The organism is Rathayibacter caricis DSM 15933, from assembly GCF_003044275.1.
Classification (GTDB): domain Bacteria; phylum Actinomycetota; class Actinomycetes; order Actinomycetales; family Microbacteriaceae; genus Rathayibacter; species Rathayibacter caricis.
Genome location: NZ_PZPL01000001.1, coordinates 389995 through 846643, shown reverse-complemented (window position 1 = coordinate 846643; position 456649 = coordinate 389995). Strand labels below are relative to the sequence as shown.

The window sequence follows — 456649 nt, the reverse complement described above, 5'->3', positions numbered from 1 at the left end:
GCCGGTGGTCGCGCCACCGGTCGGCACCCCGGCGCTCGGAGCGGTGGTCGTCGGCGCCGCGCTCGGATCAGTGGCCCCCGGCGTCGCGCTCGGATCCGTGGCATCGGGCACCGGAGCCGCCGTCCCCGCGGCACTGGGAGTCGAGGGGGCTCGCGTCGCCGGCTCGGCGCATCCGGCCAGGGCGAGCAGCACCGCGGCCGTCGCGACTCCGGCGCGCAGAGCGGGGTGGAAGCGGGTCATGGTCGTCTCCTCGCGGGAGACGTTCTCGGCGTGCCCCTGCGTCAGTATCCCGGGCGTCGGCGCACGGAGGGAAGCGGCCGGTCGCCGCGGTCGGCCCTTGTAGGGTTGCCGATCGTGGACGAGAACGAGAGGCCAGCCGAGACCGGCCCCGCGCCCTCCGTCGAGGCGACGACCAACGGTGTGGGCCCGTGGATCGGCGAGCCGCCCGAGGACGAGCGGCTCGATCCGGAGCTGCTCGCGCACGGCGACGCCCGCAACGTGATCGACCGCTTCCGCTACTGGCGGATGGACGCGATCGTCGCCGAGCTCGACCGCTCCCGCCACCCGTTCCACGTGGCCGTCGAGAACTGGCAGCACGACATGAACATCGGCTCGATCGTGCGCAGCGCCAACGCGTTCGGAGCCCGCGGGGTCCACATCGTGGGTCGACGCCGCTGGAACAAGCGCGGCGCGATGGTGACCGACCGCTACCAGCACGTGCAGCACCACGAGACGGTCGCCGAGCTCGTCGAGTGGGCGCGGGCGGAGGGACTGCCGCTGATCGCGATCGACAACGTGCCCGGCTGCGTCCCGATCGAGACCTTCGCGCTGCCCGAGCGCTGCGTCCTGCTCTTCGGTCAGGAGGGGCCGGGCCTGTCGGACGAGGCGATCGCCGCCTCCGAGGCCGTGCTCGAGATCTCGCAGTTCGGCTCGACGCGCTCGATCAACGCGTCGGCGGCCGCGGCGGTCGCGATGCACGCCTGGGTGCTGCAGCACGTCCGCTTCTGAGCGCGAGGAACCGCGGGTCAGACCACGACGTCCGGCGGGAACTCCGACTCGAGGGGCTCGCCCGACAGCAGCTCGTGCACGCCGCTGAGTACCTCGTCGGGGCGGAACGGGTAGCGCTCGATCTCGGCGGCGTCGCTGATCCCGGTCATCACGAGCACCGTGTGCAGGCCCGCCTCGATGCCGGCGACGATGTCGGTGTCCATCCGGTCGCCGATCATGCCGGTGTTCTCGCTGTGCGCGCCGATCTTGTTCATCGCCGAGCGGAACATCATCGGGTTCGGCTTGCCGACGACGTACGGGTCCTTGCCGGTGGCCTTGGTGATCAGCGCGGCGATCGCTCCCGTCGCGGGCATGACGCCCTCGGAGCTCGGCCCCGTGGCGTCCGGGTTCGTCACGATGAACCGGGCCCCGCCGATGATCAGGCGGATCGCCTTCGTGATGGCCTCGAAGCTGTAGTTGCGGGTCTCGCCCACCACGACGTAGTCGGGGGAGGTCTCGGTCATGATGAAGCCGGCCTCGTGGAGCGCGGTCGTGATGCCCGCCTCCCCGATCACGAACGCACTGCCGCCGGGCATCTGCGAGGCGCAGAAGTCGGCGGTGGCGAGCGCGCTCGTCCAGATGCGCTCCTCCGGCACGTGCAGCCCCGAGGCGCGCAGGCGTGCGGCCAGGTCGCGCGGAGTGAAGATCGAGTTGTTGGTGAGCACGAGGAACGGCACGCCCGCGTCGGTCCACTCCTGGATCAGCTCGGGCGCGCCGGGGAGCGCCTTGTTCTCGTGCACGAGCACGCCGTCCATGTCGGTGAGCCAGGCCTCGACCTCGCCGCGATGTGCTGCCATGCCCCCGATGCTATCTCCGGCGCCAGCGTCTGAGACGTCTCGAAGTCACCCGATCAGGGACGGCTGCAGATCGCGCAGGGTGCGGAACCGCGTCATGCGGACCACTCCGATCGCCGCGAGGGCCAGACCGCCGACCAGCCAGCAGAGCAGCACGAGGGAGTCGTGCAGCGCCGCGCCGCCGTCGCCGCCGTACATCAGCTGCCGCACGGCGTCGGTGGCGAAGCCCATCGGCAGCACGTGGTGCAGCGCGGCGAGCGGCCCGGGGAGTGTCTGCCAGGGGAACGTGCCGCCCGCAGTCACGAGCTGCACGACCATCAGCACGAGGCCGAGGAACTGTCCGACGCTGCCCAGCCAGACGTTGAGGGCCAGGATCACCGCGGCGAACGTCAGCGAGGCGAGGGCCATCACTCCGTAGACGCCGAGCGGCGAGGCGACGTCGAAGCCGAGGGCGAGCGAGATGATCGCGAACAGCCCGGCCATCTGGACCACTCCGAGCAGGCCCGGAGTCAGCCAGCCGGCGAGGGTGATCCGGAGGGGCGAGTGCAGCGCGGTGATCGCGCGGCGCGAGACCGGCTTCACGATCAGGAACAGGGCGTAGATGCCGATCCAGCCGGCGAGGCTCGCGAAGAACGGGGCGAGTCCGGCGCCGTACGTGCCGGCCGAGGCGACCTCGGTCTGGTCGACGGCCACCGGATCGGCGATGGCGGAGGCCTGCGCCGCCTGCTGCTCGGCCGAACGGTCGGGGATCGCGACCACGCCGTCCTCGAGGCCGTCACGGAGCGTGGTGGCGCCGGTGGTGAGGTCGCCGAGCCCGGTGATGAGGTCGCCGAGTCCGTCGCGCAGGGCCGTCGAGCCGTCGCGGAGGGAGGAGGCGCCGTCTCGGAGGGTCGCGGCCCCGGCCGCGGCGGACTGCGCCCCGGCGGCGGCGGTGGCGGCTCCGCTCGTCAGCTGCGACGAGCCGTCGGCCGCGCTCGCGATGCCCGCGGTGAGGGCCGGAGTCGCGTCGGCGAGGGCCTGCGCGCCGGTCGCGACCTGCGTCGCTCCTCCGGCGAGCCGGTCGATCAGCGCGACCTGGCCCTGCGCCTGGGCGTTCGCAGCAAGAGTGTCGTCGCCGAGCGGATCCAGCAGAGCGAGCACCTCCGCGATGCGCGCGGGATCCAGTCCAGATTCCTGCAGGCTCGCCTCGATGTCGCCGCGGATCACGGGGACGCTGTCGGCCACCTTCTGGGAGGCGGCGCCCACGGCGTCGGCCTGCGCCGCGAGGGCGGAGTCGCCCGCGGCGACCTGGGCGGCGCCCTCGGCGAGGGTCGCGGTCTGCGCGGGCAGGTCGGCGGTGGCGCCGCGCAGCTGCTGCAGGCCGGTGTCGAGCGTGCCGCTCCCGTCGGCGAGCTGCTGCACTCCGCCGGCGACCTGTGCGGTGCCGTCGGCGAGGGAGGAGGCTCCGTCGGCGAGTCGGGCGGCCCCGTCGGCGAGGGTGCCCGCGCCGTCCTGCGCGGAGGCGGCTCCGCTCGAGAGGGTCGTCGCGCCGTCGACGAGCTGCGAGCCGCCGTCGACCGCCGTCGAGAGATCGCCGCGGATCGTCGCGAGGCCCACGAGGAACTGGGCGGTCGCCTCCTCGTCGACCTTCTCGACGATGGAGGCGCGCAGCGTCTTCGCGGCCTGCTCGCCGATGGTGCTCGCGAGGTAGCTCGTGGCGTCGTTGGTGGTGAGGACGACGCTGGCGCGGTAGGGCGCGTCGCTGCCGCTCGAGGCGAGGGCGGCCGAGAAGTCCGCAGGCAGGGTGACGCTGAAGTCGTAGGTGCCGTCGTCGACTCCGGAGGCGGCCTCGGTCGACGAGACGCGGTGCCAGTCGAACGCGTGGTCCTCGAGGAGCTGGTCGGCGACCTCGTCACCTGTGTTCGTGGCGGTGCCGTCGTCGGCGGTCGTGCCGGCGTCGTCGACGACCAGGGCCACCGGGACGTCGGGCAGCTTCGCGTACGGGTCCTGGTTGGCCCAGAGGTACAGGCCTCCGTAGAGGATCGGCACGAGCATCAGCGCGATCAGCGCGAGGCGGGCCATCGGGGTGGCGGTGAGGCGGCGCAGCTCCGCCTGGATCATCTGGGGGACGCGGATTCTCATGGGCGGATGTCGTCGATCGGGTCGGGGGCGGTCTCGGGGAGGAGCGAGGGGGCGAGGGCGCGGTGGAGAGCGCCGGCGGTCTCCTCCTCGAAGCCGTCCTCGAGGGTCGCGAGGGCGGTGGGCGGTGCGGGGTCGAACTGCGTGCGCAGGAGATCCGTCGCGGCGATGGCCGAAGCGGAGGCGGTGCCCGCGATCACGAGGACGGCCGGCCCGCGCGCGGCGAGCTCCTTGGCGAGCGCCCACCAGGCGGCGGGGTCGCCTCCGTGGCGGTCGGGCGAGACGATCACGAGCGCCTCCACCCCCTCGCGGAGCAGCGCGAGCTCGGCGAGCACGCGGACGCGCTCGAGCGCGGGGAGCTCGGACACCGGTCGGCGAGCGAGATCGGCGACGCCGAGCGCCTCGAGCGCGCGCGAGACCGCGCGCGGGTGCGAGGAGCGCCCGGCGAAGACGAGCTCCTCGGCGGCCACTCCGGCGAGGGTCACGTCGGGGGCGGGCTCGCTGACCACCGGGGCGTCGACCAGGGCGACCGCGGCGCGCATCCGCTTCGGATCCTCGGCGCCGTCGACGGTGATGCGCCCGCTGTCGGGGCGCATCCGCCCGCTCGCGAGGAGGCCGAGGACCGTGGGGCGCTGCTCCGTCTCGGTGAGGGCGAGGGTCGCCGATCCGCTCGAGAACGTCAGCGAGACGGCCGGGAGCGCTCCGCCCTTGGCGACGTCGTGCAGCTCGATCCTCACGAGCGGGCCTCCTCGGCGGCGACCCGCTCGGCGAGCGCGTCGGCGTCGGCCCAGCCGAAGCCCGCGATCGCGAGGACGTCGATCATTATCAGGCGCTCGGCCGCCGCGTCGCCGAGATCCGAGTCAGTGGCCTCGTCGAGCACCGCGATCGCGGCGTCCTCGACGAGCCTCGCCAGGCGGCCGGCGTCGAGATCGGGGCGGAAGCGGCCGGAGGCGATGCCGCGGGACGCGGTCTCGCGCAGCTGCGCGCGCACGGGCTCGAACGTCTCGGAGACCAGCTCGGCGAAGGGGGAGCGCAGGGCGGAGCGGGCGGGGACGCGGATCGACTCGACCTCGCGCCACATCCGCGAGCCGATCAGGGCGAGCTCGGAGGCCGGGTCCTCGTGCCGCACGGGAGCGAGGACCGCGGCGATGCGCGCGGCCCCCTCGCGGAACACGGTGGTGAGGAGCTCCTCGCGAGAGGAGAAGTGGCCGTAGACGGTGCGGCGCGTCACTCCCGCCTCGCTCGCGATCGCCTCGAGCGAGGCGTCGGCGTCGGTGCGGAGGAGGGTCCGCGCGGCGAGGAGGATCGCGGCGCGGTTCTCGGCGGCGTCGCGCCGGGGTGCTCTGCTCGTGGTCACCCGTCCATCGTACGAAGTTGCACACGACTGTGCAAGATCAAGTGGCCTCCACGGTGACGCCCCAGGAGGACGGGGTTAGCCTGAAGACATGAACGGCGAGAACCTGCTGGGCCCCGAACCGACCCTCCTCCCCGAGGACCCCGCGGTCACCGCGGCCCTCGCGAAGCACGCGACCCCGGGAGCCGTCGAATTCGCCGCCCTCGCCGCCGCCCACCCGCGCTCCCCGCTGGCCTGGGCACTCCTCGCCGACAGCGTCTGGGGCATCGACGCGGCCCTGCCGTCCTACGCCTACGCCCGCGTCGGCTACCACCGCGGCCTCGACCTCCTCCGCACCGCCGGCTGGCGCGGACAAGGCCCCATCCCCTGGCGCCACGGCCCCAACCGCGGCTTCCTCCTCGCTCTCTACGCCCTCCGCCGCGCCGCCGAATCGATCGGCGAGACCGACGAGGTTCAGCGCCTCACCACCTTCCTCCAGCAGGCCGACCCGGCCGCCATCCCCGAGATCGAGCGGTACCACGAGGACGCGCTCCCCCCCACCGCCGCCATAGTCATCCTCGGCGAGGACTGAGAGGGCTCCGGTCACGTCCCTTGCGGCGTTGTCGTCGGTCGCCGTAGCTCCGCTACGACTCCCTCCTCCGCCTTGCAATGAACGCAACCGGAGCCCTCTCAGTCACCCTGCTGGTGAGGAAAGTGGCCGTGCCTGCGGCACGAGCGGGATGCGCCGTGCCTGCGGCACGAGCGGGGCCGGACGGCGGGCCACCCTTGCTGGTCGAGTAGCCGCGGAGCGGCGTATCGAGACCCACGTCTTCCGGACGGGATGCTGCAGCCTCGCGAGTAAGGCTCAACGCGACAATGCGGACGGATTCCGGCCGATCGTCGTGCTCAGCCTCAGCTGTGCAGGCCTCGTCCGGGAGACCTGACCGACGCGGGCCCTCAGCGGCGGCGGAGGGACGCGGCGGTGGCCAGGGTCAGGAGGGCGCCGAGAGCGGCGGAGGCGGCGGTGACGGTGAAGCCGGACTGGGGGCCGAGGGACTCGACGGCGAGGCCGCTGAGGGAGGAGCCGGCGGTCACCCCGATCGCGAGGCCGGTGGGGGGCCAGGCGAGGGCCTCGGTGAGGCGGGCGCGGGGGGAGATCGTCTCGACGAGGCTCGAGCCGGTGATGAGGAGCGGGGAGGTCGCGAGGCCCGCGAGGAACGCGAGCACGGCGAGGACGGGCAGGGAGCTCGAGAAGACCAGCACGGGCACGACGACGCCGAACGCGACACCCGCGACGACGAAGCGCGAGAGCGGGCTGCCGGGCAGGTGCGCGGCGCCGACGACGACTCCGGTCAGCACGCTGCCGATGCTGTAGACCGACAGCAGGAGGCCCGACGCGGCATCCGCGCCGGCGGCCTCCGCCGTCGCGATCGCGGCCACGTTGAACGAGCCGAAGACGCCTCCGATCGTCGCGAACACGGCGACCACCCCGATCAGTGCCGCGGGCAGGCGCACGGGCACCGCCCTGCCTCCGGGGGAGCGCACCGCGAGCGGGGGCTGCGTCCGCACCTGCGCGAGCAGCGAGCCGCTCCCGATCACTCCGATCGCGAGGCCCACGAGCACGCCCGCCGCCGGATGCACGAGGGAGGCGAGCAGGGTCACGACCGGCGGAGCGACGACGAACGCCGCCTCGTCGGCCACCGATTCGACCGAGTAGGCGGTGTGCCGCAGCCCGGGGTCCGAGGTCGCGGCGCTCCAGCGCGAGCGCACGGCCGAGCCGATGTCGATCACGGCGAGTCCGGCGAGTACCGCCAGGGCGAACCAGCTCCAGACGGGCGCGCCGAGCAGTACGGCGGCGACGAGTCCGAGCGACGCCGCGACGAGCACCGGGAGCGACAGGGCGAGGGCGCGCCGCTGGCCCCAGCGGTCCATCACCCGCGACCAGACCGGCCCCGCGGCGGCCAGCGAGAGCGTCAGCGTGCCCGAGACGGCTCCGCCGAGCGCGTAGCTGCCCGAGACCTCGGTGACGAGCACCAGCACGCCGATCGCGAGGCTGCCCTTGGGGAACCGTCCGAACCAGCCCGAGGAGGAGAACGCGAGCGATCCGGGCACCGCGAACGCGCGGGAGTACCGTCCGGCGGCGCGTCCGAGCGCCGATCGCGGCGCGGCCGCAGGGCTCGGGGAGGAGGGTGCCGGGGAGTCAGGCATGCGGGTTCCGATTCCGGCCGACCGAAAGCGGAGGCGCTCCGCTGGCTGCTCGATCGACCCGGCGAGTCTACCGACCGGCCCGATCGCGGGATGCGCCCGTGCGTCGCCCGCGGCACACTGGCTCCGTGGATCCCGACGCGCTCGAGCAGCTGCTGACCGACCTCCCCGGCGCGGAGCCCGGCTTCCCGTTCGGCCCCGGCACGCGGGTGTGGAAGGTCGGCGGCAAGGTGTTCGCGCTCGAGTCCGAGCTGCGCGGTCGCGCCTGCATCAGCGTGAAGGCGCTGCCCGAGAACGTGGTGCACCTCGTCGCGGGGGTCGACGGCGTGGATCCGGGGTACCACCTCAACAAGACGCACTGGGTCACGGTCGACCTCGCCCGCGTCGATCCGGGCCTGGCCGCCGAGCTGGTGCAGGAGTCGCACGCGATCATCGTCGCGAAGCTGCCGCGCCGCGTCCGGCTGTCCCTCGACGGCACGTCGAGCGGCTCGCTGTCCGAGGACGGCTGACGCGCTGTTGCGCCGTGTGACGCCCTCGGATGCGGGACGCCGAGTGCGCCGCCTACCGTGGCGGGAACCACCCCACGAGAGGACGCGCCATGCCACCCCGCACCCGCCTGCAGACGACGGTCGACACCGCCTGCGAGCGCGGCGCGATGTGCGTGCACGACCGGGCCGGCCACGGACTCGGCGCACTGCAGCTGCGGCTGGCGCGCGCCACTCCGCAGGGCCGGGTCGACGCGATCGTCGCCTCGGTCGACAACGAGGGCTGGATCGAACTCGTGCTCTGGGAGTCGGGCGCGACCGAGCGCGTCTGGCACCACGCCCCGACGGCGCTCGCCGCGGGTGCTCCGGTGTCGTTCCACGCGCGCTACGGCGTGCTGACGGCGGGCGCGCAGCAGATCAGCGTCGCCCGCGGCTAGGGCCTGGTGAACACGAGATCGCCGTCGCGAGCACGGCCAGATCGTGCGAGCTGCAAGGAGGGAAGCGAAGGCCACTGCGGGCAGTGGTCGAGATTCCCGACGCCGCAGATCGTGCGATCAGGACGAGCGGAGCACGCGAGATCGTGTTCACCGGGCCCTAGCGGAGCGACGGCCCGTCCCGCAGCGCCGGTCAGGCCGGCAGGGTCGCCAGCATCGCCTCGCACGCCGAGGCGCAGTCCTCGCAGGCCATCGCGCACAGACGGCAGGTCTCGCTCATCTCGGCGTGGGAGGAGCACTCCGCCATGCAGGCGCGGCACACGGCGATGCACGCCTCGAGCATCGGACGCAGCACGGCGGCGTCCATGCTCGCCGGCCGCATCATCATGCGCATCATCGCGAGGCAGACGTCGGCGCAGGTGGCGCACATCGATGCGCACCGGCCCATGCCGTCCATCGACGACATCGCGGCGGAGCACATCGTGCAGGCCTGGAGGCAGGCGGAGCACGCGTCGATGCAGGCCTGCATCGCGGTCGTGTCCATCGTCGCGGCGTCGGCCATCGGCATGGCCTTCATCATCTCGTCCGTGCTCATGTCGCTACTCCCTCGGTCGGGGCGGTGCGGAGGCGCGTCCAGCGGGCGTCCGCGGTGGCTGCCTCCGATGCTAGGCCGGTCGGCTTCGCGCGTCACCCCTGCGGAAGCGCCCGCGTGACCCCGGCAGCGGCCCTCGCCCGGACGACGCGAGGCCCCCTGCCGGAGCAGAGGGCCTCGCGGAGCGGTCCGGATGCCGCGGATCAGATGCCGTACGACTCCAGGTACGCGGCGGTGTCGTGCCAGCCCTCGACCGCGAAGCACTCGACGCCCATGGCCTTGACCGGGTAGTCGTTGCCGTCGGGGTCGAGGCGGTCGCCGACGAAGATCATGTCGTCGAGCGGGATGCCGGTGAGCTCGGTGAGCTTGTTCATGCCGTAGGACTTGTCGATGCCCTTGCGGGTGATGTCGACCGAGGTGGAGCCGCCGGAGCGGACCTCGAGGTCGGGGAGCACGGCCTGGACGGCCTCGCGGAGGGTGTTCTTCTTCTCGCCGGTCGGGTCCCAGGCCTGCTTGACGGGCACGGGCGCGGCCTGGCCGAGGGCCGAGAACGTGATCTGCGACTCGCGGTCCTCGAGGATCGGGCCCCAGGTCTCGGACTCCCAGTAGCCGAGCTCCTTCGCCTTCTCCTCGACGGCGGCGAGGGCGCGGGACTTCTCGTCCTCGGTGAGGTTCTCGGCGTAGACCTGCGTCCAGTCGCCGTTCTCGAAGCGGTAGTACTGCGTGCCGCAGGTGGGCATGAGGTGGAGCTTGGCGAGCGCCTCGGGGTCGGCGCCCTCGAGGCGGTCGAGCACCTGCATCCGGAACTGGCCGATCTGCCCGCCCGAGATGATGCAGACCTCGGTCGCCTTCAGCAGGCGGACGAGGAGGTCGGCCATCGCCGGGTCGACGGGGGACTTCGAGGCGGCGAGGGTGTCGTCGAGGTCGAAGGCCATCAGGCGGGGCAGGGTGCTCATGCTTCTCGTTTCACGGTCTGCGGACGGGGCGGTTACGAGGATACGGGGCGGCGCGGGAACGCGCGTCCGACGGTCTGCGGACCCGCTCGCGTGCGCATCCGGCGCGCTGCCGAGCGCAGACTGGGGGCATGCCCGCCTCCTCGTCCTCCTCTCGCGCAGCAGGCCGCTCCGTGCCCCGCACGATCGCCCGGATCCTCCTGGGTCTCGTGCTCGTCACCGCGGGGGTCGGCCACCTGACCTTCGCGCGGCAGTCCTTCCAGGCGCAGGTGCCGCCGTGGCTCCCGTTCGATCCCGACACCGTGGTCGTCGCGTCGGGGGTGGTCGAGATCGCGCTGGGGCTGGCGCTCGTGCTGCTGGCGCGGTGGCGGGTGGTCGTCGGGGTCGTGGTCGCGGCGTTCTTCGTGGCGGTGTTCCCGGGCAACGTCTCGCAGCTCGTCACCCGGACGTCGGCCTTCGGCCTCGAGACGGACGCCGCGCGGGCGATCCGGCTCGTCTTCCAGCCGCTGCTGGTGATCTGGGCGCTCTGGTCGACCGGGGCGTTCGCGGTCTGGCGCTCCCGGCGGCGCCGCGTCTGAGGTCGCGGCGGGGTTCCCTCGCGCGGGGCGGCTCAGCCGCCCGACCTCCGGGCGAGGTACGCCGCCTCGGTGCGGGTGGCCGCGCCGAGCTTGCGGAGGATGTTCGAGACGTGCACGCTCGCCGTCTTGACGCTGATGAAGAGCTCCTCGGCGATGGCGCGGTTGCCGAGCCCCTGCGCCACGAGCGCGAGGACCTGCCGCTCGCGGTCCGTCAACGGCTCGGTGCCGAGCGCACCCGAGCCGGACGCGCCTCCGGAACCCGCCCCCGCGTCACGGCCGAGGCGCCGTTCGAAGCGGTCGACGGCGTCGACGAGGAGCCCCAGGCCGGCCCGCTCGGCCACGGCCCGCGCCTCCTGCGCCTCCCGCTCGGCCTCGTCGCGCCGGCCGACGGCCGCCAGCGCCTCGGCGAGGCGGAGCCGCGAGTAGGGGAGCAGGTGCACCTCCGCCGTGTCGGCCTCGTTCGCCCGGGCGGCGACCGCCCAGGCGCGGGGGTCGTCCCCCGTTCCCGAGGCGCCTCCCAGCTCCGCCTCGATCACGGCGATCAGGGCGGCGCCCGTCGGCCACCGGGCCGCCGTCGCGAGGATCTCGCGCAGCCGCGCCTCGGCGTCGATCCGCTCGCCCTGCGCGTCGAGGAGCACGACGCCCTCGCGGCGCGCGGCGGCCACGATGCGGGCCACGACGACGAGCAGGAAGAGATCGGCGGAGGGGAGCGGCCGGTGCTCGGGCCCGATCGCGTCGCGGACCTCGGCCCACGCGCCCGCGACGTCGCCGTTCTCGAGCGCGATCGCTCCGGCGACCTTCGCCAGGCCCACGAGCGAGAGCCGCTCGGTGCGCAGCTGACGGCTCAGCGGCTGCCGCCAGCGGGCCAGGAGGGACGCCGCCTGCGCCCGGTCTCCGCGCCAGAGGACCGTCCAGATCTTGCGGCGCTGGAGGTGGGCCGCGAACCCCAGCGGAGCGTCGAGCTCGAGCGCGCGGTCGAGCAGCTCCTCGGCGCGGCGCCACTCGCCGGTCGAGGCGAGAGCGTCGGCCGTGTTGGCCATCAGCATCGCGCCGAGCGTGCGCGCGACCCCGTGCCGACGGGCGTGCTCGGCGCCCTGCTCGCCCGCGGCCACCGCCTCGCGGAACCGCCCGAGGAGCGAGAGCGCGTCCGAGAGGTTGAGCCAGTAGCGCAGCCGAGCGGAGTCGTCCTCGCCCGCGAGCGCGCCGGCCAGCTCCAGCTGCTCCAGCCCCTCGTCGATCCGGCCGAGCTCGACGAGCGCCATGCCGCGGATGTTCGCCGCGACGCTCCGGCGCCCCTGCGACCCGACCGCCTCGGCCTCGGCGGCCGCCGCATCGGCGACCGCGACCGCCTCGACGAGATCGGCCTCGAGCATCAGCCGGGCGGCCAGCTCGCCGAGGATCCGTGCGCGCAGGGCACTCGGCTCCCCGCCCTCGAGCAGGGCGAGCGCCTCGCGCAGCAGGGCGACGGAGCCGACCTGGCCGAGGTTCGCGAGGTAGGACGCCTTGTCCCGCAGGAGGGTCGCCCGGCACGGGGAGCCCAGGCCCTCGATCGCCAGCGCCTCGTCGACCAGGGCGACCGCCCGCTCGCTCTCCCCCGCATCGCGGAAGTGGTGCGCGGTCGAGCCGAGGAGCTCGGCCCGGTCGCGCCCGCGGGCCTCGGGCGGCACCTGCTCCCACAGCTCGAGCGCCCGCTCGCCCATGCGGGCGGCGAGCGCGTGGGCGAAGGAGGCGCGCGCGTGCGCCATGGCATCGAGCGAGGAGGCGAACGCCCGCTCGGCGTCGTGAGCGGCCATCCAGTGGTACGAGATCTCGGACGCGGCGGACGGGCCCCGCGACTCGAGCGCCTCGGCGTAGCAGGTGTGCGCCCTGACCCGCTCGCCGGGCAGCAGCTCGTCGTGGATGGCGTCGCGCACGAGGGCGTGCCGGAAGCTGTAGCTGCTGCCGTCGACGACGAGCACCCCGCCGGCGATGGCCTCGCGCGCCGCGGTCTCGACCGAGTCGGCGTCGCCGTGCACCACCGTGATGAGGTCGTGCTCGACGCAGGTGCCGCCCGCCGAGAGCGTGCGCAGGATCTTCTGCGTCGGCTCGCTGAGCCCCTCGTACCGGGCGAGCAGGACGTCGCGCAGCGACTCGGGGTAGCACTCGGGCACCGTCGCCGCCTCGGCGCGCGCGAACTCCTCGACGAAGAAGGGCACCCCCTCCGTCCGCTCGACGACGAGCGCGAGATCGCGCGGAGCGACCGCGGCACCGCGGAGGGACGCGACCATCGCCTCGACGCCGCGACGGTCGAGCCGGGCGAGCTCGCGCCGCTGCACCCGGTCGCTCCGCTCGAGCTCGGGCAGCCAGGCGCGCAGGGGATCGCCGCGGCGCAGCTGATCGCTGCGGAAGGTGAGGACCACGAGGATCCGGCCGGCGGTCGCGACGCGCACGAGGAAGCGCAGCACTCCGAGCGTCGCCGGATCGACCCAGTGCAGGTCCTCCACGACCAGCACGATCGGACGCACGCGCGACGCCGCCTCGAGGGCGACGGTGACCGCTTCGAGGACGGGCGGGGCGGCCGCGGCCGGCTCGCCGCTCCCGGGCAGCTCGGGGAGCAGGATGCGCAGCCCCTCGACCGAGGCGCCCGCCAGCGCGGCGAGCTCCTCCGGCCCCACCACGCGCGCCAGTTCGCGCAGCGGCGCGGTGATCGGCGCGTAGGGAGGCGCGTCGCGGTCGAGATCGACGCACTGCCCACGGAGCACCAGGGCCTCGGACGGCAGCCGCTGCACGAACTCGGCGACGAGCCTGCTCTTGCCGATCCCGGCCTCGCCGCCGACGACCACCGCGCGCGCACCCTGGACGAGCATCCGCTCGTAGGCGCGCCGCAGGGCCGCGAGGTCGTCGTCGCGACCGACGAGGACGGACGGGGAGGGCGGGATCGGCATGGGAGTCATGGTGCCACCGGGCACGGACACCGGAGGGGCTCCGCGACGCGCGATGTCGGTTTCGCGCCGGTGCTCGACCGGAACGCGGCGGAGTCGTTCAGAGGCGGGCGGGACCGCGGCGGAGCGCGGGCAGGAGGCGGCTGATCAGGGGCGGTCGGCAGGTCTCCGCAGCGCGCTCCCGGCGCAGCCGCTCGCATTCGAGGTCCTGCGCGAGGCGGCGCTCGCGCTCCTCGAGCAGCGCGGGGAAGGAGTGGTCGCTCAGCATCATCTCGGTCCTCTCGTCGGGGGTGAGAGGAGGCTCCCGCGGGAGTGCGCGGCGGCGCATCGGGCGATCGCCTCATCCGACGAGCGGAGGAGGAGCGCGGGCGCGGCTGGACGAGTCCCGCCTCGTGGATCCCGGGGCGCTGAGCGGTGCCACCCGGGCGGAACGTGCGTCCGGATCCGCGGAACGGCGGGGATCGGGTGGGATAGGGCGATCGCCCGATGCGGCCGACGGGGTCTTACGCGGATCGTCGTGATCGGCGCAGAGAGCGCCCGAATGCGAAGGAGTTCGCCATGGTCTTCCTCATCGTCCTCGCCGCCCTGATCGTCTGGGCGATCGCCGCGGCCGTCGTCTCCGTCGTCCGCGACGGCTACGGTCCCCTGCCGACGTGGACGGGCACCGAGCGCATCGTCGCCCGCCGCTGAGGCGGCTCGGTACGCCGGCCTCACGTCCGGCCCGCAGAACGACGTCCGGCTCGCGGAATCAGGACGATTCCGCGAGCCGAACGCGATTCCACGAGCCGGAGGTGCTCCCGCGGAGGGAGCCCGCGGGGCGCGGCGCTCGCTACGCCGTGCGGCGGCGCCGAAGGATCGTCAGCGCCGCTCCCGAGAGCAGCAGCAGGAGCGCCGCTCCCGCGAAGCCGGCCGCGTCGGAGCCGGTGTGCGCGAGCGAGCCCGAGTTCCCGCCTCCGGCGACCGGCACCGCCGTGGCCGTGGGCTGCGGCGACGGAGCGGCCGTGGGCTGCTCGGTCGGCGCGGGGGTGCCCGGCTCGGTCGGGGTGGGCGTGACCGGAGCCGCGACCGAGGTCAGCGACCAGTTCGCGTCGAAGAAGTCGGCCTGGTCGATCACTCCGCGCGCGGTCGCCCAGTCGATGAGCAGCTGGCGGATCTCGAGCCGCTCGTCGTAGACCAGCGGAGCCGCGGCGACGGCCGGGTAGGCGCCTCCGCCGCTCTGACGGTAGTTGTTGACCGCCATCACGAACACGTCGTCGTCGGCGACCGGGGTGCCGTCGAGCTGGGCGAGATCACGGATGCGGGATCCGGCGGGCTGCGAGATGTCGATCACGTAGTCCAGGCCCGAGAGCGCGTCGTAGTTGTAATCCGGGATGCCCGTCGGGCGATCCTCGGTGATCGCGTTCGTTCCCGTGGCCGGGTCGAACGGTGCGCCGGGCGCGACCTGGTTGAAGTACCGGGCCGAGAACTCGAGGTACTCGCGCACCTCGGCACCGGTCATCTCCACTCCGCGCAGGGTGTTCTCGTAGATGTAGAGGCCCGCGATGTCGCGGATCGTGACCTGCCCCTTCGGGAAGACCGCGGTGCGCGAGAACGGCGACGCCTGCGAGATCACCGGGACGTCCGCCCACTCCGTACCCTCGAGCGCGGCGTCGACCGTCTCGGCCTGCACGGAGTTGATGAAGTCGATGATCGGGGTGTCCTCGTAGCGGGAGGTCTCGGCCGAGAGCTCCTCGACCGACTCGGCGACGGGGGTGTTCACGTAATCGATGGTCGTCGCGTGCGCCTCGGCGAGCGCGTCGAGCACCGCGGTCGACTCCTCCGGGATGTCGCGCGCGTAGACGGCCTCGGCGACCGGCGCCTCGCCATCCGACCAGTCGACCTGCAGGTCGCCGGCCGCGTCGGGCACGAGGTTCAGCGTGACCTCGGTCAGGCCCTGCGCCCAGTAGTAGGGCTGCGTGACGAGCACCTGCTCGCCGGCGACGTTCGTGTAGAGCGTCTGCGGCACGTCCTGGTGGCTGTGCCCGGCGACGAGCACGTCGATGCCGGGGACCTGCGTCGCGATGTTGTTGACGACGTCCTCGTTGAGGTCGGCCGGGTCGTAGTCGGCGTCGGCGACGGTGCCCTGACCGGTGTGCGCGAGCACGACGACCACGTCGGCCTCGGCCTGCACCTTCGGGACCCACTCCTTCGCGGTCTCGACCATGTCGCGGAACTCGAGCACGCCGTCGACGTACTGCTTGTCCCAGACGCGGACGCCCGGGGTGACGAGGCCGAGGACGCCGACGGTGACGGTCTCGCCGTCGATCTCGCGCTCGATCAGCGTGTAGGGCTCGTGGTACGGCTCGCCGGTGGCGACGTCGACGACGTTCGCACCCAGCAGCGGGGCGTTCAGATCGCCCTCGTAGGCGCTGAGCATGTCGAGGCCGTAGTTGTACTCGTGGTTGCCGACGACCTGCGCGTCGTAGCCGATCGTGTTGAACGCGGCGGCCATCGGATGCGTCGTCCCGCCGGCGAGGACGCCCGCGGCTCCGTCGCCCAGGCCGTAGTAGTAGCTGAGCGGGGTGCCCTGGATCGCGTCGCCGTTGTCGAAGACCAGGACGGACTCGTCGCCCTTCTCGGCGCGCAGGCGGTCGACCTCGGTCGCGACGCGCGTGAGGCCGAGGGTGTCCTCGCCCTCGTAGGGCGCGTTCGCGAAGTAGTCCCAGTTGTAGACGTGTCCGTGGGTGTCGGTCGTCGAGACGAGGGTGAGCTCGAGGCCGTCGTCGACGGTGGCCGCTGCCGCCGAGGGGGCGACGGTGGCCGCTCCGAGGGCGGCGACGACGAGGAGGCTGGCAGCGCGGTATCGGCGCATCGGTGTCCTGTTCGCGTGATGAGTGGAGAGTGAACGTCTTCGAACCTAGGCCGGATGTGTGAACGCCGTGTGTCGGATTCGAGAGCATTGCTCGGCGATGCATCCCCTCCGCCTCCTGAGCGCCCCCGGAGCCGCTCCGCTAGAATCGAGCGGCTGGTCGCGCAGAAGCGGCATCTCGATGTCGGGCCGGCCCGCCGAGGCCCGGTGGACCCGAAACGGGCCGGGCGCCCACTCCCCGTCGAGAAGGACACGCCATGCCAGCAATCGTCATCACCGGCGCCCAGTGGGGCGACGAGGGCAAGGGACGCGCCACCGACCTCCTCGGCAGCCGCGTCGACTACGTCGTCAAGTTCAACGGCGGCAACAACGCCGGCCACACCGTCGTCGTGGGCGACGAGAAGTACGCGCTGCACCTGCTCCCCTCGGGCATCCTGACCCCGGGCGTCGTGCCCGTCATCGCCAACGGAGTCGTCGTCGACATCGAGGTGCTCTTCCACGAGCTCGAGGCGCTCAGCGCCCGCGGCGTCGACGTCTCGAAGCTGCTCGTCAGCGCCAACGCGCACGTCATCACGAGCTACCACCGCACCCTCGACAAGGTGACGGAGCGGTTCCTCGGCAAGCGCCAGATCGGCACCACGGGCCGCGGCATCGGCCCCGCGTACGCCGACAAGATCAACCGCGTCGGCATCCGGATCCAGGACCTCTTCGACGAGAACATCCTCCGTCAGAAGGTCGAGGGCGCCCTCGACCAGAAGAACCACCTGCTGGTGAAGGTCTACAACCGCCGCGCGATCCTCGTCGAGCAGGTCATGGAGGATCTGCTGCAGTACACCGAGCGCCTGCGCCCCATGGTCGCCGACACCTCGCTCGTGCTCGCCCAGGCCCTCGACGCCGGCAAGACCGTGCTCTTCGAGGCCGGCCAGGCCACCATGCTCGACGTCGACCACGGCACCTACCCGTTCGTCACGTCCTCGAACGCGACCTCCGGAGGAGCCGCCACCGGCTCCGGAGTCGCCCCCAACCGCATCGAGCGCGTCATCGCGGTCATCAAGGCGTACACGACCCGCGTCGGCGCGGGCCCCTTCCCGACCGAGCTGTTCGACGAGTGGGGCGAGTACCTCCGCAAGCAGGGCTTCGAGTTCGGCACCACGACCGGCCGCCCGCGCCGCTGCGGCTGGTATGACGCCCCGATCGCCCGCTACTCCGCGCGCATCAACGGCGTCACCGACTTCGTCCTCACCAAGCTCGACGTGCTCTCGGGCCTCGAGACGATCCCCGTCTGCGTCGCCTACGACGTCGACGGCGTGCGCCACGACGAGGTCCCCGTCTCGCAGAGCGACTTCCACCACGCGAAGCCGATCTACGAGGAGTTCCCCGGCTGGCAGGAGGACATCACCGGCTGCCGCACGTTCGCCGACCTCCCGCAGGCCGCACAGGACTACGTCCGCGCCCTCGAGGCGATGAGCGGCGCCCGCTTCTCGGCCATCGGAGTCGGCCCCGAGCGCGAGCAGGTCGTCGTCCTGCACGACCTCCTCGACTGACCCGCACCCGTCGTCGCTCCGCGGCAGACTCGCTCGCGGGCGCCGCGGTGCGGGAACTCTCCGCTGGTCGAGTGGCCCCCTAGGGGCGTATCGAGACCCGCCGTCGGCAGCAGAGCGGCCGCCTGACCGGGTCCTCGGACGCGGGTGGATCTACTGGTCCTTGCTGGTCGAGTAGCCCCGAAGGGGCGTATCGAGACCCACGTCTCCCAGAAGATCCGTCTCGTCCCCGCCCTGCGTCAGCACCGAAGGCGCCCCAGCAAGGGTGCGAACCGCCGCGAAACGGCCCCTGCGCCTCCGCTGGACCCCTTCTCGCGCCCACTCGCCGTCGCCCTGCGCGCCGAGCCGACCCGGAACGGGCCCCGCGGAGTCGGCAGACGCCATCGAGACTGAGCGCCGCCCCCGCTGGTCGAGTAGCGCCGCAGGCGCGTATCGAGTCCCGCCACGTCCGGGACACGCGGATCTCGATACGCCCGCTGCGCGGGCTACTCGATCAGCAGACTGGCGACACCTCGCCTCCCCCAGCGGATCGGCAAGGGGGCGCGTTCCTCGGCCCGGGCCCGGCATGATCGGCGGATGCAGATCTACGCGGACCTCCCCGCCGTGCGTGCGCGGCAGATCACGGCCGACGCCCTGGCGGTCGCCGTCGCCGTGATCGCGATCGCGGCCGGCATCGCAGTGGCGAGCCTGATCGCCGGGCTGGCCGAGATCGGGCGCCGCCTCGAGAGCGCGGGCAGCGGCTTCGGCTCCACCATGTCCGACGCCGGGACGACGCTCGGCGGCATCCCGCTGCTCGGCGACGCCGTGCGCGCGCCCTTCGACGAGGCGAGCGGAGCCGGCTCCGTGCTGGCCGCGGCGGGTCGCGATCAGCAGCAGCTCGCGGGAGCCCTCGCGATCGTGGCGGGCCTGGCCGTCGGCGGGCTGCCGCTCCTGCTCCTGGCCGTTCTCTGGCTGCGTCCGCGACTGCGCTTCGCCCGGCGCACCGCCGAGCTCCGGGCGCTGGGCGCGACGGCCGCGGGCTCCGAGCTCCTGGCGCTGCGTGCGCTGACGGAGGCGTCGCCGCGCGAGATCCTCGCGGCGCACCCGGACGCCGTCCCCGGGTGGCGCACAGGCGACCCCGGGGCGACGCGGGCCCTCGCCGCCCTCGCGCTCCGCCGGGCCGGACTCCGCCCCCGCTGATCCTGGGCCGCCCGTACAGAGGACCACCTCCGGTCCCCCGCTGGGATGACCGGGCGACCACCGTCGGGCGACGCCCGCGACGCGGCCCGCTCCGTAGCGTCGAGGACATGCAGAACCAGACCTCCACCGTTGTGGCGCGCGTCGAGAACGTGCGCAAGCTGTACGGCAGCACGCCCCCCGTCGTCGCCCTCGACGGCGTCACCCTCTCGATCCAGCGCGGCGAGTTCACCGCCGTCATGGGTCCGAGCGGCTCCGGCAAGTCCACCCTCATGCACGTCCTCGCCGGCATGGACACGGCGACCGACGGACGCGTGTTCCTCGGCGACACCGAGATCAGCGGCCTCGGCGACGCCGAGCTGACGATGCTCCGCCGCCGCGAGGTGGGCTTCGTCTTCCAGGCGTTCAACCTGATCCCCACGCTCGACGTGCGCGGCAACATCCGCCTGCCGTTCGAGCTCGACGGCCGCCGTGTCACCGCCGACGAGGAGGCGTGGATCGCGAGCCTCATCGAGTCCCTCGGACTGCGCGAGCGCCTCACCCACCGGCCCTACGAGCTCTCGGGCGGCCAGCAGCAGCGCGTCGCCATCGCCCGCGCCCTCGCGACCCGGCCGCAGCTCATCTTCGCCGACGAGCCCACCGGCAACCTCGACTCGCGCACCGGCCGCGAGGTCCTCACGCTGCTGCGCGCCTCCACCCGCGAGTACGGCCAGTCGATCGCGATGGTGACACACGACCCGATCGCGGCCGCGTACGCCGACCGCATCGTGTTCCTCCGGGACGGCGCCGTCGTCGACGACCGCCGCGGGATGAGCGCCGAGGAGGTCTCGCGCGCGATGCTCGAGATGGAGGCGGCGGCGTGAGCGGCGTGCGCACGGGCTCCCGCCAGGGCGGCGGAGCGATCGTCACGGTCGCAGCCCTCTCTGCGGCGTTCGGCGGAGTGCTCGTCATGGTCGTCGCCGACATGGTCGCCGCGTTCCAGGACGCCGGCCTCGACGGCATCGAGCAGGCCGCGACGACCCTCGGAGTCGTCGGGGCGGTGTTCTTCGGCATCGCCGTGTTCGTCGGCGGCATCGTCACCTCGAACGCCGTGTCGACCGTCATCGCGGGGCGCACCCGCGAGATCTCGCTGCTGCGGCTGCTGGGCGCCTCCGGTCGCTCGCTGCGCGCCGAGGTGGTGCGGAACGGCCTCGTGCAGGGGGTGCTCGGCGCGGTCATCGGCCTCGTCGCCGCCGTCGTGCTCGTCGCGGCCGGCGCCGAGCTCGCCTTCGCCACGGGCACGTTCTCGCGCATCGACTACCCGCTCGTCTCGCCGGGCCTCGTGCTGCCGGCCGCCGCGGTGATCGCGTCGACCGTGATCGCATCGTGGGGCGGATCGCGGCGCGTGCTCTCGGTCTCGCCGGCCGAGGCCGCGGGATCCGCCGCGGAGCCGCGCTACGACGAGCTCCGCGGACGTCGCGGACGCAACGCGCTCGCGATCGCGTTCGTCGTGCTCGGCTTCGTCCTCCTGGGCGCGGGTGTCGTGGCCGGACTGGTGAGCCCGTACGGCGTGCTGCTCGGTCTCGTCGGGGGCATGGTCTCGTTCACGGGCGTCATCCTCGGCGCCCCCGTGCTCCTGCCTCCGCTGACCTCGCTGGTCGGCCGGGCGTTCGGTGGCGGGCCGGTCGCCCGCCTCGCCTCGGCGAACGCCATCAGGAACCCCGCCCGCAGCGCCCGCGCGGTCATCGGGCTGGTGATCGGAGTGACGCTCGTCACGATGTTCGCGGTCGCCGCCGCGACCTTCGCCACGATCATGCGGATGTCCGAGGACATGGAGCCCGAGCTCTTCGCTGCGCTCGACCAGTTCGTGTCGGTCAGCACCGCGATCATGAGCGTCCTGCTCGGCTTCTCGGTGCTCCTGGCCGCCGTCGGCATGGTCAACACCCTCTCGCTCAGCGTGCTGCAGCGGCGCCGCGAGCTGGGGCTGCTCCGCGCCCTCGGATTCACGGGCTCGCAGGTGCGCTGGATGGTCGTGCTCGAGGCGGCGCAGATGGTGCTCGCCGCGGCGCTGCTGGGCCTCGTGCTCGGCGTCGTCTACGGCTGGAGCGGGGCGATCGCGATCTTCGGCTCGATGAAGGGCATCGGCCTCGTGCCGCCGACCATCCCGGTGGGGATCCTCGTCTCGGTGGTGGCCGTCGGCGTGCTGATCACGGTCGTCTCGGCGGTGCTGCCCGCCCGCCGGGCGACGACGGTCTCGCCGGTCGCCGCACTCGCTGTGGCCTGAGCGGGGTCTGCTTCCGCCGGCAGTACGGAGGATGCGGATCTCGATACGGCCGCGAGCGGCCTACTCGATCAGCAGGGCCCCTTCGCTGGTCGAGTAGCCGCGCAGCGGCGTATCGAGACCCGCATCCACCGGCAGTACGGCGGGCGCAGATCTCGATACGGCCGCGAGCGGCCTACTCGATCTGCAGGGTGCTCGCGTGCCCGGGGTCAGACGACCGAGAAGCCGGCCGGGAGCCCGTCGCGGCCGCTGACCGCCATGAGGAACTCCTCCGCCCGCCCGGACCTCGCCGCGAGCGACCCCGCCAGCGCGCAGGCCGCCTCGACAGCGGGGCCGGGCAGCCCGTGGGGCGCTCCCGTCGCGCGCGACAGATCGACGGAGTGCACGACCAGCTCGAGCACGCGGGTGCGGAGGTACTCGTCGAGCGCGAGGGAGTGCGGCCCCACCGCGACGAGCCGGCCGGGCGGCTGCTCGGCGAGACGCGCCGACGCGCGGCGCAGCGCCTCCGCCGCGACCACCGCGGGCCGGTCGCCGAGAGCGGCACCCGCCTGCACCCCGCGCCGGGCGACGGCCGCCGGGTCGCCGATGTTGCCGGCGAGGGCCCCGTAGTACGCGAGCGCGTCCGGCACCGTCGCCTCGGCCGGCTCCGGGGCGCCCAGGTACGCCTCGACGGTGAGGATCGCGCGCGAGGTGTGCCCGGCGAGCCCTCGGACGTCCCACTCGCCGAGGGCGGGCAGCGTCCACTGGTCGTCGCGGATCCGCTCGAGCAGGCGGACGAAGGCGGCGGCGGAGGTCTCGAACAGCGCGGAGTCGGCCATGGACCCCATGCTGGCACGCGGTCTGGACCTCTCGCCGGGGCGGAGGGGACCCAGAATGGCCGGGTGACCGACTCCGCTCCCGTCCCTCCGCGCCGCCCGGGCCCCGTGCGCCTCGTCGGCCGCACCGTCGTGCTCGAGCCGCTCGGCGAGGAGCACCTCGACGGCCTGCACGCCGCGATCGCGCGCCCCGAGGTCTTCGCCGGCGGCTACGGAGGAGGAGCAGCCGGACTCGATCCCGATCCGGCCGCCTTCAGCGCCTTCGTCCGCCGCTACTACCCGTGGGAGGGACTGCCGTGCGCCGTCCTCGTCGACGGGCGGGTGGTCGGGGCGACGGCGCTCGCCGACTTCGACGAGACGCGCGAGGCGGCACACCTCGGCTGGACCGCCTACGCGCCCGAGGTGTGGGGCACCGCGGTGAACCCCGAGACGAAGCGGCTGCTGCTCGGTCTCGCGTTCGACAGCGGCTACTCGCGGGTGAAGCTGCAGGCCGACGCGGCCAACGCGCGGTCGCGGGCCGCGATCCTCCGTCTGGGCGCGACGTTCGAGGGGGTGCTGCGGCACGATCAGCGGCGGGCCGACGGATCGTGGCGCGACACGGCCGTGCACTCGATCCTCCGCGAGGAGTGGCCGGCGGTGCGCGACGGCCTCGACGAGAGACTCGAGGCGCTCCGCTAGCAACGGCGAGGCCGCTCCCGCAACTCCTGCCCCCTGATCCGGGACAGGAGTAGGAAGAGGGCATGGAACGGATCCACTACGCGGGCAGCTCGGTGCTGACCGGCAGCGCCATCGCGCGGTCGCTGGTGCACTACGCCGAGGCGCTCGCGCTGCGGAGGGGATCCGCGGCGGTCGAGATCCCCGTCCGGCGCGAGGACGGCGGGCTCGGCACTGCGGCCCTGCTCATCGGCCCCGCCAGCCAGCTCCTCAGCGAGCCGGAGGAGAGCGACGCCGAGGAGATCGTGGACGAGGAGCTCGTGGCGCGGATGACGCGCGAGGCGGGGCGGCTGGGCGTCTCGCACCCGGTCGCCGAGCCGGCGGACTCCGAGAGCGCGCTGCACCTGCCCGACCTGGACTTCACCGGGTTCGACGACGACGAGGTGCGCTGAGGTGGCCGCACGAGGACGTCTCGGTAGGATCGGCTCCTGCCGCGAGTACCGGAGCGGGAGCGCTGCCCCGGCGTCACCCGGCCCCCGCCGAGCATCGCGGCCCGAACGGAGAGTGCCCTGATGGGCCGACTGATCTACGACTCCACTCTGGAGGCCGACTTCGACGACCGCCTGCTGGCGCACCTGCAGATCGTCATCGGCTCGAAGCTGTCGCGCAACGAGTCCTTCTACTTCTCGTGGAAGGACTCGCAGGCGGTCGGCGACGGGCGCACCTCGATCTGGCTGCACCCCGCGATCCCGCTGCGCTTCAAGTACCACGGGGGCCGCGCGCCCTCGATCAACCCCGACTGGATCCGTCAGCTGCTGGCCGATTCGCACACCGCACACGGTCTGCGCATCAGCGAGGAACCGCACGGCAGCAGTCGCCCGAGCGAGGAGCCCATCCTGTGAAGCGTGTGGAGATCATCTACGGCGGATCGCCGTACAGCCTGACCGATACGAGCGCCGCGGAGGTGCGCGCCGATGTGGAGCGGGCGCTCGACGGCGAGTCGTCACGCTGGCTGATCGTGAATCAGGGCGAGGGTGAGCCGCGCAAGACGGCGATCCTGATCACTCCGGGAGTCGCGTTCTCGGTCGCGGACGTCGCGCTCTGAGCGGTCGCCCTCGCTGATCGAGTAGGGCGCGGCGCGGCCGTATCGAGCGGAGAGGGCGCCTTCGGTGCCAGCGCGGGGCGCGGAAGAGACTGATCTTCTGGGAGACGTGGGTCTCGATACGCCCCTTCGGGGCTACTCGACCAGCAAGAGCTTCTGCTGATCGAGTAGGGCGCGCAGCGGCCGTATCGAGATCCGCGGTGTCTCGGAGTGGATGGCTCAGGCGCGCAGCAGGGGCGGGAACTCGGCGGGGATCTCGCTCGCCAGGTAGCCGGCCGCGCCGATCCGCTCGGTGAGGCGGGAGTCGGCCTCGGTGTGCAGGTGCACCGCCCAAGCCGCCGCGCCGGCGCCGTCGAGGCCCCGCGCGCGGAGTCCCGCGGTCGCGCCGGCGAGCACGTCGCCGCTCCCGGCCGTCGCGAGGCCCGGGTGCTCGCCCTCGGCGTGCACGAGCACGCCGTCCGGGCTCGCGACGACGTTGAACAGGCTCACGACCGCCTCGTAGCGGCGCGCGATCGCGACGGCGGCCGTCTCGACGTCGTCGATCTCCGCTCCGAGCAGCCGCTCGGCTTCGGCGGTGTTCGGAGTCATCAGGAGCCGTCCCGCGAGCGAGCGGGCGACCCGCTTCTGGCCCGGCAGCACGCCGAGCGGGAACGCGTCCAGGTGCACGGCGGGCACGTCCCGCAGCAGCGGAGCGAGGGCCCGCAGCGTCGCGGCGGTCGCCTTCGGGTCGTCCAGGCCCGGTCCGACCAGGGCGACGTCGGCCGAGGCGAGCTCGCCCTCGAGCGCCTCGAGCCCGCGGCCGGTGATCGATCCGGTCCGCGACTCCTGCAGCAGGACGACGCCGCACTCGGGGAGCGCCACCGCGGTGGCCGAGGCGACGGACTCGGCGACGCAGAGCGTGATGCGGCCCGCGCCGACCCGCAGCGCCGAGATCCCCGCGAGCAGGGCGGCGCCGGGGGTCTTCCTGGCGCCGCCGACGACGACCACGTCTCCGCGGGCGTGCTTGGATCCTCCGGGCTCGGGCAGCGGCCAGCGCCCCTCGAGCAGTGCGCGGTCGATGACCTCACTCATGCGGGTCTCCCTCTCCTTCGTCGCGGTCGTCGTGCCGGGTGACCGGCGCGCCGGTCCGCTCCAGGTGCTCGGTGCTCGAGAAGCGCTCGACGCTCCAGCCGTCGTCGCCGCGGATCAGGCGCGTCACCGACGCGTTGGCCACGGGGGTGGAGGCGCCGATGTCGAGGAGCTCGCGCTCGGACAGCCCCTCGCAGACGTAGCGGGTGATGAGCACGACGGCGTCGTGGCAGAACAGCACCGCGGGTCCGGTCGGCGCTGCGGCGTCGAGGTGGTCGAGGAACGAGCGCATCCGGAGCGCCAGGTCGGTCCAGGACTCGCCGCCCGGCGGCCGGTAGTAGAACTTGCCGTGCCACTCCCTCCGCGCCGCCTCGTCGGGGTAGCGGGCGCGGAACCCGGAGGTGGTCAGCCGGTCGGCGATGCCGAGGTCGCGGTCGCGGAGGCGCTCGTCGATCCGGAGCGGCAGGTCGAGGCCAGCCTCGGCGAGGGCCAGGTGCGCGGTCGACGAGGCGCGGAGGAAGGGCGAGCTCCAGGCCGAGACCGGGGCCGCCTCCCCGCCGAGCCAGCGTCCGAGCGCGTGGGCCTGCTCCTGCCCGGCCTCGGACAGCTCGACGTCGGCGTCGCGCCGGTCGACCGCGATCTCGAGAGCACCCTCGGCCTCGGCCGCGCTGGCGGCGACGTTGGCGACGCTCTCGCCGTGGCGCACCAGGAGGAGCTCGGTCGGTCCGGTCGTGCGCGCAGGAGCCATGCCACCAGCATCCGCTCGGTGCCCTCGGACGGGTAGGGGTTTGCGAGCGGGGAGGAGCGCGCGCTACGGGGCCCTCGACTCCTCCCGGCGCGCGGACGAGACTGGGACGACGACCGGAGGAGACCCATGATCCCGACGCTGTCCTCGCGCGCGATGCTCGTCATCGGCCTCGTCGCCGTAGCGCTGCGCATCCTGCTGATCGACGTCGCGCCGTTCGTCTGGGGGCCGTACCAGGGGTCGTCGCCGACGCTGGCGCTGCTGCTCCAGGTGCTCTCGATCACCGCCGGAGTCGCGTCGGGTGTGGGCTACGCGTTCCTCGCCGGCGCCTTCGTCGTGCGGCACCTGGAGGTGCGCGAGGAGGCGGAGCGACGCCGCTCCGTGCACTTCGTGGGGCGGTCGGCGGCGAAGGAGTAGGCGCTCAGGCGCGCTCCTCGGCCGACACCGCGGCGATCACGGCCGCGAGCGTCTCGGGGTTCCCGAGGATCCGGAAGTGACCGCCGGTCTCGATCCGCACATTGACCGCGCCCTCGAGCATGCTGCCCTCGGGGATGTGCGGGTCGAAGACGCCGAAGACCGAGGTGATGCGTGCGTTCGCTCCCGCCCGGCTGGCCAGCAGCAGCGTCGTGGCGTCGCGCGGCGAGAACGAGCGGAGGCTCTTCAGCACGAGGTAGGGCGCGTAGCGCGAGCCGCCGAACGGGGTCGAGACCGCGACCATGCGGTCGACCCGGCCGTCGGGGTCGAGCTCGGTCATGACGTACTTGCCGATCAGCCCGCCCTTGCTGTGGGCGACGATCACCACATCGCGCAGGTCGTGGCGCTCCAGGTAGGCGGCGACGTCCTCCGCCGTGCGGGCGACCGGGCGGCCGTTGCGGCCCAGGTCGTCGAGCACGTGCAGCGGATGACCGCGCCGGTGCAGCGGGTCGATGATCGGGCGGAGGAAGGACCACGTCTCCCAGATCCCGGGCAGGACGAGCACGGGCCGGCGGTCGCCGTCGAGGTAGTCGTCGGGGGCACGGCGGGAGACGACGCCGCGCACCTGCCAGGCCACGGCGTAGGCGTAGTCCTGGATCCACCAGAGGCCGTCGCGCAGGATCCGCTTCACCGCACGGCCTCGACGACGGGGGCCGTCTCGGGGGAGGCCTCGGCGGTCGACTCGCCGGGAGCCGCGGGGGGTGTCCCGATCGCGGCGGCGAAGCGCCCCAGCTCGCGGGCCAGCTCCTCGGGCTCGGTGCGCGGGACCACGTGGCGGGAGCGTCCGAGCTCGATCACCCGGGCGTCCGAGCAGGCGTCGGCGAGCCGCGTGCACCAGTCGCGCGTGCCGATCGGGTCGTCGTGGCCGCGGACGATCAGCACCGGCTGCGCGAGCACGGCCGCCCGCTCGACGATCGGGTGGTGCAGCATCTCGGGGAGCTGCCGGAGGTACCAGCCGATGCCTCCGCGCACGTAGTCGCCGAGGACCAGTGCGTCGACTCCGATCGGCTCGCCGAGGCAGTCGCGGGCGAGCGCGAGGCCCTGCCGGACGGCTCCGGGGCGCTGCGGGTCGACGACGGGGCCGATGAGGACGACTCCCTCGACGACGTCGGGGACGAGTGCGGCCAGCTCGACCGCGACCTGCGTGCCCATCGAGTGGCCGACGGCGATCGCGCGCGTGACGCCCCGATCCTCCAGCACCCGGGCGACGAACCTGGCGTGGTCGGCGATGCCGACGCGCCGCTTCGGCGAGCGGTTGGCGCCGAAGCCCGCGAGGTCGACGGCGACCACCCGACCGTGCCGCCGCAGCGGAGCGACCAGGCGCGAGAACGTGCGGTGCGACATCCCGATGCCGTGCAGGAGCACGAAGGTCCGGGGCGCGTCGAGCGGGCCGACGGCGTAGGAGCGCAGTTGCACGCCGTCGACCTCGTGGTGGACGGCGGGATCGCGGTGGGGCATGCGTCCCAGGCTAGGGAGCGTGCGGATGCTGCGCGCGGGGATGCGCGGGGGCGGTGGGCTGGGCTAGGGGCGGCCGGGCGGCCGCGGGGGCGGGGTCCGGCTCGCCGTCGCCTAGGGCGTGACCGTCGCGCCGGCGGCGCAGGAGGGAGCGGGCTGCTCGGAGTACTCTCCGGTCGCGCACGCGGCGGCGTGGATCCGGATCTCGCGGGACGTCACCCGCAGATCCGCACCCGTGACCTCGATCACGGCTCCGCCGATCGCGTCGAGCAGCCACGTCTCGCGGGCGCCGGTCTCGCCGCTGCAGGCGGCGTACGTCATCGCCGGGCCGGAGAGCGCCGACCAGGAGCCCGAGCCCGCGTCCACGAGAGCGAAATCGAGGAAGTTGCACGCGCCGCTGACCTGGAGACGCGTCTCCGAGTCGCGCGTGACGAGCTCGAGAGTGAGGGCACGGGTCCAGTCGAGCTGCTCCTGCCCCTCCGACGCTCCGGTCACGCCGTAGGTCCCGAGGGCGTCCGCTCCCGTTGTGGACGCGCTCGAGCGGTCGGTCGGGGTGCCGACGTCCGCAGGAGGGGCCGCGGAGCAGCCGGACGCGGCGATCACGCCCGCCACGGCCAGCGCGGACAATGGTCCGCGGAGGAGGGTCTCGCGCATGTCGTCTCCCGTTCCCGTGGTGGACCCGGGAGTGCCGGGTCTCCGACGCCCGTGCGAGCCTCGTGCCGTCGGCGTCGAGTCCGACTCGAGGCATCGAGAACGACTGTAGGAGGCGGACCGGCTGACCGGCACGTTCCGCGCCGGTTCGGCGCTGAGGAGTCGTGTCAGCAGCCGCACCTCGGTGGCCGCCCCGTCGAGACACTGGTCGAGTCGACCGGGCCGGTGGAGACGTGCCGACGACGGCACGGCTACCGAGCCCGATCCCGTCGATCGCGCGATCAGGCGATCGCCAGAGCTCCGATGCACAGACCCGCCGGGACGAGGATGACGACGCCGAGCGCGATCACCCTCCGGTCGGCTCGGTCGCCGGCGTCGTCCGTGTCGTTGCCGGTGGGATCAGCAGGTGACGAGCTTGTCGAACTTGGCCTGGACGGCGGAGCTGTCGCTAAATTTCCGGTCGCCTGCCCAGGTGGTGTTGCATCCGCTGTCGGGGCCGTACTTCCAGATCACTTTGACCCGACGGCGGTCTCCGCAGGTGTTCCAGACGGTGACCTGCGCGGCCCCTATCGCGTCCCGCTGTTTCCGGACGGTGAAGCAGTGCCCGGGTCCACCGTTGCTGTAGACGAGCTCTCCTGCGGCGGCCGGAGGAGCTGTGAGCAGGGTCGCGCCGAGGACCACTGCGGTGGTGGTGAGAGTGGTCACGATCCTGCGGTTGAACATGCTCGTCTCCTTCGAGTAGTCGGGGTACGGGGTGACCGGACGGCCGTCCGTGCCCGCGAGGGTAGACCTGCACCGCTCCCGGACATGCGTCTCGTGCCAGGTGATCAGGACCATCGGGTCGTCGATGGGCGCGCCCGTCAGTGCAGCGCGGCGAAGAGCTCGTCGCGGGTGGAGACGCCGAGCTTGCGGTAGACGCTGCGGAGTTGGGTCTTCACCGTGTTGGGGCTCACGTGCAGGGCGGAGGCGATGTCGGCCGTCGATTCCCCGAGGGCGGCGCGCTGGGCGACGTCCTGTTCCCGGGGGGTCAGCAGCGGGGGAGAGAGGGCTGGGGTCGGCTCGAGGGGGCTCTGGGGGGCGATGAGCGGCTCGTGCTGCGTGAGCAGCGCCGAGACCGTGCTCCGATCGTGCTCGGGGAGCGCGGTGAGGAGCCAGTACAGGCCGTGCTCGGCCGCGAGGGCGGCGATGCGCTCGAGGTCGTCGGGGGAGCGGTCCGGTCCGACGACGAGCGCCAGGAGTTCAGCGCGGGGAGCGAGCCGGGCGGTGCGGAGGCGGGCGAGGAGGTGGCGGGCGTCGGCGGTGCGTCCTTCTCTGGTGTGGACGAAGGCCCTGAGGGCGGTGATGAAGTGGTCGAGGATCGTGCTCATCGACGTCGAGGATCCCAGTGCGTCGACCGCGCGACGGGGCCGAGTATCGGCGGCGTGCAGGAGGTAGCGCGTGATCCGCACGGATCCGTTATCGATCACGGAGAGCGTCGAGAGCGGTCGCGACTTCAGCTGCGTGTCCAGCTCGGCTTCGAGAACGCGTGATCGCTGCTCCCACTCCACGATCGCGCGGACGTGGAAGTAGTGCGCCCAGCGGTGCCTGACGGTGGTCGGATCGATCCCGGCGACGAGTCGGCGAGCCCCCTCGCGGTCGAGGACGTCGAAGCGCAGGAGCGCCCGGGCGAGAGCCGCGGAGGCGCCGCCGCCGAGCGGCTCCTCTTCGCCCCCGCAGAACTCGTCGAGAGAGCGCTGAGCTCGGGCCCGCTCGCCGTGGAGGGCGGCGAGGAGGGCAGCGGCGCCGCCCGCGAGCGACCGCATCCTGCCGGCCGACGGTGCGGACTCCGTCGCGAGGGCGGCGGCCTCGTAGAGGTCGAGCGCGTCGCTCGTCTCGCCGAGGTCCTCGAGAGCGCGAGCCCACTGGTAGAGCCGTTCGGAGCGTTCGCCGGCCGCCTCGACCTGAGAGGTCGCGTTCTCCAGGCTCCGGCACTGCGCGAGGAGCGGAAGCGCCTCCGCGGCTCGACCCGCGCGCCGGAGCTCGACGATCCGGGAGGTGAGGGCCGGGAGCCCGGGGAGATCGTCGTCGTCCGGTGGTGCGGTCGTCGAGCGGCTGCGGACGAAGTCCCGCGCTCGGATCCACCGCGGGCGCTCGTCCAGGACGCTCTCCGGGATCAGCTCGAGGATCCCCAGCAGCTCGGCCTGGCGGACGTGGACCAGACGCGGCCAGTACTCCTCGAGGAGTTCGAGGGTGCGACTCCACTCCTGGGCCTCGGCAGCGCTGAGGAGGGCTGCGAGGTATCGACCCTCGGGCATGGAACGGCCCTCCGAAGCGAGGAGCGTCTGCATCCTCGGGGCCTGGGAGGAGACGCGTCCCGTACGCTCCAGCATGTACGGGACGCCGTCCTGTGAAGTCTATCCGCACCTGCACAGGCGGCATGCGGGTGACGATCGTGGTTCAGAGCAGGGGAACCGACCGCTGGGATGCTTCCGGTCGGATCGCGCAGGTGAGGCATCCGTCGTCGTTCCGAGGCTGATCATCGACACGGCCGTCGTCGTCATCGCCCACCAGGCTTCTCCGTCGTAGTGGTCGGGTGAGCGGCGAGGGCGCGGCGGAGCGCGCCTCGGTCGCGGAATCCGGAGAGCCCTGCGAGCGGCCGCGCAGAGGATTCTGCCGACTCGATCGGCTCAGCGAGCCGCCTACCCGGTCCGGAGTGCCTCGTTCATCGCGCGGACCGTCCGGTAGCCGGAGCGGCGGGCGATCTCGTGGCGCCCGACCCCGCGGTCGCGGGCGTGGAGATCCAGGCGCTCTCGCGCCAGGCTCGCGCGCGCTGCGTGGATCTCGGCGAGCGGAGTCGCGCCGTGAGGGGCGAAAGCGCGGTACAAGTGCCGCCGGGAGACGAGGAGTCGTGCGGCGAGAGTCGTGACGGTGAGGTCCGGGTCCGCGGCCTCCTTCCGGATGAGCTCCAGCGCTCGGCGGTGGAGAGCCTCTTCGGGGGTCGTCGCCTCCGCAACGCCGAGGAGCTCCGGCAGACCGGTCATCAGGCTCTCGACCGCCTGCCGGAACGAGACGAACCCCTGATCGCCGGGATGGATGCTCGAGGAGAGCGCGCTGATCGCGGTCGCGACGAGCACCTCGCGGAAGGCGGTGCTGCCCGCCTCGAGCGTCTCGATCCGGCGGTCGGCGACGTCGGACGGCCAGAGTCCGTACCGGGTTCGCATCTCGATCCGAGCGCTGGCGACGGCTCCGTCCAGGACCCAGGAGCCGTCCGACGGCAGGAGTGCGACGCCGCCGGGACCGAGCGTGCTCGACTGCGACCCGCTGGTGAGAACGACGGCGCCGTCGATCTGCAGGAGGGTCTCGCTCCGGGAGCCGGACCGGCCGTCGGGAGTCCGGCCGAGGCGCGCGGGCGTGTGCCAGACGCGGAGGAGCTCGAACGGCCCGTCGAGGAGCCGATCCGCGAAGAGGTGGAGGGGCCCGCGGGGCTCGCACCAGAACCCGCGGCGGCCCAGCCAGGCGATCGCGTCGCCGTCGCGGAGGGCGAGCCCTCGCTCGGCGAGCTGATCGTGTCGATCGCGGGCAGCGGGGAACGCGGGTGTCGGCTGGTCGGTCACGGCTCCATGACAGCGCACCCGGAGCCGGAGCGGCAGCGATCCCGTCGATTGAGACCGGGTAGCGACGCGATTTGAGACGAAAGCTCACTTCCCCTCCTCGTCCTGCCGCCTCGGGAGACACGCTCGCTTCGCATCACCTCGATGCCTCACCGATCTCGAAGGACTCACATGACCGAGAACACTCCCGGATCCGTCCACCGCCGCACCGTCGTCGCCGGTGCCGCCTGGACCATCCCCGTCGTCGCCACCGCGATCGGCGCACCGCTGGCCGCGGCGTCGGGCGAGACTCCGACGCTCGCCTTCACCAACGGGCCCTACTCCGTCGCCGCGTGCGGCACGCTGAAGGACGTCGTGATCAAGGCGACGACCGATGGCACGACTCCGCCGCCCTCCAACACTCCGGTCACCGTCACTCTCCCGGCAGGTCTCACGTGGTCCAACGGCGAGACGGGCTCGCGGGCTCTGCCCACCGACGGCAACGGCGAGGTCGTGCTCAGCGGCCTCAAGGCGACCGGCACCCCCGGGACCGGGACGATCACCGCAGCGACATCGTCGAACTCGGCTGCGGCTCCCGTCACCGTTTCTGGCGGGGCCTCTCATATCTACATCCTCACCAGCGGCAGCGCCCCGTACAACGGAGTCCTCACCGGTGTGCCTGGTGGCTCGACTCCGATCGGTTCCGGCTTCTGGCTGAAGGACGGGACCATCCGTAGTCAGGACGGTGCTGTGATCGCGACGAACGTCGTGAATTCCGCCGCTGACTTCACGAACTGGGGTTCCGCGAATCAGTCGCGCCTCACCTGGACTGATACTGCCGGTGTCGCTCACCTCTTCATCCAGACCAGCGGCAATGCCCCCTACACCGGAGTCCTCAGCGGCGTGCCGGCCGGGGCGACTCCGGTCGGGACGCTGTTCTGGCTCAAGGACGGCACGATCTACGGCCAGGACGGTGCCGTGATCGCCACGGACGTCGTCGACTCCGCTGCCGATTTCAACAACTGGGGTTCCGCGAACCAGTCGCGACTCACGTGGACCGATTCCGCCGGTGTTGCTCATCTCTACATCCTGACCAGCGGAGGTGCCCCCTACTTCGGCACCCTCACCGGCGTCCCGATCGGCGCGACGCCGGTCGGAACGCTCTTCTGGCTCAAGGACGGCACCATCTACGGTCAGGACGGTGCCGTGATCGCCACGGACGTCGTCGATTCCGCCGCTGACTTCACGAACTGGGGTTCCGCGAATCAGTCGCGCCTCACCTGGACCGACTCGGCCGGTGCGGCTCACCTCTACATCCTGACCAGCGGGGGCGCCCCCTATTCCGGAGTCCTCGGCGGCGTTCCGACGGGGGCGACACCGGTCGGGACGGGCTTCTGGCTCAAGGACGGCACCGTCTACGGTCAGGACGGCGCCGTGATCTCCACCGGAGTCATCAGCTCTGGCGCGAGCTTCAACAACTGGGGCTCGGGCAATCAGTCGGTCCTCGGCTACGCCACCGGAGCGACCTGCTGAAACGTCACGTGGCACCGGCTGGCCCGAGCTGGCCGTAGAGAACTGGACGTCGGACGATCGCCCGGGTTTGTCCTCGGGCGATCGTCCCCTCGGCCGCCGCTGTCGTCGGCGACCGGTTCTTCCTCATGCCGGACGGCACGCTTCTGTACAACAACGGGTCCACGACCGAGATCATCGCGAAGGGCGTGCTCGACGCGAAGTGCCTACGACCACCCCGGTGGCGCCCTCATCGCCAGCTACACGACCGGCGGCTGCTGACCGCGCCGTCGGCGCTGATCCGGTCCCGGTACGAGCGCTCGACCGACCGTCGAGCCGGTACCGGGGCTCCTCCGTGGTTCGACCCCGCGATCGCCGGTCGGGTCCTGGACCCCGTCGGCGAGCTTCCGCCGGCTGGAGTCCGAGCGAGAGCGACTAGTCCTTCCTCGCACGAGCCGCTTCCCGCCGGAACGCGTCCTTCATCATCCGAGTGGACGAGAATCCCGCGCGGCGCGCGACCGAATCGACCTCCTCACTCGTCGGGCTCGTGCCGTCCTCGAGCAATGTGCGAGCGATCGTCACCCTTCTTCGTTCCAGGAAGGTGAGGGGTGTCGTCCCTGCGTTTCGAAAGGCGCGTTGCACGTGCGACTTCGATATCCGCAACTCTTCGGCGACCTCGTCGAGAGTCAGCTCGGGATCGCTTGCGCGAGTGATCAGGATGTCGGCTGCGCGGTGATAGAGATCCCTCCCCCTCGCCTTCTTCTCGACGCCGAGCAGGAGTGCCATGGTCGCGTACTCGATCGATCCCTGCAGATAGGCGAACTCGTTCATCGACGGCTCGATCTCGGAGTTCAACGTGGCGGAGATCTGGCCAGCGAGCATCTCCCGTAACGCGGGAAGCGGTTCGAAAACGGCTCCGTCGCCCCGCTCTGCCGAGATGAAATCACGGGGGACGCCTGCGCTCTCGATCTGCATCAGCGCGAGAGGTGTCGGTGACTCCAGCGACACCTTCGCCCTTCGGTCCCGCCAGATGGCGTACCCGCCGTGAAGGCGACTCTCCTTCCCTCCGATCTCGACTCGCGCATCCCCTTCGATGACGAGGGTGACCTGGGTGATGTCAGGATCGAGCGCCGTCCACCGGCCGGAGATCGTCGATGTCCACTGTCGTCGGATGACGAAGTCGTGCCGGCGGATCTCGTCGGCGTAGAGCTGCTGCGGGCCCGTCTCCTCCGAGAGGCTCCATCCTCGTCGCCGCAGCCATTCCCGGGCGGAAGGCCCCGTCAGCGCGATTCGCCTTTCGGACGAGGAGGCGTTCACGGAACCACCTCGATCGGATTCGGACTGTCGATCCTCGGGGGTCCGCGCGCCAGCACCCCTCGGACATAGGACCACATTCGACCGCTCCGACCGTCACGGCAAAAGGACGGACGTCAGACGCGCAGAGACGAACGTCAGACGCGCATCTCCTCTCGCGAAAGATGATTTCCCGTCTCTCGGTGTCGAAGATCACTCACGTCATCTGTTCTCGTCGACGTTAGGAAATCCGAATGACCAAGAACGACACTTCATCCGCAGTGCAGGCGGGCGCGACCTTCACGGGCTCCGACGGCGTCCAGCGCCGCACGATCGTCGCCGGCGCGGCCTGGACGATCCCGGTCGTCGCGACCGCGATCGGCGCACCGCTCGCAGCGGCATCGGGCGAGGCGCTCACCCTCGCATTCGATCTGCCGCAGTACACCGGCTCCGCGTGCGGCACCATCGACAACGCCCGAGTCGTGGTGAGCAGTGGCGGCGCTGTCGCTCCAGGCGAGTCCGTCACCATCACCCTCTCCGGCGGCTACACCTTCGACGACGGCAGCACGTCGAGGCCCTTCACCTCCGGGGCGGACGGATCGGTGCTCCTCCCTCCGATCACGGTCCCTGCGGGCGGCGGAGACTCGACGATCGTCGCGAGTGCGGGCGCCGCCACGGCGACGGCTGCGCTCTCGGCGCCGCGCGTCGGCGGTGCCTTCCAGATCGGCGTCGGCTCCGGAGTCAGCGCGTTCACCTCCGTGCCGGCAGGGTCCGAGCCGGTCGGTTCCGGATACTTCCTGGCTCCGAACGGTGACCTCTACTACACGAACTCCGTGATGGCCACGGGTATCGACTCCGTCGAGACCTACAGCAACCAGGGAGGCAACTTCGCGAACTTCATCACGGCCGCCGGAGTCGCGGGTCAGGTGGGGGTGTCGGGCGTGCCCACCTACTTCTCGAGCGTCCCGAGCGGATCGACGCCCGTCGGCTCCGGCTTCTTCCTCGCTCCCAACGGTGACCTGTACTACACGAACACGGTCGTCGCCACCGGTGTCGCATCCGCCTCGAGCTACAGCAACGCGGGCCAGAACTTCGCGAACTACGTCACGACCAGCGGCACCGCCTTCCAGGTCGGGAACGCGTCCGGCCCTGATCAGTTCACGTCGGTTCCCCTCGGGTCCACGCCGGTCGGCTCCGGCTACTACCTCACCGACGACGGCGACCTGTACTACACGAACACCCTGGTCGTCTCCGACGTCGCCTCCGTCTCGACGTACAGTGCCCAGCAGGGCAACTATGCCAACTTCGTCACGAACTCGGGGGCGGCGGGTCAGGCGGGAACCGCCGGACCGACGGCCTACTTCCCCAGCGTCCCGGCCGGCTCGACCCCCGTCGGCTCCGGCTACTACCTCGCAGACAACGGCGACCTGTACTACACGAACACCGTCGTCGCCCGGAACGTCAGTGCTGTCTCGACCTACAGCAACGGCGACAACTTCGCGAACTACGTGGTCACCCAGCCCTGCGCGTAGACAGGCGGAAGAACGGCCTCGACCGCTTCTGGCGGTAGGGGCCGTTCTTCGTCGAGCAGAGGCCGTCGGATGCCCGCGCGGGTGGTTCCAGGTCTCGCGAGGACGGGTGGCCTGCTAGGGGAGCGGGTCGTGGTGCTCTCTTGTCTTCAAGGCGCGTCGAAGGGAGTCCACCGAGCCGAATCCCGCCTTCTGCGCCAGCTCGTCCATAGTCAAGCGGATGCCCGCCTTTCGGCTCTCTTCTGTGAATGCGACGGCCGCGCGGCGCCGGATAGCGCGAAGCATATCGCTGGGCGTAGTGGATGTCTCGTCTTTGACTACTCGCCACAGATAGGCGCGGGTGACACCCAATTCCTCGGCGAGTCTATTGACGGTGAAGTTCGGGTCCAATGCTCGCGTCTCGATGCTCGTCAAGGCTCTCCGTGCGAGCGTGTGTGCAGCGGAGTCCGCGACGGCTTCCGAGGTGGTGACAGCGTGCGGGAGGAATGCGCTCCAACACGCCCGAACAGCCGCGACGAAATGAAACGAATCGGTCACGGGGGCGTCCTGATCGAGATTGAGCACGACATTGATGAGCGAGACCAGCGCCGAATGCGACCACCCCTGATCCTGGCGCCTCCAGAGAAGCGCGGGAAAGGCCGCCTCGTCGAGGCCCGATGGCTCTTCTTCCTGCAATTCGATCTCGATGCGCGCGCCTGCCGTGGTCGACTGCATCAGTATCCGCTGTCCGGCTTCGACTGCGAACGAGTCACCAGCGAGAACCTCCACAAGGTCCGATGATCCATGCCCCTCCTGCCACGGCTGGATATCCAGAGAAGAGTCGAGCTGAAGTATGACGAGTAGTGCGTTCTGCGGTGCTTCGAGAATTCCTGATACCGGGCTGTGCCACGTCCTCGTGAGGCGGAGACCGGGCAATGTCCTTTCGTCGACGACCACCTCGGACGGGCCCGTCGGTGTGAGTCCGCGAGACGAGAACCAGGCTGTGCCGGCATCACCGCGAAGAATCATTCGGCGCTCGCTCCGATCGGGCCGCGACGCCGTCTCGCTCCGGGCGGGGAGGATTCTCGACGTTGATCGGCAATCCGAAAATAGCCGTCAGCGACGCTCGTCCACATACGGATGCATTACGTATACAAGCTAGGCCGCAACAGGTATGCAAAACCGCCGCTGCGGTGGACCCGAGCGCGAGGGATCGTCATCATCTGACCGTCCCCATAAAGCGAAAGGTTCTCATGACTCACAATCAGCCCGATTTCGTCCGCGACTCGAATGGAGGCGTTCAGCGCCGCACTCTCGTCGCCGGCGCCGCCTGGACGATCCCGGTCGTCGCCACCGCTGTCGGCGCACCGCTCGCGGCGGCGTCGGGCGAGGCGCCGACGCTCGCCTTCACGAACGGGCCCTACACGGTCGCTGCGTGCGGCACCCTGAAGGACGTCGTCATCAAGGCGACCACCGACGGTACGACCGCGCCGCCCACCGGCACTCTCGTCACCGTCACCCTTCCGGCAGGACTCACCTGGTCGAACGGCGAGACCGGCTCGCGCCCCTTCTCGACCGACGCGAACGGCGAGGTCGTGCTCAGCGGAGTGAAGGCGAGCGGCACCGCCGCAACGGTCACGATCGCCGCGTCGACCTCCAGTGCCACCGCCGCCGCGCCGGTCACGGTGTCGGCTGCGGGTAACGCCTGGGCGTACGTGCACGAGACCAACAGCGCCGCCTCGATGGGAGGCAACCGATCGGGTGTCGTTGGAAACGGCTACTTCCTCGACTCCGAGGGCAACCTCTACTACTACGAGAACCCCAACCCCGTCGCCACCGGCGTGGCATCTGCAGTCGGCTACCTCGACGCGGCCAACAATCACTACGTCGACTACGTCAAGACCGATGGGAGCTCCTTCGCCTACCGCGCCGAGGACAACAACACCGCCTCCTTCGGCGGTGACCGCTCCACCGCTGTCGGCAATGGGTACTTCCTCTCACCCGACGGCGGCCTCTACTACTACGAGAACCCCAATCCGGTCGCGACGGGCGTCACTTCCGCTTTCGGCTACCTCGACACCGCCAACAACCACTACGTCGACTACATCGACTCCACCGGGAACGCCTTCGGCTATCGGGTCGAGGACAACAACACCGCCTCCTTCGGCGGCCCCCGCTCGAAGGCGGTCGGCAACGGGTACTTCCTCTCGCCCGACGGTGGCCTGTACTACTACGAGAACCCCAATCCGGTCGCGACGGGCGTCACCTCCGCGATCGGCTACATGGACTCCGCCAACAACCACTACGTCGACTACGTCGACTCGACCGGCAACAGCTTCACCTACCGCGTCGAGGACAACAGCACCGCGTCCCACGGCGGCGACCGTTCGACCGCAGTCGGTGTCGGCTACTTCCTCTCCCCTGAGGGTGGCCTCTATTACTACAACGAGCCCAACCCCATCGCTACCGGCGTCACCGCGGCGATCGGCTACATCGACGCAGGCAACAACCACTACGTCGACTACGTCACAGCACCGGCCTGCTGACTCTCCCTGCAACAGCAGGCACCTCGAGCCCGGCCCATCGTCTTCGATGGGCCGGGCTCCCGCCTTTCAGGCCCTGATTCCGGCAGCGCGGTCGCTCGGGAGGGATGCGCCTGACGGCGTAGTGAGAGGAGCGGCTCTGTCGCACACCGCCGAGGTCACCAATGGTCGCAGCGACCTGTCAAGCCGCCGCGGCATCCCAACACCACTGCCTAGCCTCGAACCACGGCGGCGCCTGCCGGCCGGGGGAGGACATCGACATGCGGATCGCGATCGTCGGAGCGACGGGCAATCTGGGGACGGCGCTGCTGCGGCGGCTCGAGCGGGAGGAGTCGGTCGAGGTCGTCGGCATCGCGCGCCGGGCGCCCCGCCCCGACTCCTCCGAGTACCGGGGAGTGACGTGGAAGGAGATCGACGTCGCCTCGAGTGCGGCGCAGCGGCTCCTGCGCGAGGCCTTCGCGGGCGTCGACGCGGTCGTGCACCTGGCGTGGGCGCTCCAGCCCAGCCACGATCCGGCGTTCCAGCGCCTCGTCGAAGTCGGAGGCACGGCGAAGGTGCTCGAGGCGGCGGCCGCGAGCGGGGTCGGGCAGGTGGCGGTGGCCTCCTCCGTCGGCGCCTACAGCGCGGCTCCGAAGTCGCAGCGGGTCGACGAGAGCTGGCCCACGGGCGGGCTGCACACCTCGACCTACAGCGTGCACAAGGCGGCGAACGAGCGGGCGCTCGACGTGTTCGAGGCGGCGTATCCGGAGATCGTCGTCACGCGGCTGCGGCCCGGGCTGGTGTTCCAGAAGGCGGCGGCGACCGAGATCGCGGGGCTCTTCGCGGGGCCGCGCTACCCGACGCGGTGGCTCGGAGGGATCCGGCCGCCGGTGCTGCCGCTGCCGAGCACGATGATCTTCCAGGCGGTGCACGCGGACGACGTCGCCGACGCGTTCTGGCGGGCGATCGACCGTCGGGCGGGCGGCGCGTTCAACATCGCGGCCGAGCCGGTGCTCACACCGCAGCGGATCGCGGACCTCGTCGGCGCGCGCTGGATCCCGGCGCCGACCGGTCTGATCCGCTCGCTCGTCACCGCGACGTGGCACCTGCGGATCCAGCGGACGGACGCGGGGTGGATCGACATCGCGACGAACGTGCCGGTGATGTCGACCGAGCGGGCGCGCGAGGTGCTCGGGTGGGAACCGACGCGGACGGCCGAGGACGCGTTCCGGGAATTGCTCGCCGGACTCGCCGAGCGGACCACGAAGGCGGGATCGGCTCCGCTGCGGGGCTGAGAGAACGAAGAAGGGCGGCGGATCCGGGGATCCACCGCCCTTCTCGTAGGTGAGGGGAGAGGCTACGCCTGTCCGTTCTCCTGCACCGCGTGCTTGGCCTCGCGGGCCGAGTCCTTGACGTCCTCGGTCGCGGACGTGCCGGCGTCCTTGACGTTCGCGGCGGCGTCGGTCGCGGTCTCCTTGACGGACGCGAAGGCCTGCTGCGCGGGCTCCTGGAGCTCGCTCGCCGCCTCCTTCGCCGCGTCGGTGACCTTGTCGACGACCGGCTGGGCCGAGTCCTTGACCTTCGACGCCGCCTGCTTCTCGGCGCTGGACGCCGGGATGAGGGAGGCGACGAGCAGGCCCGCGCCGAGCGCGATCAGGCCGACCGCGAGCGGGTTGCCCTCGGCCTTGCCCTTGACCGAGCCGGCGGCGCCCTTGACGGAGTCGCCCGCTCCGGAGACCGAGCCCGAGACCGAGTCGGTCGCGTCGTGCACGGTGCCCATCACCCGGTCGCGGACCGAGCCGACGGCGTTCTTGACCTTGTCGGTCTGGCGCTGAGCGATGGCGTGCGGGCTGACCTTCTCGGCCAGCGCGTCCACATCCGTGCCCAGCTCGCCGCGGGTGCGCTCGATGTCGGCGCGGATCTCGTCCGCGGTCTTGTTCTGTGCTGCGTCGTACGTCATCGTCCTGCCCCGTTCGGCTTGAGTGATTCGGGAATCTTCTTGAGGGAGTCGACCGTCTCGGGTGCGCCCTCCACCTGCTTGAGGCTCTTGCGCCCGACGGAGTAGAGGATCGCGGCGATGACGCCCCAGATCACGGCGACGACGACGGCCGACCAGCCGTTGTCGATCAGGTGACCCAGGCCCCACCAGAGGGCGATCGAGAGGAACAGCACGGCCATCAGCGCGGCGTAACCGGCGCCTCCGAGCAGTCCTGCACCCTTGCCCGCCTTACCGGCGGACTCCTTGATCTCGGCCTTGGCGAGCGCCATCTCCTGGCGGATCAGCGTGGAGAGGTCGCGGGACACCTCGCCGAGCAGCTCGCCCAGCGACGTGGTGGCGGCGCGTTCGTCTGGGGTCGGCTCGCCGAACCCGGCGCGATGCGCTCCGGTGGAGTCGGTCATGGCCGCCCTCCATCGCGGTAAGTACCGTCGCCCGGGAAGGTGTCGTAGCCCGTCGAGGTCGGCGGCGTGCTCAGCGGGTCGGCGACCGGCTCGGTAGGCAGGTGGTCGCGCTCGAGCGAGCTGCTGCCGGTGGTGCCCGTGTAGGTGTCGTCGACGAAGGGGCTGTCGACGTACGCGGTGTCGACGCTGGACGCGGCGGGGGCGCTGTACTCGGGGCCCGAGGTGGAGGCGGTGGCCTCCTTCTCGTCCTTGGCCTCGGCGGTGAGCGCGCGGAGGAGGCGTCCGCCGACGAGGCCGGTGGCCGCGGCGATCAGGATGAACGCACCCGGACGGCGGCGGGCGAAGGACTTGACGTCCTCCAGCAGCTCGGCGGGCTCGCGGTCCTCGAGCCACGACGCCACGCCCTGGGCGCGATCGGCGAGCTGCGAGACGAGGTTCGTGGCGGCGTTGCTCCCGCCCTCGCCCTTGGCGAGCGAGGTGAGGTCGTCGCTGAAGGCGCGGACGCCCTTGGCGGCGTTGTCCTTCTGGGCGTGCGCCTGCTCGGTCAGCTGGCCGCGGCTCTGGTCGAGGAGGTCCTTGACCTGCACCTTGGCCTCGTGGGCGACGTTCGCCGCCTCCTGCTTGCCGGTGGAGAGCACGTCACCGGCGGCCTGCTTGGCGTCGCCGGCGACGGAGCCGGCCTGCTCCTTCGCGGTGCCGACAGCCTCCTTCGCGGTGTCGACCTTGCCGGAGGTCCCGGAAGTGCCGGTGGTCCCGGTGGTCGTCGTGGTGTCGTAGCTCGCCTCGGTCGCGCCGTAGTTGGCCGCGCCGTTGCCGAACGGAGGTGAATCGGGATCGATGGTGGACATCGTCAGTCCCTTCCAGGATCGAGTCGGGGGAATAGGTGTGCGTGCCGACGGGCCGCTCCGAGGGAATCGGTGCGCCGGCAGTGGCCAGTCTGGGCAGCGCTCCCAGGAAGCGGGAAGGGCGTAGCGCTGAGGCGGCGGACAGGTCTACCATCGCGCCCCCGCGATGCCCGGATCGGGTGCGACGGGGGGCTGCCGTCGAGCGCCTCGGAGCACACTGCGGAGTCGCCGGGAAAGCGCTCTCAACTCGTCGGTCCCGCGGCGGGAACGCTCCGCAGTCAAGCCCCTTCTGGCCCGCGAACAGGGCTGCCTACGGTCGAGAGGACACGGGGTCGCACCCGCCCATATCTGTGAGGAAAGGGATCCATCAGCATGTTCTTCCACAAGCAGGAATTGCAGTTCACGGCGTCGCCCTCCAAGCCCGACGCGGTCTTCGCGAGGAGGTTCCAGGAGGTGCTCGGCGGGCAGTACGGAGAGATCTCCGTCGCCATGCAGTACGGCTTCCAGGCGTGGAACTCGCACGAGCCCGGCAAGTACCGCGACCTGCTGTTCGGCATCGGTGCCGAGGAGTTCGGCCACGTGGAGATGATCGCGGTGATGATCGCCCAGCTGCTCGAGAAGGCTCCGATCGAGCAGTCCGAGGATGCGATGAAGAAGGACCCGGTCCTCGCGGCGGTCATCGGAGGCACCGACATCCAGCACGCGATCGTCGCCGGCGCCGGCGCCCGCCCCGTCGACAGCATGGGCAACCCCTGGCAGGGCTCGTACATCACCGCGAGCGGCAACCTTCTCGCCGACTTCACCGCGAACGCGAACGCCGAGATGCAGGGCCGCCTCCAGGTGGCGCGGCTGTACCACATGACCGACGACCACGGCGTGCGCGACCTCATGTCGTTCCTCCTGGCCCGCGACACCATGCACCAGAACCAGTGGATGGCGGCCGCCGCCGAGCTGCGCGCGGAGGGCAAGGAGGACCTGCCGGTGCCCTCGAACTTCCCGCTCGCGAACGAGGAGCGCTCGGTCTCGTACCAATACCTCAACTTCTCGGACGGGCAGGCCGCCAAGGAGGGCACCTGGGCGTCGGGCCCCACCCCCGACGGCAAGGGCGAGTTCAGCTACCACGACGGGCCGACCACCAGCGCCCCGATGCCGCCGGCCACCCAGCCGGACCCGCGCTTCTACGGCACCGACCCCAAGCCGAACATCGTCGAGAAGGTCACCGGAGCGGTCAAGGACGCGGTGAGCAAGAAGTGACCGCCCGACGGATCCTCGGGGCGCTCGGCGCCTCCGCCCTGATGGTCGGCCTGCTGGCAGGCTGCACGGGCGACGCGCAGACGCCGAACCAGTCGGGCAGCGCGGTGCCGACCAGCGCCGACGACGGATCGACCCAGACGCCCACGAATCCGCCGTCGGACACTCCGGCGTCCGAGACGGCGACTCCCGCGACCTGAGGGGCGGAGCTTGGCCCTCCCCGGGCCGGGACGCAACCCCCTGCCCCTGTTCAGGTGGTAGCGAGCTTCGATGCCTAACGTCGTGCTCAACGATCAGTGAAGGAGGCACCACCTATGGGGCTCGATGACAAGATCAAGAACGCCGCTCAGGACATCGCCGGCAAGGCGAAGGAAGCCGTCGGCGACCACAAGAACGACCAGGACCTGAAGGCCGAAGGCCAGAAGGACCAGGCTGCCGCCTCGACCAAGAAGGTCGGCGAGGACGTCAAGGACGTCTTCAAGTAGGCAGTCACTCACGTCGGCGGCGCTCCCCTCGCGGGGGCGCCGCCTTCGTGCGTTAACCAGCCTCGGAGCCGTGGCCGAGCAGAACGTCGGCCAGGAGTGCTTGTCAGCCACGATGGTGGCTGAGCCCTACTCCTGGCCGACGTTCTGATCGCGGAAGGGGAGCCCTACGGCTGCAGGACGACCTTGATGCAGCCGTCCTCCTTCTTCTGGAACGTCTCGTAGAGGCCCGGTGCATCCTCGAGCGGCGCGTGGTGCGTGACGAGGTCCATGACGCCCAGCGGATCGCTCGGGTCCTCGACGAGCGGCAGCAGCTCGTCGATCCAGCGCTTCACGTTGCACTGGCCCATCTTGAGCGTGACCTGCTTGTCGAACATCGACTTCAACGGCAGCGGGTCCGCCTCGCCGCCGTACACGCCGCTCAGCGACACGGTCCCGCCGCGGCGCACCAGCTCGAGTCCGCCCTGGATCGCGGCGAGCCGGTCCACTCCGACCGTGTCCATCGCCTTCCGCGCGAGCGGATCGGGCAGCAGCCCGGCCATCGACTGCGCGAGCGACCCGACGGGTGAGCCGTGCGCCTCCATGCCGACCGCGTCCACGACGGAGTCGGGGCCGCGCCCCTCGGTCAGGTCGCGCAGCTCGGCGACCACGTCGTCCGTGAGATCGAACACCTCGACGCCGTGACGCGCCGCCATGGCGCGGCGCTCGGCGACCGGGTCGATCGCGAGCACCCGGAAGCCCTTGTGCACGCCGATGCGGGCGGCGAACTGACCGACCGGGCCGAGCCCGTAGACGGCCAGCGTGCCTCCCTCCGGGACCTGCGCGTAGTCGACGCCCTGCCAGGCGGTCGGCACGATGTCGCTGAGGAAGAGGTAGCGGTCGTCGGGCAGGTCGGTGCCGACCTTGACGGTGTTGTAGTCGGCGAGCGGCACGCGGAGGAACTCCGCCTGCCCGCCCGGGACCTGGCCGTACATCTTCGTGTAGCCGAAGAGCGCGGCGCCCGACTGGTACTCGGTGACCTGCGTCGTCTCGCACTGCGACTGCAGTCCGCGACGGCACATGAAGCACTCGCCGCAGGCGATGTTGAAGGGGACGACGACGCGATCGCCGACCGACAGCGAGGTCACTCCGGCGCCCACCTCCTCGACGACGCCCATCGGCTCGTGGCCGAGGATGTCGCCCTTGTCGAGGTACGGCCCGAGGAGGCGGTACAGGTGCAGGTCCGATCCGCAGATCGCGGTCGATGTGATGCGGACGATCGCGTCCGTGGGCTGCTGGATGCGGGGGTCGGGGACGGTCTCGACCGAGACCTTCTCGACGCCCTGCCACGTGAGTGCGCGCATGCTTGCTCCGTTCTGACCGGCGCTCGCCGGTCGTGCCCCTCCAGGCCACACCGAGCGGGGAGGGGCTGTCAGGGGGTTGACGCCGTGGCGCCGGGATCGTCGGCGGATACTCGGCCTGCCGGGGATTCTCGGGCCGCGGGCAGCGCGCACTGGGAGGACGTGCATCCGGCGTTCACCTCGCACACGGGCGACGAGTGGTGTGATGGGGGGATGGAAGCTCTCTACACCGCTATCGCCCACGCCTCCGGTGGAGGACGCGACGGTCACGTCCGCACCGAGGACGACCGCCTCGACCTCGACACCCGCCCGCCCCAGGAGCTCGGCGGCTCCGGGGACGGCACCAACCCCGAGCAGCTGTTCGCGGCCGGCTACTCCGCCTGCTTCCTCGGCGCCCTGCACGGCGCCGGCCGGGAGCTGAAGATCGACACGACCGATGCGGCCGTGTCGGCGAGCGTCTCGATCGGCAAGAACGACGACGGCGGATTCGGCCTCGCGGTCGAACTCGACATCCACGTTCCGAACGCGAGCCCGGAGCAGGCGCAGCAGGTCGCCGAGAAGGCGCACACGCTGTGCCCGTACTCGAACGCGACCCGCGGGAACATCCCCGTGGAGCTGACGATCGTCTCCTGACGACGCGCCCTTCGACGGCCCCTGCTCCTCGCGGAGCGGGGGCCTTCGTCGTCGACGGGGTCCGTTAGGGTCGGACGCATGACCGAGAACCCGTCGCTCGAGGAGTCGGAGGCCCGGGCCGAGCTCGAGCAGATCCGGCAGAGCATCGACAACATCGACGCCGCCCTGATCCACCTGCTCGCGGAGCGCTTCAAGTTCACGCAGAAGGTCGGGCGGCTGAAGGCGGCGCACGGACTTCCGGCCGCCGACCTCGACCGCGAGGCGCGCCAGATCGCGCGGCTGCGGTCGCTGGCGGAGGAGTCGCACCTGGATCCGGCGTTCGCCGAGAAGTTCCTGGGCTTCATCGTCGCCGAGGTCATCCACCACCACGAGCAGATCGCGAACGGCGCGGAGGCCTGAGTCCCTGAGCGCCGCCTGCGCGATCTGCAGGTGCTCGTGAGATCTGCAGGTGTTCGTGCGATCTGCAGGGGATCCGGGCTGATCCGCGTCCTGCGATGTGGAGGGAAGCGCGTTCCCGGGCGGAATGCCTGCAGACGGTACGAGGGCTGCTCGGCTGCGTGCCGCCTCCGAAGCGGTCCTCGTGCGATCTGCAGGTGTTCGTGCGATCTGCAGGGGATCCGGCTCCGATGCCTGCTGGTCGTGCGGGGGGATGCGCGTTCCCGGGCGGGATGCCTGCAGATGGTACGAGGAGTGACCGGGAGGGCGCGCCTCCGGAGTGGTGCTCGTACGATCTGCAGGTGATGAGGGCGGATCCGCGTCCTGCGACGCGGGGGGAAGCGCGTTCCCCCGCGGATCCCCTGCAGATCGTACGTCGAGCCCGCCCGGCCTACGCCTCCGCGGGGCGGCCCAGGGCACGCACCGAGGTGACGCGGTGGCGGGCGATCGCCGCGACCGTCAGCAGCAGGCCGAACAGCAGCCAGAGCACGAGGCCGACGACCGCGCCGCCGACGCCTCCGGTGCTCTCCACCACGCCCGACAGCGCGTTCTGCGCGGCCGACAGCGGCAGGAACCCGAGGGCGTCCTCGAACACTCCGGGCACCGTCGAGATGATGCCTGCGCCCAGCCCGATGACCGCGGCGAGCATCGCGAGGAAGCGCCCCACTCCGCCCAGCAGCGCGACGAGGCCCTGGTTGACGGAGGCGAACGACGCGCCCACCAGCATCGACAGCAGGGCGAAGCCGACGAACGAGCCGGCGTCGAGATCGGCGACGAACTGCATGACGATCGCGACGGCGAGGCCCTGCACGAGCCCGATCCCGAGCGCCGGGGCGTAGGAGGAGAGGGCGAGCGCCGCGGAGGACCGGGTCGAGGTCAGTGCGCGGTGCGAGAACGCGGCGAGCACCAGGAACGACGCCAGCGCGCCGAGCCAGAGGGCGATCGTGGTGAAGAACGGCACCGAGGACGCCCCGAACAGCGACGTGGAGCTGCTCGCGTTCTCGACGGGATCCGCGACCACGTCGGCCAGGTTCTGCGACTCCGCCTCGGTGTAGGTCGGCAGCTGCGCGACGGCCGAGTCCAGGCCGGTGGCCAGGGTCCGCGTGCCGTCGGCGAGCTGCAGGGCTCCGTCCGAGACTCCGACGGCGCCCTCGGCGAGCTGATCGGCTCCGTCGGCGGCCGAGGAGGCGCCGGTGGCGAGCTCGGCGGCTCCGTCGGCGGCCGAGGTCGCGCCGGTCGCCAGCTGGGCGGCTCCGGTCGCGGCGGCCGTGGCTCCGGTCGAGAGCTGGGTCGCTCCGGCGGCGGTCTGGTCGGCTCCGTCGGCGAGCTGTCCGAGGCCGGTCGAGAGCGAGGTCACCCCGGTCGCGACCTGGCGGGCGCCGCCCGCGGCCTGCTGCGTGCCCGCGACGAGTGAGGGCACCTCGGGGGTGCCGACGCGGATCCCCGCATCGAGCGCCTGCGTCGCTCCCGCCGCCGTCGCGGTCAGTGCGACCGGACCGTCGGCGGCGGTGAGGGCGTTCGCGACGATGCCGCTCGCGGCCAGGCACTGCGGGTCGGCGCAGCCCTCGAGGGCCTGCTGCAGCGCCGCGAAGGTTCCCGCGGTCGACTGCGCGGCGCCGCCCGAGAGCTGCGCGATCTGCTGGGTGCTCTCGCCGATCGTGACGGTGCTCGCGCTCAACTGGTCGAGCCCGTCGGCGACCGCGGTCGCTCCGGTGCCCAGCTGCGCGGCGCCCGTCGCCGAGTCGCGCGCGCCGGTGGCGAGCTGCGCGACTCCGCCCGACAGCGCGGACGCGCCGGTGCCGAGCTGCGCCACTCCGCCCGACAGGTCGGTCGCCCCGGTACCCAGCTGCGCCACTCCGTCGGACAGCGCCGATGCGCCGGTCGACAGCTCGTCGATGCCGTCGGCCAGCGAGCTGGTGCCGTCGGCGAGCGTCGAGGCGCCCGTGCCGAGCTCGGTCGCTCCGTCGGCGAGCGTGCCCGCGCCCTCGGCCGCCTGCCCGATCTGCTCGTTCAGCGTGTTGAAGCCGACGTAGACGTTCTCGAGGTACGCGGTGGTGAGCTGCGTGTTCAGGAGGGACGTGGCGGTGCTCGTGACGGTCGCCGAGATCGCGTCGTCGACGAGCTTCGCCTTGTCGCTCGTGGCGATGTCGATGGTGGCCTTGGTCGCCGCCGCCGCGTCGCCCGCGTAGGAGGTCGCCGCCGCCGAGAAGTTCGAGGGGATGGTGACGACAGTGGCGTAGGAGCCGTCGGCGAGTCCCTCCGCGGCGTCGTCCTTGTCGGTGAGGACCCAGGTGAAGTTCGAGGTCGAGTCCGAGCCCGAGACGTTCGGCGCGGGAGTGGCGGACGCGGAGGGCGCGGGCGTGGACTCCTCCGTGCCCCCCGTCACGAGGCCGGCCGCGAGCTGGCGCCCGAGCGGCACGGTCTGCCCGTTGAGGTCGACCGGGGTGTCCTCGTTGACGACCGCGGCCGTCACCTGGTCGAGGCGCTGGGTCGGGTCCCACAGCGCCCAGACGAGCAGCCCGCCGATGGCGAGGGGGACCAGGACGATCCCGAGGAGGGTGAACCAGGACACCTTCTTGGCGCCGCGGGGGCGCTCGAGGGAGAAGAGAGCCATCTGTCAGAGGACCTTTGCGATCGCGCGGCCGGCGGCCGCAGTCGAGACCGCGCGCACGTCGCGGTCGGAGGGGAGGAGGTCGTCGAGCGCGTCGGGCTCGACGGCGGAGGCGACGACGGTGAACGGGCGCTCGTGCTCGAGCGCGTGCGCCCGGGCGCCGTCGAGCTCGGCCCGCAGGTCGTCGCGCAGCTGCGGATCGGTGACCGTGTCGACGTCGTCGAGCACGAGGAGCGCCGGGTGCGTCGAGAGCGCCGCGCGCACCTCCTCGATCGGATCGGCGGCTCCGGCCAGGCGCACGAGCCCGACCCGGCCGCGCACCGCGGAGGAGCGGATCGGCACCACGAGCCCGTCGACCTTGAGGCGACCGGAGTCGGGGGCCAGCCGGCCCGCCAGCGTCAGCAGCAGGGCGGTGCGTCCCGAGCGGTGCGGTCCGTGCACGACGAGCGCGGCTCCGGCCGGCAGCCGCACGGCGACGTCGCGGTAGAGCGGGCCGTCGGGTCCGTCGAGCGAGAGGCCGTCCGCGGCGATCGCGTCGGTCGCTCCGGGCTCGGGCCAGTCGGCGAGCGCGAGCTCCTTCGTCAGGCCCTCGCCCTCCACGTCGAAGGAGGGGAGGATCCGGTCGAGCCAGCGCGGCATGTGCCACGCGCGGTCGCCGAGCAGGTGCAGGACCGCCGGGACCAGCGTCATCCGCACGATGAACGCGTCGACGAACACGCCCACGGCGAGGCCCAGCGCGATCGGCTTGATGTTCGTGTCGCCCTCGGGCACGAACGCCGCGAAGACCGAGAACATGATGACCGCGGCCGCCGTGACGACCTTCGCCGAGCCGACGAAGCCCGACTCGACCGCGGCGCGCGCGGACCGTCCGTGGACGTAGTCCTCGCGCATCCGCGAGACGAGGAACACCTCGTAGTCCATGGCGAGGCCGAACAGCACGCCCATCAGGATGATCGGCATGAAGCTGATGATCGGGCCCGTCTTGTCGACGTGCAGGGCGTCGGCGAACCAGCCCCACTCGAAGACCGCGGCGACGGCGCCGAACGACGCGCCGACCGACAGCAGGTAGCCCAGCGTCGCCTTCAGCGGCACCCACAGCGAGCGGAACACCATGGTCAGCAGGACCAGGGAGAGGCCGACGACCAGGATGCCGAACGGCAGCAGGGCGTTCGCGAGCGTGTCCGAGATGTCGATGCCGACCGCCGTCTGGCCGGTCACTGCGAGGTCGACGCCGTACTCCTCCTGGAAGTAGTCGTGCTTGTCGCGGATCTCGGCGACCAGCGCCTTGGTCGCCTCCGAGTCCGGTCCGCCCTCGGGGATCACCTGGATGATGCCGGTGTCGGCGGTCTCGTTGGGGGTGGCCAGCGGCACGGAGGCGACGCCGTCGAGTCCCTCGATCTCGGTCTTGAGGTCGGCCATGAGACCCAGCGGGTCGGTCGAGCCGATGATGGTGCCCGTCACGATGAGGGGGCCGTTGTAGCCGGCGCCGAAGTTCTCGGCGAGCAGGTCGTAGGTGTCGCGGGCGGGTGTGCCCTCGGCCTGGTAGCCGGCGTCGGGCAGCGCGAGGCGCAGGCTCAGCGCCGGGATGCTCGCGACTCCGAGCACGCCGATCACGGCGATGATCGTGACGATCGGGAACCGGGTGACGGCGCGGACCCAGCCGCGGAAGAAGCCTCGCGGCACCTCGGCGTGGACGTGGGTGCCCGGAGAGGCGGGGAGCGAGTCGGGCTCGACCTCGGGGTCGGCGTGGGCTCCGGCGACCTGCTTCGCGGCCGCCGCCTTCTTCTTCGCGCGGCGCTCCTTCGGGCGCAGGCGCTCGCCGGCGAACCCGAGCAGCGCCGGAGTGAGGGTGAGCGCGATGACCACCGCGATCGCGACTCCGCCCGCCGCGGCGACGCCCATGGTCGTCAGGAACGGGATGTTCGCGACCGACAGGCCGACCAGCGCGATGATCACCGTGAGGCCGGCGAAGACCACCGCGGAGCCGGCGGTCGCGACCGAGCGGGCGGTCGACTCCTCCGGGTGCATGCCCTGCTTCAGCTGGTCCTGGTGGCGGCTGATGATGAAGAGGGCGTAGTCGATGCCGACCGCGAGCCCGAGCATCAGGGCGAGCAGCGGAGTCGTCGACGAGATCGACGCGAAGCGGGTCGCGACGAAGATGGCCGACATCGAGAGCGCGACGCCGAGGAGAGCGGTGACGAGCGGCATGCCGGCGGCCAGGAACGAGCCGAAGGTCAGCACCAGGACCACGAGCGCGACGATCAGGCCGATCGCCTCGGTGATCGTCACTCCGGGCAGGTTCTGCGAGAAGAGGTCGCCGCCGAGCGAGACGACGGAGCCGGCGGGCAGCGCGTCCTCGAGGGTCGTCGCCTCGGCCTGGAGGGCGTCGCGGGACTCCTCGGAGGTGGTGGTCGCGGAGCCCTCCATCTGCGCGGTGATGACGAGGGCGTTCCCCTCGTCCGAGATCGTGCCCTCGACGGTGTCGGAGTAGGGATCGGTGACCGCGGCCACGCCCTCGACGTCGGTGAGCGCGGCGACGGCGTCGCCGACGGGCCCGGTGATGTCCGCGTCCTCGACGCTGCCGCCGTCCGGAGCGACGACGACGTAGCGAGCGGACGTGCCGCTGACCTGCGGGAACGTGCGCTCGAGCTGGTCGAGCGCGGTCTGCGACTCGGTGCCCGGGATCGAGAAGCTGTTGTCGGTGCCCTGGTTCAGCAGCACGGCGCCGCCTCCCGCGAGCACGACGACGGCCAGCCAGAGGACGGCGACGAGACGGTGGGCCTGGTAGACCCATCGCCCGAGTCGGTAGAGCAGCGACGACACGCGGTCTCCTGATGATCGAGGGGAGGAGGACGATACGACGGTGTACCCGATACACGAATGTATCCGATACAGGAACGTATCCGATACAGTGATTCCGCTCAACGCCCCGTGACAGCTCTCGGAGAGGATCCAGGAATGACCGTGGTCGACGCTCCCGAGCAGTCCTCCCGCCGCAGCCGCACCCGCGAGCGGCTCCTCGACGCGGCCTACGACGTCTTCGCCGAGACCGGCGTGCACTCGGCCTCGGTCGAGCAGGTGTCGGAGCGGGCCGGCTTCACCCGCGGGGCCTTCTACTCGAACTTCACCAGCAAGGAGGAGCTGTTCTTCGCCCTGATGGAGCGCGAGAACGGCGCCCGCCTCGCCGGGCTCGTCGAGCAGATGGGCCGCACGCTGCCCAAGCTCGCCGGCACCGCGGAGCCGCTGACCGCCGAGGCGCTCGGCGCGGTGGTGCTCGACTTCCTGCACGGCCCCTTCGACGACGACCGCCGCTGGTGCCTGGTGCAGGCCGAGTTCGAGCTGCTGGCTCTGCGCGACCCGGCGATCGCGCCGCGCTACAGCGGGTTCCGGGCGCGCTTCGACGCCTCCCTCGTCGACATCATCGGCTCGGCGCTGCAGCAGGTCGGCCGGACGTTCGCGCTGGAGCCGACCGTCGCGGTCCGTCTCGTGCTGGCGAGCTACGAGGGCGCGGTGAAGCAGTCCCTCCTCGACGGCGACTCCGACGACCAGAGCCTCGAGCGGCTGCGCTCGTCCCTCACAGGAGTCGTGATCGCGGTCTCGGCCCCGGTCTGAGCCCGCGGTCCCCGCCGGCCCCCGCGCGCGGCGAAGATGGACCCATGGAACTGCGTCAGCTCGAACACTTCCTCGCCGTGGCGAAGGAGCAGCACTTCACCCGCGCCGCGAGCGCGCTGCAGATCTCGCAGTCGGGCCTGTCGGCCTCCATCCGCGCGCTCGAGAGCGAGCTCGGCAGTCCGCTGTTCACCCGCAGCACCCGGCGCGTGGAGCTGACGCCCGCCGGCCGGGCGATGCTCGAGGAGTCGGAGCGGTCGGTGGCGAGCGCCCTCGCCGCGCGCGACGCGGTGCGGGCGGTGCAGGGCGTGCTGCGCGGGAGCCTCGCGGTCGGCACGGAGGAGTGCCTGGGCGGCGTGCACCTGCCGCGCGAGCTCGCGACGTTCCGCGGCGAGCATCCGGGAGTCGCGCTGCGGCTGACGCACGACGGGTCCGGCGCGCTGCTCGACGCGGTGGCCGCCGGCCGTCTCGATCTCGCGCTGGTCGCCGACATCGGAGCGACGCCCGCGGGCGTGCGGACCCTGCCGCTCGCGAGCGAGGGCTTCGCGGTCCTGGCGCACCCCGATCATCCGCTCGCCGACCGCGCGGTGTGCCGCGTGCACGATCTCGTCGGCGAGACGATCGTGGGGCTGCAGGGGCACTGGGGCGCGAGCCACCTGGCCGCGCAGGCGTTCGCCGAGCACGGTCTGGCGTTCGAGATCGAGCTCGAGGTGAACGACGTGCACACGCTGCTCGACCTGGTCGGCTACGGCATGGGCGTCGCGGTGGTGCCGGCGCACTTCGCCGAGAAGCGGCCCGAGGCGCTGACCGCGGTGCCGCTCGAGGATCCGCTGCTCGTCTGGCGCACGATGGTGGCGGTTCCGGAACGGCCGACCGCGGCGGCCCGCGCCTTCGTGTCGGCGCTGCCGTCACCGTCCGCGGTGTCGCAGAACCTCAGCTGAGAGGGGGGTCTGACGGCTGACAGCCGCCCGACCCCCCTCGGCACTGATGTTGCGTCGGCTCCCTGCTTGTCGAGTAGCCCCGAAGGGGCGTATCGAGACCCGCGCGTCCGGCGGTGGGGGATCTCGATACGCCCGCTGCGCGGGCTACTCGATCAGCGGGGAGTTGCTGCTGGTCGAGTAGCCCCGGAGGGGCGTATCGAGACCCGCCACTCACTCGAGCGAGGCGAGCTCCTCCGGGGTCAGCTCCAGGTCGGCCGCCGTGGCCGAGTCGCGGATGCTCTCGGGACGCGACGAGCCCGGGATCGGCAGCACGATCGGCGCCTTCGCCAGTTCCCACGCCAGGCAGACCACCTGTGGCGAGACTCCGTGCGCCTCGGCGACGGTCGCGAACGCCGAGTAGCGCGAGCCCAGCTCGGCCGCCGACGAGATGCCGCCGAGCGGGCTCCACGGCAGGAACGCGATTCCCAGCTCCGCGCAGAGCTCGAGCTCCGGCTCGCTGGAGCGGAACGACGGCGAGAACTGGTTCTGCACCGAGACGAGGCGCCCGCCGAGGATCCCGTGCGCCTCCCGGATCTGCGCCGGGTCGGCGTTCGAGATGCCGGCGCGCACGATGACGCCCTCGTCGAGCAGCTCGACGAGCGCTCCGATCGAGTCCGCGTACGGCACCGACGGGTCGGGCCGGTGGTACTGGTACAGCCCGATCGCCTCGACTCCGAGGCGCTGCGCGGACGCGCGCGCCGCCTCCTTCAGGTGCTCGGGACGCCCGTCCTGCGTCCACACGCCGGGCTCGGGGCGCAGGTGCCCGCCCTTCGTGGCGACGAGCACTCCGGAGGTGTCGCCGCCGTAGCCGCGCAGCGCCTCGGCGATCAGCAGCTCGTTGTGTCCGAGGTCGTCCTCGCCGCCCAGGTGGTAGGCGTCGGCGGTGTCGATCAGGGTGACGCCGGCGTCGAGCGCCGCGTGGATCGTGGCGATCGACCGGTCGCGGTCGGGGCGGCCCTCGATCGACATCGGCATGCCGCCGAGGCCGATCGCGCCGACGGTGATGTCGCCGAGTGCGCGCTGCTTCATGAGTCCTCTTCGTTCGTGGGGAGTGGGTGGGTGAGTGGCGGCGTCACCAGGCGTAGTCCTCGGGCGCCGTGCGGTGCCCGGGGAAGATCTCGTCGAGGCGCGCCAGGTCGTCGGAGTCGAGCGCCACGTCGACCGACGCGACCGCGCTCTCGAGCTGCTCCATGGTCCGCGGGCCCGTGATCGGCCCGGTGACGCCGGGCTGGTGCAGGAGCCACGCGAGCGCGAGCTCTCCGGGCGCGACGCCGCGCTCGCGGGCGAACGCCTCGTACTGCTCGAGCGCCGGGCGGTTCTTCTCGATCGCCTCGGCGGAGCGGCCCGCGTTGCGGCGGCTGCCCGACTCCGTCTTCTCGATCACTCCGCCCAGCAGCCCGCCCTGCAGCGGCGACCACGGGATCACGCCGAGCCCGTAGTGGAGCGCGGCCGGCAGCACCTCGCGCTCGATGTCGCGGGTGAGCAGGTTGTAGATCGACTGCTCCGAGGCGAGGCCGGTGAAGTGCCGCGATCGGGCCGCCTCCTGCGCCTGCGCGATGTGCCAGCCGGCGAAGTTGCTCGAGCCGACGTAGAGGACCTTGCCCTGCTGCACGGCGACGTCCATCGCCTGCCAGATCTCGTCCCACGGCGTCGAGCGGTCGACGTGGTGGAACTGGTAGAGGTCGATGTGGTCGGTCTGCAGGCGGCGCAGGCTGTCGTCGAGAGCGCGGCGGATGCTGAGGGCCGACAGGCGTCCGCCGTTGGGCCAGGAGTCGCGGCCGCGCTCGGCGCCGGGCGCCGCGTACTGCTCCATGTCGCCGTAGACCTTGGTCGCCAGCACGGTGCGCTCGCGGCGCTCGCCGCCCTGCGCGAACCAGCGGCCGACGATCTCCTCAGTGCCGCCGCGGTTCCCGTCGCCGCCGTAGACGTTGGCGGTGTCGAAGAAGTTGACGCCCAGCTCCTGCGCCCGGTCCATGATCGCGAACGAGTCGGGCTCGCTGGTCTCGGGTCCGAAGTTCATGGTGCCGAGGACGGCGCGGGAGACGGACAGGCCGGTGCGGCCGAGATTCGTGTACTGCATGCTCCCATCCCACGCCGCCCGGGCCCGCGTGTCCAACAGGGGCTCGTCATGGCATTCAGCGGCTGCGGAGGTCAATCGAGAGGGCGAGCGGGAGACCGGCGTCAGGTCACCAGATCGAGCTCGATGAGCCACGCCGTGGCGATCGGACCGAAGGCATCGCGATCGCCCTCCGGCAGGGCAGGCCGTACTCGTCTCCCCAGAGCCTCCACGACTCCCAGCAGCGTCGAGCCGTCGGCCGAGTGACCGTCGAGAACGATCTCGGCCACGTCCACCCGCCACTCCGCGAGAGTCGTCTCGTCAGCCACAGCGGGTGCGTCGACGCTCCAGAGGCGGGCGGCGACGCCCGCCGCTTCCGTCAGGCGGCGCAACCCCGTCATGGTGATGTTCAGATCCGCGGCCGTCTTCTCGTCGGCCGCGACTGCGGCGAGGGCGAGCGGAGTCATGAAGCCGGCTCGGCGGCAGGCCGCGCGGTGCGGGGCGAACAGCTCCAGGTCCCACAGCCCGACGGGCGACCTGCTGCCCACCATCCTGGCTACGGCTGCCCGGCCCCGATTCCGCACGACGTCGGGATCTCGACGGATCCATCGGCGCAGCTCCAGCAGAGTCAGCGCGGGCCGGACGAGGAACTCAGCGAGCGCGTCGTCGCCTGTCTGCAGCGCCACGAGGGCTGAGTTGTAAGCGCCGTGCGGATCGAGGCGAGAGTAGAGTCCCGCGGTGTCGCCGGGACCGGGCAGAGGTTCCTCCCCTACGCCCTCGTACTCGGTCTCGACTGCCGTCGTGAGGACCGCGTACCGCTGCCGAGTCGCGAGCAGGAGCGGATCCTGCTCGGTGAGGCGGTCCAACCGCTCCGTCTGCGCGAGCAGCTCCGACATCTGGGCGTGGCGCTGCGCGAGGTCATGGGGACGGAGGGTGTCGCTCGCGGCGGCGTGCAGGTTCACGAGTACGGCGAAGTACGTGATCATCACTCGTTGCGCCAGAAGGGTGTGGCCGTCCTCACGGAGACGGTCGGCAGTCGCAGCGAGACTGTCTCGATAGGCCCTCAGCTCGGCCGCGTCCGTCGCGCCCCGATGCAGCAGGTTCTGCAACGCGACGTCCGCGGCTCGATTCCCCGGGTCGATCTTCAGGGCGCGGCCGAGCAGGAGCTCCGCGGTCCGGTGGTCGTCGGCGAAGGTGGTCGTCGCGACGTACTGAAGGCCTACGCTCCGCCCGTCCGTGGCGCCGGCCAGACCCTCGAAGCCCGGGTGGGCGCGGCTGAGTGCGACGATCACGACGCCGGCGGCGAGTGGGCAGAGCATCGAGCGTTTCTGCTCGGTCTCGTCCGCGCCGTAGAGCGGCTCTGCGCCTGCGCCGGCCGACGTCGAGAGGACGGCCGTCTGCACGGTCCGTCCGTTCCGGCTGACGACGACTGCGGCCGTGTCGTCGTCCAGGTAGTCGAGCACGACCTTCCAGGGCGTGCTGCCGATGAGGGCGGCCAGGACCCCGAGGACGGCCTTGGCGAGGGCGTTCGCCGGAGCCGGAAGCAACATCGAGTCTCCGAGCGATGTCACATCGCTCCCTCGAGGGATCTCGACACCGGCAGGCGGACTGCCTCCCACTCGACCGAGGAGCGCGATCAACTGGGTCGTCCTCTGCTGGGATCGGTCGGCGTCCCCCTCCTTGTCGGTCGCCTGGAGGGAGACGCGGAGCCGGCCGAGGAGATGAAGGGCGGTGAGGACCGCAGCCACGGCGAGGAGCGCCGCCGGGGCGAGCCAGAACGCCGACGGCGCCTGGGTGATCGCCTCGCCGGCAGCGCCGCTCTCCTCGAGCCGCAGTCCGCGTCCGCGTTGACTGAGGAGACCGGCGAGCATGCCGAGGGCGAAGACGATGCTCCCGGTGGCACCCGCAGCGAGCGCCGCTTGCGAGCCGCGCCCGCTGCGACGGGACTGCGCCCAGGGAAGAGCGGTGAGCGCACGGACCGCGACGATGAAGACGAGCGCTGTCCACCCGAGCGCGATGAGCAGGCCCCCGAGAAGGGGCGCTATCCACTGCCCGACGACGGATTCCCAGGCGCGATCGGCATCGCCCGTCGGGCCCTGCGGCCCGGTCGTGTCGGCCATCAGGGCGGCTCTTCTCTCGTCGGCGCACAGCTGCGCCCCGTCGTCGCCTCGTGCCGTGCGCTCGGCGTCGATCAGAGCCAGTGCCGCGGTCGGCCGGTTCTGGTCGAGGAGGGTCGTCGCAGCGGTGCACACCGGGTCCACCGCGGTCACTGGCGGCTCGACGGACGGGATGGACGTCGAGGTGCGGGTCGTGGTGGTGGTCGTGCCCGGAGCGGGTGTCGTCACCGTCTCCTCGACGATGACCACCGGACCGCTCGAACCGGCGTCGGTCGCCACGGCGGAGGTGGCGGTGACGACGGCCCAGCTGGAGAGGAGGAGCGCGATCATCACCGCTCGCCTTCGAGCGCGGAAGCTCCCACCCGCTCGTGGACGGTTCGTCACGGTGTACGGATCGGCGTCCCCCTGGCCGATCGTCGAGCAGTGCGGATCCGGCATCATCGCCTTCTGCGGGACAGTGTGATCCTCAGCGTGCTGGGAGGCAATACTCGACCGTCGTGCAGTTCCCGGACGACCACTTCCCGTTGACGGCCGGTGCGGGGCGGCGCCGTCGGGCGGAGGCCGCGTTAGAGTCGCCGGGTGGCACGGCAGACGACGACCCAGCGAATCCTGATCGCCCTCTCCTCGACGCTCCTGCTGGCGGGCTGCACGTCGCCGGCCCCGAGCCCGAGCGCTCCGGCCGAGACGCCGGCCGCGACGACGGAGCCCGCCGCCGCTCCGCGTCCCGTGCCGAGCGAGGTGCTCGCGCCGGTTCCGCTGGCGGGCGCCTCCGGTTCCACGCCGTCGACGGGCTCCTGCGCCTCGGTTGCCGCCGCTCCCTCGGGCTCGATCGGCGACGTCGATCTCGAGTCCGTCCGCGACAGCGGTCCGACGACCGGCGCGACGGGCACCGTCACGACCGCGACCGACGGCAGCCCCGCCTCCTACCTCGTGGCCGGAGGCGACATCAGCGCCGAGATCGCCGAGCGGTTCTGCGTCAGCCCCGAGTTCCTCGACGCGCTCAACTCGGTGCGCCGCGACGGAGTGGGCATCGACTCGCTCTACGCCGGCGACACGCTCAACCTGAGCCCGTCGACCGTGCTGAGCGTCGGCGACCAGAACGGCCGCGTGCTCGACAACGACGCCCCGGACCCGCTGCCCGAGCAGGAGGACTGACCGCGCGTCAGGCCGCGACGAGTCCGACGAGCACCGCCGTCACCGCGACGGACGCCGCGAGCCCCACCCCGCGCCGGCCGGCCTTCTCGCCCTCGGCGAGCCAGGGCAGCGACTCCCAGCGCAGGGCGGCTCCGGCGACGGCGGCCGCGGTGACCGCGACCAGTGCGAACCACGGAGCGAGCGTCACGGCGGTCCAGTCGGCGAAGACCCGGACGAGCGCGAGCACGAGCACCGCGTCGACCAGGTGCGAGAGCAGGCGGAGGCGGTCGCCGGCGAGGAGCTTCGGGAACCGGCGCAGCGGCACCGCTGCCAGGGCGGTGCGTCCGACGACGTAGACGCCGATGACGAGTGCGACGAGCGTGGCGAGGATCACGACTGCTCCTCCAGGACGTGGGCGAGCAGGTCCAGGCCGACGTCGTCGACCGAGGTGGCGGTGCTGCCGCTGAGGAAGACGGCGACTCCGCGCTCGCGGTCCATCGCGAGCATCGTCGAGTAGCCGGACGTGCCTCCGTTGTGCCACGTCGTCAGGCCACCGCCGGCCGCCTCGGAGGTGAACCACGCGAGGCCGACGCGACCCGACCCGCCGGCGTCGTGCCGCGGTGCGAGCACCTCGTCGGCCGCGACTCCGAGCGCCGGATCGTCGGTGAGCAGCGCCTGCGCGTAGCGGGCCATGTCGGCCGCGGTCGAGCGCACGCCTCCCGCGGGGGCGTAGCCGCCCATCGCCCAGGCGTCGACGGAGCGGCCGCTCGCGGCGTACCCGGTCGGCGCGTCCGGCCCGAGGGCGTCGGCGGTCGTCGGGATGCGGCTGCCGGTCATGCCGAGCGGGGCGAAGACGCGCTCCTGCACGAGATCGGCGTAGTCGACCCCCTCCGCCCGGGCGAGGGTCTGGCCGAGCACCGCGGCGCCCAGGTTCGAGTAGAGGAACGGCTCGTCGATACGCGACGCGTCGGCCGCGTGGCGCAGGACGTCGTCGGCGGAGTAGCCCGCATAGGGATCGGTTCCGCGCAGCTGCGCGAGCAGCGACCGCCCGATCGTGCCGAGTCCGCTCGACAGCCGCGGCAGTCCGGAGGTGTGCGTCGCGAGCTCCTCGAGGGTGCCGCCGAAGTCACCGACGTCGGCGTGATCGGCGGCCCGATCCTCGAGCGCGACGGTGCCCGCCGCGGCGCTCTGCGCGAGCAGGAGCGCGGTGATCGTCTTGGTGACCGAGCCGATCTCGACCTCGGTCGTCTCGTCCGCGCCGAAGCCGGCGAAGCGCACGCCGTCCGGAGTGACGACCGCGGCGACGATCTCGTCGCGCACGCCGTCGCCGAGGTTGTCGCCGATCCAGCTCGCGAGCTCGGCGTCGCCGGTCGTCTCGGGGGAGAGGGACGGGGTCGGCGGGCGGAGGAGGACACCGGCGGCGAGGACCGCGACGGCGGCGGTGGCGGCGGCCACGAGACGGGTGCGGCGGGTCATCGGGGACCTCCGGAGGCGAGCAGGATCACGAGCAGCGGGACGAGGCGCTCCGGAGGGACGCCGTAGCGTCCGCGTCCGCGCGCCTCGAGCCAGCCGGCCGCGACGAGCTGGTTGACGTGGTGGTAGATCTGACCCGTCGTGCCGGCGCCCTCGCTCTCGGCGAGCTGCGCGACCGTCTCGACTCCGCCGGCGACGGCCTGGAGGAAGCGCAGGCGCACCGGACTGCCGAGGGCCGCGAGCGCGGCGGGGCCCGGGCTGGCGCCCCAGTCGCGCTCGAAGAACGCGTCGGTGGTGAGCCCGTACTGCCACTCGACGGGGCCTGCCGGAGTGCCGACCGTGCCCGCGAAGACGACGCCGCCGGGAGGAGGGAGCCGGTCGCGGAGGGCCGTGAGGGCCCAGAGCGGGTCGTCGTGCGGGGCGTCGGGCGCGGTGGCGACGACTCCGCCCGCTTCGAGCCGGTCGAGGCGCGCGCGGAGCTCGTCGAGCTCGGCGGCGAGGTCGCGAGAGGTCATACCTCCACTCTTACGACAATTCCGTAATAACGAAACCCTCGGATCCGCCTCTTCTCCAGAAGTTGTGGGAAGCGTGCGCGGTCACCGCAATTTCTGAGGAAGCGAGCAGGCGGGAGCCCGCGCGTCCCGCTGCGGCGCTCGAGTCCTCCGAAATCGTCGTACTCGAGCCCCGGTACGACGACTTCTGGACAGTGGACGGCGCGACGGCCACGGAGACGTGCCCACTCTCCAGAAGTTGCGGGAAGCGTGAGCAGTCACCGCGACTTCTGCGGAACCGAGCCCGCAGGAGCCCGCACGGCGATCCTCCCGAAGTCGGCGGAACCGCGCGCCGTCACCGCAACTTCTGCGGAACCGCGACGCCCCTCAGGCGAAGTGCTTCGGCAGCACCGCGCTGTTCACCGTGCGCAGCTCCGCGAGCGGCAGCGTGAACAGCCCCTGCACCTCGACGGCCGGAGTCGCCGCATCCGTCACGCCGATGCGCAGCACGGGGTACCCGCGCCCCTCGCAGAGCCCGCGGAACTTCACGTCGTCCTCGCGCGGCACCGACACCAGCACGCGGCCGGTCGACTCCGAGAAGAGGGCGGCCGTCGCGTCGACCCCGTCGCGCTCCATCAGCTCGTCGAGCCAGATCCGCACGCCGACGCCGAAGCGCAGCGCCGATTCGGCGACCGCGACGACGAGCCCGCCGTCGGCGAGGTCGTGGGCGGAGGCGATCAGCGACTCCCGCGCGCCCGCCGCGATCAGCTCGGCGAGGGCCTTCTCCTGGCCGAGGTCGAGCTCGGGCGGCAGGCCGCCGAGGTGGTCGTGCACGGTGCCGGCCCAGGCCGACCCGTCGAGCTCGTCGCGGGTCGTGCCCAGGAGGTAGACGTTGTCGCCCTCGTCCTGCCAGCCCGAGGGGATGCGGCGCGCGACGTCGTCGATCACGCCGAGCACGCCGACGACCGGGGTCGGGAAGATCGGCACGTCGCCGGTCTGGTTGTAGAACGAGACGTTGCCGCCCGTGACGGGGATCTCGAGCTCGAGGCAGGCGTCGGCGAGGGCGGTGACCGCCTCGCGGAACTGCCACATGACCTCGGGGTTCTCCGGGCTGCCGAAGTTGAGGCAGTCCGAGACGGCGACGGGGGAGGCGCCGGTGACGGCGACGTTGCGGTACGCCTCCGCCAGCGCGAGGCGGGCGCCCTGCGCCGGGTCGAGCTGGCACCAGCGGCCGTTGGCGTCGGTCGCGACGGCGAAGCCGAGACCCGACTCCTCGTCCACGCGGACCATGCCGCCGTCGTCGGGGTAGCTGAGGGCCGTGTTGCCGAGCACGTAGCGGTCGTACTGCGAGGTGATCCAGCTCTTGTCGGCGAGGTTCGCCGAGCCCAGCAGGGCGAGGGTCTCGGCGCGCAGGCCGTCGCCGGACGTCTTCCGCGGCAGGCGCGAGGACGAGTCGGCCTGCAGCGCGTCGAGCCAGGCCGGGTACTCGAGGGGGCGCTCGTAGACCGGTCCGTCGACCGCGACGGTCCGCGGGTCGACGTTGACGATCTCCTCGCCGTGCCAGTTGATGATCAGGCGGCCGGAGTCGGTGACCTCGCCGAGCACGCTGGTCTCGACGTCCCACTTGCCGACGACCTCGAGGAACGCGTCGAGCTTCTCGGGCGTCACGACCGCCATCATGCGCTCCTGCGACTCCGACATGAGGATCTCCTCGGCCGTGAGCGAGGGGTCGCGCAGCAGCACCGAGTCGAGCTCGATGAACATGCCGCCGTCGCCGTTGGAGGCGAGCTCGGAGGTCGCGCACGAGATGCCGGCCGCGCCGAGGTCCTGGATGCCCTCGACGAGGTCGCCGCGGAACAGCTCGAGGCAGCACTCGATGAGCACCTTCTCGGCGAACGGGTCGCCGACCTGGACGGCCGGGCGCTTGGTCGGTCCGCCGTCGGCGAAGGTGTCGGAGGCGAGGATCGACGCGCCGCCGATGCCGTCGCCGCCCGTGCGCGCCCCGAAGAGCACGACCTTGTTGCCGACTCCGCGGGCGTTCGCGAGGTGCAGGTCCTCGTGGCGCAGCACTCCGACCGCGAGGGCGTTCACGAGCGGGTTGCCCTGGTAGACGGAGTCGAAGTAGGTCTCGCCGCCGATGTTCGGCAGGCCGAGGCAGTTGCCGTAGAAGGAGATGCCGGCGACCACGCCGTGCACGACGCGCGCCGTGTCGGGGTCGTCGATCGCTCCGAAGCGCAGCGCGTCCATGACCGCGACGGGCCGCGCGCCCATCGAGATGATGTCGCGGACGATGCCGCCCACTCCGGTCGCCGCGCCCTGGAACGGCTCGATGTAGCTCGGGTGGTTGTGGCTCTCGATCTTGAACGTGACGGCCCAGCCCTCGCCGACGTCGACCACTCCGGCGTTCTCGCCCATGCCGACCATGAGGTTCTTCTTCATGGCGGGGGAGACCTTCTGCCCGAACTGGCGGAGGTACATCTTCGACGACTTGTAGGAGCAGTGCTCGCTCCACATGACCGAGTACATCGCCAGCTCGCCGCTCGTGGGGCGCCGACCGAGGATCTCGCGGATGCTCGCGTACTCGTCGGGCTTGAGGCCGAGGGCCGCGTACGGCTGCTCCTTCTCGGGAGTCGCCTCCGCGTTCGCGGTGGTGTCGGGGACGGCGATGCGGCTCTGTGCCATGTGCTCGAGGCTCCTGGAGAGGGGGCGGGGGATGCGGGTCGATCCTACCGGCCGCCGCCCGCGCGGCCCCGGCCGCGGGACGACACCGCGGGGGGCCTCCCGCGGCAGCACCGGGACCGCACTGAGCGCATAGGATCGCCGGATGAAATGGGCGGCTCTCCTCGTGACCGTCCTCTGGGGTCTCGTGCAGTGCTTCGGCAACCTGACCGCCGCGAACGTGAACTCGGACGAGCCCGTCTACCTCTCCGCAGGCTGGGACTACCTGCACGGCGACGTGAGCGCGAACCTCGAGCACCCGCCGACCGCCAAGTACGTGCTCGGCCTCGCGCAGCTCCTCCTGGGCGAGGGGCTGTTCGCCGGCCGCCTCGCCGCCGCGGCCGCGACGTTCCTCACCGGCGCGATCCTCTGGTTCTGGCTGAAGCGCGAGCTCGGCTTCGTGCTCGCCCTGATCCCGGCCGGTCTCTTCCTCCTGCTTCCCCGCTCGAGCGCGGGCGGCCCGGGGCGGATCGACCGGTTCGCGATCCTCGAGCCGTTCATGATCCTGTTCGCCGTCGCCGCGATGGCGGCCGCGTGGGCGTGGGCCCGGCGAGAGGGTGCGCGCGCCTGGCTGATGCCGCTCGCGGGCGCGCTCCTCGCCCTCTCGGTCACGTCGAAGCTCACGACGGCGGTCCTCGCGCCGGTCGTGCTGATCCCGCTGCTGATGGTCGGCCGGCGGAGTCGCCGGCGCGCGTGGATCGGCGCCGCGGGCTTCTCCGCTTTCCTCGTCGCCGCCGTGCTCGCCTACCTGCCCGTGCATCCGGTGCAGGCGATCCGGTACCTGGTCGAGTTCCAGTCCGAGCACAACGCCGACGGGCACCTGATCGACGTGGCCGGCGCCGCCTACGCCTTCCCGCCGTGGTGGGCGAACCTCTGGTTCACGGCGGTGGGCCTCGGAGTCCCGGCGCTCGCCGTGCTGATCGCCGGGGTGCTCCTCGCGCTGATCGCACCGCGGCAGCGCGCGCTCGTGCTCTACCTCGGCTCGGCGACGGCGCTGCTGCTCGTCTTCCACCTGGCGATCAGCTCGGTCGCGCTGCCGCACTACTACGCGGTCTGGGCGTGGCTGCTCTGCGCGCTCGCCGGAGTGGGCATCGCGGAGGCGCTGCGCGGGCGCGTCTCCCTGCCGCCCCGGATCGCCCGCGGGGTCGGGGCGGTCCTGCTGGCCGCCTCCGTCGTCATCGGGGCGACCTCGACGGTCGGGGTCCTGCAGGAGCGGCCGACCGGAGTGGCGCGCGTCGCCGACGCCCTCCGCGAGCGCGGTCTCGACGAGGGGCTGGTGCTCGTGCAGGGCATGTCCTCGGGCGTCTACGTCCCGTACCTCGGCGACCGGTACACGACCGATCCGGCGTCGGAGGGGATCGTCGCGATCGCGGTCCAGGAGTCGGCCCGCTTCCCGGTCGACCCCGCCGTGACGGCCTACCTCGAGGGCCCCGGCGCCTCGGACGAGGTGCTGCGGCTCGACGGACTGGACCTCGTGCTCACCCGCGGTCCCCTCGGCTGACTCTCAGCGCGAGACGCACGCTCCCGGATCGACGGCCGCGCTCAGCGACGGCGCCTGCGCCGCCACCGGCGACAGCACCGACAGCGGGATCGCGTAGCCCACGTTGTCCACCGACGCCGCCTTGCCGAACACGACCCCCGAGACCGTGCCCTCGAGCGAGAGCAGCGGGCCGCCGGAGTTGCCCTGGTTGACGACCGCCGCGAGCGTCAGCACCTCGCGCGAGGTGGGGGTGCCGTCGACCATCAGCGACACGGTGGCATCGGAGGAGACCTGCGCCGATCCGAGCGTCAGCGGCCCGCCGAAGGGGTAGCCCGCGACCACCGCGTCGTCGCCCGCGGCGACCGCGTCGTCGAGCGCGAGCGGAGCGGCGGACAGTCCGTCGACCGCGACGACCGCCAGATCGGCGGCGGTGTCGACGTAGACCACGCGGCCGGTGCGCGGCGGCTCGCCCGGTGCCTCGACGACGGGCTCCGACACTCCGGCGACGACGTGGGCGTTGGTGACGACGCGGTCGTCCGACACGACGAAGCCGCTGCCCGTCACTCCGACGTCGCAGGCCCAGGCCGTGCCCGAGACCCGCACGACGGAGTCGGCGGCGGTCGCCACCTCGGGGTCGTCGGTCGCGACGTCGGCGATGCTCGGCGCCTGCGTCGGGGCGTCGATCGCTTCGACGATCCACGACGTGCCCTCGTCGACGACCGTCGACTGGAGCTGCGCGAGGAAGCCGCGCACCGGATCCGGGGTCAGATCGTCGATGGTGCGGATGACGGTGGAACCCGCGACCGAGGTGGTCACGAGCGGCACGCCCAGGAGCGAGACGGCCGAGGTGATCGCGATCCAGACGAGACCCGAGATCGCGACGCCCGCGACTCCTCCGGCGAGCCGATCGAGCACGCCGAGCTTCACCTTGTCGGCCCCGCGGCCGAACGCGGCGCCGATGGAGGCGCCGATCGCGTAGCCGATGCCGAGGCAGAGCACCGCGGTGCCGATCACGGCCAGCAGGCGCCACTCGCTCCCCGCGGCCCAGGCCGAGACGGCGGGCACCGCGAAGGAGGCGCCGATCGCGCCGGCGACGATGCCCGCGAGTCCGCCGGCGGTGCGGAGGAACCCGCGGCGCAGGCCGTCGACCAGCGCGCCGATCAGGCTCAGCACGACGATGACGTCGACGATCACGGATGCACCCACGCGGACCTCCAGGTTGGGGGGTCCTCCAGCATGACCGACGCCGCATGCGGGGACGCCCGGAGGAGCCTGCGAGTCGCGAGGCCTGCAGAAGTAAGGCTCAGCGTTCCGACTGGGGCGAATGCCGCTGGAGCCCGGCTCTGAGCCTTATGTGTGCGGCTCCGAGCGCCCTACCGGATCAGAAGAACGAGATGCAGTACGGCTCCGCGACCGGTGCGAAGAAGCGGTCGACCCGCTCGCGGTCCTCCGGAGCCAGCACCACGGCGCCCGCGCGGGCGAGCGTCGACGGGCGTGCCGATCCGAGCAGCAGCGTGCCGAGGTCGGCGACGTCGAGCTCGAGCACCGCGGCCGCGTCGGTGCGCTCGACGCGCCCCTCCCCGCCGTCGACCGTGATCCGGTAGCCGCCGTCGACGAGCCCGAGGGCGTCCCTCACCGCGATCACCAGCTCGCCGTCGCTCGTCCACGGACGCGCGCCGAACGCCGCCGCGACATCGAGGACTCGGGTCCAGATCAGGTCGGAGACCGTGGTCACCTGCACCACGCGCGCGTCGCGCAGCGCCCAGGTGAGCGGGTCGTCGAGCGGAGCCATGTCCCACGTGACGGTCGACGCGAGGTCGACGGCGCCGAGGAAGCCCCAGAGGCCGAGGTACGCGTCCTCCGTCGCGGCGACGAGGTCGACGACCGCGAGGGTGCGGTCGTCGTCGTCCGGCCCGGTGGCGCGGTAGGTGACGTATCCGTCGAGCACGCCCTCGGAGTCCAGGTGCACGGCCGAGCGGACGGAGGGTCCCGACACGGTCTCGCCCGTCTCCATGCCGACCGCGTTGCCCGCGGCCCGCGACTGGCGCGTGATGGACCCCGGGGTGCGCGCGTGGAACGCCGCGAAGACCTCCTCGACCCGCGACTGCAGCCACGGGGTCGAGACGACCTCGACGCGTCCGGCCGGCTCGACCTGCAGGGCGAAGCGCGGACCGGTGTCGACGCGGATCGAGCGGGTGAAGGCGGAGCGGCCGAAGCCGAAGCGGCGGTAGATGGAGGCCTCGCTGGCGGTCAGCAGCGCGACGGCGGCGCCGGCCTCGCGGGCGCGGTCGAGGTCGTCGGTGATCATGGCGCGCAGGATCCCGCGGCGCCGGTGGGTGGCCCGCACGGTCACCTGCGAGACGAGGTGCGCGTCGAGGGTCCTGCCGCGGCCGACCTGCAGCGTGCCGGGGAAAGCGGCGTACGTGGCGACGGGGACCGCCGCGCCGTCCAGGCCCTCGGGGGCGTCGGAGTCGTGCACCGCGGTCAGGAAGCGCTGGTCGGCGACCATGTGCTCGGCCCAGTCGCGCCACTGCTCGGCCGAGTACTCCTTCTCGTGGAACCCCGCGTTGATCGCGGTGCCCCAGGCGCGGGTGGCGGCGTCGGGACCGCCCTCGGCGGTCAGTGCGGCGGGGAAGTGGCGGAAGTCGAGACCGGGGAGGGACATCCGACCAGCCTATTCACCGGCCCGTGCTCGCGGGGGCCGCACCTCACAGCACGCCCCAGCGCTTCTCCAGCGCCGCGTCCACCGCGACCGCGAGCTCCTCGACCCGCGCCGACGGGTCCGACGCCCGGAGTCGCTCCGCGAGGGCCGCGATCGCCGCGCGCCGCCGGGGCAGCGTCGCCGTGAACGCGCAGTCCCGCAGCACCAGCAGCAGCGCCTCCGCCGGCGCCTCCACGCGGGACAGCACGGTCAGTCGCCGCTCGAACGGCGACTCCGGAGCGATCACCCGCAGGAACCCCTCCGGATCCTGGTACGCCGCCGGCGGGTCCGGCACCCGGGCGAGCAGCGCCAGTGCCGACGCCAGCCCGTCCAGGTCCGCCGCCGCCGCGAGCGCGTCCAGCCGCGAGTCCACATCCGCCCCCGGCCCCGCCCCGAGCACGACCGCGGCGAGCGCCTGCGCGTCGATCCGCCGCTCCTGGGCCTCGTCGGGCACCGTCTCATCGGCCGACCACCACGAGAGCAGCGGAGTCGCGGCCACCGCGAAAGAGCCTGCCCGCCGCTCCAGCGCTACGAACAGGTCCTCCCGCGCCGCGAGCGCGACGAGCGCGTCGACGTCGATCGCGAGCACCGTCCCCGAGGTCTCGGGCAGCACGAGATGCCGACCCGACGGAGGAGTGAGCTCGGCGCGGGTCCGCGCGCCCGGCCCGCGCGTGCTCGCCTGCAGGATCGCGTCCTCGAGAGTCGGCTCCGCGCGTCGTCGTCCGCTTCCCAGCACCATGCCGTCACGCTACCGTCGCGGCATGACCCGCTACCTGGCGCTGCTGCGCGGAGTGAACGTCAACGGACGCACGGTCCGCAGCGCCGACCTCGCGGCGGTCGTCGAGAGCATCGGCGGCGCGGGAGTCCGCACGGTCCTCGCGAGCGGCAACGCGGCCTTCGACTCCGACCGCGACCCCGCCGAGCTGAAGCCCGCCCTCGAGGCCGCGCTGGAGGAGCGCTTCGGCTACGACGCCTGGATCGTCCTCGTCGAGCAGGAGGCGCTCGCCGCGGTCGCCCGCGCGTACCCGTTCGAGCGGATCGACGACGTCGCGCATCCGTACGTCGTCTTCGGCTCGAGCGACGCCGCACTCGACGACGCCCTCGCCGCGATCGGCACGAACGACGTCGACCTCCTGCAGAGGGGCGCGGGAGTCCTCTACTGGCGCTGCCCGCGCGGGTCGTCCACGGACACTCCGGCGGCGAAGGTCCTGGCCCGCGCCGCCTACCGCGCCACCACGACCACCCGGAACCTCCGCACGGTCGAGAAGCTCGCCGCAGCCTGAAGAATCCCTCACATATTGGTTAGGCTATCCTTACTCTCGGTCCACTCGACCGACACTCCTGGAACCGCCTTCCGAAAGGGAACGATGCCCCGCGTCACCAAGCCGCTCGCACTGCTCGCGACCGCACTGCTCACCGCCGGTCTCGCCGGCTGCTCGTCCGCCGCGACCGGATCGGAGGGGGCGGACAGCGATTTCACCCCCATCACCATCGAGCACGCGCTGGGCACGACGACCATCGAGTCCCAGCCCGAGCGCGTCGCGACCGTCAACTGGGCGAACCACGAGGTCCCGCTCGCGCTGGGCGTCGTCCCCGTGGGCATGGCCGCCGCCAACTTCGGCGACGACGACGGCGACGGACTCCTGCCCTGGGTCTCCGCGAAGCTCGAGGAGCTCGGCGGCGAGACCCCCGTCCTCTTCGACGAGACCGACGGCATCGACTTCGAGGCCGTCGCCGACACGCAGCCCGACGTGATCCTCGCCGCCTACTCCGGCCTGACGCAGGAGGACTACGACACCCTGAGCGAGATCGCTCCCGTCGTCGCCTACCCCGACACCGCGTGGGGCACCTCCTGGCGCGACACCATCACCTTCAACAGCGAGGCCATGGGCATGGCCGCCGAGGGCGAGGAGCTCGTCACCGAGCTCGAGGGCGAGATCCAGGAGGCGGCCGCCGCCTACCCGCAGCTCGAGGGCACCTCCGCCATGTTCCTCACCCATGTCGACCCGACCGACCTCAGCCAGGTCAGCTTCTACACGACGCACGACACCCGTCCGGCCTTCTTCGCCGACCTCGGCCTGACCACCCCCGGCAGCATCGAGACCGCCTCGGCGACCACCGACGCGTTCTCGCTCACGCAGAGCGCCGAGCAGGCCGACGCGTTCGACGACGTCGACGTGATCGTGACCTACGGCGACGACGAGCTCGTGAACACGCTCAAGGCCGACCCGCTGCTCTCGCAGATCCCGGCCGTCGCGAACGACGCCATCGTCCGCCTCCCGTCCACCCCGCTGGGCACCGCCGCGAACCCGACCCCGCTGTCGATCTCGTACGTCCTCGACGACTACCTGGGCCTCCTGGCCGAGGCCGCCGACAAGGCGAAGTGACCCTCACCGCCCCGCCTGCCGCCGCGGGCGTCGCCGCTGTGCGACGTCCGCGGCGTCTGCGTGCGCTCTGGCTGCTCGTCGCGGTCGCAGTACTCGTCGGCGTGGGCGTGCTCTCGGTCATGATCGGCTCGCGCGAGGTCGCCTGGAGCGATGTGGTCGCGGCCTTCGGAGGCTCGACCGACGGCTTCGGGCAGGCCGCGGTCGCCAAGCGCCTCCCGCGCACGGTCCTCGCGATGACCGCCGGCGCCGCCCTCGGGGTGGCCGGCGTGCTGATGCAGGGCGTCACCCGCAATCCGCTCGCCGATCCGGGGATCCTCGGAGTGAACACCGGGGCCTCGCTCGCCGTCGTCACCGGCATCGTCTTCTTCGGTCTCAGCACCGCCACCGGCTTCATCTGGGTCGCGATCGGAGGCGCCGCCGTCGCGGCCGTCTTCGTCTACGTCGTCGGATCCCTCGGCCGCGGGGGAGCGACTCCGCTCAAGCTCGCGCTCGCCGGCGCCGCCACCTCGGCCGCCCTCGTCTCGGTGATCAGCGCGATCGTCCTGCCCCGCGCCGACCTCTCGGGCGGCATCCGCTCGTGGCAGATCGGCGGAGTGGGCGGCGGCACCTTCGCGAGCATCGGCCAGGTCCTGCCGTTCCTCGCGGTCGGCTTCGCGATCTGCGTGCTCTCGGCCAAGAGCCTCAACACCCTGGCGCTCGGCGACGAGCTCGCCGCGGGTCTCGGCGAGCGCGTCGCCGTCGCCCGGGGCGCCGCGGCACTGGGCGCGGTGGTCCTCTGCGGAGCGACGACCGCGATCACCGGACCGATCGGCTTCGTCGGACTCGTCGTCCCGCACGCCTGCCGCCTGATCGTCGGAGTCGACCACCGCTGGCTGCTGCCGTTCTCGGCCGTCGCCGGCGCGATCCTCCTCACCGGCGCCGATGTCGTGGGTCGCATCGTCGCGCGCCCCAGCGAGATCGACGTCGGCATCATCACCGCGCTGATCGGCGCTCCCGTCTTCATCGCGATCGTCCGCCGCCAGAAGGTGCGCGAGCTGTGACCGGGGTGCTCGAGCGGAGCCACTCCGCCACCGCCGTCGCGGTCGCCGCCGGTCGTCGCCGTCGAGGCGCCCGCCGCCGCTCGGTCGTCGCGGTGCTCGCCGTCGCGGTCGTCGTCGCCTTCGCGCTCTCGCTCGTCTACGGCCAGACCGTCTACACCCCCGACGAGGTGCTCCGGGTGATCCTCGGCGAGCAGGTGCCGGGCGCCTCCTTCACCGTCGGCCGCCTCCGCCTCCCGCGCGCCGTGCTCGCGGTGCTCGTGGGCCTCTGCTTCGGCCTCGGCGGCGTCAGCTTCCAGACCATGCTGCGGAACCCGCTCGCGAGCCCCGACATCATCGGCATCAGCGCGGGCGCCTCCGCCGCCGCGGCCTTCGCCATCGTGACGCTGTCGCTCGGATCCACGCAGGTCTCGATCCTCGCGATCACCGCCGGTCTGGCGGTCGCCCTGGTGGTCTACGCCCTCGCCTACCGCAGCGGAGTCGCGGGCACGCGGCTGATCCTCATCGGCATCGGCGTCGCCGCCATGCTCGACAGCGTCACCGCGTACATCCTGTCCCGCGCCGCCGCCTTCGACTTCCAGGAGGCGAGCCGCTGGCTCACCGGCAGCCTGAACGGGGCGCGCTGGGAGGAGGTCGTCCCGGTCCTCGTGGCCGTCGTCGTGCTGACCCCGGTTCTGCTGCTCAGCTCCCGCGACCTCGCCGGCACGCAGCTCGGCGACGACACCGCCTCGGCCCTCGGCATCCGGGTGAACCGCACGCGCCTCGTCGTGATCGTCGCGGCCGTCGGCCTCATCGCGTTCGCCACGGCCGCCGCCGGACCGATCGCCTTCGTCGCGTTCCTGTCCGGACCCATCGCGGCGCGCCTCATCGGCCCGGGCGCCTCCCTCCTGGTGCCGTCGGCCCTCGTCGGCGCGCTGCTCGTGCTCGTCGCCGACCTCGTCGGGCAGTACGCGCTGGGGCTGCGCTACCCGGTCGGAGTCGTGACCGGGGTCCTCGGCGCCCCCTACCTGATCTACCTCATCATCCGCAGCAACCGATCGGGAGGGTCCCTGTGACCGCCGAGCACACCCTCACCGTCGAGAGCCTCACCCTCGGCTACGGCGACCGCACCGTCGTCGACGGCCTCGACCTCGTCGTCCCGCCCGGCCGGATCACCGCGATCGTCGGCGCGAACGCCTGCGGCAAGTCGACCCTCCTGCGCTCGATGTCGCGCCTGCTCGCCCCGCGCGCCGGCACCGTCCTGCTCGACGGCAAGGCCGTGCACCGGATGCCCGCGAAGCAGCTGGCGCGCACGCTCGGCCTCCTCCCGCAGTCGCCGATCGCTCCGGAGGGGATCACCGTCGCCGATCTCGTCGGCCGCGGACGCCATCCGCACCAGGGCATCCTGAGCCGCTGGAACGCGCACGACGACGAGGCTGTGGCGACGGCGCTGGACGCCACCGACACCGCCGCCCTCGCCGACCGCGCGGTCGACGAGCTCTCGGGCGGGCAGCGCCAGCGCGTCTGGATCGCCATGGCCCTCGCGCAGGAGACCGATCTGCTGCTGCTGGACGAGCCGACCACGTTCCTCGACGTCAGCCACCAGGTCGAGGTGCTCGATCTCCTCGTCGATCTCAACCGCTCGCGCGGCACGACCGTCGTGATGGTGCTGCACGACCTCAACCTCGCGGCCCGCTACGCCGACCACCTCGTCGCCCTGGCCGACGGCACCGTGCACGCCGCCGGCACCCCCGCCGCGGTGCTCACCGAGGACGTGGTCCGCGCGGTCTTCGGTCTCGACAGCCGCATCATCACCGACCCCACCTCCGGTACGCCGCTGATGCTCCCGCTCGGACGTCACCGGCTCGCTCCGCCCGTCGAGGACGCCTCCGCGCCGCAGAACTGAGGCTCACAGGCGGCGATCACCGGGGCTACCGCCCCGCCTCGACTCTGCGGATGTCGGCTCGCACCGCGGGCGGCCGCGCCTCAGCGGGCGGTCGTCCATCGGGTTCGACGACCTCCCTCCACAGCGCCGGCGATCCGAGACCCTCCACCACTTCCATCCCACCCTGACACTCGACGTCAAGGGAGGGCTGGAATAGGGTGATGACCAAGCCGCAGAAGTACCGGGACGTCGCGAGGTTCCTCCGCTCGCGCGGCTGGCAGCGCACTCGCCAGAGGGGAGCCACGAGGTGTGGAGTCGGACCGGCGGAGGAACGACGTTCACGCTCGCTCAGCACCGGGGCGAGGTCTCGCCCGGCCTGATCCGGCAGCTGCAGGCGGCCTTCGACGACACCCCGAGCGAATGGAACTGAGCACGATGAGCGAACCCCGGGTCCTTGCAGCGCGCGCCTTCCGAGACGGCGGCGGATGGTGGACGATCGAGATCCCCGAACTCGCCTCGACCGCCGCGAACGGAGCCGTCGTCGTGGCGACGGGCGGCGCGATCTCCACGCGTCGCATACCGACTGCCGCACGCGAACTCGCCGCGGTGTTCCTCGACGTCGGCCTCGACGAGGTCGACGTGAGGGTGACCGTCGAAGCGCCGGCCGAGGTCCTCGCGAAGTGGAACGAGGGCGCCCGGGCCGAGGCGGAGGCGCGCGCGGCACTGCGGCGCGCCGGCGATCTCCGACGCGAGGCCGTCCGCGAGCTCCGCGACGGGGGCTACACCGTCGAAGCCGTCGCGGCAGCGCTGCAGATCAGCCCTGCCCGCGTCTCCCAGCTCGCCGACGCGCGGATCGAACTCGACAGGAGCGCGTGACGGAGGCGTCGGGCCCGCCTCCTGCGCCGGGCGCGGCGTCGAGAGGCACGCCGCGAGGCGCGCACATGACGGACGTGTAAACGGTTCCAGACACCACCCCGGGCGGCGTATACGATTCTTCACAGTCCGTGGCGGGCGGCCGTCGCCGGCGGACACCGCCGCATCCTGCCCCCGACCAGAGGTTCCCCCGCCGTGTCTGTTCCCTCCGCGCGCCCCGACGCCTCCGCTCTCCGCGGGCTCCGAGCGCTCCTGTTCGATCTCGACGGCGTCCTGACGCCGACCGCCGACGTGCACATGCACGCATGGTCGCGGCTCTTCACGTCGTACCTCGAGTCGAAGGGGATCGCCGAGGGCTACTCCGACGCCGACTACTTCCGCTACGTCGACGGGCGCCCGCGCTACGACGGCGTCCGGGCGCTCCTCGCCTCCCGCGGCATCGTGCTGCCCGAGGGCGAGCCGTCCGACGACCCCGCGCTCGAGACGGTCTGCGGGCTGGGCAACCGCAAGAACGCGGCGTTCAACGCCGTGCTCGAGGCGGAGGGGGTCGCCCCCTACCCCGGCTCGCTCGCGTTCCTCGACGCCGCGATCGCCGCGGGGGTCGAGGTCGCCGTCGTGACCTCCTCCCGCAACGGCGTGCCCGTGCTCGTCGCCGCCGGCCTGCGCGACCGCTTCGAGGTGGTCGTCGACGGCCTGCTCGCCGCCGAGCGCTCCATCGCGGGCAAGCCCGCTCCCGACACCTACCTCTACGCCGCCGAGATGCTCGGACTCACCGCCGCCGAGTGCGCCGTCGTCGAGGACGCTCACTCCGGAGTGGCCGCCGGCCGCGCGGGCGCCTTCGGACTCGTCATCGGGGTCGACCGCGGAGTCGGCGCCGAGACCCTGCTCGAGCACGGCGCCGACCTCGTCGTGGACGACCTGGCCGAGCTCCTCCCCTTCCTCCCCGTCTCCACCCCCGAGGACGCCGCATGAACCCCATCACCTCCGACCCGCTCGACCGCAACCGCTTCCCGGTCGACGAGTGGGCCCTGCTCGAGACCGAGTTCGCGAGCGAGCTGCAGGGGCGCACCGAGACGCTCTTCGCGACCGGCAACGGCTACCTCGGCCTCCGCGGCAACGTCGAGGAGGGTCGCGACGGCTACGCCTACGGCTCCTTCATCAACGGCTTCCACGAGACCTGGCCCATCCGCCACGCGGAGGAGGCGTTCGGCTTCGCCCGCGTCGGCCAGACCATCGTGAACGTGCCGGACGCCAAGATCGTCCGCCTGTACGTCGACGACGAGCCGTTCGTGCTCAGCGAGGCCGACATCCTCTCGTACTCGCGCCGCCTCGACTTCGCGAACGGCGTGCTGCACCGCGAGCTCGAGTGGCGCACCCCGTCGGGCAAGCGCGTGCTCATCCGCTCGCGCCGTCTGGTGTCCTTCACCGACCGCCACCTGGCGATCCTCGACTACGAGGTGGAGCTCCTCGACGGCGACGCGTCGGTGCTCATCTCGAGCCAGATCCTCAACCGCCAGGACGGAGTGGACGAGTACCACGCGCCCTCGGGCAGCGAGGCGGCGGGCTTCGACCCGCGCAAGGCCGAGTCCTTCGAGGACCGCGTGCTCCAGCCGCGTCTGAAGCGGGTCAACGGAACGCGCTACCTGCTCGGCTACCGCACCACGAACTCGCAGATGACGATCGCGTGCGGCGCCGAGCACGTCCTCGAGACCGAGAACGAGTGGGACCAGACCTCCCAGATCGACGACGACCTCGCCAAGCACGTCTACCGCGTCAAGGCGAAGGCGGGCAACCCGATCCGCCTGGTCAAGACGCTGACGTACCACACCTCCCGCGGCGTGCCGGTGCGCGAGCTCGCCGACCGCTGCGACCGCACCCTCGACCGCGCCCGCGAGACGCCGGTCGAGGAGCAGTTCGTCAAGCAGCGCGAGTGGCTCGACGACTTCTGGGCCCGCTCCGACGTGCAGATCGACGGTCAGCCCGCGATCCAGCAGGCCACCCGCTGGAACCTCTTCCAGCTCGCCCAGTCGACCGCGCGCACCGACGGCGGCGGAGTCGCGGCCAAGGGCGTGTCGGGGTCGGGATACGGCGGCCACTACTTCTGGGACACCGAGGTCTACGTCCTCCCGTTCCTCAGCTACACCGCGCCGCTCGTCGCCCGGAACGCGCTGCGCTTCCGCCAGAACATGCTCGAGGCGGCGCGCGCCCGCGCGGCCGAGCTCAACCAGCGCGGAGCGCTCTTCCCCTGGCGCACCATCAACGGCCAGGAGTCGTCGGCCTACTACGCCGCCGGCACCGCGCAGTACCACATCGACGCCGACATCTCGTATGCGCTGATGCAGTACGTGGCGGCGACGGGCGATGACGACTTCCTCGCGCGCGGAGCGATCGACATCCTCGTCGAGACCGCGCGCATGTGGGCCGACCTGGGCTTCTGGCGCAGCAACGGCGACGACCACTTCCACATCCACGGAGTGACGGGCCCGGACGAGTACACGACCGTCGTCAACGACAACCTGTACACGAACGTCATGGCGCGCTCGAACCTCCGCGCCGCCGCGCGCGCCGTCGAGCTGCTGAAGGCGGTCGAGCCCGCCGCGTACGAGCGGATGGCCGTCCGCCTCACGCTCGACGAGGACGAGGTCCTCGAGTGGGCCCGCGCGGCCGACAAGATGCACATCCCCTTCGACCAGCGCGCCGGCATCCACCCGCAGGACGCCGCGTTCCTCGAGAAGGAGCTGTGGGACCTCGAGAACACCCCCGCGAGCAAGCGCCCGCTGCTGCTGCACTTCCACCCGCTGGTCATCTACCGCTTCCAGGTGCTCAAGCAGGCCGACGTCGTGCTGGCGCTCCTCCTGCAGGGCAACGAGTTCACCGCCGAGCAGAAGCGCGCCGACTTCGAGTACTACGACGCGCTGACGACCGGCGACTCGACCCTCTCGGCGGTCGTGCAGTCGATCATCGCGGCCGAGGTCGGCTACCACGAGCTCTCGAAGCACTACTTCCTCTCGGCGCTCTTCGTCGACCTCGCCGATCTGCACCGCAACACCGCCGACGGCATCCACGTCGCCTCGACCGGCGGCGTCTGGAGCGCCCTCGTCTACGGCTTCGGCGGCATGCGCGACCACGGCGGACGGATCACGCTCGACCCGCGCCTGCCCGGCGACTGGGAGCGGCTGACCTTCCGCATCACGCTGCACGGCACGCGAGTGCGCGTCGAGGTCACCCAGGACGCGGTGCTGCTGACGGTCGAGACGGGCGACGCCGCGGCGATCACCGTGCGCGACGAGCGCGTGCACGTCGAGGCCGGCAACCCCGTCCGCGTGGGCCTCGGCCACCAGGGCCCGCGCCTCATCGGCGCGCCGACCACGTCCGACATCGAGGGCACCCGCCGCTCCGACGGCACCGTCATCACCGCCTCCATCCCCACGATCTCGATGACCCCCGAGCCCGAGGTCCTCACCGGCCCGTAGCGCCTCCCCTGATCGAGCAGCCCGCTCCGCGGACGTCTCGAGACGCCCGTCCCGGCGACGTCGGGTCTCGATACGCCCCTCCGGGGCTACTCGACCAGCGGGCAGAGCGTCCCGACCCGTCCTCCTGCTGATCGAGTAGCCCGCGCAGCGGGCGTATCGAGATCCCCGTGTCCTGCGAGGCCGGGTCTCGATTCGCCCCTCCGGGGCTACTCGACCAGCGGCGATCGGGTTGCGCCTCCCTTGCTGATCGAGTAGCCCGCGCAGCGGGCGTCTCGAGATCCCCGTCCACCGGCAGCGCAGCCCCGGGGAACGACGAACGGCCGGAACCCCGAAGGGTCCCGGCCGTTCCGACGGTCGAGCGCTACGCCGCAGCGACCAGCGCGCGCACCGCCGACGTGAAGAACGTCAGCCCGTCCACGCCCGAGCGCATCGCGGCGCGGGTGTCCGGGCCGAAGCCGGGCTCCACCGCGTGCTCCGGGTGCGGCATGAGCCCCACCACGTTGCCGCGGGCGTTGCTGATGCCGGCGATGTTGTTCATCGAGCCGTTGGGGTTCTCGCCGAGGTAGCGGACGACGACGCGCCCCTCCGCCTCGAGCCGCAGCAGCGTGTCGGCCGACGCGATGTAGCCGCCCTCGCCGTTCTTCAGCGGGATCGTGATCTCCTGGCCCGGCTCGAAGCCGTTGGTCCAGGCGGTGGCGGTGCTCGCGACCATCAGGCGCTGGTCGCGGCAGACGAAGGATCCGGCGTCGTTGCGGATGAGGCCGCCGGGCAGCAGGTGCGCCTCGGTCAGCATCTGGAAGCCGTTGCAGATGCCCAGGACCGGCATGCCGGCGTTCGCCGCGGCGATGACCTCGCGCATGATCGGCGAGTGCGAGGCGATCGCTCCGCAGCGCAGGTAGTCGCCGTAGGAGAAGCCGCCGGGCAGCACGATCGCGTCGACGCCCTGCAGGTCGTGGTCGCCGTGCCAGAGCGCGACGGGCTCGGCGTCGGCGAACCGGATCGCGCGCTGCGCGTCGCGGTCGTCGAGCGAGCCGGGGAAGGTGATGACGCCGATCCGCATGTCGGTCAGACCTCCGGGTAGTGGATGCCGACGACGTCCTCGATGACCGAGTTCGAGAGCATCTCGTCGGCGATGCGGGCGATCGAGGCGCGCACCTCGTCGGTGACCTCGTCGACCGTGATCTCGAAGCGCTTGCCGACGCGGACGCCGCTCACGGCGGAGTGGCCGAGGCGCGAGAGGGCGCCGGCGACGGCCTTCCCCTGGGGGTCGAGCAGCTCTGCCTTGGGCATGACCTCAACGACGATCGTGGGCATCGTGTCTCTCCGGAGTGTCGGGGGAGTGTGCGGGAGTCCGCGCGCCCATGGTACCGCCCGCGGAATCCCGGAGGAGGTGCGCTCAGCGACCCGCGGCCGTCACCCGGATCGCGTTCGCCCAGGGGTCCTCGAACCCGAGCGTCCGTCCGTCGTCCTGCGTCGCGATCGACGCGTGGCGCAGCCGCTCCTCGAGGGCGCCGAGGTCGTCGGCGCCGGGCACGACGATCTCGACCTGCCCGAGTCCGAGGGCGAGCTGCCGCCGTCCGGCGCCGAGCGAGTTCCAGGTGTTCATGGCCATGTGGTGGTGGTAGCCGCCTGCCGAGACGAAGAGCGCCTGGCCGCCGTACGCGATCGTGGTCTCGAAGCCGAGCCGGTCGACGTAGAACTCCTTCGCCGTCGCCACGTCGCCGACGCTGAGGTGCACGTGCCCGACGGAGGCGCCGCCGAGGCGGGGCTGCGCGATCGACTCCTCGGTGAGGTGCTCCTGGAGGAACGTGTTCGGGTCGAGGAACAGGGTGCCCATCTCGATCCGCCCGTGCGTCCACGACCACTGGGTGCGGTCGCGGTCCCAGTAGAGCTCGACGCCGTTGTGCTCGGGGTCGTCGAAGTAGAAGGCCTTGCTGACCAGGTGGTCGGAGCTGCCGGTGAAGGAGCCCGGGTGCCGGGTCGCGACACTGTAGACGGCCGCGGCGAGCGCCGCCTCCGACTCGCACAGGATCGCCGTGTGGAAGAGCCCGGCCGCGCGGGGGCCGGCGTGGCGCAGCTCCGGGGCGTGCTGCAGGATCACGGCGGCGACGCCTCCGCGGCCCAGCACGGCGACGGAGCCGTCCTGCGAGAGGACGTCGAGGGTGACGGCGTCGCGGTAGTACGCGACCATCCCGTCGAGGTCGGCGACGCGCAGGGTGACCGCGCCCATCGTCGTGTCGGGCGCGAGCAGGTCGGGGGCAGTGGCGTTCATCGTGTTCACGCTAGACCCAACTCAGTTGTAGCCACAACTATTTCCTCGGCCACTCGCCGACCTTCATAGAGTCCTCATCGGATTCGCCCAGCGCGCCGCGAAGGCGCGGTCGTTCACTGAAGTCCTGTCGCGACGACCGCGACCCGGCTGGAGGACGAACCATGAACGAGACGCACGAATCGGACGGATCGGAGCGACTGCCCGACCCCGCCGCCGCGCCCGAGGAGCGTCTCGCGCTCCGCACCGACGACCGCCGCCGTCGACGCCGCGCGCTGATCGCGGGTGGCGCCGGGCTCGCCGTGCTGATCGGCGTCGCGGCGGGCGGAGTCTCGTACGCGGGCACCACCGAGGCCGCGTCGTCGTCCTCCTCGAACACCGCGACGATCGTCTACCCCGGCGGCTCGCACGGGTCCTTCGGCGGCGGCTTCGCGATCTCCCCGTACGGCAGCGGGTCCGGGTACGGCAGCGGCTCCGGTTACAGCGGCGGGTCCGGCTCCTCGTCGAGCACGAGCACGCCCACCGACGTCGTCCCCGCCTCGACCGCGCAGACCACCGGAGTCGTCACGATCGTCTCCGACCTGACCTACCAGGGGGCGCGCTCCGCCGGCACCGGCGTGATCCTCACCTCCGACGGCATGATCCTGACCAACAACCACGTGGTCGAGGGCGCGACGGGCATCGCCGTCACCGTCGAGTCGACCGGCGAGACCTACACGGCCCGCGTCGTCGGCACCGACGCGACGAACGACATCGCCGTGCTCCAGCTCGAGGACGCCTCCGGCCTCACCCCCGCGACGCTCGACACCGACGGCGTCGCGGTCGGCGACTCCGTGACCGCCGTGGGCAACGCCGAGGGCACCGGCGACCTGGTCGCCGCGGCCGGCACCGTCACCGCGCTCGAGCAGAGCATCACCACGCAGTCCGAGACGGGTGTCGCCGGAGAGACGCTGCGGGGTCTCATCCAGGTCGACGCCGACATCGTCTCGGGCGACTCGGGCGGACCCCTGGTCGACGCCTCCGGCGCGGTGGTCGGGATCGACACCGCGGCGTCGAGCGGATCCGCCGACATCACGGGCTTCGCGATCCCGATCGCGACCGCACTCGACATCGTCACGCAGATCGAGGCGGGCGCCGACACCGCCACCATCGAGATCGGCTACCCGGCGTTCCTGGGCGTCTCGCTCTCCTCGGGCGCGAGCCCGTACGCGTCCGGCGCAGGGGGCGCGGGTGCTGCGGGTGCCGTCGTCGGCGGAGTGATCGATGGCACCCCGGCCGCGACGGTCGGCCTCGCCGCCGGCGACGTGGTCACGGCCGTCGACGGCGCTCCGGTCGCCTCTGCCGACGCGCTCTCGGCGGCGCTCGCCGACCGCGAGCCCGGCGAGTCCGTCACCCTCTCCTGGACCGACGCCTCCGGAATCGCCCACTCCGCCCCCGTCACCCTCACCGAGGGCCCCGTCGCCTGATCTCACGCGGAGTGACGCCCCTGCCCGCGGCTCCGTCGCCGCCCGCAGTCGGCCGCCCTCTCGACCGCCACCCGCCCACTCCGCTGGTACCCGCACGATCTGCAGGCACCCGCGCGATCTGCCGTTACCCGCACGATCTGCAGGCACCCGCCCGATCCGCAGGTACCCGCACGATCTGCAGGTGTCTGCACGATCTGCAGGCACTTGTGCGGTCTGCAGGCGATCCGGCCGGGAATGCCCTTCCCGTCGCAAGCCGGAGTCGCATGCCCGCCGCATCCCCTGCAGATCGCACAGGCGCCCCCTCCGACTCGCCGCGTTGTTTTGACTCACTCAACACAACTGCGGTAGCGTCACCGGCATGACGACACAGGACGACCGCCTCCGAGCCTCCGGGCTCAAGGCCACCGCCACGCGGCGCGCCGTCCTGCACGCACTCGAGGAGCACCCGCACTCCGGAGTCGACGAGGTCCTGGCGCGCGTGCGCGTCGAGCTCCCCGACACCTCCGCGCAAGCGGTCTACGGAGTGCTCTCCGCGTTCACCGACGCCGGCCTCACCCGCCGCATCGAGCCGGAGGGTCACCCCCGCCGCTTCGAGCTGCGGGTGGGCGACAACCACCACCACGTCGTCTGCCGGCAGTGCGGCGCCGTGGCCGACGTCGACTGCGTCGTCGGAGCGGCCCCGTGCCTGCACCCGTCCACGTCGAGCGGCTTCGCCGTCGACACGGCCGAGGTCACGTTCTGGGGCACCTGCCCCGACTGCCTCCGGGCGTCCGCGAACTGACCCGACCCCATCACCGCAGTGGTGCGCCGCACGGGCGCGCCGCCGACAGGAGGAACATGACCGAGGAACGATTCACGACGACGAACTCCGGAGCGCCGGTCGCGAGCGACCAGCACTCGCTGAGCGTCGGGGCCGACGGCCCCCTCGCGCTCCACGACCACTACCTCCTCGAGAAGCTCGCGCAGTTCAACCGCGAGCGCATCCCGGAGCGAGTCGTCCACGCCAAGGGCGGCGGAGCGTTCGGTCGCTTCGTCACCACCGGCGACGTGAGCGCCTACACCCGCGCCGCGCTCTTCCAGCCCGGCGTCGAGACCGAGATGCTCGCGCGCTTCTCGACCGTCGCCGGCGAGCAGGGCTCGCCCGACACCTGGCGCGACCCGCGCGGCTTCGCGTTGAAGTTCTACACGAGCGAGGGCAACTACGACCTCGTCGGCAACAACACCCCGGTGTTCTTCCTGCGCGACGGAATCAAGTTCCCCGACTTCATCCGCTCGCAGAAGCGCCTCCCCGGCTCGCACCTGCGCGACCACGACATGCAGTGGGACTTCTGGACCCTGTCCCCGGAGTCGGCCCACCAGGTCACCTGGCTCATGGGCGACCGCGGTCTGCCGAGCTCGTGGCGCCACATGGACGGCTTCGGATCGCACACCTACCAGTGGATCAACGCGGCCGGCGAGCGCTTCTGGGTCAAGTACCACTTCAAGACCGACCAGGGCGTCGAGATCCTCAGCCAGGAGCAGGCCGACCAGATCGCCGGAGAGGACGCCGACTTCCACATCCGCGACCTGTCCACCGCGATCGACCGCGGCGACTACCCGACCTGGACCCTCTCGGTGCAGGTCATGCCCTACGAGGACGCGAAGTCGTACCGGTTCAACCCGTTCGATCTCACCAAGGTCTGGCCGCACGCGGACTACCCGCTGATCGAGGTCGGCACGATGATCCTCGACCGCAACCCCGAGAACTACTTCGCGCAGATCGAGCAGGCCGCGTTCGCTCCGTCGAACTTCGTGCCGGGCATCGCCGCGAGCCCCGACAAGATGCTCCTCGCGCGCATCTTCAGCTACGCCGACGCGCACCGCTACCGCGTGGGCGCCAACCACGCGCAGCTCCCGGTCAACGCGCCGAAGTCGCCCGTGCACTCGTACTCGAAGGACGGCGCCATGCGCTTCGACTTCCAGAAGTCCGAGGTCCCGGTCTACGCGCCCAACACGATGGGCGGCGCGCACGCCGACCCCGCTCGCGCGGCGGAGTCGACCGGCTGGGAGAGCGACGGCGAGCTGACGCGCGCCGCGGCGACCCTGCACCCGGAGGACGACGACTTCGGCCAGGCGGGCACGCTCTACCGCGAGGTCCTCGACGACGCCGCCCGGGCTCGACTCGTGGCGAACATCGCCGGGCACGTGTCGAAGGTCACGCGTCCCGAGCTGCGCCAGCGGGTGCTGCAGTACTGGGCGAACGTCGACAGCTCGCTGTCGCAGCGCGTCGCCGAGGCGCTCGAGCCCTCCGCGCCGGGTGCCGACGTGGCCCCGGAGGAAGTGGGCATCGGAGCCTGACCCCACCGCCCGAACGAGTGCGCGGTGCCGGGCTGGACCCCGGCACCGCGCGAGTCCGATGTATCCCCGACTTCGAGAGACGAGAGAGATGACCACCGAACGATCTTCAGAGTACGTGCCTTCCCCCCTGTGGGGCTCCTACGTGTCGAGCGGAGCGGCGCCCGCGCCGTTCGTCGGCCGCTACACCGATGTCGAGCCCGCTCGGCCCCGTCGCTCCCGCGAGTACGCGGCCGCCGTGACCGGAGCCGTCGCGCTGCCGTCGACCTGACCTCCGCCTCCGCGGACCACGATCAGCGGACGGTGCGGGCTGTCGCGTGCGGCCCCGCATCGTCCGCTTCCCTCTGCCCCGGCGCCTCGTCGTCGGTCAGCGCGTCCCGGCATCCTCGAGCGGGACGGCATGGATGCGTCTCCCGACATCGGTCCGGCGCACGCCCGGCCACCAGAAGGCGTCGCCCGTGAGGAACACGAGCGCCGGCACCAGCACCGTCCGCACCACGAGTGTGTCGAGCAGGACCCCGATGCAGACGATCACGCCGATCTGCGTGAGGGCGACGACGGGGAGGACTCCCAGCACGGCGAAGACCGCGGCGAGCAGGATCCCGGCGCTCGTGATGACGCCTCCGGTCGAGGCGAGCGCCCGCACCATGCCCTCGCGCGTGCCGTGCGCCGCCCGCTCCTCGCGGGCCCGGGTGACGAGGAAGATGTTGTAGTCGACGCCCAGCGCCACGAGGAACAGGAACGCGAAGAGCACCACGTTCGCGTCGAAGGCCGGGAATCCGAGCAGTCCGCGGAACAGGAGGTTCGCCGCTCCGAGGCTGGCGAAGAAGGTCGCGAGCACGCTCGCGATCAGCAGCACCGGAGCGACGAGCGAGCGCAGGAGCAGCGCGAGGATCAGGAACACGATCGCCAGGATGATCGGGATGATCAGCGCCTGGTCCCGCTCCGATGCCGACTGCGTGTCGAGCGCTGTCGCGTCGCTCCCTCCGACGAGGCTCTCGGAGGCGTCGCCGTCGGCCGCCGAGTACGCGTCGCGGAGCGCGCCGATCGTCTCGAAGGCCGCAGCGCTCTCGGGCTCGCCGGCGAGCGTGAGGCTGAGGGCGGTCCTCCCGTTCGCGCTCTCGCCGGGGCGCACGGAGTCGACGCCGTCGGTCCCCTCGGCGATCGCGACCGCGTCTTCGACCGCGTCGTCCGGAGCGAGGACCGTCGTCTGCGCGGTGAGCCCCGCCCCGAAGGACTCGTCGATGACCGCCTGCGCCTGCACCGATTCGGGATCCCCGAGCAGCTGATCGGTCTGCGAGAGCCCGACCTGCGCTCCGATCAGTCCGAGCGAGAGCAGCGCGACGCCCAGGACGGCAGCGACGGCGACCTGCGCCGGCCGGCGGGAGACGCTGCGGCCGAGCCGGGTCCAGAGTCCCGGTCGCTCCGCGGTGCTGCCGGTTCCCGGTCGCGGCACGAACGGCCAGAAGAGCCCGCGCCCGCAGAGCACGAGAGCGGAGGGGAGCACTGCGAGGGCGAAGAGGATCGCGATCGCGACGCCGATCGCGCAGGCGAATCCGAGCGCCCGGTTCCCGGCGAGCTCGGCGAGCAGCAGGGTCAGCAGGCTCAGCGCGACGGTGCCTCCGCTGGCCGCGATCGCGGGTCCGGCGCTGCGGACCGCGGTGGACATCGCCCGGTACCGGTCGGGCTCGCGCAGAAGCTCCTCCCGATAGCGGGCGACGAGCAGCAGTGCGTAGTTGGTGCCCGCTCCGAACACGAGGACCGACAGGATCCCGCTGACGGAGGCGTCGAGCGCGATCCCCGCCGCCTCGGCCAGCGCTCCCGCGACGATCCGCGCGAGTCCGTCCGCGACGCCGACCACCACGAGAGGCACGATCCAGAGAACGGGGCTCCGGTAGGTGGCGATGAGCAGCACCGCGACCACCAGGACGGTGACGAGCAGCAGGCGGAGATCCGCGCCCGCGAACGCGTTCGAGATGTCGGCCTGGAACCCGACGGCCCCGGTCAGGAAGCTGTCCAGACCCGCCGGCAGCCCCTCCGATCCCGCGGAGCGAAGCTCGGACGCGACCCCCTCGACGTCGGCCTCCACCGAGGACTCCGTCAGCGGCACCGCGACGAGGGCCGCTTCGCCGTCCTCGCTGAACTGCGGCCGCACCGCCTCCGGGGTGGTCGACAGGAGTGCGAGTGCCTCCGCGCGCTCGGCGATCGCCGAACGGTCCTCGTCCGTCAGGCCGCCCGGGCGGTTCCACAGCAGGACGCCCGCCGTCGTGTCCGCCGACGGGAACTCCTCGAGCAGGGCGGCAGCTCGCGCCGACTCCGCGGAGTCGGGCAGACCCGACTGCGGGAAGCCCGACTCGCCGCCCGAGGGCAGCAGGGCGAACAGCGCCCCGACCGCGAGCAGGGCGGACAGCACGGTGAGCCAGGCGCGGCGACGGGTGCGGACGAGGAGGACGAGCGGTGTCATGGGTCACTTCCGACGGGATCGAGGAATTAGTCAGCCTACTGACTAATTCTGTCGAGCGCCGGAGAAGTACCCGGGGAAGCCGAGTCGGCGCTTCGCGTCGGCGAGCCGCTCCCCGCTGACGTCGAAGAGCTCCGCTCCGCGGTGGGGGGAGTCGATCTCAGTGCTCGTCACCCTCACGCCGTCGGCCGACACGTCGATGACCGACGCTCCGGACGCGGCCACCGACCTCTCGTGCCGCGGACCGGCGAGCACGTCGGTCCGGTTCGCCGCACCCGGAGCGACCACGACGGGAGCAGGGCCCGTCGTATCCACGAACGCGTGGTGCCAGTGTCCGGCGAGGACCGCGAGGACGGTGCCTCCCGATGCCGCCTCCCACAGGTCGTGCGGATTCACGAGGCCCATCACCGTGTGCAGCGGAGCCACTGCCTCGATCGGCGGGTGGTGCAGCACGATCACGACGGGCGCGTCGGGGTCCTCGGCGATCCGCTCCCGGAGCCACGCCAGTGTCGGTTCCGTGAGCAGTCCCCACGAGGCGCCGCCCGGCACCGAGGAATCGAGGGTCAGGATGCGCACGCCTCGGACAGTGGTCGCGGTGTTCCGAGGATCGGAGGATCCGAAGCCCTCCCGGTCGTCGTGATTGCCCAGCGCCAGCACGAGTTCGGCACCGCGCGCGGCGCACCAGGCCGCGAGGATGCCCCGGAGTGCGGAGTAGGACGCGGGGGCGCCGTCGTCCGCGAGGTCCCCCGAGACGACGACCGCGTCGATCCCCTCGACGGCGTCGTGGGCGGCGAGCAGCTGTTCCAGGCCGGCCCGCGTGTCCAAGATCCGGTTGTACCGCCCGGCGGGGTCCGCGAGCAGATGCGTGTCCGAGAGGTGGAGCAGTCGGAGCGGACGCTCCGACGCCTGCTCGAGGACGACGTCGGCGAACCGCGCCGCGGCCTCGATCCGCCGGGCGTTCCTCTCATCGGGCCCGTCCGTCCAGGCGATCGCCTCGTCGAGCGTCTTGCCGAAGCGGAGGTGCCGCGCCACCAGGCGCGCTCGTCTCGTGGTCTCCGGCACCCGCAGGTGGATCCGCAGATCGAGCAGTGCGCTCACGTCCTCCCAGCCCTCGTCGCGGAGCAGCAGGTAGTTGCCCTCGACCAGGACGACCGTCCCGTCCTCGACGGGGAGACTCAGGGCGCCGGGAACGGGCTCCTCGATCGCGCGGTCGAAGGAGGAGGCGCTCACCGTGGATCCGGCGGGCGCCGACCTCAGTGTCCGGAGGGCCGTCACGAACCCCTGCGCGTCGAACGTGTCGGGGGCGCCCATGCGGTCGCCCCGGCCGAGTTCGCGGAGCCGCTCCTGGGGGAGGTGGTAGCCGTCGAGCGGGAGGACGACGGATCCGGGGGTCCGCCGTCGCAGGTGCTCGGCGAGCGTGGATTTCCCGGATCCCGGCGAACCGGTCACGCCGACGAGGAGGAGGGGGCGCTCCTGCCGGGCCGCCTCGATCAGGGTGAGGGCCTCGGCGAGGGAGCTGACCGTTCGGGGGCTGCTCTCGGGGAGCTGGGGGACGTGGGAGCGGGTCATGCGCCCATTCTCGTGACCGTCCCCTGCGGTTCCGAGCGGCGAGACGGTGTCCCGTGGAGGGATCTGCCTCCGCTCCCCTGTGAAGGACGGCCGAGAGCGACACGCCCGGGATGCGCGATTTCTGCCCGTCGTTTGACACGGTGCGGATCGCTGCGTAACTTATTCCGAGTCGCCACAAAGGCCGCAGGGAAACGGAAAGAGCAGGGCTCGGAAGAGCCTCTCCTACGTCCCGGCCTCAATCGGGACCATCCACTCGCAAGGCAGCTTCTCGGAGCACGCCTCGTGTGCAGGATGTAAAGCCTTCGCAGGATCCTTCGGATCCAGCATCTTCGCCGCTCGGCGATGGACTTCGGTCCGGCCCGGGCAACGTCGGAGCGCCTTCGAGCGTGAGGACATCGCGAAGAAGCCGGATTTGACACGGCCTGCGGATGTGCTAAGTTATACAAGTTGCCACGGCGGCGGAGAGAATAACTTCTCTACAGCTTAGCCGGTCACACAGTGACAAGCAACACGGATTTACGAATACTTCGATCACTCTCGTTGTGAAGCTCCTTTGTGGGGTGGAGGCGGGGTGTGTCCGATTCTTGAGAACTCAACAGCGTGCACTATGTTCAATGCCAATTTTATAACCTCGGCCGGGTTTTGTGATCCGGTTGAGATTCCTTTGGAAATTGATGTCAGTAATGATGTCTTATTTGCTAGAGGTCAAACTTGACTTCCTTCTCTTCGGGGTTGGAGTCGTAATTTTTTTACGGAGAGTTTGATCCTGGCTCAGGACGAACGCTGGCGGCGTGCTTAACACATGCAAGTCGAACGATGAAGCCCAGCTTGCTGGGTGGATTAGTGGCGAACGGGTGAGTAACACGTGAGTAACCTGCCCTTGACTCTGGGATAAGCGCTGGAAACGGCGTCTAATACCGGATACGACCTGCCCCGGCATCGGGTGCGGGTGGAAAGTTTTTCGGTCAAGGATGGACTCGCGGCCTATCAGCTTGTTGGTGAGGTAATGGCTCACCAAGGCGACGACGGGTAGCCGGCCTGAGAGGGTGACCGGCCACACTGGGACTGAGACACGGCCCAGACTCCTACGGGAGGCAGCAGTGGGGAATATTGCACAATGGGCGAAAGCCTGATGCAGCAACGCCGCGTGGGGGATGACGGCCTTCGGGTTGTAAACCTCTTTTAGTAGGGAAGAAGGACTTCGGTTTGACGGTACCTGCAGAAAAAGCACCGGCTAACTACGTGCCAGCAGCCGCGGTAATACGTAGGGTGCAAGCGTTGTCCGGAATTATTGGGCGTAAAGAGCTCGTAGGCGGTTTGTCGCGTCTGCTGTGAAAACCCGAGGCTCAACCTCGGGCCTGCAGTGGGTACGGGCAGACTAGAGTGCGGTAGGGGAGAATGGAATTCCTGGTGTAGCGGTGGAATGCGCAGATATCAGGAGGAACACCGATGGCGAAGGCAGTTCTCTGGGCCGTTACTGACGCTGAGGAGCGAAAGCGTGGGGAGCGAACAGGATTAGATACCCTGGTAGTCCACGCCGTAAACGTTGGGAACTAGATGTGGGGACCTTTCCACGGTCTCCGTGTCGCAGCTAACGCATTAAGTTCCCCGCCTGGGGAGTACGGCCGCAAGGCTAAAACTCAAAGGAATTGACGGGGGCCCGCACAAGCGGCGGAGCATGCGGATTAATTCGATGCAACGCGAAGAACCTTACCAAGGCTTGACATATACCGGAAACTTCCAGAAATGGTTGCCCCGCAAGGTCGGTATACAGGTGGTGCATGGTTGTCGTCAGCTCGTGTCGTGAGATGTTGGGTTAAGTCCCGCAACGAGCGCAACCCTCGTTCTATGTTGCCAGCACGTCATGGTGGGAACTCATAGGAGACTGCCGGGGTCAACTCGGAGGAAGGTGGGGATGACGTCAAATCATCATGCCCCTTATGTCTTGGGCTTCACGCATGCTACAATGGCCGGTACAAAGGGCTGCGATACCGTAAGGTGGAGCGAATCCCAAAAAGCCGGTCTCAGTTCGGATTGAGGTCTGCAACTCGACCTCATGAAGTCGGAGTCGCTAGTAATCGCAGATCAGCAACGCTGCGGTGAATACGTTCCCGGGCCTTGTACACACCGCCCGTCAAGTCATGAAAGTCGGTAACACCCGAAGCCGGTGGCCTAACCCCTTGTGGGAGGGAGCCGTCGAAGGTGGGATCGGTGATTAGGACTAAGTCGTAACAAGGTAGCCGTACCGGAAGGTGCGGCTGGATCACCTCCTTTCTAAGGAGCATCTGGGCACCGCAGGGTGTCCCAGGCGCCAGATCGAAGCGAATGTCTTCGCTGGTAGCTCATGGGTGGAACATTGAACTAGGTGCAGGTCGAGTTCGTCTCGTGTCAGTACAGCCTTCGGGTTGGGAACGCACGGTGCGGAGGGTGGCTTGCACATGCACGCTGTTGGGTCCTGAGGGACCGGGCCGGCTGTCTTCGGATGGTTCGGGTCGACCTTCTGGATCCTTTCTTCACGCCTGGGTGTGTGGGGGAGGGGTACCGCCCGTATTTTGAGAACTACACAGTGGACGCGAGCATCTTAGATTCAGGACTTTCGAGTCTTGGATCGACAGAGGCGCAGGGATGCCTTCGGGTGTTCCTGCAAATCATTGAAATCTGCAATCTTCGAATTGTAGTTTCTTAACTCATGTGATTTTCAAGTTTTTAAGAGCAAACGGTGGATGCCTTGGCATCTGGAGCCGAAGAAGGACGTCGTAATCTGCGATAAGCCTCGGGGAGCTGATAAACGAGCTGTGATCCGAGGATTTCCGAATGGGGAAACCCCGCCAGGCCCTTTGTGGTGACCTGGTGACTCCCGCCTGAATATATAGGGCGGGTAGAGGGAACGTGGGGAAGTGAAACATCTCAGTACCCACAGGAAGAGAAAACAACAGTGATTCCGTTAGTAGTGGCGAGCGAACGCGGAAGAGGCTAAACCGAGCCATGTGTGATACCCGGCAGGGGTTGCATGGTCGGGGTTGTGGGACTTTTCGTCGTGTTCTGCCGAGCACGGAACGTTACAGCGCATCATAGACGAACAGGTTTGAATGCCTGGCCAGAGCGGGTGCGAGCCCCGTAGTCGAAATGGTGTTATGGCGTGAAGAGTATCCCAAGTAGCACGGGGCCCGAGAAATCCCGTGTGAATCTGTCAGGACCACCTGATAAGCCTAAATACTCCCAGATGACCGATAGCGGACAAGTACCGTGAGGGAAAGGTGAAAAGTACCCCGGGAGGGGAGTGAAATAGTACCTGAAACCGTTTGCTTACAAACCGTCGGAGCCTCCTTGTAGGGGTGACGGCGTGCCTTTTGAAGAATGAGCCTGCGAGTTAGTGCTCTGTGGCGAGGTTAACCCGTGTGGGGCAGCCGTAGCGAAAGCGAGTCCGAATAGGGCGATTCAGTCGCAGGGTCTAGACCCGAAGCGAAGTGATCTATCCATGGCCAGGTTGAAGCGACGGTAAGACGTCGTGGAGGACCGAACCCACTTCAGTTGAAAATGGAGGGGATGAGCTGTGGATAGGGGTGAAAGGCCAATCAAACTTCGTGATAGCTGGTTCTCTCCGAAATGCATTTAGGTGCAGCGTTGCGTGTTTCTTGCCGGAGGTAGAGCTACTGGATGGCCGATGGGGCCCAAAAGCTTACTGACGTCAGCCAAACTCCGAATGCCGGTAAGTGAGAGCGCAGCAGTGAGACTGTGGGGGATAAGCTTCATAGTCGAGAGGGAAACAACCCAGACCACCAACTAAGGTCCCTAAGCGCGTGCTAAGTGGGAAAGGATGTGGAGTTGCACAGACAACCAGGAGGTTGGCTTAGAAGCAGCCACCCTTGAAAGAGTGCGTAATAGCTCACTGGTCAAGTGATTCCGCGCCGACAATGTAACGGGGCTCAAGCACGCCACCGAAGTTGTGGCATTGACATTTTGTGGTAGGCCTTCGTGGTCCAGCCGTGTTGATGGGTAGGAGAGCGTCGTGTGGCGAGTGAAGCGGCGGTGTGAACCAGCCGTGGACGCCACACGAGTGAGAATGCAGGCATGAGTAGCGAAAGACGGGTGAGAAACCCGTCCTCCGGAAGACCAAGGGTTCCAGGGTCAAGCTAATCTTCCCTGGGTAAGTCGGGACCTAAGGCGAGGCCGACAGGCGTAGTCGATGGACAACGGGTTGATATTCCCGTACCGGCGAAGAACCGCCCAAGACAATCCAGTAGTGCTAAGTATCTGAATCCCTGTGATGGATCCCTTCGGGGTGAAGCGTTGGGCCTAGCGTACGACCCCGTGCTGGTGCGTTTAGCGTATTAACAGGTGTGACGCAGGAAGGTAGCCGAGCCGGGCGATGGTTGTCCCGGTCTAAGGATGTAGGGCGAACGATAGGCAAATCCGTCGTTCATATAGCCTGAGATCTGATGGGTAGACGCAAGTCGAAATCGGTGATCCTATGCTGCCAAGAAAAGCATCGACGCGAGGTTCTAGCTGCCCGTACCCCAAACCGACTCAGGTGGTCAGGTAGAGAATACCAAGGAGATCGAGAGAATCGTGGTTAAGGAACTCGGCAAAATGCCCCCGTAACTTCGGGAGAAGGGGGGCCTGAGGCGTGAACGGACTTGCTCCGGGAGCGTTCGATGGCCGCAGAGACCAGTGGGAAGCGACTGTTTACTAAAAACACAGGTCCGTGCTAAGTCGCAAGACGATGTATACGGACTGACGCCTGCCCGGTGCTGGAAGGTTAAGAGGAACGGTTAGCCGCAAGGCGAAGCTGAGAATTTAAGCCCCAGTAAACGGCGGTGGTAACTATAACCATCCTAAGGTAGCGAAATTCCTTGTCGGGTAAGTTCCGACCTGCACGAATGGCGTAACGACTTCCCAGCTGTCTCAACCGCGAACTCGGCGAAATTGCATTACGAGTAAAGATGCTCGTTACGCGCAGCAGGACGGAAAGACCCCGTGACCTTTACTATAGTTTGGTATTGGTGTTCGGTGTGGCTTGTGTAGGATAGGTGGGAGACTGTGAAGCGGGCACGCTAGTGATCGTGGAGTCATTGTTGAAATACCACTCTGGTCACTCTGGATATCTAACTTCGAACCCTAATCGGGTTCAGGGACAGTGCCTGATGGGTAGTTTAACTGGGGCGGTTGCCTCCTAAAAAGTAACGGAGGCGCCCAAAGGTTCCCTCAACCTGGTTGGCAATCAGGTGGCGAGTGTAAGTGCACAAGGGAGCTTGACTGTGAGACTGACAAGTCGAGCAGGGACGAAAGTCGGGACTAGTGATCCGGCAGTGGCTTGTGGAAGCGCTGTCGCTCAACGGATAAAAGGTACCTCGGGGATAACAGGCTGATCTTGCCCAAGAGTCCATATCGACGGCATGGTTTGGCACCTCGATGTCGGCTCGTCGCATCCTGGGGCTGGAGTAGGTCCCAAGGGTTGGGCTGTTCGCCCATTAAAGCGGTACGCGAGCTGGGTTTAGAACGTCGTGAGACAGTTCGGTCCCTATCCGCTGCGCGCGTAGGAAATTTGAGAAGATCTATCCCTAGTACGAGAGGACCGGGATGGACGAACCTCTGGTGTGTCAGTTGTTCCGCCAGGAGCACCGCTGATTAGCTACGTTCGGAACGGATAACCGCTGAAAGCATCTAAGCGGGAAGCCGGCTTCGAGATGAGATTTCCATCCCTTCGGGGGAGAGGCTCCCAGCCAGATTACTGGGTTGATAGGCCGGATGTGGAAGACAGGACTAAAGACTGTCGGAGCTGACCGGTACTAATAAGCCGATAACTTGATAATCACTACACTCATACCGTTGTAAAGGCTGGTAGGAGTGGTCAGAGATTGCTTGCGTCCACTTTGTGGTTCCCAGAATACGGGCACCGCGCCACCGAGAGGTGGTGCACATAATTGAATACACGCTTGACGTGTAACCCAGATTTGACCCCCACCAGCACCGTGTGTGCGGTGGGTGTGTCGCAAGGGTTACGGCGGCTATAGCGAGAGGGAAACGCCCGGTCACATTCCGAACCCGGAAGCTAAGACTCTCAGCGCCGATGGTACTGCAGGGGGGACCCTGTGGGAGAGTAGGACACCGCCGGACACCATTCACGATGGCCACCCAGAAATGGGTGGCCATCGCTGTTTAACCCACCACCCGCACCACCAGGCCCTGCACACGCAGAAGAGCCGGGGTTAGGGTGGACGGGATGACGGCTTCGTGCCGTCCGCCGCTTCGAGCGGTTCAACTCCACAGCGCACGATCACGACAGGCGAGGAACGCATGGACGACAGAGCACCCGACGGCGACGACCGGGGAGCCGGCAAGCGCGACCAGCGGTCGGATCGTGCGGGAGGAGCGGATCGCTCCTCCGCACCGCGCAGCAGCGGGCGCGATGACCGTCCGCGCGGTAACGGGGAGTCCCGACCGCGGCGCGAGGGCGACTTCCGCCCACGGACGGATGGTCCGTCGCGCCCCCGCGCGGACGGTGGTGCTCGTCCTTCGCGGGACGGCGACTCCCGTCCGCGTCGCGAGGGCGACTCCCGTCCGCGCTCCGACGGGGAGTCGCGTCCTCGTCGGGATGGGGATTCGCGTCCTCGTAGCGATGGTGATTCGCGTCGTCGTCGTGAGGGCGACTCCCGTCCGCGCTCCGATGGGGATTCGCGTCCGCGACGGGATGGGGATTCGCGTCCGCGTCGTGAGGGCGACTTCCGTCCGCGTACTGATGGTGACTCTCGTCCGCGTCGGGAGGGCGACTCCGGTCCGCGTCGTGAGGGTGGGTTCCGTCCTCGCACCGACGGTGACTCGCGTCCTCGTCGCGATGGGGACTCGCGTCCTCGTCGTGAGGGCGACTTCCGTCCGCGCACTGATGGGGATTCGCGTCCTCGGCGTGAGGGGGACTCCGGTCCGCGTCGTGAGGGTGGGTTCCGTCCTCGTACCGACGGTGACTCGCGTCCGCGTCGTGACGGGGACTCGCGGGGAGGACGCGACGGCGGTCGCTCGTTCTCGAACGACCGGCGGGGTGGTGGCGATCGTCAGGGCGTCCGCGGGTTCGCCGGCCGCGGGGCTCCGCGTGAGGAGCCGGAGATCACGGAGGAGGAGCGGGAGCGCCGCTCCCTCCAATCGGTCCGGCCGCGCCACGACGATCCCGAGCTGCCCGACGACGTGCAGGCGAAGGATCTCGACAAGGTCGCCCGCAACGAGCTCAAGACGCTGACCAAGGAGAACGCCGACTGGGTCGCGATGCACCTGGTGATGGCGGGCCGGCTCCTCGAGGAGGATCCGGAGCTTGCGCACCGGCACGTGCTCTCGGCTGCTCGACGCGCGGGTCGGATCGCCGTCGTGCGCGAGTCCCTCGCGATCTCGGCGTACGCGATCGGGGACTTCGCTCTGGCGCTGCGGGAGCTGCGCACCTACCGCCGCATCTCCGGCTCGGACGAGCAGGTCCCTCTGATGGTCGACAGCGAACGCGGTGTCGGGCGCCCCGACAAAGCGCTCGAGCTCGGACGCTCGATCGACCGCAGTGCACTGACGGTCGGGGCTCAGGTCTCGCTCGCGATCGCGATGTCGGGAGCGCGCCTCGACCTCGGTCAGTCCGAGCTGGCGCTGATGGAGCTCGAGATCCCGCAGCTCGATCCGAACAAGGCGTTCTCGTACAGCCCGGACCTCTTCGCCGCCTATGCGGCCGTGCTCGAGGAGCTCGGGCGCACCGAGGAGGCCGCTCAGTGGCAGCGTCGCGCGGATGTCGCCGCACGAGCGGTCTTCGCGGCCGAGGGCGGTGGCGACGACGAGACGATCGAGGTGGTCGAGGAGGGGGGCGAGGCCTTCGCGGTCCTTCCGGGCGACGACGCTCCCTCCGCAGCCGTCGACGACGAGTCGGAGAGTGCTGACTCGTCGGACGACTCCGATGGAGACGACGAGGACGACCTGGACGAGCCGAGCGAAGCGGACGAGCAGATCGAACTCGACGACCCCGCCGATCCGGACGCCGCTCTCGATCAGACCGTCACCGACGTCGAGCTCGACGGCCCCGCACTCGACCCGGTCCACTCCGACTCCGGTCACACCGAAGCCGCGACCGATACCGCTTCCGACGCCGAGCTGACCGACGTCGCCGCCTCCGACACGACCGACACCGACGAGGAGCCCCGTGTTCAGAACCCCGAAGACTGACCCGTCCCCGCTCGAGGGCCGCGACGCGGTCCTCGCCGACCTCGACGGAGTCGTCTACAAGGGCGCCGACGCGATCCCCTTCGCCGTCGACAGTCTGAACAAAGCCGGCGAGACGCTCCGTGTCGGGTACATCACGAACAACGCGTCCCGCACCGACGCCTCCGTCGCGGCGCACCTGTCCGACCTCGGGCTCGTCGTCGCACCGGAGGACGTCGTCACGTCGCCGCAGGCGGCGGTCGTGCTGCTGGCGGGCCTGGTGCCGGCGGGCTCGACGATCCTCGTCGTCGGCGGGGAGGGTCTGACGACGGAGGTGGAGCGGGCCGGGTTCCGGCTCACCCGCAGCGCCGACGACTCCCCGGCCGCGGTGATCCAGGGCTTCGCGCCCACGGTCGGGTGGGAGCAGCTCGCGGAGGCCTCGTTCGCCCTGCACGCCGGGATCCCGTGGGTCGCGACGAACACCGACTGGACGATCCCCGTCGCGCGGGGCATCGCTCCGGGCAACGGCACGCTCGTCTCAGCGGTGCACACCGCGGTCGGCCGGCTGCCCGTGGTCGCCGGCAAGCCCGAGCGCGCCATCTTCGATGCGGCGACGGCGCGGTTCGGCTCGTCGAATCCGCTGTTCCTCGGCGACCGGCTCGACACCGACATCAAGGGTGCCAACGCCGCCGGGATGGAGAGCGCGCACGTGCTCACCGGGATCGACCGGGCGAAGCAGCTCCTCGCGGCCGACGCGACGCTGCGCCCGACCTACATCCTGGGCGACCTGCGCGAGCTGCACCTCCCGTACCCGGCGACGACGATCGCGCGGAACGGGACCCATTCGGTGCGCTCCGCCAAGGTGCGCCTCGAGGGCGACTCCGTTGTGATCATCGATGCGGGCGACGACGAGCTGGACCTCCTCCGGGCCGCGTGCTCCGTCATCTGGAGCTCGGGCCGGGCGATCTACGGGCTCGAGGTCCCGGAGTCGCTCTACAGCTGATCGCCGGCGGTGGACTCCTCGGCACGGAGGAGTCCACCGAGGCGGATCGCGAGCAGCACTGCGAGCAGGGCGATGACGGCTCCGTAGGCGAACGTCGCCGTGAAAACGACCGAGCCCGCGCCGATGAGGCCGGTCGCGGCGGCGGCGAGGAGGCCGGTCAGCGCGAGCGAGACGGACGCTCCTCCTGAATCGGAGATCTGCAGGGCCGAGCTGTTGAAGCCTTCGCGTCCGGGTGCGGATCGGGCGAGCGTCAGCGTCCCCATCCGGGGGAACATCGTGCCCATGCCGCCCCCCGCGGCGAACCAGCCGACGGCGGCGAGGTACGGCGGGAGCGCGAGCGCCGACGTGAGCAGCACGATCAGCACGCCGACCAGCAGGAGCGACGTGCCCCGACGCATGGCGCCCGCGTGGGTGAGCCGTGTTCCGGGCCGCCCCTGCAGGTTCGAGCCGAGCGCCCACGAGACGGCGCCGGCGGTGAGGACCGCCCCGGCCAGCCACGGCGGCAGGCCGTACTGCTCCGACAGCAGCAGCGGCAGATAGACCTCGGTGCCGAAGAAGGCGGCCGCGACGGCTCCGCGCAGGAGGATCGTGGACGGCAGGACGCCCCGTGCGCGCAGGGTGCCCGGGGGCAGGAGCGCGCGCACGGCGAGGACGACGACCACGATCGCCGCGACGGCGAGCACGCCGGCCGCGTCGGGAGCGATCTCGGCGCTCGTGCTCAGCACCACCACTCCGCCCGCCACGATCACCGCGCGGACGATGCGGACCACGGCCCCGCGATCGAACGGCCGCCGCTCCTGTCGCTCGAGCGCGCGCAGGGTCGGCGCCACGATCGCACTCGCGACGGCCACCAGCAGGACCACCCCGAGGAACACCCAGTGCCAGCTCGCGAGCTCGGCGACGACGCCGGCCGCGAACGGCCCGATGAGCGACGGCACCACCCAGGCCGCGGCGAAGGCGCCGAAGATCCGCGGATGCAGCTCCGGCGGGAAGACCCGCGCGACCAGGACGTAGAGGGTGACGGTGATGCCTCCGCTGCCGAGCCCCTGCAGCAGGCGCGCGGCCACGAACACCTCCATCGAGCCGGCGAGACCGGCGGCCACGAGCCCGAGGGTGAAGAGCAGGATCGCCGTGACCAGCGCCGGGGTCGGTCCGCGTCGATCCGCCGAGGACCCCGCGGTGACCATGCCGACGATGCTCGCGGCGAGCGTCGCGGCGAAGGCCAGCGGGTAGAGATCGCGTCCATCGAGGTCGGCGCTGACGATCGGCATGATCGTCGTCACGGCCAGCGCCTCGAAGGCGCAGAGGAAGACCAGGCTCGTCGTGCCGACCGTGGTCAGGAGGTAGGGCGCGGAGGTGATGCCGCGGCGATCGACTGCACGCACCCGCTCCACACTACGCCGGGCGCGGGCGCTCAGCGGTAGACGGCCCAGTCGTCCTTGGCGAGGACGGTGGGGGTGCCGTCGACCTCGACGAGCCAGCCGGCGTCGTCGCGCTCGAGGTAGCGGCCCTGCAGGATCTCGGGGGCCCAGCCGCCGTCGCGCGACGAGACCCAGCGGACGAAGCGCACCGTTCCTCCGCGGCGGAAGAGTGTGCCGTTGTGGTCGCTCATGTCTGCACTGCTCTCGCTCGGGACGGGTCGAGCTCCGTGGTCGGCTCGGTGACGAGGTGGAGTCCGCGGCGCCCGTTGGCGGCGGCCGAGAGCTCGCGCAGCCAGTGCGCGTTGACCTCGGGTCCGACGGGAGCGTCGTACTCGTACTGCAGCGGGATCGCGGGATGCAGCCACAACTCGCTGTGCCTGCCGTCGGCGTCCGCGTCGATCGACAGTACGAAGGCCTCGCTGCGGCGGAGTTTCGCGGTGATCACGAGCTGCAGGTGAGCGAGCGCGCGGTCGTCGAACGGATGCGCGCTCGGCGGCGTTCCGTACAGCAGACGACCCATCACGCTGCCTTCCTCATCCGGGCGCACGGGGAGGGATCCCGCAGCGTCTCTGCAGGACTCTAGGTACTTGCTAAGTCGGTTAGCTAATCAATACTGGTCCCAGTGCGCTTTCGGTACAGAAGCCCCGGAGGAGTGCTCGAGGTGGTTCGATGGAGCCCGCGAGTACCCGCCCGGGGCGCCTGCCTCGTCCCAGGAAGGCGCACACCCATGGACGTCCGTCCCGATCTCTTCGCCCTGCTCACCCGGCTCCGCTCGGCCGAGCGCGAGTACGACGGACGCGTCGAGTCGAGGCTGGGCATCGGCACCACGGACCTCGCGGCTCTGCGCCTGATCGGGATCGGCGCCGATCGCGACGAGGTGGTCCGCGCGGTCGACCTCGCCGCCGCGATCCGCATCACCACCGCCGCGGTCTCGCTGATGATCGACCGTCTCGTGCGCGCCGGCTACGTCGACCGCGTGGCGGACCCCTCCGACGGCCGTGGCCGGATCCTGTGCCTGACCGAGAGCGCGCAGGCGGCGATCCGCGGCACCGACGAGCCGACCTACGGTGCGATCCGCTCGCTCTCGGCCGGCATCCCCGACGCCGAGGCGGTGCGGTTCGCCGCGCTGCTCACCGGTGTCAGCGACATCCTCGAGGGCCACCCGCCGCCCCTGGCCGCCGCCTGATCCGTCCGCCGCGGTCTCAGCGCTGCAGCGTGGCGCTGGGGTACTCGCCGAAGCGCGCGAGGTAGGCCGAGCTGAAGCGGCCGGGATTGCCGAAGCCCCAGGAGTGGGCGATCGCGGTGACGCTCGCCACGCGCGGATCCGCCGCCGCCAGCTCGGCGTGCGCGGCATCGAGCCGCACCGAGCGGATGTAGGCGATGGGCCGCACCCCGAGCACCCGCTGGAACGCGGACTGCAGGCCGCGCACGCTCAGCCCGGCGACGACGGCGACCTCGGTGGGGCCGATCGGCTCCGACGCGTGCGCGTGGATGAACTCGACCGCCCGACGCAGGCGGGCGTTGCGCGGGAGCAGCAGCTCGGGCGGCGCGACGGCGGCCTCCGGCGGATAGAGCTCGAGCAGCGCCGTGATGGTGCCGCGCGTCAGCTCGTCCCAGAGGAGGTGGCTGACGCGCTCGCTGCGCAGAGCCTGCGCCGAGGCCGACACCGCGGAGCGCCAGTGCTGGACCGCCTGCTCGGTCGGGACGGCGCGGTGATCGAAGCGGAGCGGCCCCAGGAGGCCCTGCTCGGCGGCGACGTTCTCGACCGATGTGCGGCCGAGGTGCACGAGCTTCTGCTCGTAGTCGACGTACTCGAAGCCGAACGCGCGGCCGACGGGGAACAGCTGCGGCCGGCCGGGCACCATCGCGAGCGGCTCCGAGCCGTCGTCGACCGTGGCGCGCCCGCCGACGATCCACTGCACGACGACCTCGTCCGTCACTCCGACCGCGCCGCGGAGCTCGCCGGTCATGCGCGAGGTGCGCAGCGTCATGGCGGCGTCGCCGAGGGCGGCGTACCGGTACGAGAAGGCGCTCTCGCTCGGCAGCGCCGACCACTCGTCGCCGTTGTAGAGGGTGGCGAGGCGGTGGCGGGCCTCGTCGGGGTCGCCGCCGCCGGTGTCCAGCCGGACGCGGGTGCGCTCGTCGTTCACGGGTCGTTCCGAACGGTCGTCAGTGGGTCAGGCGCTCGATGAGCTCGCGGTAGCGGGCAGCGGTCCGCTCGACGATCTCGTGGGGGAGTCTCGGCGGGAGGCCCTGGCCGTCCCAGTTGTCGCTCAGCCAGTCGCGCACGATCTGCTTGTCGAAGGACTGGCCGCGGATCCCGGCGTCGTAGGCGTCGGCGTCCCAGTAGCGGGAGGAGTCGCTCGTCAGGACCTCGTCGCCCAGCGTCACGATGCCGTCGCCGTCGACGCCGAACTCGAACTTGGTGTCGGCCAGGATCACTCCGCGCGCCAGGGCGATCGTCGCCGCCTCCTGGTACACGTGCAGCGAGAGGGTGCGCAGCGCCTCCGCCGCCTCCTCGCCGACGATCTCGACGGTGCGCTCGAAGGTGATGTTCTCGTCGTGCTGACCCTGCGGGGCCTTCCAGGCGGGCGTGTAGATCGGCTCGGGCAGGGCGTCGCCGTCGGACAGGCCCTCGGGGAGCTCCACTCCGCAGACGGTGCCGCTCGCGCGGTACTCCTTCCACCCGCTGCCCGAGAGGTAGCCGCGCACGACGCACTCGATCGGGAACATGTCGAGAGTGGTGACGAGCATGGCGCGGCGGGCGACCGGCTCGGGGATCTCGCCGCGGACGAGGTGGTTCGGGACGTCCTTCAACTGGTGGAACCACCAGAGGGAGAGCTCGGTGAGCAGCTCGCCCTTGCCCGGGATGCCCGGCTCGAGGACGTGGTCGTAGGCGCTGACGCGGTCGCTCGCCACGACCAGCATGCGGTCGGCTCCGAGCACCGGGTCGGCGTCGACCGGGGTGTAGAGGTCGCGGACCTTGCCCGAGTAGGCGTGCTGCCAGCCGGGCAGGGGGATCGAGGAGTCGAAGGAGACGGTCACCGCACCATTCTCCCGGTTTCCGGCGGCGGAGAGGAGCGCTCTCTCGGAACGGATGCGCTGTCAACCACCGGCGCTCGACGGGGGTGCGCGCCTACCGTCGAAGACATGACTTCCGAGAGCACCGCAGACCAGTACACGTTCCAGGACCCGACGAAGATGTACTCCGAGATCGACACGGAGGAGCAGTACCAGGAGGGGGCCGGCCTGGACTCGAAGATGGACGACCTCGCCGACCGCGGCGAGTCGACCTACCGCGGCTCCGGTCGCCTGACCGGCCGCAGGGCGCTCGTCACCGGAGGCGACTCCGGCATCGGCGCAGCCGTCGCGATCGCCTATGCCCGCGAGGGCGCCGACGTCGCGATCGTCTACCTCCCCGAGGAGGAGAGCGACGCGAAGAAGGTCGTCGCGCTGATCGAGGAGGCGGGCCGGAAGGCCGTCGCGATCCCCGGCGACATCACCGACCACGACTTCGCCGTCGGCGCAGTGGCCACGGCGGTCGAGGGCCTCGGCGGCCTCGACATCCTCGTCAACAACGCGGGCAAGCAGCAGTTCGTCGAGGACTTCCTCGAGCTCTCGGACGAGCAGTTCGACGAGACCTTCAAGACGAACGTCTACGCCATGTTCTGGATGACGAAGGCGGCCCTGCCGCACCTCGCTCCCGGCTCCGCGATCATCAGCACCTCGTCGATCCAGGCGTACCAGCCGTCGCCGACGCTGGTCGACTACGCCAGCACCAAGGCCACGATCAACACGTTCTCGAAGGCGCTCTCGCAGCAGCTCGCACCCAAGGGCATCCGCGTGAACGTCGTCGCGCCGGGCCCGATCTGGACGCCGCTGCAGACCGCGGGCGGCCAGCCGCCCGAGAAGCTGCCCGAGGTCGGCTCGCAGACGCCGCTCGGACGCTGGGGCCAGCCGGCGGAGCTCGCTCCCGCCTACGTGTTCCTCGCGTCGGCGGAGTCGAGCTACGTGGTCGGCGAGACGCTGCACGTCAACGGCGGCATGCCCACCCCGTGATCGCGCTGTAACACTCGACAGCGCTGAAGGCCCGGCGGGCACTCGGGGACCACGGTCCTCCGGGTGCTTGCTGGGTCTTCGCTTTTGGTTGTCGTAACAATCGCTCCGCCGAAGGCGAACTGCGCAAGGCTTTCCCCATGACCGATTCCCTGCCGATCCTCGACCTCTCCCGCCTCGACCAGGGCGAGGAGGAGGCCGCCGCCTTCCGCCGCGACCTGCGCGAGACCACCCACGACGTGGGCTTCTTCTACCTCGTCGGTCACGGCGTGCCGCAGGAGCTCCTCGACGACGTCGTCGCCGTCTCCCGTCGCTTCTTCGATCTGCCGGAGGAGGACAAGCTCGCGATCGAGAACACGGCCAGCCCGCAGTTCCGCGGCTACACCCGCTTCGGAGCCGAGCTCACCAACGGCGACGTCGACTACCGCGAGCAGGTCGACATCGGCATCGAGCGCGAGGTCGTCCCGGCCGGACCGGACGTGCCCGACTACCAGCGCCTCGAGGGCCCGAACCTGTGGCCCGAGGCCCTGCCCGAGTTCCGCACCCTTTTCGAGCGCTGGCACGCGGAGCTCGCCGCCGTCGCGATCCGCCTGCTGCGCACCTGGGCCGTCGCCCTCGACGCCCCGGCCGACGTCTTCGACGAGGCCTTCGCCGAGAAGGCGTTCCCCCTGGTCAAGGTCGTCCGCTACCCAGGCACCTCCGACCCTGAGCCCAAGCAGGGCGTCGGCGCGCACCGCGACGGCGGCGTGCTGACCCTGCTGCTGGTCGAGCCCGGCAAGGGCGGCCTGCAGGTCGAGCACGACGGCGAGTGGATCGAGGCGCCCGCGCTGCCCGGCGCGTTCGTCGTCAACATCGGCGAGATGCTGGAGCTCGCGACCGGCGGCTACCTCAAGGCCACGCTGCACCGCGTGATCTCGCCGCTGATCGGCACCGACCGCATCTCGATCCCGTACTTCTTCAACCCCTCGCTCGACTCGACCATGCCGTCGCTGCCGCTGCCCGAGGAGCTCAAGTCGGGCCTGTCGGTCGACCCGACCAACAGCCCGATCCTCGAGACCTACGGCGAGAACGCGCTGCGCTACCGCCTGCGCGCGCACCCGAACGTGGCCGAGGTGCACCACGCCGATCTGCTGGCGCCGACGAGCTGACGCTCGGCACTCTCCGGGACGGGGCGTCCCTCCTCCGCTGCGTGCGGGGCGAGGGGCGCCCCGTTCGTCGTCTCCGAGTGACACGAGGGAAAATGTAGCAACTGCACTGGTTTTGGGTTACCGTCTCCTTCGACCCCTGGAACGGACCGTGCGAAGGAGCATCCCCATGACAGCAGCCACTCAGGCGACCGATCTCGAGCAGGAGGCGGCGCCGCCGAAGCTCGGACGGCTCGGACCGCTCCTCTTCCTCGCCCACGCCGGCTGGATGCTGCCGTTCAGCGCTGCGAACGCGCTCATCCCCGCACTGATGACCGAGATCGATCCCGAGCGCAAGATCGCACTCTTCGCGACGCTCGCTGCAGCGGGTTCGGTGGCGAGCATGATCGCCACGGTCGTCTTCGGCGCTCTGTCGGACCGCACCCGCTCGCGCTACGGCCGTCGCAATCCGTGGATCGTCAGCGGAGGAGTCCTCCTGGGCGCCGCCGCGACGACCATGTCGTTCACGAGCGACTTCGGACTGCTCGTGGTTCTCTGGGTCGTCTTCCAGGTCGGCCTCGCCGTCGTCCTCGCTCCGCTGTTCGCCGTGCTCCCCGAGCGTGTCGGCTCGCAGAACCTGGGCAAGGCGTCCACCCTGATCGGGCTGGGGCAGCTGCTCGCGCAGAGTCTCGGTGCGATCGTCGGAGGCGCCTACATCACGATGCCGCGGGACGGCCTGCGCTGGCTGCCCTGGCTGATCGCGATCGCGATGGTCGTCTTCGTCCTGTTCTCGCGGGAGCCGGACAACCGCGAGGAGCCGCGCGAGGCGTTCTCCGTCGGGGCGCTGCTGAGGAGCTTCGTGCCGCCGAAGGACCGCGACTTCCTGCTGGCGCTCGTCGGGCGGTTCCTCCTGCTGCTGTCGTTCATGATGGTTCTGCTGTACCAGCTGTTCGTCCTCACCGACTACATCGGCCTCGGCCTCGCGGAGGCCGGCGCCGTCATCGGCCTGGGCGGGGTCGTGATGGCGGTCTCCTCCGGCGTCGCCACTCTGGTCTCGGGACCTCTCTCGGACGCGCTGCAGCGCCGCAAGCCGATCGTGATCGCGGCGTCGCTCGTGTTCGCCGTCGGCGAGTTGCCGTTGATCTTCGTCGCGGAGGTCTGGGCGTTCTATGCATTCCTCGCCGTCGGAGGCTTCGCGTACGGCATGTACATCGCGGTCGACCAGGCGCTCCTCGCCGAGGTGCTGCCCAGCGCCGAGAACCGCGGGAAGGACATGGGGATCCTCAACATCGCCAATACGGGCCCGCAGATCATCGCGCCGATCGTCGCCGGGGTCATCGTCTCGACCGCCGGATTCTCGACGGTCTTCACGATCGCGGTCGTCCTGGCGGTGCTCGCCGGCCTCGCGCTGATCCCCATCCGCCGGGTGCGGTGACGTCGGAACCGTCCGCCGCCGGAACGCCGAGGGGGTCGTACGCGAAGAGCGTCGCGCGCCGCCGTGCGATCGTCGAGTCCGCCGCCGCCGAGTTCGGTGAGCGAGGCTACGCCGGGAGCTCGTTGATCCGCATCGGCGAGCCGCTCTCGATGAGCGCGGCGGGGGTGCTGCACCACTTCCCACGGAAGGAGCTGCTCCTCCACGAGGTGCTCGAGTGCCTCGCGCAGTCCCTCCCGCAGGTGCTCGATGTCGACTGCGACGTGCCGGTCGTGATGGTCGCGCTCGCCGCCGGTGCTCTGGAGCAGCCTGAGCATCTCCGGCTCTTGACGAAGCTGGAGCTCGAGGCTGCGGATCCCGCGCATCCCGCGCACGCTTGGTTCCGCGATCGCGACCGGATGCTGCGGGATCGACTCACCGCGGTGGTGCGGCGGTGTCTGAAGCGGGATCGCCTCGCGCTGTCAGATCCCGACCTCGTGGCGGCCGCTCTCGCTGCACTGTGGCGGGGGCTCCGCCTCGAGCTGCTCGGCGACCCGACGACCGACGTCCTGCCTGTCCTCCGCAGGTGCTCCGAGGCGCTCGCACCGACCCGTGTGTCGAGCTGCCCGGGCCGTGATCATGTTGAAATGTAGCAACTGTTCGCTTTTTAGTTCGCAGTCGGTTAGTGTCCTGATCACTGCCGGTCCCCGCCTCCGCGAGGACTGTGCCCCTTCCGAGAACGACCCGATGACGTCGTGGTTCCTGCGTCGTCGAGGCGTCCCTCCGTCCGTCCGACCAGAAGGCCCAGACCTATGACGTCCCTGTCGCTCCCCGTCCTCCCGCTCGCCGGGACCGACGGCACCTCCGCGTCCGACCTCCCTCGCCTCGAGCGGGTCGGTGAGGCCGTCCGCCTGATCGTCGACGGCGCCCCCTACCTCGCCCTCGGCGGGGAGCTCCACAACTCGACCTCGTCCGATCCCGCCTACCTCGACCGGGCCTGCGCTCGTCTGGCGGAGTCGGGCGTCACCACGATCGTGGCGACGACGAGCTGGGACGAGGTCGAGACCACGGAGGGCGCCTTCGACTTCTCGTCCGTGTCCGCCACTCTCGACGTCGCACGCCGGCACGGTCTACGCATCGTGCTGATCTGGTTCGGCGCGTACAAGAACGCCCGGTCCACCTACGCGCCGACCTGGGTCCGCGCCGACCTCGACCGATTCCCCCGGGCGCGTGTCGTCCCCTCCGAGACCGCCGCCCCCTTCAGCTACGTCGGCGCCATGTCCAAGCCCGAGCTGTCCGTCTTCTCACGCGAGCTGCGGGCTGCCGACGCCGCCGCCTACGCCGCCCTGCTGGAGCACCTGCGAGTCGAGGACGCCGAGCACACGGTGATCATGGTGCAGATCGAGAACGAGGTGGGTCTGCTGGGCGGCGGACGCGACATCAGCCCGACTGCTCAGGCGGCGTGGGAGAGCGACGTCCCGGCGGACGTCATCGAGACGGTCCTCCTGCATGAGGAGTTCGCCGGCAGCTGGCTCGCCGAGCGGCTCACGCAGTCCACCGGGAGCTGGGCGGAGGTCTTCGGCGAGGACAACCGCTCGGACGAGCTCTTCATGAGCTGGGGCTTCGCGAGCTACATCGAGGAGCTCGCCGCCCTCGGCAAGGCCGTGCTGCCGCTCCCGACGCTCGTGAACGCCTGGCTCGGACCGCAGCCCGGGCAGACACAGGCGGGCCAGTACCCCAGCGGCGGACCGACCTCGGCGATGATCCCGGTCTGGGAGTCTCTCGCCCCGTCGATCGACATCATCGCGCCGGACATCTACGTTCAGGACTCGGAGCCGGTCATGCGCGAGTACTCGCGCGGAGGCCGTGCGCTCCTCATCCCCGAGGCACGGTTCCGCGTCGCCGACCTCTTCCTCGCGCTGGCGCGGTACAACGGAGTGGGCTACTGCGCATTCGGCGTCGAGGACGGCCGTCCGGGCAACCAGTTCTTCACGGCCTCCAGCCTCCTGACCAGCCAGACGGAGGCGGTCGTCCACGCTCAGGCCGCGGGCCGCATCCGCGCAGTCCTGCTCGAGGGGGAGGAGCCGCAGACCTTCTCGTTCGGCGAGTACACCGTCACGGTGCACGACACCGCCGCGTTGTTCACGCGGGTGCTGCTCGACGCCGGAGTGGCGCGACCGGTCTCGCGCCCCGAGCTCGAGCTCGAGAGCTCCGCCGGCCCCTTCGGCCCCGATCCGGCGGACGACCGGGCGTTCGGCGCGATCCTCCAGGTGGCGGACGACGAGTTCCTCCTCCTCGGGACCGGCTTCACCGTCGACTTCGCCCACTCGCTCGACGTCGTCGAACTCGACCGGGTCCGCGAGCTCCGGCAGGAGGACGGCGACTGGATCGAGGGTCGGCTCCTGAACGGCGACGAGCACATGAGGCTCGTGCCCACAGGGGAGATCGGCGGCTCGCGCGTCCGTCTTCTCCGCCACCGGGCGCAGTAGCGGCCCGCCCCCATCGTCCGCCCCGCACCGGGGCGGCACCACCCGTCTCCGGGCCCGCTTCGCTGCGGGCACCGGCCGACGTCCGCCGTGCCCGCGTGAGGACCGCGCACGGTTCCCCGACGAGGTCCTCGCTCGACATCCCCCACCAAGGAGTACATCAATGACGATCCGTACACGCACCCTCCGACTCGGAGCGGCCGCAGCGGTCGCTGCGCTCGCGATGACCGGATGCGCCCCCGGTGGGGGCGGCGGAGCCGCCTCCACCGACCTCACCCTGGCGACGTCCTTCGACTTCCAGTCGTTCGATCCGGGCGAGCTCACCACCGGCGGCGAGGCACCCCAGTACTGGATGCCGGTCTACGACACCCTGCTGACCTCGGAGCCGGACGGCTCCCTGAGCCCGGGACTCGCGACCAGCTGGTCCTACGACGAGACGAACACCGCGCTCACGCTCGAGCTGCGTGACGATGTCACGTTCTCGGACGGGGCGGCGTTCGACGCCGAGGCGGTCAAGGCGAACATCGAGCACGCGGCGGCCGGTTCCGGCGCTGACAAGTGGCGCTCCGCGTCGATCGCCGAGGTCGAGGTGATCAGCCCGACCGAGGTCGAGTTCACCCTCGCGCAGCCGGACCCGTTCCTGCTCACCAATCTCGCGTTCAGCGCCGGCGCCATGGGTTCTCCCGATGCTCTCGAGAACGCCGACCTCGCCCTGAACCCCGTCGGGTCCGGTCCCTACGTCCTCGACACCGCAGCCACCACCGTGGGCTCGACCTTCGTCTACACGAAGAACCCGGACTACTGGGACGCCGAGGCGTGGCCGTACGAGAAGATCAGCCTGAAGGTGATCGCCGACGTGACCGCCCGGGTCAACGCGGTCAAGTCCGGGCAGGCCGACGGCGCCTGGATCGACCAGGCCACCTCGACCGGCTTCGACGCGTCCGACTTCACGCTCTACTCCGACCCCGTCGACTGGGTGGGCGTCAACATCGCCGACCGCGACGGAGCCACCCAGCCGGCGCTGAAGGACGTGCGCGTCCGCCAGGCCATCGCGATGGCGTTCGACCGCGAAGCGATCCTCGACAGCATCGACGGCGGCGCAGGGACCGTCACGGAGCAGATGTGGAGCGAGGGCACGTCCGCGTACGACCCCGCTCTCGAGGGGACCTATCCGTACGACCCCGCGCGGGCGAGGGAGCTGCTCGCCGAAGCGGGCTACCCCGACGGCTTCTCCGTCGAGATGGCGGATTTCACGTTCCGTGCGAAGTACCAGCCGATCCTGCAGAAGTACCTCGCCGACATCGGCATCACCGTGACCTACGTGCCGATCAACCCGGCGAACCTCTTCCAGGAGTTCGCGAACCCGCGGTTCAGCCTGCAGATAGCGAGCATCGGCGGCGGAGCCGACTCGTGGGACACCCTCACCTCGGTCCTGCCCGACGGCTTCTTCAACCCGTTCCACACGACCACGCCGGAGCTCGAGGGCATCGTCGAGCAGATCCGCAGCACGAGCGGCGAGGAGCAGGCGAGCGCCTACCAGGCGGCCAACCGCTACGTGACCGAGAACGCGTGGGTCGCACCCTGGTACAAGGTCGACAGCTTCTACGTCACCTCCGCCGACACCACCACCGAGCGCCTCTTCGGCTCGGTCGCGCCGCTGATCAGCAGCTTCGCACCCGCATCCTGACACTGCGTTCCCGCAGGGGCCGGTCGTCCGGCCCCTGCGGGAACGCGAACCTAACAGAGGCACACAGTGGTCGCATTCATCGCGCGCCGGCTGATCGCAGGGATCCTCCTCATCCTGTCGGTCTCCGTCGTGACGTTCTTCCTGGTCTACTCCAGCGGGGCCGACATCGCCCGCAACATCCTCGGCCAGACAGCCACCGAGGAGGCTGTCCGACAGCGCGCCGAGGAACTCGGACTCACGCAGCCGATCTGGCAGCAGTACCTGGACTGGCTCGGCGGCGCCCTCACCGGGAATCTGGGCAGCTCCTTCTACAACAACCAGCCGGTGACCGACGCGCTCGCCAACCGCGTGCCCGTCACCCTGTCGGTCGTCATCGGAGCGGTCCTGGTCGTCGCCGTGTTCTCGGCGCTTCTCGGCGTGCTCGCAGCGGTGCGCCGGGGATGGATCGACCGCGTCGTCCAGGTCTTCAACGTGGTCGCGAACGCGATCCCGAACTTCTGGCTCGCGCTCGTCCTCGTGATCGCCTTCGCGATCACGATCCCGCTGTTCCCCGCGACCGGCTACACCCGGTTCCAGGACGACCCGGCCGCGTGGCTGATGGGCCTCGTCCTCCCGATCGCCTCCCTCGCCTTCGGCGGCCTGTCGGTCGCCTCCATCGTGCGCAGCTCGATGATCGACGTCCTCCGGCAGGACTACATCCGGACTCTGCGGTCCCGCGGCCTGTCGGGCCGCGAGATCCTCTACGTCCACGCCCTCCGCAACGCGGCGGCCCCCTGGCTGACCCTCCTCGGGCTGCAGTTCATCGGCCTGATCGGGGGAGCCGTGGTCATCGAGAAGGTCTTCGCCCTGCCCGGTCTGGGCAGCCTCACCGTCTCGGCGGCGCTCCAGGGCGACGTGCCGATCATCATGGGCGTCGTCCTCGTCGTCGTGGTGCTGGTCGTCCTGATCTACCTCCTCATCGACCTGGCCAACGCCTGGCTCAACCCGAAGGTGCGTGCACGATGACCGCAGTGATCGACCCCCGCTCGGCCGTCGACGGACGTCCACCCGCGCGACGAGGAGCTCTTCGGCGCTTCGTCTCGAATCCGCTCGGCCTGGTCTCGGCGGGGATCCTCGCGGTGATCGTGCTCTCGGCGCTCCTCGCTCCGTGGATCACGCCGAACGATCCTGCGTTCGCGGATCTCACCCAGGTGAACTCCTCGCCGAACGCCGACTACCTCCTCGGCGGTGACGGGTCGGGTCGCGACATCCTGAGCAGGCTCCTCGCGGGAGCGCGGCTCACGCTGCTCGCCGGACTGATCGTCGCGGTGGTCGCCCTCACCCTCGGCCTCGCGGGCGGCCTGCTCGCCGGCTACGTCGGACGCTGGGTCGACTCGTCTCTGAACTTCATCACCGACGTGATCATGGCCTTGCCCGCGATGATCCTGCTGGTCGCCCTCTTCGCGGTCTTCGGGCCGAACGTCAGCATCGCCATGACCGCGTTCGGGATCCTGGTGTCGCCCTTCATCTACCGCCTGGTGCGCACGGTCGTCCGCGGCGTGCGCAACGAGCTCTACGTCGACGCGGCGCGGGTCTCCGGCCTGAGCGACACCCGCATCGTGACGCGCCACGTCCTCGCCGCCGTGCGGGCACCGCTGATCATCGTCGGCGCCAACACCGTCGGCGCCGGTATCGCGATCCAGGCGGGCCTGGAGTTCCTCGGCCTCGGCGACCCCTCCGCTCCGACCTGGGGCGGGATGCTCAACGACGCGTTCCTCAACATCTACAGCGCGCCGGTCAACGTCGTCTGGCCCGGCCTCGCCATCGGACTGACCATCGGCTCGCTCAGCCTCCTGGCCAACGCTCTCCGAGACGCGCTCGAGGACACCGCGCCCGTCAGGACCCGCGCCCAGGAGAGACTGACGACCGAGGCGATCCGCACCGGCCGCATCCCCGCGGTCGATGCGGTCGAGCCCGACGGCGAGCTCCTGGTGTCGGTGCGCGACCTGCGCATCGGCTACCCGGACGGGCAGGGCGCCGAGAAGGTCGTCGTCAGCGGCGTCGACCTCAGCATCGCCCGGGGCGAGATCGTGGGCCTCGTCGGCGAGTCAGGATCCGGCAAGTCGCAGACGGCCTTCGCGATCCTCGGACTCCTCCCGCCCACAGCCCGCATCCTCGGAGGCTCCGTGCGCGTCGCCGGGCACGAGATGGCCGAGATCGACGACCGCGACCTGCGGGCCCTCCGAGGAACGACGATCGCCTACGTGCCGCAGGAGCCGATGTCGAACCTCGATCCGTCGTTCACCGTCGGGCATCAGCTCGTCGTGCCGATGCGCCGCCGGCTCGGACTGGGAAGACAGGAGGCGAAGGCCCGCGCACTCGATCTGCTCGACCGCGTGGGGATCGCCGACCCCCGTCGCACCTTCACCTCGTACGCCCACCAGATCTCGGGCGGGATGGCCCAGCGCGTGCTGATCGCGGGGGCGATCTCGTGCGACCCCGAGCTCCTCGTCGCCGACGAGCCCACCACGGCGCTCGACGTCACCGTGCAGGCGGAGGTCCTCGACCTCCTCCGCGACCTTCAGAAGGAGAGGACGATGGGGATGCTCCTCGTCACGCACAACTTCGGCGTCGTCGCCGACATCTGCGACCGCGTCGCCGTGATGCAGCAGGGCCGGATCGTCGAGACGGGCGCCGTGGACGAGAGCTTCGCGCATCCGCGCCACCCGTACAGCCGTTCGCTTCTCGGCTCGACCCTCGAGAGCCGCCCGCCCCGTCGTGAGCGGGACGCCCTGGATGGAGTGGCGCGATGACCGCGCTGGTCGAGACGCGGGACCTGGCCGTCAGCTACCCAGGGCGCACCGCTCTCGCCAAGCCCGTGCCGGTCCTGTCGGGCGTCTCGATCGCGATCGAGCCCGGGCGCACGCTCGGCCTCGTCGGCGAATCCGGCTCCGGGAAGACGACTCTGGGCCGCGCGATCCTCGGGCTCGCCCCGGTCACAGCCGGCTCGATCCTGTTCGAGGGCAGGGACGTCTCGCACCTGCACCGTCGCGGTCGGCGTGCGCTCGCGGCCGACATCCAGGTCGTGTTCCAGGATCCGTACACGTCGCTGAACCCGAGCATGACGATCGAGCAGATCCTCGCCGAGCCGCTGTGGGCGTCCGGTACGGGCAAGGCCGAGGCGCGGAGGAAGGTGCGATCGCTCCTGTCCGACGTGGGCCTCCCCGCGGACTCGGCCGACCGGCTGCCGCGCGAGTTCAGCGGCGGCCAACGGCAGCGCATCGCCATCGCCCGTGCGCTCGCCCTGCAGCCGAAGCTCATCGTCTGCGACGAGCCCGTCTCGGCCCTCGACCTGACCACCCAGGCCCGGGTGCTCGACCTGTTCATCGACATCCAGGCGAGCACGGGAGTCTCATACCTCTTCGTCACGCACGACCTCGCCGTGGTGCGCTACATCGCTCACGAGGTCGCGGTGATGCAGGGCGGAACGATCGTGGAGCAGGGCGATGCCGCGGCGGTGACCGAGCATCCCCGGCATCCGTACACGCAGCAGCTGCTGCTCGCGGCGCCGATCCCGGATCCCGCGGCCCAGCGGGAGCGGCGGGCTCAGCGCCAGCAGCTCGCGTCGACGCTCCCGTGACCGCCGGCGGAGGGGCGCCGCGCTCCTCCGCTCTCGGAGCGACGCGCGCTCGGGCGGCTAGGTTGGTCTGATGGAGCAGACCGAGCGTGCCCGCCCGCGCGGCCCCTACGCGAAGACGGCTCAGCGCCGGCAGGAGATCATCGAAGCGGCGACGACGGTGTTCGCGGCGCGGGGGTATCACGGCGGGTCGCTCCGTGACATCGCGCGCCAGCTGGACCTCAGCCTCACCAGCGTCGTCCACCACTTCGGATCGAAGTACATCCTGCTGGAGGCCGTGCTCGAGCGGGCGAACGAGACGGGACTGGTGTCGTTCGAGAGCGACTGCCGCGAGCTCGGTGTCGTGATCGCGTCGATGCGTCTCGTCCGGTTCAACCTTCAGCGACCGGAGCTGCTGCGCATCCTCGCGATGCTGGCCGCGGAAGCGTCCTCGACCGACCATCCGGCTCACCAGTGGTTCGTCGACCGGTACCGCTCGACGGTCGGGGCGTACCGCGACGCCCTCCGGGTGGATCAGGCGGCGGGGCGGATCGATCCGTCGAGGGACGTCGGGCGCCTCGCCGAGATCCTGGTCGGCACCTGGGACGGACTGCAGCTGCAGTGGCTGATCGACCCCACCCGCGACATGGAAGCCGCGATGCGGGCCTACTTCGCCGCGATGCTCCCCGAAGCTCCGGTCGAGGATCCGGTCGCGCCGTCCGTCTGAGAGGGCTCAGAGCCAGAGCACGACGTGCCGGCCGGCGATCGGCTCGACCGCGACCGGGGTGTCGTAGAGCGCCTCGAGATGCGGCGCCGTCAGCACCTCGGCCACCGGGCCGTGGTGCACCACCCGGCCGTCGCGGATCGCGACGATGTCGTCCGCGAACTGCGCGGCGACGTTGATGTCGTGCAGGACGACGACCACGGTCATCCGCTTCTCGTCGGCGAGTCGGCGCAGGAGCTTCATCAGCACGACGCCGTGGCGCGGGTCGAGGTTGTTGAGCGGCTCGTCGAGGAGGAGGTGGTCGGTGTCCTGCGCGAGGGCCATCGCGACGAACGCGCGCTGGCGCTGGCCTCCTGAGAGCTCGTCGAGGTAGCGCTCGCGGACGGCGCCGAGGTCGAGGGCCTCGATCGCGGCATCGACGAGGGCGCGGTCCTCGGGGGTGCGGCCCGTTCCTCCGTGCGGGAAGCGGCCGTAGGCGACGAGGTCGTCGACGCTCAAGCGGATCGCGAAGTGGTTGTCCTGGCGGAGGATCGCCAGACGCTTCGCGATGTCGCGGGAGCGGGTGGTCGCGACGTCCAGGTCGTCGACGGCGACGGATCCGCTCTCGGCCTTGAGCAGGCGGCCGATGGTGGAGAGGAGCGTCGACTTGCCGGAGCCGTTGGGCCCGATGATCGCGGTGAGGCCGGTGCCGAGCTCGAGCGAGACGTCGTCGACCGCGAGGGTGCGGCCGTGGCGGGTGGTGACGGAGGTGGTGCGGATCATGTCAGCGAGCCCTTCCGGTGAGCACGAGCAGGATGAAGAGGACGCCGCCGACGAACTCGATGACGACGGGCAGCTCGGTGCCGAAACCGAGCACCCGGTCGAGGACGAGCTGCCCGCCGACCAGCGCGACGACTCCGATCGCCACCGCAGCGGGGATGCTGCGCGCGTGCCGGTGGCCGACCGCTCCGTAGGCGACGTTCGCGACGATCAGCCCGAAGAAGGTGACCGGACCGACGAGCGCGGTCGACGCGGCGACCATGAGGGCGATCGCGACGATCGTGTGCAGCACGACCCGGCGGTGCTCGACTCCGAGCGACACCGCGGTCGCCTCGCCGAGGGCGAGCACGTCGAGGGAGCGGCGGATCGGCCACAGCGACGCGATCGCGGCGACGACCACGAGGCCGGTCGGCAGGAGCAGCTCGCGGTCGACCGAGGTGAAGCTCGCGAAGGTCAGGTCCTGCACGATCGCGAAGGTGTCCGGATCGAGGAGCCGCTGGAGGAACGACGTGACCGACCGCAGCAGCACCCCGAGCACCAGGCCTGCGAGCACGATCACGTGCAGGTCGAGCCTGCGGCGCACGAACAGCCAGGAGTAGAGGGCGACGACGACGCCGGCCATCAGCAGGAGCTCCACCAGCCACGAGGCGAGAGGCGGAGCGGCGACGAGGATCGTGGGGCCGATCACGAACGCGCTCACGACCTGGATCATCAGGAAGACGGCGTCGAAGCCCATGATGCCGGGGGTCAGGATGCGGTTGGCCGTGACGGTCTGGAACAGGACGGTCGCGACTCCGATCGCCGCCGCCGCGATGACCATGCCGAGCACGGTGCGGCCGCGGAGGCCCAGCGCGTACTCCCACTTCCCGGGCAGGTCGGTGAGCAGGTAGAGCGCGACCGCGAGGGCGGCGGCGCCCGTCAGCAGGGCGAGGCGGACGGAGGGAGAGCGCAGCGCGGTCACGGGGCGACGCTCCGTCTGCGGCGGCGCGCGGTGTCGGCCGGGCCGATGAGCAGGCGGAGGAACACGACTCCGCCGACCACGCCCATCACGAGCGAGATCGGCAGCTCGAAGGGGAAGCGGACGGTGCGGCCGATGAGGTCGCAGACCAGGACCAGCGCGGCCCCGAGCAGAGCGACGAGCGGGACGGAGCGGCGCATGCTGTCGCCGACCATCCGGCTGACGAGGTTGGGGACGATGAGGCCGAGGAACGGGAGGGCTCCCGTGACCACGATCATCACTCCGGTGACCGCGGCGATGATGACGACTCCGGTGAGCATGACCGCGCGGGTGTCGAGGCCGAGACCGCGGGCGGTGTCCTCGCCGAGGGCGGCGACGGTGAAGCGGTCCGCCGCGATCCAGGCGACCGCCGCGGCGGCCGCGGCGACCCAGAGCATCTCGTAGCGGCCGCGGAGGATGCCCGAGAAGTCGCCGATGCCCCAGTTGAGCAGCTCCTGCAGCGTGTCGGTGCGGTAGGCGATGAACGCGGCGACGGCGCCGATCACTCCGCCGTAGAGGATGCCGACGACCGGCACGAGCACGCTCGAGCGCGACGGGATGCGGCGCGCCAACGCGAGGAAGCCGAGGACACCGGCGAGGGCGCCGAGTGCGGCCAGCGCGGCCTTCGCCCCGACGGGCAGCTCGGGGGCGAGGAGGAGGACCGCGAGCAGGGCGAGGGTCGCGGCGTCCGTCGCCCCGGTCGTGCCCGGCTCGACGAGGCGGTTGCGGGTGAGCAGCTGCATGATCAGGCCGGTGACGGCGAAGGCCGAGCCGGCGAGCACGAGCGCGAGGGTGCGGGGGAGGCGGCTCTCGACGAGCACGAACGCGTCGAGCTCGGCGACGCCGAGGAACAGCGAGATCGTCGCGAGGACGGCCACGAGGACCGTCCCCGCGACGATCAGCGCGCGGGGGGAGGGGCGGGTCACGCTCGGGAGCGGCTCCGGTCAGCTCTGCATCGCGTCGTGCACGGTCTCGAGCACGTTCTGCACGGCGGTCAGGCCGTTGATGACGATGTAGAGCTCGCTCGCGGGCAGCAGCACGACGTGGTCGTCCTGCGCGGCGGGCGTCTGGGCGACGAGCGCGTTGTCGAGCGTCTGCTCGGCGGTGCTGCCCTCACCGGTCGCGGCACCGCGGTCGAACGCGAAGATCCACTCCGGAGCGGCGCTGAGGATGAACTCGTTGGTCACGGTGTCGCCGTGCGGCGATCCCTCAGCGCCGGGCAGCTCGGCCGCGGCGACCGCGGGGGTGAAGCCGAGGCCGTCGAAGAAGTAGCCGAAGCGCGAGCCCTCGCCGAAGGCGCCGTACTCGCCGCCCGAGACCGAGAGGACGAGGGCGGTGCCCGAGGCGTCTGCCGTGATGGAGTCGACGAGCTCCTCGGTCGCGGCGGCCTGCTCGGCGACCTCGTCCTCGCGCTCGAAGATCTCGCCGAGCTGAGCGGCGCGCTCGAGGGCGGCCGCGGGGTCGAAGGTGCCGGCGTAGCTGCCGGTCAGGTCGATCGTGGTGGCGATCTCGGACAGCTCGTCGTACTGGCCGGTGCTGCGGGCCGCCGTGACGATGAGGTCGGGCTCGAGCTCGGCGACCGCCTCGAAGTCGGGCTCGAAGAGCGTGCCCACCTTGGGCAGGTCGGCGTACTCCGAGAGGTAGTCGGGGAGGGTGACGTCGGGGATCGCGACGACCGCGTCTCCGGCGCCGATCGCGTGGAGCGTATCGAGCGTGGCGATGTCGAAGGTGACGACGGCCTCGGGGGACACGGGCACCTCGACCGACGTGCGGGCGGTCTCGCGGTCCTCCTGGTACGACTGCTCACCGTCCTCGTCGACGAGGACGAGGGTGGGCTTCGCGTTCTCGACGACGATCGTCTCGGCGGTCGCCGGGGCGGCTTCGGAGGCGCCGGAGGAGCACGCCGAGAGGGCGAGCGCGGCGACGGCGAGGCCGGCGAGGGGCAGGGCGGAACGGAGTCTCGGTGAGGGGTGCATGAGGGTAGGCTACCCTAAGTGTGAGAGCGGCTCTCAGGGAGCGGCACGGGATGTGCGCTCAGGAGCCGAGATCGCGAGCCCGCTCGAAGGCCCGGCGGAGCTCGTCGCGCTTGCCCGGCTGCTTGAGCGCCAACGGCGCGGGGCAGCGCGGGGGCGGCTCGATATGCCCTCTGCCGCCGTCGGAAGGATCTCGATACGCCCTGCGGGCTACTCGATCAGCAGAAGATACGCCCTGCGGGCTACTCGATCAGCAGACGTACGCCCTGCGGGCTACTCGATCAGCAGAAGGGGCGGGGTGTGACGCCCACCCGCCCGCCGTTGGTCACTTTCCGCTGGTCCGAGTGCGTCGGAGCCGCAGAAAGTGACCAACCGGGATCGGCCTGAACGGGGGACGCCGCGGCGACCGCCGACGCGCCAGACTCAGGTGCCGCCGCTCGGCGCCCCCGCAAGAGGAGACCGCCATGACCGCGACCGGCCAGCGCCCGACCGACGACGGCATGGCCGAGTTCGGCTACCGGCCGTCGCTGCGGCGCGGCATCGGGCGTTTCGGCAGCTTCGCGGCCGGAGTCAGCTACATCTCGATCCTGACCGGCACGTTCCAGCTCTTCTACTTCGGTTTCGGACTCGGCGGCCCCGCGTACTGGTGGTCGTGGCCGATCGTGTTCGCGGGGCAGCTGACCGTGGCGCTCTGCTTCGCCGAGCTGGCCGGCCGCTACCCGGTCGCCGGCTCCGTCTACAACTGGAGCAAGCGGATCGCGGGTCCGACGGTCGGCTGGCTCGCGGGCTGGATGATGGCCACGGCCTCGGTCGTCACGCTCGCGGCCGTGGTGCTCGCGTACCAGGCCACGCTGCCGCGCATCTGGAGCGGCTTCCAGCTCGTCGGCGACGGCACGGGCACGAGCTTCGGAGTCAGCGCGGTGATCTGGGGCGCGATCCTCATCCTGTTCACGACCGTCGTGAACGCGGTCGGCGTGACGCTGATGGCCCGGATCAACAGCACCGGCGTGCTGGTCGAGCTGATCGCGGCCGTGCTGCTGGTGATCGTCCTCGCGGCGAGCATCGTGAATCCGCCGACGGTGCTGATCGACACAGCGGGCTACGGAGACGCGGGCGGCTACGCGGGCGCGTTCCTGATCGCGGCAATCGCCTCCGCCTACGTGATGTACGGCTTCGACACCGCCGGCTCCCTCGCGGAGGAGACCGTCGATCCGCGCAGGACCGGCCCGGCCGCGATCCTCCGCGCCGTGATCGCGTCGTTCGTGCTGGGCGGGCTGATCCTGCTGCTCGGGATCCTCGCGGCGCCCGATCTCGCCGACCCGGCGCTCGGCGAGGCCTCGGGCGGACTGCAGCTGATCGTGCTGCAGGCCCTCGGCGGGCCGCTCGGCACGGTGTTCCTGCTCTGCATCGTGGTCGCGATCACGGTCTGCGCGCTCGCGGTGCACACGGCGGGCATCCGACTGGTCTTCGCGATGGCGCGCGACAACGCCCTGCCGGGCAGTGCGGTGCTCGCCCGCATCGATCCGCGACGGAGGACCCCGATCGCCCCCGCGATCGTGATCGGCGTGCTCGCGGTGCTGATCCTCGCGGTGAACATCGGCACGCCCGAGATCTTCACGGCGGTCACGAGCGTGGCGGTGGTGCTGATCTACCTGGCCTACCTGCTGGTCACGGTGCCGCTGCTCGTGCGGCGCCTCCGCGGAGAGTGGCCGCGCGTCACGGGTTCGTTCTCGCTCGGGCGGCTGGGGCTGCCGGTGAACGTCGTCGCCGTGCTGTGGGGCGCGGCGATGACGGTCAACCTGGCGTGGCCGCGCGTCGAGGTCTACGGCGACGCGGGGGCGCTGCAGTACATCGCGCTGATCGCGGTCGCGGTGGTCGTCGTGGTCGGGCTGGGCTGGTACCTGCTGCGCGGGCGCCACCGGCTGGGCACGCTGCCCGAGCACGCGCGCGAGGAGTGACTCGCGATCGCTGCGCTGCGCCGGACGTCGCGCCTCAGTCCTGCAGCTCTTCGTTCGGATCGAGCAGCCGCTACGCGGTGACCGACACCGTGGACCCGTCGACCACGTCCGTCCGCACCGGCCAGGATCCCCGCTCGGCCGACGGGTAGGGCGCGGCGAAGAGGGTGCTGCCCACCAGCGCGCCCGCGGTCGAGTTCGCTTTCCAGCCGAGGAACGCGACCGCGGATCCCTGCGGGGGGATCTCGATCCGCTGGACGCCCGGATCCGTGGTCATCGTCGTGCTGCCGGGTTCGAAGACGACCGGCAGCTCGGACCCGTTCTGATCGGCGAACGCGAGGTCGAGGTAGCCCTCGATCGTGCAGGGGGTGTCGGAGAAGTTGAGCAGAGTGATCGAGAGGCTGCGGCTTCCGGCGGCGGCGTCCTGTCCGCCGAGCAGGAGCGTCGAGACGTCGCTCGTGCAGAGCGTCGGATCGGCAGGAGGCTCGCCGGGCGCGGCCATGGGTGGCGGCGTGCCCTCGGCGTAGGGGTCGGGGAGGGCTCCGTCCGCCTCGTCGAAGCCGCCGGCGATCGCCTCCGCCTGCACTGCTGCGATCATCGCACCGCGATGCCCTCCGACTCCGACCGCGACGACCGCGACGAGAGCGAGGACGGCGAGGGTGGGCACGAGAAACCTCCTCGTCGGCGTCTCCGCGGGAGCCGACCCGAGGCGTTTCGCGAGCACCGCGGGCAGCCAACCGAGCACGAGCCCCCAGTACGCGCCCAGGCCCGCCTGCGTGCCGAGCCCGTTCAGCAACCACTGCAGCCGCGGGGCGGGGAGCGAGACCAGGATCGTCACGAGATCCGCGGCCAGGCCGACGACGGCTCCCGCGACGATCGCGGCGAACCACCCGCCCACGACCGTGGTGCCGGCGCGATCCACTGCACGTGTGGTCGCGAGGTGCGCGAGGGCCACGGCGCCGGCTCCGATCGCCGCGGCGACGAGAGGCCAGGGGAGCGGTTGCGCCCACACGGTCGTCGGGATCGTGGCGGGGAGCACCGCCCCGATCGAGCCGCTGAGATACCCGTTCCAGGTCATTCCGCCGTTCACGGCTCCGCTCGCGATCCAGAGCACCCCGGCCGCGACCGCACCGATCCGGTTGCTGTTCCTCATGCGCACCTCCGCCCGCAGGCTAGACGACCCGTCCCGCGCGTCGACCGCCGTGCGTCAGCGCGGACCGGCGCCGAGTTGCCCGGAACGGTCGTCGGACGCGGCGTGTCGGGGACCGTTCCGGGCGACTCGGCGGAGGGGGACGCTCGAGCAAGGCGCGTCACTCCGCGCGGACCTCGCTCGCGGACTTGTCGGCGCGCCAGCCGCGCCAGACGGGCTGGCGCAGGGTGCCGGAGGAGGTGCGCTCGCGGTAGCGGACCTCGCCGACCAGCACCGGCTCGAGCCAGTGCACGCCGCGGGCGTCGACCGGCGGCACCGACACGGCGGGCTCCTCCGTCTCGTGCTCGCCGAGGCGGGCGACGAGGCCGCGGCGCTCGCGGTCGCTGAAGCCGGTGCCGACGCGGCCGGAGTAGGCGAGGCGGCCGTCCTCGGCGGGGATCGCGGTGAGGAGCGAGCCGACCGAACCCTGCAGACCGCCCTCACCCGGGCGCCAGCCGACGATCACGACCTCCTGCACGCGGTGGTGGGTCAGCTTGATCCAGTCGCCCGAGCGCGCGCCGACCCGGTAGCGGGAGTCGCGGCGCTTCGCGACGACGCCCTCGAGGCCGAGGGTGAGGCTCGTCGCCATCGCCTCCTCGAGGTCGCCGTCGAAGACGTCGGGCACGTGCACGCGCTCGTTCTCGGTGACGAGCTCGACCAGGGCCTCGCGGCGAGCGGAGTAAGGGGAGCCGGTGAGGTCCTCGCCGGCGCGCTCGAGCAGGTCGAACACCATCAGGTGCACGGGGGTGGAGCGGGCGGCGACCTCGATCTCGCGCGCCTTCGTCAGGCCGCCGCGGGTCTGCAGTGCGCCGAAGTCGGGGCGTCCGCGGGCGTCGAGGGCGACGATCTCGCCGTCGAGGACGGCGTCGTCGGCGGCCTCCGCGAGCGGGGCGTGCAGGTCCGGGAAGGCGGGGGTGAGGTCGTTGCCGTTCCGGCTGGTCAGGGTCACGGTTCCGTTCTGCACGCGGACGATCGCGCGGTAGCCGTCCCACTTCATCTCGATCGCGGAGTCGTCGCCGATGTCGAGCGGGCGGCCCTTGGTCGCGAGCATGGGGCGGTACTCGCGGCGCGGCTCCGATGCCTCGTCGTTCACGGGAGACTCGTCGGGCGCAGTTCTCGGCGTCTTCGGGCCCACCGCGGCCCGCGCCTTCCCCGCCGCCGGCCGCCCGTGAGTCCCGTGCCCCCCGTGCGCCCCGGCGCCATCAGGTGCAGCAGCCAGTTCTTCTCGTCTCCGCGACCGCCCTTCGCTCCCGTGTGCAGCAGCGCGTACCGCCGCGGCTCGCCGCCGAGCCCGCCGTCGGGCCGCCCCGTCAGCACCGCGATGACCTCCTCGCCCTCGCGCCACTTCTCGAGCGCGAAGGTGCCCTCGTCCCAGATCCGCACCTCTCCGCCGCCGTACTCGCCCGCGGGGATCGTGCCCTCGAAGGTCGCGTACTCGAGCGGATGGTCCTCCGTCTGCACGGCGAGCCGGTTCGGATCGCCCTCGAGCGGCGGCCCCTTCGGCACCGCCCAGCTCACGAGCACCCCGTCGTGCTCGAGCCGGAAGTCGTAGTGCAGCCGCCGTGCGTGGTGCTCCTGGATCACGAACGAGTCGCCCGACGAGGTCGCTCCCGTGCCCGGTTCGGGGACGGGCTCGGGCGTCTTCGCGGCGTCGCGCATGCTGCGGTAGGCGGCGAGGCGGTCGGCGGAGGCGTCGGTCGCCGCGAATCCGGCGAGCCGCTCCGGACTCGGCTCGAGCCCCGCCTCGCGCGCGGCGAGCACCGGCCGCAGCAGGTCGCCGCTCTCGCGCAGGCGCTCGACGACCTCCTCCGGCGCGAGATGGCGCAGTCCCTCCGCCCCGATCTCCTCCCACGTGCGCGGTGCCGCGGCGAACGGCCGCAGGCGGCCCCGGAGGGAGTAGGGCGCGATCGTGGTCTTCGCCGCGTTGTTCTGACTCCAGTCGACGAGCACCTTGCCCTCGCGCAGGGTCTTCTTCATGTCCGAGACGACGAGGTCGCGGTGGTCGGCCTCGAGCGCCTTCGCGAGCTCGTGTGCGACGGCCGAGATCTGGTCGCTCGAGGCGGAGGCGTCGAGCGGGCAGTAGAGGTGGAGTCCCTTGCTGCCGCTGGTCACGGGGTAGGGCTCGAGCCCCATCCCCTCGAGCAGGTCGCGGGCGAGGAACGCGACCTCGGCGCACTCCGCGAGCCCCGCGCCCTCGCCGGGGTCGAGGTCGAGCACGAGGCGGTCGGGCGGGCGGCGCTCGCCGCCGGATCCGACCCGCCACTGCGGCACGTGCAGCTCGAGTGCTGCCTGCTGCGCGAGCCAGGTGAGGCCCGCGACGTCGTCGACGAGCGGGTACTCGACGTCGCGCGAGCTGTGCGCGAGGCGCGTGCGGCTCAGCCAGTACGGGGCGGAGGAGGGCAGGTTCTTCTCGAAGAAGACCTCGCCCGGATGCTCGGCCGTGCCCACTCCGTCGACCCAGCGCTTGCGGGTGACGGGCCGGCGGGCGAGGTGCGGCAGCAGGGCGTCGGCGACGGACGCGTAGTACGCGAGGACGTCGGCCTTGGTGAAGCCCGCCTCCGGGTACACGATCTTGTCGAGGTTGGTCAGCTTCAGCCGCCGCCCGCCGACCGAGACGAGCTGCTGCGGGGATGCCATCCCCTCATGGTGGAGTCCCGCGTCCAGCGAGGGAACCCCGGAGCGTCGAGGGAGCCCCGGCCTGCGGGTTCCCTCGACGGTTCGGGGTTCCCTCGGCGACGGCGGGTAGCGTCGAGCCACCACTTCGAAGGAGACCCCGTGCTCACCGACATCCCCCTGACCACCATCGACGGAGCCGCGTCGACCCTCGCCGACTACGCGCCCGTCAAGCTCATCGTCAACGTCGCCTCCCGCTGCGGCCTCGCTCCGCAGTACGAGAAGCTCGAGGCGCTGCAGAAGACCTACGGCGACCGCGGATTCACGGTCCTCGGCTTCCCGAGCAACCAGTTCCTGCAGGAGCTCAGCGACGAGGACAAGATCAAGCAGTACTGCTCGACGACCTGGGGCGTGACGTTCCCGATGTTCGAGAAGGTCAAGGTGAACGGCAAGTCCGCTCACCCCCTCTACGCGGAGCTGACGAAGGCCGAGGACGAGGCGGGCAAGGCCGGCAAGGTGAAGTGGAACTTCGAGAAGTTCCTGGTCACGGCCGACGGCACCGTGCACCGCTTCCGCCCGACGGTCGAGCCGGACGACCCGCGCATCGTCGAGCTGATCGAGGCGTCGCTGCCCGCGCAGTAGGCGGAGCGGTGCAGAACGTCCGTTGAGAAGGGGGGATGTCGGCTGACAGCCGCTACGTTCCCTTCTCAGCTGATGTTCTGCAGCGCGCGGATGCGGGAGCGCCTCAGCTCGCCCGCAGTCCCGCTTCGACCCGCGCCACCGACGGCTCGATGCCCTCCGGGCACACGATGTCGGTTACCTCGAACGGCGTCCGCCGCGTGATCGGGATCATCTCGATCCCGTCGACATGGCGCAGCAGCACGAGTCCGCCGTCGCCCGCCCGCAGGCTCCGGCGCACTTGGCGCAGGAAGATGCCCGCCATGTCGAGCTCCACGACGAAGCTGCGCCCGTTGATCGTGATCCGCGAGCCGATGACCGGCTGCGACGAGGTCGAGACCGAGTCCGGGAGCCGACGCACGTCCGACGCGTCCTTCCGCGAGAACGGTGCGGGAGCGGTCAGGGTGCTGCGTCCGGTCGCCCGTGCGGTGTCGGTCATCGTCGTCTCCGTCCGTGACGCGCCCGGTGCGGATCTCGACGGGCGCTGTCACCTCAGGCTAGGATCCGGCCCTCCGCGGCGGGATGGGCTTGACGGATGCGCCGGCGCGAGGCAGCGGGGGTCAGCCCCGCGGCTCCTGCGGCTCGGGAGTGACGGCCAGCTCGCCGTGCATGCTCGCGGCGCTGAGCATCTGCTCGATCCACGCGCGGTTCAGCTTCTGCTGGTGCGTCTCGCGGAACCGGAAGTGCAGCGGCACCGCGGGGTGCAGCCAGACGGAGCTGCGGCCGTGGCCGGTCGAGGCGTCCTCGGCCCAGGACAGCGAGAAGGCCTCGTTGCGCCGGAGCTTCGAGAGCACGGCGACCTTCAGGTGGGCGAGGACGCGCTCCTCGAACTCGATCTCGAGGTTCTGCGGTCCGTAGATGAGAGTGGCCACGGGCCCCCTTCGTGTCTGCGGGCGGCCCGGCGCGGACGGCTCCGCAGGGAAACTAACGTCTCGAGCGCCCGGGGCGGGAATCGGCGCAGAGACACGCCGTAGCCCCATTGACACCCCGCGGGGGATGCTGCAGTCAGCCCTCGTCCCACCCCGTCTGCGGAGTGGCACAGGTGCCGCGGAACACGTACTGCGACGGCGCCTTGCGCTGGTGCGAGGACCAGTCGATGGCCGGGCGCCGCTGCTCCGGAGGCAGGTAGCCGAGCCGGTAGACCGCCATCAGCTCCAGGTCATCCGGCACCGCCAGGAGCGACTCGATCCTCGCCCAGGCGCCCGGCACCTCCATCGGGAACGAGACGAACTGGATGCCCATGCCGAGCTCGACCGTGCTCAGCCAGACGTTCTCCATCGCCGCGCCCATGCTGAAGACGGAGTAGAAGGACGACAGCTCGCCCGGGCGGTACTCGGAGCGGTCGAGCATCACGCCGAGCAGGAGCGGCGATCCGGCGACGAGCTTCCGGTTCTCCTCGCCGAGGGTCTGCGGCACGCGGAGCGAATTCATCAGGAACTGCCCGCGCTTGGTGAACACCTGCTTGGTGAACGGGCGCAGCGGAGCCGGCAGCTTGTCGAACAGCATGCCGTCGCGGCGCTGCTCCATCTCCTCCTGGCTGAAGCGGAAGTAGGGCTTGTAGCGCTCGAAGAAGGTGCCGTTCGACAGGGCGGTGGTCATGCTCGAGCCGCTGATCTCGGCGATCCGGTCGATGGTGTCCCGCTCCTCGATCAGCACGAAGCGCCACGGCTGGCTGTTCAGCTGCGAGGGAGCGCGTCCGGCGACCTCCATCAGGAGGCGCTGGTGCTCCTCGGAGACGGGATCGGGCAGGAAGGGGCCGTTGGTGGTCTTGCGGCGGCGCACGACGTCGAGGAACTCCATGCCCTCATCCTGCCCACCCGTCCCGGGAGGGGGCAGGGGGTCGGACCGGGTACGATTTCGGAGCCCGCGCCTCGGCGGGCCGACAGGAGCGGTGCCCGATGAAGAACTCCCGAGTGGTCTTCTACCTCATCGGAGGCGTCCTCATCCTCGGCTCCGGCATCTCGTCGGCGATGCGGGGCGACGTGTCCGTCCCCGACATCATCACGATCGTGTGCGGACTGGCGATCCTGGCGCTCGCCGCGTGGGAGTACTTCCGCTCCCAGAAGCGCGGGTCGGGCTCGGACGAGCCGAAGGTCGGGCCTCCGCGCTGAGCGGCGTCCGGCGCTGATCTCCGCCTTCCTCCGCGAGTCAGCGCCTCGAGAGCACGACCCCGGCGATGACGAACGGAGCCGCGGCCAGCGCGATCGCGGGATGCCGGCGTCCGTGCGTCCCCGCGAACGGGATGACCGCGAGCGGCACCACCGCGGGAGCGAGCGCCGCGGCCGCGCGCGCATCCGACCGCAGCAGAGCGGCGAGGGCCGCGCCGGTCAGCGCCGACGTCGCGATGTACAGCGCGTGGTGGACCCAGTGCCAGCGCCCCGTCCGCACGACACCGGTCGCGACCGCGGTCCCGAGCGCGCAGTTGGCGGAGTAGCTGACGGCGGCCGCGCTCATCCAGCCGCGGGCGGCGCTCACTCCGCGGGGCCCCGCGTCAGCAGCAGCCGGTACGGAGCCGCCCGCTCCACCCGCCAGCCCTCGGGCGCGACGGCGCGCAGCTCCGACGCGGTGTAGCTGCGGCGCACCGAGAGCGAGCCGTCGTAGTGCAGGAACGAGCCTGCGGCGAGCGGGCGCGTGGCGACGGAGTAGGCCGTGTAGGCCAGGCGCGAGCGCTCGATGTCGTTGTGCAGCGCGCGGGGAGCGAGCCGAGCGCTGTCCTCGAGGAGCGACGCGAGCGCCTGGGGAGTCAGGTGGTGCAGCAGGTGGTTCGACACGACCAGGTCGAACTCCTCGCCCTCGTCGACCAGGTCGGCGCTGCTCGCCCGGCGGAACTCGACGCCCGGGGTGCCCGGCCGAGCGGTCGCGAAGGCGAAGGCGCGCTCGTCCGGATCGACGGCGGTGATCGCGAGTCGGAGCCCGTCCTCGCGCGCCCAGCCCGCGAGGGCGAGAGCGACGTCGCCGCCGCCCGAGCCGATGTCGAGCAGCCTCGTGGGCTCGTGCTCGTCGAGCAGCGGGCGGATGCGGGAGCGGTACAGCCCGCGCCAGCCGGAGACGAGGCGGTTCACGGCGCCGAAGCGCGCGTACGTCGCGTCCAGGAGGGCCCGGTCGCACGCCGGGTCGTCCATCAGCTCCTGCGCCTCGAGCTCGCGGTGGCGGAGGTCCGGGGCGAGCGGCGCCCTCACTCCCCGCCCCGCTTCGTGAGCAGGCCCATCTCGACGGTGAGGCCCGGCCCGAACGCCATGGCGCCGATCCGCTCGCCGTCGGCCGACTCGCCGTGCAGCAGGCGGCGCAGGATGAACAGCACCGTCGCGCTCGACATGTTGCCGGCCGTGCGCAGCACCTCGCGCGACGGGTGCATCTGCTCGTCGTCGAGCCCGAGCGCGGTCTGCACCCGGTCGAGGATGCTGCGCCCGCCCGGGTGGACGGCCCAGCGCTGCACGCCCCGCGGTCCGGCCTCGCCGAGCAGCGGGGCCAGGGCGCCCGTGATGTTCTGGCCGATGATCGCCGGCACGTAGGTGCTCAGGCGCATCGTGAAGCCGTGGTCGCCGATCGTCCAGGCCATCTCGTCCTCGCCCTCGGGGGTGAGTGTCGTGTCGAGCGCGTCGATCTCGAGGACCGGGGTGCCCAGCTCCGGAGGGCGCGCGGTGACGACGGCCGCCGCGCCTCCGTCGGCGAACACCGAGGTGGCGACGATCTGCTCGGGATCGTTGGAGGACGTCAGGTGGATCGTGCAGATCTCGACGGCGACGACGAGAACGACCGCGTCCGGATCCGCGTCGCAGAACGCCTTCGCGGCGCGGAGCCCGGGGAAGGCGCCGTAGCAGCCCATGAAGCCGAGGTGGAACCGCTGCGTCGACGGCGACAGGCCGAGGGCGCGGACCAGCTGGTAGTCGGGGCCCGGCGCGTAGAAGCCCGTGCACGAGACCGTGACGACGTGGGTCACGTCGTCGGCGGTCAGCGAGGCCGCCTCGAGCGCGCGTCGAGCGGAGTCGGCGAACAGCTCGGGCGCACGGGCGGCGTAGAGCGCGTTGCGCGCCGCGGTGCCCGGATTCAGCACGGCGTTCGAGCGGGCGTCGTAGAAGACGCTCGCCCCCTCCCGCACCTCGCGGTCGAGCTCGTCGACCACGGTGTGCCGGGTCTCGATCGCGGACGCGTCGAACGCGGCGCCGAGGAGCCTCGAGCCGAGCCGACTGATGCCCTCCTGTGCGGCGAAGAGGTCGCGCACGTCCCCCTGGCGCAGCACCGTCGCCGGTACGGCCGTCTCGATGCTGCGGATGTGCACGCTCACCCGCAGGAACCTATCCCAGGAACCTGCGGGTGAGCGCTCCTCGGCGGAATCAGAGGATCGGCTTCCCGCCGGTGACGGCGATCGTCGCCCCGCTCATGTAGCTGCCCTCGTCGGACGCGAGCAGGACGTAGGCGTGCGCGACCTCGGCCGGCTGGCCGGGTCGGCCCAGCGGCACGTTCTCGCCGAAGGAGGCGACCGCCTCCGGAGGCATCGTCGACGGGATCAGCGGGGTCCAGATCGGGCCCGGAGCGACCGCGTTCGCGCGGATGCCCTTCTCGCCGAGCGCCTGCGCGAACGAGGCGGTCATGCTCAGCATCCCCGACTTCGTGGCGGCGTAGGGGAGCAGCTGGTACGACGGCTGGTCGGACTGCACCGAGCTGGTCGCGATGATCGACGCGCCGGGCCGGAGGTGCGGGATCGCCGCCTTCACCAGGTGGAAGTAGGCGCTGAGGTTGGTCGCGATCGTCCGGTCCCACTCCTCGTCGGGGATGTCGGTGATCTCCTCGTGGCTCATCTGGAAGGCCGCGTTGCTGACGAGGACCTCGAGGTGGCCGAGGGTCTCGACGGTCTGCGACACGGCGGCGCGGCACTGGGCGGGGTCGCGCAGGTCCCCGGGGAGCAGGAGCGCCTCCCGGCCCGCCTCGCGAACCCACTTCGCGGTGTCCTCGGCGTCCTCGTGCTCGTCGAGGTAGGCGATGGCGACGTCGGCGCCCTCCCGCGCGAACGCGATCGCGACCGCCTTGCCGATGCCGCTGTCGGCGCCGGTGACCAGGGCGACCTTCCCGCTGAGACGGCCGGTGCCGCGATAGCTCTCCTCGCCGTGGTCGGCCTTCGGGGTCAGCTCGGCCTCGGTGCCGGGCGGGGTCTGCTCAGGGGATTCCGGAGTCATGACTCTCCCTCTCGTGTCGGTGGGTGGGTCGTTCCATGGAAGCCGACAGCGGAGGGGGAGCGCAGGGGGTTGACGCTCCTCCGGGCTCGCACGAGCGTGCGGAGACGGACCGGAACGCTGCCGTTCCTCGTCAAGCCCGCGACACCGGGGCCCTGCAGGGCCTTGACTGTGCACACCGCCGAACCCCGTCGGCGGTACCCCAGGAGGTCGTCATGAGCATCCCCACCGACTCCGGTCGCGACAGCAGCGACCCGCGACGCGACGACACGACGGCGCACGCCGCCGGAGAGACGCGTCGGTTCGAGACCGCCCCGCAGAGCGGGAGCGCGTCGAGCACCACGTCGTCGAGCACGTCGGACCGGTCCGACTCGTCGAGCGCCCCCGAGCACCGCGCGCCCGTCGATCCCGACTCGGCCGAGGCCAAGCAGGCCCGCGCCGCCACCCGCAAGGACATCCACGACCGCGAGCGCGAGCGCTTCGGCGGGCTGAAGATCGGCTGCGCCTTCTTCGGCTGGCTCGCCGCGACCGGCCTCGCGGTGATCCTCACCGCCCTGGTCACCGCGATCGGAGCGGCCGTCGTCGGCACGCAGGACGTCACCGCCGACCTCGCCGCCGACCCGGTCGCGTTCGGCTGGGCGGGCGCGATCGCGCTGCTGGTCATCCTCTTCGTCGCGTACTACTGCGGCGGCTACGTCGCCGGCCGCATGGCCCGCTTCAGCGGAGCGAAGCAGGGAGTGGCGGTGTGGGCGTGGGCCGTCGTGGTCACGATCCTCGTGGGCATCGCCTCGGCGGTCACCGGAGGCACGCAGGTGCTCTCGGCCGTCAGCAGCTTCCCGCGCATCCCGCTCGACGGCAGCGACGCGACCATCGCCGCGGTCCTGACGGCGCTCGCCGCGCTGGTCGTCGCGCTGATCGCCGCAGTGCTCGGCGGGCTCGCCGGCATGCGCTTCCACCGCCGCGTCGACCGCGAGGGACTGGCCGGCCTCACCGTCTGACCCCTTCCGCGAGATGCCACTCCAGTACGGCCCGCTCGGCGTGCCGCGTACCGGAGTGGCATCTCGCCTACGCTCGCGGAGTGGTCCCCCGCGCCGCTGCTCTCGCCCTCGACCTGCAGGAGTGGGCGGCCCCTGCTCCGCTCCTCGGCCTCCGCGACGAGTACCTCGCGTTCCTCGCCGAGCACGGTGAGGGAGCTCTCGAGCGCAGCCTCGGGCCCGAGCACATCACCGCGAGCTGCTTCGTGCTCTCGCCGGAGCTCGACCGCGTCCTGCTCTGCTTCCACGGCAAGGGCCGCTTCTGGGTGCAGCTCGGCGGGCACATCGAGCCCGGCGACGCCTCCGTGGCGGACGCGGCTCTGCGCGAGGCGCGCGAGGAGAGCGGAGTCGCGTCGCTCGCTCCGCTCGGATCGCTGCCCCTCGACCTCGACCGGCACGGGTTGGGCGGCGGCTTCGGACGCTGCTCCCGGCACTGGGACATCGGCTACGGCGCGATCGCGGACCCGTCGGCACTCGTCGTGGTGAGCGACGAGAGCGAGGACGTGGCCTGGTTCCCCGTCGACGCCCTGCCCGAGGAGGTTCCGCCCGGGTTCGCGGGGCGGCTGGCCGGTGCGGTGCGGGCCGCTCGCGCCGTGGCGCGTTCGTAACCGAGGACGGATCGCGCCGGATCGTCACCAGAGCGGGACTCAGGCACTCTCGCCCTCGGTTGCGCACCGGTCGCGTGGCGCCTTGCGGCACGATGGGGCGATGAGCACCCCGCAGCGCCCCGTCGTCGTCCTCGCGGGAGCGAGCGGCTTCCTCGGCACCGACCTCTCCCGCCGCTTCGAGCGGGCGGGCTGGACCGTGCGCCGCATCGGCCGGTCGGGTCCGGATGCGCGCTGGGGCGACTCCGCCGGGCTCGTCCGCGCCGTCGACGGCGCGCGTCTGCTCGTGAACCTCGCGGGGAAGAGCGTCGACTGCCGGTACACGGCTGCGAACCGCGCCGAGATCCTCCGCTCGCGCGTCGAGACCACCGACGAGCTGCACCGTGCGGTCGCGGCGGCCGCGACTCCGCCGCCCGTGTGGATGAACTCGAGCACCGCGACGATCTACCGGCACGAGGAGGAGCGCGCGAACACCGAGGCGGAGGGCGTGATCGGCGAGGGCTTCTCGGTCGATGTCGCGACAGCGTGGGAGCGCGGGTTCTTCTCGGGCGAGACGCCCGGCACGCGCCGCGTCGCGCTCCGGATGGCGATCGTGCTGGGCGACGGACCCGCGACCGGCATGCTGCTGCGCCTCGCGCGCCTCGGCCTTGGCGGACCGCAGTACGACGGCCGCTGGCCCGCGACGCGCGGTCGCCGGGCGGCGGGGGTGCACCACGAGTACCGGGCCACGCACGGCCGCCAGCACTTCAGCTGGATCCACGTCGAGGACGTGTTCCGCTCGATCCTGTTCCTGGAGGAGTCGTCGCTCGAAGGCCCGGTGAACCTCGCGTCCCCGAATCCCAGCGACAACACGGAGCTGTCGCGCCTGCTGCGCTCCGCCGTCGGTCGCCGCCTCGGCCTGCCCGCCCCGCGCTTCGTCCTCGAGCCCGCGATGCTGCTGCTGCGCACCGAGCCCGAACTCCTCCTCAAGAGCCGCTGGGTCGTCCCGGGGCGCCTCGAGGACGCGGGCTTCGCCTTCGCCCACCCGGACCTCGGCGAGGCCCTCCGCGACGTCGCCGCCACCGCCTGACCCGTCGTCTCTCGACGAGAGCCTGCACAACGAAGGCTCACCGCTCCGATCCGAGCACTTCCCCCGGTCTCGAGCCGCCCAGCCTTACTTCTGCACCTCCGCCGGTCACGAGAGGCATCGGTCCCGTGTGCCGGCAGCCTGAGCAGCCACCAATTCCGGGAATCAGGAGTTCCGGGAGGCTCGAGTCCCGGGAGGCGCGCCCTCCCGAATCCCCGCACCGCGACGAGGCGAAGCCGAGAACGCGTGCCAGCGTTGTCGGCGAGCCGGACGCAGGACGCTCCTAGGAACGCAACCGTCTCTGCAAGCCGACTGCGACCGAGCCGCACAGGGGGCGGCTCGGAACGAGCGCCGCGCGCGTGCCGAGCGTTGTCGGCGAGCCGTCCGCAGGACGCTCTTAAGAACGCAACCACTTCGAGAAGCCGACCGCGCCACGCCGCACAAGGGGCGGCGTGGACGACATCGCGCCCCGCGACGCGCTACTGCGCGACGCGAAGCGCGATGTCGCGACGGTACTGCCCGCCGTCGAGGTGGATCAGGTCGAGGGCCTTATATGCGCGCTCCCGGGCCTCCGTGAAGTCGGCGCCCCGCGCAACCACGTTGAGCACGCGTCCGCCCGTGGCCACGAAGCGCCCGTCGACCAGCTGCGTTGCGGCGTGCGCGATGGTGACGCCGGGGACGGCCTCGGCCGCCTCCAGCCCGCTGATGCCGCGGCCGGTGACGGCGTTCTCGGGGTAGCCCTCGCTGGCGAGCACGACGGTCACGGCGACCTCGTCGGTGAAGGCGGGCCAGGGCACGGAGGCGAGCGAGCCCGTCGACGCGGCGAGGAGCAGCGCCGAGAGCGGCGAGGCGAGGCGGGGCAGCACGACCTGTGTCTCGGGGTCGCCGAAGCGAGCGTTGAACTCGATCACGCGGATGCCGGCCTCGGTGACGATCAGGCCGCAGTAGAGGAGTCCGACGAAGGGGGTGCGCTCCCGCTCGAGCTGGCGGATCGTCGGAATGGCGACGGTGTCGATGACCTCGTCGACGAAGGCGCGCTCGCTCGCCCAGCGGTCGGCGAGCCAGGGGAGGGGGGAGTAGGCGCCCATGCCGCCCGTGTTCGGGCCCTCGTCGCCGTCGCCGAGGCGCTTGTAGTCCTGGGCGGGCGACAGCGGGACGACGTCGTGGCCGTCGGAGAGGAGGAAGAGCGAGACCTCCTGGCCGTCGAGGAACTCCTCGATGAGGACGTCGCCCGACTGCAGCCAGAACTCGGCGTGCGCGACGGCCGCGCTGCGCGACTCCGTCACGAGGACGCCCTTGCCGGCGGCGAGGCCGTCGGCCTTGACGACGTAGGGGGCGCCGAAGCCGTCGATGACGCGGGTCGCGTCGACCAGGGTCGAGACGCGGGTGGCGCGGCCGGTGGGGACGCGCGCCATGTCCATGACGCGCTTCGCGAAGGTCTTGGAGCCCTCGAGGGCGGCGGCGGCCTTGTCGGGACCGAAGGTGGGGATGCGGCGCTGGCGGAGGGCGTCGGCCACTCCGGCGACCAGCGGCGCCTCCGGGCCGATCACGACGAGCTCGATGCCCTGCTCGAGCGCGAAGTCGGTGACGAGGCGGGGGCTGTTGGTGTCGAAGTGGATGACCTCGACGTCGCGCGCGATGCCCGCGTTGCCGGGCGCGGCGATGATCTCGTGCTGCTCCTCCTCTGCGAGGAGAGCCGTGATGATGGCGTGCTCACGGGCACCCGAACCGAGGACGAGGATCTTCACCTGAACAGGATAGGCCCGGGCCGTCCCGGGCCGGTCGCACTCCGTCACGCCTGCTCGGCGCAGGGATCGCGCGTCCGCGGGATGCCGTTCCGGTACGCCTCCTGCGGCGTGTTCCGGGCTCGAGCGGCCTCTCGCGGAGCGGCGTTCCCGGCCGCTGGGCACGGCAGGATGGACGCATGGCCAAGGGGAAGATCGACGAGGCGTCCGGTCAGGGCGCGGTGCGCGCGGCGCTCGCCGGAGCGACGGACCGCACCACCACCGCGACCGCCGTGCGGTTCCTCCTGCAGATCATCGAGACGCGGGTGCCGGGCCGCAGCGTCGAGGTGCGCGTTCCTCCGTTCGGCGCCGCGCAGTGCGTCGAGGGCCCCGGGCACACCCGCGGGACCCCGCCCAACGTCATCGAGATGGACGCGGCGACCTGGCTGCGCCTCGCGACCGGCGACCTGCCGTGGGCGGAGGGCCTCGCGAGCGGTCGGATCCACGCGTCCGGGGTGCGAGCGGATCTCACGCCGTTCCTCCCCCTCCTCCGCGTCGGCTGACCGCGCCGGCCGCCTCGCTCCGCGTCGGCTGGGAGAACCCCGGCAGTCGTCGGATTAACTTCTCGTAAACGACGCCCGCGACCGGCGGGCAGGCGTTTGACCTGCGGCCCACCCTCGGCTTGGCTGGGAAAGTTCCCCTCATGCGGCCGGAGACTCCTCCGAATCGCCGCTCGACGCTTGGAGATCTCGACCAGATGCGAAGCACTACCCCCGGCCGTCGACGCGGCCTCATCAGAACACTCTCGGTGACGGCAGTCGGTGCCGTCGCCGGCGCCGCGATGCTCGGAGCCGCTCCCGCGATGGCCGCCGAGGGCGACATCGCGATCGACGTCCTGTCGATCAACGACTTCCACGGCCGGATCGAGGCCAACGGCACGGTCGCCGGCGCGGCGGTCCTCGCCGGCGCGGTCGACTCCTACCGGGCCGCCAACCCCAACACCCTCTTCGTCTCGGCCGGCGACAACATCGGCGCCTCGACCTTCACCTCCAAGGTGCAGGACGACCAGCCGACGCTCGACGTCCTGAACGAGATGGGCCTGGACGTCAGCACGCTGGGCAACCACGAGTTCGACAAGGGCCGCTCGGACGTCGACGGCCGCGTGAGCGACGAGTCCGACTTCCCGTACGTCAACGCGAACCTCTTCGACACCGCGACGGGCGAGCGCGCGTACGACCCCTACTTCCTCGCCGAGCAGGAGGGCGTCTCGGTCGCCTTCATCGGAGCGATGACCGAGGACCTCGGCACGCTCGTCAGCCCCGGCGGCATCTCGACCCTCTCGATCGAGCCGATCGTCGAGAACGTCAACGAGGTCGCTACTGCGCTCCAGGACGGCGACGACGCCAACGGCGAGGCCGACGTGATCGTCCTGCTGCTCCACGAGGGCGCCGACGCCGGTGCGGCCGACGCGGGCACCCCCGCCGCCGACCCCAAGTTCGGCGCCATCGTCAACGGAGTCGCCGCGAACGTCGACGCGATCGTCTCGGGTCACAGCCACCAGGAGTACAACGCGACCGTCGACGGCGGACGTGCGTTCCCGACGATCGTGTCGCAGACCGGCAGCTACGCCGAGAACATCGGCCACATGGCGCTGACCGTGGACCCGACGACCAAGGAGCTCACCTCGCTCACCAGCGAGGTCGTGCCGCTGACCGTCGAGGTCGACGACCCCGAGTCCGAGGACGCCGCTGACACGATCTCCGTCGGAGCCTTCGACGCCGATCCCGCCGTCACCTCGATCGTCGAGGCCGCTCAGGCCGTCGCCGTCGAAGAGGGCAGCGTGAAGGTCGGCACCATCACCGACGACATCTCCCGCGCCTACCGCGAGGACGGCCAGAGCAACCGCGGCTCCGAGTCGACGCTGGGCAACCTCGTCGCCGACGCGCAGCTCTGGGCCACCAGTGAGCTGGGCACCGAGATCGCCTTCACCAACGCCGGCGGACTCCGCGATGACCTGCTCTTCGCGGGCGACTCCACCGTGCCCGGTGACGCCGACGGCGTCGTGACCTACGCCGAGGCGTCGAACGCCCAGCCGTTCGCCAACACGCTCGTCACGCTGCAGCTGACCGGCGCGCAGATCAAGGCTCTGCTCGAGGAGCAGTGGGTCGGGAGCGCCGCGCACCCGCAGCTCAAGCTCGCCACCTCGGCCGCGCTGACCTACGTCTTCGACCCGGCCGCCCCGCAGGGCGAGCACATCTCGGAGGTCTTCTTCGAGAACGTGCCCGTCGACCCGGCGCAGACCTTCACGGTCGTGACGAACAACTTCCTCTCGACCGGTGGCGACGGATTCAGCACCTTCACCGAGGGCACCGGCACCGCCGACTCCGGCCGCATCGACCTCGACGCGTTCGTCGCCTACATCCAGGACCTCGGCACCGTGAGCCCGGACCCCGTCCAGCGCTCGATCGGCCTCACCGAGAACATCCCGGACTCGGGTGAGTACGCCGTCGGAGACACGATGACGGTCGACCTCTCCTCGCTCCTGTTCAGCACGGGTGCGCCGACCGACACCACGGTCACCGCGAGCGTCGACGGCACCGAGGTCGGCACCGCGCCGATCGACCCGACCCGGGCCGTCACCGACGACTCGACCGGCCGCGCGTCGTTCAGCGTCCCGATCGCCGAGAGCCTGGCGGGCGGCACGCACACCGCGTCCTTCGCCCTCGAGGAGACCGGCGTCACCGTGAGCGTCGACTTCGCGGTCGCCGACGCGGCCGTCGCGCCGACTCCCGTCCCGGAGCCGACCGAGACCACGGTCCCGACGACTCCCGCCGCCCCGACGAAGCCCGTCGCCGGCGGCCCGACCGGCGGTGGCGCGCACCAGCTCGCCGCGACCGGATTCGACACGACCCCGGCCCTGCTGGCCGGTGCCGTCGCCCTCCTGCTCGGAGCGGCGATGAGCGTGGCGCACCTGCGCCGCCGCACCGTCTCGAAGTAGCACCGCACTGCACGACGAAGGGCCCTCGACTCCGGTCGGGGGCCCTTCGTCGTCCCGGGAACGCGGAAACGCCGCCTCCCCGAGGGGAAAGCGGCGTTCGGACGCGAGTGCTGTCGCGGAGCGCGGGGCTCAGTGCTGGGTCGGGACCTGACGGTAGCCGTCGCGGCGGGTGACGAGCACGGTCGCGACGGCGCCCCAGGCGGAGACTCCGGCGAGGAGGGCGACGATTGCGATGCTCATGACTGTTCTGCCTTTCGTTGTGGCGGAACGGGATTCATCCGCCGGGATGCTGTGTACAACGTCCACTCTGGCCACTCCTGTTCCTTAGGACAATCGACGTGTTCTTGCCCTGACGTGTAGCGTTGCTTCATGGACGTGCGGCGACTGGAACTGCTCAGGGAGCTCTCGATGCGGCGCTCGATCACCGCGGTCGCGGAGGCGACGCACCGCACCCCCTCCGCCGTCTCGCAGCAGCTCAAGGTGCTCGAGCGCGAGGCGGGCGTGCCCCTGATCGAGCGGTCGGGCCGCGGAGTGGTCCTCACGGGAGCCGGCCGCGAGCTCGCCCGGAGCGCCACCGAGATCGCCATCGCGCTCGAGCGCGCGGACGCCGTCTGGCAGACCTTCAAGAACAACCCGATCGGCGAGGTGACGATCGCCACCTTCCCGACCGCGGGGCAGATGCTCCTGCCCGACGCGCTCGTGGCGCTGCGGAGCGTGGAGGGACTCGTCGTGCAGTGCGAGGACGTGGATCCGGGCACCGACGAGTTCGCCGACCTCACCGCCGACTTCGACATCGTGCTCGGCCACTCGCCGACCGGCCGCAGCGCCTGGGCGGGCCGGGGTCTCGCGATGGCGGAGCTGATGGTCGAGCCGCTGGACATCGCTCTTCCGATCGGCCACCGGCTCGCGGAGCGGGCCACGGTGACGGCCGCGGACCTGGTCGGCGAGACCTGGATCGGCGTGCCGGACGGCTTCCCGTTCGAGAGCGTCATGCAGGAGATCGAGACGGCGTCGGGCGAGGCCGTGCGCGTCGAGCAGCGCTTCGCGTCGACCCGCGTGACGGAGGCGTTCGTCGCGGCAGGACTCGGCATCGCGGTGCTGCCGCGCTACACCGCGGGTGCTCCCGGCATCGTCGTGAAGCCGCTCCGCGGGGTCAGCTCGGTGCGGCACATCGTGGCGCTCATGCGGCCCGATCGCGCCGAGCGGTTGTCGGTCCGGACGGTCGTGCGCGAGCTGCGCGCGCAGGCGGGGCGCCTGGTCCACGCGATGTGAGCCGCTCCTCCGCTGGTCGGCCGTTGTGGAGCGACCGGCGGACGCGCTGGCGGGGTGGGCGACCGAGTGGTTGCGGAACGGGGTCTGCACCTGCGATGGACCCCGCCCTGTGCCGACTCGCTGAGCCGGGCGGTTCTGAGTGGTCTCGAAACGGGGCCTGCGTCGGCGACGGACCCCATTCGGCGCCCAGTCGCAGAGTCGGGCGGTGCCGAGACGTCGCGGAACGGGTCCTGCACCGTCGACGGAGCCCGTCGGGCGTCCACTCGCGGAGCCGGGCGGTGGCCGAGGGCACCCGGGTGCGGCCGCGGCACACCGCGCTGTTCGCCCGCACCGGACACGGTCCGCTCCGAGGCCGGCACAGGGGAGAATGGAGGCATGACCGATCCGCTCGACACTCCGCAGCACTCCGACGACGTCGAGGTGACCCGCGAAGAGGTCGAGGTGCGCCGGAGCCCGCGCATCTGGCGCATCCTGGCGCTCGGCGCCGGACTCGGCGCGATCACCGCGTTCGTGCTCACCTTCGCCCTGCCCGAGACGCAGGGCTTCTCGCAGGGCCAGGTCTTCGGCTTCAGCCTGCTGCTGTTCGTGACGCTCTTCGGCGCCCTCGCGGGGCTGATCGTCGTGATCCTCGACCGCGTCGTCGGACGCAAGGTGGTCCGCCGGACCGCCGAGCGCACGGTCGCCCGCGAGGGCGTCTCCGACGACCCGGAGGCGGACGGCGGCTCCGCGCAGGAGCCGGGCACCGCCGTCCGCTGACGGATCGGCTCAGCGGCCCTTGCGCGCGGTCCTGCGCGCGGCGTTCTGCATCGTGCGCTTCGCCTTCTGCGACTTCGTCAGCTTGCGTGCGATGAACATCAGCACGTAGGGGATCAGGCGGTAGATCACGGGAGGCTCCTCGTCTGCGCGCCCGGGTGGCGCACGCAGACGAGTCTGGACGCCGCGGCGGCGCCCGGGCACCCGGTTGCGGAGGCTCGGAGCGTGTGCTGGTGGCGAGCGCGCTCGGCGGCCTCGACGCGCGGGATCAGCTGAGCTGCGTGCGCTCGACCCAGTCCAGGTACTCCGGAGTCACGGTGCCGGTGATGTACTCGCCCGTGAAGCAGCTGGTCTCGAGATCGGTGACGTCGGACCCCTCGAGGATCGCCGCCTTCATGTCGGCGACCTCCTGGTAGATCAGGTAGTCGGCGCCGATCGCCTCCGAGATCTCGGGGATCCGGCGGTTGTGGGCGACGAGCTCCTGCCGCGAGGGCATGTTGATGCCGTACACGTGCGGGTAGCGCACGGGCGGGGCGGCGGAGGCGAACGTGACCGTGTTCGCTCCGGCGGTGCGCGCCATGTCGACGATCTCCTTCGAGGTCGTGCCCCGGACGATCGAGTCGTCCACGATCAGCACGTTCTTGCCCTTGAACTCGCTCGACATCGCGTTGAGCTTCTGGCGCACCGACTTCTTGCGCACCGCCTGCCCGGGCATGATGAACGTCCGGCCGACGTAGCGGTTCTTGTAGAAGCCCTCGCGGTACTCGATGCCGAGCTTCTGCGCGACCTGCATCGCGGCGGGGCGGGACGAGTCCGGGATGGGCATGACGACGTCGATCGCTCCGCCCGGCGTGTAGGCGGCGATCGTGTCGGCGAGGCGGTCGCCCAGGCGCAGGCGCGCCTCGTAGACGGAGATGCCCGACATCACGGAGTCGGGGCGCGCGAGGTAGACGTACTCGAACGAGCACGGGATGAGGCGGGGGTCCTTCGCGCACTGGCGGCTCGCCATGCGGCCGTCCGGAGTGATGAAGATCGCCTCGCCGGGAGCGACGTCGCGCACGATCTCGAAGCCCTGCGCCTCGAGCACGAGCGATTCGGAGGCGACGACCCAGTCGTCGGTCGCCCCGACGTTCGAGCGGCGGCCGACGATGAGCGGGCGGATGCCGAACGGGTCGCGGAACGCGAGCAGCCCCTTGCCGGCGATCAGCGCGATCGTGGCGTACGAGCCCTCGACGCGCTCGTGCACGCGGGCGACCGCGTCGAACACCTCGTCGGCGTCGAGGTCGCGGCCCGAGATCGACGCCTGCAGCTCGTTGGCGAGGACGTTGACCAGCAGCTCCGTGTCGGAGGTGGTGTTGAGGTGGCGGCGGTCGACGGTGAAGAGCTCGTCGGTGAGCTCGCGCGTGTTCGTCAGGTTGCCGTTGTGGACGAGGATGATGCCGTACGGCGCGTTCACGTAGAACGGCTGCGCCTCCTCCTCGCGCTCCGCGTTGCCCTTCGTGGCGTAGCGAACGTGTCCGAGGCCCATGGTTCCGAGCAGCGACCGCATGTCGCGCGTGCGGAACGCCTCACGGACCTGCCCCGCCGCCTTCTTGATGTGGAGGGTGCTGCCGTCGGCCGTCGCGATGCCGGTCGAATCCTGACCGCGGTGCTGCAGGAGCGACAGGCTGTCGTAGATGGACTGGTTGACGGGTCCCGAGGAGACGATTCCTACGATTCCGCACATGCCGGATGGGCTCCCAATCGGGTAGCAGGGGGGATGACGGTCCATCCTGACACGTGGCGGACGCATCCCCTAATGGTTCGCCCTGGGCGGATCGGCCGGTGCGGGGCGGTGCGGTGGCACCCTGTCGGGCGGATCCGCCGACCCTCCGGCGGTGCGGAGAAGGCCTCTCGCGGACTCTCGGCGGGGCGGGCCAGTCGGTAGGGTCGTCGCGTGAGTGATGAGACGAGCAGCTACGCCCGCGCCGGAGTCGACACCGCGGCGGGTGATCTCGCGGTCGAGCTGATGAAGTCGGCCGTGTCGGCGACGCACGACCGCCACGTGCTCGGCGGAGTCGGCGGGTTCGCCGGCCTCTACGACGTGTCGTTCCTCAAGGACTTCCGAGCGCCGCTGCTCGCGACCTCGACCGACGGCGTCGGCACCAAGGTCGCGCTCGCGCAGGCGATCGACAAGCACGACACGATCGGCCAGGACCTCGTGGGCATGGTCGTCGACGACATCGTCGTGGTCGGCGCCCGCCCCCTCTTCATGACCGACTACATCGCCTGCGGCAAGGTCGTCCCGGCGCGCATCGCCGACATCGTGGCCGGCATCGCGCTGGCCTGCTCGGCCACCGGCACGGCGCTCGTCGGCGGCGAGACGGCCGAGCACCCGGGGCTCCTCGGACCCGACGACTACGACGTGGCCGGAGCGGCGACCGGAGTGGTCGAGGCGGACGCGGTGCGCGGCGCCGACCGCGTGCAGGACGGCGACGTCGTCATCGCGATGGCCTCCTCCGGACTGCACTCGAACGGGTACTCGCTCGTGCGCCACATCCTCGCCGAGCGCGGCATCGGCTTCACCGACCGCTCGGCCGAGCTCGGCGGAGTCGTGGGCGAGGTGCTGCTCGAGCCCACCCGCCTCTACACGCGGCCGTTGCTCGACGTCCTCGAGCACGAGACGCTCGGGTCGGCCGTGCACTCGATCAGCCACGTGACCGGAGGCGGCATCGCCGCGAACCTCGCTCGCGTGCTCCCGCGGGGCTCGTGGGTCGAGGTCGAGCGGTCGACCTGGAGCCCGTCGGACGTGTTCCGTGCGCTCGCCGGGATGTCGGGCGCGACGCTCGAGAGCACCGAGGGCACCTGGAACCTCGGGATCGGGATGTTCGCGATGGTCGACGCGGAAGCGGCTCCGGCGGTCATCGCCTCGCTCGAGGCGTCGGGAGTGCCGTCGTGGATCGCGGGGCGCGTGTCGATGAGCGCCCGCTCGTTCGAGGGCTTCGAGCAGGGCGCCAAGGGCGTCGACGGCGGCGCGGTGCGCCTGGTCGGGGCGTACGCGGGCTGACGCCGGGGCAGTTCTTGCTGGTCGAGTAGCCGCCGCAGGCGGCGTATCGAGACCGGCGTCTCCGGGAGGGTGGATCTCGATACGCCCGCTAGGCGGGCTACTCGATCAGCAAGGACGGGCGGGCGTCAGGCCGGGCGGTGGTGCTGCGAGCGGGCGTGCGCGCGCTCCCAGGCGTGCTCGTGGCGGGTCAGCAGCCAGGAGCCCCAGGCGCAGAGGGCGAAGGCGGCGGCCGTCGCCAGCAGCACCGTGATCCAGGTCGGAGCGTCCCGGCTGACCAGGAGATTCGCCGCCGCGATGAGGACGCCCAGGGCCGAGCCCGAGCTCGTGCCGAGCACGAACGCGGAGTCGCTGCGGTTCACGGCGCGGACGGACACCATGCCCGCCACGGCGCCGACGCCGCCGCAGAGGCCGATGCCCGCTCCCGAGAGGACGCCCATCAGCATCCCGAAGCTCACGAGCGCCGACGGGTCGAGCGGACCGGACGCGAGCGCGGCCGGCAGGTAGAGCACCAGGGCGACGGCGGCGCCGACAGCGCCTCCGACGAGGACCGCACCCACCAGGAGGGCGGCGGTGACGTAGCTGAGCCGCGCGACAGGGTGCACGGATCCTTCGGGTTCGAACATCGCGGCTCCATCGACGCGAGCGCGCGGACCGTTCCGCGCGCCGTCCTCGGACACTACGCCGGGCGGAGTCGGCGCGGAACGGGCTTGCGGCGGCGCGCGACCTCTAGCCGCAGGTGGTGAGCGAACGCACGGTGTAGTTCCGGGACGTGGATGTGAACGCTCCGCCCTCGATACAGCCGCTGCCGGAGGCGTAGTCGAGGACCGGAGACGGGCCGCGGGGTGCGGTGATCCCGATCGAGCGGTCGAGCATCGAGGTGAACGTGATCGGCTGCGACACCGTGCCCACTGCTGCGATCTGACCGCGGAACCCGACGCTCTGGCCGATCCTGACCACCACTCCCGGCTGCACGACCAGCGTGCCGTCGACGTGCCAGTACTCGGGCCAATCGGTGACCAGGTCGTAGACCCATCCCGCACCGAGGGTCAGGGAGTCGGTCGCGAGCGTGCCGTCGAGAAGCATGTGGGGATTGGTGATGCCGGGAGCGGTGTTGCCCGCGACCGCTGTGGTCGTCTCGAGAAGTGCCTCATGGATCTCGATCGGCGTGGTCGTGAGACCCGGGAGCCCGGTGAAGACGTTGTTGCGGACGATGACGGGGTGCTCCGGCGGCAACCAGTCGTCCATCCGGGGCGTTCGGGTCGGGACGGACACGTGCACCCGCCCCCGGACGAACTCGTTGTCCTGCAGATCGACCGATGTGCCCCACACCCGTACGCCGCCCCAGATCTGCGAGTGCGAGATCCGGATGAGGCTCTCGTCCTCAGAGCAGAAGACTCCCGTCTCGGCGTACTTCACGACGAGGTACTGCGCATCCATGCGGCATCTCCTCGATTCGTACGGGTATTCGTCGTAGATGTAGTGCTGCTCGAAGACGTCGATCCCCTTCCACGGAGTCGCGGTGGCGGGCAGGGCCGCCGAAGGACCGTCCGTGTCGCCGCCGACGGTGTCGTCGTGGATCGATGTGACGACGACGGGCGAGGTGGAGGTGCCGGACGCCTTGAGCGGAAGATTCGCGGCGATGCCGTCGTGGACCTTGACGATCGTGCCCGCGTCGGCGGTCCACCTCACCGGCTCCTCCCCCTCTCTGGTGTCCTGGAGATCGAGAGTGCGGGAGATCGTGTAGACCCGCGCCCCTCGCGGCGAAAGGGCGTGCGCGGCGCGGTAGTCGATGGTCGAGAGATCGAAGACGTCACGCGGTCGGATCGCCGTCGTCGCCGCGCTCTCCCTCACCACGGGGGCGTAGCCCGCCAGTGTCCCCGTCACCCGGACCGTGACCCGCGCGCCGGACTGCGCGACATCGGCCATGAGCGTCGGCCCCTCCGCCCACCAGCCGCCGCTGTCCTTGATCGGGATCCCGTTCGCGTACCACTGGTAGTCCAAGCGCGTGCCGGGGGTCCACTCGCCGGCGTCCGCCGTGAGGGTCGAGTACACGGTGGGCGTGCCCGAGACGGTGGGCGTCGGAGCCACGAGGACCTTCGGCGCCAGGGTGACGGAGCGCGCGGTGGTCGGCCCGCTCCCGACCGCGTTCACCGGAGTGACCGTGAGGCTGTAGGTACCGCCGGGAACCAGGCTGATGTGCGTCACCGACCGCTTCTCCGGACCGTAGAGGTGCGACCACGCGCCCTGACCGGTCGAGTCGACGCCGTCCCGGGTGAGCCGGTAGCCGGTGATCGCCGAGCCGCCGGTCGTGGCCGGCGGCTGCCAGGAGATCGTCGCGGTCGCCGCCGCATCGTCGACCACGGCGACGGCACTCGTCGCCGCGCCAGGAGGACCGGGCTTGATCGTGGCGGTCGGAGCGGAGGTCTTCGGGGTGGTCGTGTAGCCGGTCCTGCTGCCCGTGACGGTGACGGTGAGCGTCCGTCCGGAGTCGGCGGTGACGGCCTTGTAGGTGGCGGCGGTGGCGCCGGTGATCGCTGTTCCCGAGCGCTTCCACTGGTAGGCGTACGAGGTGGGCACGGGGCTCCAGGTGCCGGTCTTCGCGGTCAGCACGGAGCCGACTCTCGTGGTGCCCGTCACCGTCGGGGCCGGCGCCGTGGTGAAGGCGCGCGGGGTGGTGATCGTGGCGGTCGGAGCGGAGGTGCGGGGAGTGGTCGTGTAGCCGGTCCTGCTGCCGGTGACCGTGACGGTGAGCGTTCGTCCGGAGTCGGCGGTGACGGCCTTGTAGGTGGAGGCCGTCGCGCCGGTGATCGCTGTTCCGGAGCGCTTCCACTGGTAGGCGTACGAGGTGGGCACGGGGTTCCAGGTGCCGGTCTTCGCGGTCAGCACGGAGCCGACGGCTGCGGTTCCCGAGATCGTGGGCGTCGGCGCGGTCGTGAACGCTGTCGCGGCCGATGCCGGAGCTGCGGGGAGTATCGCCAGGAGCAGCGCGGCGACGACGATCACGGCGAGGCGCGCGAGGCGCGGAGTTCTGGGGGGCACGAGGAACCGATCGGTCGGGTGGCGGGTGTCGGTACGTCGCTGAGGAGTTCCGGAGACGAGGGACTGGAGCTCGAGGGACGAAGTCGCTCATTATCAGCACGGCATCGGAAGACGCACTATCCCCGGGGCGGGGACACAGGATCGGCGTCCTCCGCAGGGGTGATCGGTGGTCCGCCGAATCGGTGCGATAGGTATTTCTCCGTCCTGCACGAGTCGTTCGTGACGACCGGTCCGCAGCGGCGCTCGGAGCGGTTCCGGCGCCCCTCATCGCCGGCGCGGCCTGGAGAGACGTGCCGTCCTGACAGCGCGACGCCGGCCGCACGAGCGGTCGGCCTTCTCTGACCGACGTCGATCGGCCTCCGGTGTCACGGCGGGAACGACAACCCAGAGAGCGCTCACAGGAACGGCCGAAAGGGGGGTCAATCGTCCTCGCTTCCCGCCGATAAGTTGTGCCTCGCGCGATCGGAACGCTCGCCTCTCTCCTCGAGGTCCGTACTCCGATATCCGCGTCCCCACCCTCTCGCCTCCCGCTGATCACCCGATCGCAGCGGACGGCGCTCACCCGATGACTCGACGGCGCGCAGAGATGCGCCGCTCGTCGCGCACGCCGATTTGGAGACGAACCCATGGAGCGGAAGCCCCTCATCCCGCGATGGCTCACCGCCGTCGCCGCCGCCGCCGCGCTCGCGCTGGCGGCGCCCTCCGCGGCGGTCGCCGCCGAGGTGGAGCCGACCACGCTCAGCACCGCCGCCGTCACGGCTCCGACCGAGGCGGCCACGTCGGCGGCCCGTGCCGGAACGCCGTGGGAGCCGCTGAACGTCTACGCCACGGCCGACGGCTCAGCGCGCTCTGCGACGCTGTACTGGGATGAGCCGGAGTACGACGGCGGTTCCGCCATCACGGGTTACCGAGTGTCGCGCAACGGGACGGATGCCTCCGGCGCCGGACCGTGGTCGACCATCGTTCCGGCATCCGCCCGATCGCAGAAGTTCACCAACCTCCAGTCTGGTTGGGAGTACTCGTTCACGGTCGCAGCGATCAATGCCTACGGCACCGGTTACTCATCGTGGACCGGCACCTTCGTTCCGAACGTGACCGCGCCCGATACTCCTGCGAACGTCACCGCGATCAAGAACGACGCCGAGCGCACCGCCATGCTGACGTGGAACGCCCCCGAGTACGACGGCGGCGGAGCCATCACCGGCTACGAGGTGTCCCGCAACGGCGTCGACGCGTCGGGCAACGGACCGTGGTCGATCATCGTCTCGGCGTCCACCCGCTCGCGCACGTTCTCGAACCTCGCGCTCGGCTCCACCTACACGCTCTCGGTCCGCGCCATCAACTCGGCCGGCTCCAGCATCGCCTCCTCCAGCTCGGTCCGGATGGGGAGCGCCGCTCTCACGGCCGCCACCCCGACCATCACCGGCACCGCGAAGGTCGGATCGACCCTCACCGCGAACCCGGGCGCCTGGGGTCCGGCTCCCGTCACCTACGCGTACCAGTGGAAGGCCGACGGCACGGCGCTGAGCGGCGCCACCGCCTCCACCTACAAGCCGACCAGCGCGACGCTCGGGAAGCGGATCACCGTCACCGTCACCGGCAGCAAGACCGGCTACACCGCCTCGACCCGCACGTCCGCCGCGACCGCCGCGGTCGCCTCCGGCACCCTCACCGCCGTGAAGCCGACGATCACCGGCACCGCGAAGGTCGGCTCGACCCTCACCGCGAACCCCGGCGCCTGGGGCCCCGCTCCGGTCTCGCTCGTCTACCAGTGGATGTCGAACGGCACGGCGATCAGCGGCGCGACCGCATCGACGTACAAGCCCACGAGCGCCGTGCTCGGCAAGACGATCACCGTCACGGTCACCGGCAGCAAGCCCGGGTACACCCGGGTGACCCGCACGTCCGATGCGTCGGCCGCGGTCGTCGCCGGCACGCTCGTCGCCCCGACGCCCACCGTCTCCGGCACCGCCAAAGTCGGGTTCACCCTCACGGCGAACCCCGGAGCATGGGGTCCCGCTCCCGTCACCCTGACGTACCAGTGGAAGGCGAACGGCGTCGCGATCAGCGGAGCGACCTCGTCGACCTTCAAGCCGACCAGCAGCACCGTCGGCAAGAAGGTCACCGTCACCGTGACGGGCAAGAAGACCGCCTACACGACGGTCTCGCGCACCTCCGCGGCGACCGCCACCGTCGTCAGGTAGCCGTTCCGGGCCCGCGGTCCTCCTCCCGTCCCCGCGGAGGAGGACCGCGGGCCCGCGTGCGCCGCACGACCCCGCTCCGTTCCACTCCGATCTCGATGCGCCGGCCCGTGCGGCCGACGTGGAGGCACCCGTGCGCTCGCTCCCCTTCCTCCGCCGCGGACTCGCCGCGCTCGCCGCGGTCGTCCTCGTCGCGACTCTCGCTCCGGCCGCGCCGGGAGCCGTTCCCGCGAGCGCAGCCGTCTCCGCGAGCACCTCTGCCCCCACGGCCGCCTCCGAGAGCAGCGCCGTCGCCGCGGACGTCTCCGCGAGCGCCGTGATCCCGGCGAAGTTCACCGACACCCTGGTCGCCGACGTCCCGTCTCCGACGGCGCTCGCCTTCGCCCTCGACGGGCGGGCGCTCGTCGCCTCCCGCGGCGGTCCCATCCGCATCGTCGAGAACGGGGTGCTGCTCCCCACTCCGGCGATCGACCTGCGCGCCAAGATCTGCGCCAACGGCGAGCGCGGCGTGCTCGGGCTCGCGGTCGACCCCGACCCCACGACCCGCGCAGTCTTCGTCTTCTACACGGCACGCGGATCCGATGCGGCATGCCCCACGAACGCGAACGGCACGAAGATGCCGACCGGAGCCCCGCGCAACCGCGTCTCGCGGTTCGTCCTCGGCGACGACGACCGGATCGACCCCGCCTCCGAGACGATCCTCCTCGACGGCATCTACTCCCCGGCCGGGTACCACAACGCCGGCGACCTCGCCGTCGGCAAGGACGGCCTGCTCTACGTCAGCATCGGCGACGGCGGCTGCGACTACCGCGGCGGCGTCGGCTCGACCGGCGGCAGCGGCTGCGGCGGCAAGAACGACGCGGCGCGCGACCGCAACATCCTGAACGGCAAGATCGCGCGGATCACCACGTCCGGCGGCGTTCCCGCGAGCAACCCGTTCCTCGGAACCGGGACCGCGTCGTGCCGCCTCGCCCCGGCCGCGAGCGGCACGGTCTGCCGCGAGATCTTCGCGCAGGGCCTGCGCAACCCGTTCCGCATGGCGTTCGATCCCAACGCGACCGGCACCGTGTTCCGCATCAACGACGTCGGCCAGGACGCGTGGGAGGAGATCGACGCCGGCATCAAGGGCGCCGACTACGGCTGGAACACCCGCGAGGGGCACTGCGCGCAGACCGGCTCGCCGACCAACTGCGGAGCGGCGAAGCCCGCCGCGTACACCGATCCCGTCTTCGACTACTCCCACGCCGACGGCTGCGCCTCGATCACCGGAGGCGCGTTCGTGCCGAACGGCGTCTGGCCCGCCGCGTACACGGGCGCGTACCTCTTCGGCGACTACGTCTGCGGCAAGATCCGGACGCTCAGCCCGGGCGGCACCGCGACCGACCTGGTCAGCGGTCTCGGCACCAGCAGCGCGGTCGCCCTGGCGTTCGGACCCTCGCGGGGCACGCAGGACCTCTTCTACACGACCTACGCGAACGGCGGCCAGCTGCGCCGGCTCGCCTACACCGGCACCGCGAACCGCGCACCGACCGCCGTCCTGACCGCCTCGCCGGCGTCCGGATCCGCGCCGCTCGCGGTGACGTTGAAGGGCGCGGGGAGCAGCGACCCGGACGGTGGCGCGCTCGCCTACCTCTGGTCGTTCGGCGACGGAACCGCCTCGAAGACCACGACGGCGTCCAGCTCCACCCACACCTATGCCCGGGGCGACTGGACGGCGACGCTGAGGGTCCGCGACTCCGCGGGCGCCCTGTCCGCTCCGGTGACGCAGCGGATCTCCTCCGGGAACCGCGCCCCGACCGTCTCGATCACGTCGCCGGCCGCCGGAGCGACCTTCACCTCGGGCACCACCTACCGGCTGCGGGCCACCGCGACGGACCCGGAGGACGGCACGCTGCCCGCGTCGTCGCTGTCGTGGACCGTGCAGCGCCGGCACGCCGAGCACACGCATCCGTTCTTCGGGCCCGTGACCGGGAACGACGTCCCGTTCACCGCGCCGGGCCCCGAGGATCTGGCGGCGGCCGGGAACAGCGATCTGCTCGTCACCGTGACGGCGACGGACTCGAAGGGCCTCGTGCAGACGTCGACCCGAGTGTTCGCGCCGAAGAAGGTGTCGGTCACGATCGCGACGAGCCCCGCCGGTCGCACCGTGCTCGTGAACGGCACGCCGTTCACCGGGCCCGCCACCGTCGTCTCGTGGGCGGGGTCGCCGCTCCAGCTCGAGGTGCCGGCCCAGTCGACCGCGTCGGGCACGCCCTACGTCTTCTCCCGCTGGTCGGACGGCGGCGCCGCGGCGCACAGCATCACGACACCGGGCGCGGCCGTCACGTACACGGCGACGCTGCGGCCGGCCGTGCTCGCGGGCCCGCCGACCGCGGTGACCGCGACGGCCTCGGCATCGGGGACGGCCGTGCTGTCGTGGGCGCCGCCCTCGGGCGGGCCGACCGTGACGGGGTACCGGGTGTCGCGCGACGGGGTCGACGGGAGCGGCGCGGGACCGTGGGCGGCGGTGGTCGCCTCGACCAAGCGCTCGCAGACCTTCACGAACCTCGTCCCCGGGCGGACCTACCGGCTGTCGGTGCAGGCGGTCACGGCCGACGGCGCTGGGGCAGTGGCCGGCGCGACGGTGCTCGCGAAGTAGCGGGCGTCAGCGGCGCAGCGTCTGCCGGGGCAGCTCGCCGAAGCGCTGCGCGTAGTGCTGGGCGAAGCGGCCGGCGCCGACGAACCCCCAGCGGGCGGCCACGTCTCCGACGACGAGCTCTCCGGGGGAGGCGGCGCCCAGCTCGTCACGGGCGCGGTCGAGGCGCACTCCGCGCAGGTAGTGGCGCGGAGTGGTGCCGAAGGAGCGCTGGAAGGCGAGCTGCAGTCCGCGGATCGTGAGGCCGGCGGCCTCGGCGATGTCGGCCACTCCGAGGGGCAGATCGGCGTTCGCGTGCACGAACTCGACCGCGCGGCGCAGGCGCCGGGCGCTCACCGACGGCGGGGTGAGGGGCATCGGCACGATGCGGTGGGCGAAGGTGCGCAGAGCGGCCTCGGCCGCGAACCTCGACGCGGAGTCGCGCTGCAGCTCGGAGGGGGCGGCTGAGACGGCGAGGGTGTCGCGGAGTCCGCGCACCGCGGCCCACCAGGGAGCCGGATCGTCCGCCACGGGAGAGAAGCGGATCGGGCCGGGCTCGCAGCCGTGGAGCTCGGCCGCGGCGCGCTCGAGGTAGGCGGCGTCGAAGTGCACGAGCGCATCGCGGTACTCGAGCGCCTCGAAGCCGAAGGGCCGCCCGGTCGGGAACATCGCGGGCCGCCCGACGACCAGTCGGTTCTCGTCGCGCCCGAGGTCGACAGACGCGCGGCCGGCGGTCAGCCACAGGACGACGTAGACGCCGGCCGGATCGACCGAGCCGCGCACGTGCCCGAGGAACGACGCGGAGTGGAGGCTGACCGGTCCGCCGCCCGTCGAGGCGTAGCGGTACTCGAACGGGGTCGTCGTGCGCTCGGCGCGGAAGCCCGAGCCGTTGTACCCGCGCTGGTAGAAGTCGCGGGCCTCGTCGAGATCGGCGCCGCGCCGCTCGCTGCGCCAGACCGGGAGGCGCGCCCCGCGAGAGCCGCCGGAGGGGGCGCTCGGAACGGCGACGGGACTCATCGATCCAGCGTGGCAGAGACCACCGACATCGACCGTCCGGAGCGAGTGACGGCTCCGGAATCGGGGCGGATGTGCAGCTCGGGAGCCGATCCCGGCGCCGATCCGCTCACGGGACCAGGCCGCGGTCCATCCAGAAGAGCCCGAGTGCCGCGACCGCGGCCGTCTCGATCATCGCGCCGCCGCGGATCAACTCGGCGACCTCGTGGTCCGCGAACCACCGCTGCACCATGTCGGACTCGGTGGCCTCACGGGCGTGCTCGCCGTGCTCGAGCTCCTCGGCGAGGAAGACGTCGACGGACTGGGCGACGAAGCCGTACGCCTCGCTCAACCGGCCGAGGTGCCGGAGCCGTCCCGCCCGCAGACCCGTCTCCTCGCGGAGCTCGGCGCGTGCCAGCGCGAGGGCGTCGCCGCCTGCGGAGCCGTGCGGCCAGCCGCCCGCCGGGAACTCCCAGGCGCGACGACCGATCGGGTAGCGGAACTGCTCGACCAGCCAGAATCCGTCACCCTCGCGGGGGAGGACCAGGGCGTAGTCGTCGCGCTCGACGACCGAGTAGACGCCCGTGCTCCCGCCGGGCCAGAGCACCTCGTCCTCGCGGACGCGGATCCACGGCGTCTCGTAGGCGACGCGTGTGGACAGCTGCTCGACCACTCCGGAAACGACGTCGGGGCCGCCCGAACCGGACGACCCCGACGACGACGATGCGTCACGCACGCTTCTGGTGCTGCTCCTCGACGAAGTCGGTGTCGTCGCCGTCGTCCTCGGCGTCGATCCACTTCGAGTAGTCCGGCTCGTCCGGGTGGCTGAGCTCTCGCTCCAGCGCGCTGTAATCGACCGCCGGGCTGAACGACTTCAGCTCACGGGCGATCTTGGTGTTCTTCGCCTTCTGACGGCCGCGCCCCATGGGTGACCCCCTCACGATGACAGGCCAGACGGGCGATGAAGCCGGCTGGGGAAGTGGTTATCAACGACGTGGTTACGAACGATGAACTGAGAACAGTGAAATCTACCCGGTAGTTTAGCAGACGGGGCACACGCCACTCCGGGCCCTGGGCATCCGGATCGAGGCGGCCCCTCGACGACGGGGGGAGCAGCGTGGACCGTGCCTCCGCGCAGCGCTCCGTCGTGGTGATCGGCGCCGGTCAGGCCGGTCTCGCCGTGGCCTACTACCTGCGGCGCCTGGGGCTCGAATCCGGCCGTGACCTGGTGGTCCTCGACCGCGGGCCCGAGCCCGGAGGTGCGTGGCAGTTCCGCTGGGAGGCGCTGCGGCTGGGGTCGGCGCACCGCGTGCACGATCTGCCCGGCATGGACCGGATGGGCCTCTCGTTCTCGACCGCCGATCGGCGCCGTCCGGCGCGCGACGTGGTCACGGAGTACTACGGCGCCTACGAGCGGGCCTACGAGCTGCCCGTCCGGCGTCCCGAGGCGGTGCGGAGCGTCACGAGTGCGATACCGGGCGACCGTTCCTCCGCTCTGGTGATCGAGACGGACCGCGCCGTCGAGCACGCCCGCCTCGTCGTGAACGCGACCGGGACCTGGGGCTCGCCGTTCGTGCCCTACTACCCGGGCCGCGACCGCTTCAGGGGCGTGCAGATCGACACCACGGAGTACGTGCGGGCCGAGGACTTCGCGGGCAAGCAGGTCGTCGTCGTGGGCGGCGGCACCTCGGCGATCGGCTTCCTGCTCGAACTCGAGCGGGTCGCGCGCTCGGTCACCTGGGCGACGCGGCGCCCGGTCGAGTTCCGCGACGGCGAGCAGCTCGCCTTCGAGTCGGCGGTGGAGGCGGTGGCCGAGCAGGACCGCGCGGCGCGGGCCGGCCGTGCCCTGCCGAGCATCGTCGGCGGCACCGGTGTGCAGCGCACCCGGAGGGTCGTGGCCGGGATCGAGCGCGGGGTGCTCCGCGAGCGGGGCGTGTTCCGCTCGATCGAGGAGGACGGCGTGCGCTGGCCCGACGGGAGCTTCACGCGCGCCGACGCGATCATCTGGGCGACGGGATTCCGACCGGAGCTGCGCCACCTGGCGCCGCTCGGACTGCGCGAGCGCGAGGGCGGAGTCGCCGTCGCGAACGGCGCGTCCCTCACCGACCCGCGGGTGTTCTTCGCGGGCTACGGACCGACGGCCTCGACCATCGGAGCGAACCGTTCGGGGCGCACCATCGCGCGCGCGGTGGTGGCGCGGCTGCCCTGACGACGGCTGCCCTGACGGCCGAGGCTCAGACGCGCCCGTCCCAGTCCACCGCCACGACGGACCCGCGGTGGCGGATCCCGTCGACCCGGATCGGCCCGGCGAGGGCGGGCGAGATCGGAGCGACGACGAGCGTCTCCCCGCCCGGCGCGAGCCCCAGCGCCGCCGACAGCACTCCCACGGCCGCGGCCGCCGACCAGGCCTGCGGACGGCAGGCGGCGGGGTAGGGCACCGGCGCGGGCGCCTCGGCGGCGGAATCGCCCGAGTGCAGCTCGGGCATCCGGTAGTCGAAGCCCTCGGCGGCGGCGAGCAGGCCCCGCGCGAGCGTCGTCGCCTCGGCCCCGAAGCCGTCGCGAGCCAGCCCCGTGACGGCGATGGCGGTGTCGTGGGCCCAGACCGTTCCTCCGTGGTACGAGAGCGGCCAGTAGCCGTCGGAGTCGGTCGACATGGTGCGCAGGCCGTAGCCGGAGGAGAGCTCGGGCGAGACCAGCAGCTCGGCCACGCGCGCGGCGCGGTCGGGCGGCAGGATCCCGGTGCCCAGAAGGTGACCGATGTTGCTCGTGACCGTGTCGACGGGGCGCTTCCGCGCATCGAGGGCGATCGCCGGGTAGCCGCCGTCGGCCGTGTCGATCCAGAACGACCGGGCGAACCGCTCCTTCAGGTCCGCCGCCCACTCGCGCCACGCGGCTCCGTCGCGGCCGAACCGCTCGAGCAGCGCCGCGCCTCCGATCGCCGCCTCGTAGGCGTAGGCCTGCACCTCGCAGAGCGCGATGGGGCCCTCGGCCAGGGTGCCGTCGCGCCACTGGATCGAGTCGCCCGAGTCCTTCCAGCCCTGGTTGGCGAGGCCGTGCCCGGTTGTGTCGACGTACTCGAGCAGGCCGTCGCCGTCGGAGTCGCCGTCGTCGCGGAGCCAGCGCAGCGCCGCCTCGAGCGCGGGCAGCAGGGCCTCGACCTCGGAGTCGGGGAGCCCCCAGCGCCAGGCGTCGTGCAGCAGGCAGACCCAGAGCGCCGTGGCGTCGACGGTGCCGAAGTAGAGAGGGGGGAGCGAGACGCCCTCGCCCGGGATCTCGAGCGTCGTCGAGCGCAGCTCGTGCATGATCTTGCCGGGCTGCTCGGCGGTGCCGGCCACGTGCTCGGTGCCCTGGAGCCCCGCGAGCACGCGCAGGGTCGAGCCGGCGATCCCGGTGCCCAGCGGGAGGAGCATCCGCGCCGCCCAGATCGAGTCGCGGCCGAAGAGGGTGAAGAACCAGGGCGCGCCGGCGGCCAGGAACGGCTCGTCCGGACGGTCGACGGTGACCATCCGCAGGGCGTCGAGGTCGTCGAGGGCGACGCGGCACCAGGACGCGAGGCGGGAGTCGCCCGCGTCGACCGTCGTACCGCTCCACTCCGCGGGGCCGGGGGCTCCGGCGACGACCGCGGCGGAGTCCTCCATCGCGATGCTCCACTCGACCTCGACGGTGCCGCGGGCCGGGACCACGACGTCCCAGGAGAGCGTGGTGCTCGCTCCTGTCGCGATCGCGGCGCCCGGGGCGCGCACCTCGGCGCGGGCGCTGCCCGAGGTCCACACGACGGATCCGTCGCCCGCCTCGGTGCGGACGTCGACGTCGTCGCGCAGGCCGGCCTTCACGACGTGCACGAGGGAGAAGTCGGGCTCGAGCGCGAGGTCGAGTCGCGTGGCGACCTCCTCGGCCAGGGCCGACTCGAGGCGGATGCTCTCGCGGAGCGATCCCGCCGAGACGGCGCGCGTGCGGACGACGCGGAACCGGGGATCCGCCGACGCGTCGTCGAGGCGGCGGGCCAGGCCGGTGAAGCGGGCGGAGGAGGCCCCGTCGCGTCCGGCCGCGATCGGCTCGAGGGGGAGCCCGCCGACGAGAAGGGACGCTGCGGCGAGCACGCGGACGTCGCCGTGGTAGAGCCCGTGGATCGGCTGCGCGCCGAGCTCGCCCGTCTCGTCGCACCACAGCTGCGAGGGGGCGCGGAGGAGGACGACGGCCTCGTGGAGGAGGGGCTGGAGGGGCGTGCTGCTGCGGTCGTCGCGCTCGGTCGTCACGGTCGACTCCTCACTGAATCGTCGGTGCGGGCCGCGTCGTGCAGCGCCTACGGGATCGGGCCGTCGGTGGCTGCCGGTTGACAGCACCGCGGTCGGAGGTAATGTAGCACTCGCATTTGATCGATCAAATCGGCGCTCGCCGCCGTGTTGGAACGATCGAACCGCACCCGGACCCGTCGAGGAGGACGCATGGCACTGCCGACCGTCGAAGACGTGGCCCGCGCCGCCGGAGTCTCGCGCCAGACCGTCTCGAACGTGCTCAACAGCCCGTCGATCGTGCGTCCCGGCACCCGCGAGCGCGTCGAGAAGGCCATCGCCGACCTCAAGTACCGGCCGCACGCCTCCGCCCGCCGCCTGCGCACCCGCAAGTCGGGCACCATCGGCGTGCGGATGGACCGCGTGCTCGACGGTATCTCCGGCAGCCTGCTCGACCGGTTCCTCCACGCCGTGACCGAGCAGGCGGATGCCCGCGGCATGCGGATCCTGCTCTACACGGCGAGCACCCCCGAGGACGAGATCGCGCAGATCGGACGGCTCCGCGACGGGGCCGACGTGGACGCCTTCGTCCTCACCTCGACCTTCTACGGCGACCCGCGCACCGCGTGGCTCCGCGAGCAGGGCGTGCCCTTCGTGACGTTCGGCCGCCCCTGGGGGCTGGACGACCAGGGCGATCCGCAGCACCTCTGGGTCGACGTCGACGGCGCCTCCGGAGTCGCGCAGGCCAGCCGGCACCTCGCCGACGAGGGGTGCGCGACCGTCGCGTTCTTCGGCTGGCCGAGCGGATCCGCGACCGGCGACGACCGCCGCAACGGCTGGGAGCGGGTCATGGGGGAGCGGTTCCCCGGAGTCGCACTGCTGCGGGCCGAGGCGGAGGACGACGTGCAGCAGGCCCGGTCCGCCGCGATCGCGTTCCTCGAGGCGAACCCCGCGGTCGACGGTCTGGTCTGCGTCTCGGACTCCCTCGCGCTCGGCGCCTCGATGGCCGCCGTCGCCGTCGGCCGCCCCGACCTCTCGATCGTCGGCTTCGACAACACCCCGGTCGCCGCCGCCGTCGGCCTCTCGAGCGTCGAGCAGGACCTCGGCGCGGTCGCGGCCGGCGCCCTCGAGCTGCTCCTCGGCGAGCGCGGCGACGACATCGTGCACCGCGAGCTCGCCTCCGGAGAGGCCCACCGCCTCGTCGAGCCGCACCTCGTCGTGCGGACTCCCCTCCACCTCTGACTCCCACAGCCCCGAGCACCTCCCGGTGCACCTCCCGATCACGAAAGGTCAGGCCATGACATCCACCTCCACCGCGGCACGCTGGGGTGCCGCGATCCTCGCGAGCGGCCTCGCGGTCACTCTCGCCGCCTGCTCGAGCGGCGGCTCCTCCTCCGACTCGTCGTCCGACGCCGGACTCACGGTGATGATCGGCTCGTCCGGTGACGCCGAGACCACCGCGGTCACCGACGCCGTGAACGCCTGGGGCGAGGAGAACGGCACCACCGTCGAGGTCGTCGCCGCCAGCGACCTGACGCAGCAGCTCGGCCAGGGCTTCTCGGGAGGCAACCCGCCCGACCTCTTCTACATGAGCTGGGACCAGTTCCAGACCTACGCGAGCAACCGCTACCTCGAGCCCTACGCGCAGGACGCCGGGAACGCCGACGCGTTCTACCCGGCGCTGCGCGAGGCGTTCACCTACGACGACCAGTTCTACTGCGAGCCGAAGGACTTCTCGACGCTGGGTCTCGTCATCAACACCGACCTCTGGGCGGCCGCCGGTCTCACCGACGCCGACATCCCGACCGACTGGGCGGGCCTCGAGTCGGCTGCGGCGAAGCTCACCGCGAGCGGAGTGACCGGACTCTCCTTCGGCGCCGAGTACGCGCGCATCGGCACCTTCATGAACCAGGCCGGCGGCTCGCTGCTGTCCGAGGACGGCGAGACCGTCACCGCGGACACTCCCGAGAACGTGGCCGGGCTCACCGAGGTGAAGAAGCTGCTGACCGACGGGACGCTGAAGTTCCCGGCCGACCTCGACTCCGGCTGGTCCGGGGAGGCGTTCGGCAAGGGCGCCGCCGCGATGGTCATCGAGGGCCCGTGGATCAACGGCGCGCTCGAGGCCGACTACCCCGACGTGAATTACACCGTCGCCGAGCTCCCCGCGGGCCCCGGTGGCAAGTCGACCTTCACCTTCAGCAACTGCTGGGGCATCCCGGTCGGCAGCGAGACCGCGGAGCAGGCGCAGTCGCTCGTCGAGTCCCTCACCGCCGACGAGCAACAGCTCGCGTTCTCGGACGCGTTCGGAGTGATCCCCTCGACCGAGACGGGCGCCGCGGAGTACGCGACGAAGTACCCCGAGAACGCCGCCTTCGTGTCGGGCAACGACTACGCCGTCAGCCCGGTCGCCTTCGCGGGCGCCGCCACCGTGATCACCGACTTCAACTCCGCCCTTGAGGGCCTGGCGTCGGGCGACCCGGAGGCGATCCTCGCCGACCTGCAGACGAACCTGCAGGACGCGCTCGACACCGCGAACGCGAAGTAGCCGCGCGCCGGAGGCGGCGGGACCCGACCTGTCGCCTCCGGTCGCCTGCACGATCTGCAGGCCCCCGTCCGATTTGCAGGCATTCGCACCGTCTGCAGGCACCTGTCCGATCTGAAGGCATCTGCACGATCTGCAGGCGCTCGCACGATCTACAGGCATCTGCACGATCTGCAGGGGATCCGCGAGATTCCGACTCCTGCGAGCGGAGGAACGCGCTCTCCCGCGAGGATCCCCTGCAGATCGCACGTCGATCCCCTGCAGACGGCGCGAAGTCCTGCAGATCGGCACCCCTGCAGATCGAACCGTTACCTGCAGAGCGAACCCCGCGCCCCGCCCCAGCTCAGCCCGACACGTCGAAGGAGACGCATCGATGACCGCCCCCGCACCCGCCCGCAGGCGCCGCTCCGGCATCCGCGGGCACGAGGCCCGCTACGGCTGGCTCTTCACCCTCCCCGCGATCCTCGTCATCGGCGTCTTCCTCGTGCTGCCCATCGGCCTCGCGCTGTGGGTCAGCGTCAGCAACTGGAACGGCCTCGGCTCGCCGCTGGGTCCGACCGCGCAGTTCGTCGGCGCCGACAACTACCAGGCGGTGCTCACCGAGCCGGGCCTGGCGCAGAAGGACTTCGGCACCTCGATCCGCAACAACCTCTACTACGTGCTGCTCGTGGTGCCGCTGCAGACGGCTCTCGCGCTGTTCCTCGCGGTGCAGGTGAACCGGCGCATCCTGCGCGGGCGCGGGTTCTTCCGCACCGCCTTCTACTTCCCCTCCGTCACCTCGTCGATCGCGATCACCGTGATCTTCCTGTTCCTCTTCAGCGCCTCGGGCGTCGTGAACGCGGTGCTCGGCTGGTTCGGCGCCGACGGTCCGACCTGGATGGCGGACCCCTCCGGGATCCTGCACAGCGCCCTCGGCGCGGTCGGACTCGACGGCTCCGGCCCGCTCGCCGCCGCCGCTCCGCTCGGCCTCACCTGGTGGGACTGGCTGTCGGGCCCCTCCGTCGCCATGTGCGTGCTGATCACGATGGCGATCTTCACCACGTCGGGCACCTTCATGCTGCTGTTCCTCGCGGCTCTGCAGAACATCGGAGCCGAGATCGACGAGGCGGCACTGATGGACGGCGCGGGGCCGCTCCGCAAGTTCTTCTCGGTGACCCTGCCGATGCTCAAGCCCACGCTGTTCACGGTGCTCACCCTCGGCCTCATCGGCACCTGGCAGGTCTTCGACCAGATCTACCTGACCGGAGGCGGCTCTCCCGGCAAGACGCTGCTCACGCCCGCGTTCCTCGCATACGAGTCCTCGTTCACGGACCTCCGCTGGGGTCAGGGCGCGGCCATCGCGTTCATCCTCTTCTTCATCATCGTGGTGCTCACGCTGCTGCAGCGGGCACTGCTGCGCGACAAGGGCGAGCCCCGCAGCCGCCGACGTCGTGCGGCCCGCGCCGACGCCGCCACGACCCTCACCACGGGAGGTGTGCGATGAGCACCCTGATCGACTCCGGCACCCGGGCCGTCGACGAGACGCCCGCCGCACCGCTCCCGCGCCGCCGCGTGCACCTCGGTGCCCGCGGACGCGCCTCGCTGATCGGCGGCTACCTGCTGCTGATCGCGCTCGCGCTGGTCTACATCTACCCGTTCCTGATCTCGGTGGCGTCGTCTTTCAAGACCGATGCGGATGCGACGTCGAACCCGCTGTCGCTGCTCCCCGCGACCTGGTCGTTCGCCTCGTACGAGCGGCTCTTCACCGATGTGCCGCTGCCGCTGTGGACCCTGAACTCGGTGATCGTGACGGTGTTCGTGACCATCGGGCGCGTCTTCTTCGACTCGCTCGCCGGCTATGCGCTGTCGCGGCTGAACTTCCGCGGGCGGGGCTTCCTGTTCGCGCTGTTCATCGGAGTGATGAGCGTGCCGGCGGTCGTCCTGCTGATCCCGCGGTTCCTGATCCTCAAGCAGCTCGGGCTCTACGACAGCTACGCGGGGATGATCGTGCCGCTGATCGTGGACGCGGCGGGCATCTTCATCATGAAGCAGTTCTTCGACTCGATCCCGCTGTCGATCGAGGAGGCCGCGCGGATCGACGGGGCCGGCGTGTTCCGCACGTTCCGCTCGATCGTGGTGCCGATGGCGCGGCCGGCGATCGTGACGCTGTTCATCCTGTCGTTCCAGGGCTCGTGGAACGAGTTCTCGCACTTCGTGGTCTCGCGGCAGTCGCCGGAGCTGAACACGCTGACGACGGGAGTCGCCTCGCTCGTCTCGGGGCAGCTGGGCACGGGCAACCAGTACCCGCTGCAGCTGGCGGCGGCGGTGCTGATGTCGATCCCGGTGGCGGTGCTGTTCTTCGTCTTCCAGAAGCGGATCATGAACACGACGGAGGGCGCCGAGAAGGGCTGACGCCGCTACTGCGGGCGCTGGCGGATCTCGATACGGCCGCTGCGCGGCCTCCTCGATCAGCAAGGGTGCGGCCGGGCCCGCCGCTCCCACGGAAAGCGCAGGCAGCCTTGCTGGTCGAGTAGCCCCGGAGGGGCGTATCGAGACCCACGGGCTCCGGGAGCGGTGGATCTCGATACGGCCGCTGCGCGCCCTACTCGATCAGCAAGGGTGCGGCCGGGCCCGCCGCTCCCACGGAAAGCGCAGGCAGCCTTGCTGGTCGAGTAGCCCCGGAGGGCCGTATCGAGACCCACGGGCACCGGGCGGTGGTGGATCTCGATAAGGCCGCTGCGCGGCCTACTCGATCAGCAAGAGGGGGGAGAGCGCCGCGCTGCTCGATCAGCGGGGAGGGGACCGGCGCTACTTCGCGAGGAACTCGAGGACGCGGGCGTTCCACTCCTCCGCGTGGCTGACGTTGACGCCGTGGGGGCCGCCCTCGACGACGTGCAGCTCGGAGCCGGGGATCGCGGCGTGCGTGCGCGCGCCCGAGCCTTCGAACGGCACCGTCGCGTCGCTGTCGCCGTGGATGACGAGCGTGGGGACGGTGACGAGCGGCAGGTCCTCGCGGAAGTCCGTGGTCGCGAACGCCGTCATGCAGGCGAGCGCGGCGACCTTCGACGACTGCTTCGCGAGGGCGAGCGCGTCCTGGCGCTGCTCCTCCGAGACGACGAGCGTGCCCTTCGCCGAGAAGAACTGCGTGGTGAAGTCGTCGTAGAACGCGTCCTGGTCCTTGGTGAGACCGGCCGTCATCTCGGCGGCCTGCGACTTCTCGAGCGGGCCGTCCGGGTTGTCGGAGCCCTTCATCAGGTACGGCGGCACCGCGGAGGCGAACACGACGCTGCGCAGGCGCTCGGTGCCGTACTTCGAGAAGTAGCGGGCGACCTCTCCGCCGCCCATCGAGAAGCCGACCAGCGTGACGTCCTGCAGGTCGAGCTCGGTGAGGAGCGCGTGCAGGTCCTCGGTCAGCGTGTCGTAGGTGTAGCCGGTGAGCGGCTTGTCGCTGCGGCCGAATCCGCGGCGGTCGTAGGTGACGACGCGGTAGCCGGCGGCGGTGAGCGCCGGGACCTGCTCCGACCAGGACTCGCCCGAGAGCGGCCAGCCGTGGATCAGGACGATCGGGCGGCCCGAGCCGCCGGTGTCGTCGACGTGGAGGTTCGTGTCCTTGAAGAGGCCGTGGTGCGCGGTGATCTCGGTCATGCGGGTTCTCCTTCCGGCGCCGTCCGTCGGCGTCGATGGTGGTTCGAAGGAGACTAGGCAGCCGGATGGGGAGAGCGCCCGGACGGCGGGGAGGCTTGACAACGGCCTCCCCGCTCCGTCGGGGATCAGGCCAGGTCGTCGACCGCGGCGAGGATCTCGTCGGTCTCGGTGCGGGTCGTGTAGTCGACGTGCACGTCGGCGAAGCGCACGACGCGGCCCGCGTCGACCACGAGCACGGTCGGGAACGGGATCGCGGGGGTGTCGTCCGCGTTGGAGTCCTTCACCGCGAAGCCGAGGGACGTGTGCGCGTCGATCGCCGCGTCGCTCGGAGCCGTCACGATGCCCAGGCGCCCGGCGAGGGTGTTGCCCGGGTCCGAGACGACGGTGAAGCCGAGCTCGCCGTCGCCCGTCGACCGCGAGCCGTCGGCGGTCTGGGGGCTGATCGCCACGAACGCGACCCCGCGCTCGCGCAGGGCCGGCGCGAGGGTGGCGTCGTAGTGGCGGAGCGTGAGGTTGCAGTAGGGGCACCAGGCGCCGCGGTAGAAGACGAGCACGGCCGCGCTGTCGCCCAGCACGGAGGACAGCGCGACGGAGTCGCCGTCGACGGTGAGGACCGTCGCGTCCGGCAGTTCGTCGCCGGCGGACACGGCGTGGTCGGGCACTCCGGCCGAGACGAGGTCGGCCTGCTCGCCGGCGAAGACCGCCGCGAGGTCGTCGCCGATGGCGGCCGTGAATCCGGTGGTGAACTCGGTGGACTGCTGGCCGATCGTGGGGGTCGCGTTCGTGGTGGGCATCGTCGTCTCCGTCCGGCGCCCGCTGCTCGGCCGCTCCAGCGGCGATCGTAGGAGGGGCACCTCGACACCCGCAGGGGGGACGTCATGGTTCGTCACAGGCGGGGCGGCCGGGAATGACGGACGCCGCCCCGGCCGAAGCCGGGACGGCGTCCCTGAGGGGTCGTGCCTACTGGAATCCGCCGCCGCGGTCCTCGTGGTCCTCGATGGGGTCGGAGTCGGGGGCGTCGAGGGTGAAGGTCACGTGGACCGACTCGCCGACCTCCTTCGCGGCGACGGCGGTGTAGACGAGGTGGGTCTCCTGGCCGTCCACGGCCGCGTAGACGTCCACCTCCTTCTCGTAGCCGCCGTCGGTGCTGACGCGGGTCTCGGTCTGCCCGTCGAAGGGGCCGCCCTGGAAGAAGGCGAGGTAGCTCTCGCCCTCGGCGAGTTCGCGGATGTCGTTGCTCATGGTCCAGGTCTACCACTCGCGGTCGGGCGTCCGCCGGGCCTTGCGGTGGCGACGGAGGAGCGGGCAAGAGTGCGCGAGGCTCACGGGCGGGCCGAGGGCGGCGCTCGGAGGCGAGAACGTAGGATGTCGGGGATGACGATCGGACGCCGCACCTTCCTCTCGGGAGCCGCCACGGGGGTCGGCCTCCTGGTCCTCGCGGGCTGCACGCCGCCGCGTCCGACGCCCACCCGCTCGGTGACGAAGGCGCCCGTGCCCACGCCGAGCACCACCGCCGTTCCGACGCCCTCGGCGTTCGTGCGCTCCGCCTGGGGCACCGATCCCTTCGCGCTCGGCAGCACCTCCTACCTGCCCGTCGGAGCGACTCCCGAGCACCGCGACGACCTCGCGCAGAACGTGCTCGACCGCGTCTTCTTCGCCGGGGAGGCGACCGACTCGTCCGAGCCGGGCACCCTGCAGGGCGCCTGGAACTCGGGCGTCCGCGCTGCCGGCGAGATCGCGGCGGTCGCGGGCGACGGAGAGCGCATCGCGATCGTCGGAGCGGGGCTCGCGGGGGCGATCGCGGCGCGCCGCCTGGTCGACGCGGGCTACGACGTCACCCTCGTCGAGGCGCGCGAGCGCACCGGGGGCCGCATCGCGACCACGCAGCCCGACGGCTGGCCCGTCGCGGTCGACAGCGGAGCGTGGGCGCTGGCCGGCGCCGGCCCGGCCCTGCGCGAGAGCGTCCTGGACGCGGGAGTGGGCACCACTCCGATCGACCTCGCGGCGATCCGCTCGGTCGCGCCCGACGGCTCCGTCCTCGACGTCGGCACGACCGGCGCCGACGCTCTGACCCGGGCGCTGGAGTGGGGGGCCGAGCAGTCCGAGGACGTGCCGCTCGCCGAGGCCTTCGCCGGGTCCGGTGCCGCCGACCCGGCCGAGGCGGAGGCGGGCAGCGGCGACGGCGAGCCCGAGCGGGTCGCCGCCTTCCTCGCGGGAGGGGCGGCGCTCACGACCGGAGCCGCCCCCGCGGAGCTCTCGTCCTGGTACGGGCTCGGCGACGCCTCAGCGGCGACCACGGCCCAGGAGCTCGACGACGACTCCGAGCGCGCGGACGCCGTCCTCACCGACGGCCTCGCTCCGCTCGTCGCGTCGCTGCTCGAGGACGTCGAGGTCTCGCTGCGCGCCGTCGTCAGCGGCATCGGCTACGACGAGGAGGGCGCCAGCGTCCGCCTCGCCACGGGGGAGTCGTTCTCGGCCGACCGCGTGCTGGTCACGGTGCCGATCGGCGTGCTCAAGACCGACGCGATCGTGTTCGATCCGCCCCTGCCGTTCGCGCACCGCACCGCGATCGCGGCGATCGGCTCCGGTGTCGTCGAGACGCTGTGGCTCCGCTTCGACGAGTCCTTCTGGGATGCGGACGCCGACGCGGTGTCGGCCGTCCGGTGGTCGCTCGTGGGCTCGGAGGCGGGCATCACGGAGTGGGTGAACCTGCAGCCGGTCACCGGAGAGACGGTGCTGATCGGCCTCGTCGGCGCCGATCAGGCGCTGTCGCTGCAGGCGCTCAGCGACGACGAGCTGCTCACGGTCGCGGTGACGGCGCTGGAGCCGTTCGCCGTCGTCCCCGGCTGACCAGCTCGCGCAGCCTCGCGAACGGGCCGCGCCACTCCGCGGTGTGCGACTCGCCCAGCGGGCGGACTCGACTGAGCGCGACGACGAACGCCGCGATGCCCGAGATGAGCCCGAGCACGATCACGTCGTAGACGACGTACATCACCGGGCCGTCGACCTGGTCGGGGTCGAGGAAGAAGTACGGGTACCAGCCGATGAGGGCGCCGCGGACCAGCGTGATCACGCCCCAGACCACCGGGAAGCCGAGCACGGTGAGGGTCGAGCGCCACGGCACGGGGCGCCGGCCGGGGCCGAGGATCCAGTCGAGCATCGCCAGCGTCGGGATCACGAAGTGCAGCAGCGCGCTCGACCACGGCACGTCGACGCGGACGCCGCGATTGCCTGCCTCCACGGCGATGAGGCCGAAGACGATGCCCGAGACCACCATGTACGTCAGCACGAGGGCCCGCACGGTGCTGAGCCAGCGGGGCTCGCGGGTGCGGGCGAGGGCGACGAGCCCCGAGAGGCCGAGCAGGACGACTCCGGCCATGTTCGACTGCGTGGTGAAGTAGGCGAAGAAGTTGTCGATCTGGAACGCGCGGAAGCCGAGCGTGTAGAAGAAGTCGGCGACCAGGCCCACGACGCCCAGACCCGCGAGCGCGAGTCGGAGGATCGCGAACGCCTTCCGCACACCCGCTCCGATCCGTCGTCACCTGAGTCCGGCGGGCCGGACGTCCGTGCGATTCTACGGTCGCGCTCCTCCGAGCTCCCCCCGCGCGGGTGGTCCGGCGCGGGACCGGCTGTCGCTTCCCGACGCCCGCCGTCGCCGTCGGGATACCGTGGAGCATGCCGTTCACTCCGAGCCACGCCGTCGTCGCTCTGGCCTTCAGGAACGGCCGCATCCCCGCGAGCGCCGTCGCCTCCGGCGCGGTCATGCCCGACATCGGGATGTACCTGCCGTGGGAGGGTGCGCGCACCGCGACCCACTCGCTCCTGGGCGTCGTCACGGTCGACCTGGCGCTCGGCGCCGTCGGGCTCGCCCTCTGGTTCGTGCTGCTCGAGCCCGCCTGGCGCGACCTCGCGCCGCGGATCGTGCGGATGCGCTTCCGTCCGCGTCGACCGTCGCCCCGGGGTGCGCGCGCGTGGGTCACGGCGCTGCTCCTGACGGCGGCCGGCATCGTGATCGGAGCCGCCACGCACGTGGTCTGGGACGCGTTCACCCACCTGTCCGGCGCGGGGGTCGTGGCGATCCCCGCGCTCGAGCGTGAACTCGGGCCGTTCCCGGTCTACAAGTGGCTGCAGTACGGCAGCGGGGTGCTGGGGCTCGTGGGCCTGGGCATCGGTGCGCTGGTCTGGTACGTCGCGCACCGGCCCCGCCCCCTCGCTCCCGACGGGCGCACCGCAGTCCGCCTCGCGGCCTGGTCGGTCGTGCTCGCGGCGGCCGTCGTGCCCGTCGGGATCGTCCTCGCGGTCGCGGGCTTCGATCCGCTGGCCCCCGAGTACCGCTCCTCGGTCGTCGACGCGGCGATCCTCACCGTGATCTGCACGGGAGGCGCGGCCCTCGCCATCGCGCTCCTGCACCGGCTCGTCGTGTCCCCGGCCCCCCACCTCACGGCGGGTGGGGATCCGTCGTGAGGAGGATGCGCAGGTCCATAGCCCGCCGATAGCGTCGAGATCGGCCCGTTGGGGCGGGCCGCCTTCGGGGGAAGGCACAAGGGGAAATCGAGGGCTCGCGGCCGATGGCCGCGGGCCCTCTATCCGTTCACGGGGCGGCGCCCGCAGAGCCTCAGCGGCGTCGTGCCGCAGAACCTCAGCCAGGAGACCCGCTCGGCCACGATCGTGGCCGACGCCCCGTCTCGGCAGAGGTTCTGCGCCGGATCAGCGGCGCTTGCCGCCCTTCTTGGTGCGGACGGCTGCTGCGGTGCGGGAGTGGCTGCGCGGCGCGCCTTCACCGGCAGCGCCCTTGGGCAGCACGGACGCCGGAGGGATCGGCCGACGGGTCACGGGTCGCACCGGCTCCCCACGGCGGGCCTGGCCCGGGATCGGCCGCGAGCGGCGGCCGTAGATCAGCTCGGACGAGTCGAGCAGCCACGGCACCAGCGCCACGGTCACCCCGTGCACGAGCAGCAGCTTCTGGCGGATCCGGCGCGACTTGTGGTTGTGGAGGAACGACTCCCACCAGTGGCCGACGATGTACTGCGGCATGTACACGGTGGTGATCTCGGATCCGTGCTCGAGGCGGTGCGCCTTGATGTACTTGATCAGCGGGTACGAGATGTCGCGGTAGGGCGAGGCGACGCAGCGCAGCGGCACCTGGATGTCCATCCGGTCCCAGTCGGCCTTCAACTGGGCCGTCTGGGCGTCGTCGATGGAGGAGTGGACGGCCTCGAGCGTCTCGTGCCGAGCGGCGATCGCGTAGTCGAGCGCCTTCAGCGTCGGCTTGTTCATGCGGCCCACGAGCACGATCGCGTGGTCGCCGTTCGCTCCGAAGGTCGTGGTCGGATCGACCTCGATCTCCTTCTCGACGTCGCGGTAGTAGCGGTAGACGCCGGCCATCAGGACGCCCAGGATCGGCATCACCAGGTAGACGAGCCAGGCGCCGTGCGTGAACTTGGTGATCGTGACGATCACGAGGACGACGAAGGTCAGGGCCGCTCCGAAGAGGTTGATGCCCAGGCTCGTGTAGACGGTGCGGGAGCCCTCGCCCTGCTTGATGAGCCGGATCCAGTGCTTCACCATGCCGGTCTGCCCGAGGGTGAACGAGACGAAGACGCCGATGATGTACAGCTGCACCAGGCTCGTCAGCGAGGCCTGGTAGACGAGCAGGATGATCGCGGCGACGAGCGCGAGGATGATCACTCCGTTGGAGTAGATCAGGCGGTCGCCGCGGGCGTTCAGCGACTTCGGGGCGAAGCCATCGCGGGCGAGCACGGAGCCCAGCAGCGGGAAGCCGTTGAAGGCGGTGTTCGCCGCGAGCAGGAGGACCGCCGCGGTCGCCGCCTGGATCACGAAGAAGAGGATCGAGCCGTTGCCGAAGGTCGCGGCGGCGACCTGCGCGATCACGGAGCGCTGCGGAGTGTCCTCGCAGCCCGCGAAGCCGACGAGGTGGCAGGCGTCCTCGGCGTAGTGCACGTCCGAGACGAGGGCGAGCGCGGTGAGTCCCACGAAGAGCACGATGGCGATGGAGCCCATCGCCACGAGGGTGCGCTGCGCGTTCTTCACCTTGGGGGCCCGGAACGCGGGCACGCCGTTCGAGATCGCCTCGACGCCGGTGAGGGCCGCGCATCCGCTGGCGAACGAGCGCAGCAGGAGGAGCACCACGGCGGCCTGGGTGAGCTCCTCGGCGCGGACGGTGTAGCCGGCCGACTCCGCGACGGGCGCGTCGCCCAGCAGGGTGCGGACGAGGCCGACGACGACCATGACGAAGACGCTGACGACGAAGAGGTACGTCGGGATCGCGAACGCCCTGCTCGACTCCGAGACGCCGCGGAGGTTCACCGCGGCCAGCAGCACCACGAAGAGGATCGCGAGCTCGACCCGGAGCGGCGCGAGCTCGGGGACCGCGGAGATGATGTTGTCGACTCCCGAGGCGACCGAGACCGCCACGGTGAGCACGTAGTCGACCAGGAGGGCGGAGGCGACGGTGAGGCCGGCCGTCTCGCCGAGGTTGGTGCGGGCGACTTCGTAGTCGCCGCCGCCCGAGGGGTAGGCGCGGATCAGCTGCCGGTAGCTCAGCACCACGACGAGCAGCAGGACGACCACGCAGGCCGCGACCCACGGAGCGAAGGTGAGGAACGAGAGCCCGCCGAGCAGCAGGATCATCAGCAGCTCCTGCGGCGCGTAGGCCACGGAGGAGAGCGGGTCGCTGGCGAAGATCGGGAGCGCGAGCCGCTTCTTGAGGAGCTGGCCCTCGAGCTTGTCGCTCGAGAGGGGCTCCCCGATGAAGAAGTGCTTCGCCGTCCGCAGTTCGCCGGCGTCGGAGGCGGAGGCCAGCGCGTCGGACCCGGGGCCCTCTTTAGTCACGAGCGACGACATTACTCCGTGCGCAAGGCGAGTCAAGCCGTCGGGAGTGCAGCCGTGAGCGGGCTGATCCGTCGCTGTGACCGGGGATTTTCCGACAGTCGTCGGCCAGGGGCCAGGCGGGCGTCGGCCAGGCCTCAGGGGCGGGACGCCGCTCCGATGAGGCGGGTGAGGGAGTCGCGGATCGCGACGAGGTCGTCGAGGGGCAGATCGAGGCGCTCGACGATCTGCGGAGGCACCTGCAGTGCCTCCTCGCGCAGCGCCGCCCCGGACGGGGTGAGCGCGACGTCGAGGCGGCGCTCGTCCTCCGTGCTGCGGGTCCGGGTGACGTGGCCGTTCGCCTCCAGCCGCTTCACCAGGGGGCTGAGGGTGGCGGGCTCGAGGTGCAGCGCGTCGCCGAGGTCGCCGAGCGAGCGGGGGCTGCGCTCCCAGAGGGCGAGCAGGACGAGGTACTGCGGATGCGTGAGGCCCATCGGCTCCAGGACCGGGCGGTAGAGGCCGATGACGGTGCGCGCGGCGACGGCGAGCGAGAAGCACACCTGGTTCTGCAGGGCGAGCGGGTCCGGTTCCACCCGCTCATCCTGCCACTCGTCGCAGCACGAATGATTCGTGCCCTCACGGATTCGCGCGGCCCATCCGGGTGGCCACGAGGCGCACGTCCCCGTTCGGGGGTCACCGGTTCTCGTGCGGGGAGGAACAGGATGAGCCCATGAACCGTCTCCGCTCCGACTCCGCCCGTGTGGTCCAGTACTCCCGCTTCGGCGGTACCGACGTGCTCGAGGTCGCGGAGGTCGAGAGGCCGGTGCCCGGCCGGGGCGAGGTGCTCGTCGAGGTGCTCGCCGCGGGCGTGAACCACATGGAGGCGTTCATCCGCGAGGGCCGCTTCGACTCCGACCACTCCGCGGTCTTCCCCATGCGCCAGGGCACCGATCTCGCCGGCGTCGTCGTGGGCCTGGGCGAGGGGGTCACCGACCTCAAGCTCAAGAGCGACGTGGTCGGTCACGCGCTCGTGGGCTCGCACGCCACCCACGTGGTCGTGCCGCGCGAGAACCTCGTGCCCAAGCCCGCCTCGGTCAGCTGGGAGGTCGGCGGCGCGCTGTTCCTCGCCGGCGTGACCGCCTGGCGCGCGCTCGAGGCGGTGCACGTCGCCGCGGGCGACACCGTGGTCGTCTCGGCCGCGGCGGGCGGGGTCGGCAGTCTCGAGATCCAGCTCGCGAAGCTGCGCGGGGCGACCGTCATCGGCACGTGCGGCGAGCGCAACTTCGACTACCTCCGCCAGATCGGAGTGAAGCCGATCGTGTACGGCGACGGCATCGCCGAGCGCATCCGCGAGGCCGCCCCGGGAGGCGTCACGGCGTTCCTGGACAACTTCGGCGGCAACGACGAGCTCGCCGCGTCGCTGGGCATCGAGGGCAGCCGGTACCACTCGAGCGACGACCGCAAGGAGATCGAGCTCCGCGCCGTCTGGCCCGACGCCGAGACGGCGGCGCAGGACACCGAGATCCTCGGCGAGCTGGTCGGCCTCGTCGCCGCGCAGAAGCTGCGCGTGCTCGTCTCGGGCTTCTACCCCTACGGCTTCGTGCAGGACGCGTTCGACGACCTCGAGAAGCGGCACTCGCGCGGCAAGATCGTGCTCGGCATGAACCCGGTCGACTCGGCGCGGGTGATGAAGGCGCGCGACGTGCACGACGCGCAGCGCTGAGGCGGCTCGGCTGATCCTCGGGCGCTCCTCCGCGGGTCCGCTCCGCGCGCCATGATGGTGCCCGGAGGCGCGCCGTCCGCGCCCCGGGGAGGGGCCCTGTGGAGGAGCCGGTCGTCGCGATCGTCTGGATCGTCTCGTTCGTCGTCGTCACCGTCCTGGTGACCGGGCTCTCGGGCCGGGTCAACTGGTCGGCGCCCGTCGCCCTCGTGGCGGTGGGCGCGCTCGCCTCGTTCGTGCCCGGGATCCCCGAGGTCGTGGTCGAGCCCGACGTGGTGCTGTTCGGGATCCTGCCGCCGCTGCTCTACGCGGCGGCGATCCGCACCTCCGTGCTCGACGTCCGGGCGCGCGGCGACAGCATCCTGCTGCTCTCGGTCGGCCTGGTCGTCTTCACGGTGCTCGTGGTGGGGGCGGTGGCCTGGGCGGTCGTGCCCGCGATCTCGATCGCCGCGGCCCTCGCGTTCGGGGCGATCGTCGCTCCGACCGACGCGGTGGCGGTCACCGCGATCGCCGGACGGCTCCGCCTGCCGCGCCGGATGCTCACGGTGCTGGAGGGCGAGAGCCTGCTCAACGACGCGACCGCGCTCGTGGCGCTGAATGCGTCGATCCTGGCGCTGGCCAGCACCGTCACTCCGGGCGGCGTCGCCCTCGACTTCGTGCTCGCCGTGGTCGTCGGCGGAGGCGTGGGCATCGTCGTCGCCGTGGTGCTGGGGGCCGTGCGCAAGCAGGTGCAGTCCTCGGTGCTCGACACCAGCCTGTCGCTCGTGACTCCGTACCTCGCCTTCATCCCGGCGCAGCTGCTGCACGGCTCGGGGGTGCTCGCGGTCGTGGTCGCCGGGCTCTACCTGGGCTTCCGGGCGCCGGTGATCCAGTCGGCGCAGGCGCGCATCGCGGAGTCGCTGAACTGGCGCACGATCCAGTTCCTGCTCGAGAACGCGGTGTTCCTCTTCATCGGGCTGAGTCTCGCGTCGGTCGTCGAGGCGACCGCCGACTCCGGGATCGGGCTCTGGCAGACCGTGGGCATCAGCGCGGCCCTGCTCGCGACGCTGATGGGCAGCCGCGTGCTGTGGATGATCATGACGACCGTGCTCTACCGGCACGGTCCCCGGCGGCTGCAGCAGCGCGGCTGGACCTGGCCGACGGCGATCGGCGTCTCGTTCGCGGGGATCCGCGGCGTCGTCACGCTGGCCGCCGCGTTCCTCCTGCCCGAGGAGACGCCGCAGCGGGAGTTCCTGCAGTTCCTCGCCTTCGTGGTGGTGGCCGGCACGCTCGTCGAGGGGCTCGCGCTGCCGAGCCTCATCCGCGTGCTGAAGCTGCCGCCGCCCAACGACATGCAGGAGCACGTCGAGAAGCAGATGCTGCTCGCCGAGGCGCAGACGGCCGGCCTGGCCCGGCTCGACGAGGAGCCGCAGGACGGAGTGGAGGAGCGGGTGCTCGACCGGCTGCGGCGGAACGCCACGTTCCTCGCGGACGCGCTCGAGAACCCGCCGGCGGCCGAGGACTCGGAGCCGCTGACCCACTCGTACAACCGGCTCCGGCGCGTGATGATCGCCGCCGAGCGGGAGGCGGTGCTGCGGGCGCGCGCCGAGGGGCGCTACCAGGAGCCCGCCGTGGTGAGCGCGCTCGCGTTCCTCGACGTCGAGGAGGAGGCGCTGGCGGTGGGGCGGGAGTAGGCGCGCCTTTTGGCGCGTTCGAGGGCGGAGAATGGGGTGTCCCGCGCGTGCGGACGCGGAGGAGGAGCATGACGGGCCCGGAGGCACTGCCCGAGACGACCGCGGTCGTCGTGCCGACCCCCGCCGACCGCCTGCGCTCGGCGGTCGGCGACACCTACGAGCGCGGTGTCCTGCTCATCGGGCTCGGCGTGCCGATCAGCATCCTGGTCGTCCTGGGCAAGATCGCCCTCACGGTCGCCGCCCCGTCGCTGTTCCTCTTCGCGAACGTGCTCGTCACGGCCGCGGTCGCCGTCTCGCGGGTGCTCGTCTTCCGGGCGCACCACTCCCGGCGCGGCGTGCGGGTCGACTTCGCCGTGCAGCGACGGCTCTACCGGGTGATCGGGCGGATGATCGCGATCAGCGCTGTCCTCTACACGTCGGCCTCCGCGTGGGAGTTCGTCGACGACTCGCCCGAGGCGACGTTCCCGCAGCCGATCGCGCTCGCCCTGGCGGTCATCGCGCTGACCGAGCTGACGTTCGCGATCGTCGGGACGATCACGGCCCGGCGGCAGCGGGCCCTGCTGCTCGAGGCCGCGCGCCTGGCGAACATCGCGGCCGCCCTCGTGCTGCTGGTGCTCGCGCAGACGGCGCTGCTGAGCCTGGTGCACGCGGAATCGCAGGGGCGGATCGACGCCGTGAGCGGCATCGTGATGGGCTCGGCGGCCGCGCTGATCGGCCTCGGGATGCTCGTGCGCTCGCGGATCCCGCGCGGACGCTTCTCGCCGGATCCGCTCGAGCGGGCGCGGCTCGACGACTGAGACGTGCTGAAGGGCGGGGATCCCTCACGGGTTCCCCGCCCTTCAGCGGTGTCTTGCGGGTCGTCCCGGTGTCAGTTCAGGGTCGAGCGGACGGAGGCGCGGGCCTGCTCGAGGGCCGACCGCAGCGCGTCCACGCTGGCCGGCGTGACGGAGCCCTGCGAGGCGGCGGTGCGGAGCTCGGCCCGCAGCTCGTCGCGGAACTCGGTGAGCAGCACCTCCGCGTCGCGCAGGGCGAGGCGGGAGGCGGTGCGCGCGTCGGTCGGCGCGGGGGTCGACTCCTGAGCGGGCGCGGCGGCGGGCTCGTCCTGCGTGCGCGGGGGCTGCTCGGCCGAGTGCTCGGGGGTGCGGTCGCCGCGATCCCCGCGTGCGTCGCGGGCCGCGCTGGCGAGGTCGGCGCGGAGGCTCTTCATCGCCTCCGCGACGCCCAGGCGGACCTCGTCGGCGAGGCGGCGGACCGAATCCGTCAGCTCGTCCTCGATGTCGCCCAGATCGGTGGCGCGGTTCGCGAGCTCGGCGCGGCCCTCGTCGGTGATCGAGTAGACGGTCTTGCGGCCGTCGGCCTCCTTGGTGACGAGCCCCTCCTCCTCGAGCTTCGCGAGGCGCGGGTAGACCGTGCCGGCGCTCGGAGCGTAGGTGCCGCCGAAGCGGTCGCTGAGGGCCTGGATTAGCTCGTAGCCGTGCTTGGGCGCCTCGGCGAGGAGGCTGAGCAGGTAGAGGCGCAGGCGTCCATGCGCGAAGACGGGGCTCACAGCGCGCCTCCGTCCATCGGGCGCTGGTCGTCGGTCGACGAACCGGCGTCGGGCGAGCCCCAGCCGGCGCTCTCGCCGACGGAGGCGGGGGCGGATGCTCCCGCGGTGCTGCGGCGCACGACGACGACGTCGCCGGTCACCGAGTTGGCGGCGATGTCGACCCACTTCGAGTCGAGGGATCCGGTGGTCGAGGTGTAGCCGCGGCCGAACGTGCCGCGCACGACCGAGCCGTCGAGCTGCAGGGTGCCCGAGACGGTGTTGATGCGGTAGCGCGCGCCGAGGCCCTCGTCGATGCGGACGGTGAGGTCGCCGCTGACGGTGTTGGCCTGGATCTCGTCGGGGGTTCCCTCGGCGTCGACGAAGACGCTGCCCGAGACGCCGTCCACCGTGAAGCGGGTGAGGGCGCCGGCGGCGGTGACGTCGCCCGAGACGGTGTGCGCGGCGACTCGGCCGGTGTGGTTGCGCACCGAGAGCTCGCCGTGGACGGTGTTCACGTCGATGTCGCCGTGCAGGCCGTCGATCACGACGTCGCCGCCGACGGTCGAGACGCGGGCGTCGCTGTGCAGGCCCGAGACGAGGCCGTCGGCCGAGACGGTGTCGAACTTGAGCGCGACACCGCGGGGGACCAGGAGGCTCACATCGGCGCGGTCGCCGCGGCGGCCGAGGCCCTTCACGACCTCCACGATCGAGTCCCAGCGCAGCTGGATGTGGTCGATCTCGAGGCGGTCGCCGTCCATCGAGACCTTGAGCGGGCGTCCGCCGACGCTGTGGACCTCGACGCGGGCGGTCGGCTCGTCGTGCGCGATGACGTCGATCTGACCTCCGACCAGGGCGATCTTGACGGAGCGGACGACATCGAGGTCGATGACCTTCGATTCGCCCGCCTGCACGAGCCATTTCTCGAGCGACATGCTGTCCTCCTTCTTCTTCTCGCCCCGGAGTGGAGCGGATGCGTGTGACGCGATATATCGCGAGTGGTGAGAGTCACGATATATCGCGTTTTGCGCACGCGGCAAGAGTGCTCAGCGATTCCGAAGGCTCGTCGCTCCCGGCTCGGCCGAATGCGGGCCTTGCGGTTGACGCAGCGTCAAGCCGTACGGTCGCTCCTGTCGACGGATCGCGGTGAGGGAGGAGGGCGTCGTGGAGCAGGAGTGGTCGGTGCAGGAGGTGGCGCGGCTCGCGGGGACGACGAGCCGGACGCTGCGGCACTACGGGGCCGTGGGCCTGCTCGCGCCCAGCCGGGTGGGGGCCGGCGGCACCCGCTACTACGACGCCGCGGCGCTCGTGACGCTGCAGCGGATCCTGCTGCTGCGCGACCTCGGCCTGGGGCTCGCTGAGATCGGGCGGATCCTGCGCCGAGACACCGAGCCGATCACCGCCCTCGAACGGCACGTTGACGTGCTCGAGGACGAGCAGCGGCGCCTGCGCCGTCGTATCGCGGCCGTCCGCCGCACCATCACGACGATGAGAGAAGGGAACGGGCCGATGGCCGAGGAGATGTTCGACGGTTTCGACCACGCGGAGTACCGCGAGGAGGTGGAGCGCCGCTGGGGTGCGCCGGCGTACGCCGAGGGCGACCGCTGGTGGCGGTCGATGAGCGCGGAGGAGAAGGAGCGGTGGACGCTCGCGCAGCAGGACCTCGCGGCCGACTGGATCGCCGCCGCCTCGAGCGGAGCGGATCCCTCCGGCGCCCGGGCGCTCGCCCTCGCCGAGCGGCACCGCGCGTGGCTGGCGGGGATCCCCGGCACTCCGCGCGGCGCCGACGGCGGGCCGAGCGACGAGTACCTGCTCGGGCTCGGCGGGATGTACGTCGCCGACGAGCGCTTCGCGGTGCACTACGGAGGCGTCGAGGGCGCCCGGTTCGTGCGCGACGCCCTGCAGGCGCTCGTGGAGCGGAGGGGGTGAGCGGCGGCTCCGGTCTCTGGTAGACCGGGGTCATGGATCCGATCGCGGCGCTGCAGGAGATCGCGACACTGCTCGAGCGCGAGCGCGCGTCGAAGTACCGCGCGAAGGCGTTCCGCAAGGCGATCGCGGTGCTCGAGGGCTTGCCTGCGGCGGAGCGCGAGGACCTCGGTGCCGTGCGTCGCGCCGCGGGCATCGGCGACACGACCTTCACCGTGATCAGCCAGGCCCGCGACGGGCGGGTGCCGGACTACCTGGCCGACCTGCGCGGCAGCAGCCCCCTGCCGACCAGCGCTCTCCGCGCCCGGCTGCGCGGCGATCTGCACAGCCACAGCGAGTGGTCGGACGGAGCGACTCCGATCGCCGCGATGGCGGACGCCGCTCTCGCGCTGGGTCACGAGTATCTCGCTCTCACCGACCACTCGCCGCGCCTGCGCGTCGCGCACGGTCTGAGTGCGGAGCGGCTCGAGGAGCAGCTCGCGCACCTGGCGACCCTCGAGACGGGCTCGCTCCGGCTGCTCAGCGGGATCGAGGTGGACGTGCTCGAGGACGGCTCGCTCGATCAGACGCCGGAGCTCCTCGACCGCCTCGACGTGGTCGTGGCGAGCGCCCACTCGAAGCTGCGGACCCCGCGACGCGAGATGACCGCGCGACTGGTCGCCGCCGCCTCCGATCCGCGGACGGACGTGCTGGGACACGTGACCGGGCGGCTGGTGAGCGGGGAGCGCGGCACGCGGCCGCCGTCGGAGTTCGATGCGGGGGCCGTCTTCCGGGCCTGCGCCGATCACGGGACCGCCGTCGAGATCAACTCCCGCCCCGAGCGGGAGGATCCGCCGGACGAGCTCATCGCCCTGGCGATCGAGGCGGGCTGCCTGTTCTCGATCGACAGCGACGCGCACGCTCCGGGGCAGCTCGGGCTCCTCGACTACGGGGCCGAGCGCGCCGAGCGGCTCGGCGTCCCCGAGGAGAGCATCGTGACGACGTGGCCGCTCGGGCGACTGCTGGAGTGGACCTCGCGCTCCTGAGCAGGCTCGCGCGCGTGGAGGATGCGGATCGGAGCCGGTACCCCCTTGACAGTGCGCACATCGTGGGGGTCTGCGCAAGTGGTGAAATCCCAGGACCCGGCGCGGCATGCTCGTACTCGGTCCGCCGACGCCGCGATCCCGGGAGCCCGACGGCTCCGAAGGACTCCCGGAGTGGGCGCGCTGCTCCATCCGTACCGACGAGACCAGGTGAACCGTGGCCACCCAGACCGTTCTCGATGCCGTGCGCGGCGCACCGACGCTGCTCGAGGCCGTCCGCGCCGCTGACGAGCTCACCATCGCGGCCGTGAGCGACGGAGGCGGACGCGCCGTGCGCCTGCTCACCCGCGCCGCCCTCGATCCGTCGGACCAGCTGACCGCCATCGCCGCCGTGCACTCCCTGGCGCAGGTCTTCGACGAGGAGGCGGACCTCGCCCTCCTCCGCCTGCTCGCCGACGAGCGGGCCTTCATCCGCGAGCATGCCGCCTGGGCGTTCGGCGGTCGGCTGCCGAGGCCGAGCGCGATCGGCCCGCTCCTGCGGATGGTCGGGGCGGGCGGCTTCGTCGGGATGCTCGCGCAGCGCACGCTGCTGCTCTGGGGCTCCTCGACTCCGGAGCCGCTCTCGCTCGCCCTCGAGGGCGCACTGATCGGCGAGCGCGATCCCGGTGCCCGCTCCCGGTTCGTCGAGACGCTCGGCCTGGTGCCGGGCCCGATCGCCGAGCGCACCCTGCTCGAGCTCGCCGCCGACGAGGCGGAGGGGTTCGACGCCCGGGCCGCCGCGATCGACGCTCTGGGCGAGCGCCGCTCGGACGACGCCGAGCTGCTGCTCTCGCGCCTCATCGCCGTGGAGGGACCGCTGGGCTCGATCGCCCGCGTCGCCCTGCTCGACCACGCACCGGCTCCGGTCGCCGACGCCGGCCCCACGATCGCGCAGCTCTTCCTGCACGCCGACATCGACGGCACCCTGACCCGGGTCGGCGCCGGCGACAACGGAGGCATCGCCACGCTGCTCGTCCGCCTCGGCGACGCCCTCGGGGGAGAGGACGGGATCGAGCGCGTCCTGACCCTCTCGCGCGGCACTCCCGCGGAGGCGGAGCGCGCTCTCGCCGACCTGCCCTCGGCCGGGCACGGCTTCGCTCCGGTGCCCTTCGCGGGCCCGGCCGTCCCGATGCCCGAGGCCTGGCCCCGCCGGATCGCCGCCGAGCGCGGCATCCGCCGCATTTTGCGCGCGGCGGGCCGGGTCGACGTGCTGCACCTGCGCATGGCCGACGTCGGGTCGCTCGCCGCCGCCGCGGTCGCCCGCGAGCTCGAGATCCCGGTGGTCTTCACCGTCGCTCCCGACCCGCACGCCCTCATCGCCGGCCTCGACGCCGCGGGGACCCTCTCGCGCGCCGACTTCGGCGACCGCGACTCCGCCGAGCACTTCTGGTTCCGCGTGCGGCTCGTGCAGCGCCTCGCCGCCGACGCCGCGCACACCGTGCTCTTCCCCCGCGCCGACCTGGCGCAGAGCATGCGCGAGCTGATCGGGATCGACATCACCGCGCATCCGGAGCGGCACACGATCGTCCCGGAGGGAATCGACGTGCGCCTGGTGGAGCGCGGCGAGCAGGCCGCCCGCGCCTCCGCGGCGGGCGAGGACGTCGCGATCGACGTCGGCGACGACCTCTCGGCCCTGGACGACCTGCTCGCGGCCCTGCCCCGCGACCGGCGCGAGCTGCCCCTGCTGCTCAGCGTCGGCCGACTGCACCGGGTGAAGGGCATGGCGGCGCTCGCCGAGGCCTGGGCGGGCGACTCCGCCCTGAGGAGCCGCGCGAACCTCGTGCTCGTGGGCGGCGACCTCGCCGACCCGAGCCCCGACGAGCGCGAGCAGCTCGACCGCATCCTCGCCGCCGGAGGGGCGGAGGACGGACTGCTGCTCGCCGGTCACCGCCCGAACGGCACCGTGGCCCGCTGGCTCGGCGCGGTCCGGCACGGCCGCCCCGGGCTCGCCGCTCCTGGAGGCGCGTACGTCTGCGCGAGCGTCAAGGAGGAGTTCGGCATCGCCCTGCTCGAAGCGCTCGCCGCGGGCCTCGTCGTCGTCGCTCCCGCGACCGGCGGCCCGGTGACCTACGTCGAGGACGGCGTGACCGGCTTCCTCATCGACACCGCCGACGCGACGGCGCTCGCCGGAGCCGCGACGTCGGCCCTCGAGCTCGCCGCGGGCCCGCTCGCCGAGCACGCCGCCGAGCGCGGCCGAGCGATGGTCGCCGAGCGGTACACGATCGAGGCCATGGCGCGCGCCCTCGCCGGCGTCTACGCGCACGCGACGGCCGACCAGGAGCGGCCGCTGCGCTCGGACCTCGTGCTCGGAGCGTCATGACCCTGCTGATCGTCAGTCCCGACTACGCCTCCCACCTGCTCCCGCTCGCGACGCTCGGCACCGCTTGGCGCGCGGCCGGCGAGCGCGTGGTGGTCGCGACGGGCGACGCGACCCGCGCGATCGTCGACGACTTCGGCTTCGAGCACACCTCGCTCCGACTCGGACGCGGCTCGAACCCCGGCACGATCCGAGCCGAGGAGCAGGCTCCCGACGAGGGGGAGTCGCTCCGCGGCTTCTTCGCGGCGACCCGGCGGGGCATGGTCCCGACCCTCGCCTACCAGGCGCGCGAGCGGCTGACCGACCTGCTGTGGGACCCGGCCGGAGTCGCGGCCCGGCTGCGCGAGATCCTCGACGAGGTGCAGCCCGACGCGATCGTCGTGGACCACCTCGCCTTCACCGCCCGCGTCGCGCTGCGCGCGCTCGGCGTGCCCTACGGCGACGTCGTGCTCGGGCATCCGAGCGCCCTGACGGTGCCCGGCGAGGTCTACGGGTTCCCGCCCGTCTGGCCAGACGCCTTCGCGCCGGACCCGGACGACCTCACCGCCCTGCGCGCCCTCTGCGACGAGGTCCGCGACTCGTTCACCGCCGAGTGGAACGCCGCCCTCGCCTCGCTCGACTCCGCCGCCCCCGCCAGCCAGGACGCGTTCGCCGAGTCGGGTGACGTGCTGCTGCTGAACTACCCCGGCGAGCTGCACGACCCGGCCCGCACCGCCCAGCTGCCTCCGCACGCGTTCCTCGGCTCGGCGGTCCGCTCCGAGCCCGTCGACGCGGAGGTCGAGGAGTGGCTGGCCGCCTCGGACGACCCGGTCGTCTACGTCAGCTTCGGCAGCTTCCTCTCGGTGCGCGACGACGTGCTCGCCCGCGTCGCCGCCGCCCTCGCCACGGTCTCGGTCGACGGCCGCCCGGTGCGGGTCGCCCTCGCCTCCGGAGCGACGGACCGCGCGGCCCTCGGCGACGTCCCGTCGTCGTGGCTCGTCCGCGGGTTCCTCCCGCAGGTCACGCTGCTGGGACGCGCCGCGCTGGCCGTCACCCACGGCGGGAACAACAGCGTCACGGAGTCGATGACCGCGGGGGTGCCGCTGGTGGTCCTGCCGTTCTCGACGGATCAGTTCGCCGGGGCTGCGGCGCTGGAGGATGCGGGGGTCGCGGAGGTGCTCGACCCCAACGTGGCACCTGCGTCGGCTCTTGCCGAGGCGGCCGCGCGGATGCTCGCGCTGGGCGGACCGGCGAGGGAGCGACTCGACGCGCTGGCGGAGGAGCTCACCGGCACGACCGGTCCGGAGAGGGCATTCGCCGCCCTATCGGGGCTGGTGTCGCGGCGCTGAGCCGGGGCTGGACGTGGGGAGCGACGGACGTGACTGACGAGGACGACGAGCGCTGGCTGGTCGTCGGCGGGCGCCGCTGGCGGCGCACGGATCCGATCCTGCCCGCTGATCTCGTCGCTGCGCTGACCTCGCATCTGGGGAGGGGGCGCTCGGGAGTGCGGTCGGGGAAGCGTGCCGGAGATGAGGACGCGGTCGCGGCTGCGCGCGTTCGGGTGGGATTGGCGAAGCACGGGCTCGGCGAGCGCGGGCCGGCGTGGTGGGACGAGCCGGAGGAGGCGCGGGTGGCGCGCGCGCGGGGGGCGCTGCGGGAGCTGTCCGCGCTGGACGAGGACTGATTTCTCGTCGGGCGCTGCTCGTGGAGCCTGCGAGCCCCCGGGGTTCTGCCTCTGGGCCGCAGGCTGACGATCAGCGAAGCCGTAACGATGAGTACGTGTAGATCGTCCTCGACCGACTACGCGGTGATCGATCGACCGCAGAGGAGGGGCCGGACTCGGATCCACCGCCGACGCTCGTGCAGGAGGGTCTCCGGCACTGCCCCGAGCATCGTCGGCGTCTCAGCCTGACGGATGCGCACGAGAGGCCGTAGGTGCACCAAGCGGAGCTCGACGGTGGCATCCCGCTCCCTCGGCTCGACCGCGCTGCGGCGCCCAAGGCTCGATTGACATAATCTCGATTACAAGACATCGACGAGCCCGGATTCCGGGTGTCCCGGGCTCGTCTGCTGCTGAGTGTCTACGGGCGGATGAGCACCTTGAGGGCTTCGCGGGAGTCCATCAGCCGGTAGGCCTCGGCGATGTCGGCTAGCGGTAGTTCGCGGTCGAAGACCTTGCCGGGCTCGATGGTTCCGTCCAGGACCTGGGGGAGGACCGCCTCGAGGTAGGCGCGGACCGTGGCTGGGCCGCCGGTGAGTGTGGCGTTCTTGCCGAACAGCGAGGCGAAGCCGACGGCGGCGTCCTCGTACTGAGGGACGCCGACGCGACTGATCGTGCCTCCGGGACGGACGATGCCGTATGCCTGCTCGTAGGCCGGCATGTGGCCGACGGCTTCGAGGACGATGTGTGCGCCTTCACCGTTAGTGATTTCCATCACCTTCGCTACTCCTTCATCACCTCGTTCCGCGACGACATGAGTGGCGCCGAAGGTGCGGCCGAGGTCGGTGCGGTCGGTGTGCCGGCCCATGAGGATGATCGTCTCGGCGCCGAGCTGTTGTGCGGCGAGGACTGCGGAGAGGCCGACGGCGCCGTCGCCGATGACGGCGACGGTCTTTCCGGCTTCGACGCCACCGCGCACGGCGGCGTGGTAGCCGGTGAGGTAGACGTCGGACAGGGTCAGCAGGGATGGCATGAGAGCCTCGTCGGTGCCCGGCGGGATGACGACTGCGGTGCCGTCAGCGTAGGGGACGAGGAGTTTCTCGGCTTGGGTGGCGGAGGGGGCGCCGTCGAAGAAGCCGCCGTGGACGCAGGAGGTTGTGATGCCGTCGCGGCAGAATGCGCAGGTCCCGTCGGACCAGGCGAACGGGATGATGACGGTGTCGCCGATGGTCAGAGTGGTGACGTCGTCGCCGATCTGCTCGATGATGCCGATGGCTTCGTGGCCCATTCGGCGTCCGCCGGGGGTGTCCGGAAGGTCGTGGTACGGGTGGAGGTCGGAGCCGCAGACGCAGGCGTAGGTGACGCGGATGATCGCGTCGGTGGGGTTCTGGATGACAGGGTCGGGAACGTTCTCGACACGGACGTCGCCGGCTCCGTACATGAGAGTTGCCTTCATGGGTGGTCCTTTCTTGCACTCCCTCGGGGGGGTGTGCTTCTTTTCTGTGGTTGGCCGTCAGGCGACAGGAGTGATGCGGATGGTGGCGCTGGCCGGCCGTCCTGCAGCATGGGTGGGAGGTAGGGGCTGCTGGCGTATTTGCGCTCGTAGGCGGCGCTGACGGGTGTCCTCATTGAGGGGTTCGCTTGCTCGAATCGCACCTCGTGTTCGGTGCCTGCAGCGCGGATCCGGCCGGCCTGTTGAGTGACGGCGGCTCGGTACCACCGTGAACGGCGCCCGTTCCAGGGGCGGACGTAGAGGCTGCCGTCGATGACGACCGACCAGATCCACGTCGGGGTGCCGTGTGTGATGCCGTCGTCCCGGAGAGGCGACACATGGAGGTCGTCGCTCTCGGCGATCGCGGCCAGGACCGCCGACGGCCAGTTCGATGGCGCCGTCGTCTCGGTCATGCGCCGTCGTAGTGAGCGTCGGTGATGTGCTCGAACCAGGTGGTGGTGGAGGACGCGTCGTCTCCGTTCTCGGTCATGGCGATGTGCTCCATGAACGCGCCGGGAGCGGCGGCGTGCCAGTGCTGCTGCCCGGGTGGTGTGTAGAGCGTCTGCCCGGGGTGCACCTCGATGATCTGTCCGTCTCGCGTGCCGAAGCGTCCGATGCCCTGAGTGACGCGGAGGTACTGGCCTCGTTCGTGCGAGTGCCAGGCAGTTCGGGCGCCGGGGGCGAAGCGGACGAGTCCGACGGTCATGTGCTGGGAGTCCTCGTGGGGGATGGCGATCATGTCGAGCCGCACGTCACCAGCGAACTGCTCCGGGGGGGGTTCTTGATGGTGGGAGGGGACGGTTCGATGTTCACTTTTGTTCCTCCGTCTGTGGAGCGAGAACTTCCTTAGCGACGGTCATGGCGCCCATTCCCTTCGGCCAGCCCGCGTAGAACGTCACGTGGGTGATCGCTTCGATCAGCTCGTCGGAGGTGACGCCGTTCTCGATGGCGCGGCCGAGGTGGAAGCGCAGCTGGTCGAGGTCACCGCCGGCGGTGAGGACGGCGACGGTGATGAGGCTTCGGTCTCGAGCGGATAGCTCTCGCCTGTTCCAGAGATCGTCGAAGAGGACGTCGTCGGTGAGGGCGGCGAGTTTGGGCGAGAAGTCGCCGAGGGTGCGGCGGCCGCCGCCGACCTGTCGTGGTTGTTCGGTCACGAGATGCTCTTTCCGGTCGGGGTGCGCGGTGCAGACGGGGGCTTGATCCTGCGGGGATGGTCGATGTGCTGTGCCGTCACCGGACGGGTTCCTTTGTCGCTGGGAGGTGCGTTCTGGTCGTGGTGTGCGTGCGGGTTCGGAGAGCGAGAACCGTGAGTGGAAGGAACATCAGCACGCCGGCGGCGATGCCGACGCTGACGGGCCCTGACGGACCAAGAGGGCCGCTCAGGGAAGTTGCGGCGATGCCAGTGCCGATTGCGGTTCCGAGGTTGAAGGTGGACGTCGGCATGGCTGTGGTGAGGTTCGGGGCGTCTCCGCCGAGGTTGGTTGCGAGGGCGACGAGGATCGGGTTCGCAGAGAGTCCGACCAGGCCCAGCACTCCGAAGCAGAGGAGGACGCTGACGGCACTGGTCGAGGTGAGGGCGATGGCGATTGTTGCGGCGAGGGTGAGGACTCCGACGGCGAAGGCGGTGCTGAGGGGTCGGTGGTCGCCGAGGCGGCCTCCGACGAGACTGCCGATGACGGAACCGACGCCGAAGACGACGAGCGCGATCGGGATGGCCGCCTCCGGCAGACCGGCTCTCTCGGTGAGTAGCGGGCTGATGTACCCGTAGGTGGAGAGGACGCCTGCGGTGATGCACGCACACGTTGCGAGGACGAGCCACAGCTGCGCGGATCGGAGGCCCCGAAGCTCTGCCCTCAGGGACACCTGTGCTGTCTCGGCCGTCGGTTCCACGGACCGCCAGACCGGGACGACGAGGAGCACTGCGGCGGCGGCGAGAGCCCAGAAGACGACCTGCCAGCCGACCAGGAATCCCGCGACGGCTCCGAGGGGTACTCCCAGGACGGTGGCGATGTTGCCTCCACCCATGACGATGCCGAGTGCTCTTGCGGCGCTTGAGGGCCCTGCGGCGCGTGCAGCGACGACGGATGCGACGGCCCAGAAGGCACCGGTGGCGAGGGCGGTCACGAAGCGTGCGACGAGGAACACGCCGAACCAGGGTGTCGTCGCGGCGAGAACCTGTCCGAGAGCGAAGACCAGTAACGCCGAGATGAGTACTGTCCGGCGGGAGACACGCAAGGTCGCGAGGGTGATGACGGGCGGGCCGATGACCATTCCGATAGCGAAGGCGGTGATCGCCAGGCCCGCGTGTCCGACTGGGATGCCGAAGGTGCGTGCCAAGTCGGGGAGCAGACCCGCGATGACGAACTCGGTGGTCCCCATGAGGAACGTCCCCGCAGTGAGCGGGTAGGTCAGCCGGGGGAGCGGCACTGTGAATTCCTGAAGGATAAGAGGGGGGGGTGGGGACGACCGGTAATCCACTCAACGGCACCCTGGCGCTGGAAGGGAGTCCCTCCTGGAACGTGCCCTGAGAGGGCACGGATAGCAGTTGCACGGCAGACCTACGCTGGCGGCATGGATAACAGGGCGGAAGTGCGCGAGTTCCTGATCACCCGGCGGGCGCGGCTCACGCCGGAGCAGGCCGGGCTTCCTGGCGGCGGCCGCCGCCGAGTAGCCGGACTTCGGCGCAGTGAAGTCGCGACCCTCGCCGGTCTCAGCGTGGAGTACTACGGACGCATCGAACGCGGCCAGATCGCCGGGGCGTCCTCGGCCGTGCTGGAGGCGATCGCGAGAGCGCTCCAGTTCACCGAGCCGGAGCGCAGCCACCTGTTCGACCTCGCCCGCGCCGCGGACGGGAACACCCTCGCCGCCCGCCCGCGAGGCCGCCGCTCATCCCGAGCCTTGCAGCGGCAGAGCCTTCGCCAGGTGCTCGGCGTCATCCACGACGGCATCGCCGTCGTCCGCGACCAGCGTCAGAACCTCCTCGCCGCCAACGAACTCGCGAAAGCGTTCTACACGCCGGTGCTCGGCGACGGCACGGGAACCGCGAACCTTGCCCGATTCCAGTTCCTCGACCCGGCGTCCCGGGACTTCTACCCCGACTGGGATCTCTTCTCCGAGATGTGCGTCGCGGTGATGCGCGCCGAGGCAGGTCGCGACCCGCACGACCCCGAGATGCAGGAACTCGTCGGCGAGCTCTCCACCCGCAGCGACGTGTTCCGGCGGCTGTGGAGCGCACACGACGTCCGACAGCACGGCTCCGGAACCAAGCGCTTCCACCATCCGGAGGTCGGCGAGCTGATGCTCTCCTACGAGGAGCTGATGATCACCGCCGACCCCGGCACCGTGCTCATGGTCTACACCGCAGAACCGGGCACGGTCACCGCTGAACGGCTCGCGCTGCTGGCCTCGTGGGCGGCGGCTCCCGGAGTGGTCCCCGCGGATCTGGAGTGATCAGCGTCGCGGTAAGTGCACACCCGTCGCCGCGCTCAGCGTGCGCAACAACTCGGCCTGGAACCCCGAGTCGGTCGCCGACGGGTGCGGAGCCTGCTGGTGTCGATGGAACCAGTACCCGCCGCTGACCGTAGTGTCGGGGTCGGTGACGAGCCATTCCTGGGTCTGGTGGCCGAGCGTGAAGTCGTCGGGCGCGCCCGCGCCGCCCATCTTCGTCGCCACCCAGCCCGGGTCCACCGCGTTCGACCGCACCTGGGGCCATTGCGCCGCGAGAGCGCAGGAGAGAGCGGTGACGAAGAGCTTGCTGTCGGAGTAGCTGCTCGAGGACGTCCGGCCCGACCAATCGACGGCGCCCAGGCCTGGGGAGCCGCTACGGTGCATGCTGCTGCTGAGGAATACGTGCCGCACTGGGCGGCTCAGCAGCGCCGCGAAGAGGTACGGCGCCACCACGTTCACCGGGATCACCGAAGCACCCGAGATGACGCCGGCGTTGTGCACGACCGCATCGATGGGGGACCCGCCCTCGAGCTGCTGAGCCGCGGCGATGACCTGATCGTGAACTGCGAGGTCGGCGATGATCAACCCCGCGCCCTGATCGACGAGATCGGCCACCGACTCCGCACGCCGAGACGAGCGGGCGTGAACGATCACGTCGTGTCCGTTGCGGAGCAGACTCTCGGCGGTCGCCCGCCCCAACCCGTCAGTGGAACCTGTGACCAGAATGCGTGACATGAGCCCATGCTTCCGCCGGCCACCGTTCCTATCGGTGCCCTGAGAGGGCATCGCTTCTTCGCCAGCGCTGCCGTTAGCGTCGCAGCACGAACGAGCCCGGCGCAGGTCCATCGGATCGCGATGGCTCAGCACCCAGGGGCCGCAGTGAGCCCGGAAAGCGAGCGCTCGATGAGGTATTCCGTTCTTGGGCGAACCGGGATCAAGGTCTCCCGGATCTGCCTCGGCACTGCCACCTTCGGCGTCGCCCCCCTTGCCGATGCGGTCGATGACATCGTCGGCGCCGCGCGGGACCTCGGAGTCAACTTCATCGACACCGCCGACGTCTACGGCAACATGCCTGTCTTCGATCGGCCCGGCGCACCCGCCGCCTCGGACCGGGAGCCCGCCGAGCAGATTCTCGGGCGTGCGTTGCGCGGGCGCCGCGACGAGATGGTCATCGCCACCAAGTCCAACGGCATCGTCGGACACGACATCAATCAGCGAGGCCTGTCGCGGCGACACATCGTCCGGCAGGTCGAGACCAGCCTCCGACGCCTCGAGACCGACTACATCGATCTCTATTACGCCCACGACCCCGACCCCGACACTCCCCTCGAGGAGACGCTCGCCGTCTACGACGATCTGATCCGTCAGGGCAAGATCCGCTCCTTCGGCCTGTCGAACCACCCCGCCTGGCAGCTCGTACACGCGCTGTGGATCGCGCACGATCGACGCTTCCACGGTCCCGTCTCCGCGGAGGTCAAGTACAACCTCATCGACCGTGCCGCAGAACGCGAACTCTCCGCCGCGTGCGAGCGTTTCGGGGTCTCCCTCGTTCCGTACGCGCCATTGCACGGCGGGCTTCTCGCTGACCTGGCCATCCTCGACCGCAACATCTCCGGCGACGAACGGTTCGGGCAGGCCGGTTTCACCGATTCGGAGATAGCGATCGCCCGCGAGGTCGATCGACTCGGCCGCTCCTGGGGACTGCAGCCCTACCAGGCGTCCCTCGCTTGGCTGCTGTCTCGGCCCGCCGTCGCCTCGGTCATCATCGGTCCCGAGAGTTCCGGCGAACTCCGCGCGAATGCCACCGCAGCAGACATCGAACTCGACACCGACCAGCTCGACGCACTCACGGCCCTCGCCGACCAGGCCCCCGCATTCCTGCATCGCGCCGGCGGCGGTCCCGCCTGAGCGACTCGACCACCATCGCCCATCACCGACCCTGAGGACGACCCGCCATGCCCCGCGCCGGCCAGCACACCATCGACTTGCTCACCGATTACTTCGCTGCCATGGAAGCGAAGGACAGCGCCCGCTTCGGCGCTTACTACGCCGAGGACATCACCTTGACCTTCGCCAACGCACCCGTCGTCACTGGCCGCGCCGCGGTCCAGCAGCAGATGACTGACACCCTCGACCTGGTCGACTCGCTCGCACACCCGCTGATCAACGTCTGGCAGGAGGAGGACGGCGTCGTCATCTTCGAGGTCGACAGCGTGTGGCGGTTTCACGACGGCACCGAGAAGATCGTCACCGCGTGCTCGATCTTCACCATACGAGACGACAAGTTCACCGACCAGCGCATCTACGTCGACAACAGTCCCCTCGCACGGCACCTGAGCTGACCGGGCCGAGGACGCGCGCGAGAGCCTCCCCTCGTCAGGAGCGCGCAACCGCACCCGGCGCACGGACAACTCTCCGCGCCAGGTAGGCATCGGTCTCTTCGCGGACGACCGCAACCGTTCGGCCGCTCCATCGAGCGATTGCCTCGTCGATGTGATGACGGACGACTCCCTCAAGATCGATCCCCGAGTCCGTCAGCCAGCCGAGCTCAACGCCGTCGAGGACGCCGATCATCAGTCTGACCTCGCGCTCGATGAGCTCGGGCGGCAGGGGAGCGATGGTGCCGTCGTCTACGACTCGCTGGAGCTCGCGCAGCATGATGCGGTGCGTTCGCTGCTGACGCGCCCGGATGAACGATCGCGCCGGGTGGTCTTCCTGAGTTGCCTCGGTGGACATCGTGAGGAAGAGCTGAATCAGGCCGGGGTGTGCGACGTGGTAGCGCATGAGCGGGATGTTGGCGCGGAAGTAATCGAGCCCCTGCTCACCCTCGGACTGCGAGCTGACGACGTTCCAATGCTCGAGGACGGCGACCAGCAGCAGTTCCTTGCTGGTGAAGTAGCTGACCAGGGTCGCTGGCGTCGTCCCGACCATCTCTGCGATGGTCCGCAGTGAACCGCCGTGGTAGCCGTACTGGCCGAAGACGACGGTGGCGGCCTCGACGATCTCGCGCCGACGTTTGAGCCCGTTCTTGTAAGGACCCCTCGGCTTCGTTGCTCGATCCTCGTGCACTGTCATCCGCTGCCTCCAACGTGATTCTATCTGGCCGTTGCTTAAACCTGAACGCGCGTGTATGTTTCAGGGAAATACGACCGGCCGGTCACGTTTGGCGCGGTCACTCGATGATGAGGAGAACTGATGCTGAGCCCCACCACCGTGCCGGGATCGCCGAGCACACTGCTCGCTCGTCTCCGACGCGGATCTTTCCGTCGGACGCTCGCATGATCGGGGTCGGCATCCTTGGAGCCGGCCCAGTGACGCAGGCCATCCATTTGCCCGCGCTCGCTCGGCTCACTGACACGTTCAAGGTCGTCCGGATCATGGATGTGAGCCCCGAGGTCGCTCAGTCCGTCGCGGCACGGGTCGGTGCGGCGTGGACAACTGACGTGGAGCAGCTCCTGACTGATCCCGCGGTCGAGGTCGTCGCCATCTGCTCCCCGCACCGCTTCCACGCGGAGCAGGTCATCGCCGCCTGCCGCGCCGGCAAGAAGGCCGTCTTGTGCGAGAAGCCGTTCGCGATGACCACCGAAGAAGCCGAGCAGATCGCAGCCGTGAGCGCCGAGACGGGTGTGCCGATCCTGGTCGGTGCCATGCATGCTTACGATCCCGCTTGGCTCGCCATTTCCGATCGTGTCGCCGCCGGCGACGTCCACACGATCCGCTCCTCGATCGTCCTGCCGCCCAACCCCCGCTTCGAAGACTTCGCCACCGAGGTGGAGGGACGCCCCGCGGAAGGGGAGCGGCCTCCCATCGGCAGCCTCGAGGAAGCGGCCGAAGCGGTGATCGGCGGGGTGATGGGTCTCGCGATCCACGACCTCCCTCTGATCCGTGCGCTGATCGGACCGGGATGGGACCAGATCCAGGTCCATTCGGCAGAGATGCTCGAGCCGTTCGGCTACCTCATCGTGCTGTCGGCTGGATCGGTTCAGATCGAGCTGCACGCCCTGATGGGTGAGAACTGGGCTCCGAACTGGCGTCTCACCGCGATCGGCAACGACAAGATCGCCGACATCGAATTCACTCCCTCCTACGTTCAGGCAGGTTCGGGGACGGCGTCCCTCACCTGGGGCGGTGTCGTTCAGACATTCCTTCCGGCCGACTACAACGGCTACGAGGGGGAGTGGCGCGAGATCGCGCTCGCTGTCGACGGGTCCGCGCCTCGGATCTCATCGAAGGTGCTGATCGACGACCTCCGCTTCGCCTTGGAGATCGCCCGCCATTCGGGGGATCGTGTGCGCGCGAGCGAGGGAGTTCTCGCATGAGCGCCCTGAGCCTCGCTACCACCGGTGTTGCACGCCAGGCGGGAGCGGTCGATGCGATCGTCTCCTCGCTTCCCGTCTCGCTGACGTTCGGCCGGGGATTCGTCGACCTCATCGCAGTGGATGGCGCACCCGGTTGGAACGACGAGGTGCTTCGCGCTCGCGACGCCGGCGCCCGAGGAGTACTCGTCGTCGGACCTCTCGCGCCTGAATTCCGCGGGCTCTCGAACTTCGATCTGCCTGTCGTCCTCGATCGCTCTTTCGCGGGAAATCCGGGACTCGACAACGTCAAGGCCGAGCTCACCGGCTTCGACGCGCGCGCGCTACTCGAAGTACGGGTTGTCGTACCGACCGGTGCTGATCTTCAGGAGACTCTGCTCGATCAGCTCGCGCTCGTCCGTGCTGTCGACTCGGCTGTCGACTCGGCAGCTCTCGTTCTCCGCTCGACCCACGGGTACACGGTGCGTGGACGGCTGCACAGCGGCCGTGCCGTCCTCCTCACCGCGACCGTGACCGACGCCTTACCGCGGTCGGCGTCCCTGCGTGCCGTGGGCTCGGACTCGATCATCGATGCCCTGATCCCTTCTCCAGTAGCTGCTAGGCCGCTGCGGATGACAGTCACCACAGCATCGGGGGAGACCCTCCTCCCGACCCGCTTCGAGACGTCGCACCGACACAACTGGCGACGCCTGATCGATCTCGTGAATTCCGAGAGGTCCTCCTCTGACCTCGAAGATTTCGAGCGCGACATCGGCATCGTCGCCTCCCTCGCTCCGCTTCATCACTGACCCGACCTGCTCCACAGCTTCCTTCCCTCACCTCATTAAGGAGACATTGCAATGACGCAAACACACATCTTCCAGAGCTCGGCCTTCTCTCGCCGCGGCTTCCTCGGCGTCGCTGGTGGCGCTGCAGCGCTGGCGACCCTCGCCGCGTGCTCCTCCGGTGGCGGCGGCTCGTCCTCCGGCGCCCTCAAGTTCTGGGACATGCCCTGGGGTCCGGCCGAGTACAGCACGGCCGCCCAGAAGCTGACCGAGGCCTACAAGCCGAGCAGCTCCCTGCCGGCCGCCGAGTACCAGGTCATCCAGTGGTCGAACTTCTCCCAGACCTTCTCCTCGGCCATCGCCTCCAAGACCGGCCCGGCGGTGTCCACGGGAGGCGGCTTCCAGGCGTTCCAGTTCGCCGAGCAGGGCGCCATCGCGTACGCCGATGACCTCCTCGAGAAGTTCAAGGCTGACGGCACCTACGACGACTTCCTCCCCGGCACCGTGGAGAGCCTGAAGACTCCCGAGGGTTACGCGGCGATCCCCTCCGCGCTCGACATGCGCGTGTGGTGGTACAACAAGCGCATCTTCGACGAGAACGGCCTGACCGTCCCGACGACGTGGGACGAGTACTTCACCGTCGCCCGGGCGCTCAAGGCGAAGGGGCTCTTCGCCTTCGGCAGCGGAGCCGGCGCGAACAACAACATCGGCCTGCACAGCATGCTCGTGATGATGATCAACAACGGCGGCGGCCTCTACAACCCCGACGGCGAGCTCGACGTCGTCAACGAGCGCAACATCGAGGCGATGGAGTTCGTCCGCCAGCTCGCGCAGGAGGGCATCATCGACCCCGCCTCGCCGAGCTACTCGACCGACAACCTGACGGCGCAGTGGGCCAACGGGACGATCGCGATGGGCATCAACACCCCGGGGCTCAACGCGACCCTCGGCGACACCAACGCCGACGTCTTCGTCGCCGAGCCGATGGCCTCGCCCAGCGGCGAGCAGGGCACGCTGCAGTTCGTGAACAACCTGATGATGTACAAGAACACGCCCTCTCAGGAGGGATCGGAGGAGTTCCTCACCTACTGGATCAAGAACATGACCCCCCTGTTCCAGCAGAACCTCCAGTCCAACCTGCCCATCCTCAAGTCGCTCACCGCGCTGCCGGAGTTCCAGGCCGACACCGAGAAGACGAAGATCATCAACACCTGGCAGCCGGTCGCCAAGACCTACGCCGCCCGGTCCTCGTTCGTCGACGCGCGACTCGCCTCCATCGACGGCGGTCAGGGTCTGCGCGCCTTCGCGCAGACCATGCTCGCCGGCCAGACCGACCCCAAGGTCGCCCTCGAAGCGCTGGGTACCTCGCTCGGCGAGCTGTAGGCGATCTCGATGACATCCACCAGCGTCACGTCGTCGCTCAAACGAGCGGCGACCGGCGTCGGCGCGAGCGGGCGAGGGGCCTCCCAGCCCCTCCGCCCGCGGCGCCGCCGCTCCCGCGGAGCACTCACCCTGGTGCTCCTGGTTGCACCCTCGGTGTTCCTGCTCCTGCTGATCAACGCCTACCCCGTCATCTACGCCGGAGTCCAGTCCGTGCACAACGGATCCCTGATCGCCACGGGTGACTTCGTCGGCCTCAGCAACTTCACCGACGTCCTCCAGGCGCCGACGTTCTGGAAGGCGGCCGGCTTCACTGTCGTCTTCACCGTGGTCGGGGTCTTCGGATCATGGATCATCGGGCTCGCGCTCGCTCTGCTGCTGCGCAGCAAGGTCCCTGCCGCCGGCACCTTCAAGGTCCTGCTCCTGCTCCCGTGGATCATCCCGGTGGTCGTCTCGACGACGGCCTGGAACTACCTGGTCGCGACCCCCGACTCCCCGGTCCCCGCCATGTTCGAGTCGCTCGGCTGGGGCACGCCTCTCTTCCTCGCCGATCCCACTCTGGCGGCGGTCATGGTGTGCGTCTTCAAGGTGTGGGTGTCGTTCCCGTTCATGATGCTGATGACCTCCGCGTCGCTGGCGGCCGTGGACGAGAACGTCTATGAGGCGTCCGGCATGGACGGGGCTTCAAAGTGGCAGCAGTTCCGGCTGATGACGCTTCCGCTGATTGCGCGGTCGACCTACATCTCGTGGATTCTCATGACGATCTTCTGCGTCAACGACTTCCCGAGCATCTACCTGCTCACCGGCGGCGGTCCGGTCGACGCGACGACCTCGCTCGTCGTGCTCGCCTACCGGCGGGTCTTCCAGGACTTCCAGACGGGACCCGGAGTCGCGATCGCCTTCCTGATGACGATCACCCTCGTCATCGTGTCCGTGGTCCTCTACCGCCAGATCAGAAAGTCGGCCATCGAATGAGCACGTCGATCCTGCACGAGAACGTGCGAGCAGCGCCGACGCCCGCGCCTCGACAGAAGGCTGCCGTCGCGCAGGGAGAACGCGGGAAGTGGGGACGGTTCGCACTGCTGGTCGTGGTCACGGCGATCGTCCTCATCCCGATCCTCGTGACTTTGGTTCTCTCCGTCCGACCGGGTACCTACTCCAGTGGAACCGAGTTCACGCTCGAGAACTTCAGCTACATCTTCACCACGACCGCCACCCTCACCTGGCTGGGCAACTCGGTCGCTGTGACGCTGGCGTCGGTGCTGATCTCGGTCGCGGTCGCAGCTCCGGCCGGCTACGTGCTCTCGCGCGGCCGCAACAAGCTCGTCTCGGGATACTCGCTGCTGCTGTTCGTCGTGCAGTCACTGCCGGTCATCACCTCCGTGGTGCCGCTGTTCATCCTGTTCGCGAACTTCGGCCTCGTCGACAACCTCGTCGGCATCACGATCATCTACGTCGGCTCGGCCATGTCGGTCGCCACGTGGATGATGGCGGCCTACTTCGACACCATCCCCATGTCACTCGAAGAGGCGGCGTGGATCGATGGCGCCTCCGTCTTCGGCGGCTTCATCCGCGTCGTCCTCCGCAACTCCCTGCCCGGGATCCTTTCGACCGCGATCTTCACGTTCCTGCTCGCCTGGAACGACTACCTCGTCGCGATCGTCTTCCTGCGCTCGACCGACACCTTCACCCTGCCGATGGGCGTGCAGTCGTTCTTCCAGCAGAACGCGACCGACTGGGGTTCCGTCATGGCGGTCGCCGTCGTCATGATGCTCCCGCCGGTCATCATGTTCGCCTTCCTGAACAGGTACTTCTCCGTCGGCGGGATCGGCGGCTCGCTCGCGGGCCGCTGATCCACTCGCAGCGCACCCGCCGGTCGCGCTGCACGTCACGACGACCACCTCAGGACGAGGGGATCGAGCAGAACCGCTCGATCCCCTCGTCCTGTTGCCGTCTGGGCCTTCGACACCCTCGCGCGGTGGAAGGCCTCTTCTTCGAGTCTTATCGATGCTGCTCGCGGACGTTCTGGCCGCCTGTCTGGAGCTCCGTCGCGCCTCCGACGCGAATGCTCGCGACATCTTTTTTCTTCTGCCGTTTGCCTCTTGCCGAAGAACGAACGACCGTTTATGTTTGGCGAAACCGAACCGCTCGGTTAACTTTCGAGGCGACGTGTACAACTCTCAGCGATGAGGGCCGCCGGCCGTCTGTGCTGGTGCACCGCCCGCCACAGCGTCAGAACGCTGTAGGTGATTCGAAAGGCAAGGTCAGTGCCGACCGAAAGTGAGTCATCAGTCCGATGAAATCGCCCACCACCCCACAGATCCGCGGAAGACGCCGCGGTCTCGCCGTCGTGGCTGTCGCTGTCGCCGCAGCCTTCGCCGTCACACCGCTCTCGCCGGCTCAGGCCGCGCCTTCGTCGGTGAGCGGCGTCCTCGCGGCCCGCCTCGCGGCGCTGCGCGACGCCGCCTACCAGAGGCCCCTCGGCGACATCGGAGGCACTCCCTGCAGCCCCCAGGACTGGCAGCTGTGCGCGGGAGACACCACCGCCCCCAACACCTCGCCCTACCAGCTGGGCAACCCGATCGCGCAGAACGGCCTCGGGATCCCGCTCGGCGGGCTCGGAGCCGGCTCGTTCATGATCAATCAGGCCGGCACCTTCGGTCCCTGGAACATGGGCGGCTCCTCCAACACGAACTACGAGAACCGCATCCTCTCCCAGGCCGCCATCCATGTCCGGGAGCAGCAGTCGGGCCAGGCCCCGACCACGAAGACCCTCGCCGTGAACACCGACGAGTTCGGCTCCGTCCTCCCCGCCTGGTCGACCCTCGAGGAAGGCAGCGGCACCTACAGCGCGCTGTACCCCTTCGGACGGATGGACTACGACGACCCGGTGCCCTCCACCAAGGTGTCGACGACGTTCTGGACGCCGATCGTGGCCGGTGACGACGAGTCCTCGTCGCAGCCGGTGGCCTACTTCGACGTCGAGCTCACGAACGAGACGAGCAAGAGCACGAAGGTGTCGACGATGTTCACCTTCCCCAACGCTCCCGCCCACGTCGCCAGCACCGTCCAGAACACCCCGAGCGGCGTGCCGAGCGTGCGCACCGGCTTCACGAGTGAGAAGTCGGAGGATCGCAGCAACAAGGTCACCGGCATCACCCTCGGCGCCTCCAGCCCCGAGAACACCGCAGACTCTCAGAACAGCGAGTGGACCACCGCCGTCCGCGCCGAGCCCGGCCAGAACGTCAGCTACGCGACGTCCTGGAACGCCGACGGCGACGGCTCCGACATCTACGCACCGTTCAGCGACACCGGACGCCTGCCCGACAGCGCCCTCGACAGCAGCAACTCCGCCAGCGCCCTCGCGGTCGACATGAACCTGCGCGCCCACGAGAAGAAGGTCGTCCGCTACATCCTCGCCTGGGACTTCCCGCAGATCACGTTCGGCACCGAGAGCGACACCTCCTGGATGCGCCGCTACACCTCCTTCTACGGAGGACGCGAGGACGAGCAGAACAACTACATCGCGGGCAGCTACCCCGGCAACCAGGGGTTCGAGATCGCAACGCGCAACCTCACGCGAGCTAACAAGGCCGCCCTGAACGTCGCCCGCTGGTGGGCGCCCGTGGCGACCGATCCTTCGATCTCGCCCTCCATCCGCATGGCCGCGCTGAACGAACTCGGCCAGCTCCCCTTCAACGGCTCCTTCTGGGAGTCGGGACTCGTCTCCAGTCCCTACAAGACGGATCAGCCCAGACCAGGTTCGAAGCCCGGCACGCACCTGTTCCACAGCCTCACCGGAGGCGGCTGGGCTGACGCCGGAGAGACCGACGTTCAGGGCCAGATGGCGATCGCGCTCCGCGAGCTGTTCCCCTCGACCGAAGCCTCCTGGGTCCGCGCCACCTCCGACATGATCAACCAGGACCCGAACGGATTGGTGCCCGGCAGCCCCGGGTTCAACCCGCCTGTCGAGGGCTACATCTGGTGGCAGCTCGAAGCGCCGTGGCTCCTCTGGGAGAAGTCCGCTGCTCCCGCCGCTCCCGAATCGACGTTCTTCGACCGCCCCATCAAGTACCTCATCCGTGCGTACGCCACCTACCAGAGCACCGGGGACAAGTCCCTGCTGCGGGACGCCTACCCGGCGATGCTGCGCCTCTGGCAGAACGACGTCCAGCCGCGGATCCCCGCAGGTGACACCCTCCCGACCGAGGCCGCCGTCTTCGCCAGCACGTACGACATCATGGGGCAGTCCGGGGGAGTGCACGGCGTCTACAACTCGGGCCTCTACATCCTCGGCACCGAGATCATGGCGGCCGCGACGAAGGACGCCCAGCGCCTCGGGATCCCCGAAGCAGCTGGTGTCGACGTCGGCGCCCTCAAGCAGACAGCAGTCGCATCACGGGCCGCCTACGACAAGGCGTTCTGGACCGGGAGCTACTACTCCTTCACCGACGCCGGAGAGCGAGCCACCGACGTCTTCGTCGACGCCCTCTGGCCCCAGCACGTCGCCGAGCAGCTCAAGCTCCCCGACGTGAACCCCCGCGACCGAGTGGGCACGCACCTCACCACCGCCTTCGACCAGCTCGCGCAGGTCAAGGACTCCTCCGGGCAGCTGCTCGGCGCGCCGAACCTCGTGCCGATCGGAGGAAAGCCCTACGGATACATCCCCAACCGTCCGCGAGAAGCCGGCTTCCAGGCAGCGGAAGTCTGGACTGGAACGAACTTCGAATTCGCCGGAACACTCATCCGCGAGGGCCGACGGCTCGGACTCCCCGACCTGGTCACCAAGGGCAACACGCTCGCAGACGGCGTCGTCCACCAGATCTACAGCCCCGACGCGGCCGCGGAAGGTGCTTTCGCCTTCAACACCCCCGAGGCGTGGAACGGCTACGACACCACCACCTACCGAGCGGCCTACTACTCCCGAGCCCTCGCCGCGTGGGACATGTACGCCTCAGCCCGCCGCCAGTGACACAGCACCACTGACCAGCACATAGCCGTCGAGGACGCAGGCGCCCACAAGGTGCCTGCGTCCTCGGCGCGGTCAGCACTTCGACCACTTGCAACTACCCGCCCGCACTTGAACCGACGTCAGGCCGGTTTCGATGACGAGGGGGATGCACTACCCGCCCTACGCCAATTCAAGGAGCACTCCGGTGGCCTCACCCACAGACCTCTCTGTCCAGCTCTACTCGGTCCGCGAGCCCCTCGCCGCCGACCTGCCCGCCACTCTCGACCGCCTCGCCGGCATCGGCTTCGCGAAGGTCGAGCTGTTCGACTTCGTGACCCTCGCCGAGGACTACCGCGCGGCGCTTTCCGCGAGCGGGCTGACAGCTCCCAGCGCCCACGCGCGGCTGCTTGGCCCGCAAGAGGGCACCTCCGTCGACGAGATCCTCGACATCGCCGCCTCGCTCGGCGTGCAGACCGTCATCGACCCCCACGTCGACGCTGCCCGCTGGACCAGTGCCGACGACGTCAAGGCGATCGCCGACGAGCTGAACGCCCTGGTCGACTCCGCCGAGACACGCGGACTGACGCTCGGGTACCACAACCATTGGTTCGAGTTCGAGAACCGCGTCAACAGGCTGAGCGCCTACGAGCACCTTGCAAGCCTGCTCGACCCGCGCATGCTGCTCGAGCTCGACACCTACTGGGCCGCCGTCGGCGGCGACGACCCCATCGAGGTACTCGGCCGGCTCGGCGAGAAGGTCCGCTTCCTTCACGTCAAGGACGGACCCGTCTCCAGGGACACCCTGGCGCAGCAGCCAGTCGGGTCAGGTGCGATGAACATTCCTGCAGTGCTCGCCGCAGCACCGCAAGCTCTCCCAGTGGTCGAATTCGATGCCTACGCCGGCGACATCTTCGAAGGGCTCACCGCCTCCTACGCCTACCTCACCGGCAACAACGCATGACCGGTCACGGCCACGCCGAGCCCTCTCACGCCCGGTCGACGACCACTGAACCGATCAGCGCTGGCCAACCGGCGCCACTGCGCGTTGGCGTGCTCGGCGGCGGGTTCATGGCCGCCGTGCACAGCCGGGCGGCCCGGAGCGCCGGCGCGGTCCTGGCCGGCGTCGCCTCCTCCAGCCCCGAGAAGGGCGAGAAGGCGGCGGGCGAGCTCGGCTTCGAGCGCGCCTACGCCGACGCGCGGGCGCTGATCGAGGACGACGACATCGACGTGATCCACGTCTGCACGCCCAACGCGTCGCACGCCGAGCTCGCCCTGGCTGCGATCGCAGCGGGGAAGCACGTGGTCTGCGAGAAGCCGCTGGCCGCGACGGTGGCCGAGGCGGAGTCGCTCGCCAGCGCCGCGTCCGCCGCGGGGATCGTCGCGACGGTGCCGTTCGCCTACCGGTTCCACCCGATGGTGCGCGAGGCGCGCGCCCGGGTCGTTGCAGGAGAGACCGGTCGACTGGTCACGGTGCGCGGCAGCTACCTGCAGGACTGGCTGCTGGGCGCGTCCGAGGACAATTGGCGCGTGGATCCGGCCGCCGGCGGGCGCTCGCGCGCCTTCGGCGACATCGGCTCGCACCTGGTCGACCTGCTCGAGTTCGTGACGGGCGAGCGGATCGAGGCTCTCGCGGCGATCACGAGCACGATCCACGCCGAGCGGGGCGGCCGCGCGGTCGAGACCGAGGACGTGGCCGGGGCGATCGTCCGTCTGGCGGGTGGCGCCGTCGGCACCCTGCTCGTCTCGCAGGTCACCGCCGGGCACCGGAACGAGCTCGTGCTGGAGGTGTCGGGACTCGAGGAGTCGCTGCGCTTCGAGCAGGAGCTGCCCGAGACACTCTGGGTCGGGCGCCGCGACAGCGCGGTGCTCGTGCCGCGCGACGGCGCGATCCTCGCTCCCGACGCGGCCCGCCTCTCGATCGTGCCCAGCGGGCATCCGATGGGCTATCAGGACGCGTTCACCGCGTTCGCCCGCGACACCTACGCTGCGATCGCCGGAGCCGAGGTCGAGGGTCTGCCGACGTTCGACGACGGACTCCGCGCCGCCCGCATCACCCAGGCCGTGCTCGACGCGGCCGACTCCGGCGCCTGGGTCACCGTGCCCGACGCGCTCTGACACCCAGTCGAGGAGACACCACCATGAGTGAGAAGACCTACGCCGCCACCCACCCGGTGACCCTGTTCACCGGCCAGTGGGCCGACCTGCCCTTCGAGGAGGTGGCGCGCCTGGCCTCCGAGTGGGGCTACGACGGCCTCGAGATCGCCGCCTCCGGCGACCACCTCGACCTCCGGCGCGCCGACGAGGACGACTCGTACGTCGCGTCGCGGCTCGAGATCCTGGACCGCCACGGACTCGAGGTCTTCGCGATCTCGAACCACCTCACCGGACAGGCCGTCTGCGACGACCCGATCGACTTCCGCCACAAGGCCCTCGTCCGGGACTACACGTGGGGCGACGGCGACCCTGAGGGCGTGCGGCAGCGGGCGGCGGAGGACATGAAGCGCTCGGCCCGCGTCGCCCGCAAGCTCGGCGTCGACGTGGTCGTGGGGTTCACGGGATCCAAGATCTGGCCGTACGTGGCGCAGTTCCCGCCGGTGCCCGCCTCGGTGATCGAGGAGGGCTACGAGGACTTCGCGACGCGCTGGAATCCGATCCTGGACGAGTTCGACGCGCAGGGCGTGGTCTACGCGCACGAGGTGCACCCGTCCGAGATCGCCTACGACTACTGGTCGAGCGTGCGGACGCTCGAGGCGATCGACCACCGGAAGTCGTTCGGCTTCAACTGGGATCCGTCGCACATGATGTGGCAGAACATCGACCCGGTCGGGTTCCTCTGGGACTTCAAGGACCGGATCTACCACGTCGACTGCAAGGACACGCGGATGCGTCCGCAGAACGGCCGCGCGGGCGTGCTCGGCTCGCACCTGCCGTGGGGCGACCCGCGGCGCGGCTGGGACTTCGTGTCGACCGGGCACGGCGACGTGCCGTGGGAGGACGCGTTCCGGGCGCTCGAGGCGATCGGCTACTCCGGCCCGATCTCGATCGAGTGGGAGGACGCGGGCATGGACCGCCTGCACGGAGCGGCCGAGGCCGTGGGCTACATCCGCTCCCTGCTCTGGACGAAGCCGACCGCGGCGTTCGACGCAGCGTTCTCGAACCAATAGAGCGCTGCAGTCGGTTCCCCACGAACGCCGGATACCACGATCACGGCGACAGTCCACGACGACCGCGCGGCCGGGACGAATGCACCCAGACCATCAGAGAGGGAACTAAGTGACCAGCCCAGCCGTGCCCGAATCGATGTTCTTCGAAACCAGTGACGGAGTGAAGATCGCCTACCGGCGGTGGGGGGACCGCGGCGGGCCGGTCACCGTGCTGCATCACGGCCTCACCTCGGACAGCCTCGCGGAGTGGAAGACCCCACTCGTGCTGGGAGTGCTGATCGACGCAGGACACCATGTGCTCACCCTCGACGCACGCGGCCACGGCGCTTCCGATACGCCGCATGAAATTTCTTCCTATGGACTGTCACGCATGGTCGCTGATCTCGTCGAACTCCTCGACGAGGTGGCGGCGGATGTCGAGATCCGCCTGGTCGGATACTCGCTGGGTGCGGTCGTCGTTCTCCATGCCTGCGCAGAACTCGGCCAGCGCGTCAGTCGGCTCGTGCTTGGCGGAGTGGGAAGCGGCATTGTGGAGATGGATGGGCTGGACACCCGAGTCCTCAACCTGGCTGGTTTGGCCGAGGCCTTCAGTGCAGATGATGCGTCAGAAATCGACGATCCAGAACTCGCCGCATGGCGTACTCAGGCATATTCCGCCGGCGCAGATCTCAAGGCGATCAGCGCAGTAGCAGCGGCGCTGCGGCCCGAACCCGCTCCGCTCGCAGAAATCACAGTGCCGACGCTCGTCATCGCGGGCCTTGACGATGTTCTCGCGCAACGCCCTGAGGTCCTCTCCTCGGCACTCCGCCGAGCAGAGTTGGTTCTCGTGGGCGGTAGTCACAGCGGGGCCCGATTCGATCCGGACTTCGCAGAAGCGATACGCCACTTCCTCACTCGATCTGCAGAGTGAACGCTGAGCGAGCCACAACGACGGTCGCATCGTCCACTGTCACTCGGCAAGCCGACCTGGCCCTTTCCGGAGGATCCGCCAGAACGTCTTGGGGTGCACCCGGGTCGACGGCTTAAACACCGTCCCTTCAGCTCAAACTGACATAATATCGATCATCGGAGGAATCCTCGGGTGCAGGGGAGGGTGCGCTGGCTTGTTCCGATGGGCATGAAGAGGTCGTTGCTAGCTGACTGACAGACCGTTGGACAACTGCTTCAACCCTTGCGCTACCCCTCGGCGCTTTGCCCTTGCTCCAACGAACTGCACAGGGCTCCAACGAACGACCAATCGGGCACGCCTTCCCTCTCGCGCAACGAGACATCTCCCATAATTGAGATTATGTCAGTTTGCCGATCGATACAAATGCGCCATGCTGCCCGGGTCACGTGCTCGGCGGTGAGCGAGGCGCACGAGGGTGACGCCGTACCTGCTTGCGCGGATGGTTCCGTGCGGGCGGTCGTTGTTCCGGCACCTCCTGGAACGATCAGATAGAGGGAGGGACGCGGCTTCGCGTCCCGCGTCCCTTCCCGTCTTTGAGTGCGCAGCGCTCTGGTCTTGTCACCTCCAGTTGCGGAGGGACTGAACCAGCGTTGTCGTCGGCCGGGCTATCAGCCGGGCGAGGTCGCCGGTGGTTGAGGCCTGGGTGCCCTCGCGCAGGCCGGTGTTCAGCATTCCGATGAAGCTGACGGTCTGCTCGTCGAGGCCCGCTTCGGTCAGCATCTCTCGCTCCTGCTCTGGAGTGAGAGCGTCGTAGCGGACTGGCGCACCGAGTACCTCCTTCGCTGCCTCAGCGAACTCGGTGTAATCCCACGCGACGTCACCCGACAGCTCGTATGTCAAACCTTCCTGACCCGGGGTGGTCAGCACGACGGCGATTGCTTCTGCCATGTCGCGGCGTGGCGCGGTCGCGAGGCGCCCGGCGCCGATGCTATTTGCAATGACTTCGCTAGCGCGGGCGCTCTCGAAGTCCTGCTGCAGATTCTCTGTGTACCAGCCGACGCGGACGAATGTCGGCGGGATACCGGAGGCGATTACGACCTCCTCCGTGGCAGCGTGTTCGGAGGCGAGAACGAAGGTCGTGGTCGAGGCCTGTAGCGCGGAGGTGTAAACCAGGTGCTTGACTCCTGCTACCTTGGCGGCATTCACGGCAGCAGTGCGCAGGGCGAGGCCTTCACCCGGAGCTCCGATGGAAATCAGAAGAAGCGTGTCGACTCCGGTGAGGGCGGTCACGGCGACCGTCTCCTCGGAGATGTCGATGGCGGCGGTCCTCAGACCGCGGCTTTGGAGTTCGTCGAGGCGGTTGCTGTTTCGACCTAGGGCGAGCAGTTCAGGGGGATCGACTCCGCGTGCGAGGAGGGCGTTGATGATGTCGCCGCCGAAGCTGCCGGTGGCGCCGATGATCGCAATTGTCATGAGTTGTTCCTTCCGAGAGGTGGGAGCGCGATGGTGGTGGCGTGGCGGATATCGGGGTTAGCCGGTGACGGCGTGGCGGATGGCAGGTGCGACGATGTCGCCGAAGCGGGCGATCGAGTCGGAGACCATCTGCTGGGGTATGCCGCCGAGGTCGACTTGTCCGAGGAAGCGGTCTGCGCCGAGCTCGCTGCGAAGGTCGAGGATCTTCCTCGCGATCTGCTCCGGACCGCCGACCATGAGAGCGCCGCGGCGGGCGGCGACCTGAGTCATCTGGGCGCGGTCCACGTACCAACCTCGACCGCCGTTCGTGTCGGGTGATAAGTAGCGGTGGTAGTAGGGATGGAAATCTTCGAGCGCTTGCTCCTGGGTCGCTCCGACGTAGAAGTGACTGCTGATGCCGACCTTGAGGGTTTCGGCGGAGTGGCCTGCATCCTGGCCAGCGGAGCGGTACAGATCGACGAGGCGCTTCGCGTGGTCCAGAGTCCCGCCGATCAGGCCGAGGATCATCGGGAGGCCGAGGCGTCCGGCGCGGAGCACGGAGGACGGTGTGCCGCCGACTGCGATCCAGATCGGCAGGGGACCGACGGGTTGCGGGTTGGCCTCAGCATCGTGCAGAGGGGCGCGGAAGTGGCCCTGCCAGGTGACGGTGTCCTCGTCCCTCAGGCGCAGAAGGAGATCGAGCTTCTCAGCGAATAGCGCGTCGTACTGAGCGATGTCCTGGCCGAAGAGCGTGAAGGGCTCAATGAATGCGCTGCGGCCGGCGCTGATTTCGGCGCGGCCGTCGCTGATGAGGTCGAGAGTTGCGAAGTCCTGGTACAGACGCACCGGATCCAGCACGGGCAGCAGCGTCGAAGTCGTTGTCAGCGTGATCCGGCTCGTGGCTCGAGCGATCGCTGCATGCACGACCGCGGGTGACGAGACGGCGAATGCCCGGGTGTGATGCTCGCCGATGCCGAACACGTCGAGCCCGTGCTGCTCGGCGAGGATGCCGTAAGAGATGATGTCCCTCGTTCGGCTGGCCGCCGTGTCGGGACCGTTCGAGTAGATGTCGGAGAGCGAGAAGACGCCGAGTTCCATGAGGGTGCCTTTCGAGCAGTCGCGGGGGCCGTTCAGCCCCCGTGACGAGTGCGTTCTAGTCGATGGCGATGACGAGTTTGCCAAGAGTGCCGGAGGCGAAGTCGCCGAACGCCCGACCGGCCTGGTCGAGCTCATAGACACGCTGGACGGTGACCGTGGTGTGCTCCTCCGCGTGGCGCTGGGCAATGCGGCTGAGAGTGTCGGCTGTCGGTGAGGCGTAGATCGAGACGACCTCTACGCCCGGTGCAGGGACGTCCGCTGGGTTCTGAACCATGGTGGAGATGAACTTCCCGCCGCGCTTGACCAGCGGAGCTAGTGCGAGCGGGTCGCCGGCGAAGTGGAGAACGACGTTCACTCCCCCGAGGTGGAGGGTCGCGAGTTGCGTTTCGAGGTCTCCCGTTGCTTCCGAGTTGTACAGGATTGCGCTCGCACCCAGTCTGGTGATGAGATCGACGCCCTCGGCAGATGACGCCGTTCCGATGACCTCGGCACCGGCCGTGACCGCGAGCTGAATTGCCTGCTGACCGACGCCTCCGGTTGCGCCGACGACAAGAACGGTCGTTCCCTTGAGATCTCCGGCGGCGCTGATAGCGTCGAACGCTGCCGTGCCGGCGAGTCCGAGAGCAGCGGCTTCGGTGAACCCGATGCCCTCGGGGAGCTTCGCGATGCCCATTGCGGCAGGAACCGTCACGTACTCACCGATCGAGCCGTCGCCCAGCACTGCCTTCGAGACCACTCCGAAGACGCGGTCGCCGACGGCGAATCCGTCGACGCCGCTCCCGAGCGCGTCGATCACTCCGGCGAAGTCCTTCCCCAGGACCACGGGGAACCGATGCTCCATCGCTCCTCGGAGATACCCGGCCGCTACGGCGAGATCGAAACCGTTGACCGACGCCGCGTGAACGCGAACACGAACCTCGCCTTCGAGAGGCTCGGGGAGAGCGACCTCGATGACCTCCGGGGCCTGGTCAAAATCCTGCAGGGCGTAAACCTTCATCACTCATCATCCTTCGTCGACACAACCGGAGCGTCTGCTCCACTTGAGGGTAACCGTTAAGTGGAGGATCTATTCCACATTGGTAGGATCATTTCATGGACACGTCCCCCAGACCCCTGCGTGCCGACGCGGAACGCAATCGGCAGGCGATCCTCTGTGCTGCCGGGACGCTCTTCGCCGAGGAGGGCGTAGGGGTCACCCTCGAGCGCATTGCGGCTGCCGCCGGAGTCGGTGTGGGCACCATCTACCGCCGCTACGCGACTGTCGACGCGCTCATCGCAGTGGTGTTGGAAGAGAAGATGCGCCGATACGCGGATCGCACGGAAGAGGCCGCCGTTCAGGCTCTCGAGGATCCATGGGAGGCGTTCCGCGACTGGGTGCTCTTCATCGTCGAGCAGCAGGCGACGGACCTCGCATTCGGCGATGTGACGCTCTCGGGCGAGGGCAGCGCCCTCTTCCGCTCAGAAACGCGCCGCGCCCTTCGCGCCTCCCTCACACTCGTCGCACGGGCACGCGCAGCGGGCGCCATCCGGCCCGACTTCCACCACACAGACCTAATACTGCTCCAGCACGCGAATGCTGGACTCGTGCGGACGACCCACCACGAAGCCCCAGAGGCGTGGCGGCGATTCGCCGATTACATGCTGCAATCGTTCCGCGTCTCCGGCGGGCCGCTCGCGGATCCGCCCGCCGTCTGGATGCGCCCGCGCACAACCTGATCCTCAGATGCGGCCCGCCTGCTACCGAGAAGTCAAGAGCGCGACGAGATCCGTCGCGATGCGGTGCTCCACTTTCGGTGGAACGGGCTGCACAACGGCGTCGAGCGGGTCGGTGATGACAGCGGCATGGCTGCGCACTTGGAGGGTGAGTCCGAGGTCCATTGCCTGGATGGGATTGCCGCTGGCGGCAGTGAGATTGATCATTCGGCCGCGCTCTAAGCGGATGATCTGCTTGCCGTTCTTCAGGCGGATGCCCTGCCGACGGCCCTCGGCGGCGAACTCGGTCACCGATTCGGTGGCGGCCGTCAGCGCCTCCTCGTCGATCTCCCATGGGAAGTGGCCTACTCCGGCTATGACCGCGCCATCGGCGAACGCTTCGATTTCGGCCGCTCCGATTACTCCTGGTGCCCCGGTCGCAGTGAAAACGAACTGGGCGTCGGAGAGAACGTCTTCGATGGACCCGACGCGGTGCCCGCGGAGGATGGCTTGCAGGGACCGGATCGGGTCCACGTCCGCGATGGAGACTCGTGCTCCGAGCTGAGCGAGGGTGTCAGCCACGCCTCGGCCGCACGGTCCGTAGCCGATGACGGCCGCTCGGGTGCCGGGAATCATCAGGTTGGTCGCGTTCATGAAGCCTTGGATCACGCTCTGGCCAACGCCGTACTCATTCTCGACGATCAGCTTGAGGGGCGAATCGTTGATGACGATCACGGGTCGACCAAGCGACCTGTCGTGCTCTCGGAGGCGGATGCCGCCGGTCGTCGTCTCCTCGGTGCCGCCGAGGTACTGCTCCGGCGTACCTGCATTGATCAGCCGCAGGGTCAGGTCCCCACCGTTGTCGAGCGTGAGATCCGGGTCATGTTCGAGGACCTTCTCAAGGTTGCGTGCATGCTGCGCTTCGTCATCGCTCTGCCTCGTGTGCACCGTGACGCCGATGCGGCGGAGATCGTCGGCGACCTCGTCCTTCGTCGTTCCAGGGGACCCGGTGAGGGCGATATCCATGCCGGCGTTGACAAGTAGCGAGACCAGAGCGGCGGTCTTCGGCTCGACATGAAGGCACATAGCCAGCTTCTTCCCGCGCAGGACTGGAGCGACCTCGCGTACAGCCTGCGCTGTCAACGGCATGTGTTCCAGGGCCCAACGGCTGGCTGGGTCGGCGAGGAGTTGCGTGATGGGCATGAGACGGTCTCCTGAAGTCGATAATCATGGGAAGTGCGCTGGAAAGAGGGAGCGTGTTCAGCGCGTCACGCCTTCGACACGCCGATCCTGGACATCGCCTTCTCGAGATCTGCCGAGGAGGGGGCTGGGGGCAGTGGCGGGAGCGGCGCATCGGGCGTGGCGAACGCCCTCAGCATGTGACCGACGAGACGCCTCCATGCGGCATCGGTGACGTCGGCGGTCGCCGCGACGACAGCCGCGTTTGCAAGGAGGATGACAAAGAGGTCCTCTGAGACGAAATCTGCTCGGAGATGCCCCGTGGACCGAGCGCGTTCGATCACCTCCAAGAACCCTTTGTAGGCCTGCACTCGAAGCTCCTCGAGTAGGTCCGCACCGTTGAATGACGTCGTCAAGACGTCGGCGAAGCCGCGGTCGGCAGCCTGCATCGAGCAGACCCCCTCGATGTAATGAACGAAGCCCAGCCAGGGGTCGGATTCTGCAAGGGCGAGCTCGGTCGCTCGAACGTAGGCGCGCATTCTGTCCTCGAACACCGCTGCGATCAGATCGCCCTGGGTGGCGAAGCGGCGCGCAAGGGTCGCCTTTCCCACTCCGGCTGCCCGGGCGACCGACGCCATGGAGACATCGAGCCCCTGCGTTGCAAAGAGATGACGTGCAGCATCAGTGATCCGACCCCGGTTCCGTTCCGCATCGGCACGCAATCTCGAATCGATCTCAACGTTCATGCGCCGATCCTACTAAGTGGATCGCTCGGCCCAGATGTGCGCTGCGAGCGGCCACTCCTGCCCTCCCTGGAAGGTTGCCGCGAAGTGGAACGCCCTACCCGGTTAGTGCTACGGTCTAAGTGAGTCGCCCGTTCCACTTGTACCGTCTGCCTCTGAAAGGTCTTCCATGCTCGACCACCAGAACCGAAAACGCTCAGAAGCGCCGCCCGAGCAGGCGCGCCACAGTGAGTCGCAGCCTCCCTTCACGTCCGGGGACCTGATCCTGCTCAGTCCCGAGCTGACCGCGCGGCAGCAGCCGAGCTGGGCAACTGTCGACCTCGTGCGATGGGTTCTCGCCGAGGAGATTCTGCGCGGTGACGCCCAAGCGCTGCCCTGGAAGCTCGGCTACCGCCTTGCTGCGCTCCGAAACGACGGTGTCGTCGTAGAAGCCGAGCAACTCGGCGTCGTCTACGTCGACGACGACGGTACGAACCCGAACGGCCTCGTACTAGCTGTAGATCGCTCTTCCCATCGCTGACCACCCGAACCAACCCCACCCTCAAGGAAAGGCACCCGCCATGACTACTGACACCGCACAGACCCGCTACCTGGAGCAGACGCCGCACGGCTTCTCGAACGTGGTCGAGGTGACCGGCGGGCGGCTCGTCTTCATCACCGGGCAGATGGCCGTCGACGAGACGGGTACGCTCGTCGGTCCCGGCGACCTCCGCGCTCAGCTGGTCCAGGTGTTCGAGAACCTGAAGACTCAGCTCGCCGTCGTCGGCGCCACATTCGATCACGTGGTGAAGATCTCAACCCTCGCCGAAGTCGGCTTCGAGGAGAACGCGCAGATCTTTGGCGAAGTCCGTGACCAGTACGTGAACCTGCAGAAGCCGCCGGCCAGCGCAATCATCCTCGCACCGAAGCTCATTCACCCGGGCGCCCTGGTCGACATCGCCGTCATCGCTCATCTCCCCCAGGCCTAGGAGCGATCGAGGCGGTGTCGCTTGAAGCCGACTAGCTTCGAGCGACGCCGCTTCGTTGGTGTTTGCCGACGTCGAGTTCGTTCGGTCTGCTGACCTGAGAGGCATCGCGACCTTCGGTAGCGAAGTGGCGGCTGCGTTCACTCCGGGAAGCGCTCGGCAAGTGCTACCTGGCCAGCGCAGGCGGGGTGGTCTATGAGGGCCTCCCGGCACAGAAGTGTTCAGGCGGAGGCTGGGGCTGACCGATGTCCGGTCCACGTCGCGGCGTACGCAAAGGAAGACGATGCCTCACTCCTCATACTTCATCCGGCCCCTGCCGATCCTCCGCGAACACCGGAAGCGAGTGTCGTCCTCGACTCCGGTCAGGAGGAGCAGATGACGACGAGCATCGAGCGCCTTCTTGCTGAGGCGGACATCACCCGCCTGATGCACACCTACGCTCACCGGCTGGACGGAGCCGATTTCGCCGGGGTCGGCGCACTTTTCGACCAGGGTGTCTGGCATATCGCCCCCGACCGCAGCTGCCACGGTTCCGCGGAAGTAGAGGCCTGGCTGGTGGAGAACCTCGCCGTGCATGGAGACAAGCTCGGCACCAGGCACATCATCAGCAACGTCCTCATCGACGTCGCGGACGACGGCTTGTCGGCCACAGCCCTGTCGTACGGAGTCGTCACCCAGGTGACGGAAGACTTCCCCATTCAGGTGATCTCCCAGTGCCGGTACGAGGACATCTTCGCCTGTACCGCCAGCGAGTGGCACTTCCTCGAGCGTCGGGCCCTCATTGACGGATTCGGTGACACGCGCGCCCACATCCGCCCGACCGGACACTGAGCCGACCCTCCCGAAAGGATCCCCATGCAGTACAGAACTCTCGGCCGATCGGGCCTGAAAGTCTCCACGGTCACCTTCGGCACGATGACCTTCGGCGGAAAGGGGGTGTTCGCAGCCACCGGCTCGACCGGAGTGGATGAAGCACGCCGACTCCTCGATGTCGCCTTGGACCGAGGAGTGAACCTGCTCGATACGGCCAACGTGTACTCGAACGGAGTCTCCGAAGAGGTTCTCGGGGAGGCGCTGAAGGGCCGCCGCGATCGCACGCTGATCGCCTCAAAGGTCCGCGGGCCGATGGGTGACGGGCCCAATGATGCAGGGCTTTCGCGTCACCACATCATCGCTCAGTGCGAGGGAAGCCTCCGCCGCCTCGGTACGGACCACCTCGACCTGTATCAGGTGCATGAGTGGGACGGGCAGACTCCACTCGAGGAGACCCTCTCAGCGCTCGATTCGCTGTTGCAGGCAGGAAAGATCCGCTACGTCGGAAGCTCCAACTACGCCGGATGGCAGCTCTCGAAAGCGCTTGGTGTCTCGAAAGACAACGGCTGGTCCCCGTTCATCTCCCAGCAGATCCACTACACACTCCAGGCCCGTGAGGCCGAGTACGAGCTGCTCCCCCTCGCCCAGGACGCAGGAGTCGGAGTGCTGGTGTGGAGTCCCCTCGCGGGCGGATTGCTCTCCGGCAAGCACCGTCGCAATCAAGCGGCGCCGGAGGACTCCCGAATGCTCGCCGGATGGGACGAACCTCCCATTCGCGACGAGGACGCGCTCTACGACATCGTCGACGTGCTCGTGCGCATCGGCGAGACCCACGGTGTCTCAGCTGCACAGGTGGCACTCGCCTGGCTCCTCACCCGGCCGGCGGTGTCCTCCCTCGTCGTCGGCGCCCGCACGGAAGCTCAGCTCACCGACAACCTGGCCGCCGCGGAACTCGAGCTCACCTCGCAGGACCTGCTCGACCTGGATGCCGTCTCCGCACCGCCGCTGATCTACCCCTACTGGCACCACGCCAAATCTGCCGCCGATCGACTCGGACCGTTCGACCTCGTCGCGAACGAGGCGCTGGCACGCCACCGGCCATAGTCGTCATCGCCCATGCGGGGCCTTCGTGACAACTACGGGTGGCCCCGCATGTGTCAGCACCGGCATGCCGGGGTCGTTGATCACCAGGACGCGGGCATGAGTCTAGGAATGCTGCTCTCCCAGCCCCCGTGTGTGTAGCCGAATAGGCTTGGGGCATGAGCGAAGCGAGACCCCGGGGAAGGTACGCCAAGGGGATCCGCCGACGCCAGGAGATCCTCGACCGAGCGCTCGAGGTCTTCGCCGAGCGCGGCGCCGCAGGCACCTCCCTCCGCGCCATCGCCGCACAAATCGGCTTCGAGCACTCGGCGATCAAGAACTACTTCTCCTCCCTCGAAGACCTCAAGCTCGCCGTCGTGCTCGAACGCGACGCACGCGCCGCCGAAGCTCTCGCTCACGACGAACGCCCCACCATCCGCGATCAGTTCCAGGCGACCGCGGAGAAGAACCTGCAAGTCCCAGGCCTCATCGCGCTCTACACCAGCCTCCTCGCGGCCGCAGTCGAACCCACCAACGAGCTCGCCCGCGAACACATCGCACAACGATTCGCCAACGGGCGCGCGATCCTCGTCGAAGCAATCGAAGAAGGCCGACGAACCGGAGCCACTCCCCCAGGCGGCCCCGCGGAAGCGATCGCCACACTCGTGCTCGCCGCCTTCGACGGTATTCAAGTGCAGTGGCTCCTCGACCCGTCAATAGACCTGCCGGCCGTACTCGCCCTCCTCGACCCCCTCCTCGGCGCTGCTCCCTCGCCCCTCGCCGCACCACAAGAGGCCCAGCAGGCATCCACCCCAGCGCTCTAGTTCGCCTCGGTGCTTCTGCGTCGCCATGCCGGCGCATTTCGCGATCAGGACGCCCCCTGAGCGGAGCTTTTCCGCGCCTGCACATACGTGGCAGAGATCCACGACCTGAAATATTCCATTCGGAGATTTTCGCTGGTACTGTCGCGGCGTGGGCAGCTGGGCCCACCCCGGGCATCGACGCCTGCGACATGAAGGACAGTCAACGTGGACGATCACACTCCTGACGGCACTCGGCCAACTCCCTCCACCCAAGGGCCGATCGGGGACACCCCTGCCTTCCCCCTCTCCTCGATGCCCCCGACCACGGGTGTCGGCACCTCGGACGGTTCGCCGCTCCAGGCGAAGTACCCGATGTTCGCCATCCCGATCGCGATGTTCGGCCTCATCGTGGCCCTCCTGCCCCCTCTTCTTGTGACGATCGCACTGCGACTGAGGGAGCTGGACGCGGACGGGGCGGCCGGCAACCTGTCTCTCGTGCTCGGCGCGGGAGCGTTCTTCGCCTTCGCGTCCAACCCGATCGGTGGTCGTCTTTCGGATCGCACCATGAGCCGGTTCGGGATGCGCAAGCCGTGGATCGTCGCCGGCTCCCTGGTCGGCTATGCCGGCATCGCCCTGGTGGCTCTCGCCCCGAACGTGGCCGTGATCGTCGGCGGATGGTCGCTCGCTCAGATCGGGTTCAACTTCGCTCTCGCGGCCCTCATCGCCATGCTGCCCGACCAGATCCGTCCGAGCCGTCGAGGCCGGGTCGCGTCCTTCGTCAGCCTTGCGCAGAACATCAGCCCTGTCGCGGCGACGTTCCTCGTGCAGCTGTTCCCGCTCGGACTCGCACAGAACTTCGTGCCCAGCCTCATCGGGCTGCTCCTGCTCTTCGGCTTCGTCCTGCCGATCAAGGACCGAGTTCGCGAGGAACGACCCACCGAGTCCCTCGGTGTCGGCCAGATCTTCGGATCCTTCGTCTTCAATCCGCGCAAGTACCCCGACCTCGGCTGGGCCTGGCTGACGCGCTTCTGCCTTGTCACCGCGCAGTTCACTGCGACGACCTACCTTGCCTACTTCCTCATCACGAACCTTGGCATCACCGATGAGCAGGCGCCCTCGATGGTCTTCCAGGCCACGCTCGCCAACGCCATCGGAATTCTCCTCACGACAGCGTTCCTGGGATGGCTGTCCGATCGCCTCGGTCGGCGCAAGCCCTTCGTGGTTCTCTCGGCTCTCATCGCAGTCGTCGGTCTGACGATCCTCGCGTTCTCGTCGACGTTCGAGACTGTTCTTCTCGGTCAGCTGGTCCTCGGCGCTGGCATCGGTGCGTTCCTCGCCGTCGAACTCGCCCTGATCTCAGACGTCCTTCCCAGCGATGCGACCGCCGGGAAGGACCTCGGTGTGGTGAACATCGCGCAGGCCCTGCCGCAGTCGCTCGTCCCCGTGGCCGCCCCCGGAGTGGTCGGACTGTTCGGCTACCCCGGTCTGTTCCTCGGCGGAGCACTCGTGGGAATCCTCGGGGCGCTCAGCGTCCTCCGCGTGAAGTCGGTCAAGTAGACCCGCTGAGCAGCTCGGGGACCTCCGATTCGACGACTACAGAGAGAAAAACGATCAGCATGAACGACCCTTCATCCGCCCGAGCAGGTTCTGAGGAGATCGAGGCCGCCCTCGCCCTTCTCACGCTGCACGAGAAGGTGACGCTGCTCACCGGCCGCGACTTCTGGAGCACTGCAGCAATCGACCGCATCGGTCTGCGCTCCATGGTCCTCTCCGATGGCCCCTCCGGTGTCCGGGGTCCGCTCTGGGACGAACGCGATCCCTCCCTGAATCTGCCCTCCGCGACCGCCTTGTCCGCCACCTTCGATCCAGCGCTCGCGAGACGATACGGGGCAGCAGCGGCAGCGGAAGCCCGACGCAAGAACGTCGACGTCGTCCTCGGCCCGACCATCAACCTGCACCGCTCTCCCTTTGGCGGCCGTCACTTCGAATCGTTCAGCGAGGATCCTGTCCTCACCGCCGAACTCGCGTCGGCATATGTCACGGGCGTGCAGGAACACGGTGTCGCCGCCACCTTGAAGCACTACATCGCGAACGATTCGGAGACGGACCGCTTCACCGTCGACGTGCAAGTCGATGAGCGCACACTCCGAGAGCTCTATCTCCTCCCCTTCGAAGACGCCATCGTCAAGGGTGGAGCCTGGGCGATCATGAGCTCCTACAACTCGGTGAACGGTGTGACGGTGACAGAGAACGAACTCCTCGAAACGCCGCTCTCCACCGAGTGGGGATTCGACGGTGTCGTGATCAGCGACTGGACCGCCGTCCGGTCGCTCACCTCCGCGCAGGCCCGTCAGGACCTGGTGATGCCAGGACCGGACGGCCCATGGGGGGCCGCCCTTGTGACAGCGGTCGAAGAAGGGAGGATCCCCGAGGCTGCTGTCGACGAGAAGGTGCGCCGGATCCTCCTTCTCGCCCAGCGGGTGGGAGCGTTCGGCTCAGCAAACCCCTCACCCTCCCCTGAGGTGGAGAACGGGCCTTCGTTCGCCCGTAGCGCCGCTTCTGCCGGAATGGTGCTTCTCGAGAACCGGGACGAACTGCCCTGGGATGCTTCTCAGCTCTCCTCGGTCGCAGTCATCGGAAACAACGCCTCTGCCGCGCGGACGCAGGGCGGAGGAAGCGCCACCGTCATTCCCGAGTACACAGTCTCTCCGCTGGACGGATTGCGCGCCGCGCTACCCGGCGTCGACGTTCGATACTCCCTCGGTGCGACGACGCAGATCGGGCTTGTCGGGCTCCCGCGACAAGAGATGATCAACCCGGTCACCGGAGGTGAGGGGGCGCACCTGACCTTCCGCGACGGGGACGGCACAGCGATCTTCGAGGAAGACCGATTCTCGACCGAGCTCTTCTGGTTCGAGGGTGACGTCCCCGTCGCCGCGACCCGACGCATCGACATGGAGTTCGAATTCTCGCCCCTGCGGAACGAAGCCGTAGAGTTCGGGCTTGCCGCTGCCGGACACGGCCGGATCTGGATAGACGGCGACCTCGCCCTTGACGAGGAGATGGGCGCCGACGGCCAGGACCTCGGCGCATCACTGTCCACTCCGGCAGTTCGCACCGTAGTTCCTGATCTGCAGGAAGGTCGCTCCTTCACCGTGCGCATCGAATACGAGCCCGCTCTGAGAGCAGACGGTCTCGGTAATGCGCTCTCGATGAACGTCGGTACCCAACCGCTTCCCTCCGACGAGGACGAGCTCATCGCTGCTGCCGCTGAAGCCGCTCGCACCAGCGATGTCGCTCTCGTCGTCGTCGGAACGAACGCTCGAGTGGAATCCGAGGGATTCGACCGGGCCTCCCTCGCGCTACCCGGACGTCAGGACGATCTGGTCCGCGCAGTCGCCGCAGCGAATCCTCGAACCGTGGTCCTGGTGAACGCAGGAGCGCCAGTCACGATGCCCTGGCGCACCGATGTCGCAGCCGTGCTCGTCGGCTGGTTCGGAGGACAGGAACTCGGCAACGCCCTCGCCGACGTCCTACTCGGCACCGCCGAACCCAGCGGCCGCCTACCCACCACGTGGCCCGAAGCGGAGGATGACCTCCCTGTTTGGAACACGACGCCGATCGACGGTGCGCTCCCCTACTCCGAAGGAATCCATGTCGGCTACCGGGCGTGGCTGCGCAGCGAAACACCGCCCGCGTACTGGTTCGGACATGGACTCGGCTATAGCACCGCCGAACTCGTCTCAGTAACCGCTCCCCCGGCCATACATGCGGGAGAGGAACTCGCCCTCGATATCCAGATTCGAGGGACCGGCAGCCGCAACGGTCGGCACGTCGTCCTCGCATTCGCCGAGAAGCGAGATTCGCAGCTCGACCGACCAGTGCGTTGGCTCGTCGGCTTCACCGCCATCGACACCATCGCCGGCGAAACGACGACCGCGAGGATCTGCTTCTCCAGCAGCCGTCTGAGCCACTGGGCTGAGGGCTGGAAGTACGAGTCGGGCGAGTACGTGCTCCGAGTGGGCACCACAGCCGATGAACTCCCTCTCGAGGCTGTCACCGTTCTCACGCCGGCCGAATGAGGTGGCTGGGTCGTCCTGTCAGGACGGGGCGACCCAGCTCGCCAGCAGACCAAGTCTTTCGGCATCCGGCGTTCCCGGTTCCGTGCTGTACGTCACTATTGAGAGGCCCGGCTCGCCGGGCATCTCGAATGCGTCGAAGGTCAGCTGGAGCGAACCCGCGACGGGATGATGGAACGTCTTCTGCCCCGTCCTGTGCTCGTGGACGTCAAAAGTGGCCCACTCCTGACGGAAGTGGGGACTCCGGGTGGAGAGCTCACCGATGAGCGACGTCAGCTCCTCATTCAGAGGGTCGCGGCCCGCCTCGAGGCGCAGCATCGCGGCAGTCATCCGTCGAGCGAGCGGCCAGTCGTCATAGAACGTTGGCGCGCGCGAGTCGAGGAAGATGAAGCGGGCCATATTGGGATGCTGCGACTCGAAGTGCGGTGAGTACAGCGCGCGCCCTAGGGCGTTCGCAGCGACCATGTCTTGTCGTGAGTTCGTGACGACGGCGGGTACCGCCATGTTGTCGAGGACCCTCTGCACGGAACTTCTCACCGTCGTCTCAGCAGGTCGTCCGTGGGTCGCCGTCGGCAGCGGTTCACCCTGCGCGAGATGAAAGAGATGCTCGCGCTCCGCATCGTCCAACTGCAGCGCCCGAGCGATCCCGTTCAAGACACCTTCGGATGCGCCCCGAAGATTCCCCCGCTCGAGACGGTTGTAGTAATCCAGACTCACCCCGGCCAGCATTGCCACCTCTTCGCGTCGCAAGCCCGGCACACGACGGTCTCCACCGAGATCAGGAAGGCCCGCTTGGGCAGCGGTGACTCGTCCACGCCGCGATGTCAGAAAATCGCGAACCTCGTTCTTCGTATCCATACCGCCATCCTCCTCCGCGTCCCTCGGCGATGGGGTGTCCTAGGAGGCCCTCTCACCAACGCTGCAGGGCGTCGCACAGTGGAAGGGCATCAGCACGACCGATGCATTTCTGACCCCTGAGGAGACCACCCCTATGCTCACCGTCAACGCCTACGCCGCCGTCTCAGCGACCGAGCCGCTCGTCCCGACGACCATCGAGCGCCGCGACCTCGGACCGCACGACGTCCTGATCGACATCGCCTATGCCGGCATCTGCCACTCCGACATCCACACCGTCCGCGGGCACTGGGGCGACATCGCCTACCCCCAGGTCGTCGGCCACGAAATCGTCGGATTCGTCCGCGAGGTCGGTGCGGACGTCACCAAGCACAAGGTCGGAGACCGCGTCGGCGTCGGCTGCGAGTCGAACTCCTGCGGGCACTGCACACAGTGCCAGAAGGGCGAAGAGGTCTACTGCCTCAACACCGCGGTGCAGACCTACGCCGGCGAGGACGTCGACGGCACCATCACGCAGGGCGGATATTCCCAGGCCACCGTCGTCAACGAGAACTTCGTTCTGCGCGTGCCCGAATCGCTCGAGCTCGACAAGGTCGCTCCGCTGCTGTGCGCGGGCGTCACCCTCTACTCGCCCCTGACGCACTGGAACGCCGGGCCCGGCACGAAGGTTGCGATCGTCGGGATGGGCGGACTCGGCCACGTCGGCGTCAAGCTCGCTCACGCCCTCGGCGCCGAAGTGACCGTCCTCTCCCAGACCCTCTCCAAGAAGGAGGACGGAGAGCGCTTCGGAGCAGACCACTACTACGCGACCAGCGACCCCCAGACCTTCGAGAAGCTCGCCGGCGAGTTCGACCTCATCCTCAACACGGTGTCGGCCAAGCTCGACATCGCCCAGTACGTGAACCTCCTGGCGGTCGATGGGACCATGGTGCTCCTCGGAGCTCCGTCCGAGGACATCTCCCTCCCTGCGATGCCCCTTATCGCGGGCCGGCGCTCGATCGCAGGCTCCGCCAACGGTGGCATCCCTGTCACGCAGGAGATGCTCGACTTCTGCGCGGAGCACAACGTGCTCCCCGAAACCGAACTTATTGCAGCCTCAGACATCAACGACGCTTACGAGCGCGTCCTCGCTTCAGACGTCCGCTACCGCTTCGTCATTGATGCGGCGACCTTCTAAGCGACAGACATGACAGGGCCGGGACCACATCATGTGGTCCCGGCCCTACTTTGTGCGCTCAAGACCATGCGGGATCGGCCGGAGGGAAGAAGCCGGGCGGTGGGGGTGTGTAGGGCAGCGGGTCTCCGGGCTTGTTCTCGTCTTGGGAGGTCGCGAACGGGCCGGCGGAGGAGAGGAGGACGGCCATGTGCCGGTCGAACTGGTTGAGCCACCAGTCGCCCATTTTGATGGGGTCTTGGCGTGCGTTCTCCCATCCGCGCCAGAGCGTTTTGAGGCGACTGAGCGCTTCTTCGCTCTCCCACCATGCCGCTTTCCATCGCAGATCGGCGCGACCCGCGCGTCCGACGAGGCGGCGGTACTTGAACCGCACGTGTTCGCGTACGAAGTCATCGAGCGTCGGGTAGAACAGCTCTGGTTCGGGCTCGGCCGCGATCGCGTCGGAGGGGTCCTCGGGCTGATCGAAACCGAAGGCGTCATCCACGGCTAGGTGCCTTTCGTACTGCCGGGCTGGTGCGCGGCGATGGATGCCTTGATCGCCTCGACGGTCGCTTTCGGGCCGTTGTACCAGGGGACCGTTTTGAGCATTACGGCGCGGTTGCCGGAGGAGAGCATGATCGCGCGGCCGCGGGGGAGGTCCGCGAGTTCCTGCACTTCGAGGATCTTTTCTCGCTTCAGCGAGGTGGTGGTGGAGCGGACGCCTTTGTTCATGCTGACGGAGGTGGTTTCGCGGTCGAAGGTGCCGATGAGGTCGGAGAGCATGCCGAGGAATTCGGGGTCGGAGACGCCGCCTGCGTACAGTTTCGTGTTCGCCGCGGACCACAGCTTCTTCATCCCCTCCTGCCCGTACACGGCCACGCCCTGCGACCAGGACTGGTAGACGGACATGATCGGGATTCCTCGGGAACCGAAGTGGGAGTAGAGGTCGGGCAGGTCCGACCAGCGGCACACGTTCGCGGCCTCATCCAGCAGCCCCAGCAGCGGCGTCTTTAACCGGCCACCGGGTGAGGCGGTCGCCAGCTCTTCCGCCGCTTCAATCGTCGCGGCCGTCAGCGCGGTGACGAGTGCGGTCGCGTTCCCGGCGCCTTCCATCGACAGGGAGTAGAGGGTGCCGGAGCCTTTCACGAACTCGTGCGGGTTGAACTGTCGGCGCGGGTCTACCGCCTTGGGCCGCACGGCGGTCGCCGTGGTTCCGCCGTCCTCCGCGTCCGCAGTGTTCACCTGAGCCGATGCCTCCCCGGCGCCCTCCGCGGCCATCAGGTGGCCGGCAGCGGCCGTGTTGGGTTCGATCGGGCGCGGGTTCACCCATGGTTCGATCGTGGTGTTGTTTAGGCGCGCGGCCATCCGCTCGGCCGAGGAGTAGATGCTGTCGCGCGGCTTCTCCGCGCCGCGCTGCACGGAGCGAATCTGGTCCGCCTGGCGGGCGTACGTCTTCGAGGTAGTCGAGCGCGTCTGTGCGGGCGACGTTCGTCAGCCAGTCGTACACGTCCGTGATCGGCCGGTTCCCGATCGCTGCGGCGAGGAAGAACGCGGCGAGGAGGTTCTGTCCCTTGCCCTCGAAGTAGGCGTCCGTCTTTGCTCCTGCCGAGGTCACCGAGGACGCGAAGTGTTGGGCGAGCTTCGCGGGCCTTGGTGTCGTCGGTGACGTAGGTGAGCGGGTTCCACCACCAGGTGGGCTCCTCCAATGCGACCTTCTGGGGGTCGAACACCCACACGTCCCCGACCTGCGCGCGCAGGTCTCGCGTCGGGTCGAGCACGTCGCGTTTGTTCGAGGTGGTGACGACAGCGCCGGGCGCGGCCGTCAGCGCCGGGATCACCAGAGAGGTCGACTTACCCACGCGAGGGCCGGCGATCAGAATGCCCATGTCCTCGAACGAGGAGTAGAGGGTCTTCTTCGTGGCCAGGACCATCGCCCCGGTCGGGATGCCGGGGTTGCCGGTCACGCCCAGGCGCGCGGACGTCGAGGTCGCGGCTTTGAGCTGCATCCCCTGCATCTCCTTCACCGACGCCATGTGCCGGCCGGCGTAGTCCGAGCGCAGACATCAAGTCCTTTGCGGCTTGTCCGCCGAAAGGCTGTGGCTGGCCCGCGGTCAACCACAGACATAACGTTCATGATCGGAGCTAGTTGTTGCTAGGGAAGGTGTGCTCGAGGCGCCCCCCGCTGTCGCGCGACCAGAACTCTGCTGCTCCCGACGTGGAGTTGCACATGGCTGCGCCGCCTCAACCTCCGCGATATGGCTCGCTGTTCGTTTGCCGTTTCTCAGCCGCACCGCGCGAACCGTGGTCGAGGCGATTGACGACCTCGACCGTCCGCAGCCGCACCGAGCACCGGACGCTACGCCCGGAACGTCACCACGAACCCATCGGCCGGCTCCGTCGGGAACGAGCGGAGGCTGATCGAGAAGTCCTGGCCCGGGGCCACGTCGTACGGGTGCCCGGTCGTGAGCAGCTCGAGTGCCTCCGCCAGGAGGTCGACGGTCGCGGGCTCGCCCGGGCAGCGGTGGCCGTCGCCGTAGTGGCCGCCGCCCTGGGCGATGAAGCCGTTGCGGTCGACGGGGGCGAGGAAGCGCGACGGGTCGAAGGTCTCGGGGGCGTCCCAGTGGGCGACCGCGTGGTCCGTCGCGTACAGGTCCAGGAGGAACCACTGGCCCGCGGGCAGCGTCTCGCCCTGGAAGGGCAGTCCCGTCCGCGCGCGCCCGCCGACCAGCGGGAAGAAGGGGTAGAAGCGGCGGACCTCGTTCGCGAAGGCGGCGCGCTCCTCGGGCTGCTCGAGACGGTCGCGCCACTCCGGGTGATCGTGCAGCGCCAGCGCGGCGAAGACGATGAATCGGCCGACGGCGACCGTGGGACGGAGCAGGTTGAGCAGCTCCACCGCGGCGACCTCGGTCGGCAGCACGGCGCCGTCCTCCTCGGCGTGCGCGATCCGGTCGACGATCGACGCGGCGCCCTCCTCGGGCGGCAGGCCGGCGGCGCGGCTCGCCTCGATCAGGCTCTGCGCCCAGTGCTCGGTGCGCCGACGGCGCAGGCGCGCGGCCCAGTTCGGCGGGCCGAAGCGCCCGGCGTTGTCGACCATGCTGCGGAGCTCGTCGGAGCGCTGTTGCGCCTCCTCCTCGCCCAGCGCGATGCCGGCCCAGGCGAGGACCGCCCGCCCGAGCACCTCCGCCGCCACGTCCTGCAGCGGCACGGGGGTCCCGGCGAAGCGCGCCGCCGAGCGCTGCCACTCGAGGGCGAAGGCGCTGACGAGGCGCGAGCGCTCGTCGGCGGTCTCGACGAGGGAGAGGAAGAGCCGCTTGCGGCGGTGGTGCTGCTCGTCCTCGAGGGTCTGCACGCTGCCCTCGTCCTGCAGGAGGTGCAGGACGGAGCCGGGCAGGGCGCCCGCCCGGTCGAAGCGGCCGCCCTCGTAGAAGAAGCGGGCCGCCTCGATGCCCCGGGCCACCACGACGGGTCTGCCGAGGATCCGGGTGCGGAACGCGTCGGCGTCGACCCGCGCGAAGCGCCTGGTGCCGAAGAGGTAGCCGTCGGCGAGGACGGCCGCCGTGCTGTCGAGGCCGCCGAGCGCGGGGATCATGCTCAGTCCGTCGGCTCGCTGACGCCGGCGTCGAGGTCGTCGTCGTCGACGGCGGTCGTCACGTCCTCGGCGGTCGTCTGCGCCTCTTCGGATTGCGCGTCGCCGGTCTGCGCGTCGCCGGTCTGCGCGTCGCCGCCCTGTCCGTTGCCGATCTGCGCGTCGTCGCCCTCGGCCTGCGAGGGCTTGTCCACTCCGGCGTCGTCGACCGTGTCGTGGTTCTGCGGGTTGTCCTGGGGTCCGTCGGTCGCGCTCATGCTGGGTCTCCTCTCGGGCGGCCGGATGCCGCACCCTCACGCTAGGGAGCGGGGCCGCTCGCGCTGAAGCCGGTTGACGGCGACCGCGACCGGCTGGCATCCTCGCGCGGCAGCGGCAGGGATCACCTGCCGCACCGTCAGCGTCAGCCGCGCGCCCGCCTCCGCAGGATCACCGGCGCACTCGTCCACACCGCCGCGATGATCAGCAGCACCGCCCCGCCCGCGATCAGCCCGGCCGTCGGAGTCAGCACGAAGTCGAACACGAACGTCACGACGCCCACGAACAGGAGCGACCCCGCCGCGAGGCAGGTCAGCACGATCCGGTTGCCGAACCGCACCAGCTCGGCCTTGCGGCCGCGCGCGAACAGCAGCCGGTGCACGACCACCGGCGCCAGCGCCAGCACCGTCACCGTGGCCGCCAGGAACACGAGCACGAGGTACAGCGCCACGTCCATCGGCGCGAGCTCGGTGAAGCGCTGCTGGAAGCAGAGCGTCAGCAGGAAGCCGCCGAGGATCTGGGTGCCGGTCTGCACGACCCGCAGCTCCTGCAGGATCTCGTTCCAGTTGCGGTCCGAGCGCTCCTCGGGGGTCTCGTCGCGGCCTGTGCCCGGCTCCGTGCGCTCGTCGGCGTCCTGTCCTGTCATGGACAGGAGGGTAGCGCCGCCGTTCACCGGAACGCGCCATACTCGTCGGGCCGATCCCCACCCCCCCCCGAGGAGACCCCCGTGAGCGACACCCCCGCCGTCCTGTTCGTCTGCATCCACAACGCCGGCCGCTCGCAGATGGCCGCCGGCTATCTGACCAGCCTGTCCGGGGGCCGCGTCCAGGTCCGCTCGGGCGGATCCGAGCCGGGCGCGAGCATCAACGCCGTCGCGGTCGCTGCGATGGCGGAGGAGGGGATCGACATCTCGCAGGAGGTCCCGCAGCTGATGACGACGGAGCAGGTCCGCGAGTCGGACGTCGTCATCACCATGGGCTGCGGCGACGTCTGCCCGATCTTCCCCGGCAAGCGCTACGAGGACTGGGAGCTCGCCGACCCGGCCGGACTCCCGCTCGAGCAGGTGCGGCCGATCCGCGACGACATCCGCGGCCGCGTGGAGCGCCTGGTCGCCGAGCTGCTCGGCTGACGACTCAGAGCGATGCTCGGCTGACGCCTCAGAGCAGCGACTGCGCGAGCGACACCGCTCCGCGCACGCCCGACTCATCGCCCAGACCGGGTCGCACGATCCGGATGCGCCCCGCCGCCGTCCCCGTCGCGCCCGGTGCGCCCATCAGCCGCTCCACCTCCGACTCGACCGCCGCGAGGAGGCCCGGCGTCTTCGAGACGCCGCCGCCGAGGATCGCGAGGCGCACTCCCGCCACGTACGCGAGCGTCGCGACGAGCTGGGCGAGGTAGAAGGAGCTGAAGCGGAGGTTCGTGGCGGCGTCCTCCGGGCCCAGGCTCGAGCCGTCGACGCCCCAGCGGGCGCTGATGGCGGGCCCGGCGACGAGGCCCTCGAGGCAGTCGCCGTGGAACGGGCAGGTCCCGGCGAACGTGTCCTCCGGATGGCGGCGGGGGAGGAGGTGCGCGACCTCGGGCCAACCGCTGCCCGCGAGCAGGCGACCGCCGGCGAGCAGTCCGCCGCCGACTCCGGTGCCGACCGTGAGGTAGACGACGTCGCTCTCGCCGACGGCGGCACCCCACCGTGACTCGCCGAGGGCGGCGCCGTTCACGTCGGTGACGAGAGCGGTCCGCGCGCCCGGGGCCGCGGCTCCGATCGGGCCGAGCACGTCGACGCCCTCCCAGCCGAGCTTGGGCGTCGAGGTCAGGTGCCCGTAGGTGGGCGACTGCGGATCGACGTCGAGCGGCCCGAACGAGGCGACGCCGACCGCCGTGACGGTGCCGTCGACTCCGTGGCCGCGGACGAACGCGGCGATGTCGGCGAGCGTCTCGACCGGGCCGCGGGTGGGCAGCGTGGTCGTCGCGAGGAGGCGCTCCGGCTCGTCGACCGCGGCGACGGCGGCGACGACCTTGGTGCCCCCGGTCTCGATCCCGACGAGGAGAGGGCGTGCGCTGAGGGTGCTCATGGAGTCTCCGGGAGTGTGTGTCCGACGTCGGCCCTCCGACAGTAGTGGGCCGACGCGGGACGACGGAACGCCCCGCCCGACCGCGCGGAGGCGGAGGGACGGGGCGTTCGCGAGGGACGGATCAGCAGGCGGATCAGCAGACGGCGAGGGAGTCGATCGCCGGCTGGAGCGTGGTCGGGCCGCCGAGCAGCAGCACGTAGTCGAGCTCGTTCGCCTGCAGAGCGACGCGGGTCGCGTACGGCACGCAGTTCGGCTCGCTGAGGTACAGCGGGGCGCCGTAGGCCGCGGCGACGGCGCCGATCGAGAGCGCGTCGGCGAAGCCGGTGGCGGTCGCGAGGAACGCGGTGTCATTGAGCTCGTTCGAGGGGTACCGGTCGTTGAGCTGGCGGCTCGTGTCGTGGCGGTCGACTCCGGCGACGCGGCCGACCTCGGTCACGAGACCCGAGGTGGCGAGGTCTCCCTCCACACCGGCCGAGATCGACGGGGTTCCGCCGAGCAGCTCGCCGAGGTCGGGCTGCAGGCGGTCGATCGCGGTGCGGGTCGGCGCGTCGAGCGCGGACTTCGCGCCGTCGACGAGCAGCACCGGCTGGCCGAGGCGGCCCGCGATCGGAGCGACGGACAGGGCGTCCGGGAAGTTGGATCCGGTGGCGAGGAACACGATGCCGTAGGAGTCGTCGCCGAACGCGTCCGCGACGATCCTGCGGCTCGTGTCGTAGCGGTCGGTGCCGGCGATGCGCTCGACATCGGCTCCGGAGGTGCGCTGGAGCGTCTGGAAGACCTGGTCGCTGACCGAGAGCGAGCTGCCGACCACGACGATCCGCTCGGGGTTCAGACGCTCGATCTCGGCCGAGATCACCGCGGGAACGCGGTTCGGGTCGGTGAGCAGGAGTGCTCCGCCCTGGACGGAGGCCGCCGGTCCGGCGCTGAGCGCATCCGGCCACTTCTCGCCGCTGGCGATGTAGAGCACCGGGAGGGTGCCGTCGTCGCCGAAGGCCAGCTGCGTCGTCGCGGCCGAGGTCGCGTAGCGGTCGGAGCCGAAGACGCGGTCGGTCTCGGTCGCGAAGCCGGTCGGGCGGAAGTCGACGCCGGAGAGTCCGGCAGCAGGCAGCGTCGTGATCGCCTTCGGCTGCACGTAGGGGAGGTTCGAGAAGTACTGGTCGTCGAAGGCGGGGTAGCCCGGCTGGGTGACGCGGAACACGTACTCGCCGAGGGGGAGCGCGTCCTCGCCCGACAGGGACCAGTCGGCCCAGGTGTTCGGAGCGCTGCTCGTGGCCGTCTCGTCGAACGGGTACAGCGTTCCGGCGTCCTCCTCGAACCAGTAGGCCTGGACGACCCACGAGGTGGGGTCGGCCGCGCCGGCGGGAGTGAAGACTCCGCCGCTCGCCGCGGCCGTGCGGGGCAGGGTGATCACGAGGTCGTCGCGGTCCTTCGCGAGCGCGTCGGCCTCGACTCCGATCGGAGTGTCGCCGAACCAGGTGGGGTACCAGGCGGTGCTGCCGGGCACCGACGCCTGGAGGTAGTAGTTCGTGCCGGCGGGCAGCGAGACGCTGAAGTCGGCGGCGGTCGTGACCTCGGCCACGATGCCGCCGCGGTCGTCCTCGATGCGCAGGAAGTAGGCGTCGCCGGTCGGCGCGGGGTTCGCGTCGTCGGCGCCGGACAGGACGATGCGGCCCGAGAGCACGACCTCGTCGGCGGTCGCGGTGGCGTCGACCGTCTGACGCTGCGTCTTCACGGGGGAGAGCGGAACGGCGCCCTCGCGCTCGGCGGAGCCGGCGACGAGGGAGGCGAGGTCGCGGGAGCTGTCGGCCGGGGCCGCGGGCGACACGGGCGCGAGCGGATCCGCCGCCGCGGGTCCGGCGGCGAGGCCGGCGAGCAGCACGGCGGCGACGCCGACGCAGGAGAGGGGGAGCAGGCGGCGGCGAGGTGTGTGCACGGCGAGTCTTTCGAGAGGATCCGCGGAGGACCGCGACGGATGCGATGACTGAAGACTAGTGATCGGGTCGGTACCGGAGGGGGCGTCGGGAGGTCGTCGCCTTCCCCCGAAAGGGAGGGGTGGCGGGCCGGAGGGGGTCGCGCCGGTAGGTGCCCTGTGCGCAACGATCGTGCTTAGGCCGGCGGCTTTCCGCCGAAACCGTGCGCCCAGTGGAGGACATCGCAGGATCCGCGCGTGCGAGACTGGGGCCGAGCGTGCGCCACTCCGCGATGATCCTCCGCGGGACCCGGCGCCACTGGACCCGGTCCGCTCATCCGCAGCCTTTCGCAGGAGGACTCGAATGACCGACACCGCCGTGCTTCCCACCGACACGACCGACACCGCCGCACGACCCGACGCGACGACCCGCACCCCCGTCGCCAAGACGGTCCTGATGTGCCGCCCCGAGCACTTCACCGTCGTGTACCGCATCAACCCGTGGATGGACCCGCAGGTCCCGACCGACACCGCGCTGGCCGTCCGCCAGTGGCAGACCCTCCACGACACCTACGTCGGCCTCGGCTTCGACGTGCAGCTGATCGACTCCGAGCCGGGCCTGCCCGACATGGTCTATGCCGCGAACGGCGGCTTCGTGATCGACGGCATCGCCTACGGCGCCTCCTTCACCTACCCGGAGCGCCAGCCCGAGGGCCCCGCCTACATGGACTGGTTCCGCGGCGCCGGCTTCGACGTGCGCGTCCCCGAGGAGGTCAACGAGGGCGAGGGCGACTTCCTCCTGGTCGGCGAGCGCATCCTCGCGGGCACCGGTTTCCGCTCCGCCTCGGACTCGCACGCCGAGGTCGCCCGCGTCTTCGGCCGCGAGGTCGTGACCCTCGAGCTCGTGAATCCGTCGTTCTACCACCTCGACACGGCGATCGCCGTGCTCGACGACTCCACCATCGCCTACCTGCCCAGCGCGTTCAGCGACGAGGGCAATCGCACGCTGCAGCGCCTCTACCCCGACGCGATCCTGGTGTCGGAGGAGGACGCCTCCGTGCTGGGCCTCAATTCGTTCTCGGACGGACTGCACGTGGTCATCGCCTCGCGCGCCACCGGCTTCGAGCGCCAGCTGCGCGAGCGCGGCTACGAGCCGATCGGCGTCGACCTGTCCGAGCTGCTGCTCGGCGGCGGCGGCGTGAAGTGCTGCACCCTCGAGCTGCGCCGCTGATCCGCGATCACGAGAGGACCGACATGAGCATCCTGGACACGACCACCGCCTCCGCCGCCCTGATCGCCGAGGAGGAGGCGCACGCCGCCCACAACTACCACCCGCTGCCCGTCGTCGCCGCGACCGGCGAGGGCGCGTGGATCACCGACGTCGAGGGCCGCCGCTACCTCGACTGCCTGGCCGCCTACTCCGCCGTGAACTTCGGCCACTCGCACCCGGTGCTGCTCGCCGCGGCCCGCGAGCAGCTCGATCGCGTCACCCTCACCAGCCGCGCGTTCCACAACGACCGGCTCGGCCCGTTCGTCACCGCGCTCGCGGCGCTCGCCGACAAGGACATGGTGCTGCCGATGAACACGGGCGCCGAGGCCGTGGAATCGGGCATCAAGGTCGCGCGCGCCTGGGGCTACCGGGTGAAAGGAGTGACGCCGGGACGCGCGAACATCATCGTCGCCGCGGGCAACTTCCACGGGCGCACGACCACGATCATCTCGTTCAGCGACGACGCGGAGGCGCGCGACGGCTTCGCGCCGTTCACGCCCGGGTTCCGCACGGTGCCGTTCGGCGACGCGGCCGCGCTCGAGGCCGCGATCGACGAGGACACCGTCGCCGTGCTGATCGAGCCGATCCAGGGCGAGGCGGGCATCGTCGTGCCGCCGGCCGACTACCTCCCCGCGGTGCGCGAGATCACCTCGCGCCGCAACGTCCTCTTCATCGCCGACGAGATCCAGTCGGGCCTGGGCCGCACCGGCGCGACGTTCGCCTGCGACCTGGTCGGCGTCGTGCCCGACGTGTACCTGCTGGGCAAGGCGCTCGGCGGCGGCATCGTGCCCGTCTCGGCCGTGGTCGCGAACGCCGACGTGCTGGGGGTGCTGCGGCCGGGTCAGCACGGCTCGACCTTCGGAGGCAACCCGCTCGCCGCCGCCGTCGGCCTCGCGGTCGTCGGGATGCTCGCCACGGGCGAGTACCAGGCGCTCGCCGTCGCCCGCGGCGCGCAGCTCCACGCGCGCCTGACCGCGCTTATCGGCCGCGGCGTCGTCGCGGTGCGCGGCGCGGGACTCTGGGCCGGTATCGACATCGACCCGGCGCTCGCCTCGGGCCGGGCGGTCTGCGAGGCGCTGATGGCACGCGGCGTGCTGGCGAAGGACACGCACGGATCCACGATCCGGCTCGCTCCTCCGCTGGTCGTCACCGAGGACGAGATCGACTTCGCGGTCGACGAGCTGGAGGCGGTGCTGGACGGGCTGCGCTGACCGAGGCCCGCAGGAGCGCTGTCAACCCACTCCCAGGAGGGGGCGCTGGCGGGGAGCCTTGGACGATGGATGACAGGGTGCCGACGACGACCACGTCGAGTCCGCACCCGGTGCGACGGCGGGGACGGGAGTCCCCGCTCGAGCCGGCGCCGCGGCGTCGACCCTCTCTCCACTCGCGCCGTGCCCCGAATCCCGGCGCGAGACCCACCACCGGATCGGCAGTGGTCGACGTGAACGAACCCGAACAGCTCCCCGTCCCTCCTGAGCGCGTGCTCCGCGACCTCCTCGACGCGTTCGAGCCGCCGGGCGCAGCCGATGCGGGGTTCGCCGCGCACGTGCTCGGCCATGTGCGCGAGGCGCTCGCGCTGACCGAGCGGCAGCGGATGCCCACCGTCATCTGGCCGCGGACCGCGGTCGACGAGGTGCCGGACGCGCCGCCGGTGCCGCCCGGGGCGCTCTGAGCCGCGGAACCTCTGCTGAGGAGGGGGCCTGTCGGCTGTCAGGCGTTATGCCCTGCTCCTGGCTGATGTTGTGCGCGTGACCCTGCCCGAGGGGCCGGATGTGGCGGGCGAGTGCCCTGGGCCTGCTCGAGGTGGAGCGGATGCGGAACCTCTGCTGAGGAGGGGGTCTGTCGGCTGTCAGGGGTTAGACCCTGCTCCTGGCTGATGTTGTGCGCGTGACCCTCCGCGAGGGAAGTCCGGTTCGGCGGATCAGCGCCGCTGCTCCTCGGCGCGCGCGTGGTGCAGAACGTCGGTCAGGAGTGCCCGCCGGCCACGATCGCGGCTGAGCGGCACTCCCGGCCGACGTTCTGCACGTCAGTCGCCGTCGCGGACCGTCGACAGCGGCTCGGTGATGCTCTCGAGGCTGCGGCGCTCGGCGTCGACGCCGAAGACCAGCGCCACGACCCCGCCGACGATCATCACGGCCGCACCGACGAAGTAGCCGATCGTGAGCGGGCCTCGGTCGCTGCCGTCGCCGATCAGCACGCCGTAGAGCGTGGGGGCGATCGCACCGGCGATCTGGCCGAGGGTGAAGAAGTACGAGATCGCCTGGCTGCGCAGCTCGAGCGGGAAGATCTCGCTCACGGTGAGGTAGGCGCTCGAGGCGCCCGCGGAGGCGAAGAAGAAGGAGACGCACCAGAGGATCGTCTGCGTCGTCGCGGTCAGCACGTCCATGCTGAACAGCACGGCCGACAGGGCGAGGACCGCTCCCGACACCCCGTAGGTGAGGAAGATCATCTTCCGCCGGCCCCACACGTCGAACAGGTGGCCGAGCACCAGCGGGCCGATCAGGTTGCCGATCGCGAACGGGAAGAAGAAGTACGAGACGGCGCTCTGCTCCACGCCGTAGAAGTTCTCGAGCACCAGCGCGTAGGTGAAGAAGATGGCGTTGTAGAGGAAGGACTGGGTGACCATCATCGTGGCGCCCACCAGCGTCCGCTTCGGGTACTGCCGGATGAGCACCCGTGCGATGGTGCGGAACGGGATGCTCTCGGTGGCCTTCACGGTGATCGCCTTCGCGTCGTCCACCGGCTCGAGGACACCGCCCTCGTTCTGCACGCGGCGCTCGATCTCGTCGACCGTGCGCTCCGCCTCCTCCTCGCGGCCGTGCGTCATCAGCCAGCGCGGGCTCTCGGGGATGTGGCGGCGGAGGTAGATGATCGCGAGTCCGAGGATCGGGCCGAGGAAGAAGCCGAGCCGCCAGCCGACGTTCTCGGCGAAGATCTCGTCGTTGAGGAAGAACAGGTTGGCGGCGGAGCCCAGCGCGGCACCGCCCCAGTAGGTGCCGTTGATGGCGATGTCGACGCGTCCTCGGTACTTGGAGGGGATGAGCTCGTCGATCGCGGAGTTGATCGCCGCGTACTCGCCGCCGATGCCCATGCCCGCGAAGAAGCGGAACACCGCGAGGAACGCGTAGTTCGGCGAGAGGCCGGCGATGCCGCTCGCGAGCAGGTAGATGACGAGGGTGAGGATGAAGAGCTTGCGGCGTCCGAGCTTGTCGCTGAGGCGGCCGAAGATCAGGGCGCCCGCGATCTGGCCGACGAGGTAGACGGTGCCCAGCACGCCGACCTGCGCGGCCGAGAGGTCGAACTCCTTCGCGAAGCCGGCGCTCGCGACGATCTGGATCTCGAGTCCGTCGAGGACCCAGGAGAAGCCGAGGCCGACGACGATCGACCAGTGGAACCGCGTCCACGGGAGCCGGTCGATCCGGGCGGGGACGAGGCTCCGGACGGGGCCCCGAGGGGTGTCGGTGGTCGACATGGCGCACGCCTTCCTGTCGCCCCGGTTCGTTCTGCGGGAGGCCCCTCCGGTCGCGGCGAGACACGACGATAGACCCGCGCGGGAATTCGTATCGTCGGGCTATCGGAGTGGGGTGCGGAGGGTGTAGAACTGTCCGTTTCGGGTCGCGGTCGCGCTCGAGTCGGCTCCTCCACAGCCGGGGTTCCACCGCGTTCTCCCCGGCGGCGTCCACCCCCGGGACGGTGCCCGGGCGCCTTGGCTAGGTTGAGTCCATGATCGACGCGACGCCCGCGGGCACCCCCTCCAACGTCCTCAGCGAAGGCCCCGTCTGGGACGCCTCGACCGGCCGCCTCACCTGGGTCGACATCGAGGCGGGGGCGGTGCTGTCCGCTCCGCTCGTTCCCGAGGGGCTCGGCGCGGTCTCGCGGTCGGACGTCGGCGAGCAGGTGGGCTGCGCGCTGCCGATCGGCGACGGGAGGGTGCTCGTCGCCCTGACTCGACGGCTCGCGATCCTCGAGGTCGACGGGTCGCTGACGACCGGCTCGGAGCTGCTGCCCGAGGGGCACCGCTTCAACGACGGCTCCATCGACCCGCAGGGACGGCTCGTGGTCGGCTCGCTCACCCTCGGCGAGTCCGTGGGCGACGACGTGCTGCTCCGCCTCGAGCACGACGGCTCGGTGACCGTGCTCGACCACGACCTGCGGCTCTCGAACGGGCTCGGCTGGTCTCCCGACGGTGCGGTGATGTACTCGATCGACACCGAGTCGGGCGTCATCTTCCGACGGCCCTACTTCGACGGGTCGCACGGCGCGCGCGAGACGTTCGTGGAACTCGAGGAGGGGGTCTTCGCCGACGGGATGACCGTCGACGCCGACGGTCGTCTGTGGGTCTCGATCTGGGGCGGCTCCGGCGTGCGCGTCTACGACTCCGAGGGGCGCCTCGTCGAGGGCGAGGGCGTGCGGATCGACGCGCCGCACTGCTCGAGCATCGCCTTCGCGGGCGAGGGGCTCGACGTGGCGGTGATCACGTCGGCGTCGCGCGACCTCTCGGCCGACGAGCGGGCGGCGCATCCGTTCGCGGGCGGGCTGTGGGTCGCGCGGCCGGGAGCGCGGGGGCTTCCGGCGACGCGGTGGGTGGAGACGCGGCTGCCGTGAGACGCGCGGGACGACCGCCCGGGTCGCCGCCGTTGCCGGGGAGCCGGGGCTAGACGGACGGCTCGGCCGGCTCCGCGGGGCTCGACGAGGCCGGCTGCGGGGTGAGGGTCACGCGCGAGATGCGGTAGCGATCCGTCTCGGCGACGCGGAGGACGTACTCGCCGACGACGATCGAGTCGCCGACCACGGCCACCCGGCCGATGCGGTCGAGGATGTATCCGCCCACGGTCTCGTACGGGCCGTCGGGCAGCTCCACTCCGAGCAGCTCCTCGAGGTCCTCGAGGATCATGCCGCCGTCGACGTCCTGCAGCTGCTCGGCCGCCTTCGCGTCGACGTCCTGCCGGGCGCCGTCGTACTCGTCGTAGATCTCGCCGACCAGCTCCTCGAGCAGGTCCTCGAGCGTGATGATGCCGTCGGTTCCGCCGTACTCGTCGACGACGACGGCGATCTGGTGGCCGTCCTGCCGCATCGTGCGGAGCGCGGCGAGCACCTTCGTCGAGCCGGGCACGGCGAGGATCGGGCGGGTGATGTCCGAGACGCTGCTCGCGGTGCCGGGCTCGCCCGCCTCCGGGAACGCCGCCATGAGGTCGCGCACGTGCACGAAGCCGAGCACGTCGTCGCGGTTCTCGCCCACGACGGGGTAGCGCGAGTGCGGCTGGTCGAGGACCGCGCGGTACCCCTCCTCGAGCGGCAGCTCCCCGCGGAGGAAGTCGACGTCCGGGCGCGGACGCATCACCTCGGCGACGCGGCGGTCGTCGGCGCGGAAGATGTCGGTGAGCAGGCGCCGGCTGTCCTCGTGGATCTCGGTGTTGCTCGAGATCATGTCGCGCACCTCGTCGGCCGAGACGCTCTCGCCCTTCTCGCGCGGGTCGGCGCCGAGCAGGCGCACGACTCCGTCGGTCGAGACCGAGAGCAGCCAGATCACGGGGCGCATCAGGCGCGCGAACCCGTTGAGCGGCGGTGCCAGGACCTTGGTGAAGGCGACCGACTTCTGCATGGCGAGTCGCTTGGGCACCAGCTCGCCGAGCACGAGCGAGAGGTAGGCGATGACCAGCGTGAGGCCGATGAACGCGACCGTCGAGGCGACTCCGGCCGACAGGCCCAGCGCCTCGAGCGGAGGGGCGAGGTCGGGCGCGATCGTCGACGCTCCGTAGGCGGAGGAGAAGAAGCCGGCGAGCGTGACGCCGATCTGGACGGCCGAGAGGAACGTGTTGGGGTTCCGCACGAGGGTCGCGATGCGGGCCCCGCGCTCGCCCTGCGCCTCGATGGCGCGGACCTGGCTCTCGCGGAGGCTGACGATCGCCATCTCGGTGCCGGCGAACACTCCTCCGATCAGCACGAACAGGACGACGAGGCCGATGTTGAGGAGGGTGTCGAGATCCACGGAGCAACAGTAGGGACGTCTCCCGTGAGAACGCCTCGCGGACTCTCAGGCGGATGCGGGGCGGTCGGACCCCCGCGTCTGCAGGACTCCCTTCGAGTCCGCAGAAGTTGTCGTACTGGATGTTCGAGTACGACGACTTCTGCGGAGTCGCCGGCCGGGTGGGTTCAGGCGCGCCGAGCACCGCGCCGAGTACGCGGAAGTCGTCGTACTGGGCCTCGAGTACGACAACTCCTGCGGAGTCGCGCCCGGGTGGCTTCCGACGCGGCGAGCACCGCCGCCGAGTGCGCAGGAGTCGTCGTACGGGGGCACGAGTACGACGACTCTCGCGGAGTCGGCGCTCGGAGCGCGGCGACCGCGTCAGACGAGGCGGCGGGAGCCGGACGACAGCAGGCGGAACCAGCGGCCGCCGTAGCCGTCGATCGGGATCGACACCGCGCCGTCGTCGCCGACCGGGTACTCCTCCGAGCTCAGCGAGTCGACGAGGCGCGCGCCCGGCTCCACGTCGGGCACGGTCAGCGCCGCAGTCCGCGGGCTCGAGGCGAAGTTGTGCACAGCCACGGTCGTCCCGGTCGACGCCGACATGCGGTGCGCGAAGACGCACGACTCGTCGGCGGGGAGGTGCGTGTACTCGCCCCAGCCGATCTCGGGGGAGCGGCGGTAGAGCCACGCGAGGCCCTTCAGGTGCGCGAGCAGCGACTCCGGGGACTTGAGCTGGTCGGCGGCATTCACGTGCTCGGGGCTGAAGCCGTCCCCCGTGACGGGCGCGATCAGTGCGGACGCGTCCGCGCGCGAGAAGCCGCCGTTCGCGGCCGAGCTCCACTGCATCGGCGTCCGCACGGCGCCGCGTCCCGGGATCGACGGGTTCTCGCCCATGCCGATCTCCTCGCCGTAGTAGAGCACCGGGGCGCCGGGGAGCGAGAACAGCAGGCTGTAGACCATGTGGAGGCGGCGGGGATCGCCGCCCAGCATCGGCGGCAGGCGGCGGACGATGCCGCGTCCGTGGATCCGCTGCGCCTCGTCCGGAGCGAACGCCGCGAAGACCTCGTCGCGCTCGGAGTCCTCGAGCTGGTCGAGGGTCAGCTCGTCGTGGTTGCGGGCGAAGTTGGCCCACTGGCTGCCGATCGAGATCTCGGGACGGCTCGCGATCGCCTCCGCCAGCGGTGTCGAGTCGCCGCGGGCGAGCGCCAGGTAGAGGCGCTGGTTGCCGATGAAGTCGAACTGCATCGAGAGCTCGTCGGCGTCGGCCCCGCCGAAGAAGGCGAGCTGCTGGTCGCGGCTCACATTGACCTCTCCGAGCATCATCGCCTCGCCCGAGCGGCGCGAGACGAAGCGGCGCAGCAGCCGCAGCCACTCGTGCTCGTCGTGCGCGCCCGGCTCGATCAGGAACGGGACCGCGTCGACGCGGAAGCCGTCGACTCCGAGCTGCAGCCAGAATCCGACCAGCTTCGCGATCTCGTCGCGCACCGCAGGATTGTCAGTGTTGAGGTCGGGCTGGTGCCGGTAGAAGTTGTGCAGGTAGTACTGGCCGGCCTCGCCGTCGAAGGACCAGACGCCGTCCTCCACGTCGGGGAACACGTTCGCGGGCTGGTCGGCCGGCACCTCGTCGCGCCAGACGTAGTAGTCGCGGTACGGGCTGTCGGGGGAGGAGCGCGCGGCCTGGAACCACGGGTGCTGGTCGGACGTGTGGTTCACGACCAGGTCGATGATCACGCGCATGCCGCGGTCGTGGGCAGTCCGGATCACCTCGACCACGTCGCCGTGGTGGCCGTAGCGCTCGTCCACTCCGAAGAAGTCGCTGATGTCGTAGCCGTTGTCCTTGCCGGGCGAGCGGTAGAACGGGGCGAGCCAGAGGCAGCTGACGCCGAGCTCGGCGAGGTAGTCGATCCGGTGCGCGAGGCCCTCGAGGTCGCCGACGCCGTCGTCGTTCCAGTCCATGAAGGTCTTCACGTCGAGGTTGTAGTAGACGGCGGAGCGCCACCACAGGTCGCTGGTGTCGGTCAGCCTCATGCGGAGTGCTCCTGGATGTCGTCGGAGCGGCGGGCGAGGGCGGGTGCGGAGCGGAGGACGCGCGGCTCGTGCGCGAGTCCGGTGGGCGTTGCGGGCATGGGGCGGCTCCGGGGATCGGGGGCGAGGGTCGTCCTGTCTCGACGGTAGGTGCGGGGCGGATCGGCGTCTGCTCGTTGATTTCTCAGGGTTGCGGGGGCGGTGCGGGGCGAGCGCGGGCGGAGCCGCCGTGCTTCCGCGGAAGTTGCGGTAACGGCTCGCCCTTCCCGCAACTACCGGCAGAGCGGGAGGGTAGGAGCTCGAGTCCGCAGGAATGGTCGTACTCGGGGTCGAGTACGACGACTTCCGAGGAGTCGGCGGCAGCGCCGGCACGGCACGGGATCGGAGGGGTTCGAGTCCGCAGGAGTTGTCGTACTCGGGCTCGAGTACGACGAGTTTCGAGGAGTGGGCAGCGAGGAGCCGCCGCCGTCCACCCCCGGAAGAGGCGCCACCGCGACCGTAGGGTGAGGGCATGCATCCCCTCGACGCCCGGGACCCGCTCGCGCAGTACCCCGAGCTCTTCGTCCGCACCCCCGAGGTGCGCTCCTACCTCGACGGCAACTCGCTCGGGCGGCCGCTGCGCGCCAGCATCGAGCGGCTCCAGCGCTTCGCCGAGGAGGAGTGGGGCGGTCGCCTGATCCGCGGCTGGTCCGAGAGCTGGCTCGAGATGCCGCTCGCCGTCGGCGACGCGCTCGGCGCCGCGGCGCTCGGAGCGGCGGCCGGGCAGACCGTCGTCGCCGACTCCACCACCGTGCTGCTCTACAAGCTCGCTCGCGCCGCGCTCGCGCACCAGCTGCCCCTCGGCCGCGACGAGGTCGTGGTCGACACCGACAACTTCCCGACCGACCGCTATGTGCTCGAGGGCATCGCGGCCGAGACCGGAGCGACGCTGCGCTGGGTCTCGGCCGATCCGCAGGCGGGCGTACGGCCCGAGGACCTCGAGCCGGTCCTCGGCGACCGCACCGCGCTCGTGCTGCTCAGCCACGTCGCCTACCGCTCGGGTTTCCTCGCGGACGCCGCTGCGATCACCGCGCAGGCGCACGACGCCGGCGCGCTCGTGCTGTGGGACGCCTCCCACTCGGTCGGCTCCGTGCCGATGGAGCTCGACGCGTGGGGCGCCGACCTCGCCGTGGGCTGCTCCTACAAGTACCTCAACGGCGGGCCCGGCGCGCCGGCCTGGGCGTACGTCGCCGAGCGGCACCAGGAGTCGTTGACGCAGCCGATCCAGGGCTGGATGGGCGTCGCCGACATGTTCGAGATGGGGCCCGGCTACCGTCCGGCCGAGGGGATGAGGCGCTTCCTCAGCGGCACGCCTCCGATCACCGGGATGCTCGCGATGCAGGACATGATCGCGCTGATCGCCGAGGTGGGGATGCCGGCGATCCGCGCGAAGTCGGAGGCGATGACGGCGTACGCGCTGGAGCTCGTCGACGAGTGGCTCGTGCCGCTCGGCGTGCGGGTGGCGACTCCGCGCGACCCCGCCGCCCGGGGCTCGCACGTCACGATCGACCACGAGTCGTTCGCGGAGCTGGTGCCGCGGCTGCAGGCGAGCGGCGTGATCCCGGACTTCCGGAACCCGGACGGCATCCGGATCGGTCTGTCGCCGCTGTCGACGACGTTCGCCGAGCTGGAGCTCGGGCTGACGGCGGTGCGGGACTCGCTGCGCTGAGCGCGCCACCGGGCGCGGCCCGCTGCCTCGCTCCTCCGCGAGCTGTCAAGCGGCCCCCGCTCCGCGCCCCGCGTGCCTAGCGTCGGAGGGGAGGTCGCGAGCCGCGCGGCCGACGCGAGGAGGGCATCCGATGGGTTTCTGGGGACAGCACGACGCCGGGCGCGAGACCAGACCGGTCGACGAGCCGGTCGGCGAGCTCGAGCTGGTGCACGCGTTCGAGAGCGGGCCGATGCCCACCGGGGTCAGCGTCTCGCACACCGGGCGGATCTTCGTGAACTTCCCGAAGTGGGGCGACGAGGTGCCGGCGACGGTCGTCGAGCTGCGCGACGGAGTGGCGGTGCCGTTCCCGAGCGAGGAGTGGAACAGCCCCGCGAGCGACCACGACGAGAACGCGCTCGTCTCGGTGCAGAGCATCGTCGTCGATCCGGCCGACCGGCTGTGGATCCTCGACACCGGCAGCCCGCTGTTCCAGCCGACGGAGCGCGGTGGACCGAAGCTCGTCTGCGTCGACCTCGCCACCGACACGGTCGAGAAGGTGATCGTGTTCGAGCCCGATGTGGCACTGCCGACGACCTACCTCAACGACGTGCGCTTCGATCTGCGCCGGGGAGTCGCGTACATCACCGACTCCGCGGACTCCGGGCCCAACGGGCTGATCGTGGTGGACCTCGAGTCGGGCGAGGCGTGGCGCCGGCTGCACGAGCACCCGTCGACGAAGGCGCTCACGCCGCCAAAGATGGTGCCGGTGGCGGAGGGGCGCGTGCTGATGAAGCGGCCGGAGGACGGCGATCCGCAGCCCGTGACCATGGGCGCCGACGGCATCGCGATCTCGGCCGACGGCGAGCGGCTCTGGTACTGCCCGCTCGTCTCCCGGCGCTGGTGGAGCGTGTCGACGGCGGCGCTCGTGGACCGCGCGCTTCCGGACGAGGAGGTCGCGGCCACGGTCGTCGACGAGGGCGACAAGGGCGGCGGATCGGACGGGCTCGAGACCGACGCGCTCGGGCGCTTCTACGCCACCGACTACGAGCACAACGCGATCCTGCGCCGCCGCACCGACGGCGTGCTCGAGACGCTGGTCCACGACGAGCGGATGCTGTGGCCCGACACGATGTCGGTCGCGACGGACGAGCACCTCTACTTCACGGCGAACCAGCTGCACCGGCAGGCCGACTACCAGGGCGGAGTGGACCTGCGCGCCTACCCGTACGCGCTGTTCCGCGTCGCGATCGGGGCGGGGCCGGTGCTGCTGCGGTGACGGGCGGGGCGTATCGGGATCCGGCCTTCTGGTGACGGGGGTCTCGATACGCCGCCTGCGGCGGCTACTCGACCAGCAGGGGATGCGGAGCGGGCGTATCGAGATCCCCGTGTCCGGGCGGTGTCGGGTCTCGATACGCCGCTGCGCGGCTACTCGACCAGCAGGGGGTCAGCGGGCCTTGCGGGTCTGGCGGGCGTTCTCCTTCTGCAGGGCCTCGACGAGCTCGTCCTTCGTCATGCGCGAGCGGCCCGAGATCTCGAGGCGCTTGGCGAGGTCGAGCAGGTGCGCCTTCGAGGCGTTCGCGTCGACTCCGCCCGCCGTCTCGCCGCCGCCGTCGGTGCCGCGCTCGGCGGCGCGCGAGTCGGACGGGCCGTTCTCGTCCTTGCGCTCCCAGTGGTCGCCGACCTTCTCGTACTCGTGCTTGAGCGCGGCGAAGGCGGTGCGGTGCGCGCGCTCGCCTTCTCCGTAGCTCTCGACGGCGGAGTCGTGCGCCGCCGACCAGAGGTCCTGCGCGTGCTTCTCGGAGCGTTCGATGGTCGACGGGATCTCGTCGCGTGCCGGCATGGGTGCCTCCCTCTCGTCCCCTTCGACGCTACGACCCCACCCGAGGCGGGATCACCCCGTTGACGAGCCCGCGAGATGCCACTCCGGTACGCCTTCGTCGGCGTGTCGCGTACCGGAGTGGCATCTCGCGCCGGCGTCAGCCCAGCAGGCGCTCGCGCACGAAGTCGCTCGCGAAGCGGCCGGAGGGATCCCACTCCGCCACCAGCGCACGCCACTCGGGCAGGTGCGGGTAGAGCGGGGCGATCTCGTCCGCTCCGGCCAGGAAGTGCTTGCCCCAGTGCGGCCGGGCGCCCAGCGGCAGCAGCGCGCCCTCGACGGCGGGCAGCACGGCGTCGACTCCCGCGCGGTTCTTCGCGAAGGTGAAGTGGATGCCGACGCTGTCGCGCTCGGACGCCGGCGAGAGCCACTGGTCGTCGCCCGCCATGGTGCGCAGCTCCGTGATCAGCAGGACCTCGTCGATCCGGTCGCCGATCGCGCGCAGCGCGACGATCGCCTCGCGGATCCTCGAGCGCGGCACCATGTACTCGCTCTGGATCTCGTCGCCGGCACTCGGCTCGCGATCGAGACGGAAGTGCGGCAGTCGCTCGGACCACGGCCCGACCGACCCGCCGAACGGGTTCAGGTTCGAGTCCACTCCCTCCGACACGGCGAACAGGCTCGCGGAGGCCGCGATCGCGCCCAGGTGCGTCGCGTCGACGTCGGCGACGCTCCCCTTCTCGACCTTGGTCTTCAGCCACAGCTGCTCGACCGTGGGGCTCGACCAGTGCGTCATGAGGCTGACGCTGTAGGCGGAGGAGGTGATCGCGTCGAAGTCGTCGAGCACGCGGTCCCAGGGCAGGTCGACGAACGCGTCCTGCCGCACGTCGAACGTCGGCTGGACGTCGAGGGTGACGCGGGTCACGATGCCGAAGGCGCCGAGTCCGACGACCAGGCCCTCGAAGCCGGGCTCGCCGCGGCGGACCGTGCGGAGCGATCCATCGGCGGTGACGAGCTCGAGCGCCGAGACGGCGGAGGAGAGGTTGGCGTTGCGGTCGCCGGACCCGTGGGTGCCGGTCGAGATCGCGCCGGCGACGGAGATGTGGGGGAGCGAGCCCATGTTGTGCAGGGCGTAGCCGGCCGCGTGCAGGTGCTGGGCGACGATGCCGTAGCGCGTCGCTCCTCCGACCGTCACGGTGCTCGCGTCGGCGTCGATCACCGGGTCGGGCGAGAGGCGGCCCAGGTGCAGCAGGGTGCCGGGGGTGTCGGGGAGGGCGTTGAAGGAGTGGCGGGTCCCGAGGGCGCGGATCCGGTCGCTCGAGCGGACCAGGGACTGCACCTCCTCGATCGACTCGGGTTCGAGGATGTCGGCGGCGCGGTACTCGTAGGTGCCCGCCCAGTTGCTCCGGTGCGTCATGGCCCCATTCTGCCGCGTGCGGTTCCGGATTTGTTGTGCGGACCAACGAAACCCGTGTCACCGGAACGGTGGCGCGGACGGGGCAGACCGTCATGCCGTCGAAACGACCCGGAGACACGGCCTCCCTACTGTGGGCGCAGCGGTGCCCCGCGCACGGCGGGCCGTCCGCCGCGACGAAGGGAACAGACCCGATGAGTGGCAACACCGTCCGCCTCCAGGCCATCCGCGACGTGGAGGCCTACGTTCCTCCGGCGCACAGCTTCGACGAGTCGGAGGCGCCCGGCGAGGTCTTCGGCGCCAACGTCTTCAGCACCGCGGTGATGCGCAAGCGCCTGCCGAAGTCGGTCTACAAGTCCGTGATCTCGACGATCGAGCGCGGCACGACCCTGGATCCGCTGGTCGCCGACGCGGTCGCGAGCGCGATGAAGGACTGGGCGCTCGAGAAGGGCGCCACCCACTACGCCCACGTGTTCTACCCGCTCACCGGCGTGACCGCCGAGAAGCACGACAGCTTCTTCGAGCCCACGGGCGACGGAGCGGCGCTCGCCGAGTTCGCCGGCAAGACCCTCGTGCAGGGCGAGCCCGACGCGTCGAGCTTCCCGAACGGAGGGCTGCGCAACACGTTCGAGGCGCGCGGCTACACCGGCTGGGACGTGACGAGCCCGGCCTACGTGCTCGAGAACCCCAACGGCAACACCCTCTGCATCCCCACCGTCTTCGTCTCGATGACCGGCGAGGCGCTGGACCACAAGACGCCGCTCCTGCGCTCGCAGCAGGCGATGGGCGAGCACGCCGAGCGCGTCCTGGCACTCTTCGGCCACGCCGACGACGAGAAGATCGTCTCGTTCTGCGGCCCTGAGCAGGAGTACTTCCTGGTGGACCGGCACTTCTTCCTCGCCCGTCCCGATCTGATGAACGCGGGCCGCACCCTCTTCGGCAGCACCCCGCCCAAGGGCCAGGAGTTCGACGACCACTACTTCGGGGCGATCCCCGAGCGCGTGCTCGGCTTCATGATGGACACCGAGCGCGAGCTGTTCAAGCTCGGCATCCCCGCGAAGACGCGGCACAACGAGGTCGCACCCGGCCAGTTCGAGATCGCGCCGATGTTCGAGCGCGGCAACGTCGCGGCGGACCACCAGCAGCTGCTGATGACGACCTTCAAGACCATCTCGAAGAAGCACGGGATGGAGATCCTGTTCCACGAGAAGCCGTTCCAGGGCGTCAACGGCTCGGGCAAGCACGTGAACTTCTCGCTCGGCAACTCCTCGCTCGGCTCGCTGCTGGTGCCGGGCGACACCCCGCACGACAACGCGCAGTTCCTGGTGTTCTGCGCGGCCGTGATCCGCGCGGTGCACCGCTACTCCGGGCTCCTGCGGGCCTCCGTCGCCTCTGCGACGAACGACCACCGCCTCGGGGCCAACGAGGCGCCTCCGGCGATCATCTCGATCTTCCTCGGCGACCAGCTCGCCGACGTGTTCGAGCAGATCGCGTCGGGCCCGGCCACCTCGTCGAAGGGCCGGGGTCACATGACCATCGGAGTCGACACGCTGCCGGTGCTGCCGACCGATCCCGGCGACCGCAACCGCACGAGCCCGTTCGCGTTCACCGGCAACCGCTTCGAGTTCCGCGCTCCCGGGTCGATGCAGTCGGTCGCGGGGCCCATGGTCACGATCAACACGATCATGGCGGAGTCGCTCGACTGGATCGCCACGCGGCTCGAGAAGGACGTGGCCGACGGGGTCGACTTCGACGAGGCCGTGCAGGCGCTGTTGACCGGGATCATCACCGAGCACGGCGCGATCGTCTTCAACGGCGACGGCTACGCGGACGCCTGGCCGATCGAGGCCGAGAAGCGCGGGCTCGCGAACCTGCGGACGACCCTCGACGCCCTGCCCGAGCTGATCACCGAGCCGGCGCTGGCGCTGTTCGAGAAGTACCGCGTGTTCAACCACCGCGAGATGCACTCGCGCTACGAGATCGGGCTCGAGCAGTACGCGCTCACCATCGGGGTGGAGGCGCGCCTCACGCTCGAGATGGGGACCACGACCGTGCTGCCCGCGGCCGTGCGGCACCAGACCGAGCTGGCCTCGAACGTGGCCGCGATGAAGGCGGCCGGAGTGGGCACGTCGCTCGACCCGCTGCTGGAGGTCTCGGAGCAGGTCGACGCGCTGCGGTCGGCACTGGCGGAGCTCAAGGCGGCCCTCGCGGTCGAGCCGGGGCACACGGCCGAGGCCGAGGCGAAGCACGCCGCGGCGGCGCTGCTGCCGGCCATGGCGCTCGTCCGCACGGCGGCCGACGCGCTCGAGGACGTGGTGGCGGACGACCTGTGGCCGCTGCCGACCTACCAGGAGATGCTCTACGTGCTGTAGGGCTGCGCGCTCGTCTGCGCGCGGAGGGGGAGGCGGGCGCCCGTGGCCTCCGCGCTCCGGGGCTTCTGCGGAGCAGCCGCCCGCAGCGTGACTCGGAAGCGCGCGCCTCCGTCCCGCGGCAGGCAGACGAGGTCGCCGCCCTGGGCCCGGGCGAGGCCGCGGGCGATCGGCAGGCCGAGCCCCGCCCCTCCGTCGGCACGGTTCCGGGCGTCGTCCAGGCGCACGAGCCGGTCGAACACCCGCTCGCGCTCCGAATCCGCGACGCCGGGCCCGTCGTCGTCGACCGTCAGCGACACTCCGCTCGGCGTCGCCGCGACCACGACGTCGACGCGCGAGCGGGCGAAGCGCCCCGCGTTCTCGACGAGGTTGGCGACGATCTGCTCGAGCCGGTCGGGGTCGCCGTCGGCGGGCGGCACCGCCGCGTCGCTCCGCAGTGCGAGCACGATCCCCGGCCTGCGGAGGCGCTGGCGCTCGAGCACCGCGCCGGCGATCGACGAGACGTCGACCGGCTCCGAGCGCACCGCCAGACCCTCGTCGAGGCGCGCCATCAGGAGCATGTCCTGGATCAGCCGACCCGCGCGCAGCGACTCCTGCACCACGAGAACGGCCAGCCGCTCGCGCTCCTCGCTCGAGCCGTCGGCGCGGACCAGGGCGTCCGCCGCCGCCCGGATGCCCGCGACCGGGGTGCGCAGTTCGTGCGCCGCGTCGGACACGAAGGCGCGCATCCGCTGCTCGGCCGCGAGGGCAGCGGATTCGGCCGTCTCGAGGTCGTCGAGCATCTCGTCGAACGCGGTCGCGGTGCGGCCCAGCTCAGTGGAGGGGCGCGAGGGGCGCAGCCGCCGGCCGCGGTCGCCGCGGGCGATGGAACGGGCGACCGTCGTCATCCGCTCGAGGGGGCGGAGCGTCGCGCGCACCACCACGACGAGAGCGCCGGCCGCGAGGAGGAGGAACGCGGCCGAGGCGCCGAGCAGGATCGCGTTCAGCGATGCGAGGGTCGTGCCGACCGAGCTCGCGTCGGCGGTCAGCACCAGCTCGGTGCCGTCGCTGAGCGTCGAGGCGAGGGTGACGAGGTCGTCGTCGGCGGTGACGGAGGAGGAGGTCACGGTGACCGCGGAGGCGGGCGCGTCGGTCGTGCCGGCCGTGGACGGCGGCGCGGCGGGAGCGGGACCGGGGCCGGCGGGGAGGCCGCTCCCCGGTCCGCGGCGCAGCTCCTCCGGGCTCGGACCCGCGACGACCGCCTCGCCCTCGGGGCTCGTGATCAGCACCGAGACGCCCTGCGCCGAGAGGCGGGAGGCGAGGTCGTCGTCGTCGACCGTGCCGACCAGGGCGGCCGCGGCCGCGGCGCGATCGGCCAGCCGCTCCTCGATCTGCGAGCGGAGGCGGTCGCCGAGGACGACCTGCACCGTCACCGAGAGTGCCAGCAGCAGCACCGCGAGCAGGGCCAGCACGGCGACGACGGTCCGCAGGCGGAGCGATCCGGTGCGCAGCGGTGCGGTGCTCACGCGTCGACCCGGTAGCCCAGGCCGCGGACCGTGTGGACGAGGCGGTCGCCGTGCGCCTCCATCTTCTTGCGCAGCGAGCTGAGGTGCACCTCGACGAGGTTGGGGTCGACGTGGTCGTAGCCCCAGACCTGGGTGAGGATCTGCGTCTTGGTGAGCGTGCGGCCCCGGCTCGCCGCGAGGAACGCGAGCAGGCGGAACTCCGTCGCGGTGAGGTCCAGCGCCGTGCCGGCGCGGCGGGCTCGACCCGCCTCCGGATCGACGACCAGGTCGCCGATCTCGATGATCGACGGGATGCGCCCGCGGCGCCGCAGAACGGCGGTCACCCGGGCGACCAGCTCGGCGAGCGAGAACGGCTTCACGACGTAGTCGTCCACTCCCTCGCCGAACGCCCGCAGCCGGTCGTCGACCGCGTCGCGGGCGGTCAGCATGATGACCGCGGCGTCGCTGCTGCGGCGGAGGCGCTCGGCGAGCACGATGCCGCTGGGCCCGGGGAGCATCCAGTCGAGGACGACGAGGTCTGGCGCGAACGAGGCGACCTCGAGCGCGAGGTCCTCACCGCTGGCCAGGGCGCGCACGGTGAAGCGCTCGCTGCGCAGAGCGGTGTCGACGGAGGAGCGGAGGGCGTCGTCGTCCTCGACGAGGAGGACGCGGGCGGCGGAGGGCATCCGCCGAGCGTAGGAGCGCCCGTTATCGGCCGGCCCTGCGCCACCTGTGCGGACGCTGTTCTTAAGCGGGGCTTCAGAACCGCTTCGGAGTCTGATGAGGAACCGGCGGCGAGCCGGGCCCGACCGGGTCCGCCGCAGCGCCGGACGGAGGAGAATCATCATGGACGAGACCACCACCGACCAGCCCCGCGGACCGCGCCGCCCCCGCACTCGACTGGTCGTCGGCATCGCAGCGGGAGCGCTCGGGCTCGCGGCACTGGGATCGACGGCGGCCTTCGCGGCGGGGCCGTCGGCGACGGGCACCGCGACTCCCACGGCCACCGCCTCGCCGAACGGGTCCGTCGTGCCGGGACCGGGGGCGAGTGCGACACCGGATGCGCCGACGCCGGGATCGACGGATGCTCCGGGCGAGGGGTCGGCGCCGACGCCTCCTGCGCCGGGCGAGTGCGGACCCGCGGGGCCCCCGCCGGCGGGCTGCCGTCGGCGGACGGGGAGCGGCCGACCCCGCCGACGCCGCCTGCGGACGGGGAGCGGCCGACCCCGCCGACGCCGCCTGCGGACGGGGAGCGGCCGACCCCGCCGACGGACGGCGAGCGCCCGACGCCTCCGGCGGACGGCGAGCACCCGACCCCGCCGGCGGACGGTGAGCACCCGACCCCTCCGGCCGACGGCGAGCACCCGACGCCTCCGGCGGACGGCGAGCACCCGACCCCGCCCGCTGAGGGCGACCAGCCGGACGTCCCCACCGACACCCCGTCTCTCGGCAGCTGACCGGCCCGGCCGGCCGCGCACCGGCTGCAGAACATCAGCCACGAAGGGGGTCTGTCCGCTGTCAGCCGACAGACCCCCTCGCCAGCTGATGTTCTGCAGGCTGCTGCGCTCCGAGGAGGGGCGGGAGCGGCCCGCGTTCAGGTCGAGCTGCGGGCGACCGGGTGCTGTTCCTCGGATCGTGCAGATAGAACGTGAAAAGAGCGCGAGTCGCTCCACTAGCAGCGGAGTTGAAACCCGCAGTGGCAGGCTGGAAACCTGACCGCAACACGGTTTCCCCGTGCATCGAGGAGCGGGCGGTGCGCGGCCGGGGAAATCCTCCGTGCGACGAGGCGGTCGGCCGCCCGACTGCGGTCGACTGGAACCCGCCTTCCCCCGGGCCCGCCCCATCCCCCATCCGACGCCTCATTGGAGCCCGCATGCCCCTCACCGTCCTCACCCGCTCGCGTCGCCGCGCCGTGCTCGGCGCGCTCGCCGTGGCCCTGGCCACCACGACCGCCCTCACCGCCTGCTCGAGCGGCTCCGACGCGAGCGCCTCCGGCTCGGGCGAGGAGGGCTCGTTCGGCGAGGCCGCGATGCAGCTCTCCTGGGTCCCCCACGTCGAGTTCGCGGGCGAGTACCTCGCCGACGCGAACGGCTACTTCGCCGACGCAGGCTTCGACTCCGTCACCCTGACCCCCGGCGGCACCGGCGCGACCGGAGCCGAGACCGCCATCGCGAGCGGATCCGCGTTCGCCGGCGTCTCCTCCCCGCTGATCACCGGCCCCGCGATCTCGGAGGGCGCCGAGATGAAGATCGTCGGAGCGACCTACCAGAAGAACCCGTTCGCGATCGTCTCGCTGACCGACGCCCCGATCGAGACCCCCGAGGACATGGTCGGCAAGACCATCGGAGTGAGCGACAGCAACGACCTCGTCTGGCGCGCGTTCCTCGCCGCCAACGACATCGACGAGTCCGACGTGAATCGCGTGCCCCTCACCGATTCGACGCTGCTGACCACCGGCCAGGTCGACGGCTACATCGGCTACGCGACCGCCGGAGCCAACACGCTCAACCAGCGCGGATTCTCGGCGCAGCAGTTCCTGCTCGCCGACACCGGCCTGCCGATGGTGGGCGAGACGATCGTGGTCGCACAGGCGAGCATCGACGACGAGCGCGAGAAGGTGAAGGCGCTGCTGCTCGCCCTCGTGCAGGGCTGGCAGGACGCCGTCGCCGACCCCGAGGCGACCGCCGAGACCGTGGTCGCCGACTACGCCGCCGACCAGAACTACAAGGTGGAGGAGCAGGCGCAGGTCATGGTCACCCAGACCGAGCTGATCAGCACTCCCGAGACCGACGAGAACGGCCTGCTCACCATCAGCGACGAGCTGCAGGAGCAGTCGGTCGCCTCCCTCGCGCTGACCGGCATCGAGCTCGACGCCGACGAGCTCTTCGACACCACGCTGATCGACGAGGTCTACGAGGAGCACCCGGAGCTGCTCGAGGGCTGACCCCCGAGCACTCCCTGACGACCCGCGCGAGAGGACGAGACGTTGACCACCATCGAGAACGGCACCGAGGGCATCCGCCTGTCGGGCCTGAGCAAGCGCTTCGACCTGGGCTCCCGGTCGGTGCAGGCGCTCGCCGAGGTCGACCTCGTCACTCCGCGCGGGTCGTTCCTGTCGCTGCTGGGCCCCTCCGGCTGCGGCAAATCGACGATCCTGCGGATGCTGGCCGGGCTCGAGAAGCCGACCACCGGCTCCGTCTCGATCCACGGCACTCCCGTCGTCGGCACGAAGCGGAAGGCCGAGCTGGGCATCGCATTCCAGGACTCGGCTCTGCTGCCCTGGCGCTCGGTGCGCTCCAACGTGCGGCTGCCGCTCGAGCTGACGCGGCAGGCGTCCAAGCGCGACAGCATCCCGGACCTGCTCGACCTCGTCGGTCTGACCGGCTTCGAGGACGCCTACCCGTCGCAGCTCTCGGGCGGCATGCGCCAGCGCGCCTCGATCGCCCGCGCGCTCGTGGTGCAGCCCGATCTGCTCCTGCTCGACGAGCCGTTCGGCGCGCTCGACGACATGACGCGCCAGCGGCTCAACCTCGAGCTGCAGCGCATCTGGACCGCGCGGCCGGCGACCACCCTGATGGTGACGCACGGCATCGCCGAGGCGATCCTCCTCTCGGACACGGTGGCCGTGATGTCGCCCCGGCCCGGGCGCATCGTCGAGGTCATCGACATCGACCTGCCGCGTCCGCGCACGGTCGAGATGCTCCGCAGTCCCGAGTTCCACGCGATCGAGGACCGCATCACCGACCTGCTGTTCTCTCAGCACGGCGTGGCGATGGAGGACGAGGGGTGACCTGGCTGCGCACGAACTGGCGCGTCCTCGCCGGACTCGCGGTGTTCGTCGCGGTCTGGTGGATCCTCGCCGAGACCGTCTACCGCGAGAGCCGCGCGGTGCCGAGCCCGGGCGCGATCGTCGCCGCGTTCCTCCGCGACGGTCCCCTCTTCTACCTCCGCAACGTCGGCGACACCGTGCTTGCCGCCGGCTGCGGCTACCTTTGGGGCACGATCGCGGCACTGGCGCTCGCCGTCGTCGCGCTGCTGCTGCCGTGGACCCACCGGGTGATCGAGCAGATCGGCGTGATCAGCCACTGCCTCCCGCTGACGGCGGTCGGACCGGTGATCCTCGTGACCTTCGGCGGCCGGACCACCTCGATCTTCCTCGCCGCGCTCCTGGTCTTCTTCACCACCCTGATCGGCGCGCTGCTGGGCGTCCGCTCGGCACCGCGCACCGCGCTCGACCTCGTCTCGGCGTACCGCGGCAGCCGCTGGGCGCAGATCGTGAAGGTGCAGGCCGTCGCGGCCGTGCCCGCGACGCTCACGGCGCTCCAGGTCGGCATGCCAGCGGCGATCCTCGGCGCCGTGCTCGGCGAGTACCTCGGCGGAGTGACGACGGGCCTCGGAGTCGCGCTTGCGGTCGCGCAGCGCCAGATGGACGTCGAGCGCGCCTGGGCCTTCGCGGTGCTGAGCGGAGTGGTCACGATCCTCGGCTACGCGCTGATCGCGGCCGTCGGGCGCTGGGTCATGCCGCGTGTGACCGGCACGCCGCGCGCCACCCGCCGCTCGGTCCTGCGCCGCACGGGAGGAGTCGTATGAGCGCCACGCGCACTCCCGCTCGCCGCGCCCGCGACCGCGACCTCACGCCGCGCCTCGCGCTCCGCATCGTCCGTGCCGAGCTCGTCCCGCTCGCGATCGCCGCGGTGCTCGCGATCGCGTTCTGGTACGCGTTCCTCGCGATCGCCGACATCTCGCCCCTCCTGGGCAAGACGCCGACCGACGTCGCGACCTACCTCTTCGTCGAGGCCGACGCCGCCGAGAACCGCGCGGTCGTCTTCGGCAACCTCGGCGTCACCGCGCTCGACGCCCTGATCGGCTACGCGGCGGGCATGCTCGTCGCCCTCGCGATCGCGGTGCTCTTCGTGCTCGTCCGCTCGCTCGAGGCCACGGTGATGCCGATCGCGATGCTGCTCAAGTCGATGCCGCTGATCGTGGTCACTCCGCTGATCACGCTCGCGATCGGCAACGGGCTCGCGGCGGTCGCCGTGGTGGGAGCGGTCGCCGTCTTCTTCCCGGCGCTCGTGACCGTGGTGTTCGGGCTGCGCTCGCTCTCGCGCGAGTCGTTCGAGCTGGTGACGGTCTACGGAGGCTCGCCGCTGGACGTGCTGCTCAAGGTCGCCCTGCCCACCGCGGTGCCGGCGATCTTCGCGGCGGCCAAGGTGGCTGTCCCCTCCGCTCTGAGCGGCGCGATGCTGGCCGAGTGGCTGGCCACGGGCAAGGGCTTGGGCGGAGCGGTGCAGCGCGCCTCGGCGGGCTTCCGCTACGACGAGCTGTGGGCGTCGCTCGCGGTGATCACGGCGCTGGGAGTCGCGGCCTACGCCGTCGTGGCGATCGGCGAGAGACTGGCGGCCGTCCGCTTCGGCGGACAGGACTAGAGGAGCGGCATGAGCGGCAACACCATCACCGGCACGATCTGGGACGGGCGGCGCGCCCTCGGCACGGCGGCCCTCGCGTGGCACGGCGACGAGATCGTCTCCGTCGACCCCGTCGAGGCGCACGGCGGAGAGGAGGCCCTCTCGATCATCCCCGGCCTCGTCGACACCCATGTGCACCTCGGCGCCTACTCGGGCGCGGGCACCGCCGACTTCGCCTCCTGGCCGCTGATCACCCCGCGCGAGGAGCGGGTGTTCCACATCGCGAACAACGCGCGCAAGGCGGCCCGCGCCGGAGTCACGACCCTGCGCGATCTCGGCGCCGACGAGCTGCAGATGACCGTGGCGCGGATGTTCGAGCAGGGCATCGCCGACGGGCCGCGGCTCGTCACGCACGGCGCGGTCGGCATGACGGCCGGTCACGGCGACCTGTTCGTGCCTCCGCACTACCCGCACCGCGACCGCGTCGCCGACAGCCCCGACGAGTGCCGGCGGCTGGTCCGCACCTGGGCGCGGGCGGGAGCCGACGGCATCAAGATCTACACGAGCGGCGGAGTGCTCTCGATGGGCGACCGGGTCGGCTGGCGCAACCAGACCGACGCCGAGATCGCCGCGACGATCGACGAGGCGCACGCGCTGGGCATGCCCGTCGCCGCGCACACGCACTCCGTCGAGGGCCTCGACCGCGCGCTCGCGCTCGGCGTCGACTCGATCGAGCACGGCACCGCCATCGGTCCGCAGCACTGGGCGACGCTCGTCGAGCGGAACCTGCCGGTCGCTCCCACCCTCTTCATCAACGACGTGATCGCCGCCGGGCGTGCGCCGTCGTCCCCGGAGGCGTCGCTCAAGGCGCAGGACGTCGTCGCCACCCGCGACGCCGGGTTCCTCGCGGCGGGCGAGGCCGGGGTGCGCTTCGTGCTCGGCACCGACGCGAACGGCGTCTACGTCGACTGGGGCGAGCAGCTCGACGAGGTGCGGCGGATGCGCATGGCGTTCGGCTGGAGCTCGGAGCGCGCGCTGATCGCGGCGACGTCCGACGCGGCCGCCGTGGTCGGACTCGGCGCGCGCGTCGGGCGGCTCGCGGCCGGCTTCGGCGCCGACTTCGTCGTGCTGCACGGGCGCCCGTGGGAGAGCATCGACGACCTGCGGGCCGAGAGCATCGTGGCCGTCGTGTCCCGCGGCCGGGTCGTGTCGGGCGCGCTGCCGGAATCGCTCCGATGACCGCCGCACCCCGCCGGTTCGTCTCGGCCGAGGCGCTCGGTGCGCCGCGCGGGGCCTACAGCCACGCGGTCGAGGCGCACGGAGTGGTCTACGGATCCGCCATCGGACCGTTCGCGCCGGGTGACGGCTCGGTCCCCGAGGGCGTCGCGGCGCAGACCGCCGCCGCGCTCGACAACATCGAACGGCTGCTCGGCACCGAGTTCGGCCTGGATCTGGGCGACGTGGTGCGGATCACGATGATCCTCACCGACTTCGAGCGCGACTTCGCCGCCTCCTCCGCCGTCTACGCCGAGCGCTTCCCCGTCGATCCGCCCGCGCGCACCGTGCTCGGCGCGGCGCTGCCCGGACCCCTCGTCGCGATGGACTTCATCGCGACGGCCCGCTGAACAGGAAGGCCCCCGTGACCCTCGACTCCTTCGTCCGCGGCCTGCCCAAGGCCGAGCTGCACATGCACCTCGAGGGCACCCTCGAGCCGGATCTGCGCGTGCGCCTCGCCGAGCGCAACGGCCTGCCGGTGCCCGCCGCGCTCTCGTACGACTTCGACTCGCTCGCCTCGTTCCTCGCCGTCTACTACCCGGCGATGGACGTGCTCCGCGAGGAGCAGGACTTCTACGACCTGGCGACGGAGTACTTCCGCCGCGCCGCCGCCGACGGGGTCGTGCGCGCCGAGGTGTTCTTCGACCCGCAGGCGCACACCTCGCGGGGCGTGCCGTTCGAGTCGGTGATCGGCGGCTACCACCGCGCCGCCGTCGACGCGGCCGCGCTCGGGATCGACGCGGGGCTCATCCTCTGCTTCCTGCGCGACCTGTCGGCCGAGAGCGCCCGCGAGACGCTCGAGCGCGCGCTGCCGTTCGCCGACCGCCTGATCGGCGTGGGGCTCGACTCCGACGAGCGCGGCAACCCGCCGGCGAAGTTCCGCGAGGTGTTCGCGCTCGCCCGCGAGGCGGGGCTCCGGCTGACGATGCACTGCGACGTCGACCAGCCCAACAGCGTCGAGCACCTGCGCCAGGTGCTCGAGGAGATCGGCGTCGACCGGATCGACCACGGCACGAACATCGTCGAGGCTCCCGAGCTCGTCGAGCGCGTGCTCGAGCGCGGACTCGCGCTGACCTGCTGCCCGCTGTCGAACTCGTTCGTCTCGAGCGACATGAAGGCGGTGGAGCTGCGCGCGCTGCTCGAGCGCGGCGTGCGGGTGACGGTGAACTCCGACGACCCGGCGTACTTCGGCGGGTACGTCGCCGACAACTACCTCGCGCTGGCGTCCCGCGCGGGCTTCACCCGCGACGAGCTGGTGCAGCTCGCGCGCAACTCGGTGCTCGGCTCGTGGGCGTCGCCCGAGGTCCAGGAGGAGCTGCTCGCGCGGATCGACGCGCACGCGGCGTCGGCGTAGGGGCTCCGGCTGTTCCGAACCCGCAGCGCCCCCTGGCGGGTCCCGTCGTGCGGGTGGCGGGGCATGTGAGAATCGCCCGGTCGGTCCCTCGCGGTGGATCCGGAAGTGAACCCCGGGAGATCCCGCACGACGGGGCCCGGGGTTCCGCGCTGCGTGGAGAGTCCTCGGGCGGTTCGCCTCCCGCTCAGAGGTAGCGCAGTGCCAGGTGCAGGTCGACGCGGTCGGACATCGAGCCGAGGTCGCGGCCCGTCAGCGCCTCGATGCGCTGCACGCGGTAGCGCAGGGTGCTGGCGTGCAGGTGCAGGAGGTCCGCGGCCCGGCGCCACGCGCCTCCGCTCTCGAGGAACACGCGCAGGGTCTCGACCATGTCGGAGCGGTGCTCGTCGTCGTAGCGGACCAGCTCGCCGAGCACCTCCCGGGCGAAGGCGGCGCGGGTGCGCGGCGAGATCAGCTCGAGCAGGGCGCCGCTCGAGACCGGCACCGTGTGCGCGAGCACCGTGACGGGGTCTGCGGAGGATCCGGCGGCCGCGGTCGCCCGGGCGCGGGCGGCGAGCAGCGAGGCTCCGAGCTGCCCGACGGAGCGGGAGCCGTCACCGACGCCGATCGACACCCGGCGTCCGCGCAGGAGCCACGGCTCGGCCTCGACGGCGGCGCGGAGGGCGGGCCCCGGCTGCCTCTCCTCGTCGTGCGGATCGCCCAGGAGCAGCACCGCGCCTCCGTCGAGCACACCGCCGAGGGCCAGAGCGTGCTCGCGCTCGCCCGCCTCGCGCAGCGGCCGCAGCAGCGCCTCGGGAGGGAGCGACGGATCGTCCGAGCGGGCCACCACCACCCGCAGAGGCGCTCCCAGCCGCGCCCCGAGCAGGCGCAGCCGCACCGAGACCTCGCCGTCCGGCAGCTCGTCGTTCTCGACGGCGCGGAGCAGATCGAGCAGCGGACCCGCCGCCTCCTGCTCCCGGCGGCGGGCGAGCGCGAGGCGACCGGCCACGGTGCTCGCGAGCAGATCGGCGGCGTCGGCCGACTCCTCCGACCAGCCCCTCTGATCGCCGGTCACCACGAGCACGCCGAGCCGTTCACCGGAGGAGGAGAACAGGGCCTTGCGGGACAGGGTGCGGCTGCCGGGCGCGACGTCCCATCGGTCGTCGGAGGAGGCGAGCGAGGCGTCCCACGCCGATCCGGACTCGGCGGGGGACGGCATGCCGCCCGCCGACGCGACGAGGACGCCGGAGCGGTCGATCACCCAGCTGCCGTGCGCGAACTCCTCGAAGAAGGCGCGGAGGGCGGCGTGCACGCCCTCGTCCGCGGCGAGGTCCTGGAGCAGGCGCCGGGCGAAGCGGGCGTCGCGGCCGAGAGTCGGCAGGTCGGCCTGCGCGAGCACCCCCGCGACGGTCTGGCCGATCGTCTTGAAGGAGACCTCGGGCGAGACCGTCAGCAGCGCGACTCCGTGCCGCCGACAGACCTCGGCCATGCCGGCGGGAAGCGTGCCGACGGCGATGAGGCCGACGACGATCGCCACGACCCCGCGATCGGCGACCTGGCCGACGAACCGCTCGACGCTCTCGCGGCCGGAGGTCCACAGCGCGCTCGTGAGCACGACGTCGCCGGGGGAGAGGAAGCGGCCCGGATCGGGGAGGTCGATCGTGTAGGTGCCCGAGATCGCGCGCGAGAGCTGCACCTCGTCGCCGGTCACCAGGGTCAGCTGGAGCTCGGGATGGGTGAGGAGCTCGCGGACGTTCACGCTGGGGCGGCCTCTTCGATCGTCGGACCCGCGACCGGGCGGGGACTCCAGACTACGGGCGCGGCGGCGGCGTGCTGCGGAACGTCGGCTGCGCCAGGGGTCTGTCCGCTGTCAGGCGACAGACCCCCTTCTCGGCTGATGTTCTGCGCGGGGCCGGCCGGAATCGGCGCCTCGACGACGGAGGAGCCGACTCCCGAGGACGCGCAGGGCGTCTCGCGGGAGCCGGCTCCTCGGCTCAGTGCAGTCAGCGCGCGGTGCGGCGGCGTCCGAGTCCGAGCGCGACGGCGCCGGCGGCCAGCAGGCCGAGGGCCGCGGCGGCGAGCCAGCCGCCCTCGACGCCGGTGCTGGCGAGTCCGCCGGTCGGCTTCGCCGGGGTGCGCGGCGGGACGGCCGCGGCCGGGGTGGTGGCGTGCGGAGCCGGCGCGGCGGTGGGGGCCGCGGTCGGGGCCGTGGTGGGCTGCGCGGTCGGCGCGACCGTCGGCTCCGTGGTGGGCTCGGCCGTGGGTGCCGTGGTCGGCTCGCCCGTCGGCACCGGCGTCGGCTCCGGCGAGACCGCCGTGCCGAAGACCGACTCCGCCGAGCCGAGCGACGCGAGCACGGTCTCGCCGTTCGCGTCGTCGACCGCGTCGTTGTCCGTGACCACGAAGACCTCGCCCGAGCCCGTGATGCCGAGCCCCTCGAGCTTCTCCTGGGTCCAGCCGGCGCCCGCCTCGAGCGCCGGCAGTACGTCGGCGGCGAGCGTCTTCTCGAGCATCGGCAGCTCCTCGCCGACCGCGGCACCCGCGCCCGTGGGGAGCGGGACCGTGTAGACGGCCTTGAGGGACGCATCCGGACCGTTGCGCTTGTCGCGCTCGATCACGGCGAGCGTGCCCGCCGGGGTCAGGGTGATCTCGGAGAGGCCGTTCCAGTCGCCCTCGACTCCGGACGGAGCCTCGAGGGGGTAGCCGAAGAAGCTCCAGGTGTCGGCGGCGACGTCGTAGCGGCCGAGGCGCACCACTCCGTCCGCGTCGATCGAGGCCTCGCGCTGCAGCGCGGTCCAGACGATCTCGCCCTCGGCACCGGTCTCGATCGTGACGCCCTCGAAGCCCTGCGAGCCGAGCGCCTCGGCGACCTCGGCGGGGAGCGCGATGCGCTCGAGCACCGCGGCGGACGCGTCGAGGCGCAGCAGGGCGTTCTCGGGTCCGGTCGCGCCCTCGGTCACGGCCCAGAAACCGCCGCCGGTGCGCGCCGCGATGCCCTCGAGGTCGAGGGCGGCCGGCTCACCCGCCTCGGTGACGGTCGTCGTCGCGTCCAGCACCGCGGGGGTGACGGAGGTGTCGATCGAGTGGATCGTGCTCGGCGCGTAGGCGCTGTCGCTCACCGCGTAGAGGCGGTCGGCGTCGGCCGGGTCGGTCGAGAGCCCCGAGAGAGCGCCCCAGGGCAGCGGCGATCCGTCGGCCTCGGTCGAGACGAGCGTGGGGAACGCGGGGGCGGAGGCGCCGAGCGCGTAGAGCTGCACGGTCGCGCGCAGCGCCGCCTCGGCGTCGTCGGTCTCGCTCGAGACGACGAGGAGGTCGCGCTCGGGCAGGGCGAGCAGCCCCTCCGGACCGGGCGTCGACGGCAGCGCCTGCACGAGGCGCGGCGCAGTCGGGTCGGAGACGTCGTAGACCGCGACGAAGTTGGCGCGCTCGGCGCCGACGAAGACGTAGGGCACGCCGTCGAAGGTCGCCGAGAGCAGGCCCTCGGGCTCGGAGCCCTTCGCGTCGGAGCGCTTGTCGGGGTAAAGGCCGAGGCTCACGGCGAGGTGGTCGAAGGTGTTCCCCGCGTCCCACTGCACCGCTCCGGTGGCCGCGTCGAGGATCGACCAGCCGCGCGTGCCGCCCTTCCAGTCGCCCTCGTTCGCGATCGCGACGTGCGCATCGCCGACCCAGCCGATGGCGTCGGGCTCGCGCGGGACGTCGGTGATCGATCCGGTGAGCGAGATCGTGTCGTCGTCGAGCGTGTCGATGCCGTCGACCGAGACGGTGCCCGCGGAGTAGGAGGTGAGGACCTCGCGCGAGGCCAGGTCGACGATCGCGACGGCGTTGTTCTCCTGCAGGGTCACGGCGACGGCCGTGTCGGCGGGGTTGATCGAGACGTACTCGGGCTCGGGGTCCTCGGGGGTGTCGAGGCCCGCGAGTCCGGTGAGGGAGACGTGCTCGGCGACCCAGGTCGAGGGGTCCCCGGCCAGGTCCATGATGACGAGCTCGCCGGCGGGCGCCTGCGGCAGGTCGCCCTCCTCGGCGCCCTCGGGGGTGGACTCCTCGTCGCGCTGGTTCTCGATCGCGATGACCGCGGTGTCGCCGGCGGTGGTGACGTCGATCGAGTCGGGCTGTCCGCCGAGCTCGATCGTCGCGACAGGCGCGAGATCGGAGGCGTGCAGCACGCTCACGTGACCGGAGGGGTTCGCGAAGTCGCCGTCGCTCGTGTCGACGACCGCGAGGACGTACTCGCCGGTCGCGTAGACCGAGGTCGGCTCTCCGCCGACGTCAACGCCGCCGAGCGGCTCGGGCGACTCGGGGTCGCTGATGTCGAGCACGTTGATGCGCTGGCCGGCCGAGTCGGTCGAGTAGACGAGGCGGCCGTCGGGCGACGCGCTCGAGATCTCGGCGACGGCGGAGTCGACGGCCGGGTCGGCGGCGTTGAGGTACGCGGGCACGGTGGCGATGCGGGTGAAGAAGGAGTCGCCGCTCGCCGCGGCGGGCAGGGCGGCTCCGAGCGTGCAGCTCGCGAGGGTGAGGACGATCGCGGCGCCGGCGGCGCGGCGGGGGGCATGAGGACGGGGCACGGGTCTCCTGAGCGGGTTCGAAAGGAACCCGTCCACGCTGGTCCGCCCGGGTGAACGCGCGGTCGCCGCGACGTGAACGCGCGGTGCCTGCGCGGGGGTGGGCGGGGTCTCGATGCTCCGCGGCGCCGCTACTCGACCAGCGGAGGGCGTCGGAACCAAGGCTGGGAACGGGCATCCGGATGATCGCGGGCGGATCGGTCTCCTCAGCCTTACTTGTGAGGGCGAGGGGGCTCTGATGCGCGCTGATCGAGTAGCCCGCGGAGTGGGCGTATCGAGATCCCCGTGCTCCAGGTGGGTGGGTCTCGATACGCCGCGGCGCGGCTACTCGACCAGCAGGGGAGGGGCCGCCGTGAGTCCCGCGGCCGCCGTCCCCCACGCCGCCAGCGCGGAGCGCACGCGCTCGTCGCGCGCCAGCCCCAGCGCCTCGGCGTACGCGCCCTCCAGCACGTCGTCGATCCGCACGCGCGCGCCCGACTCGGAGGAGTGCACCGCCGCCTCCACCATCGCCAGGCTCCGCACGTTCGCGTGCACCTCGCCCGAGGGCGTGCGCCCGGTGCGCAGCGCGGAGACGAACTCGGCGAGCGAGCCGCGGATCTCCTCCGGCACCGGCTCGAGCACTCCGGTCCGCGCGAAATCGGACTCCCGCTCCTGCAGCTCCGGCGCCCCGTCCCCGTCCCAGCGCGCCGTGCCGCCCGCGCCGTTCACGCGCCAGCTGCCGTTCCACGACGTCTCGAACCCGTCGGCGCACCAGCTGCCCGTGTAAGTGAAGCGCACCCCTCCGGCGAACTCGAACACCGCGGTCGCCGCCGCGCCGTCGGCGTACCAGCTCCACTCCGGGTTGTACTCCTCGCAGTACACCGACACCGGGTCGCGGTCGAGCACGTACCGCGCCGCGTCGAACGCGTGGATCGCCATGTCGACGAGCAGCACGTGCGGCATCTCCTCGCGGAACCCGCCGAAGTGCGGCGCCTTCGCGAACTCGACGGAGGCGCTGCCGAGGGTCCCGAGCTCGGCGACCTGCGCACGGAACGCGGCGATCGCGGCGTAGTAGCGGCGCGACTGGCTGGTCATCAGCAGCCGCCCCGAGGCCTCCGCGGTCGCCGCGAGCACGAGCGCCTCGGCGACGGTCGGCGCGATCGGCTTCTCGCAGAGCACCGGCAGCCCGGCGAACAGCGCCTCCGTGCTCACGGGCAGGTGCGCGCGAGGCACCGTCACGTTGACCACGGCGTCGGCGCCCGAGCGCGTGGCGACCTCGGCGACGGAGGTGCCGATCGCGACCGGAGCGACCCCCTCCTCCGCCGCGGCCCGCTCGGCCAGGTCGGTGTCGAGGTCGACCAGGCCGACCAGCTCGACGTCGGCCGAGTCGCGCAGTGCGTGCAGCCAGGCGCGCCCCATCGCCCCCGCGCCGACCTGGACGATGCGCACGGGAGCGGTCATCGGACGAGCGCCCCCTCGTAGTCGTGACCGTTGTGGAAGTCCTCGGTCTCGTACCGCTGCAGCACCGGCAGGGTGCGCTCGGGGCGGAGGGTGCGCGCCCACTCCACTCCGTTCGCGATCACGCGCCGCACGTCGGGGTGGTGGTAGACGGGGTAGTCCTGGTCGCCGGGCGAGAAGAAGAACACCTTGCCGTGCCCCCGCTTCCAGGTCATCCCCGAGCGGAACACCTCGCCGCCCGAGAACGTCGAGAGGAAGATCAGCTCGTCGGGCGCGGGCACGTCGAAGAACTCCCCGTACATCTCCTGCTGGGGGATCACGAACGGGTGGGGCACGCCCTGGGCGATCGGATGCGTCGGGTCGACGGTCCAGACCAGCTCGCGGTCCTGCTCCGATCGCCAGCGCAGCGTGCAGGTCGTGCCCATGAGCTTGCCGAAGATCTTCGACCAGTGGCCGGAGTGGAGCACCACCAGTCCCATGCCCGAGAGCACGTGGCGGTGCACGCGCTCGACGACCTCGTCGGCGACCTCGCTGTGCGCGGCGTGCCCCCACCAGACGAGCACGTCGGTGGCGGCGAGGACGTCTTCGGTGAGTCCGTGCTCGGGTTCGTCGAGCGTCGTGGTCGACACCTGCGCGCGCTCGCCGAGGTTCTCGGAGATGCCCGCGGCGATCGTCGTGTGCATGCCGTCCGGGTAGATCGCGCGCACCTCCTCCTCGATCTGCTCGTGGCGGTTCTCGCCCCAGACGAGGACGCGGACGGGAGAGGAGGGAGTGGTCACGGGAGGGTCCTTCACTGGTCGGCACTGACGTGGTCGCGAACGGTTAACCGCTTTACCGCGATGTCCAGGATGATGGACGTCACCGCCGCTCGTCAACCGCGAGGGGCGACGAGCGGAGGAGCACCATGGCGACCATGCGCGACGTCGCCGAGCGCGCCGGCGTCTCGATCGCTACCGTCTCGTTCGTCGTCAACGACTCCAAGCCGGTGACCGCCGAGACGCGGCAGCGCGTCGTCGATGCGATGGCCGCGCTCGACTACCGCCCGCACGCCCTCGCCCGGGCGCTCGCCCGCCGCCGCTCGATGATCCTCGCGGTCGTGTTCCCGCTGGTGCGCCCGCGCCTGCTCAACACGGCCACCCTCTTCTTCGCGGGAGCGGCCGAGGCCGCGGCCGAGCGCGGCTACTCGATCGTGCTCTGGCCCTCGCTCGACTCCTCCCAGCGCCTCGCCGGACTCCGCGCCGACGGGCTGGTCGACGGCGTGGTGCTGATGGAGGTGGCCCTCGACGACGACCGGGTCGACGTGCTGCGCGACTCCGGCACGCCCTTCGCGCTCATCGGCCGCACGCGCGATCCCTCCGCTCTCGACTGGGTCGACATCGACATCGAGGGCATGGTCGAGCAGTCGCTCGCGCGCCTGGCATCGCTCGGTCACGAGCGCGTCGCCCTGGTGCTCGGCGGTCCGGAGCGGGTGGAGGGCTTCGGAGCGAACGCCCGCGCCCGCGAGACGTTCCGGCGCGTGTCGGGGGTGCGGGGTCTCTCCGGAGTGCTGCTCGAGGCTGAGGAGTCGGCTCGCGGCGGACGGGCGCTCGCCGCGGAGCTCGGCGACGTGACAGCGGTGCTCGTGTTCGACGGAGGCATCGCCCTCGGACTCGCGCACGAGCTTCGCCACCGCGGAGTGGGCGTGCCGGAGGACGTGTCGATCGTGCTGCTCGCCTCGACGCCCGACGTCGCCGACTTCGGCGATCCCGAGCTCGACGTGCTCGTCTCGCCCGCGCACGAACTCGGGCGGCGGGGAGTGGAGGCGCTGCTCGCGCGGCTCGAGGATCCGGCGGCGCCACTCGTGCAGGAGCGCATCGGCGGGGAGTGGCGCACCGGCGGATCGGTCGCGCCGGCCGGGCGGGGGAGCGGACCGGACCGGCCTCGGATCGACCGCGGGTAGCGCTCGGTCCGGTCGCGCCTCCGGATCGGAGCGCGCGTGGCAGGCGGCTGAACGGCGACGCCGACGAGGAGCCCGAGCGCCCTGCGGTGCCCTGCCGCATGCGCGGCGAGGCGCGAGCCCTCGTGGACGACAGGAGTGGTGACATCGTCATCGTCACGACAGGATGACGCGATGCGCATCACCTACGATCCCACTGCCGACGCGGCGTACATCATGATGACGGACCGGATCGCGGACGGTTCGGCCGTCCAGCAGCTCGATTCGATCGCGACTCCCGGCGGCCTGGGCGAGGTCATCCTCGACTTCGATGCGGACGGCCGGCTTCTCGGCGTGGAGATCCTCAACGCGCGAGACGTCCTGCCCAGCTCTGTGATCGATGCGGCTCTGAGGGACTCGTCGAGCGACCTTCAGCGCACTGCCGAGGACTGACGCGGCTGTCCTCGTCCCTCCCGCGTCGAGACGGCCGTCACGGCACGATCGCGTCGATGTACCCGCCGTCGACCCGCACCGCCGCGCCCGTGGTCGCCGAGGCGAGCGGCGACGCGAGGTACACGACCATGTTCGCGATCTCCTCCGGTTCGATCAGCCGCTGCAGGAGCGAGTTCGGCCGGTGCAGCCGCATGAACTCGCGCTGCGCCTCGTCCCAGGGGAGGGAGGCGTCGACCAGCTCGTGCACGAAGTCCTCGACCCCGCCCGTGTGCGTCGGGCCCGCGAGCACGCTGTTCACCGTGACTCCGCTGCCCGCCGCGGCCTTCGCGAAGCCGCGCGACACTCCGAGCAGCGCCGTCTTCGACACCCCGTAGTGGATCATCTCGGCCGGCGTCGCGACGGCGGAGTCGCTGCCGATGTACTGCACGCGCCCCCAGCCCCGCTCGATCATGCCGGGCAGGTAGGCGCGGGTCAGGCGCACGCCGGTCAGCACGTTGACCTCGAAGTAGCGGCGCCACTCGTCGTCGCTGATCGTGAGCGGATCGGCGCTGCCGAAGATCCCGAGGTTGTTGACGAGGACGTCGACTGTCGGAACCGCCTCGAGCAGCGCCGCGGTGCCCTCGTCGGTCGCGAGGTCGGCGGCGACTCCGCGGACGGACGCCTCCGGAACCTGCCGCAGCACCTCCGCGACGGCCGTGTCGATCGAGCCCTGCGAGCGGGCGTTGACGACGACGTCCGCCCCGGCCCTCGCGAGCCCGACGGCGATCGCCAGCCCGATGCCCTGCCCGGATCCGGTGACCAGTGCGGTCCTCCCGGTGAGATCGATCGCGATCATGCTGCTCCGTTCTACGGCGCGCGCGGTGCGGGCCGTGCCTCCGATGGTGGCGGGCCGGATCGCGAGACGGAACCTCGGACGACGTCGCCGAGGGGCCCCGGTGGCGCCTCCGCTCCCGGACGCGCGGATCACCGCGTCTCTGCCCGGCGGTCCACCACGCCGGCGCCGACCTTCACTCTCAAGCGAACGCCAGTGCGATCCCGACGACGACGACCAGCAGGAGCGCCGCCGACCCGAACCCGATCAGCAGGGCGAACGTCATCGGGTGCGTCTCCCGGAGGCTCATCGTCCCGGGGATCAGCTCGTTGATCTCCCCGGGGCTCAGCGTCCTCTCGGCGGCGGGGGGAGCAGCGGCCTCCCGACGAGCGGCGTCGGCCCTCTCGCGGCCCCTCCTGCCACTGGCGCGGAGCCCGCGGGCCGCGGGAGGGATCGGCGTCTCCACCGCGGCGACCACCGCCCGCAGGTCCTCGATCTCCCAGTCCGCCCCGCGGAGCCGGAGAGACCGGGTCCCGTCCGACAGGAACAGGACGAGCGAGGGAGGCAGGCGGATCCCCTCGCTGTTCGGGCCGGCGGACACCCGGGTGAGCAGCGCCGCCAACGACGGATCGGCGCGGTCGAACGGGACGACCCGACCTCGCGCGTCCGTGTACTCGATCGCCCGATCCGAGATCCGGAGTGACGCGGTGGCGAGGAACCGCCGGTTGCGGACCCGCAGCACCCCGACGATCAGCACGGCCACGGCCGCCGAGAACCCGAACAGCCCGAGGTAGACGACGAGCGCGGCAGCGGGATCGTCGGCGGCCGCGACTCCCCAGGCGCTCCCCGCCAGCATGACCAGCGCGGGGAGCACCGCGACCGGCCTCAGCCGTCGCGACTCCTGCGTCTGCCGGGCTCTCGAGGGCCGGAACTCGCGAGGAGGCCGGGGTTCGGGCAGGACCGTGCGCCGCCACCACATCAGCGTCGCCACTCCATCAGACGGAAGAGGTCGCCGGGGAGCCGGTGCGGTCGCGGTTCCGGAGACGGTCGTCGAGGAGGCGGCGCATGGCGACAGGGTAGCGGTGCTCCGGGCTGCACGGTCTTGCGCCCTACCGCGCCCCGCGCGTACCGTGCTGGGGTACCTCGTCGCGAGCCGCGACGTCGGTGCGGCCACCTCACCGGCCGACCGGACGGCTCGCGGACACGGGGGCTCCCCGCACGGAAGACGGTCCTTTGCGCATCAGCACCGGTACTGCGTCCACGACGCAGACGCTGACCTCGCACTGACGACCCCCGTGCCCGCCCGCTGAGGGCGAGGCTCCCGCACGCCGGGAGCCCGGTGGTCGTCGCGCGCCGACACACCATCACCGGGAGCACCGTGCCCTCCACCATCACACCCTCCGTCGTCCTCACCGACTGCTCGTTCGCCTGGCCCGACGGCGACGTCGTCCTCGACCGGGTCAGCACCGCGTTCGGCCGCGGCCGCACCGGGCTCGTCGGAGCCAACGGCGCCGGCAAGTCCACGCTCGTCCGGCTCGTCACCGGCGACCTCGCCCCGACGCACGGCACCGTCTCGACGACGGGGCCGGTCGACCTTCTGCCGCAGCGGCTCCGGCGTGGACCCGACGACACCGTCGCCGATCTGCTCGGGATCCGCGGGAAGCTCGACGCCCTGCACGCGATCCTCGGCGGGGACGCCGATCCACGGCACTTCGAGGTGCTCGACGACGACTGGGACCTCGACGCCCGGGCGGTCGCCGCGCTCGGGGAGGCGGGGCTTCCGGAAGACCTGCGCCGGCCCGTCGCGACCCTGTCGGGCGGGCAGGCCGTCCTCGCCGCCGTCACGGGCGTCCGCCTCCGCAACAGGCCGATCGCGGTGCTCGACGAGCCGACCAACGACCTCGACCGGCGGTCGCGCGGTCTGCTGCTCGACCTCGTCGACCGGTGGCGCGGCACGCTGATCGTGGTCAGCCACGACCGCGAGCTGCTCGAGCACGTCGACGAGATCGCCGAGCTGCGGGGCGGCGCGCTCCGCACCTCCGGAGGCACCTACTCGGACTTCGAGGAGCGGCTCGCCCTCGAGCGCGCCGCGGCCGAGCGCGATCTGCGCGACGCCGACCAGCTGCTCCGCGCCGAGAAGCGGCAGCGGATCGAGGCCGAGACGACCATCACGCGACGGGCGAAGGCGGGTGCCCGATCGGCGGAGTCGATGCCGAAGATCCTTGCGAACGCCCGGAAGAACAGGGCCGAGGGCACCGCCGGGCGCCTCCGCTCCGGTCACGGCGAGGCGGAAGCGCGCGCCCGCGAGCAGGTCGACGCGGCATCGCGCGCGGTGCGGGACGACGACGCGGTGCGCATCGAGTTGCCGCCGGATCCGGGGGTGCCGGCGGGGCGGCGGCTCGCCGAGATCACGGTGCGGGGGCGCACGACGGTGCTGCAGGGGAGCGAGCGGATCGCCGTGGTCGGCGCGAACGGCACGGGCAAGACGACGCTGCTCGAGCAGCTCGTGCGGGCGGAGGCTCGTCCGCATCCGATCGCCGACACGCACGCCATCGTGCTCACGGACCGCGTCGGCTGGCTCCCGCAGCGTCGGGAGGGGCTGCTCGACGACGACCGCACGGTGCTCGAGCACGTCGCGCGCGCGGCCCCCGCCGTGCCGACCGGCGAGCTGCGCAACGCGCTCGCGCGGCTGCTCCTCCGGGGCGCGATCGTCGACCGGACGGCATCGACCCTGTCGGGCGGCGAGCGATTCCGCGCCGCCCTCGCAGGGCTCGTACTCGCGCAGCCGGCTCCGCAGCTGCTCGTGCTCGACGAGCCGACGAACGATCTCGACCTGGCCACGACCGACCACCTCGTCGACGTGCTCGCCGCCTGGCGGGGCGGGTTGGTCGTGCTGAGTCACGACGAGGCGTTCCTGGAGCGGCTGGGGCTCGACGGGCGGCTCGTGCTGGACGCGCCGGTGGGGCTCGTCAGCGCCGGCGACTCCGGATGATCAGCGCGGCTCGAGCTGCACGTGCGCCGGCATCCTTGCGGATCGAGTAGCGCGCGGAGCGCGCGTCTCGAGATCCCCGACGTCCAGCAGCTCGGGTCAGAGGCCCGACCCGCGGACCGGGGCGGGTCTCTGAGGAGAAGTCATCTCATCTGTGTGATGCCCTGCCTGCTGATCGAGTAGCCCGCGGAGCGGGCGTATCGAGATCCACCACCTCCAGACAGCCTGATGAGCAGTCCGATCTGTTGAGGCCGGTGGGTCTCGATACGCCCCTGCGGGGCTACTCGACCAGCAGAGGGGGCGGGCGGCCTCTCTTCCCCTCTCCACCGAGATTCACCGCGGCTTCGCCGCTCGATACGCCCCTGCGGGGCTACTCGACCAGCAGAGACGGCGACGGGCATCCCGGTGGAGGGGCGGTCCCGCGGGTTCGTCATCGCGGGACAGGCACGACGGGAACGAGGAATCCGCCCGGCTCGTCGAGCGTCGGCTCGTGGTACTCGGCCGGCAGCGTGTAGCGGTCGGTGCCGTAGCCGGTCACCTCGAAGACCTCGTCCTCGATCGTGCCGACGAGGAAGGCGGAGTGGATGAGGGTCCCGTCGGGTGCGCGTCGGGGATCCCGCGGTGACGTCCCCTCCCACCGGCGGTCGTCGGTGCTGTCGACGACGACGAAGCCGCCGGGCGCCTCCACGAGCCCGGCGGGGTCGATCCCGGTCGTCTCGATGCCGTCGAAGCACAGCTCGGCAGGACCGTCGAAGCCCGGGTCCACGTCGAACGCGCAGAACTCCATCGATCCGTCGGGAGCGACGTGCAGATCGCCGTACGCGCCCACCAGCTCGGGCTCCGGAGCGGCGGTGCAGGCGGCGAGGCCGCCCAGGAGCGCGAGCGCGGCGACGATGCGCAGCACCCGCCTCACGACGGCACCGCCAGCGTGCACCGGTAGCGCGGGCGGTCGGGCCAGCGCGGGTCGACGGGGGCGGGTGCGTCGGTGAATCCGAGGCGCCGGTAGAAGCCGATCGCGTCGTCGTCGGTCCGGGCGATGACCACGGCTCCCGGATGCGTCCGCTGCAGCTCGCGGACGAGGGCCGACCCCCGCCCGCGCACCAGCGAGGCGAGGTACTCGATCTCGAGGCCTTCCTCGACGGGTCGCGCGGCGGCGAACGCGTCCAGCCGGCCGTCCTCGACGACTCCGATGACCTCGAGCGCCGGCAGCTCCTCGTCCCGGATGCGCGCGAGTTCCTCCTCGGTCAGCTCGGCGGCCAGCCGCAGCAGCTCGAGGAACGGCGGCGACGCGAGGTCGGCGGGGGTGAGGTCGCGGATCGGCACGCCTCCGATCCTGACCGATCGGGGCTCGGGAGGGAACGCGGGGTGCGTCCGGCGGCGCTCGGTGAACGGTCGGTACGGGCAGGCCCGTGCCCTGGCGCACCTCTCGGGTTCGAGTGGACGCGAAGCGGGCGCTGACGTCTCCTGAGGCCCCGTCCCGCGTCCACCCGGGTCGCCCCGCACCCTCGAGTGGACGCGGGACGGGCGCTGGGTTCCGCCCGTGCCCCGTTCCGCGACCACTCGCGTCCCTCCGCGCCGGGATGCTGTGCCGCCAGTGCCCGCAGGCGCGTCGAGTCCTCGGAATTCGTCGTAGTCGCGCTCGAGTACGACGACTTCCGAGGAGTGGAGGGGTGAACGCGGGCCCCGACGCTCGGACATCGAGGTCGACGAGCGGCCGCGGGTCGGCTGGGTGGTCACGAGGGGGGGGGGGGCTTGGGCATCCGGTCCGATGAAGCACCAGGACTGCGGGGGATCGCTCTCCTGGGAGACGATCCTGCGCGAGACGTCGGTCCTGGTCGGATGCCGTGCGTCTGCTCCGCTCGCCCTGGAATCCGCGAGCCGGACGATGTTAACGTCAACATAGACCGGGTCCAGAAAGCACTAGTCGATGAAGACGCAGAACTGGAGAACACCATGCAACGACGCAACCGACGCTCGCTCCGCTCGCTCGCCCTCGCCGGTGCGGCCGCCGCCGCTCTCGCGCTCACCGCACTGGGGGGCGCCGTCCCCGCGCAGGCCGCCGAAGGGGAGATCACCTACACGCTCCACCGCTCCGCTGATCCGACCGCGGATGAGCAGGACGCCTACGCCCGGATCACGGATGCGATGGACCGCGCGGTGGCCCGCTACAACGCGAACTCCGACATCACGAAGGTCCTGAACGTCTACTACGCCCCCGGCGTTCCGACGGCCGAGGCCAGCAACAACGGCGATCTCCGCTTCGGCTCGGATCGCGGGTTCATGGTGGAGGGGACCGCCCTGCACGAGATCTCGCACACGGTCGGAGTCGGGCAGAACGGCGGCTGGTACGCGCACTGCGTCAACGGCGTCTGGGACGGCTCGGCCGCGACGGACCTCGTGAAGTCGCTCGACGGGCCCGACGCTCAGCTGAACTGCGGCGGCTCGCACATCTGGCCCTACGGCCTGAACTACTCGGGCGAGTTCTCCGAGGCGGCGTTCACCCGCCACGTCGACGTGGTCGAGGCGATGCTCGCCGACGGCATGTAGGAACCCACCCTCCCGGTGCAGCGGCTCCCGGTCGGCCTCGACGAGGTGGCCGGGAGCCGCTCTGCGTGCCGCGCGGACCTCTCCGGTGTCGACTCCGCGGAAGTCGTCGTACTCGAGCGCGAGTACGACGACTTCCGAGGAGCGGGGGCAACCTCAGCCCGCGTGGTGCCGCCCGATCGGCAGCACCAGCGGGGTGCGCGAGACCGGGTCCTCGATGATCCGCGACTCCATCCCGAACACCGCGCGCACGACCTCCGAGGTCACGACCTCGGCCGGAGTCCCCGAGGCGTACAGCGCGCCGGCGCGCACCGCGAACAGGTGGTCCGCGTAGCGCGCCGCGAGGTTCAGGTCGTGCAGAACGATCACGATCGTCGTGCCGCGGGTGCGGTTGAGATCGGTGAGCAGGTCGAGCACCTCGATCTGGTGGGAGACGTCGAGGTAGGTGGTCGGCTCGTCCAGCAGCAGCACATCGGTGCGCTGCGCGAGGGCCAGGGCGATCCAGACGCGCTGGCGCTGGCCGCCCGAGAGCTCGTCGACCGGGCGGTCGGCGATCTCGAGGGTGCCGGTGGCGCGCAGGGCGTCCTCGACGATCGCGTCGTCGTCGGCGGAGGAGCCCCGGCCGAACCAGCCGCGGTGCGGGTAGCGGCCGCGGGCGACCAGATCCGACACCGCGATGCCCTCGGGGGCGATCGGGGTCTGCGGCAGCAGCCCCACCTGCGTCGCGACCTGCTTGGTCGGCAGCGTGTGGATCGCCTGCCCGTCGAGCAGGACGGCTCCGGTCCGCGGAGTGATCAGCCGCGCCATCGCGCGCAGGAGCGTCGACTTGCCGCAGGCGTTCGCTCCGACGATCACGCTGATCGCGCCGGTCGGCACGTCGAGCGAGAGGCCGTCGACGACGACGCGCTCGTCGTAGGCGAGCGTCACGGCGTCGACCGCGAGCGTGCGGTGCGCCGAGACGGAGCCCGCCGAGTCGGAGGAGGCTCCCGCGGCGGACGGGGCGGGCGTGGTCGATGCGGTCACAGAGTGCCTCCGGTGCGGTTGCGGCGGGCGAGGAGCCAGAGCAGGAACGGCGCGCCCAGGGCGCCCGTCACCACTCCGACGGGGAAGCGGGCGCCCGAGAAGGCGAGCCCCGCGACGTGCTGGGCGACGAGGTCGGCGGCGAGCACCACGACCACCCCGACGAGAGCGGAGGGGACGAGCAGGGACCGCGCATCCGGCACGAGACGCCGCGCGATCGGCCCCGACACGAAGGCCACGAAGGCGATCGGACCGGTGGCGGCGGTCGCGACGGCGACGAGCCCGACGGCCACGGCCAGCAGCGCGGCGCGGTCGCGGCCGACGGCGACGCCCAGGGCGGTGGCGGAGTCGTCGCCGAGCTGCAGCATCCGCAGCCGGCCCGAGAGCAGCAGCGCCAGCGGCACCAGCACGAGCATCGCCAGCGCGAGCGGCGGCACGCCCGGCCACAGCGCCTGGTTGAGGCTGCCGGTCAGCCAGCGCAGCGACTCCTGCACGTCCTCGAAGTCGGCACGCGTCTGCACGTACGCGATCACGCTCTGGAACATCGCACCCACACCGATGCCGATCAGGATCAGCCGTGCGCCCGCGACTCCGCCGCTGCCCGCCAGCCCGGCGATGACGAGCGCGGTCAGCAGGCCCGCGGTGACGGCGATCACCGAGACGGCGACTCCCGACAGCCCGAGGAACGCTATCGCGACGACGGCCGCGGCGCTCGCCCCGGACGTGATGCCGATGATGTCGGGGCTGGCGAGCGCGTTGCGCAGCAGCGTCTGGAAGATCACGCCGCCCATCCCGAAGCCCGTGCCGACCAGCACGGCCGTGATCGTGCGCGGCAGGCGCAGCGTGCCGACCGTGAAGGACGCTCCGGGAACGGTGTCGCCGAGGATCACCCGGACGACGTCGACGGGGGAGTAGACGGTGGTGCCGACGCTGAGCGACACGAGCACGAGCGCCAGGGCGAGGGCGGCGAGGACCGCGCAGCCGATCGCGGTGCGGCGGGCGCGCCGGCTCCGCCCGGCCACGATGCCGGGCGCGTCTCCGGGGGCGTTCCCGGACGAGCGGAGTGGCGTGGCCGCGCTCACAGGGCCCTCACCTTCGAGCGGCGCACGATCGCGATCAGCACGGGCGCTCCGATCAGGGCGGTGACGATGCCGACCTCGACGTCGCTGGGCCGCGCGACGACACGCCCGACGACGTCGGCGGTGAGCAGAAGCAGGGCGCCGAGCAGGGCCGAGGCGGGGAGGAGCCACGCGTGCGCGGGCCCGGTCAGGCGGCGCGCGAGGTGCGGGACCACAAGGCCGATGAATCCGATGGGTCCCGCGACGGCGGTGGCGGCGCCGCACAGCAGCACGGCGGCGATGCCGGCGACCAGGCGGATGCGGCCGACGCGGCGGCCGAGGCCGGTCGCGAGGTCGTCGCCCAGCGCCAGGGCGTCGAGGCCGCGGGCGCTGGCGAGCGCGAGCAGCGCGCCGACGGCCAGGAACGGCAGGACCTGCAGGATCGCTCCGGTCTCGGCGCCGCCGACTCCGCCGACCTGCCAGAAGCGGAAGCGGTTGAGCGTCTCCTCCTGGGTGAGCAGCACGGCGCTGATCAGCGAGGTGAGCGCGGCGGCGGTCGCGGCACCGGCGAGGGCGAGCTTCAGCGGGGTCGCTCCGTCGCGGCCGAGCGAGGCGACCGCGTAGACGAAGGCGCCCGCGGCGGCCGCGCCGAGGAACGCGAGCCAGATGTACTGCGGGAGGGTCGTCACTCCGAGGACCGAGATGCCCAGGACCACTGCGAGCGACGCCCCGGCGTTCAGCCCCAGGATGCCCGGGTCGGCGAGCGGGTTGCGCGTCATGCCCTGCATGACGGCGCCGGCCAGGCCCAGGGAGGCGCCGACCAGCAGGGCGAGCACGGTGCGCGGCACGCGGTTCTGCACCGCGGCGTCGACGATGGACGCCGGGTCGGGCGAGGTCAGCGCCGGCCACACCTCGGCGAGCGGGATCTCGCGCGAGCCGAAGACCAGCGAGGCGATCGAGGCCAGGGCGAGCACGACGACGACGGCGCCGAGCCAGAAGGGGCGCAGGCGCCGAGCGGCGCCCCGCCCGCGAGTGTCGTCGCGGGCGGGGCGCCGGGGAGGAGCGGAGGCGTCGGTGCTCACGACACCTTGTCGGCGGCCGCCGCGATCCCCGCCGTGTACTCGTCGAGACCCCACGGGATGCTCAGCAGGTTGGGCGAGGAGGTCGCCATCGCGAGGGACGAGCCGTCGGTGAGGACGTAGACCGAGCCGCGCGCGACGGCCGGGATCTTGGAGAGCAGCGGATCGGCCTGCAGGGCCGGGAGGGTGGTCTCGTCGCCGTAGACGATGAGCACGTCGGCGTCGAGCTGGTCGGCGTTCTCGGCGCTGAGGGTGCCGCTGAACGCCTCGGAGTCGCCCGAGAGCTCGACGATGCTGGGCGCGACCTCGAGGCCGAGGTCCTCGACGTACTTCACCCGCGCGTCGTTGGGCGTGTAGTAGGTGAAGGTGCTCGCGTCGGTGGGGTCGTACCAGCCGTAGGTGAAGGTGGTGGCCTCGAGCGAAGGGTGCTCGGCGACGGTCGCGGCGATCTCGTCCTCGACCTCGGCGACCTTCGCCTCGGCCTCGTCGGCGAGCCCGAGGGCGGCGCCGTCGAGCTTCGCGGAGTCCTGCCAGGTCGTGCCCCAGGCCAGGCCCGGGTAGGCGACGGTCGGGGCGATCTGCGACATCGTGTCGTAGTCCTGCTGCGAGATGCCGGAGTAGGCCGAGAGGATCACGTCGGGCGTCAGGTCGGCGATCGCCTCGAAGGGCACGCCGTCGGTCTCGTCGAAGAGCTCCGGAGTCTCGGCGCCGGCCGCATCGAGGGCCTCCTTCGTCCACGCCAGCAGCCCGTCGCCGTCCTCGTCGCCGTAGGAGGCGCGGGTGAAGCCGACCGGCGTGACGCCGAGCGCGAGCGCGACGTCCTGGTTGGTCCAGCTGGTGGCGACGACGCGGTCGGCCGACTCGACGGTGGTCTCGCCGAACGCGTGCTCGACGGTGACGGGGAAGCCGGCCGCGGACGGCGAGGCGTCGTCGGTGCCGGCGTCGGCGCCTCCGGAGCAGGCCGTGAGCAGCAGGGCGGTGAGGCCGAGCGAGGCGACGGCGGTGAGGCGGCGGGGGGTGCGGATGGCGGGCACGAGCGTCCTTCGGAGCGGGGGTCGGTGGATTGCGAAGGTAAGCCTAACCTCACCGTCGCGGAGTCGCCAGACGGCGGGCGGGGTTCGCCCCGGTCTCGCAGGAAGGGGGGTGCCCGGGTCGCGAGAGAAAGGAGTACTCGAAAGGGGCACATTCCTAAGGGAGCCCCTCACGCCAAGGAATCCCCTTTCAGGGGGGTTAATCGCGGCCGGGAATTCACCTGTGTTTCGGGCATGATTCGCCCCTCAGGGAAACGCGGCCCTTCCGGGGGGCGTGGGGGTGACAGATCCTCCGCTCGGTTATCGCTAACTAGGACATCAGTAGATTCGCAGCAACCCCATTCCCTTTCGGATACCGCCGGAGTTCTGTTGCCTCTTTCGTCTTCTTCCGCTGTCCCCCGCGATAGTCACAGGCCTTTCCGACGATCGCGGATCATCACTGCGACCATCGCTCTTCTGGTGTCGGTGCTGGCCTTCGGCGGCCTCGCGCAGCCCGCCTGGGCCGCGACACTGCAGCCCACCTATTCCACCCCCATCAGGGTGCAGGAGAGCAGTGCGGACCTCACCTATTCGGGGTCGTGGACGAAGATCACGGGTGGTGACAACGGTGGCGCGAGCAAATACCTGAACAGCACCGGATACGTTCAATTCAAGTTCACCGGAACGGCGTTCCGCTGGCTCAGCCGCACCACCCCGACCTCGGGTATCGCCAACGTCTATGTCGACGGAAAGCTTCTCGACACGGTCGACCGGTACTCCTCGACGACCAAGTACCAGGTGCCGGTATTCACCAAGACCGGCCTTCCGGACGCCGTGCACACGGTGAAGGTCTCGTACACGGGGAAGAAGAACACCAGGGCGACGGGCGCCAACCTGATCATCGACGCGTTCGAGCTCGGCAAGGAGACTCCGCCCGCGACGCCCACGCCGACGCCCACCACCCCTCCGGTGAGCAGCACGCCGACCGCCTCGCCGAGCGCGACGCCGACGCCCACCGCGACTCCGACGACCGCTCCGGTGATCGTGCCGGACTTCACCCCCGGGACCACCCCGCTGCGCGTCGAGGACAGCCACTCCAAGCTCCGCTGGACGGGAACCTGGCGGTCGATGACCGGCGGCGACAGCGGCGGAGGGATCAAGTACCTCAACAGCGCCGGCTACGTCGAGTTCACCTTCGCGGGCACCGGCTTCACCTGGCTCAGCCGGATGACCCCCTCGGCAGGCATCGCGGACGTGACCATCGACGGGAAGCCGGCCGGCACCGCCGACCGCTACAGCTCGACGACCAGGTACCAGGTGCCGGTCTTCACGAAGACGGGCCTCACGGACGGCGTCCACACGGTCAGGATCGCCCACACCGGCGCGAAGAACTCGCGGGCGAGCGACGGCAACCTCGTCATCGACGCCTTCGACCTCGTCCGCACGGTCGAGACGCCGACGGCCACTCCGACCCCGACGGCCACGGCCACCGTGACGCCGACCCCCACGCCCACTGCGACGGCCGAGCCGACGCCCACGGCCACTCCGACGTCGACTCCCACCGAGACGCCCACGGCCACTCCGACGCCGACGGCCACTCCGACCGCGACGCCGACGGCGACTCCGACCGCGACGCCGACGGCGACGCCGACTCCGACCGCGACGCCGACGGCGACTCCGACCGCCACCCCCACCGCGACTCCGCAGCCGGTCGCCGACTTCTCCCCGACCGGCAGCGACCCGCTGCGGGTCGAGAACAGCCACTCCAAGCTCTCCTACACCGGCACCTGGCGGTCGATGACCGGCGGTGACAGCGGCGGGAACATCGCGTACCTCAACAGCGCCGGACACGTCGAGTTCACCTTCGACGGCACCGCGGTCACGTGGCTCAGCCGCACCACCCCGTCGGCCGGCATCGCGAACGTGTACATCGACGGCAAGCTCGTGAGCAGCGTCGACCGCTACAGCTCGACCACCAAGTACCAGGTGCCCGTCTTCACCAAGACCGGCCTCGCGGACGGCGTCCACACCGTCAAGATCGCCTACTCCGGATCGAAGAACGCGAGCGCGACCGACAAGAACCTCGTGATCGACGCCTTCGACCTGATCAAGACGGCTCCGACTCCGACGCCCACCCCCACCGCGCCGTCCACGCCGACCGACTCGACGTTCCTGCCGACCGGCACGACGCCGAAGTGGGTCGAGCAGAACAACGGCGACCTCGACTACTCCGGCTCGTGGCGCACCATGACCGGCGGTGACAGCGGCGGCAGCATCGGCTACCTCAACAGCGCCGGCAACGTGCAGTTCACGTTCGTCGGCACCGGGTTCCGCTGGATCAGCCGCACCACGACCTCCTCCGGGATCGCGGACGTGTACATCGACGGGACGCGCGTCGCCTCGGTCGACCGCTACAGCTCCACGACGAAGTACCAGGTGCCCGTCTTCGAGCGCAACGACCTCGCCGACACGATGCACACCGTGAAGATCGCGTACACCGGGCGGAAGAACTCGGCCTCGAGCGACAAGAACCTGATCGTCGACGCCTTCGAGCTCGCCGGCGACGGCCGGGCGGTCGGCGGGGTCGAGGCCTTCCCGCTGGTCGAGGGCTACGTCGTCGGCTGGAACGCGCCGTTCTCCTCGGACGTCGTCTCCTACGACGTGCACCGCTCCGACGGATCCACCGAGGAGACGATCGCCACGGTCGCCGATCCGGTGCGGCAGTACCGAGACGAGGACGCGGCGCTCGGAGTGCCCTACTCCTACTGGATCACCGCCCGCGACAGCGACGGCCGCACGTCGACCGTCATCGAGCCGACCTCCGTCACCGCCGAGCAGATCAGCACGCGCCGGACGCTGCAGGCCGCCTTCGACTGCCCGACGCCGACGAAGACGGTGCGGACGGCCGCCGAGCTGAACAGCGCTCTGATCGGCGCCCGCCCCGGCGACGTGATCGGGCTGCAGGACGGCGTCTACGTCGGCAAGTTCGCTCTGCGGTCGATCCCGTCCAGCAGCGAGGGCGTCTGGCTCTGCGGCTCCCCGAACGCCGTGCTCTCCACCGGCACGACGAGCTCGGGCACGGCCCTGATCCTCAACAGCGCGAACGACGTCCACCTCGTCGGCTTCTCCGTGAAGAACTCGTTCCAGGGCATCCACGTGCTGGCGAGCAAGGGAGTGCAGATGGCCGGCCTGACCGTCTCCGAGATCGGCTACGAGGGAGTCCACTTCCGCAACCAGACCGTGGACTCGTTGATCGTCGGGTCCACGATCACCCGCACAGGAGTGGTCACGGCGACCTACGGCGAGGGCGTCTACGTGGGCACCTCCGGCCGCAACTGGTGCCAGTACAACGACTGCGCCCCCGACCGGACCGACCGCATCGCCGTCATGGACAACGTGATCAGCAACGCGGGATCGGATCCGATCGAGGCCAAGGAGGGCACCCGCGACGGCTGGATCATCGGCAACGTGGTCACCGGGACGTCTCGGACGGCTGCCGACGTGAACTCGCTGATCATGCTCGCGGGGAACGAGTGGACCGCGGCCGGCAACACGGCGGTCAACCCGCGCAAGTACGGGGTGTCGATCATCACCAGCGACGACGGGAACGGGAACGACAACCTCGTGACCGCGAACCTCGTCTCGAACGCCCCCGACTACCCGGTCTACGTGCACCAGCCCCAGAGCTGGTCGACCTGGGGCAACGTCGCGAGCTGCTCGAACTCGGGCGGCAGCCCGATCAGCAACGTGGCCTGCACGAGGTAAGCCGGCGTTCAGGCGCAGGAACGGCCGGTACCGCGGATCTCCGCGGGACCGGCCGTTCCGCGTTGCCGGGGTGTTCCGTGCTCCGGTGGCGGCGGCGTCCGACACCGCTGTCGCGAGTCGTCGCGGACGGGGCTCCGGGACGTCACGAGGCCCCGGATCGAGTCCACTCGCGAACGTCGAGCTGCGCGAATCGACGCGAAGCGGGCCTTCGAGAGATGCCTCGACCCGATCCGCGGCGACTCGCGCAGGAGACGGGGTGCCCGGAGGCGCCGCTCCGGGTCAGGCGGCGGTGCGGCGGATCGCGACCACGGTCACGTCGTCGGGAGGCGTGCCGTCGGCGGCCAGGCGCGTGACGCGCGCCACGGCGGCGGAGGCGCTCGGCTCGCCGGCCGTCGCGGTGTCCGCCACGCGGGTCAGCGAGTCCAGGGTCCCGTCGAAGAGGTCGAGCACTCCGTCGCTGCAGACGAGCAGGAGGTCGCCGGGAGCGAGGCGGACGCTGCTGGTGCGCCACTCCTGCGTGCCGAGCGCGCCGAGCGGCAGGTTGTGCGACGGGATCCGCTCGCGGGAGCCGTCGGCCCGGCAGACGATGCCCAGGCCGTGACCGGCGTCGACGGAGGTGATCGCTCCGGTGGCCGCGTCGAGCCGCAGGTGCAGCAGGGTCACGAAGGCCTCGTTCGCCTCGAGGTCCGCCTCGACGGCCCGGTCGACCGCGGCCAGCGTGCGGCCGGGGTCGTGCGAGGGGAGCGCGACGCGGAGAGACGCGCGCACGGTGGCGGCGATCATCGCGGCTCCGACGCCCTTGCCCATCACGTCGGCCAGCGTCACCACGAGGCCGTCCTCGGTGCGCTGCCAGTCGAAGAAGTCGCCGCTGACCGCTCCGCTGGGCACGCACGCACCGGCGACCTCGTAGCCGGGGAGGTCCGGGACGGACTTGGGCTGCAGACGCCGCTGCACCCCTCCTCCGTCGGCGAGCTCCTGCCGCGAGCGCGCGGCCCGGGCCGAGAGCACCTTGGCGACCTGCTCGCCGCTGAGCGACGCCATGCTGAACGACACCACCACGAGGAGGATCAGCGTGATCAGAGTGGTCGACGGCGTGCCGAACCAGGTGGTGAAGAGGTCGCTCCGCGGTCCGGCCGCGAGGAACGCGACGAACCGCACCGCGTAGTAGACCGCGAGGGCCCCCGAGGAGAGCAGCAGCGGCCAGCGGGTGCGCGAGTGCCCCGCGTCCAGCAGTGCGATCTCGCGGGTCGACAGTCCGATGAGCGACGCCATCAAAGCGAGGTACAGCGGGCCTCCGGACCAGTCGTTCACAGCCGGCGAGTCGGCGCTCGACACGGCCGTGACCAGCACGGCGGGGCCGACGACGAGCCACCACGGAGTGGGCCTCGTGCGCAGCGAGCGGCTGCCCATCCACACGCAGCCGGCGCCGGCCACGATCAGTCCGTTGCCCAGCGGATTCGCCCACACCTGATCCGGAGTGAAGTCGCGGAGGTAGGCGAGCGAGCCGGCCATGAAGAGGGCGAGCCCGGCGCACCACCAGAAGCTGAAGGCCGAGCGGGTCGTGCGGAACGTGACGAAGGCGAACAGGAGGAAGAGCGTGAGCGTGGTGACCCCGAAAGCGACTCGGAGGGTCGTGGCGTCGAGCAAGGCGGGTCCCGTGGTCCTTCCGTCAGACCGGGCGGTGAGCCGGTCAGCAGCCCCCCTGACAGGGATCCTTCCACGAGATGCGAGGCCCCTCGCGTGCCTGATCCGAGGCCTCGCCCGCCATGCCGCGGCGCAGTGCCGCCCGGTCACCCTCAAGGGGGGTCTGTGGAGGAGCGGGAGGCCGCCCGCTGCGGCTGCTCGAGGTGCGGAGGGTCGGGTGTCTACTGAAATCTGCCGCTGTCTAGAGAATTCGCTAGAGAGCACGAGAAAGTCCTAGAGAGCCGGCGCCGCGGCTGTCACGGCTGGGCTCGTGCTCGTCGGGCGCGGCTGTCCGGTCGCTGATGCGGGGAGGGCGGCCGGCGAGGGGCTGTCCCGGTCGTCGGCGGGTCTCGATACGCCCCTGCGGGGCTACTCGACCAGCAAGCATTCCCTGCTGATGGAGCGCCTCCGGTCGGGGAGCGTCTTGCTGATCGAGCGCCTCCGGTCGGGGAGCGCCTTGCTGATGGAGCGCCTCCGGTCGGGGAGCGCCTTGCTGATCGAGCGCCTCCGATCGGGGAGCGTCTTGCTGATCGAGTAGCCCGCGGAGCGGGCGTATCGAGATCCGCGTCTGCTGGCGTCGGTGGGTCTCGATACGCCCCTGCGGGGCTACTCGACCAGCGAGCATTCCCTGCTGATCGAGCGCCTCCGGTCGGGGAGCGCCTTGCTGATCGAGTAGTCCGCGGAGCGGGCGTATCGAGATCCACGTGGTCCGGAGAGGGTCAGCGGGGGAGGCGGAGGAGCTGGTGCCTCCGCTCGCGCTCGAGGAGGTCGGCGCGCTCGCGGCGGAGGGCGACGACGTCGGCGTGGCCGAGGGGGAGGCGGCGTTCGCGTCGGCTCCACGCGACGAGCGCGACTCCGACCCGCAGGGCGAGGCGGTCGAGCAGGTCGGCGGACCGGCGGCGAGGGGGAGAGGCGTACCGGGTCGCCCCGAGTGCGGTGTTCATGAGGGTGTCCTTGTCGTGCAGGCGCGTGGGTGCGCCGAAGAGCGCCGCGAGGGCGCGAGGAGGAGCGCGCTCGAGGGGCGCGCGGAGGCACCGCCGCGGAGGCGGTGCAGGACCCGCGAGGGTCCGGGACGGGACGACGATCCGCGCGGGGGATCCGCGGGACCGGGAGCTTCTCGAGCGTCGTCACCGTCTGAGCGATGACGAGCGGGAGGCTCGACCGGTCAGGCGGAGTGGACGCCGGAGAAGCCGGCGGTGACGTGCGCGAAGTGCGGCATGCTCGGCTCCTTTCGTTGATTCGGCTCCGTCGACCGTAGCGGGACGAGTGCGTACCTGGCAAGAGCCTGTGAGCGATGCGCCGTAGATCCGCTCGAGCCCGGCTCGGGCGTCACGTCCGGCTCGCGGGAACGGGTTCGGCTCGCAGGATCCCCCGACTCCGACGAGCCGAACGGGTTCCTGCGAGCCGAAGGTGATCCGGACGTGCGGTGTCCGGGTGCGCCGACGCGTCAGCGCGCGCGGGGCGTGTACCGCACCGGCGGGAACGCCGTCCGCACGATCGCGCGGAGCGACTCCAGCGAGCCGGTGACGAGACCCTGCGCCCGTGCCTGCACCAGGATGTTGCCGATCGCCGTGGCCTCGACGGGGCCGGCGAGCACGGTGCGGCCCGTGCGGTCGGCGGTCAGCTGGCAGAGCAGCTCGTTCTGCGAGCCTCCGCCGACCACGTGCACCGCGTCGATCCGCACGCCCGAGAGGGCCGAGGCCTGCTCGAGCGTCACGGCGTAGGCCTCGGCGAGCGACTCGAGGATCGAGCGCACGAACTCCGCGCGGGTGCGCGGCTGCTCCAGGCCGTTCTCGACGCACCACTCCACGATGCGGCCGGGGATGTTGCCCGGCGCGACGAAGCGCTCGTCGGCCGCGTCGAACGTGGTGATGCGCCCGCGGATCGCGGCGGCCTCGGCGAGCAGGAGCGGCAGCTCGATGCTCTCGCCCGACTGCTTCTCCCAGGTGCGGATGGATTCGGACAGCAGCCACAGACCCGAGACGTTCTTCAGGTAGCGGATGCGCCCGTCGACGCCGCCCTCGTTGGTGAAGTTGGCGGCCCGACCCTCCAGCGAGACCACCGGCTTCTCGAGTTCGACGCCGACGAGCGACCAGGTTCCGCTCGAGATGTACGCCACGTGATCGTCGGTCGAGGGCACCGCGACGACGGCCGAGGCCGTGTCGTGGGAGCCGACGGCGACGACGCCCAGGCTCTCCGGGGCGCCGAGATCGGCGGCGACGGAGGGCAGGAGCGAGCCGAGCCGGGAGCCCGGCTCGATCAGCGGCGCGAGGATCCCGCGCGGAAGGTCGAGGCGCGTGAGGAGGTCGTCGTCCCACGCGCGGGTGTGCGGGCTCAGCAGGCCCGTGGTCGAGGCGTTCGTGATCTCGGTCGCCGCGACTCCGGTCAGCCAGTAGCCGATGAGATCCGGCACGAGCAGCGCCTGACCGGCGAGCGCGAGCACGTCGCGCTCGGCCGCGAACTGGAACAGCGTGTTGAACGGCAGGTGCTGCAGGCCGTTCCGCTGGTAGAGCTCCTCCGCGCCGATGCGGGAGTGCACGTCGGCCACGCCGCGCGCCGTCCGCTCGTCGCGGTAGTGGTAGGGAGCGCCGAGCATCCGGCCCTGGCGCAGCAGCGCGTAGTCGACGGCCCACGAGTCGACGCCGATCGAGACGACCTCCGGCTCCTCGCGCAGGGCGTTCGTCAGCCCCGCGGTGAGCGAGCGGTACAGCTCCAGGATGTTCCAGTGCAGCGCGGAGGAGTCGCCTTCGTATGTGCGCACCGGCTGGTTCGGGAACCGCGCGACGTGGCGCATCCGCAGCTCGTCGTGACCGACGTAGCCGAGGATCACGCGTCCGCTGGTCGCCCCGAGGTCGACGGCGGCGACGGCCTTCATCGCAGGGGCCTCTCGGTGGCGGTCATCGGAGGAACGCCGCGCTCGGGTGCGCAGATGCGACCCATTGAGGGTCGCCGTCGCGTCCCGCGGTCTTCCGGAGTGGGGGCTGCCGCCTTTCGGGCGTGGCGGCAGCATTCCCGCGATGACGATGTCATCGCAGGAACGCCGCCGCGACGCCCGCATCAACAGGAACGTGCAGCCCCGTCGTGTGCGAGAAGTCGGACGTGCAGAGCGCGAACACGGCGTTGGCCACGTTCTCGGGGACGACCTCGCGCTTGAGGATCGTGCGCTGGGCGTAGAACGCGCCCAGGTCCTCCTCCTCGATGCCGTAGGTCTTGGCGCGGTTCGCGCCCCAGCCCGAGGCGAAGATGCCGGAGCCGCGCACGACGCCGTCGGGGTTGATGCCGTTCACCTTGATGCCGTGCTCGCCGAGCTCGGCGGCCAGCAGGCGCACCTGGTGGGCCTGGTCGGCCTTGGTGGCCGAGTACGCGATGTTGTTCGGTCCGGCGAAGACCGAGTTCTTCGACGAGATGTAGATGATGTCGCCGCCGAGCTTCTGGTCGACGAGCACGCGGGCCGCGGCCTTCGAGACGAGGAACGAGCCCTTCGCCATCACGTTGTGCTGGAGGTCCCAGTCGGCGACGGTGGTGTCGAAGAGCGACTTCGAGAGCGAGAGGCCGGCGTTGTTGACGACGAGGTCGAGCCCGCCGAAGGCGAGGACGGTGGCGTCGATCGCGGCCTGCACGGCGGCCTCGTCCGAGACGTTCGCGGCGAGTCCGATCGCGACGTCCGTCGATCCGAGCTCGGCCGCGGCGGCCTGCGCCTTGGCGAGGTCGAGGTCGGCGATGACGACGCAGGCACCCTCGGCGGCCAGGCGCGTGGCGATGGCCTTGCCGATGCCGGAGGCGGCGCCGGTCACGAGCGCGATGCGGGAGGCGAGCGGCTTGGGCTTCGGCATCCGCTGCAGCTTCGCCTCCTCGAGCGCCCAGTACTCGATGCGGAACTTCTCGGCCTCGTCGATGGGCGCGTAGGTCGAGATGGCCTCGGCGCCGCGCATCACGTTGATGGCGTTGACGTAGAACTCGCCGGCCACGCGGGCGGTCTGCTTGTTCGCTCCGTACGAGAACATGCCCACGCCCGGCACGAGGACGATCAGCGGGTCGGCGCCGCGGATCGCGGGGCTCTCGGGCGTCGCGTGCGCGTCGTAGTACGCCTGGTAGTCGGCGCGGTACGCCTCGTGCAGCGCGGGGAGGCGCTCGAGGATCTCCTCGACGGAGGCGGTCGACGGCAGGTCGACGAGCAGCGGCTTCACCTTCGTGCGGAGGAAGTGGTCGGGGCAGGAGGTGCCGAGCGCGGCCAGGCGCGGGTGCTCGGTGCTCGCGAGGAAGTCGAGCACCTCGGGGGAGTTGGTGAAGTGGCCGACCCGGGGGCTGTCGTGCGAGGCGATCGCGCGCAGGTGCGGGGCGAGGGCGGCGGCCTTCGCGCGGCGCTCCTCCTCGGGCAGCGCGGCGAAGCCGTCGAGGGCGGGGCCGAACGGCTCCGGAGCGCCGTGCTCGGCGATGTAGGCGGCCGCGGTCTCGATGATACGGAGCGAGTTCGCCTCCGCCTCCTCGCTCGTGTCACCCCAGGCGGTGATGCCGTGGCCGCCGAGGATCGCGCCGATCACTCCGGGGTTCGCGTCCTTGATGGCGGCGATGTCGAGGCCGAGCTGGAAGCCGGGGCGGCGCCACGGGACCCAGGCGACGGTGCCGCCGAAGGCCTCGGCGGTGAGCTGCTCGCCGTCGGCGGCGGTCGCGAAGGCGATGCCGGAGTCGGGGTGCAGGTGGTCGACGTGCGCGGCGTCGACGAGGCCGTGCATCGCGGTGTCGATCGAGGGGGCGGCGCCGCCCTTGCCGTGGAGTGTGTAGTCGAAGGCGGCGACCATCTCGTCCTCGCGGTCGAGGCCGGGGTAGACGTTCACGAGCGCACGGAGGCGGTCGAGGCGGAGGACGGCGAGGCCGGACTCGGTCAAGGTGCCGAGGTCTCCTCCGGAGCCCTTGACCCAGAGCAGCTCGACGGGCTCTCCGGTGACGGGATCGGTCTCGACACCCTTCGCGGAGGTGTTGCCTCCCGCGTAGTTCGTGTTCTTCGGATCGGCGCCGAGGCGGTTGGAGCGGGCGATGAGCTCCGCGGCGGTCGAGGACGAGGCCATGACTTCTCCGTCTGTCTGAACGAACTTGTTAAGTGTTACAGAAGCTAACAGGGTGCGAGGGTGTGGTCAATGACGCCGTCGCGCACAGCGGTCGACCGTTCCGGATGCGAGGTCCGTTCCTCCGCCTGATGATCGTTTGTGATCGAAAAGAGGAGTGACGCGCGGGGCACTTCCGCCCGATCGCCCCTCAGGTTCCGCGGATCCATTGCCTCCGCGCCGCCCCCTCGGTAGGTTCGCTGTGGATCACTTCGCGACATCGCTGTCGCTACGTGCGCACTACACGCCAGAAGTGATCAGAACCATTCTCCTACTCAAAGACGAGGCCTAGAGATGTCGATCCTCCCCCGCCCGGACCGTTCACCCGGCCGCGACGCCCGCGCGTCGCGCCGACACCGAGGGGGTGGACGTCGACTGCTCGCGCTCGGAGCGCTCGGCGCGCTCCTCGGCACCGCCGTCGTCCCCGCTCCGTCGGCCGAGGCGGCTCCCACCGTCCAGGCCGTCTCGGTCACCGGCGCCGATGTCGCGGCCGCCGCTCAGAGCCGCAACGCCCTGACCTTCAAGGGCTTCGGGATCCTCTCGGCGAACTCGACCAGCGCGCTGCTGCTGGACTACAAGTCGCAGCAGCCCGAGAAGTACTGGGAGCTGCTCGAGACGCTCTTCGGTGGAGCGCATCCGATCATGACCACGGTCAAGATCGAGATGGGCAACGACCGCAACACCTCGACCGGGCCCAACCCCTCCACGATGCGCTCGCGCGACGAGTACCCGAACGTGCTCCGCGAGCCCGGCTTCCAGCTCGCCGCCGACGCGCAGAAGATCGCGGAGGGCGACGTTCACGTCAGCCTGCTCCGCTGGAGCCGCCCCACGTGGGTGACGAGCGACGCGGACCAGTACGTCTGGTTCAAGAACTCGGTCCTCGCCGCGTACCGCGAGTACGGGGTCATGGTCGATTCGATCAACCCGGACACGAACGAGACCACGAACCCCAACCTGAACCTCTACAAGACGTTCTCGGGCTGGCTGCGCGGCGACACCACGGGCTACGTGAGCGCCAGCGCCGGCGACCCGAACAGCGGATTCGCCTCCGAGACCGAGAAGGACCTCTACCGCGCGATCAGGACCGTCGCGGCCGACACCGTCGGCACCCCGCCGACCTCGTTCGGCGACGCGCTCAACTCCACGACCGACTCCTCCCTCCGCGACGCGGTCGACGTCGTCGGGTTCCACTACTCCACCGCCGACGACGCCAACGGGAACCTGAAGAAGTTCGCGCAGACGTACGACAAGGAGATCTGGAACTCGGAGGGCCAGGCCACGTTCTCGAACTCGGCCGACCGCCCCAACAACACCAACGCGGACGGCCAGGGCGGCACCGGCACCGGCATGGGCGGGGGGAACGGCCCGCTCGAGATGAGCAACTGGGTCACCTCGGGCTTCGCCAAGTCGCTGCGGACGCTCAACATCTTCCAGCCCGCCATCGGCTCGTTCTACGACGGCTTCCAGTACTCCTCGAAGGAGCTCGTCAGCGCCCGCGACCCGTGGTCGGGCTGGCTCTACTACGACGGCGGACTCGCCGCCGTCGAGCAGTACACGCAGTTCGCCGAGCTCGGCTGGGAGAACGAGGACAACACCGCCGGCATCTGGCGCGGGATCCCGCAGGCCTCCGGCAGCGCCCTCGGCGGTGGCAACCCGCCCAGCGGCGCCTCGACCGGAGCATCCTCGTACACGACGCTCGCCGCTCCCGACGCGTCGGACTTCTCGACCGTGATGGTCAACGACAGCCCGTTCCCGAAGACCTACTCGATCACCGCGAGCGGTCTTCAGCTCGGGACCGACGCGACGATGGAGGTCTGGGAGACCCGTGCGGCGGACGCCGGCGAGGCCTACGACGCCAACTACGTCGTCCCCGTGCAGGAGCTCGCGGCCGACGCGGGCGGCACCTACACGGTGACCGTGAAGCCGTGGTCGACCGCGACCGCGACGACGCTCGACCACGCCTCGGCGTCGGCCGACGGATCGCTGACCGCGCGGGACGGCTACGGATCGCAGCTCCCGACCGCGCCGGAGTACACCGCTCCCGGCGGCGGCCGCGACGTCCTCGACACCGACGCGACCGGAGCCGTGAACGGCGTCAGCACCGACGCGACCCTCTACGCCGACGACTTCGACTACTCCGGAGCGCCCGCGATCCAGGACTACGACCCCGCCACCGGTGCGCTGTCGCCGTCCGACGAGAGCTTCCTCGGCAGCCGCGGCGCGAAGACGAAGCCCGCGGGCACGCCGGCCGTCCAGCCCGAGGACGACGGAGCGATCCCGCGCTACACGAACGACACCAACGGCGCGTTCGAGTCGGTGGCCACCGGCGACCCGGCCCGCGACCGCGTGCTGCGCCAGCAGATCGGCACCGGCATGAACGGCAGCGCCTGGAACCAGGGGGACCCCAAGACCACCATCGGCGACTACCGCTGGGCGAACTACCGCGCCTCCGTCGACGTGCTGTTCGAGGCCGGAGGGACGCCCTACGCGACCCTCGGCGCCCGCGAGCAGGGCGGCACGGCCAACGGCTCGAACGTCTCGGCGGCCGAGCTGAAGGTGGACGCGACCGGCGCCTGGAGCCTGCTGCGCTACGGCACCGCCGTCGCCTCGGGCAGGGCCTCCGACACTCCGGCCACGGCCTTCAGGACCGGCACCGGTGTCTGGAACACCCTCGCTGTCCAGGTGGCCGGCAGCGTGTACACCGCGTACCTCAACGGCGTGCAGATCGCGTCGTACACGGACGCGGCACCGCAGGCGGCCGGACGGGTGCAGCTCGGCTCCGCGTTCACCTTCACGCAGTTCGACGACCTGCGGATCGAGCGCGTCCCCGGATTCACGCCGTACTACACGTCCGTGATCGACGGCATGCACCAGACCAGCTGGGCCGACGTCTCGACCCCGGTGCTGCGCTTCGACTCGAAGTGGACGCACGTGAACGGCCAGGGCATGTTCGAGTGGCAGCGCACCGCGTCCAAGAGCACGGGCCGGGGAGCGTCGCTGACCTACACCTTCACGGGAACGGGCATCGACGTGCTCGGCTCCAACGACGGCTCGGCCCGACTGGACGCGATCGTCGACGGCGTGCAGGTGGTCGCGAACGCGCCGACCTGGGCGGCCGGCAGCGAGCGCACGACCTTCACCCTCCGCGGCCTGCCCGCGGGGGAGCACACGGTGACCCTCCGCACCGCGAACGACGCGGTGCTGAACGTCGACGCCGTCGGCATCGTGCCGGCCGGCACCGACTCCGGCGCCGTCGACACCGCCGCACTGCGGGCGGCGCTCGCCACAGCCGACGGTTTCGTGCAGTCGGAGTGGACCCCGCAGACGTGGGCGCCGTTCGCGAGCATCCGCGAGACGGCCCGCGCGGCCGTCTCCGGACCCGCCGCCGTCGGCCTCGACGCGGAGGGAGCGGCCGCGCAGGTCGCCCGTCTCGCCGACTCCGCCGCCCGGCTCGTCCCGGAGGGGGTCAGCAGCGACGTCCGCGACCTCGGTCTCGCGTCCCGCACCAAGGCCGAGGGGCTGCCGGCGACGCTGGTCGTCGACGGAGCCGAGCGGGCGATCACCTGGGACGCGAGCACCGCGCAGGCGCTCGCCACCGCGGCCGAGCTCGGAACGGCCATCGTCACCGGGCGCACCACCGAGAAGATCGCGTCGACCGGCGTCTACCAGCGCGTCACCCTGGCTCTGCTCGTCACTCCGGCCGACCTGCGCTACTTCATCGACTCCGGCGCCACCGGCACGGGCACCCCCTCCGCGTACTCCGCGGTGAAGGCGGCCCAGCCGGGCGTCCTGAACGGCGCGGCCGACCAGAAGTGGGACGGCACGACCGCCGGCAGCACCTGGGGCTACTCGACGACCTCCACCGGAGTCGTCGTCGGGGGCACCGCCGCCGACTGGGGGTCGTCCTACGTCCCGGCCGATTTCAACCGGCCGGTCGTCTACCACCTGACCCTGCCCGCGGGCACGTACGAGGTCACGACGGTCCAGGCTCCCCGGCCCGGGCTCACGACGAACCTCGCGTCGACGGTCACCGTCGGCGGCACCGCCAAGCGGGTCACCGCGGTCTCGACGGGAGCGGCGACGCCGATCTCGCAGCAGGTGACGCTGACGGCGCCCGGAGTGGTGGACGTGGCTCTGGGCACGGACGGCACCTCGGGCTACAACGCGCGCCTCGCCCTGGTGACCGTGCGCAGCGTGCCCCGCGACGTCGGGTTCCAGGGTGCGCTCAGCACCACGGCGGCCCTGCCCGCCACGGTCGTCCTCGACGGTGCGGCGACTCCGGTGACCTGGAGCGCCGACTCCGTCGCCGCGACCCGCACCCCCTACGAGGCGCTGACGGCCCGCGGCACCACCGCGGGCGGCGGCATCGTCGTCGCGAAGTTCGAGATCGTGCCCGACTCGCTCGTGTACTGGATCGACTCCGGCACCGCGGCGACCTCCTCGCCGCAGTACGCCGCGGTGAGCGGGTCGGTTCCGGGCCTCCGCAACGCTGTGTCGGACCGGGCCTCGACCGCCGCCGACCAGTGGGGCTACGTGGCCGACGGGACGCGCGTGAAGGCCGGCACGGACGTGAACGACAAGTACTCGACCGGGCTGTACCAGGACACGACACTGCAGGTGTACCGACTGCCGCTCGAGGCCGGGACCTACACGCTCACGGGCGGGTTCACGGAGTGGTGGGGGCTGAACCGCACGCTCAACCACACGGTCGTGGTCGGCGGTCAGGAGCTGGCGAAGGGCAACGTGCCGCTCTCGGCCACCACGCCCCGGCTCTCCGGAGACCTGACCTTCACGCTCGCGCAGGCGGGCACCGTGGAGTACCGGATCACGAACGAGGGGGCGGGGAGCGAGAAGCCCGTCGTCTCGTGGGTCGCGGTCGCGGCGGTCCCGTCCCCGCTGCCGGACCTGGGGCTGAAGGTCCAGAACCGGTGCGTCGCGGGCAAGGTCGTGCTGACGGTCACGGCGACGAACACGGCCGACGTGCCGGTGGACGTCGCGATGACCACGGCCTTCGGCACCAAGTCGTTCACGGCCGTCGCGCCGGGGAAGAGCGCGGTGGCGGCACTGACGACGCGCTCGGCGAGCACCGCGGCGGGCACGGTGGGAGTCGCGGTCTCCGCGACCGTCGACGGCAAGCCCGTCACGAAGCAGCAGTCGATCGACTACCCCGCCTTCCGCTGCTGAGCGGACGGCCCTGAGGGGGCGTCCCGGGACCCGCGCCGTTCGCCGGCGGTGGGCCTCGGGGCGCCCCTTCGGCGGTGGTGGGTCTCGATACGCCGCTCCGCGGCTACTCGACCAGCAGCAGCGGGGCGGGCGGCGCTCCCCTTGCTGATCGAGTAGGCCGCGGAGCGGCCGTATCGAGATCCGCGTTCACCGGGAGGCGGGTCGGCGGTGAGGGCTTCGATTCGCCCCTGCGGGGCTGCTCGACCAGCAGCGGAGGCAGGGCGGCAGCAGCAGGGCGGGCGGCGCTCCAGCTTGCTGATCGAGTAGGCCGCGGAGCGGCCGTATCGAGATCCGCGTTCACCGGGAGGCGGGTCGGCGGTGAGGGTCTCGATACGCCGCTGCGGGGGCTGCTCGACCAGCAGCGGGGGCGGGGCAGCAGCAGCAGCGGGGCGGGCGGCGCTCCAGCTTGCTGATCGAGTAGGCCGCGGAGCGGCCGTATCGAGATCCGCGTCCGCCGGGAGGCGAGTCGGCGGTGGTGGGTCTCGATACGCCCCTGCGGGGCTACTCGACCAGCAGACACGGGCTCCCTCGATCGTCCGGGGTTCCCTCGCGGGGGAGGGGCTAGGCGGAACGGGCGAGGAGGGCGCCCATGAGGTCGAGCTGGGCCGGGTCCTCGAGGGCGGAGCCGACGGCGGCGACGCGGACGCCGGCGTCGAGGTACTCCTGCAGGTTGCGGGCGTCGAGGCCGCCGGTCGCGACGAAGCGCACGCCGGGGAACGGGCCGCGGATGTGCTTGAACCAGCCGGAGCCGAGCCACGTGGCGGGGAACGCCTTCACCCAGGTGAGCCCGAGCGAGACCGCCTGCTGCACCTCCGAGGGCGTGGCCACTCCGGGGAGCAGCGGCAGTCCCTCCGCCTCGGCCGCGGCCACGATCAGCGGGTCGAGCCCCGGCGAGACCAGGTAGCCGGCCCCCGCCGCGCGCGCCACCGGGACCTGCTCGGCGCGCAGGATCGTGCCCGCGCCGACGGTCTTGCCGCGCTGCGCGCCCAGCCGGGCCACCTCGCGCAGGGCGATCTCGTCCTCCGCGGTCTGCAGCGGCACCTCGACGGAGTCGATCCCGAGGTCCCACGCGGTCGTCGCGAGCGCGATCGAGCGCTCCACGCCCATCCCGCGGAGGATCGCCATCAGCGGTGCTCCCGCGAAGACGGTGTCGAACGTCCGGGCCCACTCGGTGGCGGGTGCGGTCACGGTGGTCATCGTGCGGTCCTCTCGTCGACGGAGTCGCCCGACAGGGCGAGGGTGAGTGCGGCGCGGTCGTGCCCGCTGCGCAGGCGCTCGCCGAGGTCGGCGCCGAGCATCCGGGCCACGAGGTAGCCGCCGGCGAAGGCGTCGCCCGCGCCGACGGCGTCGAGCACCTCGACCTCGTGCGACGGCTCGAAGACCGTCTCGGAGCCCGAGAACACGGTCGCTCCGATGTGGCCGTCCTTCACCACGAGCTCCGCGACGCCGGGGAGCAGCGCGCGGACGTCGTCCGCGGTCGGCGTGCCCCAGAGGGTCTCGGCCTCGTCGCGGCCGACGAAGACGACGTCGGCGAGGCGGGCGAGCTCGGCGAGCGCGGGAGCCGCGTCCTCGGCGCTCCACAGGGCCGCGCGGTGGTTCACGTCCACGCTCACGGGGATCCCGAGCTCGCGGGCGCGCAGGGCGGCGCGGCGGAGGAACCGGTCGGCCGGCTCCGAGAGCGCGGCGGTGATGCCCGACAGGTGCAGCAGCGCGACCCCGTCGAACGGCGCCGCGTCGGCGTCCGCCTCGTCGAGGCGGGAGGCCGCCGAGCCGGAGCGGTAGTAGACGACGCCCCGCCCCGGGTCCTTCACGTACAGCCCGGTCGGGTGCTCCGGATCGGCGACCACGGAGGAGACGTCGATGCCGCGCGCGGACAGCTGGCGCAGCACGCGCTCGCCGAGCGCATCCGCCCCGAGACGGCTGTGCCAGCGGGCCGGCACTCCGAGGGCCGCCGCGTGCGCGAGCACGTTCGACTCCGCGCCGCCGGCGTCGACGAGGAACGCGCCCGCCTGCGCCACCGAGCCGTCCGTCGGCACGACCACGGCCATGGTCTCGCCCATGGCCAGCAGCACGCCGCGCGGAACGGCCGCTCCCGACGAGCTCACGCCAGGTCGGCGACCGGCGCCGGATCCATGTCGTCGAAGGCCTGGTTCTCGCCGGCCATCGCCCAGACGAACGAGTACGCCGCGGTGCCCACTCCGGAGTGCAGCGACCAGCTCGGCGAGATGATCGCCTGGCGGTCGGCGACCACGAGGTGGCGCGTCTCCTGGCGCTCGCCGAGGAGGTGGATGACGCGGGCCTCCTCGGGCAGGTCGAAGTAGAGGTAGCACTCGGTGCGGCGGTCGTGGGTGTGCGCGGGCATCGTGTTCCACATCGAGCCCTCGTGCAGCGTCGTGACGCCCATGACGATCTGGCAGCTGCGCACGCCGTTCTCGTGGATGTACTGGTTGAGCGTGCGGCGGTTGCTCGTCGACTGCTCGCCGAGCTCGCGCACGGTGCCCTCGCCCGGCGACACGAGCACCGACGGGTAGGCCGTGTGCGCGGGGGCCGAGAACAGGTAGAACTGCGCGGCTCCGTCGGCGTCCTCGAACGCCACCTTCTCGATCCCGCGGCCCAGGTACAGGCAGGCGCCGGTGACGAGGGTGTAGGTCTCGCCGTCGGCGGTCACGGTGCCGGTCCCGCCGACGTTGATGACGCCCAGCTCGCGGTGCTCGAGGAAGGTCTCGCTGCGGATCTCCTCGTAGCCGGTCAGCTCGAGCCGCTTGCCGGCGGGCGTCGCTCCGCCCAGCACGATGCGGTCGTGGTGCGTGTAGACGAGGCGGATCTCGCCCTCGACGAAGATCTCGGGCACGAGGAAGTGCGAGCGGAGGTCCTCGGTGGTCATCCCGGGGATCTGCGAGGGGTTGGTGGCGTAGCGCTGGTCCATGTCGGAGGCTCCTGTGTCGCGGGTGGGAGGGGTCATCGCACGAGCCAGCCGCCGTCGACGGGGAGCACGGTCCCGGTGACGTAGGCCGACGCGTCGGAGGCGAGGAAGACGAAGGCGCCCTGCAGGTCGGCGGGCAGTCCCCACCGCCCGGCGGGGACGCGGGCGAGGATCGCGGCGTCGCGCGCGGCGTCGGCGCGCAGGGCCGCGGTGTTGTCGGTGGCGAGGTAGCCGGGGGCGATCGCGTTGACGGTCACTCCGGAGGCGGCCCACTCGTTGGCGAACGCCTTCGTGAGTCCGGCGACGGCGTGCTTGGAGGCGGTGTACCCGGGCACCGTGATGCCGCCCTGGAACGACAGCATCGACGCGACGCTGATGATCCGGCCGGAGCCCTGCGCGATCATCCGACGGCCGGCCGCCTGCGTGAGGTGGAACACCGAGTCGAGGTTCACGCGGAGCACCTCGTCCCAGTCGCCGGCGCTGTGCTCGGCGGCCGGGGCGCGCTTGATGGTGCCGGCGTTGTTGACGAGCACGTCGATCCGCCCGAGCCCGTCGACGGCCTCGTCGATCGCCGAGTGCAGCTCGTCGGCGCTCGCCGCGGCGAAGTCGCGGCGGATCAGCACGACGCGGCGGCCGAGCGCCCTGATCGCCTCGGCCGTACCGGAGGCGTCGCCGCGGTCGATCAGGGCGATGTCGGCTCCGGCCTCGGCGAGGGCCAGGGCGGCTCCGCGGCCGATGCCCTTGCTGGTGCCGGTGACGACGGCGACGCGGCCGTCGAGTCGGAAGCTGTCGAGGATCATCGTCCTGCCTTTCGGAAGAGGGTCGTGAGCGAGCCGAGGCCGTCGACGCGCACGGTGACGGAGTCGCCGTCGGCCAGCGGCCTGTGCGCGGCGAGCGCGTCGGGCAGCTTCTGCGGGCTGCCGGTCGAGATCACGTCGCCCGGCTCGAGGGTGAGGCCCTCGCTGAGATGGTGGACGAGCGCCGCCATCGTGAAGACGAGGTCGGCGGTGCTCTGCGAGACGGTGATCCGCCCTTCCCGCTCGACCTCGACGCGCAGGTCCTGCGGGTCGGGCACGTCGTCGGGCGTGACGAGCCAGGGGCCCAGCGGAGCGAAGCCGTCGGAGCACTTGCCGAGGGTCCACTGGCTCGAGCGGCCCTGCCAGGTGCGCTCCGAGACGTCGTTCATCAACGAGTAGCCGCCGATGTGCGCGGCGGCCTCCTCGAGCGGGATGTCGCGGCCCGCGCGGCCGATCACGAGGGCGATCTCGCCCTCGTAGTCGACGTCGGAGGCGGTGGCAGGCAGGGTCACGGGGTCGCCGGGCGCCGAGAGCGTGTTCGGCGTCTTCACGAAGACGTCGGGAGTCGTCGGGACCGGCCGGTCCTCTCCTCCGCTGGGCACGTGGCCGCGGTAGTTGTAGCCGATGCAGAGGATCTTGCCCGGCACGACCGGCGGCAGCAGGCGCAGGGAGTCGAGTCGCGGGAGGTCGTCGCCGGACGCGGTCCCGGCGCGCTCGCGGGCGTCGGCGAGGAGCGCGTCGTCGGCGAGCAGGCCGCTCACGGGCAGCGCGCCCAGGTCGAGCACGCGGTCGCCGTCGACGACGACGCCGGTGCGGTCGCCGTCGGGCGAGGAGTAGCGGAGGAGTCTCACCAGTAGGGCCGCCAGTCCGGTCGCGAGGCGCGCACGAGCGCCTCCAGGTAGAAGTAGTCGCCCCAGAGGGTGCCCTCGTCGACGCCCACGTCCTTCGGCAGGTCGTAGACGCTGTGCAGCAGGACCGTGTCGGCCGACTCGGGGGTCGCGGGCGCGCAGTGCTCGATCAGGGCGGCGAGCAGCTCGTGCGCCGACCGGCGCCAGTGCTCGGCGCGCTCCTCGTCGCTCTCCACGGAGGCGAGCTCGAAGAGCCCGCAGACCGCGATCGCCGCCGCGGAGCTGTCGCGCGGGGCGTCGCTCCCGTCGGTGTAGACGAGGTCCCAGTAGGGCACGAGGTCGGCCGGGAGGTGCGCGAGGAAGTAGTCGGCGCACGCCCGAGAGGCCTCCAGCACGGCCGGGTGGCCCGAGACGCGGTGGTTCATGGCGAAGCCGTAGATCCCCCAGGCCTGTCCGCGGGCCCAGCAGGAGTCGTCGAAGGCGCCCTGCTCGGTGCCGCCGTGCAGCGGCTCCCCGGTCTCGGCGTCCCAGTAGAAGGTGTGGAAGGTCGAGTGGTCCGGGCGGAGGATGTGCGTGCGCAGCGCCTCGACGTGGCGCCGCACGGCCTCGGTCTTGTGCGCATCGCCCGTCTGCTCGGCCGCCCAGGTGAGCAGCGGCATGTTCATGAGGGAGTCGATGATGGTCCGTCCGCGCTGTGCGGGGTCGCGGAGGTCGCCCCAGGCCTGCACGATGCCCGCGTTCTCGAGGAACCGCGTCATCAGCACGTCGGCGGCGGCCAGGGCGGTCGAGCGGCCCAGCGGGTGCTCGAGCAGGCGCCACGGTGCGACGGCCGAGAGTGTGTAGAGGAAGCCGAGGTCGTGGGTGTCGAGGTCCTCGCCCTCGTCCAGGCGCCGGGCGAAGTCCTCGAGGTGGCCGGCGGCCGCGCCGCGGAACACCTCCTCGCCGGTGAGCTCCCACGCGATCCACTGCATGCCGGGCCAGAAGCTGGTGGTCCAGCCGCGGTTGGCTCCCGCCGCGAATCCGGCCGTCGCCGGGCGCAGCTCGTACCGGCCGTCGGTGGTGGTGTCGTTCGGGTAGGCGCTGCCGAACCGCTCGATCATGCGGCGCACGACCTCGAGCGCATCGGCCAGGGCCCGCTCCGTCGTCGTCCTCGCGGAGGACGGGTGGGTGGTGGTCATGACGGTCTGTCCTTCGTCGTGGCTCACGCGGCGACCGGCTGGTCGGCGGGGAGGGCGGGCAGGAGGGTGTAGCGCGCGTCGGCCCAGACGAGGTACAGGGCGGGCGCCGCCGAGACGCCGAGGGCGAGGGCCGGCGAGAGGGTGAAGAGGTACGCCTGGAACGCGAGGACCAGCAGCGACACGAGGGTCAGGTGCCAGCGGCGGGTGGCGAGGATCAGCGAGATCCGCAGGGTGCGCGGCAGCGCGGCTCCGGGGGCCTCGATCAGCGCGACCAGCACGACCGGGGCGGTGCCGACGACGAGCAGCACGACGATCAGGAGGAGCGGCACGACGACCACTCCGATCTGCGACGTCGAGAGGAACCGCACGTCGACCAGCGCGATCGCGGCGACCGCGGTGGCCCCCGCCGCGAGGGCCAGGGTGCGGCCCCAGCCCTGCCGCCAGGCGGCCCAGAAGGTGCGGACGACGCGGGTCCCGCCCCGGCCGTGCTCGCCGAAGACCGCGAAGGCTCCGCGGACGGCCGGCGCGCACAGCGGCAGGGCCGCCGCGAGCAGCGGCCACGACCGCGCGGGGTCGGTGGTGATCAGCAGCAGCACGAGCGGCAGGCAGCCGATCACGAGCAGCACGTTGGTCGTGAGGATCAGGTGGACGACGCCGAAGAGCGAGGCGTAGAGGCCGTGCGGGATGCGGCGCATGTCAGCCCTTCAATCCGCTGGTCGCGATGCCCTCGACGAAGTACTTCTGACCGAGCAGGAAGACCACGGCGATGGGGATCACCGAGATGACCAGGCCCGCGAACAGCAGCGCGTAGTTGGCGTCGTAGAGGGTGCTGACGAAGCTCTGCAGCCCGAGCTGGATCGTCCAGAGGTCGGGGTTGCGGAGGTAGATCAGCGGGCCGAGGTAGTCGTTCCAGGTGGCGACGAAGGTGAGCAGCGTGAGGCTCGCGATCGCGGGGATCGACAGGGGCACCATGATCCGGGCCCAGATGCCGTACTCGCTCAGGCCGTCCAGGCGCGCGGCCTCCGAGAGCTCCTCGGGGATCGTCTCGTAGAACTGCTTCATCAGGAACACGCCGAACGCGCCGAACGCCTGGATGAGGATGATCGCCCAGAGGGTGTTCGACACCTTCAGGTTCGACAGCAGGATGAACTGCGGGATCATGTACGACTGCCACGGCACCGCGATGGTGCCGATGTAGATCAGGAACAGCACGTCGCGACCCGGGAACCGCATCCGCGAGAAGCCGTAGGCCGCGAACGAGCCGGTGAGCACCTGCAGCACGGTCACGACGACCGCCAGGATCAGCGTGTTCCGGATCCAGGTGAGCATCCCGGACTGCGCCCAGATGTCGACGTAGTTGTTCCAGACCCAGGTGTCGGGCACCCACTTCACCGGCACCGAGAAGACGTCGTTCGGCGTCTTGAGCGAGCTCATGATCATCCAGAAGAACGGCAGCAGCAGCGCGGCCGCGGCGAGGATCATCACGGCGTAGCCGAGCAGGCGGCCCACGCGCGACAGGGTGGAGCGGCCGGCGGTCTTCCGACGGGGCGCGAGCGGCTCGTCGACGCGCGGCAGGACGGGAGCGCCCTCGGGGATCAGCAGTCCGGTCATCGGGACTCACTCCTTCTGTTGAGGAAGAACTGCACGAGCGTGACGACGATGCAGAGGAGGAAGAGGACCACCGAGGCCGCCGACGCGTAGCCGAACTGGTTCTCCTGGAAGCCCTTCTGGTAGATGAACTGCGAGAGCACGAGGGTGGCCTGGCCGGGCCCGCCCTGGGTCATCACCAGGATCAGATCGAAGATCTTGAACGAGTTGATGGTCAGCATCACGGTGACGAAGAACGTGGTCGGCCGCAGGCACGGGATCGTCACGTTGACGAAGCGCTGCCAGACGGACGCACCGTCGACGCGGGCGGCCTCGTGGAGCTCGCGCGGCACCGTCTGGAGGCCGGCGAGGAACAGGATCATGTAGTAGCCCATGTCGCGCCAGGTGCTGATGATGACGACGGCGGGCATCGCCCACTCCGACGACGTCAGCCACCCGGGCGGGCTCGAGAAGCCGACCGCGCGGAGGATCTCGTTGATCGGTCCGTACTCGGGGCTGAAGAGCAGGTTCCACACGACGGCGATCGCGACGATCGACGTGATGTAGGGGAAGAACGCGGCGGTGCGGAAGAACGCGACACCGCGGAGCTTGTTGTTGAGCAGCAGCGCGAGCCCGAGCGAGACGATCAGCGTCAGCGGGATGTGCAGCGCGGCGTAGTAGAGCGTGTTGGTCAGCGCGATGCGGAAGCTGCCGTCGCCGAGCAGGCGCTGGAAGTTCGCGAGCCCGACCCAGTTCGCCTGCCCGAACACGTTCCAGTCGGTGAGCGACATGTAGAAGAGCGTGATCACCGGCACGAGCGTGAGCGCCGCGAAGCCGAGGAAGTTCGGGAGGATGAAGGTGTACCCGATGAGGGTGTTCCTCACCGCGTACGCGGAGCGGCGCCGTTTCGGCGGCGGTGTCGACGTGCCGGCGTCGGCGGCGGCGAGGGTCGTCATGAGACCTCCAAGGTCTGGGCGGGGTTGGGGCTGAGGCTGTGCCGGGGTGGAGCGGAGGCGGTGGCCGGCCGGGGTCGGCCGGCCACCGCGGGGAGTCAGTCGGTGCCGACTTCGTTCTTCACGCGGTCGTCCGCCGACTTCACGGCGTCCTCGATGCTCGCGGAGCCCGAGAGGACCGAGGTGTGCAGGTCGAGCAGGATGTTCTGCACGGCCGCGGTCTTGGCCGAGGTGGGGTTCTCCGGCTTGGTGTCGTGCTCGGACCAGGCGGTCTTCGACAGCTCGTCGGTGGGTGCGCCCTCGACGGCGAAGTAGGCCTCGGCCACCGCGTCGCTGGTGAGCGCCGGGGTGATGCCGAGCGACGCGACGACCTCCGCGCCCTCCTCGCTCGCGGCGAACTCGAGGAACTCCTTGGCGGCGGCCGCCTTGGACTCGTCGATGTTCGCGTTGATGCCGAAGCCGGTCGGGTCGCCGAAGGTCACCGGGGTGTCGCCCTCACCGGTCGTCGACTCGTCGAACTGCGGGATCGGCGCGATGCCCCAGTTGAAGGTGTCGGAGTCGCCCGACTTCTGCTGGGCGATCAGCGACGCGACGAACCAGGTGCCCATCGGCATCATCGCGGCGTTCTGCTTGCCGAACTCGGCCTGGTAGGTGAGCTTGTTGGCGACGACGGTGTTGTAGTCGACCTGCGCGCCGGCGTCCTGCAGCGCGAGGACGCGCTCGTAGTACGGCTCGAGGTAGCTGTAGTCGCCGCCGAGGATGTCGACGTCGGGGGTCTGCGCGGCGGCGAAGCCCTGGACGGTCGACTGCCAGCTGTGGCCGTAGGTGCCGTTCGCGGTGCTGCCGGCGGCCGAGAGCGCGGTCTTCAGCGACTCGGCGTTCGACTCGTAGTCGTCCCAGGTCCAGGAGCCGTCGGGGTACGCGACGCCGGCCTGGTCGAACAGGTCCTTGTTGTAGAAGAGGACCCACGAGTCCTGGCGGTAGGGGGTCGCCCACTGCTTGTCGTCGACCTCGTAGGCCTCCGCTCCGCCGATGGAGTCGGGGATCTCGACGTCCGAGACGTCCATCAGCTGGCCGCCCGACTGGTAGGTCACGACGTTCTTCACGTTCTTCTGCGTGATGATGTCGGGCCCGCTGCCGGCCGCGAGGTCCGCGGTCATCAGCGTGTCGTAGTTGGTGGCGTCGTACTCCTTGACCTCGATCGTGACGTCGGGGTCCTTCTCGCTGAACGCGTCGGCCAGCGCCTGGAACTCGGGCGTCGTGCTCAGGCTCCAGCCCGAGAGCGACAGGGTGACGGGACCGTCGGCGGGGGCGGCGGCGTCACCGCCTCCTCCTCCCGAGCAGGCGGTGAGGGACAGGGCGGCGGCGAGGGCCACCCCCGTGACGGCGAATCTTCTCTTCATGCGTGCTGCTCCTTTGCATCGGCGTGCAGGACCCCACCTCGGGTCCGCGGGTACCGGAGCGGCCGTGCGGCGCCTCCGGAGTCTGTGAGGACGTGCTCGGTGACCAGGCCGTCGGGCCAGGTCGCGGACACGTGCAGGTCGTCGCCCTCGCGGGCGACCCGGACGGCGGCGGCGAGCGGCGCGTCCGCACCCGTGAGGGTGATCAGGGCGACGACGAGCTCGCCGGCGACGACGGGGACGCTCAGCACCGGCACCGCGACGCGGGGGCCGAGCGGGGAGGCGCCGTCGCGCTCGACGACGTCGGGGTCGACGTCGCCGCCCGACAGCAGGGTGATGGCGCTGGTCCGGCCGGCCGAGGCCGCCGTGGCTCCGGAGTCGTCCGCCGCGGTCGCCACGTCGTCACCGGCCGTCGCCCAGCCGCCGATCCGCAGGCGCAGATCCTCGGGTCGGACGTCGTCGGCGAGCGAGTCGACGCGCACGACCCGCAGCTCCCAGGGGCCGCGCACGAGCGAGTCGACGACCAGGTGCCCGGCGAGGCGGGCGCTGCCGGACAGTCCCTCGCCGTGCCGGTGCGAGGACGCCGCCGCCCGGATCCAGTGCGCGTCCCACGTCGATCCGGCGCGGCCGACGGAGCCGTCGATCGCGGTCCCCGTGCAGGTCATGCCGGTGCGGGCCGTGCCGGCGCCGGTCGCGTCCACGAGGGCGACGCTCTGCTCGAGCGGCTCGCTCCAGCCGCGCTCGTCGAGCAGCGGGGCCGCGGCCGTCGAGTAGCCCAGGCGGGCGTACAGCGGAGAGTCCGCCGAGACGGTGCCCTCGAGCGCCTTGTCGGTGCCGTGGTTGACCACGCGGACGATGCCGTCGTCGCGGGTCCCCGAGACGATCCAGCCGGGGGAGGCGATGCTCAGCAGCTCGTCGGAGCGCTCGATCGGCAGCGGCTCGGCGGGGGCGGACCACACGGGGTGGTCGGCCGGCAGGGCGATGCCGAGCATCCCCTTGACCGCCCAGTACGGCGATCCGGGTCCCGAGTAGGACTGGGCGAGCGTGCGCCACTCGTGGTGCCAGCCCATCGTGAGCACGCCCCGCTCGTCCGGAGCTCCGTGGTCGGCGAAGTGCGAGACGACGGCGCTCGCCGCGCGGCGGAGGGCGCCGGGCGAGTGCGAGGGCACCTCGGCCAGCACGCCGACCCAGAACGGGGCCGCGGCGGCGAAGCGGTAGATCAGGCTGCGGCCCTGCAGCAGCGGCGAGCCGTCACCGCCGGTCAGGGCGAGCGCGTCCGAGAGGTAGCGGTCGAGCTGCGCGGTGTCGTGCGCCCGGCGCCCGGCGGTGAGCTCCGCCGCGCCCTGCATCCGCGACCACAGCACGGGGTACACGTGCAGCGCCCAGCCCACGTAGTGGTCGAAGGCGCGCTCCACGCCGTCGGCCATCCAGCCGTCCTCGCGCACGAAGGAGTCGTGCCGGGCCAGGTCGGCGGCGATGTCCTCGGCCGACCACGCACCGCCGACCGAGCGGAGGAAGGTCTGGACGACGATCCGGAACCAGACCCAGTTGGTCTGCGGGTAGGTGTCGTCGCCGACGACGGGCTCGAGGTAGGCGATCACGCGCTGCTGCGTGAGGGCGTCGAGGCGGTCCCAGATCCAGGGGCGGGTGAGGTCGAGGACGAGGGCGATCGAGGCGGCCTCGACCTTCGCCTGCGCGTGCTCCTCGAGGCGGACCCAGCGGTCGGCGGCGTCGGGGTCGACGCCGGTCGCGATGCCGCGGGAGTAGAAGTCGATCAGGTGGTCGACGCCGACGCCCCGCTCGCCCGCGATGCGGAACCCGGCGAGGAGGAAGGTGCGGGCGAAGCCCTCGAGCCCGTCGACCGCGCGGCCGTAGCCGCCCTCGGCGCCCGGGAGGAGGATCCGGCCGTGGCCGTCGGACGCGTACTCCATCGCGGAGGAGAGGAGGGAGTCGGCGAAGCCGACCCAGCGGTCCCGCGACCAGTCGCCCTGAGGGTCCACCTCGTTCTCCTTCGAATCGATGCCGGCTCGCCCACCAGCGGGCCGAACAAATCAGAAGCGTACACAGCGAAAAGCGACACAGCAAGACGCCTGGTGCTGTTAAATGATCATTACCGATCGAGTGAGCCCACGCGTCACCGTCTGCGCGACGGGGCTCCTCCGGTTACCGCTACAAATGGACACATCGATCGGAGACCGGACATGAGCGATCAGACGCTGCCACGACCTCTTGCCGCGGAGCGGCGCGCGCACATCCTGACGACCCTCGCCTCGGAGGGAGCGGTGCGGATCTCGCAGCTCACGGAGGCGCTCGGAGTGGCCACCGTGACGCTCCGCCGCGACCTCGTCGACATGGAGCGGGAGGGACTGCTCAGCCGGGTGCACGGCGGTGCCGTCGCCCTCGCCTCCTCGGCCGAGACCCCCGCTCGCCTCGAGGCGACGCGGCGACGCTCGGCTCGATCGCCGTGCTGGTCCCGTCGCTCGCCTACTACTGGCCGGGCGTTCTGCGCGGGATGGAGAAGGCGGGGGAGCGCCTGGGCTACGAGGTGATCCTGCGCGGAGCCTCCTACGAGCTGCAGGACGAGCGCCCCGTCCTCGAGCGCCTCCTGAAGTCGGGGGACGTGCGCGGGCTCATCGTCGCGCCGAACACCGACACCGAGCACTCGGGCGAGGTCATCCGCTGGCTCAGCGACTGCTCGGTGCCCGTGGTGCTGGTCGAGCGCGACGTGACGCTCGAGCCCGAGGGCGACCTGCAGCTCGAGACGGTCACCACCGACCACGCGCTCGGCGCCGTACTCGCCGCGCGCCACCTCGCCGAGCTCGGGCACCGGAAGGTGGAGCTCGTGCTCTCCCGCTCCTCGCCCACCTCGCGGAAGATCACGGCGGGCTGGCTGCGCGCCTGCCAGTCGCTCGGCCTCACCCCCGCCGACCACTTCGAGCAGCTGCTGCCCGACCGCTCGAGCCCCGAGTTCTCGGAGGTCGTGAACGCGACGCTCGAGACCGCGCGGGCGACCGGAGTCACGGCGCTGCTCGTCCACTCCGACCCCGAGGCGATGGCGTTCGTCGATCTCGCGCTCAACCGCGGCATCTCGGTGCCGGGCGACCTCTCGGTCATCGCCTACGACGACGAGGTGGCGCGCCTGTTCACGCCCGCGTTGACCGCGGTGAGCCCGCCCCGCACCGAGGTGGGCGAGGCGGCGGTGCGCCTCCTGGTCGACCGGATCGAGAACCCGCGCCGGTCGATCTACCGGATCCAGCTGAACCCCGAGCTCATCGTCCGCGACTCGACGGCGGCGCCGACCCGCCGCTGACGCCGGCGGTGCGCGGACGGGGATCTCGATACGGCCGCTCCGCGGCCTACTCGATCAGCAGGGGGCGCAGGTGACCCCGGCGGGTGACTGGGTCACGGGCTTCGCGCCGGAGCACTACCACCGCCACGATGACGACCGCCTCACCATCCAGGCGGGCGGCCGCGTGGAGCCGGACGTGAACGCGGAGCGCGCTCTGATTAACGCGGAGCGCGCTCTGATTACCGACTACCGCGCGGCGCTCGCGGGCGACGCCAACACTCTGAACTCCCTGCGGCTGAGGAGTGGAAGCGCGACATCGACCCGGCCGCATTCCAGGACTACCGGGTACAGACCTCGATCGACCGGACCGACACCGGCCAGGTTTCCACACCGGACCCCGCGGCCGTCGCTGCTGCGCGAGCGGGCCTCGTGGACGATTGGAAGAACGCGGAAGCTCCCGAGCGTGCTCGAGCGGGAGTAGAGGTCACGGAGGCGCAACGCCTCATCGCAGAAACCGACAGGCTCGACCGCGCGAACGACGCCCGCGGCCGGGACGCCGCCGCTCGAGAAACCACCGGCGCATCCGACGTCGACAACGGCCGCGCGGAGATGGCTGCACAGTTCGAAGCGCGCGCGAACCACTAAGACCGTGACGCCACGGCCGGCGGCACCGAGCACGCCACGCCGGACGAGCTACGCGAGCTGGCCGCGGACGCCCGCGCGCAGGCGCAGCTCTTCCGCGATCCCGCCCCCACGGAGCGCCAGGGGACCGCGCAGGGCGCCAACGGCGCCAGGACCGACACCACGCCTCCCGCCACCGATCCTCTGCGAGCCGCGAGGCGGGGGAAGTCGCGTACGACAGCTCGGAACGTCGGCACGCAACCGTGCAGGCGATGGAGTCCAAGGGCGTCCCGCCGCACCTGATCGAGGCTCGGATGAGCGCCGACAGCGCGCACGCGACCCCGGCCAGCTCCGCGGTGACGTCGAAGGCGGCCACGAGCACCGTCCCAGCGACGCGCCGAATCCGCGGCCAGGGTCAGGGCGCCGACCGAGGCGACCTCAGCCGATAGAGGCACGCCGGGCATGCAAGAAGGGGAGCACCGATCGGTGCTCCCCTTCTCTGTTGCCCACTCATCCGCGTCCTAGGCCAGGGTCCTCGGTGTAGATCGGCAACTATATATACAGGTCACCATTATCGGATAACCCAGAGACTGAGCCCAGCATCTCCCGCACGAGCGCGCTTCAGTTCTTATAAATCAGGAGAGATGGTCATACGTGGCCGGGATGCGATCTCATAAGCCAATCCCCGCAAATCACTTTGATAGGTGAAATGCTCGGCCATGTTGGCGCCTGGCCGGACCGCGCATACTGTGTCAAATTCGTGGCATATTGAAGTGGTGACAGAGGTGATCGAGGCTGGTAGAACTGGTGTGCCGATCAACAAGGACCAGGAGCCGACGCTGGCGTCGAGGACAAGGCTAGGAGGCGTAGCTACGAGCTGGTCTTCTACTACCGGCATTGCGCTCCAAAAACTTTCCTGCTGATCGAGATTCCGAGCAGGGTCAGATATGAGTCCGACTGCAGCAATTTGCTTCAGGACTGGGGAGTCATCGTCGCCAAGCTCTTGCAGTGCTTTGTGAGTGGATAGAGCTCCTTGTGAGTACCCAAGAATGACGTACCTCGTTTTATCTCCACAATCCGCATACTCTCTCTCGAGCCGCGACTTTAGTTTATCAACACCGTCGTAGATACTGTTCCAGAACGTGAATACGTCCCCGTGGTGTTCATCAACGACCGGTACATCTTCCGCCTGATACTGAATCGCGACCCTCTTTATGAGACCGGAGGTAACTCCCATCTGAGTCTCGATGTGCTGCAGGGTCGTCGCGTTTAGGTCGCCAAAGCCGTCCGATTCACCTTCAAACGTCGGCTTCGACCATCCATCGTCGGAGCCGAGCCAAATCCCTCTTGGCGCCTCCCCTGATCCTCGCAACCCAAATGCCGTGAGCGCCGGGCAGTACTCCGCGGTATCATTGGGTACTGGTTGAGGCTCGCCTATTGCCGGCCTCGGAATTGTTTCCCACCCCTTCCAAGGGATGTAATCAACGCCCCTGCCTTCGATGTCGGTCTTGGAGGGACCGGAGGGCGAACCCCAGTCGCTTTCTCGCGCATCGACGTAAGCGTTCCCCTCAGTCCGTACGGCAACAGCATTCTGAACGAATGATCCCCGCATCCATACTTTTGCTTCGCTATAGACATTAAGACCTACCCGAGCGTGCCTTATTTCCGTGTTGCTAAGGTTCACTTCCGCGCCGGCCGCGGCACTTAGGCCTTGCCAACACTGTGGATAGTTATAGTATTCAGACCCTGGTTCGCACGTCAAGACCACTGGACTTGTAGAGGTTCCTTCGCTTATAAACCTACCATTGGCGCCAATGTACAACCCGGAGCGATCGTAAAGCGTATTGACGAACTTCATAGTTGCTCCAGCTTGCACCGTTAGAGAAGAATCAAAAACTTGGAAATAATCCCCCGATTCTCCAAAGAGATATCCGTTGCCGGCGGGGATCGTCCAGTCTTCGACAAGGCGCCCTTTCAGCACAAAGGGTGACGACCCGACGACTTTGGTTCCGCTGAAAGTAGAAGGCTGCAACTGGTAATCAGTAATTTCAATAGCCCCGCCAAAGCCGTTCTTTACGGCAGCCCCGTCATCATAGACAGTGTTTCTTTGCGCTTCAATCGGCGCTATTGTTGCTGGGTCCCAGTAGTAGGGCCTCCAGCCCGAATTGATGGAGAGTCTTTCGAAGGTATTGTCAGTTATGACTATTTCTTTGTAGTCATACTCTTCCTGGTAGATAGTGCGGTTGGACCAATCTCTCTTCGCAGAGACCCAGGGGACATTTGATTTGGTCAAGGAGAACATCTTCGCATTATCGGAGATGATATATCCTTGGTCCTGAATTAGGTTAGTAATCTCGACGCGAGCGCGCGGCTCAACTTCGATACTCGGAGCCCACCAATCTCCTACGTCAATAAACTTAATTTTGACGGGATTTGTGTTCGTTCCAGCTATTTTGAGGGAGCCTTGAACGACGAAGCGATCCACGCTCTCGATAGAAGTTCCAGCCTGGATAGTGAGGGTCGCGCCGGGTTCGATATAGAAGCGCCCGTCCCAGACCTCTTGGAGGACGTATGGATAGTCGGGTGTCCAGGTAGTGTCAGCGGAAATCGGTCCGGAGACCAGTATCTTGGGCTGAATGAGTATCTCGCTGGTTGAGACTTTCGCTGTAGTTGCGTATCCGGTTTTGCTGGCTGTGACAGTGACACCGATGTTTGCGCCTATGTCGGCTCGCGTTGCGATGTAGGTGGATGAAGTCGCGCCGGCGATCGCTATACTATTCCGAGTCCATTGGTAGGCGAGGCTAGTAGGCGTGGGCTTCCATGTACCGGCGTGCGAGAATAATGTGGAGCCAGCCATAGGCGTCCCGCCCATGCCGAGGCTGGGCTGCGGCGCTGTCGTAAAGGTCGCCATACCCTCTGAGGCAATTGCTGCGGTCGCAGCGCTCGTTTTCGTGGTGGTGGTGTAGCCGGTTTTGGTTCCGGTGACGGTGACCGTCAGGGTGGCGCCGACGTCGGCGGTGACAGGCTTGTAAGTCGATGCGGTCGCTCCGGTGATCGCGGTGGAGCCGCGCTTCCACTGATACGTGAACGTCGGGACCGGGTTCCACGTCCCTGTGTTCGCCGTCAGAGTTGAACCCACGCTCGCCGTGCCCGTGATCGTCGGTGTCGGTGCGGCCGTGAACGCCGTCGCCGCAGCAGCTTTGATCGCGGCCGTCGCGAGAGAGGTTTTGGAGGTGGTGGTGTAGCCGGTCTTAGTGCCGGTGACGGTGACCGTCAGGGTGGCGCCGACGTCGGCGGTGACAGGCCTGTAAGTCGATGCAGTCGCTCCGGTGATCGCCGTGGAGCCGCGCTTCCACTGATACGTGAACGTCGGGACCGGGTTCCACGTCCCTGCGTTCGCCGTCAGAGTCGAACCCACGCTCGCCGTGCCCGTGATCGTCGGTGTCGGTGCGGCCGTGAACGCCGTCGCCGCAGCAGCTTTGATCGCTGCGGTCGCTGCGGAGATTTTCGTGGTGGTGGTGTAGCCGGTTTTGGTTCCGGTGACGGTGACGGTCAAGGTGGCGCCGACGTCGGCGGTGACAGGCTTGTAGGTGGATGCAGTCGCTCCGGTGATCGCGGTGGAGCCGCGCTTCCACTGATACGTGAACGTCGGGACCGGGTTCCACGTCCCTGTGTTCGCCGTCAGAGTCGAACCGACCGACGTCGTCCCCGTAATCGTTGGGGTTGGTGCAGCAGTGAACGCGGCCGGCGCTTTGATCGCCGCTGTCGGTGCGCTTGTCTTGGGGGTGGTGGTGTATCCGGTCTTCGTGCCGGTCACGGTGACAGTCAGGGTCGCACCGACATCGGCGGTGACGGGCTTGTAGGTCGACGCGGTCGCGCCGCTGATCGAGGTGGTCCCCCGTTTCCACTGATACGTGAACGTCGGAACCGGATTCCACGTCCCCGAATTCGCCGTCAACGTCGCCCCCACCGTCGTCGACCCCGTGACTGTCGGGACCGGTGCAGCAGTGAACGCGGCCGGCGCTTTGATCGCCGCCGTCGCGAGAGAGGTCTTGGAGGTGGTGGTGTAGCCGGTCTTAGTGCCGGTGATAGTGACAGTGAGGGTCTTGCCGACGTCGGTCGTGATGGGCTTGTAGGTTTTCGCGGTCGCCCCGGTGATGACGGTGGTTCCCCGCTTCCACTGATACGTGAACGTCGGCACCGGGTTCCACGTCCCCTGGTTCGCCGTCAGAGTCGAACCGACCGACGTCGTCCCCGTAATCGTCGGCGTCGGCGCCGTCGTGAACGCCGTCGCCGCAGCCGCCGGGGCTGCAGGTAGCGCGGTCAGAACGAGCGCTATGAGCAGGAGCATCGCAATGCGGGCACGCGAGGAGAGCTTGGGCAGCATCGGGAACCAATCGAGGATGTGACAGGGACCGCAACATCGCTCGGGAGGACGGAAGAGGAGCAACCCATACCGCCCGGTTGAGAAGCGGCTCATTATCTCTACAGCTTGAACTGCTCCGCTATCACCAAGGTGGGGACAAAGAGACGACGACCAAGCCTCCGCGCTCCCGAGGCAGGAGCATGTTGCCCGTATGCAATCACCACGATCACGGCCAGAACCGCGGCGATCACGATCGCAGCGCTCCCACTCACAACGGGGACGATCGCGGTCGGAGCTGTCTGCCTCCTGCCCATCGCTGTCGTCACCGGCCTCGTGGTCACGACCGATCTCTCGTCCCTGGCCGCGATCGGGTATCTCGGGATCATCACGATGGCAGCGGCGTCACTGCTGCTGTTCACCCGACTTCGCTCGGCCCCGGCGAAAACCGCCGCCGTGGCGACGCTCCTCGAACCCGCCACCGCCACAGGGCTCGCCGCCCTCCTCCTCGGCGAGGCGCTCGTGCCTTCCGCAGCAGCCGGAATCGTGCTATCGCCCTCGCCGTCATTGCGCTCAGCAGCGGGGCCGGCGGCGCTAGGCGCGCTGCGCCTCGAATCGAGGACGGGGTCGGCTGATGATCACGAGACGTAGCCGTCATCGGCGGCGGAACTGCACGGTCGCGTCACCGGGCGGCGGAGGAGGGCCACCACATGATCTCAGAGCGCCGCTCCGCCGCTACCACGCCAGTGAGCGGCGGGTCGTCGGCATCGATGTGATCGACGCATCCCGGACGATCCGTCGGCCTCAGCGCAGCTCGACCAGCCCGCGGAACGGCTCCAGGCGCGCGTCCGCCGGGTCGAGCTCCGTCACCATCACGCTGATCGCGTCCCAGGCGAGGGCCCGCGCCAGCGCCGTGCGCTCGAGCTTCGTCGAGTCCACGAGCAGCACGGTCTCGCTCGACGACGCGACCAAGACGCGCTTGACCTGCGCCTCCTGCAGCGTCACCTCGCTGGTCCCGTCGATCGACACGGCCGAGGCGGAGGTGAAGAAGCGGTCGTAGTGCAGCTCGGCCGCGCTCGAGCACGCGAGCGGGCCGACGAAGCTGTCGGTCTCCTCCTCGAGCTCCCCGCCGATCAGCACCACGCGGGCGCGCGTGGCACGGCGGGCCGAGGCGTGGTTCTCGAGCGAGTTCGTGGCGACGAGCAGCTGCGGCGACTCCGGGGCGGCGCCGAGCAGGGTGCCGGCGGTGGAGGAGGCGTCGACCGCGATCGCGCCGCTCGCGGGCACGAGGGCGACGGCCTTCCTCGCGATCTCGCGCTTCGCGGCGGCTCCGGCGGCCAGGCGCTCGGCGAACGGGCGCGGGCGCAGCGCCGGGACCGCTCCTCCGCGGACCCGGCTGAGCCGCCCCTCCGCCTCGAGATCGGCGAGGTCGCGCCGCACGGTCATGGTCGAGACGTCGAGCTCGGCCGCCGCGTCGTCGAGCCGCACGGCACCGTCGCGCTCGAGCAGGCCGATCAGGCGCGCGCGCCGCTCCGCCGAGTCCACCGTGGCCATGCCGCTCCCGTTCCGCGCCGCATCGGCGCCCGCGCGGTCGAGCGTATCCGCAGGTCGGGAGGGACGCTTCCCGCTACGCCCGCACGCCGCCCGCCCGCTCGCGCACCAGGACGGCGGCCACGAGCCCCGCGCAGACGACGGCGATGACAGCGACGGTGCCGGCCACTCCGATCGCCGGCGCGGTCAGCGGTGCCGCGGCGACCAGCGCGACGGCGGGCAGCACGATCGCGGCCCGGAGCGGTTCGCGATCACCGAGCGGACGGTGGACCGCCCAGAGCAGGATCAGGTATCCGGCCACGGGGACGGCCACCGCGGCGCCGAGCACGAGCTCCGTCTCCTCGAGGTGCCCGGCGGTGGCCGCGACGGCCGACTCCAGCCCGGCTCCGAGCGCCGCCAGCGCCGCGAAGACGAGGTAGTGCGCGTAGCCCCAGCGGTACGACAGGCCGCGTCGCGCCTCGAGGAGCTCGCCCGAGGGGTGGAGGTACGACAGCCACCACAGCGCGAAGACGAGCACGAGCGCCGCCAGCGAGACCAGCGCGAGCGGCGCGCTGAACCCGCGCTCGGCCAGCGACTCCTGCATCCCGGCCACCGCGGCCAGCACGCCCTCGCCGAGCAGGATGATCGTGAAGAGCCCGTACCGCTCCGCGATGTGGTGCGGATGCCAGCTCGGCTCGCCCTTCCGCGCCGCGTACAGGGGGACGCACAGCTCCAGGGCCGCGAGCACGACGAAGCTCGCGATCGCCCCCTGCTCCGGGAGCAGGAGCCTCAGGAGCCAGCCGACCTGCACGAGGGTGAACCCGATCGCGCTGCGCTGAGCGGAGCGGCGGTGCGCGGGCGAGGACACGGCGACGCGGACCCACTGGCTGACCAGCGCCATCCGCATGATCGCGTAGCCGATCGTGATCGCGGTGAAGTCGCCGCTCTCGAACGCCGTCGGCACCCCGGCCGCCAGGACGAGGACGCCCGCCATCTGCGCGAGCGTCAGCAGCCGGTACGGCACGTCGTCGGTGTCGTAGCCGGAGGCGAACCAGGTGAAGTTCATCCACGCCCACCAGATGGCGAAGAACACCATGCCGAAGGGGAGGAGCGTCTCGCCGGCGTGCCCCTCCTCGATCGCGTGGGCGAGCTGCTGCACGATCTGGGCGATCGCGACGACGAACGTCAGGTCGACGAGCAGTTCGAGCGGGCTCGATGCGCGGTGCTGCTCGTCGACGGAGCGCGGGCGCATCCTGACGAGGAGGGGCGGCGGGGCGGCGGTCATGCGAGGGGCCGGCGGCACGGGGAGCACATGCGGTCATCCTCCTCCCTCCGGGCAGCGGTCGACGGAGATGCGGCGAGCGCGCGAGGACGCCGCAGTGCCGCCTGTCAACGCCCTCCAGCACCCGGCCGGTCCCGTCCTACCGTGGCGTCGTGGAGGTGGACGCATGAGGAGAAGGACGCTCGCAGCGCTCGTGCCGGTGCTCGCTCTGGCCGGCTGCTCCGGGCCCGACACCGCGGCGGCCGAGAGCACCGCGGCCGCGTTCGAGGCGGCCCTCGCACGGGGCGACGGCGCCGCGGTGTGCGCCCTCCTCACTCCGCAGGCGGCGGCGGCGCTGACCGAGCAGGAGGGGACGGACTGCGTGCAGGCGATCGGCTCGCTCGCGCTGGCGGCAGGCACGGGCGAGCCGCGCGCCGAGGCGTTCGGGCAGGGCGCGATCGTGGAGCTCGACGGCGACACCGTGTTCCTCGCGGCCAGCGGCGACGGCTGGCGCGTGCGGGCCGCGGGCTGCGCGCCGACCGGTGAGGACACTCCGTTCGACTGCAGGATCGACGGCTCCTGATGCGCGCCGTCTTCACGGGCTGCCTCGCCGTCGTCTCGGCGGGCCTGGTCTACTTCGTCGCGCTGGGGGTGCTGCACCGGTGACCTCGCTGCTCCGCGAGCCCCGCACCCCGACGCGCTCCTTCCTGCGCGACAACTCGCTGACGCTGGTGTTCGCGGCCCTGTTCCTCCTGAGCCTCGCCGGCCAGTCGATCGCGGGGCTGCTCTCGTACCGGCAGGAGCTCGAGTCCGCCGGACTCCAGCCCGTCGGCTGGCTCCGCTACGTCACCTCGTCGAGCTTCGCGGGCGACGTCGCCGAGAACTGGCAGTCGGAGTACCTGCAGTTCTTCCTCTACATCGCCGCCACCGTGTGGTTCGTGCAGCGCGGCTCGTCCGAGTCGAAGACGGTGGACGACCAGGGCCCGGGCACCGACGAGGAGCAGCGGGTGGGGGAGTACGCGGAGGAGTCGTCACCCGGCCCCGCGACGGCGCCGCCCGGTCCGCGCCGCTGGTTCTACTCCCACTCGCTGCTGCTCGTGATGGGCGCGATCTTCCTCGGGTCGTGGTTCGCGCAGTCGGTCACCGGGCGGGTCGCCTACTCGGAGCAGCAGCTGATGGACCTCGCGGCGCCCGTCTCGTACGCCGAGTACCTGATGAGCGCGGACTTCTGGAACCGCACGCTGCAGAACTGGCAGTCCGAGTTCCTCGCGGTCGGCAGCATGGCCGCGCTGTCGGTGTACCTGCGCGAACGGGGGTCACCGGAGTCCAAGGCCGTGGGGGCTCCGCACGCCGAGACGGGCGGAGCCGAGTAGGTCAGCCCGCCCAGGCGACCTCGACGTCGAGGACCCAGGTGACGCCGAAGCGGTCGCGCAGCATGCCGTAGAGCGGCGACCAGCCGGACGGGGCGAGCGGAGCGACGATGTCCGCGCCCTCGGCGAGCGACTCCCAGTAGCCCGTGATCTCGTCGGCGTCGGTGCCGCGGACCGAGACGAACACCGGGTTCGTGCCCGGGTCGTACGCGGTGCCGGAGCGCACGTCGAAGGCCATCACGCGGAAGCCCGCCTCCGAGACGACCTGCCCCCACGAGAGCTGGTCGGCCTCGGCCGGGTCGGTCGTGAGCTGCGCCTGGTCGTTCGTGACGGCGTCGAGCCGACCGCCGAAGACCGAGCGGTAGAACTCGAGCGCCGCGCGGGCCTCGCCGCGGAAGTTGAGGTGCGTGGTGGTGGTGATGCTCATGGGATTCCCTCCGATCGGCCGGGACGTCCTCCCGGCGATGCCCACTGTGCCGGGGGATGCGGACGGATCCTGTCCTCTTCTCGATCTAGCATCGGGACATGCCCTCTCCCAGTGCGCGGATGCTCCAGCTGCTCTCGCTCCTGCAGCTGCGGCGGGACTGGCCGGGCGCGGCGCTCGCGGAGCGGCTCGACACGACGCCGCGGACGGTGCGGCGCGACGTCGACCGGCTGCGGGGGATGGGCTACCGGATCCGCGGGACGAAGGGGCCCGACGGCGGCTACCGGCTGGAGGCGGGGTCCGAGCTGCCGCCCCTCCTCCTCGACGACGAGCAGGCACTGGCGCTCGCCGTGGCGCTGCGCTCGGCCTCGGCGACCGGCACCGGGCTCGAGGAGGCGTCGGCGCGAGCCCTCGCGACCCTTCGGCAGGTGCTGCCGACGCGGCTGGCGCAGCGGCTGGACGCGCTGCGGTTCACGACGGCGCCGGTGCCGGGGCCGACGGTCGCGCCCGAGGTGCTCGTCTCGGTCTCGGCGGCCGTGCGGGCGTCGGAGGTGCTCCGGTTCGCGTACGCGTACGCGGGCTCGGGCTCGGGCTCGGGCTCGGGCTCGGGCTCGGACGGGCGGCGGCGGGTGGAGCCGCACCACCTGGTGGCGCGGCAGGGGCGCTGGTACGTGATCGCGTTCGACCTCGACCGGCAGGACTGGCGGACGTTCCGCGCCGATCGCGTCTCGGATCCGGAGTCGACGCGGCGGCGCTTCGAACGCCGACCGGTGCCGGGCGGCACTCCGGCGGCGTTCCTCTCGGCGCGGTTCCGCGGCTCGGACGACGGCGCGTGGCCGTGCGTCGGGAGCGCGGTGCTGCGCACTCCGGCCGCCGCGGTGCTGCCGTTCGCCGAGGAGGTCGAGGACCTCGGCGACGGGAGCTGCCGCGTCACGGCCGGATCGTGGTCCTGGGAGGCGCTCGCCGCCTCCTTCGGGCGCTTCGGCGTGGAGGTGGAGGGGGCGCGGCCGGTGGAGTTGGTGGCGGCGTTCGGCGTGCTCGCGGGGCGGTTCGCGGCGGTGGGCGCTCCCGAGGTGCAGCCGCATGGGTAGCAGGTTCATCGACCTAGGCGACGGCGGCGGCCCCGCGCAAGGGCTGGCTCGCCCCGGCGGCGGCTGGTCGAGTGGACCCATGCAGGAAATCACCTACGCGTCCAAGTGCATCGTGACCACGGACGCGGTCGCCGACGCGCTCCTCGAACTGGTCACCGCGATCAACCGCCACGACCACTCCGAGGCCGTGACCGTGCCGGCGTTCACCGACGAGGGCGAGCTCATCGACGCCCGGATGACCCTCGACGCGAGCAGCGAGCTCGTCGCGGTGCCCGTCGAGCTCGACATCGACCAGGATCCGTCGGTGTCCGACGTCCTCGAGGCCGCGGTCGCCGACCTGCGCAAGCGCATCGCGAAGAACCGCCCCGACGACTCCTTCGTCGCGCACCCGATCGCCCTGCCTCTCGCCGACCGCGAGACGATCGACTTCGACGACTTCTGAGTCCGGCTCCTCGCCTGAACGGTGCCCGCGCGACTCCCGCCGTTCACCGCCCGTCCCTAGCCTGACGCCCGTGGTGATCACCGGTACCGTGCCTGCCCCCCTCCGACGACATCGGGAGTCGATCCTGCTGGCCGTGCTCTCGGCGACGGTCGGGATGCTGCTGCTGGCGCACGCGGCCGCACAGGGGATCGGCGCGGCGGTCTTCTGGCGGCCCTGCTGGACCGAGGGGTACGAGAGCGCGGTGTGCTCGTTCCTGCAGTACGAGGCGGTGTCGCCGCTGCAGCTCCTGCCGTTCTGGCTGTGGTTCGCGGAGGCGCTGCTCGCCCTCGCCGTGATCGGCGCCTCCGTCGCCGCGGGCAGGCGGCTGGGCACCGCGGGCCTCGCGCTCGTCGCCGTGCTGGCGTCGAGCGCGCTGATCGACCTCGTCTTCACCCCGGCGATCAACGGCGGCCACACCTCCGCCGACGAGCCGCCGGGCGCGGGGCTGATCGGCGCCGCCTTCCTCCTGGTCGCGGGGGCGCTGATGTTCCGCGTCGCGACCCCGTACCGCCGCCTCCCGCTGCTGGTCGAGTAGCCCCGCAGGGGCGTCTCGAGACCTGCCCACTCCCGGACATCGCGGATCTCGAGACGCGCGCTCCGCGCGCTACTCGATCAGCAGAGGGAGGCGCAGCGCCCGCCGCGTACCCGAGGAGCGCCGCCGCAGAACCTCAGCCAGGAGCACCCTTCAGCCACCATCGCGGCTGAGGAGCCCTCTCGACCGAGGTTCCGCACGCCTCCCGCGTCCTCTCCGGGTGGAGGCACCCGCGGCCTCGCTGGTCGAGCAGCCCCGCGGGGGCGTCTCGAGACCCACGTCTCCCAGAAGGCCGACCGCCGGAACCGCCGTCAGGAGATCCCGTAGCTGAAGTCCAGGTCGTACCCCTGCTGGTCGCCCTCCCAGGAGAACTCGACCGGGGCGTCGGGGTGCTCCTCCAGGCGCACGCTGCTCGAGGGGGTGATCAGCGCGTGCACGACTCCGCGGTTCAGCGACGGGAATCCGACCCAGCGTCCGACGCTCGAGACGCCGTCCAGCAGCGCCGAGCGCAGCGCGTCCAGGTCGATCTCGGGTGCGAGCGTGTAGTCGAAGCCGTCGAGCGTCAACCGCGTCACAGCCATCCAGGTCCTCCTCCGGTCCGTAGTCACGGTAGGTCGGGGAGGCATCCGCGGCGAGACGGTTGACATCTCCCCACCCGGGCACGGCGGGACGGAGGAGCGCTCTCAGCGACGCGCGGCGTCGAGCAGCTCGCGCGCCTCCGTGCTCTCGGGGAACTGCTGCAGGACCCGCTCGAGGTCGCGTCGTGCCGGCGCTCGCCGCCCGTCCGAGAGGTGCGTGCTGGCGCGCTCGAGCAGGGCCTCGGCGCGCAGCTCGAACGGGCGGGCGGTGGTCACGTTGGGCCGCACCACCTTGTCGAAGGCGTCGAGCGCGCTCTCGATGAGCCCGAGCTCGCGCAGGGCGATCCCGCGGCGGATGAGGGCGGCCGCCGACGCCGCATCGACGTTCACGATCCGGGAGGTCAGCTGCGCGATGTCCGACCAGCGGCGGCGAGCGGAGTAGAGCGCCGTCAGACTCGACACGGCGAGCGTGGACGGCGCGAGCGCCTCCACCGCGGCCGTCGCCCCCGCTGGATCCTCCGCCGCGGCGAGCTCCGCGAAGAGCAGCCGCAGCGACTCCGTCTCGAGCGGCACCGTGACGTCGAGACCCGCGCTGAGGGGGAGGCGGACGGAGAGCGAGATCCCGTAGCGGCTGAGGAACGGGTCCTTGCCCGGGTCGTAGCGGCTGCGCACCAGCCAGCCCGCGAGCCGCAGCGCCCGCTCGTCGTCCGGCCGGTCCAGGGCGTCGCGCGCCAGCTCGATCACGGCGGCCAGTCGGGCCCCCTCGGGTGCAGTGGCGATCGCAGCGTGCAGCTCGGGCGCGGGGGCGCCGGCGCGGACGAGGCGGATGAGCGCCGCCTCCCACGGCTGCGCGAGAGCGGAGGGACGCACCAGGCCGGGGCCGGACGGCATCGAGATCGCAGCCGAGAGCCGCGTGCGGCGGGGTCCGCGGGCCAGCGACAGGTCGCTGACCGGCTGCAGTCGGGCCCGTCCGAGCGCCCGGAGCGGCCCGTCCTGGCGGAATCCGACTGCCACTGCGACCCTCCCGCGCTCGGCGGGGCACCCGACCCCCGGCTGCTCCGAAGTGCCGAGTTTACGCACTCCGGATGGACGTTTCCCCCCGAACGGGGAGTCTTTGTGGTGTCGCGCAACGAAGGACGGTGCGGGAGCCGATTCCCGCCCCGCCGAGAGGAGCGCGCCCCGCCCGTACCGGGCCGCCGCCGACCTCGCTAGCGCTTCCCCGGAAGGCGAGCGGGTCGTCGTCGCCAGGAGAGCACGACGTGGGCCAGTAGGCCGCCCACGACAGCGCCGAGGGTGTTCGTGATCCCGTCGCTCGTGTCGCAGGCGCGGCCGATGGCCGGCACCACGGCCTGGACGAACTCGATGACCGCGGACAGCGCGCTCGCTCCGATGATCGCCGCCACCGGTCGCCGCCAGCGCACTGCTGCGAGGAACGCGACCGGCACGAACAGCAGGATGTTCGCCATCGACTCCACGGCGGTCGGTATGAGAGTCGGCCACTCGACCGCGCAGGCGACCTCCGGTGCGGTTCGGCCGCTCTCCGGGTAGAGCGTCAGCACTGCCACGGCGACGAGCGCCGCGGAGAGCAGCGCGGCGGTCGCCCGAGGCCGCGCGATGAGCACTCGACCCGCGAAGGGTGCGATCACGATCACGCCGACGAGGACGGCGAACGCGAGCCATGGTGCAGTGACGAGCAGGGTCGAGAGCATCGGTCGAGACTACCGGCGCGCCGACGCGGCGCCGTCGGGCCGTGTGCTGAGCCGTGAGGGACTCAGCTCTCGGGGAGGACCCCGTCCACGAGCCGGTCGATCGTGGTCGACGGCGCGGTCGCCGGATCGAGCGCAACGGTCAGCTGATCGAGGATCAGGCCGGTGATCGTGTAGTGGAACAGGACCACGTGCTCGCGGTCGCCGAGAAGCTTTGGCTGGAGGTGGAAGGCGACGTCGGCGTCGAGCCCTGACCAGGCCCATCGCGCGAGGGCGTCGTGCACCACGGATCTGCGGGTGGCTTCCAGGCGCAGCTCGAACAGATCGATCGCATCATCCCGGTCGGACGTCGATCGGCCGACGAGGGCGTTCCCTGCAGGAGGCGAAGGCGGCCCTGCCCGATCCGGTGACGCCGGGCTCCTCGGAGTCGGACGGTGCCAGACGAGCGCCGATGCGCTCCAGGATCGCGGCGATGATCGCTGCGCGATCCGGGAAGTAGCGCACGCGACGCTCGCGGTCAGGCCGAGGTACCGGACGGGCACGCCGATCGCGGCGGTGGGGGTGCCGGAGAGCACTCCTTCGGGGGTGAGTGTCAGACCGGCCGGCAGGGTCCCGGACGTGAGCTCGAACCTCGAGGTGCTGCCGGTGACGGTGAAGGTGTAGGAGAGGGGCGCATCGATGGTCGCGGTCCTCGGCGGCGCGTCGGCCGTGAAGGCGGGCCGTGCGCCGACCGCGAGGCTCTGCGTGCCGCCCGCGGCGATGGCGGTGACGCCGGTGAGTCCCGCCGGCACGGTGACCTGCCCGGCCCCGTTGTAGCCCCACGCGGCGACCGTGCCGTCGCTGCGCAACGCGAGGCTGTGGTAGCGGCCGGCGGAGACGGCGGTCGTGTCGGTGAGTCCGACCGGCACGGTGCTCTGCCCGTCACTGTCGTTGCCCCAGGCGGTGACGGTTCCGTCGTCCCTCACCGCGAGGCTGTGGCTGCCGCCGGCGGCGATGGTCGTGACGCCGGTGAGTTCAGCAGGCACGGTGGCCCGCCCGTAGTAGTCGTCACCCCAGGCGGTGACGGTGCCGTCGTCCCGCAGTGCGAGGCTGTGGCGGTCGCCTGCGGCGAGAGCGGTGACGCCGGTGAGTCCGGCCGGCACGGTGGCCTGTCCGGAGTCGTTGTCACCCCAGGCGGTGACGGTCCCGTCGTCCTTCACCGCGAGGCTGTGGCCGCCGCCGGCGGCGACGGCGATGACGTCGGTCAGTCCGGCCGGCACGGTGGCCTGCCCGGAGTCGTTGTCACCCCAGGCGGTGACGGTCCCGTCTCCGCGCAATGCGAGGTTGTGGCCGCCGCCGGCGGCGATGGCGGTGACACCGGTGAGCCCGGCCGGCACGGTGGCCTGCTCGTAGTCGTTCCCGCCCCAGGCGGTGACGGTCCCGTCTCCGCGCACCGCGAGGTTGTGGCCGCCGCCTGCGGCGATGGCGATGACGTCGGTGAGTCCGGCCGGTGCGGTGACCTCCGCGGAGCGGAAGACGCCCCACGCGGCGACCCCGTTCGCCGTGGGAGCCGCGACGGCCGGTCCGGCCGCCGCCACGAGGGGAGCTGTGGTGCCGGCGAGGAGCGCGAGAGTCGTGGTCACCGCGAGCAGCCTGCGCCTGAACCGCGCCGCTCCTCGTTCACCGGTGGTCGACGGCCGCTTCCACACCGTGACACCACCCGACCCGGGCTACAACAGCCTCTAGCGGCCATGTCCGCTACCGGACACGCCCTCCGCGGCGCGTGCGATCGGATCGCCGTGGTCGACCTGCGCACCACGCCGAAGGGCCCGCCGCTCCCAGCGACGGGCCCTTCGATCCAGGCGGTTACAGCCCCTGCGACAGGCGGTAGTACGCCGCGTTCGCGCGCAGCTCGTTCTCGAAGCCGCGGAGCGTGGTGCCCTCGTCGATGACGAGCAGCTCGACGCCGGCGATGCGGGCGAAGTCCTCCCACGCCTCCACGCCGATCTGCGTCGTCATGACCGTGTGGTGCGCCGCTCCCGCGGTGATCCACGCGGCGGCGCTGGTGCTGAAGTCCGGAGCCGGCTGCCAGACGGCACGGCCGACCGGGAGGTGCGGCAGGGTCTGCGGCGGCTCGACGTTCTGCACGGCGTTGGCGACGAGGCGGAAGCGCTCGCGCACGTCGCTCAGCGCGACGACGACGGCGGGTCCCGCATCCGCGGTGAAGACCAGGCGCACCGGGTCCTCGCGGCCGCCGATGCCCAGCGGGTGGATCTCGAGCGTGGCGCGCTTCGACGAGAGCGACGGCGAGACCTCGAGCATGTGCGCGCCGAGGATCAGCTCCTCGCCGGGCGTCATGTCGTAGGTGTAGTCCTCCATGAGGCTGGTGCCGCCGGGGAGGCCGGCGCCCATGACGGCGGCGATGCGGATGAGGACGGCCGTCTTCCAGTCGCCCTCTCCGCCGAAGCCGTAGCCGTCGGCCATCAGGCGCTGCACCGCGAGTCCGGGGAGCTGGCGGAGTCCGCCGAGGTCCTCGAAGCTGTCGGTGAACGCCTCGAAGCCGCCCTCCTCGAGGAACGAGCGGAGGCCGATCTCGACCGCCGCGCCGTAGCGGAGCGACTCGTGGCGCTCGCCGCCGGGGAGCAGCTCGGCGACCACGTCGTAGCTCTCGACGTACTCGGCGACGAGGGCGTCGATCTGCTCGGGGGTCGCCGCGTCGACGCGCTCGACGAGCTCGTTGACGCCCCAGGTGTTGACGCTGACGCCGAGGCGGATCTCGGCCTCGGTCTTGTCGCCCTCGGTGACGGCGACGTTGCGCATGTTGTCGCCGAAGCGGGCGACCTTCATGCTCTGCGAGGCGGCCCAGCCGGCCGCGGCGCGCGACCAGATGCCGATCGACTCCGTCACGCGGGCGTCGCTGGCGTGGCCGACGACGGTCTTCCGCGGCACGCTCATCCGGCTGAGGATGTAGCCGTGCTCGCGGTCGCCGTGCGCGGCCTGGTTGAGGTTCATGAAGTCGAAGTCGATGTCCTGCCACGGCAGGGCGACGTTCGCCTGGGTGTGGAAGTGCAGCAGCGGCTTCGCGAGCGCGTCGAAGCCGTGGATCCACATCTTCGAGGGGCTGAAGGTGTGCATCCAGGTGATGACGCCCACGACGGAGTCGTCCGCGTTGGCCTCGATCATGGTGCGGCGGATCGCGTCGGAGCTCTTCAGCACCGGCTTCCACTCGATGGTGACGGGGATCGCGCTCGCCGCGTTGAGCTCGGCGACGACGGCCTGCGACTGCTCGGCGACCTGGCGGAGGGTGTCCTCGCCGTAGAGGTCCTGGCTGCCGGTCAGGAACCAGACGGTGCGGGTGGCGAGGTCGGGGATGATGCTCTGGTACACGCTCATGCGATGGCTCCGGTGGGGTTCTGTCCGTAGACGTTCTGGTAGCGGTCGAACAGGGCGTCGATCGACTCCTGCGGGATGGGGACGAGCTCGCCGCCCTGACGCGCGAGGTGCACGGTGCGGGCGACGTCCTCGGCCATGACGGCCGCCTTCACGGCGTCCTTCGCGTCCTTGCCGATGGTGAAGACTCCGTGGTTCTGCATCAGGACCGCGCGCGAGCGGTGCCCGGTCAGGGTCGCGACGATGCCGCGGCCGATGGAGTCGTCGCCGATGATCGCGAACGGGCCGATCGGGATCTCGCCGCCGAATTCGTCCGCCATCGCGGTGATCACGCAGGGGATCGGCTCGGCGCGCGCGGCCCAGGCCGTGGCGTAGGTGGAGTGCGTGTGCACGACTCCGCCGACCTCGGGCATCTCGCGGTACACGTAGGCGTGCGCCGCGGTGTCGCTGGACGGGCTGCGGTCGCTGCCGGGCGTGCCCGGGACGACGACGCCGTCGAGGTCGCACAGGATCATGTTCTCGGGGGAGAGGTCGTCGTACGAGACTCCGCTGGGCTTGATCACGAAGAGGTCGGCGCCGGGCACGCGGCCCGAGATGTTGCCGCCCGTCCAGATGACGAGGCCGTAGCGGACGAGCTCGGAGTGCAGGCGGGCGACGTCCTCGCGGACGCGCGCGATCGCCTCCTCGATGGCCGGATCGAAGGTCATGCGGTCTCTCCCTGTGCGGTGGGTCGGGTGTCGGTGAGGGTCTCGACGGCGGTGCGCTCGACGGCGAGGCCGGCGCGGTAGCGCTCGAGGTAGGAGGCGAATCCGGCCACGTCGGCGGCGTCGGGGGCGACGCTGTCGAAGGAGTAGCCGCTGAACACCCGGTCGGTCAGGTACGCGCTGAGGTCGCCCCCGCCGTCGCGGCGGAACGCGGCGAGCACCGCGATGCCCCAGGGTCCGCCCTCGGACGCGGTCTCGGCGACGGCCACGGGCGCGTCGAGCGCTCCGGCGAGGAAGCGCTGCGCGACTCCGGCCGTGCGGAACATGCCGCCGTGGGCGTACATCGCGTCGAGCTCGACGCCCTCCTCGGCGAGCACGCGCATGCCGAGTGCGAGGGTGCCGAAGACGCCGTAGAGCTGAGCGCGGATGAAGTTGGGCAGCGTCAGGCGCGAGTCCGGGGTGCGGACGACGAGCGGACGGCCCTCCACCAGGCCCGCGATCGGCTCACCGGCGAGGTGGTTGTAGGCGAGGAGTCCGCCGGCATCGGCGTCGCCCTCGAGCGCCGCGCGGAACAGCGTGCCGTAGACGGCGTCGCTGTCGGCCGGGAGGCCCTGCGCCGCGGCGAACTGCGAGAACAGGCCGACCCACGTCGCGAGCTCGCTCGCTCCGTTGTTGCAGTGCACCATCGCCACGAGGTCGCCGGCCGGAGTCGCGACCAGGTCGAGCTCGTGGTGGACGCTCGCGAGCGGCCGCTCCAGGACGACCATCGCGAAGATGCTCGTGCCCGCGCTGACGTTGCCCGTGCGCGGGGCGACGGAGTTGGTGGCCACCATGCCGGTGCCGGCGTCGCCCTCGGGCGGGCAGAACGGCACGCCGGCCTGCAGCGCGCCGGTGGGGTCGAGCAGCAGCGCACCCTCGGCGGTGAGCTCGCCGGCCTCGGCGCCCGCGGGGAGCACCTCGGGCAGCAGGTCGCGCAGCGCGGGCAGGCCGCGACCGGCCACGAGGCCGTCGTACGCCTCGAGCACGGAGGCGTCGTAATCGGTGGTCGCCGGGTCGGTTGGGACCATGCCCGACGCGTCGCCGACTCCGAGGACCTTGCGGCCCGTCAGCTTCCAGTGCACGTACCCGGCGAGGGTCGTGAGGAAGTCGACGTCGGCCACGTGCGGCTCGTCATCGAGGACGGCCTGGTGGAAGTGCGCGAGCGACCAGCGCAGCGGGATGTTGGCGCCGAAGAGCTCGGTGAGCTGCTCCGAGGCCGGACCCGTGCTGGTGTTGCGCCAGGTGCGGAACGGCGCGAGCAGCTCGCCGCTCGCGTCGAAGGGGAGGTAGCCGTGCATCATCGCCGAGACGCCGAGCGCCCCGAACGTGGTGGGAGCGACGCCGTGGCGCTGCTGCGCGTCGGCGACGAGGTCGGCGAACGCCGCCTGCAGGCCCGACCAGACGTCCTCGAGGGAGTAGGTCCAGCGCCGGTCGACGAACCGGTTCTCCCACTCGTGGCTGCCCGTCGCCAGCACGACCGACGGGTCGGCGGCGTCGACGAGACACGCCTTGATGCGGGTGGATCCGAGTTCGATCCCGAGGGCGGTCGCGCCGCTCGTGATCGCGTCTCCACCGGGGGTGGAAGGGGGCCGTCGCTGGTCCATCGTGCTCCTCGCTCGGGCGATGTGACCGTTCACAAAGCCAGGAGTCAGAGTAGGCGACGCACTGCGCGGTTGGCAACGAGGCGGCTGCGTGCAGAACCTCGGCTGCGAGGGTGCCTCAGCGACCATCGTGGCTGAGTCCCACTCCCAGCCGAGGTTCTGCTGCTCAGCGGTCCGAGTGGGCCGTCGACGCCCGCTCGACCAGCTGCGGGGCGACGGGCAGGTCGACCGCCGCGGTCTCGCCGCGCAGCTCGGCCAGGACGACGCCGATGGTGCGACGGCCGACCTCGGCGAAGTCCTGGCGGATCGTCGTGAGCGGCGGCAGGTAGTGGGCCGCCTCCGGGACGTCGTCGAAGCCGACGACGCTCAGGTCGTCCGGCACCCGCACACCCCGATCGGCGCACGCGTGCAGGAGTCCGAGCGCCATCTGGTCGTTCCCCGCGAAGACGGCGTCGAGGTCCGCGACCTCGTCGACCAGCCGGAGCCCCGCGCGGTAGCCGGATTCGGCGCTCCAGTCGCCCTCGATCACGCGGGCGGGCTCGAGGGCGTCCTCGGCCAGCCTCGTCGTGAATCCCTCGAGCCGCGCGTGGGCCTCGACCCAGTGCTGCGGACCCGCGACGTGCGCGATCCGCCGGTGCCCGAGGGCGAGCAGGTGCTCGGTGGCCAGCCGCCCGCCGGCGGCCTGATCGACCAGGAGTCGCGGATCCGCTCCCCGTCCGGCCGCGCCGAGCGTGACGAACGGCACTCCGATCGAGAGGCTCTCGATGGCCTCGAGCGCCCGCTCCTGCGGGGCGAGCACCACGATCGCCTCGACGGACTCGCGCTGGAGGTGCTCCAGCCCGTCGGCGAGCGACTCCGCGTCGGGGGAGGCGACGTTGACCACGGGCACCCGGTAGCCGGCGTCGCGCGCCGCCTGCTCGATCGCGGCCATCGCGGTCGCGGTGCCGTAGAAGCTGTGGCTCTCGGCGGCGAGGATCCCGATCAGTCCGCTGCGACTCGTCGCGAGCGCCCGCGCCGCCGCGCTCGGCCGGAAGCCGAGGTCGCTGATCGCCGCGAGCACGCGCTCCCGGGTGCGCGGCCGCAGCTGCGGGCTGTCGTTCAGCACGCGCGAGACCGTCTGGTAGGAGACGCCCGCCCGCACCGCGACGTCGCGGATCGTCGGCTGTCTCTCGGTCGTCATCCGCACACCGTAGCGCGAGGGCTCGACGCGGCCGGCTTCCTCCGCGGGACGGAGGCCGCGCCCGGACGCACGTGCCTAGGCTGGCCGCGGTGCACGGCCGATGCGTGCCCGGAGAAGGAGTTCCCGTGGACGAGAGAGCGATCTCGATCGCCGTGGCCCTGGTCGGCGGACTCGGCGTGCTGGCGTCTGTCGTCGTGCTGCTGGTGCAGAAGCGGGGGATGCTGAACGGCTCGGGTCGCGGCGGACCCGGCGGCGGGGCGAGTGACGGGGGTGGCGGTGGGGCCGCCGCTGCGGATGGCCGTTCGGACGACCGGGGGGAGGGCGGCGGAGGGGACGACGGCGGGTCGTCGGGCTCGTCGGACTCGGGCGGAGGCGACGGCGGAGGTGGAGGCGGCGGGGACTGACCGAGGCGCCGCGCCCGCAGGAGGTGCGAGATCAGGCCGAGACGGGCCGGGAGATCGGTGGGACCCGCGCGCGGAGTCGGCACGAGCGGGATGATGGAGTGCGGCATCGGACATCCGTCCGGACGCCGCTTGCCAGACGGAAAGCGGTGCGTGATGAAACCCAAGAAGATCGTCAATGCTCAGAAGCTGAGAGCGACGGTCGTGCAGTCGACGATGACGAGCATGGCGATGGAGGGACGTCGTCCTCTGCGGGAGCCGTCGCTGCCGCAGGGAGGCACGAGCCGTGTGGTGAGGAGCCTCTCCTCCTCGGCGCGCTGGCCGCGTGGCTGACGAGATCGACCCGCACGCCCACTCGCTCGCGAAGGACAGCCCTTACAGCGACACCCCCGTCGAGCCCGACGACGAGGTCGCGTTCCTGCCCGGCGTCCACTTCGAGATGCGGGCCGACCTTTATCAGGCGGAGGCGCAGGCACTGAGCGAACTTCGCACGGAGCTGTACGACGCGATCGCGGCAGAAGAGCTGTCGGCTGTCGACCTCACCTCGACTCGGGCTCTCGAGAAGCTCCACGAACTCGCGAACGGAACGATCTGGACATGGGCGGGTCGCATCCGAACGCGCGCCCTGAACATCGGCACGGCACCCGAGGATATCCGGGAACAGCTCTACGGGACGATGGGAGATCTCGCTTGGATGGCGGAGAGCGCGGACATCGCTCCCGAGGCCATCGCGATGACCGCCCATCATCGCCTGGTCAAGATCCATCCCTTCGTGGACGGGAACGGCCGCATCACCCGGCTCTACGCCGACGTCCTTCTTCTCTCGCTCACTGGTGATCGCATCTTCGAGTGGTCGACTCGAGGGGACTATCTCGGTGCCCTTCGACGCGCAGACGTGACGATGGACGTGACCGAGCTGCTCGAGACGATCGGCGTGCTCGTGATCGAGGACGATCCCGCCTGAGCGGGCGACCGTGCGGGGTCCGCCGACTCAGGAACGGTGGCCGACGGTGGCGAGGTAGAAGTCGACGCTGTCACCGAGCTCGATGACGGTCAACGGAAGAGCGGCGGACCCGAGGAGGGCGAGGGCGGAACCGGGGCGGGCGGAGTCGGTCGAGAGCATGGGAGGCCTTCCAGGTCGGTGCGGGTGCGGATGCGGAGTCAGAGCGAGTGCGGCTCGTCGAGAGCGCGGAGGCCGACGTTGCTGAGGTAGCCGACTCCCTGGAAGAGGGTCCCGGCCACGACGGACGCCACGAACACGACCGAGAGGGCACCGCGCAGGGGAGCGGTGGCGATCCGGCGGAGACGGTGCTGCGAGACGGTCGTCGCGACGGCGGTCGGCATGCGCACGGCGGGAACGGCGGAGGGGCCGGGCGCGGGGCCGACCTCTGCGGTGCTGACGGGAGCGGTGGCGATCGACATCGGATCCTCCTCGGGTGCGGAGCGCAGGGTGCGATCCGACCTGTTCCACGATCCCCGGATCCGAGCGCCGTGTCGTCGTCCCCGGGGACCCACCGGCGTCATCCGTCCGCACGACAGGTGTCGCGCCGGATGGACGAGGCGGGTGATCCGTCGGTGTCAGCGGGCGGGACCCGCGGGGTCGTCGCTCCGGGAGAAGGCGATCGCGACGAGGCGGCGCAGCACGTCGAGGTCGACGTCGTCGAGGGTGCGCACGTAGACGCAGCCGGCTCCCTCGGTGTACCGGCCGAGCTCGGGCAGCAGCGAGGCTCCCTCGGGCAGGTCCTTGAGGCCGTAGAGCGAGAGCTGCGCCTTGCGCGGCGAGAACGCCGTCTTCGGCCAGACGCCGGTGCGGCGCGGATCGGAGGGGGACACGTAGCGGTAGCTGCCGAAGCCGACCATCGACGGCCCCCACATCACCGGCTCCGCACCCGTGACCTCGCGGAAGAGCGCGGCGAGCGCGACTCCGTCCTCTCGGCGGCGTGCCGGAACGGCCGCGGCGAGGAACTCGTCGACGCTCGCGTCGGTGGGGCCGGTCTTCTGCGCGCTCATGCGTCGAGCGTGCCACCTCGGGCCGCTCCAGTCCTCGAGAATCGTCGTACTCGAGCTCGAGTACGACGATTCTCGAGGAGTGGGTGCTACCCCAGGTCGGCCCGCTCCGCCGCGTGCAGGGCGCGCACCTCGTCGGCCGTGAGGGCCCGGTCCCAGACGCGCAGACGCGCGATGCTGCCCTTGTGCAGGTTGATCAGCTTGCCGTCGCGGCCGACCGCGCCGACCATGAAGTCGCCGGGAGCCGCGTTGAGGCCGTCGGGGTAGACGTACGGGTTCTTCGCGTAGGTCGCGCCCTGCTTGTCGGTGTAGCTCGGGTAGGAGGTCGACTCGCCGTTCAGGTAGGCGATCGCGAGTTCGCCGTCGTAGGTGCCGACGTGCAGCTCCCACACCCCGCGCGTCATCTTCCGCGGTTCGGACGAGTAGTCGATCGAGAACGGGTAACCGGGAGTCGGACCGCCCTGCTTCGACACCTCCATGCAGACCATGTCGTCGCCGCCGTAATCGGGGAGGTCGTTGAAGAGGGCGTAGGAGCGCAGGGGGCCGACGGCCGACTCCTCCCAGATCCCGGCGATGTTGGCGTTGTTGGAGTCGGTGCTGAGCACCCAGGCGGCGACCGTCACCGCGCCGGTCGAGGCGCCGACGTTGAGCACACCGATGTCCGATTTCGGGACCACGAGGAAGTCGGCGGTGCCGTTGAATCGCACTCCGCCGCCGAAGGGCGTCGAGATCCGCGTCGCGGTCGAGCTCGCGCCCTGGAGGAGCGCGGGCGCGCCCGCCACCGCTGACGCGTAGGGTGCCGCGCTCTCGGTGAACGACCAGTCGGCGATCGGCGCAGGGACCGGGGTCTGCGGGGGCGCGGGGGTGTCGTCGACGACGAAGGCGTCGAGGATGATCGTGGACCCGGTGGCGGCGGGGTTCTTGGTGGAGCCGCGCTTGAGGGTGATGGTGTGGGTGCCGGCGGGGAGGGTGCCGCTGCTCCACACGGTCTGCTTCGCGCGGGTGGCGGGGCTGTAGCGGTCCACGGTGGCGACGAGTTCGTCGTCGATCCAGACCTCGTTGGTGCCGGAGGAGGGGGTCCTGCGGCTGATCCAGCTGACGGAGGTGCCGGTGAACGTGAGCGCCGCCGAGGCGCCGGTCGAAGTGGAGTAGCTGATGCTTCCTCCACTGTCGGCCGGGGAGGAGAGCGTCGTCCAGGAGCCGGTGGTCGTGATGTGCGGCGACCCGTGCTCGTACGTCCCCGCTCCGGGCGGAGTCGTCGGCTCGGGGGTGTCGGTGACGACGAAGGCGTCGAGGATGATCGTGGATCCGGTGGCGGCGGGGTTCTTGGTGGAGCCGCGCTTGAGGGTGATGGTGTGGGTGCCGGCGGGGAGGGTGCCGCTGCTCCACACGGTCTGCTTCGCGCGGGTGGCGGGGCTGTAGCGGTCCACGGTGGCGACGAGTTCGTCGTCGATCCAGACCTCGTTGGTGCCGGAGGAGGGGGTTCTGCGGCTGATCCAGCTGACGGAGGTGCCGGTGAAGGTGAGGGCTGCGGAGGCGCGGGTCGAGGTGGAGTAGCTGATGCTTCCTCCACTGTCGGCCGGGGAGGAGAGCGTCGTCCAGGTACCGGTGGTCGTGATGTGCGGCGACCCGTTCTCGTACGTCCCCGCTCCGGGCGCGGTCGGTTCGGCAGGATCGGCCGCCGCGGCGGCGGGGGAGGCGTACGCCAGGGCGGTGCCGACTCCGGCGATCGATCCGGTGAGCATCGTGCGGCGGGAGAGCCCGGCGAGGGGGCGGCGGGAGTCGTCCATGAGGTGGCGGGCCTTCCGGGCTGTCTGGGCGAGGGCTCGGTGCCGCAGTGGAGAGGAGTCGGACCCACTGCGGTCCCGGATCGTCGAGGAGGACGGGGTGTCGGCTCAGCCCCTGAGATCGAGGCGTCGAGCACGAGCGTATCGCCGGACGACGCCGGGCCGCCCGTCGATTCCCGCCGGAGCGACACGGAGTCCCGGCTCGGCGGAGCGCCTTCGTCGCCGCTAGCGCCCGGCGTCCAGCTGCTCGCGCCAGTCCGCCGGCAGCCTGTCCGCCGGGCCGGGCGCGGTCTGGTCGAGCGGGTGCTCCTGCGGGTCGGCGAGGCGGGGCCCGTCGGCGTAGTCGCCGGTGCGGTAGTCCCAGAACCAGTCCTCGCCGGGCTCGAAGCTGCGGATGACCGCGTGCCCGGTCGTCTCGTAGTGCGCGGTCGCGTGGCGGTTCGGCGAGTCGTCGCAGCAGCCGATGTGCCCGCAGAGCGCGCAGCGGCGCAGGTGCACCCACCACGCTCCGGTGCGGTCGCACTCGACGCAGCCCGCGCCGGAGGGAGGGACGGAGGGGTCGATCATCGACGTCGCGGTCATGCCATCAGTGTGGTCCGTCGGAGGCGGCCGGGTCACCCTCCGCTGGTCAGCCGCGCGAACGCCTCGTCGACCATCGTGCGGAAGTCGGCGTCCTCGTGCGCGGCCCACTCCTCCCACACCACGTCGACCGCGGCGAGGCCGGCGGCGGCCAGCACTCGCGCGGTGAGCGGCACGACGCCCCGCGCGACGAGCGCGTCGGCCAGCGCCTCGGCTCCCTCGGCCCGGCGCTCGCGCAGGCGCGCCTTCAGCGCGAACTCGCTCGAGATCAGCCGCAGCCGCGCCCGGTAGACGTCGGGCGCGCGGGTCGCGACGGCGACGACCGGCTCCACGGAGGCGCGCACCAGCTCCCAGCCGGACAGTGCGGCCCCGGCGGGCAGCGCGAGCACCGGTGCCGCGTAGTCGACCCGGTCGCCGTCGACGGCGGCCACGACCACGTCCTCCTTGCTGCGGAAGTAGCGGAAGAAGGTCGCACGCGAGACGCCGGCCTCGCGCGCGGCCTCCTCCACCGTCACCGCGGAGTAGCCGCGTTCGAGGAACACGGCGAGCACCGCGTCGGCGAGTTCCGCCCGCAGCAGGGCGCGGGTGCGGTCGCGGAGCGGTGCGGTCATGCGGTCAGCCTAGGAGCCGGTGGCGTCCCGGCTCCCCGGCCCGGCTCAGTTCGCGGCCGAGATCTCGAGCGCGATGCCGTCGGGGTCGCGGAACTCGAGGATGCTCAGCGGCCCGGTGTCCTTGACGGGCTCGTGCGCGATGCCGAGCTCGTCGAGGACGGCGACGGAGGCCCGCAGCTCGTCCGGCCCGGCGACGGTGAAGCTGAGGTGGTCCAGCCCTACGCGGTCCTCGTCGAAGCGGTCGCCCGCCGCGGCCACGGGGCGCAGGCCCAGCAGTCCGCCGGGGAAGGAGTAGATCACTCCGCCGAAGAGGAAGGCCAGCTGCTCCTGCACCTCGGCGGGCGCATCGGCGGGCGGCGCCTCGAAGGCGATGTCGAAGCCGAAGACGGAGTCGTAGAACGCGCGCGAGACGGCGATGTCGCGGACGGTGAGGCGGATGTGGGCGTAGTCGACGGCGGGGATGGGCATGCGGGGTCCTTCCGGAGGCGGCGGGCCGGAGCGCCCGCCAGGAGTGCTTCGGAGCGGCGAGGCCGACGGAGGGGATATGCGGGTGAGACTCAGTCTCAGGTGGGATATTCACTATCACCCCCGATCGAAGGAGACCCCATGACCCTCACCTCCAAGAACACGCTGCAGGAGTGGCTCGACGACGCCGTCGGCGGTCCGATCCTCCGCGGGATCCTCGCCCAGGGCGGCCAGACGGAGGAGGCGCTGCGCCCCGCGGCGAGACTGTCGCTGCGCGCGATGGTCGAGCTGGGCGGTGGCGTGTTCCCGCAGGAGCTCGTCGACACGCTCGTGAAGCAGGCGAACGGCGGAGTGATCCCGCCCGAGGAGACGGAGGAGGAGTCGCAGGACGGCTCCGGCCGGTTCACCGGCAAGACGGTCGTCGTCACCGGCGCGGGCTCCGGCATCGGCCGGGCGACCGCCCGCCGCCTGGTGCGCGAGGGCGCCCGCGTGATCGCGGTCGACGTCGTGCCGACCGGCGTCGAGGCCCTCGCCGCGGCGTCGCCGGAGGGCTCGGTCGTGACGGTCGTCGCCGACATCACCTCGTCCGAGGGCGTCGCCTCGATCGTGTCCGCGGCGGGCGAGCGGATCGACGGCCTCGCGAACATCGCCGGGATCATGGACGCCATGACTCCGCTGCACGAGGCGGAGGACGCGCTCTGGCGCCGGGTGTTCTCGGTGAACGTCGACGGCACCTTCGCGCTGAGCCGCGCTGTGCTGCCGGCGATGCTCGCCGCCGGTCGCGGGGCGATCGTCAACATCGCCTCGGAGGCGTCGCTGCGCGGCAACGCGGCCGGCACCGCCTACACGGCGTCCAAGCACGCGGTCGTCGGCATCACGAAGTCGGCGGCGTTCCTCTACGGCCCGTCCGGCGTCCGGACGAACGCTGTGGCTCCCGGGCCGACGGCCACGGCGATGGACGGCGCGATGTCGTCCGACTTCGCGCGCGAGCGCCTCGCTCCGTTCATGGCCCTGATCCCGCCGGTGGTCGAGGCCGACACGATGGCCGCGTCGATCACCTGGCTGCTCAGCGACGACTCCGCGAACGTCAACGGCGTGATCCTCGCCTCCGACGGCGGCTGGTCGGTGCAGTAGTAGTCGGCGCGATCAGTCGCGGGCGTTCCGCAGCTCGCGGCTGATCGCGCGCAGCCCGGTCTCGAGCGCCTCGAGCTCGTCGAGCGACAGGCGCGACAGCACGTCCTCGCCGAGTTCGGGGCGGGCGGCCATCAGCTCGCGGACCACGGCGCGGCCGAGGTTGGTGGCGTGGATCCGCCGGACGCGCTGATCCAGCCGGTCCGTCTCGCGCGCGACGAGGTCCTGCGAGACGAGCCGGTCCACGAGTTTCGACATCGACGGCATCGAGACCCCGAAGCTCTGGGCCAGGCCGGCGCCGGTCGCCCCCTCCTCGGTGGTGACGATCACCGACAGGGCCTTCAGCTGCTGGATCGTGAGCTCGGTCGTCAGCAGCGGAGCGAGGACGCGCGGGATCGAGCGCACGGTGATCGCGATCGAGAGCGCCTCGATGTCCGAGACGACGCGGGCACGGGGATCCATCCGCCCACCGTAGGTCTCAGGCGATGCCCAGGGCAATCACTTAGATCGAAGCTAACCTTTTCGACGAGGACGCGTCGTCGTCCTCGAACCGATCCGGAGTCGTGTCGGCGCTCGCGGGACCTCCCGCCGTCGTCCCGCCACCGGGCTCCGCCGCCGCGTCGATCCGCGTGACGAGAGCGAGACGCCCATGACCGACACCATCCCGACCGAGACCCTCGCCGCCGACGACCGGCGCCGCCTCGAGGCCGCCCGCGCGAAGTACCGCGCCGAGCGCGACCGCCGCGCCCGCCCCGATGCCGCGACGCAGTACCGCCGCGCGGCGGGCGAGTTCGGCTACTACGCGAAGGACCCGTACACCGAGCGCACCGAGCGCGAGCCGAAGACCGACCGGGTCGAGGCGCTCGTGATCGGTGCCGGCTTCGGCGGACTGCTCACCGCCTCCCGCCTGCGCGAGGCGGGCGTCGACTCCCTCCGCCTGATGGACGAGGCCGGCGACGTCGGCGGCACCTGGTACTGGAACCGCTACCCGGGGGTGCGCTGCGACATCGAGTCGTCCGTCTACCTCCCGCTGCTCGAGGAGGTCGGCGGGATGCCGTCCGAGCGGTACGCGCCGGGGGAGGAGATCCGCCGGCACGCGGTCGCGATCGCCGAGCAGTACGGCCTGTACCGCGACACGCTCTTCCAGACCCGCGCCACGGCGCTCACCTGGGACGAGGAGGCGGAGGAGTGGCTCGTCGAGACCGACCGCGGCGACCGGTTCCGCGCGCGGTTCGTGGTCACCTCCTCCGGCACCCTCACGCAGCCCAAGCTCCCCGGGATCCCGGGCATCGAGACCTTCCGCGGCCACACCTTCCACACCTCGCGCTGGGACTACGGCTACACCGGCGGCACGCCCGACGGCGGCCTGACCGGCCTCGCCGACAAGCGCGTCGCCGTCGTCGGCACCGGCGCGACCGGCCTCCAGGTGATCCCGCACGTCGGCGAGGACGCCCGGGAGCTGATCGTGTTCCAGCGCACGCCGTCCACGGTCGACGTCCGCGACAACCGGCCGACGGATCCCGAGTGGGCCGCGTCGCTGCGCCCGGGCTGGCAGCGCGAGCGGATGGAGAACTTCCTCGCGGTGCTCGCCGGCGAGCCGGTGGACGAGTCGCTCGTGCAGGACGGCTGGACGAAGACGGTCGAGCTGCAGCGGCAGATCCTCTCGGGTGCGGTCGACACGTCGCTGCCGCCCGAGGAGCGCGAGCTGCGCGACGAGCTGGCCGACCTCGACACGATGGACCGCCTCCGCGCCCGCGTCGACTCCGTCGTCGAGGATCCCGCGACCGCCGAGGCGCTCAAGCCCTGGTACCGCTACATGTGCAAGCGCCCGGGCTTCAGCGACACCTACCTGCCCACCTTCAACCGGCCGAACGTGCGCCTCGTCGACACGGCCGACACGGGCGGCATCACGCGGATGACCGAGACCGAGGTCGTCGTCGGCGACACCGCCTACGAGGTCGACTGCGTGATCTTCGCGACCGGCTTCGAGGTCGGGATCTCGGGCGTGATGTCGGGCACGCTGCCGGTCGTCGGCCGGGGCGGCCGGACGCTCCTGGAGGCGTGGGCCCGCGGCCCGCGGACGCTGCACGGCTTCTCGTCGCACGGCTTCCCGAACCTGTTCCACCTCAGCGGCATCCAGAACGCCAACTCGGTGAACTTCGCGCACATCCTGCTCGAGCAGGCCGAGCACATCGCCGCGGTCATCGCCCGCGGCCGCGAGGTCGGCGCGCGGTACCTCGAGCCGAGCGTCGAGGCGGAGGAGGCGTGGGTGCGCACCGTGCACGAGACCGCCGCCGACACCCGCGCCTTCCAGGCCGAGTGCACGCCCGGGTACTACAACGGCGAGGGCACCCGCTCGATCGGCGGCGCCTCCTACAGCCCCGGCCCGATCGCCTTCCACCGCCTGCTGCGCGAGTGGCGCGAGGGTGGGATGGACGACGTGCTCGTCGACGCCGGAGTAGGGGCGTCGCGATGAGGCGGCGGGCGATCGCTGTGCCGGTGCTGCTCGCCGGGGCTCTGGCGGGATGCACGGAGGCGGGGGACCCGGCGGGGGCGGAGGCGGCTCCGTCGGTCGTGACCGCCGAGCGCGTGCTGCAGGTGACCGAGGTGCACGAGACCACGGGCATGACGCTGCTCGAGGGGCCCGTGTTCGGCCCCGACGGCGGCCTCTACGTCGTCGACGTGACGGCCCCGCCCGGCGAGGGCAAGGTGCTCCGGATCGACCTCGACGACGAGAGCGTCGAACCGGTCTGGACCGACGACTCCTCCGCCCTCACCTCTGCGCAGTTCGGGGCGGACGGACGCCTGTACGTCACCGACTTCCTCGGCGGTGCCGTCCGGAGCATGACGGCCGACGGCGAGGACGTGCGCGAGATCGCCGGGGGACCGGTGGACGGCGTGCCGATGCAGCCGGACGACCTCGACTTCGGTGCCGACGGCGCTCTCTACGTCACCGACGCGGCGGGGGCGCAGGACCCGTACTGGGAGGCGTCCGGACGCGTCGTGCGCGTCGATCCGTCGAGCGGCTCGGCGTCGGTGCTGGCCGACGAGCTGCCCTCGCCCAACGGCATCGCCTTCTCGCCCGACCACCGCGAGCTCTGGGTCAGCATGAACACGGGCAATCGGATCGACCGCCTCACGCTGACCGCGGACGGCACCGAGGTCGCCACCGCGTTCCCGGCGATCCACGCCTCGCCCGGCATCGGCCAGCTCGACTCGATCGCGGTCGACGGCAACCTCTACGTCGGCCTGCACAGCCGACCGGAGATCCTCGTCTACGACACCTCCGGCACCCTGCTGCAGACGGTGACGGTCGCGGAGTCGGGCGTGAGCTCGGCCACGAACATCGCGATCCGGCCCGGCACGACCGAGGCGTACGCGACGATCAGCGGCGCGGACGGCGGCTTCGTGCACACCTTCGAGGCGCTCGCGGAGGGGGTGCCGGCGCGCTGACCGGCGCCTAACGGATGCCGGTCCTCCCGCGCAGGCGTACGGTCTCGGCATGGACACCTCCCGCATCTGGCGCTCGGTCTCGGGCGAGGGCGATCCGCTGCTCGCCCTGCATCCCGGCGGCACCGACTCCCGCTCGATGGCGCCACTCCTCGAGAACCTGCCCGATCACCGCTGGGTCGTGGTCGACCGGCCGGGGCACGGGCGGTCGCCGGACGTCGACGGGGAGTGGAGCTTCGTCGACGCGGCCGACGCGGTGGCGGCGGTGCTGGACGAGCTCGCGCTCCCGCCCGCGCACGTCGTCGGCTGGAGCGACGGGGCGATCGTCGGACTCCACCTGGCCCTCCGGCGACCCGATCTCGTGCGGACGCTCGTCGTCGGCTCCGGGGTGTTCCACCACGACGGCTGGCGCGAGGGCGTGCTCGACGGGGAGCCGCCGGAGTTCCTCGGCGACGCCTACGCCGAGCTGTCACCCGACGGGCGCGAGCACTGGCCGGTGGTCGTCGCGAAGGCCGCGCGTCTTCACGAGACGGAGCCCTCGCTCGCCGTCGAGGACCTCGCGCGGCTCGACCTGCCCGTGCTCGTGGTGGCCGGAGACGACGACGAGGTGCGGTTCGAGCACCTGGTCGCGATGTACGAGGCGCTGCCGGACGGCGAGCTGGCGATCCTGCCGAGAGCGACCCACGGCGCGCTCGTCGAGAAGCCCGATCTGCTGGCGCGGCTCATCCGAGATCTGCACCACCCGGTCGGGAACGGAGTGGCGCCGATCCGGCGTCGCTGACGTCCAGCGTCCGCCCACCGCCGTCGGTGATGCTCGCGGGATGACCCTCACGGTGCCCGACGCCCTCGTCCCGCTCGCGCTGCGGCTCGCGCGAGCGAACCGCACGTTCGTGACCGAGGAGGGGGCCCGGCGGCGGATCCGCGAGGCGGAGCTGCGTCCCGCGCCGTACGGGCCGCCGGCGCGGCTGGCGTCCGGGATCCGCGTGGACGTCGAGCACGTCGACGGGTGGCCCGTGTACACGCTGGTTCCGCGGGGCCGCGTGGTCGGAGGGACGGTGTACGCGCACGGCGGCGGCTGGGTCAACGAGATCCACCCGCAGCACTGGCGGCTCGCGGCCCGCATCGCGGCGGAGGCGTCGATCGCCGTCACGCTGCCGATCTACCCGCTGGTGCCGTTCGGCACCGCTCTCGAAGCGCTCGACGGCGTTCTCGCCCTGGTGCGCAGGAGCCTGGAGCGCCACGGACCGACCTGCCTCGCGGGCGACTCCGCCGGCGGGCAGATCGCGCTGTCGACGGCGCTGGCGCTCCGCGACGAGGGCGTGGTGCTGCCGCGCACCGTGCTGATCTCGCCGGCGCTCGACCTCTCGTGGAGCAACCCGCGCATCCCGGAGGTGCAGCCGACCGATCCGTGGCTCGGCACCCCCGGCGGCCGCGTGCTCGCGGAGCACTGGCGCGGGGAGCTCGACCTGCTCGATCCGGCGGTGAGCCCGCTGTTCGGGGAGTACGCCGGACTTGGGCCGCTGACCGTGTTCACCGGCACCCGCGACGTGCTGAACCCCGACGTGCACCTGCTGGCGGCGAAGGCCGCGGCGGCCTGCGTGCCGTTCGAGCTGCACGAGGCCGTCGGGCAGCTCCACGTCTACCCGCTGGTGCCCACCCGCGCGGGCCGCGGCTCGGCGCACGACGTGATCGAGGCCCTGAGCCGCGCAGTGCGCGGGGCCGACCTGCAGAAGTGAGGCATCAGCGGATCGACGCGGTGCGCGCCTCCGCAGCGAGCACGTCACCGAGCGGGCGCGGTGGCCGCGGTGTGATCGCGCGGGCTCTGCGGTGCGGCGAGACCTCGCCACAGCACTGCGTGGGAGGCGTGCTTCTCGACCAGGCCGGGAAGTGCGGGAAGCCCGCCCTCGCCCCGGCGGAGGATGTCGTCGAGAGACGCGACCGCGTCGAGCACTGAGCGCGGATCGAACTGGCCGGCGAGGCGCTTCGCCTTCGCGCGGACGTTGTTGGGTGTGGGGCCCGCATCGATGAGCGAGTGGTTCCAGAGGCGACTGTGATGGGCGCATCTGTTGCGCAGGTAGACCAGAGCTCTCACGCGGGAGGCGAAGCCGGACCGGGCCGCGCCGAGACGCGCTGCCACTGCTGCGGACAGCGCTCCTCCGTCACCGCGCTCGATGCACTTCGACAACGTGCCGAACGACCAGGCCTCCACAGCCGACCACACCGTCAGCTCGTCGAACCGCGTGGCTCCGGTGGAGTCCGTGTACCGCAGGATGTGCCGCTCCCTGCTCCGCTCGATGTCCCTCAGGCACGACTCGGCAGTCGGCTGTGCGCTCGGCGCGTCCGTGTAGAAGGCCGTCTCGAGGTAGGTGCGGTACGGACCGTGGATCTCGGCGATCGCCTGAGCAGTCCGGCTCCTCAGGAGCAACTCGGCACGAGCCAGCGGGCCCGTGAGCGTCTCGCGGAGGAGTGCGTCCGCGTCGTAGACCGCCCTGACCGCCTCGAACGTGCTCCCCTCTTCGAAGCGGTCGTCTCCGCGGTGGGGTGCGCGCTGGAAGTACCGGAGGTATCCGGAGAACCGGTAGTAGCCCTGCACGTCGAGGAAGCGGGCGCAGGCGTCCGGATCGGCGATCTCGAGACCGCGGTCGAGGAGGAGGCGCACCAGCTGCGGGGTGGAGAGACCGGGCTTGAGGCCCACGTCGGCCTCCTCGGGACAAAGAAAAGGCCCCTCCCATGTGAGCATCGTGGAGAGGCTTGGGAGGGGGTCGATCGACTCCACAGTAGCAGCGACGTGAGAGCCGGGGCGGGATGGCGCGGGACGTCGCGCGGTGCGCCAGCCCGGGCTGCAGAAGTAAGGCTGAGCGTCGCGGTTCCGCGCCGATCCGCGCCATCCGGCCGCTCAGCCTTGGTTCTGCGTCCCCTCAGATCCCGCTTGCTGGTCGAGTAGCCCCGGAGGGGCGTATCGAGACCCGCGTTCGCCGGGGGTACGGGTGACGGGGATCTCGAGACGCCCGCTGCGCGGGCTACTCGATCAGCAGGGGAGGCGGGGCGTCAGGCGCCCCAGCTGGACTGGGTGCCGCCGACGCGCTCGGCGGCGAGCTGCTCGGCGCGGCCCGATGCGGCGTACTCGCGCATCGGGTCCGCGGGCAGGCCGCGGGTCTCGCGCCAGGCGGCGAGAGCCGGGCGCACGTCCGAGTAGAAGGCGTCCATCAGGATCCCGTTCGCGCCGAGCACGTCGCCCGCGAGCTGCGCCTTCTCGAGCTCCGCGCGGTCGACGAGCAGCGCGCGCGCCGTCATCTCCTGCACGTTCAGCACCGAGCGGATCTGGCCGGGGATCTTGTCCTCGACGTTGTGGCACTGGTCGAGCATGAACGCGACGGGCGAGTCGGGGCCGTAGCCGCCTCCGCGCACCACCTCGAAGAGGATCCGGAACAGCTGGAACGGGTCGGCGGCTCCGACGATCAGGTCGTCGTCGGCGTAGAAGCGCGAGTTGAAGTCGAACGAGCCGAGCTTCCCGAGGCGCAGCAGCTGGGCGACGATGAACTCGATGTTGGTGCCCGGGGCGTGGTGGCCGGTGTCGAGGCAGACCAGTGCGCGGTCACCCAGCGCGGCCACATGCGCGTACGAGGTGCCCCAGTCCGGCACATCCATGTGGTAGAACGCGGGCTCGAAGAACTTGTACTCGAGCACCATCCGCTGCTCGGCGCCCAGGCGCTCGTAGATGGTCGCGAGGGAGTCGGCGAGACGGTCCTGGCGGCCGCGGATGTCCTGCTGGCCGGGGTAGTTCGAGCCGTCGGCGAGCCAGATCTTGAGGTCGCGCGAGCCGGTCGCGTCCATGATGTCGATGCAGGCGAGGTGGTGGTCGATCGCCTTCTGGCGGATCACCGGGTCGGAGTGCGTGAGCGAGCCGAACTTGTAGTCGTCGTCCTGGAAGGTGTTGGAGTTGATGGTGCCCAGCGCCACGCCCTTCGACGCGGCGTAGTCGCCGAGCGCCGAGTAGTCGTCCACCTTGTCCCACGGGATGTGCAGCGCGACGGTCGGCGCCAGTCCGGTGAGCTCGTTGACGGTCGCCGCGTCCGAGATCTTCTCCTCGATGGTGCGGGGCGTGCCGGGAGTGGCGAACACCTTGAAGCGGGTGCCGGCGTTGCCGAAGGCCCACGAGGGCAGTTCGATCGCCTGCTGCTCGAGCTGGCTGAGGACGTCGGGGGTGAGTTCGGTCACGAGGCGTGTCCTTCTGCGAGAGGGGTGGGAGCGGCGTCGAGCGCCGCGAGCTGGTCCTCCAGGTGGAAGACCTCGGTCAGGGGGAGGAAGCCCTCGTCCGGCGCGCCGTCGAGGTCGACGAAGAACTCGCCCATCTCGGCCTGCCAGCGGGCGTTGACCTCGGTGCGGGCCATGGCGGCCTGCGCGTCGACGATCGAGGGCGTCTCGACGTAGCCGATGAGCAGCCCGTCCTCGCGGACGAAGAGCGAGTAGTTGTTCCAGCCGGTGGCCTTCAGGGCCCTCAGCATGTCGGGCCACACGGCCGCGTGGCGCTCCTTGTACTCCTCGAGGCGGTCGGGCTTCACCTGGAGCTGGAAGCAGACCCGGGTGAGGGGGACGTCACTCGGCATCGAGCGGCTCCTTCGTTCGGAGGGGTGTGTGAATCGTTTCACACGAGTGCCCGCCGAGCGTATCGCGAGGCCGCGGGGCGTGTCAAAGAGCGCGGACCGAGCGTGATCGGGACTCGATCCATCGGAAAGCATTGCCATCTGCTGCCGCCCGTGTATAAAGTCACGACCACAGACAGCACGTTCACCCGCTACTGAATAGGTATTCAAATGCTCGAAGCCGACACCGGTCAGCTCGCTCGATGGCGAGAGCTGACCTCCGAACTGGCACAGGCGCCGGCCGACGTCCGCGACCGCCTCCTCGACGAGCGCGCGCGGCACACCCGCCGCGACATCGTCCGCATGATCGACACCGCCGGCCTCGGCCACATCGGCGGCGACTTCTCGGTCACCGACATCCTCACGACGCTGTTCAACTCGACGCTCCGCATCGACCCGTCCGACCCCGCGAAGCCCGGTCGCGACCGCTTCATCCTCAGCAAGGGCCACTGCGCCGCGGCGCTCTACGCGACTCTCGCGAGCTGCGGCTACTTCTCCCCGAGCGAGCTCACGACGTTCATGGCCCCGCTCTCGGCCCTCAACGGCCACCCCAACCGCAACAAGGTCCCCGGAGTCGAGACCAACACGGGTCCGCTCGGTCACGGTCTGCCCGTCGCCGTCGGCCAGGCCCTCGCGGCCAAGCTCAGTGAGGACGGCTCCCGCGTCTTCGCCGTCATGGGCGACGGCGAGATGCAGGAGGGCAGCAACTGGGAGGCCCTCATGACGGCCGCCCACTACGGCCTCGACAACCTCACCGCGATCGTCGACCGCAACCGCCTCCAGCAGGGCGCCCGCACCGAGGACACCTCCTCGCTCGACCCGCTGGACGAGAAGCTCCTCGCCTTCGGCTTCGAGCTGCGCATCATCGACGGCCACGACTGGGGCCAGCTCCTCGAGGCCTTCGGGCCCTCGACCACCGGCAAGCCGGTCGCGGTCATCGCGAACACCATCAAGGGCAAGGGCGTCTCCTTCATCGAGGACCGCGTCGAATGGCATCACAAAGTCCCGTCGGCCGAGCAGGTCGTCCTGGCACTGGAGGAACTCGCATGAGCAGGGAGACGACCACCGTGTCGACCGTCGCCGCCTACGACAACAGGGTCGCGTTCGCGGAGGAGCTCATCGAGCTCGCCCGCACCGACGAGCGCATCGTCGCCGTCTGCAACGACTCCGTCGGCTCCTCGAACCTCGGGGCGTTCAAGACCGAGTTCCCCGACCGGCTGATCAACGTCGGCATCGCCGAGCAGGCCCTCGTCGGCGTCGGCGCCGGTCTCGCGAGCGCGGGCTACATCCCCTTCGTCTGCGCGGCCAGCCCGTTCCTCACCGGCCGCTCGCTCGAGCAGGTCAAGGCCGACGTCGCCTACAGCCAGCACAAGGTGATCCTCTGCGGCATGTCGCCGGGCATGGCCTACGGCGAGCTCGGCCCGACCCACCACTCGGTCGAGGACCTCAGCTGGCTCCGCGCGCTGCCGGGACTGGACATCATCGTCCCGGCCGACCGCCACCAGACCCGTCTCGCCGTGCGCCAGGCCGTCGCCGACCCGCGCCCCACCTTCCTCCGCATCGGCCGGCACAAGGTGCCCGACGTGTCCACTCCGGAGTCGACGCTCGAGCGCGGCCGCTTCCAGACGGTCCGCGAGGGCACGGACGTCACGATCATCGCGACCGGCACGCTCGTGTCGCGGGCGGTCCAGGCGGCCGAGCTGCTCGACGGCCAGGGGTTCTCGACCCGCGTGCTGAACGCCTCCTACATCGCGCCCTTCGACGTCGAGGCCGTCACGGCCGCGGCGAACGAGACCCGCGCGATCGTCACGGCGGAGGAGGCGAACATCGCCGGCGGCCTCGGTGCCGGAGTCGCGTCGATCGTGTCGCAGCTCGGCGGCGGTGCCCGCGTCCCGCTCCGGATCCTCGGACTCACCGAGTTCGCGCCCACGGGCGACACCGAGTTCCTGCTCGAGCACTTCGGGCTGAGCGTCGAGGGCATCGCGCGCGCCGCGCGGGAAGCCGTGAGCAATGGCTGACTCCCTTCGCGACGACGCCGTCGTCGTCGCGGTCGATCAGGGCACGAGCTCGACGAAGTCCGTCGCCGTCGACGCTGCCGGCGCGATCATCGCGTCGGCCGCCGTCGAGCTCCGCCAGCTCCACCCCGCCGCAGGCTGGGTGGAGCAGGACGCCGAGGAGATCCTCCGCAGCGTCACGAGCACCCTCGAGACGCTCGCGGGCACGCTCGGCGACCGGATCGTGTCGGTCGGGCTCGCGAACCAGCGCGAGTCCGCGGTCGTCTGGGACCGCGTCACGGGCGAGGCCCTCGGCCCCGTCCTGGGCTGGCAGGACCGGCGCACGCTCGCCCGGGCGGAGGAGCTGCTCGCGGCCGGGAACGGCCCGTGGGTGCGCCGCGTCTCGGGCCTCCCGCTGGATCCCATGTTCTCGGCACTCAAGTTCGAGTGGCTGCTCGACGCGGTCGACCCCGACCGCAGCCTCAGCACCGCCGGCCGCCTCGCGCTGGGCACGGTCGACTCCTGGCTGATCGCCCGGCTCACGGGCGAGCACCGGATCGAGGCGGGCAACGCGAGCCGCACCCAGCTGCTCGACGTCCGCACGGTCGACTGGGACGACGACCTGCTCGCCCTGTTCCGGATCCCGCGGGCCGCGCTGCCGCGCCTCGCCGCGTCGGACGAGCCGACCGCTCCGATGGTCGGCGTGGCGGGCCTCGCCCCGGGCGTGCGCATCGACGCCGTGCTCGGAGACTCGCACGCGGCGCTCTTCGCCCACGGCGTCCGCGAGCCCGGCTCGGTGAAGGCGACCTACGGCACCGGCTCCTCGATCATGGGGATCTCGGCCGACGGCGACCTCGGCGACTCCGACACCCTCGCCCGCACCATCGCGTGGGCGGTCGGCGACCCCGCGACCGGGGCCGTGCGGGCGTTCGAGGGCAACGTGCTCTCGACCGGAGCGACCGTGCTGTGGCTCTCGCGCCTGCTCGGCCGCAGCGCCGACGAGCTCGACCAGCTGGCCAGGACGGTCGACGACGCGCACGGCGTCGCCCTCGTCCCGGCCTTCGCGGGCCTCGGCGCGCCCTGGTGGGACGCGGCGGCCACCGCGGTCCTCACCGGATTCGACCTCGGCACCACTCCGGCGCACCTCGCCCGGGCGGCCTTCGAGTCGATCGTCCTGCAGATCGACGACGTGCTGCGCGCCGCCGAGGCGCTCACCGGACGGCCGATCGACACGATCCTCGCCGACGGCGGCCCCTCGCGGAACGACTGGCTCATGCAGCAGCAGGCCGACCTCGGCGGGCGCACCGTCGCCCGGTCCACCGTCGCCGAGCTGTCGGCACTCGGAGTCGCGCACCTCGCCGGCCTCTCGATCGGACTCTGGACCCCCGCCCGGCTCGAGAGCGTGCGCCCGGCGCGGTTCTCGTTCACCGGCTCCGCGGATCCGCTGCCCGCCGAGCGCCGCCGGGCCCGCTGGCTCGAGGCGGTCGCCCGGGCCCGCCACCAGCCGACCGTGTCCGCCGAGCACCGCGAGCACTCGCTGCTCTAGCCCGCACCACTCTTCTTCTCCCCGCATGCAAAGGAGCACGCCATGACCGACACGGTCGCCTCACCGATCTACCTCGACCACTTCACCGGTCGGGTCGCCGCCGTCACGGGTTCCGGACGCGGCATCGGCCTCGCCCTCGCCCGCGCCTTCGCCGAGTCCGGCGCCTCCGTTCTGCTGATCGACCGCGACGCGGTCGTCGAGCAGGCCGCGCAGGAGCTGCGCGAGGCCGGGTACGACGCGCACGGAGTCGTCGCCGACGTCACCGACGAGGAGGCGGTGCGCGCGGTGTTCGCCGACGCCGCCGAGCGCTGGGGCCGCCTCGACGTCCTCGTCAACAACGCCGGCATCATCACCATCTCGGACCTCGACGACCTGAGCCTGGCCGACTTCCAGCGGGTGCTGACCGTCAACACGACGGCGATGTTCCTCTGCTGCCGCGAGGCCGCTCCGCTGCTGCGCAAGAGCGAGCACGCGGTGATCCTCAACGCCGCGTCGGGCCAGGCGCGGCAGGGCTTCATCTTCACTCCGCACTACGCGGCCAGCAAGTTCGGAGTGATCGGGCTCACCCAGTCGCTCGCGAAGGAGCTCGCCAAGGACGGGGTCCGGGTCAACGCCTACTGCCCCGGCATCGTCAAGACCGACATGTGGGACTACAACGACCGCGAGTGGGGCCGCCGGCTGGGCGACTACGCGCCGGGCGAGCTGATCCAGGAGTGGATCGACGACATCCCGCTCAAGCGCCCCGCCGAGGCCGCCGACGTCGCGAACCTGCTGCTCTTCCTCGCCTCCGACGCCGCCTCGTACATCACCGGCCAGACCGTCAACATCGACGGCGGCATGTTCATGAACTGACCCGTCCCGCCCCCTCCCTCCTTCTCTCCTCTCATCCAACGGAGCATGCAATGTCAATCCAGACCCCACTGCTGAAGGACCCGGTGATCACCCCGACAGGGCGACGGCCGGTCTCCTCCTACTTCGGCGGGAGCGCCGGGAGCTTCATCGGCCTCATCGCCCTGTTCATCGTCCTGTCGATCGTGGCGCCCAACTTCTTCACCGCCCGCAATCTCGTCAACGTGGTCGACCAGGTCACGGTGCTGGGCATCCTCGCCATCGGCGCGACGCTCGTCATCATCACCGGAGGCATCGACCTCTCGGTCGGCGCGATCCTGGGCCTGTCGACGATGGTGCTCGGCTGGCTCTCGCACGACGGCGGCTGGCCGCTGCCGCTGGCGATGCTCGCCGCGATCGCCGTGGGCGGCCTCGCCGGAGCGCTGAACGGCCTCGGGATCACGATCGCCAAGCTCCCGCCGTTCATCGCCACGCTCGCGATGATGTCGATCGCGCGGGGCCTGGCGAACATGATCACCGACGGCCAGCAGATCGTCGGCTACCCGGAGTGGTTCTTCAACCTCTCGGCGAACCGCTTCCTGGGCTTCTTCTCGGTCACGATCATGGTCGTCATCGCGCTGTACATCGCGGCGTGGGCCTACCTGAAGTACCGCGTCGGCGGCCGGTCGGTGTTCGCGATCGGAGGCGGCCCCGAGGTCTCGCGCCTCGCCGGCATCCCCGTGAAGCGGGTCACGACCTGGGTGTACGTCGCGGCGGGCGCGCTCGCCGGAGTCGGCGGCATCGTCCTCGCGACGCGCCTCGACTCCTCCCAGCCCACCGCGGGCACCGGCTACGAGCTCGACGTCATCGCGGCGGTCGTCATCGGCGGCGCGAGCCTCACCGGCGGCGTCGGCCGGATCACCGGCACCGTGATCGGCGTCCTGATCATCGGATTCCTCCGCAACGGCCTGAACCTCATCGGCGTCTCGCCGTTCCTCCAGCAGATCGTCATCGGCCTCGTGATCGCGATCGCGGTCATGGCCGACGTCCTGCGCCGCAAGCGCGCCTAGCGCTCGCTCCTCCCTCCCACCCACCCCTCCCGGGGCGACCAGAGTCGGTCGCCCTCACCCCACCAAGGAGAACCATGTTCCGCAAGATCACCGCGGGCGCCGTGACGCTCGTCGCCGCAGCCGCCCTGCTCACCGGCTGCGCCTCGACCGCAGGCGGCGGCGAGGACGGCGAGAAGACCGTCGGCCTGGCCGTCGCGAACCTCCAGGCCGACTTCTTCAACCAGATCCGCCAGTCGGTCGAGGCCGAGGCCGAGGCGCAGGGCGTCAAGGTCATCGTCTCGGACGCCAAGGGCGACTCCGACACCCAGGTCAGCCAGATCCAGGACTTCATCACCCAGGGCGTCAGCGCGATCATCTACATCCCGGCCGGAGCGACCGCCGCGACCGTCCCCGTCCGCGCGGCGAACTCGGCCGGCATCCCGATCGTCACCGTCGACCGCAACCCGGAGGGGTCGCCCGGCGACACCTTCATCGCGACCGACAGCGTCGCCGCGGCCGAGGCGCTCGGCGACTGGGTCGTCGAGCAGACCGGCGGAGAGGCCAACATCGGCGTCATCCAGGGCCAGGTCGGCACGACTCCCGAGCTCGCGCGCGACGAGGGCTTCACCACGGCCATCGAGAAGGCGCCCGGGATGAAGGAGGTCGCCCGCCAGGCGTCGCTCCAGTGGGCGCAGGACGAGGGCTACGACATCGCCACCGACATGCTGCAGTCGAACCCCGACATCACGGTCTTCTTCGGCCGGGCCGACGCGCTCGCGCTCGGCGCCTCCGCCGCCGCCCGTGCCGCGGGACGCGACGACATCCTCGTCGTCGGCTTCGACGGTGACAAGGCGGGCCTGGAGGCCGTGAAGGACGGCACCCTCGGCGCCACCATCACCCAGCCCACCCAGGGCATGGGCAAGCTCGCCCTCGAGTCGGCTCTCGAGCTGGCCGACGGCGGAGAGGTGCCCGCCGAGCAGCTGCAGGAGGGCGTCCTGACCACGAAGGACAACGTCGAGCCCTTCATCACCACCCACCCGTAACCACCACCGGCGGGCGGCGCCCACCCGGCGCCGCCCGCCTCCCCCCTTCCTCCCGCCGACATCGAAGGAGATGCACCATGGAGCAGCAGACCTCGCCGCGCTCGACCGAGCCGGGGCTCGTCGTCACCGGAGCGACCAAGATCTACCCCGGGACGACCGCCCTGGACGGGGTCGACCTCGAGATCCGGCCGGGAGAGGTCGTCGCGCTCCTGGGCGAGAACGGCGCGGGCAAGTCCACGCTCTCCTCGATCATCGCGGGCGTCACGGCGCCGACGAGCGGATCGATGACCTGGCGCGGCGAGCCGTACTCGCCGTCGAGCCCCGCCGACGCGATCGCCGTCGGCATCGGGCTGATCCACCAGGAGACCCGGCTGCTCGGAGATCTGACCGTCGCCGAGAACGTGGTCATCGGCCGCTGGCCCGGCAGGGCCGGCTTCGTGAACGCGAAGGCCATGCGCGAGCAGGCCGAGGTGCACCTGCGCCGCCTGGGCTTCCAGGGCCGGATGGACCAGCTCGTGCGCGAGCTCAGCGTCGCCGGCGCGCAGCAGGTCGAGATCGCCAAGGCGCTGATGCTGAACGCGCGCCTGCTCATCCTCGACGAGCCGACCGCCGCGCTCGGCCAGGCCGAGACGGACGCGCTGTTCGAGACCGTCCGCTCGCTCCGCGCCGAGGGCGTCTCGTTCGTCTACGTCAGCCACCGCCTCGCCGAGATCGCGCAGATCGCCGACCGCATCGTCGTGCTGCGCGACGGCCGCAAGATCGCCGAGCACGAGGACGGCCGCATCCACCCCGACCAGCTCGTCGAGCAGATGGTCGGCCGCTCGGTCGAGCGCCTGTTCCCCGAGATCGCGGCGCCCCGTCCCCGGGTGGTCCTCGGCATCGACGGGCTCACCGGCAGCAACGGCCGCTTCGAGGACGTCAGCTTCGAGGTCCGCGAGGGCGAGGTGTTCGGCATCGCCGGCATCGTCGGCGCCGGTCGCACCGAGCTGGTCCGCGCGATCGGAGGCGCCGACGGCGTCTCGGCGGGCACCATCACGATCCAGGGCAGGAACCTGCGCCCGCACCGCCCAAGCGACGCGATCCGCGAGGGCATCGTCCTCATCCCGGAGGACCGCAAGCAGCAGGGCCTCGTGCTCGAGCAGAGCATCACCGAGAACATCACCCTCCCCAACCTCGACAAGGTGAAGGACGGCGGCGGCTGGGTCTCCCCGAAGCGGATGCTCGCCATGGCGAGCGCCATCTCGCAGAAGATGGGAGTGAAGGGCCAGCTCGGCCAGGCCGCGTCGTCGATGTCCGGCGGCAACCAGCAGAAGGTCGTCATCGGCAAGTGGCTGGAGCGCAGCCCCAAGGTCGTGATCCTCGACGAGCCGACCCGCGGCATCGACGTCGGCGCGCGGGCCTCGATCTACGAGATCATCCGCGACCTCGCCGAGGGCGGCACGGCCGTCATCGTCGTCAGCTCCGACCTCGACGAGGTCCTCGGCCTCGCCCACCGCGTCATGGTCCTCGCCCGGGGCCGCAACCAGGGCATCCTCGACGGCGACTCCGCCTCGGCCGCCGCGGTCATGTCGCTCGCCACCGTCTGAACCCGTCCACCACCCCGATCAGGAGCATCATGCCCACTCTCTCCTTCCGCCTCGACGGCGACGTCGCCCTCGTCACCGGAGGCGCCAGCGGCATCGGCCGCGCCATCGCGCTCGGGATCGCCGAGAGCGGCGGCGCGGTCGGCCTCGTCGACCTGCCCCGCGCCGACTTCTCGGCCTCCGTCGCCGACATCGAGGCCGCCGGAGGGCGCGCCCTCGCCGTGCCGGCCGACGTCACCGACCCGGAGTCGATGGCCGCCGCGGTCGCCACGATCCAGTCCGAGCTGGGCCCGCTGACCCTCGCGGTCAACGCCGCGGGCATCGCCAATGCCGCTCCCGCCGAGGAGATGGAGCTGGACGTCTGGAAGCGGCTCTACGACGTCGACGTCACCGGCGTCTTCGTCTCGAGCCAGGCCGAGGCGCGCGCCATGCTCGAGAACGGGCGCGGCTCCATCGTCAACATCGCCTCGATGTCGGGCAGCATCGCGAACCGCGGACTGATGCAGGCGCACTACAACAGCGCGAAGGCCGCGGTCATCCACCTCTCGAAGTCGCTCGCGGCCGAGTGGGCGACCCGCGGCGTGCGGGTGAACTCGCTGAGCCCCGGCTACACGATGACGCCGATGAACTCCCGCCCCGAGGTGGCCGACCAGGTCGCCGTCTTCGCCACGGAGACGCCGATGCAGCGCACCGCGGAGCCGTTCGAGATGGCGGGGCCCGCGGTGTTCCTCCTGTCGCCGGCCGCGTCGTTCGTGACCGGCCACGACCTCCTCGCCGACGGCGGATTCACGATCTGGTGAGCGGGGCGCCGCCGGGTCCCGACGGTGTCCGAGCAGCGCTCAGACCTCGGGCTCGGCGGCGAGCCTCCGCGCCGTGTCGACGTCCGTGATCATCACGTCGATCCAGCGGCCGCGCAGCGCCGCGCGCACCGCCTCGTACTTGCGGGCGCCGCCGGCGATGCCCACCCGCCGCGGCACCGCGCGCATCGCGGCCGCGTCGATGCCGACCGTCCGCTCCGAGAAGCCCGTCTCGATCAGGCGGCCCTGCGCGTCGAAGAAGTGCAGGCAGATGTCGCCCACGGCGCCCGCCTCGCTGAGCGCGTCGATCTCGGTCGCCGAGATCGCGTTGCCCGAGTCCTTCAGCATGGGGGAGGGGGCGACGCTGCCGATGCCGGCGATCAGCACCGTCAGGCGCGACCACTCGTCCAGCACCTCGCGGGCGAACTGGTCCTCGAGGATCGCGTCGCGCGCGCCTCGGCTGGCGACGATGCCGGGCGCCGAGAAGAAGACCGGGGAGGCGCCGGTGACGGCCGCCATCCGCTCGACCAGGTGCGTGGCCTTCATCTGCACCGACGCGGTGCCCAGCCCGCCGAGCACCTGCACGATCACGTCGGCGGTGCTGACCGTGCGCGGCGCCATCTTGTCGACGGTCGCGAGCAGGGTCGAGGACCACGACGAGATCCCGACCCGGTCGTGGCCGGTCAGCGTCGTCTCGAAGTAGGCCGCGCCCGCCCCGCTGAGCGCGGCGAGGATCGAGTACTCATCGTCGCTGCTCGTGTCGGCGACGACCACGTCGGCGAGGCCGAAGCGGTCGCGCACCGTGTCCTCCAGCTCGGAGTGCACGCCGGCGGGCGGCACCACGATCGTGCGCACGATGCCGAGGGCGACCGCCTCCTTCAGCAGCCGCGAGACGCGCGACTGCGAGACGTGCAGGCGCGTCGCGATCTCGGGCTGGCGCAGCCCGTCCTCGTGGTACAGCCGGGCGACCTTGGTCACCAGCGAGAGCCGGTCGATCGAGAGCCGGCTCGGCGACACCGGCCCCGGCCTACTCATCGGCGCCGTCCGCGTCGAGCGCGTCCCTGCTCCCGCCGCGCTCGCGGAGGAACGCCTGCAGCAGCTCGATCGAGGTGACGAGGACGTCCTCGCGCTCGCCGATCTCGAGCAGCCGCGGCAGTCGCGCCATCTCGCCGTCGTCGTCCACGATCTCGGCGATGCCCGCGACGGGGTGCAGCCCCGCGAGCAGGAGCAGGTCGACGGCGGCCTCGGTGTGCCCGTCGCGCTCGAGCACCCCTCCGTCGACGGCACGCAGCGGCAGGATGTGGCCCGGCCGGGTGAGGGCGGTGGGAGCGGCGTCGGGGTCGGCGAGGACCCGGAGGGTGTGCGCGCGGTCGGCCGCGCTGATCCCGGTGCTCAGCCGGTCGGCCGCGTCGACCGTGACGGTGTACGCGGTGCCGCGCGGATCCTGGTTGACGGCGATCATCGGCGGGAGGTCGAGCCGGTCGGCGATCGCGTTCGTCAGCGGCGCGCAGAGGAACCCGGAGCTGTTGCGCACCGTCCACGCGATCGTCGCGGCGCTCGCGGTCTGCGCGGCCAGGACCACGTCGCCCTCGTTCTCGCGGTCCTCGTCGTCGACGACGATGACGGGGCGGCCCTTCCGGAGGGCGGCGACGGTGTCGGGGATGCTGGCGAGGGCCATGCCGTGCTCCAATGATCGAGTCAGGGCACAGCCTAGGGACTAGGCATTCACCCGTGCACGTCCAGTCCCGGAGATGACGACCCGAGCGCCGGTGCCATACTTCCGGGACCGCCGCCCGCCGCGCGGCCCGACCCCAGGAGGCGCCGTGCCGTCCGTGAGCGTCCGCGACGTCGCCGCCCGAGCAGGCGTCTCCGTCGGCACCGTCTCGAACGTGCTCAACCGGCCCGAGCGGGTCGGCGCCGAGTCGGTCCGCCGCGTGCAGGAGGCGATCGCCGAGCTGGGCTTCGTCCGCAACGACGCCGCGCGGCAGCTCCGCGCCGGTCGCAGCCGCAGCATCGGGCTCGTCGTCCTCGACGCCGGCAACCCCTTCTTCTCGGACCTCGCCCGCGGCGCCGAGGCGCGCGCGGCCGAGTCCGGCCTGGCCGTGCTGCTCGGCAACACCGACGACGACGCCCGACGCGAAGCCGCCTACCTCGACCTCTTCGAGGAGCAGCGCGTGGGCGGCGTCCTCATCTCACCGCTGGGGGAGGACTCGACGCGCCTGGACCGCCTCCGCTCGCACGGGATCCCCTGCGTGCTCGTCGACCGCCACTCGCTCGACCCGGCGCTCTCGTCGGTCGCCGTCGACGACGTGGCGGGCGGGCGCCTGGCCGTGGAGCACCTCCTGAGCCTCGGGCGCCGGCGCCTGGCCGTGGTGGGCGGTCCGGAGTCGATCCGCCAGGTCGCCGACCGGCTCGCGGGGGCGCGCGCGGCCGTGCGCGAGGTCGACGGAGCCTCGCTCGAGGAGATCGCGACCGACTCGCTGTCGGTGCTCGCCGGGCGCGGGGCGGGGCGCGCTCTCGCGGCGCGCGACGCCTCCGATCGCCCCGATGCCGTGTTCTGCGCGAACGACCTCCTCGCGGTCGGGGTGCTGCAGGCCCTGATGCTGCTGGGCGACGTCCGCGTGCCCGAGGACATCGCCCTCATCGGCTACGACGACATCGCGTTCGCGACGGCGACGGTCGTGCCGCTGTCGAGCATCCGCCAGCCGAGCGCCCTGATCGGCGCGACGGCGGTCGACCTGCTGCTCGACACCGAGCCGCGCCAGGTGCTGTTCCAGCCCGAGCTGGTCGTGCGCGCGTCGACGGCGGGCTGAGCTCTGCGGAGCGGATCCGGGCGACCCGGCCCGCGGGCCTGCGTGTCCTGCTAGCGTTTCCTGGGCCGCGTCCAAGAAACCCGGCACTCCCGACCCCTCCACGAAAGACGTCATGCGCCGCTCTCTGATCCTCCCCGCCGCGCTCGCCGCCGGCGCCCTCCTGCTCAGCGGCTGCACCGCCGAGTCCGACGCAGGAGGCGACTCCGCGACCCCCGTCGCCGACGGAGTCCTCACCTACGCGTCCGGCGACGCCGAACCCACCTGCCTCGACCCGCACGTCGGAGGCAACTACCCGCAGGCGCTGCTCGCGACGCAGGTGCTCGAGTCGCTCGTCTCGCGCGAGGCCGACGGCACGATCACGCCGTGGCTCGCGGAGTCGTGGACCGTCTCGGACGATGCGCTCAGCTACGACTTCACGCTGCGCGAGGGCGTCGAGTTCACCGACGGCACTCCGCTGGACGCGGAGGCGGTCGCCGCGAACATCGCGCACCTCCAGGACCCGGCCACCAAGTCCTCGACCGGCTACCTCGCCGTCGCCAAGGTCGAGTCGGTCACCGCCGTCTCGCCGACCGTCGCGCGCTTCACGCTCAGCGCCCCCGACAGCGCGCTGCTCGAGTCGCTCGCCCAGCCGTGGACGGCGATCCAGTCGCCCACCGGCATCGCGCGCGGCGAGGCCGCCAACTGCGAGGCGCCCGTCGGCACCGGTCCCTTCACGGTGACGGAGTGGGTCAAGCAGGACCACGTGACTCTCACCCGCAACGACGCCTACGACGCCTCGTTCGGCCCGACCGGCGACGGTCACGAGGGCCCCGCGTACCTCTCCAGCATCGAGTGGCGCTTCCTGCCCGACTCGGCCACCCGCTACGCGGCGCTGCAGGCGGGCGAGGTCGACGTGATCGACAACGCGCAGCCCGACACGCTGCAGGCCGCCACCGAGGCCTCCGACCTCGTCGAGCTCGACGCCCCGCGCCCCGGCTCGGTCAACCGCCTGGAGCTCAACGGCGGCCAGTCGCCGTTCGACGACGCGGGTGTGCGCGAGGCGTTCATCCGCGCCGTCGGCGTGAACGACGCGATCGACTCCCTCTTCTTCGGCACCGCAGAGCGCTCCTACTCGCCGCTGTCGAGCAGCGAGGCGACCGCCTACTCCGACGCCTCGCTCTTCGAGGACGCCGGCTCCGACGACGAGGTCGCCGCGGCTGAGGAGCTCCTCGAGACCGCGGGCTGGACCGACTCCGACGGCGACGGCATCCGCGAGAAGGACGGGCAGCCGCTCACGCTCCGCTTCCCGGTCAGCACGAACCAGTCGATCCCGGCCGAGCAGTCGCTCTTCGAGCAGATCCAGGCCTCGGCGAAGGCCGTCGGCTTCGACGTCGAGATCAGCCTGCTGGACCTCTCGAGCTGGTACGCGGCCCTCGCGGCGAACGAGTACGAGCTGGTCAGCGCGCCCTACACGAAGGTCGGGCCCGACGTCCTGCGGATCCTCTACTCCTCCTCGGGCATCACCCCCGCGCCCAGCGGCTACTTCGCCAACCACGCGCAGATCGCCGACCCCGCGCTCGACGCACTGCTCGAGCAGGCGAGCGCGACGACGGATGCGGACGAGCGCGCCGACCTGTACCGCCAGGCGCAGGAGATCGTGCTGTCCGGGTACTGGATCCTGCCGCTCTACGACCAGCAGAACCACTACCTGCTCCGCTCGTCGGTGCTGGGCGTGGAGGCGCTGGCCACGGTCTCGACTCCGTGGTTCGCAGACGCGTCGGTCTGATCCTCTCGCTGATCGAGCGGCCTCCCCCTTGCTGATCGAGTAGCCCGCGCAGCGGGCCGCCGCCCTGCTGATCGAGTAGCCCCGCAGGGGCGTATCGAGATCCACGTCCTCCCGAACGCCGGGTGATCGCGGATCTCGATACGTCGGCTGCGCCGACTACTCGATCAACAGGGTGCGCTCCGTGTCCGGTCAGCACGAGGCATCCTGGTCCTGTGACCCCCCTTCGGAAGGAGCACCCCGCATGATCCGCCGCGTCCTCCTCCGCCTGGGCGGCGCCGTCGTCGTGCTCTGGGCCGTCGCGACCGCCGTCTTCTTCCTCATCCGCCTGATCCCCGGCGACCCCGCGCAAGCGATCCTCGGCGGACCCGGTTCGCAGGCGTCCGCCGAGGCGCTCGCCGCGGTCCGGGAGGAGTACGGACTCGACCAGCCCCTCCTCCTGCAGTACCTCACCCAGCTCGGCCGGCTCGCGCAGGGCGACCTCGGCACCTCCTACTCCCTGCGCGTCCCCGTCGTCGAGCTGCTCGGGCAGCAGCTGCCGGGCACCCTGCTGCTGGCCGTCCTCGCTCTCGCGCTCGCGTGGATCCTCGCCCTCGCGACCGCGCTCTGGTCGACCCGCGGCGGCCGCATCGCCGCGGCGCTCGGCGCCGGTCTCGAGCTGACCGCCGCGGCCCTCCCGCACTTCTGGCTGGCCACCGTCCTCATCGCCGTCTTCGCGACGACCCTGCGCTGGCTGCCCCCGGTCAGCACCGGAGCGCCGAACGGACTCGTGCTGCCCGCGCTCACCCTCGCGATCCCGCTGGCCGGCTTCCTCGGCCAGGTGATGCGCCGCTCCCTCCTCGACGCCCTCGACTCGCCCTTCGTGCTCGCCGCCCGTGCGCGCGGCGAGAGCGAGCTGGGGCTCCGACTCCGCCACGCCCTGCGCCACGCCGTGCTCCCGGGCATCGCGCTCTCGGGCTGGGCGTTCGGCTACCTGATCGGCGGAGCGGTCGTCGTCGAGACGATCTTCGCGCGGCCGGGCCTGGGCCGGACCCTGCTGTCGGCGGTGACCGTGCGCGACGTGCCGGTCGTGACCGGCGTCGTCCTGGTCACCGCCCTCGCCTACATCCTCGTGACGTTCGCGACCGATCTCGTGGCGCGCCTCGTCGATCCGCGGCTTGCTCCCGCCCGCGTCGTTCCCGCCGTCGCGGAGCCGGCCGCATGAGCGAGCTCGAGCTGCGCACCTCCGCCGCCCCCGCGCGCCGACGAGGCCGGCGCCTGCGTCTCGGCGAGATCGTCGCGCTCGCCTTCGTCCTGCTGCTGCTCCTCGCCGCGCTCGCCCCGGGGCTCCTCGCCCCCTCGGACCCCCTCGCGATCGCCCCGACCGAGGCGTTCTCGCCCCCGTCCGCGGCTCACCTGCTCGGCACCGACGAGTCCGGCCGCGACGTCCTCAGCCGCGTCATCGCGGGCGCCGGGGCGTCGCTCCTGATCGGGGTGAGCGCGACCGCCATCGGCCTGGCGCTCGGCGCCGTGCTCGGCGTGATCGCCGCGTTCGGCGGGCGCGTGGTCGACGGCGTGATCGGCCGCGTGCTCGAGGTGCTGTTCGCGTTCCCCGCCCTGCTGCTGGCGCTGCTCGTCATCGTCGTGACGGGCCCCGGAGTGGTCCCCGCCACCGTCGCGGTCGGCCTCTCGACCGCGCCCGGCTACGCCCGCATCCTGCGCACGCAGCTGCTCGGCATCCGCGACTCCGGCTACGTCGAGGCCGCGCGCGTCCTGGGTCACGGCCCGATCCGCATCCTGCTCCGGCACGTTCTGCCCAACACCTTCGCGCCCCTCGCGGTGCTCGCGACGCTGGGCGTGGGTCAGGCGATCGTCTGGGCGTCGGCGCTCAGCTACCTCGGCCTCGGCGCCGAGCCGCCGGCTCCGGAGTGGGGCGCGATGCTCTCGGCCGGCCGTACCTACCTCGCGAGCGCGTGGTGGCTGACAGTGTTCCCGGGACTGGTGATCGTGCTGACCACGATCGCCACGACCGTGCTCGGCGGTCGGCTGCGGGGGGCGCGATGAGCGCCGTCGTCGTCGAGGACCTGCGCGTCGCGTTCGACGGCGTCGAGGTCGTGCACGGGGTGTCGTTCCGCGTCGAGCCGGGCGAGTGCGTGGCGATCGTGGGCGAGTCGGGCTCGGGCAAGAGCGTCACGGCGCGGGCGCTGCTGGGGTTGAGCGGAGGCGCGGTGACCGGCAGCATCCGCGTCGGCGGGGCCGAGGTGGTCGGCGCCGGCGAGCGGACGCTGAGGGGACTCCGCGGGGCGGGCGTCGGCTTCGTGCCGCAGGACGCGCTGCTCTCGCTCGACCCGCTGCGCCCCATCGGTCGCGAGATCGGCGACGCGTGGCGCCTGCACGGCCGCCTCCCCGCGGCCGAGCGGGCGCGTCGGGCGGCGGCGGCGCTGACCAGCGTCGGCATGCCCGAGGCGGCCGAGCGGATGCGCGACCGCGCGGGCGAGCTCTCGGGCGGACTCCGTCAGCGGGCGCTGCTGGCCTCCGCGATCGCCCTCGATCCTCCGCTGCTCGTCGCCGACGAGCCCACCACCGCGCTCGACGTGACGGTGCAGGCGCGCGTGCTCGAGCTGTTCGCCGAGCAGAAGGCGCGCGGACGCGCCCTGCTGCTGGTGTCGCACGACCTCGCGGTGGTCGCGGGGCTCGCCGACCGCATCCTGGTGCTCGCCGACGGCCGCGTGGTCGAGGACGGACCGGCCGCCGACGTCCTCCGCGCCCCGTCGAGCCCCGAGGCGCGCGCCTTGGTCGCCGCCGTGCCCGCCGGGCGGCCCCGCGGCACCCGCCTGTCGTCCGCCGGCGCCGAGGTCCTGCCTCCGCCGGCCCCGGGCGACCTGGTGCTGCGGGCGTCGGGGCTGCGCACCAACTTCGCGCGCCCGGGTGGAGGCGTGCGGGTCGCCGTCGACGGCGTCGACCTCGAGCTGCGGCGCGGCGAGACCCTGGGGGTCGTCGGCGAGTCCGGCTCGGGCAAGAGCACGGTGGCGCGGCTGCTGCTGGCGCTGCGGCGACCGGAGGAGGGGAGCGTCGAGTTCCTCGGCCGCCCGTGGTCGTCGGCGAGCGAGCGCGAGCGCCGCCCGCTCCGCCCGCGGATCGGAGCCGTCTACCAGGACAGCCTGTCGTCGTTCGACCCGCGCTGGAGCGTCGGCCGCCTGCTGCGCGACGCGGGTTCCGGCGACGTCGGCGAGCTCCTGGGGCGCGTGGGCCTCGCTCCGGCGCTGGCGCAGCGCTCGCCGCGGACCCTCTCGGGCGGGCAGCGTCAGCGGGTGTCGATCGCGCGCGCCCTGGCCACGCGCCCCGACGTGCTGATCTGCGACGAGCCGGTGTCGGCGCTCGACGTCTCGGTGCAGGCGCAGATCCTCGACCTGCTCGACGACCTGCAACGCAGGCACGGGCTGGCGCTGCTGCTGATCTCGCACGATCTCGGGGTGATCGCGCACATGAGCGACCGGATCGCGGTGATGCGCGAGGGGCGCGTGGTGGAGTCGGGGGAGGCCGCGGCGGTGCTGCGGGCGCCGGCGTCGGAGTACACGCGGCGGCTGCTGGCCGACGCTCCGCGGCTCGACCGGCGCTGAATCCGCGGGCCGCTGGGCCGGGCGTCCTCGAGTGGGCGCGGACCGGGGTGTGCTGCTCGGTCAGGCCCCGTCCCGGGTCCACTCGCGGACATCCGCGTCGACGAGTGGGCGCGGACCGGGCCGCGCGGCTTACTCAGAGCCCGTTCCGAGTCCTCTCGCGAGTGTCCGCGTCGAAGACTGGGCGCGGAGCGGGGTGTGCCGCCTGTCCGGGCCCCGTTCCGGGTCCACTCGTCCGCGCGCGGAGCCGGTGGGTCCGCCCGCCGGCACCCCTCACCCCGCCAGGGCCCGCGTCCGCTGCACCGCCCACACCGTCAGCCCGAAGCCCAGCACCGTCGCGGCGACCAGCATCAGCGCCGTCCAGCCGCCCGCCTGCCACAGCAGGCCCGCGAGCGCCGATCCGATCGCCCCTCCCGTGAAGTTGCCCACGATGTACACCGTGTTGAGCCGGCTCCGCGCTGACGGATCGATCGAGAGCATGCGCGTCTGCGCGAGCACCTGCACCCCCTGCAGCCCGATCGAGAACACCGCCACCGCGATCAGCACGACCACGATCGACGTCGCTCCGAGGCCCGCGATCACGACGCCGATCAACGCCACGACGAGCCCCGCTCCGATCGCCGGCAGCGACAGTCCGCGGTCGTAGAGACGCCCGACCCGCTGCGCCGAGATCGCGCCGGCGATGCCGACGAGGCTCACGAGTCCGATCGCGGTGGCCGAGTACGAGAAGGGCTCGGCGCCCAGGAGGAAGGTCAGACCCGTCCAGAACAGCGTGAACGCGCACATGGCCGACGCTCCGATCAGCACCGTCACGCGCACGGCCCGACTGCCCGCGACCGTGCGCAGCACCGAGGCGAGCAGCGTCCCGTACCGCACCTTGGCGCGCGGAGGCAGGCGCGGGAGACGGCGCGCCATCACGATCGCGAGCACCAGGACGAGCGCGGCGGCGAGGCCGAACACCGAGCGCCAGCCGAGCAGATCGGCCAGGATCCCGCTGATCGCGCGCGAGATCAGCAATCCGAGCAGCAGTCCGGAGGCGACCGTGCCGAGCACGCGCCCCCGTTGCTCGTCGGTGGCGAGGTCGCCGGCGAGCGGAGTGAGCAGCTGCCCCGCCACGGTCGTCACGCCGATCAGGGCGAGCGTCGCGAGCAGCACCGGGAACGCCGGCGCGAGCGCGGTCGTCGCCAGGAACACGGCCGCCAGCACCATCAGCGCCGGGATCAGCCGTCGCCGGTCGAGGGTGTCGCCCAGCGGCACCAGGAGGAACACCCCGATCGCGTAGCCGACCTGCGTCACCGTCACCAGCAGTCCCGCGGAGCCGGGGGAGACGTCGAAGGTCGCACCGATCACCCCGAGCAGCGGTTGCGCCCAGTAGAGGTTGCCGACCGCGGCGCCTCCGGCGATCGCGAAGAGCAGGGTGAGCCCGCGGGTCATGCCGGCGGGGCGATCGACGGTGCTCACGGGGCTGCGGGGGTCGTGGTGACGGGCATGGAGCGATCCTCTCGCGGCGCGGGGACGGGGCGCGCGAATCCAGACAACTCCTCCCCAGGGGGTGGGCGAGAGGTTCTGTCCAGAGGTGTTCCCGCAGGGCATCCCGCCGAGCGGAGGCGCGACGTAGCGTGAACCCATGCCCCACGATCCCGAGGTGAAGGACTTCCTCGTCTCCCGCCGCGCCCGCCTGTCGCCCGACCGCGTCGGGCTGCCCTCCGGAGGCGTCCGCCGCGTCCCGGGCCTGCGCCGCAGCGAGGTCGCCCAGCTGGCGGGCGTGAGCATCGAGTACTACTCGCGCCTCGAGCGCGGCGACCTCCGCGGAGCCTCCGAGTCGGTGCTCGAGGCGCTCGCCGCGGCACTCCGGCTCGACGACGCCGAGCGCGCCCACCTGTTCGATCTGGCCCGCGCGTCCGGAGGCACGCCGGCGCGCCGGCGCCCGAGGCGCGCGGTCGGAGTCCGACCCTCCCTCCGCCTCGCGGTCGAGTCGATCACCACCGCGCCGGCCTTCGTCCGCAACGGCCGCCTCGACGTCCTCGCCGAGAACGAGCTGTTCCGCGCGCTCTACGCCGACGAGTACGGCGCCCGCGAGCATCCCGAGCGCCCGGTGAACCTCGCCCGCTACACCTTCCTCCGCCGCGATCTCTCCGAGCGCTTCCACCCCGACTGGGCGACGGCCGCCGACATCAGCGTCGGCATCCTGCGCACCGAGGCCGGCCGCACGCCCGACGACGCCGGCCTGCAGGCCCTCGTCGGCGAGCTCTCGACCAGGAGCGACGAGTTCCGTCGACGCTGGGGCGCCCACGACGTCCGCCACCACGCAAGCGGTGCGAAGTTCTTCCACCACCCGGTCGTCGGCGACCTGCACCTCAGCTACGAGGCGTTCGAGCCGATGGGCGACCCGGGCCTGAACTTCCTGATCTACAGCGCCGAGCCCGGCTCGCCGAGCGCCGACGCGCTGACGCTGCTCGCGTCCTGGTGGGCGACGAGGCAGCAGGAGGCGCCACCTGCCGGTCGCGACCTCGCTGCGCCGCGCCTCGTCCCGCCCCCGACACCGAGGAGCTCCGAATGACCTGGAACCCGACGACCCTCGCGGCGATCGCCGCCTCCGACGATCTCCACGTCTCGCCCTTCCGCGCCGACGGAGCGACGTACGGCACCCCCACCTGGATCTGGTCGGTCGTGGTCGGCGACGATCTCCTCGTCCGCGCCTGGAACGGGCAGCGCTCGCGCTGGTACCGAGCCGCTGTCGAGCAGGGTGCCGGGCGCATCCGGGCGGCCGGCGCCGAGCACGAGGTCGCCTTCGAGCAGGCCGACCCCGCGAGGCGCGACGCCGTCGACGCCGCCTACCGCGAGAAGTACGCGGGCAGTCCCTACCTGGCGCCCATGCTCGGGGAGGGCCCGGTCTCGGCGACCGTGCGCCTGCTCCCGCTCCGATCACCGCGCTGACCGCGCCACTGCCGAGAGGACCTCGTGAACATCGAACCCGCCGCACCCACCGTCAAGAACCCGCCCGAGCAGTTCGTCGGCGACGTCTGGCTCGACCTCCTCGCCGTGCCGCACGATCCCGACCAGCGCGCCACCCTCGGCCGCGTCCGCTTCGCCCCCGGCGCCCGCACGGCCTGGCACTCGCATGCCCGCGGCCAGTACCTGCACGTGACGCAGGGAGTCGCGCGCTTCGGTGCTCGCGACGGCACGATCCTCGAGCTCCACGCCGGGCAGACCCTCTACACCCCGCCCGGCGAGGAGCACTGGCACGCGAGCGCTCCCGGCGTCTTCATGGAGCACCTCGCCCTGTTCGAGAGCGCGGACGATCCGGCTGCGAGCACGGTCTGGGCCGAGCACATCACCGACGACGAGTACGAGGGGCGGTGACGCCTCCTCCGGCGCGCCGCGACCGCCGAGGGGCGGCGAGGTGGTCGGCTTCACCGGGGACGACGCGCAGGAGGACACCGTGACCGACAGCAGCACCGCCGAGGGCAGCACCGAGGGCCTGACCGCCCTCATCGCCGAGCTCGAGCAGCAGGAGCGCGATCTCGTGCTCGACTCCTTCGACCACGACACGGCGTGGCGGCTCGGCTCCCGCATCGCCGAACTCGCCCGGGAGGCCGGAGCGGCGGTCGCCGTCGACATCCGCCGCCCCGGGCTCCTCCTCTTCCGCGCCGCCCTGCCCGGCAGCACTCCCGATCAGGAGTCGTGGATCGCCCGCAAGTCGGCCGTCGTCCTCCGTCTCGAGACCAGCAGCGCCCTCGCCGACGCCCGCTTCACCGCGGCGGGCGCCGACCCGTCGGCCCGTGGCTGGCTCGGTCCGGAGTACGCCGTCACCGGCGGGTCGGTCCCGATCCGCGTGCGCGGCGTCGGAGTGGTGGCCGCGGCCACCGTCTCGGGCCTCGCCTCCCTCGACGACCACGCCCTCGTCGTGCAGGCCCTCCGCGAACTGGTCGCTGCTCAGAGCTGAGCTCGCCCGGCACGGATCAGATCAGCTCGGATCGGATCAGCACGGATCAGATCAGCTCGAGGTTCGGCCCGCGGTGGACGGCCAGGTAGGCCCTGTTCCGCAGGATGTTCGCCTCGTCGTCCGTGAGCGTCCGGTCCAGCGGCCGGAGGACGATGCGGACGAGCGCGTTGACCTGCCCCTCTCGGATCCCGAGCCGCTCTCGAGCGCGGTCGGGCAGGAGCTCACCGGCCGTCATGGCGAGGACGCTCACGCTCTCGATCGCGGCGGCGTCGATTCCGAGAGCGGCGCGGATCCGATCACCGAGGGTCTCCTCGTCGTCATCGCGCTCCACGACGACCGAGAGGTCCCGACGCACCGCGGGCAGGGACGAGACCGCACGCCAGGGCTCGAGGTCGGCCATCTGCTCGAGGATGCGCGGATCGCTCGCGCGCAGCAGCCGGATGTCGTCGATCCGCTTCCTCAGCATGAGCGCGCGGTCCAGACCCATCCCGAGAGCGAGACCCGACCAGACGGCCGGGTCGAGCCCCGATCGCAGGAGGAGTCCGGGATCGATCAGCCCGCATTCGGCCAGTTCGAGCCAGTCGCCGCCGACCTGCACGTCGAGCTGACGGCCGTCGGTCGTGTACGGATGCTCGGCGGGAACCGCTCGCCATCGTGCGCCGGGAAGCACCGCGTCCACGACGGCTTCGAGCATGCCCTCGAGGTCAGCCGTCGTCATCCGCGCCGTGTTCGTCACGCGCCACAGGTCGACCTGGTGCGGTTCGCCGACGTGCGTGCGGTCGATGGAGTCGCGGCGGTAGACGAGACCGGGCAGCACGTGGAGGCGGTCGTGATCACCGGTCTCCTCGCGGGCGAGAGCCCGGAGGAGCGGCGGGATCATCGCGGACGTGTGGGTGCGGAGCATCACGGTCTCGCTGACGTACCGCGAGTACCGCTGGTCGCGGGTGACCGCGGACGCGTCGAAGCCGAGGCGGTCGTAGTTGTCCTCCACGGCGACCAGGGGACTCGCGCGCACCGTCGTGGCGGGCACGCCCCACGTCTCGGCGAGCGCCTCCGTGACGGCGGCGAGGAGGAGTTGCAGGGCGTGCTCGCCCTGCGCGGGATCGCTCAGGTCCCGGAGAGCGAGCGAAGAGCCGAGGTCATCGGCGGAGAGGGAGGAGGGCATGACAGTCCATTTCGAGTCGGAGTGAAGGGGGAGACCCCTCGACCGACCCGGCGCGCGGACTGATCTACGCGCGCGCGCTCAGCCCTGCACGACCGGTGACCGGTCGAGGGCGGAGAAATCGCAGCGTCGCATGCATGTCCCCACTGTACGGCCGGCGCCCGCGGGGAGGCGAACGTCCTCCCCAGGTGCCGACGGCGCCCCGACTGTCCTTTCCGCACGGCGGAGGTGAGGGATTGTCGGAGGTGTCTGGTGGAATACGCGTATGACAGAACCAGACGAGGGCGCGCCGGTCGGGTCCGACCCGGTCCGGGCCCTCTCCGATCTCGCAGCGCGCCTCGCGCGGTCGACAGCGCCGGTCCTCCTCGCCAGGGCGGTGGCGCTGCACGCGGCGCATCGAGCGGCGCTCGCGGTTCCGGAGTCGTACGCCCGCGGCGACCGTCTGTCCCGGAGTGAGGCGAGCGATCTCGTCGAGCGGTCCGTCCGGGCCGAGATCGCGGTCGCGCTCCAAGTCTCGGAGCGGGCGGCCTCCCGCCTGCTCGAGCAGGCTCAGCTGCTCGTCGAGGACCTCCCGCGCACCCGCGCCGCGCTGGCGGAGGCCCGGATCCTCTGGGAGTCGGGCGAGGTGATCTGCGCGGTGGCGAGCACACTGCCCGCCGGCTCCCGAGCCGAGTTCGACGAGCGCGCGGCCGAGTCGGCGCTCTCCTCGACGCCGACGCAGCTGCGGAGGGTGGTGGCCCGGCTGCGGGACGAGCTGCACGAGCAGCCGCTCGCCCAGCGGCACGCCCGCGCCCGCGAGGACCGCTCCGTCTGGGTCAGCCCGGAGATCGACGGCATGGCGACCCTCTGCGCGCTGCTGCCCGCGACCGTGGCACTCGGTGCCTACCACCGCCTCGACCGCATCGCCCGCTCCCTCCGCGGCGGTGCTGCCGGCGGTGCTGCCGGCGGTGCTCCCGGCGGTGCTGCCGACGAGGCGGGCACCCGCGTGGGCGACGAGCGGACCCTCGCGCAGCTCCGCGCGGACGCGTGCGCCGACCTGCTGTGCGACGGCGAGGTCAGCGGTGCGGGCCCCGGCCCCGGCGCAGACGGCGTCGCTCCGACCTTCGTTCCGGGAGTGCGCGCGGAGGTGCGCCTGACCCTCGCCGCGAGCACGGCGGCCGGGTGCGACGAGGCCCCGGCGGAGCTCGACGGCTACGGCCTCGTCCCCGCCGAGCTCGCGCGAGGGCTGATGGTCGAGTCGGCGCTCCTGACTCGCGTCCTGACCGATCCGGAGTCCGGCGCGGTCGTCTCGGTGGGCCGCACCCATCGAGTGCCCCCGCCGCGGATGAGGCTCGCGCTCCAGCTGCGCGACCGGACCTGCCGGTTCCCCGGCTGCACCCGCTCCGCGGCGACCGCCGACGCCGACCACGCCCTCGAGTGGCGCAACGGAGGCGAGACGGCGCTCGACAACCTCGCCTCGCTCTGCGTGAGCCACCACCACGTGCGCCACGGCGATCGCTGGACGTACGTGCTCCAGCCCGACGGCCGAGCGGACTGGACCACTCCCACCGGCCGCCGCGTCACGACCCGACCACCCGCCCTCGTCGAGCCCCGAAGCCCCGCTGTCGACCGGAAGGGCCCCCGGTTCGGGGAGCCGCCCCCGTTCCGACGAGCGCCCGCCCGGGTCAGGGGCGGATGAGCACCTTGAGCGCCTCGCGCGAGTCCATCAGCCGGTAGGCCTCGGCGATCTCGGACAGCGGCAGCTCGCGGTCGAACACCCGCCCGGGGTCGATCGTGCCGTCGAGCACCTGCGGGATCGCGGCCTCGAGGTACGCCCGCACCGTCGCCGGTCCTCCGGTGAGCGTCGCGTTCTTGCCGAACAGCGACGCGAATCCGATCGGAGCCTCCTCGTACTGCGGCACGCCCACGCGCGAGAGGACGCCACCGGGGCGGAGGACGCCGTACGCCTGCTCGTAGGCAGGCAGGTGTCCCACGGCCTCGAGGACCACGTGCGACCCCTCGCCCCCGGTGATCTCCAGCACCTTCGCGACGCCCTCCTCGCCTCGCTCGGCGACGACGTGCGTCGCTCCGAACGACCGGCCCAGGTCGGTGCGGTCGGTGTGGCGGCCCATCAGGATGATCGTCTCGGCGCCCAGCTGCTTCGACGCGAGGACGGCTGAGAGCCCGACCGCGCCGTCCCCGATGACCGTGACGATCGTCCCCGGGCCGACGCCCCCGCGCACCGCGGCGTGGTGGCCGGTCAGGTAGACGTCCGAGAGGGTCAGCAGCGAGGGCATGAGAGCCTCGTCCGTCCCCTCGGGGATCACCACGGCCGTGCCGTCGGCGAACGGGACGCGCAGCTTCTCGGCCTGCGTGGCCGACGCGGCGCCGTCGAAGAAGCCGCCGTGCACGCAGGAGGTGGTGAGGCCGTCGCGGCAGTACGCGCACGTGCCGTCGGACCAGGCGAAGGGGATGATCACCGTGTCGCCCACCTTGAGGCAGGCGACGGCGGAGCCGATCCGCTCGACGACCCCGATGGCCTCGTGGCCCATCCGCCGTCCCTCGGGGGTGTCCTCGAGGTCGTGGTACGGGTGCAGATCGGATCCGCAGACGCACGCGTACGTGACGCGCAGGATCGCGTCGGTCGGCTCCAGGATCTCGGGGTCGGGGACCTCGACGACGCGGACGTCGCCGGATCCGTACATCAGGGTGGCGCGCATGGTGCTCCTCTTCCTCCGTGGTCCTCCGATCCGCGCGGCGGTCGGAGGGGGACGCTCCCAGTGAAGACGCGCGTCCGCAGCCGTGCCAGGGCTCCCCCGAGACGGGGTCCAGCAGACACTCCCACCGCCGCCCGGCACCCCCGTAGCGTTCGAAGCATGGACAACCGAGCCGAGATCCGCGAGTTCCTCGCCTCCCGCCGAGGGCGCATCAGCCCGGAGCAGGCCGCCGTGGAGCCGATCGGCGGTCGGCGCCGGGTGCCCGGGCTCCGTCGCGAGGAGGTCGCGCGCCTCGCCGGGGTGAGCGTCGACTACTACACCCGCCTCGAGCGCGGGAACCTCGAGGGCGTCTCCGACAGCGTCCTCGACGCGATCTCGCGGGCGCTGGCCCTCGACTCCGCCGAGCGCGACCACCTGTACGACCTCGCCCGCGCCGCCGCTCCGACCGCCCGCCGCGTGCGCCCGGCCGCGGTCGCCGCGACCGTCCGCCCCGAGCTGCAGTACCTCCTCGACGCGATCACCGGCGCTCCCGCCTTCATCACGAACAACCGGATGGACATGCTGGCCGCCAATGCGCTCGGTTTCGCCCTCTACTCCGAGATGTACCGGGGGCCGCAGTGCCCCGCGAACCACTCGCGCTTCATCTTCCTCGACCCCCGCGCGCAGGATTTCTACCCCGACTGGGAGCGCGCGGCGAACGTGAACGTCGCGATCCTGCGGCGCGACGCCGGCCGCAGCCCGCACGACAGGCAGCTCGCCGAGCTCGTGGGCGAGCTGTCGATGCGGAGCGAGGAGTTCCGGACCCGCTGGGCCGCGCACGACGTGCGGCGCCATTACGCCGGCCGCAAGCAGTTCCGGCACCCGGTCGTCGGGCTCCTCGAGCTGACCTTCCAGGCCATCGAGCTCGACCAGGATCCCGGGCACTCGATCACCGTCTACCCCGCCGTCCCCGGCAGCCCCTCCGACGAGGGGCTGCGCCTGCTCGCCAGCTGGGCCGCGACCGAGGGCGTCGTCGAGCGCGCCCGCGCGACCGCCGAGTGAGGACCCCGAGATGACCGCCACCGCCCCGACCGCCACAGTGCCCCGCGCGCCCGCCGAGCGCATGCCGTGGGCCGCCCTGATGATCCTCGCCGCGATGGGCTTCGTCCTCGTCGCGGCCGAGACGATGCCCGCGGGACTGCTCCCGGTGATCGCCGACGGCATGGGCACGAGCGAGGGCGTCGTCGGCCAGTTCGTCAGCGTGTGGGCTCTCGGCACCGTCATCGTCACGGTGCCGGCGATCAGCCTGACCCGCGGGTTCCGGAGGAAGCCGCTGATCCTCGCCGCGATCGCCGGTCTCGTGCTCGCCAACACCGTCACCGCGCTCTCGAGCGACGTGACCCTCTCGCTCGTCTCGCGCTTCGTCGCCGGCGCCTTCACCGGCGTGATCTGGGGCATGCTCGCCGCCTACGGCCGCCGGATCAGCCCCGAGAGCCGCGGCGGACTCTCCCTCGCCGTCGTCTCGACCGGCGCCCCGCTCGGCTTCGCCCTCGGCACCCCGCTCGGCGCGTGGCTGGGCACCGCTTTCGATTGGCGCTGGTCGTTCGGCGGCCTCTCGCTCGCGGCGGTACTGGTGCTCGTGCTGATCGTCCTGGTCGTCCCCGACGCGCCGGGTCAGGAGGCGTCCTCGCGCCTGCCGCTCGCCCGCATCGTCGCGAAGCCGGGCATCGTGATCGTCCTCGCGGTCATCGCCGTCTGGATGCTCGCCCACAACACGATCTACACCTACATCGCGCCGTACCTGCGCGAGACCGGCTCGGGCCTCGGCGCCGACCTGACGCTGCTCGTCTACGGCATCGCCTCGGTCGCCGGAGTCGCGCTCACGGCGCTCCTGATCGACCGCTGGTCGCGCCCGCTGCTGCATGGCAGCGTCGCCGTGTTCGTGCTCGCCGCCGTGCTCCTGCTGCTCGCCGGGGACTCGGGCACCGTGATCGTCGCGGGCGCCGTGCTCTGGGGCGTCGGGTTCGGCGGTGCGTCCGCTCAGCTGCAGGCCGCGCTGACGAAGGCGGGCGGAGCCGACTCCGACGTCGCGAACGCGTTCCTGCCGGTCGCGTTCAACCTCGCGATCTTCGCCGCGGGGATCCTCGGAGCGGTGCTCCTGGGCGCGTTCGACGCGCTGGTGCTGCCGGTGCTGATGGCGGCGCTCGGAGTGCTCGCCCTGCTCCTGACGGTCATCGGCCGTCGCACCGCCTTCACCGGGCGGGTGTGACGCCCGCCGCGCTCAGGCGGCCCGGGAGACCAGCAGGGCGTGCTCGTCGCCGAGTGCGGCGCGCACCTGCGCACCGAGGTGCGCCGCGAACCCGGGGTTCAGGGCGCCGGGCGTCTCGAGCGCTCCGAGCAGGTCGCGGAGGATGGTCAGGGTCTCGGTGGCAGCGTTTTCGGGCACGGCTGCGCCTCTTCTCGGGGTGTGGGGGCGGTCCGGCCGAAATCCAGGGAGGCCGGTTGAGGGGGAGTTCGTGCGCCCTCGCCGGCGCTTCGGATGCGCTGGGAGGGTGGGACGCGGACGAGGTCGGGTGACCCGTCGCGCGCGATCTAGTTTGATCATCAAGGAACTTACTCCGGCGCGCCCCGCTCGGCAAGAGCCCCGGACGAGGGGCGCGAGCCGCGGACCACGATCCCGGCCCGGCCGACTTCCGCACACCTCCGCCACGCGCCACCGCCCGGGCGTAGCGTTGCCGAGGTGATGCGCCCGACGATCCAGACCCTCGGCCAGCTCCGCGCCTCCGGGCACGTGCAGAAGAGCCTCCGCACCGAGATCCGCGACAACCTGCTCGACGCCCTGCGCCAGGGCCGCGACCCGTGGCCGGGGCTGCACGGATTCGCCGACACCGTGATCCCGCAGGTCGAGCGCGCGGTGATCGCCGGCCACGACATCGTGCTGCTGGGCGAGCGCGGCCAGGGCAAGACCCGGCTCCTGCGCACCCTCAACGGCCTCCTCGACGAGTGGTCGCCGGTCATCGCCGGCTCCGAGCTCGGCGAGCACCCCTACGAGCCGATCACCACGGTCAGCATCCGCCGCGCCGAGGAGCTCGGCGACGACCTGCCCGTCGCCTGGCGCTCGCGCGAGGAGCGCTACGTCGAGAAGCTCGCCACTCCCGACACCAGCGTCGCCGACCTCATCGGCGACGTGGACCCGATGAAGGTGGCCGAGGGCCGCAGCCTGGGCGACCCCGAGACCATCCACTTCGGCCTCATCCCGCGCAGCCACCGCGGCATCGTCGCGATCAACGAGCTGCCCGACCTCGCCGAGCGCATCCAGGTCGCGATGCTCAACGTGATGGAGGAGCGCGACATCCAGATCCGCGGCTACGTCCTCCGCCTCCCGCTCGACGTGCTCGTCGTCGCCAGCGCGAACCCCGAGGACTACACGAACCGCGGCCGCATCATCACTCCGCTGAAGGACCGCTTCGGCGCCGAGATCCGCACGCACTACCCGACCGAGCTCGACGACGAGATCGCCGTGATCCGGCAGGAGGCGGACCTCGTCGCGACCGTGCCCGACGCGCTCATCGAGATCCTCGCCCGCTTCACCCGGGCCCTGCGCGAGTCGAGCTCCGTCGACCAGCGCAGCGGAGTGAGCGCCCGCTTCGCCATCGCCGGCGCCGAGACGATCGCCGCGGCCGCGCTGCACCGCGCCACCCGGCGGGGCGAGGCCGAGGCCGTCGCCCGTCCCATCGACCTCGAGACCGCGGTCGACGTGCTCGGCGGCAAGATCGAGTTCGAGTCGGGGGAGGAGGGGCGCGAGGAGGAGATCCTCGAGCACCTGCTGCGCCAGGCCACCGCCGAGACGGTGCGCGCGCACCTGCGCGGCATCGACCTCGGCCCGCTCGTCACCGCCGTCGAGGACGGCGCCATGATCACGACCGGCGAGCAGGTGACCGCGCGCGAGTTCCTCGCCGGCCTCCCGCTGCTGGGCGAGGCCACCGTCTACGAGGATCTGGCCGAGCGCCTGGGCGCGACGAACGAGGGGCAGCGGGCCGGAGCGGTCGAGCTCGCCCTCGAGGGCCTGTACCTCTCGCGCCGCCTGAGCAAGGAGACCGGCGGCGGCGAGGCCGTGTATGGCTGAGCCGGCGCGCCGGACCAACCGCCGCCTGCACCGCGACGCGCGCTACTCCGAGTACCGCGGCGGCCCGGATCCGCTGGCCCCGCCCGTCGACCTCGCCGAGGCTCTCGAGGCGATCGGCCAGGACGTCATGGCCGGCACCTCGCCCGAGCGCGCCCTCCGCGAGTTCCTCCGGCGCGGCGGCCGCGACACCTTCGGTCTCGACGACCTGGGGCAGCGCGTCGCCGAGCGCCGGCGCGACCTCGCGCAGAAGCACAACCTCGACGGCACGCTCCGCGAGGTCCGGGAGCTGCTCGACAAGGCGGTCCTCGCCGAGCGCAAGCAGCTCGCCCGCGACACGCAGATGGACGACGGCGACCGCGCGCTCGCCGAGATCCAGCTCGACAGCCTGCCGCCGTCCGCCGCCGCGGCCGTCTCCGAGCTCGGCGACTACTCCTGGCGGAGCCCCGAGGCGCAGGCCGACTTCGAGCGGATCAAGCAGCTCCTCGGCGCCGAGATGCTCGAGCAGCGCTTCGCCGGCATGAAGCAGGCCCTCCAGAACGCGAGCGATGAGGACCGCGCGGCGATCGACGCCATGCTCCGCGACCTCAACGACCTGCTCGACGCGCACGCCCGCGGCGAGGACACTCCGGAGCAGTTCGACGCGTTCCTGGCGCAGCACGGCGAGTACTTCCCCGAGAACCCCCGCACCGTCGACGAGCTGATCGACGCCCTCGCCGCCCGAGCGGCCGCGGCGCAGCGGATGCGCAACTCCCTGACCCAGGAGCAGCGCGACGAGCTCGACGCCCTCGCGCAGCAGGCCTTCGGCACCCCCGAGCTGATGCAGTCGCTCGGGAAGCTCGACGAGACCCTGCGGGGCCTGCGCCCCGGCGAGGACTGGGGCGGTTCCGAGCGGATGGACGGCGAGGAGGGACTCGGCCTCGGCGACGGCACCGGGGTGTTCCAGGAGCTCGCCGACCTCGACGCGCTGGCCGACCAGCTCGCGCAGTCGCAGAACGGCTCGCAGCTCGACGACCTCGACCTCGACCTGCTCGCCCGGCGCCTCGGCGACGACGCGGCGGTCGACGCGCAGACGCTGAAGCAGCTGGAGCGGGCGCTGCGCGACTCCGGCACCCTGCGCCGCGGCTCCGACGGCTCGCTCGCCCTCAGCCCCAAGGCCATGCGGCAGCTGGGCAAGTCCCTGCTGCGCGACATCGCCGACACGATGTCGGGCCGCCAGGGCGCGCGCGACGTGCGCCGGGCGGGTGCCGCGGGCGAGCGCTCCGGAGCGACGCGCGCCTGGGAGTTCGGCGACACCGAGGCCTGGGACCTCCCGCGCACGATCACCAACGCCCTCACCCGCACCGCCGGCGAGGGCCGCTCGACAGCGTCCGGCGTGCGCATCGAGATCGGCGACGTCGAGGTGCAGGAGACGGAGGCGCGCACGCAGGCCTGCGTCGCCCTGCTCGTCGACACCTCCTTCTCGATGGCGATGGACGGCCGCTGGGTGCCGATGAAGCGCACCGCTCTCGCCCTGCACACGCTCATCACGAGCCGGTTCCGCGGCGACGAGCTCCAGATGATCGCGTTCGGACGCCAGGCCGAGGTCATGGGCATCGAGCAGCTCGTCGGCCTCGACGCGGAGTGGGAGAAGGGCACGAACCTGCACCACGCGCTGCTGCTCGCCAACCGGCACTTCCGCAAGCACCCGAACGCGCAGCCGGTGCTGCTGATCGTCACCGACGGCGAGCCGACCGCGCACCTCGAGCCCGCCGGCGACGTCTTCTTCGACTACCCGCCCGACGCGATGACCATCGCCGTCTCGGTGCGCGAGCTCGACGCCTCCGTGCGGCTCGGCGCGCACACCACGTTCTTCCGCCTCGGCGACGACCCCGGGCTCGCGCGGTTCCTCGACTCGCTCGCGCGGCGGGCCGGCGGCATCGTCGTGAACCCGGAGGCCGACGACCTCGGCGCGGCGGTCGTCAGCTCGTACCTCGGCTCGCGCGACCGCTCCGACGGCGGGCGCGCGACGGGCGACGAGATGTTCGGCCGCGGCTGGGCCTTCTAGGCGAGCGTCGCAGTCCGCCTCAGAACAGCGGCCACGGCACCGCGGGCATCCCGCCCCGCGGCGCCGGGAACCGGCCGGAGGAGCGCAGCCGGTCGCAGCGCCGCCCCAGCACCTCGATCTCCTCGTCCAGCAGCAGCTCCGACAGCGCCGCGCCGAGCGGCCCGTCCACCGCGCTCCGGAGGCGTCCCAGCGCATCGATCTCGTCGGCCGTCAGCGGCTCGCCGATCCAGCCCCACAGCACTGTGCGCAGCTTGTGCTCGACGTGGAACGTCAGGCCGTGGTCGACGCCGTAGCGGTGCCCGTCGGGCATGGCGAGCACGTGCCCGCCCTTGCGGTCGGCGTTGTTGACGACCACGTCGAAGACCGCCATCCGCCGCAGCGCCGCCGAGTCCTCGTGCACGAGCGAGACGTCGCGGTCCTCCTCGTCGCTGCCGTCGAGCACGTGCCGCCAGCCCTCGGCGACCTCCTTCGACGGCACCAGGTCCACCGCGTCCTGCTCGGGGTCGATGTCCTGCCAGAGCTGCACCATGCCGGGGCCGAGCGGCCCGTCGCGGAGCCACGTGCGCGGCACCACGTTCCAGCCCAGCGCCTCGGAGGCGAGGTACGCGGCCGCCTCCCGGCCCGCGAGGTCGCCGTCGGGGAAGTCCCAGAGCGGCTTCTCGCCGGACACGGGCTTGTAGACCACCGACGTGTCGCCGATCCGCGCGAGGAACGTGGCGTTGGAGGCCGTGGTGATCCGCCCGGTGAGCTCGAGCGCGCCGCTCATGAGCTCGCCGCCGTCGGTCGGCTCCGCGCCGTCGCTCATGCGAGCGGGCAGTCGTGCCCGTCGGGGTCCATCGGATCGCCGCAGCGCGGGCACAGCGGACGCCCGGCGCCCACGACCTCGAGGGTGCGCTTGGCGAAGGCGCGCGCCGTGCCGACGGGGATCCGCAGCACGACCATCTCCTCGGGCTCCGCCTCCTCGGCCGACTCGTCGGCCTCGGTCAGCGGGAACGCCTCGATCACGATCTGCGCGGTTGTCGGATCCCAGCCGAGGCTGAGCCCGCCGACCCGGAACTCCGGCTCCACCGGCTGGTCGAGCGGCTCGTTGTCGACGAGCTCGGCTGGGGTGCCGACCGGGACGCTCGCCGGGTTGCCCTCGGCGGCCATCAGCTGGTCGAGGATCTCGTCGATCTTCTCGGCCAGGAGCGCCGACTGCTGCTTCTCGAGCCCGACGCTCACCACGCGGGGCCCGGTGCGGGCCTGGAGGTAGAAGGAGCGCGAACCGGGCGAGCCGACGGTGCCGACGACGATCCGGTCGGGCCAGTCGAACGCGTGGACGAGAGGCATGTCCCCAGTCTAGGAGCCGCTTCCCGCGCCTTGGCTGATCGGGATCCGAGGTCCCGGCCTACTCGTGACCCGCCCCGCCGCCCACCGGCGCGTCGGCCGCGGGGGCCGCCGCCGCCCGCAGCCAGCCGAGGTCCCCCGCCTCCGTGTTCATCGCGACGACCTCGGGCCGTCCCGCGCCGTAGCGGATGATCGACACCGACGCCGGTCCGACCGACAGCCGCTGGAAGAGGTCGAGGTGCATGCCGAGCGCGTCGGCCAGGATCGCCTTGATCGTGTCGCCGTGGCTGACCGCCGCCCAGACCGCACCCGGTCCGTGCCGCTCCGCGACCGCCGCATCGTGCCTCCGGATCGCCGCGACCGCGCGCGCCTGCATCGCCGCGAGCCCCTCCCCGCCCGGGAACACGACCGCCGAGGGCTGGTTCTGCACCGTCGCCCACAGCGGCTCCTTCGCCAGGTCGCGCAGGTGCCGACCCGACCACTGCCCGTAGTCGGCCTCGGTGACGCCCTTCTCGACGACGGGCTCCGGAGGCGCCTCCTGGCGGTCGAGGATCGCGCGCGAGGTCTGCCGGCAGCGCTCGAGCGGGCTCGTCACGAGGGCCGCGAGCGGCACCGCAGCGAGGCGCTCGCCGGTGCGGACGGCCTGCGCGCGTCCGACGTCGTCGAGCCGGACCCCGGCGGTGCGGCCGGCCAGGATCCCGGCGGTGTTCGCGGTGGTGCGCCCGTGCCGGACGAGGAGGAGGGTGGGCATGGAGTCAGCGTAGGCGCGGCGAATCCCTCCGGTGCTGGATCCCTCCGGTGCCGGATGCCTCCGGTGCTGGATCCCTCCGGCGGCGGATGCCTCGGGCCGAGTGGCGTGGCTACCGTGGAACGAGCGGCCGCCCACCGCGGCCCGCGGTTCGCACCGAAGGGACTCTCATGGACGGGACGAACGGGATCACTCCCGGCGACGACGCGACCGACGGGCCCGCCGCCGCCCCCTCCTGGGCCGCTCCGGACGCGTCGGGCCGCTCCGGCGAGATCGCCCTGCGGATTCGCGGCCTCCGCAAGCGCTTCGGCGACAAGGAGGCGGTCAAGGGCATCGACCTCGACGTGCCCGCCGGCTCCTTCTTCGGCCTGGTCGGCCCGAACGGCGCGGGCAAGACGACGACGCTCTCGATGGCGACCGCGCTGCTCCGTCCCGACGAGGGCGTGGTCACGATCCACGAGGTCGACGTCTGGACGCGGACGCTCGAGGCCAAGCGCCTGATCGGCGTGCTGGCCGACGGAGTGAAGCTGTTCGACCGCCTCACCGGACTCCAGCTCATCACCTACTACGGCCTGCTCTGCGGCATCGACCGCCCCACGGTCCTGCAGCGCGCCGACGACCTGCTCGAGCTGCTCGGCCTGGATCCGGCCGATCGCACCCTCGTCGTCGACTACTCCGCAGGCATGACCAAGAAGATCGCGCTCGCCTGCGCGCTCGTGCGCGCCCCGCGACTCCTGGTGCTCGACGAGCCGTTCGAGTCGGTCGACCCGGTGTCGGCGGCCAACATCCGCGACATCCTCACCGGCTTCGTCGCCTCCGGAGGCACGGTCATCGTCTCGAGCCACTCGATGGACCTGGTCGAGCGGATGTGCGACCGCGTCGCCGTCATCGCCGACGGCCGCGTCCTCGCGGCGGGCACGCTCGCCGAGGTGCGCGCGGGCTCGAGCCTCGAGGAGCGCTTCGTCGAGCTCGTCGGCGGCCGCACCCACCAGGAGGGACCGGCATGGTTGCGCATCTCCTGAGGCTGCGCCTGCTCCTGCTGCGCAACGCGCTCACGCGCAACGTGTGGCAGCTGATCGGGGTGATCTTCGGCGGCCTGTACGCGGTCTTCGTCCTCGGCCTGGTCGTCGTCGGCCTCGTCGCGCTCGGCGGCACCGATCCCGCGCTCGTGAACGCCGCGATCGTGCTCGGCGGCTCCGTGCTGCTGCTGGGCTGGGTGCTGGGCCCGATCTTCGTGTCGGGCTCGGATCAGAGCCTCGACCTCTCGACGCTCGCCACCTTCCCGATCCCGCTGAAGACCCTGATGCTGGGCCTCGCCGCGGCGGGTCTCGCCGGCATCCCCGGCATCGTCACCACCCTGGGCGCCCTCGCGACCGCGGCCGCCTGGTGGAGCGCTCCGATCGGCGTCCTGCCCGCGCTCGTCTGCGCCGCGATCGGAGTCGCCACCTGCGTCGTGGCGTCGCGCCTGATCGGCGCCCTCACCACGGGCCTCGGCTCGAGCCGCCGCTACCGCGAGGTGATCGGCGGCGTGGTGCTCGTCGTCATGATCCTGCTCGGGCCCCTGCTCATCGGAGTGATGAACGTGGTCCGCGACGGCATCGACGTGCTGCCCGTGGTCGCCTCGGCCCTGGGCTGGTCGCCGCTCGGCGCGATCTGGGCGGTCCCCGGCTCGATCGTCGCGGGGGAGTGGCTCGTCGCGCTCGCCCGCTTCGCGATCGGGGTCGCCACCCTCGCGGTCGTCGTGTGGGCCTGGTCGCGCGCGCTGCGCCGCGCCCTGCGCGAGCCCGCCGCGTCCGCGTCCGGCACCGCCTCCGGATCGGCCGGCATCGGCCTGTTCGGCCGCTTCCCCGGCACCCCGACCGGCGCGATCGCCGCCCGCGCCCTCGGCTACTGGTGGCGCGACCCGCGCTACAGCCGCGGCCTGCTCGTCGTGCCGGCGATCGTCGTCCTCACGGTCTTCTACGGCGCGATCGGCGGCGGAGGAAGCACCATCGCGATCTTCTCGGCCGTCTTCATCGGCCTGATCTTCGGCGTAACCCTCTGCGCCGACGTCTCCTACGACGGCACCGCGTGGGCCGCGCACGTCAGCGCCGGAGTGACGGGGGCGGCCGACCGCGCCGGCCGTGTCATCGCCGCCGCGATCGTGGGCGTCCCCGCCGTGGTGATCGTCGCCGTCGGCACGTGCGTCTACGCGGGGCGACCGGAGGCGATCCCTGCGATCCTGGGACTCTCGCTCGCCCTCGTGCTGAGCGGCTTCGGAGTGTCGAGCATCGCCTCCGCGCTGGTCGTCTACCCCGTGCCCGCGCCGGGCGACAGCCCGCTCAAGACGCCGCCCGGCTCCGGCATGATCTCGAGCGTCGTGATGCTCGCCAGCATGGGCGCGACCGCGCTGCTCTCGCTCCCGTCGATCGTCGTCGGAGCGATCGCGCTCGTCGGCGACGACGTCGCGCTCGGACTCGTGTCGCTGGCGCTCGCCGTCGTCGTCGGCGGCCTCCTCGCCGTGCTCGGCATCCGCCTCGGCGGCCGCCTCGTCGACCGCCGCGCCCCGGAGCTCTTCGCCACCCTGGTGACGGTCGGCTGACGCGCCGCCCCGCCCCGCCGACTCCTCGGAAGTCGTCGTACTCGAGCTCGAGTACGACAACTTCTGCTGACTCGACATCGTCGTCCGACCTCGGGCCCGTCGATCCGCCAGAAGTTGCGGGAAGCGTGCGCCGTTACCGCAACTTCTGCGGAACGGCGAGCCCGCGCCGCCCCGAACCCGCCGCGGCAGGATGGACGCATGCGCAGCGTCGAACTCCTGCTCGACCACGATTTCGAGGCGCGCGTCCGCGGTCAGTGGGAGGCGCTCGAGGCCGCCGGCGTCCCGAGCCTCGCCCTGCACCGCTCCGACAGCAACCGCCCCCACATCACGCTCGTCGCCGGCCCCGAGCTGCCCTGCCCGGCCACCGGCGCCCTCGGCCCGCTCCCCGCGGCCGTCGACCTCGGCGCCGTCCTCCTCTTCCCGCACGCGGGCCGCTTCGTGATCGCCTGGGGCGTCGTCCGCTCGCCCGCCCTCGACGCGCTGCACCGACGCACGGTCGCCGCGGTCCCGGGAGGCGTCCCCACGTCGCTCCCGGAGTCGTGGACACCGCACGTGAGCGTCTCGCGCCGCCTCCGCGCCGAGCAGCTCGCCGAGGCCGTCCCGCTGCTGGGCGAGCCGTTCACGGTCGGCCTCGCGGGCGCGCGCTTCTGGGACGGCGACACGAAGACCGTCACTGAGCTCTGACTCCTCCCCAGCCGCGCCTTCCGAGAGCTCTCCCCAGCCTCCGTCGGACCCGGAGCGCCGTCGGAGGCGGCGGGTAGAGTTCCCCGGGTGACAGAGACCACCGCGACCGCCCTCCCGCTCGCCGAGCAGCCCGGTTCTCCGACGCCCGCGCAGGCGATCCTCGAGAAGGTCTTCGGCTACTCCTCGTTCCGCGGCGAGCAGGAGCAGATCGTCGAGCAGGTCATCGGAGGCGGCGACGCCGTCGTCCTGATGCCCACCGGCGGCGGCAAGTCGCTCTGCTACCAGATCCCGTCGATCGTCCGCGAGGGCACCGGAGTGGTCGTGTCGCCCCTCATCGCCCTCATGCAGGACCAGGTCGACGCCCTGCGCGCCAACGGCGTCCGCGCCGAGTTCCTCAACTCCACCCAGGACCCGGGTGAGCGCGCCCGCGTCGAGCGCGCGTACCTCGACGGCGAGCTCGATCTGCTCTACGTCGCCCCCGAGCGCCTCGGCAACGAGGGCATGAAGCAGTTCCTCGCCCGCGGCCGCATCGCCCTCTTCGCCATCGACGAGGCGCACTGCGTGAGCCAGTGGGGCCACGACTTCCGGCCCGACTACCTCGCCCTCGGCGAGCTGGCCGAGCGCTGGCCCGACGTCCCGCGCATCGCGCTCACCGCCACGGCGACCGAGGCGACGCACCGCGAGATCACCACGCGGCTGCACATGGGCGAGGCCCGCCACTTCGTCTCGAGCTTCGACCGGCCCAACATCCAGTACCGGATCGTCAACAAGGTCGAGCCCCGCAAGCAGCTGATCGACTTCCTCCGCCGTGAGCACGCCGACGACGCCGGCATCGTCTACGCCCTGTCGCGCAAGAGCGTCGAGGCCACGGCAGAGGCCCTGCGCGGCGCCGGCTTCGACGCCGTGGCGTACCACGCCGGTCTCGACTCCCGCGTCCGCGCCGCCGCGCAGTCGCGCTTCCTCCGCGAGGAGGGAGTCATCGTCTGCGCCACCATCGCGTTCGGCATGGGCATCGACAAGCCCGATGTCCGCTTCGTCGCGCACATCGACCTGCCCAAGTCGGTCGAGGGCTACTACCAGGAGACGGGTCGCGCCGGCCGCGACGGCCTCCCGTCCACCGCGTGGCTCGCCTACGGCCTGCAGGACGTCGTGCAGCAGCGCCGAATGATCGACGAGTCGCCGGGCGATCTCGCCCACCGCCGCCGGATGTCCGCGCACCTCGACGCGATGCTCGCGCTGTCCGAGACGGTGCAGTGCCGCCGCGTGAACCTGCTCGCATACTTCGGCCAGGAGAGCACGGCCTGCGGCAACTGCGACACCTGCCTCGAGCCGCCCGCCTCGTGGGACGGCACGGTCGCCGCGCAGAAGTTCCTCTCGACCGTCGTCCGGCTCAAGCGCGAGCGCAACCAGCAGTTCGGCGCCGGCCACGTCATCGACATCCTCCGCGGCAAGACCACCCCGCGCACCACCCAGCACGGTCACGACGCGCTGTCGACCTGGGGCATCGGCGCCGACCTCAGCGACACCCAGTGGCGCGGAGTCGCGCGCCAGCTGCTCGCGCAGGGCCTGCTGGGGGTGAACGACGACGGCTTCGGCACGCTCGTCATCACTCCGGCGTCCGGCTCCGTCCTCAGCGGCGAGCGCAAGGTCGAGCTGCGTCAGGAGCCCGAGAAGCCCGCCCGCTCGAGCGGGTCCTCGCGCTCCGGTCGCTCGACCGTGTCCGACCTGCCGACCGAGGCGCAGCCGCTGTTCGAGCGCCTCCGCGAGTGGCGCGCCGCGCAGGCCCGCGCTCAGTCGGTTCCCGCCTACATCGTCTTCAACGACGCCACCCTCCGCGAGATCGCGACCGCCGAGCCCGCCACGATCGACGCGCTCAGCATCATCGGCGGCGTCGGCCAGAAGAAGCTCCTGACCTACGGAGCCGCGGTGCTCGCCGTCGTCGCCGGCGAGACCCCCGAGATCGCCGAGCCCGACGCGAACCAGGAGGAGCCCGCTCCCCGACGACCCGCGCGCTCGGGTGCCGCCCGCTCCGGTGGCGCCGCGGCCAAGGGCGCACGCCCCGCCTTCGGCGGCGGCTCCTCCGAGCGCGCCTCCGGCCCGCCCGTCTCCTCCGCCCCGCCCGAGGACGACTGGGTGCCGCCGGACGAGCCCTACTGGGAGCCGGGCTGGGACAGCTACTGAGCCCCGGTCAGTCCGTGCCGACCGTCACCATCCAGATGCCGATCACGGTGGCGGCGAACGACAGCACCGTCCCGGCGATCGGCGCCCAGAACGCGATCCTCCGCCGCAGCAGCAGCACGATCGACGCGACGACCGCGGCGAGCATCCCGATCCACACCCCGCCCGCCGCGATCAGGACGCCCCAGTTGAGCAGGGTGAAATCGCAGTCGTCGCGCCCCATGCAGCCGTCGCTCGCCATGCCCGAGAACAGGCCGACGTAGGTCAGCAGCAGCGTCACGCAGACCTCGGCCAGGAGCAGCACGATCGTGAGGACGAGGTCCCACACCCGAATCGGGCGCCGGGAACCCGGAGCCGGCGGAGACGGAGGCTGCCCGCTCACGTGCCCGTCCCGGCCATCGCCATCCCCGCGCCGGCGATCGTGGCGACGAACGAGAGCACCGTGCCCGCGATCGGCACCCAGAACGTGATCCTCCGCTGGATCAGCAGCACGATCGACACCACCAGCGCCACGAGCATCCCGATCCACACGCCGCCCGCGGCGACGAGGACTCCGCCGCCGATCAGCCCCGAGTCGCAGTCGTTCCCGCCCATGCAGGCGTCGCTCGCCATCGCGAGGAACAGCCCGAAGTACGACAGCAGCGCGGTCAGCACGAACTCGCCCGCCAGCAGCACGATCGTGAGCACGAGATCCCAGACCCGCACCGGCCGCCGGGCGCGCGCAGCAGTCCAGGGCGTGCCCGGTCCCGCCGGGCGCTGATCGACGACCGCGGCGGGCGCAGGGCGTTCCGGCTCGCGGCGCGGCGGCGGGGGCGGAGGAAGCGGCGGCTCACTCATACCGCGAGCCTACTCACGGGCCCGCAGCACGCGGCCGACGCCCCGCCTGGCCGCTTCCGACAACGCGCCGCCGCCTCCGCCCGTCCCCGTTTGTCGGCCCGCGACGGAACCTTTCCGCCTTCCGCGAGAGCGACCTACCGTGCAGTGACCGCCTCCTGATCCACGACGCTTCGGGGGAGCGACCGGGCCCACCGCTCCGGTCGCACGCGGCTGGTCGAAGGGATCCTCCACTCATGGTCACCACTGCTCCCCGCCCCCGCTCCGCCGCGGACGCCGCCGAGAAGGCCGCGACCGGCACGTCCCGCCGGCGCCGCTCCCGCGCCGGGGCCATCGCGCCCACTCCTCCGATCGACGCGCTCGGAACCGAGGTCGACGCCCGCCTCGACGAGGACGGTACGCCTTCCGTCGACGTCGCCGCCCTCGGCGAGCTGCTGCTGGGCGAGTGGAAGGAGCAGCGCCTCGCGTCCCGCGCGCTGACCGCTCGCCCCGAGCTCCACGGCGAGGCCGGCCTCCCCATGGCCGAGCACCGCGCGCGGGTGACGCGGCAGATGCGTCTCCTCGCCGCCGAGAAGGGCGTGCTGCGCGCGTTCCCGGCCGACCTCGGCGGAGGCGCCGACCACGGCGGCAACATCGCCGGCTTCGAGGAGCTGGTCACCGCCGACCCGTCGCTGCAGATCAAGTCCGGCGTGCAGTGGGGCCTCTTCGGCGCGGCCGTCCTGCACCTCGGCACCCGCGAGCACCACGAGAAGTGGCTGCCCGGCATCATGAACCTCGAGATCCCGGGCGCGTTCGCGATGACCGAGACGGGTCACGGCTCCGACGTCGCCTCGATCGCGACCAGCGCGACCTTCGACGAGCAGACCGGCGACTTCGTGCTCAACACCCCCTTCCGCGCGGCGTGGAAGGACTACCTCGGCAACGCCGCGATCGACGGCCGCGCCGCCGTCGTCTTCGCCCAGCTCGTCACCCGCGGGGTCGGCCACGGCGTCCACGCGTTCTTCGTGCCCCTGCGCGACGAGACGGGCGCGTTCCTCCCCGGGATCGGCGGAGAGGACGACGGCCTGAAAGGCGGTCTGAACGGCATCGACAACGGCCGCCTGCACTTCGACCACGTCCGCGTGCCCCGTGAGAACCTGCTGAACCGCTACGGTTCCGTCACCGCCGACGGCACCTACTCCTCGCCCATCGCGAGCCCCGGCCGACGCTTCTTCACCATGCTCGGCACCCTCGTGCAGGGCCGAGTCTCGCTCGACGGAGCCGCCGTCGCCGCCTCCCGCATCGCCCTGGCGATCGCCGTGACCTACGGCGACCAGCGCCGCCAGTTCACCGGGGGAGGGGAGCGCGAGGAGGTGCTCCTCGACTACCAGCGCCACCAGCGCCGGCTGCTCCCGCGCCTCGCCACGACCTACGCGGCCGGATTCGCGCACGACACGCTCCTGCGCGCGTTCGACGACGTCTTCTCGGGCGCGAACGACACCGACGAGTCGCGCCAGGACCTCGAGACCCTCGCCGCCGGCCTCAAGGCGCTCTCCACTTGGCACGCCCTCGACACCCTCCAGGAGGCGCGCGAGGCCTGCGGAGGAGCGGGCTTCCTCGCCGAGAACCGGCTCACGCAGCTGCGCGCCGACCTCGACGTCTACGTCACCTTCGAGGGCGACAACACGGTGCTCCTGCAGCTCGTCGCGAAGCGACTGCTGACCGACGTCGGGCGCCGCTTCAAGGACGCCCAGCCCACCGAGCTGGCGCGCTACGCCGTCGGGCAGGTGGCGGAGGCGACCGTCGACACCTCGGGGCTCCGCCGTCTCGCGCAGGTCGTCTCGGACCGCGGATCCACCGCCCGCTCCGTCGGCCAGCTCCGCGAGGACCAGCGCGAGCTGCTCACCGGCCGCGTCGAGACCATGGTCTCGGGCATCGCATCGCGGCTCCGCTCGGCGTCGAAGCTCCCGGCCGACGAGGCGGCCCGCCTGTTCAACGCGCACCAGGACCAGCTGATCGAGGCGGCTCGCGCGCACGCCCAGCTGCTCCAGTGGGAGGCGTTCACCGACGCGCTGTCCCGGATCGAGGACGAGGGCACCCGCACCGTCCTGACGTGGCTCCGCGACCTGTTCGGCCTCGGCCTGATCGAGGAGCACCTCGACTGGTACCTGCTGCACGGCCGGCTCTCGTCGCAGCGCGCCGTCGCGGTGACCTCGTACATCGACCGTCTGCTGGCCCGCCTCCGCCCGCACGCCGGCGCCCTCGTCGCGGCGTTCGGGTACGGCCCCGAGCACCTGCGCGCGGCGATCGCGACCGGTGCCGAGCAGACGCGGCAGGAGGAGGCGCGCGCCTGGTACGAGGCGGCCCGCGCCGACGGCACCCTCCCGCGTCCCGAGAAGGCGCCGCGGCACTGACGCCCGGGCTCAGCGCCGCAGGTACGCCTGCGCCGCGTCGCGCTCGGCCCGCAGCTCCAGCACCGACTCGTCGATCTTGCGCCGCGAGTACTCGTCGATCTCGAGCCCCTCGACGATCCGCCACTCGCCGTCGACCGAGCGGACCGGGAACGACGAGATCAGCCCCTCCTCCACTCCGTAGGACCCGTCCGACTCGACGGCGGCCGACGTCCAGTCGGTCCCCGTCACCCAGTCGTGCACGTGGTCGATCGCGGCGGATGCGGCTGAGGCCGCCGAGGACGCGCCGCGCACCTCGATGATCTCGGCGCCGCGCTTCGCGACGCGCGGCTCGAACTCGTCGTGCAGCCACGCGGAGTCGACCAGCTCGGTCACCGGACGCCCGTCGACGCTGGCGTGCGTGGCGTCCGGGTACTGCGAAGCGGAGTGGTTGCCCCAGATCGCGACGCCCGCGACCGAGCCGACCGGCGCATCCAGCTTCGCGGCCAGCTGCGCGACGGCGCGGTTGTGGTCGAGCCGGGTCATCGCGGTGAAGCGGCCGTGCGGGATGTCCGGGGCGCTCGCGCGGGCGATCCAGGCGTTCGTGTTGGCCGGGTTGCCGACCACCAGCACCCGGATGTCGTCGGCGGCGTGCGCATTCAGCGCGGCGCCCTGCGGCCCGAAGATCCCCGCGTTCGCCGCGAGCAGGTCGGCGCGCTCCATCCCCGCCGAGCGCGGGCGGGCGCCGACCAGCAGCGCGACGTTCGCACCGTCGAAGGCCGCGGCGGCGTCGTCCGTCACCTCGATCCCGTCCAGGAGCGGGAAGGCCCCGTCCTGCAGCTCGAGGGCCGTCCCGGCGGCGGCGCGCAGCCCCGCCGGGATCTCGAGGAGGTTCAGCCGCACGGGGACGTCAGGCCCGAGCAGCTGACCCGAGGCGATGCGGAACAGCAGGGCGTAGCCGATGGCGCCCCCCGCTCCCGTGACCGTGACCTTCATCGGCGTGCGCTGCGTGCTCATGCGGCCGAGCGTAGGCGCGGGTCCTGCGTGCGCGGTAGGAGAGCGGGGGAACCCGGACTACAGCTGCTTCAGCCAGTAGTACGGCGTCGACTGCTGCGCGTTGTTCCCGCCGTTCGTATCGCCGGGTTCGGCCTGGATCAGGTAGGAGGCGAGCGTGGTGATCCGGCGCTCGCCGCCGATCCAGCCCGGCGTCGACCAGTCGAGGTAGGTGTCCACGCTCTGCCCCGGTGCCAGTGAGCCGTTCCAGACCATGCGGACGACGGCGAAGCCGCCGGAGGGGAAGACGCTGGCGATGGTGAAGCCGCCGGGAACCCTGTTGTTCGAGGCGGAGCCGTTCGCGTAGCTCGACGGGTCGAAGTAGGTGTCGATGGTGAACTGCGTCGCCGTCCCTGGTCCGTTGTTGGTCACCTGGAGGTGGAGAGTGAGTCCGCTGTTCTGCCCCCAGCCCGGCTCGCCGGTCGGGCCGGCGTAGGCGACGGTGCCGCCGATGGAGCCCATCTGCGCGTAGGTGATGTCGAGGTCGACGGTCTGGACGGGCTGCGGATCGGAGGCCGCGGCGAGCGGTGCGGCAGCGGCTCCGGCGACGACCGGGATCGTCCACGCGGCTCCGGCGACGATCGTCCGGCGCAGAACAGGAGCACCGTCGTGCTCAAGGGGGGTCGGCGGGACGGGGAGGTTCTTCGAGGCGCTCATGAGCGGGTTCCTTTCGAGGGGTGATGACGTCGACCAGAGTCGGCGACGGTCGGCACTCCTCGGACGGTCTTGTCGGGTCGGCCCGTTCGAACCGTCGGGTCGAGCGCCCAGCGAGCGGCATCTGGAGCCGTGTGGGCACGATCGAACTCCGCCCTCACCTCGCGAGCGACCCATGACGACGGGACCTCATGCCGACCGACCTCCCTCCCGCGCAGCGCAGGCTCTCCCTGTCGGGCGCGTCCGCCGCGGGGTGGCTCGGTCGTCGCGGAGCGACCGTTCCACCGGATCCTGCTCTGCGCCTCTACGCGGACGCGTTGCACGACGACGGGTTCTCGGTCGCGCGGGTCTGGAACACAGCGACGACGCTGGCGATGCAGACCCGGCCCACTCCACTGCTCCTGCTCGTGCTGGACGGTGCCGCCGTGATGGCGGACGGCCGTCGCGTCCAGAGCGGGGACGCCGTTCTGCTGTCGAGCGCCGAGTCCTTCGCCGTTCCCGAGAGTCTGGCGAGGATCGAAGTGGCTCTCTCGGAGCGGTCCCCGCTCGACGCGAGGTCCGGCCCGCGCTCGGCGGCGCTCGTTCCCGGTACGGCTTACAGAGAAACCCTCGCCGCGGCGTGCCACGCGCTCCTCGCCGGATCGGCGACACCGGCCGATGAGGCGTGGCCGGCCGCACGTCGCGCCCTCGAGGATCTGACGGTCGCCGTACTCCGGGCGGGCGATCCCTGGTCGGGCGCGTCGGCGACGAGCGTCGATCTCGTGCGTCGTGCGGTTCGCGCGGTCGAGGATCGGGCACATGATCCCGACTTCTCGGTCGAGGAGCTGGCTCGGATCGTCTCCGTGTCGGAGCGCTCACTCCAACGCGCCTTCCGCAGCATCGACTCCTCGCCCCGATCGGTGATCCGCGAGATCCGCGCCCGTGAGGCTCTCCGCCGCCTCGGTGCGAGACCCGACCGGACCGAGGCGCAGCGCGTCGCCCGCCAGACCGGATTCAGGACGGCCGAGGCGATGCGATCCGCCATCCGCGCCTCCCCGCAGAGCGATGCGGCTCGGCCGCCCACCTGAACGTCATGCCTCTCTCGCGTCGGATCCGCTCGGTCTGAGGGACGTCAGCCGACCGCGAGCCACCTCCTGCAGCGCCGCGAGCACACGCCGCACCGGGGCGTGCGCGAGCGCGTCGGGCCGGGCGAGCACGTCCACGTGACGGACGAGCGCCACTCCGTCCACCGGCCGCAGCACCATGCCGTCGACGGCGAGAGCCGCCGCCGTGACCCGGGGCATGACCGCGATCGCGGCGCCGGTGCGGACCACCTCGGCGGCGACGAAGAACTCGTTGATCCGGTGCTCGATGCGCGGGGCCCGCCCCGCCAGCGCGCCGAGGTGGTCGAGCACACCTGCCAGGGGGAAGCCCTCATGCGTTGAGATCCAGCGCTCGTCGCGGAGCTGCTCGGGCCGGATGCTCGACTGCCCGGCGAGCGGGTGCGCGGCGTGCAGGGCGATGTCGAGCGGTTCGACGAGCAGCGGAGTGACGACGAGGCGCGCGGTCGGCCACTCCGGATCGTGGGCGAGGCGGTGCGCGATCACGAGGTCGTGATCGGCGGTCAGCCCGGCGAAGCGGTCCTGGGCGACGTCGGCGTCGGCGAGCGCGACCTGCTGGCCCTCGCCCAGGGCGCGCAGGAGCGGACCGAAGAGCGTGAGCCCGGCGCTGTGGAACGCCGAGACCCGCACGGGCCGGTCGTCCTGCTCGAGGAACGAGCCGACCGCCGCGCGGGCGTCGGCCAGCGCCTCCTCCACCCGCGCTCCCGCGACGGCGAGCGCCTCGCCCGCCTCGGTGAGCACGAGCCGGCGGCCGCTGCGCACGGTCAGCGGCACCGGGATCCCGGCCTGCAGGGCGCCGAGCTGCTGCGACACGGCCGAGGCGCTGACGTGCAGCGCCGCGGCGACGGCGGCGACGCTCCCGCGGTCGCCGAGCTCGCGGAGGAGACGGAGTCGCGCCGGATCCATGAGCGTTCCCTTCATCGTCGATCAAGACGATGCCCGTTGTTCTTCATCGTCCAGGCCTCGACAGTAGCCCCATGCCTTCACGCCGCTCCGCCGACACCGCCGCCGATCTGCTCCTGCTCGGCGTCGCCGCGGTCTGGGGAGCGAGCTTCCTCGCGGCGAAGGACCTGGCCGCCGAGACCGGTGTGCCCGCGGCCGTCGCCCTCCGCTTCCTCGTCGCCGCGGCGGCGACCGGTCTGCTCTGCGTCGCGCGCCGCGAGCGGCTCCCTCGCGGCCGGGGACTCGCGATCGCCGCGCTGCTGGGCTGCTCGCAGGCCGCGGTGATCGGCCTCGAGACCTGGGGCGTGCACCTCACCTCCGCCACCAACGCGGGCCTGCTGATCAGCCTCGCGCTGGTGATGACCCCGGTGCTCGAGGGCCTCGCGTCCCGCTCCTGGCTCCCGCGCTCGTTCTTCGTCGCCGCGGTTGCGGCCGTGGTCGGAGTCGCGCTGCTCGTCTCGGACGGCGGCCTCCGCGCGCCCGCCCCGGGCGATGCGCTGGTGATCGCGGCCGCGGTGGTCCGCGCCGTCCACGTCACGGCGAGCGGGCACCTGACGCGGGATCGCTCCGACGGCACGCTCGGCGTGGTGCTCGTGCAGATGCTCGTCTGCGCCGGCGCGTTCTCGCTGATCGCCGGCCCCTCCCTCCCGGCCGCGGCGGCCGCTCTCGATGCGGCGGCCTGGGGGAACGTGCTCTTCCTGGGTCTGCTCTGCTCGGTCTTCGCCTTCGTCGTGCAGCTCTGGGCGGTGCGGCGCACCTCCGCGTCGCGGGCGAGCATCCTGATGGGGACCGAGCCGGTCTGGGCGCTGCTGGTCGGCACCGTGCTCGCGGGCGAGGCGATCGGGCCTCTCGGCGCCCTCGGGGCCGCCCTGATCGTGGCCGCCGCCTACGCCGGTCAGGCGATCGAGCGGAGGCACCGCCGCGCCCGGTCGATCCCGCACCGCGCCGCCGAGATCGCCGAACGCGCCACTGCGACTCCGTAGAGTGCCGAGCATGCGCACCCTCTACCCCGAGATCGAGCCCTTCGAATCGGGCATGCTCGACGTCGGCGACGGCCACTCCGTCTACTGGGAGGTCTCGGGCAACCCCGACGGCAAGCCCGTCGTGTTCCTGCACGGCGGCCCCGGCGCCGGCACCTCGCCCGCCCACCGCCGCCTCTTCGATCCCGCGAAGTACCGCATCGTCCTCTTCGACCAGCGGATGTGCGGACGCTCGACCCCGCACGCCAGCGAGCCCGGTGCGGACCTCTCGACGAACACCACCTGGTACCTCGTCGGCGACATCGAGCGCCTGCGCGAGCACCTCGGCATCGAGACCTGGCTCGTCCTCGGCGGCTCCTGGGGCTCGACCCTCGCCCTCGCGTACGCCGAGACGCACCCGGATCGAGTCAGCGAGATCGTCCTCCGCGGAATCTTCACCCTGCGCCGCGCCGAGCTCGAGTGGTTCTACGAGGGCGGCGCGGCGGCCGTCTACCCCGACCTCTGGGAGTCCTACACCGCGGTCGTCCCCGCCTCCGAGCGCGGCAGTTTCATCGAGGCGTACTACCGCCTCCTGCACGACGAGGACCCTGCCGTGCACGGTCCGGCCGGCGTCGCCTGGACCACCTGGGAGGCGTCGACCATCTCGCTCCTGCAGAAGCCCGAGATGATCGAGGCCTGGTCCGACCCCGCCTTCGCGCTCGCCTTCGCGCGGATCGAGAACCACTTCTTCGTGCACCAGGGCTGGTTCGAGGAGGGGCAGCTGATCCGCGACGCCCAGGTACTGCGCCGCATCCCCGCGGTCATCGTGCAGGGCCGCTACGACATGTGCACCCCTGCGTTCACCGCCTGGGACCTGCACCGCGCGTGGCCCGAGGCCGACTTCCACCTCATCGCCGACGCCGGCCACGCGTTCGACGAGCCGGGCATCCTGGACGCGCTCATCGAGGCGACCGACCGTTTCGCGGAGTGAGCAGAGGGGGCCGGCAGCCGGGTCTATCCTGAGCGGATGCGCCCGGACGCCGCCTCGGAGATGGACAGCTGGCCCACGGGCCGGCTGCTGTCGACGGCGTCCCGCATGGTCGAGCACGCCTGGCACGGCGCGCTCGCCGAGATCGGCCTGACCCACGCGGGCCTCATCGTCCTCCACCTGCTGCAGGGGGGTCCCGTGGCGCAGAAGGCGCTCGCCGCGTCGGCCCACGTCGAGGTGCAGACCATGTCGCGCACCATCGAGCGGCTCGAGCGCGAGGGGCACGTGGAGCGCAGGAGCGACCCCGCCGACCGCCGCCGCCAGCTCGTCTCGCTGACCGCGAAGGGCACCGAGGCGTGGCAGCGCGCGCACCGGCTCGAGGTCGACATGTTCCCGGGCAGCCTCGAGCACGGGCCTCTGCGCGACGCGCTGCTCGAGATCATCCGCGCCACGAGCGAGTCGCGCTGGGGCTGATCCGCCCCTCCGCAAGCCCCGGCGGCGGGCGGCGCCGGAGCACTACCGTGACCGCATGACCTTCAACGACGACTCCCAGCTCAGCGGCGGCAAGGTCCGCCGGCGCGGACGCACCACGGGCATCGCCGTCGGCGGCGGCGCAGGCGTGGTCGTCGTGCTCGCGCTGCTGTCGCAGCTGCTCGGCGTGGATCTCTCGGGGCTCGGCGGTCTGGTCGGCGGAGGCGGCACGTCGCCCGAGCAGATCACCAGCACCGCGGTCGCCTGCGACAGCGGCGCCGACGCCAACGCCGAGGTCGACTGCCGCCTCGAGGGCGCGGCCGAGTCGCTCGACCGCTACTGGGGCACCGCGACCGGCACGATCGGCGCGACCTACACGACTCCGGGCGGCGTCATCGTCTTCGACACCGAGACGAGCACCGGATGCGGCGGCGCGACGGCGGCCGTCGGACCGTTCTACTGCCCGCCGGACCAGACCATCTACCTCGACACCGAGTTCTTCGACGAGCTGCGGACCCGGTTCGACACCTCGGGCGGATCGCTCGCGCAGATGTACATCCTCGCCCACGAGTGGGGCCACCACATCCAGAACCTGACCGGCGCGATGGAGTCGGCCGACCGCTCCGGCACCGGCCCCGACTCCGACTCGGTGCGCCTCGAGCTGCAGGCCGACTGCTTCGCCGGCGCGTGGGTCGGCGACGCCTCGACGGTCCCCGACGAGACGGGCACGCCCTACCTCAAGCCGGTCACCGCTCAGGAGTACCAGGACGCCCTGGGCGCGGCGGCGGCCGTCGGCGACGACCGGATCCAGGAGCAGGCGACCGGCACGGTCGACCCCGAGGGCTGGACCCACGGCTCGGCCGAGCAGCGCCAGCGCTGGTTCGAGGCCGGCTTCGAGGGTGACGCCGTCGACTGCGACACCTTCGCCGTCCCGGGCGCTCAGCTCTGACCCCGCCTGTGCTGGTCGAGTAGCCGCGCAGCGGCGTCTCGAGACCAGCAGCCGCGCCCCTCAGGAGACCGAGTCCGCCGGCTCCTCCATGAACCACTCCGTGAACGAGCACGCCCGCCCGTCCGGAGCGAAGCGGATGATCCACAGGTTCAGGTACGTCTCCGCTCCCGGGTACACGGTCCGCCCCTGCACCACCGCCGTCTCGTCCGTCAGCGCGACGAGACCCCACGCGAAGGTCGGCTCGGCCGGCTCCGACTCCGCTCGCCACCACTCCACGATGGCGTCGCGCGGAGTGATCGCGTCGCGGTGCGGGGCCGTCAAGTATTCGGCGTCCTCGGTGAAGAGCGCGGCGATGTCTGCGGGGTCGTCGCTCGCCCACGCCGTCTCGTAGCCGGCGATCCAGTTCTCGATGTCGATCATGCGCACATCCTCGTCTCGCCCGCCGCGCACGGGAAGGGGAGGCCGACCGCTGCGCAGAACGTCTGCTGAGATGGGGGTCTGTCGCCTGTCAGGCGATATCCCTTCCTCTCAGCTCAGGTTCTGCGGCGGAACCCCGTCGTCCTCCTCCTCGAGCAGCCGCACGATCTGCAGCTCGCGGAGCCGCGTCGTGGTCTGCAGCATCTCGCGGGCGGCGATCGCGAGGCGGCACAGCAGCACCACGAGGACCACGGCGAGCACCGCGCCCACCACCACGACGACGATGTACAGCGAGAAGAAGACGGTGCTCGGCAGAGTGGTCATCGCTCCACGGTAGGCGGGCCGGCGTCCGGATCCCTCCCCCTCCCGACGGAGTGCGGCCGGACCGGCCTCAGGCGAACGCGCCCCGGTAGGCCCGCGCCGGATGCGTCGACGGCAGCTCGTCGGTGCCGAACAGCTTCCGCCGCAGCGTGCCCTCCGCGTACTCCGTCTGCGCGAGGCCGCGCTCCTGCAGCACCGGCATCACCCGGTCGACGAACTCCTCGTAGCTCCCCGGCAGGATCCAGTTCACGACGTTGATCCCATCGATGCCGGAGTCGCGCCACTCGCCCAGGTGGTCGGCGATCTGCTCCGGAGTGCCGACCACGCGGCCGCGGAGCTTCGCCGACAGCCGCGCGAGATCGCGCACCGTCGGCTCGCGGTCGGGCGAGGCGTCGCGGATCCACTGCAGGTGGCTCTGGCCGGCGTAGGTCTCGATCGCCGACAGGGGCAGGTCCGGGTCGAGCTTCTCACCCGTCTTCGGATCGAAGCCGAGGTTCGAGTGCAGGAGGAACGCGTCCGACGACAGGTACTCGTCGATCTCGCGCTCGGCCCGGCGGGCCTCCTCCTCCGTGTCGCCCGTGATGAACGACAGACCGAGGTAGAAAGCCGGCACGTCGGCCTCGCGCCCCGCCTCCGCGGCGAGACGGCGGGTGTCGGCGATCAGCTCGCGGGTCTTCTCGGGCGACCCCGAGAAGACGAACTGCGCCTCCGCGTTGCGCGCGGCGAAGCGCCGACCGGCAGGGGAGGAGCCGGCCTGGAACAGCACGGGCGTGCGCTGCGGCGACGGAGCCGACAGGTGCGGGCCCTGCACGCGGTAGCGCTTCCCGACGTGGTCGATGCGGTGGATGCGGGACGCGTCGGCGAACGCGCCCGCCTTGTCGCGGAGCAGCGCGCCGTCGTCCCACGACCCCTCCCACAGCTTGTAGACGACGTCGAGGTACTCCTGTGCCCACGCGTAGCGCTCGTCGTGCTCCTCGAGCCGGTCGTAGCCGAAGTTGCGCGCGGCGCCGTCGAGCGCGCTCGTGACGATGTTCCAGCCGATCCGCCCCTTCGAGAGGTGGTCGAGGGTCGAGACCTTCCGCGCGAAGTCGAACGGATGCGACTGCAGCACCGAGCTGGTGAAGGCGAAGCCGAGGTGCTCGGTGCTCACCGCGAGGGCCGAGAGCAGCACCGACGGATCGTTGCTCGGCAGCTGCAGCCCCTCGCGGGCGTTGACCTCCCAGTCGCCGTCCGCGGGGCCGTAGAGTCCCGCGACGTCGGCGAAGAACATCGCGTCGAACCGGCCACGCTCCAGCGTCCGGGCGAGGTCGATCCACAGCTGCACGTCGTCGAACTCGTGCTGCCGCGCCTCCGGATGCCGCCACAGTCCGTGCTGGATGTGGGAGGCGGTGTTCATGACGAACGCGCAGTAGCGCAGCGGACGCGGCTCGGAGCTCATCGCTCCAGGCTAGGACGCGTCAGCGGCATCCCGCGGCGACCGCGATCGCGTCCTCGCCCGGGTAGCCGTACGGCTCGACGCCCGACCCGTCGGTGTACCCCAGCGAGAGCGCCCACGCCGTCGCCCACTTCTCGTCGTCGCCGTCGAACGGCGCCGCGCGGTACAGGTCGTAGCAGCTCTCCTTCGACGTGATGGAGTGGCCGACCTCGTGCGCGACCAGGCCCACCGTCCAGCTCGCGTCCCAGTAGCGCTGGATGCTCTCGGTGAGCTGGATCTGCGACGGCGCTCCCTCCTGCAGACTCCACGTCGCGAGCCCCGCACCGGAGTCGCGGTCGCCGTAGGCCGTGCCGGCGATCTCGATGCTCTCGCGCCACTCGATGTCGATCGGGACGCCGCCCGAGATCGAGGCGGCGAAGTCGAGCACCTGCTGCTTCCGCGGCCAGTCCGGGGCGGCGCGCTCGGCGAGCCCCTCCTCCTGCGACACCCGCATCACCTCGGCCTGCGCGAGGTAGGCCCGCAGAGCGGTGGGCTCCGAGAGGCGCACCGCCGCCCGCTCGGAGCCGTAGCCGTAGAGCGCCCGCTCGACGAGCCAGCGGGACTGGCGCGACGCCGCGGTGCTGCTCGCCACCAGCGCGTCGGCCGTCGCCGCGGTGCTCTCCGTGAACGCGGTCGCGGCGTCCGTCACGGCGGCGAGCAGGGGGCGGATGCGCTCCCGCTGCTCGTCCTGGTCGGCGGCCTCGGAGGCGAGCGCGTCGGAGTCGGAGTCGAGAGCGTCGGCCGCGGCGAAGCGCTCGTCCGCGCCCTCCGGAGCCTCCGGGGCATCGTCCGTCACCGGCTCGGCGACCGGCACGTCGTCCGCCGCGTCCACGACGGCGTCGATCGCCGCTCGGTACGCGTCCCGGGCGGCGGGATCGACGGCCGCGTCGCCCGCCTCGTCGAGCGCCGGCCGGATGTCGGCCGTCTCGCCCTCCACCGAGTCCTCGAGCGCCTGCCACGAGGCCGCCGCACGGTCGTGCTCGGCGGCGGTCCGCTCGAACCGCTCCGCCGCCTCCTCGTACCTCTGCTCCGACAGCGCGTCGCGGACGAGGACCGCGGTCGTGCCCCCGCCGGCCAGCAGGAGGAGGGCCGCACCGCCCGCGACCACCCGGCGTCCCGTGCGCGAGAGTCGGCGCCGCGGCGGCCGCCCGGGCACCAGGGTGTCCGGATCGGGCGGGGGATAGGCGGCAGCAGGCGCGGCGGCGGAGTCGGCGGTGCTCACGGCATTCAGTATCGCGGCCGCGGCCGTGAGGGGATCCATGCCGACCTCACACCGGCCCGGCGGGCGGGTCCGCGTAGGGTGTCCGACTGTGGATCCGCGCTCGCCCGACCCCTCGCCCGTCCCTCCGCTCTCGGACGCCGGGGCGCAGGCGCTCGACGCGGGCACCGTCGCCGAGATCCGGGCGCTGCGCGACGACTTCGCGCGGTTCATGCTCCAGTACAAGTTCGGCATGGACGAGATCGTCACCAAGGTGTCGATCCTGCAGGAGGAGTTCCGCGAGCTGCAGGAGTACAACCCTATCGAGCACGTCTCGAGCCGGTTGAAGTCGGCCGACAGCCTCATCGAGAAGATCGAGCGCAAGGGCTGCGACACCACGTTCGAGGGCATCTCGGGAGCGATCACCGACATCGCGGGCGTGCGGATCACCTGCAGCTTCGTCTCGGACGTCTACCGCGTCTTCGACCTGCTCACCTCGCAGTCCGACGTGACCGTCCTCGAGGTGAAGGACTACATCGCGTCGCCGAAGGAGAACGGCTACAAGAGCCTGCACGCGATCGTCGAGGTGCCGGTGTTCCTCTCGGGAGGCTCCGTCGACGTCTGCGTCGAGGTCCAGTTCCGCACCATCGCGATGGACTTCTGGGCCAGCCTCGAGCACAAGATCTACTACAAGTACGACCGCCAGGTGCCCTCCGAGCTGCTCGACGGCCTGGCCGACGCCGCCCGCACCGCCGCCGCCCTCGACGCCGACATGGAGCGCCTGCACAAGCAGGTCCGCGGCGAGCTCCCGATCGAGCGCCCGCCCCTGCGCGCCCTCGACGTCTGAGGTCCAGCGAGATCGCGCACCTCCGGACACCGTGGGTCTCGATACGCGCCTGCGGCGCTACTCGACCAGCAGGGTGCGCCGCCGCCTGCTGATCGAGCAGCCGCACAGCGGCGTATCGAGATCCCCCATCTCCAGGAGGTCACGGGTCTCGGTCCGCGCCTGCCTGCCTGCCTGCCTGCTGATCGAGTAGCCGCGCAGCGGCGTATCGAGATCCCCCACCGCCAGGAGTCGGGGCCCGACGCTTCGCTCAGCCCAGCGCCGTCACCAGCACCAGCAGCAGCACCGCGCTGCCGTTCAGCGTCGCGTGCGAGATGATCGCCGCGCCCAGCCGCCCGGTCGCCGTCGCGATCCAGCCGTGGGCGAGGCCGGCGACGACGGTCGTCACTCCGAGCGTGACGATGGTCGCCGGGTTCACCATCTGGTGCCCGTGCAGCAGCGCGAAGACGAGCGTCGACGCGACGATGCTGAAGACCGCCGCCCAGACGCGCCGCCCCCGCGTCGGAGGAGCGGCCTCGGCCTTCGTCCGCAGCATCCGGTTGCGCACCGCCCGCATCACGACGCCGCGGCACAGGATCTCCTCGACGATCGGCGCGACGACGACGGGGATGACCACCGAGCTCAGCACGAACCACACCGGGTCGGGCTCGAGCGCGAGGTTGCCCTGCGCCTCCTGGAGGAACGGCGAGAACCCGATCAGCACGAGGACGATCACGATCCGCACGGCGATCCCGAGCCCAATGCCGATCGGCACGTCGATCCAGCGGAACGTCAGCCCGTAGTCGCGGGCGAGCGACTTCAGCCCGCGCAGCCGCGAGGCGAGCACCGGCACGACGAGCCCGATGAGGTAGCTGCCGAACGCGCCGGCGAAGGCCAGCGCGGGGGAGTAGGGGAGCACGCCGAGCCCGAACAGCACGATCAGCACCGCGAGCGGCAGCACGATCCCGGCGATGGTCAGCACCGCCGTCGGCAGCCCCCAGCGCACCCGCGGATCGGGGAGGTAGAGGAGCGACGAGTACGGCGTATCGACCGACGGCTGCGGCTCGAAGGCCTGGTGCGGGGCCGGCCATCCGCCGGTGGAGACGACCGCGGGCTCCTCAGGAGCGACGGTCGAGGGATCGGGCGGCGGGAAGGCGGCGGGATTCATGGCCTCACCAGGCTACGCAGCGACCCTGGGCGAACGGCGCGGCGGGCGAGCCCCGCGAACGTCCCCGGAAACGAGAGAAACCCCCGCCATGTAGAAGCTAGGCGAGGGTTTCCGTGGCTCCGACGGGCGTCGATCCCGTGACCTAGATGGCGCAGTCACCCCGGTTGAGATGCGGTTGACCGCGGATGTCGCTGCACGACCCGTGCGTCACCGCATGCTTCTGAGGGGGCGCTCAGCCGGATGCCCGACGTTCTCACGTCCATCTCCAACACCGGGACGGTCTCACTGCGCGCGGAACGTGTCGAGACCGGTGGTGAATCGTTCGTCGACCTCGTCGCGGGCATGCCGTTCCCGGCCGGGACTTCCAGCATCCCTTCGATGGCGATCGGCCTTCATGGTGGTCGGGCTCACTAGTGTGAGAGGGTGACCGATGAGTGCTCGACGTGCTTCATGCAACTCCCGGCCGCGAGAGTCCGCGACATTCGCGCCTCATGAGGGCTCCTCTTCTCGGCTACCAGTCGGTCCAGGAGTGGCTGGGCGAAGAGGTGCTCACCCTGGCGGATGTCTGGCCCGAGTCTCTCCGCGCAGTGGTCGTCGGGCTGAACCCGGCGCCAGCGAGTGTCGATGCAGGACACTATTACCAAGGAAAGACGGGGCAGCGTCAGCTCGGTCGTCTGGTCGATGCGGGGGTGATGTCGCGCCCACCGGCTCGGCACTTTGAGGAAGTCGCGCTCGCTGCAGGGATCGGCTTCACGGACGTCGTGAAGCGTCCCACGAGGAGTGAGGGCGGGGTCGGCGCGATCGAGATCGAGTACGGCCGCCGCACCTTGAACGACAAGCTCGCAGCTCTCGACGTCCCGCTCGTCATCTGCGTCTTCCGCCATCCTGTAGGGGCGCTACTCGGCGACGAGGGCAGACCCGGCCTGCAAGCTGGCCGGACGGAGTGGGGGGCTATGGTCTTCCGTTTGCCGGGCCCGTTCGACGAGAGGGATCGCGCCGCCGCGGTGATGGCGACACTGCCACCGTTGCTCAGCTAGCAGCGTCGACTACTCCACGAACGGAAGGATGGATGTCATGGGCGAGACGACCGAGCCGAGAGCCTGGCTGGTTCGTGGCTCGAAGAACTGGTTCTACGACCAGTGGATGCTCGATCACGGATGCACCGCCGTTGACTTCGCCGAGGTCGGAGACCTGAGCCCGGCGACGGACCTGTCCGCGATGCGCGCGCTTCTTGCCCCGGTGATGCCCGGCAAGTCTGACAAAGCAGTGGGCAACTACGCCGCGCAGCTGAACGCATTCGCCAACAGAATGGCTGTCGGTGATCTCGTCGTGCTTCCGCTAAAGCAGCAGAGTCGTCTCGCCTTCGGCACGGTGACCGGCCGATACGAATACGTTCCTGGCACGGACACCCTCAACCATGTCCGCTCGGTCGAATGGACGCGCCCCGACGTCGCACGGGCCGTGATCAATCAGGACCTGCTCTACTCCCTCGGCGCCTTCAGCACAGTTGTGCAGATCAGCAGGAACGACGCCGCGTACCGTCTCGGCAAGGTTCTCGCCGGTGCGGAGCGAGATCCGGGTGCTCGTCCCGGAGTGCCGCTGACGCTGCCGAAGGCAAGTGATGACGTGGTTGACACGGACGAGGCGATCGCGACCGACGGGCAGGACATCGAGCAGTTCTCTCGCGATCGCATTCGTAGTCGCATCCGGGAACAATTCGACGGGTACGGATTCCAGGGGCTGGTCGCTGCACTGCTCGAAGCGGAAGGCATGACGTGCAAAGTCCCACCGAAGGGAAGGGACGGAGGGATCGACATCATCGCAGGCTCGGGCGTGCTCGGCATCTCCGCGCCGACGATCATCGTTCAAGTGAAGGCGCAGGCCGGGCCCATCGGGTCGCAGGTTCTGGATCAACTCGGCGGAGTCGTCAGTCAGCACAACGCAGACCACGGCCTGCTCGTCACACTCAGCGAGCTGACGAAAGACGCGCGAGAGAAGGTGACGGCCCAGCAGCTCAAAGTCGCGGTCTGGGACACGGAAGAGGTGCTCAGGCGCCTGCTGAAGCACTACGAGTTCCTCCCTGACGACATCAAGGCGAAGATCCCGCTCAAGCGTGTTTGGCTCATCGATGAAGTTGCCGACAGCTGATCGCAGTCGAAATGGAGCGACGAAGTCGGCGAGAGGGGGTTCGCCGATCCTCCGCTACATGCAACCCACGGCGGAGCTGCTCGCCACTGGGGAATCGGCCGAACTTCGCGGCGGTGCAGCGCCGGGCGCCTCATCGAGTGGGGTTCCCATCAAGTGAGCTCTCGGTGCTCGAGCCCTCGTTCAGCGCGGTCGTGATCACGGCGTGCCGGAACTGTCCGCTCGCGTGACGCCGACCGATCGCTACGACGTGCCGGAGTGCCAGCTCCACGCTCGAGACATCCCAGCCAGTGGCACGGCCTCGGGAACGGCACGAGTCCGCGTCCCGGAAACGAGAGAAACCCCCGCCATGTAGAAGCTAGGCGAGGGTTTCCGTGGCTCCGACGGGCGTCGATCCCGTGACCTCACGATTTTCAGTCGTGCGCTCTACCAACTGAGCTACAGAGCCGTTGCGACGAGTACGCCGCTGAAAAAGGCCCTTCCTCTCGGAAGGGCCCCTTTGCGACCCTGACGGGACTTGAACCCGCGACCTCCGCCGTGACAGGGCGGCACGCTAACCAGCTGCGCTACAGGGCCTCGTTGCGAAGACAAGCATACTGCCTTCGAGGCTATTCGATTTTCACCCCGGTCGTTGCCGACCGGATCTTCTCGGTGTCGTCTTCGTGACCCCAACGGGATTCGAACCCGTGCTACCGCCGTGAAAGGGCGGCGTCCTAGGCCACTAAACGATGGGGCCGGAAGCTGCAGGGCTGACGCTGCGGCCGACCCCACCATGACTACCGACACGCAAGCATACGGATGATCGCCCCGGATGCAAAATCCGAACGTTCCGCACACGCCACGAACCCCGTCCGGGGTTGCCCGGTCCCTAGGCATACCGGTAGGGGCTTGGTTAGGGTTGGTCGGAATTGCCCTTCCCCCGGTGGCGGTCACCTCCGCCTGTCCGGACTCCGGCTCCCCCTGCAACCCCGAGGTCCCATGCTCTCTCTCCCGCGCCGCCGCAGCCCCGCACCGTCGTCGGCCGCGCCACGGCTCGGGCGACTGCGCGCGACGGCTCTCGCGTCGGCGACCCTCGCGCTGGTCGCCGGGCTTCTGGTCGCCACTCCGGCTCAGGCCGTCGAGTACCCGACGTGGGCCGATGTGGAGGCCGCCAAGGGCGACACCGCCGCCGCGGCCGCCCAGGTCGACAGCATCACCTCGCTGATCGCCGACCTCCAGGACGAGGTCGCGGCCGCTCAGCAGCTCGCCGAGGAGCGGGGTGCCGAGTACTTCGCGGCGCAGGAGAAGTTCGACGAGGCCGCTGACAAGGCCGCCGGGCTCGACGCCCGCGCGACCGAGAGCGCCGACGAGGCCGACGCCGCCTCGCAGCAGGCCGGCCTCCTCGCCGCGCAGCTCTACCGCACCACGGGCACGGACCTGTCGGTCAACATCTTCCTCGAGGGCGAGAGCGGCGGGTCCGAGGACCTGCTCGGCCGCATCGGCAACATGACCAAGCTCGTCGAGCGCTCGAACGCGATCTACGAGCAGGCGAGCACGGCCCGCAACACCGCGTCCTCGCTGGCCGACCAGGCCGAGGTCGCCCGCACCGAGCGCGAGCGCCTCCGGCAGTCGGCCGAGGCCGCACTGGCCGAGGCCACGGCGGCCCAGCAGGCGTCGGAGTCGGTCCTCGCCGAGCAGCAGCAGCAGGGCATCGTGCTCGAGCAGCAGCTCGCCGCACTCCGCGACACCGAGTCCCGCACCGTCGCCGAGTACCAGGCGGGAGTCGCCGCGCGGGAGGCCGAGCGTCAGCGCAAGCTCGCCGAGGAGGCCGCCGCGCGTCAGGCCGCCGCCGAGGCTCAGCGGATCGCCGCCGCAGCGGCCCGCGCGGCCGCTGCCGCAGCAGCTGCATCGCGCCCGAGCTCGGGCGGCTCGTCGTACACCGCACCGGCGCCCTCCGCGGGCGGCGGATCGACCGCGGTCAGCGACTCCGGCTGGGTGGAGCCCGTCAACGGACGGATCACCGGCACCTTCGGCCCGCGAAGCAGCCTCTCGACCGGTGGCGGCTCGACCAGCTCGTACCACCGCGGCACCGACCTCGCAGCCTCCTGCGGCACTCCGATCTTCGCCGCGCACAGCGGCACGGTCACCTACGCCGGCGTCTTCGGCACGTACGGCAACTGGATCGAGATCAACCACGGCGAGGGCATCAGCACCGGCTACGCCCACATCATCGCGGGCGGCATCTACGTGCGCGTCGGCGAGCGGGTCGAGGCGGGTCAGCAGATCGCGTCCGTCGGCTCCACCGGCGCATCGACCGGCTGCCACCTGCACTACGAGACCCGCGTCAACGGCACCGCCGTCAACGCCCAGCCCTTCATGGCCGCACGAGGAGTGACACTTGGTTGACCCCCGCACCACCGCTCGGAGCTTCACCCCGGCACCGCGGGAGCGGGCCTGGAAGGGTCGCCTCCCGATCGCGGTGTCGGCCGCCTTCGCCGTGACGGCGATCACGGCGTCCTTCGGGCTCACGCCCGCGACGGCCGACGACCCGAAGTACCCCTCGTGGGACGACGTGCAGAACGCCAAGCTCGACGAGGCCGCGAAGCAGGCCGAGATCGACTCGATCACCGGGCTCGTCGCGGGGCTCCAGACCGCGGTCGACGAGGCCTCCGTCGAGGCGATGCGCAAGGCCGAGACCTGGCGCCAGGCGACGGATGCGCTGGCCGCCGCCGCGCAGACCGTCACCGATCTCGAAGACCGCGCCGTCGAGGCGTCCACGAAGGCGCAGACCTCGAGGATGCGCGCGGGCCTGCTCGCCGCCCACCTCTCCCGCGCCGCGGGCGGGGACCTCTCGATGAGCCTCGTCGCGCGCGGCGAGGACGCCGGGGACCTGCTCTACCAGCTCGGTGCCATGTCGCAGCTGTCGGAGCAGTCGCAGAAGGTCTACGCCGACGCGCTCGCCGACAAGCAGCTCGCCGAGTCGCTCGCCGAGCAGGCCGACGTGGCGGTCGACGAGCACCGGAAGCTCTCAGACGAGGCGGACAGCGCCCGCGCGACGGCCGATTCCGCCGCCGAGTCCGCCCGGTCGGCTCTGGCCGTGCAGGAGGCGAAGTCCTCTGAGCTGATCGCGCAGCTCGCCCTGCTCAAGGACTCCACCGTCGAGGTCGAGACCGCGTTCCTCGCCGGTGAGCAGCAGAAGCGCGCCGAGGCCGCCGCAGCCGCCGCCGCGGCGCGCGCGCAGGCCGATGCCGAGGCCGCGGCAATGGAGGAGGACTCGCGTCCCGCTCCCGTCGTGACTGCTCCGGTGGGCGCGACGCCGTCCCGTCCGGCGGCACCCCCGCAGCAGCCTCCGGTTCAGGCGCCCGTGCAGCAGCCCGTGCAGCCGCCCGCCCAGCCTGCGCCGCCCGTGCAGGCGCCTGCGCCTTCTCAGCCCGCGCCGCCTCCCGTCCAGGCTCCCGTCCAGCCCGCGCCGCCGCCCGTCCAGGCTCCGGCGCCCGTCCAGCCCGCTCCGGCTCCGGCGCCCGCTCCGGCTCCGGCCCCCGCTCCCGTCGGACCGCCGCAGACGAACGCCGTCGAGACCGCCATCTCGTACGCCTCCGCGCAGCTCGGCGAGCGCTACGTGCTCGGCGGCATGGGCCCGGACGTCTGGGACTGCTCGGGCCTGACCAAGCAGTCGTACGCGACCGCCGGCGTCTACATCGGCACGCACTCCGCGACCAACCAGTACAACACCATGGCGGGCGACGGGAAGCTGGTGCCCTACGGCGACCGCCGGCGCGGCGACCTGATCTTCTGGGGCTCGGCGGGCGACTACTACCACGTCGCCATCTACCTCGGGAACGGCCAGATCATCGAGGCGCCGAACCCGAACGCGCCGGTGCGCATCCATTCCATCTGGGGAGTGCCGACCGGCATGGTCGGCCGTCCGAGCGCCTAGCGCTCCCCGCGAACGACGAGAACCCGCCCCCACCGGCGATCCAGCAGTGCTGGACTCCGGCGGGAGCGGGTTCTCGTCGTTCGAGAGGCGACCCGAGGGGTCAGTGACCCTCTTCGGCCAGCTTCTTGATGCCGTCCTGGACGATCTGCTCGGCCTCGGCCGCGTCGCCCCACGCCTCGACCTTGACCCACTTGCCGGGCTCGAGGTCCTTGTAGCGCTCGAAGAAGTGCTTGATCTCGTTCTTGGTCTGCTCCGGCACGTCGCCGATGTCCTGGATGTGCTGCCAGCGCGGGTCCTTCGCGGGGACCACGATCACCTTGGCGTCGGAGCCGGCCTCGTCGCTCATGTTGAGCACGCCGACGGGGCGCACCGAGACCCCCACGCCCGGGAAGACCGGGTACTCGAGCAGCACGAGCGCGTCGACGGGATCGCCGTCCAGGCCCAGCGTGTTCTCGAAGTAGCCGTAGTCCGTCGGGTAGACGAAGGAGGTGAAGAGCACCCGGTCGAGGTACACGCGACCGGTCTCGTGGTCGACCTCGTACTTGTTGCGGCTGCCCTTGGGGATCTCTACGACGACGTCGTATGCGGCCATGTTCGCTCCTTGAGTCGGTGGCGCCGCGGGCGGCGCATCGGCGGATCGGATCCGCCTCCCGAGCGCGTGCACACGCCAGCGCTCGCAGGCCGGATCGCTGGCCTAACGTTACTTGATGTGCCCGATCGCCCCCGTCTGACCCCCGCCGTCGCCGACCTGCGCCGAGCCGTCCGCGCCGGCCTCGACGGCCTCGAGCGCGGCTCCCTGGTCCTCGTCGCGCTGAGCGGAGGGGCCGACTCCCTCGCCCTCGCCGCGGCCGTCGCCTTCGAGGCGCCGCGCGCCGAGCTGCGCGCAGGCGTCGTGATCGTCGACCACGGCCTGCAGGAGGGGTCGGACGGAGTCGCTCGTCGCGCCGCCGAGCAGGCGCACGCACTCGGTCTCGCGCCCGTCCTCGTCGAGGTCGTCTCCGTGCAGGAGGGGGAGGACGGCCCGGAGGCGGCGGCCCGCACCGCGCGGTACGGCGCCCTCGCCGATGCGCTCGAGGCGACCGGGGCGGCGGCGGTCCTCCTCGGGCACACGCTCGACGACCAGGCCGAGACGGTCCTCCTGGGCCTCGCCCGCGGAGCCGGCGCCGCGAGCCTGCACGGCATGGCGCCGGTGAGCGGACCGCTGCGACGGCCGCTGCTCGGCCTCCGCCGCGCGACGACGCGGGCCGCGTGCGCCGACGCCGGCCTCGAGCCGTGGGACGACCCGCACAACGACGACGTCCGCTACTCCCGGGTGCGCGTACGCCGCTCGGTGCTGCCCGTTCTCGAGGACGAGCTCGGCCCCGGCGTGGCCGAGGCGCTCGCCCGCACGGCCGAGCAGCTGCGCGAGGACGGCGACGCGCTCGACGCGATGGCGCTCGACTGGGCGCTCGAGCTCGTCGGCCAGAACGACGACGGCCACGTGACGGTCGACGCCCGCGGGCTCGCGGCGGATCCGCCCGCGCTGCGGCAGCGCATCATCCGCCTGGTCGTGTCGAACGAGTTCGGAGTCTCGCTCTCGCGTGCGCAGACGCTCGCCGTCGCCGCGCTCGTCACCGACTGGCACGGCCAGAAGGGCGTCGATCTCCCCGGCGTCCTCGCGACCCGCTCCGGCCCCGACCTCGTCTTCGCCCCGGCCCGCCCGCGCTGACCTCCCGCTGCTCGCTCTGCAGGACGCGGGTCTCGAGACGCCGCTGCTTGGCTACTCGACCCGCCGCTGCTTGCTGATCGAGTAGTCGTGTCCGCGCGCTGCGTGCTGATCGAGTAGCCCGCGCAGCGGGCGTATCGAGATCCGACATGTCCAGAAGGCCGGATCAGCGGCCCGATCCGCTGAAGGAGGTGGGTCTCGATACGCCCCTGCGGGGCTACTCGACCAGCAGGCTCGCGGCCGGGACCCCTTTTCCCGCACCACCGAGATGCAACACGGCTTCACCGCTCGAGACGCCGCTTGCGCAGCTACTCGACCAGCAGAGCTGGGATCGGCTCGCCGAGCGCGCGCGACGCCCCCGTAGAGTGATCGGGTGGAAGCAGCCGACATCGCCGACGACATCACCGAGGTCCTCTACACCGAGGCCGAGATCCACGCGCGGATCCGCGACCTGGCCCGCGCGATCGAGCGCGACTACGCCGGGGAGAACCTGCTCATCGTGGGCGTCCTGCGCGGTGCCGTGATGGTCATGGCCGACCTCGCTCGCGAGCTCAAGATCGACATCGTCATGGACTGGATGGCCGTCTCCTCCTACGGCAGCAGCACCAAGTCCTCGGGTGTCGTGCGGATCCTGAAGGACCTCGACACCGACATCACCGATCGCAAGGTGCTGATCGTCGAGGACATCATCGACTCCGGTCTCACCCTCTCGTGGCTGCAGGGCAACCTGCGGAGCCGAGGCGCCGAGTCGGTCGAGATCTGCGCGCTGTTCCGGAAGCCCCGCGCCGCCAAGGTCGAGGTCGACGTCGCGTACGTCGGGTTCGACATCCCGAACGACTTCGTCATCGGATACGGCCTCGACTACGCCGAGCGCTACCGCAACCTCCGCGATGTCGCGATCCTCGCGCCCCACGTCTACGCCTGATCCGACTCCGGTCGCCGCGCGGGCCGACGTCGCGCAGCGCAGCCTCGACCGGCTGTTCCGGGCGCCCCTGATCGGGTACCACGCGAGCTATCCGACCTCGGTCGCCGCCGACGCTCCGTTCCACTACTGGTGGCTCGCGCACGCGATCGACGCGGCGGTCGACGCGTTCGAGCGCACCGGCGACGCCGCCCATCTCGAGCGGGCGCGCCGCGTGTACCGGGCGATCCGGCTCCGGAACGGCGGGCGCCTGGTCAACGGATACTTCGACGACATGATGTGGCTCGGAGGCGCTCTCGCACGCCTCGGAGCGGCGTCCGGCGAGCCGCGCTGGCTCGACCGCGCGGACCGGCTCTGGCGCTTCTCCGCCCGGAAGGGCTGGAACCTCCGCCACGGAGCGAGCCTCGCCTGGCGCCGGAGTCAGCTCGATTACAAGAACGCCCCGGCGAACGGGCCGTTCGCGATCCTCGGCGCGCGGCTCGAGCTGCTGCGTCCCGACGGGCGCGAGGTGCTCGCGCGCGCGGCGTTCGACTGGATGCACGTGCGGCTGCGCGACGACGAGTCGGGCTTCGTCGCCGACGGCATCGGCCGCGAGGGCGGCTCGGTGCGCGACGACTGGGCCTTCAGCTACAACCACGGCGTCTACATCGGCTCGGCGCTCGCCCTGCACCGACTGCAGCCGGATGCGCGCCTCGTCGCTCACGCGTCCCGCACCGCCGAGGACCTGCTCGACCGCCTCGCTCCCGACGGCGTCCTCGTCGACCAGGGCGCGGGCGACGGCGCCCTCTTCGGCGGCATCGCCTACCGCCATCTCGTCGATCTCGCGCTGATGGAGGGGGTCGCCCCCGCGACCGCCGAGCGCCTCCGCTCCTTCGTCCTCGGCAGTGTCGACGCGCTCTGGCGGTCCGGGGAGAGGAACGGCGTCCTGCTCGCCGGCCCGCGCTGGGACGCCCCGCCGACCCTGCCCGCCACCCTCTCGGCCCAGCTCGGCGCGGTCCTCGCCACCGAGGCCGCCGCCCGCCTCCTCCCGGCCCCCTGACCCTGGCGCCCCCGTACGATCTGCAGGCATTGCGCGCGGGAATCCGCTTCCCTCCGCTCGTCCCCGCCCGTCCTGCCCCGGATCCCCTGCAGATCGCGCAGCCCGACGACGAGGCGTAGGACGCGACGCACGCCCACGGCGAACGCGCGGGGCGCGTTCAGAGTGCGGGAGGTAGCCTGACACTCACATTTCTCCGTCAGAAAGGTGCCGGGTCTCCACCCGCAACATTCATGAACGTCAAGCGCATCTTCCGGGGTCCCATTCTCTACGTCGTCCTCGCGATCGTCGCGGTGTGGATCGGGTCCTCTCTGATCACGATGTCCGGGTTCCGGCAGATCAGCACGCAGGAGGGCCTCCAGCTGCTGCAGGACGGCCAGGTCGAGTCGGCGAAGATCGTCGACGGGGAGCAGCGGGTCGACCTGACGCTCTCGCAGGCCGACGGGGACAACGGCACGCAGGTGCAGTTCTACTACGTGGCTCCGCGCGGCACCGAGGTCATCGACGCCGTGACCGCGGCCGACCCGTCGGACGGCTACGACGACGAGGTCCCGCAGACCAACTGGTTCCTGTCCGCGCTCGGCTTCCTGCTCCCGATCCTCCTGATCGGCGCGTTCTTCTGGCTGATGCTCTCGGGTATGCAGGGCGGCGGCAACCGCGTCATGCAGTTCGGCAAGTCGAAGGCGAAGCTGGTCTCGAAGGAGTCGCCGAAGGTCACGTTCCAGGACGTCGCCGGTGCCGACGAGGCCATCGAGGAGCTGCACGAGATCAAGGAGTTCCTGAAGGAGCCCGCGAAGTTCCAGGCCGTCGGTGCGCGGATCCCGAAGGGCGTGCTCCTCTACGGCCCTCCCGGGACCGGCAAGACCCTGCTCGCCCGCGCCGTCGCGGGAGAGGCGGGCGTGCCGTTCTACTCCATCTCGGGCTCCGACTTCGTCGAGATGTTCGTCGGAGTCGGCGCGAGCCGCGTACGCGACCTGTTCCAGCAGGCGAAGGAGAACTCGCCGGCCATCATCTTCGTCGACGAGATCGACGCCGTCGGCCGTCACCGCGGTGCCGGCATGGGCGGCGGCCACGACGAGCGCGAGCAGACGCTGAACCAGCTCCTCGTCGAGATGGACGGCTTCGACGTCAAGACGAACGTCATCCTGATCGCCGCGACCAACCGCCCCGACATCCTCGACCCGGCGCTGTTGCGCCCCGGCCGCTTCGACCGCCAGATCGGCGTCGACGCTCCGGACATGCTCGGCCGCAAGCGCATCCTCGAGGTGCACGGCCGCGGCAAGCCGCTCGCCGAGGGAGTCGACCTCGAGGTCGTCGCCCGGAAGACCCCCGGCTTCACCGGTGCCGACCTGGCGAACGTCCTCAACGAGGCCGCACTGCTCACGGCCCGCTCCAACGCGCAGCTGATCGACAACCGCGCGCTCGACGAGGCGATCGACCGCGTCATCGCCGGTCCGCAGCGCCGCACCCGCGTCATGCGCGACAAGGAGAAGCTGATCACGGCGTACCACGAGGGCGGGCACGCTCTCGCCGCCGCCGCGATGCGCCACACCGACCCCGTCACCAAGGTGACGATCCTGCCGCGCGGCCGCGCCCTCGGCTACACGATGGTGCTGCCGCTCGAGGACAAGTACTCGACCACCCGCAACGAGCTCCTCGACCAGCTGACCTACGCCATGGGCGGCCGCGTCGCCGAGGAGATCGTCTTCCACGACCCCACCACGGGAGCGTCGAACGACATCGAGAAGGCGACCGCGATCGCCCGCAAGATGGTCACCGAGTACGGCATGTCCTCGAACGTCGGAGCCGTCAAGCTCGGCCAGTCCTCGGGCGAGATGTTCCTCGGGCGCGACATGGGCCACCAGCGCGACTACTCCGAGCAGATCGCCGAGCGGGTCGACGCCGAGACCCGGCAGCTCATCGAGCAGGCCCACGACGAGGCGTGGCAGGTCATCAACGCCAACCGCGACATCCTCGACCGGCTCGCCGCCGACCTCCTCGAGAAGGAGACGCTCGACCACGACCAGCTGGCCGACATCTTCAAGGACGTCCGCCGCATCGACGAGCGCCCGCAGTGGCTCTCGAGCGACAAGCGCCCGCTGTCCGACCTCCCGCCCATCGCGATCCCGGCCGCGAAGGCCCCGATCGACGCCGGCGCGACCGACGGAGGAGTCGTCTCCGAGAGCACGGAGCAGACTGCGCCGCAGCGTCCGCCGCTGATCAACCCGCGTCCCGCGACGGCCTAGGCTCCCGTGGCCGTCGACAGGGCGCGCATCGAGGCCGCCGTCGTCGAGCTCCTCGCGGCCATCGGGGACGACCCCGGTCGCGAGGGGCTCGCCTCCACTCCGCGGCGCTTCGCCGAGGCGTACGAGGAGTTCTTCGGCGAGAGCGACGTCGACCCCGCCTCCCACCTCGACGAGACCTTCGCGGTCGTCGAGGGCGAGGCGACCGCGCACCCGGACGGGCAGACCGTGATCGTCCGCGATCTCGCGTTCCGCTCCGTCTGCGAGCACCACCTCCTGCCGTTCGTCGGCGTCGCGCACATCGCCTACCGCGCGGGGGAGCGGGTCGTCGGCCTCGGCCGCCTGCCGCGCGTCGTCGAGACCGTCGCCTCGCGGCTCCAGCTCCAGGAGCGGCTGACCGAGCAGATCGCCGACGTGATCCAGACGGGCCTCGCGCCCGAGGGCGTCGTGGTCGTGGTCGACGCCGAGCACGGCTGCGTGCGGATGCGCGGACCGCGCCAGACCCGCAGCTCGACCGTCACGGTCGCCGCCCGCGGCACCCTCGCCGAGCCCGCCGCCCGTGCCGAGATCATCGCGCTGATCGGCGCCGCTCGGGGGGAGTGACGTGCCCCCCTCCGCCGCCGACCTCGCGCCGACCGGGCGCGCCGCCCTGCTCGGGATCCTCAACGTCACCCCCGACTCCTTCAGCGACGGCGGCCGCTGGTTCTCGGTCGACGACGCTGTGCGGCACGGCATCGGCATGACGCGCTCGAGCGGCGACGGGCCGGCCGCGTTCGGCGCCGACCTGATCGACGTCGGCGGCGAGTCGACGCGACCGGGCGCCGCGCGCGTGGACGCCGACGCCGAGCAGGCGCGCGTGCTCCCCGTGGTCCGCGCGCTCGCCACGGAGGGCGTGCAGGTCAGCATCGACACCATGAGCGCGGCGACGGCCGAGGCAGCCCTGGACGCCGGCGCGCTGGTCGTCAACGACGTCTCGGGCGGCCTCGCCGACCCCGCCATGCTGCCGCTCGTCGCCGAGCGCGGCGCCGTCTACATCGCCATGCACTGGCGCGGCCACAGCGCCGACATGAACGCGCTCGCCTCCTACGCCGACGTCGTGGGAGAGGTGCGGGGCGAGCTCGAGCGCCGGATCGACGCGGCGCGCGAGGCGGGCATCCGCGACGACCGCCTGATCCTGGATCCGGGACTCGGCTTCGCGAAGAACGGCGGCCACGACTGGGCCCTCCTCGCGCACCTCGACTCGATCGTGTCGCTCGGCTTCCCTGTGCTCGTCGGGCACTCGCGCAAGCGCTTCCTCGCTCCGTTCGCCGCCGAGGCCGCCGCCGCCGAGCGCGACGACGTGACCGCCATGCTCAGCCTCCTCGCCGCCGACCGCGGCGCCTGGGGTGTCCGGGTGCACGACGTCCGCTCGAGCGCCCGCGCCCTGGCGCTCTCCGCCCGCCTGCACGAGGAGCTCCGGTGACCGAGTCCGAACCGTCCGCGTCCGTCCCGACCGGCGTCCGCCCCTCCGCCGTCGACCCCGCCGCCCTCGCGCTGCGCGACTCCATCACCCTCACGGGGCTGCGCGTGCGCGCGCACCACGGCGTCTTCGACTTCGAGCGCGAGAACGGTCAGGACTTCCTGATCGACGCGACCGTCTGGCTCGACGTCGCGCCCGCCGCCGGCGCCGACGCCCTCGCCGAGACGGTCCACTACGGCGAGCTCGCGATCGCGCTCGCGGACGCGGTGACCCGCGATCCGGTCGACCTCATCGAGACGGTCGCCGAGCGCCTCGCCGCCGTCGCGCTCGGCTTCGCGGCGGCCGACGTGGTGCGCATCACCGTCCACAAGCCCGACGCGCCCATCCCGCTGCCGTTCGACGACGTCGCCGTGCAGATCACCCGGGCCCGCTCGTGAGGCCCCGACAGGAGCGGATCCTCCCGGAGCGCCGGGTCGTCCTCGCGCTCGGCAGCAATCTCGGCGACCGCCTCGCGCACCTGGAGGAGGCGGTCCGCGCGCTCGCCACCACTCCGGGACTGCGCGTGCACGCCGTCTCGAAGGTCGTCGAGACCCCCGCGTGGAAGCTCGACGGGGTCGACCACGACGCACCCGGCTACCTCAACGCGGTGGTCACCGGATCCACGACTCTCGATCCCGAGGACCTCCTCGCGGCGACTTCCGCGATCGAGCGCGCGTGCGGCCGCCTCCGGGGGGAGGGCGAGGAGCGCTGGGGCGACCGCACGCTCGACATCGACCTGATCGCGGTCGGAGCCGTCGTCCGCGACGACCCGCACCTCACCCTCCCGCACCCCCGCGCCGCCGAGCGCGCCTTCGTCCTCGAGCCGTGGCTCGACGTCGAGCCCGACGCGGTCCTGCCGGGGCACGGCTCCGTCGCGCAGCTGCGGGCCCTCGCGAGCGACCCGGTGCATCCGTGGCCCGGAGCGATAGCGTGGAGGGGCGCCCGCGCCGCGAGCGCACCGACGAGCACCGCCCCCGGCACACCCGACCCCGAGAGCAGCACTCCGTGACGCGCACCCGCCTCAGCACCCTGCTCGGCCTCGCCCTCGCGGGCGCCGTGGCGGGGTTCCTCCTCGACCTGGCGATCGCCTCCTCCGGTCGCCCCGTGCTGCTGCCGCCGTTGACGGTGCCGCTCACCCTGGTCGTGGTCGCGGCCGTGGTCCTCGCCTTCGCGATCCCGATCCACCGGGCCACCACGGGAACCCTGCGCCGACGGATCGATCCGTTCCGCGCGATGCGCGTCGTGGTGCTGGCGAAGGCCTCGAGCCTGGTCGGAGCGTTGCTGCTGGGAGCCTCGGGCGGGATCCTGGTCTACCTGCTGAGCCGCGCGGTGCCTTCGCTAGGCTCCGTGTGGCAGGACGTCGCCACGATCGCGGGATCGATCGTCCTGCTGGTGGCCGGACTGGTCGCCGAGCACCTCTGCACCATCCCGCCGAGCGATGACGACGACGACGCCGTGGTCGGCGAGGCGAACCGCGCCTGACGCCGGCCGCCGGAGGGTCGCCGACAGGAGTACGTGAGCATGACGGACGAGCCGCAGCAGCCGCAGTCCCGCCGCGAGGCGCGGCTCGAGGAGGAGGCGCGCCGGGAGCGCGCGGAGCCGCAGCCGCTCCCGCAGGACGAGCCGCTCGCGTTGCAGCGCGAGCCGCTCGCGACGCAGGCCGAGCCGTCGGCGCCGCAGGTCGAGCCGAGCGCCCTCGGGACCCGCCTCGAGCTCACCGGTGACTGGCGCCGCGTCTCGCCCCGCTACATCGCGGTCGAGATCGTGTCGGCCGTCGTCTCGAGCGTGGTGCTGCTCGCCGTGCCCGTCGTTCTCTGGCTCGTCGGAGTGGGCTGGGCATGGATCGCGCTCCTCGCCGCCGCCGCGCTCGCGCTGACCCTCCTCATCGTCGCGCCGCGCCGCGCCCGGGCGTACGGCTACCTCCTCCGCGACGACGACCTGCTCTTCCGCCGCGGCATCATGTTCCAGCGCTTCGTGTCCGTGCCCTACGGCCGGATGCAGCTCATCGACGTCAACCGCGGACCGCTCGCCCGGGCGCTGGGCCTCGCCGACCTGCGCTTCGTGACCGCCGCCGCGGCGACCGGAGTGAGCATCCCCGGCCTGGCCGAGGCCGACGCGGAGCAGCTGCGCGACAGTCTCGTCGCGCTCGCCGAATCGCGCCGGGCCGGGCTGTGAGCGAGGCTCCCGAGCGAGCGGTCCGCGGCATCGAGACCGACCTCGCCGACGGGGAGTGGCACCGCCTGCACCCGGCGACGCCCGTCCTCAAGGGCGGCATCGGCCTGATCGTCGTGCTGGGCATCCTGATCACGAACCTGCGCGAGCGCCTCGTCGAGCTGTTCCTGCCCGGTGCCGGCGAGTACGAGAGCGGCGACCCCGTCGATCAGCTCGTGAACCGCGGACTGATCGGCTGGGCGCTCCTCGCGGTGGCGGTCGGACTCGGCGTCGCGGTCTTCGCCTTCTGGCTGTCGTGGCGGATGCACACCTTCCGCATCACCGAGGAGGTCGTGGAGGTGCGCTCGGGCGTGCTGTTCCGCACGAACCGCCGCGCGCGCCTGGACCGCATCCAGGGGATCGCCGTGCAGCGCCCGCTCGTCGCCCGGATCTTCGGCGCCGCGAAGCTCGAGGTCGGCGTCGCGGGCCAGGACGCCAACGTGCAGCTCTCGTACCTCGGTTCGCGCCTGGTGGACGCGCTCCGCCGCGACATCCTGCGGCTCGCCTCCGGTGTCCGCGAGCGCGAGGCGGGCGCTCCGGGGGAGGCTCCGGCCGGCGGCTTCCTGGCGCGCCGGCTGGAGGAGTTCGGCGGGACGGACGACGACGGCACGCCCCCGGAGTCGATCCTGTCGATCCCGCCCGGCCGGCTGCTGGGCTCGCTCGTCTTCAGCGGGTTCACCCTGTTCCTGGCGGCGTCGATCGTGGCGGTGGTGCTCGTCGCGGTCCACGGGTCGCCCTACGTGCTGATCGCGATCCTGCCGGGCCTGCTCGGCTCCGGCAGCTACTACGTGCGCCAGTTCGTGCGCTCGCTGCGCTACTCGATCGCCGCCACTCCCGACGGCGTCCGCGTCGGCTACGGAGTCTTCTCGACCAGCAGCGACACGCTGCCGCCCGGCCGCGTCCACGCGGTCGAGATCACCCAGCCGCTGCTCTGGCGGCCCTTCGGGTGGTGGCAGGTGAAGATCGACCGCGCCGGCCACGCCGCATCCCAGGGCGCGAACGGACAGCCGAACACCACGATCCTCCCGGTCGGCGATCTGCGCGACGTCGAGAAGGTGCTCGGGCTGCTGCTGCCGGGCGCCGCGGAGGGCGCCGAGGCCACTCCCGTCGGCGACGCACTGCGGCACCGCGACGCCACCGGTTTCACCCGGGCGCCCCGCGCCGCGGCGTGGCTCCGCCCGTTCTCCTGGCGCCGCACCGGCTACCGGCTCACCGACGACGTGGTGATCCTGCGCAGCGGAGCCGTCTGGCGGCGCGTCGCGGTCGTGCCGCTCGCGCGCATGCAGAGCATCGGCGTCCAGCAGGGGCCCGTCCAGCGCCTGCTGGGGCTCGCCTCGGCCCGCGTGCACACGGTCACCGGCCCCGTCACTCCGATGGTGCCCGTGATGGGAGCGGCCGACGGGCTCGCGTTCTTCGACGCTCTGGCGCACGCGGGAGTGCGCGCGGCCGAGCGCGATGCCAGCCACCTGTGGGGGAGGCGCGCGGCCGCCGTGCCCGCCCCGTCGTGGCCCGCCCCCGAAGGAGACCCGTATGCCTGAGCCCCGCCGCGACGGACGCCTCGGCGTCGGGATCATCGGAGCGGGCCGCGTGGGCCCCGTGCTCGGCGCCGCTCTCGCCGGCGCCGGCCACGCGATCGTCGGAGTCGCGACCACGAGCGAGGCCGGCCGCGAGCGCGCCGACGCCCTGCTGCCCGGCGCGCCGATCCTCGCGATCCCCGAGCTCGTCGAGCGCAGCGAGCTCGTCGTGCTGGCGGTCCCGGGCGACGAGCTCGGGTCGCTGGTCGCCGGGCTCGCCGCCGCAGGGGTCTGGCAGCCGGGCCAGCTCGTGCTGCACACCGCTCCCGAGCACGGGTTCGGGATCCTCGCCCCCGCTCTCGCGGCCGGAGTGATCCCGCTCGCCGCGCACCCCGCGATGGCCTTCAGCGGTACGAGCCTCGACCTCGCGCGACTCGTCGAGACGTACTTCGCGGTCACCGCACCGGGTCCCGTCCTCCCGATCGCGCAGGCGCTCGTCGTCGAGATGGGCGGCGAGCCGGTGACCGTGGCGGAGGCGGACCGCGCCGCCTACGCGGAGGCCGTCTCGACCGCCACCACGTTCTCGACCGCCATCGTCGACCAGGCCGCCGGCCTGCTGGCGGGCATCGGCGTCGAGAAGCCCGGCTTCTTCCTCTCGAGCCTCGTCCGCTCCTCCGTCGACGACGCCCTCCGCCGCGCCGCGGGCTGACCGCCCCCGCCTCAGCGATGGTGGATCTCGATACGCCCGCTGCGCGGGCTACTCGATCAGCAGGAGGAGGCGGGGTGCCGAGAGCTTGCCGGTCGAGTAGCCCCGGAGGGGCGTATCGAGACCCACGTCCTCCGAGGGTGATGTCCGGGCTGTAGTGGATCTCGGTAGGCCCGCTGCGCGGGCTACTCGATCAGCAAGGGGGAGGGGCGGGAGTCGCCGGTAGCATCGTCGGGTGATCAGCACCATCGAACGCATCGACGCCCTCCGCGAGCGGGTGGCGGAGGCGCGTCGCGCCGGATCCCGCGTCGCCCTCGTCCCCACGATGGGCGCCCTGCACGACGGCCATCTCGCGCTCGTCGACGCGGCACGCGCGAGCGCCGACCTCGTCGTCGTGTCGGTGTTCGTGAATCCGCTGCAGTTCGGCCCCACCGAGGACCTCGACCGCTACCCGCGCGACCTCGCCGCCGACACGGCGCTGCTGGAGGCCGAGGGCGTCGATGTCGTCTTCGCCCCGTCGGTCGCGGAGATGTACCCGGACGGGCCCACGTCGACCCGCGTCGTCGCCGGGCACGTCGGCACCCTCTACGAGGGACGCTCCCGCCCGGGTCACTTCGACGGCATGCTGACCGTGGTCGCGAAGCTGCTGCACATCGTGCAGCCCGACGTCGCGTTCTTCGGGCAGAAGGACGCGCAGCAGCTGTTCCTCGTGCGGCGCATGGTGCGCGACCTCGACGTGCCCGTCGCGATCGAGGCCGTCGAGACGGTCCGCGAGGAGGACGGCCTCGCCCTCTCGAGCCGCAACCGCTACCTCGACGCCCGCGAGCGCCGCGCCGCGCGCACCGTCCCGAACGTGCTCGAGGCCGCCGCCTCCGCGGCCGACGGCGGGATCGACGCCGTGATCGCGGCCGCCCAGTCGGCGGCGATGGGCGAGGCGCTGGTTAAGCTGGACTACCTCGTCGTCGTGAACCCGGCGACGCTCCTCCCGGTCGACGACGACCATCGCGGCCCGGCCCTCGTGCTCGTCGCCGCGATCGTCGGATCCACCCGGCTCCTCGACAACGGCCCGATCCTGCTCGCCTGATCGCGCCCCTCCGCCCCCGACCGAAAGCACCTGCGCCCCGACATGGCCGACACCCCCGACGCCCCCGTGAACCCCGATGATCTCTTCGCCGAGGAGGCGTCCGAGCAGAAGGCCGTGCGTCTCGCCAAGCGCGAGCGACTGATCGAGCGCGCGGGCGACGACCTCGGCGGCGGCGCCTACCCGGTCGCGGTCGGAGTGACCGACACCATCGCCGCGGTCCGCGAGCGGCACGCTGGTCTCGAGCCCGACGTCCGCACGGGCGAGCGGGTCGGCCTCGCCGGCCGCGTGGTCTTCCAGCGCAACACCGGCAAGCTCTGCTTCGCGACGCTGCAGTCCGGCGACGGCTCGCGCATCCAGGCCATGGTGTCGCTCGGCGACGTCGGCGAGGAGTCGCTGGCCGCGTGGAAGGAGCTCGTCGACCTGGGCGACCACCTGTTCGTCGAGGGCGAGGTGCTCTCGAGCAAGCGCGGCGAGCTGAGCGTCTGGGTGTCGAGCTGGACCATCGCCGCGAAGGCGATCCTCCCGCTTCCGAACCTGCACAACGAGCTCGGCGACGAGACCCGGATGCGCCAGCGCTATCTCGACCTGATCGTGCGTCCGCAGGCCCGCGAGACGGTCGTCACCCGCGCGGCGGTCAACGCGTCCCTCCGCAGCACCTTCTCGTCGCACGGCTTCCTCGAGGTCGAGACGCCGATGCTGCAGGTCATGCACGGCGGAGCCTCGGCCCGCCCGTTCGCGACGCACTCCAACGCGTTCGACACCGAGCTCTACCTCCGCATCGCCCCCGAGCTGTACCTCAAGCGGGCCGTCGTCGGGGGCATCGACCGCGTGTTCGAGATCAACCGCAACTTCCGCAACGAGGGCGCCGACTCCACGCACTCGCCCGAGTTCGCGATGCTCGAGGCGTACCAGGCCTACGGCGACTACACCTCGATCGCCGATCTCACGCAGGAGCTGATCCAGAACGCGGCGCTCGCCGTCGCCGGATCGCACGTGGTCACCTGGGCCGACGGCACCGAGTTCGACCTCGGCGGCGAGTGGGACCGCATCTCGATGTACGAGAGCCTGTCGCAGGCCACCGGCATCGCGATCACCCCCGAGACCCCGCTGGTCGAGCTCGAGACGCTCGCCGAGCGCGAGGGCGTCGAGGTGCACGTGCCCACGCACGGCAAGTACGTCGAGGAGCTGTGGGAGCACTTCGTGAAGGGCGGGCTGACCCGTCCGACCTTCGTGCTCGACTTCCCCGTCGACACCTCGCCGCTCGTGCGCGCGCACCGCACCATCCCGGGCGTCGTCGAGAAGTGGGATCTCTACGTCCGCGGCTTCGAGCTCGCCACCGGCTACTCGGAGCTCGTCGACCCGGTCGTGCAGCGCGAGCGCTTCGTCGAGCAGGCGCGCCAGGCGGCCGCGGGCGACGACGAGGCGATGCGCCTGGACGAGGACTTCCTCCGCGCCCTCGAGCACGGCATGCCGCCGACGGGCGGCATGGGCATGGGCATCGACCGGCTCCTGATGGCGATCACCGGCCTCGGGATCCGCGAGACGATCCTGTTCCCGCTCGTCAAGTAGCCTGGACGAACGGCGGGTCCGCCCCCGCCGAGCACGACGGCGGCCCTCGCGGCCGGACGGGGGAGACGTGGTCCGGGCATCCAGCATCGTCGCGATCGCGGTCGCGAGCGTGCTCACCGTCGCGCAGTTCGGGGTGGGCACGGTGGTCGCCGCGTCCGTGCTCGCCGATTCCCGCGACCTCGGAGCGGCCGTCGCCGATCGGCAGGCGGCCGAGGCGTTCGAGCCCGACGCCACGATCGCCGGATTCGCGGAGCGCACAGCCATGTCCACGCGCGGCCGCGCCCTCTACTACGCCTCGCACCCCTCGGTCGAGCCGACCACCGGCTTCAACGAGCTGTGCGGCTACGGCGCCTCGGACGAGATCGTGCTCGGCTGCTACACCGGCAGCGACATCTACATCTCGGACGTGGACAACCCCGATCTCGACGGCATCCGCGACGTCACCGCGGCTCACGAGATGCTGCACGCGGCGTGGGACCGGCTGGACGACGACGAGCGGAGCGACCTCGGCGCACAGCTCGAGGCCGCGTACGAGACCCTTCCCGAGGGCGGCACCGTCGCCGAGCGGCTCGAGCTGTACCGCACCGGCGGGCTGGGCGAGCGCGTCAACGAGCTGCACTCCATCCTGGGCACCGAGGCCGTCGACCTGCCGCCGGCGCTCGAGGCGCACTACGCCCAGTACTTCACCGACCGCTCGGTGGTCGTCGGGCTGAACGCGCGCTACGAGGCCGTCTTCACCGATCTCGAGAACCGCATCACCGACCTGGTCGCCCGGATCGAGGCGTCGTACGTCGACCTGACGGCGCGGGTCGAGGCGAACAACGCCGAGTACGACGCCCTGAACGCCGAGATCGACTCCTTCAACTCCCGCGCCGACAGCGGCGACTTCGCCTCGCAGTCCGCGTTCGACGCCGCCCGGGCCGATCTGCTGGCCCGCGGAGAGGCCATCGACGCCCGGCGCGACGCGATCGACGCGGACATCGCGGCGTACGACGCGCTCCGCACCGAGCTCGAGGGCCTGAACGCCGACGCGGCCGCCCTCAACAAGTCCGTCGAGAGCGGCTGACACTCACGTCACGGCCATCCCCAGGCCCGGTCCGGTGCGCCCGGGTAGGATCGCCGCATGGACTGGGAGATCTGGAATCAGGGGCTGTGGGCTCTTCTGCCGACCGTCAGCATCGGTCTCCTCTTCTGGTTCATCATGCGCGCGCTCATCCGCTCCGACCGCAACGAGCGCCGCGCCTACGACCGCATCGAGGCGAAGGAGCGCGCCCGCCGCGGTCTGCCTCCGCGCGACGCCTCCTGACCGACCCCTCCTGACCGACCCCGGATCGGGGAGCGGCGCGCAGCCCGCGCCGTCGCCGACCCCCTGCACGCGAACGGCGAGGAGACGCGGTGCCGCAACCGGACTGGTCGCTCGTCCTCGCGATCGCCGCGATCGTCGTCGAGCTCGTGGTGCGCGTCGTCGCCGTCATCGTCGTGCCGCGCAACCGGCGCCCGACCACCGGTCTCGCCTGGCTGATGGCGATCTTCCTGATCCCCTACGTCGGCATCCTCCTCTTCCTCTTCATCGGGAGCTACCGCCTGCCGCGCAAGCGCCGGCGCAAGCAGGAGGAGATCAACCGGTTCATCCTCGAGTCGACGGAGGGCATCGACCGGGTCGCGCGCAACCACCCGTGGCCGCAGTGGCTCGAGTCGGTCGTGACCCTCAACCGCAACCTCGGCGCCATGCCGCTGGTCGGCGGCAACGACGCCCGGCTGCAGGGCGACTACGAGCAGACGATCCGGGCGATGGCCGCCGAGATCGATCGTGCGCGCCGGTACGTGCACTGCGAGTTCTACATCCTCGCCGCCGACTCGACCACCGAGCCCTTCTTCGACGCGCTCGACCGGGCGGTCGCCCGCGGCGTGCGGGTGCGGATCCTGCTCGACCACATCGCGTCGATCCGCGTGCCCGGCTACGCGGGGGGCACCTACCGGCGGCTGCGCCGCCTGCGCGACGCCGGTGCGCACTGGTCCTACATGCTCCCCGTGCGCCCGTGGCGCGGGCAGTACCAGCGCCCCGACCTCCGCAACCACCGCAAGCTCCTGATCGTCGACGGCAACGCGGCCTTCATGGGCTCGCAGAACGTCGTCGACTCCAGCTACAACAAGCGCGGCAACATCCGCCGGGGCCTGCACTGGCACGATCTGATGGTGCGGCTCGAGGGTCCGGTGGTGCAGGGCCTCAACGCCATCTTCATCACCGACTGGTACAGCGAGACCGACGAACTGCTGCTGCGCGAGTCCGAGCCGATGGAGGCGCTCCAGCAGCGCGACACCATCGACTGCCAGGTCGTGCCGAGCGGGCCCGGGTTCGACGGAGAGAACAACCTGCGGCTGTTCCTCACCCTGCTCTACTCGGCGCAGAAGTCGATCATCATCACGAGCCCGTACTTCGTGCCGGACGAGGCGATGCTCTACGCCATCACGACGGCCACGCGCCGGGGGATCCACGTCGAGCTGTTCGTCTCCGAGATCGGCGACCAGGCGGTCGTCTACCACGCGCAGCGCTCGTACTACGAGACGCTGCTCACGGCCGGCGTGCGGATCTGGATGTACCGCGCTCCGACGATCCTGCACGCGAAGCACTTCACGATCGACGACGACGTCGCCGTGATCGGCTCGAGCAACATGGACATGCGCTCGTTCACCCTGAACCTCGAGGTGTCGCTGATGGTGCGCGGGGCCGAGTTCGTGGAGGACCTGCGCCAGGTCCAGCAGGACTACCGCGAGCACTCGCGCGAGCTGACGCTGCGGGAGTGGCGCCGGCAGCCGCTGCGCTCGACGATCCTCGACAACCTCGCGAGGCTGACCTCCGCGCTGCAGTGACGCCCGGTGCCCCTTTCTGGGCGGAGACGAGCAAGTCTCACCTCTTCTAAGCTCCGAGAGACGGCGCCTCCGCGGCGGCCGTGCTCACGATCGGAGTCGCCACCGTGGTCCCACGCCCCGTCCTGCAGAATCCCGCCAGCATCCCGATCGGCGCCGGCGCCCGCACCGTCCGGCTGCGCGGCGCCGACGGCGTCGCGGCGCTGCGTCGCGCGGCCGACATCGACGTCGACCTGCCCCTGGCCTTCCGGATGGATCTCGCCCTCGCCGGCGTCGACGGCGTGCGCGCACTGCACATCGTCACCGGCCCGCTGGTCGTCCGCTGGCCGAGCGACCGCATCGTCGAGCCGTCGACCGTCCTGCTCCTGCCGATGGAGGGGGAGCTCGTCGTCGAGTCGTCGGCCGGCACGATCGCGGTGTCGGAGGGTGTCCTCGCGCTGTCGTCGGACGTGCCGGTCGTCGTGTCCGCGCGCCGCCCCGTCCGGCTGCTCCTCCTGCGTCTCGCCGTGCCGACCGCCGAGCGCTCCAGGAGGCCGGAGCCGCCGCGGTACGTCCCTGCGTCGCCGCTCACCGACACGGCGCGCTCGCTGCTGCGCGTGTTCCTCGCCGATCTCGACATCGGCCACGCGGTGCAGGCCGAGTTCCTGAAGGACGCCGTGCAGCGCCTCGGCCGGGTCCTCGACTCCGAGCGCTCCGATCCGTCGCTCGAGCGGATGGGGATCCACGACATGGTCGAGGCGGCCGAGCGGGTCGTGCAGGCCGACCACACCGATCCGGGCCTCGATCCCGGCACCGTCGCCCGCCGCTGCCGGGTGAGCCTGCGCACGCTGCAGCGGGCGATCGCCGACGAGCGCGGCACGACGCTCCGGGAGCTCATCTCGACGGTGCGCACCGAGAGCGCGCTCCGCATCGTCGGCGGTCCGGAGGGGGAGGACCTGCCGCTCAGCGACATCGCTCGGCGGGCGGGGTTCTCGTCGCCCGAGCGGCTGCGCCGGGCGATCGCCACGCAGACGGGGCTCTCGCCCAGCGAGTACCGCCGGCGCCTGCGCGACGAGGAGCGCGCGGTCGGCTGACCGGCGGCACTCTTGCCGCTCAGCCGCGCGGGCGCAAGGCCCTGTCCCCCGGAACACCCTCGGCGTAGCGTCGGACACTCCTCCGCACCGCTGCACCCGGCCGCTCGTCGCGCCGGGTCCGAGAAGGGACCGACATGACGGCATCCGGAACCACGCGCATCCTCATCCTCGGCGGCGGCTACGTCGGCCTCTACACGGCGTGGGGGCTCGAGAAGCGCCGGGGTCTCGCTCCGATCGACGTCACGGTCGTCGAGCCCAACCCCTACATGACCTACCAGCCGCTGCTGCCCGAGGTGGCCGGCGGGCACGTGCAGCCGCGGCACGTGACCGTCCCGCTGATCTCCGCCCTCAAGCGCACCCGCGTGATCCGCGGATCGATCACCGGAGTGAGCCTCGAGGAGCGCAGCGCCGAGGTCGCCGCTCTCGACGGCTCGACGCGCACGATCGCCTTCGACCAGGTGGTGTTCGCCCTGGGCGCCGTCACGCGCACCTTCCCGACGCCCGGGCTCGCCGAGCACGGCATCGGCTTCAAGACCCTCGAGGAGGCCGCCCATCTGCGCGACCGCGTCATCGAGAACATCGCGCGGGCGGCGCTCACGACCGATGCGGCGGAGCGCCGGCGGCTGCTCACCTTCGTCTTCGTCGGCGGCGGCTACACGGGCGTCGAGGCGCTGAGCGAGCTGCTCGACCTCAGCCGCCGCACGCTCGCCGCGCAGCCCTCGCTCTCGATGGGCGACGTGACCTGGCACCTCGTCGAGGCGCTCGACCGGGTCGCGCCCGAGGTCGGCCCCGAGCTGTCGAAGTGGACGCTCGAGCACCTGCGCGCCCGCGGCGTGCACGTGCACCTGAAGACCACGATGCCCTCGTGCGAGGACGGCGTCGTCGAGCTCTCGAGCGGCGAGCGGATCCCGTCGGCGACCATCGTCTGGACGGCGGGAGTGAAGCCGAACCCTGTCCTCGACGCCACCGACGCGCCCCGAGGCCCCCGCGGCCATGTGATGGCGGACGCGCGGCTGCGCGTGATCCGCGAGGACGGCACTCCGGTGCCCGGCGCGTGGGCGGCCGGCGACGGAGCGCAGATCCCGGATCTCACCTCCGAGAAGCAGCCCGCGTACTACCCGCCGAACGCGCAGAACGCGGTCCGCCAGGCCAAGCTGCTCGCGGCGAACATCGTCGCCGACCTCACCGGCGGCACCGTCGAGGAGTACCGGCACGCGTCCGTCGGCACCGTCGCGGAGTACGGCATCGGCAAGGGCGCGGGCGTGATCAAGGGCGTCAAGCTCCGGGGTCCGCTCGCCTGGCTGGCCCACCGGGCTTACCACGGAGCGGCCATGCCGACCCTGGATCGCAAGTGGCGCGTGATCTCGGGCTGGGTCGTCGACGCGATCGGCTCGCGCGACCTCTCGCCGATGAGCGCCACGCAGGATCCGCGCCGCGCCTTCCGCGAGTCGGCGGAGGCGACCGACCGGGCGGCGGCCGAGAAGGCGGCTCAGAAGGAAGCGGAGAGCGCCGGCCAGGAGAGCGGTGAGCAGAAGAGCGGCGTCGACAAGGCGAGCGCCGCGACGGAGTCCTGAGCGGTCGGGTCCTGAGCAGTCCGGCCCGGCGCGATCAGACCCGGCGGCGCGGCTTGAGCCGCACCGTCGGGAGGGTCGGCGCCGGGAGGGAGCGGCCGTCGTAGCCGGTGACGGTGCCGAACGGACCCGCGGGGTCTCCTCCGTCGATCACATCGGCCTGCCAGCGCTCGCGCGCCGCCGCGATGTCGTCGTGGCGCCGGCCGACGAAGTTCCACCACATCACGAGGTCCTCCCCGAACGGCTCACCGCCGATCAGCACCACGCGGCCGCCCGCGTCGCCGACTGACAGGCGCAGGGTCGCGGGTCCCGGTGCGACGTAGGCCAGATCCGCGCGCGCGACCTCGACCCCCTCGACGACGACCGGACCGGAGTCGACCAGCACGCCGTGCTCCCAGCCGGAGTCGATCGGCAGGTCGACCGACGCCCCCGGCTCCAGGTCGATCTGCGCGGCGACGAGCGGAGTGAAGGTGCTCGCGGGCACGGACGCGCCCAGCATCCCTCCGAGGAACACGCGGACCACCGCGCCCGGCAGGTCGACGCGGACGCCGCGGTGGTGCTCGAAGAACGGATCGATGGCCAGCGCGCTCTCGGGGAGGGCGACCCACAGCTGGACGCCGTGCAGCACAGGAGCGCCTCCGGTCGAGACCTCGGAGTGCGAGATGCCGCTGCCCGCGGTCATCAGGTTGAGCTCGCCCGGCCGCACGAGCTGGTGGCTCCCGACGCTGTCCCGGTGGTCGATCTCGCCCTCGAACAGCCAGCTGACCGTCTGGAGTCCCGTGTGCGGGTGCGGGGGCACGTCCATCCCGGCCTCCTCGCCCAGCGTCACCGGTCCGTAGTGGTCGGCGAAGCACCAGGCGCCGATCGTCGACCGCGAGCGCTGCGGAAGCGTGCGCCGCACCTCGATGGCGCGGGGGCCGCCGAGGGGCACGAGGCGCGCCTCCAGAACCTCGATGCCGGGGGAGCCGACCGCCGTGCCGCGGGCGGAGGACACCGGGTGCTCGTCCGGGTGCTTCTCCAGGTTGCTCATGCGGGAAGTGTATGCCTGTGCATGGACCGCGGGCCCGGGCGGGATCGGCTGCACGCCCAGGGCGAACAGGGGGTCCGACCCGGGGGAGCGCTGGTTACAGTCGTCCTATCGGAGCCCACCCCTGCGGGTTCCGTAGGGAGTGACAGCATGTTCGAGAGATTCACCGATCGCGCACGGCGCGTCGTCGTCCTGGCCCAGGAAGAGGCCAAGATGCTCAATCACAACTACATCGGCACGGAGCACATCCTGCTCGGGCTGATCCACGAGGGCGAGGGAGTGGCCGCCAAGGCGCTCGAGTCCCTCGGCATCTCGCTCGACGCGGTGCGCGAGCAGGTCCAGGACATCATCGGCCAGGGGCAGCAGCAGCCGACGGGTCACATCCCGTTCACGCCGCGCGCCAAGAAGGTGCTCGAGCTCTCGCTCCGCGAGGCTCTGCAGCTCGGCCACAACTACATCGGCACCGAGCACATCCTGCTCGGGCTCATCCGCGAGGGCGAGGGCGTCGCCGCGCAGGTGCTCGTCAAGCTCGGCGCCGACCTCAACCGCGTGCGCCAGCAGGTCATCCAGCTGCTGTCCGGCTACCAGGGCAAGGAGCAGGTCGCGGTCGGAGGAGAGCAGCAGCAGCCCCAGGGCGGCTCGCAGATCCTCGACCAGTTCGGCCGCAACCTGACCCAGGCCGCGCGCGACAACAAGCTCGACCCGGTCATCGGGCGCGAGAAGGAGATCGAGCGCGTGATGCAGATCCTCTCGCGCCGCTCCAAGAACAACCCCGTGCTGATCGGCGAGCCCGGCGTCGGCAAGACCGCCGTCGTCGAGGGTCTGGCCCAGGCGATCGTGCGCGGCGACGTGCCCGAGACGCTGAAGGACAAGCAGCTCTACACGCTCGACCTCGGCTCGCTCATCGCCGGTTCCCGCTACCGCGGTGACTTCGAGGAGCGCCTGAAGAAGGTGACGAAGGAGATCCGCACCCGCGGCGACATCATCACCTTCATCGACGAGATCCACACCCTCGTCGGCGCAGGGGCCGCGGAGGGCGCGATCGACGCCGCCTCGATCCTCAAGCCGCTGCTCGCCCGCGGCGAGCTGCAGACGATCGGCGCGACCACGCTGGACGAGTACCGCAAGCACTTCGAGAAGGACGCCGCTCTCGAGCGCCGCTTCCAGCCGATCCAGGTGGCGGAGCCGTCGCTCCCTCACACGATCAACATCCTCAAGGGCCTGCGCGACCGCTACGAGGCGCACCACAAGGTGTCCATCACCGACGGCGCGATCGTCTCGGCCGCCAACCTCGCCGACCGCTACATCAGCGACCGCTTCCTGCCCGACAAGGCCATCGACCTGATCGACGAGGCCGGCGCACGCCTGCGCCTGTCGATCCTGTCGGCCCCGCCGGAGCTGCGCGACTTCGACGACCGCATCGCCGTCGTCCGCGCCGCGAAGGAGGCCGCGATCGAGGACCAGGACTTCGAGAAGGCCGCGTCGCTCCGCGACGAGGAGAAGCAGCTGCTCGGTGAGCGCCTGCGCCTCGAGAAGAAGTGGAAGTCGGGCGACGTCAAGGCGACCGGTGTCGTCGACGAGGGCCTGATCGCCGAGGTCCTCGCCCAGGCGACCGGCATCCCGGTGTTCAAGCTGACCGAGGAGGAGTCCTCGCGGCTCGTCTTCATGGAGAAGGCGCTGCACCAGCGCGTCATCGGTCAGGAGGAGGCCATCGCGGCCCTCTCGCGCACCATCCGCCGCACCCGCGCGGGTCTCAAGGATCCCAAGCGCCCCTCCGGGTCGTTCATCTTCGCCGGCCCCACGGGCGTCGGCAAGACGGAGCTCGCGAAGGCGCTCGCCGAGTTCCTGTTCGACGACGAGGACGCGATGATCTCGCTCGACATGTCGGAGTACGGCGAGAAGCACACCGTCTCGCGGCTCTTCGGCGCCCCTCCCGGGTTCGTCGGCTTCGAGGAGGGCGGCCAGCTCACCGAGAAGGTCCGCCGGAAGCCCTTCAGCGTGGTCCTGTTCGACGAGATCGAGAAGGCGCACCCCGACATCTTCAACTCGCTCCTCCAGATCCTGGAGGAGGGACGCCTGACCGACGGTCAGGGCCGGGTGGTCGACTTCAAGAACACCGTCATCATCATGACCACCAACCTCGGTGCGCGCGACATCGCGGGCGGCCCGGTCGGCTTCCAGATCGAGGGCGACAACGCCACCGGCTACGACCGCATGAAGGGCAAGGTCAACGAGGAGCTCAAGAAGCACTTCAAGCCCGAGTTCCTCAACCGCGTGGACGACGTCATCGTCTTCCCGCAGCTGTCCAAGCCCGAGCTGCTCCAGATCGTGGACCTGTTCATCAAGCGCCTGAGCGACCGCCTGCTCGACCGCGACATGACGGTCGAGCTGACGCAGCCGGCGAAGGAGCGCCTCATCGAGGTCGGGTTCGACCCGGCCCTCGGTGCCCGCCCCCTCCGCCGCGCGATCCAGCGCGAGATCGAGGACCAGCTGTCCGAGCAGATCCTGCACGGCCAGCTCGGCTCCGGAGACCACATCCACGTGGACTTCGCCGAGGGCAAGTTCGTCTTCACGACGACTCCGCGCCTCATCTCGATCAGCGCCGGCGCGACAACCGGAGCGGCGACCGCCGGCCCGGCGACGCCCGACCTGATGGCGTAACCCGCACCACCTCGACGAGCCCGTTCCTCCCTCCGGAGGGGCGGGCTCGTCGTCGTTCGGCCCTGTGCTCACCAGGACCTGCGCTCACCAGGCCCTACGCTGGTCCGATGGCCGATTGGAAGTACCCGGTGCGCCGGGCGCGCACGAGTGACGTCCCCTTCATCCAGGAGCTGAGCGAGCCCCTCGTCAACGAGCGGATCCTCCTGGGCAAGGACCGAGTGGTGCTCTACGGAGCCGTGCAGGAGTTCCGCATCGCGGAGGACGGCGAGGGCAACGCCATCGGCTGCGGCGCGTTGCACGTGATGTGGGACGACATCGCGGAGGTGCGCACTCTCGCCGTGACGCAGGACTGGCTCGGCCGCGGAGTCGGCCACCACATCCTGGAGCGGCTCGAGAACGACGCCCGCGAACTGGGGCTCAAGCGCCTGTTCTGCCTGACCTTCGAGGTCGACTTCTTCCAGCGCCACGGCTACGCGCCGATCGGCGAGAAGGTCGTCGACCCCGAGGTGTACGCCGAGCTGCTCCGCTCTCCCGACGAGGGTGTCGCGGAGTTCCTCGACCTCGCCCGCGTGAAGCCGAACACGCTCGGCAACACCCGGATGCTGAAGACGCTCTGACAGCTGCGGCGTCGTAGCCTGTTCCGGTGACTCCGCCGCCCCGCCGCCTGCCCTCCCGGGTCTACCGCAGGCGCAGGGCCGGCGTGCTGCTGGCGCTCCTCGTGATCGTGGCGGGCCTGGTCGTGCTGCTGTCCCTCCAGCCGTGGGCGGGATCGCGGGAGGCGGCCGACGACGCCGGTCCGTCGAGCAGCCCGCTGCCCACGCTCTACCCCTCGACCATGCCGTCGGCCTCGGGAGCCGTGCCGGACTGCACCGCCGACATGGTCGCTGTCACGGCGGTGACGGACTCGACGAGCTACTCCTCGGACGAGAATCCGCAGCTCTCGCTCTCGCTCGCCAACATCTCGAACTCGGACTGCGTGATCAACGCGGGGACGTCGCAGCAGGTCTTCACGATCACGAGCGGCTCCGACCCGATCTGGTCCTCGACCGACTGCCAGACCGGCGCCTCCGACCTGGACGTGCTGCTGCAGTCGGGCCGCACGGTGACCGGGAGCCCGATCACCTGGGATCGCACCCGCTCCTCGCCGGACACCTGCGACGGCGGACGCGAGGCGGTCGCCGGCGAGGGTGCCGCCTACGCGCTCTCGGTGTCGATCGCGGGCATCCCGTCCGGGTCGACCACCCAGTTCCTGCTGCGGTAGGTCTCGCCCGCTCGGCGGACGCGGCGCGCCACGTTCCGCGCCTACGCTCGGGGACATGAGGGCCACTCTCTCCGCTGTCCTGTCCGCGGCCACGGCCGGTGGGCTGCTCCTCGCGGCGCTCCTCGCAGCGCCGGCCGCTCCGGCCGATGCGCTGCGAGCGGGCCTGGACGACTTCCGCTTCTCGGAGTACTCGGCCGACTTCGTGCTCGACCGCGACGCGGAGGGTCGGTCGATCCTGACGACGGAGGAGACGTTCGTCGCCGAGTTCCCGCCGAACCAGAACCGCGGGATGCAGCGGGCGATCCCGCTCGAGTTCGAGGGGCGGCCGACCGACGTCGATCTCGTCTCGGTGACGGACGGCGACGGCGCGCCCCGGCCCGTCGACACGGAGTCGGAGGACGGCTTCCTGATCGTCACGAGCGCCGCGGACGACTACGTCAGCGGCAGCCAGACCTACGTGTTCACCTACACGCAGCGGAACGTGACACTGCCCGCCTCGGGGACGTCGAGTGGAGAGGACGAGTTCTACTGGGACGCGAACGGCACCGCCTGGCGCCAGCCGTTCGACGACTACCGGATCCGGGTGGAGCTGGGCCCGGGGCTCGCGGAGGCCGCGACCGGGACGGCGTCCTGCTACCGGGGCGTCGCCGGCTCGACGGACGGCTGCGTGCTCGACGAGGGCGACGGAGTGGTCACCGCCTCCGGCAGCGATCTCGCGGCGGGGGAGAACGTCACTATCGCGGTCGGGTTCGCGCCGGGCACGTTCACCCCGCGCGACGACAGCTACTTCGCGGCCGCCTGGGGGTGGGTGCAGCTGATCGGACTGGGGGCGTCGCTGGTGCTGCTGGCTGTCGCCGCGCGACGGCGTGCCACGGTGCTGAAGGACGCACCGGGCAGGCCGACGATCATCGCCGAGTACGAGCCGCCGGTGCAGGGGCTGTTCCTGTCGGCGCAGCTGCGGTCGAAGACTTCGAGGGTCGCCGCGGCGGCGCTGGTCGACTCCGCGGTGCGGCGGTTCGCGCGGATCGAGGAGGTCGAGGGGCGCAAGGGGAAGCCGTCGTTCCTCCTGCGGGTGCTGGATCCGGCCGAGGTGTCGCTGCGGCGCGCCGGGCGGCCGCGTCCGCTGGCAGTCGACGAGCGGCGCTTCCGGGACATCGCGTTCGGTCCGTCGCCGGCGCCCGGTACGGTCCGTGATCTGGCCGAGAAGGACAAGGCGTTCGGCAAGGAGGTCACCGCTCTGCTGAGCACGCTGCCCAAGCGGGCCGAGGAGGAGGGGCTGCGGCGGCCGGGCACGGTGCGCGGGTCGGTCTGGCTGATCCTGGCGACGGTCGTGGCGGTGATCGTCGCGGTGGTCGGCGGGGCGGGTCTGCTCGCGGCGTCGCTGGGTGGGGCGCTGCCGTTCGTCCTGGTGCTCGTGGCGATCGCGATCGGGGCGCTGGTGTGCGTGCTCCTGGCGAAGGTGCCCGTGACGGCGGCGGGGGCGGAGCTGCGCGATCATCTGCGCGGGCTGGAGCTGTATCTGAAGCTGGCGGAGGCGGATCGGTTCGCCGTTCTGCAGTCACCGGAGGGCGCCCAGCGCCGCATGCTCGGGCCGGTGGAGGTCGTGGAGGTGACCGAACGGCTGCTGCCGTGGGCGGTGCTGCTGGGGCTGGAGTCGGAGTGGGCGACGGCGCTGTCGGTGGCGTACGAGCAGGCGGGCGAGGATCCGGTCTGGTACTCGGGGTCGAGCGGATTCCAGGCGGCGGCGTTCGCGAGCAGCGTGTCGTCGTTCTCGTCGTCGGCGTCGAGCTTCGTGGGCTCGTCGACGAGCTCGTCGAGCGGCGGTGCCGGTGGCGGCGGCAGCTCGGGCGGGGGCGGCGGGGGCGGCGGAGGCGGAGGGGTCTAGGACTGCCCGGCTCACGCGCCCTGCATGCTCGATCGCGGGCCGGAGCGGCCCTCGGGGATGCGCGTGGGCACCGGCACGAGGGCGTGGGTGATGGCGCTCGAGAGCGTGAAGGCGCTGGAGTCGAGGTGCGAGGAGTGGCCGAGGCGGGTGGCCTCGTTGGCGCGCTGCTTGGCCCCGGAGGCCGGGCGGATATCCCCGGAGAGGCTGATCTCGCCGAACGCGGCGATGCCGGGCCGGAGCGGCGTGTACGCGTGGGCGGAGGCGATCGCGACGGCGATGGCGAGGTCGGCCGCGGGCTCCATCAGCTTCACTCCGCCGACCGTCGACACGTAGACGTCGCACCGGCGCAGCGGGATGCCCGCCTGCCGTTCGAGGACGGCGAGGATCATCGCGACGCGCGAGGCGTCGACTCCGTTGGTGACGCGGCGCGGGTGCTCGCCGTCGTTCGCGATGACGAGCGCCTGGATCTCGACGGGCAGGGCGCGTCGACCCTCCATCGCCACCGTGACGCAGATGCCGGGGGTGGGGAAGCGGGTGCGCGAGAGGAACAGGCCGCTCGGGTCGGGGATCTCGGCGATGCCCTCGGCGGTCATCTCGAAGCAGCCGACCTCGTCGGTCGGGCCGAACCGGTTCTTGAGCGAGCGGACGAAGCGCAGCGCCGTCTGCCGGTCGCCCTCGAAGTGGCAGACCACGTCGACCAGGTGCTCGAGCAGGCGCGGGCCGGCGATCGAGCCGTCCTTCGTGACGTGGCCGACGAGCACCAGGGGGAGCGCGCGCTCCTTGCAGACCCGGATGAGCGTGGCCGCGACCTCGCGGACCTGGCTCGGACCGCCGGGCAGGCCGTCGACGGTGTCGCTCGCGACGGTCTGCACGGAGTCGACGATGAGGAGGTCGGGCTGCACCTCGTCGATCTGACCGAGGACCGTCGCGAGGTCGGTCTCGGCGGCGAGGTAGAGGCTGTCGTGCATCGCGCCGGTGCGCTCGGCACGCATGCGCACCTGGGCGGCCGACTCCTCGGCGCTGACGTAGAGGACGCGCTGACCCTCGGCGGCGGCGCGGGAGGCGACCTCGAGCAGCAGCGTGGACTTGCCGACGCCCGGCTCGCCCGAGAGCAGGACCACGGCACCCGAGACGATGCCGCCGCCGAGCACGCGATCGAGCTCGCCGACCCCGGTGGGCCGATGGCGGGCGCCGGAGGTGGTCGGGATCTCGGTGATCGGCCGGGCGACGCGGTTCGCGGACGGTGCGACGGCGGCGACGGCGCGTACGAGCCCGGTGCGCTCGGTGCTCTCGACGACCGTGCCCCACTGCTGGCACTCGCCGCAGCGGCCTACCCACTTCGCGGTCGTCCAGCCGCACTCCGAGCAGCGGTAGGCGGCGGTGCGCGTCTTCGAGGCGGCCATGAGGTCCTTCCGGAGCGGGTGGAGACAGGAGTGGATCGGCGTCTGCGAGGCTACGAGCGGCCTCCGACATCGGAGCGTTCCTTCGAACGTGTCTTCGACGATAGCCGCCACCGCCGACACTCGTCCGCAGCGCGCCCGGCCCGGGGAGAAGTGCGCGGGATCGATGCCTGGGGAGAAGCGCCGCTGTGTGGAGCGGCGAGCCCGCGCTGTCGGAGGTCTGCGCGAGACTGACCCCATGTCGTCGACAGTGCACCTCCTCAAGTCCGGCCGCGCGCTCGGCGTCACCTGGACGGGGCCGGAGCACGCCGAGCGCGTCGTCGTGCTCGCGCATCCCGCGCCCGGATCGGCCGATTTCGACCCCGATCCCGAGGCGACCGCGCGCCACGGCGTGCGCCTGCTCTCGGTCGACCGTCCCGGCTACGGCGCGTCCGAGCTGCTGAACGACCTCGACCAGGCCGGCGCGGGCGCCCCCGCCACCCCCGAGCAGGCTGCCGCCGACATCGCCGAGTACCTCGCGACGATCGGCATCGCCTCCGTCACCGCGGCGGGCTGGTCGGCCGGCGGCCGCGTCGCGCTCGCCCTCTCGGCCAACTACCCCGGCCTCGTCGAGCGCGTGGCCGTCCTCGCGACTCCCGCGCCCGACGACGCCGTGCCGTGGGTCGGCGACGACAACCGCGCGATGCTCGAGTCGCTCCGCGCCCTCGCTCCCGCCGATGCCGTCCGCGCCCTCGGCACGATGCTCGGCGAGGCTTTCGGCCCGGCCCCCGACCCGGCCGCCCTCCTCGGGATGCTCGGCGCGGCCGGCGCCGACGCCCCGCTCCTCGAGGCACCCGGCGTCCGCGACCGCCTCCTCCGCATGCTCGAGCGCGCCGCCGCGCAGGGCACCACCGGCATGGCCGCCGACATCGTCGGCTACACCCTGCTCGACTGGGGCTTCGCGGTCGACCAGGTCGCGTCGCCCGCGCTCCTCCTCTACGGCGCCGAGGATCTCGAGGTCGGCCGCGTGCACGGCGAGTGGTACGCCGCGCGCCTCGCCGACTCCCGCCTCGAGGTCGTCCCGGGCCGCGGCCACCTGCTGGCCGTCTCGGAGTGGGACCGGGTGCTGTCGTTCCTCCTGCCCGCGGCGGTCTGAGCCGCCCCTGCTCACGGTCACCGACCGTCCGGCGCCTCGCCTCCGCGCCGATTGGCGCGACTTGGGAGCGTCGCGTACACTCGACCCCGGTACCGTGTCCGAGCGGCCGAAGGAGCATGTCTCGAAAACATGTGTGGGCTTGCGTCCACCGTGGGTTCAAATCCCACCGGTACCGCCACGAGAAGGCCCCCCGCTTCCACGGAAGCAGGGGGCCTTTCGTCTTGCCTGGTGCTTGCAGCCTGTTCGTAGAGGTGATGACCGGTGATTGCGTCGACCTGTACCCGTTGACACTGCAGCTCGTCTTCCGCGGACTCAGCTTTCTCCATTTCGAAGAGACGCTCTCGTCGAACATGAGCTGATCGTCTCGAGTTTCACGTACCGCTTTTGATGACAGAAACCTTGTACAGCCGTTTGTCCCCCTTGAACGGGGTCTTTGTCTGAACGCAGAGAGAGTGGGAGTATCCGTTCAGGCTCGGCGATCGTCGTCCCGCTGAACGTCGAACCCGGAAAGCCCCCCCATCTCCATGCGCAGAACCGCCGCCAGTTTTTCCCTCCTGCTCGTGCTACTGATGTCGTTCCTCGTCGCCTCTCCGGCGCAGGCGGCGGGATCTCCCAGCGCGCCGACGAATATCGTCGCCGCAACATCGACCTGCACAACTCCTGTGCTGATCAGTTGGGATGCTCCAAGCGCCCCCGTGCGGGGTTACCGAGTGCACGTCTACCAAACGATCGCGGACGAGCACGAGGACTACGTCGACTATTACGACGACACAGTCGCTTTGTACTCCGTCTCGGGTAGCACCTCGCTCTCGGTCGATCTGCCCTACGGGTCCTACCATTTCGAGGTCGCAAGTGTCCTGGACTTCACCGCGCCCTTCTCCGGCGGTTCGAACGGCGTGCGCCTGCAGGCGTCTGCAACCCAGAGCGCACCCACGAAGATCGATTTCACCCATGTCGCGAACACGCCCGCGCCTAGCAATCTCTCTTCCTCGTTCCGTCCGGATCTGACCGCTGGAACGTTCAGCTGGTCGAATCCGACGCCTCCTGGAGGTGAGTGCGGCTTCGAATACTTCGTCTGGACACTCAAGTCCCAGTATTCGGAGACTTACGACGACGGGTCGCGTGAGGGATTCGTCGACAGTTCGATCACGACAACGACGGTTCCGCTCGAACGGAACATGCGGTACGAGTTCTGCGTGCGAGCCGCTTCCGGATGGCAACCGTCCTACGAGGGGGAGATCTTCTTCGACGATCTCCCGGCGACGTGCACGAAGTTCAACACGGGATCCAGTGTTCCTTCCCCGGTGTCTGACATCCGGGCGGACGAGGACGGTGCAAGCATCACCATCACGTGGGACGCACCCTCCCGCGACGGGGGAGCGAATATCACAGGCTACCGAGTAGGCCGTGACAATACAGATGCTTCCGGATCCGGCCCGTGGAAGACCGTCGTCGCAGCGGACCGCCGTTCGCAGACGTTTACGAATCTCAGGCCCAACACCGAGTACACGTTCTTCGCTCAGCCTGTTAATGCGAACGGAAGTGGCGAGATCTCGACGGTCACAATCGTCTCGCAGCCTTATTACGCTCCTTCTGAACCCAGAAATGTCGTGGCTATTCCTGATGGAGCGACTCGATCGGCGGTATTGAAGTGGGTTGCCCCCGAGAGCACGGGAGGAACTTCGATCACTGGTTACCGAGTGGCGCGGAACGGCATAGATGCAGCTGGCGCGGGCCCCTGGTCGACAATCGTCTCCCCTTCGAAGCTTGAGCAGACCTTCACAAACCTCGCCGCAGGGGCCAGCTACATTCTCTCGGTCAGCGCCATCAACGTCGCCGGCGAGAGCCAACCGGTTGAAAGACTCGTGGTCGTTGGAGGATCGATACTCACCGCTCCCACTCCGACCATCAGCGGCACCGCGACCGTCGGGTCGACTCTGACGGCGAACGCCGGGACGTGGGGGCCGGCTCCGGTGGCGCTCGCGTACCAGTGGCGTGCGAACGGCACGGCCATCAGTGGCGCGACCGCGGGCACCTACCGGCTCGCGTCGGCGGATGCGGGGAAGACGATCACCGTCGCGGTGACCGGCTCCAAGAGCGGGTACGTGTCGACGACGCGGGTCTCGACCGCGACCGCGGCGGTCTCGGGGGGCGCGCTGACGGCGGCGACTCCGACCGTCACCGGCACGGCGAAGGTCGGCTCCACCCTCACCGCGAACACGGGGACATGGGGTCCGGCGCCCGTGACCTTCTCCTACCAGTGGAAGGCCGACGGTGTCGCACTCTCGGGAGCGACGGCCGGCACCTACAAGCCGTCCAGTGCGACTCTCGGCAAGAAGATCACCGTCACGGTCACGGGAAGCAAGACCGGGTACACCGGCTCGAGTCGCACCTCCGTCGCCACCGCGGCCGTCGTGGCCGGCACTCTGACCGCGGTGACGCCGACGATCACCGGCACCGCCAGGGTCGGCTCCACCCTGACTGCGGTGCCCGGAGCCTGGGGTCCCGCGCCGGTCGCCTTCACCTACCAGTGGAAGGCGAACGGAACGGCGCTCTCCGGCGCGACGGGCAGCACCTACCAGCCGTCGGCGGCCACCCTGGGAAAGACGATCACGGTCACGGTGTCCGGGACGAAGGTCGGCTACACCTCGGCGACCCGGACCTCGGCGGCAACTGCGGCCGTCGCGTCCGGCACTCTGACCGCGGCGACTCCGAAGATCACCGGCACCGCGAAGGTCGGCTCGACTCTCACCGCGACCGCCGGAACGTGGGGGCCTGCACCGGTGGCGCTGACCTACCAGTGGAAGGCGAACGGAACGGCGATCAGCGGCGCGACCGCGACCACCTACAAGCCGACCAGCGCGACCGTGGGGAGGACGATCACGGTCACCGTCACGGGGAAGAAGACCGCGTACACCACGGCGACGCGCACCTCCGCGGCGACGGCGGCAGTGGTGAGGTAACCGCGACGAGGACCGGTTCGACGGTTGGATGAAGGCCCCCCGCTTCACCGGAAGCAGGGGGCCTTCGTCGTTCTGCGGGAGGGGCGATGCCGGCGTCAGTCGAGGACGAGGCGCCAGGACAGGGCCCGGCGCAGGGCGAGGCGCAGGCGCTCGACGGCGTGGTGCGCCTCGGCGGAGCCGACGTCCGAGAAGGAGCCCATGCCGCCCCAGAGGTGCAGGGCGTCGCGTGCGGCGGCTCGCAGTTCAGGGACGTTCGAGATCTCGGCGAAGCGGGTGTCGAGCCAGGCGGCCGTTCCGAGTCGGGAGGAGTCGCCCGTGGCGCGGGCGACGGTCCGCACCTCGTCGGTGGCGGCTCGGATCTCGAGCAGTGCGGCGTCGATGCTCATGCGGTGAGCCTAGGAGCCGCAGGGTCTCGAGACGCCGCTGCGCGGCTGCTCGACCAGTGAGTAGTGGGTGTGGGTCTCGAGACGCCGCTGCGCGGCTGCTCGACCAGTGAGCAGGGGGCGCGGGGTCGTGAAGCGCCGCGGGGCGGCTGCTCGACCAGCAGGCGTCGTCAGCGGCGGCGGGAGGACGCCGCGTGCGCGAGGAGCGTGGCGGCGACTCCGACGGCGACGCCGATGGCGGTCTCGAGGGCGCGGTCGCGGAGGAGGACGAGCTCGTCGGTGCGGTGGGCCAACTCGACCATCAGGATCGCGAGCGGGGTGACGAAGGCGAGGGTCAGGCCGTAGTTGCGGCCGACGAAGAGCTCGGCGAGGACCTGGAGCAGGACGACGACGGCGATCGTGGCCAGCGGCGACAGGGGGAGGGCGAGCAGGGCGGCGGCGATCGCGACTCCGACGACGGTGCCGAGCATCCGGTGGCCCGCGCGGACCAGGCGGGCGGCGGTGTCGGCGCCCGACACGGCGGCGACGGCGGCGACCATCGCCCAGTAGGGGTGGCCGAGGCCGGTGGCGGTGGGGATCGCTCCGGAGACCAGGACGACGGCGCCGAAGCGGAGCATCGCGGCACGGGTCGAGGGGCGTGTGGCGGCCGCCCGGAACGAGGTGCGCCAGGGGGTTGGCGGAAGGCGGCGGGCGCGAGGGGAGGCCACTCCGGCCACTCCGATGAGGAGCGCGAAGGCGGCGGACGCGGCCGAGAGGAGGAACGCCTCCGGGATGCGGGCGGGATCGGTGGGGACCGAGGCGCACGCCGTCACGGCGAAGACCGGGAAGAGGGGGCCGGGCGGGTGCCAGTGCAGGGCGTCGCTCAGGTACGCGGCGGCGACGGCGACCGCGACCACCACGGGGATGATCAGCCAGTCGCGGGCGGGCGACAGAGCGACGGCGGTGCCGACGGTCACCACGATGACGAGGTAGGCGGCGGCCGAGAGCTGCATCCGCAGGCGCGGGCGGTGGGTGTGCTGCCGGCCGTAGAGGGCGGTGAAGGCGCCGAACGTCGCGTACAGCGCGAGGTCGGTGCGTCCGAAGGCCCAGAGCACGAGGAGGGGGACGGCCATCGAGACGCCGGCGCGGAGCGCGACGCGGTGGGCGCCGGCGTGCGGGCCGAGGGTGACGAGCTCCTTGGGGTGGGGGAGCGGTGGCAGCAGGGTGGTGGGCATGGCGTCCTCGGGTCGGCGGGCGGATCCGAGCGGCACCGGCCGGAAGTGGTTCACGGGTGAACCAGATATACTTTACTCGTGAATCACTTAGAGAGTCCAGCGCGCGACGCGGTCGACGAGATCCGCGACGGCTGGGCGGCGCTGCGGCCCGAGCTCGACACCGAGGCGGTCGACGTGATCGGCCGGCTGATCCGCGCCTCCGCGCTCGTCGTGCGGGCGACGGAGGAGCGGCTCGCCGCCCACGGGCTCACCCGCGGCGAGTTCGACGTGCTGACGACGCTGCGGCGGGCGGGGGAGCCGCGGTCGCCGAGCGCACTGCGGACCATCGGGCTCGCCTCCGCTCCCGCGATCACGAAGCGGCTGCACGCGCTCGAGAAGCGCGGGCTCGTCGTGCGGTCGGCGAATCCGGCCGACGGGCGGGGGGCGCTGATCGCGCTCACCGAGGACGGTGTCGAGCTGATCGACCGGGCGTTCCCCGAGGTGCTCGCGGTCGAGCGCGAGCTGCTGGCGGGAGTGTCCGCGGCGCAGTGGGCCGAGGCGGCGCGCTCGCTCCGCGCGGTGCTCGCGAGCGTGGAGTCGGCGCACGAGCGCTGAGATCCCCCGGCCTCCGCTCCGGCGCGCTCGCTACCGTGGACGCATGCGCCTGACTTCCAGCTTCACCGTGGCCACCCGGCCGCCGTTGCTGCAGCTGGTCAAGACGGCCGTCGCGACCGTCGTCACCTGGGGCATCGCGGCCGCCGTCTTCCCCGGCACGCTGCCCGTGTTCGGCGCGATCGCGGCGCTGCTCGTCGTCGCGCCGAGCGTGAACCAGTCGTTCGCGAAGGCGCTCGAGCGCAGCGTCGGGGTGATCCTGGGCGTGGTCCTCGGCTCGGTGATCGGGACGCTGTTCGGCGGCGAGAGCGTGATCGTGCTGATCGCGATCGTGGCCGCGATCGCGGTGGGCTGGGCGGTGCGGCTGACGCCGGCCTCGGCGGTGCAGATCCCGATCAGCGCGATGCTCGTGCTCTCGGTCGGCGCGGTCACTCCGAACTACGCGTTCGACCGCATCGTCGAGACGCTGATCGGCGCGGCGGTCGGAGTCGTCGTCAACGGGCTCCTCGTGCCGCCGGTCGCGCTGGGGCCCGCCGAGAGGGCGGTCGGCGACCTCACGGCGCAGCTCGCCGCGGCGCTCGACGACCTGGCCGACGCCCTCCAGGCGCCGGTGCAGCGGCGGCGCCTCGACGAGCTGCTGATCAACGCGCGGCTGCTGCAGACCATGCAGGGGAAGGCCGAGGCGGCGATCGTCACGGGCGAGGAGTCGCTCCGCCTCAATCCGCGCCGCTCCGCCCACCGCGACCGCCTCGCGGCGCTCGACTCCGTCACTCCGCGGCTCGGCCGGATCGTCACACGCGTGCGCGGGATGACCCGCACCGTGCACGACCTCTACGACGTGGAGCTGGTGCGCGAGCCCACCATCGCCGACATCGCGGTGCAGCTGCACCGGGCGGCGCACGACCTGCGGCTGCTCGTGCAGTCGGCGGTCGACGTGCCGGAGCCGGAGGTCATCACCGACGAGCTGCCCGCGCTGACGGCGCCGCTGGTGATCGCGACGCCGCATCCCGAGCACTGGATCCTCGTGGGGGCGCTCGCCGAGGACCTGCGCCGGATCCGCGAGGAGATCGTGGGCGAGGAGTCCTGAGCGGCCTTACGCGTCGTCGCGCAGCGCGGCCGGATCGGTGGCCTCGGCGTGCTGGGTCTTGCCCTCGGCGATGAGCGAGTCGTCGTCGGTGAGGATGCCGACGAGCTCGGTCACGCGGCCGCGGGCGGCGCCGAGCGGATCGGCGATCGGAGCGTCCTCCTCGGAGCGGTCGATCTCGGCGTCGGGGTAGCGCTTCAGCTCGGCCTCGTCGCGATCGGGCTGCGGAGCGCGGGCGTGCTCGACGCAGAGCCTCGCCACCTCCTCGGCGTGCGCGTGCATGACGGAGTGGGCGGCGCCGGGGATCTCCCACGCGCGGGCGTGCGGCATCGACTCCGCCAGCTCCTCGATCCACTTCCGGGGCACGAGACGGTCGTGCTCGCCGCGGATGAGGAGGGCCGACGCGCGGATCCGCGGCACCCTGTCCTCGATCGGGTAGTGCATCATCTCGGGCAGCACGCGGGAGAACCAGCGCGGGCCGCAGAGCAGATAGGCGCCGACGGCGAGCAGGGCCACCCGGCGGGGCTCGCGCAGGCTCGACTGCGCGAAGCGGAGGCCCGCGATCGGGACGCGGCGCTCGTGCCGATTCATCACGGGGCCCAGCAGCACGATCGTCGTGAGCTCGGGGCGCTGGGCGGCCAGCTCGGCGACGACCTGCGTGCCCATGGAGTGGCCGAGGACGACCGGGTCCACGAGGCCCAGCTCGTCGATCACCCGACCGACGAGCGCGGCGTAGTCGGGGATGCTCATGTGCCGGGCGTGCGGCGGGTGCGGGACGCCGCCGAATCCGGGCAGATCGAGGGCGTGCACGGGGCCGAACTCGTTGAGCGCGGGCGCGAGGCGCTCGAAGTACGTGGCCGCCACTCCGATGCCGGGGACCAGCACGAAGGTGCGCTCGCCGGTGCGGCCGACGGTGCTGACCCGGGCCCAGACGTCCTCGTGGCGGACGCGCTGCACCGAGACGTCGGTGCGCTTGTAGCGGCGGCGCGGATCGCGGCGGCGGGACCGGGCGGTGGCGAACGCCTCGCGCACGCGGGTGCGGGCACCGAGGGCGAGTGAGCGGAGGCCTCGGGGCACGGAGCGCCTCCTTCGATCGGGGGTGAGTGGTCGGAGCGAGCCTAGAGGCTCGTCCGAGCGCTCAGATCAGCATGTCCTCCGAACGGTGGAGGATCAGCCGGGCGGGGCCGAGGTGGAGGACGCCGTTGCCCAGCGGAGCGGTCCGCACGCCGCCGCGCCGTCGCAGCGCCTTGTGAGCGCCGGGGGCGAGCGCGACGTCGAGCCACGCGCAGGGGTTCGCCGGCCGGCCGCCCTGGAACTCGATCCGCTGGTTGTCCTGCTCGAGCGCGAAGGTGCGGCCGGCGAGCGCGTCGACGTCGGCTCCGCGCAGGGTGATGTTGCGGCGTGCATCCGCCGGGTCGAACGGCGCCGTCCGCAGCTCGGCGGCCGCGTGCTCGAGCGACTCGATCGCGAACAGGGTGATCGCGGCGGTGCGGTGGGCCCGCTGCGCGAAGTAGCGGTCGCCGACGATGCCGAGCCCGGCGCGGATCTCGATCCGATCGGGCTGCTCGTTGCCCTCGAACGGGATCGCCCCGTCGGCGGGCCGGCCCTCGTAGCGGTGGAGCGGCGACACGACGAACCGCACGATCTCGATCGAGGCGGCTTCCATGCGCTCCACGCTACGCGGGCTCGACCCGCGGAGGCTGGTGAAGGAACCCCGAACCGTCGAGACAGCCAGGTGCAGCGGGACGTCTCGACGGTCCGGGGTTCCCTCGAGCATCGGGGGCCGCCCCAGGTCGGCCACGGCTCCGGGCACCGCGCGTAGCCTGAACGCGACGCGGGAGGTGCCGGGCGGATGCACGACGAGACGGAGCGCGCCCGCGTCCAGCGCCGCACGCTGATCGTGGTCGTCGTCGGGCAGGTGCTCGGCGGGGCGGGCCTGGCGGCCGGAGCGACCGTCGGCGCGCTGCTCGCGCAGGACCTCTTCGGCGGCGAGGGGCTCGCGGGCCTGTCGACAGCGCTCCTCACGCTCGGATCGGCGCTCGCCGCGTTCCTCGTCGGGCGCACGGCGCAGCGCCGCGGCCGTCGGCTCGGACTCGGGCTCGGCTTCGCCGCGGGCGGGCTCGGCGCGGTGGGCGTGGTCGTCGCGGCGGCCACCGGCAGCGCCGCCCTGCTGTTCGCCTCGCTCGTCGTCTACGGCGCGGGCAGCGCCACCAACCTCCAGGCCCGCTACGCCGCGACCGACCTCGCCCTGCCCTCGCACCGCGGCCGCGCGATCAGCACCGCGCTGGTCTCGACGACGCTCGGAGCGGTCGCCGCCCCGGCCGTCGTGGAGCCCCTCGGCGTCGTCGCGACCGGCCTCGGGCTGCCGGCGCTCGCGGGGCCGTTCCTGCTCGCCGCGGCGGCCTACCTCTCGGCGGGCGCCGCCCTCCTCCTGCTCCTGCGGCCCGACCCGCTCCTGCTCGCCCGCCGCCTCGGCGCGACGGCGGCGCCCGTCGCGGCGGCACCGGTGCGGCGAGGGGCGGCGCCCGTGGGGGCGACGGTGATGGTGCTCACGCAGATCGCCATGGTCGCGATCATGACGATGACCCCGGTGCACATGCTCGCCCACGATCACGCCCTCGGCGACGTGGGGCTGGTCATCGGGATCCACATCGGAGCGATGTACCTGCCGTCGCTCGTCACCGGTCCGCTGGTCGACCGCGTCGGTCCCACGGCCGTGGCGGGCGCCTCGGGGATCGTGCTCCTCGGGGCCGGAGCGATCGCCGCGCTCGCGCCCGGCGACTCCCTCGCCCTGCTGATCACCGCGCTCGCGCTGCTCGGGCTGGGCTGGAACCTCGGACTGATCTCGGGCACCGCCCTCGTCGTCGAGGGCACCTCGCCGGCGGACCGGGCCCGGGTGCAGGGGTCGCTGGACGTGCTGGTCGCCCTGTCCGGGGCGGGCGCGGGAGCCGCCTCCGGAGCGGTCGTCGCGAGCTCGGACTTCGCGGTGCTGAGCCTGGGCGGCGGCCTGCTGGCGCTGCTGCTGATCCCGGTGCTGGTGGTGGCGCGGATGCGCCGGAACGCGGTGTGAGGGAGGCGTGTTCTGTACAAAAGAATGTCGAGGACGTACGATCCGGGTATGTCGACCGTTTCCGTCTCCGAAGCACGCGCTCGTTTCTCCGAGGTCCTCGAGCAGTCCCGTCTCGAGGCCGTGATCCTCGCGCGGCACGGCCGGCCGGAGGCGGTGGTGGTCAGCCCGGAGCAGTACGAGCGGATGCGGGACGCGCTGGAGGAGCTCGAGGACGTCAGGGCCTTCGATGAGGCGCTCGCAGAGGAGGGCGAGAACATCCCCTGGGCCCAGGCCAAGGCCGACCTGGGCTGGGGATGAGCCGCTACCGGATCGAGCTGCGGCCGGCCGCAGTGAAGACGTTGCGCGGGATCGACGCGAGGGACCGCACGCGGTTGCAGGGGGTGATCGCACTGCTCGGCGAGGATCCTCGACCGCCGGGTGCACGAGCGCTCCAGGGGCGTCCCGGCCTGCGGGTCCGCGTGGGTGACTACAGAATCCTCTACACGGTCGACGACGGCGTGCTCGTCGTCGTGGTCGTCACGGTCGGGCATCGCCGCGACGTGTACGAGCACTGATCCACGACGCGGAGCCTCTTCCCCTCCGGCGCACGGCGCCCCTACTCTGAGCCGCGAACCCGACCTCCGGAGGCTCCCGTGTCCCTCGTCCGCGTGCACAACTTCTCGATCTCGCTCGACGGCTTCGGCGCGGGGGAGGGCCAGACGCTCGAGGCCCCCTTCGGTCACGCCGGCCACCGGCTGATGGGCTGGGCGATGGGCACCCGGACCTTCCGCGACATGGGGCTACCCGGCGACGGACCGGGCTCGCGCGGGGTGGACGACGCGTTCGCGAGCGCCTGGGGTGAGGGGATCGGCGCCGAGATCATGGGCCGGAACAAGTTCGGTCCCCAGCGCGGACCGTGGGAGGACGAGCAGTGGCGCGGCTGGTGGGGCGAGGATCCGGTCTTCCGCACGCCGGTCGTCGTCCTGACGCACCATCCGCGGCCGACCCTCGAGATGGCGGGCGGTACGAGCTTCCACTTCGTCGACGCCGATCCGGCGACCGCCCTCGCGACGGCGCGGGAGCTGGCGGGCGGCGGCGACGTGCGGATCGGCGGCGGCGTCGCGACCGTGCGGCAGTTCCTCGAGGCGGATCTGATCGACCACCTCCACGTGGTGGTCGTGCCGATCGTGCTCGGCCGGGGCGAGCGGCTCTGGGACGGACTCGAGGGCCTGGAGGAGCGCTACTCGGTCGAGGCGACGCCCTCGCCGTCCGGAGTGGTGCACCTCCTCCTGACGCGGCGACCGCGCTAGCGGGACGGGCCGGATCCGACCCGCGCGACTACGCTGGGAAGCCACATGGCATCCGACAGCGAGTACCCCGTCACCCTGACCGACCCCCTCGAGGAGCGCCTGCGCGCCCAGGTCGCCCGCCAGGGCGAGCAGACCGTGGCCCTGCGCTCCGCGTCGCTGCTGACGGGCGGGTACGAGGGCGAGTCGTTCCTCCTGACCGTCGGCGGCGAGCACGCCGACGGCGTGCTGAAGGGCGCGCCGTCGCTGTACTGGCCGGAGCTCTGGGGTGCTCGCGCCCTGCTCTACGTGTGGGACGAGCAGGCGGCCGACGCCGTCGTCGCGGGGCTCTCGAACGCGTCGTGGCGGGTCCGCGAGATGTGCGCGCGGGTCTGCGCCGAGCGGATCCTCGGCGGCCAGAAGAAGCTGTCGCGGCTGACCACCGACGAGCACGCCCGCGTGCGGAGTGCCGGGGCGCGCGCGCTGGTCGCCGTCGCGATCGCGGGCATCGGCTCCGGACGCGACGAGAAGGGCGAGTTCGCGGCCAGCGTGGAGCAGACGCTGACCGCGATGCTGCGCGACCCCGACCGCGACGTCCGCCGCGCGGTGCAGCAGTCGCTCGAGACGCTGCGCGCAGCGCGCGCCTGACCAGCGGAGTCAGCTCACCCGCTCCGGCACGGCCTCGCGGACGACGGCCGCGGAGTCGGCGAGCAGCTGCTCCCCGCCCGCGACCTTCGTGAGGACGAGCGCCTCCGGAGCGACCGCCAGGAACTCCGCGAGGACCACGGGGTCCAGCAGGCCCGCGCCGAAGCCCTCTCGCGCCGCGCGGGCGGTGCGGACGGGGAGGTGCGCGTCGCTGAACGCCGGGCCCAGTCGCGTGGCGACGTCGGACGCTCCGGACACCCCGAGGGCGACGAGCGTCCCGGCGTCCCTCGCTCGTCGCGCGTGCTCGAGCGGTCCGTCGAGGCGGCGGGTCTCGAGCCAGGAGCGGCCCCAGTTGATCGCGGTGCCGAGGCCGTGGCGAGCGGCCTCCTCGAGCTCGGTGCCGAGATCGAGGAAGCCCTTCACCGGGTCGGGGCCCTCGAGGGAGTCGCAGTGCTCGACGACGAGCCGCACCCCGTCGGGGTTCCTCCGCGACACGTCGTCGAGACTCCGGGCGAAGGCGGCCCGCGCGGCGGAAGAGTCCGAAGTGCCGGTGGGCGCCGAGTGGACCAGCACGGAGTCGATCACGAGGCGCCCCTCGCGATCGTTCACCGCCGCCGCGGCCGCGAGCGCTCGGCGGGTCAGCGCGACGGCCGCGCCCCGCCGCGCCTCGTCCGCGCTCGCCAGGCCGACGCCGCCCTCGAGGACCGCCGGCAGCAGGGTGAGCACGTGCCTCCCCGAGCGCGCCAGCAGTCGCAGCATCGCCTCCTCCTCCGGGACGAAGGCGCTGCCGAACGGGATCTCGAACCCGGAGCACCCGGTGACGAGCGCGATCCGCTCGTGGAACGCGTCGAAGGCCGCCGCGTCGAGCCGGGCCCGCTCCGGCGCCGACGGGTAGGCCCCGACGATCACCTAGCGCGCGCCGTCCACCCGCGCCGACGCGGGCAGGGCGAGGTCGTGGATGTAGGCGGCGAGGTCGAGCAGCGGCTGCCCCTCGTGTGGTCCTATACCCTCCGGCTTCCACCGGCTGATCGGTTCGATCATGAGCCGGGAGCTGTGGCGGAGGTAGTACTTGGCCGAGGTGGGGTAGCGCGAGTTGATCGTGTGCTCGGCCACCGTCAGGAGGCGCTGCACGGCGACGGCGTCCTCCGAAGGCTGGTCGTCGTAGTGCTCGCAGAGCCACGCCACGTGCTCGGGGTAGATGTTGGCGGCGTAGCCGCTGAGCCCCGCCGCGCCGAGGCGGAGCGAGTCGGTCAGCGAGGAGATCTGCGCGTTGTAGAGCTTCATCGGCGTGCCCGCGATCGCCCTCAGCCGCTCCTCCATGGTCGCGAGCGAGTGCGAGGTGTCCTTGTAGAAGACGAAGCGCCCGGTGCCGGCCATCCAGGCCACGTTCTCGGTCGAGGGCAGCCGCTTGAAGGGCACCGGGCACTCGTAGATGCCGAACCTCGTCTCGGGGACGGCGTCGAGGATGTGCTGCACCGTGGCGCGCCACTCCTCCTCGGTGGTGGTGAGCCCGCCGACGAGGGAGGAGATGAGGACGACCGCGTCGACCCCGGTCGCGGCCATCGCCGCCGCCGACGCCGCCTGCTCGTCGGGCGTTCCGGAGGAGACGGAGGAGGCGACCACGGGCACCCGGCCGGCCGACCGGTCGACGACGCGGCGCGCGAGGGCGAGCCGCTCCTCCTCGGTCAGGTCGTACATCTCGCTCGAGAGCGCGACGGTGAAGATGCCGGCGGCGCCGTTGTCGATGAGCCAGTCGGTCAGGGCGTCGACCTGCTCGAAGTCGAGGGAGCGGTCGGGACGGAACGGGGTGAGCATCACAGGCCAGCCTCCGTCGGGCAGGGTCGCTCCGGCGGTCGTCGTGGTCGTCGGGGTGTCGGTGCTGGTCATGTCGGTCCTTGTCTGTGGAAGGGTCGGTGCGGAGGGGCGTCAGCCCTTGAGCGAGCCGCTCACCAGGTCCAGGCGCCAGTAGCGCTGCAGGAACAGGAAGAGCGCGATGAGGGGGATCGTCGAGATCAGGCAGCCCATGATCACGACGTTGTAGGTGTTGGGCTGGTCGTTCCCCTGGTTCATCAGCGAGTAGAAGCCCACCGTCAGAGGGAAGGTCTCGGTGCGCGAGAGCATGATGAACGGCAGAAGGAAGTTGTTCCAGATGCCGACGAAATGCAGCAGGAACACGGTGATCAGGCCCGGCACCATCGGGTAGACCGCGATCCGCGAGAAGATCCGCCACTCGCTCGCGCCGTCGATCCGGCCCGCCTCGAGCATCTCGGTGGGCACCACCGCGGTCGCGTAGATCCGGCACAGGTAGATGCTGAACGGGCTGATCATGCAGGGCAGCAGCACCGACCAATAGGTCCCGGCGATCCCGATCGAGGAGAGCAGCAGGTACTGCGGGATCGCGAGGATAACCCCGGGGATGAGGACGCCGATCAGCAGGAAGTCGAACACCAGCTTCTTGCCGCGGAACGAGTACTTCGCGAGGCCGTATCCGGCGAGGGCCGAGACGACGGTGCCGAGCAGCCCGCCGCCTCCGGCGAAGATCAGGCTGTTGAGGCACCACGACCAGAACGCGCCGTCGCCGACTCCGAGCAGCAGAGCGAAGTTCTCCTGGAACCCGCCGGTGAAGCTCGGCGCGAGCGAGAAGGTCGTGAACAGCTCGCCCGAGCGCTTCGTCGCGGCGGTGAAGAGCCAGACGACGGGGAGGAGGCAGTAGCCGGCTCCGATCAGCAGGACGGCGGTGGGCCAGAACGCGGCGCGCGGCCGGGTGACGGTCGGTCCGCGGCGGCGCGCGCGGACGGACTGCGCGGCGTGCCCGGGATCCTCGACGACGGGAGGCAGCTTCGTGAGGGTGTCGGTCATGATCAGTCTTCTCCGAAGGCGCGCGTCTGCAGGAACCGCAGCAGGCCGAGCGAGGCGATGAGGGTGAGGAGGGTGACCACGACCGACGTCGCGGACGCCGAGAACAGGTCGTTCGTGACGAAGGCGTCGCGGTAGATCAGCATCATCGGCACCCAGTCCGAGCCGATCACCGTGGTGAGGGTCACGAGCGTGTTCGGCTCCGAGAACACCTGCAGCGCGCCGATGATCGAGAACAGGCCGGTCATGATGACGCCCGGGACGATCAGCGGCAGCTTGATGCGCAGGGCGAGCTGCCACTCCGAGCAGCCGTCGATCCGGGCGGCGTCGTAGATCTCGGAGGGGAGGCCTCGCAGTGAGGTGTAGAGGATCACCATGTTGAAGCCGACGGAGCCCCAGATCGCGATGTTCGCGACCGAGAGGAAGACGGAGTCGGGGCCGAGGAAGACCGGCGCGGGAAGGCCGAGGGCGCTCGCCGCGTCGACGAAGGGGCTCACTCCCGGCAGGTAGAGGAACCCCCACATCAGCGCGGCGATCACGCCCGGCACCGCGTACGGCACGAAGATCGCGATCCGCGAGAAGCGGCCGAAGCGGGTCGAGAGGTTGTCGAGCAGGAGCGCGAAGACGAGCGCGAGGATCATCGTGACCGGCACCGAGAGCAGCGCGTAGGTCAGCATCCGGCCGAAGCCGGCCCAGAGGGCGGGGTCCGACAGGGTGCGCGCGTAGTTGTCGAAGCCGACGAACGTCTCGCGCTTGACTCCGAGGCCGCTGCCGCTGACCGTGCTGCCGCGGAAGCTGAGCCAGACCGTGTAGAGCAGCGGGAGGGCGAGGAGCCCGACGGCGAGGAGCACTGCGGGGGCCACGAAGAGCCAGGGCGCGGCTCGCGGGGCGAGGGTCGAGGGGCGCCCGGGGGAGGGCGCGGTCGTGGTCGTCATGGGAACCTCACTGTTCGAGACGGACGGACGGGGCCCCGCGGCGCGCGGGACCCCGGGGCGCTACTCCGCGACGTCGTAGCCGGACTTCTCGAGGTCGGCGACGGTCGCCTCCTGGACGCTCGCGAGGGCCTCCGTGAAGTCGCCCTTCTCGTTGACCGCGGCGCTGAAGGCGTTGGTGAAGGCGTCGTAGGCGACCGAGACGTTGGGGCCCCAGGTCACCGACGCGGTCATCCGGTCGATCTCGTCGGCGGTCGCGTAGAAATCGGTCTGCTCGGGCAGCAGGGCCGGGGCCTGCTGCAGCTCGGGGAGCTCTCGACCGGCGAGGGAGGCCGGCCAGATGCTGGCGTACTCGATGTACGCCTCGAGGGCCTCGGTCGAGGTGTTGAGCCAGAGCGCGAACTCGCGGGCCTGCTCCGGGTGGTCGGAGCCGGTGGTGACGATCGTGCCGCTGCCGCCCAGGACGCCCGAGCTCGGGTCCGACGGGGTCCACTGCGGGATCGGCACCGCGGCCCACTTCCCGATCGTGTCGGGCGCGTTGTTTTGCAGCAGCGGAGGGGTCCAGACCGCGCCGAGCCAGCTGGCCAGGGTGCCGTCGGCGAGGGCGGCCTGCCACTCCGGGGTGAAGGTCTTGAACGTCGCGAGACTGCCGTCGTCGACGAGGCCCTGCCAGTAGTCGGCGACCTTCTGCGAGGCGGGGTCGTCGATGGCGACGGTCCAGGTGCCGTCCTCCTGGCTCCACCACTCGGCGCCGGCCTGCTGGCTGAGACCGGCGAACAGCTGCGCGTCGTTCGCGGGGAACGTCGCGAGGTACTTCGTCGGATCGGCGGCGTGCAGCGCGCGGGCGGCGTCGGCGTACTCGTCCCAGGTGGTCGGGGCGGTGAGGCCGTTCGCCTCGAAGATGTCGGTGCGGTAGTAGAGGAACATCGGTGCGGTGCCCTGCGGGACGGCGTAGTTCACGCCGTCGAAAGTCGTGAGGTCCCAGGCGGGTCCGGCGGTCTCGTCCTCACGGTCGCCCATGATCGAGGTGACGTCGGAGGCGATCTCGCTGGTGATCAGGTTCGGCAGGTTCTCGTAGGTGGTGTTCGAGAGGTCGGGGAGGGTGCCGGCCTGCTTCGCGGCGCTGAGCTTCGCGACGATCTCCGCCCCGCCGGTCGAGGTGTTGACCTTCACCTGGGTGTCGGGGTTGGCCTGGTTCCAGACGTCGACGATCTTCTCGATGTTGGGCGCCCACGACCAGTACTCGAGGGTGACGGGGCCGTCGGCGGAGGCGTCGCTCTCGGCGGCCGACTCGGTCGTGCCGGAGCAGCCGGCGAGGAGGGCGGCGGAGGCGAGGGCGGCCACTGCCGCGAGGGACCTGGGGAACTTCTTCGTTCTCATCGGAGTCTTCATCCTGACGTCGATCCTCTGCGGCTCTGCAGAGGGTGATCGGGTCGCCGTCCCGGGATTCGTTACCGGTAACGAAGTGTGCGACAGCATCACAGTAGGGCGGCCGGGCATCCGCCGCAAGAGGTGTTTCGTTACCGCTCACTATTCGAGGACGGGTCGATCCGATCCTGCGCTCAGACCGACGGCGGGGGACCGCGTCAGGCGGGAGGTGCCGTCGACGTCCGCACGACGAGCTCCGGCACCGGGTACTCCACCGTCTCGGTCGGCGCCGACCCCTCGACCATCGCGATCAGCGAGAGGACCGCCGCGCGGCCCATGCCCTCGAAGTCCTGCCGGATCGTGGTGAGGGGCGGATGGAAGAACTCGGCCTCTGCGATGTCGTCGAACCCCACGACGCTGACGTCCTCCGGGATGCGCCGCCCTGTCTCGTGCAGGCGGAGGAGGAGCCCGAGCGCCATGCGGTCGTTCGCCGCGACGACCGCCGTGACCTCGGGATCGGCGACGAGAGCGGGCGTCACGGAGTAGCCGGACCGGGACGACCAGTCGCCGTGCACGAGCGGCAGGGCGGGCAGGCCTGCCTCGGCCATCGACTCCTCGTAGGCGCGGGCGCGGTCCTGTGCCGAGATCCACCGCTCGGGGCCGGCGAGATGGGCGATGCGGCGGTGCCCGAGCCCGAGCAGGTGGGATACGGCGAGCCGGGTGCCGACGGCGGAGGCGCCGCTCGCGCGCGGACCGCCCCGGTCGATGTGCACCGGGATCGGCAGGTCGAGCGTGCGGAGGGCCTCGCCCACCTCGTCCGTGGGCGCCGTGGCGAGGATCCCCTCGAGGTCCCGGCTGCCGAGCGCGTCCAGTGCGTCGCGGAGCTCGGCGGGGTCGGAGGTGTCGACGCTGATGATGTCGAGGGAGTAGCCGACGCGGCGGGCGGCCTCGCTCGCTCCCTGCATCGTCTTGCCGGGAGCGGTTCCGGCGAGCTCGTGCACCAGGGCGCCGAGGCGGTGGGTGCGCCGGGTGGCGAGGGAGCGCGCGGTGGTGTTCGTCCGGTAGTTCAGCGCGTGCAGGGCCTCCTCGACCCGGATGCGGTTGGCGGGGCGGATGCCGCCCGTTCCGGTGAGGAATCGCGAGACGGTCTGGTGCGAGACCCCCGCCCTGCGGGCGACGTCGTAGATGGTCGCCGCCCGTGCAGGTCTGTCCGACATCCCCGCCTCCGTCCTCGTCGATCCGTCTGCGGCAACGATAGGGGAGCGTCGCAGTGGGGGCAGCGTGGGCCGGCGCCGCCCCTCCGCGAGCAGCCTCAAAACAGAACTGTATGGTACAGTTCTGTTCGTGCAGCCTCCCGTGTCCGCCTATTCGCTCCGCCGCGCGGACGCGGTGCTCGAGGCGACGCTGGACGTTCTCGCCGAGGTCGGCTTCGCCCGCCTGACCGTCGACATGATCGCGACGAGGGCGCACGCGTCCAAGGCCACCATCTACCGGCGCTGGGCGACGAAGACCGAGCTGGTGCGCGCCGCCGCCGCGCTGGTCGAGGTCGAGACGATCCCGGCCGAGGTCGACGCCGACGCCGCCGAGGCACTGCGCGCCGTCCTCGAGAGCCTGCGGTCGATGACCGTCGGCCGGCTGGGCCGCCTCGTCACCGCGCTGACCACCGCGGCGGTCGACGACCCCGACATCCGCGCCACGGTGCACGAGGAGCTCGTCGTGCCGCTGCACCGCGGCACCGCGGCGGCCCTCGACGAACTGCGCGACGCCGGAGTGGTCGACGCGCACGCCGACACCGCGCTGGCCGCGCAGGCGCTGATCGCGCTGACGGTCGACCGCGCCGTCGCCACGGGCACCGCGGCGACCCCGGCCGAGCTCGAGGCGCTGCTCGCGGCGTGGGTGCTGCCGGTGCTGGCGCCGGCCGCGACGGGACGACGGACGAAGGGGCCGACGGCCGGACCCGGATAGCAGGAGCACCGCTCCCGCATCCCCGTCACCCTCTCCCGTCAGGAACACCTGTGCCCACGCCCTCCCGCGCGCCCGAAAGCGCGCGCCGCACTCCTCGTCGGGGCCGCCCCGGCCTCACCCTCGCCGCCGTCTCGTTCGGCCTCTTCATGGTCGGACTCGACGGCACCGTCGTCTCGATCGCCAACCCCGCCATCGCCGCCTCGCTCGGCACCTCGTTCGCCGAGCTGCAGTGGATCACCAACGCGTACCTGCTCGGCCTCGCGGTGTTCCTCATCCTGGGCGGCACGCTCGGCGACCGCTTCGGCCGCCGCCGCATGTACCTGATCGGCGTCGCCGCCTTCGCCGTCACCTCGGTCGCCATCGGCCTGGTCGGGTCGGCGGAGGGGGTCATCGCCTTCCGCGCCCTCCAGGGGCTGAGCGCCGCGCTGCTCATGCCGCAGACGCTCGCCCTGCTGCGCTCGACCTTCCCGAAGGAGAAGTTCGGCATGGCGGTGGGCATCTGGGGCGGCGTCTCGTCGGTCGCCATCGCGGCGGGCCCGATCGTCGGAGGGGCGCTCGTCGCGCTCTTCGGCTGGGAGTCGGTCTTCTTCATCAACGCCCCGATCGCCGTCGTCGGCCTGATCCTCGGCGGCAGCGTGCTGGCGGAGTCGACCGCCCCGACCCGCGGGCGCTTCGACGTCGCCGGCGTGGCCCTGCTCGCCCTCGGCCTCTTCGGCCTCGTGCTGGGCGTCGTCCAGTCGGAGTCGTGGGGCTGGACGAGCCCGCTGACGCTCGGCGCGATCGCGCTCGGGCTGGTGCTGCTCGCGGCCTTCGTCGTGGTCGAGAACCGCGTCGGGACGCCCCTGGTGCCGATGTCGCTGTTCCGCAACCCGACGCTCTCGGTCGGAGCCGTCGCCATCGCCGTCAACTTCTTCGCCCTGTTCGGAGCGACGTTCTTCCTGTCGCTGTTCCTGCTCAACCTGCGCGGCGTCGCGGGCGTGCAGGCCGGCGTGATGCTCCTGCCGCTCAGCGGGGTGTCGATCATCGCGTCGCCGCTCGGAGCGATGCTGGTCGCGAAGTGGGGCATCCGGCCCACGATGACGACGGGGCTCGGCCTGATCGCCGTGTCGATGCTCGGACTGACCTTCCTCACGACCGACTCGGCCTACCTCGCGATGGCCGTGCCGTTCGTGCTGCTCGCCCTCGGCGTCGGCCTGGTCATGACCTCCGGAGCCGACGCGATCGTCGGCAGCGCACCCGTCCGCCTGGCCGGCGTCGCGGGCGGGCTCCAGGCCACGTCGCTGCAGCTCGGCGGTGCGCTCGGCACCTCCGTCTTCGCCGCGGTCGTCGCAGCGGCCGCGAGTGCCGGCACCAGCGGGCTCGGGCTCTCGGAGTCGGCCCGCGAGGGCGTCGCGCAGGGGCTCGTCCCCGCCGGCGCCGCGCCGGACGTGGCGGCCGCGGCCGCCGACGCGTTCCTGGGCGGGCTGCACACCGCGTTCCTCGCCGCCGCGGTGGTCGCGGCGATCGCCGCGGTGCTCGCCCTGGTCTTCGTCCGCTCCAGCACCCCGCATCACGACGGGGCGACGGTGCTCGAGGAGGTCGCCGCGGGCACGGCGGCCTGACGACGGCGAGGGCTCCCGTCGCGGGAGCCCCCGCTCAGCCGCCGACGCTCGAGCCGAAGCCCGACTTCCCCGTGCTGCCGAAGCCGCCCGAGAGGGTCTGCTTGGAGCCGACCGTCGCTCCGGCCGGCGCCTTCTGCACGACGTCGGGCTGCGTCGCTCCGCGCGCCGCGAATCCGCCGCTCGTGACGGGCGCCCAGCTGGTCGCGCGGGTCGAGTTCCACCGCGACGACGCGAAGATGAGCGGCCCGAGCCAGAAGCCGCCGGCGTAGTGGCCGCGGTACTCGTCGGTCGCCTCGCAGAGCTGCTCCGGATCGTCGGCCACCGTCTCGCCCTCGGCCTGCAGCTTCGCGATCTGCTCGCGGACGTCGGCCAGGCAGTCCTCGCGGCTGGCGTAGACCGGGCGCTCGGCGTTCTCGGGGATCACGTAGTCCTCGCCGTCGGCGCCGGTGGTCACGACGCCGTCGGACGACGGATCGCCCGCGCTCAGCGCGACGGCCAAGCCGATCGCCCCGACCGCGACGACTCCGCCGATGATGAGGCCGCGGCGCTTGGAGGCGATGCCGCTGATGCCCACGTCGGCGGAGCGGCGCCGGTCGGTGCGGACGGCGCTGTCGTCGTCCTCGGTGGCGGCGTCGCGGGGGCGGTTCTCGGGGTCGGTCATCGGGTCTCCTCGTCCTGCGGGCGGTCGTCGCGGGCGTCGTGCGGGCGGGTCGGCTCGGGACTGCCGAAGGCGGGATCGCTCCGCCCGCCCTCGATGTAGTGGGGCACGAACTCGGCGAGATCGCCCGTGATCAGGCCGCTCGTCTCGCGCACGTCGATCCCGGCGGGGGTCTCGCCGACGATCCAGCTGCCGATCACGACCGTCTTGCCGTCGAGGCGGGCGAGCTCGGCGCGCGCCTGGTGGATGAAGCCCTCCTCGCCGTAGACGCCGCCGTTCTCGGCGACGACCGCGCCGTCGGCGTCGAGGACCGTGACGTTCGCGCCCTCCCGGCCGAGCCGGGGCTTGCGCACCTGGGCGGTGCCGACGAGCGGCTCGGCGGAGGCGGGGAGCAGGTTCGGGTGCCCGCGGAACATCTCCCAGAGCACGACGAGCAGCTGCTTGTTGCTGAGCAGGAGCTTCCACGCGGGCTCGACCCAGCGCGTGCGCTCGCGCCGGTCGAGCAGGAGCCCGCCGAACTGCTCGCCGAGCATCCACTCCCACGGGTAGAGCTTGAAGATGCGCCGGATCGGCTCGCCGTCGGCGTCGACGAAGCCCGCGCCGTCGAGCTCGTAGCGGATGTCCTCGACGAAGATCAGCTTGGGGTCGAAGCCCGCCTGCGCCGCCGTCTCGGCCATGTACGCGACGGTGTCGGCGTCCTCCACGATCAGCTCGCCGTCGCCGGAGTCGCGGAGCGACGCGAGGTGCAGCCGGGCGCCCTCGTCGAGCGTCCAGCGCTCGAGCCGGAGGTGGCGCCACTGCTCGACGAGCTGCTCGTGCAGGCTGTTGAACTGGTCGGCATCGGGCCCGTGCACGTCGATCAGCCACTGCCACTGGGCGGCGGCCGTCTCGACGAGCGAGGTCGGGGTGTCGGCGTTGAACTCGAGGAGCTTCACCGCGCCGCGGTCGTCGTAGGCGAGGTCGAAGCGGCCGTAGACGGTGGGGTCGTCCTCGTCCCAGGAGGTGCGGACCAGCTCGTGGAACCGCTCCGGGATGCCGAACTCGGCGAAGCGCCCCTCGCGCACGACCTTCTCGCACGCCTCCATGCAGAGGTCGAACAGCTCCTTCGTGACGCCCTCGAGCAGGTCGATCTCGGCCGGGGCGAAGCTGTAGGCCGCGAGCTCGTTCCAGTAGGGCCGGCCGCCCTCGGACGGCAGGTTGTAGAAGCTGAAACCGACCTCGTCGAGGCGGGCGCGCCACTCCGGACGCGGGGTCGAGGTGTGTCTGCGCATGGTGTCTCGTCAGTGTACGTCCGGGTTCCGACACCGGGCAGGGGGTTCCCGTGCGGTGCGGAGGCGCTCCACGGGGCAGACTCGACGGGAGCACGACGCAGGGGTGCGCTGGGCACCGCCCGAGCCCCCCGACGCCGTCGTCGGATCCGACCGGAAGGCAGTCCATGACCACCGCACCCCGCATCGCTCCGCTCGACGGGCTCCGCGTGCTCGAGCTGGGCAACTTCATCGCCGCTCCGACCGCGGGCCGGCTGCTGGCCGACTTCGGCGCCGAGGTGATCAAGGTCGAGCGGCCGGGCACCGGCGACGAGCTGCGCAAGTGGCGCCTGCACGCGGGCTCGACCACGTCGATGCTGTTCCACACCATCAACCGCAACAAGAAGTCGATCACCCTCGATCTGCGCACGGAGGAGGGCCGCGACGCCGTCCGCCGGCTGGCCGCCGAGTGCGACGTGGTGCTCGAGAACTTCCGGCCCGGCACCCTCGAGCGCTGGGGGATCGGGCCCGACGTGCTGAACGAGGCGAACCCCGAGCTCGTGATCGGCCGGATCTCGGCGTTCGGGCAGACCGGACCGCTGTCGGAGCGCCCCGGGTTCGCCGCGGTGGCGGAGGCGATGGGCGGGTTCCGCGAGCTCGTCGGCGACCCCGACCGCCCGCCCGTGCGCGTCGGCGTCTCGATCGGCGACTCCATCGCCGGCCTTTACGCGGGGTACGGAGTGATGATGGCGCTCTTCCAGCGCGAGACGCGGCGGGCGGCGGGCCTGGGCCCTGCGCCGCTCGAGGAGCGGGTGATCGACGTGGCCCTGAACGAGGCGATGTTCTCGATGATGGAGTCGCTGATCCCCGACTACCAGGCCCACGGCATCGTCCGCGAGCGCGTCGGCGGGCGGATGGAGGGCATCGCGCCCACCAATGCGTACACGTGCTCCGACGGGTCGAGCATCGTGATCGCCGGCAACGGCGACGCGATCTTCCAGCGCCTGATGGAGATCATCGGGCGCGAGGACCTCGCCGCCGACGAGGGGCTGGTCTCGAACGACCTGCGCTGGAAGCGCCGCGACGAGCTCGACGCCGCGATCGGCGCGTGGACGGCGACCCGCACCTCTGCAGAGGCGCTCGCGGTCCTCGATGAGAGCGGCGTCCCCTCCGGCCCCATCTACACGGCGGCCGACATCAGCGCGAGCGAGCAGTACGCCGCGCGCGACATGATCCAGAAGTTCGACGTCGACACGGGCGCCGGCACGATCGAGGACGTCGGCTTCCCCGGCGTCGTCCCCGTGCTCGGCGGCCGATCGCTGCCGATCCGCACACTCGCCCCCGAGCTGGGGCACGACACCGAGGAGGTCCTGGCGATGCTCCAGGGCGCGACCCCCACCACCCGCGCCGCCGAGGCGGACGCCCGATGAGCGCGCGACTGCGCGACGTGACCCTGCGCGACGGACTGCAGCTCACGGGCCGGATGCTGTCGACCGAGCGCAAGGTGGGCCTCGCCCGCGCGCTCCTCGCCGCCGGGGTGCCCGAGCTCGAGATCGGCTCGATGGCCCGCGGCGACGTGGTGCCTCCGATGGCGAACACGCTCGAGGTGATCGCGGCGCTGACCCCCGAGGAGCTCGAGCGGAGCTGGGTGTGGGTCGCGACTCCGCGGCACATCGAGAAGGCCGCGGCGGCCGGGGCGCGCAACTTCCAGTACTGCTTCTCGGCCTCCGACTCGCACAACCGCGCGAACATCGGCCGCCCCACCGAGGCGAGCCTGGACGCGATGCCGGAGGCGGTCGCGCTCGCCCACGGCGTCGGCGGGCGCATCCAGCTCTGCATCGCCACGTCCTTCACCTGCCCGTTCGAGGGGGCGGTGCCGGAGGAGCGCGTCCTCGCGATCGCGAACGACCCCCGGGCCGAGGGCGCCGAGGACGTCGTGATCTGCGACACCCTCGGTCAGGCGCATCCGGGGCAGGTCGCATCGCTCGTCGCGCGGGTCGCCGCCGAGACCCCGCCCCGCGAGATCGTGTTCCACGGCCACGACACCTGGGGCTCGGGCGTCGCCAACGCGCTGGCCGCCGTGCAGGCGGGCGCCTCGGTCGTCGACGGAGCGCTCGGCGGACTCGGGGGCTGCCCGTTCGCGCCGGGTGCGAGCGGCAACACCGCCTCCGAGGACCTCCTCTTCGCGATGCGACCGGAGTGGCTCGACACCGCGGCGTTCGCGGCGCTGGTCCGTCAGTCGGAGAGCCTGCTGGGGGAGCTCGGCGAGCCGAACCGGTCGAAGGCGCGGCAGGGTGCGCGGTCGCCCGCGAAGGCGTTCCCGTGGGTGCTGGCGGACTGAGGACCGCAAGCCCCAGTCCCGAGCAGTCGGAAGAGCGCTACTGTAATTGATCAGCTAGCTGATCGATCGAGGAGCGACATGTCCGCCGTAGAGACCCCCACCCGCGCCGACCGGATCCGGCAGACGGTCGTCGCCGTCAGCGCCGTCCTGGCGCTCGTCGGCTCCTTCCTCGGCTCCGGCGCCGCCGGAGGCACGCAGATCGCCGACGCCGCCGGCGGCGCGCTCAGCGCCTCCTCGACCCCGGTCGCTCCCGACGGCCCCGCCTTCGCGATCTGGAGTGTCATCTACGCCGGACTGATCGCCTACGCGATCTGGCAGTTCCTCCCGTCGCAGGCGGCGCGCACCCGCCACCGCCGCCTCGGCTACTGGGCCGCGGCGAGCCTCCTCCTGAACGCCGCATGGATCCTGGTCGTGCAGGCCGGACTGCTCGTGCTCAGCGTCGTCGTGATCGTCCTCCTGCTCGCGGTCCTCGCGCGGATCTTCGTCCTGCTGCGCACGACGCGCACCTCCGGGAGGGTCGACGCGGTCGTCACCGACGGCACCTTCGGCCTCTACCTCGGCTGGGTCTGCGTCGCGACCGTCGCCAACGTCACAGCGGCGCTCGTGGGCTCCGGCGTAGGCAGTGCGGACGGCCCGGGCGCGGACGTCTGGGCGGTCGTCGTGCTGGCGGTCGCCGGACTCATCGGGCTGCTGCTCGCCGTCGCCGGACGCGGGCGCATCGCACCGATGCTCTCGCTGTGCTGGGGCCTCGCCTGGGTCGCCGTCGGGCGCTTCGGCGGCGAGCTCGTCTCGATCCCGGCGGGCATCGCGGCGCTGGTCGCGGCGGGAGTGGTGATCGTCGTGACCGTGGCGATCCGTGCGGCCGCGGGACGGCGCGAGCAGCGCGCTCCGAGCGCGGTCTGACGAGCGACCGTCCTCGACGACCGCGGTCCCGCCGGGACCGGAGGCGCCCCTGCCCGTCCGGGTGCGGCGCCGAAGCGCGCACCCGGGCCCGTGCTCAGGCGCCGCTCAGCGAGGCGAGGACGGCGGAGTAGGTGCCGTCGGCCACCGCGTCGCGCAGGGGTCGCGCGTTCTGCACGACCAGTTCCGACGCGGAGGGGTCGGCCTCCAGCAGCCCGAGCAGCTCCGTGAGGAAGTCGTCCAGGGGCAGGGCGTGCTCGTTCGGGCCGAAGAGGTCGGTCTGCACTCCCGGCGGCACGATCTCGACCACCTGGACGCCGGACTCCGCGAGCTGCACGCGCAGCGCGTCCGTGAACGAGTGCAGGGCGGCCTTGGTCGCGCTGTAGGTCGGCGTCGTCGGGAACGGCACGAACGCGAGCGCCGAGGTGACGTTCAGGACGGCCGCTCCCTCCTTGCCGAGCAGCGTCGGCAGGAACGCGTAGGTCGCGCGGATGGTGCCGAGGAGGTTGACGGCGATGTGGTCCTCGGCGACGCGGACGTCGGCCGGATCCAGGACGCTCTCCTGGCGCATGATCCCGGCGTTGTTGATGAGGACGTTCAGCTCGGGGTGGTCCGCCTCGATGCTCGCCTTCGCTCGAGCGAGGGAGTCGGTGTCGGAGACGTCCAGCTCGATCCCGTGGATCCCGGGGTGCTCGGCCGTGATCGCGTCCAGGAGCGCGGTGCGACGTCCGGCGACGATGACCGTGTTGCCGCTCTCGTGCAGGCGGAGGGCGAGGCCGAGGCCGATCCCCGAGGTGCCGCCGGTGATCAGGATGGTGTTTCCAGTGAGGTTCATGTGAGCTCCAGGTGTCGTGTCGGTGGTTCAGTGCGAGCCCGGACGACGCTAGGCGCCGCTCGGCCTCGGAGGCAGAGAGCGCTCGTCCCTGGATCGCCGATCCCGGGATCGGCGTCCAGCCGCCGGTGGGATCAGCGGCGCTGCGTCGAGCGGGGGAGGAACGCCGCGAGGACGAGGCCGATGACCGCGGCGCCGGCGGCGATGACGAACGCGATGCGGAAGCCCTCCAGCGTCGGCACCTCGATGCCTCCGCTGCGCTGGGCCGTGCTCGCGAGGACGACGCCGATCACCGCGCTGGACGTGGCCGTGCCGATGGAGCGCATGAGCGAGTTCAGTCCGTTGGCGGCGCCCGTCTCGGCGGGATCGACGGCGCCGAGGATGAGGGCGGGCATCGCCGCGTACGCGATGCCGACCCCGGCGCCGGCCAGGACGGCGACCAGGACGAGCTGCCAGACGGCGCCCAGGAGCACCGTGCCCGCCAGGTAGGCGACGGCGAGGACCGCGAGGCCGAGGATCAGCGCCGTCTTCGGTCCGCGCGCACCCGACAGCCGTGCGGCCAGTGGCGCGACCACCATCATCGCCAGCCCCATCGATGCTCCGCAGAGTCCGGCGGCGACCAGGGAGAGGCCCATCCCGTATCCGGTGGAGGTGGGCAGCTGCAGGAGCTGGGGGAGCACGAGCGTGATCGCGAAGAACGCGAGGCCCACGGTGATCGCCGAGAGGTTCGTGAGGAGCACCTGTCGACGAGAGGCGGACCTGAGGTCCAGCAGCGGATCGTCGACGCGGAGCTCGTAGAGCCCCCAGAGCAGCAGGACGACGAGGGCCGCGCCGAAGAGCCCGAGCGTGACGGGGCTCGCCCAGCCCCAGTCGCCGCCCTTGGAGACCGCGAGGAGGAGGGCGACGAGGCCCAGAGTGAGTCCGAGCGCTCCGACGAGGTCGAACCGGCCGGAGGCGCGGTTCGGGCTCTCGGTCACGACGACGGCCAGTCCGATCATGGCGATCACTCCCAGGGCGGCCGTGCCGAAGAACAGCCAGTGCCAGTCGAGGTACTGGGCCACGAGGGCCGCGGCCGGGATCGCGAGCGCCCCGCCGATGCCGATGGAGCTGCTCATGATCGCCACCGCCGTGTTCCTGCGGTCGGGGTGCACCTGCTCCCAGATGATGCCGATGCCGAGCGGGATCGCTCCGAGCGCGAAGCCCTGGACGGCGCGGCCGATGATCATCGGCACGAGATCCGAGGTCATCCCCGAGAGGAGCGAGCCCAGGACCATCAGGCCGAGCGTGATGAGGATGAGCCTGCGCTTGCCGTAGAGATCGCCGAGTCGCCCGAGAACGGGGGCCGCGACGGTTCCCGAGAGGAGCGTGGCGGTGATCACCCAGGCGGCGTCGGACGCGTCGGCGTCCAGCAGCCGGGGGAGGTCGGCGACGAGGGGCACCGTCAGGGTCTGCATGGTGGCGACCGCGATGCCGCTGAGCGCCAGGATCGGGACGAGCCCGCGGCGAGGGCTCGGCTGGTCGCCGTCGACGACGAGAGCGGCGGGCGACGGTCCCTGCGGGCGGGCCGCCTCCGTCGAGGTGGAGGTGTCGGGGGTATCGGGGATGTCGGCGACCTCGTCGCGTGTCTGTGTCATGGAGTTCCTCGGCTGTCGAGCCGTGCGGGTCGGGGAGGGGGCGCTGCCGGAGCGGTGCGCGGAGGGGGAGGAGGCGCCCGTGCGGGCGCGCCGAAGGGACCCGGGTCGGGTCGGAAGGGGTGCGGGTCCGAGAGTGTGCCCGGATCCGCTCAGCGGGTCGTGCCGCCCGGTCAGCCGGGGATGCCGGCGACGTCGACCTCGATGGCCTCGATGCGGCCCTCGGCCTGGAAGCCCGCGACGAGTCGTTCGGGGTTGGTGTCGGAGATGAGGAGGTAGAGGGTCCGCAGATCGGGTCCGCCGAGGACCGCGTCGACGGCGAACGTCCCGCCGTCCGGGTAGGCGGTGGTGTCGGGCTCGATCCGGATGACGTCGGTGACCTCGCCGCCCTCCAGGACGCGGCGGAACTCGCCGATCCAGGGGAACCCCGCCCAGACGGCGCCCTCGCTGTCGATGCCGATGCCGTCCACGGACTCGATGTCGGGAGAGCCGAACTCGGCGAACACGCGCTGGTTCGTCAGGCCGCCTCCGTCCTCGATGTCGAAGGCCGTGAGCCGTGCCCGGGGCGCGCTGAAGGACTCCGCCACGACGAGCGTGCGGCCGTCGCCGGAGATCGCGATCCCGTTGGGGAAGATCAGATCCTCACCGCCGGTCTCGATGCGTCCGTCGGGGTGGCGGATGATCAGGCCCACTCCGATCGGCTCGCTCCCGAACACGTAGCCCTGCGGTCCGACGTACGCGCGCCCCTCGCGGTCCACCGCCATGTCGTTGGGGTGGAACGCGACCTCGGAGAGGTCGGCGAGCTCCTCGAGGCCGTCCGGCCCGACGCGCAGCAGCCGACCGTCGAGGATGGAGACGACCATCGGCGATCCGTCGGGGGCGAAGCCCAGTCCCGACGGCCGTCCCGGCACCTCGACGACGTCCTCGACGACGCCCTCCGGAGTGAGCCGGCAGATCATCCCGCGGGTCATGTCCGAGAACCACAGCGCTCCGTCGTGCCAGCGGGCGCCCTCGAGGTATCCGAGGCCTCCCTGGGCGACGACTCGGCGGTTCTCGGCGGGCAGGATGCGGGGCGGGCGGGTCACGGAGGTCTCCTCGTCGGTGGGGCGGGTGGGGTGGGAGGTATTACGCGCGGTCACGAGGTCTCCTCCCGGTAGCCGGAGGCGATCAGGGACCGGAGGCGGACGAGGGACTCCTCGTCGGCGCCGTTGCTCCTGATCAGGGCGAGGGAGCACGCGGCGAGGAACAGGTCGGAGCCTCGGACGGCGGATCGGATCCGGCCCGCGTCCTGCGCGGCGTGGACGTAGTTCTCGGTCGCGAGCACCAGGGCATCGCACGGGATCGTGAGGGGGTTGTCGGGATCGGGGCGCTGCACCGCCGACATGAGGGGCCCCGGGAGCCCCCGGAACGCACTGAAGTACTCCTCCAGTGCCTGCAGCCAGTGCGCGAGGGCCTGCGTCGGATCGTCGATCCTGTCGATCTCGGAGCGACGCAGGGCCAGCTCGGCGGAGTTCTGCTGCAGGACGGCCGCCAGCAGCTCGTCGCGGTGGGGGAAGTGGCGGTACAGAGTCGCGGGACCGACTCCCGTCTCCCGGGCGATGGCCTCGAGGGAGGTGTCGATGCCGTGCTCACGGAAGTGACGCTGGGCGGTGTCGAGCAGTGCCGTGCGGTTGCGCTGCACGTCCGCACGGGGCTTGCGGGTTCCGGCGGCCGTCATCGGCGTCTGGGTGTCATGATCGGGATCCTCTCGAATACGGATGCTGTCTCCGTATTACGTCTAGCATAAAACGGAGGGAGCATCCGGTCAAGGGCGAGGGGCGCGACGGGCTCCCTCTTCCTGAGACGCGCCGCGCACCGATCCGCACTTGATACCCTCGACCTTGACATCAGTGTCACCGTGAGAAGGGGCAACGAGTGAGGATCGGGGAACTCGCGACTCGGACCGGTGTGCCCGCGCGCATGCTGCGCTACTACGAGGCGCAGGGGCTCATCCAGCCCGTGCGCCTGCACAACGGGTACCGCGACTACGACGACTACCTCATCGACCGGGTCGTCAAGATCCGCGGGCTGCTCGACGCTGGGATCCCCACCCGGGTGATCGGCGAGATCCTGCCCTGCTTCGACAGCACGGGCTCCGAGGTTCCCGCCGATCCGGACCCGAGACTCCGGGAGACGCTGGTGCGGCAGCGGGAGCGCATGGCCGAGAACATCCGCGTCCTGTCCGAGAACCGCGCGGCGATCGATCGGTACATCTCCGCCATCGACGACGTGCTCGGCGCTCGTCCGGTCTGAACCGTCCGGCTGCTCGTCGTCGCCGACCCGGTCCTCCGGGGCGGCTCCAGGTCCTCGACGATTTGACCTTGACACTAATGGCAAGGTTGCAGACTGCGGGGATGACGACGAACGCCCCCTCCACTGCGCCCCCGTCCACGTCGGCGCGGCTTCCCCTCAATGCCCTCCTCGCCCTCGCGACCAGCGGATTCCTGACCGTCATGCTCGAGACGCTGCCCGCCGGCGTCCTTCCCGCCCTGAGCAGTGACCTGGGCGTGGAGGACGCGACCGCCGGGCAGACGGTCACCTTCTACGCTCTCGGTGCACTGCTGGGTGCCATCCCGATCATCAGCGCGACGATGGGATGGCCCCGTCGCCGCCTGCTCGTGATCGCCCTGGGCGGGTACGTCCTGACCAGCCTGATCGTCGCGGTCTCGCCGTTCTTCGCCGTGACCCTGGCCGCGAGGTTCGTCGCGGGCCTCTTCGCCGGGGTCCTCTGGGGGATCCTGGCGGGGTACGTGGGTCGCATCGTCGATCCGTCGCAGCGAGGGCGCGCCCTGACGATCGGCCTGTCCGGGACCCCGATCGCCCTCGCGTTCGGCACTCCGGCGGCGACCGTGCTCGCCACCGCGGTCGGCTGGCGCCTCACGTTCGTGATCATGGCCGTGATCACGGCCGCCGTGGTGGTCTGGGTCCTGGCCGCGGTCCCCCCTCTGCCCGGACAGGAGCGGCACGAGCGCACGACCGCGCTCCAGGCGCTCCGTCTGCCCGGTGTCCTGCCGATCATCGTGGTCGCCCTGCTCTTCTTCTCCGGCCACGCCCTGCTGTACACGTACATCGCGCCGTTCCTCGCTCTCGCGGGGATGGGCGGCTCGGTCAGCGCGGTGCTCCTGGTGTTCGGCGTGTCGGCTCTCGTCGGTCTCTGGGCGATCGGACTGCTGATCGACCGGCATCTGCGCCTGCTCATGCTGGTCAGCACCGCGGTGTTCGCGCTCGCGGTGTCGGTGCTCGCAGTGGCGATGAGCGCGCCCGTCCTGGTCGTGATCAGCGTCATCGCGTGGGGGGCGGCCTTCGGCGGATCGGGGACTCTGCAGCAGACCGCTCTGACGAACGCGTCCGGCACCGCCGTCGACGCCGCGCAGTCGGTCCTCGTCACGGGCCTGAACCTGGGGATCGCGCTGGGCGGGATCCTCGGCGGACTCGTCCTGACCGGCTTCGGGGCAGGCGCCCTGCCCGTCGCGACGGTGACGCTGCTCCTGCTCGTCCTCGTCATCGTCGCGGCGGGACGACGACACGCGTTCCCCGCCGCGCACCGGACGGACCGGTCGTGAGCACGACCGGATCGTCGATGCCGAGAGAACTGAACGCAGAGAAGGAGTCGCACTCGTGACGGAACAGAAGAAGATGCTGATCAGCATGCAGCTGGGCAACGGGTACGGGGCGCCGACGCTGGCGTGGCGCGCGCCCCAGGTCGACCCGCGCAACTACACGAACGCCGACGCGTACGTGCGGTACGCGCAGGCGGCGGAACGCGGGAAGTTCCAGTTCCTCTTCCTGCCCGACTTCCTCTCGCAGAGCCAGCGGTCCGACCAGGACTCGCCCATGCTCACGATGGATCCCTTCATCCTCATGGCCGTGATGGCTCGGGAGACCCGGAAGATCGGGTTCGTGTCAACCGCATCGACGACGTTCCACGAGCCGTACAACCTGGCTCGTCAGCTGAAGACCCTCGACGTGATCAGCGGCGGTCGCATCGGATGGAACGCGATCACCACGTCCGACGAGGTCTCCGCGGCCAACTTCGGCACGTCGATCGCCGGCCGTGACGAGCGCTACGGTCGCGCTCACGAGGTCGTCGAGATCGTCCAGGCCCTCTGGGGCAGCTGGGAGGAGGGCGCCTGGGTCGCCGACCAGGAGTCGGGAGTCTTCGCCGACCTGGCGAAGATCCGGCCCATCGACCTCGGCGGCCGGTACGTGGCCTCGCGCGGCCCTCTCGAGATCCCTCCCTCCCCGCAGGGGCAGCCCGTCGTCTTCCACGCCGGCCAGAGCCCCCACAGCCTCGCGCTGGCGGGCCGCTTCGCGAACGGCGTGATCGGGAACACCCACTCCATCGCCGATTCGATCCGCCAGCGCTCGAACATCCGGCGGGCCGCGGAGGAGGCGGGCCGCGACCCCGACGACATCACGTACTTCGCGGGGATCAGCCCGACCCTCGCCCCCACGACGCGCGAGGCGCTCGACCGGCGCGGCCGCTTCGTCGAGCCGCAGATCCCCCAGCAGATCGGCTATCTGGGGATGATGCTCGGCGTCCCGCTGTCCACGGCCGACCTCGACCGGCCTCTCAGTGCGTCGTCGCTCGCAGGCGCTCGAGCCGCGGCGTCGGACCCGCGGTCCGCGACCGCCCTGCGACTGGCCCGGGAGGGATGGAGCGTCCGCGACATCCTGTACCACGGCGTGATCGACTACCACCCGGCCCCCGTCGGCCCTCCGCAGCTCACCGCCGACCACATGCAGGAGTGGTTCGAGGCGGGCGCCTGCGACGGGTTCTGGCTCAACCCGGACGTCTACGAGGACGGCATCGACGCGTTCGTCGACGGAGTGGTGCCGCTGCTGCAGGAGCGGGGGCTCTTCCACCGCGACTACGAGGGGGACACCCTCCGGGAGCACCTCGGCGTGCCGTACCAGTACGGCAGGGCCGGGAACGCCTCCGCGTCGTAGCGCGGTGGCGCCGCGTTCGCCGGGGTCGCCGGGGTCCGGGTCACTCCACCAGGTCCTGCAGGATGCGGAAGAACGCGCTCTTGCCCTCGAGACCGATCCCGGGCAGCTCGCCAGGCGCGACGCGGCTGCCCTCGATCACGGCGTCGTCGGTGAAGCCGCCGGTGGGCTGGAACTCGCCCGGGTAGGACTCGTTGCCGCCCAGGTGCAGCGCGGCGGCGATGTGGAGGGAGAACTGGTGCCCGCCGTGCGGGACGCAGCGGCGCGAGGACCAGCCGTGCCGGGCGAGCTCCTCCTGCACGCGGAGGTACTCGACCAGCCCGTACGACAGCGCCGGGTCGACCTGGATGTAGTCGCGGTCGGGGCGCATGCCTCCGTGCCGGAGCAGATTGCGGGCGTCCTGCATCGAGAAGAGGTTCTCGCCGGTGGCGATGGGCTTGGAGTAGTGCTCCGAGAGGGTGGCGTTCAGCGCGTAGTCCAGCGGGTCGCCCACCTCCTCGTACCAGAACAGGTCGTAGGGCTCGATCGCGCGGCCGTACTCGAGCGCGGTGGCGAGGTCGAACTTGCCGTTCACGTCGACGGCGAGGCGAGAGCCGTCTCCGCCGAGGACGTCGATGACCGCCTCGATGCGCTCGAGGTCGTCGGCGAGATCGGTGCCGCCGATCTTCATCTTCACGACCTCGTAGCCGGAGTCGAGGAAGCGGCGCATCTCGTCCTGCAGGTCGCGGGTGGTCTTACCCGGCGCGTAGTAGCCGCCGGCGGCGTAGACGAAGACGTCGTCGTCGGGGGAGCCGTCGCCGTAGTGGTCCGAGATCCACCGGTAGAGGGGGACGCCCGCGGCCTTCGCGACGAGGTCGTGCAGCGCCATGTCCACGACGCCGACCGCGACCGAGCGCTCGCCGTGACCGCCGGGCTTCTCGTTGGCCATCATCACGGTCCACGCCTTCGTCGGTGAGAACTCGCCGCTCTCGTCGTGCAGCTCGTCGTCCGAGGCGGCCAGGAGGCGGGGGAGCAGGCGCTCCCGGATGATGGGCGTGGCGTTGTAGCGGCCGTTCGAGCTGAATCCGTAGCCGACGAGCGGCTTCCCGTCGACGACGACGTCGCTCACCAGAGCGATGATCGAGCTGTCCATCTTCGAGAAGTCGATGTACGCGTTGCGCATCGACGAGCTGATGGGGATGGTTCCGACGTGGGCGGCGACGATCTTCACGAGTTCTCCTCCGATTGTTGAATGCATCTTATAAGATGTGAGCACCACCGTATGCTGAGAGCCTCCGGGCCGCAAGACAGGAAGCGAGAACCGTGACCGTCACCGTCTTCTCCAGCAAGGGCGACGTCGCCTACAGCGAGGTGCGCCGCCGCATCCTGATGGGCGATCTGGCCGCCGGGACCCGCGTGCCGCAGTACGAGCTCGCCGAGGACCTGAGCATGAGCATCACCCCCGTGCGCGAGGCGCTCCGACGGCTCGCCAGCGAGGGCCTCGTCGAGCTCGACGCCCACCGCGACGTGCGGGTCGCCGGGCTCAGTGCGGAGGAGGGGCGCGAGCTGTTCGAGGTGCGCCTCGCCCTGGAGCCGGCCGCGACGGCGCTCGCCGCAGAGCGCCGCACCGAGGAGGACCTCGAGCGGATGCGCGAGGCCGCCGCCGCCCTCCGACCCGTCACGCGCGAGGAGGGGGAGGAGGCGATCCTCGCCCACTCCGCGTTCCACCGCGCCGTGTACCGGGCCTCGCACAACGCCGCGCTGGTACGGCTCCTCGACGACCTGTGGGCGAAGTCCGACCGGTACCGGCGGAGGGGGCTCGAGCTGCCGTCGGGGGACGAGCCGCGCACCGTCGACCACCGCCAGCACGGCGAGCTGCTCGACCTGGTCGTCGCCGGCGACGTCGAGGGAGCCGCGGCCCTGGCGCGGGCGCACATCGAGGAGAGCCTGACCGGAGCGGTGCTCGAGGTCCTCGACGCGGACTGACTCCCGGCGCTCAGACCGAGCGCGACTCCACGCTCTCGCGGCTGCCCGAGAACCAGCGCGGCGCCTGGAAGCCGTACTTCAGCACCGGGACATCGCGGGTGAGGCGCCAGTAGCCGAGCGCCGCCGCGACCGCGACGCCGCAGACGATCAGGGGCACGGCCGGCCCGATGGCGTCCAGCCAGCGCTGCCCCTCGAAGAGCAGCAGGAAGCTCGTGGTCAGC

General features: G+C 71.4%; 415 protein-coding genes, 4 tRNA genes, 3 rRNA genes and 3 pseudogenes (2 of these 425 running past the window's edge). 225 read left to right on the top strand and 200 right to left on the bottom strand.

The genetic code is table 11. The annotated features are described in order from the left end of the window. A protein-coding gene (locus C1I63_RS03935; protein WP_107573851.1) for a hypothetical protein crosses the window boundary here: on the bottom strand, positions 1-240 show its start. 585 nt of this gene lie to the left of the window's left edge; the window shows 240 of its 825 coding nt (coding positions 1-240); the start codon lies at positions 238-240; its stop codon lies off the left edge, out of view. Positions 241-351: 111 nt separating this feature from the next. Here C1I63_RS03935 and C1I63_RS03930 point away from each other — a divergent pair, with 111 nt between their 5' ends. Next, a complete protein-coding gene (locus tag C1I63_RS03930) occupies positions 352-1008 on the top strand; it encodes a TrmH family RNA methyltransferase (protein ID WP_425326985.1) in 657 nt (218 codons plus the stop codon). Positions 1009-1025: 17 nt separating this feature from the next. Here the strand turns inward: C1I63_RS03930 and C1I63_RS03925 are convergent, their stop codons facing one another. From C1I63_RS03925 to C1I63_RS03910, 4 genes are read right to left on the bottom strand one after another with little or no spacing between them, the layout of a single operon-like run. Next, positions 1026-1844: an HAD-IIA family hydrolase gene (locus C1I63_RS03925; RefSeq protein ID WP_077224455.1), complete on the bottom strand. Its 819-nt coding sequence runs from the start codon at positions 1842-1844 to the stop codon at positions 1026-1028. Positions 1845-1889: 45 nt separating this feature from the next. Continuing rightward, on the bottom strand, positions 1890-3956 hold the full coding sequence (locus tag C1I63_RS03920; protein ID WP_107575725.1) for a YhgE/Pip domain-containing protein: 2067 nt from the start codon (positions 3954-3956) through the stop codon (positions 1890-1892). Positions 3957-3958: 2 nt separating this feature from the next. Further along, complete coding sequence (locus tag C1I63_RS03915; RefSeq protein ID WP_211315563.1) at positions 3959-4696, bottom strand: P-loop NTPase family protein; 738 nt, start codon at positions 4694-4696, stop codon at positions 3959-3961. After that, on the bottom strand, positions 4693-5316 hold the full coding sequence (locus C1I63_RS03910) for a TetR/AcrR family transcriptional regulator (RefSeq protein ID WP_107573849.1): 624 nt from the start codon (positions 5314-5316) through the stop codon (positions 4693-4695). The genes C1I63_RS03915 and C1I63_RS03910 overlap by 4 nt, the downstream gene beginning before the upstream one ends. Before the next feature lie 88 nt (positions 5317-5404). Between C1I63_RS03910 and C1I63_RS03905 the strand changes: the two genes are divergently transcribed. Next, the gene (locus C1I63_RS03905) at positions 5405-5884 is read left to right on the top strand and encodes a DUF3151 domain-containing protein (protein WP_107573848.1); all 480 of its coding nucleotides are present in this window, start codon (positions 5405-5407) and stop codon (positions 5882-5884) included. 365 nt (positions 5885-6249) lie between these two features. Here C1I63_RS03905 and C1I63_RS03900 read toward each other — a convergent pair whose 3' ends face one another. Then, positions 6250-7500, bottom strand: a complete 1251-nt coding sequence (locus C1I63_RS03900; protein WP_146168359.1) for an MFS transporter — start codon at positions 7498-7500, stop codon at positions 6250-6252. A gap of 125 nt (positions 7501-7625) precedes the next feature. Between C1I63_RS03900 and C1I63_RS19650 the strand changes: the two genes are divergently transcribed. Together C1I63_RS19650 and C1I63_RS03890 are read left to right on the top strand one after the other, a co-directional pair. Continuing rightward, positions 7626-8006 (top strand): MmcQ/YjbR family DNA-binding protein, encoded by a 381-nt coding sequence (locus tag C1I63_RS19650; protein WP_170116308.1) that lies wholly within the window; start codon positions 7626-7628, stop codon positions 8004-8006. Positions 8007-8095: 89 nt separating this feature from the next. After that, a complete protein-coding gene (locus C1I63_RS03890) occupies positions 8096-8419 on the top strand; it encodes a hypothetical protein (RefSeq protein ID WP_107573845.1) in 324 nt (107 codons plus the stop codon). A gap of 190 nt (positions 8420-8609) precedes the next feature. Here C1I63_RS03890 and C1I63_RS03885 read toward each other — a convergent pair whose 3' ends face one another. Then, a complete protein-coding gene (locus C1I63_RS03885) occupies positions 8610-9011 on the bottom strand; it encodes a four-helix bundle copper-binding protein (RefSeq protein WP_107573844.1) in 402 nt (133 codons plus the stop codon). Between the two features lie 200 nt (positions 9012-9211). Further along, entirely contained in the window at positions 9212-9964 is a 753-nt protein-coding gene (locus C1I63_RS03880; protein WP_055794196.1) for an HAD-IIB family hydrolase, read from the bottom strand. Positions 9965-10092: 128 nt separating this feature from the next. Here C1I63_RS03880 and C1I63_RS03875 point away from each other — a divergent pair, with 128 nt between their 5' ends. Further along, positions 10093-10539 carry a DoxX family protein gene (locus tag C1I63_RS03875; protein ID WP_107573843.1) on the top strand — a complete coding sequence of 149 codons (447 nt, stop codon included), beginning with the start codon at positions 10093-10095 and terminating at the stop codon, positions 10537-10539. A gap of 32 nt (positions 10540-10571) precedes the next feature. Here C1I63_RS03875 and C1I63_RS03870 read toward each other — a convergent pair whose 3' ends face one another. After that, positions 10572-13463 (bottom strand): ATP-binding protein, encoded by a 2892-nt coding sequence (locus C1I63_RS03870; RefSeq protein WP_170116307.1) that lies wholly within the window; start codon positions 13461-13463, stop codon positions 10572-10574. Positions 13464-13560: 97 nt separating this feature from the next. Then, on the bottom strand, positions 13561-13731 hold the full coding sequence (locus C1I63_RS03865; RefSeq protein WP_211315562.1) for a hypothetical protein: 171 nt from the start codon (positions 13729-13731) through the stop codon (positions 13561-13563). A 287-nt stretch (positions 13732-14018) separates the two neighbouring features. Between C1I63_RS03865 and C1I63_RS20260 the strand changes: the two genes are divergently transcribed. Further along, positions 14019-14150 (top strand): hypothetical protein, encoded by a 132-nt coding sequence (locus C1I63_RS20260; RefSeq protein ID WP_268966587.1) that lies wholly within the window; start codon positions 14019-14021, stop codon positions 14148-14150. A 139-nt stretch (positions 14151-14289) separates the two neighbouring features. Here the strand turns inward: C1I63_RS20260 and C1I63_RS03860 are convergent, their stop codons facing one another. Then, on the bottom strand, positions 14290-16311 hold the full coding sequence (locus C1I63_RS03860) for a bifunctional metallophosphatase/5'-nucleotidase (protein WP_211315561.1): 2022 nt from the start codon (positions 16309-16311) through the stop codon (positions 14290-14292). 254 nt (positions 16312-16565) lie between these two features. Here C1I63_RS03860 and C1I63_RS03855 point away from each other — a divergent pair, with 254 nt between their 5' ends. The 4 genes from C1I63_RS03855 to C1I63_RS03835 all read left to right on the top strand — a co-directional run bounded on the left by C1I63_RS03855 (position 16566) and on the right by C1I63_RS03835 (position 21288). After that, complete coding sequence (locus C1I63_RS03855; protein ID WP_055794202.1) at positions 16566-17852, top strand: adenylosuccinate synthase; 1287 nt, start codon at positions 16566-16568, stop codon at positions 17850-17852. 573 nt (positions 17853-18425) lie between these two features. Then, positions 18426-19028 carry a hypothetical protein gene (locus C1I63_RS03845; RefSeq protein WP_107573839.1) on the top strand — a complete coding sequence of 201 codons (603 nt, stop codon included), beginning with the start codon at positions 18426-18428 and terminating at the stop codon, positions 19026-19028. A gap of 107 nt (positions 19029-19135) precedes the next feature. After that, positions 19136-19888, top strand: a complete 753-nt coding sequence (locus C1I63_RS03840) for an ABC transporter ATP-binding protein (protein ID WP_107573838.1) — start codon at positions 19136-19138, stop codon at positions 19886-19888. Further along, positions 19885-21288: an ABC transporter permease gene (locus tag C1I63_RS03835; RefSeq protein ID WP_244906974.1), complete on the top strand. Its 1404-nt coding sequence runs from the start codon at positions 19885-19887 to the stop codon at positions 21286-21288. Before C1I63_RS03840 ends, C1I63_RS03835 begins: the two co-directional genes overlap by 4 nt. Before the next feature lie 206 nt (positions 21289-21494). On the opposite strand, the gene C1I63_RS03830 is transcribed toward C1I63_RS03835, so the two are convergent. Beyond that, entirely contained in the window at positions 21495-22103 is a 609-nt protein-coding gene (locus C1I63_RS03830) for a maleylpyruvate isomerase family mycothiol-dependent enzyme (RefSeq protein ID WP_170116306.1), read from the bottom strand. 63 nt (positions 22104-22166) lie between these two features. On the opposite strand from C1I63_RS03830, the gene C1I63_RS03825 reads away from it, so the two are divergent. From C1I63_RS03825 to C1I63_RS03810, 4 genes are all read left to right on the top strand, one after another. Beyond that, complete coding sequence (locus C1I63_RS03825; RefSeq protein ID WP_244906973.1) at positions 22167-22778, top strand: GNAT family N-acetyltransferase; 612 nt, start codon at positions 22167-22169, stop codon at positions 22776-22778. A 62-nt stretch (positions 22779-22840) separates the two neighbouring features. Then, complete coding sequence (locus C1I63_RS03820) at positions 22841-23206, top strand: hypothetical protein (RefSeq protein ID WP_107573836.1); 366 nt, start codon at positions 22841-22843, stop codon at positions 23204-23206. A gap of 120 nt (positions 23207-23326) precedes the next feature. Then, the gene (locus tag C1I63_RS03815; protein ID WP_055794224.1) at positions 23327-23656 is read left to right on the top strand and encodes a DUF7882 family protein; all 330 of its coding nucleotides are present in this window, start codon (positions 23327-23329) and stop codon (positions 23654-23656) included. Continuing rightward, positions 23653-23859, top strand: coding sequence for a hypothetical protein (locus C1I63_RS03810; protein WP_107573835.1), 207 nt, complete (start codon positions 23653-23655; stop codon positions 23857-23859). Before C1I63_RS03815 ends, C1I63_RS03810 begins: the two co-directional genes overlap by 4 nt. Positions 23860-24075: 216 nt before the next feature. Here the strand turns inward: C1I63_RS03810 and C1I63_RS03805 are convergent, their stop codons facing one another. Continuing rightward, positions 24076-24927 (bottom strand): ADP-dependent NAD(P)H-hydrate dehydratase, encoded by an 852-nt coding sequence (locus C1I63_RS03805; protein WP_107573834.1) that lies wholly within the window; start codon positions 24925-24927, stop codon positions 24076-24078. Next, on the bottom strand, positions 24920-25672 hold the full coding sequence (locus tag C1I63_RS03800) for a histidine phosphatase family protein (RefSeq protein WP_107573833.1): 753 nt from the start codon (positions 25670-25672) through the stop codon (positions 24920-24922). Before C1I63_RS03800 ends, C1I63_RS03805 begins: the two co-directional genes overlap by 8 nt. A gap of 126 nt (positions 25673-25798) precedes the next feature. On the opposite strand from C1I63_RS03800, the gene C1I63_RS03795 reads away from it, so the two are divergent. After that, a complete protein-coding gene (locus C1I63_RS03795) occupies positions 25799-26086 on the top strand; it encodes a hypothetical protein (RefSeq protein WP_055794232.1) in 288 nt (95 codons plus the stop codon). Between the two features lie 4 nt (positions 26087-26090). Here the strand turns inward: C1I63_RS03795 and C1I63_RS03790 are convergent, their stop codons facing one another. The 6 genes from C1I63_RS03790 to C1I63_RS03765 form a co-directional block, all read right to left on the bottom strand. Then, entirely contained in the window at positions 26091-26774 is a 684-nt protein-coding gene (locus C1I63_RS03790; protein WP_107573832.1) for an esterase/lipase family protein, read from the bottom strand. Next, complete coding sequence (locus C1I63_RS03785; protein ID WP_107573831.1) at positions 26771-27601, bottom strand: alpha/beta fold hydrolase; 831 nt, start codon at positions 27599-27601, stop codon at positions 26771-26773. Before C1I63_RS03785 ends, C1I63_RS03790 begins: the two co-directional genes overlap by 4 nt. Before the next feature lie 111 nt (positions 27602-27712). Further along, entirely contained in the window at positions 27713-28252 is a 540-nt protein-coding gene (locus C1I63_RS03780; protein ID WP_107573830.1) for a hypothetical protein, read from the bottom strand. A gap of 396 nt (positions 28253-28648) precedes the next feature. Continuing rightward, the gene (locus tag C1I63_RS03775; RefSeq protein ID WP_146168357.1) at positions 28649-28972 is read right to left on the bottom strand and encodes a hypothetical protein; all 324 of its coding nucleotides are present in this window, start codon (positions 28970-28972) and stop codon (positions 28649-28651) included. Positions 28973-29109: 137 nt separating this feature from the next. Further along, positions 29110-30543 (bottom strand): helix-turn-helix transcriptional regulator, encoded by a 1434-nt coding sequence (locus C1I63_RS03770; protein ID WP_107573828.1) that lies wholly within the window; start codon positions 30541-30543, stop codon positions 29110-29112. A 384-nt stretch (positions 30544-30927) separates the two neighbouring features. After that, positions 30928-31842 (bottom strand): helix-turn-helix transcriptional regulator, encoded by a 915-nt coding sequence (locus C1I63_RS03765; RefSeq protein WP_107573827.1) that lies wholly within the window; start codon positions 31840-31842, stop codon positions 30928-30930. A 168-nt stretch (positions 31843-32010) separates the two neighbouring features. On the opposite strand from C1I63_RS03765, the gene C1I63_RS03760 reads away from it, so the two are divergent. After that, the gene (locus C1I63_RS03760) at positions 32011-33351 is read left to right on the top strand and encodes a hypothetical protein (RefSeq protein ID WP_107573826.1); all 1341 of its coding nucleotides are present in this window, start codon (positions 32011-32013) and stop codon (positions 33349-33351) included. A 411-nt stretch (positions 33352-33762) separates the two neighbouring features. On the opposite strand, the gene C1I63_RS03755 is transcribed toward C1I63_RS03760, so the two are convergent. After that, positions 33763-34644, bottom strand: coding sequence for a helix-turn-helix transcriptional regulator (locus tag C1I63_RS03755; protein WP_107573825.1), 882 nt, complete (start codon positions 34642-34644; stop codon positions 33763-33765). Between the two features lie 230 nt (positions 34645-34874). Between C1I63_RS03755 and C1I63_RS03750 the strand changes: the two genes are divergently transcribed. Then, on the top strand, positions 34875-36152 hold the full coding sequence (locus tag C1I63_RS03750) for a hypothetical protein (RefSeq protein WP_107573824.1): 1278 nt from the start codon (positions 34875-34877) through the stop codon (positions 36150-36152). Between the two features lie 114 nt (positions 36153-36266). On the opposite strand, the gene C1I63_RS03745 is transcribed toward C1I63_RS03750, so the two are convergent. Continuing rightward, positions 36267-36863 carry a helix-turn-helix domain-containing protein gene (locus C1I63_RS03745; protein WP_170116305.1) on the bottom strand — a complete coding sequence of 199 codons (597 nt, stop codon included), beginning with the start codon at positions 36861-36863 and terminating at the stop codon, positions 36267-36269. 518 nt (positions 36864-37381) lie between these two features. Here C1I63_RS03745 and C1I63_RS03740 point away from each other — a divergent pair. Both C1I63_RS03740 and C1I63_RS03735 read left to right on the top strand, forming a co-directional pair. After that, positions 37382-38674, top strand: a complete 1293-nt coding sequence (locus tag C1I63_RS03740; protein WP_107573822.1) for a hypothetical protein — start codon at positions 37382-37384, stop codon at positions 38672-38674. 257 nt (positions 38675-38931) lie between these two features. Then, a complete protein-coding gene (locus C1I63_RS03735) occupies positions 38932-39945 on the top strand; it encodes an NAD-dependent epimerase/dehydratase family protein (protein WP_107573821.1) in 1014 nt (337 codons plus the stop codon). A 62-nt stretch (positions 39946-40007) separates the two neighbouring features. Here the strand turns inward: C1I63_RS03735 and C1I63_RS03730 are convergent, their stop codons facing one another. Genes C1I63_RS03730 through C1I63_RS03720 form a run of 3 tightly spaced genes read right to left on the bottom strand, consistent with a single transcriptional unit; the run spans position 40008 to position 41898 of the window. Beyond that, positions 40008-40610 (bottom strand): DUF3618 domain-containing protein, encoded by a 603-nt coding sequence (locus tag C1I63_RS03730; protein ID WP_055794241.1) that lies wholly within the window; start codon positions 40608-40610, stop codon positions 40008-40010. Continuing rightward, entirely contained in the window at positions 40607-41050 is a 444-nt protein-coding gene (locus C1I63_RS03725) for a phage holin family protein (protein ID WP_056868691.1), read from the bottom strand. The genes C1I63_RS03730 and C1I63_RS03725 overlap by 4 nt, the downstream gene beginning before the upstream one ends. After that, on the bottom strand, positions 41047-41898 hold the full coding sequence (locus C1I63_RS03720; RefSeq protein ID WP_107573820.1) for a hypothetical protein: 852 nt from the start codon (positions 41896-41898) through the stop codon (positions 41047-41049). Before C1I63_RS03720 ends, C1I63_RS03725 begins: the two co-directional genes overlap by 4 nt. Before the next feature lie 369 nt (positions 41899-42267). Between C1I63_RS03720 and C1I63_RS03715 the strand changes: the two genes are divergently transcribed. The 3 genes from C1I63_RS03715 (at position 42268) to C1I63_RS03705 (ending at position 43631) form a co-directional block, all read left to right on the top strand. Further along, entirely contained in the window at positions 42268-43149 is an 882-nt protein-coding gene (locus C1I63_RS03715) for a manganese catalase (RefSeq protein WP_107573819.1), read from the top strand. Then, positions 43146-43346 (top strand): hypothetical protein, encoded by a 201-nt coding sequence (locus C1I63_RS03710; RefSeq protein WP_055794248.1) that lies wholly within the window; start codon positions 43146-43148, stop codon positions 43344-43346. The genes C1I63_RS03715 and C1I63_RS03710 overlap by 4 nt, the downstream gene beginning before the upstream one ends. A 114-nt stretch (positions 43347-43460) precedes the next feature. Further along, positions 43461-43631, top strand: a complete 171-nt coding sequence (locus C1I63_RS03705) for a CsbD family protein (protein ID WP_055794249.1) — start codon at positions 43461-43463, stop codon at positions 43629-43631. A 164-nt stretch (positions 43632-43795) separates the two neighbouring features. On the opposite strand, the gene C1I63_RS03700 is transcribed toward C1I63_RS03705, so the two are convergent. Then, positions 43796-44971 (bottom strand): zinc-dependent alcohol dehydrogenase, encoded by a 1176-nt coding sequence (locus C1I63_RS03700; protein ID WP_107573818.1) that lies wholly within the window; start codon positions 44969-44971, stop codon positions 43796-43798. 210 nt (positions 44972-45181) lie between these two features. On the opposite strand from C1I63_RS03700, the gene C1I63_RS03695 reads away from it, so the two are divergent. Both C1I63_RS03695 and C1I63_RS03690 read left to right on the top strand, forming a co-directional pair. Further along, positions 45182-45601 carry an organic hydroperoxide resistance protein gene (locus C1I63_RS03695; RefSeq protein ID WP_107573817.1) on the top strand — a complete coding sequence of 140 codons (420 nt, stop codon included), beginning with the start codon at positions 45182-45184 and terminating at the stop codon, positions 45599-45601. A gap of 78 nt (positions 45602-45679) precedes the next feature. Continuing rightward, complete coding sequence (locus C1I63_RS03690; RefSeq protein ID WP_055794255.1) at positions 45680-46000, top strand: chorismate mutase; 321 nt, start codon at positions 45680-45682, stop codon at positions 45998-46000. A 427-nt stretch (positions 46001-46427) separates the two neighbouring features. On the opposite strand, the gene C1I63_RS03685 is transcribed toward C1I63_RS03690, so the two are convergent. Both C1I63_RS03685 and C1I63_RS03680 read right to left on the bottom strand, forming a co-directional pair. Next, positions 46428-48650: a YhgE/Pip domain-containing protein gene (locus C1I63_RS03685; protein ID WP_107573816.1), complete on the bottom strand. Its 2223-nt coding sequence runs from the start codon at positions 48648-48650 to the stop codon at positions 46428-46430. A 3-nt stretch (positions 48651-48653) separates the two neighbouring features. Further along, on the bottom strand, positions 48654-51470 hold the full coding sequence (locus C1I63_RS03680) for an MMPL family transporter (RefSeq protein ID WP_107573815.1): 2817 nt from the start codon (positions 51468-51470) through the stop codon (positions 48654-48656). Positions 51471-51605: 135 nt separating this feature from the next. Between C1I63_RS03680 and C1I63_RS03675 the strand changes: the two genes are divergently transcribed. Continuing rightward, positions 51606-52259: a TetR/AcrR family transcriptional regulator gene (locus C1I63_RS03675; protein WP_055794258.1), complete on the top strand. Its 654-nt coding sequence runs from the start codon at positions 51606-51608 to the stop codon at positions 52257-52259. Between the two features lie 44 nt (positions 52260-52303). Next, positions 52304-53197 (top strand): LysR family transcriptional regulator, encoded by an 894-nt coding sequence (locus tag C1I63_RS03670; RefSeq protein ID WP_107573814.1) that lies wholly within the window; start codon positions 52304-52306, stop codon positions 53195-53197. A 210-nt stretch (positions 53198-53407) separates the two neighbouring features. Here the strand turns inward: C1I63_RS03670 and C1I63_RS03665 are convergent, their stop codons facing one another. From C1I63_RS03665 to C1I63_RS03655, 3 genes are all read right to left on the bottom strand, one after another. Beyond that, entirely contained in the window at positions 53408-54265 is an 858-nt protein-coding gene (locus C1I63_RS03665) for an aldo/keto reductase (protein ID WP_107573813.1), read from the bottom strand. A 43-nt stretch (positions 54266-54308) separates the two neighbouring features. Continuing rightward, the gene (locus tag C1I63_RS03660) at positions 54309-55316 is read right to left on the bottom strand and encodes an aldo/keto reductase (RefSeq protein ID WP_107573812.1); all 1008 of its coding nucleotides are present in this window, start codon (positions 55314-55316) and stop codon (positions 54309-54311) included. Positions 55317-55417: 101 nt separating this feature from the next. Next, positions 55418-57739, bottom strand: coding sequence for a hypothetical protein (locus C1I63_RS03655; protein WP_107573811.1), 2322 nt, complete (start codon positions 57737-57739; stop codon positions 55418-55420). A gap of 249 nt (positions 57740-57988) precedes the next feature. Between C1I63_RS03655 and C1I63_RS03650 the strand changes: the two genes are divergently transcribed. Further along, positions 57989-58564, top strand: coding sequence for a hypothetical protein (locus C1I63_RS03650; RefSeq protein WP_107573810.1), 576 nt, complete (start codon positions 57989-57991; stop codon positions 58562-58564). Positions 58565-58571: 7 nt separating this feature from the next. Here C1I63_RS03650 and C1I63_RS03645 read toward each other — a convergent pair whose 3' ends face one another. From C1I63_RS03645 to purL, 4 genes are all read right to left on the bottom strand, one after another. Next, a complete protein-coding gene (locus tag C1I63_RS03645) occupies positions 58572-58937 on the bottom strand; it encodes a hypothetical protein (protein ID WP_107573809.1) in 366 nt (121 codons plus the stop codon). Then, on the bottom strand, positions 58934-60019 hold the full coding sequence (locus C1I63_RS03640; protein WP_107573808.1) for a serine hydrolase domain-containing protein: 1086 nt from the start codon (positions 60017-60019) through the stop codon (positions 58934-58936). The genes C1I63_RS03645 and C1I63_RS03640 overlap by 4 nt, the downstream gene beginning before the upstream one ends. Then, positions 60016-60531, bottom strand: a complete 516-nt coding sequence (locus C1I63_RS03635) for a winged helix-turn-helix domain-containing protein (RefSeq protein WP_107573807.1) — start codon at positions 60529-60531, stop codon at positions 60016-60018. Before C1I63_RS03635 ends, C1I63_RS03640 begins: the two co-directional genes overlap by 4 nt. Positions 60532-60894: 363 nt before the next feature. Next, entirely contained in the window at positions 60895-63189 is a 2295-nt protein-coding gene (purL, locus tag C1I63_RS03630) for a phosphoribosylformylglycinamidine synthase subunit PurL (RefSeq protein WP_107573806.1), read from the bottom strand. 142 nt (positions 63190-63331) lie between these two features. On the opposite strand from purL, the gene C1I63_RS03625 reads away from it, so the two are divergent. Further along, the gene (locus tag C1I63_RS03625) at positions 63332-64726 is read left to right on the top strand and encodes an ArnT family glycosyltransferase (protein ID WP_107573805.1); all 1395 of its coding nucleotides are present in this window, start codon (positions 63332-63334) and stop codon (positions 64724-64726) included. Positions 64727-64729: 3 nt separating this feature from the next. Here C1I63_RS03625 and C1I63_RS03620 read toward each other — a convergent pair whose 3' ends face one another. The 3 genes from C1I63_RS03620 to C1I63_RS03610 form a co-directional block, all read right to left on the bottom strand. Beyond that, positions 64730-65911, bottom strand: coding sequence for a MarP family serine protease (locus tag C1I63_RS03620; protein ID WP_055794279.1), 1182 nt, complete (start codon positions 65909-65911; stop codon positions 64730-64732). Positions 65912-66086: 175 nt separating this feature from the next. Next, entirely contained in the window at positions 66087-67370 is a 1284-nt protein-coding gene (locus C1I63_RS03615) for a GNAT family N-acetyltransferase (RefSeq protein ID WP_107573804.1), read from the bottom strand. A gap of 43 nt (positions 67371-67413) precedes the next feature. Then, on the bottom strand, positions 67414-68145 hold the full coding sequence (locus C1I63_RS03610) for a DUF2254 family protein (RefSeq protein WP_107573803.1): 732 nt from the start codon (positions 68143-68145) through the stop codon (positions 67414-67416). 22 nt (positions 68146-68167) lie between these two features. On the opposite strand from C1I63_RS03610, the gene C1I63_RS03605 reads away from it, so the two are divergent. From C1I63_RS03605 to C1I63_RS03570, 9 genes are all read left to right on the top strand, one after another. Beyond that, positions 68168-68689 (top strand): DUF1697 domain-containing protein, encoded by a 522-nt coding sequence (locus tag C1I63_RS03605; RefSeq protein WP_107573802.1) that lies wholly within the window; start codon positions 68168-68170, stop codon positions 68687-68689. An 84-nt stretch (positions 68690-68773) separates the two neighbouring features. After that, a complete protein-coding gene (locus C1I63_RS03600) occupies positions 68774-69793 on the top strand; it encodes an iron-siderophore ABC transporter substrate-binding protein (protein WP_055794287.1) in 1020 nt (339 codons plus the stop codon). After that, positions 69790-70833: a FecCD family ABC transporter permease gene (locus C1I63_RS03595; RefSeq protein ID WP_107573801.1), complete on the top strand. Its 1044-nt coding sequence runs from the start codon at positions 69790-69792 to the stop codon at positions 70831-70833. The genes C1I63_RS03600 and C1I63_RS03595 overlap by 4 nt, the downstream gene beginning before the upstream one ends. Then, the gene (locus C1I63_RS03590; RefSeq protein ID WP_211315560.1) at positions 70830-71885 is read left to right on the top strand and encodes a FecCD family ABC transporter permease; all 1056 of its coding nucleotides are present in this window, start codon (positions 70830-70832) and stop codon (positions 71883-71885) included. Before C1I63_RS03595 ends, C1I63_RS03590 begins: the two co-directional genes overlap by 4 nt. After that, positions 71882-72715, top strand: a complete 834-nt coding sequence (locus C1I63_RS03585; protein ID WP_107573800.1) for an ABC transporter ATP-binding protein — start codon at positions 71882-71884, stop codon at positions 72713-72715. The genes C1I63_RS03590 and C1I63_RS03585 overlap by 4 nt, the downstream gene beginning before the upstream one ends. A 286-nt stretch (positions 72716-73001) precedes the next feature. Then, a complete protein-coding gene (locus C1I63_RS20255) occupies positions 73002-73124 on the top strand; it encodes a hypothetical protein (protein WP_280523109.1) in 123 nt (40 codons plus the stop codon). A gap of 5 nt (positions 73125-73129) precedes the next feature. Further along, positions 73130-73570: a hypothetical protein gene (locus C1I63_RS03580; RefSeq protein WP_146168355.1), complete on the top strand. Its 441-nt coding sequence runs from the start codon at positions 73130-73132 to the stop codon at positions 73568-73570. 192 nt (positions 73571-73762) lie between these two features. Beyond that, on the top strand, positions 73763-74539 hold the full coding sequence (locus tag C1I63_RS03575) for an HAD family hydrolase (RefSeq protein ID WP_107573798.1): 777 nt from the start codon (positions 73763-73765) through the stop codon (positions 74537-74539). Continuing rightward, a complete protein-coding gene (locus C1I63_RS03570; RefSeq protein WP_055794298.1) occupies positions 74536-77040 on the top strand; it encodes a glycoside hydrolase family 65 protein in 2505 nt (834 codons plus the stop codon). The genes C1I63_RS03575 and C1I63_RS03570 overlap by 4 nt, the downstream gene beginning before the upstream one ends. Before the next feature lie 361 nt (positions 77041-77401). Here the strand turns inward: C1I63_RS03570 and purQ are convergent, their stop codons facing one another. The 3 genes from purQ to C1I63_RS03555 all read right to left on the bottom strand — a co-directional run bounded on the left by purQ (position 77402) and on the right by C1I63_RS03555 (position 79312). After that, positions 77402-78100, bottom strand: coding sequence for a phosphoribosylformylglycinamidine synthase subunit PurQ (gene purQ / locus C1I63_RS03565; protein ID WP_107573797.1), 699 nt, complete (start codon positions 78098-78100; stop codon positions 77402-77404). A gap of 5 nt (positions 78101-78105) precedes the next feature. Continuing rightward, positions 78106-78354, bottom strand: a complete 249-nt coding sequence (gene purS / locus C1I63_RS03560) for a phosphoribosylformylglycinamidine synthase subunit PurS (protein ID WP_055794302.1) — start codon at positions 78352-78354, stop codon at positions 78106-78108. Between the two features lie 82 nt (positions 78355-78436). Continuing rightward, positions 78437-79312, bottom strand: a complete 876-nt coding sequence (locus C1I63_RS03555; RefSeq protein ID WP_107575721.1) for a VOC family protein — start codon at positions 79310-79312, stop codon at positions 78437-78439. Positions 79313-79473: 161 nt separating this feature from the next. Between C1I63_RS03555 and C1I63_RS03550 the strand changes: the two genes are divergently transcribed. The 4 genes from C1I63_RS03550 to C1I63_RS19645 all read left to right on the top strand — a co-directional run bounded on the left by C1I63_RS03550 (position 79474) and on the right by C1I63_RS19645 (position 83380). Continuing rightward, the gene (locus C1I63_RS03550; protein WP_107573796.1) at positions 79474-80775 is read left to right on the top strand and encodes a S1C family serine protease; all 1302 of its coding nucleotides are present in this window, start codon (positions 79474-79476) and stop codon (positions 80773-80775) included. Between the two features lie 358 nt (positions 80776-81133). Further along, entirely contained in the window at positions 81134-81556 is a 423-nt protein-coding gene (locus tag C1I63_RS03545) for a Fur family transcriptional regulator (protein WP_055794305.1), read from the top strand. Between the two features lie 56 nt (positions 81557-81612). After that, positions 81613-83112 carry a catalase gene (locus tag C1I63_RS03540; protein ID WP_107573795.1) on the top strand — a complete coding sequence of 500 codons (1500 nt, stop codon included), beginning with the start codon at positions 81613-81615 and terminating at the stop codon, positions 83110-83112. Between the two features lie 115 nt (positions 83113-83227). Then, positions 83228-83380 carry a hypothetical protein gene (locus tag C1I63_RS19645; protein ID WP_157603212.1) on the top strand — a complete coding sequence of 51 codons (153 nt, stop codon included), beginning with the start codon at positions 83228-83230 and terminating at the stop codon, positions 83378-83380. Positions 83381-83476: 96 nt separating this feature from the next. Here the strand turns inward: C1I63_RS19645 and C1I63_RS03535 are convergent, their stop codons facing one another. Further along, positions 83477-85573, bottom strand: coding sequence for an MMPL family transporter (locus C1I63_RS03535; protein ID WP_107573794.1), 2097 nt, complete (start codon positions 85571-85573; stop codon positions 83477-83479). A gap of 42 nt (positions 85574-85615) precedes the next feature. Then, positions 85616-87139 carry a metallophosphoesterase gene (locus tag C1I63_RS03530; RefSeq protein WP_107573793.1) on the bottom strand — a complete coding sequence of 508 codons (1524 nt, stop codon included), beginning with the start codon at positions 87137-87139 and terminating at the stop codon, positions 85616-85618. A 748-nt stretch (positions 87140-87887) separates the two neighbouring features. Between C1I63_RS03530 and C1I63_RS03525 the strand changes: the two genes are divergently transcribed. The 5 genes from C1I63_RS03525 (at position 87888) to C1I63_RS03500 (ending at position 96305) form a co-directional block, all read left to right on the top strand. Next, positions 87888-89413: ribosomal RNA gene (locus C1I63_RS03525) — 16S ribosomal RNA — on the top strand. 422 nt (positions 89414-89835) lie between these two features. Next, a 23S ribosomal RNA gene (locus C1I63_RS03520) occupies positions 89836-92952 on the top strand. Between the two features lie 187 nt (positions 92953-93139). Beyond that, positions 93140-93256, top strand: a 5S ribosomal RNA gene (gene rrf / locus C1I63_RS03515). The 16S, 23S and 5S rRNA genes sit together here, the layout of an rRNA operon. 1062 nt (positions 93257-94318) lie before the next feature. Further along, positions 94319-95326 carry a tetratricopeptide repeat protein gene (locus C1I63_RS03505; protein WP_107573791.1) on the top strand — a complete coding sequence of 336 codons (1008 nt, stop codon included), beginning with the start codon at positions 94319-94321 and terminating at the stop codon, positions 95324-95326. Then, positions 95304-96305 carry an HAD-IIA family hydrolase gene (locus C1I63_RS03500; RefSeq protein ID WP_107573790.1) on the top strand — a complete coding sequence of 334 codons (1002 nt, stop codon included), beginning with the start codon at positions 95304-95306 and terminating at the stop codon, positions 96303-96305. The genes C1I63_RS03505 and C1I63_RS03500 overlap by 23 nt, the downstream gene beginning before the upstream one ends. Here C1I63_RS03500 and C1I63_RS03495 read toward each other — a convergent pair. The 3 genes from C1I63_RS03495 to C1I63_RS03485 are packed head-to-tail and all read right to left on the bottom strand — an operon-like array spanning position 96296 to position 98246. Continuing rightward, positions 96296-97690: an MFS transporter gene (locus C1I63_RS03495; RefSeq protein ID WP_244906972.1), complete on the bottom strand. Its 1395-nt coding sequence runs from the start codon at positions 97688-97690 to the stop codon at positions 96296-96298. The genes C1I63_RS03500 and C1I63_RS03495 overlap by 10 nt on opposite strands. Before the next feature lie 29 nt (positions 97691-97719). Next, a complete protein-coding gene (locus C1I63_RS03490; protein WP_055789142.1) occupies positions 97720-97917 on the bottom strand; it encodes a hypothetical protein in 198 nt (65 codons plus the stop codon). Continuing rightward, positions 97914-98246, bottom strand: coding sequence for a DUF7882 family protein (locus C1I63_RS03485; RefSeq protein WP_107573788.1), 333 nt, complete (start codon positions 98244-98246; stop codon positions 97914-97916). Before C1I63_RS03485 ends, C1I63_RS03490 begins: the two co-directional genes overlap by 4 nt. Before the next feature lie 207 nt (positions 98247-98453). On the opposite strand from C1I63_RS03485, the gene C1I63_RS03480 reads away from it, so the two are divergent. Further along, the gene (locus tag C1I63_RS03480) at positions 98454-98912 is read left to right on the top strand and encodes a MarR family winged helix-turn-helix transcriptional regulator (protein ID WP_056868525.1); all 459 of its coding nucleotides are present in this window, start codon (positions 98454-98456) and stop codon (positions 98910-98912) included. Between the two features lie 16 nt (positions 98913-98928). Here the strand turns inward: C1I63_RS03480 and C1I63_RS03475 are convergent, their stop codons facing one another. Then, positions 98929-99876, bottom strand: a complete 948-nt coding sequence (locus C1I63_RS03475) for an AraC family transcriptional regulator (protein ID WP_107573787.1) — start codon at positions 99874-99876, stop codon at positions 98929-98931. A 19-nt stretch (positions 99877-99895) separates the two neighbouring features. Next, positions 99896-100771: a phosphoribosylaminoimidazolesuccinocarboxamide synthase gene (locus C1I63_RS03470; protein WP_107573786.1), complete on the bottom strand. Its 876-nt coding sequence runs from the start codon at positions 100769-100771 to the stop codon at positions 99896-99898. Positions 100772-100876: 105 nt separating this feature from the next. On the opposite strand from C1I63_RS03470, the gene C1I63_RS03465 reads away from it, so the two are divergent. From C1I63_RS03465 to C1I63_RS03420, 11 genes and pseudogenes are all read left to right on the top strand, one after another. Beyond that, on the top strand, positions 100877-101785 hold the full coding sequence (locus tag C1I63_RS03465; RefSeq protein WP_107573785.1) for a glucose 1-dehydrogenase: 909 nt from the start codon (positions 100877-100879) through the stop codon (positions 101783-101785). 137 nt (positions 101786-101922) lie between these two features. Continuing rightward, a complete protein-coding gene (locus tag C1I63_RS03460; RefSeq protein WP_107573784.1) occupies positions 101923-102930 on the top strand; it encodes an isopenicillin N synthase family dioxygenase in 1008 nt (335 codons plus the stop codon). 166 nt (positions 102931-103096) lie between these two features. After that, positions 103097-104341 carry an MFS transporter gene (locus C1I63_RS03455; RefSeq protein ID WP_107573783.1) on the top strand — a complete coding sequence of 415 codons (1245 nt, stop codon included), beginning with the start codon at positions 103097-103099 and terminating at the stop codon, positions 104339-104341. Continuing rightward, positions 104338-104538 (top strand): annotated as a pseudogene (locus C1I63_RS20425) (TetR/AcrR family transcriptional regulator); the annotation flags it as partial. The gene C1I63_RS03455 and the pseudogene C1I63_RS20425, both read left to right, overlap by 4 nt. 9 nt (positions 104539-104547) lie before the next feature. Continuing rightward, on the top strand, positions 104548-104970 hold the full coding sequence (locus C1I63_RS03450) for a hypothetical protein (RefSeq protein ID WP_244906971.1): 423 nt from the start codon (positions 104548-104550) through the stop codon (positions 104968-104970). Positions 104971-105129: 159 nt separating this feature from the next. Next, positions 105130-106806, top strand: coding sequence for a DUF5597 domain-containing protein (locus C1I63_RS03445; protein ID WP_107573782.1), 1677 nt, complete (start codon positions 105130-105132; stop codon positions 106804-106806). A gap of 160 nt (positions 106807-106966) precedes the next feature. Continuing rightward, a complete protein-coding gene (locus tag C1I63_RS03440; protein WP_107573781.1) occupies positions 106967-108490 on the top strand; it encodes an ABC transporter substrate-binding protein in 1524 nt (507 codons plus the stop codon). A gap of 66 nt (positions 108491-108556) precedes the next feature. Further along, positions 108557-109495, top strand: coding sequence for an ABC transporter permease (locus tag C1I63_RS03435; protein WP_107573780.1), 939 nt, complete (start codon positions 108557-108559; stop codon positions 109493-109495). After that, positions 109492-111282, top strand: a complete 1791-nt coding sequence (locus C1I63_RS03430; protein ID WP_107573779.1) for a dipeptide/oligopeptide/nickel ABC transporter permease/ATP-binding protein — start codon at positions 109492-109494, stop codon at positions 111280-111282. Before C1I63_RS03435 ends, C1I63_RS03430 begins: the two co-directional genes overlap by 4 nt. Then, positions 111279-112109 (top strand): ATP-binding cassette domain-containing protein, encoded by an 831-nt coding sequence (locus C1I63_RS03425; RefSeq protein ID WP_107573778.1) that lies wholly within the window; start codon positions 111279-111281, stop codon positions 112107-112109. The genes C1I63_RS03430 and C1I63_RS03425 overlap by 4 nt, the downstream gene beginning before the upstream one ends. 70 nt (positions 112110-112179) lie before the next feature. Continuing rightward, positions 112180-112812, top strand: a complete 633-nt coding sequence (locus C1I63_RS03420; RefSeq protein ID WP_107573777.1) for a TetR/AcrR family transcriptional regulator — start codon at positions 112180-112182, stop codon at positions 112810-112812. Positions 112813-112818: 6 nt separating this feature from the next. Here the strand turns inward: C1I63_RS03420 and C1I63_RS03415 are convergent, their stop codons facing one another. Genes C1I63_RS03415 through C1I63_RS03400 form a run of 4 tightly spaced genes read right to left on the bottom strand, consistent with a single transcriptional unit; the run spans position 112819 to position 116541 of the window. After that, positions 112819-113571, bottom strand: coding sequence for an iron ABC transporter ATP-binding protein (locus tag C1I63_RS03415; protein ID WP_107573776.1), 753 nt, complete (start codon positions 113569-113571; stop codon positions 112819-112821). 1 nt (position 113572) lies between these two features. Beyond that, the gene (locus tag C1I63_RS03410; protein WP_107573775.1) at positions 113573-114529 is read right to left on the bottom strand and encodes an iron chelate uptake ABC transporter family permease subunit; all 957 of its coding nucleotides are present in this window, start codon (positions 114527-114529) and stop codon (positions 113573-113575) included. After that, on the bottom strand, positions 114526-115491 hold the full coding sequence (locus C1I63_RS03405; protein ID WP_211315559.1) for an iron chelate uptake ABC transporter family permease subunit: 966 nt from the start codon (positions 115489-115491) through the stop codon (positions 114526-114528). The genes C1I63_RS03410 and C1I63_RS03405 overlap by 4 nt, the downstream gene beginning before the upstream one ends. 18 nt (positions 115492-115509) lie before the next feature. Further along, on the bottom strand, positions 115510-116541 hold the full coding sequence (locus C1I63_RS03400) for a siderophore ABC transporter substrate-binding protein (protein ID WP_107573774.1): 1032 nt from the start codon (positions 116539-116541) through the stop codon (positions 115510-115512). Positions 116542-117002: 461 nt separating this feature from the next. Here C1I63_RS03400 and C1I63_RS03395 point away from each other — a divergent pair, with 461 nt between their 5' ends. Continuing rightward, complete coding sequence (locus C1I63_RS03395) at positions 117003-118496, top strand: APC family permease (protein WP_107573773.1); 1494 nt, start codon at positions 117003-117005, stop codon at positions 118494-118496. Between the two features lie 70 nt (positions 118497-118566). Here the strand turns inward: C1I63_RS03395 and C1I63_RS03390 are convergent, their stop codons facing one another. The 3 genes from C1I63_RS03390 to ligD (C1I63_RS20415) all read right to left on the bottom strand — a co-directional run bounded on the left by C1I63_RS03390 (position 118567) and on the right by ligD (C1I63_RS20415) (position 122319). Next, a complete protein-coding gene (locus C1I63_RS03390) occupies positions 118567-119646 on the bottom strand; it encodes a DUF4232 domain-containing protein (protein ID WP_107573772.1) in 1080 nt (359 codons plus the stop codon). A gap of 157 nt (positions 119647-119803) precedes the next feature. After that, positions 119804-120775 (bottom strand): non-homologous end-joining DNA ligase, encoded by a 972-nt coding sequence (gene ligD / locus C1I63_RS20420; protein ID WP_425326972.1) that lies wholly within the window; start codon positions 120773-120775, stop codon positions 119804-119806. After that, entirely contained in the window at positions 120772-122319 is a 1548-nt protein-coding gene (gene ligD / locus C1I63_RS20415; protein WP_425326971.1) for a non-homologous end-joining DNA ligase, read from the bottom strand. Before ligD (C1I63_RS20415) ends, ligD (C1I63_RS20420) begins: the two co-directional genes overlap by 4 nt. 138 nt (positions 122320-122457) lie before the next feature. Here ligD (C1I63_RS20415) and C1I63_RS03380 point away from each other — a divergent pair, with 138 nt between their 5' ends. After that, positions 122458-122937: a glutathione peroxidase gene (locus C1I63_RS03380; RefSeq protein ID WP_236720182.1), complete on the top strand. Its 480-nt coding sequence runs from the start codon at positions 122458-122460 to the stop codon at positions 122935-122937. A gap of 103 nt (positions 122938-123040) precedes the next feature. Here C1I63_RS03380 and C1I63_RS03375 read toward each other — a convergent pair whose 3' ends face one another. The 3 genes from C1I63_RS03375 to C1I63_RS03365 all read right to left on the bottom strand — a co-directional run bounded on the left by C1I63_RS03375 (position 123041) and on the right by C1I63_RS03365 (position 124773). Next, positions 123041-123412, bottom strand: a complete 372-nt coding sequence (locus tag C1I63_RS03375; protein ID WP_107573770.1) for a hypothetical protein — start codon at positions 123410-123412, stop codon at positions 123041-123043. Between the two features lie 121 nt (positions 123413-123533). After that, positions 123534-123845, bottom strand: coding sequence for a DUF7882 family protein (locus C1I63_RS03370; protein ID WP_055789198.1), 312 nt, complete (start codon positions 123843-123845; stop codon positions 123534-123536). Positions 123846-123978: 133 nt separating this feature from the next. Further along, positions 123979-124773, bottom strand: coding sequence for a nitroreductase family protein (locus C1I63_RS03365; protein WP_055789201.1), 795 nt, complete (start codon positions 124771-124773; stop codon positions 123979-123981). A 98-nt stretch (positions 124774-124871) separates the two neighbouring features. Here C1I63_RS03365 and C1I63_RS03360 point away from each other — a divergent pair, with 98 nt between their 5' ends. After that, complete coding sequence (locus tag C1I63_RS03360; protein WP_107573769.1) at positions 124872-125084, top strand: hypothetical protein; 213 nt, start codon at positions 124872-124874, stop codon at positions 125082-125084. Positions 125085-125121: 37 nt separating this feature from the next. Here the strand turns inward: C1I63_RS03360 and C1I63_RS03355 are convergent, their stop codons facing one another. The 4 genes from C1I63_RS03355 to C1I63_RS03340 are packed head-to-tail and all read right to left on the bottom strand — an operon-like array spanning position 125122 to position 128147. After that, on the bottom strand, positions 125122-125448 hold the full coding sequence (locus C1I63_RS03355; protein ID WP_244906970.1) for a hypothetical protein: 327 nt from the start codon (positions 125446-125448) through the stop codon (positions 125122-125124). Continuing rightward, entirely contained in the window at positions 125445-126152 is a 708-nt protein-coding gene (locus C1I63_RS03350) for a class I SAM-dependent methyltransferase (protein ID WP_230674111.1), read from the bottom strand. The genes C1I63_RS03355 and C1I63_RS03350 overlap by 4 nt, the downstream gene beginning before the upstream one ends. Beyond that, positions 126149-127258, bottom strand: a complete 1110-nt coding sequence (locus C1I63_RS03345) for a type III polyketide synthase (protein ID WP_107573768.1) — start codon at positions 127256-127258, stop codon at positions 126149-126151. The genes C1I63_RS03350 and C1I63_RS03345 overlap by 4 nt, the downstream gene beginning before the upstream one ends. 49 nt (positions 127259-127307) lie before the next feature. After that, on the bottom strand, positions 127308-128147 hold the full coding sequence (locus C1I63_RS03340; protein ID WP_055789213.1) for an SDR family oxidoreductase: 840 nt from the start codon (positions 128145-128147) through the stop codon (positions 127308-127310). Positions 128148-128359: 212 nt separating this feature from the next. Here C1I63_RS03340 and C1I63_RS03335 point away from each other — a divergent pair, with 212 nt between their 5' ends. The 3 genes from C1I63_RS03335 to C1I63_RS03325 all read left to right on the top strand — a co-directional run bounded on the left by C1I63_RS03335 (position 128360) and on the right by C1I63_RS03325 (position 130852). Continuing rightward, on the top strand, positions 128360-129142 hold the full coding sequence (locus C1I63_RS03335; protein WP_211315558.1) for a hypothetical protein: 783 nt from the start codon (positions 128360-128362) through the stop codon (positions 129140-129142). A gap of 80 nt (positions 129143-129222) precedes the next feature. Then, entirely contained in the window at positions 129223-129786 is a 564-nt protein-coding gene (locus tag C1I63_RS03330; RefSeq protein WP_244906969.1) for an NUDIX hydrolase, read from the top strand. Between the two features lie 100 nt (positions 129787-129886). After that, positions 129887-130852 (top strand): epimerase, encoded by a 966-nt coding sequence (locus C1I63_RS03325; protein WP_107573767.1) that lies wholly within the window; start codon positions 129887-129889, stop codon positions 130850-130852. A gap of 476 nt (positions 130853-131328) precedes the next feature. Here the strand turns inward: C1I63_RS03325 and purD are convergent, their stop codons facing one another. Further along, a complete protein-coding gene (gene purD / locus C1I63_RS03320; protein WP_055789220.1) occupies positions 131329-132597 on the bottom strand; it encodes a phosphoribosylamine--glycine ligase in 1269 nt (422 codons plus the stop codon). Between the two features lie 176 nt (positions 132598-132773). Between purD and C1I63_RS03315 the strand changes: the two genes are divergently transcribed. The 4 genes from C1I63_RS03315 (at position 132774) to C1I63_RS03300 (ending at position 137599) form a co-directional block, all read left to right on the top strand. After that, positions 132774-133136 (top strand): sterol carrier family protein, encoded by a 363-nt coding sequence (locus tag C1I63_RS03315; protein ID WP_055789224.1) that lies wholly within the window; start codon positions 132774-132776, stop codon positions 133134-133136. Positions 133137-133381: 245 nt separating this feature from the next. Next, positions 133382-135571, top strand: a complete 2190-nt coding sequence (locus tag C1I63_RS03310; protein ID WP_244906968.1) for a bifunctional metallophosphatase/5'-nucleotidase — start codon at positions 133382-133384, stop codon at positions 135569-135571. Positions 135572-135940: 369 nt separating this feature from the next. Further along, positions 135941-136843: a LysR family transcriptional regulator gene (locus tag C1I63_RS03305; RefSeq protein WP_107573765.1), complete on the top strand. Its 903-nt coding sequence runs from the start codon at positions 135941-135943 to the stop codon at positions 136841-136843. Between the two features lie 375 nt (positions 136844-137218). Continuing rightward, positions 137219-137599, top strand: coding sequence for a hypothetical protein (locus C1I63_RS03300; protein ID WP_107573764.1), 381 nt, complete (start codon positions 137219-137221; stop codon positions 137597-137599). 265 nt (positions 137600-137864) lie between these two features. On the opposite strand, the gene purF is transcribed toward C1I63_RS03300, so the two are convergent. Then, a complete protein-coding gene (purF, locus tag C1I63_RS03295) occupies positions 137865-139322 on the bottom strand; it encodes an amidophosphoribosyltransferase (protein WP_055789236.1) in 1458 nt (485 codons plus the stop codon). A gap of 210 nt (positions 139323-139532) precedes the next feature. On the opposite strand from purF, the gene purM reads away from it, so the two are divergent. Next, complete coding sequence (purM, locus tag C1I63_RS03290; RefSeq protein WP_107573763.1) at positions 139533-140642, top strand: phosphoribosylformylglycinamidine cyclo-ligase; 1110 nt, start codon at positions 139533-139535, stop codon at positions 140640-140642. Positions 140643-140767: 125 nt separating this feature from the next. Here the strand turns inward: purM and C1I63_RS03285 are convergent, their stop codons facing one another. Beyond that, positions 140768-141265 (bottom strand): hypothetical protein, encoded by a 498-nt coding sequence (locus tag C1I63_RS03285; protein WP_055789243.1) that lies wholly within the window; start codon positions 141263-141265, stop codon positions 140768-140770. Positions 141266-141368: 103 nt separating this feature from the next. Continuing rightward, on the bottom strand, positions 141369-143681 hold the full coding sequence (locus C1I63_RS03280; RefSeq protein WP_107573762.1) for a fibronectin type III domain-containing protein: 2313 nt from the start codon (positions 143679-143681) through the stop codon (positions 141369-141371). Between the two features lie 626 nt (positions 143682-144307). Here C1I63_RS03280 and C1I63_RS03275 point away from each other — a divergent pair. Together C1I63_RS03275 and C1I63_RS03270 are read left to right on the top strand one after the other, a co-directional pair. Continuing rightward, positions 144308-145885: a fibronectin type III domain-containing protein gene (locus C1I63_RS03275; RefSeq protein WP_107573761.1), complete on the top strand. Its 1578-nt coding sequence runs from the start codon at positions 144308-144310 to the stop codon at positions 145883-145885. Between the two features lie 130 nt (positions 145886-146015). Then, positions 146016-148520, top strand: a complete 2505-nt coding sequence (locus C1I63_RS03270; protein WP_107573760.1) for a PQQ-dependent sugar dehydrogenase — start codon at positions 146016-146018, stop codon at positions 148518-148520. A 6-nt stretch (positions 148521-148526) separates the two neighbouring features. On the opposite strand, the gene C1I63_RS03265 is transcribed toward C1I63_RS03270, so the two are convergent. The 3 genes from C1I63_RS03265 to C1I63_RS03255 all read right to left on the bottom strand — a co-directional run bounded on the left by C1I63_RS03265 (position 148527) and on the right by C1I63_RS03255 (position 150415). Next, complete coding sequence (locus C1I63_RS03265; protein WP_107573759.1) at positions 148527-149513, bottom strand: AraC family transcriptional regulator; 987 nt, start codon at positions 149511-149513, stop codon at positions 148527-148529. A 106-nt stretch (positions 149514-149619) separates the two neighbouring features. After that, positions 149620-150225 carry an NUDIX domain-containing protein gene (locus C1I63_RS03260; protein ID WP_200930994.1) on the bottom strand — a complete coding sequence of 202 codons (606 nt, stop codon included), beginning with the start codon at positions 150223-150225 and terminating at the stop codon, positions 149620-149622. Then, positions 150218-150415: a DUF3073 domain-containing protein gene (locus C1I63_RS03255; RefSeq protein ID WP_055789263.1), complete on the bottom strand. Its 198-nt coding sequence runs from the start codon at positions 150413-150415 to the stop codon at positions 150218-150220. Before C1I63_RS03255 ends, C1I63_RS03260 begins: the two co-directional genes overlap by 8 nt. A gap of 191 nt (positions 150416-150606) precedes the next feature. Here C1I63_RS03255 and C1I63_RS03250 point away from each other — a divergent pair, with 191 nt between their 5' ends. After that, complete coding sequence (locus C1I63_RS03250) at positions 150607-151698, top strand: FAD-dependent oxidoreductase (protein WP_107573758.1); 1092 nt, start codon at positions 150607-150609, stop codon at positions 151696-151698. Positions 151699-151723: 25 nt separating this feature from the next. Here C1I63_RS03250 and C1I63_RS03245 read toward each other — a convergent pair whose 3' ends face one another. After that, entirely contained in the window at positions 151724-153745 is a 2022-nt protein-coding gene (locus C1I63_RS03245; RefSeq protein WP_170116303.1) for a glycogen debranching N-terminal domain-containing protein, read from the bottom strand. A gap of 189 nt (positions 153746-153934) precedes the next feature. Between C1I63_RS03245 and C1I63_RS03240 the strand changes: the two genes are divergently transcribed. From C1I63_RS03240 to C1I63_RS03225, 4 genes are all read left to right on the top strand, one after another. Beyond that, positions 153935-154963, top strand: coding sequence for a LacI family DNA-binding transcriptional regulator (locus tag C1I63_RS03240; RefSeq protein ID WP_107573757.1), 1029 nt, complete (start codon positions 153935-153937; stop codon positions 154961-154963). Between the two features lie 55 nt (positions 154964-155018). Then, entirely contained in the window at positions 155019-156266 is a 1248-nt protein-coding gene (locus C1I63_RS03235) for a sugar ABC transporter substrate-binding protein (RefSeq protein WP_107573756.1), read from the top strand. A 370-nt stretch (positions 156267-156636) separates the two neighbouring features. Further along, a complete protein-coding gene (locus C1I63_RS03230) occupies positions 156637-157746 on the top strand; it encodes a carbohydrate ABC transporter permease (RefSeq protein ID WP_107573755.1) in 1110 nt (369 codons plus the stop codon). Further along, positions 157743-158654 carry a carbohydrate ABC transporter permease gene (locus C1I63_RS03225; protein ID WP_055789292.1) on the top strand — a complete coding sequence of 304 codons (912 nt, stop codon included), beginning with the start codon at positions 157743-157745 and terminating at the stop codon, positions 158652-158654. Before C1I63_RS03230 ends, C1I63_RS03225 begins: the two co-directional genes overlap by 4 nt. A 396-nt stretch (positions 158655-159050) precedes the next feature. Here C1I63_RS03225 and C1I63_RS03220 read toward each other — a convergent pair whose 3' ends face one another. From C1I63_RS03220 to C1I63_RS03210, 3 genes are all read right to left on the bottom strand, one after another. After that, positions 159051-159887: an alpha/beta fold hydrolase gene (locus C1I63_RS03220; RefSeq protein WP_107573754.1), complete on the bottom strand. Its 837-nt coding sequence runs from the start codon at positions 159885-159887 to the stop codon at positions 159051-159053. A gap of 125 nt (positions 159888-160012) precedes the next feature. Next, entirely contained in the window at positions 160013-160681 is a 669-nt protein-coding gene (locus tag C1I63_RS03215) for a peroxiredoxin-like family protein (RefSeq protein WP_107573753.1), read from the bottom strand. 166 nt (positions 160682-160847) lie between these two features. Then, positions 160848-161129 carry a hypothetical protein gene (locus tag C1I63_RS03210; RefSeq protein WP_055789301.1) on the bottom strand — a complete coding sequence of 94 codons (282 nt, stop codon included), beginning with the start codon at positions 161127-161129 and terminating at the stop codon, positions 160848-160850. Positions 161130-161261: 132 nt separating this feature from the next. Here C1I63_RS03210 and C1I63_RS03205 point away from each other — a divergent pair, with 132 nt between their 5' ends. Beyond that, positions 161262-162737: an NAD(P)/FAD-dependent oxidoreductase gene (locus C1I63_RS03205; RefSeq protein WP_170116302.1), complete on the top strand. Its 1476-nt coding sequence runs from the start codon at positions 161262-161264 to the stop codon at positions 162735-162737. Here the strand turns inward: C1I63_RS03205 and C1I63_RS03200 are convergent. After that, entirely contained in the window at positions 162688-163407 is a 720-nt protein-coding gene (locus C1I63_RS03200) for a Pr6Pr family membrane protein (protein ID WP_055789305.1), read from the bottom strand. The genes C1I63_RS03205 and C1I63_RS03200 overlap by 50 nt on opposite strands. Positions 163408-163562: 155 nt before the next feature. Here C1I63_RS03200 and C1I63_RS03195 point away from each other — a divergent pair, with 155 nt between their 5' ends. Then, positions 163563-164351 carry a DUF4184 family protein gene (locus tag C1I63_RS03195; protein WP_107573751.1) on the top strand — a complete coding sequence of 263 codons (789 nt, stop codon included), beginning with the start codon at positions 163563-163565 and terminating at the stop codon, positions 164349-164351. Positions 164352-164594: 243 nt separating this feature from the next. On the opposite strand, the gene C1I63_RS03190 is transcribed toward C1I63_RS03195, so the two are convergent. Together C1I63_RS03190 and C1I63_RS03185 are read right to left on the bottom strand one after the other, a co-directional pair. After that, the gene (locus C1I63_RS03190) at positions 164595-166751 is read right to left on the bottom strand and encodes an APC family permease (protein WP_107573750.1); all 2157 of its coding nucleotides are present in this window, start codon (positions 166749-166751) and stop codon (positions 164595-164597) included. 122 nt (positions 166752-166873) lie between these two features. Beyond that, entirely contained in the window at positions 166874-167308 is a 435-nt protein-coding gene (locus tag C1I63_RS03185; RefSeq protein ID WP_055789311.1) for a MarR family winged helix-turn-helix transcriptional regulator, read from the bottom strand. A 137-nt stretch (positions 167309-167445) separates the two neighbouring features. On the opposite strand from C1I63_RS03185, the gene C1I63_RS03180 reads away from it, so the two are divergent. From C1I63_RS03180 to C1I63_RS03170, 3 genes are all read left to right on the top strand, one after another. Next, complete coding sequence (locus C1I63_RS03180) at positions 167446-168438, top strand: NADP-dependent oxidoreductase (protein ID WP_107573749.1); 993 nt, start codon at positions 167446-167448, stop codon at positions 168436-168438. 98 nt (positions 168439-168536) lie between these two features. Further along, positions 168537-170108, top strand: coding sequence for a cation:proton antiporter (locus tag C1I63_RS03175; protein ID WP_107573748.1), 1572 nt, complete (start codon positions 168537-168539; stop codon positions 170106-170108). A 68-nt stretch (positions 170109-170176) separates the two neighbouring features. Beyond that, on the top strand, positions 170177-170905 hold the full coding sequence (locus tag C1I63_RS03170) for a hypothetical protein (protein WP_107573747.1): 729 nt from the start codon (positions 170177-170179) through the stop codon (positions 170903-170905). 71 nt (positions 170906-170976) lie between these two features. Here the strand turns inward: C1I63_RS03170 and C1I63_RS03165 are convergent, their stop codons facing one another. Then, positions 170977-171654, bottom strand: coding sequence for a PadR family transcriptional regulator (locus C1I63_RS03165; protein WP_107573746.1), 678 nt, complete (start codon positions 171652-171654; stop codon positions 170977-170979). Next, positions 171651-172565, bottom strand: coding sequence for a DUF4097 family beta strand repeat-containing protein (locus C1I63_RS03160; protein WP_244906967.1), 915 nt, complete (start codon positions 172563-172565; stop codon positions 171651-171653). The genes C1I63_RS03165 and C1I63_RS03160 overlap by 4 nt, the downstream gene beginning before the upstream one ends. Positions 172566-172794: 229 nt before the next feature. On the opposite strand from C1I63_RS03160, the gene C1I63_RS03155 reads away from it, so the two are divergent. The 5 genes from C1I63_RS03155 (at position 172795) to C1I63_RS03135 (ending at position 178597) form a co-directional block, all read left to right on the top strand. Continuing rightward, complete coding sequence (locus tag C1I63_RS03155) at positions 172795-173559, top strand: MerR family transcriptional regulator (protein ID WP_107573745.1); 765 nt, start codon at positions 172795-172797, stop codon at positions 173557-173559. A 32-nt stretch (positions 173560-173591) separates the two neighbouring features. After that, the gene (locus C1I63_RS03150) at positions 173592-174581 is read left to right on the top strand and encodes a PHP domain-containing protein (protein WP_107573744.1); all 990 of its coding nucleotides are present in this window, start codon (positions 173592-173594) and stop codon (positions 174579-174581) included. 214 nt (positions 174582-174795) lie between these two features. Next, on the top strand, positions 174796-176937 hold the full coding sequence (locus tag C1I63_RS03145; protein WP_107573743.1) for a glycosyltransferase: 2142 nt from the start codon (positions 174796-174798) through the stop codon (positions 176935-176937). After that, a complete protein-coding gene (locus tag C1I63_RS03140; protein ID WP_107573742.1) occupies positions 176934-178262 on the top strand; it encodes a glycosyltransferase in 1329 nt (442 codons plus the stop codon). The genes C1I63_RS03145 and C1I63_RS03140 overlap by 4 nt, the downstream gene beginning before the upstream one ends. Before the next feature lie 29 nt (positions 178263-178291). Beyond that, positions 178292-178597: a biopolymer transporter Tol gene (locus C1I63_RS03135; protein ID WP_107573741.1), complete on the top strand. Its 306-nt coding sequence runs from the start codon at positions 178292-178294 to the stop codon at positions 178595-178597. A 397-nt stretch (positions 178598-178994) separates the two neighbouring features. Here the strand turns inward: C1I63_RS03135 and C1I63_RS03130 are convergent, their stop codons facing one another. The 5 genes and pseudogenes from C1I63_RS03130 to C1I63_RS03110 form a co-directional block, all read right to left on the bottom strand. Continuing rightward, positions 178995-180029 (bottom strand): zinc-binding dehydrogenase, encoded by a 1035-nt coding sequence (locus tag C1I63_RS03130; RefSeq protein ID WP_211315557.1) that lies wholly within the window; start codon positions 180027-180029, stop codon positions 178995-178997. Beyond that, a complete protein-coding gene (locus C1I63_RS03125; protein WP_107573739.1) occupies positions 180026-180478 on the bottom strand; it encodes a DUF2255 family protein in 453 nt (150 codons plus the stop codon). Before C1I63_RS03125 ends, C1I63_RS03130 begins: the two co-directional genes overlap by 4 nt. Next, positions 180475-180878, bottom strand: a pseudogene (locus tag C1I63_RS03120) ((R)-mandelonitrile lyase). The gene C1I63_RS03125 and the pseudogene C1I63_RS03120 overlap by 4 nt, the downstream one beginning before the upstream one ends. Further along, positions 180875-181219, bottom strand: coding sequence for a carboxymuconolactone decarboxylase family protein (locus C1I63_RS03115; RefSeq protein WP_107573738.1), 345 nt, complete (start codon positions 181217-181219; stop codon positions 180875-180877). The pseudogene C1I63_RS03120 and the gene C1I63_RS03115 overlap by 4 nt, the downstream one beginning before the upstream one ends. A 76-nt stretch (positions 181220-181295) precedes the next feature. Beyond that, positions 181296-182492: an MFS transporter gene (locus C1I63_RS03110; RefSeq protein WP_211315556.1), complete on the bottom strand. Its 1197-nt coding sequence runs from the start codon at positions 182490-182492 to the stop codon at positions 181296-181298. A 144-nt stretch (positions 182493-182636) separates the two neighbouring features. On the opposite strand from C1I63_RS03110, the gene C1I63_RS03105 reads away from it, so the two are divergent. Then, the gene (locus tag C1I63_RS03105) at positions 182637-183515 is read left to right on the top strand and encodes a helix-turn-helix transcriptional regulator (protein ID WP_107573737.1); all 879 of its coding nucleotides are present in this window, start codon (positions 182637-182639) and stop codon (positions 183513-183515) included. Here the strand turns inward: C1I63_RS03105 and C1I63_RS03100 are convergent, their stop codons facing one another. Beyond that, on the bottom strand, positions 183516-184247 hold the full coding sequence (locus C1I63_RS03100) for an SDR family NAD(P)-dependent oxidoreductase (RefSeq protein WP_107573736.1): 732 nt from the start codon (positions 184245-184247) through the stop codon (positions 183516-183518). Between the two features lie 144 nt (positions 184248-184391). Between C1I63_RS03100 and C1I63_RS03095 the strand changes: the two genes are divergently transcribed. Both C1I63_RS03095 and C1I63_RS03090 read left to right on the top strand, forming a co-directional pair. Beyond that, positions 184392-185420: an aldo/keto reductase gene (locus C1I63_RS03095; protein ID WP_244906966.1), complete on the top strand. Its 1029-nt coding sequence runs from the start codon at positions 184392-184394 to the stop codon at positions 185418-185420. A 47-nt stretch (positions 185421-185467) separates the two neighbouring features. Continuing rightward, on the top strand, positions 185468-185854 hold the full coding sequence (locus tag C1I63_RS03090; RefSeq protein WP_107573734.1) for a nuclear transport factor 2 family protein: 387 nt from the start codon (positions 185468-185470) through the stop codon (positions 185852-185854). A 34-nt stretch (positions 185855-185888) separates the two neighbouring features. Here the strand turns inward: C1I63_RS03090 and C1I63_RS03085 are convergent, their stop codons facing one another. Next, entirely contained in the window at positions 185889-186587 is a 699-nt protein-coding gene (locus tag C1I63_RS03085; RefSeq protein WP_107573733.1) for a TetR/AcrR family transcriptional regulator, read from the bottom strand. Between the two features lie 203 nt (positions 186588-186790). On the opposite strand from C1I63_RS03085, the gene C1I63_RS03080 reads away from it, so the two are divergent. From C1I63_RS03080 to C1I63_RS03035, 10 genes are all read left to right on the top strand, one after another. After that, positions 186791-187831 carry a Gfo/Idh/MocA family protein gene (locus C1I63_RS03080; protein WP_107573732.1) on the top strand — a complete coding sequence of 347 codons (1041 nt, stop codon included), beginning with the start codon at positions 186791-186793 and terminating at the stop codon, positions 187829-187831. Then, the gene (locus C1I63_RS03075; protein ID WP_107573731.1) at positions 187828-188616 is read left to right on the top strand and encodes a hypothetical protein; all 789 of its coding nucleotides are present in this window, start codon (positions 187828-187830) and stop codon (positions 188614-188616) included. Before C1I63_RS03080 ends, C1I63_RS03075 begins: the two co-directional genes overlap by 4 nt. A gap of 51 nt (positions 188617-188667) precedes the next feature. Further along, on the top strand, positions 188668-189975 hold the full coding sequence (locus C1I63_RS03070; protein WP_107573730.1) for an ABC transporter substrate-binding protein: 1308 nt from the start codon (positions 188668-188670) through the stop codon (positions 189973-189975). Positions 189976-189984: 9 nt separating this feature from the next. Beyond that, positions 189985-190947, top strand: a complete 963-nt coding sequence (locus tag C1I63_RS03065) for a carbohydrate ABC transporter permease (RefSeq protein WP_107573729.1) — start codon at positions 189985-189987, stop codon at positions 190945-190947. After that, positions 190944-191825: a carbohydrate ABC transporter permease gene (locus C1I63_RS03060; protein WP_107573728.1), complete on the top strand. Its 882-nt coding sequence runs from the start codon at positions 190944-190946 to the stop codon at positions 191823-191825. Before C1I63_RS03065 ends, C1I63_RS03060 begins: the two co-directional genes overlap by 4 nt. A gap of 566 nt (positions 191826-192391) precedes the next feature. Then, complete coding sequence (locus C1I63_RS03055) at positions 192392-194944, top strand: GH116 family glycosyl-hydrolase (RefSeq protein WP_170116301.1); 2553 nt, start codon at positions 192392-192394, stop codon at positions 194942-194944. 184 nt (positions 194945-195128) lie between these two features. Further along, complete coding sequence (locus C1I63_RS03050; RefSeq protein WP_244906964.1) at positions 195129-195884, top strand: sugar phosphate isomerase/epimerase family protein; 756 nt, start codon at positions 195129-195131, stop codon at positions 195882-195884. Then, positions 195881-197038: a Gfo/Idh/MocA family protein gene (locus tag C1I63_RS03045; protein WP_107573725.1), complete on the top strand. Its 1158-nt coding sequence runs from the start codon at positions 195881-195883 to the stop codon at positions 197036-197038. The genes C1I63_RS03050 and C1I63_RS03045 overlap by 4 nt, the downstream gene beginning before the upstream one ends. 23 nt (positions 197039-197061) lie before the next feature. After that, on the top strand, positions 197062-198087 hold the full coding sequence (locus C1I63_RS03040; RefSeq protein ID WP_170116300.1) for a sugar phosphate isomerase/epimerase family protein: 1026 nt from the start codon (positions 197062-197064) through the stop codon (positions 198085-198087). Between the two features lie 109 nt (positions 198088-198196). Continuing rightward, positions 198197-198997, top strand: a complete 801-nt coding sequence (locus tag C1I63_RS03035) for an alpha/beta fold hydrolase (protein WP_146168354.1) — start codon at positions 198197-198199, stop codon at positions 198995-198997. A 597-nt stretch (positions 198998-199594) separates the two neighbouring features. Here the strand turns inward: C1I63_RS03035 and C1I63_RS03030 are convergent. The 3 genes from C1I63_RS03030 to C1I63_RS03020 are packed head-to-tail and all read right to left on the bottom strand — an operon-like array spanning position 199595 to position 202523. Then, the gene (locus C1I63_RS03030; protein ID WP_107573723.1) at positions 199595-200449 is read right to left on the bottom strand and encodes an NmrA family NAD(P)-binding protein; all 855 of its coding nucleotides are present in this window, start codon (positions 200447-200449) and stop codon (positions 199595-199597) included. A gap of 57 nt (positions 200450-200506) precedes the next feature. After that, positions 200507-201526, bottom strand: a complete 1020-nt coding sequence (locus C1I63_RS03025) for an LLM class flavin-dependent oxidoreductase (RefSeq protein WP_107573722.1) — start codon at positions 201524-201526, stop codon at positions 200507-200509. A gap of 55 nt (positions 201527-201581) precedes the next feature. Next, complete coding sequence (locus tag C1I63_RS03020; RefSeq protein ID WP_107573721.1) at positions 201582-202523, bottom strand: NADP-dependent oxidoreductase; 942 nt, start codon at positions 202521-202523, stop codon at positions 201582-201584. Positions 202524-202618: 95 nt separating this feature from the next. Between C1I63_RS03020 and C1I63_RS03015 the strand changes: the two genes are divergently transcribed. After that, entirely contained in the window at positions 202619-203242 is a 624-nt protein-coding gene (locus tag C1I63_RS03015; protein ID WP_107573720.1) for a TetR/AcrR family transcriptional regulator, read from the top strand. Positions 203243-203263: 21 nt separating this feature from the next. On the opposite strand, the gene C1I63_RS03010 is transcribed toward C1I63_RS03015, so the two are convergent. Beyond that, positions 203264-204421, bottom strand: a complete 1158-nt coding sequence (locus C1I63_RS03010) for an adenosylhomocysteinase (RefSeq protein ID WP_107573719.1) — start codon at positions 204419-204421, stop codon at positions 203264-203266. A gap of 65 nt (positions 204422-204486) precedes the next feature. Continuing rightward, entirely contained in the window at positions 204487-205143 is a 657-nt protein-coding gene (locus C1I63_RS03005; protein WP_107573718.1) for a TetR/AcrR family transcriptional regulator, read from the bottom strand. 166 nt (positions 205144-205309) lie between these two features. Here C1I63_RS03005 and C1I63_RS03000 point away from each other — a divergent pair, with 166 nt between their 5' ends. From C1I63_RS03000 to C1I63_RS02970, 7 genes are all read left to right on the top strand, one after another. After that, positions 205310-205660, top strand: a complete 351-nt coding sequence (locus tag C1I63_RS03000) for a hypothetical protein (RefSeq protein WP_107573717.1) — start codon at positions 205310-205312, stop codon at positions 205658-205660. A 40-nt stretch (positions 205661-205700) separates the two neighbouring features. After that, positions 205701-206108: a RidA family protein gene (locus tag C1I63_RS02995; protein WP_107573716.1), complete on the top strand. Its 408-nt coding sequence runs from the start codon at positions 205701-205703 to the stop codon at positions 206106-206108. 372 nt (positions 206109-206480) lie between these two features. After that, positions 206481-206936: a nuclear transport factor 2 family protein gene (locus C1I63_RS02990; RefSeq protein WP_170116299.1), complete on the top strand. Its 456-nt coding sequence runs from the start codon at positions 206481-206483 to the stop codon at positions 206934-206936. A gap of 24 nt (positions 206937-206960) precedes the next feature. Beyond that, a complete protein-coding gene (locus C1I63_RS02985) occupies positions 206961-208022 on the top strand; it encodes an aldo/keto reductase (protein ID WP_107573714.1) in 1062 nt (353 codons plus the stop codon). A 155-nt stretch (positions 208023-208177) separates the two neighbouring features. Beyond that, positions 208178-208822: a TetR/AcrR family transcriptional regulator gene (locus tag C1I63_RS02980; protein WP_107573713.1), complete on the top strand. Its 645-nt coding sequence runs from the start codon at positions 208178-208180 to the stop codon at positions 208820-208822. 291 nt (positions 208823-209113) lie between these two features. Next, complete coding sequence (locus tag C1I63_RS02975; protein WP_107573712.1) at positions 209114-210358, top strand: MFS transporter; 1245 nt, start codon at positions 209114-209116, stop codon at positions 210356-210358. A 59-nt stretch (positions 210359-210417) separates the two neighbouring features. Continuing rightward, positions 210418-212883: a beta-glucosidase family protein gene (locus C1I63_RS02970; protein ID WP_107573711.1), complete on the top strand. Its 2466-nt coding sequence runs from the start codon at positions 210418-210420 to the stop codon at positions 212881-212883. Positions 212884-212901: 18 nt separating this feature from the next. Here C1I63_RS02970 and C1I63_RS02965 read toward each other — a convergent pair whose 3' ends face one another. Beyond that, the gene (locus tag C1I63_RS02965) at positions 212902-213738 is read right to left on the bottom strand and encodes a helix-turn-helix transcriptional regulator (protein WP_107573710.1); all 837 of its coding nucleotides are present in this window, start codon (positions 213736-213738) and stop codon (positions 212902-212904) included. Positions 213739-213871: 133 nt separating this feature from the next. Here C1I63_RS02965 and C1I63_RS02960 point away from each other — a divergent pair, with 133 nt between their 5' ends. Further along, the gene (locus C1I63_RS02960) at positions 213872-214912 is read left to right on the top strand and encodes an NAD(P)-dependent alcohol dehydrogenase (protein WP_107573709.1); all 1041 of its coding nucleotides are present in this window, start codon (positions 213872-213874) and stop codon (positions 214910-214912) included. 58 nt (positions 214913-214970) lie between these two features. On the opposite strand, the gene C1I63_RS02955 is transcribed toward C1I63_RS02960, so the two are convergent. The 6 genes from C1I63_RS02955 to C1I63_RS02930 all read right to left on the bottom strand — a co-directional run bounded on the left by C1I63_RS02955 (position 214971) and on the right by C1I63_RS02930 (position 219375). Continuing rightward, the gene (locus C1I63_RS02955) at positions 214971-215393 is read right to left on the bottom strand and encodes a DUF4913 domain-containing protein (RefSeq protein ID WP_211315555.1); all 423 of its coding nucleotides are present in this window, start codon (positions 215391-215393) and stop codon (positions 214971-214973) included. Between the two features lie 2 nt (positions 215394-215395). Continuing rightward, on the bottom strand, positions 215396-216307 hold the full coding sequence (locus tag C1I63_RS02950) for a type IV secretory system conjugative DNA transfer family protein (protein ID WP_244906961.1): 912 nt from the start codon (positions 216305-216307) through the stop codon (positions 215396-215398). Next, on the bottom strand, positions 216238-216774 hold the full coding sequence (locus tag C1I63_RS20410) for a type IV secretory system conjugative DNA transfer family protein (RefSeq protein ID WP_425326984.1): 537 nt from the start codon (positions 216772-216774) through the stop codon (positions 216238-216240). The genes C1I63_RS02950 and C1I63_RS20410 overlap by 70 nt, the downstream gene beginning before the upstream one ends. A gap of 470 nt (positions 216775-217244) precedes the next feature. Beyond that, on the bottom strand, positions 217245-218477 hold the full coding sequence (locus C1I63_RS02940; protein WP_107573707.1) for a cytochrome P450: 1233 nt from the start codon (positions 218475-218477) through the stop codon (positions 217245-217247). A gap of 2 nt (positions 218478-218479) precedes the next feature. Continuing rightward, the gene (locus tag C1I63_RS02935) at positions 218480-218731 is read right to left on the bottom strand and encodes a hypothetical protein (protein WP_107573706.1); all 252 of its coding nucleotides are present in this window, start codon (positions 218729-218731) and stop codon (positions 218480-218482) included. Positions 218732-218874: 143 nt separating this feature from the next. Further along, positions 218875-219375, bottom strand: a complete 501-nt coding sequence (locus C1I63_RS02930) for a DUF6328 family protein (protein WP_056868647.1) — start codon at positions 219373-219375, stop codon at positions 218875-218877. An 81-nt stretch (positions 219376-219456) separates the two neighbouring features. On the opposite strand from C1I63_RS02930, the gene C1I63_RS02925 reads away from it, so the two are divergent. Beyond that, on the top strand, positions 219457-219858 hold the full coding sequence (locus tag C1I63_RS02925; RefSeq protein ID WP_107573705.1) for an arsenate reductase ArsC: 402 nt from the start codon (positions 219457-219459) through the stop codon (positions 219856-219858). A 28-nt stretch (positions 219859-219886) separates the two neighbouring features. Here C1I63_RS02925 and C1I63_RS02920 read toward each other — a convergent pair whose 3' ends face one another. After that, the gene (locus tag C1I63_RS02920) at positions 219887-220798 is read right to left on the bottom strand and encodes an ROK family protein (RefSeq protein ID WP_107573704.1); all 912 of its coding nucleotides are present in this window, start codon (positions 220796-220798) and stop codon (positions 219887-219889) included. A gap of 133 nt (positions 220799-220931) precedes the next feature. Continuing rightward, positions 220932-222731 carry a cell wall-binding repeat-containing protein gene (locus tag C1I63_RS02915; protein ID WP_107573703.1) on the bottom strand — a complete coding sequence of 600 codons (1800 nt, stop codon included), beginning with the start codon at positions 222729-222731 and terminating at the stop codon, positions 220932-220934. 340 nt (positions 222732-223071) lie between these two features. On the opposite strand from C1I63_RS02915, the gene ddaH reads away from it, so the two are divergent. From ddaH to C1I63_RS02900, 3 genes are all read left to right on the top strand, one after another. Continuing rightward, positions 223072-223938, top strand: a complete 867-nt coding sequence (ddaH, locus tag C1I63_RS02910; protein WP_107573702.1) for a dimethylargininase — start codon at positions 223072-223074, stop codon at positions 223936-223938. Positions 223939-223961: 23 nt separating this feature from the next. Then, complete coding sequence (rocD, locus tag C1I63_RS02905; protein ID WP_107573701.1) at positions 223962-225188, top strand: ornithine--oxo-acid transaminase; 1227 nt, start codon at positions 223962-223964, stop codon at positions 225186-225188. Between the two features lie 230 nt (positions 225189-225418). Continuing rightward, a complete protein-coding gene (locus C1I63_RS02900; RefSeq protein ID WP_146168352.1) occupies positions 225419-225649 on the top strand; it encodes a hypothetical protein in 231 nt (76 codons plus the stop codon). A gap of 354 nt (positions 225650-226003) precedes the next feature. Here the strand turns inward: C1I63_RS02900 and C1I63_RS02895 are convergent, their stop codons facing one another. Beyond that, a complete protein-coding gene (locus C1I63_RS02895) occupies positions 226004-227449 on the bottom strand; it encodes an MFS transporter (protein ID WP_055789378.1) in 1446 nt (481 codons plus the stop codon). Between the two features lie 251 nt (positions 227450-227700). Here C1I63_RS02895 and C1I63_RS02890 point away from each other — a divergent pair, with 251 nt between their 5' ends. Then, positions 227701-228582 (top strand): SMP-30/gluconolactonase/LRE family protein, encoded by an 882-nt coding sequence (locus C1I63_RS02890; RefSeq protein ID WP_107573699.1) that lies wholly within the window; start codon positions 227701-227703, stop codon positions 228580-228582. A gap of 49 nt (positions 228583-228631) precedes the next feature. Here C1I63_RS02890 and C1I63_RS02885 read toward each other — a convergent pair whose 3' ends face one another. Then, a complete protein-coding gene (locus tag C1I63_RS02885; protein WP_055789383.1) occupies positions 228632-229966 on the bottom strand; it encodes a hemolysin family protein in 1335 nt (444 codons plus the stop codon). Positions 229967-230323: 357 nt separating this feature from the next. Then, positions 230324-231973, bottom strand: coding sequence for an alpha-amylase family protein (locus C1I63_RS02880; RefSeq protein WP_107573698.1), 1650 nt, complete (start codon positions 231971-231973; stop codon positions 230324-230326). Positions 231974-232481: 508 nt separating this feature from the next. Here C1I63_RS02880 and C1I63_RS02875 point away from each other — a divergent pair. Both C1I63_RS02875 and C1I63_RS02870 read left to right on the top strand, forming a co-directional pair. Next, positions 232482-233678, top strand: coding sequence for a kynureninase (locus C1I63_RS02875; RefSeq protein ID WP_107573697.1), 1197 nt, complete (start codon positions 232482-232484; stop codon positions 233676-233678). A 130-nt stretch (positions 233679-233808) separates the two neighbouring features. Further along, the gene (locus tag C1I63_RS02870; RefSeq protein ID WP_107573696.1) at positions 233809-234933 is read left to right on the top strand and encodes an L-dopachrome tautomerase-related protein; all 1125 of its coding nucleotides are present in this window, start codon (positions 233809-233811) and stop codon (positions 234931-234933) included. A 168-nt stretch (positions 234934-235101) separates the two neighbouring features. Here C1I63_RS02870 and C1I63_RS02865 read toward each other — a convergent pair whose 3' ends face one another. Together C1I63_RS02865 and C1I63_RS02860 are read right to left on the bottom strand one after the other, a co-directional pair. Next, complete coding sequence (locus C1I63_RS02865) at positions 235102-235497, bottom strand: ChaB family protein (protein ID WP_107573695.1); 396 nt, start codon at positions 235495-235497, stop codon at positions 235102-235104. A gap of 136 nt (positions 235498-235633) precedes the next feature. Next, positions 235634-236890 (bottom strand): FAD-binding protein, encoded by a 1257-nt coding sequence (locus C1I63_RS02860; RefSeq protein WP_107573694.1) that lies wholly within the window; start codon positions 236888-236890, stop codon positions 235634-235636. Positions 236891-237081: 191 nt separating this feature from the next. On the opposite strand from C1I63_RS02860, the gene C1I63_RS02855 reads away from it, so the two are divergent. Next, a complete protein-coding gene (locus C1I63_RS02855; protein WP_107573693.1) occupies positions 237082-239259 on the top strand; it encodes a glutamine synthetase III family protein in 2178 nt (725 codons plus the stop codon). Here C1I63_RS02855 and C1I63_RS02850 read toward each other — a convergent pair. Both C1I63_RS02850 and C1I63_RS02845 read right to left on the bottom strand, forming a co-directional pair. After that, entirely contained in the window at positions 239247-240761 is a 1515-nt protein-coding gene (locus tag C1I63_RS02850; protein WP_107573692.1) for a HAMP domain-containing sensor histidine kinase, read from the bottom strand. The two genes, C1I63_RS02855 and C1I63_RS02850, sit on opposite strands and share 13 nt — an antisense overlap. After that, a complete protein-coding gene (locus tag C1I63_RS02845; RefSeq protein WP_107573691.1) occupies positions 240758-241426 on the bottom strand; it encodes a response regulator transcription factor in 669 nt (222 codons plus the stop codon). Before C1I63_RS02845 ends, C1I63_RS02850 begins: the two co-directional genes overlap by 4 nt. A gap of 1187 nt (positions 241427-242613) precedes the next feature. Here C1I63_RS02845 and C1I63_RS02835 point away from each other — a divergent pair. From C1I63_RS02835 to add, 7 genes are read left to right on the top strand one after another with little or no spacing between them, the layout of a single operon-like run. Beyond that, positions 242614-243684 (top strand): ABC transporter substrate-binding protein, encoded by a 1071-nt coding sequence (locus tag C1I63_RS02835; RefSeq protein WP_055789410.1) that lies wholly within the window; start codon positions 242614-242616, stop codon positions 243682-243684. 42 nt (positions 243685-243726) lie between these two features. After that, complete coding sequence (locus C1I63_RS02830; protein ID WP_055789413.1) at positions 243727-244530, top strand: ABC transporter ATP-binding protein; 804 nt, start codon at positions 243727-243729, stop codon at positions 244528-244530. Beyond that, positions 244527-245330 carry an ABC transporter permease gene (locus C1I63_RS02825; protein ID WP_107573690.1) on the top strand — a complete coding sequence of 268 codons (804 nt, stop codon included), beginning with the start codon at positions 244527-244529 and terminating at the stop codon, positions 245328-245330. The genes C1I63_RS02830 and C1I63_RS02825 overlap by 4 nt, the downstream gene beginning before the upstream one ends. Beyond that, the gene (locus C1I63_RS02820) at positions 245327-246166 is read left to right on the top strand and encodes an ABC transporter permease (protein WP_107573689.1); all 840 of its coding nucleotides are present in this window, start codon (positions 245327-245329) and stop codon (positions 246164-246166) included. The genes C1I63_RS02825 and C1I63_RS02820 overlap by 4 nt, the downstream gene beginning before the upstream one ends. Before the next feature lie 9 nt (positions 246167-246175). Continuing rightward, on the top strand, positions 246176-247384 hold the full coding sequence (locus C1I63_RS02815; RefSeq protein ID WP_107573688.1) for an amidohydrolase family protein: 1209 nt from the start codon (positions 246176-246178) through the stop codon (positions 247382-247384). After that, positions 247381-247770 carry a RidA family protein gene (locus C1I63_RS02810; protein ID WP_107573687.1) on the top strand — a complete coding sequence of 130 codons (390 nt, stop codon included), beginning with the start codon at positions 247381-247383 and terminating at the stop codon, positions 247768-247770. Before C1I63_RS02815 ends, C1I63_RS02810 begins: the two co-directional genes overlap by 4 nt. A 14-nt stretch (positions 247771-247784) precedes the next feature. Continuing rightward, the gene (gene add / locus C1I63_RS02805) at positions 247785-248774 is read left to right on the top strand and encodes an adenosine deaminase (RefSeq protein WP_244906960.1); all 990 of its coding nucleotides are present in this window, start codon (positions 247785-247787) and stop codon (positions 248772-248774) included. A gap of 184 nt (positions 248775-248958) precedes the next feature. Here the strand turns inward: add and C1I63_RS02800 are convergent, their stop codons facing one another. From C1I63_RS02800 to C1I63_RS02785, 4 genes are all read right to left on the bottom strand, one after another. Beyond that, complete coding sequence (locus C1I63_RS02800; RefSeq protein WP_107573686.1) at positions 248959-250509, bottom strand: PucR family transcriptional regulator; 1551 nt, start codon at positions 250507-250509, stop codon at positions 248959-248961. A gap of 244 nt (positions 250510-250753) precedes the next feature. Then, a complete protein-coding gene (locus C1I63_RS02795; RefSeq protein WP_211315554.1) occupies positions 250754-253315 on the bottom strand; it encodes an esterase-like activity of phytase family protein in 2562 nt (853 codons plus the stop codon). Positions 253316-253636: 321 nt separating this feature from the next. Next, positions 253637-254752 carry a Gfo/Idh/MocA family protein gene (locus C1I63_RS02790; protein ID WP_107573685.1) on the bottom strand — a complete coding sequence of 372 codons (1116 nt, stop codon included), beginning with the start codon at positions 254750-254752 and terminating at the stop codon, positions 253637-253639. Continuing rightward, entirely contained in the window at positions 254749-255528 is a 780-nt protein-coding gene (locus tag C1I63_RS02785; RefSeq protein ID WP_107573684.1) for a ThuA domain-containing protein, read from the bottom strand. Before C1I63_RS02785 ends, C1I63_RS02790 begins: the two co-directional genes overlap by 4 nt. A 125-nt stretch (positions 255529-255653) precedes the next feature. On the opposite strand from C1I63_RS02785, the gene C1I63_RS02780 reads away from it, so the two are divergent. Both C1I63_RS02780 and C1I63_RS02775 read left to right on the top strand, forming a co-directional pair. Then, complete coding sequence (locus C1I63_RS02780) at positions 255654-256688, top strand: LacI family DNA-binding transcriptional regulator (RefSeq protein WP_107573683.1); 1035 nt, start codon at positions 255654-255656, stop codon at positions 256686-256688. Positions 256689-256859: 171 nt separating this feature from the next. After that, positions 256860-257117 carry a DUF2283 domain-containing protein gene (locus tag C1I63_RS02775; RefSeq protein WP_107573682.1) on the top strand — a complete coding sequence of 86 codons (258 nt, stop codon included), beginning with the start codon at positions 256860-256862 and terminating at the stop codon, positions 257115-257117. Positions 257118-257154: 37 nt separating this feature from the next. Here C1I63_RS02775 and C1I63_RS02770 read toward each other — a convergent pair whose 3' ends face one another. Both C1I63_RS02770 and C1I63_RS02765 read right to left on the bottom strand, forming a co-directional pair. Then, positions 257155-257949, bottom strand: a complete 795-nt coding sequence (locus C1I63_RS02770; RefSeq protein WP_107575710.1) for an SDR family NAD(P)-dependent oxidoreductase — start codon at positions 257947-257949, stop codon at positions 257155-257157. A 181-nt stretch (positions 257950-258130) separates the two neighbouring features. Next, positions 258131-258802 carry a hypothetical protein gene (locus C1I63_RS02765; RefSeq protein WP_107573681.1) on the bottom strand — a complete coding sequence of 224 codons (672 nt, stop codon included), beginning with the start codon at positions 258800-258802 and terminating at the stop codon, positions 258131-258133. Between the two features lie 504 nt (positions 258803-259306). Between C1I63_RS02765 and C1I63_RS02760 the strand changes: the two genes are divergently transcribed. After that, positions 259307-260920, top strand: a complete 1614-nt coding sequence (locus C1I63_RS02760) for an ATP-binding cassette domain-containing protein (protein ID WP_107575709.1) — start codon at positions 259307-259309, stop codon at positions 260918-260920. A 427-nt stretch (positions 260921-261347) separates the two neighbouring features. Here C1I63_RS02760 and C1I63_RS02755 read toward each other — a convergent pair whose 3' ends face one another. After that, complete coding sequence (locus C1I63_RS02755; RefSeq protein ID WP_146168351.1) at positions 261348-261830, bottom strand: hypothetical protein; 483 nt, start codon at positions 261828-261830, stop codon at positions 261348-261350. Then, positions 261827-262240 (bottom strand): GNAT family N-acetyltransferase, encoded by a 414-nt coding sequence (locus tag C1I63_RS02750; protein ID WP_107573679.1) that lies wholly within the window; start codon positions 262238-262240, stop codon positions 261827-261829. Before C1I63_RS02750 ends, C1I63_RS02755 begins: the two co-directional genes overlap by 4 nt. A 630-nt stretch (positions 262241-262870) precedes the next feature. Between C1I63_RS02750 and C1I63_RS02745 the strand changes: the two genes are divergently transcribed. Further along, on the top strand, positions 262871-263464 hold the full coding sequence (locus C1I63_RS02745; RefSeq protein ID WP_107573678.1) for a hypothetical protein: 594 nt from the start codon (positions 262871-262873) through the stop codon (positions 263462-263464). Positions 263465-263617: 153 nt separating this feature from the next. Here C1I63_RS02745 and C1I63_RS02740 read toward each other — a convergent pair whose 3' ends face one another. The 4 genes from C1I63_RS02740 to C1I63_RS02725 all read right to left on the bottom strand — a co-directional run bounded on the left by C1I63_RS02740 (position 263618) and on the right by C1I63_RS02725 (position 267652). Beyond that, on the bottom strand, positions 263618-264388 hold the full coding sequence (locus tag C1I63_RS02740; RefSeq protein WP_243592654.1) for an ABC transporter ATP-binding protein: 771 nt from the start codon (positions 264386-264388) through the stop codon (positions 263618-263620). 92 nt (positions 264389-264480) lie between these two features. Next, entirely contained in the window at positions 264481-265563 is a 1083-nt protein-coding gene (locus C1I63_RS02735) for a FecCD family ABC transporter permease (RefSeq protein ID WP_211315553.1), read from the bottom strand. Then, positions 265560-266621 (bottom strand): FecCD family ABC transporter permease, encoded by a 1062-nt coding sequence (locus tag C1I63_RS02730; RefSeq protein WP_425326970.1) that lies wholly within the window; start codon positions 266619-266621, stop codon positions 265560-265562. The genes C1I63_RS02735 and C1I63_RS02730 overlap by 4 nt, the downstream gene beginning before the upstream one ends. Continuing rightward, positions 266618-267652, bottom strand: a complete 1035-nt coding sequence (locus tag C1I63_RS02725; RefSeq protein WP_211315552.1) for an iron-siderophore ABC transporter substrate-binding protein — start codon at positions 267650-267652, stop codon at positions 266618-266620. The genes C1I63_RS02730 and C1I63_RS02725 overlap by 4 nt, the downstream gene beginning before the upstream one ends. Before the next feature lie 456 nt (positions 267653-268108). On the opposite strand from C1I63_RS02725, the gene C1I63_RS19640 reads away from it, so the two are divergent. After that, positions 268109-271393, top strand: coding sequence for a hypothetical protein (locus tag C1I63_RS19640; protein WP_170116297.1), 3285 nt, complete (start codon positions 268109-268111; stop codon positions 271391-271393). A 279-nt stretch (positions 271394-271672) separates the two neighbouring features. Here the strand turns inward: C1I63_RS19640 and C1I63_RS02705 are convergent, their stop codons facing one another. After that, positions 271673-273040, bottom strand: coding sequence for a PP2C family protein-serine/threonine phosphatase (locus C1I63_RS02705; RefSeq protein WP_107573675.1), 1368 nt, complete (start codon positions 273038-273040; stop codon positions 271673-271675). Between the two features lie 307 nt (positions 273041-273347). On the opposite strand from C1I63_RS02705, the gene C1I63_RS02700 reads away from it, so the two are divergent. Beyond that, complete coding sequence (locus C1I63_RS02700) at positions 273348-273614, top strand: hypothetical protein (RefSeq protein WP_107573674.1); 267 nt, start codon at positions 273348-273350, stop codon at positions 273612-273614. 181 nt (positions 273615-273795) lie between these two features. Here the strand turns inward: C1I63_RS02700 and C1I63_RS02695 are convergent, their stop codons facing one another. From C1I63_RS02695 to C1I63_RS02685, 3 genes are all read right to left on the bottom strand, one after another. Then, the gene (locus C1I63_RS02695; RefSeq protein ID WP_107573673.1) at positions 273796-274020 is read right to left on the bottom strand and encodes a hypothetical protein; all 225 of its coding nucleotides are present in this window, start codon (positions 274018-274020) and stop codon (positions 273796-273798) included. A gap of 503 nt (positions 274021-274523) precedes the next feature. After that, entirely contained in the window at positions 274524-275951 is a 1428-nt protein-coding gene (locus C1I63_RS02690) for a rhamnulokinase (protein ID WP_107573672.1), read from the bottom strand. Between the two features lie 151 nt (positions 275952-276102). Next, positions 276103-278142, bottom strand: a complete 2040-nt coding sequence (locus tag C1I63_RS02685) for a bifunctional aldolase/short-chain dehydrogenase (RefSeq protein ID WP_107573671.1) — start codon at positions 278140-278142, stop codon at positions 276103-276105. A 330-nt stretch (positions 278143-278472) separates the two neighbouring features. Between C1I63_RS02685 and C1I63_RS02680 the strand changes: the two genes are divergently transcribed. Beyond that, positions 278473-283362, top strand: a complete 4890-nt coding sequence (locus C1I63_RS02680) for a hypothetical protein (protein ID WP_107573670.1) — start codon at positions 278473-278475, stop codon at positions 283360-283362. A gap of 600 nt (positions 283363-283962) precedes the next feature. On the opposite strand, the gene C1I63_RS02675 is transcribed toward C1I63_RS02680, so the two are convergent. The 11 genes from C1I63_RS02675 to C1I63_RS02625 form a co-directional block, all read right to left on the bottom strand. Further along, the gene (locus C1I63_RS02675; RefSeq protein ID WP_107573669.1) at positions 283963-284598 is read right to left on the bottom strand and encodes a bifunctional 4-hydroxy-2-oxoglutarate aldolase/2-dehydro-3-deoxy-phosphogluconate aldolase; all 636 of its coding nucleotides are present in this window, start codon (positions 284596-284598) and stop codon (positions 283963-283965) included. Continuing rightward, positions 284595-285506 carry a sugar kinase gene (locus C1I63_RS02670; protein ID WP_244906959.1) on the bottom strand — a complete coding sequence of 304 codons (912 nt, stop codon included), beginning with the start codon at positions 285504-285506 and terminating at the stop codon, positions 284595-284597. The genes C1I63_RS02675 and C1I63_RS02670 overlap by 4 nt, the downstream gene beginning before the upstream one ends. Then, complete coding sequence (gene kduI / locus C1I63_RS02665) at positions 285503-286363, bottom strand: 5-dehydro-4-deoxy-D-glucuronate isomerase (protein ID WP_244906958.1); 861 nt, start codon at positions 286361-286363, stop codon at positions 285503-285505. The genes C1I63_RS02670 and kduI overlap by 4 nt, the downstream gene beginning before the upstream one ends. Beyond that, positions 286360-287124, bottom strand: a complete 765-nt coding sequence (gene kduD, locus C1I63_RS02660) for a 2-dehydro-3-deoxy-D-gluconate 5-dehydrogenase KduD (RefSeq protein ID WP_211315551.1) — start codon at positions 287122-287124, stop codon at positions 286360-286362. The genes kduI and kduD overlap by 4 nt, the downstream gene beginning before the upstream one ends. After that, on the bottom strand, positions 287121-287972 hold the full coding sequence (locus C1I63_RS02655) for a fumarylacetoacetate hydrolase family protein (RefSeq protein WP_107573667.1): 852 nt from the start codon (positions 287970-287972) through the stop codon (positions 287121-287123). Before C1I63_RS02655 ends, kduD begins: the two co-directional genes overlap by 4 nt. Further along, the gene (locus C1I63_RS02650; RefSeq protein WP_107573666.1) at positions 287969-289147 is read right to left on the bottom strand and encodes a glycoside hydrolase family 88 protein; all 1179 of its coding nucleotides are present in this window, start codon (positions 289145-289147) and stop codon (positions 287969-287971) included. Before C1I63_RS02650 ends, C1I63_RS02655 begins: the two co-directional genes overlap by 4 nt. A 23-nt stretch (positions 289148-289170) precedes the next feature. Next, positions 289171-289842 carry a DUF624 domain-containing protein gene (locus C1I63_RS02645; protein ID WP_107573665.1) on the bottom strand — a complete coding sequence of 224 codons (672 nt, stop codon included), beginning with the start codon at positions 289840-289842 and terminating at the stop codon, positions 289171-289173. 1 nt (position 289843) lies between these two features. Then, on the bottom strand, positions 289844-290758 hold the full coding sequence (locus tag C1I63_RS02640; protein ID WP_055789503.1) for a carbohydrate ABC transporter permease: 915 nt from the start codon (positions 290756-290758) through the stop codon (positions 289844-289846). Then, positions 290755-291690, bottom strand: coding sequence for a carbohydrate ABC transporter permease (locus C1I63_RS02635; RefSeq protein ID WP_107573664.1), 936 nt, complete (start codon positions 291688-291690; stop codon positions 290755-290757). The genes C1I63_RS02640 and C1I63_RS02635 overlap by 4 nt, the downstream gene beginning before the upstream one ends. Positions 291691-291785: 95 nt before the next feature. Next, entirely contained in the window at positions 291786-293090 is a 1305-nt protein-coding gene (locus tag C1I63_RS02630; RefSeq protein WP_107573663.1) for an extracellular solute-binding protein, read from the bottom strand. Then, positions 293087-295087: a DUF2264 domain-containing protein gene (locus C1I63_RS02625; RefSeq protein ID WP_107573662.1), complete on the bottom strand. Its 2001-nt coding sequence runs from the start codon at positions 295085-295087 to the stop codon at positions 293087-293089. The genes C1I63_RS02630 and C1I63_RS02625 overlap by 4 nt, the downstream gene beginning before the upstream one ends. Before the next feature lie 201 nt (positions 295088-295288). Between C1I63_RS02625 and C1I63_RS02620 the strand changes: the two genes are divergently transcribed. The 3 genes from C1I63_RS02620 to C1I63_RS19360 all read left to right on the top strand — a co-directional run bounded on the left by C1I63_RS02620 (position 295289) and on the right by C1I63_RS19360 (position 297021). Then, complete coding sequence (locus C1I63_RS02620) at positions 295289-295636, top strand: DeoR family transcriptional regulator (RefSeq protein WP_107573661.1); 348 nt, start codon at positions 295289-295291, stop codon at positions 295634-295636. Continuing rightward, entirely contained in the window at positions 295552-296397 is an 846-nt protein-coding gene (locus tag C1I63_RS02615) for a LacI family DNA-binding transcriptional regulator (RefSeq protein WP_170116296.1), read from the top strand. Before C1I63_RS02620 ends, C1I63_RS02615 begins: the two co-directional genes overlap by 85 nt. A gap of 408 nt (positions 296398-296805) precedes the next feature. Then, positions 296806-297021, top strand: coding sequence for a hypothetical protein (locus C1I63_RS19360; protein ID WP_146168350.1), 216 nt, complete (start codon positions 296806-296808; stop codon positions 297019-297021). 604 nt (positions 297022-297625) lie between these two features. Here C1I63_RS19360 and C1I63_RS02605 read toward each other — a convergent pair. After that, positions 297626-301384 (bottom strand): cutinase family protein, encoded by a 3759-nt coding sequence (locus C1I63_RS02605; protein WP_170116295.1) that lies wholly within the window; start codon positions 301382-301384, stop codon positions 297626-297628. 129 nt (positions 301385-301513) lie between these two features. On the opposite strand from C1I63_RS02605, the gene C1I63_RS02600 reads away from it, so the two are divergent. Continuing rightward, positions 301514-302011, top strand: coding sequence for an EamA family transporter (locus tag C1I63_RS02600; RefSeq protein WP_244907176.1), 498 nt, complete (start codon positions 301514-301516; stop codon positions 302009-302011). A gap of 153 nt (positions 302012-302164) precedes the next feature. On the opposite strand, the gene C1I63_RS02595 is transcribed toward C1I63_RS02600, so the two are convergent. Both C1I63_RS02595 and C1I63_RS02590 read right to left on the bottom strand, forming a co-directional pair. Then, on the bottom strand, positions 302165-302914 hold the full coding sequence (locus tag C1I63_RS02595) for a DeoR/GlpR family DNA-binding transcription regulator (protein WP_107573656.1): 750 nt from the start codon (positions 302912-302914) through the stop codon (positions 302165-302167). A gap of 73 nt (positions 302915-302987) precedes the next feature. Further along, positions 302988-304175: a low temperature requirement protein A gene (locus tag C1I63_RS02590; protein ID WP_211315550.1), complete on the bottom strand. Its 1188-nt coding sequence runs from the start codon at positions 304173-304175 to the stop codon at positions 302988-302990. A gap of 163 nt (positions 304176-304338) precedes the next feature. Here C1I63_RS02590 and C1I63_RS02585 point away from each other — a divergent pair, with 163 nt between their 5' ends. Continuing rightward, a complete protein-coding gene (locus tag C1I63_RS02585; RefSeq protein WP_146168349.1) occupies positions 304339-304734 on the top strand; it encodes a hypothetical protein in 396 nt (131 codons plus the stop codon). A gap of 79 nt (positions 304735-304813) precedes the next feature. Continuing rightward, entirely contained in the window at positions 304814-305524 is a 711-nt protein-coding gene (locus C1I63_RS02580) for a DUF6766 family protein (protein WP_244906957.1), read from the top strand. Between the two features lies 1 nt (position 305525). Here C1I63_RS02580 and C1I63_RS02575 read toward each other — a convergent pair whose 3' ends face one another. Then, positions 305526-305948, bottom strand: a complete 423-nt coding sequence (locus tag C1I63_RS02575; RefSeq protein ID WP_107573654.1) for a VOC family protein — start codon at positions 305946-305948, stop codon at positions 305526-305528. Positions 305949-306046: 98 nt separating this feature from the next. On the opposite strand from C1I63_RS02575, the gene C1I63_RS02570 reads away from it, so the two are divergent. The 3 genes from C1I63_RS02570 (at position 306047) to C1I63_RS02560 (ending at position 308052) form a co-directional block, all read left to right on the top strand. Next, a complete protein-coding gene (locus C1I63_RS02570; RefSeq protein WP_107573653.1) occupies positions 306047-307036 on the top strand; it encodes a helix-turn-helix transcriptional regulator in 990 nt (329 codons plus the stop codon). 79 nt (positions 307037-307115) lie between these two features. Then, entirely contained in the window at positions 307116-307478 is a 363-nt protein-coding gene (locus C1I63_RS02565; RefSeq protein WP_055789542.1) for a hypothetical protein, read from the top strand. A 70-nt stretch (positions 307479-307548) separates the two neighbouring features. Further along, positions 307549-308052, top strand: coding sequence for a hypothetical protein (locus tag C1I63_RS02560; RefSeq protein ID WP_146168348.1), 504 nt, complete (start codon positions 307549-307551; stop codon positions 308050-308052). A gap of 308 nt (positions 308053-308360) precedes the next feature. On the opposite strand, the gene C1I63_RS02555 is transcribed toward C1I63_RS02560, so the two are convergent. The 8 genes from C1I63_RS02555 to C1I63_RS02520 all read right to left on the bottom strand — a co-directional run bounded on the left by C1I63_RS02555 (position 308361) and on the right by C1I63_RS02520 (position 317226). After that, on the bottom strand, positions 308361-308630 hold the full coding sequence (locus C1I63_RS02555) for a hypothetical protein (protein WP_146168347.1): 270 nt from the start codon (positions 308628-308630) through the stop codon (positions 308361-308363). A 102-nt stretch (positions 308631-308732) separates the two neighbouring features. Then, positions 308733-309641 carry a tetratricopeptide repeat protein gene (locus C1I63_RS02550; RefSeq protein ID WP_107573651.1) on the bottom strand — a complete coding sequence of 303 codons (909 nt, stop codon included), beginning with the start codon at positions 309639-309641 and terminating at the stop codon, positions 308733-308735. A gap of 194 nt (positions 309642-309835) precedes the next feature. Beyond that, positions 309836-310336 carry a VanZ family protein gene (locus C1I63_RS02545; RefSeq protein ID WP_107573650.1) on the bottom strand — a complete coding sequence of 167 codons (501 nt, stop codon included), beginning with the start codon at positions 310334-310336 and terminating at the stop codon, positions 309836-309838. 62 nt (positions 310337-310398) lie between these two features. Next, entirely contained in the window at positions 310399-311955 is a 1557-nt protein-coding gene (locus tag C1I63_RS19920; RefSeq protein ID WP_211315549.1) for a putative Ig domain-containing protein, read from the bottom strand. Between the two features lie 223 nt (positions 311956-312178). Further along, positions 312179-313705: an L-arabinose isomerase gene (araA, locus tag C1I63_RS02535; protein ID WP_107573648.1), complete on the bottom strand. Its 1527-nt coding sequence runs from the start codon at positions 313703-313705 to the stop codon at positions 312179-312181. After that, positions 313702-314409 carry an L-ribulose-5-phosphate 4-epimerase gene (locus C1I63_RS02530; RefSeq protein WP_107573647.1) on the bottom strand — a complete coding sequence of 236 codons (708 nt, stop codon included), beginning with the start codon at positions 314407-314409 and terminating at the stop codon, positions 313702-313704. Before C1I63_RS02530 ends, araA begins: the two co-directional genes overlap by 4 nt. Beyond that, positions 314406-316049 carry a xylulokinase gene (locus C1I63_RS02525; RefSeq protein ID WP_107573646.1) on the bottom strand — a complete coding sequence of 548 codons (1644 nt, stop codon included), beginning with the start codon at positions 316047-316049 and terminating at the stop codon, positions 314406-314408. The genes C1I63_RS02530 and C1I63_RS02525 overlap by 4 nt, the downstream gene beginning before the upstream one ends. Positions 316050-316212: 163 nt before the next feature. Further along, positions 316213-317226: a LacI family DNA-binding transcriptional regulator gene (locus tag C1I63_RS02520; RefSeq protein WP_107575701.1), complete on the bottom strand. Its 1014-nt coding sequence runs from the start codon at positions 317224-317226 to the stop codon at positions 316213-316215. 125 nt (positions 317227-317351) lie between these two features. Between C1I63_RS02520 and C1I63_RS02515 the strand changes: the two genes are divergently transcribed. Together C1I63_RS02515 and C1I63_RS02510 are read left to right on the top strand one after the other, a co-directional pair. Beyond that, complete coding sequence (locus tag C1I63_RS02515; RefSeq protein ID WP_107573645.1) at positions 317352-317630, top strand: hypothetical protein; 279 nt, start codon at positions 317352-317354, stop codon at positions 317628-317630. 436 nt (positions 317631-318066) lie between these two features. Continuing rightward, positions 318067-318591, top strand: coding sequence for a Fic family protein (locus tag C1I63_RS02510; protein WP_146168346.1), 525 nt, complete (start codon positions 318067-318069; stop codon positions 318589-318591). A 27-nt stretch (positions 318592-318618) separates the two neighbouring features. Here C1I63_RS02510 and C1I63_RS20250 read toward each other — a convergent pair whose 3' ends face one another. From C1I63_RS20250 to C1I63_RS02480, 7 genes are all read right to left on the bottom strand, one after another. Then, a complete protein-coding gene (locus tag C1I63_RS20250; protein ID WP_280523107.1) occupies positions 318619-318750 on the bottom strand; it encodes a hypothetical protein in 132 nt (43 codons plus the stop codon). Between the two features lie 38 nt (positions 318751-318788). After that, positions 318789-319049: a hypothetical protein gene (locus C1I63_RS02505; protein ID WP_107573643.1), complete on the bottom strand. Its 261-nt coding sequence runs from the start codon at positions 319047-319049 to the stop codon at positions 318789-318791. Between the two features lie 156 nt (positions 319050-319205). Continuing rightward, entirely contained in the window at positions 319206-319637 is a 432-nt protein-coding gene (locus C1I63_RS02500; RefSeq protein ID WP_107573642.1) for a DUF1801 domain-containing protein, read from the bottom strand. Positions 319638-319723: 86 nt separating this feature from the next. Then, on the bottom strand, positions 319724-321424 hold the full coding sequence (locus C1I63_RS02495) for a LamG-like jellyroll fold domain-containing protein (protein WP_107573641.1): 1701 nt from the start codon (positions 321422-321424) through the stop codon (positions 319724-319726). A gap of 222 nt (positions 321425-321646) precedes the next feature. Further along, a complete protein-coding gene (locus tag C1I63_RS02490; RefSeq protein ID WP_055789639.1) occupies positions 321647-322003 on the bottom strand; it encodes a UBP-type zinc finger domain-containing protein in 357 nt (118 codons plus the stop codon). 32 nt (positions 322004-322035) lie between these two features. Continuing rightward, a complete protein-coding gene (locus tag C1I63_RS02485) occupies positions 322036-322611 on the bottom strand; it encodes a TetR family transcriptional regulator (RefSeq protein ID WP_107573640.1) in 576 nt (191 codons plus the stop codon). A 45-nt stretch (positions 322612-322656) separates the two neighbouring features. After that, on the bottom strand, positions 322657-323079 hold the full coding sequence (locus C1I63_RS02480; protein ID WP_107573639.1) for a VOC family protein: 423 nt from the start codon (positions 323077-323079) through the stop codon (positions 322657-322659). A 138-nt stretch (positions 323080-323217) separates the two neighbouring features. On the opposite strand from C1I63_RS02480, the gene C1I63_RS02475 reads away from it, so the two are divergent. Then, positions 323218-324210: an SDR family oxidoreductase gene (locus C1I63_RS02475; RefSeq protein ID WP_107573638.1), complete on the top strand. Its 993-nt coding sequence runs from the start codon at positions 323218-323220 to the stop codon at positions 324208-324210. A gap of 12 nt (positions 324211-324222) precedes the next feature. Here the strand turns inward: C1I63_RS02475 and C1I63_RS02470 are convergent, their stop codons facing one another. Continuing rightward, positions 324223-324669: a MarR family winged helix-turn-helix transcriptional regulator gene (locus tag C1I63_RS02470; RefSeq protein WP_107573637.1), complete on the bottom strand. Its 447-nt coding sequence runs from the start codon at positions 324667-324669 to the stop codon at positions 324223-324225. A 187-nt stretch (positions 324670-324856) separates the two neighbouring features. On the opposite strand from C1I63_RS02470, the gene C1I63_RS02465 reads away from it, so the two are divergent. From C1I63_RS02465 to C1I63_RS02450, 4 genes are read left to right on the top strand one after another with little or no spacing between them, the layout of a single operon-like run. Further along, positions 324857-326683, top strand: a complete 1827-nt coding sequence (locus C1I63_RS02465) for a flavin-containing monooxygenase (protein WP_107573636.1) — start codon at positions 324857-324859, stop codon at positions 326681-326683. Further along, positions 326680-327660 (top strand): SMP-30/gluconolactonase/LRE family protein, encoded by a 981-nt coding sequence (locus C1I63_RS02460; protein WP_107573635.1) that lies wholly within the window; start codon positions 326680-326682, stop codon positions 327658-327660. Before C1I63_RS02465 ends, C1I63_RS02460 begins: the two co-directional genes overlap by 4 nt. Positions 327661-327709: 49 nt before the next feature. Further along, positions 327710-328438: an alpha/beta fold hydrolase gene (locus C1I63_RS02455; RefSeq protein ID WP_107573634.1), complete on the top strand. Its 729-nt coding sequence runs from the start codon at positions 327710-327712 to the stop codon at positions 328436-328438. Between the two features lie 40 nt (positions 328439-328478). Beyond that, entirely contained in the window at positions 328479-329393 is a 915-nt protein-coding gene (locus C1I63_RS02450) for an alpha/beta hydrolase fold domain-containing protein (protein WP_107573633.1), read from the top strand. A gap of 44 nt (positions 329394-329437) precedes the next feature. Here the strand turns inward: C1I63_RS02450 and C1I63_RS02445 are convergent, their stop codons facing one another. The 3 genes from C1I63_RS02445 to C1I63_RS02435 form a co-directional block, all read right to left on the bottom strand. Further along, positions 329438-330397, bottom strand: coding sequence for an Abi family protein (locus C1I63_RS02445; protein ID WP_107573632.1), 960 nt, complete (start codon positions 330395-330397; stop codon positions 329438-329440). A gap of 308 nt (positions 330398-330705) precedes the next feature. After that, entirely contained in the window at positions 330706-331875 is a 1170-nt protein-coding gene (gene rhaI, locus C1I63_RS02440; RefSeq protein ID WP_077222065.1) for an L-rhamnose isomerase, read from the bottom strand. After that, positions 331872-332264 (bottom strand): L-rhamnose mutarotase, encoded by a 393-nt coding sequence (locus tag C1I63_RS02435; protein WP_107573631.1) that lies wholly within the window; start codon positions 332262-332264, stop codon positions 331872-331874. The genes rhaI and C1I63_RS02435 overlap by 4 nt, the downstream gene beginning before the upstream one ends. A gap of 207 nt (positions 332265-332471) precedes the next feature. Here C1I63_RS02435 and C1I63_RS02430 point away from each other — a divergent pair, with 207 nt between their 5' ends. From C1I63_RS02430 to C1I63_RS02395, 8 genes are all read left to right on the top strand, one after another. Further along, positions 332472-333350, top strand: a complete 879-nt coding sequence (locus C1I63_RS02430) for a transketolase (RefSeq protein ID WP_107573630.1) — start codon at positions 332472-332474, stop codon at positions 333348-333350. Then, the gene (locus tag C1I63_RS02425; protein ID WP_107573629.1) at positions 333347-334318 is read left to right on the top strand and encodes a transketolase family protein; all 972 of its coding nucleotides are present in this window, start codon (positions 333347-333349) and stop codon (positions 334316-334318) included. Before C1I63_RS02430 ends, C1I63_RS02425 begins: the two co-directional genes overlap by 4 nt. Then, positions 334311-335840 (top strand): FGGY-family carbohydrate kinase, encoded by a 1530-nt coding sequence (locus tag C1I63_RS02420; protein WP_107573628.1) that lies wholly within the window; start codon positions 334311-334313, stop codon positions 335838-335840. The genes C1I63_RS02425 and C1I63_RS02420 overlap by 8 nt, the downstream gene beginning before the upstream one ends. A 42-nt stretch (positions 335841-335882) precedes the next feature. Beyond that, positions 335883-336692 carry an SDR family NAD(P)-dependent oxidoreductase gene (locus C1I63_RS02415; protein WP_107573627.1) on the top strand — a complete coding sequence of 270 codons (810 nt, stop codon included), beginning with the start codon at positions 335883-335885 and terminating at the stop codon, positions 336690-336692. A 50-nt stretch (positions 336693-336742) separates the two neighbouring features. Continuing rightward, positions 336743-337738 (top strand): ABC transporter permease, encoded by a 996-nt coding sequence (locus tag C1I63_RS02410; protein ID WP_055789685.1) that lies wholly within the window; start codon positions 336743-336745, stop codon positions 337736-337738. 74 nt (positions 337739-337812) lie between these two features. Beyond that, a complete protein-coding gene (locus C1I63_RS02405) occupies positions 337813-338760 on the top strand; it encodes a substrate-binding domain-containing protein (protein ID WP_055789689.1) in 948 nt (315 codons plus the stop codon). A 77-nt stretch (positions 338761-338837) separates the two neighbouring features. Then, on the top strand, positions 338838-340346 hold the full coding sequence (locus tag C1I63_RS02400) for a sugar ABC transporter ATP-binding protein (RefSeq protein ID WP_056868633.1): 1509 nt from the start codon (positions 338838-338840) through the stop codon (positions 340344-340346). Between the two features lie 29 nt (positions 340347-340375). Further along, positions 340376-341143, top strand: coding sequence for an SDR family oxidoreductase (locus C1I63_RS02395; RefSeq protein ID WP_055789696.1), 768 nt, complete (start codon positions 340376-340378; stop codon positions 341141-341143). 39 nt (positions 341144-341182) lie between these two features. Here C1I63_RS02395 and C1I63_RS02390 read toward each other — a convergent pair whose 3' ends face one another. After that, positions 341183-342175, bottom strand: a complete 993-nt coding sequence (locus tag C1I63_RS02390; RefSeq protein WP_055789699.1) for a sugar-binding transcriptional regulator — start codon at positions 342173-342175, stop codon at positions 341183-341185. Positions 342176-342215: 40 nt separating this feature from the next. Further along, positions 342216-342818: pseudogene (gene ribB / locus C1I63_RS02385) on the bottom strand (3,4-dihydroxy-2-butanone-4-phosphate synthase); the annotation flags it as partial. 145 nt (positions 342819-342963) lie between these two features. On the opposite strand from ribB, the gene C1I63_RS02380 reads away from it, so the two are divergent. The 5 genes from C1I63_RS02380 (at position 342964) to C1I63_RS02360 (ending at position 349314) form a co-directional block, all read left to right on the top strand. Further along, a complete protein-coding gene (locus tag C1I63_RS02380; protein WP_244906956.1) occupies positions 342964-343953 on the top strand; it encodes a LacI family DNA-binding transcriptional regulator in 990 nt (329 codons plus the stop codon). A 112-nt stretch (positions 343954-344065) separates the two neighbouring features. Continuing rightward, the gene (locus tag C1I63_RS02375) at positions 344066-345718 is read left to right on the top strand and encodes an ABC transporter substrate-binding protein (RefSeq protein ID WP_107573625.1); all 1653 of its coding nucleotides are present in this window, start codon (positions 344066-344068) and stop codon (positions 345716-345718) included. A 241-nt stretch (positions 345719-345959) separates the two neighbouring features. Then, positions 345960-346919 (top strand): ABC transporter permease, encoded by a 960-nt coding sequence (locus C1I63_RS02370; RefSeq protein WP_107573624.1) that lies wholly within the window; start codon positions 345960-345962, stop codon positions 346917-346919. Then, complete coding sequence (locus C1I63_RS02365) at positions 346916-347758, top strand: ABC transporter permease (RefSeq protein WP_107573623.1); 843 nt, start codon at positions 346916-346918, stop codon at positions 347756-347758. Before C1I63_RS02370 ends, C1I63_RS02365 begins: the two co-directional genes overlap by 4 nt. Further along, on the top strand, positions 347755-349314 hold the full coding sequence (locus tag C1I63_RS02360) for an ATP-binding cassette domain-containing protein (RefSeq protein ID WP_107573622.1): 1560 nt from the start codon (positions 347755-347757) through the stop codon (positions 349312-349314). Before C1I63_RS02365 ends, C1I63_RS02360 begins: the two co-directional genes overlap by 4 nt. Before the next feature lie 270 nt (positions 349315-349584). Here the strand turns inward: C1I63_RS02360 and C1I63_RS02355 are convergent, their stop codons facing one another. After that, entirely contained in the window at positions 349585-350772 is a 1188-nt protein-coding gene (locus tag C1I63_RS02355; protein ID WP_230673157.1) for an MFS transporter, read from the bottom strand. A 166-nt stretch (positions 350773-350938) separates the two neighbouring features. On the opposite strand from C1I63_RS02355, the gene C1I63_RS02350 reads away from it, so the two are divergent. From C1I63_RS02350 to C1I63_RS02335, 4 genes are all read left to right on the top strand, one after another. After that, on the top strand, positions 350939-351871 hold the full coding sequence (locus tag C1I63_RS02350; RefSeq protein ID WP_107573621.1) for a helix-turn-helix domain-containing protein: 933 nt from the start codon (positions 350939-350941) through the stop codon (positions 351869-351871). Further along, entirely contained in the window at positions 351868-352248 is a 381-nt protein-coding gene (locus C1I63_RS02345; RefSeq protein WP_107573620.1) for a DUF2255 family protein, read from the top strand. The genes C1I63_RS02350 and C1I63_RS02345 overlap by 4 nt, the downstream gene beginning before the upstream one ends. Before the next feature lie 24 nt (positions 352249-352272). Then, a complete protein-coding gene (locus tag C1I63_RS02340) occupies positions 352273-352674 on the top strand; it encodes a cupin domain-containing protein (RefSeq protein WP_055789735.1) in 402 nt (133 codons plus the stop codon). Positions 352675-352753: 79 nt separating this feature from the next. Beyond that, a complete protein-coding gene (locus C1I63_RS02335; protein ID WP_244906955.1) occupies positions 352754-353257 on the top strand; it encodes a heme-degrading domain-containing protein in 504 nt (167 codons plus the stop codon). 46 nt (positions 353258-353303) lie between these two features. Here C1I63_RS02335 and srmL read toward each other — a convergent pair whose 3' ends face one another. Continuing rightward, the gene (srmL, locus tag C1I63_RS02330; protein WP_107573619.1) at positions 353304-354422 is read right to left on the bottom strand and encodes a PheS-related mystery ligase SrmL; all 1119 of its coding nucleotides are present in this window, start codon (positions 354420-354422) and stop codon (positions 353304-353306) included. A gap of 262 nt (positions 354423-354684) precedes the next feature. On the opposite strand from srmL, the gene C1I63_RS02325 reads away from it, so the two are divergent. Next, the gene (locus C1I63_RS02325; RefSeq protein WP_107573618.1) at positions 354685-356097 is read left to right on the top strand and encodes an HNH endonuclease signature motif containing protein; all 1413 of its coding nucleotides are present in this window, start codon (positions 354685-354687) and stop codon (positions 356095-356097) included. On the opposite strand, the gene C1I63_RS02320 is transcribed toward C1I63_RS02325, so the two are convergent. Continuing rightward, complete coding sequence (locus C1I63_RS02320) at positions 356084-357118, bottom strand: zinc-binding dehydrogenase (protein WP_107573617.1); 1035 nt, start codon at positions 357116-357118, stop codon at positions 356084-356086. The genes C1I63_RS02325 and C1I63_RS02320 overlap by 14 nt on opposite strands. 156 nt (positions 357119-357274) lie before the next feature. Here C1I63_RS02320 and C1I63_RS02315 point away from each other — a divergent pair, with 156 nt between their 5' ends. Next, positions 357275-358156, top strand: a complete 882-nt coding sequence (locus C1I63_RS02315) for a helix-turn-helix transcriptional regulator (RefSeq protein WP_107573616.1) — start codon at positions 357275-357277, stop codon at positions 358154-358156. 10 nt (positions 358157-358166) lie between these two features. Next, positions 358167-359363: an MFS transporter gene (locus C1I63_RS02310; RefSeq protein ID WP_170116294.1), complete on the top strand. Its 1197-nt coding sequence runs from the start codon at positions 358167-358169 to the stop codon at positions 359361-359363. Positions 359364-359375: 12 nt separating this feature from the next. Here the strand turns inward: C1I63_RS02310 and C1I63_RS19625 are convergent, their stop codons facing one another. Further along, positions 359376-359540, bottom strand: a complete 165-nt coding sequence (locus C1I63_RS19625; RefSeq protein ID WP_157602582.1) for a hypothetical protein — start codon at positions 359538-359540, stop codon at positions 359376-359378. A 297-nt stretch (positions 359541-359837) separates the two neighbouring features. On the opposite strand from C1I63_RS19625, the gene C1I63_RS02305 reads away from it, so the two are divergent. Further along, on the top strand, positions 359838-361220 hold the full coding sequence (locus C1I63_RS02305; RefSeq protein WP_107573615.1) for a magnesium chelatase ATPase subunit I: 1383 nt from the start codon (positions 359838-359840) through the stop codon (positions 361218-361220). Next, positions 361213-363264, top strand: a complete 2052-nt coding sequence (locus C1I63_RS02300) for a vWA domain-containing protein (protein WP_107573614.1) — start codon at positions 361213-361215, stop codon at positions 363262-363264. The genes C1I63_RS02305 and C1I63_RS02300 overlap by 8 nt, the downstream gene beginning before the upstream one ends. Positions 363265-363283: 19 nt before the next feature. Here C1I63_RS02300 and C1I63_RS02295 read toward each other — a convergent pair whose 3' ends face one another. From C1I63_RS02295 to C1I63_RS02285, 3 genes are read right to left on the bottom strand one after another with little or no spacing between them, the layout of a single operon-like run. Next, positions 363284-364069, bottom strand: a complete 786-nt coding sequence (locus C1I63_RS02295) for an SCO1664 family protein (RefSeq protein ID WP_107573613.1) — start codon at positions 364067-364069, stop codon at positions 363284-363286. Next, the gene (locus tag C1I63_RS02290; protein WP_107573612.1) at positions 364066-364593 is read right to left on the bottom strand and encodes a DUF3090 domain-containing protein; all 528 of its coding nucleotides are present in this window, start codon (positions 364591-364593) and stop codon (positions 364066-364068) included. Before C1I63_RS02290 ends, C1I63_RS02295 begins: the two co-directional genes overlap by 4 nt. A 58-nt stretch (positions 364594-364651) precedes the next feature. Then, entirely contained in the window at positions 364652-365341 is a 690-nt protein-coding gene (locus C1I63_RS02285; RefSeq protein WP_107573611.1) for an MSMEG_4193 family putative phosphomutase, read from the bottom strand. A gap of 167 nt (positions 365342-365508) precedes the next feature. Between C1I63_RS02285 and C1I63_RS02280 the strand changes: the two genes are divergently transcribed. From C1I63_RS02280 to recQ, 4 genes are all read left to right on the top strand, one after another. Further along, positions 365509-366360 (top strand): ABC transporter ATP-binding protein, encoded by an 852-nt coding sequence (locus tag C1I63_RS02280; RefSeq protein WP_082481142.1) that lies wholly within the window; start codon positions 365509-365511, stop codon positions 366358-366360. Next, positions 366342-367919 (top strand): transporter, encoded by a 1578-nt coding sequence (locus tag C1I63_RS02275; protein WP_107573610.1) that lies wholly within the window; start codon positions 366342-366344, stop codon positions 367917-367919. The genes C1I63_RS02280 and C1I63_RS02275 overlap by 19 nt, the downstream gene beginning before the upstream one ends. Positions 367920-368117: 198 nt before the next feature. Beyond that, a complete protein-coding gene (locus tag C1I63_RS02270) occupies positions 368118-368603 on the top strand; it encodes a 2'-5' RNA ligase family protein (protein WP_107573609.1) in 486 nt (161 codons plus the stop codon). A gap of 87 nt (positions 368604-368690) precedes the next feature. Next, positions 368691-370784 (top strand): DNA helicase RecQ, encoded by a 2094-nt coding sequence (recQ, locus tag C1I63_RS02265; RefSeq protein WP_107573608.1) that lies wholly within the window; start codon positions 368691-368693, stop codon positions 370782-370784. A 7-nt stretch (positions 370785-370791) separates the two neighbouring features. Here the strand turns inward: recQ and C1I63_RS02260 are convergent, their stop codons facing one another. After that, positions 370792-371109, bottom strand: a complete 318-nt coding sequence (locus tag C1I63_RS02260) for a hypothetical protein (protein WP_107573607.1) — start codon at positions 371107-371109, stop codon at positions 370792-370794. A 50-nt stretch (positions 371110-371159) separates the two neighbouring features. After that, positions 371160-371618 carry a DUF6264 family protein gene (locus C1I63_RS02255; RefSeq protein ID WP_146168345.1) on the bottom strand — a complete coding sequence of 153 codons (459 nt, stop codon included), beginning with the start codon at positions 371616-371618 and terminating at the stop codon, positions 371160-371162. 233 nt (positions 371619-371851) lie between these two features. Between C1I63_RS02255 and C1I63_RS02250 the strand changes: the two genes are divergently transcribed. Continuing rightward, positions 371852-374008, top strand: coding sequence for an acyl-CoA dehydrogenase family protein (locus tag C1I63_RS02250; RefSeq protein WP_107573605.1), 2157 nt, complete (start codon positions 371852-371854; stop codon positions 374006-374008). A 9-nt stretch (positions 374009-374017) separates the two neighbouring features. On the opposite strand, the gene C1I63_RS02245 is transcribed toward C1I63_RS02250, so the two are convergent. Together C1I63_RS02245 and C1I63_RS02240 are read right to left on the bottom strand one after the other, a co-directional pair. After that, positions 374018-375001, bottom strand: a complete 984-nt coding sequence (locus tag C1I63_RS02245; RefSeq protein ID WP_244906954.1) for a malate dehydrogenase — start codon at positions 374999-375001, stop codon at positions 374018-374020. A 57-nt stretch (positions 375002-375058) separates the two neighbouring features. After that, a complete protein-coding gene (locus C1I63_RS02240) occupies positions 375059-375694 on the bottom strand; it encodes a DUF11 domain-containing protein (protein WP_107573604.1) in 636 nt (211 codons plus the stop codon). 188 nt (positions 375695-375882) lie between these two features. On the opposite strand from C1I63_RS02240, the gene C1I63_RS02235 reads away from it, so the two are divergent. Next, on the top strand, positions 375883-376758 hold the full coding sequence (locus C1I63_RS02235) for a helix-turn-helix domain-containing protein (RefSeq protein ID WP_107573603.1): 876 nt from the start codon (positions 375883-375885) through the stop codon (positions 376756-376758). Between the two features lie 3 nt (positions 376759-376761). On the opposite strand, the gene C1I63_RS02230 is transcribed toward C1I63_RS02235, so the two are convergent. Next, the gene (locus C1I63_RS02230) at positions 376762-377697 is read right to left on the bottom strand and encodes a LysR family transcriptional regulator (RefSeq protein ID WP_107573602.1); all 936 of its coding nucleotides are present in this window, start codon (positions 377695-377697) and stop codon (positions 376762-376764) included. 71 nt (positions 377698-377768) lie between these two features. Between C1I63_RS02230 and C1I63_RS02225 the strand changes: the two genes are divergently transcribed. From C1I63_RS02225 to ypfJ, 4 genes are read left to right on the top strand one after another with little or no spacing between them, the layout of a single operon-like run. Then, on the top strand, positions 377769-378716 hold the full coding sequence (locus tag C1I63_RS02225; RefSeq protein ID WP_107573601.1) for a DMT family transporter: 948 nt from the start codon (positions 377769-377771) through the stop codon (positions 378714-378716). Positions 378717-378726: 10 nt separating this feature from the next. After that, positions 378727-379683 (top strand): prolyl aminopeptidase, encoded by a 957-nt coding sequence (pip, locus tag C1I63_RS02220; RefSeq protein ID WP_107575697.1) that lies wholly within the window; start codon positions 378727-378729, stop codon positions 379681-379683. Between the two features lie 36 nt (positions 379684-379719). Beyond that, complete coding sequence (locus C1I63_RS02215) at positions 379720-380154, top strand: MarR family winged helix-turn-helix transcriptional regulator (protein ID WP_107573600.1); 435 nt, start codon at positions 379720-379722, stop codon at positions 380152-380154. 55 nt (positions 380155-380209) lie between these two features. Beyond that, on the top strand, positions 380210-381100 hold the full coding sequence (gene ypfJ, locus C1I63_RS02210; RefSeq protein WP_055789787.1) for a KPN_02809 family neutral zinc metallopeptidase: 891 nt from the start codon (positions 380210-380212) through the stop codon (positions 381098-381100). A gap of 60 nt (positions 381101-381160) precedes the next feature. Here the strand turns inward: ypfJ and C1I63_RS02205 are convergent, their stop codons facing one another. From C1I63_RS02205 to C1I63_RS19355, 4 genes are all read right to left on the bottom strand, one after another. Continuing rightward, on the bottom strand, positions 381161-381520 hold the full coding sequence (locus C1I63_RS02205) for a nuclear transport factor 2 family protein (RefSeq protein WP_107573599.1): 360 nt from the start codon (positions 381518-381520) through the stop codon (positions 381161-381163). A 108-nt stretch (positions 381521-381628) separates the two neighbouring features. Further along, positions 381629-381841, bottom strand: a complete 213-nt coding sequence (locus tag C1I63_RS02200; RefSeq protein ID WP_107573598.1) for a hypothetical protein — start codon at positions 381839-381841, stop codon at positions 381629-381631. Between the two features lie 67 nt (positions 381842-381908). Continuing rightward, entirely contained in the window at positions 381909-383276 is a 1368-nt protein-coding gene (locus C1I63_RS02195; protein ID WP_107573597.1) for an LLM class flavin-dependent oxidoreductase, read from the bottom strand. A gap of 19 nt (positions 383277-383295) precedes the next feature. Continuing rightward, positions 383296-384534 (bottom strand): hypothetical protein, encoded by a 1239-nt coding sequence (locus tag C1I63_RS19355; RefSeq protein ID WP_146168344.1) that lies wholly within the window; start codon positions 384532-384534, stop codon positions 383296-383298. 208 nt (positions 384535-384742) lie between these two features. Between C1I63_RS19355 and C1I63_RS02185 the strand changes: the two genes are divergently transcribed. Further along, positions 384743-385357: a GTP pyrophosphokinase gene (locus C1I63_RS02185; protein ID WP_244907173.1), complete on the top strand. Its 615-nt coding sequence runs from the start codon at positions 384743-384745 to the stop codon at positions 385355-385357. Between the two features lie 57 nt (positions 385358-385414). Here C1I63_RS02185 and C1I63_RS19620 read toward each other — a convergent pair whose 3' ends face one another. Together C1I63_RS19620 and C1I63_RS02180 are read right to left on the bottom strand one after the other, a co-directional pair. Beyond that, positions 385415-385576, bottom strand: coding sequence for a hypothetical protein (locus C1I63_RS19620; RefSeq protein ID WP_170116293.1), 162 nt, complete (start codon positions 385574-385576; stop codon positions 385415-385417). 28 nt (positions 385577-385604) lie between these two features. After that, a complete protein-coding gene (locus C1I63_RS02180) occupies positions 385605-386501 on the bottom strand; it encodes a CPBP family intramembrane glutamic endopeptidase (RefSeq protein WP_107573595.1) in 897 nt (298 codons plus the stop codon). Between the two features lie 491 nt (positions 386502-386992). Between C1I63_RS02180 and C1I63_RS02175 the strand changes: the two genes are divergently transcribed. Together C1I63_RS02175 and C1I63_RS02170 are read left to right on the top strand one after the other, a co-directional pair. Beyond that, positions 386993-387538 carry a uracil-DNA glycosylase family protein gene (locus C1I63_RS02175; RefSeq protein ID WP_107573594.1) on the top strand — a complete coding sequence of 182 codons (546 nt, stop codon included), beginning with the start codon at positions 386993-386995 and terminating at the stop codon, positions 387536-387538. Positions 387539-387575: 37 nt separating this feature from the next. Then, entirely contained in the window at positions 387576-388649 is a 1074-nt protein-coding gene (locus tag C1I63_RS02170; protein WP_170116292.1) for a restriction endonuclease, read from the top strand. A 372-nt stretch (positions 388650-389021) separates the two neighbouring features. Here the strand turns inward: C1I63_RS02170 and C1I63_RS02165 are convergent. The 3 genes from C1I63_RS02165 to C1I63_RS02155 all read right to left on the bottom strand — a co-directional run bounded on the left by C1I63_RS02165 (position 389022) and on the right by C1I63_RS02155 (position 389382). Next, positions 389022-389094: transfer RNA gene (locus C1I63_RS02165), tRNA-Phe, on the bottom strand. A 54-nt stretch (positions 389095-389148) separates the two neighbouring features. Further along, positions 389149-389222 (bottom strand) — tRNA-Asp (locus C1I63_RS02160). An 87-nt stretch (positions 389223-389309) separates the two neighbouring features. Beyond that, positions 389310-389382, bottom strand: a tRNA-Glu gene (locus C1I63_RS02155). 242 nt (positions 389383-389624) lie between these two features. Here C1I63_RS02155 and C1I63_RS02150 point away from each other — a divergent pair. Beyond that, a complete protein-coding gene (locus C1I63_RS02150; RefSeq protein WP_107573592.1) occupies positions 389625-391031 on the top strand; it encodes a peptidoglycan DD-metalloendopeptidase family protein in 1407 nt (468 codons plus the stop codon). Continuing rightward, complete coding sequence (locus C1I63_RS02145) at positions 391024-392562, top strand: C40 family peptidase (protein WP_146168343.1); 1539 nt, start codon at positions 391024-391026, stop codon at positions 392560-392562. The genes C1I63_RS02150 and C1I63_RS02145 overlap by 8 nt, the downstream gene beginning before the upstream one ends. 100 nt (positions 392563-392662) lie before the next feature. On the opposite strand, the gene ppa is transcribed toward C1I63_RS02145, so the two are convergent. Further along, positions 392663-393154, bottom strand: a complete 492-nt coding sequence (ppa, locus tag C1I63_RS02140) for an inorganic diphosphatase (protein WP_055789813.1) — start codon at positions 393152-393154, stop codon at positions 392663-392665. Positions 393155-393271: 117 nt separating this feature from the next. Here ppa and tilS point away from each other — a divergent pair, with 117 nt between their 5' ends. The 19 genes from tilS (at position 393272) to C1I63_RS02045 (ending at position 412565) form a co-directional block, all read left to right on the top strand. After that, the gene (tilS, locus tag C1I63_RS02135; RefSeq protein WP_107573590.1) at positions 393272-394270 is read left to right on the top strand and encodes a tRNA lysidine(34) synthetase TilS; all 999 of its coding nucleotides are present in this window, start codon (positions 393272-393274) and stop codon (positions 394268-394270) included. Between the two features lie 370 nt (positions 394271-394640). Continuing rightward, positions 394641-395192, top strand: coding sequence for a hypoxanthine phosphoribosyltransferase (gene hpt / locus C1I63_RS02130; RefSeq protein ID WP_056868276.1), 552 nt, complete (start codon positions 394641-394643; stop codon positions 395190-395192). Next, entirely contained in the window at positions 395158-396228 is a 1071-nt protein-coding gene (locus C1I63_RS02125; protein WP_107573589.1) for a glycoside hydrolase family 76 protein, read from the top strand. The genes hpt and C1I63_RS02125 overlap by 35 nt, the downstream gene beginning before the upstream one ends. A gap of 230 nt (positions 396229-396458) precedes the next feature. Continuing rightward, positions 396459-398471, top strand: a complete 2013-nt coding sequence (gene ftsH / locus C1I63_RS02120) for an ATP-dependent zinc metalloprotease FtsH (protein ID WP_107573588.1) — start codon at positions 396459-396461, stop codon at positions 398469-398471. Between the two features lie 6 nt (positions 398472-398477). Then, entirely contained in the window at positions 398478-399071 is a 594-nt protein-coding gene (folE, locus tag C1I63_RS02115; RefSeq protein WP_055789828.1) for a GTP cyclohydrolase I, read from the top strand. Between the two features lies 1 nt (position 399072). Then, positions 399073-399930, top strand: coding sequence for a dihydropteroate synthase (folP, locus tag C1I63_RS02110; protein WP_107573587.1), 858 nt, complete (start codon positions 399073-399075; stop codon positions 399928-399930). Continuing rightward, entirely contained in the window at positions 399927-400364 is a 438-nt protein-coding gene (gene folB, locus C1I63_RS02105) for a dihydroneopterin aldolase (RefSeq protein ID WP_244906953.1), read from the top strand. The genes folP and folB overlap by 4 nt, the downstream gene beginning before the upstream one ends. Further along, the gene (gene folK / locus C1I63_RS02100) at positions 400361-400975 is read left to right on the top strand and encodes a 2-amino-4-hydroxy-6-hydroxymethyldihydropteridine diphosphokinase (RefSeq protein WP_107573586.1); all 615 of its coding nucleotides are present in this window, start codon (positions 400361-400363) and stop codon (positions 400973-400975) included. The genes folB and folK overlap by 4 nt, the downstream gene beginning before the upstream one ends. Beyond that, positions 400972-401448 (top strand): DUF3180 domain-containing protein, encoded by a 477-nt coding sequence (locus tag C1I63_RS02095; protein ID WP_055791409.1) that lies wholly within the window; start codon positions 400972-400974, stop codon positions 401446-401448. Before folK ends, C1I63_RS02095 begins: the two co-directional genes overlap by 4 nt. A gap of 150 nt (positions 401449-401598) precedes the next feature. Then, the gene (locus tag C1I63_RS02090; protein WP_107575695.1) at positions 401599-402141 is read left to right on the top strand and encodes a PH domain-containing protein; all 543 of its coding nucleotides are present in this window, start codon (positions 401599-401601) and stop codon (positions 402139-402141) included. After that, entirely contained in the window at positions 402138-403715 is a 1578-nt protein-coding gene (locus C1I63_RS02085) for a PH domain-containing protein (protein WP_244906952.1), read from the top strand. The genes C1I63_RS02090 and C1I63_RS02085 overlap by 4 nt, the downstream gene beginning before the upstream one ends. Then, positions 403708-404400, top strand: coding sequence for a Rossmann-like and DUF2520 domain-containing protein (locus tag C1I63_RS02080; RefSeq protein WP_107573585.1), 693 nt, complete (start codon positions 403708-403710; stop codon positions 404398-404400). Before C1I63_RS02085 ends, C1I63_RS02080 begins: the two co-directional genes overlap by 8 nt. Positions 404401-404632: 232 nt before the next feature. Next, positions 404633-405481 carry a pantoate--beta-alanine ligase gene (gene panC, locus C1I63_RS02075; protein ID WP_107573584.1) on the top strand — a complete coding sequence of 283 codons (849 nt, stop codon included), beginning with the start codon at positions 404633-404635 and terminating at the stop codon, positions 405479-405481. Positions 405482-405523: 42 nt separating this feature from the next. After that, positions 405524-407050 (top strand): lysine--tRNA ligase, encoded by a 1527-nt coding sequence (gene lysS / locus C1I63_RS02070; RefSeq protein WP_107573583.1) that lies wholly within the window; start codon positions 405524-405526, stop codon positions 407048-407050. A 67-nt stretch (positions 407051-407117) separates the two neighbouring features. Further along, positions 407118-408116, top strand: a complete 999-nt coding sequence (locus tag C1I63_RS02065; protein ID WP_055789843.1) for a hypothetical protein — start codon at positions 407118-407120, stop codon at positions 408114-408116. A 57-nt stretch (positions 408117-408173) separates the two neighbouring features. After that, positions 408174-408356, top strand: coding sequence for a hypothetical protein (locus C1I63_RS02060; protein ID WP_055789846.1), 183 nt, complete (start codon positions 408174-408176; stop codon positions 408354-408356). 89 nt (positions 408357-408445) lie between these two features. Then, complete coding sequence (cls, locus tag C1I63_RS02055) at positions 408446-409921, top strand: cardiolipin synthase (RefSeq protein ID WP_055789849.1); 1476 nt, start codon at positions 408446-408448, stop codon at positions 409919-409921. Between the two features lie 104 nt (positions 409922-410025). Continuing rightward, positions 410026-410991 carry an AraC family transcriptional regulator gene (locus C1I63_RS02050; RefSeq protein ID WP_146168342.1) on the top strand — a complete coding sequence of 322 codons (966 nt, stop codon included), beginning with the start codon at positions 410026-410028 and terminating at the stop codon, positions 410989-410991. A 134-nt stretch (positions 410992-411125) separates the two neighbouring features. Continuing rightward, positions 411126-412565: an NAD(P)/FAD-dependent oxidoreductase gene (locus C1I63_RS02045; RefSeq protein WP_107573582.1), complete on the top strand. Its 1440-nt coding sequence runs from the start codon at positions 411126-411128 to the stop codon at positions 412563-412565. Between the two features lie 34 nt (positions 412566-412599). Here C1I63_RS02045 and C1I63_RS02040 read toward each other — a convergent pair whose 3' ends face one another. Next, complete coding sequence (locus C1I63_RS02040) at positions 412600-413592, bottom strand: pirin family protein (RefSeq protein ID WP_107573581.1); 993 nt, start codon at positions 413590-413592, stop codon at positions 412600-412602. A gap of 147 nt (positions 413593-413739) precedes the next feature. Between C1I63_RS02040 and C1I63_RS02035 the strand changes: the two genes are divergently transcribed. From C1I63_RS02035 to C1I63_RS19615, 4 genes are all read left to right on the top strand, one after another. Further along, the gene (locus C1I63_RS02035; protein WP_055789859.1) at positions 413740-416250 is read left to right on the top strand and encodes an ATP-dependent Clp protease ATP-binding subunit; all 2511 of its coding nucleotides are present in this window, start codon (positions 413740-413742) and stop codon (positions 416248-416250) included. A 107-nt stretch (positions 416251-416357) separates the two neighbouring features. Beyond that, positions 416358-416867 (top strand): amino-acid N-acetyltransferase, encoded by a 510-nt coding sequence (locus C1I63_RS02030; protein ID WP_107573580.1) that lies wholly within the window; start codon positions 416358-416360, stop codon positions 416865-416867. Positions 416868-416893: 26 nt separating this feature from the next. Then, complete coding sequence (locus C1I63_RS02025; protein ID WP_243592464.1) at positions 416894-417511, top strand: hypothetical protein; 618 nt, start codon at positions 416894-416896, stop codon at positions 417509-417511. Positions 417512-417566: 55 nt separating this feature from the next. Continuing rightward, a complete protein-coding gene (locus C1I63_RS19615) occupies positions 417567-419396 on the top strand; it encodes a DUF2207 family protein (RefSeq protein ID WP_107573578.1) in 1830 nt (609 codons plus the stop codon). An 11-nt stretch (positions 419397-419407) separates the two neighbouring features. Here C1I63_RS19615 and radA read toward each other — a convergent pair whose 3' ends face one another. Continuing rightward, positions 419408-420799 carry a DNA repair protein RadA gene (gene radA / locus C1I63_RS02015; protein ID WP_107573577.1) on the bottom strand — a complete coding sequence of 464 codons (1392 nt, stop codon included), beginning with the start codon at positions 420797-420799 and terminating at the stop codon, positions 419408-419410. Positions 420800-421034: 235 nt separating this feature from the next. Between radA and C1I63_RS02010 the strand changes: the two genes are divergently transcribed. From C1I63_RS02010 to C1I63_RS02000, 3 genes are all read left to right on the top strand, one after another. Then, a complete protein-coding gene (locus C1I63_RS02010) occupies positions 421035-421931 on the top strand; it encodes an alpha/beta fold hydrolase (RefSeq protein ID WP_170116291.1) in 897 nt (298 codons plus the stop codon). 88 nt (positions 421932-422019) lie between these two features. Further along, positions 422020-422109, top strand: a tRNA-Ser gene (locus C1I63_RS02005). Between the two features lie 346 nt (positions 422110-422455). Continuing rightward, positions 422456-424894: a fibronectin type III domain-containing protein gene (locus tag C1I63_RS02000; protein WP_107573575.1), complete on the top strand. Its 2439-nt coding sequence runs from the start codon at positions 422456-422458 to the stop codon at positions 424892-424894. Between the two features lie 95 nt (positions 424895-424989). Here C1I63_RS02000 and C1I63_RS01995 read toward each other — a convergent pair whose 3' ends face one another. Both C1I63_RS01995 and C1I63_RS01990 read right to left on the bottom strand, forming a co-directional pair. Further along, positions 424990-425280, bottom strand: coding sequence for a DUF6966 domain-containing protein (locus tag C1I63_RS01995; RefSeq protein ID WP_107573574.1), 291 nt, complete (start codon positions 425278-425280; stop codon positions 424990-424992). Positions 425281-425447: 167 nt separating this feature from the next. Continuing rightward, on the bottom strand, positions 425448-426491 hold the full coding sequence (locus C1I63_RS01990) for an FUSC family protein (protein ID WP_107575693.1): 1044 nt from the start codon (positions 426489-426491) through the stop codon (positions 425448-425450). 78 nt (positions 426492-426569) lie between these two features. Between C1I63_RS01990 and C1I63_RS01985 the strand changes: the two genes are divergently transcribed. Both C1I63_RS01985 and C1I63_RS01980 read left to right on the top strand, forming a co-directional pair. Further along, positions 426570-427085, top strand: a complete 516-nt coding sequence (locus C1I63_RS01985) for a MarR family winged helix-turn-helix transcriptional regulator (protein WP_107573573.1) — start codon at positions 426570-426572, stop codon at positions 427083-427085. Positions 427086-427128: 43 nt separating this feature from the next. After that, on the top strand, positions 427129-428169 hold the full coding sequence (locus tag C1I63_RS01980) for an FUSC family protein (protein WP_107573572.1): 1041 nt from the start codon (positions 427129-427131) through the stop codon (positions 428167-428169). Between the two features lie 6 nt (positions 428170-428175). On the opposite strand, the gene C1I63_RS01975 is transcribed toward C1I63_RS01980, so the two are convergent. Together C1I63_RS01975 and C1I63_RS01970 are read right to left on the bottom strand one after the other, a co-directional pair. Then, positions 428176-429243 carry an alpha/beta fold hydrolase gene (locus tag C1I63_RS01975; RefSeq protein ID WP_107573571.1) on the bottom strand — a complete coding sequence of 356 codons (1068 nt, stop codon included), beginning with the start codon at positions 429241-429243 and terminating at the stop codon, positions 428176-428178. A 61-nt stretch (positions 429244-429304) separates the two neighbouring features. Beyond that, on the bottom strand, positions 429305-429832 hold the full coding sequence (locus C1I63_RS01970) for an MOSC domain-containing protein (protein WP_107573570.1): 528 nt from the start codon (positions 429830-429832) through the stop codon (positions 429305-429307). A gap of 186 nt (positions 429833-430018) precedes the next feature. Here C1I63_RS01970 and C1I63_RS01965 point away from each other — a divergent pair, with 186 nt between their 5' ends. The 5 genes from C1I63_RS01965 to C1I63_RS01945 all read left to right on the top strand — a co-directional run bounded on the left by C1I63_RS01965 (position 430019) and on the right by C1I63_RS01945 (position 433149). Further along, on the top strand, positions 430019-431236 hold the full coding sequence (locus C1I63_RS01965) for an MFS transporter (protein ID WP_107573569.1): 1218 nt from the start codon (positions 430019-430021) through the stop codon (positions 431234-431236). A gap of 48 nt (positions 431237-431284) precedes the next feature. Then, positions 431285-431533, top strand: a complete 249-nt coding sequence (locus C1I63_RS01960; RefSeq protein ID WP_055789909.1) for a type II toxin-antitoxin system Phd/YefM family antitoxin — start codon at positions 431285-431287, stop codon at positions 431531-431533. Then, positions 431530-431790, top strand: coding sequence for a type II toxin-antitoxin system RelE family toxin (locus C1I63_RS01955; RefSeq protein ID WP_107573568.1), 261 nt, complete (start codon positions 431530-431532; stop codon positions 431788-431790). The genes C1I63_RS01960 and C1I63_RS01955 overlap by 4 nt, the downstream gene beginning before the upstream one ends. 78 nt (positions 431791-431868) lie before the next feature. Further along, positions 431869-432525: a dihydrofolate reductase family protein gene (locus C1I63_RS01950; RefSeq protein ID WP_107573567.1), complete on the top strand. Its 657-nt coding sequence runs from the start codon at positions 431869-431871 to the stop codon at positions 432523-432525. Between the two features lie 45 nt (positions 432526-432570). Beyond that, the gene (locus C1I63_RS01945) at positions 432571-433149 is read left to right on the top strand and encodes a HEAT repeat domain-containing protein (RefSeq protein WP_230673212.1); all 579 of its coding nucleotides are present in this window, start codon (positions 432571-432573) and stop codon (positions 433147-433149) included. A 9-nt stretch (positions 433150-433158) separates the two neighbouring features. On the opposite strand, the gene C1I63_RS01940 is transcribed toward C1I63_RS01945, so the two are convergent. The 6 genes from C1I63_RS01940 to C1I63_RS01915 form a co-directional block, all read right to left on the bottom strand. Continuing rightward, entirely contained in the window at positions 433159-434055 is an 897-nt protein-coding gene (locus C1I63_RS01940; RefSeq protein WP_107573566.1) for a DUF4862 family protein, read from the bottom strand. Then, the gene (locus C1I63_RS01935; RefSeq protein ID WP_107573565.1) at positions 434056-435033 is read right to left on the bottom strand and encodes a dihydrodipicolinate synthase family protein; all 978 of its coding nucleotides are present in this window, start codon (positions 435031-435033) and stop codon (positions 434056-434058) included. Positions 435034-435072: 39 nt separating this feature from the next. Next, entirely contained in the window at positions 435073-436005 is a 933-nt protein-coding gene (locus C1I63_RS01930) for a carbohydrate ABC transporter permease (RefSeq protein ID WP_107573564.1), read from the bottom strand. Positions 436006-436007: 2 nt separating this feature from the next. Then, complete coding sequence (locus tag C1I63_RS01925) at positions 436008-436937, bottom strand: carbohydrate ABC transporter permease (RefSeq protein ID WP_056868246.1); 930 nt, start codon at positions 436935-436937, stop codon at positions 436008-436010. A 60-nt stretch (positions 436938-436997) separates the two neighbouring features. Further along, entirely contained in the window at positions 436998-438314 is a 1317-nt protein-coding gene (locus C1I63_RS01920; protein WP_170116290.1) for an ABC transporter substrate-binding protein, read from the bottom strand. Between the two features lie 206 nt (positions 438315-438520). Further along, positions 438521-439519, bottom strand: coding sequence for a LacI family DNA-binding transcriptional regulator (locus C1I63_RS01915; protein ID WP_107573562.1), 999 nt, complete (start codon positions 439517-439519; stop codon positions 438521-438523). A 127-nt stretch (positions 439520-439646) separates the two neighbouring features. Between C1I63_RS01915 and C1I63_RS01910 the strand changes: the two genes are divergently transcribed. Beyond that, complete coding sequence (locus tag C1I63_RS01910; protein ID WP_244906951.1) at positions 439647-440267, top strand: TetR/AcrR family transcriptional regulator; 621 nt, start codon at positions 439647-439649, stop codon at positions 440265-440267. Between the two features lie 50 nt (positions 440268-440317). Further along, complete coding sequence (locus C1I63_RS01905) at positions 440318-441868, top strand: MFS transporter (RefSeq protein ID WP_211315547.1); 1551 nt, start codon at positions 440318-440320, stop codon at positions 441866-441868. Between the two features lie 34 nt (positions 441869-441902). On the opposite strand, the gene C1I63_RS01900 is transcribed toward C1I63_RS01905, so the two are convergent. Continuing rightward, positions 441903-442529 (bottom strand): hypothetical protein, encoded by a 627-nt coding sequence (locus C1I63_RS01900; RefSeq protein WP_055789924.1) that lies wholly within the window; start codon positions 442527-442529, stop codon positions 441903-441905. After that, positions 442526-443797, bottom strand: a complete 1272-nt coding sequence (locus tag C1I63_RS01895; RefSeq protein ID WP_107573560.1) for a glutathionylspermidine synthase family protein — start codon at positions 443795-443797, stop codon at positions 442526-442528. Before C1I63_RS01895 ends, C1I63_RS01900 begins: the two co-directional genes overlap by 4 nt. Before the next feature lie 164 nt (positions 443798-443961). Here C1I63_RS01895 and C1I63_RS01890 point away from each other — a divergent pair, with 164 nt between their 5' ends. The 3 genes from C1I63_RS01890 to C1I63_RS01880 all read left to right on the top strand — a co-directional run bounded on the left by C1I63_RS01890 (position 443962) and on the right by C1I63_RS01880 (position 447017). Next, entirely contained in the window at positions 443962-445203 is a 1242-nt protein-coding gene (locus C1I63_RS01890) for a CaiB/BaiF CoA transferase family protein (RefSeq protein ID WP_107573559.1), read from the top strand. After that, positions 445200-446114, top strand: coding sequence for a beta/alpha barrel domain-containing protein (locus C1I63_RS01885; protein ID WP_107573558.1), 915 nt, complete (start codon positions 445200-445202; stop codon positions 446112-446114). The genes C1I63_RS01890 and C1I63_RS01885 overlap by 4 nt, the downstream gene beginning before the upstream one ends. Positions 446115-446192: 78 nt before the next feature. After that, on the top strand, positions 446193-447017 hold the full coding sequence (locus C1I63_RS01880) for a tryptophan-rich sensory protein (protein WP_107573557.1): 825 nt from the start codon (positions 446193-446195) through the stop codon (positions 447015-447017). A gap of 94 nt (positions 447018-447111) precedes the next feature. On the opposite strand, the gene C1I63_RS01875 is transcribed toward C1I63_RS01880, so the two are convergent. From C1I63_RS01875 to C1I63_RS01860, 4 genes are all read right to left on the bottom strand, one after another. Further along, positions 447112-447849 carry an SDR family oxidoreductase gene (locus tag C1I63_RS01875; protein WP_107573556.1) on the bottom strand — a complete coding sequence of 246 codons (738 nt, stop codon included), beginning with the start codon at positions 447847-447849 and terminating at the stop codon, positions 447112-447114. 131 nt (positions 447850-447980) lie between these two features. Then, entirely contained in the window at positions 447981-449480 is a 1500-nt protein-coding gene (locus C1I63_RS01870; protein ID WP_107573555.1) for an MFS transporter, read from the bottom strand. Positions 449481-449650: 170 nt separating this feature from the next. Continuing rightward, positions 449651-450616: an SMP-30/gluconolactonase/LRE family protein gene (locus C1I63_RS01865; protein ID WP_146168340.1), complete on the bottom strand. Its 966-nt coding sequence runs from the start codon at positions 450614-450616 to the stop codon at positions 449651-449653. Continuing rightward, positions 450613-451194, bottom strand: coding sequence for a TetR/AcrR family transcriptional regulator (locus C1I63_RS01860; RefSeq protein WP_107573553.1), 582 nt, complete (start codon positions 451192-451194; stop codon positions 450613-450615). Before C1I63_RS01860 ends, C1I63_RS01865 begins: the two co-directional genes overlap by 4 nt. Before the next feature lie 197 nt (positions 451195-451391). Here C1I63_RS01860 and C1I63_RS01855 point away from each other — a divergent pair, with 197 nt between their 5' ends. The 3 genes from C1I63_RS01855 to C1I63_RS01845 all read left to right on the top strand — a co-directional run bounded on the left by C1I63_RS01855 (position 451392) and on the right by C1I63_RS01845 (position 454466). After that, positions 451392-451769 carry a MerR family transcriptional regulator gene (locus C1I63_RS01855; RefSeq protein WP_107573552.1) on the top strand — a complete coding sequence of 126 codons (378 nt, stop codon included), beginning with the start codon at positions 451392-451394 and terminating at the stop codon, positions 451767-451769. Between the two features lie 101 nt (positions 451770-451870). Then, the gene (locus C1I63_RS01850) at positions 451871-453079 is read left to right on the top strand and encodes an MFS transporter (protein ID WP_211315546.1); all 1209 of its coding nucleotides are present in this window, start codon (positions 451871-451873) and stop codon (positions 453077-453079) included. A gap of 55 nt (positions 453080-453134) precedes the next feature. Then, positions 453135-454466 (top strand): NtaA/DmoA family FMN-dependent monooxygenase, encoded by a 1332-nt coding sequence (locus C1I63_RS01845; protein ID WP_244906950.1) that lies wholly within the window; start codon positions 453135-453137, stop codon positions 454464-454466. Positions 454467-454506: 40 nt separating this feature from the next. On the opposite strand, the gene C1I63_RS01840 is transcribed toward C1I63_RS01845, so the two are convergent. Then, a complete protein-coding gene (locus C1I63_RS01840; RefSeq protein WP_107573550.1) occupies positions 454507-455673 on the bottom strand; it encodes a mandelate racemase/muconate lactonizing enzyme family protein in 1167 nt (388 codons plus the stop codon). 92 nt (positions 455674-455765) lie between these two features. Between C1I63_RS01840 and C1I63_RS01835 the strand changes: the two genes are divergently transcribed. Next, positions 455766-456428, top strand: coding sequence for a GntR family transcriptional regulator (locus C1I63_RS01835; RefSeq protein ID WP_244906949.1), 663 nt, complete (start codon positions 455766-455768; stop codon positions 456426-456428). Between the two features lie 10 nt (positions 456429-456438). On the opposite strand, the gene C1I63_RS01830 is transcribed toward C1I63_RS01835, so the two are convergent. Next, positions 456439-456649, bottom strand: partial view of an acyltransferase family protein gene (locus C1I63_RS01830; RefSeq protein ID WP_107573549.1) — the 3' portion only. 845 nt of this gene lie beyond the right edge of the window; only the last 211 of its 1056 coding nucleotides appear in the window; its start codon lies off the right edge, out of view; it ends in the stop codon at positions 456439-456441.

Excerpts from the sequence above, each read along its gene's own strand:
- C1I63_RS03925 (WP_077224455.1), bottom strand. The coding sequence starts at position 1,844 with ATGGCAGCACATCGCGGCGAGGTCGAGGCCTGGCTCACCGACATGGAC.
- C1I63_RS03905 (WP_107573848.1), top strand. The coding sequence starts at position 5,405 with ATGAACGGCGAGAACCTGCTGGGCCCCGAACCGACCCTCCTCCCCGAG.
- C1I63_RS03900 (WP_146168359.1), bottom strand. The coding sequence starts at position 7,500 with ATGCCTGACTCCCCGGCACCCTCCTCCCCGAGCCCTGCGGCCGCGCCG.
- C1I63_RS03890 (WP_107573845.1), top strand. The coding sequence starts at position 8,096 with ATGCCACCCCGCACCCGCCTGCAGACGACGGTCGACACCGCCTGCGAG.
- C1I63_RS03885 (WP_107573844.1), bottom strand. The coding sequence starts at position 9,011 with ATGAGCACGGACGAGATGATGAAGGCCATGCCGATGGCCGACGCCGCG.
- C1I63_RS03880 (WP_055794196.1), bottom strand. The coding sequence starts at position 9,964 with ATGAGCACCCTGCCCCGCCTGATGGCCTTCGACCTCGACGACACCCTC.
- C1I63_RS03875 (WP_107573843.1), top strand. The coding sequence starts at position 10,093 with ATGCCCGCCTCCTCGTCCTCCTCTCGCGCAGCAGGCCGCTCCGTGCCC.
- C1I63_RS03870 (WP_170116307.1), bottom strand. The coding sequence starts at position 13,463 with ATGCCGATCCCGCCCTCCCCGTCCGTCCTCGTCGGTCGCGACGACGAC.
- C1I63_RS03865 (WP_211315562.1), bottom strand. The coding sequence starts at position 13,731 with ATGATGCTGAGCGACCACTCCTTCCCCGCGCTGCTCGAGGAGCGCGAG.
- C1I63_RS20260 (WP_268966587.1), top strand. The coding sequence starts at position 14,019 with ATGGTCTTCCTCATCGTCCTCGCCGCCCTGATCGTCTGGGCGATCGCC.
- C1I63_RS03860 (WP_211315561.1), bottom strand. The coding sequence starts at position 16,311 with ATGCGCCGATACCGCGCTGCCAGCCTCCTCGTCGTCGCCGCCCTCGGA.
- C1I63_RS03855 (WP_055794202.1), top strand. The coding sequence starts at position 16,566 with ATGCCAGCAATCGTCATCACCGGCGCCCAGTGGGGCGACGAGGGCAAG.
- C1I63_RS03845 (WP_107573839.1), top strand. The coding sequence starts at position 18,426 with ATGCAGATCTACGCGGACCTCCCCGCCGTGCGTGCGCGGCAGATCACG.
- C1I63_RS03840 (WP_107573838.1), top strand. The coding sequence starts at position 19,136 with ATGCAGAACCAGACCTCCACCGTTGTGGCGCGCGTCGAGAACGTGCGC.
- C1I63_RS03830 (WP_170116306.1), bottom strand. The coding sequence starts at position 22,103 with ATGGCCGACTCCGCGCTGTTCGAGACCTCCGCCGCCGCCTTCGTCCGC.
- C1I63_RS03820 (WP_107573836.1), top strand. The coding sequence starts at position 22,841 with ATGGAACGGATCCACTACGCGGGCAGCTCGGTGCTGACCGGCAGCGCC.
- C1I63_RS03815 (WP_055794224.1), top strand. The coding sequence starts at position 23,327 with ATGGGCCGACTGATCTACGACTCCACTCTGGAGGCCGACTTCGACGAC.
- C1I63_RS03805 (WP_107573834.1), bottom strand. The coding sequence starts at position 24,927 with ATGAGTGAGGTCATCGACCGCGCACTGCTCGAGGGGCGCTGGCCGCTG.
- C1I63_RS03800 (WP_107573833.1), bottom strand. The coding sequence starts at position 25,672 with ATGGCTCCTGCGCGCACGACCGGACCGACCGAGCTCCTCCTGGTGCGC.
- C1I63_RS03795 (WP_055794232.1), top strand. The coding sequence starts at position 25,799 with ATGATCCCGACGCTGTCCTCGCGCGCGATGCTCGTCATCGGCCTCGTC.
- C1I63_RS03785 (WP_107573831.1), bottom strand. The coding sequence starts at position 27,601 with ATGCCCCACCGCGATCCCGCCGTCCACCACGAGGTCGACGGCGTGCAA.
- C1I63_RS03780 (WP_107573830.1), bottom strand. The coding sequence starts at position 28,252 with ATGCGCGAGACCCTCCTCCGCGGACCATTGTCCGCGCTGGCCGTGGCG.
- C1I63_RS03775 (WP_146168357.1), bottom strand. The coding sequence starts at position 28,972 with ATGTTCAACCGCAGGATCGTGACCACTCTCACCACCACCGCAGTGGTC.
- C1I63_RS03770 (WP_107573828.1), bottom strand. The coding sequence starts at position 30,543 with ATGCCCGAGGGTCGATACCTCGCAGCCCTCCTCAGCGCTGCCGAGGCC.
- C1I63_RS03760 (WP_107573826.1), top strand. The coding sequence starts at position 32,011 with ATGACCGAGAACACTCCCGGATCCGTCCACCGCCGCACCGTCGTCGCC.
- C1I63_RS03750 (WP_107573824.1), top strand. The coding sequence starts at position 34,875 with ATGACCAAGAACGACACTTCATCCGCAGTGCAGGCGGGCGCGACCTTC.
- C1I63_RS03745 (WP_170116305.1), bottom strand. The coding sequence starts at position 36,863 with ATGCAGTCGACCACGGCAGGCGCGCGCATCGAGATCGAATTGCAGGAA.
- C1I63_RS03740 (WP_107573822.1), top strand. The coding sequence starts at position 37,382 with ATGACTCACAATCAGCCCGATTTCGTCCGCGACTCGAATGGAGGCGTT.
- C1I63_RS03735 (WP_107573821.1), top strand. The coding sequence starts at position 38,932 with ATGCGGATCGCGATCGTCGGAGCGACGGGCAATCTGGGGACGGCGCTG.
- C1I63_RS03730 (WP_055794241.1), bottom strand. The coding sequence starts at position 40,610 with ATGACGTACGACGCAGCACAGAACAAGACCGCGGACGAGATCCGCGCC.
- C1I63_RS03725 (WP_056868691.1), bottom strand. The coding sequence starts at position 41,050 with ATGACCGACTCCACCGGAGCGCATCGCGCCGGGTTCGGCGAGCCGACC.
- C1I63_RS03720 (WP_107573820.1), bottom strand. The coding sequence starts at position 41,898 with ATGTCCACCATCGATCCCGATTCACCTCCGTTCGGCAACGGCGCGGCC.
- C1I63_RS03715 (WP_107573819.1), top strand. The coding sequence starts at position 42,268 with ATGTTCTTCCACAAGCAGGAATTGCAGTTCACGGCGTCGCCCTCCAAG.
- C1I63_RS03705 (WP_055794249.1), top strand. The coding sequence starts at position 43,461 with ATGGGGCTCGATGACAAGATCAAGAACGCCGCTCAGGACATCGCCGGC.
- C1I63_RS03700 (WP_107573818.1), bottom strand. The coding sequence starts at position 44,971 with ATGCGCGCACTCACGTGGCAGGGCGTCGAGAAGGTCTCGGTCGAGACC.
- C1I63_RS03695 (WP_107573817.1), top strand. The coding sequence starts at position 45,182 with ATGGAAGCTCTCTACACCGCTATCGCCCACGCCTCCGGTGGAGGACGC.
- C1I63_RS03690 (WP_055794255.1), top strand. The coding sequence starts at position 45,680 with ATGACCGAGAACCCGTCGCTCGAGGAGTCGGAGGCCCGGGCCGAGCTC.
- C1I63_RS03685 (WP_107573816.1), bottom strand. The coding sequence starts at position 48,650 with ATGGCTCTCTTCTCCCTCGAGCGCCCCCGCGGCGCCAAGAAGGTGTCC.
- C1I63_RS03675 (WP_055794258.1), top strand. The coding sequence starts at position 51,606 with ATGACCGTGGTCGACGCTCCCGAGCAGTCCTCCCGCCGCAGCCGCACC.
- C1I63_RS03670 (WP_107573814.1), top strand. The coding sequence starts at position 52,304 with ATGGAACTGCGTCAGCTCGAACACTTCCTCGCCGTGGCGAAGGAGCAG.
- C1I63_RS03665 (WP_107573813.1), bottom strand. The coding sequence starts at position 54,265 with ATGAAGCAGCGCGCACTCGGCGACATCACCGTCGGCGCGATCGGCCTC.
- C1I63_RS03660 (WP_107573812.1), bottom strand. The coding sequence starts at position 55,316 with ATGCAGTACACGAATCTCGGCCGCACCGGCCTGTCCGTCTCCCGCGCC.
- C1I63_RS03655 (WP_107573811.1), bottom strand. The coding sequence starts at position 57,739 with ATGATCGCGCTCCTCCTCTCCAGCTGGGCCGTCGTCACCGCCACCTCC.
- C1I63_RS03640 (WP_107573808.1), bottom strand. The coding sequence starts at position 60,019 with ATGACCCGCCGCACCCGTCTCGTGGCCGCCGCCACCGCCGCCGTCGCG.
- C1I63_RS03635 (WP_107573807.1), bottom strand. The coding sequence starts at position 60,531 with ATGACCTCTCGCGACCTCGCCGCCGAGCTCGACGAGCTCCGCGCGCGC.
- purL (WP_107573806.1), bottom strand. The coding sequence starts at position 63,189 with ATGGCACAGAGCCGCATCGCCGTCCCCGACACCACCGCGAACGCGGAG.
- C1I63_RS03625 (WP_107573805.1), top strand. The coding sequence starts at position 63,332 with ATGAAATGGGCGGCTCTCCTCGTGACCGTCCTCTGGGGTCTCGTGCAG.
- C1I63_RS03615 (WP_107573804.1), bottom strand. The coding sequence starts at position 67,370 with ATGTCCCTCCCCGGTCTCGACTTCCGCCACTTCCCCGCCGCACTGACC.
- C1I63_RS03610 (WP_107573803.1), bottom strand. The coding sequence starts at position 68,145 with ATGGTGCTGGGAAGCGGACGACGACGCGCGGAGCCGACTCTCGAGGAC.
- C1I63_RS03605 (WP_107573802.1), top strand. The coding sequence starts at position 68,168 with ATGACCCGCTACCTGGCGCTGCTGCGCGGAGTGAACGTCAACGGACGC.
- C1I63_RS03600 (WP_055794287.1), top strand. The coding sequence starts at position 68,774 with ATGCCCCGCGTCACCAAGCCGCTCGCACTGCTCGCGACCGCACTGCTC.
- C1I63_RS03580 (WP_146168355.1), top strand. The coding sequence starts at position 73,130 with ATGAGCGAACCCCGGGTCCTTGCAGCGCGCGCCTTCCGAGACGGCGGC.
- C1I63_RS03570 (WP_055794298.1), top strand. The coding sequence starts at position 74,536 with ATGAACCCCATCACCTCCGACCCGCTCGACCGCAACCGCTTCCCGGTC.
- purQ (WP_107573797.1), bottom strand. The coding sequence starts at position 78,100 with ATGCGGATCGGCGTCATCACCTTCCCCGGCTCGCTCGACGACCGCGAC.
- purS (WP_055794302.1), bottom strand. The coding sequence starts at position 78,354 with ATGCCCACGATCGTCGTTGAGGTCATGCCCAAGGCAGAGCTGCTCGAC.
- C1I63_RS03555 (WP_107575721.1), bottom strand. The coding sequence starts at position 79,312 with ATGAACGCCACTGCCCCCGACCTGCTCGCGCCCGACACGACGATGGGC.
- C1I63_RS03550 (WP_107573796.1), top strand. The coding sequence starts at position 79,474 with ATGAACGAGACGCACGAATCGGACGGATCGGAGCGACTGCCCGACCCC.
- C1I63_RS03545 (WP_055794305.1), top strand. The coding sequence starts at position 81,134 with ATGACGACACAGGACGACCGCCTCCGAGCCTCCGGGCTCAAGGCCACC.
- C1I63_RS03540 (WP_107573795.1), top strand. The coding sequence starts at position 81,613 with ATGACCGAGGAACGATTCACGACGACGAACTCCGGAGCGCCGGTCGCG.
- C1I63_RS03535 (WP_107573794.1), bottom strand. The coding sequence starts at position 85,573 with ATGACACCGCTCGTCCTCCTCGTCCGCACCCGTCGCCGCGCCTGGCTC.
- C1I63_RS03530 (WP_107573793.1), bottom strand. The coding sequence starts at position 87,139 with ATGACCCGCTCCCACGTCCCCCAGCTCCCCGAGAGCAGCCCCCGAACG.
- C1I63_RS03490 (WP_055789142.1), bottom strand. The coding sequence starts at position 97,917 with ATGAGCGACCACAACGGCACACTCTTCCGCCGCGGAGGAACGGTGCGC.
- C1I63_RS03485 (WP_107573788.1), bottom strand. The coding sequence starts at position 98,246 with ATGGGTCGTCTGCTGTACGGAACGCCGCCGAGCGCGCATCCGTTCGAC.
- C1I63_RS03480 (WP_056868525.1), top strand. The coding sequence starts at position 98,454 with ATGGACGTCCGTCCCGATCTCTTCGCCCTGCTCACCCGGCTCCGCTCG.
- C1I63_RS03465 (WP_107573785.1), top strand. The coding sequence starts at position 100,877 with ATGACTTCCGAGAGCACCGCAGACCAGTACACGTTCCAGGACCCGACG.
- C1I63_RS03460 (WP_107573784.1), top strand. The coding sequence starts at position 101,923 with ATGACCGATTCCCTGCCGATCCTCGACCTCTCCCGCCTCGACCAGGGC.
- C1I63_RS03455 (WP_107573783.1), top strand. The coding sequence starts at position 103,097 with ATGACAGCAGCCACTCAGGCGACCGATCTCGAGCAGGAGGCGGCGCCG.
- C1I63_RS03445 (WP_107573782.1), top strand. The coding sequence starts at position 105,130 with ATGACGTCCCTGTCGCTCCCCGTCCTCCCGCTCGCCGGGACCGACGGC.
- C1I63_RS03440 (WP_107573781.1), top strand. The coding sequence starts at position 106,967 with ATGACGATCCGTACACGCACCCTCCGACTCGGAGCGGCCGCAGCGGTC.
- C1I63_RS03430 (WP_107573779.1), top strand. The coding sequence starts at position 109,492 with ATGACCGCAGTGATCGACCCCCGCTCGGCCGTCGACGGACGTCCACCC.
- C1I63_RS03425 (WP_107573778.1), top strand. The coding sequence starts at position 111,279 with ATGACCGCGCTGGTCGAGACGCGGGACCTGGCCGTCAGCTACCCAGGG.
- C1I63_RS03420 (WP_107573777.1), top strand. The coding sequence starts at position 112,180 with ATGGAGCAGACCGAGCGTGCCCGCCCGCGCGGCCCCTACGCGAAGACG.
- C1I63_RS03415 (WP_107573776.1), bottom strand. The coding sequence starts at position 113,571 with ATGATCCGCACCACCTCCGTCACCACCCGCCACGGCCGCACCCTCGCG.
- C1I63_RS03400 (WP_107573774.1), bottom strand. The coding sequence starts at position 116,541 with ATGCACCCCTCACCGAGACTCCGTTCCGCCCTGCCCCTCGCCGGCCTC.
- C1I63_RS03395 (WP_107573773.1), top strand. The coding sequence starts at position 117,003 with ATGACCGCGACCGGCCAGCGCCCGACCGACGACGGCATGGCCGAGTTC.
- C1I63_RS03390 (WP_107573772.1), bottom strand. The coding sequence starts at position 119,646 with ATGAGGAACAGCAACCGGATCGGTGCGGTCGCGGCCGGGGTGCTCTGG.
- ligD (WP_425326971.1), bottom strand. The coding sequence starts at position 122,319 with ATGGCATCCCCGCAGCAGCTCGTCTCGGTCGGCGGGCGGCGGCTGAAG.
- C1I63_RS03375 (WP_107573770.1), bottom strand. The coding sequence starts at position 123,412 with ATGACCGACACCGCACGGGCGACCGGACGCAGCACCCTGACCGCTCCC.
- C1I63_RS03365 (WP_055789201.1), bottom strand. The coding sequence starts at position 124,773 with ATGGAGTTCCTCGACGTCGTGCGCCGCCGCAAGACCACCAACGGCCCC.
- C1I63_RS03360 (WP_107573769.1), top strand. The coding sequence starts at position 124,872 with ATGAAGAACTCCCGAGTGGTCTTCTACCTCATCGGAGGCGTCCTCATC.
- C1I63_RS03340 (WP_055789213.1), bottom strand. The coding sequence starts at position 128,147 with ATGACTCCGGAATCCCCTGAGCAGACCCCGCCCGGCACCGAGGCCGAG.
- C1I63_RS03335 (WP_211315558.1), top strand. The coding sequence starts at position 128,360 with ATGAGCATCCCCACCGACTCCGGTCGCGACAGCAGCGACCCGCGACGC.
- C1I63_RS03325 (WP_107573767.1), top strand. The coding sequence starts at position 129,887 with ATGAGCACCCCGCAGCGCCCCGTCGTCGTCCTCGCGGGAGCGAGCGGC.
- C1I63_RS03315 (WP_055789224.1), top strand. The coding sequence starts at position 132,774 with ATGGCCAAGGGGAAGATCGACGAGGCGTCCGGTCAGGGCGCGGTGCGC.
- C1I63_RS03305 (WP_107573765.1), top strand. The coding sequence starts at position 135,941 with ATGGACGTGCGGCGACTGGAACTGCTCAGGGAGCTCTCGATGCGGCGC.
- C1I63_RS03300 (WP_107573764.1), top strand. The coding sequence starts at position 137,219 with ATGACCGATCCGCTCGACACTCCGCAGCACTCCGACGACGTCGAGGTG.
- purF (WP_055789236.1), bottom strand. The coding sequence starts at position 139,322 with ATGTGCGGAATCGTAGGAATCGTCTCCTCGGGACCCGTCAACCAGTCC.
- C1I63_RS03285 (WP_055789243.1), bottom strand. The coding sequence starts at position 141,265 with ATGTTCGAACCCGAAGGATCCGTGCACCCTGTCGCGCGGCTCAGCTAC.
- C1I63_RS03275 (WP_107573761.1), top strand. The coding sequence starts at position 144,308 with ATGGAGCGGAAGCCCCTCATCCCGCGATGGCTCACCGCCGTCGCCGCC.
- C1I63_RS03265 (WP_107573759.1), bottom strand. The coding sequence starts at position 149,513 with ATGAGTCCCGTCGCCGTTCCGAGCGCCCCCTCCGGCGGCTCTCGCGGG.
- C1I63_RS03255 (WP_055789263.1), bottom strand. The coding sequence starts at position 150,415 with ATGGGGCGCGGCCGTCAGAAGGCGAAGAACACCAAGATCGCCCGTGAG.
- C1I63_RS03240 (WP_107573757.1), top strand. The coding sequence starts at position 153,935 with ATGGCACTGCCGACCGTCGAAGACGTGGCCCGCGCCGCCGGAGTCTCG.
- C1I63_RS03235 (WP_107573756.1), top strand. The coding sequence starts at position 155,019 with ATGACATCCACCTCCACCGCGGCACGCTGGGGTGCCGCGATCCTCGCG.
- C1I63_RS03230 (WP_107573755.1), top strand. The coding sequence starts at position 156,637 with ATGACCGCCCCCGCACCCGCCCGCAGGCGCCGCTCCGGCATCCGCGGG.
- C1I63_RS03225 (WP_055789292.1), top strand. The coding sequence starts at position 157,743 with ATGAGCACCCTGATCGACTCCGGCACCCGGGCCGTCGACGAGACGCCC.
- C1I63_RS03220 (WP_107573754.1), bottom strand. The coding sequence starts at position 159,887 with ATGACCGAGATCACCGCGCACCACGGCCTCTTCAAGGACACGAACCTC.
- C1I63_RS03215 (WP_107573753.1), bottom strand. The coding sequence starts at position 160,681 with ATGCCCACCACGAACGCGACCCCCACGATCGGCCAGCAGTCCACCGAG.
- C1I63_RS03210 (WP_055789301.1), bottom strand. The coding sequence starts at position 161,129 with ATGAGCAACGACATCCGCGAACTCGCCGAGGGCGAGAGCTACCTCGCC.
- C1I63_RS03205 (WP_170116302.1), top strand. The coding sequence starts at position 161,262 with ATGACGATCGGACGCCGCACCTTCCTCTCGGGAGCCGCCACGGGGGTC.
- C1I63_RS03195 (WP_107573751.1), top strand. The coding sequence starts at position 163,563 with ATGCCGTTCACTCCGAGCCACGCCGTCGTCGCTCTGGCCTTCAGGAAC.
- C1I63_RS03190 (WP_107573750.1), bottom strand. The coding sequence starts at position 166,751 with ATGTCGTCGCTCGTGACTAAAGAGGGCCCCGGGTCCGACGCGCTGGCC.
- C1I63_RS03180 (WP_107573749.1), top strand. The coding sequence starts at position 167,446 with ATGAACCGTCTCCGCTCCGACTCCGCCCGTGTGGTCCAGTACTCCCGC.
- C1I63_RS03170 (WP_107573747.1), top strand. The coding sequence starts at position 170,177 with ATGACGGGCCCGGAGGCACTGCCCGAGACGACCGCGGTCGTCGTGCCG.
- C1I63_RS03160 (WP_244906967.1), bottom strand. The coding sequence starts at position 172,565 with ATGTCGCTCGAGAAATGGCTCGTGCAGGCGGGCGAATCGAAGGTCATC.
- C1I63_RS03150 (WP_107573744.1), top strand. The coding sequence starts at position 173,592 with ATGGATCCGATCGCGGCGCTGCAGGAGATCGCGACACTGCTCGAGCGC.
- C1I63_RS03140 (WP_107573742.1), top strand. The coding sequence starts at position 176,934 with ATGACCCTGCTGATCGTCAGTCCCGACTACGCCTCCCACCTGCTCCCG.
- C1I63_RS03130 (WP_211315557.1), bottom strand. The coding sequence starts at position 180,029 with ATGAAGGCAACTCTCATGTACGGAGCCGGCGACGTCCGTGTCGAGAAC.
- C1I63_RS03125 (WP_107573739.1), bottom strand. The coding sequence starts at position 180,478 with ATGACCGAGACGACGGCGCCATCGAACTGGCCGTCGGCGGTCCTGGCC.
- C1I63_RS03105 (WP_107573737.1), top strand. The coding sequence starts at position 182,637 with ATGGATAACAGGGCGGAAGTGCGCGAGTTCCTGATCACCCGGCGGGCG.
- C1I63_RS03100 (WP_107573736.1), bottom strand. The coding sequence starts at position 184,247 with ATGTCACGCATTCTGGTCACAGGTTCCACTGACGGGTTGGGGCGGGCG.
- C1I63_RS03090 (WP_107573734.1), top strand. The coding sequence starts at position 185,468 with ATGCCCCGCGCCGGCCAGCACACCATCGACTTGCTCACCGATTACTTC.
- C1I63_RS03085 (WP_107573733.1), bottom strand. The coding sequence starts at position 186,587 with ATGACAGTGCACGAGGATCGAGCAACGAAGCCGAGGGGTCCTTACAAG.
- C1I63_RS03080 (WP_107573732.1), top strand. The coding sequence starts at position 186,791 with ATGATCGGGGTCGGCATCCTTGGAGCCGGCCCAGTGACGCAGGCCATC.
- C1I63_RS03075 (WP_107573731.1), top strand. The coding sequence starts at position 187,828 with ATGAGCGCCCTGAGCCTCGCTACCACCGGTGTTGCACGCCAGGCGGGA.
- C1I63_RS03070 (WP_107573730.1), top strand. The coding sequence starts at position 188,668 with ATGACGCAAACACACATCTTCCAGAGCTCGGCCTTCTCTCGCCGCGGC.
- C1I63_RS03065 (WP_107573729.1), top strand. The coding sequence starts at position 189,985 with ATGACATCCACCAGCGTCACGTCGTCGCTCAAACGAGCGGCGACCGGC.
- C1I63_RS03060 (WP_107573728.1), top strand. The coding sequence starts at position 190,944 with ATGAGCACGTCGATCCTGCACGAGAACGTGCGAGCAGCGCCGACGCCC.
- C1I63_RS03045 (WP_107573725.1), top strand. The coding sequence starts at position 195,881 with ATGACCGGTCACGGCCACGCCGAGCCCTCTCACGCCCGGTCGACGACC.
- C1I63_RS03040 (WP_170116300.1), top strand. The coding sequence starts at position 197,062 with ATGAGTGAGAAGACCTACGCCGCCACCCACCCGGTGACCCTGTTCACC.
- C1I63_RS03030 (WP_107573723.1), bottom strand. The coding sequence starts at position 200,449 with ATGACAATTGCGATCATCGGCGCCACCGGCAGCTTCGGCGGCGACATC.
- C1I63_RS03025 (WP_107573722.1), bottom strand. The coding sequence starts at position 201,526 with ATGGAACTCGGCGTCTTCTCGCTCTCCGACATCTACTCGAACGGTCCC.
- C1I63_RS03020 (WP_107573721.1), bottom strand. The coding sequence starts at position 202,523 with ATGAAGGTTTACGCCCTGCAGGATTTTGACCAGGCCCCGGAGGTCATC.
- C1I63_RS03015 (WP_107573720.1), top strand. The coding sequence starts at position 202,619 with ATGGACACGTCCCCCAGACCCCTGCGTGCCGACGCGGAACGCAATCGG.
- C1I63_RS03010 (WP_107573719.1), bottom strand. The coding sequence starts at position 204,421 with ATGCCCATCACGCAACTCCTCGCCGACCCAGCCAGCCGTTGGGCCCTG.
- C1I63_RS03005 (WP_107573718.1), bottom strand. The coding sequence starts at position 205,143 with ATGAACGTTGAGATCGATTCGAGATTGCGTGCCGATGCGGAACGGAAC.
- C1I63_RS03000 (WP_107573717.1), top strand. The coding sequence starts at position 205,310 with ATGCTCGACCACCAGAACCGAAAACGCTCAGAAGCGCCGCCCGAGCAG.
- C1I63_RS02995 (WP_107573716.1), top strand. The coding sequence starts at position 205,701 with ATGACTACTGACACCGCACAGACCCGCTACCTGGAGCAGACGCCGCAC.
- C1I63_RS02990 (WP_170116299.1), top strand. The coding sequence starts at position 206,481 with ATGACGACGAGCATCGAGCGCCTTCTTGCTGAGGCGGACATCACCCGC.
- C1I63_RS02985 (WP_107573714.1), top strand. The coding sequence starts at position 206,961 with ATGCAGTACAGAACTCTCGGCCGATCGGGCCTGAAAGTCTCCACGGTC.
- C1I63_RS02980 (WP_107573713.1), top strand. The coding sequence starts at position 208,178 with ATGAGCGAAGCGAGACCCCGGGGAAGGTACGCCAAGGGGATCCGCCGA.
- C1I63_RS02975 (WP_107573712.1), top strand. The coding sequence starts at position 209,114 with ATGCCCCCGACCACGGGTGTCGGCACCTCGGACGGTTCGCCGCTCCAG.
- C1I63_RS02970 (WP_107573711.1), top strand. The coding sequence starts at position 210,418 with ATGAACGACCCTTCATCCGCCCGAGCAGGTTCTGAGGAGATCGAGGCC.
- C1I63_RS02965 (WP_107573710.1), bottom strand. The coding sequence starts at position 213,738 with ATGGATACGAAGAACGAGGTTCGCGATTTTCTGACATCGCGGCGTGGA.
- C1I63_RS02960 (WP_107573709.1), top strand. The coding sequence starts at position 213,872 with ATGCTCACCGTCAACGCCTACGCCGCCGTCTCAGCGACCGAGCCGCTC.
- C1I63_RS20410 (WP_425326984.1), bottom strand. The coding sequence starts at position 216,774 with ATGGGCATTCTGATCGCCGGCCCTCGCGTGGGTAAGTCGACCTCTCTG.
- C1I63_RS02940 (WP_107573707.1), bottom strand. The coding sequence starts at position 218,477 with ATGATCCCCGCGCTCGGCGGCCTCGACAGCACGGCGGCCGTCCTCGCC.
- C1I63_RS02935 (WP_107573706.1), bottom strand. The coding sequence starts at position 218,731 with ATGAGCGCGACCGACGGACCCCAGGACAACCCGCAGAACCACGACACG.
- C1I63_RS02930 (WP_056868647.1), bottom strand. The coding sequence starts at position 219,375 with ATGACAGGACAGGACGCCGACGAGCGCACGGAGCCGGGCACAGGCCGC.
- C1I63_RS02920 (WP_107573704.1), bottom strand. The coding sequence starts at position 220,798 with ATGAGCACCCTCAGCGCACGCCCTCTCCTCGTCGGGATCGAGACCGGG.
- ddaH (WP_107573702.1), top strand. The coding sequence starts at position 223,072 with ATGACCGACACCGCCGTGCTTCCCACCGACACGACCGACACCGCCGCA.
- rocD (WP_107573701.1), top strand. The coding sequence starts at position 223,962 with ATGAGCATCCTGGACACGACCACCGCCTCCGCCGCCCTGATCGCCGAG.
- C1I63_RS02895 (WP_055789378.1), bottom strand. The coding sequence starts at position 227,449 with ATGTCGACCACCGACACCCCTCGGGGCCCCGTCCGGAGCCTCGTCCCC.
- C1I63_RS02890 (WP_107573699.1), top strand. The coding sequence starts at position 227,701 with ATGATCGACGCGACGCCCGCGGGCACCCCCTCCAACGTCCTCAGCGAA.
- C1I63_RS02880 (WP_107573698.1), bottom strand. The coding sequence starts at position 231,973 with ATGAGGCTGACCGACACCAGCGACCTGTGGTGGCGCTCCGCCGTCTAC.
- C1I63_RS02875 (WP_107573697.1), top strand. The coding sequence starts at position 232,482 with ATGCATCCCCTCGACGCCCGGGACCCGCTCGCGCAGTACCCCGAGCTC.
- C1I63_RS02870 (WP_107573696.1), top strand. The coding sequence starts at position 233,809 with ATGGGTTTCTGGGGACAGCACGACGCCGGGCGCGAGACCAGACCGGTC.
- C1I63_RS02865 (WP_107573695.1), bottom strand. The coding sequence starts at position 235,497 with ATGCCGGCACGCGACGAGATCCCGTCGACCATCGAACGCTCCGAGAAG.
- C1I63_RS02860 (WP_107573694.1), bottom strand. The coding sequence starts at position 236,890 with ATGACGCACCGGAGCAACTGGGCGGGCACCTACGAGTACCGCGCCGCC.
- C1I63_RS02855 (WP_107573693.1), top strand. The coding sequence starts at position 237,082 with ATGAGTGGCAACACCGTCCGCCTCCAGGCCATCCGCGACGTGGAGGCC.
- C1I63_RS02845 (WP_107573691.1), bottom strand. The coding sequence starts at position 241,426 with ATGCCCTCCGCCGCCCGCGTCCTCCTCGTCGAGGACGACGACGCCCTC.
- C1I63_RS02835 (WP_055789410.1), top strand. The coding sequence starts at position 242,614 with ATGCCCCTCACCGTCCTCACCCGCTCGCGTCGCCGCGCCGTGCTCGGC.
- C1I63_RS02820 (WP_107573689.1), top strand. The coding sequence starts at position 245,327 with ATGAGCGCCACGCGCACTCCCGCTCGCCGCGCCCGCGACCGCGACCTC.
- C1I63_RS02815 (WP_107573688.1), top strand. The coding sequence starts at position 246,176 with ATGAGCGGCAACACCATCACCGGCACGATCTGGGACGGGCGGCGCGCC.
- C1I63_RS02810 (WP_107573687.1), top strand. The coding sequence starts at position 247,381 with ATGACCGCCGCACCCCGCCGGTTCGTCTCGGCCGAGGCGCTCGGTGCG.
- C1I63_RS02790 (WP_107573685.1), bottom strand. The coding sequence starts at position 254,752 with ATGACCGCTCCCGTGCGCATCGTCCAGGTCGGCGCGGGGGCGATGGGG.
- C1I63_RS02780 (WP_107573683.1), top strand. The coding sequence starts at position 255,654 with ATGGCGACCATGCGCGACGTCGCCGAGCGCGCCGGCGTCTCGATCGCT.
- C1I63_RS02775 (WP_107573682.1), top strand. The coding sequence starts at position 256,860 with ATGCGCATCACCTACGATCCCACTGCCGACGCGGCGTACATCATGATG.
- C1I63_RS02745 (WP_107573678.1), top strand. The coding sequence starts at position 262,871 with ATGCAACGACGCAACCGACGCTCGCTCCGCTCGCTCGCCCTCGCCGGT.
- C1I63_RS02695 (WP_107573673.1), bottom strand. The coding sequence starts at position 274,020 with ATGAACACCGCACTCGGGGCGACCCGGTACGCCTCTCCCCCTCGCCGC.
- C1I63_RS02690 (WP_107573672.1), bottom strand. The coding sequence starts at position 275,951 with ATGAAGGCCGTCGCCGCCGTCGACCTCGGGGCGACCAGCGGACGCGTG.
- C1I63_RS02685 (WP_107573671.1), bottom strand. The coding sequence starts at position 278,142 with ATGGCCTCGTCCTCGACCGCCGCGGAGCTCATCGCCCGCTCCAACCGC.
- C1I63_RS02680 (WP_107573670.1), top strand. The coding sequence starts at position 278,473 with ATGTCGATCCTCCCCCGCCCGGACCGTTCACCCGGCCGCGACGCCCGC.
- C1I63_RS02675 (WP_107573669.1), bottom strand. The coding sequence starts at position 284,598 with ATGACCACCGTGACCGCACCCGCCACCGAGTGGGCCCGGACGTTCGAC.
- kduI (WP_244906958.1), bottom strand. The coding sequence starts at position 286,363 with ATGACCCCTCCCACCCGCGACACAGGAGCCTCCGACATGGACCAGCGC.
- kduD (WP_211315551.1), bottom strand. The coding sequence starts at position 287,124 with ATGATCCTCGACAGCTTCCGACTCGACGGCCGCGTCGCCGTCGTCACC.
- C1I63_RS02650 (WP_107573666.1), bottom strand. The coding sequence starts at position 289,147 with ATGACCACCACCCACCCGTCCTCCGCGAGGACGACGACGGAGCGGGCC.
- C1I63_RS02645 (WP_107573665.1), bottom strand. The coding sequence starts at position 289,842 with ATGCGCCGCATCCCGCACGGCCTCTACGCCTCGCTCTTCGGCGTCGTC.
- C1I63_RS02640 (WP_055789503.1), bottom strand. The coding sequence starts at position 290,758 with ATGACCGGACTGCTGATCCCCGAGGGCGCTCCCGTCCTGCCGCGCGTC.
- C1I63_RS02635 (WP_107573664.1), bottom strand. The coding sequence starts at position 291,690 with ATGACGACCCTCGCCGCCGCCGACGCCGGCACGTCGACACCGCCGCCG.
- C1I63_RS02630 (WP_107573663.1), bottom strand. The coding sequence starts at position 293,090 with ATGAAGAGAAGATTCGCCGTCACGGGGGTGGCCCTCGCCGCCGCCCTG.
- C1I63_RS02620 (WP_107573661.1), top strand. The coding sequence starts at position 295,289 with ATGAGCGATCAGACGCTGCCACGACCTCTTGCCGCGGAGCGGCGCGCG.
- C1I63_RS02605 (WP_170116295.1), bottom strand. The coding sequence starts at position 301,384 with ATGCTGCCCAAGCTCTCCTCGCGTGCCCGCATTGCGATGCTCCTGCTC.
- C1I63_RS02595 (WP_107573656.1), bottom strand. The coding sequence starts at position 302,914 with ATGGCCACGGTGGACTCGGCGGAGCGGCGCGCGCGCCTGATCGGCCTG.
- C1I63_RS02590 (WP_211315550.1), bottom strand. The coding sequence starts at position 304,175 with ATGACCGCCGCCCCGCCGCCCCTCCTCGTCAGGATGCGCCCGCGCTCC.
- C1I63_RS02585 (WP_146168349.1), top strand. The coding sequence starts at position 304,339 with ATGAGGAGAAGGACGCTCGCAGCGCTCGTGCCGGTGCTCGCTCTGGCC.
- C1I63_RS02575 (WP_107573654.1), bottom strand. The coding sequence starts at position 305,948 with ATGAGCATCACCACCACCACGCACCTCAACTTCCGCGGCGAGGCCCGC.
- C1I63_RS02570 (WP_107573653.1), top strand. The coding sequence starts at position 306,047 with ATGCCCTCTCCCAGTGCGCGGATGCTCCAGCTGCTCTCGCTCCTGCAG.
- C1I63_RS02565 (WP_055789542.1), top strand. The coding sequence starts at position 307,116 with ATGCAGGAAATCACCTACGCGTCCAAGTGCATCGTGACCACGGACGCG.
- C1I63_RS02555 (WP_146168347.1), bottom strand. The coding sequence starts at position 308,630 with ATGGCTGTGACGCGGTTGACGCTCGACGGCTTCGACTACACGCTCGCA.
- C1I63_RS02545 (WP_107573650.1), bottom strand. The coding sequence starts at position 310,336 with ATGCTCTCGACCCTGCTCGTCACTGCACCATGGCTCGCGTTCGCCGTC.
- araA (WP_107573648.1), bottom strand. The coding sequence starts at position 313,705 with ATGAGCGTGTACCAGAGCATCATCCCCGACCTCGCCACCCGCACCGTC.
- C1I63_RS02530 (WP_107573647.1), bottom strand. The coding sequence starts at position 314,409 with ATGACCTTCGATCCGGCCATCGAGGAGGCGATCGCGCGCGTCCGCGAG.
- C1I63_RS02525 (WP_107573646.1), bottom strand. The coding sequence starts at position 316,049 with ATGGACCAGCGACGGCCCCCTTCCACCCCCGGTGGAGACGCGATCACG.
- C1I63_RS02520 (WP_107575701.1), bottom strand. The coding sequence starts at position 317,226 with ATGACGACCGAGAGACAGCCGACGATCCGCGACGTCGCGGTGCGGGCG.
- C1I63_RS02510 (WP_146168346.1), top strand. The coding sequence starts at position 318,067 with ATGCGGGCCGACCTTTATCAGGCGGAGGCGCAGGCACTGAGCGAACTT.
- C1I63_RS20250 (WP_280523107.1), bottom strand. The coding sequence starts at position 318,750 with ATGCTCTCGACCGACTCCGCCCGCCCCGGTTCCGCCCTCGCCCTCCTC.
- C1I63_RS02505 (WP_107573643.1), bottom strand. The coding sequence starts at position 319,049 with ATGTCGATCGCCACCGCTCCCGTCAGCACCGCAGAGGTCGGCCCCGCG.
- C1I63_RS02500 (WP_107573642.1), bottom strand. The coding sequence starts at position 319,637 with ATGAGCGCGCAGAAGACCGGCCCCACCGACGCGAGCGTCGACGAGTTC.
- C1I63_RS02495 (WP_107573641.1), bottom strand. The coding sequence starts at position 321,424 with ATGGACGACTCCCGCCGCCCCCTCGCCGGGCTCTCCCGCCGCACGATG.
- C1I63_RS02490 (WP_055789639.1), bottom strand. The coding sequence starts at position 322,003 with ATGACCGCGACGTCGATGATCGACCCCTCCGTCCCTCCCTCCGGCGCG.
- C1I63_RS02485 (WP_107573640.1), bottom strand. The coding sequence starts at position 322,611 with ATGACCGCACCGCTCCGCGACCGCACCCGCGCCCTGCTGCGGGCGGAA.
- C1I63_RS02480 (WP_107573639.1), bottom strand. The coding sequence starts at position 323,079 with ATGCCCATCCCCGCCGTCGACTACGCCCACATCCGCCTCACCGTCCGC.
- C1I63_RS02475 (WP_107573638.1), top strand. The coding sequence starts at position 323,218 with ATGACCCTCACCTCCAAGAACACGCTGCAGGAGTGGCTCGACGACGCC.
- C1I63_RS02470 (WP_107573637.1), bottom strand. The coding sequence starts at position 324,669 with ATGGATCCCCGTGCCCGCGTCGTCTCGGACATCGAGGCGCTCTCGATC.
- C1I63_RS02465 (WP_107573636.1), top strand. The coding sequence starts at position 324,857 with ATGACCGACACCATCCCGACCGAGACCCTCGCCGCCGACGACCGGCGC.
- C1I63_RS02460 (WP_107573635.1), top strand. The coding sequence starts at position 326,680 with ATGAGGCGGCGGGCGATCGCTGTGCCGGTGCTGCTCGCCGGGGCTCTG.
- C1I63_RS02455 (WP_107573634.1), top strand. The coding sequence starts at position 327,710 with ATGGACACCTCCCGCATCTGGCGCTCGGTCTCGGGCGAGGGCGATCCG.
- C1I63_RS02450 (WP_107573633.1), top strand. The coding sequence starts at position 328,479 with ATGACCCTCACGGTGCCCGACGCCCTCGTCCCGCTCGCGCTGCGGCTC.
- C1I63_RS02445 (WP_107573632.1), bottom strand. The coding sequence starts at position 330,397 with ATGCTCACATGGGAGGGGCCTTTTCTTTGTCCCGAGGAGGCCGACGTG.
- C1I63_RS02435 (WP_107573631.1), bottom strand. The coding sequence starts at position 332,264 with ATGCCGAGTGACGTCCCCCTCACCCGGGTCTGCTTCCAGCTCCAGGTG.
- C1I63_RS02430 (WP_107573630.1), top strand. The coding sequence starts at position 332,472 with ATGCTCGAAGCCGACACCGGTCAGCTCGCTCGATGGCGAGAGCTGACC.
- C1I63_RS02425 (WP_107573629.1), top strand. The coding sequence starts at position 333,347 with ATGAGCAGGGAGACGACCACCGTGTCGACCGTCGCCGCCTACGACAAC.
- C1I63_RS02420 (WP_107573628.1), top strand. The coding sequence starts at position 334,311 with ATGGCTGACTCCCTTCGCGACGACGCCGTCGTCGTCGCGGTCGATCAG.
- C1I63_RS02415 (WP_107573627.1), top strand. The coding sequence starts at position 335,883 with ATGACCGACACGGTCGCCTCACCGATCTACCTCGACCACTTCACCGGT.
- C1I63_RS02410 (WP_055789685.1), top strand. The coding sequence starts at position 336,743 with ATGTCAATCCAGACCCCACTGCTGAAGGACCCGGTGATCACCCCGACA.
- C1I63_RS02405 (WP_055789689.1), top strand. The coding sequence starts at position 337,813 with ATGTTCCGCAAGATCACCGCGGGCGCCGTGACGCTCGTCGCCGCAGCC.
- C1I63_RS02400 (WP_056868633.1), top strand. The coding sequence starts at position 338,838 with ATGGAGCAGCAGACCTCGCCGCGCTCGACCGAGCCGGGGCTCGTCGTC.
- C1I63_RS02395 (WP_055789696.1), top strand. The coding sequence starts at position 340,376 with ATGCCCACTCTCTCCTTCCGCCTCGACGGCGACGTCGCCCTCGTCACC.
- C1I63_RS02390 (WP_055789699.1), bottom strand. The coding sequence starts at position 342,175 with ATGAGTAGGCCGGGGCCGGTGTCGCCGAGCCGGCTCTCGATCGACCGG.
- C1I63_RS02375 (WP_107573625.1), top strand. The coding sequence starts at position 344,066 with ATGCGCCGCTCTCTGATCCTCCCCGCCGCGCTCGCCGCCGGCGCCCTC.
- C1I63_RS02370 (WP_107573624.1), top strand. The coding sequence starts at position 345,960 with ATGATCCGCCGCGTCCTCCTCCGCCTGGGCGGCGCCGTCGTCGTGCTC.
- C1I63_RS02365 (WP_107573623.1), top strand. The coding sequence starts at position 346,916 with ATGAGCGAGCTCGAGCTGCGCACCTCCGCCGCCCCCGCGCGCCGACGA.
- C1I63_RS02360 (WP_107573622.1), top strand. The coding sequence starts at position 347,755 with ATGAGCGCCGTCGTCGTCGAGGACCTGCGCGTCGCGTTCGACGGCGTC.
- C1I63_RS02350 (WP_107573621.1), top strand. The coding sequence starts at position 350,939 with ATGCCCCACGATCCCGAGGTGAAGGACTTCCTCGTCTCCCGCCGCGCC.
- C1I63_RS02345 (WP_107573620.1), top strand. The coding sequence starts at position 351,868 with ATGACCTGGAACCCGACGACCCTCGCGGCGATCGCCGCCTCCGACGAT.
- srmL (WP_107573619.1), bottom strand. The coding sequence starts at position 354,422 with ATGCCCTCCTCCCTCTCCGCCGATGACCTCGGCTCTTCGCTCGCTCTC.
- C1I63_RS02325 (WP_107573618.1), top strand. The coding sequence starts at position 354,685 with ATGACAGAACCAGACGAGGGCGCGCCGGTCGGGTCCGACCCGGTCCGG.
- C1I63_RS02320 (WP_107573617.1), bottom strand. The coding sequence starts at position 357,118 with ATGCGCGCCACCCTGATGTACGGATCCGGCGACGTCCGCGTCGTCGAG.
- C1I63_RS02315 (WP_107573616.1), top strand. The coding sequence starts at position 357,275 with ATGGACAACCGAGCCGAGATCCGCGAGTTCCTCGCCTCCCGCCGAGGG.
- C1I63_RS02310 (WP_170116294.1), top strand. The coding sequence starts at position 358,167 with ATGACCGCCACCGCCCCGACCGCCACAGTGCCCCGCGCGCCCGCCGAG.
- C1I63_RS02305 (WP_107573615.1), top strand. The coding sequence starts at position 359,838 with ATGCGCCCGACGATCCAGACCCTCGGCCAGCTCCGCGCCTCCGGGCAC.
- C1I63_RS02300 (WP_107573614.1), top strand. The coding sequence starts at position 361,213 with ATGGCTGAGCCGGCGCGCCGGACCAACCGCCGCCTGCACCGCGACGCG.
- C1I63_RS02295 (WP_107573613.1), bottom strand. The coding sequence starts at position 364,069 with ATGAGCGACGGCGCGGAGCCGACCGACGGCGGCGAGCTCATGAGCGGC.
- C1I63_RS02290 (WP_107573612.1), bottom strand. The coding sequence starts at position 364,593 with ATGCCTCTCGTCCACGCGTTCGACTGGCCCGACCGGATCGTCGTCGGC.
- C1I63_RS02285 (WP_107573611.1), bottom strand. The coding sequence starts at position 365,341 with ATGCCCACCCTCCTCCTCGTCCGGCACGGGCGCACCACCGCGAACACC.
- C1I63_RS02280 (WP_082481142.1), top strand. The coding sequence starts at position 365,509 with ATGGACGGGACGAACGGGATCACTCCCGGCGACGACGCGACCGACGGG.
- C1I63_RS02275 (WP_107573610.1), top strand. The coding sequence starts at position 366,342 with ATGGTTGCGCATCTCCTGAGGCTGCGCCTGCTCCTGCTGCGCAACGCG.
- C1I63_RS02270 (WP_107573609.1), top strand. The coding sequence starts at position 368,118 with ATGCGCAGCGTCGAACTCCTGCTCGACCACGATTTCGAGGCGCGCGTC.
- C1I63_RS02255 (WP_146168345.1), bottom strand. The coding sequence starts at position 371,618 with ATGAGTGAGCCGCCGCTTCCTCCGCCCCCGCCGCCGCGCCGCGAGCCG.
- C1I63_RS02250 (WP_107573605.1), top strand. The coding sequence starts at position 371,852 with ATGGTCACCACTGCTCCCCGCCCCCGCTCCGCCGCGGACGCCGCCGAG.
- C1I63_RS02245 (WP_244906954.1), bottom strand. The coding sequence starts at position 375,001 with ATGAGCACGCAGCGCACGCCGATGAAGGTCACGGTCACGGGAGCGGGG.
- C1I63_RS02240 (WP_107573604.1), bottom strand. The coding sequence starts at position 375,694 with ATGAGCGCCTCGAAGAACCTCCCCGTCCCGCCGACCCCCCTTGAGCAC.
- C1I63_RS02235 (WP_107573603.1), top strand. The coding sequence starts at position 375,883 with ATGCCGACCGACCTCCCTCCCGCGCAGCGCAGGCTCTCCCTGTCGGGC.
- C1I63_RS02230 (WP_107573602.1), bottom strand. The coding sequence starts at position 377,697 with ATGGATCCGGCGCGACTCCGTCTCCTCCGCGAGCTCGGCGACCGCGGG.
- C1I63_RS02225 (WP_107573601.1), top strand. The coding sequence starts at position 377,769 with ATGCCTTCACGCCGCTCCGCCGACACCGCCGCCGATCTGCTCCTGCTC.
- pip (WP_107575697.1), top strand. The coding sequence starts at position 378,727 with ATGCGCACCCTCTACCCCGAGATCGAGCCCTTCGAATCGGGCATGCTC.
- C1I63_RS02215 (WP_107573600.1), top strand. The coding sequence starts at position 379,720 with ATGCGCCCGGACGCCGCCTCGGAGATGGACAGCTGGCCCACGGGCCGG.
- ypfJ (WP_055789787.1), top strand. The coding sequence starts at position 380,210 with ATGACCTTCAACGACGACTCCCAGCTCAGCGGCGGCAAGGTCCGCCGG.
- C1I63_RS02205 (WP_107573599.1), bottom strand. The coding sequence starts at position 381,520 with ATGATCGACATCGAGAACTGGATCGCCGGCTACGAGACGGCGTGGGCG.
- C1I63_RS02200 (WP_107573598.1), bottom strand. The coding sequence starts at position 381,841 with ATGACCACTCTGCCGAGCACCGTCTTCTTCTCGCTGTACATCGTCGTC.
- C1I63_RS02195 (WP_107573597.1), bottom strand. The coding sequence starts at position 383,276 with ATGAGCTCCGAGCCGCGTCCGCTGCGCTACTGCGCGTTCGTCATGAAC.
- C1I63_RS02185 (WP_244907173.1), top strand. The coding sequence starts at position 384,743 with ATGCTCCAGTACAAGTTCGGCATGGACGAGATCGTCACCAAGGTGTCG.
- C1I63_RS02180 (WP_107573595.1), bottom strand. The coding sequence starts at position 386,501 with ATGAATCCCGCCGCCTTCCCGCCGCCCGATCCCTCGACCGTCGCTCCT.
- C1I63_RS02175 (WP_107573594.1), top strand. The coding sequence starts at position 386,993 with ATGAGGGCTCCTCTTCTCGGCTACCAGTCGGTCCAGGAGTGGCTGGGC.
- C1I63_RS02170 (WP_170116292.1), top strand. The coding sequence starts at position 387,576 with ATGGGCGAGACGACCGAGCCGAGAGCCTGGCTGGTTCGTGGCTCGAAG.
- C1I63_RS02150 (WP_107573592.1), top strand. The coding sequence starts at position 389,625 with ATGCTCTCTCTCCCGCGCCGCCGCAGCCCCGCACCGTCGTCGGCCGCG.
- ppa (WP_055789813.1), bottom strand. The coding sequence starts at position 393,154 with ATGGCCGCATACGACGTCGTCGTAGAGATCCCCAAGGGCAGCCGCAAC.
- C1I63_RS02125 (WP_107573589.1), top strand. The coding sequence starts at position 395,158 with ATGTCGCGATCCTCGCGCCCCACGTCTACGCCTGATCCGACTCCGGTC.
- ftsH (WP_107573588.1), top strand. The coding sequence starts at position 396,459 with ATGAACGTCAAGCGCATCTTCCGGGGTCCCATTCTCTACGTCGTCCTC.
- C1I63_RS02080 (WP_107573585.1), top strand. The coding sequence starts at position 403,708 with ATGCCTGAGCCCCGCCGCGACGGACGCCTCGGCGTCGGGATCATCGGA.
- lysS (WP_107573583.1), top strand. The coding sequence starts at position 405,524 with ATGGCCGACACCCCCGACGCCCCCGTGAACCCCGATGATCTCTTCGCC.
- C1I63_RS02060 (WP_055789846.1), top strand. The coding sequence starts at position 408,174 with ATGGACTGGGAGATCTGGAATCAGGGGCTGTGGGCTCTTCTGCCGACC.
- C1I63_RS02045 (WP_107573582.1), top strand. The coding sequence starts at position 411,126 with ATGACGGCATCCGGAACCACGCGCATCCTCATCCTCGGCGGCGGCTAC.
- C1I63_RS02040 (WP_107573581.1), bottom strand. The coding sequence starts at position 413,592 with ATGAGCAACCTGGAGAAGCACCCGGACGAGCACCCGGTGTCCTCCGCC.
- C1I63_RS02035 (WP_055789859.1), top strand. The coding sequence starts at position 413,740 with ATGTTCGAGAGATTCACCGATCGCGCACGGCGCGTCGTCGTCCTGGCC.
- C1I63_RS02030 (WP_107573580.1), top strand. The coding sequence starts at position 416,358 with ATGGCCGATTGGAAGTACCCGGTGCGCCGGGCGCGCACGAGTGACGTC.
- C1I63_RS19615 (WP_107573578.1), top strand. The coding sequence starts at position 417,567 with ATGAGGGCCACTCTCTCCGCTGTCCTGTCCGCGGCCACGGCCGGTGGG.
- radA (WP_107573577.1), bottom strand. The coding sequence starts at position 420,799 with ATGGCCGCCTCGAAGACGCGCACCGCCGCCTACCGCTGCTCGGAGTGC.
- C1I63_RS02010 (WP_170116291.1), top strand. The coding sequence starts at position 421,035 with ATGTCGTCGACAGTGCACCTCCTCAAGTCCGGCCGCGCGCTCGGCGTC.
- C1I63_RS02000 (WP_107573575.1), top strand. The coding sequence starts at position 422,456 with ATGCGCAGAACCGCCGCCAGTTTTTCCCTCCTGCTCGTGCTACTGATG.
- C1I63_RS01995 (WP_107573574.1), bottom strand. The coding sequence starts at position 425,280 with ATGAGCATCGACGCCGCACTGCTCGAGATCCGAGCCGCCACCGACGAG.
- C1I63_RS01990 (WP_107575693.1), bottom strand. The coding sequence starts at position 426,491 with ATGCCCACCACCCTGCTGCCACCGCTCCCCCACCCCAAGGAGCTCGTC.
- C1I63_RS01980 (WP_107573572.1), top strand. The coding sequence starts at position 427,129 with ATGCGCCTGACTTCCAGCTTCACCGTGGCCACCCGGCCGCCGTTGCTG.
- C1I63_RS01970 (WP_107573570.1), bottom strand. The coding sequence starts at position 429,832 with ATGGAAGCCGCCTCGATCGAGATCGTGCGGTTCGTCGTGTCGCCGCTC.
- C1I63_RS01965 (WP_107573569.1), top strand. The coding sequence starts at position 430,019 with ATGCACGACGAGACGGAGCGCGCCCGCGTCCAGCGCCGCACGCTGATC.
- C1I63_RS01960 (WP_055789909.1), top strand. The coding sequence starts at position 431,285 with ATGTCGACCGTTTCCGTCTCCGAAGCACGCGCTCGTTTCTCCGAGGTC.
- C1I63_RS01955 (WP_107573568.1), top strand. The coding sequence starts at position 431,530 with ATGAGCCGCTACCGGATCGAGCTGCGGCCGGCCGCAGTGAAGACGTTG.
- C1I63_RS01945 (WP_230673212.1), top strand. The coding sequence starts at position 432,571 with ATGGCATCCGACAGCGAGTACCCCGTCACCCTGACCGACCCCCTCGAG.
- C1I63_RS01935 (WP_107573565.1), bottom strand. The coding sequence starts at position 435,033 with ATGACCAGCACCGACACCCCGACGACCACGACGACCGCCGGAGCGACC.
- C1I63_RS01930 (WP_107573564.1), bottom strand. The coding sequence starts at position 436,005 with ATGACCGACACCCTCACGAAGCTGCCTCCCGTCGTCGAGGATCCCGGG.
- C1I63_RS01925 (WP_056868246.1), bottom strand. The coding sequence starts at position 436,937 with ATGACGACCACGACCGCGCCCTCCCCCGGGCGCCCCTCGACCCTCGCC.
- C1I63_RS01920 (WP_170116290.1), bottom strand. The coding sequence starts at position 438,314 with ATGAGAACGAAGAAGTTCCCCAGGTCCCTCGCGGCAGTGGCCGCCCTC.
- C1I63_RS01915 (WP_107573562.1), bottom strand. The coding sequence starts at position 439,519 with ATGTCGGACAGACCTGCACGGGCGGCGACCATCTACGACGTCGCCCGC.
- C1I63_RS01900 (WP_055789924.1), bottom strand. The coding sequence starts at position 442,529 with ATGACCGACCCCGAGAACCGCCCCCGCGACGCCGCCACCGAGGACGAC.
- C1I63_RS01895 (WP_107573560.1), bottom strand. The coding sequence starts at position 443,797 with ATGCGCAGACACACCTCGACCCCGCGTCCGGAGTGGCGCGCCCGCCTC.
- C1I63_RS01890 (WP_107573559.1), top strand. The coding sequence starts at position 443,962 with ATGACCACCGCACCCCGCATCGCTCCGCTCGACGGGCTCCGCGTGCTC.
- C1I63_RS01885 (WP_107573558.1), top strand. The coding sequence starts at position 445,200 with ATGAGCGCGCGACTGCGCGACGTGACCCTGCGCGACGGACTGCAGCTC.
- C1I63_RS01880 (WP_107573557.1), top strand. The coding sequence starts at position 446,193 with ATGTCCGCCGTAGAGACCCCCACCCGCGCCGACCGGATCCGGCAGACG.
- C1I63_RS01875 (WP_107573556.1), bottom strand. The coding sequence starts at position 447,849 with ATGAACCTCACTGGAAACACCATCCTGATCACCGGCGGCACCTCGGGG.
- C1I63_RS01870 (WP_107573555.1), bottom strand. The coding sequence starts at position 449,480 with ATGACACAGACACGCGACGAGGTCGCCGACATCCCCGATACCCCCGAC.
- C1I63_RS01860 (WP_107573553.1), bottom strand. The coding sequence starts at position 451,194 with ATGACGGCCGCCGGAACCCGCAAGCCCCGTGCGGACGTGCAGCGCAAC.
- C1I63_RS01850 (WP_211315546.1), top strand. The coding sequence starts at position 451,871 with ATGACGACGAACGCCCCCTCCACTGCGCCCCCGTCCACGTCGGCGCGG.